This window comes from Limibacillus sp. MBR-115 (genome assembly GCF_040549425.1).
GTDB classification, from domain to species: domain Bacteria; phylum Pseudomonadota; class Alphaproteobacteria; order Kiloniellales; family CECT-8803; genus Limibacillus; species Limibacillus halophilus.
On sequence record NZ_JBEPTJ010000003.1, the window covers coordinates 1 to 456,639 of the forward strand.

General features: G+C 58.1%; 444 protein-coding genes, 8 tRNA genes and 1 pseudogene (1 of these 453 only partly in view). 183 read left to right on the top strand and 270 right to left on the bottom strand.

All coding sequences use genetic code 11. The features are described from left to right. Positions 1-80: 80 nt before the first annotated feature. From ABIE63_RS06720 to ABIE63_RS06745, 6 genes are all read right to left on the bottom strand, one after another. Positions 81-156: transfer RNA gene (locus tag ABIE63_RS06720), tRNA-Glu, on the bottom strand. Positions 157-201: 45 nt separating this feature from the next. Further along, on the bottom strand, positions 202-915 hold the full coding sequence (locus ABIE63_RS06725; protein WP_354503707.1) for a DUF1194 domain-containing protein: 714 nt from the start codon (positions 913-915) through the stop codon (positions 202-204). A 125-nt stretch (positions 916-1,040) separates the two neighbouring features. Beyond that, entirely contained in the window at positions 1,041-2,834 is a 1,794-nt protein-coding gene (gene recJ / locus ABIE63_RS06730) for a single-stranded-DNA-specific exonuclease RecJ (RefSeq protein WP_354503709.1), read from the bottom strand. Positions 2,835-2,858: 24 nt separating this feature from the next. Further along, a complete protein-coding gene (gene glpX, locus ABIE63_RS06735) occupies positions 2,859-3,839 on the bottom strand; it encodes a class II fructose-bisphosphatase (RefSeq protein ID WP_183416591.1) in 981 nt (326 codons plus the stop codon). A gap of 131 nt (positions 3,840-3,970) precedes the next feature. Beyond that, complete coding sequence (locus ABIE63_RS06740) at positions 3,971-5,269, bottom strand: homoserine dehydrogenase (protein ID WP_354503710.1); 1,299 nt, start codon at positions 5,267-5,269, stop codon at positions 3,971-3,973. Between the two features lie 66 nt (positions 5,270-5,335). Beyond that, positions 5,336-6,022 carry an OmpA family protein gene (locus ABIE63_RS06745; protein WP_354503711.1) on the bottom strand — a complete coding sequence of 229 codons (687 nt, stop codon included), beginning with the start codon at positions 6,020-6,022 and terminating at the stop codon, positions 5,336-5,338. A gap of 380 nt (positions 6,023-6,402) precedes the next feature. Between ABIE63_RS06745 and phaC the strand changes: the two genes are divergently transcribed. Together phaC and ABIE63_RS06755 are read left to right on the top strand one after the other, a co-directional pair. Next, positions 6,403-8,232, top strand: coding sequence for a class I poly(R)-hydroxyalkanoic acid synthase (gene phaC, locus ABIE63_RS06750; RefSeq protein WP_354503712.1), 1,830 nt, complete (start codon positions 6,403-6,405; stop codon positions 8,230-8,232). Between the two features lie 157 nt (positions 8,233-8,389). Further along, positions 8,390-9,637, top strand: coding sequence for a radical SAM protein (locus ABIE63_RS06755; RefSeq protein ID WP_354503713.1), 1,248 nt, complete (start codon positions 8,390-8,392; stop codon positions 9,635-9,637). On the opposite strand, the gene ABIE63_RS06760 is transcribed toward ABIE63_RS06755, so the two are convergent. After that, complete coding sequence (locus ABIE63_RS06760) at positions 9,632-10,183, bottom strand: gamma carbonic anhydrase family protein (RefSeq protein WP_221205840.1); 552 nt, start codon at positions 10,181-10,183, stop codon at positions 9,632-9,634. The genes ABIE63_RS06755 and ABIE63_RS06760 overlap by 6 nt on opposite strands. A gap of 22 nt (positions 10,184-10,205) precedes the next feature. Further along, positions 10,206-10,583, bottom strand: coding sequence for a VOC family protein (locus ABIE63_RS06765; protein WP_183416587.1), 378 nt, complete (start codon positions 10,581-10,583; stop codon positions 10,206-10,208). A 133-nt stretch (positions 10,584-10,716) separates the two neighbouring features. Between ABIE63_RS06765 and ABIE63_RS06770 the strand changes: the two genes are divergently transcribed. Continuing rightward, positions 10,717-10,959 (top strand): Lrp/AsnC ligand binding domain-containing protein, encoded by a 243-nt coding sequence (locus ABIE63_RS06770; RefSeq protein ID WP_183416586.1) that lies wholly within the window; start codon positions 10,717-10,719, stop codon positions 10,957-10,959. A 95-nt stretch (positions 10,960-11,054) separates the two neighbouring features. On the opposite strand, the gene rpsI is transcribed toward ABIE63_RS06770, so the two are convergent. From rpsI to ABIE63_RS06785, 3 genes are all read right to left on the bottom strand, one after another. After that, on the bottom strand, positions 11,055-11,546 hold the full coding sequence (rpsI, locus tag ABIE63_RS06775) for a 30S ribosomal protein S9 (RefSeq protein WP_183416585.1): 492 nt from the start codon (positions 11,544-11,546) through the stop codon (positions 11,055-11,057). Between the two features lie 4 nt (positions 11,547-11,550). Beyond that, complete coding sequence (rplM, locus tag ABIE63_RS06780; protein WP_183416584.1) at positions 11,551-12,015, bottom strand: 50S ribosomal protein L13; 465 nt, start codon at positions 12,013-12,015, stop codon at positions 11,551-11,553. 203 nt (positions 12,016-12,218) lie between these two features. Next, the gene (locus ABIE63_RS06785; protein WP_183416583.1) at positions 12,219-12,644 is read right to left on the bottom strand and encodes a PaaI family thioesterase; all 426 of its coding nucleotides are present in this window, start codon (positions 12,642-12,644) and stop codon (positions 12,219-12,221) included. Between the two features lie 129 nt (positions 12,645-12,773). Between ABIE63_RS06785 and ABIE63_RS06790 the strand changes: the two genes are divergently transcribed. From ABIE63_RS06790 to ABIE63_RS06800, 3 genes are read left to right on the top strand one after another with little or no spacing between them, the layout of a single operon-like run. Beyond that, positions 12,774-13,559: an enoyl-CoA hydratase gene (locus tag ABIE63_RS06790; protein WP_354503715.1), complete on the top strand. Its 786-nt coding sequence runs from the start codon at positions 12,774-12,776 to the stop codon at positions 13,557-13,559. Continuing rightward, positions 13,556-14,089: a CoA-binding protein gene (locus ABIE63_RS06795; RefSeq protein ID WP_354503716.1), complete on the top strand. Its 534-nt coding sequence runs from the start codon at positions 13,556-13,558 to the stop codon at positions 14,087-14,089. Before ABIE63_RS06790 ends, ABIE63_RS06795 begins: the two co-directional genes overlap by 4 nt. Positions 14,090-14,094: 5 nt before the next feature. Continuing rightward, entirely contained in the window at positions 14,095-15,399 is a 1,305-nt protein-coding gene (locus tag ABIE63_RS06800) for an O-acetylhomoserine aminocarboxypropyltransferase/cysteine synthase family protein (RefSeq protein WP_183416581.1), read from the top strand. A gap of 1 nt (position 15,400) precedes the next feature. Here the strand turns inward: ABIE63_RS06800 and ABIE63_RS06805 are convergent, their stop codons facing one another. Continuing rightward, positions 15,401-16,612, bottom strand: coding sequence for an MFS transporter (locus ABIE63_RS06805; RefSeq protein ID WP_354503717.1), 1,212 nt, complete (start codon positions 16,610-16,612; stop codon positions 15,401-15,403). 142 nt (positions 16,613-16,754) lie between these two features. On the opposite strand from ABIE63_RS06805, the gene ABIE63_RS06810 reads away from it, so the two are divergent. Beyond that, positions 16,755-17,060, top strand: coding sequence for a hypothetical protein (locus ABIE63_RS06810; protein ID WP_183416579.1), 306 nt, complete (start codon positions 16,755-16,757; stop codon positions 17,058-17,060). A 97-nt stretch (positions 17,061-17,157) separates the two neighbouring features. On the opposite strand, the gene ABIE63_RS06815 is transcribed toward ABIE63_RS06810, so the two are convergent. Then, positions 17,158-17,718 (bottom strand): TetR family transcriptional regulator, encoded by a 561-nt coding sequence (locus tag ABIE63_RS06815; RefSeq protein WP_354503718.1) that lies wholly within the window; start codon positions 17,716-17,718, stop codon positions 17,158-17,160. Positions 17,719-17,926: 208 nt separating this feature from the next. Between ABIE63_RS06815 and ABIE63_RS06820 the strand changes: the two genes are divergently transcribed. Together ABIE63_RS06820 and ABIE63_RS06825 are read left to right on the top strand one after the other, a co-directional pair. After that, a complete protein-coding gene (locus ABIE63_RS06820; RefSeq protein WP_354503719.1) occupies positions 17,927-18,391 on the top strand; it encodes a nuclear transport factor 2 family protein in 465 nt (154 codons plus the stop codon). 286 nt (positions 18,392-18,677) lie between these two features. Then, positions 18,678-19,532 carry a cysteine hydrolase gene (locus ABIE63_RS06825; protein ID WP_354503720.1) on the top strand — a complete coding sequence of 285 codons (855 nt, stop codon included), beginning with the start codon at positions 18,678-18,680 and terminating at the stop codon, positions 19,530-19,532. Positions 19,533-19,759: 227 nt separating this feature from the next. On the opposite strand, the gene ABIE63_RS06830 is transcribed toward ABIE63_RS06825, so the two are convergent. The 8 genes from ABIE63_RS06830 to ABIE63_RS06865 form a co-directional block, all read right to left on the bottom strand. Beyond that, positions 19,760-19,836: transfer RNA gene (locus ABIE63_RS06830), tRNA-Pro, on the bottom strand. Positions 19,837-19,923: 87 nt separating this feature from the next. After that, entirely contained in the window at positions 19,924-20,388 is a 465-nt protein-coding gene (locus ABIE63_RS06835; RefSeq protein WP_354503721.1) for a MerR family transcriptional regulator, read from the bottom strand. Positions 20,389-20,436: 48 nt separating this feature from the next. Further along, entirely contained in the window at positions 20,437-20,733 is a 297-nt protein-coding gene (locus tag ABIE63_RS06840; RefSeq protein ID WP_183416574.1) for an integration host factor subunit alpha, read from the bottom strand. A 158-nt stretch (positions 20,734-20,891) separates the two neighbouring features. Continuing rightward, the gene (locus ABIE63_RS06845; RefSeq protein WP_354503722.1) at positions 20,892-21,866 is read right to left on the bottom strand and encodes a beta-ketoacyl-ACP synthase III; all 975 of its coding nucleotides are present in this window, start codon (positions 21,864-21,866) and stop codon (positions 20,892-20,894) included. Between the two features lie 2 nt (positions 21,867-21,868). Continuing rightward, on the bottom strand, positions 21,869-22,915 hold the full coding sequence (gene plsX / locus ABIE63_RS06850) for a phosphate acyltransferase PlsX (RefSeq protein ID WP_183416573.1): 1,047 nt from the start codon (positions 22,913-22,915) through the stop codon (positions 21,869-21,871). Between the two features lie 79 nt (positions 22,916-22,994). Then, the gene (rpmF, locus tag ABIE63_RS06855) at positions 22,995-23,177 is read right to left on the bottom strand and encodes a 50S ribosomal protein L32 (RefSeq protein WP_183416572.1); all 183 of its coding nucleotides are present in this window, start codon (positions 23,175-23,177) and stop codon (positions 22,995-22,997) included. Between the two features lie 126 nt (positions 23,178-23,303). Next, on the bottom strand, positions 23,304-23,942 hold the full coding sequence (locus ABIE63_RS06860) for a DUF177 domain-containing protein (RefSeq protein ID WP_354503724.1): 639 nt from the start codon (positions 23,940-23,942) through the stop codon (positions 23,304-23,306). 9 nt (positions 23,943-23,951) lie between these two features. Beyond that, positions 23,952-24,503 (bottom strand): ubiquinol-cytochrome C chaperone family protein, encoded by a 552-nt coding sequence (locus ABIE63_RS06865; protein WP_354503725.1) that lies wholly within the window; start codon positions 24,501-24,503, stop codon positions 23,952-23,954. A 132-nt stretch (positions 24,504-24,635) separates the two neighbouring features. Between ABIE63_RS06865 and ABIE63_RS06870 the strand changes: the two genes are divergently transcribed. Continuing rightward, positions 24,636-25,127, top strand: coding sequence for an outer membrane protein assembly factor BamE (locus tag ABIE63_RS06870; RefSeq protein ID WP_354503727.1), 492 nt, complete (start codon positions 24,636-24,638; stop codon positions 25,125-25,127). Between the two features lie 87 nt (positions 25,128-25,214). On the opposite strand, the gene ABIE63_RS06875 is transcribed toward ABIE63_RS06870, so the two are convergent. The 10 genes from ABIE63_RS06875 to rpiB all read right to left on the bottom strand — a co-directional run bounded on the left by ABIE63_RS06875 (position 25,215) and on the right by rpiB (position 34,740). Then, positions 25,215-27,299 carry a sodium-translocating pyrophosphatase gene (locus tag ABIE63_RS06875; protein WP_183416568.1) on the bottom strand — a complete coding sequence of 695 codons (2,085 nt, stop codon included), beginning with the start codon at positions 27,297-27,299 and terminating at the stop codon, positions 25,215-25,217. A 184-nt stretch (positions 27,300-27,483) separates the two neighbouring features. Further along, positions 27,484-28,461, bottom strand: a complete 978-nt coding sequence (gene thiL / locus ABIE63_RS06880; RefSeq protein ID WP_354503728.1) for a thiamine-phosphate kinase — start codon at positions 28,459-28,461, stop codon at positions 27,484-27,486. A 13-nt stretch (positions 28,462-28,474) separates the two neighbouring features. After that, the gene (nusB, locus tag ABIE63_RS06885; RefSeq protein WP_183416567.1) at positions 28,475-28,978 is read right to left on the bottom strand and encodes a transcription antitermination factor NusB; all 504 of its coding nucleotides are present in this window, start codon (positions 28,976-28,978) and stop codon (positions 28,475-28,477) included. Next, positions 28,975-29,421, bottom strand: a complete 447-nt coding sequence (locus tag ABIE63_RS06890) for a 6,7-dimethyl-8-ribityllumazine synthase (protein ID WP_183416566.1) — start codon at positions 29,419-29,421, stop codon at positions 28,975-28,977. The genes nusB and ABIE63_RS06890 overlap by 4 nt, the downstream gene beginning before the upstream one ends. A 23-nt stretch (positions 29,422-29,444) precedes the next feature. Next, entirely contained in the window at positions 29,445-30,596 is a 1,152-nt protein-coding gene (gene ribB, locus ABIE63_RS06895) for a 3,4-dihydroxy-2-butanone-4-phosphate synthase (RefSeq protein WP_183416565.1), read from the bottom strand. A 3-nt stretch (positions 30,597-30,599) separates the two neighbouring features. Continuing rightward, the gene (locus ABIE63_RS06900) at positions 30,600-31,202 is read right to left on the bottom strand and encodes a riboflavin synthase (protein WP_354503729.1); all 603 of its coding nucleotides are present in this window, start codon (positions 31,200-31,202) and stop codon (positions 30,600-30,602) included. A gap of 9 nt (positions 31,203-31,211) precedes the next feature. Continuing rightward, positions 31,212-32,336 carry a bifunctional diaminohydroxyphosphoribosylaminopyrimidine deaminase/5-amino-6-(5-phosphoribosylamino)uracil reductase RibD gene (gene ribD, locus ABIE63_RS06905; RefSeq protein ID WP_354503730.1) on the bottom strand — a complete coding sequence of 375 codons (1,125 nt, stop codon included), beginning with the start codon at positions 32,334-32,336 and terminating at the stop codon, positions 31,212-31,214. A 4-nt stretch (positions 32,337-32,340) separates the two neighbouring features. Then, on the bottom strand, positions 32,341-32,799 hold the full coding sequence (gene nrdR, locus ABIE63_RS06910; protein ID WP_183416563.1) for a transcriptional regulator NrdR: 459 nt from the start codon (positions 32,797-32,799) through the stop codon (positions 32,341-32,343). Positions 32,800-32,903: 104 nt separating this feature from the next. Then, a complete protein-coding gene (glyA, locus tag ABIE63_RS06915) occupies positions 32,904-34,214 on the bottom strand; it encodes a serine hydroxymethyltransferase (protein WP_183416562.1) in 1,311 nt (436 codons plus the stop codon). Between the two features lie 88 nt (positions 34,215-34,302). Then, on the bottom strand, positions 34,303-34,740 hold the full coding sequence (gene rpiB / locus ABIE63_RS06920) for a ribose 5-phosphate isomerase B (RefSeq protein WP_183416561.1): 438 nt from the start codon (positions 34,738-34,740) through the stop codon (positions 34,303-34,305). A 294-nt stretch (positions 34,741-35,034) separates the two neighbouring features. Here rpiB and ABIE63_RS06925 point away from each other — a divergent pair, with 294 nt between their 5' ends. The 5 genes from ABIE63_RS06925 (at position 35,035) to ABIE63_RS06945 (ending at position 39,241) form a co-directional block, all read left to right on the top strand. Further along, positions 35,035-36,255: an acyl-CoA dehydrogenase gene (locus ABIE63_RS06925; protein ID WP_183416560.1), complete on the top strand. Its 1,221-nt coding sequence runs from the start codon at positions 35,035-35,037 to the stop codon at positions 36,253-36,255. Between the two features lie 23 nt (positions 36,256-36,278). After that, positions 36,279-37,388, top strand: coding sequence for a mandelate racemase/muconate lactonizing enzyme family protein (locus ABIE63_RS06930; RefSeq protein WP_354503732.1), 1,110 nt, complete (start codon positions 36,279-36,281; stop codon positions 37,386-37,388). Positions 37,389-37,400: 12 nt separating this feature from the next. Next, positions 37,401-38,033, top strand: coding sequence for a LysE family translocator (locus tag ABIE63_RS06935; protein WP_354503734.1), 633 nt, complete (start codon positions 37,401-37,403; stop codon positions 38,031-38,033). A gap of 112 nt (positions 38,034-38,145) precedes the next feature. Beyond that, entirely contained in the window at positions 38,146-38,517 is a 372-nt protein-coding gene (locus ABIE63_RS06940; RefSeq protein ID WP_183416557.1) for a CidA/LrgA family protein, read from the top strand. 4 nt (positions 38,518-38,521) lie between these two features. Further along, entirely contained in the window at positions 38,522-39,241 is a 720-nt protein-coding gene (locus ABIE63_RS06945; protein ID WP_183416556.1) for an LrgB family protein, read from the top strand. On the opposite strand, the gene ABIE63_RS06950 is transcribed toward ABIE63_RS06945, so the two are convergent. From ABIE63_RS06950 to ABIE63_RS06965, 4 genes are all read right to left on the bottom strand, one after another. Beyond that, entirely contained in the window at positions 39,228-39,722 is a 495-nt protein-coding gene (locus ABIE63_RS06950; protein WP_281369942.1) for a MarR family transcriptional regulator, read from the bottom strand. The genes ABIE63_RS06945 and ABIE63_RS06950 overlap by 14 nt on opposite strands. A gap of 145 nt (positions 39,723-39,867) precedes the next feature. Continuing rightward, a complete protein-coding gene (gene mmsB, locus ABIE63_RS06955; protein WP_183416554.1) occupies positions 39,868-40,755 on the bottom strand; it encodes a 3-hydroxyisobutyrate dehydrogenase in 888 nt (295 codons plus the stop codon). 59 nt (positions 40,756-40,814) lie between these two features. Next, a complete protein-coding gene (locus ABIE63_RS06960; RefSeq protein ID WP_354503735.1) occupies positions 40,815-41,888 on the bottom strand; it encodes an enoyl-CoA hydratase/isomerase family protein in 1,074 nt (357 codons plus the stop codon). Between the two features lie 80 nt (positions 41,889-41,968). Beyond that, complete coding sequence (locus ABIE63_RS06965; protein WP_354503736.1) at positions 41,969-43,111, bottom strand: isobutyryl-CoA dehydrogenase; 1,143 nt, start codon at positions 43,109-43,111, stop codon at positions 41,969-41,971. Between the two features lie 195 nt (positions 43,112-43,306). On the opposite strand from ABIE63_RS06965, the gene ABIE63_RS06970 reads away from it, so the two are divergent. From ABIE63_RS06970 to ABIE63_RS06985, 4 genes are all read left to right on the top strand, one after another. After that, positions 43,307-43,690 (top strand): helix-turn-helix transcriptional regulator, encoded by a 384-nt coding sequence (locus ABIE63_RS06970; RefSeq protein WP_354503738.1) that lies wholly within the window; start codon positions 43,307-43,309, stop codon positions 43,688-43,690. A gap of 205 nt (positions 43,691-43,895) precedes the next feature. After that, a complete protein-coding gene (locus ABIE63_RS06975; protein WP_354503740.1) occupies positions 43,896-45,212 on the top strand; it encodes a PLP-dependent transferase in 1,317 nt (438 codons plus the stop codon). A gap of 154 nt (positions 45,213-45,366) precedes the next feature. Continuing rightward, complete coding sequence (gene hemB, locus ABIE63_RS06980) at positions 45,367-46,383, top strand: porphobilinogen synthase (protein ID WP_354503742.1); 1,017 nt, start codon at positions 45,367-45,369, stop codon at positions 46,381-46,383. A gap of 91 nt (positions 46,384-46,474) precedes the next feature. Next, complete coding sequence (locus ABIE63_RS06985; protein ID WP_183416548.1) at positions 46,475-47,110, top strand: peroxiredoxin; 636 nt, start codon at positions 46,475-46,477, stop codon at positions 47,108-47,110. A 22-nt stretch (positions 47,111-47,132) separates the two neighbouring features. Here the strand turns inward: ABIE63_RS06985 and ABIE63_RS06990 are convergent, their stop codons facing one another. The 7 genes from ABIE63_RS06990 to dctP form a co-directional block, all read right to left on the bottom strand. Beyond that, the gene (locus ABIE63_RS06990; RefSeq protein ID WP_354503743.1) at positions 47,133-48,077 is read right to left on the bottom strand and encodes an alpha/beta fold hydrolase; all 945 of its coding nucleotides are present in this window, start codon (positions 48,075-48,077) and stop codon (positions 47,133-47,135) included. A gap of 107 nt (positions 48,078-48,184) precedes the next feature. After that, complete coding sequence (locus ABIE63_RS06995; RefSeq protein ID WP_354503744.1) at positions 48,185-49,033, bottom strand: formate/nitrite transporter family protein; 849 nt, start codon at positions 49,031-49,033, stop codon at positions 48,185-48,187. Positions 49,034-49,133: 100 nt separating this feature from the next. Continuing rightward, on the bottom strand, positions 49,134-50,330 hold the full coding sequence (locus tag ABIE63_RS07000) for a type III PLP-dependent enzyme (protein ID WP_354503745.1): 1,197 nt from the start codon (positions 50,328-50,330) through the stop codon (positions 49,134-49,136). A gap of 122 nt (positions 50,331-50,452) precedes the next feature. Continuing rightward, on the bottom strand, positions 50,453-51,922 hold the full coding sequence (locus tag ABIE63_RS07005; protein WP_354503746.1) for a malonyl-CoA decarboxylase: 1,470 nt from the start codon (positions 51,920-51,922) through the stop codon (positions 50,453-50,455). Between the two features lie 78 nt (positions 51,923-52,000). Further along, entirely contained in the window at positions 52,001-53,317 is a 1,317-nt protein-coding gene (locus ABIE63_RS07010) for a TRAP transporter large permease (protein WP_183416544.1), read from the bottom strand. Next, the gene (locus ABIE63_RS07015) at positions 53,310-53,834 is read right to left on the bottom strand and encodes a TRAP transporter small permease (protein WP_354503747.1); all 525 of its coding nucleotides are present in this window, start codon (positions 53,832-53,834) and stop codon (positions 53,310-53,312) included. The genes ABIE63_RS07010 and ABIE63_RS07015 overlap by 8 nt, the downstream gene beginning before the upstream one ends. Before the next feature lie 99 nt (positions 53,835-53,933). Further along, positions 53,934-54,941, bottom strand: a complete 1,008-nt coding sequence (dctP, locus tag ABIE63_RS07020; RefSeq protein ID WP_183416542.1) for a TRAP transporter substrate-binding protein DctP — start codon at positions 54,939-54,941, stop codon at positions 53,934-53,936. 217 nt (positions 54,942-55,158) lie between these two features. Here dctP and ABIE63_RS07025 point away from each other — a divergent pair, with 217 nt between their 5' ends. The 9 genes from ABIE63_RS07025 to ABIE63_RS07065 all read left to right on the top strand — a co-directional run bounded on the left by ABIE63_RS07025 (position 55,159) and on the right by ABIE63_RS07065 (position 66,776). Next, entirely contained in the window at positions 55,159-55,854 is a 696-nt protein-coding gene (locus ABIE63_RS07025) for a GntR family transcriptional regulator (RefSeq protein WP_354503749.1), read from the top strand. 50 nt (positions 55,855-55,904) lie between these two features. After that, entirely contained in the window at positions 55,905-57,422 is a 1,518-nt protein-coding gene (locus ABIE63_RS07030; protein WP_354503751.1) for a malonyl-CoA synthase, read from the top strand. Between the two features lie 52 nt (positions 57,423-57,474). Next, positions 57,475-58,971, top strand: a complete 1,497-nt coding sequence (locus ABIE63_RS07035) for an aldehyde dehydrogenase family protein (protein WP_354503752.1) — start codon at positions 57,475-57,477, stop codon at positions 58,969-58,971. 56 nt (positions 58,972-59,027) lie between these two features. Beyond that, complete coding sequence (locus tag ABIE63_RS07040) at positions 59,028-61,415, top strand: penicillin acylase family protein (protein ID WP_354503754.1); 2,388 nt, start codon at positions 59,028-59,030, stop codon at positions 61,413-61,415. Positions 61,416-61,509: 94 nt separating this feature from the next. Then, positions 61,510-62,742 (top strand): threonine ammonia-lyase, encoded by a 1,233-nt coding sequence (locus ABIE63_RS07045; RefSeq protein WP_354503755.1) that lies wholly within the window; start codon positions 61,510-61,512, stop codon positions 62,740-62,742. A 132-nt stretch (positions 62,743-62,874) separates the two neighbouring features. After that, positions 62,875-64,269 carry a pyridoxal-phosphate dependent enzyme gene (locus ABIE63_RS07050; protein WP_183416536.1) on the top strand — a complete coding sequence of 465 codons (1,395 nt, stop codon included), beginning with the start codon at positions 62,875-62,877 and terminating at the stop codon, positions 64,267-64,269. Beyond that, on the top strand, positions 64,266-65,441 hold the full coding sequence (locus ABIE63_RS07055) for a PLP-dependent aspartate aminotransferase family protein (RefSeq protein WP_354503757.1): 1,176 nt from the start codon (positions 64,266-64,268) through the stop codon (positions 65,439-65,441). Before ABIE63_RS07050 ends, ABIE63_RS07055 begins: the two co-directional genes overlap by 4 nt. Positions 65,442-65,500: 59 nt before the next feature. Next, entirely contained in the window at positions 65,501-66,043 is a 543-nt protein-coding gene (locus tag ABIE63_RS07060) for an RDD family protein (RefSeq protein WP_354503758.1), read from the top strand. Beyond that, the gene (locus ABIE63_RS07065; RefSeq protein ID WP_354503759.1) at positions 66,030-66,776 is read left to right on the top strand and encodes an arginyltransferase; all 747 of its coding nucleotides are present in this window, start codon (positions 66,030-66,032) and stop codon (positions 66,774-66,776) included. Before ABIE63_RS07060 ends, ABIE63_RS07065 begins: the two co-directional genes overlap by 14 nt. Before the next feature lie 91 nt (positions 66,777-66,867). Here ABIE63_RS07065 and ABIE63_RS07070 read toward each other — a convergent pair whose 3' ends face one another. From ABIE63_RS07070 to ABIE63_RS07365, 60 genes are all read right to left on the bottom strand, one after another. Next, entirely contained in the window at positions 66,868-69,531 is a 2,664-nt protein-coding gene (locus tag ABIE63_RS07070) for a TRAP transporter large permease subunit (protein ID WP_354503760.1), read from the bottom strand. Between the two features lie 22 nt (positions 69,532-69,553). Continuing rightward, positions 69,554-70,612, bottom strand: a complete 1,059-nt coding sequence (locus ABIE63_RS07075; RefSeq protein WP_354503761.1) for a TRAP transporter small permease subunit — start codon at positions 70,610-70,612, stop codon at positions 69,554-69,556. 77 nt (positions 70,613-70,689) lie between these two features. Next, on the bottom strand, positions 70,690-71,790 hold the full coding sequence (locus ABIE63_RS07080; RefSeq protein WP_354503762.1) for a TRAP transporter substrate-binding protein: 1,101 nt from the start codon (positions 71,788-71,790) through the stop codon (positions 70,690-70,692). 366 nt (positions 71,791-72,156) lie between these two features. Further along, the gene (locus ABIE63_RS07085) at positions 72,157-72,753 is read right to left on the bottom strand and encodes a biotin transporter BioY (RefSeq protein WP_183416529.1); all 597 of its coding nucleotides are present in this window, start codon (positions 72,751-72,753) and stop codon (positions 72,157-72,159) included. A gap of 126 nt (positions 72,754-72,879) precedes the next feature. Then, on the bottom strand, positions 72,880-75,123 hold the full coding sequence (gene parC, locus ABIE63_RS07090; RefSeq protein WP_354503763.1) for a DNA topoisomerase IV subunit A: 2,244 nt from the start codon (positions 75,121-75,123) through the stop codon (positions 72,880-72,882). A 76-nt stretch (positions 75,124-75,199) separates the two neighbouring features. Beyond that, positions 75,200-75,475: an acylphosphatase gene (locus tag ABIE63_RS07095; RefSeq protein ID WP_354503764.1), complete on the bottom strand. Its 276-nt coding sequence runs from the start codon at positions 75,473-75,475 to the stop codon at positions 75,200-75,202. Then, positions 75,472-75,894 (bottom strand): hypothetical protein, encoded by a 423-nt coding sequence (locus tag ABIE63_RS07100; protein ID WP_354503765.1) that lies wholly within the window; start codon positions 75,892-75,894, stop codon positions 75,472-75,474. Before ABIE63_RS07100 ends, ABIE63_RS07095 begins: the two co-directional genes overlap by 4 nt. Positions 75,895-75,915: 21 nt before the next feature. Beyond that, a complete protein-coding gene (locus ABIE63_RS07105) occupies positions 75,916-77,895 on the bottom strand; it encodes an acetyl/propionyl/methylcrotonyl-CoA carboxylase subunit alpha (protein WP_354503766.1) in 1,980 nt (659 codons plus the stop codon). 33 nt (positions 77,896-77,928) lie between these two features. Continuing rightward, positions 77,929-79,461, bottom strand: a complete 1,533-nt coding sequence (locus ABIE63_RS07110; RefSeq protein ID WP_183416524.1) for an acyl-CoA carboxylase subunit beta — start codon at positions 79,459-79,461, stop codon at positions 77,929-77,931. 401 nt (positions 79,462-79,862) lie between these two features. Continuing rightward, on the bottom strand, positions 79,863-80,573 hold the full coding sequence (locus tag ABIE63_RS07115) for an ATP12 family protein (protein WP_354503768.1): 711 nt from the start codon (positions 80,571-80,573) through the stop codon (positions 79,863-79,865). A 3-nt stretch (positions 80,574-80,576) separates the two neighbouring features. Next, complete coding sequence (locus ABIE63_RS07120; RefSeq protein WP_354503769.1) at positions 80,577-82,682, bottom strand: AsmA family protein; 2,106 nt, start codon at positions 82,680-82,682, stop codon at positions 80,577-80,579. Next, positions 82,673-83,383 (bottom strand): HAD-IA family hydrolase, encoded by a 711-nt coding sequence (locus tag ABIE63_RS07125; RefSeq protein ID WP_354503770.1) that lies wholly within the window; start codon positions 83,381-83,383, stop codon positions 82,673-82,675. Before ABIE63_RS07125 ends, ABIE63_RS07120 begins: the two co-directional genes overlap by 10 nt. 12 nt (positions 83,384-83,395) lie before the next feature. After that, a complete protein-coding gene (locus ABIE63_RS07130) occupies positions 83,396-84,397 on the bottom strand; it encodes an RluA family pseudouridine synthase (protein WP_354503771.1) in 1,002 nt (333 codons plus the stop codon). Further along, a complete protein-coding gene (gene crcB / locus ABIE63_RS07135; protein WP_183416520.1) occupies positions 84,394-84,774 on the bottom strand; it encodes a fluoride efflux transporter CrcB in 381 nt (126 codons plus the stop codon). Before crcB ends, ABIE63_RS07130 begins: the two co-directional genes overlap by 4 nt. 61 nt (positions 84,775-84,835) lie before the next feature. After that, positions 84,836-85,504: a cysteine hydrolase gene (locus tag ABIE63_RS07140; protein WP_354503772.1), complete on the bottom strand. Its 669-nt coding sequence runs from the start codon at positions 85,502-85,504 to the stop codon at positions 84,836-84,838. 166 nt (positions 85,505-85,670) lie between these two features. Next, positions 85,671-86,975: a replication-associated recombination protein A gene (locus tag ABIE63_RS07145; protein ID WP_354503773.1), complete on the bottom strand. Its 1,305-nt coding sequence runs from the start codon at positions 86,973-86,975 to the stop codon at positions 85,671-85,673. A gap of 11 nt (positions 86,976-86,986) precedes the next feature. Then, complete coding sequence (locus ABIE63_RS07150) at positions 86,987-88,408, bottom strand: DegQ family serine endoprotease (protein ID WP_354503774.1); 1,422 nt, start codon at positions 88,406-88,408, stop codon at positions 86,987-86,989. A 145-nt stretch (positions 88,409-88,553) separates the two neighbouring features. Next, positions 88,554-88,979 (bottom strand): 50S ribosomal protein L17, encoded by a 426-nt coding sequence (rplQ, locus tag ABIE63_RS07155; RefSeq protein ID WP_183416516.1) that lies wholly within the window; start codon positions 88,977-88,979, stop codon positions 88,554-88,556. 136 nt (positions 88,980-89,115) lie between these two features. Next, positions 89,116-90,165, bottom strand: a complete 1,050-nt coding sequence (locus ABIE63_RS07160) for a DNA-directed RNA polymerase subunit alpha (protein ID WP_183416515.1) — start codon at positions 90,163-90,165, stop codon at positions 89,116-89,118. A gap of 137 nt (positions 90,166-90,302) precedes the next feature. Further along, complete coding sequence (gene rpsK / locus ABIE63_RS07165) at positions 90,303-90,692, bottom strand: 30S ribosomal protein S11 (RefSeq protein WP_183416514.1); 390 nt, start codon at positions 90,690-90,692, stop codon at positions 90,303-90,305. Positions 90,693-90,733: 41 nt separating this feature from the next. After that, complete coding sequence (rpsM, locus tag ABIE63_RS07170) at positions 90,734-91,102, bottom strand: 30S ribosomal protein S13 (RefSeq protein WP_183416513.1); 369 nt, start codon at positions 91,100-91,102, stop codon at positions 90,734-90,736. A gap of 170 nt (positions 91,103-91,272) precedes the next feature. Continuing rightward, on the bottom strand, positions 91,273-91,917 hold the full coding sequence (locus tag ABIE63_RS07175; protein WP_354503775.1) for an adenylate kinase: 645 nt from the start codon (positions 91,915-91,917) through the stop codon (positions 91,273-91,275). Beyond that, the gene (gene secY, locus ABIE63_RS07180) at positions 91,914-93,257 is read right to left on the bottom strand and encodes a preprotein translocase subunit SecY (protein ID WP_183416511.1); all 1,344 of its coding nucleotides are present in this window, start codon (positions 93,255-93,257) and stop codon (positions 91,914-91,916) included. The genes ABIE63_RS07175 and secY overlap by 4 nt, the downstream gene beginning before the upstream one ends. Before the next feature lie 33 nt (positions 93,258-93,290). Then, positions 93,291-93,791 (bottom strand): 50S ribosomal protein L15, encoded by a 501-nt coding sequence (rplO, locus tag ABIE63_RS07185; protein ID WP_183416510.1) that lies wholly within the window; start codon positions 93,789-93,791, stop codon positions 93,291-93,293. Between the two features lie 84 nt (positions 93,792-93,875). Beyond that, positions 93,876-94,073 (bottom strand): 50S ribosomal protein L30, encoded by a 198-nt coding sequence (gene rpmD, locus ABIE63_RS07190; protein ID WP_183416509.1) that lies wholly within the window; start codon positions 94,071-94,073, stop codon positions 93,876-93,878. A 17-nt stretch (positions 94,074-94,090) separates the two neighbouring features. Then, on the bottom strand, positions 94,091-94,639 hold the full coding sequence (rpsE, locus tag ABIE63_RS07195) for a 30S ribosomal protein S5 (RefSeq protein ID WP_183416508.1): 549 nt from the start codon (positions 94,637-94,639) through the stop codon (positions 94,091-94,093). 12 nt (positions 94,640-94,651) lie between these two features. Further along, a complete protein-coding gene (gene rplR / locus ABIE63_RS07200) occupies positions 94,652-95,014 on the bottom strand; it encodes a 50S ribosomal protein L18 (RefSeq protein WP_183416507.1) in 363 nt (120 codons plus the stop codon). Further along, entirely contained in the window at positions 95,011-95,544 is a 534-nt protein-coding gene (rplF, locus tag ABIE63_RS07205) for a 50S ribosomal protein L6 (RefSeq protein ID WP_183416506.1), read from the bottom strand. The genes rplR and rplF overlap by 4 nt, the downstream gene beginning before the upstream one ends. A gap of 41 nt (positions 95,545-95,585) precedes the next feature. Then, a complete protein-coding gene (gene rpsH / locus ABIE63_RS07210; protein ID WP_183416505.1) occupies positions 95,586-95,984 on the bottom strand; it encodes a 30S ribosomal protein S8 in 399 nt (132 codons plus the stop codon). 15 nt (positions 95,985-95,999) lie between these two features. Then, on the bottom strand, positions 96,000-96,305 hold the full coding sequence (rpsN, locus tag ABIE63_RS07215; protein ID WP_183416504.1) for a 30S ribosomal protein S14: 306 nt from the start codon (positions 96,303-96,305) through the stop codon (positions 96,000-96,002). Between the two features lie 22 nt (positions 96,306-96,327). Next, the gene (rplE, locus tag ABIE63_RS07220) at positions 96,328-96,873 is read right to left on the bottom strand and encodes a 50S ribosomal protein L5 (protein WP_354503778.1); all 546 of its coding nucleotides are present in this window, start codon (positions 96,871-96,873) and stop codon (positions 96,328-96,330) included. A gap of 19 nt (positions 96,874-96,892) precedes the next feature. Next, a complete protein-coding gene (gene rplX, locus ABIE63_RS07225; RefSeq protein ID WP_354503779.1) occupies positions 96,893-97,210 on the bottom strand; it encodes a 50S ribosomal protein L24 in 318 nt (105 codons plus the stop codon). Further along, entirely contained in the window at positions 97,210-97,578 is a 369-nt protein-coding gene (rplN, locus tag ABIE63_RS07230) for a 50S ribosomal protein L14 (RefSeq protein ID WP_183416501.1), read from the bottom strand. The genes rplX and rplN overlap by 1 nt, the downstream gene beginning before the upstream one ends. 56 nt (positions 97,579-97,634) lie before the next feature. Next, positions 97,635-97,895, bottom strand: coding sequence for a 30S ribosomal protein S17 (gene rpsQ / locus ABIE63_RS07235; protein ID WP_183416500.1), 261 nt, complete (start codon positions 97,893-97,895; stop codon positions 97,635-97,637). Between the two features lie 6 nt (positions 97,896-97,901). Continuing rightward, a complete protein-coding gene (gene rpmC, locus ABIE63_RS07240; protein ID WP_183416499.1) occupies positions 97,902-98,105 on the bottom strand; it encodes a 50S ribosomal protein L29 in 204 nt (67 codons plus the stop codon). Between the two features lie 2 nt (positions 98,106-98,107). Continuing rightward, on the bottom strand, positions 98,108-98,527 hold the full coding sequence (gene rplP / locus ABIE63_RS07245) for a 50S ribosomal protein L16 (protein ID WP_183416498.1): 420 nt from the start codon (positions 98,525-98,527) through the stop codon (positions 98,108-98,110). A 44-nt stretch (positions 98,528-98,571) separates the two neighbouring features. Further along, complete coding sequence (rpsC, locus tag ABIE63_RS07250; protein ID WP_183416497.1) at positions 98,572-99,261, bottom strand: 30S ribosomal protein S3; 690 nt, start codon at positions 99,259-99,261, stop codon at positions 98,572-98,574. Beyond that, entirely contained in the window at positions 99,261-99,641 is a 381-nt protein-coding gene (gene rplV, locus ABIE63_RS07255) for a 50S ribosomal protein L22 (protein WP_183416496.1), read from the bottom strand. The genes rpsC and rplV overlap by 1 nt, the downstream gene beginning before the upstream one ends. Positions 99,642-99,646: 5 nt before the next feature. After that, positions 99,647-99,925: a 30S ribosomal protein S19 gene (gene rpsS / locus ABIE63_RS07260; protein WP_183416495.1), complete on the bottom strand. Its 279-nt coding sequence runs from the start codon at positions 99,923-99,925 to the stop codon at positions 99,647-99,649. A gap of 12 nt (positions 99,926-99,937) precedes the next feature. Continuing rightward, the gene (gene rplB, locus ABIE63_RS07265) at positions 99,938-100,768 is read right to left on the bottom strand and encodes a 50S ribosomal protein L2 (protein WP_183416494.1); all 831 of its coding nucleotides are present in this window, start codon (positions 100,766-100,768) and stop codon (positions 99,938-99,940) included. 4 nt (positions 100,769-100,772) lie between these two features. Continuing rightward, the gene (locus ABIE63_RS07270; RefSeq protein WP_183416493.1) at positions 100,773-101,105 is read right to left on the bottom strand and encodes a 50S ribosomal protein L23; all 333 of its coding nucleotides are present in this window, start codon (positions 101,103-101,105) and stop codon (positions 100,773-100,775) included. Further along, on the bottom strand, positions 101,102-101,722 hold the full coding sequence (gene rplD, locus ABIE63_RS07275; protein WP_183416492.1) for a 50S ribosomal protein L4: 621 nt from the start codon (positions 101,720-101,722) through the stop codon (positions 101,102-101,104). The genes ABIE63_RS07270 and rplD overlap by 4 nt, the downstream gene beginning before the upstream one ends. A gap of 2 nt (positions 101,723-101,724) precedes the next feature. Further along, the gene (gene rplC, locus ABIE63_RS07280; protein ID WP_183416491.1) at positions 101,725-102,483 is read right to left on the bottom strand and encodes a 50S ribosomal protein L3; all 759 of its coding nucleotides are present in this window, start codon (positions 102,481-102,483) and stop codon (positions 101,725-101,727) included. A 4-nt stretch (positions 102,484-102,487) separates the two neighbouring features. Continuing rightward, complete coding sequence (gene rpsJ / locus ABIE63_RS07285; protein WP_183416490.1) at positions 102,488-102,802, bottom strand: 30S ribosomal protein S10; 315 nt, start codon at positions 102,800-102,802, stop codon at positions 102,488-102,490. Positions 102,803-102,876: 74 nt separating this feature from the next. Continuing rightward, positions 102,877-104,067 carry an elongation factor Tu gene (gene tuf, locus ABIE63_RS07290; protein WP_354503781.1) on the bottom strand — a complete coding sequence of 397 codons (1,191 nt, stop codon included), beginning with the start codon at positions 104,065-104,067 and terminating at the stop codon, positions 102,877-102,879. A gap of 88 nt (positions 104,068-104,155) precedes the next feature. After that, entirely contained in the window at positions 104,156-106,234 is a 2,079-nt protein-coding gene (gene fusA, locus ABIE63_RS07295) for an elongation factor G (RefSeq protein ID WP_354503782.1), read from the bottom strand. A 12-nt stretch (positions 106,235-106,246) separates the two neighbouring features. Next, positions 106,247-106,717, bottom strand: coding sequence for a 30S ribosomal protein S7 (rpsG, locus tag ABIE63_RS07300; RefSeq protein WP_183417844.1), 471 nt, complete (start codon positions 106,715-106,717; stop codon positions 106,247-106,249). 15 nt (positions 106,718-106,732) lie between these two features. Then, complete coding sequence (gene rpsL, locus ABIE63_RS07305; RefSeq protein ID WP_183417843.1) at positions 106,733-107,104, bottom strand: 30S ribosomal protein S12; 372 nt, start codon at positions 107,102-107,104, stop codon at positions 106,733-106,735. 320 nt (positions 107,105-107,424) lie between these two features. Then, a complete protein-coding gene (gene rpoC, locus ABIE63_RS07310) occupies positions 107,425-111,606 on the bottom strand; it encodes a DNA-directed RNA polymerase subunit beta' (RefSeq protein ID WP_183417842.1) in 4,182 nt (1,393 codons plus the stop codon). 90 nt (positions 111,607-111,696) lie between these two features. After that, the gene (gene rpoB, locus ABIE63_RS07315; protein WP_183417841.1) at positions 111,697-115,869 is read right to left on the bottom strand and encodes a DNA-directed RNA polymerase subunit beta; all 4,173 of its coding nucleotides are present in this window, start codon (positions 115,867-115,869) and stop codon (positions 111,697-111,699) included. Positions 115,870-116,138: 269 nt separating this feature from the next. Beyond that, positions 116,139-116,513 (bottom strand): 50S ribosomal protein L7/L12, encoded by a 375-nt coding sequence (gene rplL / locus ABIE63_RS07320; RefSeq protein WP_183417840.1) that lies wholly within the window; start codon positions 116,511-116,513, stop codon positions 116,139-116,141. A gap of 56 nt (positions 116,514-116,569) precedes the next feature. Further along, entirely contained in the window at positions 116,570-117,088 is a 519-nt protein-coding gene (rplJ, locus tag ABIE63_RS07325) for a 50S ribosomal protein L10 (protein WP_183417839.1), read from the bottom strand. Between the two features lie 329 nt (positions 117,089-117,417). Further along, positions 117,418-118,113: a 50S ribosomal protein L1 gene (gene rplA, locus ABIE63_RS07330; protein ID WP_183417838.1), complete on the bottom strand. Its 696-nt coding sequence runs from the start codon at positions 118,111-118,113 to the stop codon at positions 117,418-117,420. Between the two features lie 4 nt (positions 118,114-118,117). After that, a complete protein-coding gene (gene rplK / locus ABIE63_RS07335) occupies positions 118,118-118,549 on the bottom strand; it encodes a 50S ribosomal protein L11 (RefSeq protein ID WP_354503784.1) in 432 nt (143 codons plus the stop codon). Between the two features lie 150 nt (positions 118,550-118,699). Then, on the bottom strand, positions 118,700-119,230 hold the full coding sequence (gene nusG / locus ABIE63_RS07340) for a transcription termination/antitermination protein NusG (protein WP_183417836.1): 531 nt from the start codon (positions 119,228-119,230) through the stop codon (positions 118,700-118,702). A 6-nt stretch (positions 119,231-119,236) separates the two neighbouring features. Continuing rightward, positions 119,237-119,434 carry a preprotein translocase subunit SecE gene (secE, locus tag ABIE63_RS07345; protein ID WP_183417835.1) on the bottom strand — a complete coding sequence of 66 codons (198 nt, stop codon included), beginning with the start codon at positions 119,432-119,434 and terminating at the stop codon, positions 119,237-119,239. A gap of 127 nt (positions 119,435-119,561) precedes the next feature. Next, a tRNA-Trp gene (locus ABIE63_RS07350) sits at positions 119,562-119,637 on the bottom strand. Positions 119,638-119,714: 77 nt separating this feature from the next. After that, positions 119,715-120,905, bottom strand: coding sequence for an elongation factor Tu (tuf, locus tag ABIE63_RS07355; RefSeq protein WP_354503785.1), 1,191 nt, complete (start codon positions 120,903-120,905; stop codon positions 119,715-119,717). A gap of 136 nt (positions 120,906-121,041) precedes the next feature. Continuing rightward, positions 121,042-121,115: transfer RNA gene (locus ABIE63_RS07360), tRNA-Gly, on the bottom strand. Positions 121,116-121,143: 28 nt separating this feature from the next. Next, positions 121,144-121,228, bottom strand: a tRNA-Tyr gene (locus tag ABIE63_RS07365). Between the two features lie 159 nt (positions 121,229-121,387). On the opposite strand from ABIE63_RS07365, the gene ABIE63_RS07370 reads away from it, so the two are divergent. Beyond that, positions 121,388-122,224, top strand: a complete 837-nt coding sequence (locus ABIE63_RS07370; RefSeq protein WP_354503787.1) for an RNA methyltransferase — start codon at positions 121,388-121,390, stop codon at positions 122,222-122,224. A gap of 119 nt (positions 122,225-122,343) precedes the next feature. Next, a complete protein-coding gene (locus tag ABIE63_RS07375; RefSeq protein WP_354503789.1) occupies positions 122,344-122,691 on the top strand; it encodes a hypothetical protein in 348 nt (115 codons plus the stop codon). 39 nt (positions 122,692-122,730) lie between these two features. Here the strand turns inward: ABIE63_RS07375 and ABIE63_RS07380 are convergent, their stop codons facing one another. Continuing rightward, positions 122,731-123,291 carry a cupin domain-containing protein gene (locus ABIE63_RS07380; protein WP_183415725.1) on the bottom strand — a complete coding sequence of 187 codons (561 nt, stop codon included), beginning with the start codon at positions 123,289-123,291 and terminating at the stop codon, positions 122,731-122,733. 144 nt (positions 123,292-123,435) lie between these two features. Between ABIE63_RS07380 and ABIE63_RS07385 the strand changes: the two genes are divergently transcribed. Together ABIE63_RS07385 and ald are read left to right on the top strand one after the other, a co-directional pair. After that, positions 123,436-124,788 carry an aspartate aminotransferase family protein gene (locus tag ABIE63_RS07385; RefSeq protein WP_322091217.1) on the top strand — a complete coding sequence of 451 codons (1,353 nt, stop codon included), beginning with the start codon at positions 123,436-123,438 and terminating at the stop codon, positions 124,786-124,788. Positions 124,789-124,888: 100 nt separating this feature from the next. Then, positions 124,889-126,013, top strand: a complete 1,125-nt coding sequence (gene ald, locus ABIE63_RS07390; RefSeq protein ID WP_354503790.1) for an alanine dehydrogenase — start codon at positions 124,889-124,891, stop codon at positions 126,011-126,013. A 426-nt stretch (positions 126,014-126,439) separates the two neighbouring features. Here ald and ABIE63_RS07395 read toward each other — a convergent pair whose 3' ends face one another. After that, positions 126,440-127,732 (bottom strand): FAD-binding oxidoreductase, encoded by a 1,293-nt coding sequence (locus ABIE63_RS07395; protein WP_354503791.1) that lies wholly within the window; start codon positions 127,730-127,732, stop codon positions 126,440-126,442. Between the two features lie 227 nt (positions 127,733-127,959). On the opposite strand from ABIE63_RS07395, the gene ABIE63_RS07400 reads away from it, so the two are divergent. From ABIE63_RS07400 to aguB, 4 genes are all read left to right on the top strand, one after another. Next, positions 127,960-129,324, top strand: a complete 1,365-nt coding sequence (locus tag ABIE63_RS07400; RefSeq protein ID WP_354503792.1) for a glutamine synthetase family protein — start codon at positions 127,960-127,962, stop codon at positions 129,322-129,324. Positions 129,325-129,401: 77 nt separating this feature from the next. After that, the gene (locus tag ABIE63_RS07405; protein WP_183415729.1) at positions 129,402-129,557 is read left to right on the top strand and encodes a hypothetical protein; all 156 of its coding nucleotides are present in this window, start codon (positions 129,402-129,404) and stop codon (positions 129,555-129,557) included. Between the two features lie 112 nt (positions 129,558-129,669). Beyond that, positions 129,670-131,040, top strand: a complete 1,371-nt coding sequence (locus ABIE63_RS07410) for an aspartate aminotransferase family protein (protein ID WP_221205756.1) — start codon at positions 129,670-129,672, stop codon at positions 131,038-131,040. A 73-nt stretch (positions 131,041-131,113) separates the two neighbouring features. After that, positions 131,114-131,989, top strand: a complete 876-nt coding sequence (gene aguB, locus ABIE63_RS07415; RefSeq protein WP_354503793.1) for an N-carbamoylputrescine amidase — start codon at positions 131,114-131,116, stop codon at positions 131,987-131,989. Between the two features lie 21 nt (positions 131,990-132,010). On the opposite strand, the gene ABIE63_RS07420 is transcribed toward aguB, so the two are convergent. The 4 genes from ABIE63_RS07420 to ABIE63_RS07435 all read right to left on the bottom strand — a co-directional run bounded on the left by ABIE63_RS07420 (position 132,011) and on the right by ABIE63_RS07435 (position 153,572). Next, positions 132,011-150,892, bottom strand: a complete 18,882-nt coding sequence (locus ABIE63_RS07420; RefSeq protein WP_354503794.1) for a hypothetical protein — start codon at positions 150,890-150,892, stop codon at positions 132,011-132,013. A gap of 503 nt (positions 150,893-151,395) precedes the next feature. Continuing rightward, on the bottom strand, positions 151,396-151,764 hold the full coding sequence (locus tag ABIE63_RS07425; RefSeq protein WP_354503795.1) for a TraR/DksA family transcriptional regulator: 369 nt from the start codon (positions 151,762-151,764) through the stop codon (positions 151,396-151,398). An 87-nt stretch (positions 151,765-151,851) separates the two neighbouring features. Beyond that, positions 151,852-152,661, bottom strand: coding sequence for a PhnD/SsuA/transferrin family substrate-binding protein (locus tag ABIE63_RS07430; RefSeq protein WP_354503796.1), 810 nt, complete (start codon positions 152,659-152,661; stop codon positions 151,852-151,854). After that, complete coding sequence (locus ABIE63_RS07435; RefSeq protein WP_354503797.1) at positions 152,658-153,572, bottom strand: helix-turn-helix transcriptional regulator; 915 nt, start codon at positions 153,570-153,572, stop codon at positions 152,658-152,660. The genes ABIE63_RS07430 and ABIE63_RS07435 overlap by 4 nt, the downstream gene beginning before the upstream one ends. 124 nt (positions 153,573-153,696) lie before the next feature. On the opposite strand from ABIE63_RS07435, the gene ABIE63_RS07440 reads away from it, so the two are divergent. Beyond that, the gene (locus ABIE63_RS07440; RefSeq protein ID WP_354503798.1) at positions 153,697-154,749 is read left to right on the top strand and encodes a fatty acid desaturase; all 1,053 of its coding nucleotides are present in this window, start codon (positions 153,697-153,699) and stop codon (positions 154,747-154,749) included. 9 nt (positions 154,750-154,758) lie between these two features. On the opposite strand, the gene ABIE63_RS07445 is transcribed toward ABIE63_RS07440, so the two are convergent. The 4 genes from ABIE63_RS07445 to ABIE63_RS07460 all read right to left on the bottom strand — a co-directional run bounded on the left by ABIE63_RS07445 (position 154,759) and on the right by ABIE63_RS07460 (position 159,734). Then, a complete protein-coding gene (locus ABIE63_RS07445) occupies positions 154,759-156,333 on the bottom strand; it encodes a trimethylamine methyltransferase family protein (RefSeq protein ID WP_354503800.1) in 1,575 nt (524 codons plus the stop codon). A 488-nt stretch (positions 156,334-156,821) separates the two neighbouring features. Then, complete coding sequence (locus ABIE63_RS07450) at positions 156,822-157,439, bottom strand: LysE family transporter (protein WP_354503801.1); 618 nt, start codon at positions 157,437-157,439, stop codon at positions 156,822-156,824. Positions 157,440-157,501: 62 nt separating this feature from the next. Further along, complete coding sequence (locus tag ABIE63_RS07455; protein WP_354503803.1) at positions 157,502-158,293, bottom strand: class I SAM-dependent methyltransferase; 792 nt, start codon at positions 158,291-158,293, stop codon at positions 157,502-157,504. Between the two features lie 58 nt (positions 158,294-158,351). Further along, complete coding sequence (locus tag ABIE63_RS07460) at positions 158,352-159,734, bottom strand: formimidoylglutamate deiminase (protein ID WP_354503804.1); 1,383 nt, start codon at positions 159,732-159,734, stop codon at positions 158,352-158,354. Between the two features lie 106 nt (positions 159,735-159,840). Between ABIE63_RS07460 and hutI the strand changes: the two genes are divergently transcribed. After that, the gene (gene hutI / locus ABIE63_RS07465; protein ID WP_354503805.1) at positions 159,841-161,052 is read left to right on the top strand and encodes an imidazolonepropionase; all 1,212 of its coding nucleotides are present in this window, start codon (positions 159,841-159,843) and stop codon (positions 161,050-161,052) included. Positions 161,053-161,056: 4 nt separating this feature from the next. Here hutI and hutG read toward each other — a convergent pair whose 3' ends face one another. Beyond that, positions 161,057-161,863 carry an N-formylglutamate deformylase gene (hutG, locus tag ABIE63_RS07470; RefSeq protein WP_354503806.1) on the bottom strand — a complete coding sequence of 269 codons (807 nt, stop codon included), beginning with the start codon at positions 161,861-161,863 and terminating at the stop codon, positions 161,057-161,059. A 97-nt stretch (positions 161,864-161,960) separates the two neighbouring features. Here hutG and hutC point away from each other — a divergent pair, with 97 nt between their 5' ends. The 3 genes from hutC to bmt all read left to right on the top strand — a co-directional run bounded on the left by hutC (position 161,961) and on the right by bmt (position 166,373). Beyond that, entirely contained in the window at positions 161,961-162,698 is a 738-nt protein-coding gene (hutC, locus tag ABIE63_RS07475) for a histidine utilization repressor (protein ID WP_354503807.1), read from the top strand. 62 nt (positions 162,699-162,760) lie between these two features. Further along, entirely contained in the window at positions 162,761-165,181 is a 2,421-nt protein-coding gene (locus ABIE63_RS07480; protein WP_354503808.1) for an FAD-dependent oxidoreductase, read from the top strand. 100 nt (positions 165,182-165,281) lie between these two features. After that, positions 165,282-166,373: a betaine--homocysteine S-methyltransferase gene (gene bmt / locus ABIE63_RS07485; protein ID WP_354503810.1), complete on the top strand. Its 1,092-nt coding sequence runs from the start codon at positions 165,282-165,284 to the stop codon at positions 166,371-166,373. On the opposite strand, the gene ABIE63_RS07490 is transcribed toward bmt, so the two are convergent. Beyond that, positions 166,370-167,080, bottom strand: a complete 711-nt coding sequence (locus tag ABIE63_RS07490; protein ID WP_354503811.1) for an HAD family hydrolase — start codon at positions 167,078-167,080, stop codon at positions 166,370-166,372. The two genes, bmt and ABIE63_RS07490, sit on opposite strands and share 4 nt — an antisense overlap. A gap of 231 nt (positions 167,081-167,311) precedes the next feature. Here ABIE63_RS07490 and ABIE63_RS07495 point away from each other — a divergent pair, with 231 nt between their 5' ends. After that, positions 167,312-168,478 carry a phytanoyl-CoA dioxygenase family protein gene (locus tag ABIE63_RS07495; RefSeq protein WP_354503812.1) on the top strand — a complete coding sequence of 389 codons (1,167 nt, stop codon included), beginning with the start codon at positions 167,312-167,314 and terminating at the stop codon, positions 168,476-168,478. Positions 168,479-168,490: 12 nt separating this feature from the next. Here ABIE63_RS07495 and choV read toward each other — a convergent pair whose 3' ends face one another. The 4 genes from choV to ABIE63_RS07515 all read right to left on the bottom strand — a co-directional run bounded on the left by choV (position 168,491) and on the right by ABIE63_RS07515 (position 173,132). Further along, complete coding sequence (gene choV, locus ABIE63_RS07500) at positions 168,491-169,666, bottom strand: choline ABC transporter ATP-binding protein (RefSeq protein ID WP_354503813.1); 1,176 nt, start codon at positions 169,664-169,666, stop codon at positions 168,491-168,493. A 2-nt stretch (positions 169,667-169,668) separates the two neighbouring features. After that, positions 169,669-170,520 (bottom strand): choline ABC transporter permease subunit, encoded by an 852-nt coding sequence (gene choW / locus ABIE63_RS07505; RefSeq protein ID WP_354503815.1) that lies wholly within the window; start codon positions 170,518-170,520, stop codon positions 169,669-169,671. A gap of 122 nt (positions 170,521-170,642) precedes the next feature. Then, complete coding sequence (gene choX / locus ABIE63_RS07510; protein ID WP_354503816.1) at positions 170,643-171,590, bottom strand: choline ABC transporter substrate-binding protein; 948 nt, start codon at positions 171,588-171,590, stop codon at positions 170,643-170,645. A gap of 261 nt (positions 171,591-171,851) precedes the next feature. Then, positions 171,852-173,132 carry an MFS transporter gene (locus tag ABIE63_RS07515; RefSeq protein WP_354503817.1) on the bottom strand — a complete coding sequence of 427 codons (1,281 nt, stop codon included), beginning with the start codon at positions 173,130-173,132 and terminating at the stop codon, positions 171,852-171,854. 187 nt (positions 173,133-173,319) lie between these two features. On the opposite strand from ABIE63_RS07515, the gene ABIE63_RS07520 reads away from it, so the two are divergent. The 4 genes from ABIE63_RS07520 to pdeM all read left to right on the top strand — a co-directional run bounded on the left by ABIE63_RS07520 (position 173,320) and on the right by pdeM (position 178,128). Further along, a complete protein-coding gene (locus tag ABIE63_RS07520; protein ID WP_354503818.1) occupies positions 173,320-173,733 on the top strand; it encodes an HIT family protein in 414 nt (137 codons plus the stop codon). A 17-nt stretch (positions 173,734-173,750) separates the two neighbouring features. After that, positions 173,751-176,183 carry a ligase-associated DNA damage response DEXH box helicase gene (locus ABIE63_RS07525; protein WP_354503819.1) on the top strand — a complete coding sequence of 811 codons (2,433 nt, stop codon included), beginning with the start codon at positions 173,751-173,753 and terminating at the stop codon, positions 176,181-176,183. A gap of 65 nt (positions 176,184-176,248) precedes the next feature. Beyond that, complete coding sequence (locus tag ABIE63_RS07530) at positions 176,249-177,433, top strand: phytanoyl-CoA dioxygenase family protein (protein WP_354503820.1); 1,185 nt, start codon at positions 176,249-176,251, stop codon at positions 177,431-177,433. Then, positions 177,400-178,128 (top strand): ligase-associated DNA damage response endonuclease PdeM, encoded by a 729-nt coding sequence (pdeM, locus tag ABIE63_RS07535; RefSeq protein WP_354503821.1) that lies wholly within the window; start codon positions 177,400-177,402, stop codon positions 178,126-178,128. The genes ABIE63_RS07530 and pdeM overlap by 34 nt, the downstream gene beginning before the upstream one ends. A 79-nt stretch (positions 178,129-178,207) precedes the next feature. On the opposite strand, the gene ABIE63_RS07540 is transcribed toward pdeM, so the two are convergent. After that, on the bottom strand, positions 178,208-178,744 hold the full coding sequence (locus ABIE63_RS07540) for a fasciclin domain-containing protein (RefSeq protein ID WP_354503822.1): 537 nt from the start codon (positions 178,742-178,744) through the stop codon (positions 178,208-178,210). A 192-nt stretch (positions 178,745-178,936) separates the two neighbouring features. Here ABIE63_RS07540 and ABIE63_RS07545 point away from each other — a divergent pair, with 192 nt between their 5' ends. From ABIE63_RS07545 to ABIE63_RS07560, 4 genes are all read left to right on the top strand, one after another. Then, positions 178,937-180,415: a deoxyribodipyrimidine photo-lyase gene (locus ABIE63_RS07545; protein WP_354503823.1), complete on the top strand. Its 1,479-nt coding sequence runs from the start codon at positions 178,937-178,939 to the stop codon at positions 180,413-180,415. Positions 180,416-180,575: 160 nt separating this feature from the next. Further along, a complete protein-coding gene (locus ABIE63_RS07550; RefSeq protein WP_354504230.1) occupies positions 180,576-181,019 on the top strand; it encodes a Fur family transcriptional regulator in 444 nt (147 codons plus the stop codon). Continuing rightward, positions 181,016-181,828, top strand: coding sequence for a zinc ABC transporter ATP-binding protein ZnuC (znuC, locus tag ABIE63_RS07555; protein ID WP_354503824.1), 813 nt, complete (start codon positions 181,016-181,018; stop codon positions 181,826-181,828). The genes ABIE63_RS07550 and znuC overlap by 4 nt, the downstream gene beginning before the upstream one ends. Then, positions 181,828-182,625, top strand: coding sequence for an iron chelate uptake ABC transporter family permease subunit (locus ABIE63_RS07560; protein ID WP_354503825.1), 798 nt, complete (start codon positions 181,828-181,830; stop codon positions 182,623-182,625). Before znuC ends, ABIE63_RS07560 begins: the two co-directional genes overlap by 1 nt. A 21-nt stretch (positions 182,626-182,646) precedes the next feature. On the opposite strand, the gene ppa is transcribed toward ABIE63_RS07560, so the two are convergent. Further along, positions 182,647-183,186 (bottom strand): inorganic diphosphatase, encoded by a 540-nt coding sequence (gene ppa / locus ABIE63_RS07565; RefSeq protein WP_183415758.1) that lies wholly within the window; start codon positions 183,184-183,186, stop codon positions 182,647-182,649. A 150-nt stretch (positions 183,187-183,336) separates the two neighbouring features. On the opposite strand from ppa, the gene ABIE63_RS07570 reads away from it, so the two are divergent. The 3 genes from ABIE63_RS07570 to ABIE63_RS07580 all read left to right on the top strand — a co-directional run bounded on the left by ABIE63_RS07570 (position 183,337) and on the right by ABIE63_RS07580 (position 185,789). Then, complete coding sequence (locus ABIE63_RS07570; RefSeq protein ID WP_354503826.1) at positions 183,337-183,996, top strand: rhomboid family intramembrane serine protease; 660 nt, start codon at positions 183,337-183,339, stop codon at positions 183,994-183,996. Between the two features lie 15 nt (positions 183,997-184,011). Beyond that, positions 184,012-184,434, top strand: a complete 423-nt coding sequence (locus tag ABIE63_RS07575) for a hypothetical protein (RefSeq protein WP_354503827.1) — start codon at positions 184,012-184,014, stop codon at positions 184,432-184,434. Between the two features lie 152 nt (positions 184,435-184,586). After that, the gene (locus tag ABIE63_RS07580) at positions 184,587-185,789 is read left to right on the top strand and encodes an EAL domain-containing protein (protein WP_183415761.1); all 1,203 of its coding nucleotides are present in this window, start codon (positions 184,587-184,589) and stop codon (positions 185,787-185,789) included. Here the strand turns inward: ABIE63_RS07580 and ABIE63_RS07585 are convergent. Continuing rightward, positions 185,786-186,505, bottom strand: coding sequence for a GGDEF domain-containing protein (locus tag ABIE63_RS07585; protein WP_354503829.1), 720 nt, complete (start codon positions 186,503-186,505; stop codon positions 185,786-185,788). The two genes, ABIE63_RS07580 and ABIE63_RS07585, sit on opposite strands and share 4 nt — an antisense overlap. 104 nt (positions 186,506-186,609) lie before the next feature. Here ABIE63_RS07585 and ABIE63_RS07590 point away from each other — a divergent pair, with 104 nt between their 5' ends. The 4 genes from ABIE63_RS07590 to ABIE63_RS07605 all read left to right on the top strand — a co-directional run bounded on the left by ABIE63_RS07590 (position 186,610) and on the right by ABIE63_RS07605 (position 189,945). Next, positions 186,610-188,079, top strand: a complete 1,470-nt coding sequence (locus tag ABIE63_RS07590) for a hypothetical protein (protein WP_354503830.1) — start codon at positions 186,610-186,612, stop codon at positions 188,077-188,079. 201 nt (positions 188,080-188,280) lie between these two features. Continuing rightward, positions 188,281-188,439: a hypothetical protein gene (locus ABIE63_RS07595; RefSeq protein ID WP_183415764.1), complete on the top strand. Its 159-nt coding sequence runs from the start codon at positions 188,281-188,283 to the stop codon at positions 188,437-188,439. A gap of 192 nt (positions 188,440-188,631) precedes the next feature. Continuing rightward, positions 188,632-189,084 carry a CBS domain-containing protein gene (locus ABIE63_RS07600; RefSeq protein ID WP_354503832.1) on the top strand — a complete coding sequence of 151 codons (453 nt, stop codon included), beginning with the start codon at positions 188,632-188,634 and terminating at the stop codon, positions 189,082-189,084. 186 nt (positions 189,085-189,270) lie between these two features. Beyond that, entirely contained in the window at positions 189,271-189,945 is a 675-nt protein-coding gene (locus ABIE63_RS07605; protein ID WP_354503833.1) for a response regulator, read from the top strand. A 293-nt stretch (positions 189,946-190,238) separates the two neighbouring features. On the opposite strand, the gene ftsZ is transcribed toward ABIE63_RS07605, so the two are convergent. The 3 genes from ftsZ to ABIE63_RS07620 all read right to left on the bottom strand — a co-directional run bounded on the left by ftsZ (position 190,239) and on the right by ABIE63_RS07620 (position 194,700). Continuing rightward, the gene (gene ftsZ, locus ABIE63_RS07610; protein ID WP_354503834.1) at positions 190,239-192,329 is read right to left on the bottom strand and encodes a cell division protein FtsZ; all 2,091 of its coding nucleotides are present in this window, start codon (positions 192,327-192,329) and stop codon (positions 190,239-190,241) included. 102 nt (positions 192,330-192,431) lie between these two features. Beyond that, the gene (locus ABIE63_RS07615) at positions 192,432-193,550 is read right to left on the bottom strand and encodes a DSD1 family PLP-dependent enzyme (RefSeq protein ID WP_354503836.1); all 1,119 of its coding nucleotides are present in this window, start codon (positions 193,548-193,550) and stop codon (positions 192,432-192,434) included. Positions 193,551-193,587: 37 nt separating this feature from the next. Beyond that, the gene (locus ABIE63_RS07620) at positions 193,588-194,700 is read right to left on the bottom strand and encodes a 2OG-Fe(II) oxygenase (RefSeq protein ID WP_354503837.1); all 1,113 of its coding nucleotides are present in this window, start codon (positions 194,698-194,700) and stop codon (positions 193,588-193,590) included. A gap of 148 nt (positions 194,701-194,848) precedes the next feature. On the opposite strand from ABIE63_RS07620, the gene ABIE63_RS07625 reads away from it, so the two are divergent. After that, positions 194,849-195,262, top strand: a complete 414-nt coding sequence (locus ABIE63_RS07625; protein ID WP_354503838.1) for a hypothetical protein — start codon at positions 194,849-194,851, stop codon at positions 195,260-195,262. Positions 195,263-195,295: 33 nt separating this feature from the next. On the opposite strand, the gene ABIE63_RS07630 is transcribed toward ABIE63_RS07625, so the two are convergent. Next, positions 195,296-195,499: a hypothetical protein gene (locus ABIE63_RS07630; RefSeq protein WP_183415771.1), complete on the bottom strand. Its 204-nt coding sequence runs from the start codon at positions 195,497-195,499 to the stop codon at positions 195,296-195,298. A 184-nt stretch (positions 195,500-195,683) separates the two neighbouring features. Between ABIE63_RS07630 and ABIE63_RS07635 the strand changes: the two genes are divergently transcribed. The 4 genes from ABIE63_RS07635 to ABIE63_RS07650 all read left to right on the top strand — a co-directional run bounded on the left by ABIE63_RS07635 (position 195,684) and on the right by ABIE63_RS07650 (position 198,655). Further along, a complete protein-coding gene (locus ABIE63_RS07635; protein WP_354503840.1) occupies positions 195,684-196,733 on the top strand; it encodes a zinc-dependent alcohol dehydrogenase family protein in 1,050 nt (349 codons plus the stop codon). A gap of 173 nt (positions 196,734-196,906) precedes the next feature. Next, entirely contained in the window at positions 196,907-197,152 is a 246-nt protein-coding gene (locus tag ABIE63_RS07640; protein ID WP_354503841.1) for a hypothetical protein, read from the top strand. A 232-nt stretch (positions 197,153-197,384) separates the two neighbouring features. Further along, positions 197,385-197,996 carry a putative 2OG-Fe(II) oxygenase gene (locus tag ABIE63_RS07645; protein WP_354503842.1) on the top strand — a complete coding sequence of 204 codons (612 nt, stop codon included), beginning with the start codon at positions 197,385-197,387 and terminating at the stop codon, positions 197,994-197,996. 77 nt (positions 197,997-198,073) lie between these two features. Continuing rightward, positions 198,074-198,655, top strand: a complete 582-nt coding sequence (locus tag ABIE63_RS07650) for an acyloxyacyl hydrolase (RefSeq protein ID WP_183415775.1) — start codon at positions 198,074-198,076, stop codon at positions 198,653-198,655. A 5-nt stretch (positions 198,656-198,660) separates the two neighbouring features. On the opposite strand, the gene ABIE63_RS07655 is transcribed toward ABIE63_RS07650, so the two are convergent. The 4 genes from ABIE63_RS07655 to glyA (ABIE63_RS07670) form a co-directional block, all read right to left on the bottom strand. Continuing rightward, entirely contained in the window at positions 198,661-199,290 is a 630-nt protein-coding gene (locus tag ABIE63_RS07655; RefSeq protein WP_354503843.1) for a trimeric intracellular cation channel family protein, read from the bottom strand. Positions 199,291-199,353: 63 nt separating this feature from the next. Next, positions 199,354-200,067, bottom strand: a complete 714-nt coding sequence (locus ABIE63_RS07660; RefSeq protein ID WP_354503844.1) for a GNAT family protein — start codon at positions 200,065-200,067, stop codon at positions 199,354-199,356. Positions 200,068-200,162: 95 nt separating this feature from the next. After that, positions 200,163-200,417, bottom strand: coding sequence for a hypothetical protein (locus tag ABIE63_RS07665; protein WP_354503846.1), 255 nt, complete (start codon positions 200,415-200,417; stop codon positions 200,163-200,165). A gap of 42 nt (positions 200,418-200,459) precedes the next feature. Further along, positions 200,460-201,779 carry an aminotransferase class I/II-fold pyridoxal phosphate-dependent enzyme gene (gene glyA, locus ABIE63_RS07670; protein WP_354503847.1) on the bottom strand — a complete coding sequence of 440 codons (1,320 nt, stop codon included), beginning with the start codon at positions 201,777-201,779 and terminating at the stop codon, positions 200,460-200,462. Between the two features lie 197 nt (positions 201,780-201,976). On the opposite strand from glyA (ABIE63_RS07670), the gene ABIE63_RS07675 reads away from it, so the two are divergent. From ABIE63_RS07675 to ABIE63_RS07705, 7 genes are all read left to right on the top strand, one after another. Then, a complete protein-coding gene (locus tag ABIE63_RS07675; RefSeq protein WP_354503848.1) occupies positions 201,977-202,714 on the top strand; it encodes a sulfite exporter TauE/SafE family protein in 738 nt (245 codons plus the stop codon). A gap of 74 nt (positions 202,715-202,788) precedes the next feature. Continuing rightward, positions 202,789-203,505, top strand: coding sequence for a nitrile hydratase subunit alpha (gene nthA, locus ABIE63_RS07680; protein WP_354503850.1), 717 nt, complete (start codon positions 202,789-202,791; stop codon positions 203,503-203,505). Further along, the gene (gene nthB / locus ABIE63_RS07685) at positions 203,502-204,161 is read left to right on the top strand and encodes a nitrile hydratase subunit beta (RefSeq protein ID WP_354503851.1); all 660 of its coding nucleotides are present in this window, start codon (positions 203,502-203,504) and stop codon (positions 204,159-204,161) included. Before nthA ends, nthB begins: the two co-directional genes overlap by 4 nt. After that, positions 204,148-204,501 carry a nitrile hydratase accessory protein gene (locus ABIE63_RS07690; RefSeq protein WP_354503853.1) on the top strand — a complete coding sequence of 118 codons (354 nt, stop codon included), beginning with the start codon at positions 204,148-204,150 and terminating at the stop codon, positions 204,499-204,501. The genes nthB and ABIE63_RS07690 overlap by 14 nt, the downstream gene beginning before the upstream one ends. A gap of 85 nt (positions 204,502-204,586) precedes the next feature. Next, positions 204,587-205,753 carry an MFS transporter gene (locus ABIE63_RS07695; protein ID WP_354503855.1) on the top strand — a complete coding sequence of 389 codons (1,167 nt, stop codon included), beginning with the start codon at positions 204,587-204,589 and terminating at the stop codon, positions 205,751-205,753. Beyond that, positions 205,750-206,958 (top strand): NAD(P)/FAD-dependent oxidoreductase, encoded by a 1,209-nt coding sequence (locus ABIE63_RS07700; RefSeq protein WP_354503857.1) that lies wholly within the window; start codon positions 205,750-205,752, stop codon positions 206,956-206,958. The genes ABIE63_RS07695 and ABIE63_RS07700 overlap by 4 nt, the downstream gene beginning before the upstream one ends. A 6-nt stretch (positions 206,959-206,964) precedes the next feature. Further along, complete coding sequence (locus ABIE63_RS07705; protein WP_183415785.1) at positions 206,965-207,846, top strand: DMT family transporter; 882 nt, start codon at positions 206,965-206,967, stop codon at positions 207,844-207,846. On the opposite strand, the gene ABIE63_RS07710 is transcribed toward ABIE63_RS07705, so the two are convergent. Next, positions 207,821-208,210, bottom strand: a complete 390-nt coding sequence (locus ABIE63_RS07710) for an MAPEG family protein (protein WP_354503858.1) — start codon at positions 208,208-208,210, stop codon at positions 207,821-207,823. The genes ABIE63_RS07705 and ABIE63_RS07710 overlap by 26 nt on opposite strands. Before the next feature lie 89 nt (positions 208,211-208,299). Continuing rightward, positions 208,300-208,842, bottom strand: coding sequence for a hypothetical protein (locus ABIE63_RS07715; RefSeq protein WP_354503859.1), 543 nt, complete (start codon positions 208,840-208,842; stop codon positions 208,300-208,302). Between the two features lie 161 nt (positions 208,843-209,003). Between ABIE63_RS07715 and ABIE63_RS07720 the strand changes: the two genes are divergently transcribed. After that, positions 209,004-209,435: a hypothetical protein gene (locus tag ABIE63_RS07720; RefSeq protein ID WP_354503860.1), complete on the top strand. Its 432-nt coding sequence runs from the start codon at positions 209,004-209,006 to the stop codon at positions 209,433-209,435. A 277-nt stretch (positions 209,436-209,712) separates the two neighbouring features. Further along, the gene (locus ABIE63_RS07725) at positions 209,713-210,960 is read left to right on the top strand and encodes a glycosyltransferase (RefSeq protein WP_354503861.1); all 1,248 of its coding nucleotides are present in this window, start codon (positions 209,713-209,715) and stop codon (positions 210,958-210,960) included. 290 nt (positions 210,961-211,250) lie between these two features. Here the strand turns inward: ABIE63_RS07725 and ABIE63_RS07730 are convergent, their stop codons facing one another. Then, positions 211,251-211,490 carry a hypothetical protein gene (locus ABIE63_RS07730; RefSeq protein WP_183415790.1) on the bottom strand — a complete coding sequence of 80 codons (240 nt, stop codon included), beginning with the start codon at positions 211,488-211,490 and terminating at the stop codon, positions 211,251-211,253. Positions 211,491-211,675: 185 nt separating this feature from the next. On the opposite strand from ABIE63_RS07730, the gene ABIE63_RS07735 reads away from it, so the two are divergent. Further along, complete coding sequence (locus ABIE63_RS07735) at positions 211,676-211,969, top strand: hypothetical protein (RefSeq protein WP_354503862.1); 294 nt, start codon at positions 211,676-211,678, stop codon at positions 211,967-211,969. A gap of 48 nt (positions 211,970-212,017) precedes the next feature. On the opposite strand, the gene ABIE63_RS07740 is transcribed toward ABIE63_RS07735, so the two are convergent. Beyond that, positions 212,018-214,420, bottom strand: coding sequence for a PAS domain S-box protein (locus ABIE63_RS07740; RefSeq protein WP_354503863.1), 2,403 nt, complete (start codon positions 214,418-214,420; stop codon positions 212,018-212,020). Positions 214,421-214,725: 305 nt separating this feature from the next. On the opposite strand from ABIE63_RS07740, the gene ABIE63_RS07745 reads away from it, so the two are divergent. From ABIE63_RS07745 to ABIE63_RS07765, 5 genes are all read left to right on the top strand, one after another. Beyond that, complete coding sequence (locus ABIE63_RS07745; RefSeq protein ID WP_354503864.1) at positions 214,726-215,130, top strand: hypothetical protein; 405 nt, start codon at positions 214,726-214,728, stop codon at positions 215,128-215,130. Between the two features lie 142 nt (positions 215,131-215,272). Then, entirely contained in the window at positions 215,273-215,542 is a 270-nt protein-coding gene (locus ABIE63_RS07750; protein ID WP_354504231.1) for a DUF6356 family protein, read from the top strand. Between the two features lie 75 nt (positions 215,543-215,617). After that, complete coding sequence (locus ABIE63_RS07755) at positions 215,618-216,211, top strand: ABC transporter ATP-binding protein (RefSeq protein ID WP_354503865.1); 594 nt, start codon at positions 215,618-215,620, stop codon at positions 216,209-216,211. Further along, positions 216,208-217,011: an iron export ABC transporter permease subunit FetB gene (gene fetB / locus ABIE63_RS07760; protein ID WP_183415796.1), complete on the top strand. Its 804-nt coding sequence runs from the start codon at positions 216,208-216,210 to the stop codon at positions 217,009-217,011. Before ABIE63_RS07755 ends, fetB begins: the two co-directional genes overlap by 4 nt. Positions 217,012-217,082: 71 nt before the next feature. After that, positions 217,083-217,460, top strand: coding sequence for a rhodanese-like domain-containing protein (locus ABIE63_RS07765; RefSeq protein WP_354503867.1), 378 nt, complete (start codon positions 217,083-217,085; stop codon positions 217,458-217,460). 6 nt (positions 217,461-217,466) lie between these two features. On the opposite strand, the gene ABIE63_RS07770 is transcribed toward ABIE63_RS07765, so the two are convergent. The 4 genes from ABIE63_RS07770 to ABIE63_RS07785 all read right to left on the bottom strand — a co-directional run bounded on the left by ABIE63_RS07770 (position 217,467) and on the right by ABIE63_RS07785 (position 222,898). After that, positions 217,467-220,073, bottom strand: a complete 2,607-nt coding sequence (locus ABIE63_RS07770) for an ATP-binding protein (RefSeq protein ID WP_354503868.1) — start codon at positions 220,071-220,073, stop codon at positions 217,467-217,469. A 148-nt stretch (positions 220,074-220,221) separates the two neighbouring features. After that, the gene (locus tag ABIE63_RS07775; RefSeq protein ID WP_354503870.1) at positions 220,222-220,473 is read right to left on the bottom strand and encodes a hypothetical protein; all 252 of its coding nucleotides are present in this window, start codon (positions 220,471-220,473) and stop codon (positions 220,222-220,224) included. Between the two features lie 219 nt (positions 220,474-220,692). Beyond that, entirely contained in the window at positions 220,693-222,072 is a 1,380-nt protein-coding gene (gene chrA, locus ABIE63_RS07780) for a chromate efflux transporter (protein ID WP_354503872.1), read from the bottom strand. Position 222,073: 1 nt separating this feature from the next. Next, entirely contained in the window at positions 222,074-222,898 is an 825-nt protein-coding gene (locus tag ABIE63_RS07785) for a chromate resistance protein ChrB domain-containing protein (RefSeq protein WP_354503873.1), read from the bottom strand. Positions 222,899-223,174: 276 nt separating this feature from the next. Here ABIE63_RS07785 and ABIE63_RS07790 point away from each other — a divergent pair, with 276 nt between their 5' ends. Next, a complete protein-coding gene (locus ABIE63_RS07790) occupies positions 223,175-223,582 on the top strand; it encodes a helix-turn-helix domain-containing protein (protein ID WP_183415802.1) in 408 nt (135 codons plus the stop codon). A 23-nt stretch (positions 223,583-223,605) separates the two neighbouring features. Here the strand turns inward: ABIE63_RS07790 and ABIE63_RS07795 are convergent, their stop codons facing one another. Beyond that, a complete protein-coding gene (locus ABIE63_RS07795; RefSeq protein ID WP_354503874.1) occupies positions 223,606-224,160 on the bottom strand; it encodes a hypothetical protein in 555 nt (184 codons plus the stop codon). Between the two features lie 180 nt (positions 224,161-224,340). On the opposite strand from ABIE63_RS07795, the gene ABIE63_RS07800 reads away from it, so the two are divergent. Together ABIE63_RS07800 and ABIE63_RS07805 are read left to right on the top strand one after the other, a co-directional pair. Beyond that, positions 224,341-225,069, top strand: coding sequence for a methyltransferase domain-containing protein (locus ABIE63_RS07800; RefSeq protein WP_354503875.1), 729 nt, complete (start codon positions 224,341-224,343; stop codon positions 225,067-225,069). A 124-nt stretch (positions 225,070-225,193) separates the two neighbouring features. Beyond that, positions 225,194-226,447 carry a DUF2254 domain-containing protein gene (locus ABIE63_RS07805; RefSeq protein ID WP_354503876.1) on the top strand — a complete coding sequence of 418 codons (1,254 nt, stop codon included), beginning with the start codon at positions 225,194-225,196 and terminating at the stop codon, positions 226,445-226,447. Between the two features lie 20 nt (positions 226,448-226,467). Here ABIE63_RS07805 and ABIE63_RS07810 read toward each other — a convergent pair whose 3' ends face one another. Further along, positions 226,468-226,779: a cupin domain-containing protein gene (locus ABIE63_RS07810; protein WP_354503877.1), complete on the bottom strand. Its 312-nt coding sequence runs from the start codon at positions 226,777-226,779 to the stop codon at positions 226,468-226,470. Between the two features lie 135 nt (positions 226,780-226,914). On the opposite strand from ABIE63_RS07810, the gene ABIE63_RS07815 reads away from it, so the two are divergent. Continuing rightward, positions 226,915-227,238, top strand: a complete 324-nt coding sequence (locus tag ABIE63_RS07815) for a hypothetical protein (RefSeq protein ID WP_354503878.1) — start codon at positions 226,915-226,917, stop codon at positions 227,236-227,238. 25 nt (positions 227,239-227,263) lie between these two features. Here ABIE63_RS07815 and ABIE63_RS07820 read toward each other — a convergent pair whose 3' ends face one another. Then, a complete protein-coding gene (locus ABIE63_RS07820; RefSeq protein ID WP_354503879.1) occupies positions 227,264-227,647 on the bottom strand; it encodes a nuclear transport factor 2 family protein in 384 nt (127 codons plus the stop codon). Positions 227,648-227,876: 229 nt separating this feature from the next. Here ABIE63_RS07820 and ABIE63_RS07825 point away from each other — a divergent pair, with 229 nt between their 5' ends. Next, positions 227,877-228,245, top strand: a complete 369-nt coding sequence (locus tag ABIE63_RS07825; RefSeq protein ID WP_354503880.1) for a hypothetical protein — start codon at positions 227,877-227,879, stop codon at positions 228,243-228,245. An 8-nt stretch (positions 228,246-228,253) separates the two neighbouring features. Here ABIE63_RS07825 and ABIE63_RS07830 read toward each other — a convergent pair whose 3' ends face one another. The 6 genes from ABIE63_RS07830 to ABIE63_RS07855 form a co-directional block, all read right to left on the bottom strand. After that, positions 228,254-230,584 (bottom strand): PAS domain S-box protein, encoded by a 2,331-nt coding sequence (locus ABIE63_RS07830; RefSeq protein WP_354503881.1) that lies wholly within the window; start codon positions 230,582-230,584, stop codon positions 228,254-228,256. Positions 230,585-230,709: 125 nt separating this feature from the next. Continuing rightward, positions 230,710-231,246, bottom strand: a complete 537-nt coding sequence (locus ABIE63_RS07835) for an MAPEG family protein (RefSeq protein WP_354503882.1) — start codon at positions 231,244-231,246, stop codon at positions 230,710-230,712. A 55-nt stretch (positions 231,247-231,301) separates the two neighbouring features. Further along, complete coding sequence (locus ABIE63_RS07840) at positions 231,302-232,255, bottom strand: cation diffusion facilitator family transporter (protein WP_354503883.1); 954 nt, start codon at positions 232,253-232,255, stop codon at positions 231,302-231,304. Positions 232,256-232,360: 105 nt separating this feature from the next. Further along, positions 232,361-232,711 carry a DUF3147 family protein gene (locus ABIE63_RS07845; protein ID WP_183415813.1) on the bottom strand — a complete coding sequence of 117 codons (351 nt, stop codon included), beginning with the start codon at positions 232,709-232,711 and terminating at the stop codon, positions 232,361-232,363. 141 nt (positions 232,712-232,852) lie between these two features. Beyond that, the gene (locus ABIE63_RS07850; protein ID WP_354503885.1) at positions 232,853-233,443 is read right to left on the bottom strand and encodes a VOC family protein; all 591 of its coding nucleotides are present in this window, start codon (positions 233,441-233,443) and stop codon (positions 232,853-232,855) included. 114 nt (positions 233,444-233,557) lie between these two features. Continuing rightward, positions 233,558-234,439, bottom strand: a complete 882-nt coding sequence (locus tag ABIE63_RS07855) for a LysR substrate-binding domain-containing protein (RefSeq protein WP_354503886.1) — start codon at positions 234,437-234,439, stop codon at positions 233,558-233,560. 114 nt (positions 234,440-234,553) lie between these two features. Between ABIE63_RS07855 and ABIE63_RS07860 the strand changes: the two genes are divergently transcribed. From ABIE63_RS07860 to ABIE63_RS07870, 3 genes are read left to right on the top strand one after another with little or no spacing between them, the layout of a single operon-like run. Further along, positions 234,554-235,258: an SDR family oxidoreductase gene (locus ABIE63_RS07860; protein ID WP_354503887.1), complete on the top strand. Its 705-nt coding sequence runs from the start codon at positions 234,554-234,556 to the stop codon at positions 235,256-235,258. Continuing rightward, positions 235,248-235,520, top strand: coding sequence for a DUF6552 family protein (locus ABIE63_RS07865; protein ID WP_354503888.1), 273 nt, complete (start codon positions 235,248-235,250; stop codon positions 235,518-235,520). Before ABIE63_RS07860 ends, ABIE63_RS07865 begins: the two co-directional genes overlap by 11 nt. A gap of 46 nt (positions 235,521-235,566) precedes the next feature. Continuing rightward, on the top strand, positions 235,567-236,061 hold the full coding sequence (locus ABIE63_RS07870) for a GNAT family N-acetyltransferase (protein WP_354503889.1): 495 nt from the start codon (positions 235,567-235,569) through the stop codon (positions 236,059-236,061). A 30-nt stretch (positions 236,062-236,091) separates the two neighbouring features. On the opposite strand, the gene ABIE63_RS07875 is transcribed toward ABIE63_RS07870, so the two are convergent. Further along, positions 236,092-237,927, bottom strand: a complete 1,836-nt coding sequence (locus ABIE63_RS07875; protein ID WP_354503890.1) for a potassium/proton antiporter — start codon at positions 237,925-237,927, stop codon at positions 236,092-236,094. Between the two features lie 251 nt (positions 237,928-238,178). Here ABIE63_RS07875 and ABIE63_RS07880 point away from each other — a divergent pair, with 251 nt between their 5' ends. After that, positions 238,179-238,640: a GFA family protein gene (locus tag ABIE63_RS07880; RefSeq protein ID WP_354503891.1), complete on the top strand. Its 462-nt coding sequence runs from the start codon at positions 238,179-238,181 to the stop codon at positions 238,638-238,640. A gap of 128 nt (positions 238,641-238,768) precedes the next feature. Here the strand turns inward: ABIE63_RS07880 and ABIE63_RS07885 are convergent, their stop codons facing one another. After that, positions 238,769-238,897: a hypothetical protein gene (locus ABIE63_RS07885; RefSeq protein WP_281369924.1), complete on the bottom strand. Its 129-nt coding sequence runs from the start codon at positions 238,895-238,897 to the stop codon at positions 238,769-238,771. 259 nt (positions 238,898-239,156) lie between these two features. On the opposite strand from ABIE63_RS07885, the gene ABIE63_RS07890 reads away from it, so the two are divergent. Continuing rightward, a complete protein-coding gene (locus ABIE63_RS07890) occupies positions 239,157-240,971 on the top strand; it encodes a tetratricopeptide repeat protein (RefSeq protein ID WP_354503893.1) in 1,815 nt (604 codons plus the stop codon). Between the two features lie 325 nt (positions 240,972-241,296). On the opposite strand, the gene ABIE63_RS07895 is transcribed toward ABIE63_RS07890, so the two are convergent. Continuing rightward, positions 241,297-242,139 (bottom strand): universal stress protein, encoded by an 843-nt coding sequence (locus tag ABIE63_RS07895; protein ID WP_354503894.1) that lies wholly within the window; start codon positions 242,137-242,139, stop codon positions 241,297-241,299. A 309-nt stretch (positions 242,140-242,448) separates the two neighbouring features. Here ABIE63_RS07895 and ABIE63_RS07900 point away from each other — a divergent pair, with 309 nt between their 5' ends. Both ABIE63_RS07900 and ABIE63_RS07905 read left to right on the top strand, forming a co-directional pair. Further along, on the top strand, positions 242,449-243,774 hold the full coding sequence (locus ABIE63_RS07900; protein WP_354503896.1) for a ferredoxin reductase family protein: 1,326 nt from the start codon (positions 242,449-242,451) through the stop codon (positions 243,772-243,774). Positions 243,775-244,212: 438 nt separating this feature from the next. Next, on the top strand, positions 244,213-245,865 hold the full coding sequence (locus ABIE63_RS07905) for an adenylate/guanylate cyclase domain-containing protein (RefSeq protein ID WP_354503897.1): 1,653 nt from the start codon (positions 244,213-244,215) through the stop codon (positions 245,863-245,865). A gap of 441 nt (positions 245,866-246,306) precedes the next feature. Here ABIE63_RS07905 and ABIE63_RS07910 read toward each other — a convergent pair whose 3' ends face one another. Together ABIE63_RS07910 and ABIE63_RS07915 are read right to left on the bottom strand one after the other, a co-directional pair. Further along, positions 246,307-247,131 (bottom strand): class I SAM-dependent methyltransferase, encoded by an 825-nt coding sequence (locus ABIE63_RS07910; protein ID WP_354503899.1) that lies wholly within the window; start codon positions 247,129-247,131, stop codon positions 246,307-246,309. Continuing rightward, positions 247,128-247,310 carry a lipocalin-like domain-containing protein gene (locus ABIE63_RS07915; RefSeq protein ID WP_354503900.1) on the bottom strand — a complete coding sequence of 61 codons (183 nt, stop codon included), beginning with the start codon at positions 247,308-247,310 and terminating at the stop codon, positions 247,128-247,130. Before ABIE63_RS07915 ends, ABIE63_RS07910 begins: the two co-directional genes overlap by 4 nt. A gap of 228 nt (positions 247,311-247,538) precedes the next feature. Between ABIE63_RS07915 and ABIE63_RS07920 the strand changes: the two genes are divergently transcribed. After that, positions 247,539-248,435, top strand: coding sequence for an alpha/beta hydrolase (locus ABIE63_RS07920; protein ID WP_354503902.1), 897 nt, complete (start codon positions 247,539-247,541; stop codon positions 248,433-248,435). 92 nt (positions 248,436-248,527) lie between these two features. Here the strand turns inward: ABIE63_RS07920 and ABIE63_RS07925 are convergent. Continuing rightward, positions 248,528-248,604 (bottom strand) — tRNA-Met (locus tag ABIE63_RS07925). Positions 248,605-248,926: 322 nt separating this feature from the next. On the opposite strand from ABIE63_RS07925, the gene ABIE63_RS07930 reads away from it, so the two are divergent. From ABIE63_RS07930 to ABIE63_RS07955, 6 genes are all read left to right on the top strand, one after another. Continuing rightward, positions 248,927-249,838, top strand: a complete 912-nt coding sequence (locus ABIE63_RS07930) for a branched-chain amino acid ABC transporter permease LivH (RefSeq protein ID WP_183415822.1) — start codon at positions 248,927-248,929, stop codon at positions 249,836-249,838. A 5-nt stretch (positions 249,839-249,843) separates the two neighbouring features. Further along, positions 249,844-251,409, top strand: a complete 1,566-nt coding sequence (livM, locus tag ABIE63_RS07935) for a high-affinity branched-chain amino acid ABC transporter permease LivM (RefSeq protein ID WP_183415823.1) — start codon at positions 249,844-249,846, stop codon at positions 251,407-251,409. Next, entirely contained in the window at positions 251,406-252,212 is an 807-nt protein-coding gene (locus tag ABIE63_RS07940) for an ABC transporter ATP-binding protein (protein ID WP_183415824.1), read from the top strand. Before livM ends, ABIE63_RS07940 begins: the two co-directional genes overlap by 4 nt. Then, positions 252,213-252,926, top strand: coding sequence for an ABC transporter ATP-binding protein (locus ABIE63_RS07945; RefSeq protein WP_183415825.1), 714 nt, complete (start codon positions 252,213-252,215; stop codon positions 252,924-252,926). Then, a complete protein-coding gene (locus ABIE63_RS07950) occupies positions 252,923-253,264 on the top strand; it encodes a DUF6867 family protein (protein ID WP_183415826.1) in 342 nt (113 codons plus the stop codon). Before ABIE63_RS07945 ends, ABIE63_RS07950 begins: the two co-directional genes overlap by 4 nt. A gap of 88 nt (positions 253,265-253,352) precedes the next feature. Continuing rightward, on the top strand, positions 253,353-254,471 hold the full coding sequence (locus ABIE63_RS07955; protein WP_354503904.1) for a branched-chain amino acid ABC transporter substrate-binding protein: 1,119 nt from the start codon (positions 253,353-253,355) through the stop codon (positions 254,469-254,471). An 86-nt stretch (positions 254,472-254,557) separates the two neighbouring features. Here ABIE63_RS07955 and ABIE63_RS07960 read toward each other — a convergent pair whose 3' ends face one another. The 4 genes from ABIE63_RS07960 to ABIE63_RS07975 form a co-directional block, all read right to left on the bottom strand. Next, positions 254,558-254,743: a PLDc N-terminal domain-containing protein gene (locus tag ABIE63_RS07960; protein ID WP_246377543.1), complete on the bottom strand. Its 186-nt coding sequence runs from the start codon at positions 254,741-254,743 to the stop codon at positions 254,558-254,560. Between the two features lie 38 nt (positions 254,744-254,781). Further along, positions 254,782-255,087, bottom strand: a complete 306-nt coding sequence (locus tag ABIE63_RS07965) for an SCP2 sterol-binding domain-containing protein (RefSeq protein ID WP_183415828.1) — start codon at positions 255,085-255,087, stop codon at positions 254,782-254,784. Between the two features lie 40 nt (positions 255,088-255,127). After that, positions 255,128-256,279 carry a tRNA 2-thiouridine(34) synthase MnmA gene (gene mnmA, locus ABIE63_RS07970; RefSeq protein WP_354503905.1) on the bottom strand — a complete coding sequence of 384 codons (1,152 nt, stop codon included), beginning with the start codon at positions 256,277-256,279 and terminating at the stop codon, positions 255,128-255,130. Between the two features lie 66 nt (positions 256,280-256,345). Next, on the bottom strand, positions 256,346-257,704 hold the full coding sequence (locus ABIE63_RS07975) for an alpha/beta fold hydrolase (RefSeq protein ID WP_354503907.1): 1,359 nt from the start codon (positions 257,702-257,704) through the stop codon (positions 256,346-256,348). A 175-nt stretch (positions 257,705-257,879) separates the two neighbouring features. Here ABIE63_RS07975 and ABIE63_RS07980 point away from each other — a divergent pair, with 175 nt between their 5' ends. After that, positions 257,880-258,365, top strand: coding sequence for a DUF302 domain-containing protein (locus ABIE63_RS07980; protein WP_354503908.1), 486 nt, complete (start codon positions 257,880-257,882; stop codon positions 258,363-258,365). 10 nt (positions 258,366-258,375) lie between these two features. Here the strand turns inward: ABIE63_RS07980 and tenA are convergent, their stop codons facing one another. Genes tenA through cysE form a run of 6 tightly spaced genes read right to left on the bottom strand, consistent with a single transcriptional unit; the run spans position 258,376 to position 263,185 of the window. Next, positions 258,376-259,062, bottom strand: coding sequence for a thiaminase II (gene tenA / locus ABIE63_RS07985; RefSeq protein WP_354503910.1), 687 nt, complete (start codon positions 259,060-259,062; stop codon positions 258,376-258,378). Between the two features lie 11 nt (positions 259,063-259,073). Continuing rightward, positions 259,074-259,406, bottom strand: a complete 333-nt coding sequence (locus tag ABIE63_RS07990; RefSeq protein WP_183415832.1) for a ferredoxin family 2Fe-2S iron-sulfur cluster binding protein — start codon at positions 259,404-259,406, stop codon at positions 259,074-259,076. A 39-nt stretch (positions 259,407-259,445) separates the two neighbouring features. Then, positions 259,446-260,639 (bottom strand): aminotransferase class V-fold PLP-dependent enzyme, encoded by a 1,194-nt coding sequence (locus tag ABIE63_RS07995; protein ID WP_354503912.1) that lies wholly within the window; start codon positions 260,637-260,639, stop codon positions 259,446-259,448. Between the two features lie 20 nt (positions 260,640-260,659). Then, positions 260,660-261,790, bottom strand: a complete 1,131-nt coding sequence (locus ABIE63_RS08000; RefSeq protein ID WP_354503914.1) for a cysteine desulfurase family protein — start codon at positions 261,788-261,790, stop codon at positions 260,660-260,662. A gap of 59 nt (positions 261,791-261,849) precedes the next feature. Further along, positions 261,850-262,362 carry an Rrf2 family transcriptional regulator gene (locus ABIE63_RS08005; RefSeq protein ID WP_354503915.1) on the bottom strand — a complete coding sequence of 171 codons (513 nt, stop codon included), beginning with the start codon at positions 262,360-262,362 and terminating at the stop codon, positions 261,850-261,852. A 40-nt stretch (positions 262,363-262,402) separates the two neighbouring features. Further along, the gene (gene cysE, locus ABIE63_RS08010) at positions 262,403-263,185 is read right to left on the bottom strand and encodes a serine O-acetyltransferase (RefSeq protein ID WP_354503916.1); all 783 of its coding nucleotides are present in this window, start codon (positions 263,183-263,185) and stop codon (positions 262,403-262,405) included. A gap of 218 nt (positions 263,186-263,403) precedes the next feature. Here cysE and ABIE63_RS08015 point away from each other — a divergent pair, with 218 nt between their 5' ends. Next, complete coding sequence (locus tag ABIE63_RS08015) at positions 263,404-264,051, top strand: alpha/beta hydrolase (RefSeq protein ID WP_183415837.1); 648 nt, start codon at positions 263,404-263,406, stop codon at positions 264,049-264,051. Here ABIE63_RS08015 and ABIE63_RS08020 read toward each other — a convergent pair whose 3' ends face one another. Further along, positions 264,052-265,185: an anhydro-N-acetylmuramic acid kinase gene (locus ABIE63_RS08020; protein ID WP_354503917.1), complete on the bottom strand. Its 1,134-nt coding sequence runs from the start codon at positions 265,183-265,185 to the stop codon at positions 264,052-264,054. It lies immediately after the preceding gene. A 156-nt stretch (positions 265,186-265,341) separates the two neighbouring features. Between ABIE63_RS08020 and tyrS the strand changes: the two genes are divergently transcribed. Then, entirely contained in the window at positions 265,342-266,595 is a 1,254-nt protein-coding gene (gene tyrS / locus ABIE63_RS08025) for a tyrosine--tRNA ligase (protein WP_354503918.1), read from the top strand. 79 nt (positions 266,596-266,674) lie between these two features. Next, the gene (locus tag ABIE63_RS08030) at positions 266,675-268,009 is read left to right on the top strand and encodes a DNA polymerase IV (RefSeq protein WP_354503919.1); all 1,335 of its coding nucleotides are present in this window, start codon (positions 266,675-266,677) and stop codon (positions 268,007-268,009) included. 9 nt (positions 268,010-268,018) lie between these two features. On the opposite strand, the gene ABIE63_RS08035 is transcribed toward ABIE63_RS08030, so the two are convergent. Then, positions 268,019-268,828: a DUF1849 family protein gene (locus ABIE63_RS08035; RefSeq protein ID WP_354503920.1), complete on the bottom strand. Its 810-nt coding sequence runs from the start codon at positions 268,826-268,828 to the stop codon at positions 268,019-268,021. 176 nt (positions 268,829-269,004) lie between these two features. Here ABIE63_RS08035 and ABIE63_RS08040 point away from each other — a divergent pair, with 176 nt between their 5' ends. After that, complete coding sequence (locus ABIE63_RS08040; RefSeq protein WP_354503921.1) at positions 269,005-269,970, top strand: D-glycerate dehydrogenase; 966 nt, start codon at positions 269,005-269,007, stop codon at positions 269,968-269,970. A gap of 215 nt (positions 269,971-270,185) precedes the next feature. Further along, a complete protein-coding gene (locus tag ABIE63_RS08045; RefSeq protein ID WP_354503922.1) occupies positions 270,186-270,686 on the top strand; it encodes a DUF6505 family protein in 501 nt (166 codons plus the stop codon). Positions 270,687-270,709: 23 nt separating this feature from the next. Here the strand turns inward: ABIE63_RS08045 and aguA are convergent, their stop codons facing one another. Together aguA and aspS are read right to left on the bottom strand one after the other, a co-directional pair. Beyond that, positions 270,710-271,729 carry an agmatine deiminase gene (gene aguA / locus ABIE63_RS08050; RefSeq protein WP_354503923.1) on the bottom strand — a complete coding sequence of 340 codons (1,020 nt, stop codon included), beginning with the start codon at positions 271,727-271,729 and terminating at the stop codon, positions 270,710-270,712. A 142-nt stretch (positions 271,730-271,871) separates the two neighbouring features. Next, positions 271,872-273,662, bottom strand: coding sequence for an aspartate--tRNA ligase (gene aspS, locus ABIE63_RS08055; RefSeq protein ID WP_354503924.1), 1,791 nt, complete (start codon positions 273,660-273,662; stop codon positions 271,872-271,874). Positions 273,663-273,856: 194 nt separating this feature from the next. Here aspS and rnd point away from each other — a divergent pair, with 194 nt between their 5' ends. Next, positions 273,857-275,008, top strand: a complete 1,152-nt coding sequence (rnd, locus tag ABIE63_RS08060; RefSeq protein WP_354503925.1) for a ribonuclease D — start codon at positions 273,857-273,859, stop codon at positions 275,006-275,008. Here the strand turns inward: rnd and ABIE63_RS08065 are convergent. Next, on the bottom strand, positions 275,005-276,489 hold the full coding sequence (locus ABIE63_RS08065) for a Ppx/GppA family phosphatase (protein WP_354503926.1): 1,485 nt from the start codon (positions 276,487-276,489) through the stop codon (positions 275,005-275,007). The two genes, rnd and ABIE63_RS08065, sit on opposite strands and share 4 nt — an antisense overlap. Positions 276,490-276,548: 59 nt before the next feature. After that, complete coding sequence (locus ABIE63_RS08070; RefSeq protein ID WP_354504233.1) at positions 276,549-278,690, bottom strand: RNA degradosome polyphosphate kinase; 2,142 nt, start codon at positions 278,688-278,690, stop codon at positions 276,549-276,551. Positions 278,691-278,859: 169 nt separating this feature from the next. On the opposite strand from ABIE63_RS08070, the gene ABIE63_RS08075 reads away from it, so the two are divergent. Further along, positions 278,860-279,402, top strand: a complete 543-nt coding sequence (locus ABIE63_RS08075) for a histidine phosphatase family protein (protein WP_354503927.1) — start codon at positions 278,860-278,862, stop codon at positions 279,400-279,402. Positions 279,403-279,419: 17 nt separating this feature from the next. Here ABIE63_RS08075 and ABIE63_RS08080 read toward each other — a convergent pair whose 3' ends face one another. The 5 genes from ABIE63_RS08080 to ABIE63_RS08100 form a co-directional block, all read right to left on the bottom strand. Beyond that, positions 279,420-280,199, bottom strand: coding sequence for an SDR family oxidoreductase (locus tag ABIE63_RS08080; RefSeq protein ID WP_183415849.1), 780 nt, complete (start codon positions 280,197-280,199; stop codon positions 279,420-279,422). A gap of 73 nt (positions 280,200-280,272) precedes the next feature. Further along, the gene (locus ABIE63_RS08085; protein WP_183415850.1) at positions 280,273-280,953 is read right to left on the bottom strand and encodes a DnaA/Hda family protein; all 681 of its coding nucleotides are present in this window, start codon (positions 280,951-280,953) and stop codon (positions 280,273-280,275) included. Then, entirely contained in the window at positions 280,950-282,041 is a 1,092-nt protein-coding gene (locus ABIE63_RS08090; protein ID WP_354503928.1) for an AI-2E family transporter, read from the bottom strand. Before ABIE63_RS08090 ends, ABIE63_RS08085 begins: the two co-directional genes overlap by 4 nt. Continuing rightward, a complete protein-coding gene (locus ABIE63_RS08095; RefSeq protein WP_354503929.1) occupies positions 282,038-282,598 on the bottom strand; it encodes a CDP-alcohol phosphatidyltransferase family protein in 561 nt (186 codons plus the stop codon). Before ABIE63_RS08095 ends, ABIE63_RS08090 begins: the two co-directional genes overlap by 4 nt. Then, a complete protein-coding gene (locus ABIE63_RS08100; protein WP_354503930.1) occupies positions 282,595-283,791 on the bottom strand; it encodes a DUF2066 domain-containing protein in 1,197 nt (398 codons plus the stop codon). Before ABIE63_RS08100 ends, ABIE63_RS08095 begins: the two co-directional genes overlap by 4 nt. Before the next feature lie 136 nt (positions 283,792-283,927). On the opposite strand from ABIE63_RS08100, the gene purM reads away from it, so the two are divergent. The 3 genes from purM to ABIE63_RS08115 all read left to right on the top strand — a co-directional run bounded on the left by purM (position 283,928) and on the right by ABIE63_RS08115 (position 285,850). Next, positions 283,928-284,998: a phosphoribosylformylglycinamidine cyclo-ligase gene (gene purM, locus ABIE63_RS08105; RefSeq protein ID WP_354503931.1), complete on the top strand. Its 1,071-nt coding sequence runs from the start codon at positions 283,928-283,930 to the stop codon at positions 284,996-284,998. After that, positions 284,983-285,639: a phosphoribosylglycinamide formyltransferase gene (gene purN / locus ABIE63_RS08110; RefSeq protein WP_354503932.1), complete on the top strand. Its 657-nt coding sequence runs from the start codon at positions 284,983-284,985 to the stop codon at positions 285,637-285,639. The genes purM and purN overlap by 16 nt, the downstream gene beginning before the upstream one ends. Before the next feature lie 85 nt (positions 285,640-285,724). Continuing rightward, positions 285,725-285,850, top strand: a complete 126-nt coding sequence (locus ABIE63_RS08115; protein ID WP_183415854.1) for an aa3-type cytochrome c oxidase subunit IV — start codon at positions 285,725-285,727, stop codon at positions 285,848-285,850. Positions 285,851-285,954: 104 nt separating this feature from the next. Here the strand turns inward: ABIE63_RS08115 and ndk are convergent, their stop codons facing one another. Beyond that, positions 285,955-286,377, bottom strand: a complete 423-nt coding sequence (gene ndk, locus ABIE63_RS08120) for a nucleoside-diphosphate kinase (RefSeq protein WP_183415855.1) — start codon at positions 286,375-286,377, stop codon at positions 285,955-285,957. 210 nt (positions 286,378-286,587) lie between these two features. Between ndk and ABIE63_RS08125 the strand changes: the two genes are divergently transcribed. Both ABIE63_RS08125 and ABIE63_RS08130 read left to right on the top strand, forming a co-directional pair. Further along, entirely contained in the window at positions 286,588-288,489 is a 1,902-nt protein-coding gene (locus tag ABIE63_RS08125; protein WP_354503933.1) for an ABC-F family ATP-binding cassette domain-containing protein, read from the top strand. Between the two features lie 106 nt (positions 288,490-288,595). Next, a complete protein-coding gene (locus ABIE63_RS08130) occupies positions 288,596-289,549 on the top strand; it encodes a DMT family transporter (RefSeq protein WP_354503934.1) in 954 nt (317 codons plus the stop codon). 30 nt (positions 289,550-289,579) lie between these two features. On the opposite strand, the gene ABIE63_RS08135 is transcribed toward ABIE63_RS08130, so the two are convergent. Both ABIE63_RS08135 and ABIE63_RS08140 read right to left on the bottom strand, forming a co-directional pair. Further along, positions 289,580-290,041, bottom strand: coding sequence for a DNA polymerase III subunit chi (locus ABIE63_RS08135; protein ID WP_354503935.1), 462 nt, complete (start codon positions 290,039-290,041; stop codon positions 289,580-289,582). Positions 290,042-290,109: 68 nt separating this feature from the next. Next, entirely contained in the window at positions 290,110-291,645 is a 1,536-nt protein-coding gene (locus ABIE63_RS08140) for a leucyl aminopeptidase (RefSeq protein WP_354503937.1), read from the bottom strand. Between the two features lie 183 nt (positions 291,646-291,828). On the opposite strand from ABIE63_RS08140, the gene lptF reads away from it, so the two are divergent. The 6 genes from lptF (at position 291,829) to rsmA (ending at position 299,607) form a co-directional block, all read left to right on the top strand. Further along, a complete protein-coding gene (gene lptF / locus ABIE63_RS08145) occupies positions 291,829-292,953 on the top strand; it encodes an LPS export ABC transporter permease LptF (RefSeq protein WP_354503939.1) in 1,125 nt (374 codons plus the stop codon). Continuing rightward, complete coding sequence (locus ABIE63_RS08150) at positions 292,950-294,113, top strand: LptF/LptG family permease (RefSeq protein WP_354503940.1); 1,164 nt, start codon at positions 292,950-292,952, stop codon at positions 294,111-294,113. Before lptF ends, ABIE63_RS08150 begins: the two co-directional genes overlap by 4 nt. 74 nt (positions 294,114-294,187) lie before the next feature. Continuing rightward, complete coding sequence (locus ABIE63_RS08155; RefSeq protein WP_354503941.1) at positions 294,188-296,356, top strand: LPS assembly protein LptD; 2,169 nt, start codon at positions 294,188-294,190, stop codon at positions 296,354-296,356. Between the two features lie 115 nt (positions 296,357-296,471). Further along, entirely contained in the window at positions 296,472-297,722 is a 1,251-nt protein-coding gene (locus ABIE63_RS08160; protein WP_354503942.1) for a peptidylprolyl isomerase, read from the top strand. Continuing rightward, the gene (gene pdxA, locus ABIE63_RS08165) at positions 297,719-298,756 is read left to right on the top strand and encodes a 4-hydroxythreonine-4-phosphate dehydrogenase PdxA (RefSeq protein WP_354503943.1); all 1,038 of its coding nucleotides are present in this window, start codon (positions 297,719-297,721) and stop codon (positions 298,754-298,756) included. Before ABIE63_RS08160 ends, pdxA begins: the two co-directional genes overlap by 4 nt. After that, positions 298,753-299,607: a 16S rRNA (adenine(1518)-N(6)/adenine(1519)-N(6))-dimethyltransferase RsmA gene (gene rsmA / locus ABIE63_RS08170; protein WP_354503944.1), complete on the top strand. Its 855-nt coding sequence runs from the start codon at positions 298,753-298,755 to the stop codon at positions 299,605-299,607. Before pdxA ends, rsmA begins: the two co-directional genes overlap by 4 nt. Before the next feature lie 15 nt (positions 299,608-299,622). Here rsmA and gmk read toward each other — a convergent pair whose 3' ends face one another. Further along, the gene (gmk, locus tag ABIE63_RS08175; RefSeq protein ID WP_354503945.1) at positions 299,623-300,264 is read right to left on the bottom strand and encodes a guanylate kinase; all 642 of its coding nucleotides are present in this window, start codon (positions 300,262-300,264) and stop codon (positions 299,623-299,625) included. 24 nt (positions 300,265-300,288) lie between these two features. Next, positions 300,289-301,197 carry a YicC/YloC family endoribonuclease gene (locus tag ABIE63_RS08180; protein WP_221205766.1) on the bottom strand — a complete coding sequence of 303 codons (909 nt, stop codon included), beginning with the start codon at positions 301,195-301,197 and terminating at the stop codon, positions 300,289-300,291. Positions 301,198-301,384: 187 nt separating this feature from the next. On the opposite strand from ABIE63_RS08180, the gene ABIE63_RS08185 reads away from it, so the two are divergent. Both ABIE63_RS08185 and ABIE63_RS08190 read left to right on the top strand, forming a co-directional pair. Further along, positions 301,385-302,764, top strand: coding sequence for a glutamine synthetase family protein (locus tag ABIE63_RS08185; RefSeq protein WP_183415867.1), 1,380 nt, complete (start codon positions 301,385-301,387; stop codon positions 302,762-302,764). A 19-nt stretch (positions 302,765-302,783) separates the two neighbouring features. After that, positions 302,784-303,248 (top strand): GNAT family N-acetyltransferase, encoded by a 465-nt coding sequence (locus tag ABIE63_RS08190; protein ID WP_354503947.1) that lies wholly within the window; start codon positions 302,784-302,786, stop codon positions 303,246-303,248. Between the two features lie 2 nt (positions 303,249-303,250). Here the strand turns inward: ABIE63_RS08190 and ABIE63_RS08195 are convergent, their stop codons facing one another. After that, entirely contained in the window at positions 303,251-304,399 is a 1,149-nt protein-coding gene (locus ABIE63_RS08195) for an aminotransferase class I/II-fold pyridoxal phosphate-dependent enzyme (protein WP_354503948.1), read from the bottom strand. Positions 304,400-304,457: 58 nt separating this feature from the next. Next, positions 304,458-306,056: a gamma-glutamyltransferase gene (locus ABIE63_RS08200; RefSeq protein WP_354503949.1), complete on the bottom strand. Its 1,599-nt coding sequence runs from the start codon at positions 306,054-306,056 to the stop codon at positions 304,458-304,460. 70 nt (positions 306,057-306,126) lie between these two features. Here ABIE63_RS08200 and ABIE63_RS08205 point away from each other — a divergent pair, with 70 nt between their 5' ends. From ABIE63_RS08205 to aat, 6 genes are all read left to right on the top strand, one after another. Beyond that, positions 306,127-307,476 (top strand): M48 family metalloprotease, encoded by a 1,350-nt coding sequence (locus ABIE63_RS08205; RefSeq protein ID WP_354503950.1) that lies wholly within the window; start codon positions 306,127-306,129, stop codon positions 307,474-307,476. Positions 307,477-307,525: 49 nt separating this feature from the next. After that, positions 307,526-308,290 carry a DsbA family protein gene (locus ABIE63_RS08210; protein ID WP_354503951.1) on the top strand — a complete coding sequence of 255 codons (765 nt, stop codon included), beginning with the start codon at positions 307,526-307,528 and terminating at the stop codon, positions 308,288-308,290. A 117-nt stretch (positions 308,291-308,407) separates the two neighbouring features. Continuing rightward, the gene (gene aroQ, locus ABIE63_RS08215; RefSeq protein WP_354503952.1) at positions 308,408-308,857 is read left to right on the top strand and encodes a type II 3-dehydroquinate dehydratase; all 450 of its coding nucleotides are present in this window, start codon (positions 308,408-308,410) and stop codon (positions 308,855-308,857) included. 17 nt (positions 308,858-308,874) lie between these two features. After that, entirely contained in the window at positions 308,875-309,312 is a 438-nt protein-coding gene (accB, locus tag ABIE63_RS08220; protein ID WP_354503953.1) for an acetyl-CoA carboxylase biotin carboxyl carrier protein, read from the top strand. A gap of 18 nt (positions 309,313-309,330) precedes the next feature. Then, positions 309,331-310,683 carry an acetyl-CoA carboxylase biotin carboxylase subunit gene (gene accC / locus ABIE63_RS08225; protein WP_354503955.1) on the top strand — a complete coding sequence of 451 codons (1,353 nt, stop codon included), beginning with the start codon at positions 309,331-309,333 and terminating at the stop codon, positions 310,681-310,683. A gap of 73 nt (positions 310,684-310,756) precedes the next feature. Beyond that, a complete protein-coding gene (gene aat, locus ABIE63_RS08230; RefSeq protein ID WP_246377549.1) occupies positions 310,757-311,422 on the top strand; it encodes a leucyl/phenylalanyl-tRNA--protein transferase in 666 nt (221 codons plus the stop codon). On the opposite strand, the gene ABIE63_RS08235 is transcribed toward aat, so the two are convergent. From ABIE63_RS08235 to ABIE63_RS08255, 5 genes are read right to left on the bottom strand one after another with little or no spacing between them, the layout of a single operon-like run. Beyond that, the gene (locus ABIE63_RS08235) at positions 311,353-311,793 is read right to left on the bottom strand and encodes a DUF2155 domain-containing protein (RefSeq protein WP_183415876.1); all 441 of its coding nucleotides are present in this window, start codon (positions 311,791-311,793) and stop codon (positions 311,353-311,355) included. The two genes, aat and ABIE63_RS08235, sit on opposite strands and share 70 nt — an antisense overlap. Positions 311,794-311,803: 10 nt before the next feature. Then, complete coding sequence (locus ABIE63_RS08240) at positions 311,804-312,040, bottom strand: hypothetical protein (RefSeq protein ID WP_354503956.1); 237 nt, start codon at positions 312,038-312,040, stop codon at positions 311,804-311,806. A gap of 47 nt (positions 312,041-312,087) precedes the next feature. After that, on the bottom strand, positions 312,088-312,852 hold the full coding sequence (locus ABIE63_RS08245) for a methyltransferase domain-containing protein (protein WP_354503957.1): 765 nt from the start codon (positions 312,850-312,852) through the stop codon (positions 312,088-312,090). Then, entirely contained in the window at positions 312,852-313,316 is a 465-nt protein-coding gene (locus tag ABIE63_RS08250) for an outer membrane lipid asymmetry maintenance protein MlaD (RefSeq protein ID WP_354503958.1), read from the bottom strand. Before ABIE63_RS08250 ends, ABIE63_RS08245 begins: the two co-directional genes overlap by 1 nt. Positions 313,317-313,374: 58 nt before the next feature. Beyond that, a complete protein-coding gene (locus tag ABIE63_RS08255) occupies positions 313,375-313,752 on the bottom strand; it encodes an NADH:ubiquinone oxidoreductase subunit NDUFA12 (RefSeq protein ID WP_183415880.1) in 378 nt (125 codons plus the stop codon). A 192-nt stretch (positions 313,753-313,944) separates the two neighbouring features. Here ABIE63_RS08255 and ABIE63_RS08260 point away from each other — a divergent pair, with 192 nt between their 5' ends. Further along, positions 313,945-314,976, top strand: a complete 1,032-nt coding sequence (locus tag ABIE63_RS08260; protein ID WP_354503959.1) for a DUF6352 family protein — start codon at positions 313,945-313,947, stop codon at positions 314,974-314,976. Beyond that, positions 314,973-315,899, top strand: coding sequence for a DMT family transporter (locus tag ABIE63_RS08265; RefSeq protein ID WP_354503960.1), 927 nt, complete (start codon positions 314,973-314,975; stop codon positions 315,897-315,899). Before ABIE63_RS08260 ends, ABIE63_RS08265 begins: the two co-directional genes overlap by 4 nt. A 16-nt stretch (positions 315,900-315,915) precedes the next feature. On the opposite strand, the gene ABIE63_RS08270 is transcribed toward ABIE63_RS08265, so the two are convergent. Beyond that, a complete protein-coding gene (locus ABIE63_RS08270) occupies positions 315,916-317,121 on the bottom strand; it encodes a M24 family metallopeptidase (RefSeq protein WP_354503961.1) in 1,206 nt (401 codons plus the stop codon). A gap of 114 nt (positions 317,122-317,235) precedes the next feature. On the opposite strand from ABIE63_RS08270, the gene ABIE63_RS08275 reads away from it, so the two are divergent. The 3 genes from ABIE63_RS08275 to ABIE63_RS08285 all read left to right on the top strand — a co-directional run bounded on the left by ABIE63_RS08275 (position 317,236) and on the right by ABIE63_RS08285 (position 322,917). Further along, positions 317,236-318,135 carry a LysR family transcriptional regulator gene (locus ABIE63_RS08275; protein WP_354503962.1) on the top strand — a complete coding sequence of 300 codons (900 nt, stop codon included), beginning with the start codon at positions 317,236-317,238 and terminating at the stop codon, positions 318,133-318,135. A gap of 282 nt (positions 318,136-318,417) precedes the next feature. Beyond that, entirely contained in the window at positions 318,418-322,164 is a 3,747-nt protein-coding gene (locus ABIE63_RS08280) for a vitamin B12-dependent ribonucleotide reductase (protein ID WP_354503964.1), read from the top strand. Between the two features lie 285 nt (positions 322,165-322,449). Further along, entirely contained in the window at positions 322,450-322,917 is a 468-nt protein-coding gene (locus ABIE63_RS08285; RefSeq protein WP_183415886.1) for a RidA family protein, read from the top strand. Between the two features lie 16 nt (positions 322,918-322,933). On the opposite strand, the gene mltG is transcribed toward ABIE63_RS08285, so the two are convergent. The 5 genes from mltG to fabD all read right to left on the bottom strand — a co-directional run bounded on the left by mltG (position 322,934) and on the right by fabD (position 327,429). Further along, positions 322,934-323,917, bottom strand: coding sequence for an endolytic transglycosylase MltG (gene mltG, locus ABIE63_RS08290; RefSeq protein ID WP_354503965.1), 984 nt, complete (start codon positions 323,915-323,917; stop codon positions 322,934-322,936). A gap of 14 nt (positions 323,918-323,931) precedes the next feature. Next, positions 323,932-325,194: a beta-ketoacyl-ACP synthase II gene (fabF, locus tag ABIE63_RS08295; protein WP_183415888.1), complete on the bottom strand. Its 1,263-nt coding sequence runs from the start codon at positions 325,192-325,194 to the stop codon at positions 323,932-323,934. A gap of 68 nt (positions 325,195-325,262) precedes the next feature. Then, the gene (locus ABIE63_RS08300; RefSeq protein ID WP_183415889.1) at positions 325,263-325,499 is read right to left on the bottom strand and encodes an acyl carrier protein; all 237 of its coding nucleotides are present in this window, start codon (positions 325,497-325,499) and stop codon (positions 325,263-325,265) included. Positions 325,500-325,672: 173 nt separating this feature from the next. Beyond that, positions 325,673-326,410, bottom strand: coding sequence for a 3-oxoacyl-[acyl-carrier-protein] reductase (fabG, locus tag ABIE63_RS08305; RefSeq protein ID WP_354503966.1), 738 nt, complete (start codon positions 326,408-326,410; stop codon positions 325,673-325,675). Between the two features lie 77 nt (positions 326,411-326,487). After that, positions 326,488-327,429 carry an ACP S-malonyltransferase gene (gene fabD, locus ABIE63_RS08310; protein ID WP_354503967.1) on the bottom strand — a complete coding sequence of 314 codons (942 nt, stop codon included), beginning with the start codon at positions 327,427-327,429 and terminating at the stop codon, positions 326,488-326,490. Between the two features lie 346 nt (positions 327,430-327,775). On the opposite strand from fabD, the gene rpsF reads away from it, so the two are divergent. The 4 genes from rpsF (at position 327,776) to ABIE63_RS08330 (ending at position 329,763) form a co-directional block, all read left to right on the top strand. After that, positions 327,776-328,201 (top strand): 30S ribosomal protein S6, encoded by a 426-nt coding sequence (rpsF, locus tag ABIE63_RS08315; protein WP_183415892.1) that lies wholly within the window; start codon positions 327,776-327,778, stop codon positions 328,199-328,201. After that, positions 328,198-328,458, top strand: coding sequence for a 30S ribosomal protein S18 (gene rpsR / locus ABIE63_RS08320; RefSeq protein WP_183415893.1), 261 nt, complete (start codon positions 328,198-328,200; stop codon positions 328,456-328,458). The genes rpsF and rpsR overlap by 4 nt, the downstream gene beginning before the upstream one ends. A gap of 18 nt (positions 328,459-328,476) precedes the next feature. Next, complete coding sequence (gene rplI, locus ABIE63_RS08325) at positions 328,477-329,091, top strand: 50S ribosomal protein L9 (protein WP_183415894.1); 615 nt, start codon at positions 328,477-328,479, stop codon at positions 329,089-329,091. A 126-nt stretch (positions 329,092-329,217) separates the two neighbouring features. Beyond that, positions 329,218-329,763, top strand: coding sequence for a hypothetical protein (locus tag ABIE63_RS08330; RefSeq protein ID WP_354503968.1), 546 nt, complete (start codon positions 329,218-329,220; stop codon positions 329,761-329,763). 99 nt (positions 329,764-329,862) lie between these two features. On the opposite strand, the pseudogene ABIE63_RS08335 reads toward ABIE63_RS08330, so the two are convergent. The 5 genes and pseudogenes from ABIE63_RS08335 to pdxH form a co-directional block, all read right to left on the bottom strand. Then, positions 329,863-329,991: pseudogene (locus ABIE63_RS08335) on the bottom strand (oxidoreductase); the annotation flags it as partial. A 101-nt stretch (positions 329,992-330,092) separates the two neighbouring features. Beyond that, positions 330,093-330,467 carry a hypothetical protein gene (locus ABIE63_RS08340; protein ID WP_354503969.1) on the bottom strand — a complete coding sequence of 125 codons (375 nt, stop codon included), beginning with the start codon at positions 330,465-330,467 and terminating at the stop codon, positions 330,093-330,095. Between the two features lie 63 nt (positions 330,468-330,530). After that, entirely contained in the window at positions 330,531-331,400 is an 870-nt protein-coding gene (locus ABIE63_RS08345) for a universal stress protein (RefSeq protein ID WP_354503970.1), read from the bottom strand. Between the two features lie 125 nt (positions 331,401-331,525). Then, a complete protein-coding gene (locus tag ABIE63_RS08350) occupies positions 331,526-332,464 on the bottom strand; it encodes a cation diffusion facilitator family transporter (protein WP_354503972.1) in 939 nt (312 codons plus the stop codon). Between the two features lie 26 nt (positions 332,465-332,490). Further along, the gene (pdxH, locus tag ABIE63_RS08355) at positions 332,491-333,078 is read right to left on the bottom strand and encodes a pyridoxamine 5'-phosphate oxidase (protein ID WP_354503974.1); all 588 of its coding nucleotides are present in this window, start codon (positions 333,076-333,078) and stop codon (positions 332,491-332,493) included. 282 nt (positions 333,079-333,360) lie between these two features. Between pdxH and ABIE63_RS08360 the strand changes: the two genes are divergently transcribed. After that, complete coding sequence (locus ABIE63_RS08360) at positions 333,361-333,825, top strand: RT0821/Lpp0805 family surface protein (protein WP_183415900.1); 465 nt, start codon at positions 333,361-333,363, stop codon at positions 333,823-333,825. Between the two features lie 38 nt (positions 333,826-333,863). On the opposite strand, the gene ABIE63_RS08365 is transcribed toward ABIE63_RS08360, so the two are convergent. Beyond that, the gene (locus ABIE63_RS08365) at positions 333,864-335,207 is read right to left on the bottom strand and encodes a YihY family inner membrane protein (RefSeq protein ID WP_354503976.1); all 1,344 of its coding nucleotides are present in this window, start codon (positions 335,205-335,207) and stop codon (positions 333,864-333,866) included. Positions 335,208-335,363: 156 nt separating this feature from the next. On the opposite strand from ABIE63_RS08365, the gene fabI reads away from it, so the two are divergent. Genes fabI through ABIE63_RS08380 form a run of 3 tightly spaced genes read left to right on the top strand, consistent with a single transcriptional unit; the run spans position 335,364 to position 337,848 of the window. Continuing rightward, positions 335,364-336,203, top strand: a complete 840-nt coding sequence (gene fabI, locus ABIE63_RS08370; protein WP_183415902.1) for an enoyl-ACP reductase FabI — start codon at positions 335,364-335,366, stop codon at positions 336,201-336,203. Positions 336,204-336,219: 16 nt separating this feature from the next. Further along, entirely contained in the window at positions 336,220-337,308 is a 1,089-nt protein-coding gene (gene aroC, locus ABIE63_RS08375) for a chorismate synthase (protein ID WP_354503978.1), read from the top strand. Positions 337,309-337,311: 3 nt separating this feature from the next. Continuing rightward, complete coding sequence (locus ABIE63_RS08380) at positions 337,312-337,848, top strand: GNAT family N-acetyltransferase (protein WP_183415904.1); 537 nt, start codon at positions 337,312-337,314, stop codon at positions 337,846-337,848. 23 nt (positions 337,849-337,871) lie between these two features. On the opposite strand, the gene ABIE63_RS08385 is transcribed toward ABIE63_RS08380, so the two are convergent. Beyond that, complete coding sequence (locus ABIE63_RS08385) at positions 337,872-339,161, bottom strand: TRAM domain-containing protein (protein WP_354503979.1); 1,290 nt, start codon at positions 339,159-339,161, stop codon at positions 337,872-337,874. A gap of 195 nt (positions 339,162-339,356) precedes the next feature. Here ABIE63_RS08385 and sppA point away from each other — a divergent pair, with 195 nt between their 5' ends. Further along, positions 339,357-341,150 (top strand): signal peptide peptidase SppA, encoded by a 1,794-nt coding sequence (gene sppA / locus ABIE63_RS08390; protein ID WP_354503980.1) that lies wholly within the window; start codon positions 339,357-339,359, stop codon positions 341,148-341,150. A gap of 14 nt (positions 341,151-341,164) precedes the next feature. Here sppA and ABIE63_RS08395 read toward each other — a convergent pair whose 3' ends face one another. From ABIE63_RS08395 to ABIE63_RS08415, 5 genes are all read right to left on the bottom strand, one after another. Continuing rightward, positions 341,165-341,905 carry a TlyA family RNA methyltransferase gene (locus ABIE63_RS08395; RefSeq protein ID WP_354503981.1) on the bottom strand — a complete coding sequence of 247 codons (741 nt, stop codon included), beginning with the start codon at positions 341,903-341,905 and terminating at the stop codon, positions 341,165-341,167. A 19-nt stretch (positions 341,906-341,924) separates the two neighbouring features. Next, positions 341,925-343,853 carry a 1-deoxy-D-xylulose-5-phosphate synthase gene (dxs, locus tag ABIE63_RS08400; RefSeq protein ID WP_354503982.1) on the bottom strand — a complete coding sequence of 643 codons (1,929 nt, stop codon included), beginning with the start codon at positions 343,851-343,853 and terminating at the stop codon, positions 341,925-341,927. 64 nt (positions 343,854-343,917) lie between these two features. After that, the gene (locus ABIE63_RS08405) at positions 343,918-344,814 is read right to left on the bottom strand and encodes a polyprenyl synthetase family protein (protein WP_354503983.1); all 897 of its coding nucleotides are present in this window, start codon (positions 344,812-344,814) and stop codon (positions 343,918-343,920) included. A 1-nt stretch (position 344,815) separates the two neighbouring features. Beyond that, positions 344,816-345,070, bottom strand: a complete 255-nt coding sequence (locus ABIE63_RS08410; RefSeq protein ID WP_354503984.1) for an exodeoxyribonuclease VII small subunit — start codon at positions 345,068-345,070, stop codon at positions 344,816-344,818. A 51-nt stretch (positions 345,071-345,121) separates the two neighbouring features. Continuing rightward, a complete protein-coding gene (locus ABIE63_RS08415) occupies positions 345,122-346,054 on the bottom strand; it encodes a histone deacetylase family protein (protein WP_354503985.1) in 933 nt (310 codons plus the stop codon). Positions 346,055-346,191: 137 nt separating this feature from the next. Here ABIE63_RS08415 and ABIE63_RS08420 point away from each other — a divergent pair, with 137 nt between their 5' ends. Both ABIE63_RS08420 and ABIE63_RS08425 read left to right on the top strand, forming a co-directional pair. Next, positions 346,192-347,400 (top strand): efflux RND transporter periplasmic adaptor subunit, encoded by a 1,209-nt coding sequence (locus ABIE63_RS08420; RefSeq protein ID WP_183415911.1) that lies wholly within the window; start codon positions 346,192-346,194, stop codon positions 347,398-347,400. Further along, positions 347,397-350,624: an efflux RND transporter permease subunit gene (locus ABIE63_RS08425; RefSeq protein ID WP_354503987.1), complete on the top strand. Its 3,228-nt coding sequence runs from the start codon at positions 347,397-347,399 to the stop codon at positions 350,622-350,624. Before ABIE63_RS08420 ends, ABIE63_RS08425 begins: the two co-directional genes overlap by 4 nt. A gap of 1 nt (position 350,625) precedes the next feature. Here ABIE63_RS08425 and ABIE63_RS08430 read toward each other — a convergent pair whose 3' ends face one another. Both ABIE63_RS08430 and ABIE63_RS08435 read right to left on the bottom strand, forming a co-directional pair. Then, positions 350,626-350,868, bottom strand: coding sequence for a sulfurtransferase TusA family protein (locus ABIE63_RS08430; RefSeq protein WP_322091223.1), 243 nt, complete (start codon positions 350,866-350,868; stop codon positions 350,626-350,628). A gap of 93 nt (positions 350,869-350,961) precedes the next feature. Further along, the gene (locus ABIE63_RS08435) at positions 350,962-351,372 is read right to left on the bottom strand and encodes a DUF423 domain-containing protein (protein ID WP_354503988.1); all 411 of its coding nucleotides are present in this window, start codon (positions 351,370-351,372) and stop codon (positions 350,962-350,964) included. A gap of 86 nt (positions 351,373-351,458) precedes the next feature. Here ABIE63_RS08435 and ABIE63_RS08440 point away from each other — a divergent pair, with 86 nt between their 5' ends. Then, positions 351,459-352,253 carry an enoyl-CoA hydratase-related protein gene (locus tag ABIE63_RS08440; RefSeq protein WP_354503990.1) on the top strand — a complete coding sequence of 265 codons (795 nt, stop codon included), beginning with the start codon at positions 351,459-351,461 and terminating at the stop codon, positions 352,251-352,253. 42 nt (positions 352,254-352,295) lie between these two features. Here ABIE63_RS08440 and ABIE63_RS08445 read toward each other — a convergent pair whose 3' ends face one another. Together ABIE63_RS08445 and ABIE63_RS08450 are read right to left on the bottom strand one after the other, a co-directional pair. Further along, positions 352,296-352,796: a hypothetical protein gene (locus tag ABIE63_RS08445; RefSeq protein ID WP_183415915.1), complete on the bottom strand. Its 501-nt coding sequence runs from the start codon at positions 352,794-352,796 to the stop codon at positions 352,296-352,298. Positions 352,797-352,911: 115 nt separating this feature from the next. Next, entirely contained in the window at positions 352,912-353,637 is a 726-nt protein-coding gene (locus ABIE63_RS08450) for an SAM-dependent chlorinase/fluorinase (protein ID WP_354503991.1), read from the bottom strand. Between the two features lie 128 nt (positions 353,638-353,765). Between ABIE63_RS08450 and ABIE63_RS08455 the strand changes: the two genes are divergently transcribed. Further along, positions 353,766-354,239 (top strand): GcrA family cell cycle regulator, encoded by a 474-nt coding sequence (locus tag ABIE63_RS08455; protein WP_183415917.1) that lies wholly within the window; start codon positions 353,766-353,768, stop codon positions 354,237-354,239. 30 nt (positions 354,240-354,269) lie between these two features. On the opposite strand, the gene ABIE63_RS08460 is transcribed toward ABIE63_RS08455, so the two are convergent. Both ABIE63_RS08460 and ABIE63_RS08465 read right to left on the bottom strand, forming a co-directional pair. Then, positions 354,270-355,781, bottom strand: coding sequence for a gamma-glutamyltransferase (locus ABIE63_RS08460; protein WP_354503992.1), 1,512 nt, complete (start codon positions 355,779-355,781; stop codon positions 354,270-354,272). A gap of 288 nt (positions 355,782-356,069) precedes the next feature. Next, entirely contained in the window at positions 356,070-357,470 is a 1,401-nt protein-coding gene (locus tag ABIE63_RS08465) for an amidase (RefSeq protein WP_354503993.1), read from the bottom strand. Positions 357,471-357,599: 129 nt separating this feature from the next. On the opposite strand from ABIE63_RS08465, the gene ABIE63_RS08470 reads away from it, so the two are divergent. Continuing rightward, positions 357,600-357,929, top strand: coding sequence for a hypothetical protein (locus tag ABIE63_RS08470; RefSeq protein ID WP_183415920.1), 330 nt, complete (start codon positions 357,600-357,602; stop codon positions 357,927-357,929). Between the two features lie 39 nt (positions 357,930-357,968). On the opposite strand, the gene ABIE63_RS08475 is transcribed toward ABIE63_RS08470, so the two are convergent. Together ABIE63_RS08475 and ABIE63_RS08480 are read right to left on the bottom strand one after the other, a co-directional pair. After that, entirely contained in the window at positions 357,969-359,918 is a 1,950-nt protein-coding gene (locus ABIE63_RS08475) for an ABC transporter substrate-binding protein (RefSeq protein ID WP_354503995.1), read from the bottom strand. Between the two features lie 125 nt (positions 359,919-360,043). After that, complete coding sequence (locus ABIE63_RS08480) at positions 360,044-361,324, bottom strand: nucleotide sugar dehydrogenase (protein ID WP_354503997.1); 1,281 nt, start codon at positions 361,322-361,324, stop codon at positions 360,044-360,046. Positions 361,325-361,473: 149 nt separating this feature from the next. Here ABIE63_RS08480 and ABIE63_RS08485 point away from each other — a divergent pair, with 149 nt between their 5' ends. From ABIE63_RS08485 to queG, 5 genes are read left to right on the top strand one after another with little or no spacing between them, the layout of a single operon-like run. Next, positions 361,474-362,124: a hypothetical protein gene (locus tag ABIE63_RS08485; protein WP_354503999.1), complete on the top strand. Its 651-nt coding sequence runs from the start codon at positions 361,474-361,476 to the stop codon at positions 362,122-362,124. Positions 362,125-362,182: 58 nt separating this feature from the next. Continuing rightward, positions 362,183-363,253 carry a tRNA preQ1(34) S-adenosylmethionine ribosyltransferase-isomerase QueA gene (gene queA / locus ABIE63_RS08490; protein WP_354504001.1) on the top strand — a complete coding sequence of 357 codons (1,071 nt, stop codon included), beginning with the start codon at positions 362,183-362,185 and terminating at the stop codon, positions 363,251-363,253. Next, entirely contained in the window at positions 363,250-364,377 is a 1,128-nt protein-coding gene (tgt, locus tag ABIE63_RS08495; protein WP_354504003.1) for a tRNA guanosine(34) transglycosylase Tgt, read from the top strand. Before queA ends, tgt begins: the two co-directional genes overlap by 4 nt. Positions 364,378-364,391: 14 nt before the next feature. Further along, positions 364,392-364,868, top strand: a complete 477-nt coding sequence (queF, locus tag ABIE63_RS08500; RefSeq protein ID WP_354504005.1) for a preQ(1) synthase — start codon at positions 364,392-364,394, stop codon at positions 364,866-364,868. A gap of 3 nt (positions 364,869-364,871) precedes the next feature. After that, the gene (gene queG, locus ABIE63_RS08505) at positions 364,872-365,993 is read left to right on the top strand and encodes a tRNA epoxyqueuosine(34) reductase QueG (RefSeq protein WP_354504006.1); all 1,122 of its coding nucleotides are present in this window, start codon (positions 364,872-364,874) and stop codon (positions 365,991-365,993) included. Here the strand turns inward: queG and ABIE63_RS08510 are convergent. The 3 genes from ABIE63_RS08510 to ABIE63_RS08520 form a co-directional block, all read right to left on the bottom strand. Then, entirely contained in the window at positions 365,990-366,331 is a 342-nt protein-coding gene (locus ABIE63_RS08510; RefSeq protein ID WP_183415928.1) for a response regulator, read from the bottom strand. The genes queG and ABIE63_RS08510 overlap by 4 nt on opposite strands. Positions 366,332-366,575: 244 nt before the next feature. Then, a complete protein-coding gene (locus ABIE63_RS08515; RefSeq protein ID WP_183415929.1) occupies positions 366,576-366,884 on the bottom strand; it encodes a hypothetical protein in 309 nt (102 codons plus the stop codon). Then, positions 366,881-367,342: a YcgN family cysteine cluster protein gene (locus ABIE63_RS08520; protein WP_183415930.1), complete on the bottom strand. Its 462-nt coding sequence runs from the start codon at positions 367,340-367,342 to the stop codon at positions 366,881-366,883. Before ABIE63_RS08520 ends, ABIE63_RS08515 begins: the two co-directional genes overlap by 4 nt. 169 nt (positions 367,343-367,511) lie before the next feature. On the opposite strand from ABIE63_RS08520, the gene ABIE63_RS08525 reads away from it, so the two are divergent. Beyond that, positions 367,512-367,718 (top strand): DUF2842 domain-containing protein, encoded by a 207-nt coding sequence (locus tag ABIE63_RS08525; protein ID WP_354504008.1) that lies wholly within the window; start codon positions 367,512-367,514, stop codon positions 367,716-367,718. Here the strand turns inward: ABIE63_RS08525 and ABIE63_RS08530 are convergent. The 11 genes from ABIE63_RS08530 to fdhD form a co-directional block, all read right to left on the bottom strand. After that, entirely contained in the window at positions 367,715-369,394 is a 1,680-nt protein-coding gene (locus ABIE63_RS08530) for a thiamine pyrophosphate-binding protein (RefSeq protein ID WP_354504009.1), read from the bottom strand. The two genes, ABIE63_RS08525 and ABIE63_RS08530, sit on opposite strands and share 4 nt — an antisense overlap. Beyond that, a complete protein-coding gene (locus tag ABIE63_RS08535) occupies positions 369,378-370,607 on the bottom strand; it encodes a CoA transferase (RefSeq protein WP_354504010.1) in 1,230 nt (409 codons plus the stop codon). Before ABIE63_RS08535 ends, ABIE63_RS08530 begins: the two co-directional genes overlap by 17 nt. 16 nt (positions 370,608-370,623) lie before the next feature. Next, on the bottom strand, positions 370,624-371,805 hold the full coding sequence (locus ABIE63_RS08540) for an FAD-binding oxidoreductase (RefSeq protein ID WP_354504011.1): 1,182 nt from the start codon (positions 371,803-371,805) through the stop codon (positions 370,624-370,626). Between the two features lie 15 nt (positions 371,806-371,820). Continuing rightward, positions 371,821-373,077 (bottom strand): MFS transporter, encoded by a 1,257-nt coding sequence (locus ABIE63_RS08545; RefSeq protein WP_354504013.1) that lies wholly within the window; start codon positions 373,075-373,077, stop codon positions 371,821-371,823. A 12-nt stretch (positions 373,078-373,089) separates the two neighbouring features. Beyond that, positions 373,090-374,187, bottom strand: coding sequence for an ABC transporter ATP-binding protein (locus ABIE63_RS08550; protein WP_246377553.1), 1,098 nt, complete (start codon positions 374,185-374,187; stop codon positions 373,090-373,092). A 27-nt stretch (positions 374,188-374,214) separates the two neighbouring features. Continuing rightward, positions 374,215-375,054, bottom strand: a complete 840-nt coding sequence (locus ABIE63_RS08555) for an ABC transporter permease (protein WP_354504014.1) — start codon at positions 375,052-375,054, stop codon at positions 374,215-374,217. Next, positions 375,054-375,974 (bottom strand): ABC transporter permease, encoded by a 921-nt coding sequence (locus ABIE63_RS08560; protein ID WP_183415937.1) that lies wholly within the window; start codon positions 375,972-375,974, stop codon positions 375,054-375,056. Before ABIE63_RS08560 ends, ABIE63_RS08555 begins: the two co-directional genes overlap by 1 nt. Positions 375,975-376,099: 125 nt before the next feature. Then, the gene (locus tag ABIE63_RS08565; RefSeq protein WP_183415938.1) at positions 376,100-377,176 is read right to left on the bottom strand and encodes a PotD/PotF family extracellular solute-binding protein; all 1,077 of its coding nucleotides are present in this window, start codon (positions 377,174-377,176) and stop codon (positions 376,100-376,102) included. 103 nt (positions 377,177-377,279) lie between these two features. Further along, positions 377,280-377,612 carry a c-type cytochrome gene (locus ABIE63_RS08570; RefSeq protein WP_354504016.1) on the bottom strand — a complete coding sequence of 111 codons (333 nt, stop codon included), beginning with the start codon at positions 377,610-377,612 and terminating at the stop codon, positions 377,280-377,282. Positions 377,613-377,709: 97 nt separating this feature from the next. Further along, the gene (mobA, locus tag ABIE63_RS08575) at positions 377,710-378,357 is read right to left on the bottom strand and encodes a molybdenum cofactor guanylyltransferase MobA (protein WP_354504017.1); all 648 of its coding nucleotides are present in this window, start codon (positions 378,355-378,357) and stop codon (positions 377,710-377,712) included. Further along, positions 378,350-379,324 carry a formate dehydrogenase accessory sulfurtransferase FdhD gene (gene fdhD / locus ABIE63_RS08580; RefSeq protein ID WP_354504018.1) on the bottom strand — a complete coding sequence of 325 codons (975 nt, stop codon included), beginning with the start codon at positions 379,322-379,324 and terminating at the stop codon, positions 378,350-378,352. Before fdhD ends, mobA begins: the two co-directional genes overlap by 8 nt. 194 nt (positions 379,325-379,518) lie before the next feature. Between fdhD and ABIE63_RS08585 the strand changes: the two genes are divergently transcribed. The 4 genes from ABIE63_RS08585 to ABIE63_RS08600 all read left to right on the top strand — a co-directional run bounded on the left by ABIE63_RS08585 (position 379,519) and on the right by ABIE63_RS08600 (position 383,529). Next, on the top strand, positions 379,519-379,710 hold the full coding sequence (locus ABIE63_RS08585) for a CbtB domain-containing protein (RefSeq protein WP_183415942.1): 192 nt from the start codon (positions 379,519-379,521) through the stop codon (positions 379,708-379,710). A gap of 8 nt (positions 379,711-379,718) precedes the next feature. Then, entirely contained in the window at positions 379,719-380,405 is a 687-nt protein-coding gene (locus tag ABIE63_RS08590; protein WP_354504020.1) for a CbtA family protein, read from the top strand. Positions 380,406-380,593: 188 nt separating this feature from the next. Beyond that, positions 380,594-382,636, top strand: a complete 2,043-nt coding sequence (locus ABIE63_RS08595) for a 4Fe-4S binding protein (protein WP_354504021.1) — start codon at positions 380,594-380,596, stop codon at positions 382,634-382,636. Beyond that, positions 382,636-383,529, top strand: a complete 894-nt coding sequence (locus ABIE63_RS08600; RefSeq protein WP_354504022.1) for an NlpC/P60 family protein — start codon at positions 382,636-382,638, stop codon at positions 383,527-383,529. The genes ABIE63_RS08595 and ABIE63_RS08600 overlap by 1 nt, the downstream gene beginning before the upstream one ends. Here the strand turns inward: ABIE63_RS08600 and ABIE63_RS08605 are convergent. Next, on the bottom strand, positions 383,522-383,782 hold the full coding sequence (locus ABIE63_RS08605) for a hypothetical protein (RefSeq protein WP_354504023.1): 261 nt from the start codon (positions 383,780-383,782) through the stop codon (positions 383,522-383,524). The genes ABIE63_RS08600 and ABIE63_RS08605 overlap by 8 nt on opposite strands. 245 nt (positions 383,783-384,027) lie before the next feature. Between ABIE63_RS08605 and moaA the strand changes: the two genes are divergently transcribed. Next, entirely contained in the window at positions 384,028-385,020 is a 993-nt protein-coding gene (gene moaA, locus ABIE63_RS08610; RefSeq protein ID WP_354504235.1) for a GTP 3',8-cyclase MoaA, read from the top strand. A gap of 36 nt (positions 385,021-385,056) precedes the next feature. On the opposite strand, the gene ABIE63_RS08615 is transcribed toward moaA, so the two are convergent. The 3 genes from ABIE63_RS08615 to ABIE63_RS08625 are packed head-to-tail and all read right to left on the bottom strand — an operon-like array spanning position 385,057 to position 388,268. Beyond that, positions 385,057-385,569: a molybdopterin-guanine dinucleotide biosynthesis protein A gene (locus tag ABIE63_RS08615; protein ID WP_354504024.1), complete on the bottom strand. Its 513-nt coding sequence runs from the start codon at positions 385,567-385,569 to the stop codon at positions 385,057-385,059. A gap of 48 nt (positions 385,570-385,617) precedes the next feature. Continuing rightward, positions 385,618-387,078 carry a RimK family protein gene (locus ABIE63_RS08620; protein ID WP_183415948.1) on the bottom strand — a complete coding sequence of 487 codons (1,461 nt, stop codon included), beginning with the start codon at positions 387,076-387,078 and terminating at the stop codon, positions 385,618-385,620. A gap of 2 nt (positions 387,079-387,080) precedes the next feature. Further along, positions 387,081-388,268, bottom strand: coding sequence for a GNAT family N-acetyltransferase/peptidase C39 family protein (locus ABIE63_RS08625; protein WP_354504025.1), 1,188 nt, complete (start codon positions 388,266-388,268; stop codon positions 387,081-387,083). Between the two features lie 176 nt (positions 388,269-388,444). Here ABIE63_RS08625 and ABIE63_RS08630 point away from each other — a divergent pair, with 176 nt between their 5' ends. Next, positions 388,445-389,203, top strand: coding sequence for an NAD kinase (locus ABIE63_RS08630; RefSeq protein WP_246377562.1), 759 nt, complete (start codon positions 388,445-388,447; stop codon positions 389,201-389,203). A 113-nt stretch (positions 389,204-389,316) separates the two neighbouring features. Continuing rightward, a complete protein-coding gene (locus tag ABIE63_RS08635; RefSeq protein ID WP_354504027.1) occupies positions 389,317-390,174 on the top strand; it encodes a hypothetical protein in 858 nt (285 codons plus the stop codon). A 95-nt stretch (positions 390,175-390,269) separates the two neighbouring features. Here the strand turns inward: ABIE63_RS08635 and ABIE63_RS08640 are convergent, their stop codons facing one another. Next, positions 390,270-390,524 carry a DUF1127 domain-containing protein gene (locus tag ABIE63_RS08640; protein ID WP_221205770.1) on the bottom strand — a complete coding sequence of 85 codons (255 nt, stop codon included), beginning with the start codon at positions 390,522-390,524 and terminating at the stop codon, positions 390,270-390,272. 177 nt (positions 390,525-390,701) lie between these two features. Between ABIE63_RS08640 and ABIE63_RS08645 the strand changes: the two genes are divergently transcribed. The 4 genes from ABIE63_RS08645 to ABIE63_RS08660 are packed head-to-tail and all read left to right on the top strand — an operon-like array spanning position 390,702 to position 394,608. Further along, the gene (locus ABIE63_RS08645; RefSeq protein WP_354504028.1) at positions 390,702-391,643 is read left to right on the top strand and encodes a transcriptional regulator GcvA; all 942 of its coding nucleotides are present in this window, start codon (positions 390,702-390,704) and stop codon (positions 391,641-391,643) included. Positions 391,644-391,685: 42 nt separating this feature from the next. Next, positions 391,686-392,864 carry an acetylornithine deacetylase gene (argE, locus tag ABIE63_RS08650; protein WP_354504030.1) on the top strand — a complete coding sequence of 393 codons (1,179 nt, stop codon included), beginning with the start codon at positions 391,686-391,688 and terminating at the stop codon, positions 392,862-392,864. Beyond that, the gene (locus ABIE63_RS08655) at positions 392,861-393,526 is read left to right on the top strand and encodes an HAD family phosphatase (protein ID WP_354504032.1); all 666 of its coding nucleotides are present in this window, start codon (positions 392,861-392,863) and stop codon (positions 393,524-393,526) included. The genes argE and ABIE63_RS08655 overlap by 4 nt, the downstream gene beginning before the upstream one ends. Further along, on the top strand, positions 393,523-394,608 hold the full coding sequence (locus ABIE63_RS08660) for an AbrB family transcriptional regulator (RefSeq protein WP_354504034.1): 1,086 nt from the start codon (positions 393,523-393,525) through the stop codon (positions 394,606-394,608). Before ABIE63_RS08655 ends, ABIE63_RS08660 begins: the two co-directional genes overlap by 4 nt. Here ABIE63_RS08660 and ABIE63_RS08665 read toward each other — a convergent pair. Continuing rightward, positions 394,605-395,405, bottom strand: a complete 801-nt coding sequence (locus tag ABIE63_RS08665; protein ID WP_354504035.1) for an SDR family NAD(P)-dependent oxidoreductase — start codon at positions 395,403-395,405, stop codon at positions 394,605-394,607. The two genes, ABIE63_RS08660 and ABIE63_RS08665, sit on opposite strands and share 4 nt — an antisense overlap. A gap of 218 nt (positions 395,406-395,623) precedes the next feature. On the opposite strand from ABIE63_RS08665, the gene ABIE63_RS08670 reads away from it, so the two are divergent. The 6 genes from ABIE63_RS08670 to ABIE63_RS08695 all read left to right on the top strand — a co-directional run bounded on the left by ABIE63_RS08670 (position 395,624) and on the right by ABIE63_RS08695 (position 400,694). After that, positions 395,624-395,710: transfer RNA gene (locus ABIE63_RS08670), tRNA-Leu, on the top strand. A 133-nt stretch (positions 395,711-395,843) separates the two neighbouring features. Next, complete coding sequence (locus ABIE63_RS08675; RefSeq protein ID WP_354504037.1) at positions 395,844-396,224, top strand: cyclic nucleotide-binding domain-containing protein; 381 nt, start codon at positions 395,844-395,846, stop codon at positions 396,222-396,224. A 124-nt stretch (positions 396,225-396,348) separates the two neighbouring features. Continuing rightward, positions 396,349-397,566: a crosslink repair DNA glycosylase YcaQ family protein gene (locus tag ABIE63_RS08680; RefSeq protein ID WP_354504038.1), complete on the top strand. Its 1,218-nt coding sequence runs from the start codon at positions 396,349-396,351 to the stop codon at positions 397,564-397,566. Between the two features lie 42 nt (positions 397,567-397,608). Continuing rightward, positions 397,609-398,004, top strand: a complete 396-nt coding sequence (locus tag ABIE63_RS08685; RefSeq protein WP_354504039.1) for a hypothetical protein — start codon at positions 397,609-397,611, stop codon at positions 398,002-398,004. A gap of 105 nt (positions 398,005-398,109) precedes the next feature. After that, a complete protein-coding gene (locus ABIE63_RS08690; RefSeq protein WP_354504041.1) occupies positions 398,110-399,945 on the top strand; it encodes a copper resistance system multicopper oxidase in 1,836 nt (611 codons plus the stop codon). Next, positions 399,942-400,694 carry a copper resistance protein B gene (locus ABIE63_RS08695; protein WP_354504042.1) on the top strand — a complete coding sequence of 251 codons (753 nt, stop codon included), beginning with the start codon at positions 399,942-399,944 and terminating at the stop codon, positions 400,692-400,694. The genes ABIE63_RS08690 and ABIE63_RS08695 overlap by 4 nt, the downstream gene beginning before the upstream one ends. 54 nt (positions 400,695-400,748) lie before the next feature. Here ABIE63_RS08695 and ABIE63_RS08700 read toward each other — a convergent pair whose 3' ends face one another. From ABIE63_RS08700 to sfsA, 5 genes are all read right to left on the bottom strand, one after another. Then, on the bottom strand, positions 400,749-401,462 hold the full coding sequence (locus ABIE63_RS08700) for a hypothetical protein (protein ID WP_354504044.1): 714 nt from the start codon (positions 401,460-401,462) through the stop codon (positions 400,749-400,751). Between the two features lie 98 nt (positions 401,463-401,560). Further along, a complete protein-coding gene (purB, locus tag ABIE63_RS08705; RefSeq protein ID WP_354504045.1) occupies positions 401,561-402,856 on the bottom strand; it encodes an adenylosuccinate lyase in 1,296 nt (431 codons plus the stop codon). 147 nt (positions 402,857-403,003) lie between these two features. Continuing rightward, the gene (gene radC, locus ABIE63_RS08710) at positions 403,004-403,699 is read right to left on the bottom strand and encodes a DNA repair protein RadC (protein WP_354504047.1); all 696 of its coding nucleotides are present in this window, start codon (positions 403,697-403,699) and stop codon (positions 403,004-403,006) included. Between the two features lie 33 nt (positions 403,700-403,732). Continuing rightward, the gene (gene map / locus ABIE63_RS08715; RefSeq protein WP_354504048.1) at positions 403,733-404,557 is read right to left on the bottom strand and encodes a type I methionyl aminopeptidase; all 825 of its coding nucleotides are present in this window, start codon (positions 404,555-404,557) and stop codon (positions 403,733-403,735) included. A gap of 77 nt (positions 404,558-404,634) precedes the next feature. Next, positions 404,635-405,336 (bottom strand): DNA/RNA nuclease SfsA, encoded by a 702-nt coding sequence (sfsA, locus tag ABIE63_RS08720; RefSeq protein ID WP_354504050.1) that lies wholly within the window; start codon positions 405,334-405,336, stop codon positions 404,635-404,637. 141 nt (positions 405,337-405,477) lie between these two features. Between sfsA and ABIE63_RS08725 the strand changes: the two genes are divergently transcribed. After that, on the top strand, positions 405,478-405,897 hold the full coding sequence (locus ABIE63_RS08725) for a hypothetical protein (RefSeq protein WP_354504051.1): 420 nt from the start codon (positions 405,478-405,480) through the stop codon (positions 405,895-405,897). A 44-nt stretch (positions 405,898-405,941) separates the two neighbouring features. Further along, on the top strand, positions 405,942-406,697 hold the full coding sequence (locus tag ABIE63_RS08730; protein WP_354504052.1) for a competence/damage-inducible protein A: 756 nt from the start codon (positions 405,942-405,944) through the stop codon (positions 406,695-406,697). A 96-nt stretch (positions 406,698-406,793) separates the two neighbouring features. On the opposite strand, the gene ABIE63_RS08735 is transcribed toward ABIE63_RS08730, so the two are convergent. Beyond that, complete coding sequence (locus ABIE63_RS08735) at positions 406,794-407,114, bottom strand: DUF1476 domain-containing protein (RefSeq protein ID WP_183415966.1); 321 nt, start codon at positions 407,112-407,114, stop codon at positions 406,794-406,796. A gap of 129 nt (positions 407,115-407,243) precedes the next feature. Between ABIE63_RS08735 and ABIE63_RS08740 the strand changes: the two genes are divergently transcribed. The 3 genes from ABIE63_RS08740 (at position 407,244) to rpsD (ending at position 409,702) form a co-directional block, all read left to right on the top strand. Then, positions 407,244-407,999 carry an NRDE family protein gene (locus tag ABIE63_RS08740; protein WP_354504054.1) on the top strand — a complete coding sequence of 252 codons (756 nt, stop codon included), beginning with the start codon at positions 407,244-407,246 and terminating at the stop codon, positions 407,997-407,999. A 112-nt stretch (positions 408,000-408,111) separates the two neighbouring features. Beyond that, entirely contained in the window at positions 408,112-408,873 is a 762-nt protein-coding gene (gene purC, locus ABIE63_RS08745; RefSeq protein ID WP_183415968.1) for a phosphoribosylaminoimidazolesuccinocarboxamide synthase, read from the top strand. A 217-nt stretch (positions 408,874-409,090) separates the two neighbouring features. Beyond that, entirely contained in the window at positions 409,091-409,702 is a 612-nt protein-coding gene (rpsD, locus tag ABIE63_RS08750; RefSeq protein ID WP_183415969.1) for a 30S ribosomal protein S4, read from the top strand. Positions 409,703-410,020: 318 nt separating this feature from the next. Here the strand turns inward: rpsD and ABIE63_RS08755 are convergent, their stop codons facing one another. The 10 genes from ABIE63_RS08755 to betC all read right to left on the bottom strand — a co-directional run bounded on the left by ABIE63_RS08755 (position 410,021) and on the right by betC (position 419,034). Beyond that, positions 410,021-410,398, bottom strand: coding sequence for a VOC family protein (locus ABIE63_RS08755; RefSeq protein ID WP_354504056.1), 378 nt, complete (start codon positions 410,396-410,398; stop codon positions 410,021-410,023). 81 nt (positions 410,399-410,479) lie between these two features. Next, complete coding sequence (grxD, locus tag ABIE63_RS08760; protein ID WP_183415972.1) at positions 410,480-410,818, bottom strand: Grx4 family monothiol glutaredoxin; 339 nt, start codon at positions 410,816-410,818, stop codon at positions 410,480-410,482. Between the two features lie 36 nt (positions 410,819-410,854). Then, entirely contained in the window at positions 410,855-411,091 is a 237-nt protein-coding gene (locus tag ABIE63_RS08765) for a BolA family protein (RefSeq protein WP_183415973.1), read from the bottom strand. 44 nt (positions 411,092-411,135) lie between these two features. After that, positions 411,136-413,352 carry a phosphoribosylformylglycinamidine synthase subunit PurL gene (gene purL / locus ABIE63_RS08770; RefSeq protein WP_354504057.1) on the bottom strand — a complete coding sequence of 739 codons (2,217 nt, stop codon included), beginning with the start codon at positions 413,350-413,352 and terminating at the stop codon, positions 411,136-411,138. After that, entirely contained in the window at positions 413,349-414,038 is a 690-nt protein-coding gene (gene purQ / locus ABIE63_RS08775) for a phosphoribosylformylglycinamidine synthase subunit PurQ (protein WP_354504236.1), read from the bottom strand. Before purQ ends, purL begins: the two co-directional genes overlap by 4 nt. Next, positions 414,038-414,592, bottom strand: coding sequence for a putative glycolipid-binding domain-containing protein (locus ABIE63_RS08780; protein ID WP_354504058.1), 555 nt, complete (start codon positions 414,590-414,592; stop codon positions 414,038-414,040). The genes purQ and ABIE63_RS08780 overlap by 1 nt, the downstream gene beginning before the upstream one ends. Continuing rightward, positions 414,592-414,834, bottom strand: coding sequence for a phosphoribosylformylglycinamidine synthase subunit PurS (gene purS / locus ABIE63_RS08785; protein WP_183415977.1), 243 nt, complete (start codon positions 414,832-414,834; stop codon positions 414,592-414,594). The genes ABIE63_RS08780 and purS overlap by 1 nt, the downstream gene beginning before the upstream one ends. A gap of 93 nt (positions 414,835-414,927) precedes the next feature. Next, entirely contained in the window at positions 414,928-415,716 is a 789-nt protein-coding gene (locus ABIE63_RS08790; protein ID WP_354504059.1) for an RNA methyltransferase, read from the bottom strand. 14 nt (positions 415,717-415,730) lie between these two features. Continuing rightward, complete coding sequence (cimA, locus tag ABIE63_RS08795; RefSeq protein ID WP_354504061.1) at positions 415,731-417,377, bottom strand: citramalate synthase; 1,647 nt, start codon at positions 417,375-417,377, stop codon at positions 415,731-415,733. Between the two features lie 136 nt (positions 417,378-417,513). Continuing rightward, entirely contained in the window at positions 417,514-419,034 is a 1,521-nt protein-coding gene (betC, locus tag ABIE63_RS08800) for a choline-sulfatase (protein ID WP_354504062.1), read from the bottom strand. A 129-nt stretch (positions 419,035-419,163) separates the two neighbouring features. Between betC and ABIE63_RS08805 the strand changes: the two genes are divergently transcribed. Next, the gene (locus ABIE63_RS08805; protein WP_354504063.1) at positions 419,164-419,682 is read left to right on the top strand and encodes a GNAT family N-acetyltransferase; all 519 of its coding nucleotides are present in this window, start codon (positions 419,164-419,166) and stop codon (positions 419,680-419,682) included. A gap of 20 nt (positions 419,683-419,702) precedes the next feature. Here ABIE63_RS08805 and cysS read toward each other — a convergent pair whose 3' ends face one another. Genes cysS through ABIE63_RS08825 form a run of 4 tightly spaced genes read right to left on the bottom strand, consistent with a single transcriptional unit; the run spans position 419,703 to position 424,952 of the window. Continuing rightward, on the bottom strand, positions 419,703-421,070 hold the full coding sequence (gene cysS, locus ABIE63_RS08810; RefSeq protein WP_354504064.1) for a cysteine--tRNA ligase: 1,368 nt from the start codon (positions 421,068-421,070) through the stop codon (positions 419,703-419,705). After that, entirely contained in the window at positions 421,067-422,389 is a 1,323-nt protein-coding gene (gltX, locus tag ABIE63_RS08815) for a glutamate--tRNA ligase (RefSeq protein WP_354504065.1), read from the bottom strand. Before gltX ends, cysS begins: the two co-directional genes overlap by 4 nt. A gap of 38 nt (positions 422,390-422,427) precedes the next feature. Beyond that, on the bottom strand, positions 422,428-424,119 hold the full coding sequence (locus ABIE63_RS08820) for an NAD+ synthase (protein ID WP_354504067.1): 1,692 nt from the start codon (positions 424,117-424,119) through the stop codon (positions 422,428-422,430). A gap of 5 nt (positions 424,120-424,124) precedes the next feature. Beyond that, positions 424,125-424,952 (bottom strand): helix-turn-helix transcriptional regulator, encoded by an 828-nt coding sequence (locus ABIE63_RS08825; protein WP_354504068.1) that lies wholly within the window; start codon positions 424,950-424,952, stop codon positions 424,125-424,127. An 88-nt stretch (positions 424,953-425,040) separates the two neighbouring features. Between ABIE63_RS08825 and ABIE63_RS08830 the strand changes: the two genes are divergently transcribed. Beyond that, positions 425,041-426,267: an MFS transporter gene (locus tag ABIE63_RS08830; RefSeq protein ID WP_354504069.1), complete on the top strand. Its 1,227-nt coding sequence runs from the start codon at positions 425,041-425,043 to the stop codon at positions 426,265-426,267. Positions 426,268-426,285: 18 nt separating this feature from the next. On the opposite strand, the gene ABIE63_RS08835 is transcribed toward ABIE63_RS08830, so the two are convergent. From ABIE63_RS08835 to ABIE63_RS08845, 3 genes are all read right to left on the bottom strand, one after another. Beyond that, on the bottom strand, positions 426,286-426,468 hold the full coding sequence (locus ABIE63_RS08835; RefSeq protein WP_354504070.1) for a hypothetical protein: 183 nt from the start codon (positions 426,466-426,468) through the stop codon (positions 426,286-426,288). A 143-nt stretch (positions 426,469-426,611) separates the two neighbouring features. Further along, entirely contained in the window at positions 426,612-427,775 is a 1,164-nt protein-coding gene (locus tag ABIE63_RS08840) for a nicotinate phosphoribosyltransferase (protein ID WP_354504071.1), read from the bottom strand. A 39-nt stretch (positions 427,776-427,814) separates the two neighbouring features. Then, positions 427,815-429,206, bottom strand: coding sequence for a class II 3-deoxy-7-phosphoheptulonate synthase (locus ABIE63_RS08845; protein ID WP_354504072.1), 1,392 nt, complete (start codon positions 429,204-429,206; stop codon positions 427,815-427,817). A gap of 248 nt (positions 429,207-429,454) precedes the next feature. Here ABIE63_RS08845 and ABIE63_RS08850 point away from each other — a divergent pair, with 248 nt between their 5' ends. Continuing rightward, positions 429,455-430,282 carry a hypothetical protein gene (locus ABIE63_RS08850; protein ID WP_354504073.1) on the top strand — a complete coding sequence of 276 codons (828 nt, stop codon included), beginning with the start codon at positions 429,455-429,457 and terminating at the stop codon, positions 430,280-430,282. Here ABIE63_RS08850 and ABIE63_RS08855 read toward each other — a convergent pair. The 11 genes from ABIE63_RS08855 to glmU form a co-directional block, all read right to left on the bottom strand. Beyond that, the gene (locus tag ABIE63_RS08855; RefSeq protein WP_354504074.1) at positions 430,275-431,009 is read right to left on the bottom strand and encodes a hypothetical protein; all 735 of its coding nucleotides are present in this window, start codon (positions 431,007-431,009) and stop codon (positions 430,275-430,277) included. The genes ABIE63_RS08850 and ABIE63_RS08855 overlap by 8 nt on opposite strands. A gap of 96 nt (positions 431,010-431,105) precedes the next feature. Continuing rightward, on the bottom strand, positions 431,106-432,470 hold the full coding sequence (gor, locus tag ABIE63_RS08860; RefSeq protein WP_354504075.1) for a glutathione-disulfide reductase: 1,365 nt from the start codon (positions 432,468-432,470) through the stop codon (positions 431,106-431,108). Positions 432,471-432,522: 52 nt separating this feature from the next. Then, complete coding sequence (locus ABIE63_RS08865) at positions 432,523-433,971, bottom strand: hypothetical protein (RefSeq protein WP_354504076.1); 1,449 nt, start codon at positions 433,969-433,971, stop codon at positions 432,523-432,525. Continuing rightward, positions 433,968-434,939 carry an ABC transporter ATP-binding protein gene (locus ABIE63_RS08870; RefSeq protein WP_354504077.1) on the bottom strand — a complete coding sequence of 324 codons (972 nt, stop codon included), beginning with the start codon at positions 434,937-434,939 and terminating at the stop codon, positions 433,968-433,970. The genes ABIE63_RS08865 and ABIE63_RS08870 overlap by 4 nt, the downstream gene beginning before the upstream one ends. Before the next feature lie 24 nt (positions 434,940-434,963). Continuing rightward, positions 434,964-435,305 (bottom strand): helix-turn-helix domain-containing protein, encoded by a 342-nt coding sequence (locus ABIE63_RS08875; protein WP_354504078.1) that lies wholly within the window; start codon positions 435,303-435,305, stop codon positions 434,964-434,966. A gap of 105 nt (positions 435,306-435,410) precedes the next feature. Continuing rightward, positions 435,411-436,886, bottom strand: coding sequence for an NADP-dependent succinate-semialdehyde dehydrogenase (gene gabD / locus ABIE63_RS08880; RefSeq protein WP_246377565.1), 1,476 nt, complete (start codon positions 436,884-436,886; stop codon positions 435,411-435,413). A 145-nt stretch (positions 436,887-437,031) separates the two neighbouring features. Continuing rightward, the gene (locus ABIE63_RS08885) at positions 437,032-437,631 is read right to left on the bottom strand and encodes a cysteine hydrolase family protein (RefSeq protein ID WP_354504079.1); all 600 of its coding nucleotides are present in this window, start codon (positions 437,629-437,631) and stop codon (positions 437,032-437,034) included. A 12-nt stretch (positions 437,632-437,643) separates the two neighbouring features. Next, on the bottom strand, positions 437,644-438,603 hold the full coding sequence (locus ABIE63_RS08890; protein ID WP_354504080.1) for a bifunctional 5,10-methylenetetrahydrofolate dehydrogenase/5,10-methenyltetrahydrofolate cyclohydrolase: 960 nt from the start codon (positions 438,601-438,603) through the stop codon (positions 437,644-437,646). A gap of 74 nt (positions 438,604-438,677) precedes the next feature. Then, positions 438,678-439,307 (bottom strand): FMN-binding negative transcriptional regulator, encoded by a 630-nt coding sequence (locus tag ABIE63_RS08895; RefSeq protein WP_354504081.1) that lies wholly within the window; start codon positions 439,305-439,307, stop codon positions 438,678-438,680. A 36-nt stretch (positions 439,308-439,343) separates the two neighbouring features. After that, a complete protein-coding gene (gene glmS / locus ABIE63_RS08900) occupies positions 439,344-441,167 on the bottom strand; it encodes a glutamine--fructose-6-phosphate transaminase (isomerizing) (protein WP_354504082.1) in 1,824 nt (607 codons plus the stop codon). Between the two features lie 7 nt (positions 441,168-441,174). Continuing rightward, positions 441,175-442,551 carry a bifunctional UDP-N-acetylglucosamine diphosphorylase/glucosamine-1-phosphate N-acetyltransferase GlmU gene (gene glmU / locus ABIE63_RS08905; RefSeq protein WP_354504084.1) on the bottom strand — a complete coding sequence of 459 codons (1,377 nt, stop codon included), beginning with the start codon at positions 442,549-442,551 and terminating at the stop codon, positions 441,175-441,177. Between the two features lie 185 nt (positions 442,552-442,736). Here glmU and gph point away from each other — a divergent pair, with 185 nt between their 5' ends. Further along, positions 442,737-443,402, top strand: a complete 666-nt coding sequence (gene gph, locus ABIE63_RS08910) for a phosphoglycolate phosphatase (protein ID WP_354504085.1) — start codon at positions 442,737-442,739, stop codon at positions 443,400-443,402. 58 nt (positions 443,403-443,460) lie between these two features. Beyond that, positions 443,461-443,535: transfer RNA gene (locus tag ABIE63_RS08915), tRNA-Val, on the top strand. A 76-nt stretch (positions 443,536-443,611) separates the two neighbouring features. Here ABIE63_RS08915 and ABIE63_RS08920 read toward each other — a convergent pair. Further along, the gene (locus ABIE63_RS08920; RefSeq protein ID WP_354504086.1) at positions 443,612-444,154 is read right to left on the bottom strand and encodes a hypothetical protein; all 543 of its coding nucleotides are present in this window, start codon (positions 444,152-444,154) and stop codon (positions 443,612-443,614) included. A gap of 514 nt (positions 444,155-444,668) precedes the next feature. Further along, on the bottom strand, positions 444,669-445,241 hold the full coding sequence (locus ABIE63_RS08925) for a hypothetical protein (protein WP_354504088.1): 573 nt from the start codon (positions 445,239-445,241) through the stop codon (positions 444,669-444,671). A 180-nt stretch (positions 445,242-445,421) separates the two neighbouring features. Between ABIE63_RS08925 and ABIE63_RS08930 the strand changes: the two genes are divergently transcribed. The 3 genes from ABIE63_RS08930 to ABIE63_RS08940 all read left to right on the top strand — a co-directional run bounded on the left by ABIE63_RS08930 (position 445,422) and on the right by ABIE63_RS08940 (position 448,855). Beyond that, the gene (locus ABIE63_RS08930) at positions 445,422-445,763 is read left to right on the top strand and encodes a hypothetical protein (RefSeq protein ID WP_354504089.1); all 342 of its coding nucleotides are present in this window, start codon (positions 445,422-445,424) and stop codon (positions 445,761-445,763) included. A 116-nt stretch (positions 445,764-445,879) separates the two neighbouring features. Then, a complete protein-coding gene (locus ABIE63_RS08935; protein WP_354504090.1) occupies positions 445,880-448,315 on the top strand; it encodes a VCBS domain-containing protein in 2,436 nt (811 codons plus the stop codon). A 159-nt stretch (positions 448,316-448,474) separates the two neighbouring features. Beyond that, positions 448,475-448,855 (top strand): PilZ domain-containing protein, encoded by a 381-nt coding sequence (locus ABIE63_RS08940; protein WP_354504092.1) that lies wholly within the window; start codon positions 448,475-448,477, stop codon positions 448,853-448,855. A 51-nt stretch (positions 448,856-448,906) separates the two neighbouring features. Here ABIE63_RS08940 and ABIE63_RS08945 read toward each other — a convergent pair whose 3' ends face one another. Beyond that, positions 448,907-449,254 (bottom strand): GYD domain-containing protein, encoded by a 348-nt coding sequence (locus ABIE63_RS08945; RefSeq protein ID WP_354504093.1) that lies wholly within the window; start codon positions 449,252-449,254, stop codon positions 448,907-448,909. 175 nt (positions 449,255-449,429) lie between these two features. Between ABIE63_RS08945 and ABIE63_RS08950 the strand changes: the two genes are divergently transcribed. The 5 genes from ABIE63_RS08950 (at position 449,430) to ABIE63_RS08970 (ending at position 455,332) form a co-directional block, all read left to right on the top strand. Then, positions 449,430-450,527 (top strand): sensor domain-containing diguanylate cyclase, encoded by a 1,098-nt coding sequence (locus ABIE63_RS08950; RefSeq protein ID WP_354504094.1) that lies wholly within the window; start codon positions 449,430-449,432, stop codon positions 450,525-450,527. Positions 450,528-450,633: 106 nt separating this feature from the next. After that, positions 450,634-451,080: a large conductance mechanosensitive channel protein MscL gene (gene mscL, locus ABIE63_RS08955; protein WP_183416005.1), complete on the top strand. Its 447-nt coding sequence runs from the start codon at positions 450,634-450,636 to the stop codon at positions 451,078-451,080. Between the two features lie 45 nt (positions 451,081-451,125). Beyond that, entirely contained in the window at positions 451,126-452,619 is a 1,494-nt protein-coding gene (locus ABIE63_RS08960; protein WP_354504096.1) for a helicase HerA-like domain-containing protein, read from the top strand. 7 nt (positions 452,620-452,626) lie between these two features. Beyond that, positions 452,627-453,667, top strand: a complete 1,041-nt coding sequence (locus ABIE63_RS08965; protein ID WP_354504098.1) for a D-cysteine desulfhydrase family protein — start codon at positions 452,627-452,629, stop codon at positions 453,665-453,667. A gap of 36 nt (positions 453,668-453,703) precedes the next feature. After that, positions 453,704-455,332 carry a cation:proton antiporter gene (locus tag ABIE63_RS08970; protein WP_354504099.1) on the top strand — a complete coding sequence of 543 codons (1,629 nt, stop codon included), beginning with the start codon at positions 453,704-453,706 and terminating at the stop codon, positions 455,330-455,332. Positions 455,333-455,337: 5 nt separating this feature from the next. Here ABIE63_RS08970 and ABIE63_RS08975 read toward each other — a convergent pair whose 3' ends face one another. Then, a complete protein-coding gene (locus tag ABIE63_RS08975; protein WP_354504100.1) occupies positions 455,338-456,495 on the bottom strand; it encodes a YbfB/YjiJ family MFS transporter in 1,158 nt (385 codons plus the stop codon). 105 nt (positions 456,496-456,600) lie between these two features. Next, positions 456,601-456,639, bottom strand: the end of a protein-coding gene (locus ABIE63_RS08980) for an MFS transporter (protein ID WP_354504102.1). It continues 1,236 nt past the right edge of the window; the window shows 39 of its 1,275 coding nt (coding positions 1,237-1,275); its start codon lies off the right edge, out of view — the gene reads right to left on this strand; the stop codon is at positions 456,601-456,603.

A 456,639-nucleotide genomic window follows, 5' to 3' on the forward strand; every position in this document is an offset into this window, starting at 1 on the left:
CGCATGGTCTACCCTCCAGCCAGTCACGAAGACAAACTGTCGGAATATCAATGGGTTGGGCTAGAAGATCGGGAAAGAAATGGCGTCCCCAACGGGAATCGAACCCGTGTCTTCAGCGTGAAAGGCTGATGTCCTAGGCCTCTAGACGATGGGGACGCAATGACCGAACCGATGGCCAAACCGGCTCGACGGCGCAAAGACCTAATCGGTCTGAGCTTCAAATGCAAGCCCTTCGCTGCCCTTTCTGATTCCAGCAATCGGGACACCGGAAATCTCTTGGATCAGCTTGCGTACTATAGCCACCTGAAAGTCCTGAAAATCCTGCGCCGTGATGATGAAGGCACCGGTCCCGCCAATCACGTTGTAGAGGTAGTAGCTATCAACCGCCTGGTCCTCATTTAGAATAGCCAAGCCATTGATCGTAAACCCTTTCGCGACGGCATCATCGCGCGCGCGCGGCGGCAGGCGCCCCTGATTCGCACGGCCGTCGCCGGACACATCGATGACCTGACGGCGACCTTGAAAGGGGCTTTTCAAAACAAAATCAACGCCGACATCGATAGCGCTACCGATGGCCGTTCCGCCGCCGACAACGAATCGGGCCGTGTTCTCCACGGCCTGCGCAAAGGCCTCGGCGGTCTCCTCGTCCTTGACCACGCGCCAATCCAGCGACAATGACTGGTTGCGGCTGTCCGACCATTGCATCAAGGCGACGGCGATCCCAAGGTCACCAGAAGCCTGGATCGCGCCTTTGACCCCTGGGTGGCGGAAAGCGGCTGCTATACCCTGCATCTGGAGGTCGAACTCCCGGGCATCAATGCTGGAAGAACCGTCGATCGCCAGCAGTAGTTCCAGATCGACCTGCTGCGCGACCGCCATGCGCGGCACCAGCAACGCCAGCAGCAGCAGGGGCATCGTCACAGCAGCCGACAGGGTTTGAGAAATCCCGCACGCCGATCTCATAGGCACAAGCATAGCAGGCCCGCACTCGATGGTCGCGCCCTAAGCACGGTACCAATTCTTCAATTACAGGATTTGCGCTAGCTAGAGCTAGCCAGGGCGCCATCGTCAATCAGGAACTGCACCGCATCGCCGCCAGCCCATTCATCCAAACGCAGTTTGCCGGCGAGATGAAAACGGCCACCACCTCCAGACAAGAGTGCCTGCCCTAAATCCGTATCAAGCGCGCGGAAGGCTATGGCTTTGATTGATTTGCCATCGCTACCGACGATACGGCAACGCACATGGTCATCGCCCACGACCTGCGCTTGGATCACGCCCACACCGGAAAACGCAAAGCGAGGCTCCGGGTTATCAGTTCCGAAAGGGCCGACTTTCTCTAGCAAATCAACGAGACTACCAGTAGCCGCCCCGGGCTGTAGCACCGCATCGATTCCTATTGCTGCCTGATAGCTACTGCGCTCAATTTCCTTCTGCAAACGATCTTCCAGAAAGGCCCGGAGATCGCGCAATGCTCCCCTGGCAACTGTCAGGCCGGCCGCCATGCGATGTCCGCCACCATTAATGAGAAGACCGGCCTGACGCGCGGCGATCACGGCGCTGCCCAGATCAACGCCACGGACCGAACGGGCTGAACCCTTCCCCACTTCATCCTCAAGGGCAATGACCAAGCATGGCAGGTCATAGCGCTCCTTGAGGCGGCTAGCGACAATGCCGATGACTCCCGCGTGCCATCCCTCCCCTGCGGCAAAAACCATGCCGCGCGGCTTTTCGCCTGCCTCTACCTGCAAGAGCGCATCGTCCAGAACTTGCCTTTCGATCTCGCGGCGTTCGGCGTTCAACGCATCAAGTTCCTGAGCAAGCGCCCGGGTTTCCGAGGGGTCTTCGCTGCTGAGTAGACGAACGCCCAGATCGGCCTTGCCGACACGCCCACCGGCATTGACCCTGGGACCCAAAAGGAATCCGAGATGATAGCTTCCCGGTCGACTATCGACGCGGGCTACTTCGGACAAAGCGGCGACACCCTGGTTTCGGCGCGCAGCCATTATCTTCAGGCCCTGGGCCACGAACGCGCGGTTAGCGCCTGTCAAAGGCACGACGTCACAGACCGTTCCCAACGCAACCAAATCCAGTAGATTCTTCAAATCTGGCTCCGGGCGGTCTCCGGAAAACCAACCAGCCTCACGCAGGCGCCGGTTAAGCGCTACCAGCAACAGGAATGTAACCCCGACGGCAGCCAAGTGCCCCTGACCGGACTCGTCATCCAGGCGGTTCGGATTGATTACCGCTGCTGCTATTGGCAGCTTCGGCTCTGCTTTGTGATGGTCGATCACAATGACATCGAGGCCAACCTCCGCCGCCGTTTCCAGCGCCTCAAAGGAGGTGATGCCGCAATCGACCGTCATCAGAACCTTTACACCACGCTCAGCAAGTGTGCGCATGGCCTGGGGATTGGGGCCATACCCTTCGGTAATGCGATCGGGAATGTAAGCTTCTACCGCCACGCCGAGTGCGCGAAAATACCGGAGGATCAGCGCTGAGGACGTTGCCCCATCCACGTCATAGTCACCAAAGACGCCAAGGCTTTCCCCCTGTTCCAAAGCACTTTGAATGCGTGTGGTCGCTTGTTCCATCCCGGCAAGGCCGGAGGGATTTGGAAGATCTCTGCGGAGAGTCGGTTCGAGAAAGGCTTCCAAGGTCTCAAGCGTCACGCCACGGGCTGCTAGGATACGACCCAATATCTCCGGAAGATCTCCACGCTGGCTAAGCGCCAGCGCCAGGCGCTCATCGTTGCAACGCGCTTCCCAACGCCGTCCTTTCAGCGAGGTTTCGACCCCCAGGAATCCTGCTCGTCGCTCCTCCGCCACCGCCATCCCAAATCCTTTCAGAGAGATTTCCTAGATAAAGGGGCTGTACCAAACCTTACGCTCGAAATTGTGGTGTGTGTCGATGGTGCGGACCGTCCCTGTCTTGGAGCGCATGACAATGGAATTGGTGTACGCGCCACCGCCGTAACGGCGCACGCCCTTTAACATGGCCCCATCGGTGACGCCGGTCGCCGCGAACATAACATCACCCTTGGCCAGATCCATGAGGTTGTACTTGCGATCCGGGTCCTCAATGCCCATCGTCCGCGCCCGGGCAATCTGCTCTTCATTCTTGAAGATGAGACGACCCTGCATTTGCCCGCCGATACTACGCAGCGCCGCGGCAGCCAGCACGCCCTCGGGCGAGCCGCCTTGACCCAGATAGATGTCCACCGCCGCCTTGGGGTTGCTGGTGGCCATCACACCGGAGACATCACCGTCCCGGATCAGCATGATACGCGCGCCAGCGTCGCGCGCCTGTTGGATTAGGTCCTGGTGACGGGGACGGTCCAGGATACAAACCACGAGATCGGCGACATCGACTTTCTTGGCCTTTGCCAGTTCGGTCAGGTTTTCCTTCGGCGTAGCATCGAGATCGACGATGCCTTCCGGCAGGCCGCCGCCGACTGCGATCTTGTCCATATAAATATCCGGGGCGAAGAGGAAACCACCCTCCTCGGCCAGAGCGATCACTGCCAGCGCATTGTGATCGCCCCTAGCGGTCAAAGTGGTGCCTTCAAGCGGATCAAGGGCAATATCGAATTTCCCGCCGCCGCTGCCAACCTTTTCACCGATATAGAGCATCGGCGCTTCATCACGCTCGCCTTCGCCGATCACGATCGTGCCATCGATCGGCAGACTGTTCAGTGTTTCCCGCATAGCATTCACAGCAGCCTGGTCAGCGGCCTTCTCGTCCCCGCGCCCCATCAACCGCGAGGCGGCTATTGCCGCAGCCTCGCTGACACGCACCAATTCCAATGCAAGATTGCGATCGGTCCAACTGTCGGTCATGTATGGTTACTCCCCTCGGATTGATGTGGGCCGCCACGATGCCATGCGCGACAACAGGCGCCCTTGATTTCTTATTGACCGTTCTTGCCCCATTCACTGCCGCGCGGCAAGGGGTCATGGACGAAGCCGATCTAGAGTGCTTCGATCCGGATCAAGTGCGGAGGCTCCAGCACGCTCTTTTGTTGTTCAATGCGCGCAAGCGCACGCAACATCGCCGCCTCGTTCGTCTCGTGCGTGGTGATAACCACAGGCACGGATTGGCCTTCCTTGGATGAGCGCCCCCGCTGCACCATGGTTTCGACCGAAATGTTTTCATCCCGCAAAGTCGCCGTGATATCAGCAATCACGCCGGCTTCGTCCAGGCACGCCAGACGGAGATAATAAGCACCCACGTGCTCCGCCATTGGCCGGGTCGACAACTTGTTCAGGCGCTCAACCGGGAGGGAGAAGGTCGGTAGTTGCTGCCCTCGCGCCACATCGATGATGTCCGCAACAACAGCCGAAGCGGTCGGATAAGCCCCCGCCCCTCTGCCCTCGAACAGGGTCGTACCAACGTAATCACCCTCGGCGACGACTGCATTAAAAACACCGTCGACGCTGGCAATCGGCGCCTTGCGGTCAACCAAACAAGGATGCACCCGCTGAAACACGCTGCCATTGTTACACTCAGCAATGGCCAGCAGCTTGATGCGGTAACCGAGTTCTTCCGCGAAGGCTATATCCTCAGCCCCAATGTTACGGATGCCTTCCACATAAACGCCCGGAAAATCAACTTCACAACCAAAGGCGAGCGCTGTCAAAAGCGCAAGTTTATGAGCCGCATCAACACCATCAATATCGAAGCTTGGATCGGCTTCAGCGTATCCCAAGGCTTGAGCATCAGCCAAGACAGAACCGAAATCACGCCCGGTCTCGCGCATGGTTGTCAGGATGTAGTTGGACGTGCCATTCAAGATGCCGGTGATCGAATGAATTCTGTTTCCGGCCAAGCCTTCCCTAAGAGCCTTGATTACCGGAATCCCGCCAGCCACCGCAGCTTCGAAATGCAGGCTGGCGCCGCTACTTTCGGCGAGATGCGCGAGCGCCGCGCCATGGTGCGCCATCAAGGCCTTGTTCGCCGTGACGACCGGCTTCCCTGCCGCCAGTGCCGTTTCAACCAGGGTCTTGGCGGCCCCGTCTGTGCCGCCCATCAACTCGACGACAATATCAACCTCGTCGGATGTCGCTAACGCCACAGGATCGTCATGCCACTGCAGCTTGGAGATATCAAAGCCGCGATCCTTTCCGCGATCACGCGCTGATACCGCCGTTACCTCGAGAAACTTACCGCAGCGAATCTCAATGAGGTTCCTTTGCGTTTCCAGTAACTCGAGAGTGCCAATTCCGACCGTCCCAAGACCGGCAAGACCTAGACGCAAAGGGTCGCTCATGAAATTCGCTCCATTATAATCCTACAGTGATCGCGCTACGCTCGGGAACAAAGGCGCGACAGTGGTCTAGCGCTTGCTGGACTGTAATTCCAGAAAGATTTCGGCGCGCCGATTCCAGGCTTCGCCGTTTGCCGTACTTTCCTCATAGACCGGCTTGCTGTCGGAGAGCGCTTCGACCAGGATCGCGGCAGGTGCTACACCAAAGTTGCGCAAAGCTTGCGCCACGGAATCGGCCCGCCTAGCCGACATCTCAAGGTTAATTCTCTCACGATCTTGGGCGGAAACCGCGCCTGTTTTGCCGCTAGCGTGTCCCTGCACCTTCAAGACGCCGCCTTCAGCTTGGTGAATCAAGAACACCTGGCGGAGGACCTCTAGATCCTCGCTGTCCAAATCCGCGGACGCGCTATCGAAGTAAATTACCGCGATCTGCTCAGTGGCCCCTGCGACCGCTGGCTCGGCGCTGGCGGTTCGGCGGATGCTTGAGCGCAAAGGCTCAGTGCTGTAATTCGCGGAATCGCGATCGGCAGTCAGTTCCTTAGCAAGACGCTCGCGTTCTTCCTTGCTGCTCGCTTCGGGTGCTTCGTCGGGGACCGATGCCAAATTCGGGAAGCTCTCCTCCTGGCCTTCGGGCACCACGACCGTTTGGTTCTCCGGCACCGGCTCGGAATCATCGAGCCAACCGGTTGGATCTGCCCATTCAGGAGCTGACGCACAAGCCCCCAGGAAAAGGAGGGGCGCTATTGCTAGAGCCATCCGCCAGCCCCCTCGTATCGGCGACAAACGATGCCACTTGTTCTTATACACTTCACACCGGATATCCGAGGATTCCCTCAAGACCTGCGTCACGCCTATTCCCTTCTCTCCTGCCCCCGAAACATGGTGTCGGAGCATCTCTGGCGGAAAGCAGCATAGAAAAGCCGGGTAGCACTCGCAACAATGCTGAAGCGGTGGCACCCGCATATCCCAAGGCTTGCAGAATACTGCATGGGAAAATCCTGGCGATATTGCCCGCAATCGGCTATCAACCTAGAAATATTGCACCGCACAATTTTCAGTACCTTTGAAGCGCGACCCGAATGCGCTTACATGTTCGGGTGACAGTTGCGCTCATTAGAAGGTTAGAAGGGTAAAAGATGTCGGATCAGAAGGAACAGCCGTCACCGGATATCAACCTGCCAGACCCGGTGGAGTTTACCAAGACCATGGCGAACATCGCCGAGCGCAGCCAGCGCTTGGTGACCGATTTTCTGCAAAACCAGGATCTTGAGGGCAAGGGATCGATCGACCCGCTGAACATTGGTGGCGCTTTCTACGAGATGACGACACGCATGATGCGCGACCCGGCCAAGTTGATCCAGGCGCAGATGTCGTTGTGGCAGGACTACATGAAACTATGGCAGAACACCACGCAGCGCATGCTGGGCGGCGAGAGCGATCCGGTAGCGGCCCCAGATCGCGGTGACCGGCGTTTCAAGGACCCTGCCTGGGAAGAGAATCAGATTTTCGACTATATAAAGCAATCCTATCTGCTGACGGCGCGCTGGATGCAGAACACGGTGAACGACGTTGAAGGGCTGGACGACAAGACCGCTCAGAAGGTGGACTTTTATACAAGGCAGTTCGTCGACGCCATGGCGCCGTCGAATTTCGCGGTGACCAATCCAGAGGTCTTGCGCACGACCGTCGAAAGCGGTGGCGAAAACCTGATCAAAGGCTTGGAAAACCTGCTGGAGGATATGGAAAAAGGTAAGGGCAAGCTTCGCATCAAGATGGTCGATGACCAGGCCTTCAAGCTGGGCGAGAACATTGCCGTGAGCCCAGGCAAGGTGATCTTCCAAAACGATCTGATGCAACTCATCCAATACAGCCCGACAACCGAGGAAGTTTACAAACGCCCGCTGCTTATCGTCCCGCCCTGGATCAACAAGTTCTACATCCTGGATCTACGCGAGAAAAATTCCTTCGTTAAATGGGCGGTGGACCAAGGCTTTACGGTTTTCATGGTGTCCTGGGTCAACCCTGACGAGAAGCTGGCGAAGAAATCCTTCGAGGATTACTTGGTTGAAGGGCCCTTGGCGGCTCTCGAAGCCATTGAAGCCGCCACCGGCGAAAAAGACGCCAATGTCATCGGCTATTGTCTTGGCGGCACCTTAATGTCGGCAATGCTTTCGATCATGGCGCAAAAGGGCGATGATCGCATCAAGTCCGCGACGCTTTTCACCACCATGACGGACTTCACCGCGCCTGGCGAACTCGGTGTCTTTATCGATGAAGAGCAACTCAGCGCACTCGAAGAGTCGATGAACCAGCGCGGATACCTCGAAGGCGCGGAAATGGCGAAGACCTTCAACATGCTCCGGGCAAACGATCTCATCTGGTCGTTCGTGGTCAACAACTACCTTTTGGGCAAAGACCCCTTCCCCTTTGATCTTCTCTACTGGAACTCGGATTCCACGCGCATGCCTGCGGCCATGCATTCCTTCTATCTGCGCAAGATGTACCACGAGAACAAACTGGCGGAACCAGGTGGTATAACCTTGTTGGGTACACCGATCGATTTGACGAAGATCAAGACCCCTGTGTTCATGCTTTCGACGCGCGAGGATCACATCGCGCCCTGGGATTCAACCTACGCACTGACGCAACAGCTTTCGGGTCCGAAAAAGTTCTGTCTCGCGGCCTCTGGACACATCGCCGGGGTCGTCAACCCACCGGCTTCGGGCAAATACTGCTACTGGACCAACAACCGCACGCCGAAGGATCCCGAAGCTTGGTTGCAAAGTGCCGAGCAGCATGAAGGCTCCTGGTGGCCGGAATGGGCAAAATGGGTCGGTCGCAAAAGCGGCTCCAAGGTCCCTGCCCGCCAGCCGGGAGATGGCAAACTAAAGGCGATTGAAGACGCGCCCGGCAGTTACGTCCAGGTCAAGGCCACACCCGAAGATGCTCACGCCATTGAAAAATAGCTACACCGAGAGAACACGTTAAAGTAGCATGGCAATGGCTAGGCTTATGATATGATACGGGGAGGAATAGGTTGTTGAGCTAGGCACTAGTGCTTGGCTGGCTAAAGCAAAAAAAGCAAGTGAAAACGGCGAAAAGTCCGTGTGTCTTGGGGGGCAAATGCCAAAAATCAACGAGCGCATTGTCGGCGCCGTGCAGGAGCGCAGCCGGCGGCACGTAGCTGGATGGGTGTTAAACAAGCACGATCAGAATTCTGCGGTGTCTGTCGACGCGGGCATTCGGCATGCCGGTGGTTTCCGAAAACTGCAAGAAGTCGACGCGCAGCAATTCCGCATTAGTCCTGCCTCCAGGCAAGATGACCCAGGTTCATATTATCATGGCTTCACTTTCGCACTTCCCGCTGGTTCGATGCTGGACGAGGACGAAATCCTCAGTGTGCGTCTGACAGGTAGCCATGAAAATATCCCAGATGCGGAAAAGGTAAAAACGATCTGGGAACCCGTCGCGCTCGTTGCGATGGACATCACAAACAACTGCAACCTCCGCTGCCCCTTTTGCGTCTCCGACTACAGCGATATCAATCGTACACGGTTGATGACCCCAGAGACCTTTGCGCGTATGACCGAGCTGCTGCCCTTCACCCAAGAAGGCGGCTTTTTCTGGCTTTCCTGCGGTCATGAAGCGACGCTTCACCCTCGGCTGCTTGATTACATTGAGAGTATCAAACCTGCATTGCGTAAGCGGGTCGCCTTTACCACTAATCTCGCAAAACCGATGAAAGAAGAATACTTGGATCGCCTCCTTACCTCCGGGATACTGAGGCTCAACCTCTCGATAGATTCAATCCAGGACCCAGCTTTCAGCAAGCTGCGAAAGGGCGGTCGGCTGCGTATTTTTCGAGCTAACTTGGAGCGGTTGGCCGCCGCCTTGATCCGAGCGCCACAGGCTCCCGACATTGCTGTTTTTTCTATGGCATTCAAGTCAAACTACACAGAGCTCCCTGAACTCGTGAAGTGGGCCCGAGAAAAGCTTCAAGTAAGGCATCATTTCATTCGGCACCCCTACATTCTCCCCCATATATCCGCTGATTTTCTAGCAGAAGAAGAACTGGGCTACGAAGACTGGACGTGGTTGCAAGAAAAGCTTGGCAATCAACAGTCTGCCGTAATGCTCCGCCCAAAGCCTCTTGCGTTGCCTCAAGAGACCGTCGGTGATCGACGAAATCCACAGATGGTCAAAGCGGAGCAAAAAGCCCCCGTCAGACCTTTCAACCTAACAGTCGCCTGGAATGGCATGATCGACGTAAACGGAGTGCCGCTACCTGGTAGTGAGGAGCCCGTATCGATGCATAGATTCAACCTGCATGATGTCAGAGGGCCGTTGATTGACTACCTAATGGCTTTATGACGCTTGCTTGTGAGCAGCGGCGAGCTTGGCGTAGTTGGCAGCAGAGTATGGAAGAAAGCCGCGCTCCGCTTCGGTCAGCGCCCGTGCATGACGGGCCGGGCTCCCCGCCCACAAGGTACCGCTTTCGACGACCTTACGGGGAGTCAGCAATGCCCCGGCGGCCAACATTGCGCCCTCTTGTACAACCGCTTGATCCATAACGACCGCACGCATACCCACGAACGAGCCGTCCTCCAACGTACAGGCATGCAACAAGGCCATGTGCCCAATCGTGATTCCGTCACCTATCAGCGTCGGCATTCCGCCACCTGTCTCGCGGTAATCCCCCTTGGGGTCATGATTGCAGTGGATAATCGAGCCGTCTTGGATATTGGTGCGCGCGCCGATCCGAATCCGATTGACGTCGCCGCGAATGACGCAGCCATACCAGACCGAACTTTCCGGTCCTATCTCCACATCGCCAATTACAACGGCGCCGTCGGCGATGAAGGCCGTCTCGTGAATACGCGGACTAACGCCCTTAAAAGCTTTTATGATTGCCGCCAAGGTCCCCTCTCCTGCATTGCCGTCAGAGCACCTCGCGAGCACCGGGCCAGGCTGGGTCGGTGAAGCGCTGAAACTCCACCGCATGTCCTTCCGGATCATAGGCGAAGAAATGATAGATACCATAGGCCTCGGTTTCTCGCGGTGGCCCATCAGTCGGAATTCCCGCGTCATTCAAGCGCTGATACCAGCCATCGACCTCATGCGCCACGAAGGAAAGGCAGACACCCTTTGGATGAACCTCTCTGTCGGCTCTATGACAGACCCCAATATAGCTGTTGGGCGTTACACGGTAGATCCGACAACCGCCTTTCTCAAAAGTCAGACCCAGACCAAGCGTGTCACCATAAAACCGCCACATGGCTTCCGGCTGCGTGGTGTAAACGAAGGTGATCTGCTCCATGGCGCACTTCCCTTTCTGCTGACCGTCGGTCACCCATCATGCCCGTCACGACAGCCCCCTGCCACCCTTGCCGTCGCTCCCGTCGCGGGTCAGTATTAGCAAGACATTATAAGCTGTCGGAAGGAGCCTAGCGATGCACGCCATCTTCGTCATGGTCAAATGCGATCTGGGTCGCGCCTACGATGTCGCCGCACAAGCGGTCGATACCTTGGAGGAGGTCTCGGAGGTTTATTCGACTTCGGGAAGCTATGACTTGCTGGTGAAATGCTATTTACCGGAAGACTCCGACATCGGACGCTTCGTCACGGAGCGGCTGCAAACCCTGGAAGGCGTGCGCGACACCTTCACACTTATCACCTTCAAGGCTTTCGCCTGACGGCTGTTCCTCGAAAACCCTATAACTCGCCCTACATGAAAAAAGGGCCGCCCAAGCGAGCGACCCTTCTTTCGTTCGGCAATTCCCGTTGCGAATTAACGCTTGGAGAACTGGAAGCTCCGGCGCGCCTTGGCGCGGCCATACTTCTTGCGCTCGACGACACGCGAATCGCGGGTCAGGAAGCCTTCCTTCTTGAGCACCGCTCGCAGGTCCGGCTCGTAAAGCGTCAAGGCCTTCGAGATACCGTGGCGTACGGCACCCGCCTGTCCGGAGAGACCACCACCGGTAACCGAGCAGACAACGTCATACTGGTTGACACGCCCGGCGACCGAAAAGGGCTGCGAGATGATCATCCGCAACACCGGACGGGCAAAGAAGGTCTCCACGTCGCGGCCATTGACTGTCACTTTGCCGCTGCCCGGCTTGATCCAGACGCGAGCAATGGCGTTCTTACGCTTACCGGTCGCATAGGAGCGGCCCTGGGCATCGATCTGCGGCTCGCGCGTCTCCTCCTCGGCTACAGCAGTCACAGCCGCTGCACCGCCCAGTTCGGAGAGGTCGTTTAGGGTTTGCTGTTCGTCGGCCATGCCCTTACGCGCTCCTCTTGTTCTTCGGGTTCATGGAAGCAATGTCCAGCACGGTCGGCTGTTGAGCCTCATGTGGATGATCGCTGCCCGCATAGACGCGGAGGTTCTTCATCTGCTGGCGCCCAAGGGGTCCACTCGGCACCATACGCTCAACGGCCTTGAGGACGACTCTCTCCGGATGCGCACCAGACAAAATCTGTCCCATGCTACGCTCCTTGATGCCGCCGGGATGACCGGTGTGCCAGAAGAACTTCTTATCGTCCCATTTCTTGCCGGTCATCTGCACCTTCTCGGCGTTGATGACGACAACGTGGTCGCCGCAATCGACATGCGGGGTGAAGGTCGGCTTATGCTTGCCGCGCAGAATCAAAGCGATCTGGCTGGCAAGGCGGCCGAGGACAACACCCTCTGCGTCGACGACGAACCACTTCTTTTCCACCTCAGCCGGTTTGGCGGAGTAGGTTTTCATGGCTCTGCTCCTTCGCATGGTCGCCCCGATATCCGGGGCGGTTCTCGAACTCGTTGGTGACGACCGCCAGCATGGCAAATGACTAAACCCGCGGCCCTCTCCTATCGGCGGCGAGTTCTAAGGAACTAAAACGGTCTTGTCAAAGGAAAACGTCTTAAAATTATAGACTTAGAAGTGAGGTATTTAGATACCCCATTTTTAATTTATCGGTTTGGCGGGATCGAATAGGTCGAAGTTGCGTGTGCAACGGGTTCGCCCGACTCTTCGCCATCCGAATGGATCAAGACATCACCTACAGCGAGACGTTTACCGAGCTTCAGCAACCGCGCTTTGGCTATAATGTCTCCCGGTTTGGGGCGACGAAGGAAATTGATGTTGAGATTAATTGTCACAGCCAGTTCAACACGGCCAACCGCCGAAAGGACGGCGCCATACATCGCGAAATCGGCGACAGTCATCATGGCTGGTCCGGAGATCGTACCGCCGGGCCGCAGATGAACCTCGCGGTAAGGCAAGCGAACGGTGCAAGCGCCCTCCTCGAGGGATTCCACGGTCATCCCAAGCTCGACTACCCACGGCAGCTCTTTGGCGCAAATATCCTGAATTTCTTCCCTTGTGATCCTGGCCATGGCAATCCCTCTTCCCTATGGTCTCCTGATAACCCTTGAAGCGGGCTCTGCCTAGGGGCCAAATTGCCAATAACGGGCCCTCTCCTGCAAGAGGGTGTGTTTGATGCCTTATTGTTGGAGCGAGACCTAATGAACGACGAAGCGCCAATCCTGTTACGCGAAGACCGGGAAAGCGTAGCCTGGCTGACCTTGAACCGGCCCCGTGCATACAATGCACTGTCCATCGGTTTGATGACCGCCTTGCAGGCGGAGCTTGAGAGTATCGGCGAAAACGCCGACATACGCGCTGTCGTCATCGGTGCGGCGGGCCGCGGGTTTTGTGCGGGTCATGATTTGAAGGAACTGCGTGCCAACCCGTCTCGTCAATTCTATGAATCCGTTTTCGCCCACTGCAGCAAGCTGATGCTCACCATCACCCGGTTGCCACAGCCGGTTATCGCGCGTGCCCACGGAATCGCCACCGCCGCCGGCTGCCAACTGGTGGCAACCTGCGATCTGGCCGTGGCGGCCGATGATACGCGCTTCGGCACGCCGGGCGTTAACATTGGCCTGTTCTGCTCCACACCCATGGTGGCGCTATCGCGAAACGTTGGACGCAAGCAGGCGATGCAGATGTTGCTGACCGGAGAAACCGTGGATTGTGCGACTGCACTCTCGTTTGGACTCATCAATGAAGCCGTTCCTGCCGACGACCTCGACCGAAGCGTGGAGGCCCTGGCGGCCGCTATAAAAAGCAAGTCCTCCCATGTTCTCAAAATCGGCAAGAAGGCATTTTACCGTCAGGCTGAAATGGGCCTGGAGGAAGCCTACCGCTTTACCGGGCAAGTCATGGTCGAGAACATGATGGCGCGCGACGCCGAAGAGGGCATCGATGCCTTCATCGAGAAACGTCCGCCGGTCTGGCAAGACGCATGACGATGGTTGTCGACACTATGAACAGCCCCAACGCCGCACATAACCATGATCGTTATCCCGATCATTACATCCGTCGTATCCTGGCGAGCACGAAAACCATCGCCATGGTGGGTGCCAGCCCGGACTGGAGCCGCCCCAGTTACTTCGCCATGAAGTACCTGCAGGAAAAGGGGTATCGTGTGATCCCGGTGAATCCGCGCGCCGCCGGACAGACGATACTCGGAGAGAAGGTCTATGAGCGGCTTGATGCCGTCCCCGCTCCCTTTCAGATGGTCGATGTATTCCGCAACTCCGATGCTGCCGGCTCGATCACGGACGAGGCTATTGCCCTGGCCCAGGACAAAGGTATTCAGGTGATCTGGATGCAGTTGGGAGTGCGCAACGATGCCGCTGCGGCGCGTGCTGAAGCAGCAGGGCTAAGGGTCGTCATGAACCGCTGCCCAAAAATCGAGTGGGGCCGTCTCAACAACGAACTTTCCTGGGGTGGCTTCAACTCCAGGATCATCACAGCCAAACGCCGTAGGATCTGATCGCAATGACCAGCAAAAAGAACGACGAGGACTACGGGTTTGAAACCCGCATGATCCATGCAGGCAGCCAACCGGAACCCATCACCGGCGCGCGCCAGACGCCGATCTTTCAAAGCACGGCTTATGCTTTTCACGATTCCGATCACGCAGCCTCTCTTTTCAACCTGCAGACCTTCGGGTTCATCTATACCCGGCTCAACAACCCAACCGTTGCCGTCCTGGAGGAGCGTATCGCAAATCTCGAGGACGGCCGCGGCACGACCTGTACCGCCTCCGGCCATGCCGCTCAGCAACTTGCGCTTTTCACGCTCATGGAACCTGGAGACTCCTTCATCTCCTCGTCACGCCTCTACGGTGGCTCAATCACGCAGTTCGGCAAGACCTTCAAGAAATTCAACTGGAACTGCGACTTCGTCGACATCGACGATCCCACCGCGATCCGCAAGGCGATCAAACCGACGACGAAAGCAATCTTCGTCGAGAGCTTGGCCAACCCAGGCGGTTCGGTCTGCGATCTGGAAACCGTCGCGGCGATCGCCGAGGAAGCCGAGGTGCCGCTGATTGTCGACAACACCATGGCGACCCCTTACCTCTGTCGGCCCTTCGAGTGGGGCGCTTCACTCATCACTCACTCAACGACCAAGTTCCTTTCCGGTAACGGCACCTCCATGGGTGGCGCGGTGGTCGACAGCGGCAAGTTCGATTGGGCCCGCAACGACAAGTTTGGCGCATTGACTGCGCCCGAGGCCGCCTATCACGGTCTGATTTTCTATGAAACCTTTGGCGACATGGCTTTTACCATGCATGCCCATGCCGTGGGTCTGCGCGACCTGGGTGCAACGTTGGCTCCGATGAATGCCTTTCAGACCCTTCTGGGCATCGAAACGCTAAGCCTGCGCATGGAGCGTCACTGCGCCAATGCACTAGCGGTCGCGGAGTATCTGGAGACTCACGAGGGTGTGGAATGGGTTTCCTATGCGGGTCTACCGTCGAGCCAGTACCGCGCTCTGGCAGACAAGTATATGCCCAAAGGAGCTGGTTCGGTTTTCTCCTTCGGCCTGAAAGGCGGGTATGAGGCTGGCCTGAAATTGGTCGAGAGCGTCAACCTCTTCTCCCATCTGGCAAATCTCGGAGACACGCGTTCCCTTATCCTGCACCCGGCCTCCACCACACACCGGCAGTTGACCGAAGAACAGCGCGAAAACGCTGGCGCGGGTAACAACGTTATCCGGCTGTCCATTGGTCTGGAAACCGTTGCCGACCTGATCGCAGATCTGGAAGCAGGTCTTCAAGCGGCTTCGAAGGCCTGACCTACTCGGCGGGCTGAGGTTGTGTGGTGCTCCCACCGGTTTGTCGGCGATTGGGGATGAAGTTGGCCGCAAGGAAGGCCAGCAGCATCACGCAGCCCGAGAAAATGAACAGCTGGGTAAATTCGCCCGTGCGCCCTTGGATGAATGACACGATCTGCACGGCCAGGGGGCCAGCCGAGAAAGCAAGCACGAACTTCATGCCATAGGCCAGCCCATGACGGTGCTGCGGCGTGAAACGTGCCAGCAGCATGTTCTCCGCCGGTAGCGCCGAGGAATTGAGGAGTACGGCCCCCATCGCCGCGAAGACCAAGGGAACACCTAGGCCATAAGCAATGAAAAACAGGCAGGGGACCTGGAAGAACAGCCCGAAAAGATAGATGTATTTGACGTTGTAGCGGTCCGCCAGATGCCCACCAACCACCTGCATGATGGCGCCGAATCCATAAACCGCAGCGACCAGGGCCCCGACACCGAACAACCCCTCCCCGACAAAACTCTTGAGCCGCAGATCGAACAGCTTGGGCAGCGCCGTCTGAGTTGCCTGGAACACAAGGCCGATACAGAACATGCAGAACATCAAAAGGAAGAAGGCACGAAAGCGATCCGCCCGGCTGTGGTGTTCGTTGTCAGACGCCTGAACCCGCTTTTCTTCGACCATCCACCCCTTTAGCAGGCAGAACACCAACGCCAGGCCAATGACAAGCGATACAACCCCGGGAACGATAAAGGCCGCCCGCCAGCTATAAAGGTCAATCAAGGATCCCGCCACCAAACCAGAGGACGCGACACCCATGCCGCCAAAGATGCCGTTGATGCCCAAGGCCTTGCCGCGCGACTTGGCGTTACGCACAACCCAGGCGATGCCGACCGGATGATAAATGGCAGCGAACAATCCGAGTGCCGTCAGGCCAACCAGAAGCGCCGTCGGGCCATCGATCAACCCGCAGGTTATGGATGCCAAGCCCATCCCGATGAACATCAAAGCCATCATGCCGGCCGGGCTCCAGCGGTCGCCGAGCCAACCGGCGGGCAAAGCCGCTAGACCGATCATCAAGGCGCCCAGAGTCCATAGCTCGACCAGATCGGCATACGGCAGGTTCCAGGCGTCCTCCAAGCTCACCACAATAATGAAGTAAAAACCCGCAAAGAGGTGCACGAAACTATGGCCGATACTTGAAAAAGCGAGCGCGAGTTGCGCCGAACTGGGCTTCATTGACTGTCCTGCTCTACCGAAGATGGAGCGTCATTATGTCCCGACTTCACGAAATCGAACAGCCGGAAGGCTGCATGGCTGCCATTCTTTGGCAATCTGGGTTAGGATCGTTGCCGAGGACTTGGGAAGGAACGGGGAAAAGATGGCTGAGACCAAGGCAAGCAGGGGCCCGAGGCCCACGCCGCATCAGCTTGATTGGCTGCAACGTGGGCTCGATCAACCAGGCGGCAAGCTGCCACTCTTCGATAGGGATGGGCAGGAAATGAATGCTCATACCGTGCGGAGCTGCCTGGAGAATGGCTGGGCCGAGCCTTGGTTCCATAATTTCCTGAAACCCGATTGGCTGGTCTGCAAGCTAAGCGACAGCGGCCGACTGCTTGCCGAAGATGCCGCTGAGAAGCTCGGGTCCGGCAACAGCGACGACAAGCATCAGCGCCGCGCTGGGTAATCCTCAAGCGTCATTTTTTGATATCCCTAAAAGAGAAAACCAGCGAAGAGGTCGGTTCTGTCTGGCCGGGATTTCGCGGCCGACGCCGTCGACAATATCAGGTCAAAGAATCCGATATCAGTTTTGCGGCGACGACTTTGGCATCACCGGCAGGGTCGGTCTCGTGCCCCATGTGAGCGGTGACAATCGCCCCCTCCTTCAACAACAGCAACGCACGGGCCAATTGCACCGAATCGCGGGCCCCCGCTTCCGCGGTAAGTTTTGAAAGCTGCAGGCACAAAAGCCGCTTATGTTCGGCAGCCTGAGCGTGAATGGGGTGCCCAGGGTCCGGATATTCGGAAGCGGCTTTGATGAACATGCATGACCTAAATCGGGGAGACGAAAACCACTCCGCCAAGGCATCGAACATTGCCAACAACTGAGCTTGGGGAGCTCCCGCCTGCTCCATCCGGCGAAACAGCCAGTTTCTGAAATCCTGATCACGCAACCGAAGCACCGCAAGGATCAGCTCTTCCTTGCTGCGAAAATGTTTGAACATAGTGGTCTTGGAAATTCCCGTCTCTTCCGACAATCGGTCCATTCCCGTCGCGTGGAATCCTTCGCGATAGAAAACTTCGAGCGCCTTCCGGACCAGTTCATCCCGCTTACTCGGACGCATGATATCTCCATTTATGAACAGAACGGTATATATATAACACTGGCGTTATCGTTTTAAACCAAAAAAATATTATTATAAAATAATATGTTATAGCGTTTTCTCTTAGAAAGGATGTTAATTCGATAACTTTTTGCTTGAAAAAATGTACCGATCGGTCCAGTTTCAATTTATCAAACTGTACTGTTCTGTTCATTTTTGGAGAGCCACAATGGTCCGACCACCCTTCCCCCCCTTTAATATAGACTCCGCGAAAGCCAAGGTACGTGCCGCAGAGGACGCTTGGAATGGCCGTGATCCGGCCAGCGTTGCGCGTGCTTACACGCCGGACACGCGTTGGCGAAACCGCAATGAATTCCTGACTGGACGGGCCGAAGTCGAAGGTTTCTTGACCAGAAAATGGCAAGCCGAGCGAGAGTACAGGTTAATCAAGGAACTCTGGTGCTTCGACGGCCCACGGATCGCTGTCCGCTTCGCCTATGAGGCAATAGGTAAAGACGGAAAATGGTTCCGGGCCTACGGAAACGAAAACTGGGAGTTCGCGCGCAATGGGTTAATGGCCGTTCGTCACGCCTCGATCAACGACTTACAGATTTCCGAAGACGAGCGCCTCTTCCACTGGCCCCTCGGTCCCCGGCCCATCGACCATCCGGGCCTCTCCGACCTAGGCCTTTAAGCTAACGAAGGAACGCAAACAATGACTCGGATCATTCCCGTCACATTTTTGGCTGTCGTCTTGCGAGGAGTACAGGACCCGCGCCCGTCCTCAACTCGGATCAACGGCAAAGTCCGTTGGCGGGAATGGTTGCTCCTGATTCTCGGCGGGACGACTTACCGAGAAACCAGGATGACAGGGCGCTAACCCCCAAGCCCGCCACACTTCACCCGAATGGTGCCGGTCCAAATAGGGGCCACCACCCCAGCAACCGGGCTAATTCGCTTCATTAGAGGAGAGAGACACAATGAGAAAGACATGCGATCACCATCATCATCACGACAATCATGACGGCGACATCAACCGCCGGAGCTTTCTGACGACCGGTGTTGCTGGCGTCGCCGGTGCGGCAGCAGCGACATCCATCCTGGGCGCGTCAAAATCCGAGGCTGCCGGCATGAGCGCCTATGCTGACCCGGCCGAGCCCGCCCTTCCTCCCTCCAGCATGGTTTTGGAAAAGGGCCGCACCGCGCTTCTGGTCGTCGATCCGCAAATCGACTTTCTCAGCCCACAGGGCGTGACATGGGGCGTGGTCGGAGAAAGTGTCACCGAACACAACGTGGTCGAGAATATCGGTCGCCTGTTCCGCGCCGCCAAGGCCGCCAACATGCCCGTCGTGATCTCCCCCCACTACTACTATCCGCATGACCATGGCTGGGAATTTGAAGGCGCCCTCGAGAAGGTAATGCACTCGATCGGCATGTTCGATCGGCCCGGTCCGCTCGATGTCGATGGTCTCGAAGGCTCCGGCGCTGATTTCATGGCCGAGTACAAGGACTACATCTTCGACGGAAAGACCATCATCGCCTCGCCGCACAAGGTTTACGGCCCCGAGCAGAACGATGCCGGGCTGCAGCTCCGCAAGCTGAAAGTAGACCAGATCATCCTCGCCGGCATGTCCGCAAACCTCTGTGTGGAAAGCCACATGCGGGAGTTTCTTGAGCAAGGCTTCGAAGTCGCCGTCGTGCGCGATGCCACGGCTGGCGCCAAGGTGCCGGAAGGTGACGGCTATCTCGCTGCACTCATCAACTTCCGCATGATAGCAAATGCGCTCTGGAGCACAGATGAAGCCGTGGAGCACATGCGCGCGCTCGACGCCTGACCCCGCGACAGGCAGCACCGCAAACAAGTGCCGATGACACACCCTCCGGTCACTCGGCACCTGTTTGCTGACAATCGCGCGCACGAGCAAGGCGGTTGGTTCGTTCCCCTGTCGTACCAACCGCCTTCTCACCTAGTTCATTTAATTGGTGCGGCGAAAAGGCAAAAAATAAGCTCCCGAGGTGGGAGCTATTCTTGCTTACTGCACGTTTTCCAAGGCTTTAGAATTGGTCGGAGCGGCAGGATTCGAACCTGCGACCCCCACACCCCCAGCGTGGTGCGCTACCAGACTGCGCTACGCTCCGACCGTGTCCGGCGCCGCCGGACGGACCCTATATAACGGCGCAGTCAGAGCAATGCAATCGCCCGTGACGCAAAAGCTGAATTCGTTATCAATTGCGCGGGAGGCGCTTCAATTCAGCGCGCAGGTTGAGAAGATCGCGCATGATTCCCTCGAGTTCCTTCCGCTTTTCGCGCGGCAGTGCGCTTGCTGCGGCCTCGCGGCCCGCCTTGGCCGCTTCCTTGGCTTTAGGATGCCCTGAACGGGCCAAGGGTTCGGAGGTCTGCTCGGCGGCGCTGGCAGCGCCCGCCCGCGTCAACTGACCTTCACGGAGCAACTTCTGAACGCCCTTGATGGTATAACCGTCGTCGTAAAGAAGCTCGCGAATCTGACGCAACAACTCGACATCTTCCGGGCGATAGTAGCGTCGCCCACCGCCACGCTTGAGCGGTTTAACCTGTGTGAACTTCGATTCCCAAAATCGGAGCACGTGCTGTGGGACGTCCAATTCGTCGGCTACTTCACTGATCGTGCGAAAAGCCGCGGCGGATTTCCCATTTCCCCTGGCGGTCGCCATTCTGGTCTCCTCGTATTCTGGAACGCGCAATCAATATCGCACGGTCGGTCAGGATCCGTCGTTGATACGTTCCTTGAGCACATGTGACGGGCGGAAAACCAAAACACGGCGCGGCAGGATAGGAACCTCCTCGCCCGTCTTGGGATTACGCCCTATCCGCTCCCCCTTCGAGCGAACCGAGAAACTGCCAAAGGAGGAGATCTTGACCGTCTCCCCACGAATCAAAGCATCGGAGATTTCTTCCAGCACGCTTTCCACCAGATCGGCGGACTCATTCCGAGAGAGCCCGACCTCGTGATAAACAGCCTCACCCAGCTGCGCTCTAGTAACGGTTTGTTCTGCCATTTATTCCCCCTGCCCTAAAAGCTTTTGAGCGAATGCTATACCAATCTCGTAAGATTGGTCAATTATTTAATAAAGTCAGATGGATAGCGGGGAGAATTAACGGTTAAGGCAAAAATAACGTCAGGAGCATTCTTAATTTATTACTTTAAGAATAGGCGTTAAAGCCTTACTAACGCGGAACCCCATGTGAATCCGCCACCCATCGCTTCCATCAGTACAAGGTCGCCCTTTCCGATGCGTCCGTCCTGCATTCCCTCGTTCAGCGCAAGGGGTATGGAAGCGGAAGAAGTGTTGGCGTGACGGTCCACCGTCATTATGACCCGCTCCATCGGCATGGAGAGTTTACGGGCCATTGCTTCGATGATCCGGGAGTTTGCCTGGTGCGGCACCAACCAATCGATTTCACTCTCCGCAACCTTGTTGTGAGCAAGTGCGGCGTCAATCGCCTCGGCCATATTGGTAACCGCGTGACGGAAGACCTCGCGGCCTTGCATGCGCAGATGTCCGGTCGTCTGGGTGCTGGAGGGACCACCATCGACGTAAAGCGCGTCATGATGCCGGCCATCCGAATAAATATGGGTGGAAAGGATGCCGGTATCGGCCTTATCGCCCTCTCCCTCGCCCCGTTCAAGGACGACAGCGCCACCGCCGTCGCCAAACAACACGCAAGTCGTGCGGTCCTGCCAGTCGAGGATGCGGCTATAGGTCTCGGCGCCAATCACCAGCGCTCGGTTCGCCTGTCCGCAACGAATGAAGTTGTCAGCGACCGCCAGCCCATACACGAAGCCCGAACAAACGGCCTGAACATCGAATGCGGCACCACGGGTTATGCCCAAGGCATGTTGCACGCGGGTTGCCGTTGCAGGAAACGTCTCGTCCGGTGTCGAGGTAGCGAGTACGATCAGATCGATATCCGTCGCCTGCCGCCCAGCATTCTCCAGAGCTGCCTGAGCAGCGTGAAGCGCAATATCGGAGGTCTTTTCACCCTCCGCAGCGACCCGGCGCTCGCAGATACCGGTGCGCTGTCTGATCCAATCATCGGAGGTATCGATGACGTGCGCCAGATCGGCATTGGTTACGATGCGTTCGGGCAGGTAGGCCCCACAACCTGTAAGCTGTGTACGGATCGGCATCGTCAGACCGCCGCCCTTGCGTTAGCTTGGACGCGCCCTAATTTCGCAAAATCTTCCTGTAAGCGCTTGACGAAGTCGCCCTTGGCGAGATCGACCGCCAAACCAATTGCATTGGCAAAACCCAAAGCGTCCGTCCCACCATGGCTCTTTACAGTCACACCGTTGAGGCCAAGAAAGATCGCGCCATTGTAGCGGCGCGGATCGAGACGTTTACGCAGCTTGTTCATCGCACTCTTGGCAAGCAGGTAGCCGATAGAGGCCAAAGGCGATGACCGGAACGACTGACGCAGGTACTCGCTGACCAGCTTTGCCGTGCCCTCCGCTGTCTTCAGCGCCACATTGCCGGTAAACCCATCGGTCACGATCACATCCACGGTCCCCTTGGCGATATCGTCGCCTTCAACAAACCCGTGAAAACGGCCCGGCAAAGAGTCTGCCCCGCGCAGAACTGCAGCCGCGTCCCAAAGCGCGTCATGCCCCTTCTTGTCCTCAGAGCCCACGTTCAACAAGCCGATGCTTGGCTCGATGCGGCCCAGAACGAGATGCGAGAAGACGCTGCCCATAATGGCAAAATCCACCAGATTGTTGGTATCGCAATGCACGTTCGCGCCCAAATCCAGCATGACCGACTCGCCTTTCAGCGTCGGGAAAAAGGACGCAATGGCCGGGCGGTCGATCCCAGGCAGGGTCTTTAACACGAACTTGGCCATGGCCATAAGGGCGCCTGTGTTTCCCGCAGAAACCACACCTTGCGCCCGCCCATCGTGCACGGCGTTGATCGCCAGACGCATGGAAGAGTTCCGGCCGCTGCGTAAGGCGACCGAGGGGCGCTCTTCAGAGCTCACCACGTCGTCCGTATGGATCACCTCGGCAACTGCCTGGAGCTTCTTGTACTTCGCCAAAAGCGGGGCTACCTCGCCCTCGCGCCCGAACAACAGGAACCGCACGTCGGGAAACCGCTGCTGTGCGATATTCGCGCCGCGCAGAACCATTTCAGGCGCGGCATCGCCGCCCATGGCGTCTAATGCGATTGTCAGTGACGCACTCAAGGTCTGGCTTTCATGGCAAATGCGAAGCCTTCAGTCGTGCTTCCGGCCAAAGAGACTGCCAGAAGCACGATGCAGGGCCTCAGACCGCTTCCGTCTCGACCACGTCACGGCCATCATAGTGGCCGCAAGAGGTGCAAACATGGTGCGGCAGCTTCAATTCGCCACAGTTCGGGCATTCATTCGGATTCGACTTTCCAAGAGCGTGGTGCGACCGACGCATGTCACGCTTTGACTTGGATACTTTCTTCTTAGGAACGGCCATCGCTCGTGATCCTCATAGTATTCTAATAGAGAGCGCCTTGAAACGCCCGCTTGTAGCCAAAAAGCCAGCAAGCAGCAAGTCCAAGCTATGGACAGCCGCTGCCACCATACTCTGCCAGCATCCCAATCAGGGTTCGCTTTTGGAGCCTTTTACCAAACGCGCAAGGTCCGCAAAGGGATTTGCTCGCTCGCCTTCCTCTTCGACCGCAATGCGCGGTCCAAATTCCGACTGATCCAGGTTGGCACCGGGCCTCCTGGGATGTGGATCCAGCTTAATCGCTAGTTCCTGTGTCATAGCCTCGCCCAAGTCCAGAGTCGATTCTTCCAGTACCTCCGGCGGCTCATCGCCCTCCGGGTCCAGGAGATCGCTGTCCTCGGCGCCTGCCCCACCAACAACATAACGCTGCTCGAAGTCACCTTCCAGCGTGCTATCGAATGCCTCCAGGCTTACGACGCAATTCTGCGAAATGCGCGCCGTAAAACGCCCGGTCACCTCATAAATACCGCCGCCCAGTCGCCGCAACTCAAGGTCTCCGCCCAGCGCTTCGAGCGACACCAAGCCCAATCGGCGCGCCAGGGCTTCACATTCTTTGGCCCGCGCATCGATCCGAACGATGCGGCCGGCCTGCCCCAAACCCTCCAGGTCAAAAGGGCGATGAAACTCTGAAGTTGCCTCAACCATGAAGAACGTTCCCATTACTTCCGCAGGCGGCGGAAGGGCGCGAACATAGAAGAGCGGCCCGTCAGGGTCAATGCCGATAACCACCAATCGGCATTACTTCTGTCCCGGCTGCGAAAAGGCAATAATGCCTTCCAGTATATCAGCGCTTTTCTGTTGGCCCAAGAAAGCGGCCTGATGGCGCAAATAATCTGAAATCTGTCCAAGATCGTGCGCTTCAACCTGATCTCTGGTACCAAAGAGGTTTCTGCGCAGCGCATCATGGAGCTGGGTTTCCTCATGCGCTACAAGCGCCGAAGAATAAGCTGCAACACGCCCTTGAAAGGCTTCCGCCATCTTTTTCACGCGCTTTCCCACACCCATGTCGCCAACGCCCATTTCGCGCAGCGACTGATCCATGTCGGCAAACATCAGATCGACGAGACCTTGACCTATGGCGATACCGGCCTCACCAGTCTCGGACTTCAAGCGATGAAGCACCAAAAAAGTGTGCAGCGAGATCAATTCGAACCGGCCGTCCAAGCTGTCCGGCACCCCAAGATCGCTATAGAAAACCGGATTGCGCGCTTGTTCGACGACGGCGACGTAGAGCTTATGAGCGCTTTTGCTGTAGCGATCTTTACCGAAGATAATGTCCTTGAGGGGCATTGGTAACCTTCCTAACGGGATATCCAGTGCTGCTGTGCTTGCAATAAGGCCTCGGAAGGCGGTAATCAATGGGTAGCACGAAATGGCGCCATGAAGCCCCTTGGGTGAACGGCACAGACAATGGCGGACCCGATGATGCACCTATCCACTGCGACCCACCGAACCGGTAGAAACAAGAGACTACGTGTCCTCTTGCTTTCGAGTGTTCTCCTATTGGGGGCTTGCAGCAGCGAGATCAAGGTTCATGGCAATATGCCGGACCCGGAAGTGCTGGCCGACATTCACCCTGGAGTCGACAACCGCAATGACGTTCTCAACAAGCTGGGCAGCCCTTCGACGCTTTCCACATTCCAGGATAACATTTGGTACTACATCGGATCGCGAGCCGAACAAGGACCATCGGTATTTCCGGCCGAAGAAATTGAACGCTCCGTTTTTGCAATAAGCTTTACATCGGCTGGGATCGTCCAGGAGACCAAGCTCTATACGCTTGAAGATGCCCAAGAGGTTGAGTTAATCGACCGCGAAACCCCAACCGAGGGCCGCGAGTTGACGATCCTTGAGCAGATGCTGGGCAATCTCTGGCGCCAGCCGATCTCCAGCCGCAGCAAGAACAGCAAGTAGCAACCGCCGAACAAATCGGTACAGAACATAAAATAAGCCCCGGAGATAACTCTCCGGGGCTTATGTTTAGGACCGTGCCTGTGAAGATCAGTGGGCCAGAATAGCCAACAGCAACAAGGCAACGATGTTCGTGATCTTGATCATCGGGTTGACGGCCGGACCGGAGGTATCTTTGTAGGGATCACCCACGGTATCACCCGTTACAGCGGCCATATGGGCATCTGACCCCTTGCCGCCATGATGGCCGTCCTCGATGTACTTCTTCGCGTTGTCCCAAGCACCGCCGCCCGAACACATGGACAGGGCTACGAAAAGACCGGTCACGATCACACCCAAGAGCATGGCGCCCAGAGCCGAGAAGGCAGCGGCCCGGCCACCGACCAGATCGATCACGAAGAAGAAGACGATCGGCGAAAGGAGTGGCAGCAGCGATGGTACAACCATTTCCTTGATTGCCGATTTGGTCAGCATGTCCACGCAGCGTGCATAGTCGGGTTTTGAAGTCCCGGCCATGATACCCTTATCTTCACGGAATTGACGGCGCACTTCCTCAACAACCGCACCGCCGGCGCGGCCCACGGCCATCATGCCCATGGCACCGAACAGGAACGGCAGCAACCCACCAACCAACAACCCGGAAACCACGTAGGGGCTGGAAAGCGAGAAATTCACCGGCACGTCCTTGAAGTAAAACGCCAAGTCTTCCGTATAGGTCGCAAAGAGCACCAGAGCACCCAGACCAGCCGAACCGATCGCGTAACCCTTAGTCACCGCCTTGGTTGTGTTCCCTACGGCATCCAACGCGTCCGTGGTTTCGCGCACGCTGGCGTCGAGATCGGCCATTTCGGCAATACCACCGGCATTATCCGTAACGGGGCCGAAAGCATCCAGCGCCACGATCATGCCGGCCAATGCAAGCATGGTGGTCACGGCGATGCCGACACCATAGAGACCGCCCAGGCCAAAAGTCGAAAGCAGTCCCGCCACGATCACAAGCACAGGAAGCGCAGTCGATTCCATTGAGACTGCCAAGCCCTGAATGATGTTGGTCGCGTGGCCAGTCTCGGAAGCCTTTGCGACCGACCGGACCGGGCGGTAGTCGGTCCCGGTGTAGTACTCGGTGATCACGACGATACCCGCGGTCACGGCAAGCCCAATCAACGCACAGGCAAACAGCGACCAACCGGTGAAGCCAGCACCAGCGAAAGGCTCACCAAAGCCGATGGACAGGAGATTGGCGATCAGAACGCCGGGAATGGTCAGTACCGCCGTGACGATCAGGCCACGGTAAAGCGCCCCCATGATCGACTTGTTAGCGCCCAGCTTGACGAAATAGGTGCCTGCGATCGAAGACAGAATGCAAACGCCGCCAATCAAGAGCGGATAAAGCATCAGTTCGTTCACCACACCACTGGCATTGAATAGGATAGAAGCCAGAACCATCGTCGCGCCGACGGTCACCACGTAGGTCTCGAAGAGATCAGCGGCCATACCGGCGCAATCGCCGACATTGTCACCGACGTTATCGGCGATAACACCCGGGTTACGCGGATCGTCCTCGGGAATGCCCGCTTCGATCTTACCGACCAAGTCAGACCCGACGTCCGCGCCCTTGGTGAAGATACCGCCGCCGAGACGGGCAAAGATAGAGATCAGTGACGCGCCAAAGGCCAAGCCGATCAGTGCATTCGCAACCGTCCGAGAACCGGCTTCATTGCCGATACCGGTCAGCAGGGAAAAGTAGATCGCAATCGCCAGCAACGCCAAGCCGGCAACCAACATTCCAGTCACCGCGCCAGACCGAAAAGCCATCGAAAGCCCGGCCTCAAGCCCGCCGGTGGCGGCCGCCTGCGTGGTGCGCACATTGGCACGCACGGAAACATTCATACCGATGAAGCCTGCGGCGCCCGAAAGGATCGCACCGATGGCAAAACCGACGGCAACTTCCCAACCAAGCAGAAAGAAACCAATTACGAAGATCACCACACCAACTACGGCAACCGTTGTGTACTGACGCTTCAGATAGGCGTTTGCGCCTTCTTGAATGGCGCCTGCGATTTCCTGCATCCTGGCGGACCCGGCATCAGCCGAGACAACAGCCTTTCCGGTTACGAACCCGTAAGCAATCGCCGCCAGCCCGCAAGCAATGACGAATAGCAATACCAATGTCATGGAACTTCCCTTCCTAGAACAGTCGTCGGCGCGCTAAATCGCCGACCCCACTGTCAGTCCGAAGTGCGGGGGACTCCCTAATTCGGACTACGTTTCCCCTGATAAATCGCGCGGAAAATGCCAGAAGCCGCGCCTTAAAGCAACAGTCTGGACCCCATGTCGCGGTTAAAGCGATCAAAGTGGCCTAAAAATGAGTCCAACCGCGCCTTTCGAACTGCAGGACTTGCCTCTCGCTGTCCAACACTTCCACCCGCGCGGGGCCCGGTAGCACGTCTCCAATGACCGTCAGCGGGATACCGGATTCGCTTTCTATCCTCGCCAGTTCAGGCCGCGCTGATGCGGGGACTGTGAAAACCAGCTCGTAGTCGTCACCGCCGCCCACAACGTTACTCAAAAGTTGCGCATCTGCGTTCAACACCGACCTTGCAGCGGCTGACAACGGCAGCGCAGAGGCATCCAGTTGAATCGCCACCTCTGAGGCCTGTGCAATATGTTCCAGATCACCAAGCAAGCCGTCGGACACATCCAGACAGGCATGCGCCACTCCAATGAGCCTGTGTCCCAGTTGCAATCGGGGTTGGGGTAGATGGTACCTGTCGACAAGATGGGCTCGGTTCGCAGGATCAAGGCCAAAATTCTTCCCCTGGAGAATGCATAAGCCGAGCGCCGCATCGCCGAGCGTTCCCGATACCACGACGCTGTCACCCGGTTGAGCCCCGCTCCTGGGCAAGGCTTTGCCCATGGGTACTTCGCCCAGTGCTGTAAGAGAGAGCACAAGGCCCTTCTCCGTCCGCGTGGTGTCTCCACCCAGCAATGTGACGCCGAATAGCTTCTGGTCCTCCTTGAGACCAGCGGCAAAAGCCTCCAACCAGGGGTCGTCTTGGGACTTTCCCCGGGCCAGACTCAGCAGATAACCGAAAGGACGCGCGCCCATTGCGGCCAGGTCGGACAGATTGACTCGCAAGAGCTTACGGGCAACACCCGCTGGATCGTCATCACCAAAGAAATGAATACCCTCACAAAGCGTATCCAGGGTGATGACAGTTTCATGTCCGGGTGAGGCAACGAAGGTTGCGGCATCGTTCCGGAGGTCAAATGTTCCAGGCCGACCGTCGGTGAGCGGCGCAAATAGACGAGCGATCATATCGAATTCGCCCGTCATTTCGTTCACCGTCTCACTTGCCCTCGCCCGCAGCCGTGCCAAACTCGTCTTCCCGCAGGCTATGGGCGAGGCGATTGAGTACGCCGTTGACGAACGATGGCTCCTTGCCATCAAAAAAGGCGTGCGTGACCTCCAGATACTCGCTGATAACTGCCCGCGCCGGCACATCGGAGCGCTGCCAAAGCTCGAACGCACCGCAACACAGGATCAGACGCAAAAGCACCTCCAAGCGCTCCAGCGGCCAACCTTCGACCAACGCAGGCGCCACCATTTGGGTAAGCGCCTCACGGTCTTGCGCGACACCGGCCACGAGATCGTTGAAAAGCTGCCGATCCAATTGCGTCAGGTCCAGGCCTTCGACAACATCGTTCAAGCGATGCTGCAGGAACTCGAGAATGACCCGCGACGGCTCTCCACCATTGACGTCCAGTTGGTACAAAGCTTGCACCGCGGCCAATCGCGCAAGACGGCGCGGACTGGCATTTCGGGTCGTTTGAGGTGCTTGCGGTCCGGTCATTCGCCTGCTTCCACGTCGTCCGACAGAAAGCGCTCTCGCAGTGCGATCATCGCGAGGCAAGCTTCGACGGCATCCTTGCCTTTGTTCTTTCGATCAACTGCGGCCCGCTCCCAAGCTTGGGCGTCGTTCTCGCAGGTGAGGATTCCATAGCCGATGGGCAAGCCCGCGTCCGCAGCCAAGTCTTGAAGCTTGCGCGCACTTTCCTGGCAAACATAGTCGTAATGCGTTGTTTCGCCGCGGATCACGCAACCCAAGGCGACAAAACCGTCGAAAAGCCCGCTTTCAGCCGCCAGAGACACAGCGGCAGGTATCTCGAAGGCGCCCGGCACAGCGATCCGCTCCCAGGTCACGCCCGCTTGCTTTAGCGCTGCCTCGGCGCCCTTTACCATTTCGTTGGCGATGTCCTCATAGAACCGCGCCTCAACGATCAATACATGCGCCATCACGGCCCTTCTTTCCAGATCAGTTACTCAATAGGGCGCTGGTCTACGATAGACAGGCCGTAGCCCTCAAGCCCAATCACCGTTTTACGGCTGTTCGACAGCAGCACCATGTCCTTTACACCCAGGTCCAACAGAATCTGAGCGCCAACGCCATAATCGCGAAGTTCCACGGATTTGCTCACCTCATGACCCATGCGTTTACGCAGTCGATCGGATAGGCTCGTGGCCGAAGGCTCACGCAGCAACACGACGACCCCTCTTCCCGCTTCACCGATGATCTCCATTGCTCTTTGTAGTTCACCGCCGCGACCGCTTTCGCCATCGCCCAGCACATCGTCCAGCACGTTTAATGCGTGCATCCGAACCAGCACCGGCGCGCTGGCGTCTATCTCACCCTTCCATAAGGCTACATGCTCGGCGTAGGCCAGTTTGTTTGTGTAGACCGCCATGTTGAAAGTGCCGCCGTGGCGACTTTCGAAGGATGTTTCAAGCGTGCGTTCCACAATACGCTCGTTGCGACGGCGATAGGCAATCAAGTCGGCAATGGTCGCGATTTTCAGACCATGGGTTTGTGCAAAGGCGATCAAGTCGTCGCGCCGTGCCATAGTGCCGTCATCGTTCATGATCTCACAGATCACACCCGAAGGGTTCAAGCCCGCAAGACGCGCCAAATCGACAGCCGCCTCCGTGTGGCCGGTCCGCACCAGCACCCCGCCCTCCCGCGCCATCAGGGGAAAGACATGCCCTGGCGTCACGATATCGCGTGGGCTCGATGCAGGATCGATCGCAACCGAAATCGTCCGTGCCCGGTCAGGCGCCGAAATTCCGGTGGTCACCCCCTCACGCGCTTCGATTGACAAGGTGAACGCCGTTGCATGGCGGCTCTCGTTGCGCTGCTCCATCAGCTTCAAGCCAAGTTGGTCGATCCGCTCGTGTGTCAAAGCCAGGCAAATCAGACCCCGCCCAAACTTTGCCATGAAATTGATCGCTTCAGGGGTCGCCATCTGTGCCGGTACGACCAAATCACCTTCGTTCTCTCGATCCTCGTCATCGACCAAAATGAAGATGCGGCCATTGCGCGCTTCTTCGATGATCTCTTCGATCGGCGAGATTATCTCCCGGAAGGTAACGCGCCATGCTTCGTCGCGTTCGATCTCGGCCTTGGTGCGGTCCATCATTTACTCCCGGCTGGAAAGTCGTTGAAGGTAGCGTGCAACGAGGTCTATTTCCAGGTTCAGCCTGTCGCCTACTTGAGTCGTTGCGAAAGTCGTGACCTCATCTGTGTGAGGGATGATGTTAACGCCGAAGCGGCAGCGACCGTCGTCCAGATCAGCCACCTCATTGACGGTCAGCGATACACCGTTAAGGCAAATCGACCCTTTCGGCGCAATAAAACGGGCCAGCGCGGCTTCCACGATAAAGGAAAACCGCCAGGAATCGCCTTCACGGCGGCGCTCGGTTACTTCGGCCAGTCCGTCGACGTGCCCGGATACCAAATGTCCGCCCAGCTCCTCGCCCAACGCCAAGGCGCGCTCCAAATTCACTGCCGTGCCAGGCTGCCAGCTATCCAGGTTGGTTCTGGCCAAACTTTCGGCAGAGACATCGACAGCAAAGTAATCGCTCCCGGTCTCCACGACCGTGAGGCAACAACCGTTGCAAGCGATTGAAGCACCCAAGGAAATTTCCGATGTCGGATAGCGGGTTTCTACGACAAATCGCGAAACACCGCCGTCCTTTCGCTCTCGAATGCGGCCGAGATCCGTAATGATGCCTGTAAACATGAGCTTGATCTAGGTGGCCTTGCTATAGCTTTCCAGCAGGTCTTCGCCCAGACAGCGCAGGAAATCAAGCCGGAACCGAGGTGAATCTTTCAGGCTGTCTATCCCCAATGCCGACAATCCCGCCCGTCCGTCGTCCCCCAGCAGCCGCGCCGCACGGAACCAGATCAAGCGATCGACCAACCCCGCCCGCACCAAACTTGCGGCCAAACCGCCGCCGCCTTCGCACAGCACACGTGTCACGCCGCGCGCCGCCAGCGCTTCTAGAACACCATCCGGTGGCAAAAGCCCGCCCGGTTGATCCGGCCGCAGTTCGATGACCTCGACACCGGCACTCCGATAGGCAGCCACACGCTCCTTGGGATGTCCTTCCCTCGTGAACAACAACGTCGAACAATTTCCCGCCCTGGCCCCCGCATTTGCGACAAGATGATGGGTTAACGGCAAAACCAAACTGCCATCCATGATGACGCGCAGCGGCGACCGCGTTTCCAGGCCAGGTAGGCGACAGTCCAAACGCGGATTATCGTAGAGAGCCGTTCGCCCGCCGATCAGTATGGCATCGTGGGTCGCCCGCAAACGATGCCCGAAGGCCCGCGCACTATTGCCGGTGATCCACTGACTTTCTCCGGTGTGTGTTGCGATGCGACCATCCAAAGTCGTCGCAAGTTTGAGCGTCACTAACGGCCGACCATGCAACCGGTGCAGCAGATAGCCTGCGTTCACCCGTTCGGCCTCATGCCGCAGCAATCCGGTTTCAACAGCGATTCCCGCTTCACGCAACATATTAACGCCGCGCCCACGCACTCTTTCATCCGGGTCGTTCATAGCCACCACGCAACGGGCGACGCCGGCCTTCACCAAAGCCTCAGCACAAGGACCGGTCTGACCATGATGGGAACAGGGTTCCAGGGTAACGTAAACGGTGCTACCGCGCGCAGCGATGCTTGCTTGGGCCAGCGCTTCGGTTTCGGCATGCGGGCGCCCGCCCGGTTGTGTCCATCCACGCCCGACAATCTGATTCTGGCTAACGATGATACAGCCGACCGCGGGGTTCGGCGCGACACGGCCCAGGCCTCTACGAGCAAGCGACAAGGCCGCTCGCATATAGCCAAGATCAGCGGCGCTATCGGTCAAGGGACTAGTCTTGGTCGGCGCCAAGTTCGCCGACGAACTTCTCGAAGTCCCGAGCCTCGTGGAAATTCCGATACACAGACGCAAAGCGCACATACCCAACCGGATCAAGCTGCGCCAAACGATCCATCACCAACTCGCCGATGGCTTTGCTGGGAACTTCGGTTTCACCATGAGACTCAAGCTGTCGCTGAATTGAACTGGCAATCTGCTCTACCCGCTCCACCTCAACCGGGCGTTTCTGAAGGGCAATTCGCATCGACCGCACGAGTTTCTCACGGTCGAAGGGTTCGCGTTTCCCACTCCCCTTGACCACCGTGAGTTCCCGGATCTGCACGCGCTCGAAGGTCGTGAAACGCGCCGCGCAGTTAGAACACTGACGACGGCGTCGGATGGAGGAATGATCCTCCGTCGGACGCGAATCCTTCACCTGCGTATCTTCGTTCCCGCAGAAAGGGCACCTCATGTCCGACCTCCCCTCAGTTCACCGGCCCCAAGTCACCGACCCCAAGTCACCGGCATTCCTTCGCCGACAGACGACTCCACTGCCGATCCGAGTCTATCCTTACCTCAGATCGCTACATCTTGGTAGATGGGGAAACGATCACACAAGTCCTTGACCTCTTTCCGAACTGCCTGCTCGGTGGTGCTGTTGTCCTCTGGATTGACAGCCAGACCATCCAGAACCCGCGTGATCAGCTGCGCCACCTGTTTGAATTCCGCGGCCTCGAAACCACGGGTGGTTGCGGCTGGTGTCCCAAGGCGAATGCCCGAAGTGACGGTCGGTTTCTCCGGATCGAAGGGAATGCCATTCTTGTTACAGGTGATGCCCGCCCGGTCGAGGCTCTTCTCGGCTATATTGCCTGTCAGCTTCTTCGGGCGCAGATCGACAAGCATGAGGTGTGTATCCGTACCGCCGGAAACGATATCGAAACCACCCTCGAGCATGCCGTTCGCCAGCACTTTGGCGTTTTCGACCACCTGCTTGGCATAGGCCTTGAAGCTTGGCTTGAGACACTCACCCAACCCGGCTGCCTTGCCGGCTATAGCATGCATCAAGGGTCCACCCTGCAAGCCAGGAAAAGCCGCAGAGTTGATCTTCTTCCCCAAATCCTCGTCGTTGGAAAGGATCATGCCGCCACGCGAACAACGCAGTGTTTTATGTGTGGTCGTCGTTACAACATGGGCATGCGGTAAGGGGCTGGGATGCACGCCGCCCGCAACAAGCCCCGCGAAATGAGCCATATCGACCTGAAAGTAAGCGCCGACTGTATCCGCAATCTTGCGAAAACGTTCGAAATCAAGGAACCGTGGATAGGCCGACCCGCCTGCAATGATCAGCTTGGGGCGCTGTTCCTTGGCTACGCGCTCAAGATCATCGTAGTCGATCAGACCATCTTCCTGGCGAACGCCATACTGAACAGCCTCGAACCACTTGCCTGACAAGTTGGGCGGCGCTCCGTGCGTCAGGTGGCCGCCAGCAGAAAGCGACAGCCCCATGATCTTGTCGCCTGGGCTGCAGAGCGCCAGTAGAACGCATTGGTTCGCCTGCGCGCCGGAATGCGGCTGTACGTTGGCAAAGGTGCAATCAAACAGCGCCTTGGCGCGGTCGATCGCCAATTGTTCAGCTACGTCGACATACTCGCAACCGCCATAGTAACGGCGACCGGGATAGCCTTCGGCATATTTGTTGGTCAGGACCGAGCCCTGAGCCTCCAGCACTGCTCGGGACACGATGTTCTCCGACGCAATTAGCTCGATTTGGTCCTGCTGGCGACGGAGTTCTCCGCGAATAGCATCTGCCAGAGCGGGGTCGCTCTCATTCAAATGGGCGCTGAAGAAACCTTCTTCCTTGATCTTCGCGGCGGTCGATTGACTCATAATGTGTTTCCTCTCCTCTTCCCCGGCGGCCGATCGGAAACCGGGAACCCTCAAAAATGTTACCTTAGGAGTGCTATCGAAGCAGGCCTCAAAGGCCCAGTTTTTCCACTCGGCGGGCGTGACGCCCACCTTCGAATTCCGTGCAAAGGAACGCTCGCAGCGTCTCAGAGGCGACCGACGCGCCGATAATTCTGGAACCGAGAACGAGCACATTCGCGTCATTGTGCTGGCGCGCAAGGCGTGCGGTCGTTACATCGTGGCACACAGCGGCCCGTACCGCGGGGTTACGGTTGGCCGCGATCGAAATGCCGATCCCCGTTCCGCAGACCAATAATCCTTGTCCCGCTTTCCCTTCCGCAATCGCGTTTGCAAGTGCTATGCCAAAGTCTGGATAGTCCACCGAATCACCGTTGTGGGTTCCAAGATCGAGAACCGCATAGCCATCGGCTTCAAGTTCGCTTTTCAATGCTTCCTTGAGATCGAACCCCGCATGGTCCGAAGCAACGGCGATAACTTTAGCGTTCATCCGGTGGTAACCCCTTCACTGACAGCAACCGAGAAATTTTGGCGGAACCTATCACGCTGACTCGCGGCATGAAAGAAGCCATAAGAACGCAGAGTCAACCGCCCCGCCAGCGTCAATAAAAACCGTATTTGCGCCCTCCAACCGTCGGACCAATAGCCGATCATTTTGGCCGCTATTGAGATTCAGCCCCTCGACTAGATGAATGCACCGACTATTATGAGCGACGAACGACGGCCCAGGCAACAAATGCCAAAACCCTGATGTGCGTACCAACACAACGCCCGGAGATATTTCATGAGTTCGGTCCAATCCGCACCTAAAACCGTTCCAAACGTTGATAAACCTAGTTTTGTTTGGGATGACCCCTTTCGTTTGGATGATCAACTCAGCGAAGAGGAACGGATGATCCAGGAGGCGGCCCGAGCTTACTGCCAGGATAAACTGATGCCGCGCGTCTTGAAAGCAAACCGCGACGAGAGTTTCGACCGTTCCATTATGAACGAGATGGGGGAGCTTGGTTTTCTAGGCCCCACAATTCCTGATCAGTATGGCGGCGCCGGCGTCAACCATGTGGCCTACGGCCTCATCGCGCGGGAAGTCGAGCGGGTCGATAGCGGCTATCGCTCGGCGATGTCCGTCCAGTCCAGCCTCGTCATGCACCCAATTCATGCCTACGGCAATGAAGAGCAGCGCCAGAAGTATTTACCCCGTCTGGCGAGCGGTGAGATTGTCGGCTGCTTCGGCTTGACGGAACCGGATTCGGGATCGGACCCGGCCAGCATGAAAACCCGCGCCAGGAAAGTGGATGGCGGCTGGCAGCTCAAGGGCGCCAAGATGTGGATCACGAATTCACCCATCGCCGATGTTTGCGTGGTATGGGCCAAGGCTGAACCGGAAGGCGATATCCGGGGCTTTATCCTGGAACGTGGGATGAAGGGACTCACGACCCCCAAGATCGAGGGCAAGTTTTCGCTGCGTGCGTCCGTTACCGGCGAAATCGCCATGGATGACGTCTTCGTTCCCGATGAGAACCTTCTACCCAATGTGAAGGGTTTGAAGGGACCGTTTGGGTGTCTTAACAAAGCACGCTATGGAATTGCCTGGGGTGCGCTGGGCGCCGCCGAGTTCTGTTGGCACGCCGCACGCAGTTACACGCTGGATCGCAAACAGTTCGGACGCCCGCTCGCGCAGAACCAACTCATCCAGAAAAAGCTGGCCGACATGATGACCGAGATTGCTCTGGGTTTGCAGGGCTCGCTGCGCGTAGGCCGCCTGCTGGATGACGGCCAGGCTACACCGGAGATGATCTCGCTGATCAAGCGCAATTCCTGCGGCAAATCGCTGGAGATTGCACGAAATGCGCGTGACATGCACGGCGGCAACGGTGTCTCCGACGAGTACCATGTCATCCGTCACGTCATGAATTTGGAAGCGGTCAACACCTATGAAGGGACCCATGACGTCCACGCGTTAATCCTGGGGCGCGCGCAAACCGGCCTGAACGCGTTCTTCTAGGCATCTGGCCGAGGTAGCGGCGGATGAAGATCACGGGGATCAAGCAATCGCGGCATCGTTTGCCGCTTGACCCGCCCTTTGTTCCTTCGTGGGATACGCGGCCGCGGCACCATTTCGATTTGGACCTCGTCCGAGTTGAAACCGATGAGGGGCTTTGCGGATTCGGAGCGGGTGATTCCATGGCAGGCTTTGCCGGTCATGAAGATCTTTTCATCGGCCAGGATCCAATGAATCTGGATCGTCATGCACGCGTGATCGAGAATATCTCGTTTCACCATGGGCGTTGCTGGCCCCTTGATATTGCGCTTTGGGACCTTGCCGGGAAGATACTTGGTCAACCCGTATGGCGGTTATTGGGTGGCCACAGCAACAAAGTTCGGGTTTATGCGTCCTCCGGGTCCCTCAGAAGCCCCGATGAACTGGTTGAGCTCGCTCTCTCGGTACGGGACGCGGGCATGGAGGCAATGAAAGTGCGGTTTCATCGGCCGCACTGGCGCGAGGATATAGCAATCCTGGAGAAGTTGCGGACCGCTATCGGCGATAGATTGGAGTTGATGGTCGATTGCAATCAGGGTTGGAGGATGCCCTGGGACACCGCGCAGCCCTGGACTCTTAAGGAAGCAACCACCGTTGCTCGGGAATTGGAAAAACTTGCGGTCTACTGGATGGAAGAGCCTTTGCACCGAGGTGATTACCGAGGCATGCAGCAACTACGCGCGCAGACTGATATTCGTATCGCAGGCGCCGAAATGACCCGCGAACTGCATGAAATCCGACACCTTATCGAAGCGCGTTGTCTCGATGTGTTACAGCCCGACGCGGCTGTCACCGGCGGCCTATCGGGACTGTCGAGGATTGCCCGTATGGCAGTCGATTCAGGGTTAGATTTCACGCCGCACACCTGGGGGCACGGGATTGGGCTGATGGCCAATGCCCATCTAGCGGCCGGTGTTGCGGGGTCGGCTTTCCTTGAGCTTCCGCACGACCCCCCGGTCTGGACTGCCGAGCGGCGAGACTTCGGCCTGACGGTTCCGATCAAGCCCAATAAGGAGGGTTGGATCGAGTTGACAGATAATCCCGGACTTGGCCTCGAACTCGACGAAAACCTGTTGGCCAATACGCGCGTCAATTGAAGCGGAGGAACTATGCCGTCAACTGAAATTCTACTGGCCTTCCTTCTGGCAACCGCCGTTTTTGCGTACATGCCGGGCCCAGCGATGCTTTATGCAACGGCTCAAACGCTGGCACGCGGGAAACAGGCTGGCTGGATGGCGGCATTGGGAATTCACGTTGGCGGTTATGTTCATGTTCTTTCCGCTACCCTCGGACTAGCCGCCCTTTTCGAGACCGTTCCACTGCTCTACGCCCTCATGAAGATCATAGGGTCGGGTTATCTAATCTGGCTTGGCGCCCGGCTCATACTCAATCGAAGCGGCACAGCCACCGAATCTCTACATGTTTCCAAGCACTCCGGCGTCCAGGCCTTTCGGCAAAGTGTGGCAGTTGAGGTGCTCAACCCCAAGACTGCCCTCTTTTACCTAGCGTTTCTGCCGCAGTTTACCGCTACCGATGCACTGTTGCCGCTTTGGGCGCAGTTGTTCGTGTTAGGCACAATCGTCAATTTTGTATTCTCTAGCGCGGATGTGCTCTGCGTGCTTCTTGCTGCGCGCCTATCCGATCTAATCCGTAACAGACCGGCGCGCGGGAGGGTCATCCGCCGCGCAGGCGGCGGCATACTGATAGCACTGGGACTGAATCTGGCGCTTGATCGACAGTGAACAACGCGGTGAACAAACACCCTTACGGTCAGATACTCGGTTAGCGTCGGGCCAATTGGCCCTGGTAGTGAGGCGGCCGCTTTTACGGTCGTCGAGAAGAGGAGAATTGGCCATGCTGAATTTCATCGCCGTCCTTCTGATTTGCCAACTTGTCGGTGAGGTCCTGCACAAAGCCAGCGGCCTTCCTCTGCCCGGCCCTGTGATTGGCATGGTTCTGTTATTCTTTGGCTTGCTGGTTCGGGGCAGCGTGCCTGATGACCTTAGCCGCTTAACAAAAGGGTTGCTTGATCATCTGTCCTTGCTGTTTGTCCCCGCCGGTGTCGGTGTCGTTGTTCATCTGAGCCTGGTACGCGAGGAATGGCTCAGCCTCTCTGCGGCTCTGATCTTCAGCACGGTCTTTACCATCGGTGCCACAGGGTTGCTGCTTTCCTGGCTCTTCAGAATTTCGAAGAAAGACCCCACTGGCCCCGAGCTAAAGGATTAGCCCGATGCAGCAGGAAGTATTTTTCGAACTCTGGGTATATCTGTCACAGGAACCGTTGCTCGGTTTAACGGTGACCCTAGTTGCCTATCTTCTCGGAGATTGGCTGCATAGAAAATCCGGGCGGAGTCCTCTGGTCAATCCGGTCTTGATCGCCGTGATCGTGCTGGTCGGCATGCTTTGGGTCACGCAAACCGAGTACGAGGCCTATTTCAAGGGCGCTCAATTCGTACACTTCCTCCTCGGGCCGGCGACCGTGGCCCTTGCCGTGCCACTCTACCGCAATCTTCAGCGCATGAAGGAAGTGGCACTTCCGCTAGGACTCTGCCTGATCTTCGGCTCTCTGACCGCTAGCATTAGCGCGGTGGCCGTAGCGTGGTTACTCGGCGTCAGCGAGCAAACTCTGTTGTCCCTGGCGCCGAAGTCGGTGACCACACCCGTCGCAATGGGCGTCACCGAACAACTGGGCGGTTTGCCTTCACTGACGGCAGTTCTGGTGATTATAACTGGAATCCTTGGCGCGACTTTTGGCACCTGGACGTTGAATGCTTTGAAGGTTCGGGATTGGCGCGCAAGAGGCTTCGCTGTGGGTGTCGCCTCTCACGGAATTGGAACGGCACGAGCTTTTCAGCTGAATGAGGTCGCTGGCGCCTATTCGAGCTTGGCTCTCGGCCTCAACGCTTTGGCGACAGCGATCCTCGTGCCCCTGTTGTTCAGGCTGCTGTAAAGATTCGGCGCTGTTCCTGCGGCACTCCGACCAGACCGTCCGCCGCCCAAAAACGTTGGAGCAACGCCAATCCTTTGGAGCTTTGATCGAGCGCTTCTTCCGCTCTTGGATCGCGGGCAAGAAGTTTCGCTTGCTCCGCGAAGAGGTGCGCCAAGCGGTTTGATATCTCAACACCCTTCTCCGACGCCCGCACAAAAATGGAACGGCGGTCGTGGGGACAGCGGCGCTGCAAAAGATATTCGTTCTCGACCAACTTCTTCACGTTGTACGACACATTCGAGCCCTGGTAGTAACCGCGCTGCATCAACTCGCCAACGCTCAGTTCCATAGAGCCCAGATTGAACAGGATGAGCGCCTGAACGCTATTCAGATCGCGCACGTCGATCCGCTCCAGTTCGGCCTTTACCACTTCCTGCACCTGACGATGGAGTCTCTCCACCAAGGCGATCGTTTCTACATAAGATTCCGTCACGGCCCGCATCTCCTCGTTGCGCCTAAGAGGGCATTGCCTCTGCTTGTCGTAAAATTTTAGGCAAACAGGCGTTAACGACGGCTTAACGCGCGGAAAAAAGACCGACAGCCGCAAAACAGGCCGCCGCCAGCTATCTTAGAAGGAGTGCGTTGGGTTACTTCTCGCCGCTTATCATCTTGATAATAGCTGAGTAATCCAACTCGCCGTTCCCTGCATTAACGAACATCGAGAATAGCGCGGCGGCTTCTGCACCCAAAGGTGTTGCCACTCCGGCCTCGCTCGCGGCCTGTTGCGAAAGCCTAAGATCCTTCAGCATCATCGCCGCCGCAAAGCCAGGCTTGAAATCTCGGTTTGCCGCCGAGGTTTCGACAATTCCAGGAACGGGCAGGTGGTTCAGCATGGCCCAACAGGAACCGGAGGATTTCGAGGAAATGGCGAAAAGTTTGTCCGGATCCAACCCTAGGGTTTGGCCGAGAGTAAAGGCCTCGGATACCGCCAGCATCGAGATACCCAGGATCATGTTGTTGCAGACCTTGGCAACCTGCCCATTTCCAGCGCCGCCCGCATGAACCACATTGCGTCCCATGATCTCGAACAGAGGTTTACCTAGTTCGAAGGCCTCGTCGCTACCCCCCACCATAAATGTCAAAGTGCCGGCCTCGGCCCCTGCGACGCCGCCCGAAACCGGCGCATCAAGCATTTTCATGCCTGCGGCCTGCGCAGCTTCGTGGACCGTCCGTGCGGAGCCAACGTCAATGGTGGAGGAGTCGATAAGGAGCGTTCCCTTGCCGGCGGCGGCGATGACCCCATCATCTCCGCAGTATACCTCACGCACGTGCCGTCCGGCGGGCAGCATGGTAACCACCGCGTCGGCGCCCGACACGGCCGCCGAAATCGAGCTTTCCACGCCCACGCCTCTCTTTGCTGCGGCCTCCAGATTTGAAGCCATCAAATCGAAGCCTCTTACTTCGTGACCGGCCGCAACGAGATTGGCGGCCATAGGCCCCCCCATGTTGCCTAGACCGATAAATGCTATGCGCATGGCGTCGTCTCCCTAACGGCTCTTATTGATTCGTCATTTAATTCTTGCGGCGACAAGCCTCAAGCGAAGGCCAAGTCGCGCGCGCCCAATGAGGTAAAGCTCGCCTCTATTTCTGCCGCCTCGACATCTTCCAATCGATCTGGCTTCCAGCGCGGCGCATGGTCCTTCTCCACCAAAACAGCTCGGATTCCCTCGTAAAAATCACCGTCCCTCATCATGGCTTGGCTCAACCGGTACTCCATGATCATACAGTCATCGAACGATAACGCCGCGCCGCGACGGAGCTGTTCAAAGGCCAACATTACCGAGAAAGGCGAGCGTTTGCGCAAGGTATCCAGCGTCTCGCGAGCCCAGTCGCCCGGCATCTCCGAGAGCCGCTGCAATATGGCGAAGACATCGTCCCCACCGAACGCACTGTTGATCGAGGCCATCGCAGAGGCGATAGGGGCTTCGCCAGGGTCGGTACGAAACCCTCCAATAATGTTGCTTGCGACCCGCTTGGCATCGCCCCCTTCATAGTCACCAGAGGCCAAGGATTCGAGCAGGCCGGAGAGCGTCTCGCTGTCGCAATGATCCGTCGCAATACCCAGAAAGCAGCAATCCGCGGCTTTCAGGCGTGCCCCGGTCAAGGCTAGGTAGAGGCCCGATTTGCCTGGCAATCGCGGCAGGAAATATGAGCCACCCACGTCAGGGAACAACCCGATCGCGGTTTCCGGCATGGCAAACAGAGTGCGCGCGCCAACGACCCTGTGACTGCAGTGAATCGATACGCCAACGCCGCCCCCCATGGTGATGCCGTCGATCAGGGCAACGATCGGTTTAGGGTAGTGGTGGATCAGATGATTGAGCTGGTACTCTTCCCGGAAGAAATCGGCGGTCAGGCCCTGGCCGACCTCACCTCGCTTGCCCGCTTCCCAGACTGCACGGACATCGCCACCGGCGCAAAAGGCTTTCTCGCCCGCACCTTCAATCGCGACAACCGCAAGCGACGAATCCTGCCGCCACTCCCTAAGCTGACGATCAAACTCTCGGATCATTCCCAGGGTCAGAGAATTGAGCGCTTTGGGTCGATTCAGAGTGATCACACCCAGCGCACCGCTGCGCCGGAACAAAATCTCAGCTTCGTCAGTCATTCGGTTCGGATCCTTCCATTTTCTATTGCAGTCTGTGTCGTTGAATAATTCCACAACCTGTCATGACACGCGACGATCCGTCACTCCTCCGTCAAGAGCCGACGCGCGATGATGAGGCGCATGATTTCGTTCGTTCCCTCGAGAATCTGATGTACCCGAAGGTCCCTGAGGTATCTTTCGATCGGGTACTCCTTGATGTAGCCGTAGCCGCCATGAAGCTGCAAGGCTTCGTTGCACACTCGAAAGCCCACATCGGTGGCCATGCGCTTGGCCATTGCGCAAAGCTTCGTGGCCTCAGTACTCCCGGCATCCAAGGCGGCAGCCGACCGGTGCAATAGAAGCCGCGCAGCCTCAAGCTCCGTTGCCATATCCGCCAGCTTAAACTGCAAGGCCTGGAAATCAGCCAGCGGGCGGCCAAACTGTTTGCGGTCCTTCACATGTGCAAGAGCGGCTTCCAGGCAGGCTCTAGCGCCCCCCAACGAGCAAGCCCCGATGTTCAATCGCCCACCATCGAGGCCCTTCATGGCAATCTTAAAGCCCTCGCCTTCTTCACCAAGGCGATGAGACTGCGGTACTAATGCATTCTCGAATATCACCTGACGCGTCGGCTGACTATTCCAACCCAGCTTGCGTTCCTTCTTGCCGAACGACAGTCCCGCCGTATCTTTCTCCACGACGAGAGTCGAAATACCCTTGGAACCCGCTTCGCCGGTGCGACACATTACCACGTAGATGTCGCTGCTTCCCGCTCCGGAAATGAATGCCTTGCTACCATCCAGTTGATAGTCGCTGCCTTTCGCTCCGGCCGTGGTGCGCAAGGAACCCGCATCCGAACCCGCATCCGGCTCCGTCAGGCAGTAACTGGCGAAATGTTCCATGCTCGTCAGTTTGGGTAGAAAACGATGGCGTTGTTCGTCATTGCCAAAGCGGTCAATCATCCAGGACGCCATGTTATGGATTGAGAGATAAGCGGCCGTTGACGGACAGGCCGCCGCCAACTCTTCAAAGATTATGGCAGCATCCAACCGCGTAAGGCCCGAGCCGCCAACATCCTCGCCAACGTATATTCCACCGAACCCGAGCGCAGCAGCCTGGCGCAAAACCTCAATCGGAAAGGTTTCGTTCTCATCCCAAGACGCGGCGTGCGGCAACATCTCGTTTTGAGCAAAATCACGCGCCACGGCCTGAAAGGCGTGCTGTTCTTCGGTCCATTCGAAATCCATAAACGTCTCACCCCTCTATTGCCGTTCTTAGATTGATAATGCCCTGGTTTGATCTGTCAAATAAGCGTGACCTGCCAGCCCTGCGCCTTTGCGCCCTCTTGTTCACTTATTTACTAAATGATACGTTTATTTCATCTATACGATCAGTTGCAAGATCGTGACTCTTTACCGTTCATACGAGACTATGAGGATACAATGGCTGACAAGTATGACGTAGCTATCGGCAAGCGTTTGCGACAACTGCGTACAGACCGAGGATTGACGCAAACACAACTAGGCGAGCTTCTTGATGTCAGTTTTCAACAAATTCAGAAGTACGAGAAAGGTACCAATCGGATCGGCAGCGGACGCCTTTGGGTTATCAGCCGGCTCATCAAGTCGCCCATTGGATACTTCTTCGAGGATTTGGACGAGCCCGGTTCCGAGAGCGAGGCCGAGCCGGTCGGTGACGGCAGGTTGTCTCGTGATTCCGTGCTGTTGGCCCGCTCTTTGAACGAACTGCCGGATGGTGAAATCAAGGTACAGTTGACCAAATTGGTAAAGGCGATCTCTCGCTGCCAAACACAGCTTGAAGATTGAGTTAGGCATACTTTTCGGAAAAGCCTGTTGACAAAAAGGCTAAAAATCTTTTCCCTCTGACCATTGCGGCGCCGATTTGAAGCACAGCTTGCGGGCGCCTAATAAATGCGGCTAAAGCGTGGGCAAGCTTCCTACGAGGAATAAAGGAACCGCCCAGCAGCTTTGGCCGTGGCGGTTCATTTGTTTTCGGAAGGAAGCCACGGCGATGACAAACAAATACATTAATCCTGAAACCCTTGCACTTCATGCGGGATACCGCGCTGATCCCGAAACCGGATCGGTCGCCGTGCCCATTTATCAAACGACATCCTACCAGTTCGAACACACCGAACGGGCGGCCAATCTGTTTGCTTTGAAAGAGCTCGGCAATATCTACACGCGGATCATGAATCCGACCGTGGACGTATTGGAAAAGCGGGTAGCAGCGTTGGACGGCGGTGTAGCGGCCCTGGCTGTTTCCTCCGGTCAAGCGGCCTCGGCAATCTCGATCCAGAACATCGCCAAGGCGGGCGACAACATTGTCTCCTCCACTGACCTCTATGGCGGCACCTGGAACTTGTTTGCCAATACCTTGCCGAACTACGGCATAGAAGTCCGCTTCGTCGACCCGAAAGACCCAGAAAGCTTCCGCCGGGCCGCGGACAAGCGCACCCGCGCTTTCTATGCGGAAACGCTACCCAACCCCAAACTGACGGTTTTCCCGATTGCGGAGGTGGCGCAGATTGGCGAGGAGTTGGGTATTCCCCTGATTGTTGACAACACGGCAGCTCCGCTCTTGTGCAAACCCATCGAACATGGCGCGCACATCGTCGTTTATTCCGCGACCAAATACATCGGCGGCCACGGAACCTCAATCGGCGGCCTCATCGTCGACAGCGGTAAGTTCGACTGGATCAAGCATGCCGATCGGTTCCCCGCCCTCAATCAACCGGACCCCAGCTACCATGGCGCCGTATGGACGGAGGCCGTGAAGCCGCTTGGGCCCATCGCCTATATCATCAAGGCACGCGTGACCCTGCAGCGGGATCTCGGCGCAGCGCTAAGCCCGTTCAATGCCTTCCAGTTCATCCAGGGATTGGAAACCCTACCGTTGCGCATTCGCGAGCACAGCCGCAACGCCAAAGCCGTGGCGGATTATCTCGAGAAGCATCCGTTGGTAACGAAGGTGATTTATCCCACCACGCACAGCGATGCCGAGCAGATACGCCGGGCGCAAACCTATCTGAAAGGCGGCTTTGGCGGCCTCGTCGGATTTGAGGTCAAGGGTGGTGCCGAAGCCGGGCGGCGCTTCATTGACTCGCTACAGCTCTTCTATCACGTCGCCAACCTCGGCGATGCCAGGAGCCTAGCGATCCATCCGGCGACTACGACCCACTCGCAGCTTTCAGCAGATGAGCAGAAGGCCAGCGGTGTAACGCCGGGTTATGTCCGTTTGTCGGTCGGCATCGAGCATATCGACGATATCCTTGCCGATCTTGATCAGGCGCTGGAAGCCGCCAAGTTGGACAGCAAGGCCGCCTGACACAGACTGATGCCTTTAAAGGGGCGAGGCGATGCGACACAAACGCGTGTGGTGTCGCCTCATCCTTTTGTCGAAGCTTGTTGAGTTGAGTTGCCTTTCCTAGACTGCGGCGACAGAGCTTGACCAAAAGACGGCAACAGGAAGTCCAAATGAAATGAGTAACGGCATTCCCCCTAGCCTGGGCACCTACCCTGCTACACGCCTACGCCGCAATCGCAAAGCCGCATGGCTCCGGCGGCTTGTCGCTGAGAATCGCCTGTCCGCGGACGATCTCATTTGGACCGTCTTCGTGGAGGAAGGGAACGACCGCGAAACCGAGATTCCCTCGATGCCGGGTATTCGGCGTTACACACCCGACCGCTTGGTAAAAGCAGCAACCGAGGCGGTAGAGTTGGGCATCCCAGCCGTCGCCCTTTTTCCCTACGTCGAAGGCGCCCGGAAAGACCCGACCGGGCGCGAGGCCATTAATCCAGAGAACCTGATGTGCAGAACCGTACGGGCATTGAAAGCGGCCCTGCCAAACCTGGGTATCATCTGCGACGTGGCTTTGGATCCTTACAACAGCGACGGTCACGACGGCCTGCTCCGCGATGGCCAAGTGCTGAATGACGAAACAATCGAAATTCTCTGCCAGCAGGCGATCGTCCAGGCGGCTGCCGGTTGCGATATCATTGCCCCCTCGGACATGATGGATGGACGCGTCGCCGCGATCCGCAGATCACTGGACGAAGCCGGACATGGAAACGTTGGCATCATGAGTTATGCGGCGAAGTACGCCAGTGCCTTCTATGGCCCCTTCCGAGATGCAATCGGTTCGGGCGGTTACCTCAAGGGCGACAAGAAAACCTACCAGATGGACAGCGCTAACAGCGACGAGGCATTGCGCGAGGTGGCCCTGGATATCGCCGAGGGAGCAGACATGGTCATGGTAAAGCCGGGCCTCCCCTACCTTGATATCGTCCAACGCATCAAAGCCAACTTCGGCATACCAACCTTCGCCTACCAGGTAAGCGGCGAGTACGCCATGATGAAAGCCGCCGCTCAGATGGGCTGGCTAGACAATGACAGGGTTATCTTGGAAACATTGCTGGCCTTCAAACGAGCCGGCTGCGATGGAATACTCACCTATAGCGCCGTTGAGGCTGCCAGACTTCTCAGAACGGCGCCTTAGCAGATCGGAAAAACCCTACAGTTATTGGTTTTTCTGGAACCCGCTTGACGCTAGTCTAGGGGTCCACGGTTAAATGCAGCAGGAGGTTATCATGTCGCTACGGCTCGGCGATACCGCTCCCGATTTCACTCAGGATTCAACCGAAGGCCCAATCTCCTTTCACGAGTACCTGGGTAATAGCTGGGGTGTTCTCTTCTCGCACCCAAAGGACTTCACACCCGTATGCACGACGGAACTCGGATACACGGCTAAACTGATGCCGGAGTTCGCCAAGAGAGGTGTAAAGGTGATCGGCCTAAGCGTCGATCCAGTTTCCGACCACCGGACCTGGGCCAACGATATCGAGGAAACCCAAGGTACGAAGCTGAACTTTCCCCTGCTGGCGGATCACGACCGCAAGGTTGCCGACCTTTATGACATGATCCATCCGAATGCCAACGACACGCTTACGGTTCGTTCGGTCTTCGTCATCGATCCGAACAAGAAAATTCGGCTGACTATCACCTATCCAGCTGCCACCGGACGCAATTTCGATGAGATTTTACGGGTTATCGATGCCTTGCAACTAACCGATAAGCACAAGGTTGCGACGCCGGTAAATTGGAAGCATGGCGAGGACGTCATCATTGTGCCGTCGGTCAGCAACGACGACGCAGCAAAGATGTTCCCCAACGGGTGGGACGAGAAAAAGCCGTATCTCCGCATCGTGCCCCAACCGAAAGGGTGATGGCGACGGTTGACGGCAGGCCTTAACCGCGTAACTGCTTGAAGAAGGCTGAAATTTTCTGATCGTGCCAAGGCACCATCGCCTTTGCGGCGTGGAATCCTACGTGCCCTCCGCCGTCTGCTAGCAAGAGGCGTAAATTGGGGTAGGCCTGCCAATCAACGTACCTATAAGGTTCAACGGGAATCCAAGGGTCGTCGACGGCCTGCACAAGCAACGTCGGTGTCTTGATCGACGGTAAAAACACGACCGCCGAACAGCGGATGTAGTAATCCAACGCCCCGTCGAAGCCGTTCGCCGGCGCCACGATGCGATCATCGAAATCATAGATATCCCGCACTGCTTCAAGAACCTGCAGCCTATGACCATCCAAGCCGCCCGGTGAAGCGAGTAGCTCCCGCTTCATGTTACGCAGTAGCCAGTAGTGATAAACTCTGTTGCGCGGCATCATAAGGCACTGCTGACCGGCCCTTAGATCAATGGGCGCCGATACCGTCGCGGCTGCCGTTACCGACCACTCGCTCCCCTCTTCCGCCAGAAATTTCAGCAGTACGTTTGCACCTAGCGAGAAGCCGACGAGAAACAACCCGGCTTGAAAAGCCTTGGGCTCAAGCGCCTGGAATGCGCGCAGCGCGCCATCGATATCCGCGCTGCGACCAGCATGGTACTGCTGGCGTGCCAGTGCCCGGCCAGGTCCGGCACCCCGAAGATTTAGCCGCAGTACAGCGAATCCCTGGGTGAGCAAAAATCGCGCCGTGGCCCGCAGGTAATAAGATTCTTGGGAACCGGTCAAACCGTGAATCAGCACCGCCAGCGGGCCGCTTGCCGGGGCGGCAGGGTGAAAACTTCCGAGCAAATGATCGCCGGTGCCGTCATCGAGGTCGAGCTCGACCTGGCGGCACGGCCAGGCGGACAGGTCAGCGGGTCGACCAACAAGCAGGTTCCGAACCGTCTGCAGGTCGCCGGTCAACCAGGGCAGCCTCGGTTTAAACGGTTCAGCAAGGTTTTCGGGCGTGGTGATCTGCTTCATCGCGAGGGTATAGACCGAAGTACGCTTTCAATCCAAGAGGTACACCGTCATTCGGCTCGCTGGAGATAACAAATCCAATAGACCAGCGCGACCGAACCGCCGCCTAGAACGTTACCAAGTGTGACCGCGGTCAGGTTCGCTGTGCTAGCGCCAAATCCGAATTCGCCGCCCGCCAGCGTTCCCATGGAGAAAAAGTAGAAATTTGCAACCGAGTGCTCAAACCCAAGGGCCACGAAAGCGGAAATTGGGAAGACGATAGCAAATACCTTGCTGACGACTTCGCGCGCGGCCATGCAAAGCCACACGGCCATACACACCAGCGTATTGCAAAGAATGCCCAGGAAGAACGCCTCTGAAAGAGACAGAGCCGCTTTGGCTTCAGCAATTCGAACGGTTGTTTCGCCCAAGGCACCGCCCCCTAATCCCGATCCCCCGGCGAGAAAAAACAAAACTGCGCAACCAGCGGCGCCGAAGGCATTGGCGAGATAGACAATCCCCCAATTTCGAAAGACCTGCTTGAGCGTGATTTTTCCGCTGACCCAGGCCATGACGATGAGATTGTTTCCTGTGAACAGCTCCGCACCTGCGACGACAACCAGCACCAACCCAAGCGAAAAAGCCACACCTCCCAACAAGCGCGTCGGACCAAAACCCAGTGTGCTTCCGGTAATCGTCAGGCTGTAGAACATAGCCCCGAAGGCGATAAATGCCCCTGCAAGGAGTCCAAGCATCGCGGTTTGGACAATGGGCAGTTCTGCTTTCTTTACCCCCACACTCTCGACAATCGCGGCTACCTGCGCTGGAGGATAGGCGTCCAAAGGTAGAGGCGCTGTTGCCTCGGGCGGAGTCAAAGGCGCTGTCCCCGATCGATTTTCCGGCTGCGTTTCCGGCACCATGGAACACCCCTCCCTTAGCTTCATCACATCGCTTGAGGAGTATTATTCACCGCTCTTGTCACAAATGGCCTTGATGTGAATCAAAGAATCAGGAGGCGCATCAAGCGGCAACAACCGATGGCGCTCCGGGTCCATCGCTCAACTGTGCGGCCACGGGGTCATCCATGACCGTCACGAATGTCTCGGGATAGAACCCATTGAAACGGGTGGCGATCGCGTTCGAATATGCGCCGATTTGATCAATCTCGATCCAATCGCCCTCCTTCACGTCGACCGGCAGATGGAAGGCCCCGGGTACGACATCGACTGAATCACAGGTCGGGCCCATCATTCCATAGGTTTGGAATTCATTGGCCGTGCCGCCTTCCAAACGAACCAGCCGTGCCGGAGGCCGCATGTCGCTGGTGGTCAGTTCCTGGAGGCTACCGTAAATTCCGTCGTTGATATAAAGCTGATCGCCCTTGCGAAGCTGGACCTGAACCAGAAGGGATACACCAGTTGCCACCAAGGCCCGGCCCGGTTCGCAGAAAACTTCCACCGTGGGCGGCAACTTGATACGGCGCAGCCCTTCGCGCACCGCGTCGATGTATTGCTCAAGTGGCGGCGGCTCCATGTTTGCGTAGCGGGCAGGGAATCCCCCTCCGACGTCCACGCACTGCGGCACTATACCCGCCTCTGCAATGACACGCCCGACCATCTCCAGCGACGACGTGTAGGCGCCTGGATCCATACATTGGGAGCCGACATGGAAAGCGATTCCCACTTCCATTCCCAGTTTCTTGGCCTTCTTGAGCAAGGCAACGCTCTCGGCCTCACTTGCACCGAACTTGCCGGCAAGATGGAACAATGTGCCTTCGGCTTTCGGAGTGGTCATACGAACCACCGCTATGACATTGCGCCCCTTCTCTGTTTCCTCGTAAAGCTTCTGCAGCTCGTCAATATGATCGACGACATAGTGACGAATTCCATAAACGCGGTAGGCCATCTCGATGGCTGCCCGGGTTTTCACCGGATGCATGAAATAGGAATGCGCATCCTCATAGGCCTCACAAATCTGAGCAATTTCGGGCAGAGATGCTGTATCGAAATGCCGGATTCCGCCTTCATAGAGCGCCTCCAGCACGCGGGTGTGCGGGTTGCATTTTACCGCATAAAGAACATCTCCGGGGAACAGCTTGATGAAACGCCGCGCATTGCGAACCAGAACTTCTGGACGCACGCAGTAAACTGGATAGCTGGGTTTAAGCTCCCGCACAACCGAAGCTATGTCAGAGAAGACCCTATCGCCCTTTGCCAAATTTAACCCCTATTCGCCTGCGGTGTACGAAGATCTTCAAGCGACAATACGCCCTGGCCAGAGCCAAGGAAACCCCACCTGCAAGGCCATTTGAAATGGTTCGCTTACACAACACCTGTAGCTCAAGCCGAGCGGCGTTGCTCACTTTCACTTGATTTTCGGCTTGCCAAGCCACGCGCGGCCTTCAGCAGTGCCTTGACGTCACTGCTGGCTGCAATCCGTCTGTCGGACGCATAAGATTCATGATTGGCCTCCATGCTTTCCGGCAGATAGCGATAGTTCACCATGATCCCATGAGATTGCCGCAATCCCTTGGTGGAAACATCGCCGCGCCAATTGACCCGCTCAAGCCTGGCGCCGTTGCGTAGGTGGAATCGAGCAACTGGGTCGATCGGCTCCCGGTTGTCCCGGCGCTCTTGGAAATAGGCCGCAACCAGACGCATCATGGGCTCTTTGAGGGACTTGCAAAGCTTCCTGTCATCCGACCAGCCATTGCGCGACAGCAACGCGCGCAATGCTACCGCTGGGTCTGATTCCGACGCAGCCTCTGTCAGCTTGCCTGAGTCGTCACCAACCGCGGCCCGTAGCAAGTCGTCATCAACTTTCGCCAGCCAACGCGCAAAGCCCGGGACCGGCGAAAGCGTGGCGAAAGTCTTGATATTCGGCTGCTCGGCGCTCAAACGGCGCACCGCGCATTTAATCAGGAACTCGCCGAAGGAAATTCCTTTCAGACCGGCCTGAGTGTTGGAGATGGAATAGAAAATTGCCGTGTCCGCCTGGGAGGGATTGGCAAGTGGCGCTTCCTCATCCAAAAGGTCCTGAACCGACTCCGCGAGACCGTCGTGCAGCGCAACCTCCACAAACGCTAGTGGTTCTTCAGGCATGCGGGGGTGGAACAACGCATAGCAACGGCGATCAGAATCCAAACGGTTGCGGAGGTCGTCCCAAGAGCGAATTTCATGGACGGCTTCATAGGCAATCAACTTTTCCAACAGAGCCGCGGGAGAACTCCAGGATATCTGCTCCATATCGAGGAAACCGAAATCGAACCAACTAAGGAGTAAATCTCGAAAGTCAGCATCCAACGCAACCAACGCCGGGGTCGGGTTTGTTTCCGCAAGCAGATCGGCTCTGAGGTCAACTAAAAATTTAACACCATTATCTAATGCACTGAATTTACGCAATAATGCAGAACGAGAAGGAATCAATGATTGGCGCAGTTCATGGGCGGCCCGATGCCGCTCCGCCTCGTCAACCGCAGCCTCAAAAGCCGCGGTAGCTTCCTTTACTTTCGCATAATCGACGCCGAAATCCTCCGCCAGGACCTGCCGGAAACACGCCCGGCCCGCAGGGTCGGCCTCCAGATAGACCCGGCCAAGCTCCGCTGCCTGCATACGCGCCGACACCTCGCCTCCCTTGGCGTCCAGGCATTCACGCATAAATCGCCGCAACGCCCGGCGATCAGTTGGCGGGAGCAGTGGTTCAGGCAGGCCGATTGTCCGGGCTGCGGAATTAGCGACATCGCGCCAGGCGCCCGTCAGGTTCGATAGCGCCCTTTCTATCACCGTCTGCCTCTGTTCCGCCGCAGCCATTCATTCGTCTCCTACATCATCGTTTCATACTATAACCAGCATGTAGGGTCGCATCGGTGCCATCGCCATGGGCAAAGCTCAGATTCCCGGCCCCATGAGATAGGTCGGCAGCCACAGCGCAATTTCAGGGAAGATGCATAGCAGAACAATGCCCAACACCATGCAGAGCATGAAGGGCAAGGCGCCGAGCAGGATTGTCTGCAGCTTCACTTCTGGCACTATGCCATTGATAACATAGAGATTTAATCCCACTGGCGGCGTGATAAGTCCAATCTCCATGTTGATTGTCAAGACGACCGCAAACCAGATCGCATCAAAACCGAGGCTCTCCACGATGGGCAGTAAGGTAGGCGCGGCCATTAGAATCACCGCAACCGGTGGCAGGAAGAACCCGGCCACGAGCAGGAAGAGATTGATGCAGCCCATCAACAGCCAGCGATTGATTTCCAGGTCGCCCACCCAAATCGCCAGAGATTGGGTGATGAAGAGAACGGACATCATGTAGCTAAAGAGATCGGCAGCAGCGATGATCATCAAAATCATCACTGACTCGCGCATCGAATCCTGGAAAATCCGCCAGATCGCCTTGCGGTCCCGCATTTTATAAATAATGACGACCAGCAGCAGGCAGAACATCGCACCGACACCCGCCGCTTCGGAAGGAGTCGCCACGCCACCGTAAAGAACCCAGAGAATGCCAACGATGATCGCCAGGAAAGGACCGACTTTGGGCAGCATCTCCACTTTTTGCTTCAAGCTGTAGCGAAGACCGGGCTCGATGAATTGATATCCATGGCGCCGCGCCGAGTAGAGCCCCCAGAGAATGAAGAGCCCCGTTAACATCAAGCCGGGCATCAGGCCCGCAAGGAACAGCCGCCCAATCGAGGTTTCGGTGGCGATGCCGTAAACGATCATAGTAATCGATGGCGGGATCAGGATGCCGAGTGTCCCGCCTGCGGCAATAGATCCGGTTGCAACGGAATCCGGGTAGCCGCGCTTGCGCATCTCCGGGATGCCCATCTTGCCGATGGCAGCACAGGTGGCCGGCGACGAACCGGAAAGCGCCGCGAAGATTGCACATGCGCCAAGATTGGAGGCCATTAAACCGCCTGGCACCCTGTAGAGCCAACGGTCCAGCGCCTCGTAAAGGTCGGCCCCTGCCCGCGAAGAAGCAATGGCCGCCCCCATCAGGATGAACATAGGAATCGATAGCAGCGAGAAACTGTCCAGCCCGCCATAAAAGATATCAGCGACAAACGAGAGGGATCCCAATCCATCGAAGATGGCGAGAAACGCGAGGGCGACTATGCCCAAGGAAAATGCCACCGGAGCGCCAGTCAAAAGGATGACGACGGTGACAACCGCGATGAGCGCGCCAATCTGCAGTTCACTCATGACCTTTGGCCTCCGCTGTCATGCCGAAAGGCGCTTCACGACCAGTGATCAGCGCCAGAATATCCGCAACGTATTGCAAAGCTACCAGTCCCAACCCCACGGGAATGGACAGGTAAGGTATCCACAGGGGCGGTGACCAAACGGTCTCGGCTCGCCAACCATTGGTCAAAGCTTCCAGCCAAAGCTCGAAACCGACATATCCGACGATCGCGCAGAAAGTCAGGGATAGGAGGGCAGCAATCAACGCCAGGGCCATGCGCGCACGATGGCCAAGATAATGTGGCAACAAGTCGACATTCACATGCCCCTTGGTCAACAGCACATAAGGGCTGCCGATGAACGTGGAGCCAATCACCGCAAATGTAACGAACTCATGCTGCCAAATTGCCGACGCCTCAAGGATGTAGCGAACGATCACGAGATGGCAGACTGCCAGCACCGCTGCAAGTAACAGGAGTACCGAGACAACGCCACATATTCGAGAAATCGTTCGTACTCCGGCGATGAAGCTATCCATGCCTTCCCCCAGATTCCTGAATCAGAAGATCAAAAGGACAAAGGCACAAAGAGGCGCGGCCAGTCCTGGCGCGCGCCTCCCTTGCCTTTTAAGCGCCCTTTACTGAACAGCCAGCGCCTTTTCGATCAGCTCGGCGCCACCGGGAACTTCCTCGGCAAAAATCTTGTAGGAAGATTTTTTGGCGACTGCCAACCAAGCATCGAAGTCGGCCTGCGTCATGTCACGAACTTCAACGCCTGCCTTCTTATAGGTTTCAACCAGCTCGTTATCCAAGCCCTTGGCCGCATCGAAGAAAAAGTCTTCTGCAACCTGACCGGCATCCATCAGCGCCTTTTGCTGCTCCGCCGTTAGTCCGTCATAAGACTTCTTGGACATCAGGATTGGCTCGTACATGAACCAGAGGGCATAGTCTCCTGGAGGCGTCAGGCACTTCACCTGCTCGTAGATTCGGTAGGAAACGAAGCTGCCCGAACTAGTGTTCGCTCCATCCAAAACACCAGTCTGCAAGCCGGTGTAAAGTTCAGAGCTTGGCATGGCGTTGATCGACGCACCGGCTTCGGCCAGCATTTGCTCGAAGGCCGGACCAGCGGCCCGCATTACCTTGCCCTGAGCGTCCGCAGGATTGGCGATGCAGCTGTCCTTGCCGACGAAACCGCCCGCAAGCCACGCATCTGAAAGAACGACCACGCCCGCGTCGTTAATGATCTTTTTGATGTCGGCCATGAAAGGCGAATCGTTCAAACGTTTCGCATGATCATGGTTTTTCACCAAGCCAGGCATCAGGGTTGAGCTAAACTGCGGATGCCTGCCGCTGGCGTAATCCAAAGGGAACGCCGAAATATCGAGCTGATCCTTGACCATCGCATCCCACTGCTGCTTTGCCTTGAACAGCGAGCCACCGGGATAGATCTGAATCTCTAGACCAACGTTGGCTTTTTCCACTTCGCGCGCGATGATCTGAACCATCTCGTCACGAACGTCACCCTTCCCACCAGGCCACTGATGCGAAGCCTTCAATTTGGTTTGAGCTTGGGCAGAACCGATTGCCATCGTACCGGCAACAGCCAGGCCCATTAGCCCTAACAATAGCTTTGAAGATTTATTCATTGAGGTTTCCTCCCGCCTCGGTTTGATCGTGCTCCGGGCTATCCCGGATTTTTGCTTGGATCGTACGTCCTTATTATTGGCAGCTTCTTGCACAACACTGCCTTTCGAACATGAACGGTATACTGCTCCAGGCATACTGTCCAGTCTTGTATACAAGAAACACTTTCTTGCATTACAGGTTCCTGATAAGCTCCTTCACGAAAGGTGGTGACGCAGCATGAGCAGTGTGAGTACGACTCCGAAACGAACGGCCGACATTGTGCGTCGAACGTTGGAATCTGAGATCGTATCCGGCGCCCTTGGCCCTGGAGAGCGCCTCGACGAAACCGTGCTGGCTCGGCGTTTTGAGGTTTCACGCACTCCTGTCAGGGAGGCCCTCATGCAACTGACGTCGGGTGGATTGATTGAAATGCGTCCCCGCCAGGGAGCGATCGTCGCAACCGTCACCGCCAAGCAGCTTTTCGAAATGTTCGAGGTCATGTCCGAGTTGGAGGCACAATGCGCCAAGTTCGCTGCGCGCAGAATGACCACGACCGAACACGAAGCGCTCCGCAATGCCATCAAGGCTTGTCAGGCGGCCGCGGATAAAGGATCGGCGGACGCGTACTACGACGCCAATCGGTCCTTCCACGAGGCCATCTATGCGGGAAGCCATAATAGTTTTCTCGAGCAGCAGACTACAGCGCTGCGAAACAGGTTGTCAGGCTATCGCCGTATTCAACTGCACCGCGGCGCGCGCATTCTTTCTTCGCTGAATGAACACAAACAAGTCCTGGCCCATATTCTGGCCGGTGACGGCGACAGCGCCTCATCCGCCATGCGCGGCCACGTAATGATACAAGGTGACGGCTTCATCGACCTCCTGTCGAGCCTGAACCTGGGCGACAGCGCCCAAAGCCGCGTCGGCACCTGATCCTGCCCGACGGCCAAGACCCCCGCCCTATCGAAAAGGCTGAAGAACCCATGAGCGATAATCTTTACGAGCTATTTCAATCTCGCTTTCCGGCTGACCGCAAAAACTGTTTCATCGAGACCGCCGACGGCGCGAAGTACAGCTACGCCGACCTCGAGGATATCTCCGGGCGTTTTGCACGTTTGTTGCAGGACCGTGGCGTAAGGAAGGGCGACCGGGTCGCCGTGCAAACGGAGAAGTCGCCTGAGGCTGTATTCTTCTACCTCGCTTGTTTGCGGGCCGGCGCAGCTTATCTGCCCTTGAACACTGCCTACACCAAGTCGGAAATCGCATACTTTCTCGGTGATGCGGAACCGGCATTAGCTTTGTGCCGCCCCGAAAGTGAGGCTGAGTTCACCGAAGCCGCCGAGAACGCTGGCGTTGGGACCGTTCTAACTCTTGGCGCTGACGGAAAAGGCAGCCTGACCGAGGCAGCCAGCGGCTTGACACCTCTGAAAGGATGCGTCTCTGCCGACGCGGGAGACTTAGCCGCAATTCTTTACACCAGCGGAACAACAGGCCGGTCCAAAGGCGCCATGCTGAGTCATCGCAACTTGGGTTCGAACGCACTGGCACTGCACCAAACCTGGGGATTCAGACCGGGCGACGTCTTGCTTCACGCCTTGCCGATCTTCCACACTCATGGACTATTTGTCGCGACAAATTGTCTGCTTTTGAATGGCAGCAGCATGCTATTTCTAAACAAGTTCGATGCAGACAAGGTCGTAGAGTTGCTGCCACGGGCGACCGTTATGATGGGCGTACCGACATTCTATGTCCGGCTTTTGGCTCACCCAGATTTCGGACCCGATGCCTGCAGGAACATGCGTCTGTTCATCTCCGGTTCAGCGCCCTTGCTTGAGGAAACATTCCAGCAGTTCAAGGAACGTACCGGGCACAGCATTCTGGAACGCTATGGCATGACGGAAACCGGCATGAATACATCCAACCCGCTGGAGGGGGAACGACGCGCAGGCACCGTGGGATTTCCCCTGCCGGGCGTAGAGGTACAGGTCCGCGGCGAGGATGGCGGTCTTCTTCCTTCGGAAAGCGTGGGTGTGTTGGAAGTCCGAGGCCCGAACGTCTTTTCAGGATACTGGAGAATGCCCGAGAAAACCGCCGAGGAGTTTCAGCCAGACGGCTTCTTCATAACCGGCGACGTGGGGAAAATCGATGCCCGCGGATACGTTCATATCGTCGGGCGCGCCAAGGACCTGATCATCTCCGGCGGATATAACGTCTATCCCAAGGAAGTGGAACTGGTGATCGATGCGCTGCCCGGTGTCGGCGAATCGGCCGTTATCGGGCTGGCACACCCTGATTTCGGGGAAGCTGTTGCGGCTGCCGTGACCCTGGACGGCTCCGCCGAGGTTGATGAAAAGGCCGTCATCGACGCCTGCCGCCAGCAACTGGCCAATTACAAAACGCCTAAACGGGTGTTCGTCGTCGATTCCCTCCCCCGCAATTCGATGGGAAAGGTGCAGAAGAATCTATTGCGCGACGCTTACAAGGACAGCTTCACAGCCTGATAGCCAAGCAGGCCACCCGCCCGGCAAAAGAACTTTGAGGAACAACGACACGATGAGTGAAACATTGAACATCAATCTGGACCCGCGCCTGCTGGCGAACGAGCTTTCGAGCTTGCATCTGATCAACGGTGCACTCGTACCCGCGACATCCGGGGAAACCTTCGATGTCATCTATCCAGCGACACTGGAGGTCATTGGCAAGGCAGCAGCCGGTGACCGGGACGATGTCGTGTCCGCAGTTGCCGCCGCTAAAGCCGCTCAGCCCGGCTGGGCCGGCCTTTCGGCTCGCGAACGTGGCAAGCTCATAGTTGAATGCGGGCGTAGACTAACGGAGCACGCAGAGGAACTGGGCCGCCTGGTTGCACTGGAGACCGGGAAGGCGCTACGGACGGAAAGCCGCGTCGAGGCGTCGGTTCTGGCGGACGCGTTTGTGTTCTACGGTGGTCTCGGATCGGAGTTGAAGGGCGAGACCGTACCGTTTAGCCCAACGATGATGACCCTGACCCAACGGGAGCCAATTGGCGTTGTTGCGGCCATCATCCCCTGGAACGTTCCGATGATGTTAATGGCCTACAAGATCGCGCCAGCCCTGGTCGCGGGAAACACGGTGGTGGTCAAATCGGCGGAGGAAGCTCCCTTTGCCGTCTTGCGTATCTGCCAGATTATGAACCAGGTCTTACCCGCGGGTGTGTTCAATATTCTGTCCGGCATGGGCCCCGAATGCGGCGGCCCGCTGGTTGCCCACCCAGACGTCGGCAAGGTCACTTTCACCGGCTCGGTGGAAACCGGCAAGATCATCTATCGTGCGGCGGCCGAGAAGCTGATCCCTGTTACCTTGGAGCTTGGCGGGAAGAGCCCGATGATCGTCATGGCCGACGCTGATCTCGACAAGGCCGTGGACGGTGCTGTCGGCGGAATGCGCTTTACCCGACAAGGTCAGAGCTGTACGGCGGCGACCAGAATCTACGTCGAGGAGCCGCTTCGTGAGGCTTTTGTCGAGAAGCTGACGGCCAAGGTAAATAAACTCAAGATGGGCGACCCGCTGGACGAGGCCACAGACATCGGCACGATCGTCTCGCAGCAACAATATGAGCGTGTCACCTCCTTTATCGAGATTGGCAAGAAGGAAGGCGCTACCGCCCATGAGCTATCGGCACTGCCGCAAGCCGGCAGCGGGTTGGACAAGGGCTTTTTTGTGCGCCCCGTCGTTTTCACCAATGTCTCCGACGAATCCCGACTGACTCGCGAGGAAATCTTCGGCCCGGTCACTTGCGTCTACGGATTCAATGGTCTGGAGGAGGCCTTGAGACTTGCCAATGACAGCGTGTACGGCCTTGCCGCCACAATCTGGACGCGTGATCTGAAGACTGCCATGACCGCGACACAGCGCCTGCAAGCAGGATTTGTTCAGGTGAACCAGAACTTAGTGGTCATGCCGGGCTTGTCCTATGGCGGCATAAAGCAATCGGGCCTCGGGCGGGAAGCCAGCCTCGAGGCAATGCTAGAGCACTTCACGCACAAGAAGACTATTATCATTAACATGACCTGATCTTGGTGCGGCCATAGGGAGTAGTTTTGGCGACCCACCACAATAAAGGCTCTGGATTGAGACGTGGTGGCCTTTGGGTTGCGCGGGGCGTCGCTCTTGTTATGTTGCTGGCGATCATCGCGGCGTTGGCAATCCTCTTCTATCTACGAAGCGCACTTCCCCAAACCGAAGGGCGATTAGAGACGCCGGGCCTGCTGCAGCCCGTTGAGATATGGCGTGACGGGGATGGAATTCCGACGCTGCGGGCTCAGAACGAAACCGATGCTTATTTTGCTCTGGGTTTCCTGCACGCGCAGGACCGGCTCTGGCAGATGGATTCCATGCGCCGGATCGGTGCTGGCCGCCTATCCGAAGTGGTCGGCTCGGCAACTCTCAACCTCGACCGCATGATGCGTACTCTGGAACTTTACCGGGTCGCGCAGGCCATGTACCCGCGGCTCTCGTACAGTGCACAAGCCGCCCTAGCAGCCTATGCCAAAGGCGTTAACGCACAGCTTTCGACGAGACTTGCCCCCTTGCCGGCTGCCTTTCAAATCCTGAACTACGAGCCCGAGCCTTGGACGCCAGCCGATTCCATAGTCTGGGGGAACTTGATGGCGCTGCAGCTTTCGGGGGATTGGCGTGAAGAGATATTGAGGATGCAACTCTCCGGTCGGCTTGATGAAGCGGCCATCGATTTTCTCTGGCCTTCTGATTCTCCCGACTCGCCAACGACGCTCGAGAGCGCAGCGACCAAGGTGCGGACTTCTACAGCGGTTCTTGAGTCGCTTTCGAAGGCCCTGCCCTGGTCCCTGGGTCCAAAATCCGCTTCGAATTGGTGGGTTCTTTCCGGTGATCGTTCAACAACGGGCGCTCCGCTACTGGCCAACGACCCGCACCTGGCATTGTCAGCCCCCGGCACCTGGTATCTGGCGCGGTTGGAATGGCCGGGCCAGGTTCTGGCAGGCGTCACGGCCCCGGGCGTCCCCTTCCCGATTATCGCGCATAACGGCCGCATCGCCTGGGGGTTCACCACGACACACAGCGATACACAGGACCTTTTCATCGAACAGCTTAGTGCCGATGGCTTATCTTCCAGGACCGAGCAGAACTGGGAACCGCTGCAAATCCGCGAGGAGGTGATCGAAAGCGCAGATGGACCTCCTGTTACCATTCAGGTGCGGCGAAGCCGGCATGGAATTTTGATTTCAGATGCCGTATCTGAAGTTAAGGACATTCTGGACAGCCAAGTAGCGCTGGCTTTGTCCTGGCCTCTCTATGATCCGGAGAGCCGCAGTCCAGAGGCTTTCTACCGTCTGACCAAAGCTGCCGACCGGACCGAATTCTTGGACGCCATGCGCCTGATGTCCGTCCCCCAACAGAATGTGGCTTACGCGGACGGCGGCGGCGGTATCGGCTTCATAAGCGCTGGTTGGACTCCCATTCGACGATCGGGTGATGGAAGCCGTGCGCTAGCGGGCTGGAGCGCTGACAGCGGTTGGAATGGTTACATACCTTTCGAGGACCTTCCGCAAGTATTCAATCCAGAAGGCGGCACATTGATCAACGCCAACAATCGCGTTGCCGGAGACGGTTATCCTTATCTTTTGTCTCGATACTTCCCCGATCCGGCGCGCTTTGAACGGATAGCGGAACGTTTGGCGAAGCAGCAAAGCTTCAATCCAATGGAGGCCGCCGCCATCCAACTTGATATCCTCTCCATCACCGCGCGCGATCTACTGCCCCTTTTGCTTTCACAGCTATCGGCAAAAGATCGCCAGCGCCCAGAAATCACGGCGCTTGCGGCGTGGGATCATAAAATGAGCCGCGACCGTCCGGAGCCCCTGATCTTCGCAGCCTGGATGCGGCACTTAATGAGAGCCTTGATTGCAGACGAAGTCGGCACCGCTTTCGACGACCTTGCGCGTCCCGATCGACGGCTCATCTTACGTATTCTCGAGGGAGCCCCTGAATGGTGTGACGACGTTTCCACGCTCCACATCTATGAAGCCTGCACAGAGCAAGTTGCAACAGCGCTTGTGCAGTCACTAGACGAACTGCGATCACGGTTGGGCGGTGATTGGCGGCAATGGCGGTGGGGTCAGTTTCATCTGGCCCCATTCCAGCACCCGGTTTTTGGGCGCGTTCCATTAGTCGCCGATGCTTTATCCCTGGCAATCGAAACCGATGGCTGGGACGACACCGTAAGCCGGGGCGGTACTGCACTCGGTTGGTCCGATCCAAATCGCATGTTTCAACATCGGCACGGCGCCGCCTTGCGTGCGCTTTTCGATCTTTCAAACCTCGATCAATCGCTGTTCATGATTGCGCCGGGCCAGTCCGACAACCCGCTGTCGCCCTACTATGGCAATTTCGTCACTAGGTGGCGCGACGGCCATTATGTAAAACTGGTCGGCAAGACGACAGCGCAAGGTCCAGCTTTATTGCTCACTCCAGTTCAGTAAACATATAACTGCTACTGTCGAGAGACCATTCTGGAATTCGGAGCCCTGTTGAACCTTCGGCACGGTCAAACACTGCAACCAAGGGGTAGCCCCAATGCCTGTATCAATTGATGACATCAAAGCGGCTGCCCAGGTGATCAATGGACATATCCTACGCACGCCCGCAGTACGATCTCCGCGTTTGAGTGAGGAATTAAACTGCGACCTCGTCCTCAAGCTGGAGAACCTACAGGCCACGGGTTCTTTCAAGGAACGTGGCGCTATCAACAAGCTTTCCAGTTTGACGGCAGCCGAACGCAAGAAAGGCGTCATCGCCATGTCGGCGGGAAATCACGCCCAAGGGGTGGCCTATCATGCCCAACGGATGGGCATTCCCGCAACGATCGTCATGCCTGATTTCGCACCGATCACGAAGGTTGAACGAACGCGTTCCTTCGGAGCCCGCGTTGTGCTGAACGGCGATACGCTTGATGCCTCGGCCGTTGCGGCCCGGCAGATTGCAAAGGATGAAGGCCTCACCTTCGTCCACCCCTACGACGACGAACTGGTCGTTGCCGGCCAAGGCACAATCGGGCTGGAACTTATGGAGGATCACCCGGACCTGGAGATAATCGTGGTTCCCATCGGCGGCGGCGGTATCGTGTCGGGCATCGCCACGGCAGCGAAAGCCATCAAGCCAAGCATCCGGATTATCGGCGTCGAGGCAGAATTTTATCCGTCTATGTACCAGGCAATTCATAACCTGAATCCCATCAGCGGCGGACAAACCCTGGCGGACGGCATCGCCGTGAAAAATCCTGGCACGGTAACCCGCAGGATTATCGAGAATTTGGTCGAGGACATCATCCTCGTGGATGAAAGCGCCATCGAAAGCGCTATTCTTGCGCTGGCCGAGAAGCAAAAAGTCGTCGCCGAGGGCGCGGGCGCCGCGGGCATCGCCGCAATCCAAGCACACCCTCAACGCTTTGCAGGCAAGAAGGTCGCAACCATCATCTGTGGCGGCAACATTGATGTACGAATCCTTTCAGCCGTCTTGACCCGCGGCTTGGTGCGCGACGGTCGGATGGCCCGGCTTCGCATCGATATTTCCGACCGGCCCGGCGTGCTTGCCAAGCTTGCTGGCATCATCGGCGATGCCGGCGGCAACATCATCGAGGTTAATCACCAACGGCTGTTCCAGGACGTCCCGGTTCGAAATGCGGAGATCGACATCATCATCGAGACGCGTAACGCCGATCACGTGAAGGAGATCGTCGCCAGCATGCAGAGCGCCGGGTTCCGCACAAGGGTCCTTTCCACACGCTCCATTGACGAACCGGTGCGCTAGGGATCTCAAACGAGCCTCCTTCTCATTATCTTCACGGTTGTGGCAAACCCGGACTGGCAATAGACCGGTCGCGTCCCTAGATTTGGGCTGCAAGCGAATCCCCCCGCGAGGCCACCGAAGGATATACGATTAATGACCGCCCAGAGTACCGCCGCCGCTCCGGTTTTTCAGAATGTGATGGAGGCCATTGGCAATACGCCGCTCGTCCGCATCAATCATATCGATACCGGACCGTGCGAGCTCTACCTGAAGCTTGAGAACCAGAACCCCGGCGGCTCCATCAAAGACCGTATTGGCCGGTCAATGATCGAGGCGGCTGAAGCCGAAGGGCATATCAAACCCGGCGACACCCTGATCGAGGCGACCGCAGGGAATACCGGGCTGGGACTTGCACTGGTCGCCGCGCAAAAAGGTTACCGCCTTATCATCGTCGTGCCGGACAAGATGGCTCAGGAGAAGATATTCCACCTCAAGGCATTGGGCGCACAGGTCGTTCTGACCCGCTCGGACGTTGGTAAGGGCCACCCTGAATATTATCAGGACATGGCCGAGCGTATCGCCGCGGAGGAAGGCGCGTTTTTCGTCAACCAATTCGGCAACGCCGCAAACCCCCTTGCTCACGAGACAACGACCGGCCCAGAGATTCTTGCCCAAATGGATGGCAGGCTTGATGCCGTCGTCTGCGGCGTTGGATCGGCCGGCACTATTACCGGCCTATCCAACTTCTTTGCAAAGAATGCGCCGGCGGTGGAAATGATCCTGGCCGACCCGGAAGGATCCATCCTGACGAACTATGTCGAGACGGGTGAGATATCGAGCGATGTCGGTTCTTGGATGGTGGAGGGAATCGGTGAGGATTTTCTGCCGCCCATCGCTGACTTCACACGGGTGAAGAAGGCTTACACCATTGGCGATAAAGAGGCGTTTTTGACAGCCCGGGATGTCTTGGCCAGAGAAGGCATCCTTGCCGGGTCTTCGTCGGGCACCTTGATCGCCGCCGCGCTTCGGTACTGCCGTGAACAAACGGAACCGAAGCGGGTCGTCACCTTTGTATGCGACAGCGGCAACAAGTACCTCTCGAAGATGTTCAACGATTACTGGATGTTGGACCAGGGATTCCTGGAACGCGAACCGACCGGCGACTTGCGCGATCTTATCTCACGGCGGCATACGGATCGGGCCACAGTGGTAGCTGCGCCCGATCATACCCTGTTGATGGCCTATGGCCGTATGAAACTTTACGATATTTCCCAGCTTCCGGTGCTCGACGACGATGGCAAGGTTGTCGGCATTCTGGACGAGGAAGACATCCTGCTGAAGGTTTTTGGCGACGAGGCTCAGTTCAAGACGCCGGTCCGCGAGGCAATGACCAGCCAGCTAGAGGTCGTATCCGAAGACAGCCCCATTGGCGAATTGCTGCCTATCTTCCATCGGGGACATGTCGCCATTGTGATGAGCGGTCGGCAGTTTCTTGGCTTAATTACCCGTATGGACTTGCTTAATCACCTTCGTTTGAGGATGAGATGACAGAACAAAAAAAGCGACCAAACCGTCCTTCCTTTGCCACGCGGACCATCCATGCGGGTCAGAGCCCGGACCCCACGACCGGAGCCATTATGCCACCGATCTCGCTCTCCTCGACTTATGTTCAGGAAAGCCCCGGCGTTCACAAAGGCTTCGAGTACAGCCGAAGCCACAATCCTACCCGCTTTGCCTATGAGCGATGCATCGCAGATCTGGAGAATGGCGTTGCCGGTTTTGCCTTCGCTTCTGGCCTGGCATCGATAGCAACGGCTCTGGATATGTTGGATAGCGGAAGTCACGTGATCGCCATGGATGACCTCTATGGCGGCAGCTATCGCCTGTTTGAACGGGTTCGGCACAGGTCCGCAGGGTTGAACTTTAGCTACGTGGATCTCAGCGATATCTCCAAGCTTGAGGCAGCGATCCGCCCTGAAACAAAATTGATCTGGATAGAGACCCCCACCAATCCGCTCCTGAAGCTCGTGGACCTGGAAGCCGTCGCTGCCCTGGCCAAAAAGCACGACATCATCACGGCCTGCGATAACACCTTCTGCTCGCCCTACATCCAACGTCCCCTCGACCATGGCATTGACATGGTGATGCACTCGGCAACCAAGTACCTGGGCGGGCATTCCGATGTCGTTGGCGGGGTTCTGGTGGTCGGCGACCGCCCCGAGCTGGTCGAGAAGATGACATTCCTGCAAAATTCCGTCGGCGCGGTGCAAGGACCTTTTGACTCCTTCATGGTGCTCCGCGGTTTGAAGACACTTGCCTTGCGCATGGAACGTCATTCGAGCAATGGCTTGAAGATGGCAAAATTTCTGGAGAGCCGCGAGGAGATCGACAGGGTGTATTATCCGGGGCTCGACAGTCATCCGCAGAAAGCCCTGGCCAACCGCCAGATGACCGGCGGCGCCGGAGGCATGGTGACAGCGGTCCTGAAAGGCGGATTGCCGGCAGCCAGACGCTTCCTGGAAAGGGTCGAGCTATTCGCACTTGCCGAATCCCTGGGGGGCGTCGAGAGTCTGATCGAGCACCCAGCTATCATGACGCATGCGTCGATCCCCCCGGATCGTCGGGCCGCGCTAGGCATAGACGACGGTCTCGTCCGTTTCTCGGTCGGGGTGGAGGACGTTGACGATCTGATAGCAGACGTCGAACAGGCCTTGGCCTGACCGGATTTTCCCACTACCTATGAAAGATGATGCGTGGGATGAGAGATGGGCATTTACCGATGAAACTGCATTTCCCGGCCCGAACGGGCGATGCAGCCTGGGAAGGTGAAGCGCCCGACGCTCTTGAGCATCCGGAACTCTATGACGGGCTGGCTCTGCGCCGATCTCTGGCTTGGTTTTTGGACATGATAGTGCTGTTCTTTCTCGGCGTTACGCTATGGGGAGTGGTCGGGCTATTGACGGTGGCCTCATTCTTCGCCCTTACGCCTCTTACAGTACCCCTAGGTATTCTGATGGCTGCCTTCTTACCATTGCTCTATCACAGCTATTTCATTGGGAAGACAGGCGCATCTCCGGCGATGGCGCTGTTTGATCTCGAAGTACGCTCTTGGGACGGCAGTCCGGCGTCAATGGCTCAAGGCTTTCTCCACAGCGCTATCTTCTTCGCCACAGTCATGCCCAGCACCTGGTTGATCCTACTGGTCGCTTTCCTCAACACGAGGCGACGCTGCCTGCACGATTTTCTTGCCGGTACGGTGGTTGTACGGGCAGCAGGCTGCGCAGCTATCAAGCGTGAGGTGAGAGATAATGGCTGGCCCTGATCGCTTATCCGGCACCCAGCGCATCCAACCGCTACACATCTTGACCGAGACTCCTTGCCCCTACCTGCCCGGTCGAATGGAGCGCAAGGTTCTCACCGTGCTGGAGCCAACGGCCGCAACAACAGAGCTGTACAGCGAATTGTCACGGGCAGGGTTCCGACGGTCCCAGCGGTATGTCTATCGCCCGGCTTGCCGCAATTGCGACGCGTGCCGCCCGGTGCGCATCGACGCTTTGGGATTTGCGCCGACTCGCAGTCAAAAACGCATCATGGGCCGAAACCGCGACTTGAGAACGACGTTGGTGCTACCTGCTTCTACCGCCGAACATTTCGCGCTGTTCCGGCGTTATCTCGATTCTCGACATGATGACGGCGAGATGTCCGGGATGACGGCTAGCGATTACCGCAACATGGTTGAGGACACCCCTGTTAATACACAGATAGCGGAGTTTCGGACAAGCGGCGGAAAGTTGCTTGCCTGTCTGTTGTTTGACTGGCTCCAGGATGGTCCAAGCCTGGTCTATAGCTTCTTTGAGCCGGATGAAGAGAGGCGGAGCTTGGGAACCCAAGCGGTGCTCTGGGCGCTTTCTGAAGCACGGACGAGACACCTGCCCTTCGTCTATTTGGGCTACTGGATTCCAGAATGCCGTAAAATGGCCTACAAGGACCGCTTTCAACCACTCCAGGAACTTCGGGGCGGCCAATGGCGCCAAACCAAGCCCCCTCGTGATTGATCAAAGCACTACGGGCCCAACGTCCCCTCCGGGATATTGGACCCGCGGCTGATCAATACGACCCAAGGCCCCGTGTCAAAACCTCAGGAAATCAGAAGCTCAGGGACACATCGTTGTGGTGTGATCGGCAGGCGGCCACATCCAGCGCAATGTCATCCGGCAAGCGGCGTTGCTGACGCAAACCGAGGTTGTGCTTGATCGCGCCTTCATAGGCACTCAACCCCGACAACAGCGCTCCTTGTGCCTTCTGACGCCAAGCAACTTCGCCATCATAAGCTTGCAGCGCAGCTGCCAGCTGCTCCGCGACCTCCTGTTGATCGGTACCCTCCTTGCGAAGCTCCCGTCGCGCCTTAGATAGCTGCGATTTGATGTCGCTTGTGCCATCGATTTCATTGAGACGGCTTTCCAGTTCCTTCAAACGATCCTGGGCTTCTTCCGATGAACTGGAAGCCAACAGGTTTTCAAGCGCTGTCATATCATCGGCAAGAGCCACCAAGGCGTCGGTCTGGTCTATCTTAATCTTGATAGCTGCCACGGCCTCGTAAGAGCCGTCAGACGTCCGGCGATAAAGGTTGAGTTGCTTCTTGTGCTCATTGGCCAGCTTCACATAGGCCGCGTGCTTCTCTTCCCAGGTATCCGGAATGCTTGCCAAGGCCGTGTCGGACATAGCTTCCAACTCGGCGATCCTGCTCTTGATCCGCTCGATCCGTTTGGTGTTGGGTTCCTCGGCGCGCGAGATTCGCGTCAAGGTTTGGTTCAAATCGCTCAGTTCGTCTTTGATCTTGATAATGTCCGCCTGCGCGGCGCGCACACTGAGATGCAGGTCTTTGTAGTCGGGCAGGTAAGCGTCGATGGCGGATTGGGCCGCACGGACCGCCGCTACCCTCTCAAAAATCTCCGACGCCTTCTCCAGAGCTGCATTCAGATCACTCTGATCATCCTTGGTCAGCGCCCCGATATCAAGATTGCGCGCAGCTGCGATACTGGCGCGCAAGCTATCACCCTCCTCGTCATAATAGGTGAAGAGGTTCTGTTCTATGCAGGCCTGCAAACGCGGATTCAAAGGCGGCGGTGCGGTTTCGGACGTTAGGTAGACCCGGTTTGGAAGGTAATTCACCAAGCTTGGCAGGAACGCCACAATGACCAGCGCCACAAGCTGCAATCCGATGAAGGCCACTACACCCTTGTACATGTGCAACGTCTTAACGATGGGCGGAGCCACGCCACGAAGGTAAAAGAGAGCAAAACCGAAGGGCGGCGTCAAAAACGACGTCTGGATGTTGAGGCCAATCATTACACCCAGCCAGACCGCCGTGACATTGGCACCCGGATCGGCCAGGAGAATGGGCGCCACGATCGGCACCACAACAACCGCGATTTCGATGAAGTCCAAGAAGAACCCCAGGACAAAAATCACCGCCATCACAACAAAGAACTGTGCCCAGAAACCACCTGGTAAGCCGGTCAAGAACTCACGCACGAGCTCTTCACCACCAAAGGCGCGGAATGCGGCCGTCAACATCGCGGCGCCCAACAGGATGATAAAAACCATCGAGGTGGTCTTCGCGGTGTCGATCATCACTCCCTTAAGCGTGTCACCGATCTTGATTGTTCGCCAGCCGCTCCACAAAACCGCAAACAGGAAGACCGCGACGGCCACCAGAGCAAGAGAGACGCCTATGTAATCATCGCGCGTATCCATGCTCTTGATGTTCAGATCAAAATACGCCAACAGCACGAATATGACTATGAGCGACAAGATGGCGAGAATCGCCGGGATGTAGGCGCCTTTCTCCCCTTCCTTTAGTCGATAACCTGCCATGATCGTCGCACCAACGGCGCCGATGGCACCTGCCTGGTTGACAGTTGCGATACCAAGCAAGATTGACCCCAACACGGCGACAATAAGCGCCAGCGGCGGCACCAGCGACAACACCACATTGATGGCGAAGCGGGCGTCGTATTTTCCTTCATAATGGACTGCAGGCGCCAGCTTTGGCCTGATGATGGCGACGACCAGAATGAAGACCATATAGAGGCCGACCAACAAGATGCCCGGAATGAATGCCCCTAGGAACATATCGCCAGCACTGGTGGAAACCACATCCAGTTCGGACGGCATCGAGAATTCGCCAGTCGCTAGCTTGTAGGCTGCTTTGCGAGCCGTGCTTGCCTGATCCGAGGCGCTCGCCAACTGGTCGGCCAGGATGATAAGGACGATCGAAGGCGGGATGATCTGCCCGAGCGTACCGGAGGCTGCGATGGTGCCCGTCGCCAAGGCTTTGGAATAATTGTTGCGCAACATGGCAGGCAGAGAAATCAAACCCATGGCGACGACCGTGGCGCCGACGATCCCGGTTGTCGCGGCAAGAAGCGCACCCACAAACACAACGGAGATACCCAGGCCACCGGGTATTGGGCCGAACAACTGGGCCATGGTGACGAGCAGGTCCTCGGCGATCTTCGACCGCTGGAGCATGATCCCCATGAAAACGAATAGAGGAATGGCGATCAGAGTATCTCGTTCAACTTCCCAGTAGACGCCCCGGAAGTTGGTAACACCGGCACTCAGCCATTGGATAGGCCCGTCCTGCGTAAAGTACTCGGATGCATTTCCAGCAAAAAGGTATCCCGCCGCCGCCGCAGCGCCGATGGTCAGGATCGCCGACCCTGGCAAAGCAAAAGCCACGGGAAAACCCGATGCCAAAGCAGAGGCCATGATTAGGATGAGCAGAGCCAGGAAGAAAAGTTCCATGATTGTATCCTAAACGCGCGCCTTAGTGGCCCGCCTCGCTGTCAAGGTCACGACGGCCGGGCTCATCCCTGGCGTCTGCTACGCCTTCCAATAAATAGCTGGCGAACTGAATCATCATGGTCACAGCAAAAATCGCCAGGAACCCCGCCATTAGGTACTTGCTGTACATACCGAAGCCAGACTGTGTGACCTCATAACTCAGCAGCGGGCTATTGATAATGAACGATTTTTCCCACATGCCGCGGATCAGGATGACCCAACAAAGAGGAATCCCGAGCAACAAGGCCCCCAACGCATTCACCAAGCCTTTGCGTTGCGGCGTGAAGCGCGTATAGAGCACGTCGACCCTGACGTGCCCACCTTCGATCAAAGTGTAAGCGCTGGCGAACAGGAATAGCGCCGCGTACCAAAATCGCACGAGGTCACCCATAAATGCCTGCTCATAGGAAAAAATGAACCTCGCCACCACGATCTGCAGTTCAGCAAAGACGACCAGCGTCGCAAGCCAGATAAAGCTGATACCCCGGGTTAAGGCCGCAATTACCAGCGAGGCCCCAATCAGTGGGTAATGCACATAATCTCCGCGAAACTGAGGGCGGCCCAAGCTGTCAGAGAGGCCTTTCCCGACAACGCTCTCAAGAAAGCCTTCAACCCGGAGGAATGATATGGCGGCGTCCGCCAATCCGATCAGTAGAACGGACCAGAAGGCGGCACGCGCGATAAAGGCGGCAACGCCGGAAAGGCGCTCCACATCAGTGCGCAACCGCGTCTTGCTCGACCGAAAGGCATAAAAGCTACAACCCAACACTGCGAGAACATAACCGAGCGTCTGCGCGCTTGCTTGAAACAAGGGCGCACCGGTCAGATCGCTCCCCTTCGAATCCGCGCCGAGCCACCCCAGGTCTCCCATAAGCCCGGTGACCCCCGGCCAGCCACGCCAGAAAATAAGGTAGTTGTTGATCAGAAACAAAAGCACGACAGCCGTCAGCGACCACGTCAGGGCGCGCAACAGCAAAACCCATGACGGATAGCTTTCATCCGCATAAGCGGCAGGCCGCGTAGCGTCGAGATCTACAGACATGATTTCAGAATTCTCATACCATGAGCGGGACGGAGCCGTTCACGGCTCCATCCCTACTTCATGAAATAGCCTTAAGCTCAGACGCCCAGGACGCGGTTACGTTGAGTGATATAGGCGACCTCGGCGAGGTTACCCCATCCACCAACGTCGGCACGAGCCGCTACAAAGCTATCATGGACGGTGCTCGCCAAGTCACTATGTGCGCGGACCTCGTCAAACACTTCATCAGATGCCTCGCCGAAGCTATCGTAAATCTCATCACTGAACTTACGAAGCTGGACACCCTGCTCCTTGATGAGCTGTGTCAGAGATGTACCGTTCTTGGCGTTGAACTCCGACATCATGACATCGTTTTCCATCGAGGAAGCCGCCTCAATGGCAAGCTGATCCGACTTGGAAAGCGTGCCCCACCAAGATGCATTCATACCCAGCGACAACATCGCGCCCGGCTCATGCATACCCGGATAGTAGTAGTACTTGGCAGCCTCGTAGAACTTCATGACCTGGTCATTCCAGGGGCCAACCCACTCGGTTGCGTCGATGGCGCCGGAAATCAGGTTCTCATAAATCTGGCCACCGGGGAGTGAAACCGGAGACGCGCCCAACTTGGCCAGGACGTCACCGCCCAACCCAGGAATACGCATCTTCAGACCTTTGAGGTCATCGGCCGTGTTGATTTCCTTGTTGAACCAACCGCCCATCTGCACGCCCGTATTGCCGCACATCAGGCACTTGAGGCCGAAGTCTCCAGCCAATTGGTCCCAAAGTTGCTGGCCGCCCATGAAGCGAATCCAGGCATTAATTTCGGTATAGGTGAGCCCGAAAGGAACGGCTGTGAAGTAGGCCCAAGCCGGGTGTTTGCCCTTCCAGTAATAGTCGGCAGCGTGATAGGCCTGCGCGTTGCCGGAAGCAACTTCGTCAAAAGAGTCGAACGCGCCGACGCGCTCGCCTGCCGCAAAGTACTGGACGTTGATGCGCCCCTCGGTCAGGTCCGAAACACGCTGCGCAAAACGCTGCGCGCCGGTTCCCAAACCCGGGAAATCGCGTGGCCAGGTGCTCACAATCGCCATATCGATGCGCTGCTGCGCAATTGCCGGAGCGGGAAAAGCGGTGGAAGCCGCCGCTGCCGCACCAACACTCGCAACACTTGCATTTTTAAGAAAATCGCGCCGTTTCATTCGTTAAACCTCCCGTGGTTTTTTTTATTACGTGCCTTTTAGACTACGCCTAAGTCCGCTCTATCAGCCTCGGAGCGATTTTGTTGTTGTGCTCCGACCCCTGCCAATCACCGAACTTGCGATCGGGTGTGATGCTATAAGACCGTCTTGGAAAAGCAAAGCTGTTTCATGGCAATTTGAGCATAAAAATGCCGCATTGCAGCAAAAATGCGGGAACAAGTACGGAACCTGACATAAATGCAAGGAAAAAAGGGCGGGTATAAGCCCGCCCTTTCTAACAGAATCCGGTGAAAATTACCGTAAAATCGAATCTACAATGCTGCAACGCGGATAGAAAATTCCTATTCGACGAACCCACTTTTCCGATCAGCGCAACGCCATGAGTTTCCATGCCAACGGCATCAGCACTGCTGCCAAAGCGATCTTCAAAGCTTCACTATACAAGAAGGGCATCAACCCGAAGGTGATGGCCTTGTCGAAGCCGATGAGGCTGGCAAGCCAAGCTAGGCCCAAGGCGAAGATCACAAACGTGCCGATCATCATTGCAACCAAAGTGGAGCCGACGTTGCGGTCAAACCCGCGTTCGGCAAGCCACCCCACGATACCGGCCGCAACCAGCATTCCGACAAGGTACCCGCCTGTCGTACCCAGCATGTAGGCAAGGCCCAGACCGCGCTCCGGCGTTCCGGTGAATACCGGCAACCCCATCAATCCTTCGGCCAGGTAGAGCGCGACCGTCGCCATCCCCAACCGCCAGCCATAGGCCATAGCCAGGACCATCACGACAAAGGTCTGCATGGTCATGTCTACAGGATAGAATGGCACCTTTACTTTGGCCGAAACGGCCAGTGCCAGGCTGCCGACAACGACCAGGAGAAGCGCACGCGCTGCCTTTGAAGCTCCGTCGGAAGCGGGCCAAATCACAGCAGAAAGTGCTGGCTGTCCGGCTGCATATGTTGTCATTGAATACCTCCTCTATTGGCAGGAAAGAGCGTCGTGTACGCTCGTTCCACGGTCTTTATTCATGCCTTATAGCATGGCCCAGGCATCTGCATAGCCCCAGTATACATCCTCTGCAAATGAGGACGATCAGTCGAACCGGTTGCTGCGCGGAAAGCCACGCGGCGGCAATCGACCCGCAGAAGCGCGTTTACCCAACCACGGCGTTAGGTCGGTTTCGGTACGTGTCCGCTCGCCGCTTCCACCCATCGTCCAGCTCAAGCCTTCCGATCGCTGAAACACCTGTGCATCGGCAAGCCCACCATCGCGGTATCGCTGCAACATAACGCCGCGCCCGCGTGACATTTCCGGCAGTTCATCAAGCCCGAACACCAGGAGTTTATGATTGTCACCGACCACCGCGACGCTATCAGCCGTTTCCGGAATCCGGCGGCAAACCTGCGTCTCAACCTCACCGCTGACATTGAGGGCCTGCTTGCCATTCTTGGTCTGGGCGATCAGATCATCTTCCTTTGCGATAAATCCACGTCCGTCCGACGAAGCCAACAGCAACCGTCCCCCCGGTTTGTGAACCAGCAACGATACGACATCATGGTCATTAGGTAGATCGATCATCAAACGGACCGGCTCTCCGAAACCGCGACCGCCCGGCAACTTGTCGACCCCGAGGGTATAAATTCGTCCGTTCGTGGCGACGACCAACAATCTATCCGTCGTATGGGCGCGAAGCGCGAAACGCTCGCGATCACCGTCCTTGTACTTGGCGCTCGACAGGTCATCCATGTGCCCCTTCATGGCACGTATCCAACCACGGTCGGAACACAGGATAGTCACCGGCTCGCGTTCAATGACCGCTTCCAAGGGAACGACGATGTCGGCCGGTGCTTCAGCAAGCTGAGTGCGCCTGCGCCCGAGATCGGTTTTTTTGCTGAAGGTTTTGCGAATATCGGCAATCTGTTCCGAGATTACACGCCACCGCCTCGGTTCGTCCTCCAGTAGCGCCGCCAGATCGGCACGCTCCTCGGACAAAGCAGAGTGCTCCTTGCGGATTTCCATCTCCTCCAGCTTACGCAAATTGCGCAGGCGCATGTTGAGGATTGCGTCAGCCTGCCCTTCAGTCAGATCAAATGCGGCGATCAATGAGGCCTTGGCATCGTCCTCTTCGCGAATGATCCGGATAACTTCGTCAAGGTTCAGGTAGGCAATCAGATACCCATCAAGCATTTCCAAACGCTTGATGATCTGCCCCAGGCGGTGTCGGGTCCGGCGCTCAAGCACCTCATGCCGATGGTCGAGGAAAGCCTGCAGAACCTGACGCAAATCCATGACACTGGGTGTGTGGCTTGCGTCCAGAACGTTCATGTTCAAGCCGAACCGTGATTCCAAATCTGTCTGCTTGAACAGGTGCTCCATCAGCATCTCTGGTTCGACGTTGCGACTACGCGGCTCCAAGACGATACGAACATCGGCGGCCGATTCATCCATGACGTCGGCCAGCAACGGAAGTTTCTTCTGATGCAGAAGGTCGGCAATGCGCTCAATCAGCTTCGATTTTTGCACCTGGAAAGGAATTTCTGTGATGATGATCCGATAACCGCCACCACGGATATTCTCCTGCTCCCAGCGCGCCCGGACGCGGAATGAACCTCGGCCCGTGCGGTATGCTTCAACCAATGCGGAGCGGTCTTCAACCAACAGGCCACCGGTTGGAAAATCGGGACCTGGCATCAGATCTACGAGTTTCTCGATCGTTGCGTTTGGGCTCTTGATCAGATGCAGAAGTGCATCGCAAATTTCCTCGACATTGTGCGGCGGAATCGATGTTGCCATCCCCACCGCGATACCTTGAGAGCCGTTCGCCAACAGGTTCGGAAAGGCCGCCGGAAGAACGACCGGTTCCAGGCCCTCGCCGTCGTATGTCGCCCTAAAGTCGACGGTGTCCTCATCGATACCCGCAAGCAACGCCTCGGCGACAGCTGTCAGCCGCGCTTCCGTATAGCGCATGGCTGCCGCGTTATCCCCATCGATGTTGCCGAAGTTCCCCTGCCCATCGATCAACGGGAACCTCAAGGCAAAATCTTGCGCTAAGCGCACAAGGGCGTCGTAGATGGATTGATCCCCGTGCGGGTGAAACTTACCGATGACGTCACCGACCACGCGGGCCGACTTCTTATACGGTGAATCCGGATTCAGGCGTAGTTGCCGCATAGCGTATAGCAAGCGGCGATGGACCGGCTTCAATCCGTCGCGCACGTCTGGCAGGGAACGCGCCATGATGGTCGAGAGCGCATAGTTGAGATACCGCTCGGACAGCGCATCCGCCAAGCGCACAGGCTGTATCTTTCCGCCGTTCTCGATCTTAGCTGCGGACATGGAGTCTCCTTGATTTAAACGCGATATATGGTAGTCGCCACGAGATAGAGCTACAAGATCAAGATGACATCAGACCTTAAAGCGTGGCTATTTGAGCAAAATCGTCCGGGATATCCCCTGCCCACACTTGACAGTCAACCGCAACAACCTTCGCCAACGGCGGCCCCTCCTTCAGCAACACAAGCATGCGATCAACCGACGCGGTATCACCGCACAACAGCGCTTCCACGGTACCATCGCGGCGGTTTCTCACCCAACCGCTAAGCCCCAACTCGCCTGCCTGTTCTTTCGTCCACGCGCGGAACCAGACTCCCTGAACGCGCCCGGAAACAATTGCGGTGACGGCTTTCATTTCCTCCGCCCTCCCTGGTTCAGCGCATAAAGCACATCGAATGCCATCCGCACGGCACGCCGGGCATGGCGCCCCCACTCTTCACGTCGTGTCCAATGATCCTCGATCGTGAAGGCTGGCTGACTGCGATTCTCATGTAGAAGGCTGTTGCGCAGTCCCCGCAGCCAGGAGCGATCCTCCGACGATCGACTCTCCGGATACCCGCGATGAAATTCCTGCGCGTCCACCACAGCGGCGGCGAGTAAAACAGTTGCGGCCCAGGCACCGGCGCAGAACGTCGTCTGCATCTCGATTACCAGTGCCTCAGCTTGCTCGGAAAGTCGACCGACTCCCTGGCTTGCTGCTGCTTGTCGGTGTTCCTCGAACCAGAGGCGCCGTTCGTCCCAGGTTTCCTCGCTCGGATGTTCGAGCTGCTGCATGGAGTCTCACTCGGATATCGGCTACTCAAACTCCAGGATGGCCTGATCCACAGCCAAGCTGTCACCCGGCTTTGCGCAAACCCTGGAAACCACACCATCATTTACCGAACGAAGGATATTTTCCATCTTCATTGCCTCGACCACCGCAAGTTCCTCTCCCGCCTTGACCTCCTGACCCTCGGTAACCGCGACGGAAACCAGAAGCCCAGGCATCGGTGACAGGAGGAACCGGGAGAGATCGGGCGGCGCTTTGACCGGCATCAGTCGTGCCAACTCTGCGATACGAGGACGCAGCACCTGTATTTCCAGGGCCTCACCTTCCAGCGATAGACGGTCTGCAGGGCCTCTGCGATCCAATTGAACCGCTACCGGCTGCCCCTCGATCCGGCCTTTGAACAGCAGATCTCCAGGGCGCCACGACGTGCTGACGGTCAAGCTATGCCCCTCCAACTCGACCCAAAAGTCCTCGCTTTTCCGCATCACGGAGATCGGCCTTTCCGTCAAGCCGTAACGCGCCACCCAATCGTTGGGCACCGCCTGACCGGAGATCACGGAATCCCTTTCTTCGCGAATTAAGCGCAACACTGCCGCGGCGGCCACCAGCAGATTCTCTGTTTCCGCTGTTGGGGAGATACCTTCAAAACCGTCCGGGAACTCTTCAGCTATGTAATTCGTGGTCAGACGCCCCTCACGAAACCGCTCTTGGCCCAGAACCACGGACAGGAAGTCCATATTATGGTTGATGCCGCGGATGTAATACGAACCAAGTGCGGCCCGCTGACGGTCTATCGCTTTGTTTCTGGTTTCACCCCAAGTGACCAGCTTGGCGATCATGGGATCGTAGAACATGGAAATCTCGGAGCCTTCCACAACGCCGCTATCGACGCGCACGCCATCTCCCTCCGGCTCGCGGTAGCGTGACAAACGACCGATGGACGGAAGGAAATTGCGTCTCGGGTCCTCGGCATAGACCCGGGTCTCGATGGCCCATCCCTTCCAGCCGATGTCCTCCTGCTCCAAAGCCAGCGGCTCGCCCGCAGCCACGCGGATCATCCACTCCACCAAGTCGATCCCGGTCACCATTTCAGTAACCGGATGTTCGACCTGCAATCGCGTGTTCATCTCCAGAAAATAAAAGTTGCGGTCCTTATCGACGATAAATTCAACGGTACCCGCAGAGCTATAATCCACAGCTTTGGCCAGCGCTATCGCCTGTGCGCCCATTGCCGATCGCGTTTTCTTGTCAAGAAACGGCGACGGCGCTTCCTCGATAACCTTTTGGTGGCGGCGCTGAATGGAGCATTCGCGCTCGCCGAGATGCAAAACCTTCCCATGGTTGTCGGCCAACACCTGAATTTCGATATGACGCGGTTCTTCGATGAACTTTTCGATAAAAATTCGGTCATCACCAAAGGAGGATCGCGCCTCGTTCTGGGCCGAGCGAAATCCTTCCTTTGCCTGCGCATCATCATAGGCGACACGCATGCCTTTGCCGCCGCCGCCGGCCGATGCCTTGATCATCACCGGATAACCGATTTCACCTGAGATCTTTACGGCCTCATCAGCATCCGCAATAAGCCCCATCGTACCGGGCACCGTGCTGACCCCCGCCTTTGCCGCGAGCTTTTTTGATTCGATCTTATCGCCCATCGCGGCAACGGCAGGCGCCGGCGGGCCGATGAAGACGATACCAGCTTTAGCCAAGGCCTCGGCAAAGGCCGTGTTCTCGGATAGGAAGCCATATCCCGGGTGAACGGCCTGGGCTTGGGTTTTCTTGCAGGCTTCAATTATCCGCTCGATAACCAGATATGATTCCGCCGCCGCTGCCGGTCCGATGAGAACAGCTTCATCAGCCATTTCCACGTGCAGGGCTCCGGCGTCCGCTTCGGAATATACGGCAACCGTCTTGATACCCAGGCGCTGCGCCGACCGTATGACCCGGCAGGCAATCTCACCACGGTTGGCAACCAGTATTTTGTCGAAGGGTTTCTTCTGGCTCATCGGTTGGATGCTTCCTTGCAAGCTGACAGCGGACTACAACGGGAGATTGTCGTGCTTCTTCGGTGGGTTCTCGAGTTGCTTGTCCCGCAACATCGAAAGCGCCCTGCAGATGCGCCGCCGCGTATTGCGCGGCATGATCACATCGTCAATGAAGCCTCGCGATGCAGCGACGAAAGGATTGGCAAACTTCTTGCGGTACTCTTCCGTCCGGGCCTCGATCTTTTCGGGATCTCCCGCATCCTGCCGGAAAATTATCTCCACGGCGCCCTTCGGACCCATGACAGCGATTTCGGCGGTGGGCCAGGCATAATTGACGTCGCCACGCAAATGCTTCGACGCCATAACATCGTAAGCGCCGCCATAGGCTTTACGCGTAATAACCGTGACCTTCGGAACCGTTGCTTCCGCATAGGCAAAAAGCAACTTGGCGCCGTGCTTGATGATGCCTCCATACTCTTGCGCCGTGCCCGGCAAGAACCCGGGAACATCGACAAAAGTCACGATCGGAATGTTGAAACAATCGCAAAACCTGACGAAGCGAGCCGCCTTGATCGAGGAGGAGATATCCAGACAACCCGCCAGCACCATCGGCTGGTTCGCGACAATGCCCACGGATTGACCGTTGAAACGTGCGAACCCGATGACGATGTTGCCGGCATAACTTGGCTGAAGTTCAAAGAACTCGCCCTCGTCCACGACCTTCTCGATTAGTTCCTTGATATCATAAGGTTTGTTCGGATTGGTTGGCACAAGGCTATCCAACGAATGTTCGGCGCGATCCACCGGATCCTCGGTCGGCCGCAGCGGCGCTTCTTCCCGGTTAGAACCCGGCAAAAACCCCATGAAACGGCGCAGTTCCATCAGCGCCTCGACGTCGTTCTCGAAAGCCAGGTCCGCCACACCAGACTTCGTGGTATGCGTGATTGCCCCACCCAACTCTTCGTGCGTTACGGTCTCGTGAGTCACGGTTTTCACCACGTCCGGACCGGTGACGAACATGTAGGAGCTATCTTTGACCATGAAGATAAAATCGGTCATGGAAGGTGAGTAAACCGCACCACCGGCACAAGGCCCCATGATCATCGAGACCTGCGGCACGACACCCGACGCCAACACATTTCGCTGGAACACTTCGGCATAGCCTGCAAGTGAATCGACGCCTTCTTGAATGCGCGCACCGCCGGAATCGTTCAAACCTATTACTGGCACGCCAACCCGCATTGCCTGGTCCATAACCTTGCAGATCTTTTCTGCGTGAGCGCCCGAAAGAGAGCCGCCGAAAACAGTGAAATCCTGGCTGAATACAAAAACGGGCCGGCCATTGATCGTACCAAAGCCCGTCACCACGCCGTCACCCGGCACACGCTGCGTCTCCATCCCGAAGTCATGACTGCGGTGTTCGACGAACATATCCCACTCTTCGAAGGACCCGTGGTCCATCAGAACTTCAATCCGCTCGCGGGCTGTCAATTTCCCCTTGGAATGCTGCGCCTCGACACGACGCTCACCCCCACCGCTACGGGCTGCGGCACGCTTTTCCTCAAGCTGACGGATTATGTCCTGCATGCATGCGGTCCCCCATGAAGGAATTGTGTCATCAAGGTCGTGCTTGCTGATAGCACGGTCCCGCCGTCACGCCAAGCATCAGCGCTGCGCCGCAAAATGAACGGAAGGGGAAGAAAAAACGACCGATAGCGCCACTTACTTGCGCTATCGGTCGGATATTAGAGAACACCCTCTCAATGGGTTCTCGAAGGACGGACCCAGCTACCGAAGGGGACGACCAGTCGGGTCCGAATGGAATTCCTGTTCATCTCCTCTCCCAAAGCGACAAACAGGAAATCCCGGCCAGGCGTGAAACCACGACCTCGCTACGGTCAAAAGTTTACGCATCACATACGAATCCTTGCAAGCTTTTCGTTCACGTTTTCGTGAAGTCCGACAATTTTAATTTAATTTTTAATTAATCAAATACATTCAATAAAATTCTTAATATCTTGTAATTCCTTTAATAATGCCTTTCTGTTCCTCTCCGCCTCAGCATCAATACCCCAAAACTCTTGTTGATACAAACTGTCAAGTTCCGCCGTGGAGAATGCCTCGTCCGGCCCCAGACGCCCTTTGAGCATAGCCAATCCAACAAGCAGCGAATTTGTCGCAGCGGCGATGCTGGACAAGGCCGCCAACCGAAAATCATCCAAAGCCGAAAGTATTTCCGAAATCTTTTGCAGGGCTTCTTCTGGTTGTGGTTGATGGATGACGCCGACAGAGACCGTCAGTTCAACACCCAGTTCGCCGGCTGCCCAATCAAGAATGGGCTGCCATTCCTTTCGTTGCCGCTCAAGAAGAGATGCCGGCCCTTCCGCCCAGTAACACAGAAGGTCATTCCCTCCGTACGACAGCAGCGTTGCCTCCATCTCCTCGCGATTTGGTGCTATTCGGTCCAGTGCCGTGCAAGCCAATGCCATCGATGGCATGTCCGAGACATTGATCTTGTCGGTCTGCCTGTTCCACTCCTCCGCAATAGCCTGCGCCATGGCGAAAGTCGGCAGTCGCAGTTCCGCACGCAATGGCGTCTTCAAAGGTCGGCCATCGAGCAGAACGCGGCTGCCATCCGGCGACGGCTCGGCTATCGCGCTCTCATAGAAACGGTCGGCAGACTTGTAACCAGGCAGCATGCATCAATTCCCAAAGAGCTTTTTCAGCCCCTCTGTTGCACCCTGAACCGGATTACTGCCACCGCTACTCCCGTCAGTCGTGCCGCCCGACGCGCCGCCCGTTAGCGTATCTTGCAGCAACTTAGGCGCATTGGTGATGGTTTCCTGTATACCGCCCGTTGGCGATGGTTGGACGGTACCGGCTTCTTCGACCGCCACTTTGCAAACATCGGCGCCGGTCGCACCACCACTGGTGCTGGTTTGCTGGCCGACGATAGCCCCGATACCGGCAACCGGATTGATGGCTACACCCGCGGCTTTGGCGAGCGCCGCCGCTGCTCCGGCTACGTCCGGCGACGCTTTGGGATTCTTTAGCGTGCCGCCGACCCGGAAAGGTATCGCAAGGCTGGCAAGGCTGGCCTGACTGGTCTGGGTATCGAAAAGCAGGTCGAGCTTCTCGGTTCTGAGATCAATGGTCCCCGCCCCTGAAACCGTCAGCACCTCACTGGCAATGACAATGGCATTGCTGGTGGCCAGACCATTTTCAACGTCGAAGTCGACCAGAATGCAATAGAGCTTGTTGCTTTCGTCTTTGTTGAAGAGGTTCTGGAGATCACCCAAACCGGCAGTCAGGACCTTGAGCAGCTTGTCGTCAAGGACACCTTCACCACCCTCAATCAGGATTTTGCCATTCAAGGAAGATGCAATCGCTCGAGGAGAGGTTCCCGCACCTGTCAGATCCAGATTGGAACTAATGGTACCCTGCATCTTTTTATAGACACCCTGCTCGCGCAGAATTCGACCGTAGTCGATGTTGGCCGCACCGAAGCCTAGATTGAAGCTTGGGTTTTTCTGAGCTGCATTCAGGAGGGTCTCAACAGTGATTTGCCCCCCACCAAATAGGGTTTTGAGCGGTGTCACGGTCAGTTTGCCGTCTTGCAAACCGAGAGCGAGTTGCGTTTGCTCCAGCGCCACCTTCTCATCCAGAACAAAAGAGCCGACAGCTAACTTTACATCCATAGTCGCCGTGCGAAGTGCTTGCAGGTCAAACGGCTCTTCCTTGAAAACATAGGGGGAGTTATCCACGGCCTCAGCGGCACCTTCACTCTTGCTCGCAGGCCCTGTGAAGTCTCGCAAATCTATGCTTTCGGATTGGAGAACCCCCGTGATCTTGGGCGTCTTTCCACTTGTAAGAGCCAGATTCCCGGTCAAGTCGCTGTTGCCAATCTTCGCCTGCAAATCATTCAGACGCAGGCTCTGTCCTTCGGCCACGACCTTGGAGGAAATATTGATATCGAGGATCGGCGGCAGTTCGGCGCCGGACAACTTCGCGAAATCATCCAATGAATTGGCTACGAAGGTCATCGAGATGTCCGCCTGAGGTCCCGACGCGGACTGTCCGACCTTGCCCTCGACCGAGTACTCTGCGCTCCCGACACTCCCCTTCAACGCCAAGCTCTTAAGAGCATCCGGGTTGGTGAGTTGCGCCAAGGAACCCAAGGTGCCGTTAACGGCAAAGGGCACTTCTTGATAACTGCCCGCCGCCTCTATTCCAACCGGCGTATCAACGCCCGCCGCCGTCGCGCGCACTAGGTCGAGCGTCAAGGAGAGCGTTTCACCGCTCTGGCCATCCTTGAAAATGAGCCGACCCTGCTCGATCAGGAGTTCATCAACACTGGCTTGAATATCACCGTCACCGCCGGAACCGCTATCAGAACCAACACTCTTCTCTTCGCCCAGATCAAAAGCCCAGTTCCCGTCCCCTTGTTCGTTTGTCTGAAGCAGAATGGTCGGCTCGACGATAACCAGACGCTTGACTTGTATCTGGCTGGAAAGCAGCGGCAGCAACGCGACCTCAAGCTCGAACCTGCGAACTGACATCATTTCCTGCGCGTCGCCCCAGGCCGCATTGGCAAGTCCGACGTCATTCAAAACAATTGCCGGCGTCAAGGAAACCTTGAGGTCCATTTGGCCGTCGATCCGCACCTTGCGACCCGTGGCCTTTTCCGCTTGCGCGATTATCTCGTCGCGATACTGATTGATATCGAGGCTGCTGATCACGGCGTACCCGGCAACCAGCACAGCAACAATCAGTACCAGAAACCCAATCAAAAAATGCTTCAAGCGCATGAACCAATCCTCCTAAACCCAGCAAGTATCGCCGGCAAAGCCGCCATTTCCCGTGCCAACACTTGTGCGCCGGCCGAAAGCAATGCTTCCTCGGCGTGGTAGCCCCAGGTGACGCCAATTGCGGCCGCACCGGCCGCTCTTGCCATCATCATATCGTATGAGGTATCGCCGATCACAACCGTTTCCTCGGGATCTGCTCCGGTTTCGGCCATGGCCTGCTGAACCATACCGGGATGCGGCTTTCCCGGATTGCTGTCCACCGTCTGGATCGTTACGAAGCGGTTTTCAAGTTTATGGAGCGCCAGGCTGAAGTCGACACCACGACGCGGTCGGCCGGTGGCGATCCCCAGACAAACATCCGGTAGGTCCAACTGATGAATGATCTCCCGAGCGCCCTCGTAAAGCGGTTCTTGATATCCAGGCACGTCACGCTGCGCGATGGCGGCCCGCTTAAAGAGAACCTGCAGTTCCTGGTGAACCGACAAGGGCGTATCCGCGGGGGCCAGACGCAAGAATGCGTCTTCGAGCGTCAATCCGACGATCTGACGAACAGCCTCGCCATCCGGCGGCGGCAAGCCGACACCGCCAAAGGCTTCACCCATGGCGGACACGATGTGATGCTGGCTATCGACCAGCGTACCGTCCATGTCAAAAATAATCAGGCGGAAGCCATGTAACCGTTCAACCAGTTTCAATTTCACACATTCCGTCTTCTATGAAGTTCCATCAAGCCCAAGTAGCCCCAAACTTTCAACCATATGAGCGGATAGCGGAGCGTGTATCCGCAACAGAGAACCGTTACCAGAAGGATGTGGCAAACTGATGTCGCGCGCGTGAAGATGCATGCGACGCGGCAACATCATCCCCTCGATATAGGCATCCGCACCGCCATACTTGCCATCGCCCAGAATAGGCGTCCCAAGCCCGGCACAATGGGCCCTGAGTTGGTGGGTACGCCCAGTAATAGGCTGCAGTTCCAACAAAGCCGCTTTCTTCCCCGCATGATCGAGAGTTCGATAGAGCGTCACCGCGCGCTGTCCCTCTTCGGGATCAATCCACACCCTTTCATTACCTTGTCCGGCAGCGTTTGGCCCCGCCCCTTTCGTAAGTGCCGCCTCGATGCGCCCTTCATTGGGGCGCGGCAAACCAACCACGATCGCCCAGTAGGTTTTCTCCGCATCCTTGCCCCGGAAAACCGCTGCTAGGCTACGCGCCGCCGCTGCACTACGCGCCAGCAGTAGAACACCGCTGGTATCCTTATCCAGTCGATGAACGAGACGCGGCCGTTCGCTCGCATCAAAACGCAAATGATCCAGCAAAGCATCCACGTGCCGGTCTTGCTTGGTGCCTCCTTGAACGGCCAGCCCGGCAGGTTTGTTGATGGCGAGGACCCAATCGTCCTTGAACAGCACCGCAGCTTGCAGGTCCGATATGACACGTTGATCGGCCTTGCTGATGACACGCGGCGTATCGCGGACCGTCGGTGCGTCTCCCCTGCCGAGATCACCTGCTTCGAGTGGCGGTACACGGACGATCTGACCGACTTCCAGGCGCGTTGAGTTTTTCGCGCGTTTTCCATCGACGCGAATCTGCCCGGTACGCAGCAACTTAGCCAGTTTCCCAAAAGGAAGGTTCGGATAGTGTTGCTTGAACCAGCGATCGAGACGCTGATCACCTTCTCCGTCTGCGATTTTTCTGTTCTCGACGCCTGTCATGCGAGGAGGCTCCGAACCAGATAGAGGCCCAGCACAAACCCGCCTATGGACAAGAAGACCGATAACAGCACGTAAGCACCGGCAGACAGAACTTGGCCTCGCTGCAACAGCAATACGGCGTCGAGGGAGAAGGTCGAAAAAGTTGTGAAGGCGCCGAGGAAGCCCACGGCGATCATGGCCCGAAGCTCTGGCGACGGAGACCAGGCAAGCGCTGACAACTCAACAAGGAGTCCCATGAGGAAGGAACCCAGGATATTGACCACCAGGGTTCCGGACGGGAAGTCCAGGCCGATCAATCGGCCTACGAAACCAGCGGAGTAATAACGGGCCACCGCCCCCAGGGCCCCGCCTGCGGCCACAGCCAGCACAATTTTCATGAGTTCACTCCAAGAGTGCCGAGAATCCAGGTCGTCAGGGTGGCTTGCTTTTTCGCCGGGATCAAGCCACTCCCTGCTCTGAGCGCGGGTTCGCCAACCACAGGGACAGGGCGTCCGCGCCGATCAGATAGACACCTAAGCGGCCTAGTTGATTCAACGCGATATCATCGACCTGACAACCGGCCGCATCCGGCACCACGATGACCCTGTAGTCCCGGGCGCAGGCTTCATAAACCGTGGGCCGAACGCCACATTCAAAATCGCTGCCGATCACAACCACTGTGGTGGCGTTTCCCCTACGAACGTATTCGTCCAACCGGGTGCTATAGAACGCGCCCCAACGCGGTTTACAAAAGGCCCATTCATTTGGTCCAAGCTCCTGAGCGTCTCCCTCCAGAAGCTTCAGCGCGTTCAAACGCTTATGACCATCGGGTGCAATTCCGTCCACTAGCTCAGCACCGGAAGTTCCCGGCATGAGGACGCGCATGCCCTCTTCGACCGCTTGGCGGCGAGAACGCTCAACATTGGATCCGTCCGGCAGAAAAAAGCGGACGCTGTGATAGATGGGCAATCCAGCCCTTCTAAAAGCCGATACCACCGTTGCGCATTGACCTATGCATCGTCCAGCCGAACAGCGCGTCAGGGGCGAATTGGGCTCTAGAAAGTCACGCTGCAAATCACTGGTAACCAGAACCACATGTTGGCGCTCTGGGACCGTATAGTCTGCCATCTGTACTTATTGCCTCCAAGAAGTCCTGGCCAATCAAGGCCAGCAGATTTCTACAATCTGTCCTAATGCGGACCATACTCCGGGATGAACGGGGAACAAGGGCGAAAGAGTCATAACTGCATTCGCCTCAGCGCATAAGCACCCAAGGAATGACGACAAAGCCTCACTAATCCTTGCTATCCCGCTTTGATTTTTCCGCGCGCAGACGCTGAAAATAGGCTAGGCGCTTGTGGATTTCCCGCTCAAATCCCCGTTCGACAGGCTGATAAAATTCCTGCCGCTCCATTCCATCGGGAAAATAGTTCTGCCCGGAAAAGCCATCCTTCTGATTATGGTCGTAGGCATACCCCTCCCCATAACCCAGATCCTTCATCAACCCCGTAGGTGCATTGAGAATATGCAGTGGCGGCGCTAGCGAACCTGTGTCCCTGGCAGCCCGGCTTGCTGCCTTGAAAGCGCTGTAGCTCGCATTGGATTTTGGTGCTGTTGCCAGGTAAAGCACGACCTGAGCCAGTGCCAACTCGCCCTCAGGCGACCCAAGCCGTTCGTAGGTTTGCCACCCGGCAAGAGCTTGCTGGACGGCCTGCGGATCGGCGAGAGCTACATCCTCGACAGCAAAACGTGTGAGCCGTCTGGCAATGAACCTTGGATCCTCGCCTCCTGCCAGCATGCGTGCAAACCAGTAAAGAGCGGCATCCGCATCCGAACCGCGCAGCGACTTATGCAGGGCGGAAATAAGGTTATAGTGTTCTTCCCGGTTCTTGTCGTAAACCGGCGCGCGCTTTTGAACCAGATTGGTCAGTGCTTGGGTGTTCATCGCCTCAGTGCTGCCCGCAGCTTCGATCGCCTCGACAAGATTGAGCAGATACCGACCATCGCCGTCGGCCATGGCCCTAAGACTGCTGCGCGCCTCACCATCAAGCGGCAGGGCGTGTCCCAACTCTCTCTCAGCGCGCGTGAGCAGAGCCTCCAGAGCCTCATCGTCCAATCGGCGGAGCACGAAAACCTGGCAGCGCGACAACAAAGCGGCGTTAAGCTCAAATGACGGGTTTTCGGTCGTGGCGCCGACAAGAATGACTGTCCCGTCTTCCACATAAGGGAGAAAGCCATCCTGCTGTGCACGATTGAACCGGTGTATTTCGTCGACGAAAAGGAGTGTGCCCTGCCCGCCGATACGACGTTGCCGGGCTCGTTCGAAGACCTTCTTCAGGTCTGCAACACCGGAAAAAACCGCGGACAGCGGTTCAAACTCCAAACCGCATCCTTCCGCCAGCAAACGCGCAATCGTCGTTTTACCGCAACCCGGCGGCCCCCAGAGCAGCAAGGAGGTCAAGCGGCCACGTGCCACCATTCGACCAATCGGTGCTTCGTCTCCCAACAAATGCGACTGCCCAACCACATCAACCAATCGTGCCGGGCGCAAGCGGTCGGCGAGCGGCCTTGGCGCGTTGGAATCGAAGAGCCCGGCCATCAATCTAAGTCCTAGAAAGTAACATCGAGGGAAAGCAACCTGCCGCCTCGTTCAATCTGCACTTGCCAACGAGGTCCTCCCTCCGCGAGCAAACTCTGTAACTGTTCGGTGGATTCTACTCGGCGTTTGTTCACCTGAACGACAATATCCCTGGGCTTCAGACCACTGCGTGCGGCCGGACTGCCGCGATAGGTTCCCAACACAACCACGCCGCTCCAGGCCCCCTGTAGCTCGATCTCCTCGGCAAGGCGGGGCGATAGATTGGCGACCTTGGCACCTGCCAACGGGTTGCTGCCATCCATGACACGTTGATCCGGCTCCGGCTTATCCGGTGCCGGGTCCAGTTTCATTTCAAGCAGCAATTCCTTTTGCCGCCGCCACACGCGCAAAGGCATCATCGAGCCCATCTTCCCCGTGGCAATCCGGAACCGCAGACTCTCAAGATCAAGAACCGGTTGACCACCGGCATCCAGAATGACATCGCCGCTCTTCAAGCCTGCTATCTCGGCATTCCCGCCCTTGAACACCTCGTTGACCACAACGCCGCCGGGCCGTCGTAGACCGAATCCTTCCGCCAAATCGAGCGACAGGTCTTGCCCGACAAAGCCTAGCCAGGGGCGCACCACCCGTCCCCCCATCCCGGCGCTGGCAATGATGGTGCGGACCATGTTTGACGGCACCGCAAAACCAATACCTATGGAACCTCCGCTGCGCGAATAGATCGCGCTATTGATGCCGATCAGGCGACCATCCATGGTCACCAGAGCGCCGCCGGAGTTTCCGGGATTGATGGCTGCATCGGTCTGAATGAAGAAATTGAAATCGCTAATCCCAACCCGCGTCCGCGCAAGGGCCGACACAATTCCGCTGGTTACCGTTTGCCCTACTCCAAAGGGATTGCCGATCGCCAACACCAAGTCACCGACCTCGATATCATCCGAATCCCGTAACTCCAGGAACGGCAACAGTTCGTCACCGGATTGCACCTTCAAGAGCGCCAAATCGGTTTGCTCATCATCGACTATCAGTTCTGCGGCGAACTCGCGGCGGTCCGCCAAGACGACCTTGATCTCGTCCGCACCGGCAATCACGTGATGATTCGTAATGATGAGACCAGATGGATCAACGATCACACCGGAACCAAGAGCATTCTGCTTTCGCTCTTTCTCGGGAACTTTGAAGGTGTCGCCAAAGAAACGCTTAAAGAAGGGATCGTCGAACAACGGCGACGACGGCCGACTGCGCGTAACCCGGGACGTGAAGATGTTCACGACAGCAGGCGCGGCCTTTTTAACCACCGGCGCAAAGGAAAGCTGGATCTCTTCCTGACTGGACGGCACCTGTTGCGCCAGCGCACTAGCCGGGCCCCAACTCACAACCTGCAGCATCATGAACAACGAGCCAAGAAGGGCTATCGGTGAAAGTTTGATCATTGACGTCGGGTCCCTTGGTCAGTGCTTCTACACTTTCAAAGTACAGCTCAACAGTTAGGCAATCCAAAGGCGCCAGAAAAGGAAAAAGGCGGTCCAGGTAGGACCGCCTTTCTCAGATCAATTCTGACCGACCTCGATACCGAACTCAGGCCTCTGCCTCATCGCCGTCGTCCGCAAGCTGTACCGGGCCGGAGTCCAGGCCCTTGGCTTCCGGATCGCGATCCACGAGCTCGATGACGGCCATCGGCGCCGCATCACCATAGCGGAACCCAGCCTTCAGAACGCGAGAGTATCCACCCTTACGGTCCTTGTAGCGCTCGCCGAGGATATCGAAAAGCTTGGTGACCATGGCGTCATCGCGCAACTGCGCAAAAGCCTGACGGCGCGCATGCAGGTCGCCGCGCTTTGCCAGCGTGATCAGGGGATCGATTACCCGTCGCAGATCCTTTGCCTTGGGCAGGGTCGTCTTGATCTGCTCGTGCTTGATCAGGGCGTTGGCGAGATTGGCAAACATCGCCTTGCGGTGCGACGTCGTACGATTGAAACGACGACCGGAAAATCCGTGACGCATGATCCTCTAACTCCTCTTAATCCTGGCATCGCAGCGCGAAGCCGATTTCGCGACCACCTCGCCCGCCACGCCCGAAACTCCAGGCTTCCTTTGCGGTACGAAGGGCTTGGGTCACCGTGACCCGATATCAATTTACTTAGTAGGGCTCTTCCAATTTCTTGGCGAGTTCCTCGATGTTCTCGGGCGGCCAATTCGGGATTTCCATTCCCAAATGCAGGCTCATCTGCCCCAGAACTTCCTTGATTTCATTCAGCGACTTGCGGCCGAAGTTCGGCGTGCGAAGCATCTCGGCTTCCGTCTTCTGAACCAGATCGCCGATGTAGACGATGTTGTCGTTCTTCAAGCAGTTTGCCGAACGGACGGACAGCTCCAGTTCATCAACCTTGCGAAGCAGGTTCTTGTTGAACGGGGGTTCGCTTTCCTTGTCCTCGGCAACCCGTGCCTGGGGCTCCTCAAAGTTGATGAAAAGCTGCAATTGGTCCTGCAGAATACGCGCGGCCAATGCCACGGCATCCTCCGGCGAAACCGCGCCATTGGTCTCAACTTCCATGGTCAACATGTCGTAGTCGGTTACCTGACCAACGCGCGTATTCTCAACCTTGTAGGCAATCCGGCGTACCGGCGAGAAAACCGCATCGACCGGGATCAGTCCGATCGGCGCATCCTCGGGGCGGTTCATCGAGCTTGCGACATATCCCTTGCCGGTATCGACCGTCAATTCCATGTCGAGCCGCGCGCCATCATCGAGCGTGCAGATCACCAGGTCAGGATTCATGACCTCAATGTCATGGCCCGCCTCTATCTGACTTGCAGAAACCTCACCCGGGCCATCGGCGCGCAACCGCATACGCTTGGGACCTTCACCGTGCATACGCAAAGCAATCTGCTTTACGTTCAAGACGATGTCTGTCACGTCCTCGCGGACACCCTGGATCGAAGAAAATTCATGCAGGACACCGTCGATTTGAATAGACGTGACCGCTGCACCTTGCAGGGACGACAGCAGAACGCGCCGCAACGCATTGCCGAGCGTCTGGCCAAAACCGCGTTCCAGCGGCTCGGCAACAACTTTGGCAAAGCGCGTCGCATCATGACCCGACTGAACATCAAGCTTCTGCGGCTTGATCAAATCGGTCCAATTTTTCTGCAAGGCCTGTGTCTGTTCTTTGATAGCCGACTGGGACATGGGAACCTACTGCCTCTCTAATACGGGAGGCGACAGCCCAAAATGGCGTCGCCTACCTTCATAACACTCTGTGACTATCAGGGCCGCTCTAAGCCGCCCCAGCGCCAACGGCAGTTAGGCCGATGGCGATAAACGAATTAAACCCGACGCTTCTTCGGCGGACGACATCCGTTGTGCGGAATTGGCGTTACGTCCTTGATCGCCGTAATCTGGAAGCCAACGGCCTGCAACGCACGCAGTGCGGATTCGCGGCCGGATCCCGGGCCCTTCACATTGACTTCAAGGATCTTCATCCCATGCTCTTGGGCTTTCCGGCCAGCGTCTTCCGCCGCCACCTGAGCCGCATAGGGCGTGGATTTCCGAGAGCCTTTAAAGCCCTGCCCGCCCGCCGACGACCAGGCAATCGCGTTGCCCTGAACATCGGTGATGGTGATGATCGTGTTGTTAAAGCTCGCATTCACGTGCGCAATACCAGAACTGATGTTCTTGCGCTCGCGACGGCGCATCTTCTGCGGGGCCTTGGCCATGGTTTATTCCTTAACCTTTCGTCCGACGCAATCCGTCAGGGTTACTTCTTCTTACCGGCAATTGCCTTAGCCGGGCCCTTACGAGTCCTGGCATTGGTGTGGGTGCGCTGACCCCGCACGGGCAAGCCCTTGCGGTGACGCAGTCCGCGATAAGAGCCGAGGTCCATCAGACGCTTGATGTTCATCGCTACTTCGCGGCGCAGATCGCCTTCCACCAGGTAGTCCCGGTCGATGGTCTCGCGGATACGAACGATCTCGTCGTCCGTCAATTCGTTTACCCGACGTTCCTCGGGAATGCCCACCTGACCACAAATATCCACGGCCTTCGTGCGACCGATGCCATGGATCGACGTCAGAGCGATATGCACCCGCTTGTTCGTCGGAATGTTGACGCCAGCAATACGTGCCACGTCGAACTCCTCTTACCTTGCGTTAATCCACCTGGGGATACGAAAGCCCCTTGCTCCCGTATCGCCACCCAAAAACGGCAATAGCCGCTCGTTCCGAACACGGGCGGCTCCGGGTGCGCGGATTATAGGATTCCGCCGCGCCCTGTCAACCACCGCGAAACGTCTTCGTCTCAGTGCAGGACAGCTTTGATCTGTCGTGTCACCTCGTCGATGTCCGCCATTCCATCCACGGCATCCAAAACGCCCCGCTCCCGGTAGTACGGGAGGATCGGCGCTGTCTGCGCATGATAAATCTCCAACCGTGCCCGCACGGTTTCCTCATTGTCGTCGGCGCGCCGCTTAAACTCGGTGCCGCCACAGAAATCACAAACTCCGTCAACCCGGGGGAGCTGAAACCGATCATGGTACCCAGCGCCGCATCTCGAGCAGGAGAACCGACCGGTGATTCGCTCAATCAAAGCGGCTTCGTCGACCGTTAGCTCCACTACGTGGTTAAGCGTCAAACCCCTGCGCTCCAGCATCACATCAAGTGCGCGCGCCTGAGCTTCAGTCCGAGGAAAACCATCCAGAATGAAACCCTTGTCGCAATCCGGCTGGCCGATCCTCGATTCGATCATACCCACCATCAAATCGTCCGGCATGAACTGGCCGGCGTCCATAATCTCCTTGGCCTGCCGCCCGAGCACGCTTCCGGACGCAACCTCGGCGCGCAGCATGTCGCCCGTAGAGAGCTGAACCAGCCCGTAAGCGTCTTCCAATCGTTTCGCCTGTGTACCTTTTCCCGCCCCTGGTGGGCCCAGGAGAATGATATTCATCGACGCCTTCCCCGCAGCTTGCTCTTTTTGATCAGCCCTTCGTATTGATGCGCCAGCAGATGCGAATGAATCTGGCCCACTGTATCCAGCGTGACGGACACCACGATCAGAAGGCTCGTACCACCGAAGTAGAACGGCACCGCATAGCTCGAGATCAACATTTCGGGCAGCAAACAGACCACTGTCAGGTAGAGAGCGCCCACACAGGTCAAGCGAGTCAGAATGTAATTCAAATACTCGGCTGTATTCTTGCCCGGACGAATTCCGGGAACGAAGCCACCATGCTTCTTCAGATTCTCGGCCGTGTCCTCCGGATTGAACACGATAGAGGTATAGAAGAAGGTGAAGAACAGGATCAATCCGCCGTAAAGCAGCATGTAAAGCGAACCGCCCCGCCCGAGGTGGGCCGTGATCGTCGATAGCCACTCAGGCCCTGCGCCACCTGAGAAACCAGCGACCGTCAAAGGCATCAACAACAAGGACGAAGCAAAAATCGGCGGAATGACGCCCGAGGGGTTCAGCTTCAGCGGCAGGTGGGAGGATTCGCCGCCAAACATGCGGTTACCGACCTGACGCTTGGGATACTGCACGACCACCCGACGCTGCGCGCGTTCCATGAACACGATGAAAGCAACGACGCCGACGGACATGATCAGCAAGAAAATGATGAACAGCGTCGACAAGGCGCCGGTGCGACCCAATTCGAGCGTTCCCGCCAAAGCAGACGGCAGGTTCGCCACAATTCCGGCCATGATGATCAACGAAATACCGTTGCCGATACCGCGCTGTGTGATCTGTTCGCCCAACCACATCAAGAACATGGTGCCACCGGTCAGCGAAACTACCGTTGTCAGACGGAAAAGCATGCCTGGGTCGATGACCGCAGAACCCGAGGGGCCCTGCATGTTCTCAAGACCAATGGAAATACCATATGCCTGAACGGCGGCCAGAAGCACGGTGCCATAACGGGTATATTGATTGATCTTCTTACGGCCGGCCTCGCCTTCCTTCTTCAGCGCTTCCAGCTTCGGCGATACGGCCGTCATCAACTGCATGATGATAGAGGCTGAAATGTAAGGCATGATGTTCAGAGCGAAGATCGTCATGCGCTCAAGCGCACCGCCCGAGAACATGTTGAACATGCCAAGAATACCACCGCCCTGCTGCTGGAAAATAGCACCCAGCGCAGCGGGATCGATGAAAGGCATGGGAATGTATGTCCCCAAACGATAAACGACCAAAGCCGCAAGCGTGAACCAGATACGCTTCTTCAGCTCAGTCGCCTTCGAAAAGGCGCCCCAGTTCACATTCGCGGCTAATTGTTCGGCAGCAGAGGCCATTTACCCATCACCTTCCGCGCTGACGCGCTTTGCTCAGGCGTCTTTTTTCTTCTTCTTCTCTTCGGCAACAACCGGCGCCGCCAAAAGCGTCACCTTACCACCGACCTTTTCGACCGCAGCTAGGGCGCCCTTTGTCGCACCCGAAACCGTGATGTCGATCTTCGCCTTCAGTTCCCCCTTACCCAGCAAGCGAACACCGTCACGGACCTGCTTGAAGAAACCAGCAGCTTGCAGGACTTCCGCATTGATTGGCTTTTTCGCGTCGATCTTACCCGCATCGACCGCCTCTTGCAGACGACCGATGTTGACCTCGACGAAATCCTTGCCGAACAGGTTCTTGAAACCGCGCTTGGGCATCCGGCGGTAGATTGGCATCTGGCCACCTTCAAAACCCTTGTTCACGGCGCCGGAGCGCGCCTTGGCGCCCTTGTGACCACGCCCGGAGGTCTTACCAAGACCCGAGCCGATGCCACGACCGACGCGCTTGGGCTCCTTGCGGGCACCTGCGTTATCGGAAAGCTGGTTCAGTTTCATCTTATTCTTCCCATTCCCTCCGTCGGATCATTGGCAGCGCCCCAAAGCGCCCCGGCCCAAACGGCGAGTTAAAAGCGTTTAAACTCAGGCTTCACCCTCAACGCGCACGAGATGGGCGACCTTATTGATCATCCCGCGCACAGCAGCGGTATCTTCCAATTCGCGCGTGCGATGCATCTTGCCAAGGCCCAACCCGACCAAGGTCTGATGCTGGTCCTTTGGACGGCCGATCGAACTGCCGGTCTGCGTGACGATCACAGTCGCTTTACTTTGCTTAGCCATCTTCAACGTCCTTCTGTTCAGGCCGCGCTCTCGTCGGCGTCACGTCGGCCTTCGAGAATGTCGCTTACCTTCTTACCGCGGCGCTGGGCCACCATACGCGGGCTTGCACAGTTGTTCAGACCATCAAAGGTTGCCCGAATCATGTTGTGCGGATTGGCGCTGCCAACCGACTTGGCAACGACGTCTTGCACACCCAAAGCCTCGAAAATGGCGCGCATCGGACCGCCGGCGATGATACCCGTACCTGGCTCAGCCGCCCGCATCACGACCAGCCCGGCACCGTAGTGACCGTGTACATCGTGATGCAGAGTGCGCCCCTCGCGCAGAGGAACGCGCACCATGCTGCGTTTGGCGGCCTCGGTCGCCTTGCGGATCGCCTCGGGGACCTCACGGGCCTTACCATGCCCGAAACCTACCCGTCCCCTGCCGTCGCCGACAACCATCAGTGCGGCGAAGCCGAACCGACGGCCACCCTTGACCACCTTGGCGACGCGATTGATTCCGACCAGCTTCTCAATGAGATCGCTGTCTTCGCGGCCGCGTTCTTCGCGTGGAGCTCGTGCCATTACCTGATTCCCTTAAAAGTCCAGTCCGCCTTCACGCGCGGCATCCGCCAGCGCCTTGATGCGGCCGTGAAAAATGAAGCCACCACGGTCGAATACGACCTGCTTTACACCGGCGGCGGTGGCGCGCTTGGCAACCAGCTTACCGACGGCAGCGGCAGCGGCAGAATCGGCGCCGCCCTTACCGCTGGAACGCAGTTCCTTATCGACGGTCGAAGCCGAGGCGACTGTTACGCCCTTAGCATCGTCAATGACCTGGGCATAAATATGACGGCCAGAACGATGGACCGACAAGCGCGGACGACCGTTGCTGTGCTTGAGAAGCGCGGAACGCACACGCAACTTGCGGCGTTTGCGCAGTTCGTTTGGCGACTTCATTTCTTTTTGCCTTCCTTGCGCAAGATGTACTCATCCGAATAGCGCACACCTTTACCCTTGTAGGGCTCAGGCGGACGGTATGCGCGAATTTCCGCGGCAACCTGGCCAACAACCTGCTTATCCGCACCGGTAATGCTGATCGATGTCGGCTTTTCGCAGGTCACCGTAATCCCGTCAGGGATCGGGTGGAGTACGTCATGGCTGAAACCGAGCTGCAGATTGAGCGCCTTGCCCTGAACCTGCGCACGATAGCCAACGCCGGTAATCTCCAGGTTTTTCGTGAAACCCTCGGAGACACCCTGCACGAGGTTCTGGATTCGCGCGCGCGTCGTACCCCAAAGAGCCCGCGCCTGCTTCGACTCATTGCAAGGCTTTATCCAAACCTTGCCGTCGTTGACAGACATCTCGACCTCGTCGGTTGCCTTGAAGCTGAGTTGCCCGAGCTTCCCTTTGGCCGTTACCAAAGCGCCATTGAGGGTAACCTCAACGCCGCTCGGGATCTCGACCGGATTTTTGCCTATGCGGGACATAGTCTATTCCCTTTGCCTTTCTTCGGATCCACGCCCGCGTCTTAGTAGACGCGGCAGAGGATCTCTCCGCCAACATTCTGTGCCCGTGCTTCATGATCCGAAAGAACGCCACGCGGCGTTGACAGGATCGTAACACCGAGACCGTTGAAGTAGCGCGGCAGCTCCTTGATCTTGGAGTAAACCCGCCGACCCGGACGGGAAACGCGGGCGATCTCTTGAATCACCGGACGTCCGTCATGGTACTTCAGCTCGATGTTGATGGTGCTATGGCCGGGTTCACCATCCTTGACCTGATAGTCACGGATGTAACCTTCGCGCTTCAGCACCGCCAGCACGTTCAGGCGTAGATTCGATTTCGGCGCCACTACAGTGGTATGACCCGCGCTCTGCGCGTTGCGGATACGGGTCAACAAATCCCCGAGAGGATCGCTCATCGACATTGCGCGATTCCTTTCCTACCAGCTCGCTTTGGTCATGCCCGGGATCTGACCGATCGAGGCCAGGTCACGCAGGGCAATCCGCGACATCTTCAACTTGCGATAATAGCCACGTGGCCGACCTGTAAGCTGGCAGCGATTGCGCACACGCATACGGGATCCGTCGCGTGGCAATTGAGCAAGCTTCAGGTAGGCCTCGAACCGTTCCTCAGGTGCGAGTTCACGGTTACGGGCAATGGAACGCAGGGCCTGGCGTTTGTTCGACTGCTGCTTGGCCATGCGTATACGCCGTTTGTTTTTCTCAATAGCGCTCTTTTTTGCCATTTTTTTCTACCCTCTCCCGTTCTCAGCTTTTTGAGAACGGCAATTCGAAACCGCGCAGGAGTGCACGGGCTTCATCATCCGTCTTCGCCGAGGTGCAAATAATGATGTCCATCCCTCGAATTTCGTCCACGCGGTCGTAGTCGATTTCCGGGAAGATGAGCTGTTCTTTGACACCCATGGCGTAGTTGCCGCTCCCGTCGAAGCTCTTCGGGTTCAACCCGCGGAAGTCACGGGTACGCGGCAGCGCTATCGTCACCAGACGGTCGAGAAACTCGTACATTCTCTCGCCACGCAAGGTTACCTTCGCACCAATTGGCATTCCCTCGCGCAGCTTGAAGCCGGCGATGGATTTCCGGGCGTGGGTCACGACGGCCTTCTGGCCCGCGATGGTCGTCAGTTCCTCGGCGGCCGCTTTGACCTTCTTGGAATCCTGAGTGGCCTTACCCACACCCATGTTCAGAACAATCTTCTCCAGCTTCGGCACGGCATGAACGTTCTTGTATCCAAGTTCATCCATCAGCTTCTGCCGAAGGGAGGTTTCGTAATGCTCACGCAAGCGCGCTTTCATGGTCTCTCTCCGCCCTTGCTCAATCAATGGCCTCGCCCGACAGGCGGGCGACACGGATTTTGCGGCCTTCGACCACTTTGAAGCCCACACGGGTCGGCTTCTTCTCGCGCGGGTCGATATGGGCCACGTTCGAGACGTGGATCGGAGCTTCTTTCTCCTCGATCCCGCCCTGGCTCGTGGGTGTCGCACGCTGGTGACGCCTCACCATGTTCACGCCGGCGACAAGAACGCGGGACTCAGCAGGCATCACCCGCAAAATCTCGCCTTCCTTACCCTTATCGCGACCGGTCAGTACAATGACCCGGTCGCCCTTCTTAACTTTCATCTTTACGGCCATCACAGCACCTCTGGGGCCAGCGAGACGATCTTCATGAAATTCTTGGCGCGCAACTCGCGAGTCACCGGCCCGAAGATACGCGTGCCAATCGGCTCGCCCTGCTTATTAATAAGAACCGCGGCATTGCGATCGAAACGAATGACAGAGCCATCCGGACGCCGAATGTCATAAGCTGTGCGCACGATCACAGCGCGGTGCACCGTTCCCTTTTGCACACGGCCACGGGGAATCGCTTCCTTAACGGAAACAACAATGATGTCACCAATACCCGCGGTCTTGCGCTTAGAACCGCCCAACACCTTGATGCACTGGACACGGCGCGCGCCGGAGTTATCGGCAACATCCAGGTTTGACTGCATCTGGATCATCGGTCCGGACCCTTTCTACTAACTTACTATCTCAGCCAATTTCCGAGTGCCGCCGATCACGCGCCGGCTACATCCTGAGTGGCGCCGGTAGCGTTGATAACCTTCCAGGACTTCGTCTTGGAAATCGGACGGCATTCCTCGATCTGCACAACGTCGCCAACCTTGTACTGGTTGACCTCGTCATGGGCATGATAGCGCTTGGAACGCTTGATAAACTTCTTGTACAGCGGATGCATGATGCGACGCTCGACAAGAACGGTCACCGTCTTGTCGGTCTTATCACTCACCACGACACCTTGCAAAACACGACGCGGCATCGACCCTTACTCCCCGGCTTCCGCCGTTTGCTTCCCACCCAAGGTCGTCTTGATACGCGCAATATCGCGACGCACCTGACGCACACGGGCGGTGTTCTCGAGCTGTCCGCTCGCCTGCTGGAACCGCAGGTTGAACTGTTCTTTCTTCAACTGGACGAGCTGTTCCTTAAGCTCGTCCTGGCTCTTGGCCCTGATTTCTTCGGCCTTCATCTTCAGCCTCCTTCACCCAAGCGGGTGACGAATTTTGTCTGCACCGGCAGCTTGGCGGCGGCCAGGCGGAAGGCCTCTTCAGCCATCGGGCGCGTCACGCCATCCAGCTCAAAAAGCACCCGGCCGGGCTTCACGCGGACTGCCCACCACTCGACCGAACCCTTACCCTTACCCTGACGGACTTCGGCAGGCTTCGAGGTGATCGGCACATCCGGGAATACCCGGATCCAGAGTTTACCAATACGCCGCATGTGGCGAGTGATCGCACGGCGCGCCGCTTCGATCTGACGAGCCGATACACGGCCCGGCTCCATCGCCTTCATGCCATAAGCGCCAAATTGCACGGTGGTACCGCCCTTGGCGGTGCCGTGAATACGGCCCTTATGTTGCTTCCTAAACTTCGTACGCTTTGGCTGCAGCATCTTTCTATTCCTCTAGCCTCGCGGCCCTTCCAAACGGTGCGTAATCAACCACGCGGTTGAACGCCCTGCTGACCTTCCGTCTGGCGCTTTTCGTGAGCCATCGGATCGTGGGCCAAAATCTCGCCCTTGAAGATCCAAACCTTGACGCCGCAGGTGCCATAGGTCGTCTTCGCAGTGGCTTCACCATAATCAATATCGGCACGCAGTGTGTGCAACGGCACCCGGCCCTCGCGGTACCACTCGGTCCGTGCGATTTCCGCACCGCCCAAGCGACCGGCGCAGTTGATACGGATACCCTCGGCGCCCAGGCGCATCGCCGACTGAACGGCACGCTTCATCGCGCGGCGGAAAGCCACACGGCGTTCCAACTGCGAGGAAATATTCTCCGCGACCAACTTCGCATCGAGCTCCGGCTTGCGGATCTCCATGATGTTCAGCGCCACGTCGCTGCCAGTGATCTTCTGCAGATCTTGGCGCAGCTTCTCAATGTCGGCGCCCTTCTTCCCGATGATCACACCGGGACGCGCACTATGAATCGTGATCCGCGCGCGCTTGGCGGGTCGTTCGATGACAACCTTTGACAAACCGGCCTGCGGCAAACGCTCTTCTAAATATTTGCGCAGCTGCAAATCCTCGTGCAACAGGTCGCCATAGCGGCCGTCTGCGAACCAACGAGAATCCCACGTGCGGTTGATACCGACACGAAGACCGATCGGATTGACCTTATGACCCATTACGCCGTCTCCTCGCGCTCACGAACGATGATCGTCAGGCGGCTCCAGGGCTTCAAAATCTTGCCCATGCGCCCCCGCGCCCGCGCCCGGAAGCGCTTCATTACAAAAGACTTGCCGACCGAGGCCTCAGCTATCACGAGCCTATCCACGTCCAGCTGGTGATTGTTCTCTGCGTTGGCAATCGCCGACTGCAACACCTTTCTCACATCCACCGCGATCCGGCGCTTGGAGAAAGTAAGCTGGTTCAAGGCTGCCTCGGCGCTCATTCCACGAATGGAAGCGGCGACCAGGTTTAACTTGCGCGGGCTGGTGCGCAGATTCGTGGCGACGGACATCGCCTCGTTCTCTGCTACCCGGCGCGGTGCGCTACTCTTGCCCATCGTCCTTAACCCCTCTTCGCCTTCTTGTCCGCGGTGTGACCGTAGTAGGTACGCGTCGGCGCGAACTCGCCAAACTTGTGCCCAACCATCTGTTCGGTCACCAAAACCGGCAGGAACTTCTGGCCGTTGTAGACGCCGAAGGTCAAACCGACGAAATGCGGCATGATCGTCGAACGACGTGACCAGGTCTTAATGATCTCATTGCGCCCAGACTGACGAGAGGCATCCGCTTTCTTGAGCAGATAGCCATCGACGAAAGGGCCTTTCCAAACCGAGCGAGCCACGGTCAAGCTCCCTTATTTCTTCGCATGACGGCGGCGCACAATCAGGCCATCCGTCTTCTTGTTGTGACGCGTTTTTGCGCCCTTGGTCGGCCGACCCCACGGGGTTACCGGATGACGACCGCCCGAAGTGCGACCCTCACCACCACCATGTGGATGATCAACCGGGTTCATGGCCACGCCGCGCACGGATGGACGCTTGCCCAACCAGCGCTTGCGACCGGCTTTTCCGAGTTTCACGTTGCCCTGATCCGGGTTAGACACGGCACCAATCGTGGCCATGCACTCACCGCGAACCATACGGACCTCGCCGGAGCTCAAACGCAACAACGCATAACCACCGTCGCGACCGACGAGCTGCACATATGTTCCTGCCGAACGAGCGATCTGCCCGCCCTTGCCGGACTTCAGCTCAACGTTGTGCACGATGGTGCCGACCGGGATCGACTTAAGCGGCATGGCGTTGCCCGGCTTTACGTCGACACGCTCGCCGGCGACGACCTTGTCGCCCGCCTTCAAACGTTGCGGCGCCAGAATGTAGGTTTGCTCGCCATCCTCATAGGTCACCAATGCAATGAACGCGGTACGATTCGGATCGTATTCCAACCGCTCAATCGTCCCGACCACATCGAACTTGCGACGCTTGAAGTCGACCAAACGATACCGGCGCTTTGAACCGCCACCGATACGGCGAGCCGTAATGCGACCGGTGTTGTTTCGTCCACCGGACTTCGTCAAACCTTCGGTCAGCGCCTTAACAGGCTTGCCCTTGTACAGATCCGAACGATCGACCTGCACCAGATTCCGAAGACTGGGCGTTACCGGATTGAATGTCTTCAATGCCATGACTTTAGACCCCCGTGGTCACGTCGATGGAGTGACCCTCTGCCAGGGTCACATAGGCTTTCTTAGTGTCCGGACGCCGACCAATGATGCCACGGAAGCGCTTGATCTTACCCTTGGCCCGCAGCGTATTGACCGCCTCGACCTTGACCTTGAACAACGCTTCGACAGCCGCCTTGATCTCCGGCTTGGAGGCATCCAGGGGAACCTGGAACACCACCTGATTATGCTCGGAAGCGAAGGTCGTCTTTTCAGTCACGACCGGGCTAACCACCAAGTCGTACTTGCGCGCCTCGCTCACCTTGATCTCGTCCTTACGGACAGCACGTCCCTTGCTCATTTCAGTCGAGCCTCCAGCGCTTCAACCGCATCTTTGGTCAGGACCAAGGTATCGCGGCGTAGAATGTCATACACGTTGGCGCCCTGCTGCGGCAGCACGTCGACGCCCGGCAAGTTGCGTGCGGCGCGCGCGAAGTTTTCATCCAACTGCGTTCCGCCGATCACCAGCACAGAGGCCCAACCAAGCGTCTCAAAACGCCCACGGAGGTCCTTCGTCTTGTGTTCCTTGGCGACAGCAGCGTCGAGAATGATCAGCTTGCCTTCGGCAGCCTTCGCCGACAGCGCCGTCTTCAACGCCAGCTTGCGAACCTTCTTCGGCAGGTCGAAGGCGTGATCGCGTACACGCGGACCATGCGCCTGGCCACCGCCACGGAAGATGTTCGCCCGGATGCTGCCGTGACGAGCCCGACCGGTTCCCTTCTGCCGGAAAATCTTCCGGGTCGAACCAGAAACCTCGCCCCGCTCCTTCACCTTGTGGGTGCCGGCACGGCGCTTGGCGAGCTGCCAATTAACCATGCGCGCCAAGAGATCCTTGCGCGTCGGCAGTGCGAAGATCTCGTCAGCGAGATCAATGTCACCGGCCTTCTTATTGTCCAGAGTTGTAACCGGGGCCTTCATCGTTATGCGTCCTTCTCTTCCTCAGCCGGAGCTTCGGCGGCAGGTGCCTCAGCCGGCTCCGCCTCGGTCGCTGCCGCGGCGCTCGCCGAACTCTTCAGACCCGCGGGGAACGGCAGACCTTCCGGCGCCGCACGCTTCACCGCATCGCGAATGAGAACCCAACCACCCTCGGAGCCCGGAACGGCACCACGAACCAGAATCAAGCCACGGTCCTCATCGACCTCAACCACTTCAAGATTGAGCGTCGTAACACGGTGAGCGCCCATGTGCCCGGCCATCTTCTTACCCTTAAAGACGCGGCCGGGGTCCTGGTTGTTACCCGTTGAACCATGACTACGGTGGGAAACCGACACGCCGTGACTGGCGCGCAAGCCACCGAAGTTATGACGCTTCATGACACCGGCGAAGCCTTTACCAATCGACGTCCCGGTCACATCCACATATTGACCCGGCACGAAGTGCGCAGCGGAAAGCTCCGCGCCAACCTCAAGCACCGCATCAGGCGCCACGCGGAACTCCGCGACATTGCGCTTGGGCTCGACCTTTGCCTTGGCGAAGTGACCGCGCAGACCCTTGGTCGTATTCTTGACCTTCGCCTTACCCGCACCGAGCTGCACGGCGACGTAGCCGTCCTTTTCCTCGTTGCGGACGGCGACTACCTGGCAGTCGTCCACCTTGAGCACCGTCACGGGAACCTGATTCCCCTCACCGGTGAAAACTTGGGTCATGCCCAGTTTCTGTACAATCAGGCCGGTTCGCATGGCCTTATCCCTTCAACTTGATCTCAACATCCACACCGGCAGCCAGGTCGAGCTTCATCAGCGCGTCCACTGTCTGCGGCGTCGGATCGACAATGTCGAGAAGACGCTTATGCGTGCGCATCTCGAACTGCTCACGGCTCTTCTTATCGATGTGCGGCCCGCGCAGCACGGTGAAACGCTCGATCCTCGTGGGTAGAGGGATCGGGCCACGCACCTGCGCGCCGGTCCGCTTTGCGGTATTGACGATCTCATGGGTCGACTGATCGAGGACCCGGTGATCGAACGCCTTCAGGCGTATGCGGATATTTTGGCTTTCCATGGCGGTATCGCCCGTCCTTCGTTCCCGACGCCCTACCGCCGAAGCGGTAGGGGTCAGAGGGTTATTCCAAATCTTTACTTAACGACCGCGGAGACGACGCCGGCACCGACGGTGCGGCCGCCCTCACGGATAGCGAAACGCAGGCCTTCGTCCATGGCGATCGGCGCGATCAACTCGACTTCCATCGCCACGTTGTCGCCCGGCATCACCATCTCCGTGCCAGACGGCAGGGAGACAACACCCGTCACGTCCGTCGTCCGGAAGTAAAACTGCGGACGATAGTTCGTGAAGAACGGCGTATGACGGCCGCCCTCTTCCTTCGTCAGAATGTAAGCCTCGGCCTTGAAGTTCGTGTGCGGCGTGATCGAGCCCGGCTTCGCCAGAACCTGACCGCGCTCAACGTCCTCGCGTCCAACACCGCGCAGCAGCGCACCGATGTTGTCGCCCGCCTCGCCCTGATCCAGAAGCTTGCGGAACATCTCAACGCCCGTCACAACCGTCTTCTGCGTGTCGCGCAGGCCGACGATCTCAACTTCCTCGCCAACCTTCACCACACCACGCTCAATTCGGCCCGTCACAACCGTGCCACGGCCCGAAATCGAGAACACATCCTCAATCGGCATCAGGAACGGCGTGTCCTTCGGACGCTCCGGCGCCGGAATGTAAGCGTCAACCTGACGCATCAGCTCAAGAATCGCATCGTGACCCAAGGCCTTGTCGCTGTCCTCAAGCGCCGCAAGCGCCGAGCCCTTCACAACAGGAATATCGTCGCCCGGGAAATCATACGACGACAGAAGCTCGCGAACCTCTAGCTCAACAAGCTCCAACAACTCCTCGTCGTCAACCATGTCGCACTTGTTCAAAAATACGCAGATCGCAGGAACACCAACCTGGCGAGCCAACAAAATGTGCTCGCGCGTCTGTGGCATCGGACCGTCCGCCGCAGACACAACCAAAATCGCCCCGTCCATCTGCGCCGCGCCCGTGATCATGTTCTTCACGTAGTCAGCGTGACCAGGACAATCAACGTGCGCGTAGTGACGGTTCTCCGTCTCATACTCAACGTGCGCCGTCGAAATCGTGATACCACGAGCCTTCTCCTCCGGCGCCTTGTCAATCGCGTCGTACGCCGTGAAGGTCGCTCCACCCGTCTCCGCCAATACCTTCGTGATCGCAGCCGTCAATGACGTCTTGCCATGGTCAACGTGACCGATCGTTCCCACGTTCACGTGCGGCTTGTTACGCTGAAACTTCTCTTTCGCCATCTTACCGATCTCCGTTCAAGCTTGCGCTTTAAAATCTGTCTTAATCGAACAACCCACTGGGTGATCCACTGGAACTCCCCTTGGGCCGTCAGGCCATCTTTGCGACCACCTCGTCAGCAACGGCCTGCGGCACGCGCTCGTAATGGTCAAAGTGCATGGTGTACTGGGCACGCCCCTGGCTCATCGACCGGAGGGTGTTGACGTAACCAAACATGTTCGCCAGCGGAACCATCGCGTTCAGCACTCGGGCATTACCCCGCTGATCCATCGAATTGACGTTACCGCGGCGAGAATTCAAATCGCCGATGATGTCGCCCATGTACTCTTCAGGCGTCACCACCTCTACCTTCATCATGGGCTCGAGCAACGTCGGCTTGGCTTTCTGCACACCTTCGCGGAAAGCCGCGCGGGCTGCGATTTCAAAGGCCATCACGCTCGAATCGACGTCGTGCGACGCACCGTCGATCAGACTCGCCTTAAAGTCAATCACCGGGAAACCGGCAATCACACCATTGACCATCGCGGTCTCGATACCGTGTTGAACACCCGGGATATATTCCCGTGGCACGGAGCCACCGGAAATCGCGTTCTCGAACACGAAACCTGAACCGGGCTCCAAGGGCTCGAACACGATCTTAACGCGGGCATACTGACCAGAACCGCCAGTCTGTTTCTTGTGCGTGTAATCAACTTCTGCGCGCTGTCCCAGGGTCTCGCGATAAGCAACCTGAGGTGCGCCGACGTTCGCTTCCACCTTAAACTCACGCCGCATACGATCGACAATGATGTCCAGGTGCAACTCGCCCATGCCCTTGATGACCGTCTGGCCGCTCTCGGGATCGCTTGCCACCTGGAAAGAAGGATCCTCCTGCGCCAAACGCTGCAGGGCCTGCCCCATCTTCTCTTGGTCGGCTTTCGTTTTCGGCTCCACAGCAACTTCGATCACGGGCGCCGGGAACTCCATACGCTCCAGAATGATCGGGTGGGCGCTGTCACAAAGCGTCTCACCAGTCGTGGAATCCTTCAGGCCAACCAGCGCGACGATGTCGCCTGCCATGGCCTCATCAATTTCCTCGCGGTGGTTCGAATGCATAAGCAACATACGTCCGACACGCTCTTTACGATCTTTGACCGAGTTCAGGACCTGTGTGCCCTTCGTCAGCTTGCCCGAATAGACACGTACGAAGGTCAGCGAACCGACAAAAGGATCGGTCATGATCTTGAATGCCAACGCCGACAAGGGGGCATCGTCCTCAGGAGGACGGGTAATCGTCTCGTCGCTGTCCGGCTTCACGCCGCGCATCGGCGGTACGTCGACAGGACTTGGAAGGAAGTCCACGACACCGTCCAACAGCGGCTGAACGCCCTTGTTCTTGAAAGCAGAGCCACAGAACACCGGAACAAACTTAAGCGTCGTGCAACCCTTGCGGATACATGCCTTTAGCGTCGCCTCGTCAGGCTCGGTGCCATCAAGATAAGCCTCCATCGCGGCATCGTCCTGCTCGACAGCCAACTCGATAAGCTTCTCACGGTACTCGGCCACCTGCTCTGCGTACTCGGCAGGAACATCGACCTCATCGAACTTCGCGCCAAGAGACTCGTCATGCCAGATCAGCGCCTTGTTCTTCACGAGGTCGATGATGCCCTCAAACTCGGACTCGGAGCCGATAGGCAACTGACACACCGCCGGAACGGCGCCCAGGCGATCAACGATCATGTCGACGCAACGGAAGAAGTTCGCGCCGATGCGGTCCATCTTATTGACGAAGCAAATGCGCGGAACTTTGTACTTATCGGCCTGCCGCCACACGGTTTCGGACTGCGGTTCAACACCGGCCACCGAGTCAAACACCGCAACGGCGCCATCGAGCACACGCAAGGAACGCTCGACCTCAATGGTGAAGTCGACGTGTCCGGGCGTATCGATGATGTTCACACGGTGGTCACGCCAGAAGGTAGTCGTCGCAGCAGACGTAATCGTGATGCCACGCTCCTGCTCCTGCTCCATCCAGTCCATGACCGCGGTGCCCTCGTGGACCTCGCCGATCTTGTAGGATTTGCCCGTGTAAAACAGAATGCGCTCAGTCGTCGTCGTCTTACCGGCATCGATGTGGGCCATGATGCCGATATTGCGGTAGCGATTGAGCGGGGTTTGACGGCCAGCCATAACGAACCTCTTTTACCAGCGGTAATGGGAGAAGGCCTTATTGGCCTCCGCCATACGGTGGGTATCTTCACGCTTCTTCACGGCAGCGCCGCGGCTGTTAGCCGCATCGATCAACTCGTTAGCCAAGCGATCGACCATCGTCAGCTCGCTGCGCGCCCGGGCCGCACCAATCAGCCAGCGGATCGCCAAGGCTTGCGCACGGTCGTGGCGCACCTCGACGGGAACCTGATAGGTCGCACCACCAACGCGGCGAGAACGCACTTCCAGCTCCGGCTTGATGTTGTCCAGGGCTTCGTGGAACACCTTTACGGGGTCGCCCTTGGTCTTCCCTTCGATCTGATCGAAGGCACCATAGACGATACCCTCAGCGACGGACTTCTTGCCGTCCAGCATCAGGTTGTTCATGAACTTCGAAAGCACCACGTCACCGAACTTCGGGTCCGGCAGGATCTGGCGCTTCTCGGCACTATGACGACGCGACATAGCTTTATACCTTCCTTACTTCGGCCGCTTGGCGCCGTATTTCGAACGGCGCTGGCGACGATCTTTGACGCCCTGCGTATCGAGCGTGCCGCGAATGATGTGATAACGAACACCAGGAAGGTCCTTCACGCGACCACCGCGGATCATGACCACGGAGTGCTCCTGAAGGTTATGCCCCTCGCCGGGAATATAGCTCGTCACCTCAAACCCATTGGTGAGGCGAACGCGCGCCACTTTACGAAGTGCCGAGTTCGGCTTCTTCGGCGTGGTCGTGTAAACACGGGTGCAAACGCCGCGCTTCTGCGGGCAGGCTTCAAGAGCCGGCACCTTGTTCCGCGCCACCTGTGGCTTGCGCGGCTTACGGATCAACTGATTGATCGTAGGCATCCGATCGCTTCCTTATAAGACCCTAGTTGCATAACAAAGCACCGCGCGGGAACGAACAAATCGCCCCCTCTGCGGAGTTTCCGTACCACCTTAAAAAGGCGGCTATTTTTCGTCTCGTAAAACCCGGAACTGCGTCTAGACCGTAGAACAGGTCTACCACCAGCCCCCGAAAGGTTGGCGCATACTATGTATGTGCCCTATCCGCGTCAAGCCAAACACGCTGACTTTTTGCTGAGAACCCAGGCTTTCCCGGACCTTGGCACAATTTGAAATAATATTGCGCAAAGATCCGGGATAATGACCTGAATAAATCACCAAGCTCAAGATTGAGCTGGTGCCTCCTCGGCGACTTCACCCGAATCCGCCTGTAAAGCGAGCTGCTCGGCTTCCCGCGCGTCGAGAATCGCCCGGTCGCGCTCGGCCGCGAGTCGCTGCATGCGGTTTACGATGGAGCCTGTACCCGCCGGGATCAGACGACCGACGATCACGTTCTCCTTGAGACCGATCAATTCGTCGACCTTACCCTGCACTGCGGCCTCGGTGAGGACACGGGTAGTCTCCTGGAACGACGCGGCCGAGATGAACGAACGAGTCTGCAAGCTTGCCTTGGTGATGCCGTGCAAGACCGACTTGGCCTCGGCAGCCCGTCCACCGCTAGCAATCACTTTGTCGTTCACCATCTCGAACTCTTCACGGTCGGTCTGCTCGCCAACCAGGAAGGTCGTGTCTCCGCCGTAGGTGATCTCCACCTTTTGCAGCATCTGACGAACAATGACCTCGATATGCTTGTCATTGATCTTCACGCCCTGCAGACGATAGACGCTTTGCACCTCGTTGATCAGATACTCGGCCAAGGCCTCGACACCCAACACCTCGAGGATGTCATGAGGCACCGGGTTGCCGTCCATCAAGAGGTCGCCGCGCTCAACGTTGTCGCCTTCCTGAACCGCAAGGTGCTTGCCCTTCGGGATCAGATACTCCTTCGGCTCCACACCATCCTCGGCCGGCTGGATGATTACGCGACGCTTGGTCTTGTAATCACGTCCGAACTCAACGCGCCCCGGAATTTCCGCAATGATGGCGAAGTCCTTGGGCTTGCGGGCTTCGAACAGTTCAGCCACGCGCGGCAGACCACCCGTGATATCGCGCGTCTTGGAGCTCTCCCTCGGAATACGCGCCAAGACGTCACCGGCTTGGACCTGAGAGCCATGCTCAACCGACAGGATTGCGTCCACCGACATGAAGTAGCGCGCTTCCAGACCGTTGGCCAACGTGACGACTTCACCCTTCTCGTCACGCAAAGTGACCCGTGGCTTGAGGTCCGCACCCTTGGGCTGCTGCTTCCAATCGATAACGACGCGGTTGGAAATGCCGGTCGTCTCGTCCATGTGCTCCTTGATCGAAATTCCTTCGACCAAATCGACATAGCTGGCAATGCCTTCCCGCTCGCTGATGATAGGCGTCGTATAAGGATCCCATTCGGCCAGACGCTGACCCTTGGTAACCTTCTTACCTTCTTCCGCGAGCAAGCGCGCACCATAAGGAACCTTATGCCTGGCCCGCTCACGCTTCTGCTCATCCAGCAGCACGACTTCCATGTTGCGGCTCATGGCAATGGCCACGCCCTCGGAGTTATGGACAACGTTCTTGTTGTGCCATTTCACCAGGGCATCACTCACTGCCTCGATGCTCGACTGCTCGGCACCACCCTGCGCCGCGCCGCCGATATGGAAGGTACGCATGGTCAACTGGGTGCCCGGCTCACCGATCGACTGCGCCGCGATTACGCCGACAGCCTCACCCTGGTTGACGCGCGTGCCACGCGCCAGATCGCGACCGTAGCAATGGCCGCAGACGCCGCCCCGGCTCTCGCAAGTCAGGGTCGAACGGATGCGAACCACGTCGATTCCGGCCCGGTCGATGGCTTCGACCTCCGGCTCGGTCACCAGATCATTGCGTTTGACGATGACTTCGCCCGACAACGGATCGACCACATCCTCGGCCGCCGTGCGACCCAGGATACGCTCGCCCAAGGGAGCGATGACCTCGCCGCCCTCGATAACGGGATGCAGCGTCAGGTACTTCTCGGAGCCGCAATCCTCTTCGACGATGATGCAATCCTGCGCCACGTCGACGAGACGGCGGGTAAGGTATCCCGAGTTCGCCGTCTTCAAGGCAGTATCGGCCAGTCCCTTACGGGCGCCGTGCGTGGAGTTGAAGTACTCCAGGACCGACAGGCCTTCCTTGAAGTTGGAAATGATCGGCGTCTCGATGATCTCGCCCGACGGCTTAGCCATCAGCCCGCGCATACCGGCAAGCTGTTTGATCTGCGCGGCGGAACCACGCGCACCGGAGTGTGCCATCATGTAAACCGAATTGATGGACAGTCCCCGGTTTTGGGACATGACCTTCATCATCTCCTCGGCCACCTTATCGGTGCAAGACGACCAAACGTCGACGACCTTATTGTACTTCTCGCCGCGCGTGATGAGGCCTTCCTGGTACTGCTGTTCAAACTCCTTCACCTGATCCTGGGCTTCCTCGACCAGTTTGATCTTGGCTTCCGGAATGATCAGGTCGTCCTTGCCGAAGGAGATGCCCGCACGGCAGGCATAAGCAAAGCCCAGGCCCATCATGCGGTCACAGAAAATAACCGTCTCCTTCTGGCCGCAATGGCGGTAAACCGTATCGATAACCTCGGTTACCTCCTTTTTGGTCAAAAGGCGGTTGATGGTCGAGAAAGGCAGCTTCTTGTGGCGCGGCAACACCTGCGCCAACAACATGCGGCCAGGCGTAGAATCGACCAGCTGCACGACCGGCTCACCCTCGGAATTGACGGTCGAATAGCGCGCCTTGATTTTGGCATGCAGCGACACCGCGTGTGCCTCCAACGCATGCTCGATCTCGCCCATGGTGCCGAACACCATGCCCTCGCCCTGCTCGCCGTCGTTCTCCATCGTCAGGTAGTAGATACCCAGAACAATATCCTGAGACGGGACGATGATCGGCTTACCATTGGCCGGCGACAGGATATTGTTGGTCGACATCATCAAGACGCGCGCTTCCAACTGGGCTTCCAGCGACAACGGCACGTGGACCGCCATCTGGTCACCGTCGAAGTCCGCGTTGAATGCAGTACAAACCAGCGGGTGAAGCTGGATTGCCTTACCTTCGATCAACACCGGTTCGAACGCCTGAATACCCAAGCGGTGCAACGTGGGCGCCCGGTTCAACATGACCGGATGCTCGCGAATGACCTCTTCCAGAATATCCCAAACTTCGGGGCGTTCCTTTTCCACCATCTTCTTGGCGGCCTTGATCGTCGACGCCATGCCGTAGAGTTCAAGCTTCGAATAGATGAAGGGCTTGAATAACTCCAACGCCATCTTCTTTGGCAAGCCGCACTGATGCAGTTTCAGTTCCGGTCCCACCACGATGACCGAACGACCGGAGTAGTCGACGCGCTTACCCAGAAGGTTTTGACGGAAGCGACCCTGCTTGCCTTTCAGCATGTCCGACAGCGACTTCAAGGGCCGCTTGTTGGCGCCCGTGATGACACGGCCGCGGCGACCGTTGTCAAACAACGCGTCAACGGACTCCTGCAGCATGCGTTTTTCATTGCGCACGATGATATCGGGCGCACGCAGTTCAATCAGTCGCTTCAAACGGTTGTTGCGGTTGATGACGCGGCGATAGAGATCGTTCAAGTCAGAGGTCGCGAAACGGCCACCGTCCAAGGGCACAAGCGGACGCAACTCGGGCGGAATGACGGGAACGACATCCAAAATCATCCACTCGGGCCGCGCACCGGATACGACAAAAGACTCAACCAGCTTCAGACGCTTGACCAACTTCTTGCGTTTTGCTTCCGAATTGGTGTCTTTCAACTCGGCACGCAGTTCGATCTCAAGCTCCTCAAGGTCGAGGCGCGAGAGCATCTCCTTCATGGCTTCGGCGCCAATAAGAGCTGTAAAGGCGTCTTCCCCAAACTCTTCCTGCGCGTCGAGGTATTCGTCCTCGCTCAACAATTGGCGCTGCTTGAGCGGCGTCAAGCCAGGTTCGGTTACGACAAAGTTTTCGAAGTAGAGCACCCGCTCCAACTCCTTCAACGTCATGTCGACGAGAAGACCGATACGGCTCGGCAGTGATTTCAGGAACCAGATATGCGCAACCGGGCTGGCCAGTTCGATATGGCCCATGCGCTCGCGGCGGACCTTGGACAGGGTCACTTCGACGCCGCACTTCTCGCAGATGATGCCGCGGTACTTCATGCGCTTGTACTTGCCGCAAAGGCACTCGTAGTCCTTTACCGGGCCGAAAATTCGGGCGCAGAACAGGCCGTCGCGCTCCGGCTTGAAAGTCCGGTAATTGATGGTTTCCGGCTTCTTGATCTCACCGAACGACCAGGAACGGATGCGCTCCGGGCTGGCAATGGAAATGCGGATCTGATCGAAGCTCTGCGGGCCAGAGGGCTGACCGAAGAGGTTCATGATGTCGTTCATCGGTATCTCCCGATAATCATGGTGCCCCGAGGGTGGGGCTTCGAGACGACCGGCTTTTTCACAACTGGCCGCCCCTTTTTCTAGGACCTATTAGAAGCCGCTCTGCTTCAACTCGACGTCGAGGCCCAGCGAACGCAGTTCCTTCACGAGAACGTTGAAGGATTCCGGTATACCGGCCTCGAAGTTATCATCGCCCTTGACGATCGACTCGTAGACCTTGGTACGACCCGATACGTCGTCCGACTTGACCGTGAGCATTTCCTGCAAGGTGTAGGCTGCGCCGTAAGCTTCCAGCGCCCAGACCTCCATCTCACCGAAGCGCTGTCCACCGAACTGCGCCTTACCGCCCAGCGGTTGCTGAGTCACAAGGCTGTACGGACCGATGGAACGGGCGTGGATCTTGTCATCGACGAGGTGATGCAGTTTTAGCATGTAGATGTAGCCGACTGTCACCGGGCGGTGGAATTTCTCGCCCGAGCGACCATCCCACAACCAGACCTGACCCGACGTGTCGTGACCGGCCTCTACCAACATCTCCATGATGTCTTCGCTTCGTGCACCGTCAAACACCGGCGTGGCAATGGGAACACCACCACGCAGGTTGTTCGCAAGCTCGCCGATATGGCGATCTTCAAGGTCGGTGATCATCTTCTTGTAGACTTCCGGACCGTAGACGTCCTTGAGCTTGTCGCGCAGCACCTTGAACTTGCCGGTTCGGTTCGCGTCATCGAGCATGCGCCCGATATCACGTCCCAGCCCTGCACAAGCCCATCCAAGGTGCGTTTCAAGAATCTGCCCGACGTTCATGCGGCTGGGCACACCCAACGGATTGAGCACGATATCCACCGGAGTACCATCCTCCAGGTGAGGCATGTCCTCCATCGGCATGATCTTGGAAATGACACCCTTGTTGCCGTGGCGTCCGGCCATTTTGTCGCCCGGCTGAAGCTTGCGCTTCACGGCCACGAAAACCTTGACCATCTTCATCACGCCCGGCGGCAACTCGTCGCCGCGCTGCAACTTGTCCACTTTGTTCTCGAAACGCTTCTGCAGCGCCCCGACGGCTTCCTCGAACTGCTTGTTGAGCGCCTCGACGTCACCCTGGCGCTTGTCGCCCTTGACGGCGATCTGGCGCCACTGACCCGGCGTGAAATCAGAGAGGACTTCCTCGGTGATCTTAACGCCCTTCTTGAAGCCCTTGGGACCGGAAACGCCCGTCTCGCCGATCAGAAGATCCTTGAGGCGGCCATAGAAGCTGCGCTCCAGAATGGTCTTCTCGTCATCACGGTCCTTGGCAAGCCGCTCGATTTCAGACCGCTCGATAGCCAGGGCACGCTCGTCCTTCTCGACGCCGCGGCGCGAGAAGACGCGAACCTCAACCACCGTTCCGGTCACGCCGGGCGGCACTTTCAAGGAGCTATCGCGAACATCGGAGGCCTTTTCGCCGAAGATCGCCCGAAGCAGTTTTTCCTCGGGTGTCATCGGCGATTCGCCCTTCGGCGTGACCTTGCCGACCAGGATGTCACCTGCATTCACCTCGGCACCGATATAAACGATACCGGCTTCGTCGAGGTTGCGCAGAGCATCCTCACCGACGTTGGGAATGTCGCGGGTGATCTCTTCCTGACCCAACTTGGTATCACGGGCCATGACCTCGAACTCTTCGATGTGAATCGAGGTGAAGACGTCGTCTCGGACGATGCGCTCGGAGATGAGGATCGAATCCTCAAAGTTGTAGCCCATCCACGGCATGAAGGCGACGAGCACGTTGCGGCCCAACGCCAGCTCACCCAGCTGGGTCGAGGGGCCGTCGGCGATGATATCGCCCTTCTCCACCATTTCTCCGACCTTGACCAGCGGACGCTGGGTGATCGAAGTGTTCTGGTTCGACCGCTGAAACTTCAACAGGTTGTAGATGTCGACGGCCTGCTCTCCGCTCGAGGTTTCCTCGGTGACACGGATAACGATACGGGTCGCATCGACCTGATCGATTACACCGGCGCGGCGCGCTACGATCGACGCACCTGAGTCGCGTGCAACCGTTTCTTCCATGCCTGTTCCAACCAACGGCGCTTCCGCCTGCAACAGCGGCACCGCCTGGCGTTGCATGTTGGAGCCCATCAGCGCGCGGTTAGCGTCGTCATTCTCCAGGAAGGGAATGAGCGCCGCGGCAACCGAGACGATCTGCTTGGGCGACACGTCGATGAGGTCGATGTCCTCGGGACGGGCAACGATGTAGTCGCCCGCTTGACGACTAGACACCAGATCGTCAACGAAGCGGCCCTTGTCATCCAACGTCGCATTGGCCTGAGCGATCGTATAGCGCCCTTCGTCCATCGCCGAAAGATAGATGACCTCGTCCGTCACTTTGTTATCGACGATTTTCCGGTAGGGGCTCTCGATGAAGCCGTACTTGTTGACCCGTGCATAGGTCGCCAGCGAGTTGATCAGGCCAATGTTTGGGCCTTCAGGCGTCTCGATGGGACAAATGCGTCCATAGTGGGTCGGATGCACGTCGCGAACTTCGAAGCCGGCGCGTTCACGCGTCAGACCGCCCGGGCCCAAGGCCGAAAGACGACGCTTGTGCGTGATCTCGGACAACGGGTTGGTCTGATCCATGAACTGGGAAAGCTGCGAAGAACCGAAGAACTCGCGCACGGCGGCGGCGGCTGGCTTGGCATTGATCAGGTCATGCGGCATCACTGTGTCGATCTCGACCGAGCTCATACGCTCCTTGATCGCGCGCTCCATGCGCAACAAGCCGACTCGGTACTGATTCTCCATCAGCTCACCGACCGAACGCACGCGCCGATTGCCCAGATGATCGATATCGTCGATCTCGCCGCGGCCGTCCTTCAATTCACAGAGAATCTTGAGGATGGACAGCACATCAGCCTTCCGGAGCACACGCACTTCGTCGGAAACGTCCGTGAATCCCAAACGGGCATTCATCTTCACGCGACCGACGGCGGAAAGATCGTAGCGTTCCGAGTCGAAGAACAGGCTCTGGAACATTGCCTCGGCCGTCTCCAGCGTCGGCGGCTCGCCCGGACGCATCACCCGGTAGATATCGATCAGCGCATCCTCGCGGCTGCGGTTCTTGTCCGCTGCCAACGTGTTGCGGATGTAAGGGCCGATATTGAGGTGATCGATCGCCAGTACCGTGATTTCCTTCACGGAAGCATTGGACAAGGTCTCCAGAGACTCTTCCGTAATCTCATCGCCCGCCTCAGCCAAGACCTCGCCGGTCTTTGCGTTGATATGGTCACCGGCGAGATAGAGACCGTGCAGTTCCTCCTCGGTTACCAGGATCTCCTTGAGACCCGCTTCCTCGATCTTGCGCAGCAGGCGCGGGGTCATCTTGGCACCGGCCTCGGCAACGATCTCGCCGTCCTTGGCGTTGACCAGCGGCGCGACAAGCTTGGAGCCCTTCAAACGCTCTGGCGAAAAGGCGGTTTTCCAACCGCCCTTGACCTTCTTATAGGTCACGCCGTCATAGAAAGCCTCCAGGATCTCTTCCGCCGACATCCCTTCAAGGGACGCCAAATCAACCGCTTCGCCCTTCTTGGCAGCATCGGCGCGCCGTTTCTCCGTCTCAATGCTGTCGAGCGCCATCAGGAAGGTCGTTGCCGGCAGTTTCCTGCGGCGGTCCACACGCACATAAACGATGTCCTTGGCGTCGAACTCAAAGTCCAGCCAGGAACCACGGTAAGGAATCACGCGCGCAGCGAAGAGATATTTGCCCGACGAATGGGTCTTGCCGCGATCATGGTCAAAAAACACGCCCGGGCTACGATGCATTTGCGAGACGATCACACGCTCGGTGCCGTTCACCACGAAAGTGCCGTTGCCGGTCATGAGCGGCATATCGCCCATGTAAACGTCCTGCTCCTTGATATCGCGAATCGACTTGGCGCCACTGTCCTCGTCGATATCCCAGACGACGAGGCGCAGCGTGACCTTCAAGGGCGCTGCGTAAGTCATGCCGCGCTGCTGGCATTCCTCAACGTCGTACTTCGGCTCTTCCAGTTCATAGCGAACGAAATTGAGCTCCGAACGTCCGGCGAAATCGCGGATCGGAAATACCGAACTGAAAACCGCCTGTAGCCCACTCTGCGGGCGCTTCTCCGGTTTTACATCGGCGAGCAGAAACTGGTCATAGGAAGTTTTCTGCACCTCGATGAGGTTCGGCATTTCGGTGACTTCGGGAATCCGTCCGAAGCTCTTGCGAATGCGCTTACGACCGGTAAAGGACCTCTCCATCTTAAGCTTCCTCATCACATCTGTTTGCGGGGCGCCGCCCAGTGCCTGTACCTGGGCACATCCTGGAAAGCCTTCCGCCTACGCCAATAAATCTCTTCTGCAACCCCTGCTCGGATCCCGGTTTTGAGGAACCGCGCAGTGGACCATCACACATCAACTCGGAGGAGTTTTCTCCGGGCTCATGCGTGAAGGCACGAAAAGCCTGCGCCGGCGCGCCCCTTCCGAGACGCGCCGACCAGGCCTGCAAAGTGCAGCGTTACACGCAGCACTTACTTCAACTCAACGGTGGCACCAGCCTCCTCGAGTTGCTTCTTTACCTTCTCGGCCTCGTCCTTGGAAACAGCTTCCTTGACGGCCTTCGGTGCGGCTTCGACCAGATCCTTGGCTTCCTTCAGGCCAAGACCGGTGATCGCACGGACTTCCTTAATGACGTTGATCTTTTTGTCGCCAACGGCGGCCAGAACAACATCGAATTCGTCCTTCTCAGCGGCAGCCGGAGCATCACCACCACCAGCGGCGGCAGCAACGGCAACCGGAGCAGCGGCGGAAACGCCCCACTCCTCTTCGAGGCGCTTCGCCAAATCGGCAGCCTCCAGGACGGTCAGCTTGGACAGCTCTGCAACGAGCTTATCGAGATCAGCCATTTTAGTTCCTACTCCTAGTTAAACTTGAGCTTACTGTTTGCTCGGATCACGCGGGATCACGCGGCTTCGCCTTTTTGGGCATAGGCATTCAAGAGACGTGCCATCTGGCCAGCCGGGGCCTGCAGAACGCCAGCGACCTTTGTCGCCGGGGCCTGCATCAGACCGATCAGCTTGCCTCGCAGTTCATCCAGGGACGGCAGCTTGGCCAGGGCCATGACGCCTTCGACGTCAAGTACCTGCGAATCCATAGCACCACCAACGATCTGTAGCTTATCGTTGTCCTTGGCGAACTCGACGGCGACCTTCGCCGCTGCAATGGGGTCTTCCGACATCGCAATGCCGGTCGGCCCGCTGAACAGCGAATCCAGTCCCTCGAACTTCGTGCCTTTAAGAGCCAGACGCGTGAGCCGATTCTTACTCACCTTAAAGTTGGCGCCGGCTGCACGCATCTTGCGACGCAGGTCCTGTGACTGTGCCACCGTGAGCCCCGTTTGTTGGGTCACGATAACCAGCGAGACCTCGCCGAAGGACGCGTTCAGCGTGGACACCAGCTCTTCTTTTTCCGTACGGTCCACGAATCGTCTCTCCCGTCATTGGACTGCAACGCCTTCCTGAGAAAGTGTTGCGGCCCGTTGCACGAAGGCCTTTCCGGCAAAGCGTCCGGAAAGACCCGGTTCGCCTGTCCCGGAAGCTCAAGCTTTTCGAAGGAGCCCTCCGAAATTCTTTTGCTTCCTGTCTATGCAGGCCCGCAAATGGGCTTAAGTATCGCCTGCGAACAGACAACACACCTGCAGTCTTGGACAGGTTACCGGCCGATTACCACCAAGGCATCTCGGCCGGTCTTCCCGGTGGCCGATTCCGAAGAATCCACCACCGAAACCCTTTGGTTGCTCACGCCACCCGATCAGTTGACCAGGCTGGCAACCTCAACTTTCACTCCGGCACCCATCGTCGAGGAAAGGGCTACCCGCTTGATGTAGCTCCCCTTCGCGCCGCTGGGCTTGGCGCGGTTGATCGCCGCGACGAAAGCCTTAACGTTCTCTACCAGAGCTTCCTCGCTGAAGCTGGCCTTGCCGACACCGGCATGGACGATGCCCGCCTTCTCGACACGGAACTGGACCTGGCCGCCCTTGGCGTCGGCGACCGCTTGGGTCACATCGGCCGTTACCGTGCCCAGTTTGGGGTTCGGCATCAAACCGCGCGGACCCAGCACCTTACCGAGACGGCCCACCAACGGCATCATGTCCGGTGTGGCAATGACGCGATCGAAGTCCATCTGGCCGGCTTGCACCTGCTCTGCGAGATCCTCCGCACCGACGATATCGGCGCCGGCTTTCTTCGCCTCTTCCGCCTTGTCGCCCTTCGCAAAGACGGCAACGCGAAGCGCCTTACCCGTGCCATGCGGCAAGGAAACCGCACCGCGTACGTTCTGATCCGCGTGGCGAGGGTCAACACCCAGATTCATGGCGATCTCGACCGTCTCATCGAACTTGGCGCTCGCCCGGCCCTTGATCATCTTGATCGCTTCGACCACTTCATAGGTTGCCCGACGGTCAATGCCGTCAATAACCTTTTGATAACGCTTACCTTTATGCGCCATGATTTCAGTCCTCCACCACTTCGAGGCCCATGGAACGGGCCGAACCGGCAATAATGCTGATCGCCGCATCGATGTCGTTGGCGTTGAGATCGGCCATCTTGGCCTCGGCGATCTCTGCCAACTGAGCGCGGGTCACCTTACCGATGTAACCCTTGCCCGTGGTGGGGGAACCCTTCGCAACCTTGGCCGCCTTGCGCAGATAGTAAGACGCAGGAGCAGTCTTCAGTTCGAAAGAGAACGACCGGTCGCTGTATGCCGTGATGACCACAGGCGTCGGCGTACCCGGCTCCATTCCCTGCGTGGCCGCATTGAAGGCCTTGCAGAATTCCATGATGTTCAGACCGCGCTGACCTAGCGCCGGTCCGACCGGCGGGGAGGGATTGGCCTGCCCCGACGGAATCTCGAGCTTAATATAGCCCGCAATCTTTTTTGCCATTTCAATTCACCCTTCTAACATTCTGGGCTGCGCGGTCCGGTCGTCGCTTGGACTTTGATGCGACCGTCACCTCCCGCGCCACTACTGCGACTCTTCCAACCTGAAAGCGCCGCCACCTCTCCCGGCCAGTCCAACATCCCGTTAGGGAAATCAGACCTTTTCGACCTGGGAGTATTCCAATTCCACCGGCGTCGAACGTCCAAAAATGGAAACCGCCACCTTGAGCCGCGAACGCTCTTCATCGACATCGTCAACCGTTCCGTTGAACGATGTGAAGGGACCGTCCGCAACGCGAACCTGCTCACCAATCTCGAAGGTGATCGAGGGCTTGGGCCGCTCAACGCCTTCTTGAACCTGATGCAGGATCTGTTGCGCTTCCTTCTCCGAGATCGGGGAAGGTTTGCCTTTGCTGCCCAGGAAACCGGTAACCTTCGGCGTATCCTTGACCAAATGCCAGCTCTGATCGGTCAGTTCCATCTTGGCCAGAACATAACCTGGAAAGAACTTGCGCTCCGACGTCACCTTCTGACCCCGGCGAATTTCGATCACTTCCTCGGTTGGCACCAGGACCTCTTCGAAAAGTTCCTCCATGCCCTTCTGCCTCGCCTGATCCTTAATGGACTCGGCGACCTTTTTTTCAAAGCCCGAATAGACGTGAACCACATACCAACGGATGGCCATAACCAGTTAGCCTCCAATCCCAAGAAGCAGCTTCACGGCAAAGGCCAGAACCTGATCAACCAAGAAGAAGAAAATCGCCGCCAGAAACACCATCACAAACACCATGATTGTGCTGACAGTGGTCTCGCGCCGCGTCGGCCAGGTAACCTTGCTGGCTTCCTGGCGTACTTCGCGAAAAAACTGCGCGACGTTGGTCTTGGCCATCGTGGGCCTTCCTTTTCCGTCTCAAACGGCAATTCCGACAGGAGCGCCACCATTTAAGGCATTGCCGCTGCCGGAGCCAAAATTTCTCGGGCGCTCAATCGCGCGCCTCATCACAAAGCGCCTCAACTGGCAGGAGTGGAGGGACTCGAACCCACAGCCCCCGGTTTTGGAGACCGGTGCTCTACCAATTGAGCTACACTCCTAACGCCACTTCTAAAGGGGAAATGGGGTCGTGCTTACCAGCCACAACCCCAAACCCCGCTAAAACCTCCTAAGAGGATTACTTAACGACCGCGGAGACGACGCCGGCACCGACGGTGCGGCCGCCCTCACGGATAGCGAAACGCAGGCCTTCGTCCATGGCGATCGGCGCGATCAACTCGACTTCCATCGCCACGTTGTCGCCCGGCATCACCATCTCCGTGCCAGACGGCAGGGAGACAACACCCGTCACGTCCGTCGTCCGGAAGTAAAACTGCGGACGATAGTTCGTGAAGAACGGCGTATGACGGCCGCCCTCTTCCTTCGTCAGAATGTAAGCCTCGGCCTTGAAGTTCGTGTGCGGCGTGATCGAGCCCGGCTTCGCCAGAACCTGACCGCGCTCAACGTCCTCGCGTCCAACACCGCGCAGCAGCGCACCGATGTTGTCGCCCGCCTCGCCCTGATCCAGAAGCTTGCGGAACATCTCAACGCCCGTCACAACCGTCTTCTGCGTGTCGCGCAGGCCGACGATCTCAACTTCCTCGCCAACCTTCACCACACCACGCTCAATTCGGCCCGTCACAACCGTGCCACGGCCCGAAATCGAGAACACATCCTCAATCGGCATCAGGAACGGCTTGTCCTTCGGACGCTCCGGCGCCGGAATGTAAGCGTCAACCTGACGCATCAGCTCAAGAATCGCATCGTGACCCAAGGCCTTGTCGCTGTCCTCAAGCGCCGCAAGCGCCGAGCCCTTCACAACAGGAATATCGTCGCCCGGGAAATCATACGACGACAGAAGCTCGCGAACCTCTAGCTCAACAAGCTCCAACAACTCCTCGTCGTCAACCATGTCGCACTTGTTCAAAAATACGCAGATCGCAGGAACACCAACCTGGCGAGCCAACAAAATGTGCTCGCGCGTCTGTGGCATCGGACCGTCCGCCGCAGACACAACCAAAATCGCCCCGTCCATCTGCGCCGCGCCCGTGATCATGTTCTTCACGTAGTCAGCGTGACCAGGACAATCAACGTGCGCGTAGTGACGGTTCTCCGTCTCATACTCAACGTGCGCCGTCGAAATCGTGATACCACGAGCCTTCTCCTCCGGCGCCTTGTCAATCGCGTCGTACGCCGTGAAGGTCGCTCCACCCGTCTCCGCCAATACCTTCGTGATCGCAGCCGTCAATGACGTCTTGCCATGGTCAACGTGACCGATCGTTCCCACGTTCACGTGCGGCTTGTTACGCTGAAACTTCTCTTTCGCCATAGCTAACGTTCCCTTTTACGGCCACATGTTCCGGACGCCCTTGGGTCTGTCCTGGGCCTGCTCGCCAAACCAAATAGAGCCGCCGACCACTGTTGTCACCCACCTGACAAACCTTGGCCGCTGCCTCCCATGTCTCTGGAGCGGGTGAAGGGAATCGAACCCTCATAGCCAGCTTGGAAGGCTGGAGCTCTACCATTGAGCTACACCCGCTCTTTCGTCGTCGCGCGTCCCAGGCGTCTGGTGGAGGGGGTTGGATTCGAACCAACGTAGGCGAAGCCAACGGATTTACAGTCCGTCCCCTTTAGCCACTCGGGCACCCCTCCACGTCAACCTTACGGACGACGCGCAACGGCGTTGCGCACTATGGTGATTTCGTCTCGCGTGTCAATGATGAACATGCGAAAAAACGACCTCGACATTCCCGCTCTTGCCCATACAAGGCCGGTCGTGTGAAATCGTCTTGCAACAGATTAGGATTTTCGATGACCACGCGCAAGCCCAGGGGCGAATACAGAGGTGAATCAAGGAGCGGCTCGAAAGACCGGGGCTCCTTTCAAAGGAACTCCAGAGCTTTCGATAGTGCTGAGGAGGATCTCTGGATCTATGGCCAGCACGCGACCTTGCTGGCGCTGGCAAACGCCAGACGTCAGAAAAGACGGCTGCTGGCAACGCCGGAGGCCCGGCGGCGACTCGCCGAAGAACTGGAGCCCTTGACCCAAAGTGCATCCCTCCAGATTGAAGAGCTGCATCGGCGTGATATCGAGCGCCTGTTGCCTGAGGGCGCCGTACACCAAGGTATTGCGATGCTCAGTCAGCCGCTGGCCGATCTGCGCCTCTCCGACTGGCGGCCGCCTGAAACGGGGCGCTGCGTCGTCGTCGCTCTCGACCAGGTTACCGATCCGCATAACGTCGGCGCGGTCATTCGTTCGGCCGCGGCCTTCGGCGCCTCCGCTCTGCTTTTCACCCGCCGCCACTCCCCCGGGGAAACCGGTGTCTTGGCCAAGACAGCCTCCGGCGCCCTGGAATGTGTGCCGATCATCCGTGAGACCAATCTCTCGCAGGCGCTGGAGTCGCTTCACAAAATGGGATTTCTAACGGTCGGCTTGGCCGGCGAAGGCGAGGAATCGCTGGAGGCCATTCCAAACGACGTCGAGAAGATTTGCGTGGTTTTGGGCGCCGAGGGAAAAGGGCTGCGGCAAAAGACGCGGGAAACCTGCAAGCAGCTCGTCCGTTTACCGACCCGTCCCCCGATCGATCAACTCAACGTTTCCAACGCGGCGGCAATTGCACTCTATGAGCTGCTGGGGCGATCAAGCTGAGGCCTGCAAAAATTTAAAGAAACTTCTCCGGGGATGAACCAGACACCATCCGCGTAAGTCTTTAGGACAGGCGATGAACGATCTTGCCTGCCCCCTGAGAAATCGAACGGAGAAGATAAATGAAAAAGTATGCAGCCCTCCCCCTGGCGGCGATCCTGGTAGCAACTCTGGCTGTCCTTTCGGGTGTAACCGACGTGAACGCCGGACAACGCCATGGGAAGATGTTCGAGAGAATGGACAGTAACGGTGACGGTGTTCTTTCTGCCGTCGAAGCGGAAGCTGCAGCACTAAGCCGGTTTGAGAAAATGGACGAGAACGGCGATGGCGTGATCACCAAGGCCGACATCTCGGCCATGGCACTCGCCCGTTTTCAAAAGGCCGACTTAAACAGCGACGGTGAGATCACCCACGAGGAAGCCAAAGCCGCACGTGAGGCCTGGCGCAAGGAGCATCACGATCACGATTGATCGTGGCGCTTTGAGGCCCTCCAGACTTTCCCGATAACATTAGAAACTGGGCGGGGTGCAGGCAGATACAACCACTGTCTCCGCCCCGTCGAGGTTCTTGAAGCGATGCGGTAGACGACTGTCGAAATAATAACCGTCACCCGCCTTCAAAATCCGCCTCTGATCACCAACAGTAACTTCCAAGCTTCCCGATACGACAACGCCTGCTTCCTCCGCCTCGTGTCGCAACAGGCTTTCGCCGGTATCGGCGCCCGGCGCATAGCGTTCCAACAGAACCTGCAGTGCCCGGCCGGTCAGGTCGCGACCAACTTGGCGATAGGAAATCTTGCCCCGACCAAGTTCAACCATTTCCTCACTGGCAAAGAATACCTTCTCACGCGGCGTGTCCTGCCAGGCAAAGAAATCCGACAACGAAATGGGAATGCTATCCAGGACCCTTTTGAGCATTCCGACCGACGGGCTGGTTCGGTTTTGTTCAATGAGGGAAATTTGCGCATTCGAAACGCCGGCGCGTTTTGCAAGCTCACGCTGTGACAGTTTATTCATCTGCCGCAAGGAGCGCAAACGCTGCCCGAGATCAAAACCATCCTGGCTCGACATTCTTTACCTTCTGCTTAGTCGTTAATATGTTAAATATATATAACATTTATGCTGATAATCAGCCATATTAGGTCGCTATTGTCAATTTTCTTTATCGATAGTATTTTCGGCCCGTTCAACATACCAGTCTTTAGGAGCAGCCCCATGGAGATGCCAAGCGGCCTTGGCGATTTCGACCCGACGCCAAACAATCTCGAAGCTTTCTGGATGCCATTCACTTGGAACCGCGGGTTTAAGAAAGACCCAATGCTCCTCGCCGAAGCACAGGACATGCATTACACCACCACCGAGGGCAAGAAAGTTCTTGATGGCACGGCTGGTCTTTGGTGCTGCAATGCCGGGCACGGTCGCCGCAAAATTGTGGAAGCCGTTCAAGCCACGGTTGCCAAACTCGACTACGCACCGAGCTTTCAGGTCAGCCACCCTTTACCGTTTGAGCTGGCGAGCCGCATGACCAACATGCTCTCGGGCGATTACGACCATGTGTTCTTCTGCAATTCGGGTTCCGAGGCAGTCGACAGCGCCTTGAAAATTGCGCTCGCCTATCACCGTGTCCGCGGCGATGCAGCCCGTACCCGATTGATCGGGCGTGAACGCGGTTATCACGGCACCGGCTTTGGTGGAATCTCCGTTGGCGGTATCGTCAAGAATCGCATGTTCTGGGGTCCGCTTATCAACGGCGTCGACCATTTGCCACACACCTTCAATCTTGAGAAGCAGGCTTATTCCAAGGGGCAACCCGAATGGGGCGCCCATCTGGCCGACGAACTGGAGCGAATCGTCACTTTGCACGACGCTTCGACCATCGCCGCCGTGATCGTCGAGCCGGTCGCCGGGTCGACCGGCGTGCTGCTCCCGCCAAAAGGCTATCTCAAGCGCCTTCGGGAGATTTGCGACAAACACGGCATCCTCTTGATCTTCGATGAGGTGATTACCGGCTTCGGGCGTCTGGGTTCTTCTTTTGCTACAGAGCACTTCGATGTGCAGCCCGACCTCATCACCTGTGCTAAGGGCTTGACCAACGGCACCATCCCCATGGGTGGCGTAATCTGCCGCAAGGGCATCTACGACGCCTTCATGGACTGGGCCGACAACACCGGCAACACGATTGAGTTGTTCCATGGCTACACGTACACGGCGCATCCAGTCGCGGCGGCGGCAGCCCTGGCAACGCTGGATGTCTACAAGGAGGAAGGTCTCTTTGAACGGGCGGCGGAATTGGCTCCCTACTGGGAAGACGCCGTTCACGGCTTGAAGGGGACAAGGCATGTCATTGACCTGCGCAACATTGGCCTAATCGCGGGAATCGAGCTGGAGTCCCGCCCCGGCAAACCGGGTGCTCGTGCCTACGAGGCCTTCCGAAAAGCCTTTGATGCAGGCGTGATGATCCGAACGACCGGTGACATCATCGCGCTGTCTCCGCCACTGATCATCGAAAAGAGCCATATCGATCAGATTTTCGAAACGATCCGCACAATTCTAACCGATCTGGATTGACGCTAAGATAATGCCTCGTGAAAAGGCAGCAGCGGGCTATCGCGTCGCGGTAGCCCGCCATTCGAACGGGACTAGGCCATAGCAAAAGGGACAATAAATCATGCTCGTGGGCGTGCCAAAGGAAGTGAAAAATCACGAATACCGCGTTGGAATGACTCCAACTTCCGTGCGTGAACTGGTTCATAACGGCCATCAGGTCATGGTTGAAAGCCGTGCGGGCGCAGGTATCGGCTTTGACGATCATCACTATCAGGAGGTTGGTGCGTCAATCATTGGGACAGCTCAAGAGATCTTCGCGAAAGCGGATATGATCGTGAAGGTGAAGGAGCCTCTTCCTGCTGAATATGCGATGTTAAAAGAAGGCCAAATATTATTTACCTATCTACACTTAGCGCCCGATCTTGAACAAACAGAAGGACTCGTAAAGTCCGGCGCCATCTGCATCGCTTATGAAACAGTGACGGACCGCCGGGGACGTCTGCCTCTCCTTGGCCCGATGAGCGAAGTCGCGGGCCGCATGTCGATCCAGGCAGGCGCCCACTGTCTCGAGAAAGAACAAGGTGGTTCGGGAATGCTGCTGGGTGGTGTTCCGGGTGTGCCCGCCGCCAAGGTCGTGGTCATCGGCGGCGGGGTTGCCGGCACAAATGCGGCTCGTATGGCCATGGGATTGGAAGCCCATGTGACGGTCATCGACCGAAACATTGAGCGTCTTTACGAACTGGACATGCAGTTTGGCCCCATGCTGAACACGATCTATTCCACCGTGGACGCGATCGAGCAACGAGTCGTGGATGCGGATTTGGTCATTGGTTCGGTTCTGATACCGGGCGCCGCCGCTCCGAAGTTGGTTACGCGCGATATGGTCAAGGCCATGCGCCCCGGTTCAGTGCTGGTGGACATTGCTATTGATCAAGGCGGGTGCTTCGAGACCAGTCGTCCAACCACGCATGATCACCCGACCTATGTCGAGGAAGGCTGCGTACATTACTGCGTCACCAACATGCCGGGTGCGGTCGCGCGCACGTCAACCTTCGCGCTGAACAACGCCACCCTGCCCTTCACGCTGGCGCTGGCTAACAAGGGAAGCCGTCAAGCATTGGCGGAAGACCCGCACCTGCGTCAGGGACTGAACGTCGCGGAAGGTAGGATAACCTACAAGGCTGTCGCCGATGCACATGGCATGGCCTTCACGCCGCCGGAAGAATACCTCGGCATATCCTATTAGGGTTTAGATAGTGCCCGGGCTGGCGACGCTTACCACCTGCGCGGATTTGAATGAAGCGAGAAGCCTGCGTGCTTTGCTGGAGGACGCGGGCTTTTTCGTTTTTCTGCCGGAGGAACACCATCTATCAACCGTCTGGTTCCACGAGGTCGCCACAGGCGTGCGCCTGCAAGTCGAAGCTGACTCGCTGCAGGCCGCCCAAGAATTTCTCCAAGCCGTTCAGGAAGAGATTTCACAGCCCGATCGAGGCACCCATCAATCCAATACAGATTCGATTTGTCCGGCATGCGGTGGAGCCGATATCCATCGCGGTCGCTCACTGCTGGCCGGTATAGCCGGGCTCGTCTTGGCGGGTCTACCCCTGGTCTTGGGGACAAGAAAGCGGCTGTGTCGCAGGTGCGGCCATACTTGGAAAAGCCAGGCCCGAGCCTAGGGAAGCAGGTCGCGCAGACGGTACCAGGTCATTGCCAGAGCCAACACCGGGGCCCGCAACCATTTGCCACCGGGGAACAGGGAATGCGGCAGCTTTCCAAAAGCATCGAAGCGTTCAGCCTGCCCGGCGATTGCCTCGGCGATAACCTTTCCTGCTATTCCAGTCAAGGCGACACCCTGACCCGAGTATCCCTGTGCAAAGTAGATATTCTTTTGCTGACCCGTCCGGCCTAGGTGTGGCGTTCGCTCCACTGTGATGCCGACATATCCGCCCCAAACGTACTCGAATGTCTCGTCGCGGAGCTGCGGAAAGACCTTCACCATCTTGCGCCGCATGACGCCAGGCAAGTTCGGCGGCATCAATGTCGTGTAGCTGACGCCACCGCCGAAAAGCATGCGGTCGTCACCGGAGCGCTGAAAATAATTGAGGACAAAATTATGATCCGCCACGGTCGCATTGGTTGGCAAACAATCCTCGGCCAAGGCCTTGGGCAGGGGGCGAGTTGCGCCGATGTAGGTCCCGACCGGCATAATCCGCCGGCGCAGTTTTGGAATGAGGTCGCCGAGGTATGCGTTGCAGGCCATGACGACAAACGGTGCCGTGACGGCAGCGCCATTGTCGGCGTGGAGCGTTACCTTGCTGCCTTCCTCAATCCTGGTTACGCGGGTCTCCTCGAACAGTTTGACGCCTGCGGCCCGGGCCGCGGCTGCGAGACCCAGGCAATAGTTCAAAGGATGCAACCAACCTGCCCCACCATCGACAAGCCCGCCGACATAAGCTGGTGAATTGCAGTAAGCCCGCACCTCAGCCCCGCGAACGACCTTCAATTCGGCTCGGTAGCCATAACGGCGCCAGGTTTCCAGGGTTTCATCCATATCTGCAAGATGGCGCCTTTTCTCGGCAGCATGGAGGTAACCCCAGCGTAGATCGCAGTCTATTGCATGCTTGGTCACCCGTTGCCGGATGATGTCCTTGGCTTCCTCCGAAAGGTCCCAAAGCAATTGGGCGTTGGCCCTGCCAACCCACTGCTCGATCCTGTCGATCCCCGGGTTATATTCAGTCCCGATATGTCCACCGTTGCGCCCGGATGCCCCCCAGCCGATGCGCTCGGCCTCTAGCAACACAACGGAGAATCCCCGCTCGGCCAAATTCAACGCTGCGGAAAGGCCGGTGAATCCGCCCCCCACCACGCAGACATCGGCATTCACCGATTCCTGGAGCGCCGGCTGAACGGAAAAGGCGTTGGCACTCGCCGCGTAGTAAGACTCCACATGGTTGGCCGATAGCATTACGGCTCCCTCGATTGCAATAGTGTGAAGGCCTCAAGTGCCCATATTCCGCTGATTCGCGGGCATCCGATCATCAGTCTAGCTTGCCCAAATAAGCGTCTCGTGATAGCCATAGCGTAGTTTCATATGGGAGCCAACAGGCCTGAGATTCCTTACCGCTAGGTCCAACCCAGAATCGGCCCGGCGAATAATTCGAAACGAGATTTTATAGAGAAGCGAGACTCTGCATGTCTTCCGAAAGCGGCGTTGCGGCCGTTAAGCGCTTTATCGAAGAACATCATATCGAAGAGGTCGAATGTCTTGTCCCTGACATGGCCGGCATCGCCCGTGGAAAAATTCTTCCCGCCCAGAAGTTCCTGCGTGGAATGACTGAGAATGGCCTGCGAATTCCGGAATCGGTTTTCATCCAGACAGTGACCGGCGATTATCCTGATAGCGATGGTGTGACCGACCCCGGTTCCAGCGATGTATATCTACGGCCGGACCCTGGCACCATCAGAGTGGTCCCTTGGTATGACGAACCCACCGCGCAGATCATTGCCGACGCTTATTACCTGGATGACGAAACGCCGGTCGAGATAGCCTCGCGCCAAGTGCTCAGCCGTGTTTTGAGGCTCTATGATGCGCGCGGCTGGCGCCCCGTCGTGGCTCCTGAGCTCGAATTCTATTTGGTCGAGGTCAATACCGACCCGGATTATCCTCTTCTACCGCCTATCGGGCGCTCGGGGAGACGGGAAACCTCACGCCAAGCTTATGGGGTGGACGCAGTCAACGAATTCGATCCCCTGTTCGAGGAAGTTTACGATTTCTGCGAAGCGCAAGGCATCGATATCGATACATTGACGCATGAAGCAGGCGCCGCTCAGATGGAGATGAACTTCAATCACGGCGACCCGCTGGAGTTGGCTGATCAAACCTTCCTGTTCAAGCGCACCGTCCGCGAGGCAGCACACCGTCACAAGGTCTATGCGACCTTCATGGCCAAGCCCATGGCAGACGAGCCGGGTAGCTCCATGCATATCCACCAGTCCGTGGTGGACGCCAAGACGGGCAAGAACCTGTTCGGGAAGAAAGATAATTCCAATAGCGATCTGTTCTTGTCCTACATCGCCGGATTGCAAAGGTATCTGCCGGCGGTGATGGCATTGCTGGCGCCCAACGTGAACTCCTACCGCCGTTTGCGCCCTGGCGCGGACGCGCCGATCAATACGCACTGGAGCCACGACAACCGTACCGTGGGCCTGCGGGTTCCCGTCTCCACGCCTGCCGCCCGCCGGATCGAAAACCGAGTGGCCGGTGCCGACGCCAACCCCTACTTGGCTATTGCGGCCTCACTAGCCTGCGGCTACCTGGGCATGACGGAGGAGTTGGAGCCGACCCGTCCTATCGAAGGGAGCGCCTACCGTTTGGCTCATACCCTTCCTCGCACACTCTATGATGCTGTCTCCAAGATGACCGGCAGCCGACCGATCAAGGATGTGCTGGGTGAGGATTTCGTGACCGTCGTCAGCGCAGTGCGCGCCGAGGAATTGGACGCCTACCAGCGGGTTATTTCGTCCTGGGAACGGGAACATCTGCTTTTGAATGTCTGATGTGATCGGATGAAGAGCGCACTCCGGCTTCACCCGTAGGCATTGGGCTAAGGTTGGTTTTCTGCTATAGGAGAACCATGCGAAATCGCTTCATCACTTTCTATGGCGACCTTCTTGGCAAAGCGCAGCCCTGCTCGTTGGAGTTGGAAGCGGCGCGGTTGACCGAGGGATCGCTGAGATCCAGGCGCCAGGACCTGATGATCCTCTGCGCCCGGATCGGCTATAACCCCTAGAGGCCTGCGGAACGATCCCGCCTGCCTGCGCGAACAGCCGCAGGCGGACGGCAGAGTCGGTGCCGCCATTTAGACGCCCGTCTTATCCGTTAGCCTCCAGGAGTATGAAATCATGACGACCCAAGCTCTGCGCAATACCACGACGGTTTGGAAAGAACAGGACCGCCGTCACCATATACACCCCTTCACCGACAGTAAGGCGCTGCACGCTGAAGGCGGCACACGCATCATTACTAAAGCCCAAGGCTGTTACCTCACTGATTCCGAGGATCATCAGATTCTAGACGGCATGGCCGGATTGTGGTGCGTCAACGTCGGTTACGGCCGTCAAGAACTGGCGGAAGCCGCCTATAAGCAGATGCAGGAGCTGCCGTACTACAATACCTTTTTCAAGACGGCGACGCCGCCGCCGATCGAACTCGCCGAGAAACTCGCAGAACTGGCGCCTGAGGGCCTGAACCGGGTTTTCTACGGCTCCTCCGGATCGGAATCGAATGACACGGTCGTCCGTCTCGTACGGCATTTCTGGAACCTGATGGGCAAGCCCGACAAGAAGGTATTCATCAGCCGCGAGCACGCCTATCACGGTTCAACCTGTGCTTCCGCCAGTCTGGGCGGGATGACTGCCATGCATAAGCAGGCCGATCTGCCTTTGCCGGGTTTCGAGCACGTCATGCCGCCCTACTGGTACGATTTCGGCGCTGGCATGGACCCTGCGAGTTTTGGAAAGAAGGCCGCCAAGGCCGTCGAGGACAAGATTCTGGAACTGGGCGCGGACAAGGTGGCGGCTTTCATCGGCGAACCCATCATGGGTGCCGGTGGCGTCATCGTGCCGCCTGAGACCTACTGGCCGGAAATTCAACGTATTTGCAAGCAGTACGACGTTCTGTTGATCGCAGACGAGGTTATCAGCGGCTTCGGACGGGTCGGTACCTGGTTTGCCAGTCAGAAACTTGGAATCAAGCCGGATATGATGACCATGGCCAAGGGCATCACATCCGGATATCTGCCGCTCTCTGGACTGATGGTAGGTGACCGGATCGCCGACGCGCTCAGCGAGGGTGGCGACTTCAATCACGGCTACACCTATTCAGGCCACCCGGTCGCCTGTGCCGTTGCCTTGAAAAACATCGAGATCATCGAGCGCGAAGGCCTGATAGAGAGGGTACGCGACGAAACCGGCCCCTACCTGCAGGAAGGCCTCGCCAGCCTGGTCGACCACCCCTTGGTCGGGGAGGTGCGGGGCATGGGACTGCTTGGCGCGGTGGAGTTGGTAAAGGACAAGGACACCCACGAGCGTTACCCAAACAATCAGGCTTCGATCGCTTGCCGTGACCACTGCATCAAAAACGGCCTGATGTTGCGGCAGGTGCGCGACGGGATGATTATGTCGCCACCGTTGATTCTGACGAAAAGCGAGATCGACAAGTTGATCAGTATCCTGCGAAGCGGACTGGACGCGGCCAAAGCTAAGCTCGGCTGATATCATGCCTGAGGAACCCTCGGCGTCTAATGACGTCGGGGGCGCCTCGATAGGCAATGAAAGGAGCTATGAAATGCGCGAAGTGACGGTCGCAGCCACACAGATGGCCTGTTCCTGGGATAAGGACGCCAATGTCAGTAAAGCCGAGTCCCTCGTGCGCGAAGCAGCAGGGCAAGGGGCGCAGATCGTCCTTATCCAAGAGCTCTTCGAGACACCCTATTTTTGCCAGGATCAGAAGCAGGAGTACTTCGCACTGGCTCATCCGCTGGAGGATCACCCAACCATCGCGCGGATGGCTGATCTTGCCGCCGAGCTAGAAGTCGTCCTGCCCGTCTCCTTTTTTGAAAAAGCCAACAATGCCTACTTCAATTCTCTGGTGGTGATCGATGCCGACGGGAGCCTCTTAAACCTCTATCGCAAAAGCCACATTCCTGACGGCCCCGGTTACCAGGAGAAGTTCTACTTCAATCCAGGGGATACCGGTTTTGTCGCCAGCAAGACTCGTTATGCGACCATCGGCGCGGCAATTTGTTGGGATCAATGGTTCCCCGAGGCCGCCCGTTCAATGGCCCTGCAGGGTGCGGAGATCTTGTTTTACCCCACTGCGATCGGCAGCGAACCCCAAGACGCCTCGCTCGACAGCAAGGACCACTGGCAACGTACGATGCAAGGGCATGCCGCAGCAAACCTCGTGCCCCTGGTGGCCTCCAATCGCATCGGCAAGGAAGAAGGCGCCGGCGGCGAGATTACCTTCTATGGCTCTTCCTTCATTGCCGACCAGACCGGTGCCAAAGTCGCCGAAGCCGACCGCGACAGCCAAAGTATCCAGATTGCCACCTTTGATCTTGATGCCGCAGCCGCCAAGCGAGCCTCCTGGGGTCTGTTCCGCGACAGGAGACCCGACCTTTATGGGAATCTCCTGACGCTGGACGGCGAAGATGACTGGTAGCACCCCGCCTTCGTTTACCTCTTAACAGTCCGCATTATCGGTGGTGCAGACCGCAAAGGAGCTTGCACCAACGATGGCTCCGTCAGGGCGTTCCAGCCGCATGTAGAGGCGGTTTTGCAGAATGTTGAGCGGGATCGACTGACCCTGCCCCCGCAGACGGACGCGGAAGCTGCGGAGCGACTCATCCTCCGGCGTGGCCGGGTCGTCGGTCAGATCGACGGTTTGACGATTGACATCCCGGTCCACCGCACAGCTCGTTGCGCCGATGGGAATGATGCAGGTATCGATCGCCACCGGCAGCGTCGGGCGCGGGTCGTCCAGGACCGATTCGATCACCAGGTCCACCACACCGCCGACATTGACGTTGCGGATCGCCCCGAAGCCGTTGGTGTTACCGGTGTTTAACGGTACCTGGGCCCGGTTGCCGATGGGGCTGAAGAGGATCGTCGCCACCGCACGCGGTCCCGGCGCCGCCTCGGAGGTCAGCAGCAATGTGTTGAACTCCGACAGCACCTGAGATTCCCCGTTGTCGCAAACCACCTGCAGGTCCATCCGCGTCGGCGGGAAGGTCTCGTTGGGCTGCATCGAGAAGAACCACGTTTGACCGGACACACCCGAGGGCAGGTCCATCGGTTCGTTGGGCTGCAACAGATTGCGTCCCGCATCCCACCAAGAGAAAGGCTGCGCAAAGAACGTGCCGTTGAAGGGCGTCGCCAGTTCTACCCGGCAACCGGTCATCGCCGTATTCGGGCGGTGGCCGATGTTGAAGAAGCCGGTCATGGGCGGGCTGCCCGGTGCGATATCGACCGCGAAAGCCGCCGGGAAGATGGCCGTGCCCGGCTTCTGGTCGGGCAAGAGGTTATCGCGATCGATATCCTCGCCGTAGACCATGATGCCCATGGCCGCCGTCCCGGTCGCACCGTCGCTGGAAGTCACCGCGACCTCGATGCGGCAGTCGCTGTTGGCGTCGGCCGGTGTACCGCCCGGCAGGTCATAGCTGTTGATCGGCGCGGTCCAGGTGAAGGTCGCCCCCGTCCCCGTGGCCGGCGTACCGTCGCTGTCCCTCAAATCCTGCGGGCGTGCACCAGGGAAACCATCTTCAGCCTGCGCGCAAGTCGCCGTCCAGGCGTAGCCGGTGATGCCATTCCCCACCAGATCGGTGACGTCGACATTGAAGCCCGTGGTGCCGCCGGAATCCACCGCCAGGGCATCTGGCAGAACCACGGCCGTCAAACGGTTCTCCTCATAGATCGTCACGCTCTCGCTGGGCGACTCATCGCCCGCGCCCGTCTCGGCACCACCACGCGCCGTTACCGAGGCGGACACATCCCCCGTCACCGCTGCCGGGTCGCCCGTGAAGACCAACCCACCCGCCGCCGTCACCGGCAGAACAAGGTTGGCGCTTTCGCCCGGCGCCAATCCGGGTGTAAGTTGCCAAACGGCGCCGGTCCAGCTGCCGTCACCCGTCGCTGCGCCGTCCAACTGGAACAGCCCGCCAAAATCAGGCGTAATCTCGATACCGCCGACGAAGTTGCCGCCAACCGAGTTGCTCACGGTCAAGGTCACCGTCGTATCGCTCTCTTGATCCAGCAGCGGATTCTTCCCAATAACCTGCGTCACCGTTAGATCGCTGTTCTGATTTTCCGGCAGCACATCAATCTCAATGTCCCGAACAGTGCCACCAGTCGCAGAGGATACGGCCGCGTTTAAGGTGCAGGACACCAGCCCGGAGGTCGCGTTCACCGGAGCGGTCCATTGAGGATTAGACGCGCTGACGTCGCTGAAGCTCCCGCCGCAATCGCTGGTCCAATAGTAGGTCAGCCCAGTTGGATCAGAAGTCACGTCCAAACTAAGGTTTGAGATCTCCGCAGAAAGAACCGGATTTGGTGTCGCGGTAATAGCGGGGTCGCCGAAGGTGATTCCCGGATCGAAGCGCGGTGTGACCGTTACAAAAGATATATTGTTGGCGCTGACGAGGTCGAAAAGCAGTATCGGCGGCATTCCAGCGCTCAAAAATACCAGATCTGCAATAAAAACCTGCTCCGTCGAGGTCATTACCCGCGCAGCTACCTGCAAGGTCGCCACACTGGTCAATTCACTTATGGTCCATAGGCCTAGATCAAACACACCATCACCTGTGGCGCTCTCTATCTCGAAGCCATTAGGCAAGGCGACAACGACCAACGCCTCATCAGGCGCGATTGCTCCAAGTAGTTCAGCGGTAATGGTAAATGTAACAAGACTACCGGGTAGCGGGTTCGCTACATCGACACTTGCCTGAATGGCCACATCAGTTTCGTCACCTGCCGCAGGATCAGGCAGCAAATGCGCCTGAAGGCCTTCCGCCTCACCTGTTGCAAAAGGTGCGGACATATCGACGGACAGATTACAGGTTTGAAGCTGCGCAGTGTTGTTGATGCCGCTCGCCCAGATCGTGCTCCGGCTTTGCAGGTCCGCAAAGCTGTGTCCGCCAAGATCAGGCTGTGCCGGACAATCGGCAGACCAAAGATAGTCGATGCCTAGCTCCAAGGCGTCTTCAGCATGGGAAATTACACGGAAGTCGCCTTGCAAGACGCGGCTCTGCGGCACGATAGTCGCCGGAATCGTGCTGGTGATCGTGTTCGCCGCCAGCGAAGTCACCTGCGTCCGGCTGACGTCATTACCACTGTTTGCGTCGCCTTCGACCGTACCGTTCAGCGACGCTTCATTTTCAAGGAGCCCCAATTCATCCAGCGATACCAGGAATCGGGCAACCGCGGTCTCCCCTGCCGCAATCGCGGGAACCAGCAATTCGCTGCTGTCTGCGTCAAAGCTGCCGGCACCTATCAATTGAAGGAAGGTAAAGCCGGTCGCACGCGGATCGGCGGAGAGATCGCCAAGCGGTTCGAGTTGGACACTGACTCCGGTCGCATCGATGATTGAATTGTTGGTCAGGGTCAGTGTGAAGAGTGCGGTGTCCCCCAAAAGAGCCATGTGGCGATCCACCTCCAACCGCAGGCTGATATCCGGCGTGGTGATATCTGTCGGCAAAAGAGTGACTTGCTTGGTGAGTTGCAATGGCTCGGCGCCGTCGGCGGTCAAATCCACGGTCAGGGTGCAACCGGCGTTAGCGCCCGCCAGATTATTTGTCGGAGATGTCCAGTTGGTCTGTTGCCCAACGGCAGGATCGAACGCACCGACCCCCAAGCCGCCGCAGTCGCTACTCGACCACGTGGCTGTGACGCCGCGCCCAAGCAGGTCCTCAGCTTCAACCGAAAGAGCGAACAACCCCTGCCCAACCAGAGAATCTGGGTTCGCGACAATATCCTGCAACACCTCAATGGCATTGCCCGGAATGACAGTCACGGTCCTGAAGGCGCTATCATTGAGCGGGTTGACGTCAACGCCCGGCGCATCAAGACCAGCCAGCTCCGCAAGGTTTACGAAGAACCCCTCACGCACGGCCTGAGCTTGAAGCTGAATGCTGACCGTCTGCCCTACGGAAAGCAGCGGAATCGTCCAGGTATCCGTTGTGGTATCGAATTCTGGCGGAAGGGTGCCCGTTTGCAGCAGCAGACCTGCGGGCAGGACATCGCGGATAGCTACATTACTGGCATCCGCACCGCCATTGTTGCTCGCCGAGAGCGTGAATGTGGCGATTTCCCCCTTGGCCAGAAGGTCGCGGTCAACAGTCATGGCCAGAGAGATATCCGGGTCGGCAAGTCCCTCAGGCAGAACGACGATCTGGATGCTTTCCTGTAGGGCGCTTGCACCGTCAGCCGACAGGTTGACCGTTAAGGTGCAAAGAGCATTAGCGCCCGCGCCAGAGATATTCTCGGGCGCCGTCCAGATCGGGTCTTGGATGCTGGTGGAACTGAATGAACCGTCATCCGCTGCGTTGCCGTCGGCACAACTCGCCGTCCAAGCGTAGCTCAATCCGGCCCCAAGGGCATCGAAAGCGGTTAGGTCAAGTTGCACCAGACGTTGCTCGCCGGCGGTCGCCATGCCGACAATCAATGACGTGGGCGTTGCTGTTAGATCGGAGACGTGAATCCGATTCTGCGCGCCGACCTCGATGATGGAAGTACGGCTGTCGTTGTTCGGATTCTGATCGCCATTGCCGTCGGCTGCCACGACCGAGGTCACGCTCGCGGTGTTGACGACACTTCCCGGGAAGAGAACGTCAGCGGTGATCAGCAGAGATTTCTCTTCTCCAAGCGCCAAGGCGCCCACAGCCCATGTACCGATCCCATCGTCATAGGCTCCACCGGCGTCATCGGACACAAAGCCGAGTTTGCCTGGCAGCAAATCTGTAACCGTAACGTCGGTCGCCGCAACAGGGCCGTTATTCCGGATCGTGACCGTATAGGTGATCTGATCGCCAATGAAGGTAGAAGCCTTCGACGGCGAGTTAGCTTTGAGTGAGATATCCGCCCCCGCCGCTCCATCATGCAGAACGGTTGCCGTGACCAAACCCGTAACCGGTTGGCTGCCGTCCGCCGAGACAGTTATCTGGAAGTCACAACTTTGCGGCGTGCCGGTGGTGTTCACCGGCCCTTCCCAATCCGTCGCAGCTTCGCCCGGCGAGGCAAGAATGCCGCTGTCGATGCCACCAGTACAACCAAGCAGTGTCCACGCATGGGTAAGGGGTCGCCCGATCTCGTCGATCGCAGTCACACTCAGATTGAGCGTACGATCCTGCGGGGTTGAGCCAACGGCACCCAATATCGTGTCCGGATCTGCATTCGGGCCCGCTGTGATCTGGATAACGTTCTCGTCAACGATCGACAGACTTGTCGTCACGCTGTTGTCGTCCAGCAACGGATCGTTCTCGATCGCCGCAGCCGCTGCCTCGATTTTCACCAAGCGCGGCGTTTGAACCGTCCCGCCAAGTGCATCGACCACCGCATTTATCGTGAAGTTCACTGTTGAGCCATCGCCGGGAATTGGTGCGGGAACGCTCCAGGTCGTGCCGTCGAAGTTCGGATCGTCGCTGGTGCCGGTGACCGTGAACCCGGTCCCCGGCAACTGCAGTGTAATCTCGGCGCCGTTTGCATCACTCGGACCGAAATTGGTCAGGCTGAAATCTATGGTCAGCGTCTCCCCATCAACCAGCGTCGTGAAATTCGGGATACCCTGAAGAACCAGGAAGACATCGTCCGGGTCGGTGCCATTGGGCAGAACCGGGATATCAACGGTTGCCAGCGACGGCAACGTGGAACCGTCGCTGGAAGTCGCATCTGCTGTCAGACTGCAAACCACAACCTGACCGGTCTGATTGTCCGGCGGCGTCCAGTCGACGACAGCTTGATCGGCTACGTCAAACGCCCCGTGATTACCGCCAAACTCCGCTGGACAGGCCGCACTCCAAGTATAGGTTGCCGGGTCCCCCAGAGTGGTCATGACATCCACGCTGACCGTCGTGCTATTGATCCCATCACCTGCCAAGCTCGCAGGATTGGCTAGGATGCCGTCCAAAGTGACTTCGTTGCGGTTGGCAACCGTCAGGGCGACTGCTGCCATGTCATCCAGGGCATTAGTGTCGTTTTCACCCAAAAGATCAGTGCGGAAAGTGGCTTCGATGTTGATGGTCGTGCTGTTTCCCGGCGCTACAGCCGAGCCTTCGACAGTCAACTGCAGAACTTGGCTCTCACCAGGCAGCAAGGTGCCAACGGCCCACTCACCAGTCCCGGCGGTGTAACTACCCGGTACCGGCGCGATCAAGGTCAGGCCCGCAGGGATCGGAATATCGACCTGAACGCCGGTCGCATTGATCACCCCTTGGTTCATCACCTCAAAGGTCAGCAGCCCCCTGTCCTCGGCTGTTCCCGGGCCTGGAGCCACGACTATGGCCGACGGAGCCACCTCGGCCGTCAAGGCCACATTCGTATCGACCGTCGGGTTGACGGTGATATCCACCATGGTTTCCGCTGTGCCCGAAATACCGTCGGATCCCGGCGCATCAAGGTCAACCATCAAGGCGCAGATATCCTGGGCTCCGGTCGTGTTGGCGGGCGACGTCCAAACTACCTCTGCCGCCGTGCTTGAGGGCGCAAAGCTGCCATTGCTCGCAAACCCCGGACAAGCCGCCGTCCAACGGTACGACACGCCCAACCCGTCAACATCGTGGGCAACGATCGACAGTTGGCTCGTTTCGCCTCCGATCAAGACCGCCGGGTTCGCTGCGATTGGATCATCGATGACGATCTGGTTGTCTCCCAGAATGTCGAAAAGCAGCGATGTCGGGTCATTGGACCCCGGGCCGGTATTCGGGTCAGTCGGCGTCACCTGGGTCACGCTCGCCGTGATTGAACCTGTCCCCGGAACGGCACCGGCACCGCTGGCCGCGATCGGCAGTTCGAGCGTGAGCACTTCACCCACGCCAAGGCCTGGAACGCTCCAGTCGCCACTGTCATATGTTCCGCCCGACAAAGTGGGTGCGCCGGTCGCCGCTAGCTCATCGCTAAGCGCAAGAGAGACCGTGACGTCCGTCGCGGCTTCGGGGCCGTTATTCTCCAGCCGGACGGTGGCCGATGACACCTCACCAACGAATAGTGCCGTATCCAGCGAGGTTACGCGCAGATCGATATCGGCGCCGACCGCGCCGGCGGGGAGCAAGGTGACCGGCACTGTACGGGTTGAGACAATCTGGCCGAACAGCGCATCCGTCACAGTGACATCAACCCGCAATGAGCAGACTACCGTTTCGGCAGTGCCATTGAAGGGCGATTCCCAGGACGGTTCGCCTGCGGTCACATCACTGAAGTTGCCGCTGCCGGGCAAAGACGGACAGATAGCCTGCCAAGCATAGCTCGTATTGCTGCTGGAAACTGCGTCATCTACCGTCAACATCAAACGGCTCACACCCTCGCCTACATGGCTGTTAGGTGATGCAAAGGGACCGGATATATCCAGCAGGTTCTCCGGAATGACCGACACCACCACTTGCGCGGTCTCTTTCCCTGGGTTCGGATCGGCTTGATCAACGGCGCTGACAAAGGCCGTGTTCGGCAATTGACCATTTGCGCCGTCACCCGCACCGGGGACGGATTCAGCGCGCGCAATTACATCGACAAACAGTTCCGCGCTAGCGCCCACTTCAAGATCGCCAACGGTCCAGATTCCTCCGTTATAGCTACCCTGCTCGGCCAATGCCGTGGTCTGGACAAACCCGGGATTGAGCACATCCGTGACTGCCAGGTTAGTCGCCTTTGCAGGTCCTTCATTGGTCACGCGAACCGAGAACCTCAGGCTTTCGCCGGGCAGCACCACCTGCTTGTCACTTTGCTTGAGTACAACCAGTTCCGAGCCCAAAGCATCGCTTGGCAATATATCAATGATCAGCCGTCCCTGCGCTTCTGCACGCTCGACCGGGTCATCGCCGTCGTCGATATCGACGGTCAGGGTGCAAGTTTGCTTTAGCGCACCATCCGCCGCAGGGCCGATGTTCGGCGATGTCCAATTCGCTGTCGCCAGGGTTGGTGCAAGGAAAGCACCGCTGCCGCCGGATGGTAGACAGCTCTCCACCGCCCATTGGTAATTTAGTGGATTCCCTCCCAAAAGATCATGCGCCACGACGGAAACCGAAATCGTGCCACCGCCAATAAGGCTGTTCGAGCTGGCAAAGATGCTGTCGATCGTGATGATGTTTTCCGGCACAACCGACACTGTCGCCAAGGAAACATCATTGTCCGGCACCGGATCAGCTTGATCCGCGGCCGCCACGATGAGACTGATGTCCTGCGTTCCCTCGCCAATGGCCAACGCCGTCACAGTCAAGGTTTTCGTCGACGATGCAAAGACATTGCCGACGGACCAGTTGTACACCCCATTACCCTGGGCGCTGAGGTTCGCCGGATCGTCGGAATCCAGGAATTGCAAGCCAGGCGGCAAGTCAAACGAGACCTCCACGCCTGATGCATTGTCGAGCAGGCTATTGTTGGAGACCGGCACCGTCACCAGGACCGTATCGCCGAACTCGTAGGCTTGGCGATCTGTGGCCACTGCTGTCGAGAGATCGACACCACTGGTATTCGGGTTCAATACCGGCACAACCAAATCGACAGAGATAGGCAGCTGTGCACCTTGAACGGATGCCTCGACGGATAGCAAACAGTCGTAGTCTATAGTCGGATCCGTGTTCTCCGCTGAACTCCAAACCGGCTCTCTAAGCGATATATCGTCGAAAGAACCATGGCCTCCCAACTCAACCGCGCAAGCGGCATCCCAGAGATAGGTGATGGGACGCTCCAGGCGATCGCGCACCTCGAAGTTCAACAGTGCGACATCGGTCATACCGATCACGCTCGCCGGCGATGCTACAGGTCGCCGCACAAGTTCGAGCGTGTTGTCATCGATCACTTCAAGGATTGACGCGAAGATATCGTTCGCGCTGTTGGGGTCTGGCACATCCGACGCAACACGCCGGACTTGCAGGGCCTTTGCGCCCAGCCGCTCAGGATTGACGATAGGATCAACTGCCTCTACGTCGATCGTGAGGTCCAGCGTGGCGACGTCCCCATTGCCCAGTGCACTGATCTGCCAGAGTCCGGTCGCGGGATCAAAGCTGCGGCTTGCATGATCGACAGCCCAGTTCCCCGGCGCAACGGCAAAACCCGTCGGCAGCAGAACGCGTGCGACAACGCCGTCAGACCCTATAATACCAAGGTTCTCCGCCACCGCTTGCAGCTGGAAGCTTTCTCCCAGGACCACGCCGTTGGGGGCGCCGACCAAGCTGACTTCGATGTCCGCAACTGGAAGAGTTTCCACGGTGACATTGGCGGTAGCGCTGGATTCCGCACTACCAGCCACACTACCGGTGATCGTCAGGCTGCACCCTTGATTTACCCCAGTATGGTTTTCGGGCGCAGTCCAATCGACGGTGATCACGCGCGGATTTCCACCAGGCGCGATTTCACCGATGACGGGGTCGAAACTCCCGGCAACCGGCAAACCGGCACAGACCTCGGTCATTGTGAAGGGGATCGGGTCCGTGAAGTTCGTTGTTGTCGCTTCAACGGTGAGCGTCGTCATCCCACCAGACACAATGCTTATCGGGTCCGCAGTCAGAGTGAACGCCAGCGTTTGCGTTTCCTCAATGGTGATATCCGCGCCGTCGGAATCGTCTGCCGCATTGTTGTCAATGACTTCCGCCGCCGCGATGCTCGCAAGGTTCCCGGACCCGCTATAAACCCCAGCAGCAGTGGCACGCAAAGACACGACCAGCGTTGCATTTCCGCCCGCCGGAATGTCACCAACCTGCCATGCGCCACCGGCCGTATCGAACACCCCTTGGCTGATCGCTTCAATCTGCCGGTCGTCGAAACCCGCGGCATGGAAGCTATCCTGCACCACAACATCCTTGGCGATTTCGGTCGGGGAATTGTTTGTCACCACGATCGTGAACTCGGGACGCGAGAGCACAACGACCGGGCTCGCGTTGACTGTCTTGGAAAGCGACAGGTTCAATGTCGGGATGCTGTCGACCTCAACCCGCACCGTAGAACTTTCAGCCTGTCCTGCGGTCGGCGTAGCCAAAACCGTCAGGTCACAGAACTGCTGCGCGCCCGTATCGTTGTGCGGCGCGGTCCAAAGCGGCATTTGCGCGGTGTTGTTACCGTCAACAAAGAAACCGTTGCCCGCAAGGTTCACGTTGCAAGAAGCGCTCCAACTGTAGCTGGCGACAGGGAAACCAAACGCATCAATCGCCGTGGCGCTTAGTTGCGTGGTCCCCTCGCTCTCCACCGGGTCCGGTAGAGCCGATGCCGTTTGAGTGAAAGAGGCCTTGTTCTCTGCCAGCACATCGACGCTGACAACGCCGTTGTTGTTGCCCCCAAGCGGGTCGCTGGCCATGCCGTCGCTCACCGTCGAATCGATGATAACCGTCCGAGCCTGTCCGGCGGAGCCGCCGACATCGCCACGGAACGTCATGGTAATCGTTCGCCGCCCAACCAAGGGATCAAGCGGATCGAAATCCAAGGCGCCCGGTAGCCAGCGGCCAAGGCCGATGTTTGAGTTGTAGGAGAAGTCCTGATTGAGCGTAGCGCCCTCAACCGACACGAAGGTCAAGCCATCGACGGGCAACACATCAATATCTACTTGCGTTTGATTGACGTTGGCAGGTCCGCCGTTCCGCACCTCTAGAGTAACGGTCACATCCTCGCCACTGAAAACCGCTGCAGGCGTCCGCGTCACCAGTAACGACAGATCGGCCTCCGGTTCGGCGATAACACCCACATCAGTCCTGCGAGAGGCACTGCCCAAATTGGTGGCCGTCGCCAAGGAATAGAAAGCGCAGTCCTGTTGGATCGCCGTCGTATTGGCAGGCGCGGTCCAGGTTACATCGCGCGAATTGTTGCCGAGTCCATCCTCGGGCGTTCCATCGGCGAAGGCGCCGTTACCACCCAAAGGTGTCGGGCAAAATGCGAACCACTCATATGAAATGAAACTCCCTTCAAGCGAGGCCATCACCGTTGCATTGGCATTCTGGCGCGGCCGCACCGGGTTCGGCAGCACGGACGGCAAGCTGTTGAAGAAGATACTGTCCAGCCCGAAGCCCTCTACGGACTTAACGTCGCTATCATTATTGGGGTTCGGGTCGGCCTGGCTCGATGTGCCAAGGGATGCCGTTGTGAACGAAAGAATGTCTTCCGCAATCATCCTGACCTTGACGGACAAGACGCGGCTTTGATCCCGATCCAGATTGTCGATGGTCCAGACCGCAGCCACAGGATCGAAGCTGTCCCCGCCCAGCCCGTCGAAAGTTATGCTGTCAGCCAAGGCCCCGGCGGGCAAAGATACCGATACTTGCACATTGTCCGCGCTGATGGCGTCGGGCCCGTTGTTCCTGGCCGTTACTATCAGATCGAAGAAGGAACCAACCTGCACCGCGGTATCGGACACACGCAAATCGATGCTGATGTCCGATCCAGCCGTCGAGGGGTGCAGCACCGTGACCGGCAAACTGCCAATGACCGGATCCGCACCGCCGGCACCGTCGTCAATCGTTACCTGGAGCGTGCAAAGCGCAGGGCCAAAGTCCGCAACGTTGTATTGAGGCGAGATCCAAATGGGGTCTTCGAGCGTGTTGTCCTCCACGCCACCGGCGGTGGTGAAACGACCACTATCGCCGAGCGCACAGGCGCTATCGTCCCAAACATAGGTTAACGGCGCGCCCAGCAAGCTGCTGGCGGTCAAGGTTACGGCATAGTTCCCCTGGAAAAGTGCGCTGTCGGGTACCGCCAGCAGGTCCTCGATATTGATACGGTCCTGATCGATGATCGAAATGCGGATAGGACCGGAGAAGTTGTTGCCGTAGTCCGGCTCGACTAGCGCGGTTTCCAACTGTCCGGCCAGCAGATAGTTGCCCAATCCCACTGGATCGCTTGTCGCGACTGCATCGATTTCCAGTGTCGTGGAGGCTCCTTCATTCAACGTACCGGTGGGGAACCACTCACCCGCCTGGGTGACAAATGCATCAACAGGCACGGCCGATTCCAAGTCCAGCTGCAATTCGTCAGGCAAGGACAGCCGGGCTGTGAGGGAACCAATGGATTCCAGGTTTACCAAACCGGGACCGTTGTTGCTAACGGTCAAGCGCAGCCGTGCGCGGCCGCCCAGAAGAACCGCTTTATCCAAGACCTCCAGCGATAAGGCCAGATCGACGTCCGGTTGCTCGGCAACACGGATTGAGTAAGACAAACTAACATCGTTGGCTGTGACACCTGCGCCCACTGTCACGTCAAGTACGCAACTCAAAACCGCCGGAAACTCATCCGGGACAAAAAGCGGCGCTGTCCAGATCGGCTCAACGGCGCTGGCGTCGTCAAAGCTGCCAAGACTAACACCGTCCGTACAGGATTGCGTCCACTGGAAGGTCATGGGACGCCCCAGGGAATTGCTCGCCTCCAGGCCCAGGAAACGTCCCTGGCCTTGTGACACAAGCGCCTGCACCGCAATGGGGATTGTATCCCAATCAATGAAAAGGGAGGGTTCCTGCAAAATCGAAACCCGGTTTACCAGATAACGCTCCAGCGTAGCGGACGCTGGCATTGCGCCATCCGGGTCGGCCGGCGTCGCGCTCACCAGAGTGGCCGTCGCGGTCTGCAAATCGCTGCCTTCCGGATCAGGATTGCCGAAGTTGTTCGTATTGATGTCAACGGTGATGGTTAGAGTCGCGACAGCCGAAGGATTGAGCGAGGTTAACTGCCAAACCCCTGCTTCGCCGGGCGTCCCACCGGGCGTAAAAGCGCCATTCCCAACCAAGGTATGAGACGCGTAGTCCACGCCACCCGGGAGCACCACGTCGATCTGCAGATTGCTGCCGGGCGTATGGCTCAAGTTGACGATGTTGAACTCATACTGAGCCTGCTCGCCGACGCCGCCCAGGACACGGTCGCTTCCGGCTTCGACAAGGGATTCGGCCGAAGCCGTCAAACCGTAGTTCGTAAAGGGCCCTGGATGTTCCAAAACCGTGAACGCCGAGCCGTTCTGCTCGTCCGGCCACCAAAGCGACCGCGCATTGCCTTCAACGTTCATTTCAACCCGAACGGAGCAGATTTGATCTGTGCCCGAAAGGTTATAAGGCGCGCGCCAGTCCCATTGCGCACTGGTTGGGTCCGAAAATTCAAAACTGCCGTCGAACGGTACAAGCTCGTCAGAAAGATTCGGGCAATCCACAACCCAATTGTAGTTGATCGGACGGCTTAGCGCGTCCTGCGCGGTAACCTGTGTTCGCGCAAGGCCGTTCGACGGCACCGGCTGCGGGAACAGACCGAACAGCTCACCGGAATCGACCGTGATCGGATGCGTGGAGAGAACCGCCATATTGGCCGTGACACTACTATTCGCCGGGAACGGATCCGGCAACTCACCCACGACGCTGGCGGTCAAATCATGATCGCCCGCTTGCAAGCCTTCGACCATGAAGGCCAACGTCGCCTCCTCGCTGCTGACGGCTGGCGGCAACGTCCAGGTTAAGGACGGTTCGTCGAAAGCACCAACCGACGGAACGAACTCACCCGGCACGAAACTGTATCCTGGCCCTGGCGGCACGATTGAGACCACGGCATTCGCAATCGAACCGCTGTTGGCGCGCAGGGTCATCGTAACGGTTTCCGTTTCGGTCAGGAAAATCTGCTGATCTCCCAACTCCAGCGCAAGGTCGGCGCCGGCGGGAACAAGCAGAGTGATCGCTGCGGTGTTATTGGCCGCGTTACTGTCGAACTCAGCCAAACGAAGCAGCGCTGCGTTTACCGCGATCTCCTGATCGGAAAAGGAGTTCCTAACCGTGATGATGTAGCTTTCGCTCGCTCCGGCAGGCAGTTGGTCAAGCCGAAGCTGACCACTGCCCACGTCATAACTCCAACCTGCCGAACCAGAGCCGGACTCGAATACAAGACCTACACCCTGTTGCTCGCCGGGCAAAGGTACATTTACGACGATGTTGTTTGCCGCCGAGTCGTCCGTGGTGTTTGTGAGGGAAACAGTGAGATCAAAAACCTCACCCGGCTCCGGTTGGAATGTGCTCGCATCCAACTGAACCGCCACATCTGTCGTGACGTTCAAGCGACGGAAACCTGCCTGGTGCCACTCACCATAGCTCTCGCCCCTAGCCAGCGGACGCCGCATGGCCAGGCCAATCAGGCCATCGTTCACGACCGCAAGATCATTGCCGCGATCGAACCCATCGATCACGCCTTGCCCATCCTCAATCGGGAAGTTGCCGAGAACACGAAGTGCATAACCGCGGTCGAATAGGCCATCCTTGTTTATGTCCGTATGCAGGCCGCTGGCAGCGTCGATTTGATCGATATTGACGCCCGGCGTGCAGTGCCGGCCGCCAGGTATGCTTTGAATCTCGAAATGCCCACAAACGTCATAGCTGACTAGGAAGGTACCGGCGCCCGGATAAAAAACCACATGCGGGTTGTCGGCATTGTGCAACGGCGAGGCCGCACCGGGTCCAGGCGTATAGACGATATCCCCTTCGTAAGGTCTTGATATCCTTCGGATTGGCGTTGTAAAAACGCCGCTGGTGGAGAGAATACGACCATAGATTTCCGTTTGACCGTTATCCGGCGCAAAGTTCTTACCAGCCCGGCGGCCTGCCCAAACCAGTAGATAGCGGTCTCCTGCACTGTCGTATGCGAGATCCGGCTCAAAAGCAGTACGCGTGCTTACCTCGCCAACCGGGGCAATGAAGGCATTTGGGAAAGATCCTTCCTTTGGGCGCTTCGTCAAAATGATCGACGTTTCGTCTGGCTCTTCGTCAATAATAGCGAGATGGCCGCGGCCATCAGCGCCGCCGGCAAGAGGCAACAAACTCGCGGCGTCTACTTTGCTGAAGTGAACGCGGCTGTGCAGCGTTTCGGAACCGTCGTAGTCAAGCTGCCCCGGCACCGGCTCGCCAATGTCCCAAGCCAGTCCCAGTTCTGCATCACCGGCCCCGGGAACAATCGTGACGCGGCCGACGCGTTGGTCCACGGCACCAGCACCGCCGGCCAATACGACCCCATATTGATGGTCGGAAATCAGCGAAGCTACACCGCCATTAACCCCAAGGCGCCCGGCAAAGACCTCATCTACCGGTAGCGCAATGGGATCACCTGCCGTAGGCCGTCCAGCCAAGGCGAAGGCAAAATCGTTAAATGCACTCAAGTAAGTAACCGACGGGCGGAAGGTACTGCTGTAGGCCGTGGTGTCCAATCCTTGCGGGTTCGCGCCCGCCGCAACCTGAAAGGCTGCGCCGCTTCTGTTTGCCGGGTCATAAGTCGCATCGCCCGCGAGCACCCGATAGCGCGCGGTCTTGGGAACCATGGGGTCCAACGTGTCCCCTTCCACCGCCGCAATCTCGGTCCAGGCCAAAAGATATGTATCATCCTGCGGATTGTAGGCTATGGCCGGATGCCGGGCGCTGAGGTTGAGACTGTCGTCCAGCGTCCAGGTCAAACGAGTCAGATCGGCGAAGCCATCCGCATCTCGGTCCAAGGGTTGGCCGGTAAAGGCGTCAATCCGCGCCGCGTAGAGTTCATAAACATCAGGCGCATCAGCCGTACTGGTCGCTGGGTCCTTGGCCTTGAATCGGATTTCCAGTACCTCCAGAAATTCGTGGCGGACCGAATTGTAGGCGATGGCGATATCGCTGATCTCATCGCTGACCAATTGCAGCTGCGGATTGAGCGGCGAGAGGAAAACGATCGATTCCGGCGCAAAAAACGGGCTGGGATTCCCACTGCCGTCGACATTGTCCGGGATGGCTTTCACAAACCCGTAGCCGACCGGCGGTATTTCATCAATCTTGCGATCGAACAGAGCCTTTGCCGAGCCGCCGGCTGGACCGAAGGTCAAGTCCAGCGAAGCACTGTCGTTGGCCGGTTCGCTGTCGTCACTGTCGGCACTGCTTGCCACGGCGCTAAAACTCGCCGCCCCGCTATTGCTGCGGCCAAAAATCGAGAGCCTCATGGTCGCCGATTGCCCGGCTTCTAGGGCATTAATCTGCCATCTCGTGGAACTGGGTAATGCGCCGAGTGAAAACCCTCCTAGTTCCGTCCCTTGAACACTTCCGCTCGAAATCTCCAGATCGTTCAGGAGCACACTCTGGTCCAATGACAGATCGAGGTTGATGCCGAACATCGGCTCTGCGCCCAGGTTCGTGACGGTCAGAACCGGCTCAACCCATTCGCCCTGCGCCAGGCTTACTGACGGGTTATCCCAGGAAACGGCAAGATCCCCGAGCGACCGCTGAGCATTCAAGGTTACCGAGAAGCGGTTGCTGCCTGCCGAAACGTCTGGATCAACAGCTTGTCCGTAGAGGCCGCGACTGTTCCCGAGAGCCCATACGGAAATGCTATGTGACGTCACCGCAGTGGTGGGCTTGATAGTGATTGCGGCGCTGGATACTCCGCCGTTGAAGTTGTCGGTTCTGAAAAATTCCGGGTCCGATTGGACAGTCGAGAAAGCGTCGGGCGGTGGAAACGCTCCGGTCGGGTAGTGCGGGAACAAGACATCATCGCCAAATAGAGCGACGACCGTCAGCGAATCATCATTCAACCCGTCCTGCCCCACTCCGGGATCATCTGGCCCGCTGCTTGTGATGGTCCTGCGCAAAATCAGGTGTTCACCGACGAACACCTGCTGCCCGTCTAGCACCGGTGTTCCATTCAAAGCACGAACCAAAGAAGAGGCCTCAACACCTGGCGGTAGGCTGACTGCTGGCGTGTTGACGTTTATGTCTGCGATCAAGGTCGGCGGCGCGGTAAGCGTAATGGACACAGCCGCCTGATCGTTGCTTGGGTCGGGATCGGAAAGGGGCTTACCCTCAACGTCAGTAGCATCGGCGAGACTGGCGACGAGATCCAGTAGGCCCGATTGGTCGGATTTCAGGCGAATTCGTTGCGAGGCGACAAATGTATAAACGGTACCGCCGCCGCCATCGTCGATCGCCCCCAGCTGGAAGTTCTCCAGGCTCCAGATGTTGGTCGCAGGATCATAATTTGGCGAGGCATCCTGCCCAAAAGGTAGGGAGACACCTGGCGGCAAGGGTAAATTTACGCGTGCGCTCGCCGGCATGGACGTTTGTGAAACGAGAACTGCCGTCAGCAGCACTGTAAATTCTTGATTTTGGTCCAGCGACCCAGCAAAGGTTAACGGCTCGACAATTTCCAGCCCAATGGCAAGGTCTGCCTGCCTCTCGACAATGCTTATCGATCGGCTGGCGAAGTCATTTGCCGCATCGGGGTCAGCAGGCGTGCTGGCGTTGCGCGTAATATCGAAAATCTGATCTGCCGCTGGAGTTGAACCAGCCGTAAGCGTGATCTGTAGAGTCGCTCTACCACCAGCAGCTATAGAGGGAACACTCCATTGTCCGTTGCTAAAGGTTCCCACGCCCAGTCCTATGACAGGATTCGTGAAGGTTGGCGGAATCGTTACGTCAAAAACTGCATTGCTTGCCGCTTCAGTCGACGAGAGGTTGTCGGCGATCAAGGTCACGCTCACCTGCCCCTCAGTCGGGATCTGCGTGGTGTTACTTGAAAGGCTCACGCTTAAATCAGCGCTGGCCGTGGTCGTGACGGTGCCGTTGGCGCTATTATTCGTGCTGTTGGGATCCGCCTGCCCCTCATCGTTCACACCATTGTATGTTGCGGTCAGCGTTAGCGGACCCGGGGCGGCCGGGTCGGTAGCGAAGCGAGCCGTGATCGCACGCAGAGCGCCCGTTGGCCAGGAATTGATATTCCAGCGTTTCTGGCCCGTACCTGGATCGGTGACGATCGAACCGCTGCCGCCGGGCTCCGCTTGCACAAAGGTCAAACCGGCAGGAATTGTCAGGTCAATGAAAGTGTTGTTCAGCGTTGGCCCGCCGTGGTTGGTTGCATTCAGGGTGAAGAGCACCTCTTGCCCAGCAAGCAGCGTCGTGGCGTCCGGCGTGACCGAATCCACAGAGATATCGCCGGGCTGAGCCACCGTGTTGACGGTTCGCTCGAATTTGTTGCTGGCATCGCTCAAATCAGGATCGGAGACGGGCAGCGACGCAAACTCGGCGGAAACGGTGGTGTTCGACACAGCAGAAGTTGCCCGCATGCGCAATTCGAACTGAACCACCTCGTCGACGGCGATATCGCGCTCGATGCGAAACTGGTTCGTCGCGGCGTCGTAGAAGAAATTGGGCTGACCGAAGACGAGGCCTTGCTCAATGGTGAACCCCGCCGGAACGGTGGGGGCGACGACCAGAGGAAACTCCGCCGACGCCGTTGCCACTTCGGGCCCGAGGTTATGAACCTTCATGAAGAGGGAAACTTCATCTCCCAGGTTCACGGAATTGCCATCAAACAAGAAGGGCTGACCGGCTGCCGTCAGGTTACGCAAAAAGGTCTTCGAGCCATTATTCGGAGACGTGAAGGTTAGGTCGGCACTAGGCCCCACCGTGTTGACGGTTCGCTGGAACGTGTTGCTGGCATCGCTCAAATCGGGATCGGAAACGGGCAGGGCCGCAAAGACAGTTGAGACAGTGGTGTTTGCCACGACCGAAGTTGCCCGGATTCGAACTTCCACCTGCACCTTCTCGTCGATAGCAATATCGCGCTCGATGCGGAACTGGTTCGTGCCGCCGTCGTAAAAGAAGTTGGGTTGGCCGAAGACAAGCCCCTGCTCAATCGTGAATCCGGCCGGAATGGTCGGCGCGATAACCAGCGGAAACGCCGCCGAGGCCGCTGCAATCTCAGGTCCGAGGTTGTGAATCTTGATGAAGAGGCTGAGCTCATCCCCAAGGTTTACCAAAGCGCCATCGGTCAGGAAGGGTTGGCCCGGCGCTGTCAGATTGCGCAGGAAGGTCTTTGAGCCGGAGATTGGAGAATTGAAGGTCAGATCGGCAGAGGGCCCAACGATGTTGACCGACCGGCTGAAGCTGTTGTTGTTGCCCCTGCTATCAGGAACAGGCGCGCTGCTGATTTGCGCCGTGAAGTTCGTCCCCGTCGAGACCGCCGAAGCGTAGAAGCGATACTGAAACTGCACCACTTCATTGAAGGCCACCGTCCGTTCAATCCGGAACTGCTTGTTCGCCGCGTCATAGACAACGCCGGGATCGCCGTTATTGCTGGCGGTTTTGAGCGTAAAGTTCGCGGGATGAGGTGCCTGGATGATGATGGGGCTGGAAGGCGTTGCCGCGACGGCATCGGGTCCTTGGTTATGCACCTTGATCAGGAATTGGACCTCGTCGCCGGCATTGACCGTATCGTTGGCATCGTTGATGAAAGCGCCGGTCGTAAAATTTCGAACGAAGGTAACTTTCGTATTGTCATCCGAAACAAGCGCGAGATCCGCCGACTGCGCCCGCGCATCAGTAACCCCTGTTGCGGCATAGAGTACGGCCGCCAGCCCCAACAACAACAATAGTGTTCGTGACATTGCAGACGAAAGAAGTGCTTGCATCAAACTGGCCCCCAGTTATCGTCAGTCGCCCATCAGTTCTGTCCATGCCGATGTAGGCGGATTTGCCGACCGATTCTTCTTCCGGAATGCGTAGTCGCGCACTAACCTTGCTAGAGCTATTTTCTCCCTATTAACGGCAAAACGATATGAGGTGTTTGTCGTATTTTGTACAACAACTGGATTGCGATAATGGTCGCAAAGGCCCGTGAATGACCTAATTCCAAAGCACTAAGCTATTGAGCTAAGAAGCTCCGGCAAATAGCCTTGTTTACGCCTGCAATCGATGAAGTTGGGACCATCGACGCACGAGGCAACGGCTAGGAAATCAGGGTCCAGACCCCCAGCACTTTGATTGAAAACTGCGAAAATGCTGCTGAATCAAAAGGCAAGCCAAAATTCGTCATTGGCGCGTAATTTGACAACGAATAAAATATCAGTGGTTGTTTGTTCGATCTGGTTAATTTGCCGTAAATTGTTGTTTGAGACATAAATCGACGCTGAATTTAGTGCTGATTGTCGTCCCGGCGGATACTGGCGCAGTTGATGCAGAGCGGCGTCGCGGGATCAAGATCCAAGCGTTCCGGTGCAATCCCCTCACCACAGCGCAGGCAATAGCCATAATCGCCATCGGCTATACGATCGAGAGCCGCGTCGATCTTGCGAAGCTCTATTGAGCGGCGATTCGCGGTCGCTTGCGCCATCGCTTGCTGCTGCAAAGCGTCCATCCGGGACAAGCGGCCAACGCGACTTTGATCCAGTTCCACCGGCTCGCGTGATTCTTGACTGGAAACGTCAAGATTTCGCAGTTCCTCCTGCTGAGCGCGCAAGCGTGCAACCAATTGTTCAAGCTGCCGTCCAAGGCTTTCGGTCATGAAGCCACTCTTCCTCTCTCCCACAAAGCGGAGATCAGAAAGTATGACGTAAGATTACACGATCGGCTAGAGAACTGGGCGCGACCCTCAGGAAAGCCTGGAATAGCCCAAGGATTCTGCGCTCTTCACCATGGCGTCTATCGCTAGGTATTCTGTCTGGCATTCCGCATCAAACCCACGGAGGCCAAGGGCTGCCCGCGGCTCCGCAAGGCTAGGGTCATCGACGGCACCCAGCAAAGCCTCCCGCAAGGCTGTGATCCTGCCCTGGTCAGCCGCCGGGCAGGTGATATAGGGCAAACCTGGAACCAAGGGACTGGTTGTCAGCACTCTGATCCCCGCAACCGACTGGGGAGCATGGCGGGCCAATAGGCCAAAAGTGATACAATCGATGGCGGCAACATCCGCCTCACCCCTCTGCAGACTAGCCAAGCTGTTCCTGTGGCTCCCCGTCTCTATGGCCTTGGTGAAAAACCTTCCTTCGGCGGCAAGCGGCGCCACCACAGCGCGTAGCGCGTTGTAACCGGAATGGGAGCCTTCCATATTGTAGGCCGCTCGGGTTCCTCTGAGGTCTGCTAACGTTCCACAAGGGGCACCCTCCGGCACGACAATCACGCTGCAGTATCGCGGCCCATCGCAGTAAGGAAAATCGTAACAAGGCGTGGCAACGAAGGTTGGCCGCGGCAATGCACCCAACTGCAGGTCGTACCCGCAGCACTGCGCCAGCAGCAAGTCCGGAAGACGCCACAGCACATGGGGTTCCAGGTCACGCGAAAGCCGTTCGGGCGGATTGCTGAAGCCAGCGCTTCTCAGATGCCGCGAGAGCCCCTGCCACCAATGGTCCGTCGCGGCGGCGATCTCGGGAAGGTCATACATAGTTAGACCGGCGACCACGTTCATTTCTTTGCCATTCCCTTAGCCCGCTTGGCAGCCGTCTTGCCAGAAGTTGCATTTGCCGGCTTTGGTGGCAGATCGCGCAGCAACCCGAGGATGAAGTTAGGCACGTCGGGCGGCTGCATTCGCGCGCCGCGGATCAGATCGTCGAAGTGCCGTGTCAAAGCGCGAATTTGTTCGCCGCCATTGAAGACGAAATACATGTTGCCGAGATAGACAGCCGCGCGCTTGGCTCCAAAAATCGTGTAAGGCGCTGAATAACGCCACAAACCATCGAAGAGGAACCAACGGAACGTTGGGTAAAGCTCCTCCGTCAGCTCTGCCATGGACTCAAGCTGTTTTACACGGGCCTCTCGGTCGAGACGGTCCCAGATGCCACGCCCTTGGGCAAAGTCGCGCAACGACTGGCTGGACGTACAGACCTCGATATCTGTTTCCGGGCGCCGTGTGTAGGCCAACCGCGCTTCGGCCTGCTCGATCCGCGCTTGTGGCACCAAGGCGCCGTACGCTTCATACTCATAGCGAATGATCGCGGGCGATTTCAGCAGGTCGGGTAGCGTTGAGGGAACGTAGCGAACCTTGGCGCCCACGGCTTCCTTGTGCCACCGCTCCAGCCTCTCGTCCATTGGCAGGCCGGCGCCCGGCTCGATCTCCAGGGCATTCGCCACCAGTTGGGTACCCGCCCGCCCCTGCTCGATGACACCAAGCAACCAATCGACTGAAACCTGTGCTACACGGGCGATCGCGACAATGGTCTCGGCGCGCGGCAAGCGCTCGTTTCCTGGAGACAGAAGCTGGGACAGCGTCGAACGATCGAGCCCGATTTCCGTCGCAAATGCCGAACGTGTTACGCCGCGCTCCTCGATCACCTGGCTCAATCTTTCACGGAACTTCTCAACCGTCTCGCTTCGTTCCATCACAGGATTGGCCCCACTTATCAATTGACCCGAATAGGATTTTGATGCATTTATGTCATCAATGTTGTGTTTCTGCAACAATCGTTGTGCAAAATCACTTCTACTTTCATTGACGCGAGGGGTAATGGGGACGGCTCCGGTTTCACAAGCGGCTACACCATCGAACCGGTCGAACCCGGCAAGCCAGGCACACGAAGCTCTTGCAACGCAAGTGCGCCGCATCAGGCCCATAGAAATTCCTACCTTGGTCGTGGCTGTTGCGATTTACTGCGGGTTTGCGCTGGTCACCTACCATCACGCCGCATTGCCCAACTGGCTTTTGTTGATCCTGGGAGGATACCTCGTCGCTTGGCATGGGTCGTTGCAGCACGAGGTCATTCACGGACACCCGACGCCATGGAACTGGCTGAACGAGATCATCGTTTTTCCAAGCTTATGGCTGGTCATTCCATTCGACAGCTACCGCGAAAGCCATTTAGCCCACCACCGGGATGAGAACCTGACCGATCCGGCGCTGGACCCAGAGTCATTCTATGTAACCGCTCGGGAATGGCATCGCGCCGGGCCTTTAGGCCGCGCGTTCCTTACACTGCACAACTGTCTCCTCGGACGATTGATCCTCGGACCGCTTTGGATACTGCTGCTGCAAAGCAGGGCGATATTCAAAGCCATCATTTCCGGAGATTTGAAAGCTCTTTTCGGGTGGGCAAAGCATGGACTAGCGATATGCCTCGTGCTTGTGTGGGTGCTGGAAGTCAGTGGTCTTCCCTTGTGGAAGTATCTGCTGTTTTTCGTCTATCCCGGATTGGCTTTGACTTTGCTTCGCTCCTTCGCCGAGCACAGAGCCGTTCCGTCGGTAAGTGCGAGAACGGCTATACAGCAAGCCGAATGGCCTTTTGCGCTGCTGTTCCTTAACAACAATCTGCACGCACTACATCATTTGCAACCGGGCCTTGCTTGGTATCGGCTCCCCGCCGTGTGGCGTGCGCTCCGTCCCGATCTTAACGCGGCAAGTGGTCGTGAATCCGGTGAGTTGTTTCGGGGTTACTGGGAGATTGTGCTGCGTTACCTCCTCTGGCCCAAGGAGCCGCCACTTCATCCCGCGGAGCGTTGGCGGTTGGCTGGTGAACCCGATGACATCAGTGGCAGTATGCTGCAAAATCCAGGCGAGGCCTGATCCCGCTCTTTAGTCGGCCTTAGCCCCGCCTTCTTCCTTACGCTTGGCGATGAAGGCTTCGAGCTCGTCGGCGATGGCCGCATCCAATGCCGGCGGCTCGTACTCTGTGAGCAATTGCTTGTAAATCTGGTGTGCACGTTCTGTAGCGGTAAGAGCCCCTGCCTCCTCCCAGCTTTGGAAGTTCCGCCAGTCGGAGAGGATCGGACTGTAGAAGGCATTCTCGTAGCGGGCCAAAGTGTGCTGCGCGCCGAAATAATGCCCGCCGGGACCCACCTCCCGCACCGCTTCCATGGCCAGGCTGTCGGCGTTCACTTCGATGGGCTGCAGGAACTCAGCCATGCCTTGTAGCATTTCAGCGTCCAAGATCACCTTCTCGAATGAGGCTGTCAGGCCGCCCTCCATCCAGCCGGCACCGTGCATCATCATATTGCCGTGGCCCATAACCGCAGCCCAGATGGACATCTGCGATTCGTAAGCCGCTTGAGCATCGACGACGTTGGCCGCGTTCACGTTCGACGACCGGTACGGCAATCCGTAACGACGCGCCAATTGCCCACCCGCCAAAGCAGCGCGCGAATATTCAGGCGTCCCGAAAGCGGGCGCGCCTGACTTCATATCCACGTTCGACGTAAACCCGCCATAAAGTACCGGTGCGCCTGGATTGACCAGTTGAACGAAGGCGATAGCCGCCAAGGCTTCCGCATTCTGCTGAGCCAAGGCGCCGGCGATCGTGGCTGGCGCCATGGCACCGGACAAGGTGAATGGCGTGATTGCGGCCGGCTGATTCAGCTTTGCCATCTCTATCAGGCCTTCGATCATCGGCCCGTCCAGACGCAAGGGAGACGACGTGTTGACCACGGTGAATATGGAGGGCTCGCGCAACAGCCGGTCATGGCTGATTCCCCGACCGATCCGGGCGATCTCGATGGCATCGACGATTCTTTGGCGGCCCAGCGAATAGCCGTGAAAGGCCTTGTCCGTTAGCGTCACGAAGGCCGCCACCGCATCAAGGTGGCGCGTCGCAGGCGGCAGGTCCACCGGCTCCACCGGATACCCGCCAAAGAGATGAATTATGTTCAACTGCTGGCCCAAGCGCAGCAGATCGCAGTAATCCTTGAAGTTACCGACCCGGCGACCGCCCGAAATATCCGAGACATTGGGAGCGCTGGCAACTTCGCAAAAGGCGATACTGTTGCCGCCGAAGGTCAGGTCATGCTTGGGATTGCGTGCATGTAGCTTAAAATCCGAAGGTGCCTTTCCAACCGCCGTCTCGATCAGGCCACGGTCAAAGCGCACGCGCTCACTCCCCGGCGTCACTTCGGCACCGGCCGCCTTGAGAATTGCCAGAGCCTCCGGGTGCAGGAAATCCATGCCGATTTCCTCAAGTATCTCAAGAGACGTCTGATGTATTGCTTCCAGACCGTCCGCACTGACGACCTCGATAGGACTGTAGGGGTTGGCAAGATTGCGCCAGGGGAGTTGCTGAAAGCCGCCACGCGCACGACTGCGCTCCAGAGTCCCTGCGTCTCCGTCGGCACTACCGCGGCGGCGGCGGTTTCGGCGGCTATCCCTGTCTTGCTCCATAGATACTCTCCAGCCCGGTGAATTGCCCTATGCCCCAAACTCACTCGACTGTAATGCTTGCCGGAAAATCTGTATAGACAACTTTGTGTCGCAATGAGTTTTTCCTGTTTTCGTGCCAAGACAACAAAAAACGACGAACGATGGGAGAACGTCTCGCCTCAGGATTGTTCTATCCGAATCATTTCGCCTGCAGGTCTGTTGATCGGCCGCACGACCCGATCAAACCTAACTGTACCGGCAAGAGCGGCAGGAACGTCGTTTCTTGTGTCGGCAGTAAAGGGGAAGCAAAAAATGAGAAAGATAATTGGCTCTTTACTGATCGTTGCCGCCCTGGCGGCGGTCGCAGCGACTGCCTGGGCAGGGAACCCATGGCTCGATCACTTCGGCCGTTAGTTTGGTAGAAAGATCGAAGTGAACAACAAAAGCGTGAGGCCGCCCGTAAACGCGTCGTTTCCGCGCGGCCTCACCCCAATACAGTCAAGCTGAACCTATCTCCGCTGCAACGCCAGCCAAGCGCCGCCGGCAATTAACATCGAGCCGGAAATTCGGTTGACCCAGTTCATCCGCGTGGGACGAACCAACCAGCGCCGAATGCGGCCGGCAGCCATGACGTACCCGCTATCGCCAAGCAACGCCACGAACCAATAGGTAACGCAGAGCAACAAAACCTGGGGCCCTGCCGCTGCTGTGGGATCGACAAACTGCGGCAGAAAAACCGCCAGGAAGGCGAGCGATTTCGGATTGGTGAGGGAGATGATACAGCCCTCTGCAAATACGTGACTGAAAGGCTTACGCCGCTCCGCCGACGCCGCCGACAGATTAGACGCTTCCCGCCAACGTTGGACCCCCATCCAAATGAGATAGGCCGCGCCGATCCAGCGGACCCAGTCGAACCACTCGGCCATGAAGGCAATCAAGGTCGCCAATCCGAAGCCCACCAGCAGCAACTGCATTGCATTGCCTGCCTGTGTCCCGGCAATGCTACATAACCCGTAAGCTGGCCCATGCCGCAACGAATTAGCGACAACCAGCGAAACAACAGGACCCGGAAGTAGAACGAGTAAAGTCGTCGCTACCACAAAAGATAAATAAAGTTCCCAAGACATGACATGGGCTCCTCAACCTGCCGACAGCATTTTTTACGCTTTTACCTTTCGAAGCGGAAGCCTCAAGCTTTGCGCCGCGCAATGATCGCAGGTTGATAGAATTGACTCTCGGATTTTTCAAGCCAAGAAACAGCCTGAAAACCAGCCACAGTCAGCGCGCGCTCCAACTCTTCGCGGCGCAAAGCATGATAATGAGACGTGAACGACAGTGTTTCCTGCAACAAGCCACGCTCGATGATCAGATACTGAGTCAGCGCATAGCCATCGCCTTTCTTGTCCCAGTCCCAGACCTGAAAAAGGATACGCCGACCGCCCTCGTCCTCTTCATAAACGCGCGGTTTGGTGGCGCGCGGCCTCTCGACGACAAGTCGATCATAATCACGCAGGGTCGCAATAAAGATACCGCCCGGCGCAAGCACTGACGCAACCTCGTGCAAGGCCGTTTCCAGGTCTTCGCGTGTTTCTAGGTGCGGTAACGCATTATCGGCCGCCAGCACCACATCGAACGGTCCGGGCAGATACCCAGAAAGACTGCGTAAATCGGCGACGCCGAACTTTGCGTCTATTCCCCACGCATCGGCTTCGCGACGGGCCCGCATGATGGAACCCGGCGAAAGGTCGGTCCCGCGCACTTGATGCCCCTCAAGCGCCAAGCCCAGCGCCTGCGTGCCAATGCCACAGGCCGCATCAAGAACCCGCTTCGGCCCCTCGCCCAGTTCTTTTTCTATCAGTTTCGAGAACAGTCGGCCCTGGTTGCGCACGGCAGCCGACCAATCCGCGAACAGCAGATGGTAGTACGCTGCAAGGTCGTCATAGAACCGCTCAACATTGGGCAGAGGTTGTAGCTGTGTCATACAGCCATGGCTAACGCGTCTGCCGGCAGGTTGTCCAGTCCGCTGGAGACACCGGCGGTCACATCTGCGCCATGAGGGCGCCCATGGCCGCCTTGTAGTCAGCGAAGATCGCTTCTTCCTTTTCGTGCCGCCGCTCGCGCACGACCCAGCGGCCGCCGACCATTACGTCACGGACGGGATTCTCATTGCCCGCGAAGACCATAGCGTCGAGCAGTGCCATTCCGGCCTTTCCCCATAACGTTGGCGTTTCTGGGTCTATCACCAGGAAATCGGCACGTGCGCCTACTGCAAGTCGGCCGATCGGCCGCCCCAATGCTTGCGCACCACCGTCTAGGGCGCCCAGGAACAGTCCTGCCCCAACATTCGGGCGATTGGCCGCGACCAGCAAGTTCCGGCGCATGTGACCGAGCCGCTGGCCATACTCCAACCAGCGCAGCTCTTCCCAAGGACTTACGGAGATGTGGCTATCCGAGCCGAGCCCAAACCGCCCCCCCTCCTCCAGGTAAGTGATTGCCGGGAACAGACCGTCCCCCAGGTTTGCCTCGGTTGTGGGGCAGAGCCCGGCAACAGCACCACTATCCGCCAATCCGGTTGTTTCCTCGGCGGTCATATGGGTTGCATGGACCAAACACCAGCGCGGATCGAGAGGTTGATTTTCCAACAGCCAAGCCACGGGACGCTTGCCGGACCAAGCCAGGCAAGCCTCGACCTCGGCGGTCTGTTCGGCCACGTGGATATGGATCGGCGCAGTGGCGTCGAGGCTGTCCAGAGCGGTGCGTACGGCGTTCAACCCCTCCGGCGTCACGGCCCGCAGTGAATGCGGCGCGACGCCTAAACGCCGGTCATTGCGCCCGGAAAAGGCCGGTGCCAAGGCTTGCAGCAACGCACCAAAACTCTCGGCATCATGGAGAAAGCGACGCTGTCCAGCGGTCGCCAGCTTACCACCGAAATCGCTGTGCGCGTAAAACACTGGCAAAAGCGTCATACCAATTCCGGCACGGTCTGCAGCCGCCATGACCCGGTGAGCATTCTCCGCCGGGGTTGCGTATTTCTTGCCCTTCGGATCGTGGTGCAAATAGTGAAACTCGCCAACCGCCGTATAACCCGCCTTGAGCATCTCGACGTATAGCTGTCCGGCGATGGCCTCCACCTGGCGCGGCGTCATGTGAGTCACGAATCCGTACATGACCTGACGCCAACTCCAAAAGGAGTCCTTCGGATCCCCGCGGCTTTCCGCCAACCCGGCCATGGCGCGCTGAAAGGCATGCGAGTGAAGGTTGGGCATACCCGGCACGACGGGGCCGCCCATGACCTCGCAGTCCTTAGTGCTCCCGCCCGGCGTGACCGCTGTCAGTGTGCCCGTATCATCCACTTCAAGAACCACATCCTCGACCCAACCTTTGGGCAAGAGCGCGCTCGGGGCGAATAACTTAGCAGGCATGCCTTCCTGTCCCTCTGCTTGCACGTTCCGATTGTTGCGGCCACTCTAGGGAGCAGGACGGGCGCTGACAAGAATAGCTGCCAGAACAACAACAAGCGGATCGACTATGTGGGATCAACTGCTCATCAACGCCCGACTCGCGACAATGGTCGGCGCCGCTCCCTACGGGGCAATCGACCAGGGGTGCCTGGCGATAGCGGAAGGTAAAATCGCCTGGTGCGGCGAGCGCGGCGATCTGCCCGGTGCGCCAGACAGTCTGGCGCGGGAGGTCACGGACCTTGATGGCCGTTGGATCACCCCCGGTCTAGTCGATTGCCATACTCATCTGGTCTATGGCGGCGATCGGGCCGGTGAGTTCGAACAGCGTCTGGAAGGCGTAAGCTACGCAGAGATATCTCGCGCAGGTGGCGGCATCCGAGCAACCGTCACAGCAACTCGTGACGCCAGCGAAGAAGAACTTTTCAAGCAGTCACGACCCAGGATGGCCGCCTTGGTGGCCGAGGGCGCCACGACGATTGAAATCAAAAGCGGTTATGGATTGACGTTGGATCAAGAACTCAAACAGCTGCGGGTCGCCCGTTGGCTGGGTGAGTTTGGTGAAATCGGAGTCCGCACGACATTCTTGGGTGCCCATTCCCTGCCCCCCGATTGGGAGGGATCGAGCGACGATTACATCGCCGCCATCGTCGCCATGCTGCCGCATGTCAAGGAAAGTGGCCTTGCCGATGCGGTCGATGCCTTCTGCGAAACAATCGCTTTCTCGCCCGAACAGACCGAGAAGGTTTTCGCCGCCGCACGCGCGCTCGGTTTGCCGGTCAAACTGCATGCCGATCAGTTATCCGATTTGGGCGGCGCAGCGCTTGCCGCTCGCTACCAAGCGCTTTCCGCAGACCACTTGGAGTTTACCAGCCGCGAAGGTGTTGAGGCTATGGCCGCCGCAGGAACCGTAGCCGTCCTGCTGCCTGGCGCGTTCTATACACTGCGGGAAACACAGCAGCCCCCGTTGGCCGACCTGCGCGACACAGGCACGGCGATCGCCTTGGCCAGTGACTGCAATCCAGGCTCGTCGCCTCTCACGTCCCTGCTGCTGACGATGAACATGGCCTGCACGCTGTTTCGCATGACACCGGAAGAAGCCCTAGGAGGCGTCACGATCAACGGCGCCAAGGCGCTGGGTCTGCAAGACCAAATCGGCAGCCTAGAGGTCGGTAAACGCGCCGATCTGGCGATCTGGGAAATCGAACGCCCGGCCGCACTCTGCTATCGCATCGGCTTCAATCCGCTTGCCTTCAGCATGAAGGATGGCCGCACGCTGTAACCGGTTACTTTTCTATCCACTCAAGCGCACGGTCCAGCAGGCTGGCGATGACCGGTTTGATTCTTGCCGCCTTTTCGTCCAGGAAACTGAAGGGGGCGGCCTCTTCCATGTAGGTTGCCTGGGAAAGCTCCAGTTGGATCGCATGAATCTCACCGGCAGGGTTGCCATAGCCCCGTGTGATCGCGCCTCCCTTGAAGCGACCGTTGGCAACCCAACTGTGACCGCTTTCCCGGCATTGGTCTTCCGCCTCTGCCGTCACCGCCTCCAGCAATTCGCTATCTGCCGAGGCCCCGCCCGCGGTCCCAAAATTGAGATCAGGCAGGCGCCCCTCAAAGAAGCGTGGCACTTCGCTTCGGATCGAATGAGCATCCCATAGCAGTACCTTGTGATGTCGTTTCCGTAGCCGCTCTAGCTCCTCGGCAAGCTTGTCATGGTAAGGTTTCCAATACAGCGCGATACGCGCCGCCACTTCACGCGCATCGGGCTCTTCTCCAGGCCGGTAGATCGCTTCACGGTCAAACGTGGTAAGGGGGCAGATCTCAGTGTTGTCCGCCCCGCCGTAAAGCGCCCTACCATCCGAACGCCGGTTCAAATCGACGACATAGCGGGATTTACGGGCGACCAAAAGCGACGCACCCTTGTCCCGGGCGGCTTCATAGAGACGCGGCACATGCCAGTCGGTATCGGCAATCAGCTTTCCAGCTTCCGTGAAGCGTTCGCTGATCTCGTTGGGTACCTCCGTTCCGGCGTGGGGCACTGATATCAGAAGCGGCCGATCGCCCGCATGAAAATCAAAAAGCGCCTGCGTCATAAACAATACCTTCCTGCTGGTCAGTCACGATAAACTTGTCTATACAGATTTTAATGACTCATTGAAAAGATAGCCGTAATGGGAAAAGGTCGCCGCAGTGGCTAGGAAAGGCAAGCGTCAAAGCAATGATACGGACCCGCCGCTTTACCGGCGCGTAAAGGAGTACATTGCCGAACGGATCCTCGACGCCAGCTGGGCTGTCGGCACGCGTATCCCCTCCGAGAATGACCTGACCGAGCAGTTTTCCGTCAGCCGCATGACGGTCAACCGGGCACTCCGCGAATTGACCGACGAAGGTCTGCTACATCGTATTAAGGGCGCGGGGACCTACGTGGCGGAACCGAAGCCGCAATCCGCGCTATTGGAAATCCGAAATCTGCGCGAGGAGATCATCGAGCGCGGTCATAAATACTCCTGCGAAGTCCTTATTATGGAGACAGTAATGGCTGACCGCCAAACTGCGCGAGCGCTCGACTTGGCGGAAGGCAGCACCGTCTTCCATTCCCTCGTTCTGCAGATGGAGGACGATGTCCCCGTCGAACTGGAGGACCGCCATGTGAATCCGGCCTTCGCCCCGGACTACTTCATGCAGGACTTCACCCGGATCACGACTTTCGAGTACCTCGACGCCCTCGGCCCCATGACCAAGGCAGAACGTTCCGTCGATGCCGTGCTGCCCGACCGGCGCCAACAGAAGCATCTCCGGATAGGCCCAAGAGAACCTTGCTTGTTGGTCAAGAGAAGAACCTGGTGCGGTGATTTGGTGGTAGGGCGTACCAGCAGCTTGCTGCCCGGAAGCCGTTACCGGCTTTTCGGTGTCCAGACCTATAGTTAGAACCAGATCGATAGGCCCGTGAATTAAAGTTATGTGTCAGTTTAAAGAAGGTATGTAACTAAATGAAAACGCATGTTGAAGTTGCGGTCATTGGCGGTGGTGTTGTTGGGTGCTCTGTGCTCTATCACCTGACAAAGCTTGGGTGCAGAGATGTGGTGCTGATTGAGCGGTCCGAACTGACTTCGGGTTCAACGTGGCACGCGGCTGGTGGCTTTCACACCCTCAATGCGGACACCAACATGGCAGCCCTTCAGGGCTACACGATCCGCCTCTACAAAGAATTGGAGGAAATATCCGGCCAGTCTTGCGGCCTGCACCATGTGGGCGGCCTGACGCTCGCCACCACTCCGGAACGCCTGGACTATCTCGTTTCCGAGCGGGCGAAGCACCGCTATATGGGCCTGGATACAGAAATTGTCGGGCCGGACGAAATTAGGAAGCTTTCACCGATCATCAATACCGACGGAGTAATCGGCGCGCTCTACGATCCCTTGGATGGCCACTTGGACCCCTCCGGCACAACCCACGCTTATGCTCGAGCCGCACGCCTTCAGGGTGCGGAAATATATCTGCGGAACAAAGTGTTGGAGCTAATTCCTCAGACGGACGGTTCTTGGGAGGTCGTGACCGAGCAAGGGACGATCCGCGCCGAGCATGTGGTAAACGCGGCTGGCTTGTGGGCCCGTGAGGTCGGCGCCATGGCTGGCGTCTTCCTGCCACTGCACCCCATGGAGCATCAGTATCTCGTTACCGAAGATATTCCTGAGGTTTATGAGCGCGCGCACGAACTGCCCCACGCCATGGATCCGACCGGCGAGAGCTATCTGCGCCAGGAGGGCCGCGGCCTTGTCATCGGTATCTACGAACAGGCCTGTGACCCCTGGGCAGTGGATGGTACGCCATGGGATTTCGGTCATGAGCTACTGCCCGACAAGCTGGACCGGATCGCCGAGCCACTGGAGTATGCATTCATGCGTTATCCCTGTCTGGCGACGGCCGGCATCAAGCGGGTCATCAACGGCCCCTTTACCTTTGCACCCGACGGGAACCCGCTTGTTGGCCCGGTACCGGGCTTGCGAAACTTCTGGTCCGCCTGCGGCGTAATGGCAGGCTTCAGCCAGGGCGGTGGCGTCGGCCTGACGCTGGCTGAGTGGCTGGTCGAAGGTGAGCCGTCGCGCGATGTCTTTGCCATGGATGTCGCACGCTTCGGATCTTACTGCACCCGCGTCTATACCCGGGAGAAGGTGCGCGAGAACTACCAGCGGCGCTTCGCGGTCTCCTACCCAAATGAGGAGCTGCCGGTTGGGCGACCGCTCAACACCACACCCGCCTATCCGATCTGGCGCGACCAGAACGCCGTGTTCGGCCAGGGTTTTGGACTGGAGCACGTCAACTACTTCGCACCCGAAGGGCAAGAGCCTTTCGAAGTGCCCAGCTTTAGACGGTCCAATGCCTTCGACACTGTCGGCGAGGAATGCCGTGCGGTTCGCACGGCGGTTGGGATCAACGAGATTCATAACTTCGGCAAGTACCTCGTCTCCGGCCCTGGCGCGCAGGCTTGGCTGGACCGGGTCATGGCCGGACGCCTTCCCAAAACCGGGCGCATCTCTCTCTCGCCAATGCTCAGTCCAAAGGGAAAGCTGATTGGCGACTTCACCATTTCCAAGCTTGGCGAAGGCCGGTTCCAAGTTACCGCATCCTATGCCGCCCAGGCCTACCACATGCGTTGGTTCGAGCAGCACCTGCCCGCTGACGGATCGGTGCGCATTGAGAATGTTTCGTTGAACCGCATTGGCTTTCAGATAGCCGGGCCCAACTCCCGAGAGTTGCTGTCACGCGCAACAAGAGCCGACGTGTCAAACAGCGCCCTACCCTTCATGTCCCTGGCGGAGATCGAGGTCGGTATCTGCGATGCATTGGTGCAACGTGTTACCTACACCGGGGATTTGGGGTACGAGATCTATGTTCCCGCCGCCCAGCAACAGGCGCTCTACGAGGCATTGATTGCCGCGGGTGAAGGACTTGGTCTACGGCCTTTCGGAATGCGGGCGATGATGAGCCTGCGCCTGGAAAAGTCCTTCGGGTCCTGGATGAACGAGTTCAAGCCGGACTACACGCCGTTGGAAACCGGCCTTGACCGCTTCATTTCTTACAACAAGGACGCCGATTTCATAGGCAAGGCAGCTGCCTTGGCGGAGAAAGCGAGCGGCACGGCCCGTAGGCTTTGCAGCTTCGTTGTAGAGGCATCTGATGCCGACGTTTGGGGATACGAGCCCATCTGGAAGGACGATACGGTGGTGGGATTCGTCACCTCCGGAGGCTTTGCGCATTTCGTTGGAAAATCCGTCGCCTTTGGATTTTTGCCTAATGAACTGATCAGCGAAGGCCAAACGGTCGAGATTGAGATCCTGGGCGCGCGTTGCCCCGCTCGCCTTTACAGTCAGCCGCTTTTCGACCCGAAAGCCGAACGCATGCGGGGTTAGCCTTTCCAAAGGCGATACCAGGAGGTCACTTTACACAAATGCGCTCAGGGCGATAGCTTGAGCAAACTGACCCCGAGTATTTCCTAACACCCAGGCGCTGATGACAAACCTTTTAAAGCAACTCCTTGACACTCGCCCTTGGCTACTGGCCGACGGCGCGACCGGCACAAATCTATTCGCTGCGGGACTGCAAAGCGGCGATGCGCCGGAAATGTGGAACATCGATCCAGCGCAAAGCGAGAAGGTCCATGATCTAAACCGCAGTTTCGTCGATGCCGGGTCGGATATCATCCTGACCAATACCTTCGGCGGAAACCGCTATCGCTTGAAGCTGCACAATGCCCAAGATCGCGTTGAAGAATTGAATGTTGCCGCTGCAAGGCTTGCCCGCAAGGCAGCGGATTCGGTCGACCGACCCGTGATTGTTGCCGGCTCAATGGGCCCGACCGGTGAAATATTCGAACCGATAGGCCCCTTGTCTATCGACGCCGGCACAAAGGCCTTCGCCGAACAGGCGCAGGCATTGGCGGCAGGTGGAGCAGACGTCCTTTGGATCGAAACCATCTCCTCCATCGAGGAATTGACAGCGGCCATAACTGGCGCCGGCACGACCGGTCTACCCATCGTTTGTACGCTGTCCTTCGATACCAATGGCCGCACCATGATGGGGATCACGCCTGGGCAAATCGCGGCCCTGATGCAAAGCATGGAACCTCATCCGGTGGGCTACGGCGCCAACTGTGGCACCGGCGCTGCCGAGCTGGTCATGGCGATCCTGCACATGCGCACCGCCAAGGGTGAGAACGATGTCCTTGTCGCCAAGAGCAACTGCGGGATTCCACAGTTCAAGGACGGCGAGATCGTTTACAGCGGAACGCCTGAGTTGATGGCTGACTACGCCGGTTTGGTTTTCGACGCTGGTGCGCGAATTATCGGCGGTTGTTGCGGCACCACTCCCGAACATGTCAGGGCGATGCGTCAGGCACTGGAAGTGCACCTGCCGGGACCGGTTCCAAGTGTGGATTTGGTGACTGAACGGCTCGGCAAAATCTCCGCAGGCGCAGGCCAACTCGATTCCGGCGCGCCTCTGGGCGAGCGTCAACGGGAAAGACGGCGCGGACGTGATCGACGCCGTGGATCCGGCCCGGATGCCGACGGTGGTGCGAACGGCGACGACACACCTCGCTTTTAACTGAATGAATCCAACAGTTCCGGAAGATGGGAAACATCCGGCAGGACGTGGTCGGCGGATTGCCTCAACGCCTCGATTTCTCCTGTACCACTGAGCACTGCGATACGAAGTCCGGCGCCGGCTGCCTGCGCCATTTCCATGTCATGCAGATTATCGCCGACCACGGCGATCTCCGACGGCGCGAGCCCGCAAGCTCGGCTGAAGCCCAGCGCCATCCCGGGTCCAGGCTTAATTCCATGACCACTGTCATAACCAGCAACAAAATCGACAAGATCTGAACAGCCGAAATAGGCGAGCGTGGCCTTCGCACCTGCTTCCGAGTCGCTTGTCGCAACACCGATTACCAAGCCGCTTCGACGCAAAAACGCCAAAAGCGCAGGTAAGTCGGTGAGTGCTACCGCTCCATTGCTAGCGTGTCGCACGAAGCGATCATCCATCCAATCCACCAGTTCGTCCAAGGTCATGCCCTTGGGAACTCGCGGCAACCAAGCCTCCGCAATCTCTCGGGTCGTGGAGGCAGCGCCCAAGCTTCCCGCTCGAAAGCGCCCCGACACCTCATCGTAGCCGGTTATCGCCATCAATTCGGCTACCAGTGTCAGATCGGCACCGACCAGGTCCTCCAACGCACATTGATAGGCATGGTTCCAAGTCGCGTGGAAATCGATAAGCGTCCCATCCTTATCGAAGAGAATGCCTTTGATCTTCATTTGAGCGCCTTCATCTTGAGCCGGGCGGTGTCCGGCGGTTCCGATGGCCGTGAAGATAGCGCCGCTTTAACCCTCGGGAAACCGCTATGATCGCCTCTTGCGCTCGTCGGTTTCAAAACCTGTGATTGCCAAACCCCGGACCACCTCCTAGATTCCCATGCAACAAGGCCGCGCCGTCATGTGCAAGCGCGCCGCGTGGACGAAAATCGTCCGCAATCGGGGGGCAGTCCAATGAATAGCAGCAGAAGCAGGCCACACAACATTGCGCTCAAACCGAAGGGCAAGGTGTTGCATCTGGCGTACGACGCGATTACCGGTTGGGCTCTTGATGGAAGTGGATCGCAAGGCCCCCTGGAAATAGGGCTTTTCCACGAGGGTCGCTTCCTACACAGCGTCCAGGCTTCCGGGCCAACCGGCGCTCGTCTGGACCAAGACGCACCTCCCGGCGCCAAGATTTTTCGCCTGCCAATACCGATGGAGAAGCAGACGGAGAAACGGCGCGCGCTATCCGTACGCTTCATGATCAATGGCCAACCCTTGGAGAACAGCCCGGCGGAGACCACGCCGGACAACTGGGTGCCACCGCAGGTCGACTTCGAGCAGATCACTATCCAACGCAACGACACGGAGGTCCCCGTCCTCGATCGGGCCACAATCGACGAAGAGGGATTAAGCCCCACCCAAATACATTGGCGAGAGGCTGGCTATGTCATTCTACCGAAGTTCATGCCTTCGAATATGATTAGCGCCTATTGCCACGCTTGGCAGCAGCGGTGCGGCCAATTGGCCGGCTGGACCTGCCCGGTACCCTACATGCATGTGCCCGAGGCAATGGCGCTCTCCACCTATGGTCCACTCGCCCAGGTGCTGGAGAGTCTGATCGGGAAGACCATGGCGGTGCAGTTGAACCTGACCGGGTGGCTATCGACACGGCGCGACTGGCACCAGGATTCTTACCTCAGCCGGAAAGGCGCAAGCTGGCGCTTGGCTATCTGGATCGCGCTGGAAGATATCCACCCCGATTCCGGGCCGTTTGAATTCGTGCCCGGCTCGCACCGCTGGCCGACCCTGGATAATGAAAAGGTGCGCGATTTGCTGCCGCAGCACTTGCGAAATGCAGACTGGCCGCGTTGGGCGGACCGCTTTGTGGTTCCGGCCTGCAAGGCGGAAATCTGCAAACGAAGAGCCCGGGTCGAGAAGTTCATTGCAAGAAAGGGGGATGTTTTGATCTGGCATGGCTCCCTGCTACACCGCGGGGCCGTTCCGGTGGATCCGCAGCGACCGCGTAAATCCTTCATTGCCCATTATAGCGCTCTGGATTGTCGGCCCGATTTCCCCTTCGCGCAGCAAAGCAGCCACGGCGGTTACTACTTTCCGATCCATCGACCTTTGGATTGAGGGCAGCCGGTATCAGGCGACCTCGGCGCTTCCCTGCTTGAGAATGCCGCCGTAAATCGCTTCGTCGTCGCACACGCCGACACAACGCCCCTGCTCGACCATCACGACCGGAAAACCGCTACAATGGCGCAAGTTGATGATGCTGGTCATGTCCTCGTCTGGGGACGCGCTGCATAGATTGCCCGGCTGTGCCCCGGCACCGTCCTTCGACAAGACGATCTCGCGCCCGTCGATCCGCGCTGAAAGCGGCGCGCCGTCCGGCCCCAATGATAGGCGCAAGCGCCCATCCGCCCCCAACAGCACATCGTCCGCATCGCGCGGCAGGCTATCGAGCGCCTTCATCAACGTACCGCCCCGCATCACTTTCAAGGGGTTCATATGGGCGACAAACTCGGCGACGTAGGCATTTGCGGGATTCAGCACAATCTCCTCGGGTTCGCCGTGCTGAATAATCCTCCCACCTTCCATGATCGCAATGGAGTTGCCGAGCTTGAGCGCTTCATCCAGATCATGACTAACGAAAATGATGGTTTTCTTGAGGCTGCGCTGAAGCTCCAGCAGTTCCTCTTGGAGATGGTCCCGGATCAGCGGATCGAGTGCTGAAAAGGGCTCGTCCATCAACAATATATCAGCATCGGTAGCAAAGGCTCTCGCAAGGCCCACGCGCTGCTGCATGCCACCAGATAGCTCGTGCGCGAACTTGGCGCCCCATTGATCCAGTCCAACGAGTTCGAGCTTTTCCTCCACCAGCGCTTCACGCTCGGCCCGCGGCAATCCACGCAACTCCAGCCCCAAGCCCACGTTTTCCGCGACGGTCCGCCAGGGTAGCAATGCGAACTGCTGAAAGACCATCGCAATCCGGCTCATGCGTAAACGCCGTAAGGTTGCGGCATCGCAACTCGCGACATCGATCTGCTGATCGCCATCCCGAACCAACACACGGCCGCGCGTCACCTTGTTAAGCCCATTGACCGCCCGCAGCAGGGTGGATTTTCCGGAACCCGACAACCCCATCAGGACACAAATTTGACCTTCCTCGACAGCAAGGCTAGCTTCTGCAACACCCAGAACCTGGTTTGTCTCATGTAAAATTTCATCCCGGGTTTTTCCCGCATCGAGCAGCTTCAGCGCACTCTCAGGTTTTTCGCCGAAGATGATGTCGACCTTGTCGAATTCCACTGCTGACATGGTTACTTCTTCCCCCTGCCTGGCTCACGCTGCTTGCAGATACGATCCAGAAGAATAGCCAGAATGACGATAGCCAGACCGGCTTCGAATCCCTGAGCGATGTTGACCGTATTGAGCGCGCGAACCACCGGTTTACCCAGACCATCCGCGCCAACCAACGCGGCGATGACCACCATCGAAAGGGATAACATGATGCACTGGGTCAGCCCGGCCATGATGGTCGGCAGGGCATGCGGCAGTTCCACTTTCCACAAAAGCTGCCGTTTGGTCGCGCCAAAGGCCTCACCGGCCTCTATCAGTTGCTTAGGTACCGAGGAAACCCCTAGGTGGGTGAGGCGGATCGGCGCCGGTAGCGCAAAGATGATGGTTGAGATCAAACCCGGAACCACGCCCAACCCAAAGAGTATCAGGGTCGGTATCAGATAAACGAAAGTCGGGATGGTCTGCATGAGGTCGAGAACCGGGCGCATGGCTGTAAAGAGCCAGGGCCGGTGTGCGGCCGCAATTCCCAACGGTACGCCAACCGCCATACACAGACTTGCTGCGACGAGCACCAGCGCCAAAGTCTCGAGTGTGGCCTGCCAATAACCCAGGTTGATGATCAATAACAACGACAGACCAATCATTATCGATAGCTTCCATGATCGATGCAGCCAGAAGGCTCCAACGACAATGAGGGCCAACAGCACCAATGGCGGACACCATTCGAGTATCTCGATGAAACCTTCGATAACGAATTTAAGACCTTCTGTGACCAGATCGAAGAACCAGGCCGCATTGTCCTGGATCAGTCCGATGAAGCTATCGATCCATCGCCCGAGCGGGATCTTATTGCTGGTGATCCACTCTTCCATGAAAAGCCTCCGACTGCGGCGGCGAGGGCGGCATCACGGCGCCACCCTCGCCTGCCCGGTTCTTGCGCTGGCCCGCCAATCACTTCCATGCTCACGGCGCACGGAAGCAGCCGGCATTGGCATCAGAGCCCGAGAGACGCCTTGACGGCCGCCAAGCCATCCTTGCCGTCAAAAGTGGTGACGCCCTGAAGCCAAGCATCGAGTCCGCCGGGGTTGGCCTTCAGCCATGCTGCGGCTGCCTCGTTCGGATCTTTCCCGTCGTCCAGGATCGCACCCATGATCTCGTTTTCCATCGCCAGCGTGAACTGGAGGTTCTTGAGCAGTTGGCCGACGTTGCCGCACTCATCGACATAGCCTGCCCGGGTGTTGGTATGAACGGTCGCACCACCGAAATCCGGGCCGAACCAATCATCACCACCCGCCAAGTAGGTCATATCGATGTTCGCATTCATCGGGTGCGGTTCCCAACCAAGGAAGACGATCCATTCGTTCCGGCGAGACGCGCGATTGACCTGCGCCAGCATTCCCTGCTCGGAGGACTCAACGACTTCAAAACCTTTCAGCCCGAAAGCGTCCTTGTCGATCATTTCCTGGATCAGGCGATTGCCGTCGTTCCCAGGTTCGATCCCATAGATCTTGCCCTCGAACTTGTCCTTATGCGTAGCGATATCGGCAAAGCTCTTCACCCCGCCTTCCGCGACGTAAGTCGGCACAGCCAGGGTGTACTTCGCGCCTTCCAGGTTGACCCGGACGGTGTCCACGGAGCCATCGTCGCGATAGGGCGCGATGTCGGCCTCCATGGTCGGCATCCAGTTGCCCAAGAAGACGTCGATGTCACCGTTTTTCATCGACGCGTAAGTGACCGGCACCGAAAGAACCTGAGCCGTAGGTTCATAACCGAGACCCTCCAGAATCACGGAAGTGGCGGCCGTCGTCGCAGTGATGTCCGTCCAACCGACATCGGAAAACCGCACCGTCTTGCAGGCGTCGGCTTCAGCCGCATGACTGTTGGGAACGGCGAGCAACGTGCCTGCCGCCAGCAGTGATGCAAAAATGATCTGTCGCTGCATGGTCATTAATCTCCCTGTTCTATCGCTTTTTATCACCTGAGCACGAACCCGAATTCATCGGTTCGTCACACGCGGTTGTTCCGCTCGGCATTTCAAACGCGGTTGCCGCGAAGCGACCCCCATCGCAATCCTTGCCAAATTTGACCCCAAAAACACACTGTTCGGCAAGCTTCAGACAGCCGCGTCACAGCCGAGGCGATGATATCTTCTTTGATTGAACGTGCAATTAAAAACCAGCTCTCACCGGCAACCTGATTAAAATCAGGGTGTTACATCCCGTTCCTCGGCTCCGCTGCCTGAACGATCACTGGGCATGGGAACAAGCTCGCTAACGACCGGTGAGAGCCTTAGCGGCATGGCGACCATAGAACCCTGCTCCGCCACCGGTTTGGCCTCGCGCACTTTGATTCGGTACATAACAAAGGCTGCGAGTAACAAGGCGACCGCGGCGACGAACCCGAAGAATGCGGCAACCCCCAGGGAATCCATCAATAGCGCGGCCATCAACGGCCCGCCCGTGGCGCCTACAGAGTAGGACAGCAAGAGTCCGCTGGAAGCCGCCACAAATTTCTCCTTAGGAAGATAGTCGAAGGCCTGAGCCATTGCGGTCGGATAGATCGCTGCCACCGCGCCGCCCATGATGCCTGCGACAATGAACAAAGAGAACTGAGGCAGTGTCGCGCTGTGCAATGAAATCGGCATTCCAAGAGCGCAAGCTGCGGCTGTTATCAACAAGATGACCAGCAGGATGCTGCGACGGTCGTACCGATCGGAAAAGCGGCCGATAGGGTATTGCAGCACCAAGCCACCGATCAACATCGACCCCATGAAGAGCGAAACCTCGAAGGTGTCGAAGCCAATCCGCTTGGCGAAAACCGCTCCCATACCCCAGTAGGCACCCTGCATGACTCCAGAAGTCGCCGAGGCTATGACCGACAGGGGCGACGCACGGTAAAGCTCAAGCGGAGACATCGGATGGATGGCTTCCAAGCTGGGTGGCGATACCTTGCTTAGGGCGGTTGGAACCAAACAAACGGCCATCAGAATACCGCCGACCAGGAACACTTCCAGCCCATTGATATCCCAAAAATTGATCAGGAACTGGCCGCAAATCATGGCGATGTAGCTCACCATCACGTAGAAGGCCAGAACCTGACCGCGCGTGCGGTTGTCGGCACGTTCGTTGAGCCAGCTTTCCATGGTCGAGAACAGTCCGGCGATGCAAACACCAGCCAAGAAACGCAGCAGAAACCATGTTACAGGGTGGAAGAAGAGCGGCAGTGCCAACACGCTGGCGGTCATGATCGCTGCCAATCCGGCGAATGCGCGGATATGGCCGACCGCGATGATCACCTTCTGCCCGAGAATAGCGCCGACCAGCAAGCCGCCGAAGTAAGCGGACATCACAACACCTGTTACAAGCGTAGAGGACGCCGCTTCCTCCAGGCGCAACGGCACGACAATGCCCAGAAGACTGTGCCCCACCAGCATCAGATAGGCTCCCAGCATCAAGCTGGCGACGCTCTTAATGACAGCAAACATCAGGGCCTTCCAATTCTTCTGCGGCAGCATTCTATAATGAATAGACTTTAGGTGTCCGACCCTAACGAAGTCGGCTCAGCAACGCCATGTCCCTATTCTTTCTGCGACAGGGTTGTTTCTGGGCCGAATCTCTTCGCGCATACAGCCAGATATGGCATGCGCGGTAACGCTACAGTAAGCTTTCTCGATGACCGACGATTTTGCACTGCACGAGCGCCTTGAGGCCGACACGGCCTTCATCTCCGACCTACCTCTGACGCGGGTTCTCCTGATGCGAGATGTCCGCTATCCCTGGTTGATCCTGGTGCCAAGGCGCCCCGGCGCGGTGGACCTTGATAGCTTGGCCCAGGACGACCTCCGGGACCTGTTCCTTGAAGCGCGATTAGCGTCCTTAGCGCTGAAGCGGTTGTTTACGCCTGACCGGATCAACGTCGGCGCGCTGGGTAACATGGTCACGCAACTCCATCTTCATGTTATTGCTCGTTTCGAGGACGATGACGCCTGGCCCGGCCCTGTTTGGGGCGCTCACCCCGCTCTCCCCTATGACGCGGCGACGCTTGGGGAGCGGTTGCACCAACTGCGCGCCGCGCTGACACACTGAGCCGTCGGGTCGAGTCGGTGGCACAGCCGGACCCACTGCTGCCGCGCCGGTTCCATGACTGGTTCCGGGAAAAGGGCTGGAAAGCCCGCGATCATCAGATTGATATGTTACAGGCTGCGCGCGACGCTCGTTCGGCTCTGCTCATCGCGCCGACCGGCGGCGGCAAAACGCTGGCTGGCTTCCTGCCAACGCTTATTGATCTAGCCGACAACCCGCGTCCGGGCCTTCACAGTCTCTACATATCGCCCCTTAAGGCGCTCGCTGTCGACATTCACAGGAACTTGCTGTCGCCCATCGCCGAAATGGGCTTGCCGATCACCTGCGAAACCAGAACCGGCGATACACCGCAAGCAAAACGCCAGCGGCAGCGCCGCCACCCCCCCCAGATACTTTTGACAACCCCGGAATCGCTCGCCTTGATGCTGTCTTATCATGACGCAGAAGCGGTCTTTGCAACATTGTCCTGCGTCATTCTGGATGAGCTACATGCGCTGGCCGGAAGTAAAAGAGGCGACCAACTCGCGCTTGCTTTGTCACGGCTGCAAAGCATCAATCCCACACTGCGCCGTGTCGGCCTATCCGCCACTGTGCATGATCCGCGCGCCCTGCAAGCATGGGTATCGCCGAGCGGAAGCCTCGATGATGATCGGGTTAGACGAATAGAAGGCAAAGCGGGCGCCGCGCCTGATATTCAAATTCTCTCAACAGGGCCTCAACTGCCTTGGTCCGGTCATATGGCGATGCATGCCTTGCCGGAAATCTATGAGCGTATTCGCAAGCATGGCACGACGCTGGTATTCGTGAACACACGCGCTCAAGCAGAGCTTATATTCCAGGGGCTGTGGCATCTAAACGAGGAAGGTCTTCCCATTGCTCTCCATCATGGCAGCCTAGCGGTCGAGCAACGACGCAAGGTGGAAGCCGCCATGGGGCGAAACGCGCTGCGGGCCATCGTCGCCACCTCATCTCTCGATCTGGGTATCGACTGGGGTGCGGTCGACCTGGTTATACAGGTCGGGGCACCCAAGGGTGTATCGCGGCTTCTGCAAAGGGTTGGTCGCGCAAATCATCGCTTGGAATCGCCTTCCAAAGCGCTGCTGGTGCCCGGCAACCGCTTCGAGGTTCTGGAATGCCGGGCAGCCATCGAGGGTGTGATGGCGCACGAACTGGACGGCGACCCGCCGAAGCCGGGCGGCCTGGATGTTCTAGCGCAGCATATCTGGTGCATGGCTTGCAGCGGCCCACTTGATGCGGATTTGTTGTTTGACGAAATTACGACTGCGGCGCCTTACCGCCGGCTCTCCAGGGACGACTTCGACGCCGTGTTGGACTTCGTGGCTACCGGCGGTTACGCACTCAAAACCTACGACCGCTATCAAAGACTCCGTTTAGGACCGGATAATCTCTGGCGCTTGACCCATCCCCGCCACGCGCAACGCTTGCGGATGAACATCGGCACAATTGTCGAATCCCCTTTGGTCAAGGTCCGCCTGCACCGCGGGCGCATATTGGGTGAGGTCGAGGAGTACTTCATTCAGGGATTGCGCGCGGGCGATACCTTTCTTTTTGCAGGACAGCTCCTCCGCTTTTTGGGCATGAAGGAGAATACGGCACTTTGTTCAGCCAACGGACAGGGAGACCCGAAGATCCCGGCTTATGCGGGTGGGCGCCTGCCGCTATCCACCTATCTGGCTGATCGGGTTCGGTCGCTGTTGCAAGATGCGCACCGTTGGCACGACCTGCCGGACGCTGTGCAAGAGTGGCTACGGCTTCAGCAACATCGTTCTCTCTTGCCGGACCGGAACGGCTTGCTGGTCGAAACATTCCCCCGCGCAGAGCGAGAGTATCTGGTTGCCTACTCCTTCGAAGGCCGAAATGCGCATCAGACTTTGGGAATGCTGCTAACCCGACGCATGGAGCGCATGGGCCTCTCCCCCCTCGGCTTCGTGGCCACAGACTACGTAATCGCCGTGTGGAGCCTGAAGCCGGCGACCGATCTCGATGCGCTGTTTGACGAGGATATGCTGGGTGATGATTTGGAGGCCTGGATGGCTGAGTCTTCTTTGTTGCGCCGGAGTTTTCGTAACGTCGCCGTCATCGCCGGGCTGATCGAGCGCAAACTGCCGGGCGCAGAGAAGAGCGGCAGACAGGTCACTATCAGTTCAGACCTAATTTATGACGTTCTCCGAAAATACCAGCCCGACCACGTGTTGCTGCGAGCCACCTGGGCCGATAGCACGGGCGGTCTGACCGATATCGGGCGATTAGGTGGTATGCTGGCGCGCATCAAGGGGCGTATTCGGCACCGACGCTTGGACCGAATTTCCCCGCTGGCCCTGCCTGTTCTATTGGAGATAGGCCGGGAACAGGTCTATGGAGCGGCCTTGGACGAGCTTTTCGATGAAGCTGCTCGAGCATTGATTGCCGAGGCTATAAGCGATACTAATTAATCCGTGCAACAGCGCGAACAAACAGCGCAGGCACGTAAAAAGAACAAGGAAACCGGGGGGCGGTGATGTTCAACTTCCTGAAGCTGAAGGCTCATACCACGGCGTCGGCCACGGCACCGGTGGCGCCTCATGGCATGGTCACCGAGGTCGCACCGAAACGGATCAGAGGTTGGGCCGTCGGTCGATCATCCGATGGCACGCCACTAGAGGTCGTGGTTAAAGCGGGCGAAATCGAGCTTGGACGTGCGCGAGCCACTTCCGAGCTCAGCCAAGAGCAGTTTGAGGAATCGGAAGCCTTGGAGTCGGCAAAGGCTTTCGAAATCATCTGGCCCGAACCGAGGTCACATCTAACTTTAGAGGTCGTGTTTGCCGAATCCGGCATTCCGCTTTTGGGCAGTCCACGCCACCTGGGCGCGGCGCCCTGGAATCCACCCGATAGCGACTTCGCCGATTTAAGCGAAATTCCCGACGATGATGTGGTTCCGCCCTTGGATAGAACGGAATGTGATGAAAGCGCGCTGACCGAAGATCAACTGCTGTGGCGAAGACAGGGTTACCTCATTCTAGACAACTTCATGCCGAGTGATCTGGTGGAGAGTTACGCCGAGGCCCGCTGGCGACTGCTGCCGAAGGTGCATGGATGGAACTCAGCAGTCCCTTACATGCACGTTCCGGAGGCCTTGGCGCTTTGCACCTACGCGCCCCTTGCAGCGAAGCTCGAGGAACTCATAAGCGAGCCAATGGGCCTCCACTTGAACCTGACAAGCTGGGTATCCACTCAACGCAATTGGCATCAAGACGACTATCTGAACCCGGAAACCCTCAATAGCTACTACGCTGCGGTTTGGATTGCCTTGGACGATATTCACCCGGATTCAGGGCCGTTCGAGTACGTTCCCGGCTCCCACCGCTGGCCGGTCATGCGTCGCGAGAAAATTCGCAGCTTGATGCCACCCTATCTGAGGCATGGAGGGTGGCCGAAGTACTCGGAGCCCTTGGTGGTCGCCGCCTGTGAAAAAGAGATCGCCAGGCGGCGAGCTGAAACCAGACAGTTCATTGCCAAGAAGGGTGACGTTCTGATTTGGCATGGCAGACTGTTACACCGCGGCACGGCCCCGAGAAATCCCACGTTGCAGCGACGCGCCATGATCGCTCATTATAGTGCTATCGATCGCCGCCCTCGTTTTCCGGCAGCCAAGCAGGCAGATGGCGGAGGGTGGTACTTTCCAGTCAACCAGCAGCTTTTCTAACGCCTTTGACCGCACAGGAACATTCCATCCAGCTAAACGGCGCCAACTTGGTGTTGAGGGTTAGCGGCGCACTTTTTTGGCCTGCGCGCGCCACCTTGGTAGTAGCCGACCTGCACCTGGAAAAGGCGAGCAGTTTCTGGCGGCAGGGGCAACTGCTTCCACCTTACGATAGCCAGGAAACTTTGGCGCGCTTGACCGACGAGTTGCAAAACATCAAGCCGGTCAAGCGGGTCATCTGTCTGGGCGATTCCTTCCACGATTCAGAAGCCGGAAACCGTCTGCAACCCGATTCCCGTCGCTGGCTGGAGGCCTGGACATCCCATCTAGAATGGATTTGGATCGCAGGAAACCACGATCCCGACCCGCGCGGTAGCTGGGGTGGGTACGTTATGGAAGAGCTGCGCGATGGGCCGCTTGTTTTTCGCCACCAGGCGCAAGCCGGCGGTGTCCTGAATGGAGGAGAGGTTTCGGGGCATTTTCATCCTAAAGCCGCGATTAGGGTCCGCGGCAAGCGCCTGACCGGCCCAGCTTTCATTGAGGATGGGAAACGCCTTATCTTACCTGCCTTTGGGGCTTTGACAGGCGGCCTGGATGTATCCGATCCGGCGATTGCCGGTTTGTTTGAATCAGGGGTCAGGACCCATCTGCTCGGGCGACGCAGCATCGCAACCCTGTCCTCCGGTATCGTTGGGTGAATCCAACCGTCAGGTGCAAAGAAAATGGAGTCCGCTGAACGATAGCGGACTCCATTTAAGGCAACCTTGCGAAGCAGCGTTACATGACCGGTGGCATGATCACTTCATCAACCACATGGATAACGCCATTGTCTGCCCAAACGTTTGCCTGAACCACCATTGGCAGGTTGCCAGCACCGGGGCCGGAACCGACAAAGACTTGATTACCTAAGCCATTAATATAGAGCTTCTCGCCGTTTGCGGTATCGGCCCAGGTTGTCTTGTTCATGACGGCCTTGGCAGGAACGCGGCCGGGGACGACGTGATAGGTTAGGATTGCTACCAACTTATCCTTGTTCTCAGGCTTAAGCAGCATCTCCACAGTGCCTGCCGGAAGTTTAGCGAAGGCATCGTCGCTCGGCGCAAAGACCGTGAAAGGCCCGTCGCCCTGAAGCGTTTCAACTAGGCCCGCGGCCTGGACTGCGGCAACCAACGTCTTGAAGGACCCGGCTGCAACCGCTGTCTCGACAATATCTTTTCCGGTCATCCGCGGGTCCGACGCTTGCGCCGCGAAACCGCTGAGTAAGAACAGGGCGGCGGCAAGGGCCGCCTTCGAACGAGTCATCGTCTTGATCAATTTTCTCTCCCTTCGTATGGCTACTGTTCAGTGATCGACATGCTCCCACTGCCGGAAGCGCGTCTGTTCAGGGAATTAACTCGGGAGAGTCGAAGAACAAGCACGGCACTCATAAAACAAACGTGATGAAATAAAGATGATCCAAGGCTCACTTTATTTCGTAGACAGCTGTTTGGCGCGATAGGAGCGGCCATGGTTACGTCCATCATTTGGTTTCGCCGGGACCTTCGCCTTTCCGACAACCCGGCCCTGACTGCCGCAGTGGCTGCGGGCAGGCCTGTCGTCCCACTCTTCATTCTCGAAGACGCGACCAAAGGGGACAACACCTGCAGGGATTATGATTCAGGAACGGGAACCGCCTGTGATTGGTGGCTGCACCATAGCCTCAAAGCTCTCGAAGGAGCTCTGAGTGCTCAAGGTATGTCCTTGGTTCTGCGGCGTGGTGACCCGGAACAAATTCTCCGGCAGGTCGTCGAGGAAACACAGGCAGCGGCGATTTTCTGGAACCGCCGTTATGAGCCTGGAGGGATGGAGCGTGATCGCAAGATCAAACAGGACTTGCGTCTTCATGGTCTGACCGTTGAAAGCTTCAACGGCTCGCTTTTGGCCGAACCCTGGTCGGTGAAAACCAAAGCCGATGGCCCATTCAAGGTCTTCACGCCCTTTTGGAACGCACTCCAGCGGAACCGCGGGCAGGTTCCTGTCCGGGCAGCGCCGCAGATCCCACAGCACCCTGCCGTTCGCTGCTTCAGCGAGCGTCTAGATGATTGGCGTTTACTGCCACGCAATCCGGATTGGGCCAACGGCTTTTCCGACGTCTGGCAGCCGGGAGAAGCTGGCGCTCTTGATCAGCTTGTGACCTTTCTGGAGAAAAGCCTTTGTCATTATAGGGAGGGTCGCGACAGGCCCGACCGAGAACAGGTTTCGCGCCTGTCGCCACACCTGCGTTGGGGCGAGATATCACCAAACCAAATCTGGCAGGCAACTTTAATGGCCAGCGAGAAAACCGGGAAAAGCGATGGCTTGCGAGCCGCTGCTTGGGCGTTCCTTCGTGAACTGGGATGGCGGGATTTTTCCTATCATCTGCTCTATCACTGGCCCAGCCTTCCCGCGCGCAACTGGCGACCCGAGTTCGATAAATTTTCCTGGAATCAAGACAGTCGGGCCTTGCAGGCTTGGAGCAAAGGCAACACGGGCTATCCCATCGTTGACGCAGGCATGCGCCAACTATGGGCCAGTGGTTGGATGCACAATCGCGTGCGGATGATCACGGCGTCCTTCCTGATAAAAGACCTGCTGATTGACTGGCGCCAGGGTGCCGCTTGGTTCGCGCAGACGCTCGTAGATGCTGATATTGCAAATAACAGCGCCTCTTGGCAGTGGGTGGCCGGAAGTGGCGCCGACGCCTCGCCGTTCTTCCGGGTGTTCAATCCAATCACGCAAGGGGCGAAGTTCGATCCTGACGGCAGCTATGTCCGAACCTGGGTTCCGGAGCTGTCAGCATTGCCAAAACAATGGATTCACAAGCCCTGGGAAGCGCCCGCCACTGTGCGCGAGGAAGCGAATGTCCAGCTAGGAAAAAACTATCCTCACCCCATCGTCGATCATGCGACGGCCCGGCAAAGAGCACTTGCGACCTTCAAAGCAATACGCGGGGATCAGCCAGGTTAATCGTGGCCTCACTTGTGTCGGCTTGCTCGGCATACCATTGATGTTATAACATATCAATCAATGCCAACAGGTGAGGATAAAGCCCGTGACTCGGTTCAACACCACTGCTGCAGCCTTCGGCACAACGGAGCACGACCATCAGCGTTGCCAGGAACGGGCTCTGGGTGAAGCCGAAGCGCTCTGTGAAAAACGAGGACTCCGGCTGACCGAGATTAGGCGCGCTGTCTTGGAGATCGTCTGGAATCGCCATGCACCGGTCGGCGCTTATGATATCCTCGACACCTTATCGAATGATCGCGGCAGAATCGCCCCGCCTACTGTTTATCGCGCGCTCGACTTCCTCTTGGGACAGGGTTTGATCCATCGTATCGAGAGCCTGAACGCTTACGTCGGCTGCCCGGTCCCCGGCGAGAAGCATATTAGCCAGTTCCTGATTTGCCGCGACTGCGGTTCTGCCGCGGAGGTAAGCGATCCTGCTATAGATCAGGCAATCGACAGTGTCCTCGCCCACCTCAAGTTCGAGGCAGGACGCCGGACACTCGAGATAGAAGGCCTATGTGGACGATGTCAGAGGCCGCATTCGGAAAAGGCCGGCGGTCAATGACAAGCCCAACGGAAGAGGGCCCGGTTCTTGTCACGCTAGAAGGTGTCGGCCTCAGCCTCTCAGGCAACGAAATCCTGAAAGGTTTGGACCTAACCATCCAACGTCGCGAAATACTGACGGTCGTCGGGCCCAATGGCGCTGGCAAGACATCGCTTGCCCGTCTTGTATTGGGATTGGTGAAACCGACGAGCGGTCGAATAACCAAGCGTAAGAATCTGAAAATCGGCTACGTACCGCAGCGGTTTTCCATCGATCCGGTGATTCCCATCACTGTTGCCAGGTTCTTGGCGCTGCCTCGCCCTGCACCGGCCGAAACATTGCGCGCTTGCTTGAGTGAAGTTGGCATAGAACGCCTTGTCGATCGCCCGATACAGTCCTTGTCAGGCGGCGAGTTTCAACGCGTCTTGCTTGCCCGCGCGCTACTGCGCGAACCCGACTTGCTGGTCCTCGACGAGCCGGTTCAACAGGTTGATTTCTCCGGTCAAGTCGAGCTTTACGAACGCATTGCGAACCTGCGCGACTGCCACGGCTGCGGCATCCTGCTCATATCGCACGATCTGCATCTGGTCATGGCGCGGACAGACCGCGTGATCTGCCTCAATCATCACATTTGCTGCTCTGGAGCGCCGGAGGCTGTTAGTCAGCACCCGGAGTACCTCAGCCTTTTCGGAAAACGCGCAGCCAGCGTCATGGCCTTCTACAGTCACGAACACGATCATCGGCACGGCTTGGCGGGAGAGGTTCTGCCAAAAGATACGCAATCCCATCAGAAAGCCGATCACGGCAACTCGGAACGGGAGCAGGCCTGATGCTGGACGATTTCATGGTCCGTGCGCTTCTGGCCGGTTCGGGCGTTGCTTTGATGGCCGGCCCCCTGGGGTGCTTCGTCGTCTGGCGGCGCATGGCTTACTTTGGCGACAGCCTCGCGCATAATGCGTTACTCGGCGTGGCGCTTGGCCTGCTGCTGGGTATCGATCCGTTGATCGGCGTGACGGTCGGCAGCTTGATGCTGGCCGGGTTGCTTTGGCTCATGCAGCGCCAGTCACAGCTAGCCGGCGATACAATTCTGGGAATCCTGGCGCACGCCGGTTTGGCATTCGGCGTCATCACACTCGGATTTCTCCCAAACGCGCGCATAGACCTGTTCGGATACCTTTTCGGCGATATTCTTGCCGTGCGGACAGGTGACCTCTATTGGATATACGGGATCGCAGCAGTCGTGTTGTTGCTCGTTCTGCGCTTCTGGCGCTCCTTGCTGCTGGTCACCCTGCATGAAGAGATGGCAGCTGCAGAGGGGCTGCACGTCGGTCGGTTGAAGCTGGGGTTTGTTTTGCTGATCGCCATGACCATCGCCGTCGCCATGAAAGTCGTCGGGGTCCTGCTGATTACGTCCCTGTTAATCATTCCGGCAGCCACTGCACGACGCCTGGCGTCGAGTCCGGAGCAGATGGCGGTCCTGGCCACGGCGTGCGCCGCGGCGGCGGTACTGCTGGGGCTCACGGCGTCCTTGTACTTTGACACACCAAGCGGACCCTCCGTTGTGGCCGCTGCCGCCAGTCTTTTTGCCCTTAGTCTACCTCTTGGCCGTTTTCGCGGCATGACCTAATCAGAGGCGCGGACCGGCCGTTTACTTCTTGAGAGAAGCCTTCTCGGCGGCGATAGCCTTTTCGATGAAGCGTGACGCTTCTTCGGCCTCACCCCAGTGCTGGACCTTAACCCACTTGCCGGATTCCAGATCCTTGTAGTGCTCGAAAAAGTGCGTGATCTGGTCCAAAACAATCTTCGGTAAGCTGCGGTAAGAGCTGACGTTCGTATACCAGGGATGCAAGGCATCCACCGGAACAGCCAAGATTTTCTCATCAAGCCCCTTCTCGTCTTCCATCACGAGAACGCCAACCGGACGGGCCCGTAACACAGCACCAGGCACAACGGGTACGGGCCCAGCGACTAGAACGTCCACCGGATCCCCATCGTCGGCCAAAGTGTGGGGAATGAAGCCGTAGTTACAGGGATAGAACATTGCCGTGTGCAAGAAGCGATCAACGATCATGGCGCCGGAGTCTTTATCCAGTTCGTATTTGACCGGCGCGGCGCCAATCGGCACCTCGATGATGACGTTCACATCCCAGGGAGGGTTTATACCAACAGGGATCTTGCTGACATCCATTGTACTCAGGCTCCTTAAAACACGGCTGCGGTGGCGAACGCGGCGGACAATGCCGCACTGCAACATAGGCCGCAAGAAAAAATCTCTTGAACAGCGGCGGCGGTGACGAAAGGCTGGACCCCCTGCTCCCACGCCCTTGGAAAGTACCCGATGACAGAACAAAGCAATGAATTCCAACGCCAACCGATACTACTGGCGCCACCGGCGGTGACTTTTCTGGCGGCGGGAATGATCGCGTTACACGCCTTGTTACAAGTCCTCGGCCCGGCGGCCCAATCGTGGACCTTTCGTAATTTTGCCTTCGTACCTTACGAGTTTTTTGCCCTCTTTGGCGACCGCCAACTCGATTCCCCGATGCAAACCACCCTGACTTTGGTGACGCATGCTTTCCTCCACGGCGATTGGGCGCATTTATTGATCAACATGGGCATGTTCCTGGCGTTCGGCAGTTTGGTGGAGCGCGCCTACCGGATTCCGGCATTTCTTGCTTTTTTTGTGATTGGCGCCGCTTCCGGCGCACTGACCCAAACTGTATTCGAAGGCGGACAGGCCTTTGTGATGATCGGTGCTTCCGGTGCAGTCTACTGCATGATGGGTGTGGTGGTCCGGTTGCTCTTCCAATCCAAGAACCCGGCCGGACGCAGGCGCGCGGTCGTCCTTGCTGCCGTTCTCATGGCGCTCAATCTGTTCGGCGGGCTGATGGGTGTCGGCGACTTGCTGGCAGGCGCGCAGATTGCCTGGCAGGCTCATTTAGGCGGTTTCGTCACCGGGTTCCTGGTAACCTTCCTGATTCGGCCGAAGGCGCGTTGAGGATCGGGTGAAGCCATGTCAGGAAGATCAGCCCTGTATCGCTTGGCCGTGGCTTTTGCGTTCACTTTCGTCGTGGCAATGGCAGCGCAGCCAAGCTCGGCCAAAGCGGAACGCTATCTGCTAGAGCTATCCGGCGGCACCCTAGCCAACTTCAGCATGACATGTTTTGCGGAGAACGCTGGCCGGCAGACCAGGATACGGCGTCGCGGGTACCTGCCGCAAAGCTACATCATTCATGCGCAATCCCTTCATTGCACCATCGCCTTGCTTGAAAGCCATGATCGTCTGCGTGTCCGCTTGCTCGACGAGAAACAGCGGGTTATCGCGGAGATGGAACAGCATGCGATCTTTCCCAGAATTACGATCCGCAGTGCCGGGTCGTGGGGGCCCTCCGGCGCCAGCAGGGGTGCCGCGCCGTTTGGCCAGAATGACCCCTGACCGCAGGCATTTTACGACACAGATTAATTTTCGATTGGGTTTTAGCTAATTGTTAAGCAAAGCCCTGTAATGATCTTCGCTGACTTAGAAAACGAAATGGCTTTGAGTTCACCATGATGTCCACCGCACGCCAGGATTTGGCAAGAGATCTTATGACGCCACAAGAAGCTAACGTTCTGATTGTAGACGATAATCCACTCCTGCGGCGGGCAATCTCCACCTGCTTGCGCAAGGCTGGGTTCTCGGCAATCGAACAAGCGGAGAATGGTGCGACAGCAGCCGACAAACTTGGTCATTGTCCCGTCGATGTCATCATCTGTGACATCAACATGCCGGAGATGGACGGCATCGAATTTATCAGGCACCTGGCGGAGATCGACTTTCCAGGCGGCCTCTTGATGGTTACCGGTGAAGAAGAAAGCCTTGCTTCCACCGTTTCAAGCATGATCCATGCTTGTCGGATCGACTTTCTAGGGTTGCTACTGAAACCATTCGATACCGCGGACCTGCTCAGACTCCTGGCGGCCTACGAACCCAAGCGCGTGAAGGGCCGCCGCGGTGGACCAAGACAATTGAGCAAAGAACAGGTAGTCGCGGAAATGGACAGTTCGCTTGATCTGTTCATGCAGCCAAAGGTTTCACTGCGTACCGGCGCGGTGACGGGGATTGAGTTCTTGGCCCGCTGGCGAACGGATGAAGGCAAGTGGCTGACACCTGCAAGTTTCATACCGACCTGTGAAGAAAATGGCTTGATGGATCAGTTGACAGAACGGGTCATCGACCGGGCGTTTGAGATCGCTAAAAGCTTGGGCGATGGTCAAGACACGCCATTCTTTGCGATCAACATCAGTGCGGCCACCTTGGTCGACCTGACCTTCCCCGATCGTCTGCAGGCAAAAGCCCGCAAGTTCGATCTTTCACTGGACAACTTCATTTTGGAAATAACCGAAGCCAGCATATTGGGAGATCTGCGTCGCAACTTCGAGGTGCTGTCTCGTCTTAGATTGAAACGTATCACCTTGGCTATCGATGACTTTGGTACGGGCCATTCTACCTTGACCCAGTTGCAGCACGTACCCGCCAGCGAATTGAAACTGGATCGATCATACGTATCGTTGGCGCTTGCCGATCATCGCTCCAGAGCCATTCTTGAGAGCGCCGTCAGCCTTGCGCGCAAGCTAGGGATGCGAACAGTTGCCGAAGGCGTGGAAACCAAGGACATCATGAATTTAACGCGAGATCTTGGCGTGGACGACTTGCAGGGATTCCTGATTTGTCCGCCCATCAGCGAGAAGGATTATATCGATTGGCGCCAGGATTGGACGACCGACAAAAAGCGCTTCTTTGCGGCTTAGCGGCGGAACAGGCGATTATACAGTTTCTTGTTCCGATAAAAGGTGGCGTCCGCACGCGCAAGGATGCTTTCCGGCATCGCAGTAGGGTCAAGCCATTCGACGCCAAAGGTAATGCTAAGAGGGACCTTGGCGCCGCTATCGGGGTCCGTAATGGGGTTGGATTGAATCAGTTGCTTAAGCTCGGACATTTTACGGTCGGCAGCCATGACGTCGGCCTCCACCAGCAGAAGGCCGAATTCATCGCCGCCAAGCCGCCCAAAAACATCGGACCCACGAATTTCCGCCAGCACCGATTCCACAATCGTCTTGAGTGCAAGATCGCCAACGGGATGGCCGTAGGTATTGTTGATGGCCGACAAGCCGTCCAGGTCGAAATAACAGAAGGCCGCTTTGATCCCGTGGCGTTTCGTGTATTGCTGGGCGCGCTGACACTCCCGCAGAAAAGCTCTGCGGTTGAGGATCAACAACAATGGATCAAGATCAGAAAGCCGTTGAAGCTCCGCAACTGCTTCACGAAGCTCCCGATTCTCAGCGCGAAGCTCGGCATTCTCCCGCTCCAACGCTTCTTGATCCCGTGGTTCGGGCGGACACGCAACGTCTTCAGCTTCTGGCAAATCCGAGGGGATATCGCCTTTTCTGCGCTGCCGGCTAAACAAATTGTGCAACCGCGCGCGCGCGGGCTTGCGCCCCGCTACAGGCAAGCTTTTCAAAACCATCCCCTGTCATCCTTTCGCCCGCATTATGTCTACAGATACAATACAGTACAATATGGTGAATTGCCGAACCGCCTTTAGCGGAATTAATCGAGGGGAAAAACGATATGCGCATCGGTGAGCTTCTAGTTGCACAGGGTTTGATCAGCGACGAACAGGTCGAAGCTGCACGTCAACGCCAGCTCGCCGAAGGCGGTCGCCTTGGCGACAACCTCGTGGCGGTAGGCGCTATATCGGCAGAAGCGTTGGATCGCTTCTTTCAAGAAGCGCCCGCCGAACCGATGAGCGTGGCCGAGACCGGCCTCCGCGACACAAAGATTACCGAGCTTTTGCTCAAGACCATGCTGTTGCAGAAACTGGAAACCGCCAACCAATGCGTTGAAGCTTTGAAGCTTCCCTTCACGGTAATCAATATAATTCTTGAACGAGCGGTTGAGCAAAGATTGCTTGAAATTCTGGGGTCAACCGGCTCTTCGGCCTCCAGCCAGTTTCGCTATGCGCTAACAGGCGCCGGCAACCAGTATGCGTCCGATGCACTGGAGAGAAATCAGTACATCGGGCCGGCGCCGGTGTCGATATCCGCATTCTGCTACCGCGTCCTACGGCAGAAAATCAGCAACGCACATATCCCGCAGGAAAAGATTACCAATGCCTACAATGATCTGATCGTACCCGATGCTTTGTTATCGGAGCTCGGTCCGGCCATCAATTCCGGCAAGTCGATGCTGCTCTACGGCGCACCGGGCAACGGTAAGAGCTCGCTGGCCGAACGCATGAACAAGATGTTTGAGGACATTATCTATATTCCCCACGCGGTTGATATCGACGGCGAGATTATCAAGATCTTCGACCCCTCGCTGCACTTCCCCATCAAGGTAGAGGAAAAGCCGAACAACTCGATCCTGAAAGATACCTCGATTGAGAAAGAGACGTTGGATAAGCGCTGGATCGCCGTGCGCCGCCCCTTGATCATCGTTGGCGGCGAGCTGACCTTGGAGATGCTGGACCTGCAGTACAACAATACCAGCGGGTTCTATGAGGCTCCGCTTCATATGAAAGCGCTGAACGGTATCATGATGATCGACGATTTCGGGCGCCAATTGGTGGCGCCGGATCACCTCCTCAATCGTTGGATCATTCCACTGGAACGCCGCGTCGACTACCTGAAGCTACATACCGGCCGGACGTTTGAAATTCCGTTCGATGCTCTCGTCATCTTCTCTACGAACCTGACGCCGGAAGACCTCATGGACCCGGCCTTCCTTCGGCGCATTCCCTACAAGATCGAAATCGAAAGCCCGGCGGCAAGTGATTTCCAACGCATCTTCAAGGCCGTTGCCAATGCCAACGGTCTGGAGTTCCCCGATGGCGCCATAGAGTACGTTGGGCAGATGATCCAATCCAACGGCATGCCCCTGGCCGCCTATCAGCCGAAGTTCGTCATCGAACAAGTGCTGTCAGCCTGCAAGTATGAAAGCCGGCCACCGACCGTTGAACGATCACTGATTGATAGAGCCTTAAAGAATCTATCAACAAAAAAGATGCATGCTACGGCGGATGCGCCACAGGGAATGTAGTGTTTTTATGTTTTGTTTCAGTACGTTATTTGCACAATCCGGAAAACAATTAATAAGAGAAATAATGATTTTCCGGAAAATTTTAGGCGCTTGTTTAAGCCTTTGTTAAGCAAGCCTCACGAATAATGACAAACATGGTGGTGACAACGCCACCGTTGCCAAAAAGCGCCCTTGAGGCGTAGGCGCGTGAGGAGAAGCAAAATGGGTTTGGAAATTGTCATAGCAGCCGTTGGCGCAGGGCTTCTGTTGCCACCGCTATTTGATACCCGCGGGCCGATGGCCGTCCGCATGGTGTTCTTATTGGTGGGAGGCGGTGCGATAGCTTTCGGATTGACCCAAGACGTTGGGGCCCTCTGGTAGTCTCTTTCCTCCCTAGCAACGTAAAAGAGCCGAAGCCGGTGGACCGAAAGGGCCATCGGCTTTCGCCTTTGTAGGCCTTCGCTTGACCTTTCCCCCCAGGACGCCCGAAACTAGTGCCGGGCTAAACATGAAACCATTTCCAATGAGTTTCATGTAACAATGAGGCTAGGCATAAGGCGAGGGAGGAACAAGATGGAACGTCACATCGTCCCGGGAATCGTGTCCGACCAGGCACTCAGTCTTCTATCCGCGAACGACACCGTACAACAAGCCGTCGAGATCATGACGACACGCAAGATCGGCGCCGTGCTAATTGTCAATGACGATGGAAGCCTGGCCGGTATATTCACCGAACGCGACGTCGTCGCACGTGTAGTACATCAAGGTAAGGATAGCGCCGCAACAACGCTGGGCGAGGTTATGACGCCGGACCCAGAAAGCGTCCGTCCTGAAGATAAGGCCCTCACCGCCCTTGAAAAGATGAGCCGACGCGGATTTCGCCACCTGCCCGTCATCGCAGAAGATGGGAGCATTGCAGGCATAGTCTCTATACGTGACCTCTACTCGGCCGTGCTCCAGGAGTTGGAGGAAGATGTCCGCCAGCGAGATCAACTCATCTTCGATACCGGTTATGGTAGTGGGTAAAACTAGTTAAAATACAAACTGACAATTTGGAAAGTTTTTAAGGGGGCGGCAACACACTGATTTTTCACAATAACTCCAATCATAAATATTGAAATTAATACTGACTCCTAAATCCAGCGTTGCAGTCATTAATAGTTTGTTAACTATTCTGGCGCATCTTAGGTCTATAAGAAATTGGAGGCTGTGTTGAAGGAATCCTCTGCCCCCGTAACGGCACCAGAACACCAAGACGAAGGCTCGCGGGAAGAACTGCGCAAAGCTCATGGAAAACTGCGTCTTGCGGCAAAAATCGCCCAGCGCATGGAAAGCCTTCAGAGTTCGATCATTGGTGTGCCGGCCGGCAGAGCGAAGGAAAACACGCCCAAAAACGTAGACGGTATTCGGGAAGACGCTCACCAATCAGCCCAGATACTGCGCCGCATGATGCCCATCGCCGCAGATACCACAAGCAAAGCATCGAGTGACGATCCGGATCTTTCGGAACTTTGCCGAGGCCGGCGCATTCTCTTGGCCGACGATGATCCGATGGTTCTTAGTTCGGCCCGCATGGCCTTGATGGATGCAGGATTTAGCGTGGTTAGCTGTTCATCCGGCGAGGAGGCCTGGAAGGTTTTCTCCAAAAGCCCCAAATCGTTTGACCTGCTGCTTAGCGATATCTCCATGCCGTCGCTCGATGGCGCCAGTCTCGTACAGCAGGCACGCCTGCTGCATCCGCACCTTCGCGTGATATTGATGTCAGGATACTTCGACGAGCGTTCAGCGGCCGATCTGGTCCGCGGCGGCAAAGGTTCCTTCCTCGCGAAGCCATTTGGGTTGTCGCAACTCGTGGATGAAGTGCGCGCGAGGTTGCTGGCGTCCTGATCAACGCCCCACCTCTATCTTAGATTCCTGCCAACTCGCATCGCCGTCCAAGCTTCTAGTCAAGCCTGTTCACAGACCATGGCGGCCGCAACTTTGCGGCCCTTATCAAGTGAGCCTGCGGATCGATTGATTCGCCGTTAGCCTTAACCTGAAAACCGTCGTGAACCTGCCAGGTGGTGACTTCCTTCGCCTAGCCGATGTTCAAAAGAAAACAACCACCCAGAAAGGGCAATTTCCTGGATGGTTGCTTCTCCCGTGCAGTCATCGGGGGCGGAAAAGGGTAAAGCTCTACTTTAGGCGTGCGAAGCGCCTTCTTCGCTATCGGGATAACCGTGTAGTCGGTTCAAGCGATCGAGGACCTTGCGTCCGGTATCGATGCTGCGCCGATTGGTCGTCCCGCCACTAATCGGGTTCAGCGACCGCAACAAGTTTCGGATCGCGCCACCTTTGGCTGGTTTAGCAGTTTCCGGAGCGCCACTGGAACCGCCACTGTTCTGATCCTCGTCGTCGTCGTCCGTCTCTGATCTGGAGGGTTCGTCGGGGGCAGGGATCGAAGCGGAGGCTTCAACCGGAATCGTCGCCCCCTCTTGCAAAAACGAAGGCACTGGGTCGCTATCGGGCGCTCCATTCGCGACCGCGTTATCTTCGTGACCTAAGTCATCATCCCGCGCCAAGTCAGACTGCGCCGCGATTTCGGGATCCTTTTCGGATTCCGGTTGTGCGATGCCAGCCGTCATTTCCGCGCCGCTATCCATTGCCGCTTGGCTATCTTCCGAAGTAGACGCCAGATCACCGGCAACGGCTGCATGACCGTTCAGTTGTGAAAGGAAAGCAGCTGAACCATTCGCAGAACCGTTTACCGGCTTGTCCGAAACCGCTTTTTTGGGCCCCAGATACTTGCGTGTGATCCAAGCGGTTACGTCTTCGACTAAAGCCTCATCGACGACTTTCTGGCGCGATTCACCGCCGGAGACCGGCGGCATCGGTGTAACCGTGTGGCGTGGCTTCTCCGGCTTATTTTCAAAGAAAGCCGCGCCATTGGCATGGTTTTTGCCCCAGTCATCGTCGCCGAATGGGTCCAATTTGCGCAGCGTGTTCCCGTCAACGAAGCTACCAAACTCCGACGCTGATTCCCTACGCGCGTCGCCATTCTTATATGGCTTGTCATCGCTGGCCCCACGCAGCGGCAGCGGTTGCGGATTGATGGACGGCTTTTCCGGCGCCCAGGCGTCCCAGCTATCGTCACTATCCTGGTCGCCATCGATTCCATGACCGTTCAGGGCCTGATCATCGGCTGGCTCGCCATTCAGGGAACCTCCTGAGAACTCTCCAAAGTCGCCGGCCGAAGATACGGATTCCGCCGTGCTCGGCTCCACAATCATTGCCTGATCAAACTCTGCGGCGGGTGCCACTTGGAGTTCCGGTTTTATTGTTGCGGAATCAAACCCGGTAGCCACGACCGAAACCCGCAGTTTACCTTCCATGGCGTCGTCAAAGGTCGAGCCGAAGATGATGTTGGCTTCCGCATCGACTTCTTCGCGGATGCGGTTGGCCGCCTCATCAACTTCAAACAGTGTCATGTCCGGACCACCGGTGATGTTGATGAGAACGCCCCTGGCCCCTCGCATGGTTATATCGTCGAGCAACGGGTTAGAAATGGCGGCTTCTGCTGCTTGTACGGCACGCCCCTCGCCTTCGCCTTCACCCATACCCATCATGGCTTTGCCCATCCCGGCCATCACCGAACGGATATCGGCAAAGTCGAGATTGATTAGGCCGTTCATCACGACAAGGTCCGTCACATTGCGGACGCCAGAGTTCAGCACCGCGTCCGCCAGCTTGAAGGCGTCCTTGAATGTCGTCTTCTCATCACAAATTCGGAACAGGTTCTGATTTGGAATGATGATCAATGTATCGACGTGGCGCGCCATTTCTTCCAGGCCCTTTTCCGCCGAGCGCATACGATGCACGCCTTCGAACTGGAAAGGTTTGGTGACAACGCCAATCGTGAGAATACCGAGTTCGCGGGAAATCCGTGCAATGACGGGCGCCGCTCCAGTGCCTGTGCCGCCGCCCATGCCGGCGGTGATGAACACCATGTTGGCGTCCTGGATGGCTGCCTTGATTTCCGCTTCTGATTCCTCTGCCGCCTCAGCGCCGATCTCAGCTTTCGAACCTGCGCCCAGCCCAGCGGTCAATTTATGGCCAAGCTGAATTCGGCTTTTGCACGACGAATGCTCAAGAGCCTGTGCATCGGTGTTCGCCACCACGAAATCAACGCCTTCAAGTTGGCTGGCGATCATATTGTTGACGGCATTACCGCCAGCGCCACCGACGCCGATGACAGTTATGTTGGGTTTCATCTCTTGCTCATGTTGCGTCATATCCGACGCTCCCTTTTGCCCTGGCCGCTCTCGCCGCAGCCTTTACCCCTTCTTCCCTATAATGACTCACTTGGGTTAATAAGGTTTTAACGTCGGTGGGCGTTATGACAGCGCGCCGCGGGCCGACACGGGCCAAATTCGCTCTACACGGTCGTTTCGCACCCCTACGAACCAATCATAAAGATTAACCGTGGGGTCACAATGTCCGGGAATCAGCCTCACCCGGTCGCCCAAAGCCAACTTTTCATGTGCAGGTATTGTTAGGGTTCCATGCTCATCGGACGGCCCGGAATAGATAAAATCAGACCTATCGACCACCGTAGGAGGACCGGAATCGAAAGCCAATGCCTTCAGACCGGCATCGAGAACGGCCTTTCCAGAATGCGCGACGCTCATGACGCTGGACAAAACGAAGAGGCTGTTTTCAAACAGCGCGTAGGGTGTGCCACGCGTATCGCGATTGCGACCATAATCCGCATCCATGAAAATGTAAGAGCCGCATTGCAGTTCGGTCCAGATCGGGTACTCAATGTCTTGCAAGAGCGTTCCCGTTCCGCCACCGGTGACGGTCTGGCAAACCAGACCCCGCGCTTCAATATCCGCTTTCGCAGCCTCGGCAAGATTCGCAGCTTTGGCCACGGCGGATTGACGTTCCTGCACTGATCGCAAGTGCTGCGCGCTTCCGTGATAGGCTTGTATCCCGGCAAACCGGAGAGCCGGGCTATCGGCCGCGGCGGCGGCAAGACTGCCGGCCAGGTTCGGCGTCACGCCGCAACGCCCGCCACCAACATCTATTTCAACCAAAACCGATACAATACTGTCTGCCTCCTCGGCGGCCTGGTTCAAGCTTCTGAGGTTTTCGATATCGTCCACGCAAACAGTCAGGCGCATCGAACGTGCCAGCTTGGCAAGGCGCCTTTGCTTCTGCTCACCGACAACTTCGTTCGCAATCAGGATGTCGCGTACGCCGCCCTGCCATAGGATTTCTGCCTCCGACAGTTTCTGGCAACAAATGCCAACAGCGCCCAAGGCCATTTGATCCAATGCAATGACGGGTGACTTGTGCGTCTTGGCGTGAGGGCGCAAAGCCTTACCTGAGTCGCCGATAATACTGGCCATCAGGCCGAGATTCCGCTCATAGGCGTCCAGATCGACGATCAAGGCAGGGGTGTCGACCTCGCTGAGTTCATCGCCAACTCTCGCTGGAAGTTGTTGAACCACCTCCACGTCCTCCTATCTGCATGAAAACTTCGACAGCCTATCCTGGGGTCGATTTAGTGCGTCCGGCACCCCAGATACCGATTGGGCTCAGGTTCGCAGATTTTTGAGGGCGACGCAGAAAACTCAACAACGTGAACCGATGCCCTTTGGTGACAGGCGTCGCCTCGTGTATCAGCGAACAGGGGAACAAAATCGCCCCACCACGCGGCGGCGCATAGTGGGTAGGTCCGTACTCCGGAAAATGCAGACCGCCCCCTTCATAGTCATCCGTGTTGAGATTCAAAGTCATCGCAAACAACCGGTCCTGCGTTTCCTTTGTCGTATTGTCGCGGTGCGGTCGAAAGTAGTCGCCGCGCTCGGCAGCGTAGCAAGTCACGACGAAGTGATCGAAAGCAAAGCCTTCAAGCCCGAAGCTCTTGCTCAATTCCGGCGCAATTCTGCGCCCGATCAACTGCGAAAGATCCCGCGCTACCGCTGCGTCTGTGATCCTGTGATCCCGCCGCTTTTTCGTTTCATGCGCCACCAGCACTTTTGCACGCCCCTGCGCATCACGGCTTTGCGCAAGCCCTTCGACATGCCCCAGCTTGTGCCAACGCTCAATTAAGGCGTTGCAGGTAGCGTCATCAAGCACGTTGGGGACGATCAAGACAGGGGCAACACTGTTAAGCGTTCCCGTTGGTCCAAGCCTGGGATGCTTCTCGCTGCTGGCCAACGCCCTTGCCGGAACCTGCGCATCCGGTGCCCCAAGGTCTTCCAAGACCCGTTGATTTTCATCCAGGAGCAGAGCCAGGGCCTGGTCTGGGTCGCGCCCGAAGGCTCCGGCCAACGCGGGATAGACCTTCCCCTCTAGATCTTGGAACACCATGAATGACGGCTGTCTGGAGAGCTTTGAGATATCCGCCCGGATGGTGGCCTCCGCTCCCACGAGTAGCAGAAATGGATCGATGTCCGCCTTTCTCAGCGCCAGCAGGGCTGCCTCTATTCCTTCGATCACCTCGACAGCCGTCCCCTCGCCTGCCGGGTGCAGCACCAGAAGGTTTCGCTTGCCGCGGACCTTGTCGTAGAAGACCCAGAGCTTGTCATCCAGCCCCGGTAAAAGGAAATTTGGAACGCGATCGCCACGTGTCAGGGCTGCATTTCCAGCTTGCATGCGGATATTCCTTTCGATCACAAATGCCGCATGATGCTGGTAGCATGTCCCTAAGATAAGGCCAAGCCACCGGTGGCACGGCCGACCACCGGCCGGTAGGTTTGGGTTTGCGGAAGCTTGCCGGAATTAACCTAAGCGAGGAAAAGCCATGCCCGTTGGATCCAGAAAGAACAAAGCAGTCTTCGGTAATCGGGGCGCCCTGTCGGTTTTGTTTAAGCGCAGTCTGATTGCAGGCTCACTGCTTCTGCCTGCCGTCGTGCAACCAGCGCTGGCGGAACTAGCGCACTACGATTGCACCTGGACCGGTCGCGTAGGGCAGCCTTTCAGCATGACCTATGCTGACGGCACGACCTATATCGAAGGCAGCTTGGGTGTCTTCGGACAGATCGCACCGACCGAGAAAACCGAAACCACCTACCGGGCGGCGCTTGAGCTGCCCGGCGGCGTCTTCGCGATCGAATGGCCAAAAAATGGAGGGGCAGCAAGAGTTGCCGTGATCAACCTGAAAGATGAGATTCAGGGAGGCCACCCGCAGGCCGCTCAATGCACGCTATCTGAGTAGCACATTGCCGCGCTAGAACGGCGACTACATTAATCAGGCCTCGTCTGCTTCGCCCCCACCGGAGGCTCCGAACGACGAACCGGTTGGGTCTTGTTCGACCACGTCGGCAACGGCTGCGAAGATTCGCGCCTCTTCTCCAAGCTGCTCCTGCAGCCCTGGGTTTTGTTCACCTACCGAGTTGAAAAACTCAGCGGCGTGGCGTAGCAAGCGCGCAGCAATTTCGGCGTTGGTCGCCATAGCGATCCTCCGTCATTTTGAAGTTAGAGTTGCTAGGAAGAGGCAAACCCTAACAGCCCAAACAATCGGGGTCGATGCTTAATTCCCCCTATCCTGCACCCGAGGTCACTCTCGCTCGACAAGCAAGAGTGAATGATCGAAGCTTGCGCAGTGATGGCAAAAAAATCCTCCAGGAGGCTGAGACGTGAAGGCTGCATTGTTCGAGGCGTTTCGTGGGCCACTTCACGTTCAGACCGTCCCTGACCCGGACTGCCCGCTAGACGGAGTCGTTGTTTCGGTGGAAGCCTGCGGCGTCTGTCGGTCTGATTGGCATGGCTGGACCGGCGCCGATCCGGACGTCCAAGCACCGCATGTGCCAGGGCATGAGTTTGCCGGACGCATTGTCGAAGTCGGCCCTGAGTGCCGGAACTTCAGTCTCGGCGATCGGGTGACGGCCCCCTTTATCCTGGCATGCGGCCAGTGTCCGGTTTGCCGGGCTGGCGACCCGACGATCTGTGCTGACCAATTCGTTCTTGGTTTTTCTGGATGGGGCGCTTTCGCTCAGTTGGCCGCCGTTCCCCATGCCGATTTCAATCTCGTGACGCTGCCGGAAACCATGAGCTTCGACGAAGCCGCTGCCATGGGCTGCCGCTTCACAACCGCCTATCGCGGTCTGGTCGAACGCGCAGCCTTGAAACCGGGCGAATGGCTGGTCGTCCACGGGTGCGGCGGTATCGGTCTATCGGCGGTGATGATCGGGGCGGCGATGGGAGCCTCCGTCTTGGCGGTCGATATCGACGATGCCAAACTCGCTCTGGCGCGGGACCTTGGCGCTACTCTTCTCTTGAATGCGCGAACGGCTCATTCTGTCGGCGAAAGCGTGAGGGATATGACCGGTGGCGGCGGTCACGTCTCCGTTGATGCCTTGGGTGTCACCGAGACGTTCAACAACTCGCTGTACGGTTTGCGTCGGCTGGGCCGCCATGTGCAGATTGGCATGCCAACTGATCAACACGCCCGCCCGACCCTGGCATTGCTAGATCTCGTTTACTCACGCCAGCTAACGCTCCTGGGGACCCGCGGCATGGCCGCACACCAATTCCCAAGCCTCCTTGATATGGTTACCGCCGGACGAGTCTCTCCGGGACGCCTTGTCACAAACCGCATCTCACTCGCTCAAGCCGGCAAGGCACTCGCAGAAATGAACGACTTTAAAGGTTCCGGCATTACTGTAATCACCGACTTTAACAACTAGTCACAATATCTTGATGCTCTTGATATTTTTAACACTATTTATGGTGCGTTTTTGATCAAATTCGCCTATGATTCTATGAATGTCTGTCTATGAAGGTTACTAGGTCGATGTACGATAAGCGTCTTAATAGACCGCGAACGACCCTTAGGAGAGCCTTTTCGAAGCAGCGACAGATGCTTCGCACCGTGTATTTTTCGATTGCCGGATTGGCGCTGGCCATTTCAGTCGGCACGTACGAAACCATTGACCGATTCCAGACGGCGAGCGATCAGTCGCTGAGGGACGTGCTGGCGATTGAACCGGCAGCCGGGCCGGCCAGCAACGACAGCAAAGTCAATCTCGCGTGCCAGGAAACGTCCCCCGATCCGAATGCCAAGCCGAAGCAAGATCGTGACTGTCCCGCGGTGGCCAAGCCCTGAGCAACTGACGCCTTGCTTTCCTCGGTAACGTTAAATTCACGTAATATTACACAAACGTGATCAGCGCGGGCATTTCTTTTGTAACAAATGTTCTACATTCTGAAGAACACCACTTAACGCGGGAGTTCGTTCAGGAATGCCACTGCGCACATGGAGATCCCCCCCTCCGCGCACGCCTTTCGCCCCTAATTGGACAGTGCCTCTTTTTATCGAGGAACTTGCCGATTCAGTGGTGAACCGCGAGATTCGAAGCGTTGTCTTGTCGAAAGAACAGCAATTGCGCAACGATATAGAACCCATTCCCATTTCGGGAATTGATGATGGGCTGACGTCGCGCTGGCATGGTTTCAATATCTTTACTTGGCAAGAACCCTGCATGCGGCGGTTCCAAAAGTTCGTCAAGAACGCTTACATTAAGCTTCTGAAGGAAACCCGCGCACCGCGCACCCGCTGCTACATTCAGGGTTGGGCGAACGTCGTGCGCTCTGGTGAGCGGCTTTCTCCTCACTCCCATGATCAGTCGCCCTTCAGCTATTTGTCGGGCAACTACTGTGTCACCTCCCAGGACTCTGCGACAATCTATTACCCGCCCTATGTCTACGCAGGATCGTTGGACCCGAAGACCAGCATAGCGATCAAGAATCGCCCCGGCATGCTCACGATCTTTCCCAGCGGCATCTTTCATGAAACCTCGATCCACAAGGGTGATCAGGAAAGGATCACGCTGGCTTTCGATATCTTCCTGGAAGACGTGGACCCGCGCGGCCGCTCGGGCCATGAAGGTACGCACATCCTCTTTGATGACCCGCAAGAGCCGGTCGGTAGGAGCCTTCTACGAAACTGAAGCTGTATCTAGAGGTTGGATTCCACCACTTCGCTGCGTTACGTTGTTTTGATCTCAAAACACGGGGGGCACGAAACATGAGAAAAACATTCTGGACTGCATTAGCCATATCCGCTGTCTTGGCGTCGGGAGTGGCATCCCAGGCGCAAGCCCGAGCCCAGCAAGTATGGGGCATGGGTATCGCCGCGTCGGCGATCGCGCTTTATGGACTCATCGCCGACCAGGAACGGGACGATGGGAATTATGCAACGTTGGGCGGTGGCTGGTACGACGCGATTGACACTGTGGACGAAGCTGGCGAGGCCCATCTCGAATTCCGGCCCGGAGTTTCGATTTGGAAGCTGCAACCATTGCTGGGTGTCGGTGTCACGACCGACGGCTCCGTGATGGCGTATGCGGGCGGGCGCTTCGATGTTTTCCTGGGCGATGATCTCGTGTTGTCTCCCAGCTTGGCACCGGCGGTCTATGCAGAGGGAGACGGCAAGGATCTGGGATCGAACGTGGTCCTGCGCTTCGCCATCGACGCCCAATATAAGCTGGAAAACGATTCGCGCGTGGGATTGGGTATGTATCACATGTCCCATGGCAATGTTTTCGGCGACGATAATCCTGGCGTCGATACGCTGTTTCTCAGCTACACGATCCCCTTCGGGCGTTAATAAATTCAGCCGCTGCCTGGACGTGGCGGACGCGGTTTGAAACCCGGCAACGACAGTCCGTAAACAATGCCCCCTGCCCGAATGGCGAAAGCCATCAAGAATCCGAGCATCGCGGCAATAGTGACGCTCGTACCCAGCTCCACCAAAAGGATGTGAACCAGGGCGCCTATCGCGGCCGCGCTCGCGTAGACTTCGGACTTCAAGATCAAGGGCTTTTCGTTACAGATGACGTCGCGCAACAGACCGCCGAAAGTTGCCGTCATCACCCCCATAACCAGCGCGACAGGTGCCGCCGCCCCTGCCTTCAAGGCCAAGTGCGCGCCCATGACGGCATAGGTCGAAATGCCAACGGCATCGGCCCAGAGCACGACCACATACCGGCGCTGAATTGCGGGTGCAACAAAGTAAACGAGGAGTGCGACGGTCAGACAAACAAGGATATAGCGGGGATCGTCGACCCAAAACACCGGACGCTCGAGAAGAAGGTCACGTAGCGTACCGCCGCCAACGCCGGTAACACTCGCCATCAAGCCAAAGCCGATCAGGTCCATTTGCTGCCGAGAGGCAACCAGCGCTCCGGTCAAAGCGAAGACTGCTACCCCTAAAAGGTCGAGCCAGACCGCGTAACCACCCATCTTACCCCCCCCCGCCTAAATCCAAAGGATCAACCGCAAGGGAAGCACCGCTACCTGGTGGGATCAAGCCTCTGCCGGGAAACAGTCCGACAAGGAACGCTTCTGCTGCCCATCGGCGTCAAAATTTTCGGGCGACAGCCAGCTCTCGAAACCCCGTTTCAGGCGGGGCCATTCGCTGTCGAGGATAGCGTACCAAGCCGTGTCTCGGTTTCGCTGTTTGTAGATCGTTGCCTGCCTGAAAATACCCTCGAACCGGAAGCCCAAACGCTCGGCCGCACGCCTTGAGCCCTTATTCAGTGAATCACATTTCCACTCGTATCGGCGGTACCCCAGCTCATCGAAAACGCGGGCCATCATAAGGTACATGGCCTCAGTCGCCGCGGCGCGGCGCTGCAAACGGGGTGAGAAGTTGATGTGCCCAACCTCTATGACACCGACCGCCGGGGTGATTCTCAGGTAACTGGCAACCCCGATTGGCTTGCCGTCGGCCGCGTCTATAATCGTATGGAATAATGGGTCCTCGCCCGAAGCGTGACTTTCAATCCAGGCGCGAAACTCGGATAAGCTCGCGAACGGTCCGTAAGGAAGGTAGGTCCAAATACGGTTTTCCTTGTCCTCACAGAACGCATCATAGAGCCCGGCGGCGTGACGGCCCGCGGACAGGCGTTCCAGTTTGCAGAATCGGCCGTCCATAATGGCCTCGCCGGGCGGCGCGGCTCTGGGCTTCCAGCCCGGCAGGGCCTCTCCGATCTCCTGACCCAGTTCATTTTGTGGCATTACCGTCTCCATGCTGCACCGCTGTGCAACTTGCCCCTCCGCGGGGTCCTGGGAAAAGAGCCAATCCGATAGAATTTATCGGGCCACTAACGCACTCAATCTCGCGTTCGGAACCGCCAGATGAAGTAACCGGCAACACCGATTGCCAGGAGTTCGACCGCGACCAAGCCAAAATCCACACGGTGATTAGCCGGAATCTCGAACAGGAATGCGTAGGTAACAGGTGCTTCCGGAACCATCCCCGAGTCCTGGACCAAGCGAACAGGTGGAAAGAGAATCGCCAGCACGCCAAAGACCGCCGACAAGCGTTCCACAGATTTTTTCCTAAGAATTGGGTCCTTCTTACGCAATCCGGTTCTCCTGACTTGGCGGCATATTGGAACGCTCTCTCCTCAACGAATGTAGTGCAGGCTGGAAAAACGCCTACGGAACGCCATAGTTTGCTCGGCCAGCACTTCGGGGTGATCACTGCGCAACGCCGCCGCCAGAAGTTTCGCCAGTTCCGGGGCGTCCTTTGGCGTCATGCCCCAACGAACCACTTCCGGCGTTCCGAATCGCAGGCCATTCATGTCGCCAGGAACCGGCGCCAGGGGCAATCCTATACCGCAGGTCAGGAAGTTGGCCCGCCGCAAGTGTTTTGCCGCCGCCTGACCGCCACCGAAGGACGCTGCCTCCAACGCAAACTGATGCGATTCCGTCGCCCCTTTCTTGGCTGCAAATACCGGCAAACCCTCTGCAAGACAGGATCGCGCAAGGGCTTGAGCCATGTCGCGCATGGCGGACGAGTAAGCTTTTCCATGGTCACGCCAGTCCAAGAGCGTGAATGCCAGCGCGGCAGACTTGGCCGCATCGAAATTCGCGGTAAGACCGGGGAAAGCAATCGCATCCAGGCGTTGAGCCAGTTCAGCGTCGTTGGACACAATTAGGCCGCCGGCTGGACCACCAAGGCTCTTGTATGTGCTCATGGTCATCAAGTGGGCGCCTTGATGCAGAGGGTTCGGCCAAGCGCCTCCGGCGATCATCCCACAGAGATGTGCCGCATCGAAAAGCACGTAAGCCCCGACTTCATCGGCAATAGCCCGCACCTTGGCGACCGGATGCGGGAAAAGGTTGAGGCTAGCGCCTATGGTAATCAGCTTGGGCCGCAGCGCCAGCGTTTGGGCCCTCAGCGCCTCGATATCCAAACTGTAGCCATCCGCATCGACGGGGGCATTGTGAATGTCCAGCCCGTACAAACCAGCCGCACCGGCCTTTTGGTGAGTCACGTGCCCACCAATAGCGGGCGGCGGGACGATGATGCTATCACCGGGTTTTGTGGTCGCCATGAAAGCATAGAGATTGCCAAGTGCGCCGGAAGGCACACGAATTTCCGCGTAAGGTGCCTGAAAAATCTCGGCCGCAAGTGCTGCGGCTATCACCTCAATCTTTTCGATAGCCTCCAAGCCCATTTCATACTTGTCGCCCGGATAGCCTAAAGATGGGCGTGAGCCGAGTCCCTCCGCCAGCACGGCTTCGGCTCTTGGATTCATCACGTTCGTTGCCGGATTTAGATTGATGCACTCGGCTTCATGGATACGCCTGTTCTCCGCGATCAAGCTATCCAGTCGCGCTGCCAATGCGTCGCTTTGCTCCGCCGCCGTTTGGCTAGCGATATCGGCAATGTAGTCCTCACAGGCTTGCGGCACCCAAGCCCGCCGCGCCAGTTCCGTCATGTCTTCGCTCCTGTTCGAAAGCAACGTTTGATTCACCGTCCGGCAAAGGGTCGATGAATAAGGAATCAAAATCTCAACTTCCGGCAGCGCCCCTTGCAAAGGAGCATTGCAACAAAGGCACCTGTTTTGCAAATGCTCCATCGCCCATAGTGGTCGGGATCAAGGATTCGAAAACCCGATGTTCGGTAGGGCCAACAATGGAATTTGAGAATTTTCTCATCATTACCGTGATCTTCCTGCTCGCTGGGCTTGTCAAAGGGGTCGTTGGCCTTGGTTTGCCTACCGTTTCCATCGCTGCCTTGACAGCGACGCTGGGCTTGCCGACCGCAATGGCTGTCGTACTTCTCCCCTCTTTCATAACCAACCTCTGGCAAGCTGTGGCAGGAGGCGCGCTACGGGAAGTGCTTAAGCGACTTTGGCCTTTGTTTCTGGCCGTCGTGTTAACGACCTGGCTGGGCGTCAGTGTGCTTGCGGTCAGCGATGAGGCGATCCTCTCGGCGCTGCTGGCCTTGATCGTCATCCTCTATTCCGCCACGAGCCTCATGGGCTTACAGGCACCAAGGCCCGGCGGGGCGGAGGGTTGGTTGTCACCGCTGGTCGGTTGTATCAACGGCATTCTTACCGGCTTGACCGGGTCCTTCATATTTCCAGGTGTTCTATACTTGCAGGCGCTCGGCTTGCCGCGCGACATTTTGGTCCAGGCCATGGGCATGCTGTTTCTGGTATCGACTCTTGCCTTGGCCGGCTCACTCGGCGGTCATGGATTGATGACGCAGGAGCTGGGCTTGCAATCCTTGTGGAGTGTCGTTCCCGCACTCGTTGGCATGTTTGGCGGACAAAAGCTCCGTAAGCGCTTGTCCGAAGCCCACTTCCGCAAAATCCTGTTCTGGGCCCTGCTGCTACTGGGCGGGTACATTCTTTACCGCTCCTTATAGAGGATCGCCGCCGCTGACAGCGCGGCAATTTGGGATTAGGCTTTTCGGCAAATCTTGAGACAAAGAGGTCTTTTATGGACGACCACAAAGAGCGGGAGCATAGCCACAACGGGCACGGGCACGGGCATGGGCACGGGCACGGGCATGGGCATGGGCATGGGCATGGGCACGACGAGCATGATGCGCCTCATTCCCATTTGCCCTCGGACCCGGCGCTAAGAGTGAAGGCGCTGGAAACGCTGCTCGTCGACAAGGGGCTTGTGGACCCGGCGGCGCTTGACGCCTTGATTGAGACTTACGAACACAAGATCGGGCCAAGAAACGGCGCCAAGGTAGTGGCAAAAGCCTGGTGCGATCCAGACTTCAAGGCTTGGTTGCTGAGGGATGCAACCGCCGCCATCGCCAGCCTAGGCTTCACCGGCCGCCAGGGCGAGCATATGGTGGCCGTGGAGAACAGCGCAGCGCTACACAACATGGTCGTCTGCACGCTCTGTTCCTGTTACCCCTGGTCGGTCTTGGGAATTCCGCCCGTCTGGTACAAGTCCGAAGCTTACCGTTCACGCGCCGTGATCGATCCGCGCGGTGTGCTTAGCGAGTTTGGTGTTACCTTGCCGGAAACAGCCGCAGTGAAGGTCTGGGATTCAACGGCCGAGGTCCGCTATCTCGTGATCCCCCAACGCCCGGCGGGTACCGACGGTCTGAACGAGGATCAGTTGGCCGAACTCGTCACCCGTAACTCCATGATCGGTACGGAGCTATTGTCCGCTGTTTCAGGAAGCGAGCAACCATGAACAACATCCATGACATGGGCGGAATGCAGGGCTTTGGTGCCATCCCCATTGAGGAGAATGAACCGGTTTTCCACAGTGAATGGGAGGCAAAGGCCATGGCGATTACCGTCGCGATGGGTGCTTGGGGGCGCTGGAACATCGACGCTTCGCGGCATGCCCGAGAGCGCCTGGCGCCGCAGGAATACCTGAACCTAACCTACTACGAGCGCTGGATTGCAGCGCTTGCGGACCTGATGGTGGATCGAGGCTTGGTAACAGTCAGCGAGCTGCAAAGCGGCAAACCCGATGGCGGTGCGACGACTGCTCAACCGCCGTTGACCGCCGACAAGGTCGCGGCGGTGCTAACCCGCGGTGGTCCGGTGCTTAGGGAAATCGACACAGCCCCCCGTTTCAAAATTGGCGATTCAGTCAGGACCGCAAGAGACAACCCGGACGGCCATACGCGGCTGCCGCGCTATGCAAGAGGAAGACAGGGCGTCATTACGCTTCATCATGGCGCCCATGTGTTCCCGGACAGCAACGCCAAAGGGCTTGGCGAAGCGCCGCAGCATCTTTACGCCGTTACTTTCAATGCCACGGAGCTGTGGGGTCGGCATGCGAGCGCCAAGGATTCGGTGACCCTGGACGCATGGGAGAGCTATCTTGAGCCAGCCTGAGAGCCTAACCTCGTCTGACGTGCCTTCCTCGTCAGATATGCCAGTCTTTGTCGAACCCTGGCATGCGCAGGTTTTCGCACTCGCCGTCAGGCTTTCGGAGCAAGGGCATTTCACCTGGCCCGAATGGGCCGCAACTTTTAGTGAAGAACTTGCCCGGGCTTCTGCTGCCGGGGCTCCGAAAGACGGATCGGCCTATTACGACGTCTGGCTGACCGCGTTGGAAACGATGCTGCTGGATCGGAACCTGGCCACGCCCAAGCAACTGAGCGATCTCAAGCAAGCCTGGACCGATGCTTATCTCAGCACGCCTCACGGAGCGCCCGTGCATCTGAAGCGTTGATTGCGCCGCCGCCGCTATGCCTGTCACCCCTGCCCCGCATTTTCGCTTCCGGCCCCGGAAATTCGGGCAAAAAGCCATTTGGCAGTTGGCCTTTGCCGAGACGATTGTCTGGGCGGGGTTCTATTATCTTTTTCCAGCCCTGCTCCCCCGCTGGGAACAGGACTTTGGCTGGGCCAAGACCGATATCACCATCGCAATGACCCTGGCCTTGGTGGTCTCTGCCTTGGCAACACCTTACGCCGGAAGTCTGATAGATAGGGGATACGGACGCACCCTGTTGGTCGGTTGCGCCGCCTTCGGCAGCCTACTCGTCGCCAGCCTGACTTTGGTTTCGACGCCGTTGCAGTTTTACGGCCTTTGGCTCTTGATCGGGCTCATGATGGGCGGGTCGCTTTACGACCCTTGCTTTAGTTTCTTGACCAGGACCTATGGCGGCGGCGCGCGCCAGGCCATCACCTTGGTTGCTCTAGTCGCGGGCTTCGCCGGGACTTTGTCGTTCTCGCTCTCAAATATTCTCGCCGAGCCATTTGGCTGGCGCGTCAGCGCACTGACCTTCGCTGTGTTGCTCCTCTTGGTTGCGGCCCCGCTGTTCTGGCTAGGCACTAGGCCCGGAAACACAAATTCCGAGGCAACCGAAACAGAGACACCCGATAGCCAAAAGGCCGGACGACGGATGGCCCGCAGCAAAGCCTTCCGCAACCCGGTTTTCTGGTTTCTTGCAACTGCGTTCTCTCTCATCTACCTGAACCACGGAATGATGATCACCCACTTCTTGCCAATGCTGGATGAACGCGGTGTGTCGCTGGAGATCGCGGTTGTCGCTATATCATTCATCGGTCCACTGCAGGTCGCCGGGCGCGTGGTCATGGTCATGGTGGAAAAGAGAGTTTCGACGCGGGCGATTTGCACCACAGCGTTTGCGTCGATGGTATTGGCATCCGCCGCCCTGTTTGCAGCGCATTGGAGCCTGCTGCTGTTACCTCTATTTGTTCTTTTCCAAGGCGCCAGTATCGGCGTTATGAGTATACTCCGACCCGTTGTTACGGCGGAATATCTCGGTCGCGCGCACTTCGGTACCGTGTACGGTGTCCTTGCAATGCCGGTGACCGCAAGCTTCGCATTTGCACCTTGGCTAGGTGCCATCATCTGGACTTTCGGAGGATACGATAGCCTATTGTTCGCTACGGCGATCATGGCCTTGGCAGCACTTTTGTTCTTCGTCCTTGCAGCGACCCACCGGCAGAGTGCATGAAAGCCACTATGGAGCGTTTCGATGCCATCGTACTTGGAGCGGGCGCGGCTGGGTTGATGTGTGCCATGACCGCGGCTCAGCGCGGCCGGCGCGTGTTGCTACTGGAACGCGCGAACCAGGTTGGCAAGAAGATCCTGATTTCCGGTGGCGGTCGCTGCAACTTCACGAATTTGGATGTTCGCCCGGAACGGTTTCTTTCAGGTAATCCGCATTTCTGCAAATCCGCACTTAGCCGCTACCGACAACAAGACTTCATAGCCTTGGTCGAACAGCATGGCATTGCCTACCACGAGAAAACTCTTGGTCAGTTGTTTTGTGACGGCTCGGCACGTCAAATCGTCGATCTATTGCTGACGGGTTGCGCCAAAGGTGGCGTGACCCTGCGCTTGAACCAAGACGTGCAGGAAATATCCAAGCCCGATGATTTTCATGTCGTCGCGAATGGAAGTCTCGCCGCAGCGCCAGCGCTGGTTGTTGCGACCGGTGGCCCCTCGATCCCCAAAATGGGAGCAACCGGTTTTGCTTATCGTTTGGCGGAACAATTTGGTGTTTCCCTCGTGCCGCCGCGCCCGGCATTAGTGCCTTTGACAGTTGAGAGCGCAGGCATTGGGTTAGAAGATCCCGGGTCACTGGCGGGACTGTCGCTGGACTGCGTGGCTCGGTTCGGGAAGGCCAAATTTCGTGAGGCCATGCTGTTCACGCATCGCGGCCTATCTGGACCTGCGATTCTCCAGATCTCATCTTATTGGCAGCCCGGCAATGAAATTCACCTTGATCTGCTGCCGGATATCGATGCGGCGGCCTACTTGAAAGCACGCAAGCAGGAACGGCCAAAAAGCGAAGCCCGTAGTGTATTATCCGAGATTTTCCCAAATCGCCTCGCTCAAACGATCGCGCTGCGTCATCTGCCCGAAGGCAGCCTTGCAAACCTGCCGGACCGTAGTTTGGAAAGCCTTGGCGCGCGCCTCAAGAACTGGCCCGTCCAACCCACCGGAAGCGAAGGTTACGCAAAAGCCGAAGTTACAGCTGGCGGCATCGACTGCAGGGAGCTCTCTTCAAAAACCTTCGAGACACGCAAGGTGCCAGGGCTCTATTTCATTGGCGAGGCATTGGACGTAACCGGATGGCTAGGCGGCTACAATTTCCAGTGGGCTTGGTCCAGCGCTTGGTGTTGCGGCCAAGCGCTAACGACCCATGAAGGGTGACAAACGTTGGATCAGAAAAATTTACAGACAACACATGCGAAGGGGTTTGCGCTGACCCTTTTCGGCGTTCTCATCCTAACCCCCGATGCGTTGCTGATCCGCCTCATCGACATAGATCCCTTCTCCATGGTGGTCTGGCGTGGTTTCCTGATGTCCGGCACCCTGATGACTGTCTTCATCATCCACCGAAAGGGCCGTGTTCTAGCCGAATTCAGGGCTCTGGGCCGCTACGGCCTGGCTGTTGCGCTCTTTTATGCAGCGAATGCCTTCTGCTTCATCTTAGCATTGCACCTGACGTCCGTGGCCAACACCTTGGTGATAATATCGGCAGACACGCTCCTGGCTGCGCTGCTGTCCATTATTTTTCTCCACGAACGTGTCGCCACCCCAACTTGGTGCGCCATTCTCGCCGGCATTGCAGGTGTCGTCATCGTGGTTGGCGGCGGACTGGGCGACGGCACATTGCTAGGCGATTTCTTTGCGCTGATGACCGCCCTGCTGTTGGCTGGGACTTTCGTCCTAATCCGCATGCGCCCGGACCTCAACATGATTCCGGCAACGGCGCTGGGCGGATTCCTCGCCGCCATGGTGGCGTTACCCTTTGCTTCACCCTTTGCCGTAAACGGCACTCAGTTAGGAATGATCCTGGTATTGGGAATGTTTGTCCTGCCGGTTGCGTTTGGCCTTATCACGCTGGGGCCGCGCAGCATACCCGCACCGGAGGTTGCTCTGCTGCTATTGCTCGAAACCGTGCTCGGCCCCTTTTGGGTTTGGTGGGGCATTGGCGAAACGCCCCCGACCGCGACCTTCATTGGAGGCGCCGTGATTCTATCAGCCGTCGGTCTGCACGCGCTTTGGCGGCTCAGAAAACGACCTGCAGGAATATGACCAACAATGCCACGCAACCAACCGCAAAGCTTATTGTGCGGGTAAAGGGGATGTTCGACACATAGGCCGGGTAATGGGCCAGCCGAGCCAGGAAATACACCACCGATGCCGCCGCCGTGGTTTCATCCGCCGTTCCACTGACATGCGCGATTAGAACCAAGGTGGCAAAGGGCGCCAAGTTCTCAATGGCATTGTAGTGGGCTTTTTTGGCCCGTGCCGCCCAATCAGGCAGCGGCGTTCCATCTGCTGTATAGGTCAAGGCTGGCAGCAGTCCGACGTTAACAATGTGGGCTAGAATGTAGGGAAGCCATAAAAGCGCCGTTAGCCCAGCCACCAGAGCCAACATAAACAGATCGGTTGTCATCTCCCTTCTCCCCAGAAAGAATACTTTAGCGCTATCAGCATTTCACAGGACGAAGACCCTGTAAATCCAGGCTCTGATACGCCGCCCAATCAATGTAGGGTCAAATTCAAGGGCGCACCCTTGCTAGGATTTGGAACGCCCAAGTCACCTCCAAAACCTTCTCCAACCTCACTTGAAACGGCTGACGCAATTTCGGCCCCCAAGCGCAGCGTTTCATCGATCGCACCGGCCTCCACGATTCCGGAAACCGCAGACAGCAGCGCTGCGTTACGGGGCCGCAGCATAATATCGATCAGCAGACGTTCGTCGCTCGTAACCCGCCCGCAGCACGGTCTATTGAACGCCAAGGTACGGCGGGCATCGACCGCTATCGCCCTGACGAACGATTCCACACCGGAAAGAACTCGGCGCGCGGCCGATGCCGAAACCTGCCGGCAGAGCAACGTCCATGCCGCTTGCCAGTAATGCGGATTCCTCGTCTCCCAACCGGTCAACCAGCGACGGAGGACATCCAGCAGCAATTGCTCTCTTTCGGTTAGCAAGGCGTAACTATCGCTTTCATCGTGAACTCGACGCAGTCCCTTGGGCACCACACACGCTCCCTTCTTGTGTTCGTTGTTCCTAGCGGTCACGGGATCAATAGCTATCCTAATTGCGAATGATTCGCAATCGTAATTTAAGCCCTATCCGATGGATAAAGCGAGGATTTCACGTCGATCGTTCATCAAGATGGTTGCGGCCTTGTCAGGCGTATGGAAGGCTGACGGTCCACGAGGTGCGGAGGATTGAAGGTATGAAAATCAGAGCGGTGCATGTCAAACAGGCATTGGACGAGCTACCGGTTCTAAAAGGGCGTACCCCACAGACGACGGCGTCGGAAGCCGACCCCTCCTTCGCAACCCTAGCAACGTTCGGCAAGAACGGCGGCGTTTTCGTAGGCAGCTTCGAAGGCCGCAGTGCCTGGGAGCGGCATAGCCTTGGCGATGAACTTGTACAAGTCGTCGCGGGCAGCACGCGTTTGACCATCCTGGCAGACGGCCAACAACAAATCTTCGAAATGAAGGCAGGTATGGTTACGGTCGTGCCACAAGGATGCTGGCACCGCTTCGACGCCCCAGAGGGAGTATCGGTGTTAACTGTTACGCCTCAACCGACGGATCATTCGGCCGACGACCCGGTTCTATCCGGAAACGTTGCTACTGATTTTCCTCAAACAACCAAATAGCCTACGAGTACAGCCAAAACGATTGCCGCAACCGCCGCAAGACCATACTTATTCTTCATATCGAGATCGGACCAGAACCGCAGAAAGTTCATCATTATTCCCCTGAATAGAACACAACCATCGAAATTTCCCCACACGATGCCCGGGAATTATAGCAGGTATAGCGGCCCAACGCGAACGGGCCCAAAGGCTAAACCAAATTCGGCTGGACGGGCACAAGAACGCTTCAGCGGCACCGCAGAATTCATCGATAAACGCGACGAGGAGACATGGGGCAGTGCCGCGAATATTCCTAAGCTGTTGGGGTACATTAGGCGAGGTACTGCCTTTTGCCGGTTTTGCACGTGATCTCACCACCGCGGGGCACGAGGTATTTGTGGCCGGGCCGGAAAACCTAAGGGTGATTTTTGACGGAACCGCCACAGGGTATTGCGCACTGCCACCCGGTCCCCGTGAAATGCAGGTCACGGTCGATACCGTCCGTCATCTCTTTAATCCCACGCTGAGTTGGGAAAGGTTGCTGTCCCAGGTAATCGACCCTTACTGCGAGGCGCAGTTCCATGAAGCAGGCCGGTTTATTCAGAAAAGCGGTGTCGATGTCGCATTTTGCAGTTGGATCACGCCGGGGGCGTCTCTAGCGGCCGAAGCCTCCGGAACACCGACGATTCGTTGCCATCTCTACCCGCAGTCGCTTTTCCAGAAAAGCGACCTTCCATTGTTCAGCCGCTGGTGTCGCGCGATGACCGGTAGCCGACCAAAAATTACCGATAGAATCGAAACAAGGCGTGCGATCGTGCAGCACTTCTCCAGACTGACGCCAAGGCTGAATAATCTGGCTGCGTCCTGCGGTCTGGCGCCGGAGACCAGCGGCATGTTTGCCGTGGACCGAGAGGAAAGCCATCAGCTAGCACTTTTCCCAGCCGCGCTTTTGCGAAAGGCGGAACCTGGCTGTCTCCATCTCCAACACGCAGCACGACAAAAGCTTGGCGAGTTGCCGGCGCAACTGACGCGCTTCCTGGCGTCGGGCCCTGCTCCAATTTTGGTGGCGCTGGGATCCGTGATCCCAATTGCACGACCAGACTTGCTAGACCTTGTTGCCCGCGCTTGTCAGAAGATCGGTGAGCGGGCAATTCTTCACCACGGACCATTCAATCAGCCTATCGTACAACGTGGGCCAAACCTGATTTCAGTTTCAACCCTACCGCCCCCTTGGCTCCTGCCACGGGTAAAGGCAGTCGTGCATCACGGCGGTATGGGTAGCTTGCGGGAAACCCTGGGCGAAGGTCTAGCCTCCGTAAGCCTGCCGCAAGGTTTCGACCAATTGGATAACGCCAAACGATTGGAGGAACTGGCTTTGGGAACATGGGTGGCGCCTTCACGACAAAACAGCGAGACCATTGGCCGCGCCCTTGTCCGGGCATTGCATCAAGAGGCGGAAACCCATGCGGCCAAGCAGTGGAACAAAAACGCCCTTACCAAGCGAGATCTTACTGCAAGCTCCGTCATCTCCACTTTGGGGCTTTGATCTTCTGTTGGCCCCTTCGTTGGTCCATCGCTCCGAAAGGTTCGGCAAAAAAACTAAGCCCCGCCAAGGGGTCCTGGCGGGGCTACGAATGGTCAGGCGGAAACATGGTTAACCTCCTTTCCGCGGGATCTCTTGCTCTTTCGCTTCGGTGACCTGCACCGATGAGCAGTGCTCCCCTCGTAAGCGGGAGCTATAGCGATACTACGCGAGTGATGGCCGGGCAGCAAAGACAACAAGGGCAGCAGCGTTTACGCTTTCACCGCACCAGACGTTCGGCAACTCCTGCCCGGTCAGTCGAGGCAGGCAAATGTAACCGTACCGTCGGGTACGCCGTCTTCAACCATCTGGGCGCTTTTGTCATAGGCAGAGCAATAAGCGTGAGCTTGTCTATAGATTTCACTGACGTTCCCCAACATCACGCCATGATAAGTTGCAGTCTGCGTGCCTGCATCAAGGGAACTCACCCTTATACCGCCAGCGTTGCAACCCGCCACCAAGCCGGCAACGACAACGCTTGCGGCAAATCTCATCCTGAGCCGCCTGTCACTTCGTTCCACCGGATACCTCCCCAACGCATCGACCCGATCTTGTAAGCATATACCGAATAGATCGTAAATAAAGCCGCCTAAACGCATAAGGGGTTTATCTTTGCCAAGTGACTATCAAGCGATAAACTGTCCTGTAACACTCCATCCGATGATGGTGGGAGGGAAACATGATCAGATTGATCGCCAGTGCGGCAATCACGATTAACAACATCCTGTTCATTATATTTTTAGCGCTTTTGGGTTTTCGCGCTTACAACGTCTTGGCGGCCGTCATGGGGACGCCCGAGCAACAAGGTGAACTTCCCAATGTACTTGCCAAGCTCTGGCAAGCTTTCAGTGATCAAGACATACCGCTCGTCCTCGGTGGGCTGATCGCAACCGGTGGCGTCTCCTTGCTAGGGGCGATGTGGCTTGAATTCCGCGAGGCGCGTGGACTTTCTACAAAACCTCGGAGTTCATAGCCGGCAATCGAAGTGATGTGGAAGTTTGGGTCGTTCCGGTAACAGCGATCACTCGGCCATCACGCGGTCCAAGGCTTCCAGCAATTGGTTTGTCCGATAGGGCTTTGATAAAAGCCTGTATCCATGACTGTCGATCTGCGAGTGGGGAAACCCCGAGGTCAGGAGGATTCGCATTTTCGGATTGATCTTCAGCGCTTCATCGGCCAACCCCACGCCGTCCAATCCCCCAGGCATTACAACATCACTGAACAAAAGATCGAACGCGCTGTCCCGCTTCAGTATTTCAAGTCCCCCTAGGCCGTCGGCCGCTTCGACGACTACGTAGCCCAATCGCTTCAGCTGCAATACCGCGGCCTGCCGAACAACATCATTGTCCTCGACGACGAGGACTCTCGCGCCACGCAATGAAGGCTCTAAGCTTTGGCGCACCCGCTTGGGTGTGGCCTCCATGGCCCCACTATGCTTTCTGAAATACAGGCGGAAAGTCGTTCCCCGACCAATCTCACTGTAGACGCTTACCTTACCCTTTGACTGCGCCATAAACCCGAAAACCATCGACAACCCCAGGCCAGATCCTTTGCCGACCTCTTTCGTGGTAAAAAACGGCTCGAATATGCGCGTGCGCACCGCTTCAGCCATTCCTTCTCCATCATCCGAAACTTCCAGGACAAAATAGGATCCCGGTGCCAGGTCATGCATATCGAAGGGCGTCAGGTCATTGTTTGTTTCTTCGACAGAATCACCGTCGTCATCTATTTCGGCTTCATCGACGGCAAAACGAAGATGCCCTCCACTAGGCATTGCATCACGCGCATTGAGCGCAAGGTTGATGATGGCGCTGTCAAGTTGTGCGGGGTCTACGAAGATCTGCGCCTCGGGAACATGACTTTCAAACGAGATGGCTACCTGTTCGCCTAAAGTCCTGCGCATGAGCGGCAGCAATGATTCGACAAAAGTGATCAATTGCACCGGCATTGGCGACAGGGGTTGCTGCCTTGAAAACGCAAGCAGCTGGCGGGTCAGCTCGGAACCTCGCCAAACCGCGTTGAAAGCCTGGCCCAGCATCGCTTCACGTTCGGCGCTGTCACAGCTTGGGTCTGCAATGGCATCAAGCGAGGCATTTATGGCTTGCAACAGATTGTTAAAGTCGTGCGCCACGCCGCCAGTAAGTTGCCCGACGGCCTCCAGTCGCTGTGACCTGCTGACCTGCGCTTCCGCACGCACCCACTCTGTGACATCCCGGCCGGTGCAAAACAATGTCTGATCTTCATCGGACCAGAGCGCCGACCACAGCATGTTCTTGATCTCACCGTCCTTGGTGACATTCCGATTGCTCAACGAGACCAAACCACCTTCTTCGATGGCGCTCGCTATTGCCTCAAAGGTTCGGTCCTTATCCTCTGGATGCACCAGCAATACCGAACTGGTGCCAATAAGATCGGTCGGGGAGTAACCCCACATGCTGGTCGCGCGTTCGCTCACTTCCAGGAAAGTACCTGACCTGTCGATCCTGCAAACGACATCTGGTGATGTCTCGACGATTCTGCGATATCGCCCCTCGCTTTCCCGAAGCTTCTCGCGTGTCATGCGCTCATCGGTAACGTCGATCACCAAGGTCAAGAGACGTGACCAGTCCTTGCGTGCGGAGGGCGGCAGGAACGCTCTTGAATCAACCAACGCCCGGGATCCATCGAATGCTTCGACCCGTCCTTCGTGATGAAAGGATGTAGCGCCCCCGGCAAGCGCCAGAAGAACCTTCAGAAAATACTGGCGTTCAAACTCGGAAATCTTGTGGCTACGCATGTTATCGATGACGGCTTCTTTGCTGTCCGCCTTGAAAAGGCCAAGTGTCGCTCGGCTGATATCCACCACTTCTGTCGCGTCAATCAGTTGCGAGACAACTTCCGGATGTTCGATGAGGTAAGCCCGAAGGTCGGTTACACCCTCTTCCACCAAGCGGTCGACAATGGCTTTAGCGTCCGACCAGTCTTCAACCCAGACTGAAATCGGAACCTCCTCGAAAACGTCACGGTAGCGTTCTTCTGTTTTTCGGAGCCGCTCGTATATTCGCGCACGTTCTGCCTCGAGATCCTTCTGCTCCGTTACGTCCCGGGCAATGACTACTCGGGCCGGACGACCAAATCCTTCTATGGCATGTGAATTGATCTCGACAAATATAATGCCGCCATCTGCAACTACGTGCCGCCAGACACCAGACTGTTGCAGGCCTGGGTCTACGCCACGTACGACACGCTCCAGATTTGGGATATCGTCCTTAGGACGAATATCCTTGATCGTCATCGCTAAAAATTCTTCCTGGGAATATCCATAATGCGCGATCGCGGCGGAATTGACCGCCAGAAACGCCATCGTTTCTTGATCATACACCCACATGGGATCGGGGTGAGCCTCGAACATCCTGCGATAAAGAGGGTCGCGATGATCAGCCATGGAATAGCATGACACCTTCTTCATTCATTCGGAGATTGTCTGTTCTTGCGAGTGAAACGCAGATACCGTCCGCAGGCAATATTGTGTCGCCCTTTGTCGCCATAAATTGAACTGACTTCAAATTCACTAAATTTAATCTCATCTCCCTATCGATTAGCACAACCAACACTAGCAACAAACCCCTTCATCGATCCAAACACATAACCGCAATGTGTATTGCCTTATGTGCGCCCCGCTGTGGTCACAATTTTACAAGAAGCTACAGTCAATTAATTTTCTACTGAAATCTAACCGGAGGAACGAAGATGCACGACCGTCACCACGCTTCAGTCCGCCAAGCCGCCGCTGCGCTTTTTGCACCGCTCTTCGTCAGCCTGCTCCTGTCCTCACCGGTCGAAGCGCGCAAAATGGCATTGCCGCAAGAAGAAATCGTCAACGTCAATGTGAACTTCAATTCTCAATCGCCGATATCCGACCTGTCGGAGGAAGCAATTACCAAGGTCCGCAACGAGGCCAGCCGCGTTCTTTACGAGATGGCAAAAAAGGAATGCGCCTTAATGCTGGAGGTTATCGCCGACACCTGCAAACTCACTAACTTGAACGTTTCCACCCAGGTTCAGAACTACAACAACCAAGCGCCGATGCAGATTTACATCAACTCCAGCGCTAACTTCGCCATCACCTTGAAAAGGGAACCGGCAAACGAATGAATGATCCAACCTAGAAGTAAGCAAAAGGCGAAACACCCAATGAACAATAGGGTTGCACCGCCATCCCGTTCAGCCTACCCAGAGGTCACTTTAAAACCAAAGTGATTTCCCGGAAAATATTAGATTGAAACTACCCTCGTTCATGATTGACCACCTAAGACATGAACGTCCGGATCGACCACAAACCTATTATAGGCACGGTGTCTTCGCCTTCACGAACTCATGGAAATTACTCCTGGCCGGTGTTGCAGGCGTGGTGCACGCAATCTTCCCCTGGTGGTTCAAGTTCTACTCCGCAGAACAGGTTGTGCGGACGTTCGCAAAGGTTGCTAACTCGGGTCGTCATGACGACCTGCTAGAGCGCTACGGCCTGCAACAGCACAAAACAACTGCGGACGCTGATATCCCTTGATGGCCCGTCACTCAGGCTTTGATTACCATACGAACTCCTGCCAAGATTTCCGCATCCGGCAGGAAAGCAAAGCGCATGCTTCATCTCAGGTCCCTAAAGACGCGCAACCTTGGCCCGCTTGATCTGGAGCTGGCTTCCGGCGAGTGTGTGTCGCTGCAAGGACCATCGGGAAGCGGAAAGAGTCTGCTGCTACGGGCAATAGCCGACCTGGATCCCAGTGAGGGCGACATCCTTCTGGACGGACGATCTCGCAGTCAGGTTCCTGCACCGCAGTGGCGGCGGAAAATCGGTTATGTTCCAGCGGAACCGGGATGGTGGGCCTCTCGGGTGGATCAGCACTTCGAAGCTTGGCACAGGGCATCGGAGAATTTACGGACACTCAGCATTCCAAGCGATTGTGGTTCATGGCCGATCAGCCGCCTTTCGACCGGCGAACGGCAGCGTCTGGGCTTGATTCGCGCACTCTCCACAGGCCCCCAGGTTATACTCCTCGACGAGCCCACAGCGGCGCTTGATCCGGAAACAACGGAAGCTGTTGAAGCAATCATCACAGAGCGCTGCCGAACGGATGGCCTCGCCGCCATTTGGGTTACTCACCGTGAGGATCAGGCCCGGCGCGTCGCCAAAAGGCATTTCAGGATCATTGGGAACGGGATAGTGCAGGCATGACCGGCTATGTGCATCTCGATTTCGTCGATCTCGCCCTGGCTGCGATTCTTTTGTTCTTCAACGGTGCCTTGTCGTTGGTGCTACAGCTACGGTTGGAGCGCCAGCTTGCGATCTCCGCTGTTCGGATGATTGTTCAGCTGATGGCGATCGGGTTCGTATTGCGCGCGCTTTTCTCAACCGTTTCGCCTTGGCTCACCGCCTTGGCAGCTTTGGTGATGGTTCTTTTTGCCGGGCGGGAGATCATGGCACGGCAGGAGCGCCGACTGACCGGTTGGTGGTCCTATGGTCTGGGTGTGTCCTGCATGGCCACCGCCGCCTTTGCGGTGACCGTTTTCGCCCTCCTCACACAGATTGAAACCGATCCTTGGTATCATCCGCGCTTTGCCATTCCGATCCTGGGAATGGTCATGGGCAACACCATGACAGGGATTGCCTTGGGCCTAGACCGCCTGACCAGCTCAGCAGCCCGCGAACGAACGGCGATAGAAGCTCAGCTCTGCCTTGGGGCCACCCGGTTTCAAGCCATGCTTCCCTTTACGAGACAAGCTGTACGAAGCGCGCTCATGCCGACAATAAATGCAATGGCGGCTACCGGCCTGGTCTCCTTGCCGGGAATGATGACGGGGCAAATTCTTTCGGGTGTCGATCCTGTTGAAGCCACAAAGTATCAGCTCCTTGTTATGTTTCTTATATCTGGGGGTACCTCGCTGGGTGCCGTGGCGGCCGTCATAGCGGGAACGCTGCGCATAACCGACAGCAGGCATCGATTGAGGTTGGATCGGATGACTACAGGACCCTAGGTGCATTCTTTCGAATCCGTGGAAGAGTGCGAACGCAAGACTTCATAGCCATATCGTTTAGGAGTATGACAATGCCAGGTTCAGTTAAGGAATTGCTCGCAGCGGCTAATGCGGCAGTAACACGCATAACGCCTGAAGAAGCCACCACGCTTGTCGCAGAACAAAATGCACTGGTGGTCGACGTTCGCGATGCCCCGGAAGTTCAATCCACCGGCAAGGTTCAAGGGGCGCTCAATGTCTCGCGCGGGATGCTTGAGTTCAGAGCCGACCCTGCCTCTCCCTACCATAACGAGGCCTTCGATCCGAACCGCCCGGTCATTCTTTATTGCGCTTCTGGAGGCCGCTCCGCCCTGGCTGGAAAGACTCTGATCGATATGGGGTATAAATCAGTCTACAACCTTGGCGCTTTCAAGGATTGGGCCGAAAGCGGTGGCGGCGTCGAACCGTGATCGGATTCATCCCTTTATGGTGTCGTGGACTGCCTTTGCCAGTTCACGGCGCCTATAGGGCTTGGATAATAGAGAATAGCTGTGGTTCGGACGTTCTGAATTCGGGAACCCCGAGGTAAGTAGAATTTTTATATGCGGATAATTCTGCTGGACGGAATCGGCCAAGGCCACGCCATCCACTTTTCCAGGCATCACAACGTCACTGAATATCAGCGAAAAATCCTGATCGTTCTTCAATACATCTAGAGCTTCCGCGCCGTTGCCCACCTCAACAACAGCATACCCCAAGGATTCAAACTGACGCTTTACAGTGCTGCGCACCATATCATTGTCTTCGACCACAAGAAGCCGCACACCATTTGCGGTTGGCACGGGAATCTCCAGATTATCATCCGCCGTCGCAACAGCCGGGGCCTCATGCGCCTTGAAGTAAAGCCGGAACGTCGAACCCCGACCGGGTTCGCTATAGACCGTAATTTTCCCATTCGACTGGGCCATGAAACCAAAAACCATTGGCAGCCCCAGGCCTGAACCCTTTCCCAATCCTTTGGTGGTGAAGAAGGGTTCGAAGATACGAGCCTGCGTTTCCTCCGACATGCCCTCACCATCGTCGGAGACCTCCAACACACAGTAAGCGCCGTGCTCGAGGCCCTCCATGGCGTACAGCGAGCCATCGATGCTGCTCTCTTCATCTTCTTCGATTTGTTTAAACTTTACGCTGAACGCGAGATGCCCGCCGTTGGGCATGGCGTCCCGTGCATTGAGCGCCAAATTCATGACTGCGCTATCAAGCTGTGCCCGGTCGACGTTGATAAAGGTATGCTCATTCGGCATGGCCGAGAACGTGATCTCGATTCTTTCGCCCAGCGTCCTTTTTAACAAAGGCAGGAGCTTTGCAACGAAGGTATCAAGTTCCACGACGGAAGGCTGCAGTGGTTGCTGCCTGGAGAAAGCCAAGAGCTGCCGGGTCAGGTCAGAACCGTGCGAGACGGCTTCCAGAGCCTGTTGGATCATTTCAGTGCGTTCTTCCTCGGGCAAATCTGGTGAATCCAGGATATCCAAAGAGGAACTGACTACTTGCAAAAGGTTGTTGAAATCATGGGCGACGCCGCCGGTAAGTTGGCCAACAGCCTCTAGTTTCTGCGCTTGACGGAGCTGCGCTTCCGCCGTGACCCGATCACTGATGTCCCGAACCGTCGCGACTAGTCGGGACGGGTTGCCGCGGTCATCGCGCGCCACCACGACTGTATCCTCGACATGAGCATAAGTCTGATCCGCACGGCGCAAACGGTAAAAGAACTCCCTGCGCCGCAACGGGCCGCTCAAAAACGCTTCCAGGCTCTGTTCGTACGCTGGAAGGTCAGCCGGGTGGATCAGCTCCCGGTACCAAGTTGCCGCCTTCCCCACCTCTTCCATCTGGTAACCGAAAATCAAGGTGATGCCGGCGCTCCACACTTCCTCGCCTGTCTGAACGTTGCGGTCCCAAATTACGACCGGCGAGGCCTGCTCAACCATGGCGTTACGCTGTTCGCGGTCGGATAAGCGCTCAGCCATCTGGTTGAACGCCGTTGCCAATTCCCCAATTTCTCCGCCTTGCCTAACCCTAGACCGCTGCTTGAGGTCATTCAGGCCAAAATTTCGTGCATCTTGCGCCAGGTCTCGCAACGGGCGCGAGATCATGCGGCTGAAGAACAGCGCCGCCACCGTGCCGATTAGTATTGAGGCCAAGAAAGCAATTGCCCCGCGCCACACTTCGCTGTTGGCATCGGCGAAAGCAACGTTGTTGGGAATTCCAACGTAAACCACCCAAGGTGCAGCACGCATCGGGCTGTAGGCGCCAAGCCGTTGAATACCATCGGCCGAAGGGCCGTCGGTAATCCCGGAAACTCTTTGTATGGCACGGATTACGCCCGGCAAATGCGACAGATCTCTGCTGATCCAGTCCTCCGGATCGTGATTTCGGGTCACGACGTGACCATGCTGATCCAACACCGTGACCAGCGCAGAGCGAGGAACCCCACTCAAAGCCACCAGACTGTTGAGTTCCTTCAACCGGGTCGAGATGGACAACACCCCTCGAACGTCGCCCATAGAATCCAACAGCGCCATTCCGACAGTCAGCGTCCATTCGCCCGTCGAGCGGGAGATCTTCGGCTCGCCGAATCCTATGGACTTGGCATCCACTGCATTGACGAGGTAGTCCCGATCACCGACATCGATCTCGAAGCCGGAAGAAGACCCCAAAGGCGCTCCATCCGGCGCATTCAGCTTTATATTGTTTACATAGGCGGGAAGATCACGCTTTACCCGGAAGAATAGTCGCTCGTTCTTGTTGATATCCGTGGCATCGAATGAAACGGAATGGCCCACGACATTCATGACCGTGATCAGATTCTCCAGATAATCATCGATCAACGCACCGACGTTCCCGGCATGATTCAAGGCCATCCGCTGTGCTACGTCGTAATCTTCGCTGACTCGTTGGGCGGCCCCAAAAACTAACAAGACCATCAAGGGAAAGCTGGCGGCGACCGCAACCAGGAAGAGCCGCATCTTGATGCCCAGCCCTTCAATCACGTGGCAACGTCCCTCGCCATCTGCGGATTGACCCAAAAAGATCGCACTGCCTCAATTCTCCCTTGTCCCCATTATCGATGTAGCACTCGACGCTATGCAAGCAATCTTACACTCGATAGACGAGCTTGCCGATTGTTGTTCGCCTTGTTCGTGAAATTCTCTCGGCAAAGAATGGGGAGCGATTTCATCGAGAGGACGTAAACTCATTTACATCCAGGGAGAAGTATTTGCCGTCCGTGCAAACCACGTTGCCCTTCTCATTAGCGTGGTAGGAGACGGCTTCCAAGTCTGCCGCGTTGGAGATGATATTAACGATCAAACCGGAATCGGTGGTGCCGAAGACGCGTACCCGTAGTTCCGGCTTGCGAACGAATGTGTTGCGGCTCTCGTCGAAAATGAAAGTGTATCCGCTGGCGCGAATAGCAGTGTCCTGCACGGATTGCACCTCGCCAATGAAATGGCGGCGCACTTCTTGCGGAAAGTGCCTGCGGGTAATGATATAAACTTTATCTCCTACATTTAGAATTTTTGACAAACCTTTGTTCTTTCAAAAATTTTTAACTTCGTCACAACGAAGAATAGTAGGCATTATTTAAAAATTCATAAACAAGTATACGACAACTCCCGATCTGAAGCCTGCTGATAGAACTGTCCTTCACAGGCCGATGACTACAGCCTTCCAGATCACGCCGGCGAGCGAACAGAAGGCCAAGGTAGTGAACATGCCTGCTTTCAAGCGAAATACCAGCCCTACCGCACAGAGCACCAGCACCAAAGCTGCTGAATCGAGCGAACTCCAGACTGGTAAATCCAGTGAAATACCCATGCCCGACCAAGGACGAACCGATGTGAAGACCAAGTGAAGCGCAAACCAAATCGATAGGTTGAGTATCACGCCGGTCACGGCAGCGGTAATCGCCGAAAGACCGCCGGACAGGGCACGATTTTCGCGGAGCGACTCGATGAAGGGAGCCCCCAGGAATATCCAAAGAAAGCAGGGCACGAATGTGACCCAGGTCGTCAAAATCGCCCCCAGTAAGCCGGCCAGCAGCGGATCCAGCGTGCCTGCGTTCCGGTTGGCTGCAAGAAAGCCGACGAACTGAACGACCTGTATCAAGGGGCCGGGCGTGGTCTCCGCCATACCCAGACCATCCAGCATTTCACCAGGAGCCAGCCAGCCATGATGCTGAACCGCTTCCTGGGCCACGTATGCCAGCACAGCATAGGCACCGCCGAAAGTCAGAACGGCGAGTTGGCTGAAAAAGACCGATATTTGACTGAAAACATTGGACTCTCCCCATTGAATGTTCAGCCACAAGACTGGAGCAAGCCACAACAACAGAAAGATCGACGCTACTTTCATTGACCAGGAAAGGCTGGGTCTCGCGTGAGCTGGTGTCCCCTCCCCCAACGCTGAATCGGCTTCCGCCAGGGCTCCCTTGCCGTTCTCACCATGCCCCTTGCCCGGGCGGAACCAAGCGAGTCCCGCCCGTGTGCCAAGGAAACCAATCGCGGCCGCCACCAGAATGATGATCGGAAAAGGAACATCGTAGAAGAAGATTGCGACAAACGCGGCAGCAGCAAGCCAAACCGAGGCGGCGCTGCTGAGGGATCGCCTGCCGATTCGTATTACCGCTTGGATGACAATGGCCAGCACTGCCGCCTTCAACCCAAAGAACAAGCCGGCAATCACAGCGAGATCGCCGACCAGGACATAGAGGTAACTCAAGGCCAGAATCGACAGGAACCCCGGCAGCACAAAAAGCGTGCCTGCGACAAGCCCCCCACGGGTCTTGTGCAGCAGCCAGCCCAGGTAAACAGCAAGCTGCTGGGCCTCGGGGCCCGGTAGCAACATGCAATAGTTGAGCGCATGCAAAAACCGGGCCTCGCCCACCCAACGCTTTTCTTCGACCAGAATACGGTGCATCGCGCCGATTTGCCCCGCCGGGCCGCCAAAACTCAGCAATGCAACACGCACCCATACCCGCAGCGCCTGGGAAAATGTGATCCCGTGAACCTCCAATGAATTCTGCATATCAGCGACTCCGACTGGCACTGGGCCACCCATGAGATTCTTCCATCGCCTCCTGGCACCAGCGGAATAGGGCGTCGTACAGCTTCAATCCAGCTTCCAGTTGCTCAAGATCATCCTGATAGAGCCGAGACAAACCGAGTGAGAGGGCTAATAGGCCGGCAGCTTCGGGTGCCAGATCGGGTCTACCCGTGTCCGCGCCCCGGACGATCACGGCGAGACTATCCAATGCCGGGATTTGCAGTGCGAAACCGGCCAACATCGCATCGAAGGTGCAGGAAGCGCCTTTGTGGGTCCAAAGAAGGTCATCGCCTTCGATATCAAAGGGCGTGGCATGGAACCTGTCTGCAACCGCCAACACATCCTCGGACGGCACGAACAGGAAAACTGCATCCGGGTCTACAAACCGACGAAGCAGCCACGGACAGGCAATCCGATCAACCTTTGGACGGGCCCGGGTGACCCAAACGGTCGGACTGCCATTGTTATGGGGCGGTAGCATCGCGTGTGGAACCATCGGCAATCCAAGTGAAGCCCAAGCGAGCGCTCCACCTTCTAGAGCAACCGCATCAACGCCGCGCACGCGTAGCCAGGCTGCGGTTCCCTGGCTCAGCTTTTGCCCCTTCTGGCAAACGATCACGACCGACTGGCCCTGGAACTCGACGCCCCAATCTGAAACGGATTGAAATGGCCGCCTTCTCGAGCCCGGGATCAAACGAGGGTCGCCTTCGAAGTCTTCATCGATCCGAACGTCGATCACACGTGGGCAATCGGGACGGCCGATCATTGCGAACAGAGTTTCACATGGAATAGAAAGTTGAGACGGCATGCTGCGTTCTCCCCAAATACAAAAGGAACGAACGCGATACTTGGGCACCTCGCCTCTTGAAGGCCTTCGTCTATCCGGGACAATACAGACGATAGAGACGGCTTCCACGGGGGAGATCGCGATCCCCCGTCAATTCAAAATCTACGCCACTTCCAGCGCTTGTCAATTAAATGTACCGAGCCGCTATGTCCAAACACTACACGCGAAAGGATAGAGTGGTCGGACAAGCCTGTATTTAATACAATGATAACCGGAAAGTTGCGGCTGGAGAAATGGATGGAACGCATACTCACTAGGGGAAAACTCGCCGCCGAGACTGGCTGTAACATTGAAACGATCCGCTTCTACGAAAAGATCGGCCTCATGCCCGATCCGAAGCGAACCGTTGCGGGCTATCGGCAGTACGCCCCTGCTGACCGGGCACGCTTGCAGTTCATCCTTCGCGCCAGAGAACTGGGGTTTAGCATCGCCGATCTTCGTGACCTATTGGGGTTGGTCGACGGGGGGGATTACACCTGTGCAGAAGTGAAGCAACTGACCCTCGCGCACCTCCGATCGGTGCGCGCAAGAATTGCCGACTTAAAGCGGCTTGAAAAGACGCTGGCCAGTGTCTCGGCCCAATGCGATGGCGATTCAGTGCCTCAATGCCCGATCATCGATGCATTGTTCCAGCCTGTGCTCTAGAAAGGGGATCGTTATCGACCCACCTAGATTCCTTCAGCCAAGGCATGGCGTGCATCGGCCTCCCGAAACAGCGCCTTGGCGTGATCTAAACTCCAAGGCTTCTCTTCCAGGGTCTCGTGATCCCATTCCTTGCGCGGCTGCGGCGGGTCGAAAAAATCTCCGCCATAAACATGCAACGCGCAGGAACGCTTGCCGATAGGGTTCGTTACCGAGTGGATAATGTCGGGCCCCAAGGTTGCAACCTCGCCGGGGCCCAGCGACTTTGCACCCGCTGCTTCGATCCCCGCGCCGTGACGCCGCCAGAACAGATTGTCCTCTCTTCCCACGTAGAGCCCCACTATCGAGTACATCTCGTGGTTATGCGGGAAAATACTCATCCGCGGCGACCATACGAATTGGAGGATGGTCAAATCGCTGCTTCGGTAGAGCGGTGTCAGTCCAGCCGATTGAGGCTCACCCAAAGACTTGATAATGCTGGCCGGGTCACATACCGCTGCGGCCACGACCTCTCGCATGGCTTTTTGCCCTTCCGGTACGGCGGCTTTACAGGATTCGATAAAACGGTCCTTGTCGAACATCGCTCTTCTCCTCTGACCATCGGTAATGATCGAGTTCTGCCGGATCGACGGAATAGTCGCGATCATATCATCAAAACTGAAGATGTCCTCTCCAAAGGCCCCATCGATTACGATGGTAGAGACGATTGCCGCTGGCGATGTCTGCTATAAGGTTGGCGCATGTCGACGGCTGTAAACCATATGATCAGAACTCTACAGTACCTGCGTCCCGCGCCAGCGCGGATCCTTGAGGCCGGCTGTGGTGATGGGCAACTCCTCTCGCTGCTCCATCGGGCGGGGTACGACGTGTACGGTTTCGACGTGAAGAATTTTGGATTGCAAGATGCCGCGTTCTTCGAACGCTGCCACGCGCGATTGCCCGACCTGGCTGCAGACCCGGCCCGATTGAAATTGCTTGAGCAAACATCCGACTGGCCCTTCGAGCAGTTTGAAGTCGTGGTGTCGAACCAGGTGCTGGAGCACGTCAGCGATCACGACCACTTTTTCGCCAATCACTTTCGGGTACTCAAGCCCGGCGGCTTTGGATTGCATGTGTTTCCCGCTCGCGAGGTCCTGTTCGAGTTTCATCTGAACCTGCCGCTGGCACACCGGATTGCCAACAAGGTCTGGCTGGAGCGCTATGTTCGCTGGGCGGGGCACCTTCGACTGGGCAAGGCCCATAAAGGACCGGGCTCACTGCAGGACGAAAGCCGCAATCTCACCCACTACCTCAACACCCTAACAAACTACAAGACCACTGCCGAGCTGGCGGCATTGGCAAGGCGTCATGGTCTCCAGCCTAGCTATGCGCTGACACCCGCCTTCTACGCCGAGCGGATGAAAATAAACTGGAAGCCGCGCATCGGCGGCGCCTGGCCCTGGAAGTACATAGCCAACGTTACCTTGGTCCTCACCAAGCCATCGACATGAAGATGTCTGGACGTCCCTTGGATGCACCCCCTATGAGTGCGCTGGCAGCTGGCCGTGACTTCATGCAGACTGAAGGAGATGGAGTTCGTCAGGTAAATCGAGAAAACAGAAGGCCCGTCGCCCCTTGTCTATAGAGAAACTCTACATCCATCTGATGCGCGCTTATCGCTCGATGTGGTTCCCCCCTGCCGCCTATGCAGCAGGAACCATTTTGATCCTTTCCTTGGCGCCCATAGTCGAACCAATCGTGCCTTTCGCCCTGGAGACGCTCATCGAGCCGAATGCCGTGGAGAAGATACTCGGAATCTTGGCTTCCAGCATGCTCGCCGTTGCGATTTTCTCTCTCGGCACCATGGTTTCCGCGTTACAAGCCTCGGCCAGTTCGGCGACGCCTCGGGTTCGTGTGCTCCTGACGGAAGACCGAACGGCCCAAACGGCTATATCAACCTTCATAGGGGCATTTATTTTTAGTGTCCTGGGAATTGTCGGTTTGTCGACCGGCTATTACAGCGATGCGGGCCGTTTCATCATCTTCACGATCAGCCTGGCGGTTATTGCAATTGTTATTGCCACCCTGATCTCCTGGATCAACCGCCTATCAAAAATGGGCGGCGTCGGAGAGGCCGTCGATCTGGTGGAGCGCGCAGCAACGAAGGCTTTCACCTTGGCCGCCCGAGACCCTTATTATGGCGGTAAAGCTTTGACGCACGTGCCTGAAAGTGCCACTGGAATCTGTCTCGAGACCTTCGGCTACATCCAGCATATCAACGGATCGCAGCTCGGCGAGATGGCGGAAAAGCTTGGCTTCAATCTGCTATTGGTGGCGCGTCCTGGCAGTTACGCCGCCCCGAACCGCCCGGTCGTTCTCGTCGAGAGCCCGGTCGAGGATTCCGATGCCGCCAGGATTAGAAACGCCTTTGTCGTCGGTGATGCCAGAACCTTTGAAGAAGACCCGAGGTTCGGCTTGCTGGTTCTGTCAGAGATAGCATCGCGGGCGCTCTCTCCTTCGGTGAACGACCCCGGAACGGCCATCGATGTGGTCAGCACATTGGTGCGGGTCCTGGCAAATTGGCAACAGCGCGTCAAAGAGGTGGAACCACAAATCAGATTCGATAAGCTTTATGTTGCCGACTTACAGGTCGAAGACTTGCTGGGCGACGCTTTCCGATGGATCTCCAGGGACGGTGCTGGTCTCCTGGAGGTTTCAGTCAAGGTTCAAAAAGCTTTGGCCACACTCTGTGCGGTCGATCCGGAAAAATTCGGGCCGGCTGCCAAGAACATGAGCCGCGAAGCGCTCGGTCGTTCGAAATTGGCAATGTCAGCAGAATCGGACCTGCTATGCCTCACGGAAGAGCAGCAAAAGGTCGGCCTTGACTGACAACACCACAGGCGCCTCGTTTAGCGATCAAGATTGACCTCAACAAGTACCGTCTCGGTCTCGAACACCGCACTGTGCCATGACCCCGGCGGCAAGTGGATCACGGTCCCGGACTTTAACGGCGTCGACCCAGCCGCACATTCCAGCACTCCCGACCCTGATAGCACTTGAATGAATTGCTCGAAGGCGTGTTCATGGCGTTCCGCGCGTGTCCCGGCGGGCACGACCACGTGCTTCAGCGACGCGCCGATACCGACAATCTCCTTGCGCACAATAGCATCGCTCTCCGAGCCCGTTATTTCCGACCAGCGATAGAATTTTGATGCTGCCAATTGTCCCTCTCCCTCGCAAACTGCCGCAACGAATGTTGCCACCTGACGCGCGTCAAAAGCGATGACACTTCATTTGTGAGACACCATATTGCTTGATATAATTCGCCCCGGCACTGATTTCAGGAGCGCTTCACCATGAAAAGCCGAACCGCGGTGTCCCTGATCATCCTAAGTGTTCTGGCGCTTACCACTCCGGCGATGGCGGGTGGCAAATACCATCGTGGTTACCACCACGGGCATGGACACGGGCATTACAAGTACAACGACGATGCTATCATTATCGGTGCCGCCATCATCGGCGGCTCGATTCTGGCCAGCGCCCTGCTTTCACAACCACGATATCCGTCCGCGCCTCGCTATGCCGTGGCACCAAGAGCACGCGTCTGCGAGCAGGACGAAGTCTATCGTTTCCTGCCTGACGGCCGTATCCAATGGGGTACCCGCACCCGCTGCTACTAACGGATATTGAGGGATGGTTTGGCGTTCAACGCCCCCCGCCCTTTCCCGGATGGCAGAAGAAGGTTTTGCTGACGATGCGCCACTGCCCTTCGATCTCCACAAGTGAAAGATGGTCACTGAACCAGTGGCCGTAGCTGTAACCTCCCAGCGTTATCACAGCGATATCACCCACCAGAGCCATGTTGTCGACCCTGCATTCAAAGGGGCCTTCACCCGTTCTGGCGTCGGGTGTCGAGGCGATAAATGCCTCCAATGTTGACTGTTCCAACTCTCCACCAAAATGCCCGACGATAATGGCCATGTGGTGAAAAATGTTTCTCAACCGATCTCCATCGGCATCCAACATGGCCGCATAATACTCCTTGGCGACCCCGGCAACCGCCGCGTCCCTGTCAGGTGACCCTATCATAAGCTTGTCTTTCCAAAGTGATCTCGGAAGCTGATACGCAGCGTACGCCGGTCGGAACCGAGAGGCGTTTCTAGAAACTGGTCTTACTTGTATACCATCTTGCAGGCTGTTAAGATTTTCTTCAAATGCAATTTATTGCTGGACGCTCGACAAGTGCGAACCGAGAGAAGCCATCGAAAATCCTGGCGGGCAACGGGTGCAACGACAGCATCTATGGGGAGGGAGTTCGATGTTTTCATCGATCAAGCATAGCTGGATCAGCGACCATCATGACTGGGAAGATGTGTGCTCCGTCAGTGCCGGTGTCCTGATCGTCCTCTCGCCACTTGCCGCCGGATCCGCCGCTACACCATCAGTAGCAATCAGCGCCGGACTAGCGGGAATTACCATAACCGTAATGGTGATGTTGCAATTGATGATGCTTCGTCGTTGGGAAGAACTGTTAAAGCTCGCCTGCGGCGTATGGGTGGTCCTGTCGCCCTTGCTTATGCAGTACGATGGCACTTTGCGGCTGCTTCACTTCGTTCTGGGCGGTACGGTTGTATTCCTCTCGGTACTGGAGTTCTGGCAGGACCGAAGCTGTCAACTCGACAGCTAAGCTAACTTTCAGGAATCACCGGGCACCAAGGCCTGAATTGCCTCTATCAAATCTTTCTTGCGATAGGGTTTGGGAAGCATGCTGTAGTGATGCTTATCTGCATAAGTATTCGAAAATCCTGAGGTCAGGAGGATTTTCATATCAGCGTTCAATTGCTCTGCCTTCTCTGCCAAAGCAATTCCATCAAGGCCGCCCGGCATCACCACGTCGGTAAATAAAAGATCAAAACCGGAATCTTTTTCCAGGATCGCCAAGGCGTCGATGCCGGAGGATGCAGTCTGAACGGAATAGCCGGCGCTGGATATCTGCTTAACGATCGCAGCGCTAACCATCTCATTGTCCTCGACGATCAAAACCCGGCCGACATTGGTGCCATCCATCTTGACGTCGGGCCGTGATTTCTTTGCTTCCCGCGGCTCCTTCTGTTCGGCTTTGAAATAGAGATAGAACGTGGTGCCTTGTCCGGGCGTACTGTCGACCAGCACCCGCCCTTCCGATTGGCTCATGAAGCCAAACACCATGGACAGTCCCAGGCCTGACCCCTTGCCTACATCCTTTGTAGTAAAGAAAGGTTCGAAGATTCTCTCTTGCGTCTGCAAATCCATCCCCTCGCCCTTGTCCGACACCTCCAAGACGCAATATCGGCCACTCGGTAAGTCGCTTTGAGTGGCTATGGTCGGACTTTCGCTGTTCTTAGCGCCGGGCTGCGCATCAACGATCTTTTCGTAAACCTTGAAAGCCAATGGGCCGCCATCAGGCATCGCGTCACGCGCATTGATCGCCAAGTTCATGATCGCGCTGTCAAGTTGCGACGCGTCCACCAAAGTCCAGGCATTGCTGACCTGACTTTCAAAGGTAACCTGCACTTGCTCGCCCAAGGTTCTTTGTAACAGCGGTAGCGAGTTTTCAACGATCGACACAAGATCCACGACAGAACGCGCCTGCGGTTGTTGCCGCGAGTATGTCAGCAACTGACCGATCAGCTCCGACCCCCGATGAACGGCGCCAAACGCTTGCTCGAGAATTTTGTTGTGCTGCTGCTGGTCGAGCTTGGATTCCTGCAGGGCATCGAGGGACGCATTGATGACCTGAAGAAGGTTGTTAAAATCGTGCGCGACACCGCCGGTCAGTTGCCCAATGGCCTCCAAGCGCAAGCTTCTCTGCAGTGACCGCTCAGCCAGCATGCCATCGGTAACATCCCGGCCCATGCACACGAGTTCCTGGTCGCTCTCCGACCAGATCGCAGACCAAATCATGTCTCTGATCTGGCCGTCGCTGCGAATGTTCCGGTTGTTGAACTGGGTCAGCGGCTCGCCCTCAGCCACCTTCCGGATCGCTTCCATTGTGGATTGATGATCATCCGGATGTATCAAAAAGAAGCAGCTTCGCCCAAGCAGGTCCTCTTCCTTATACCCCCAGATGCTCTCGGAGCGCGCACTTACGGACAAAATATTGCCATCCGTATCCAATGACAGGAATACGTCGGGCGAAACCGTTTGCACCTTACGGAATTTTTCCGCACTAGCCGCCAGGCGCGATAGCAGAAAATCATCCGTGAAAACGCTGTCGAATGCCTCCGCACGCAACCGGCTTCGAATAATACAAACACTCAGAAAAACCAACCCGACGCCAAAAATAAAATGAGAGAGCCAGAAAATATGATCCCAATGCTTTACCGAGAATAAAAATGACACTGATGAACTTGCAAACAATACTATAGATAGAGATAATATAAGTATTAGCTGGCTATATGCTTTCTGGAATAGAATTATTACTACAGAACCCCAGAAAAATACGAAAGCAAAAATCTCTAGAGAAAACATGGTCTTTCTCAGATTCATGCTTTCGAATGGCAAGACCGACATCAATATTGGCAACAATAGCAAAAGGCCTATTGCTATAGTCCAATAGCGCCATGTCGCCAGATGATGATCGCGGCGGCCAAAATTGAGAAGGCCGACAAAGAATAGACCGGCCAAAACCAATCTGGCAGCGGGGCCATAGGCCAGGAATAGTATTTCGTTCGTATCTGCCCAGCGTGTAAAAATACCGTGGAAGGCATAGGTAATCGTGCCTCCTAGAAGCGACAGTGTAAGATAGCGCAGAAAAGTTTCCTGGCTGCGCAGATAGCAACGGTATGACAGCACTGAAAGAATACTGACCCAAAACACGACAAACGCCACTGCGGCTTCGTGTGCCAAAGGTTCCTCGGCCGTACTGTAGTTTCCGCCCGTAACCTTGAAATAAAGCGTCAGACCCACCGGTACACACAGCAATAGAACCGCGCCTAGAATCTTGCCCAGCACGTCAAAAAGAAGTCCGTTACTACGTGCGGGCACTATCAGAAATCCTTTGCTGGCGACTCGAGCGTGTTTAGATCGTATGCATTCAACCTTCTATCAAAATAGGTGCCTTCAGTAGAGAAATTATCTTCCGGACGGCACGAAACCTTCGACGGTTACCTTTAGCCGACGATCCGCAAGGCGATGAGCGCAAGGATGATCAGCAGCAGGACGTTGGGGTAGAAGGTGAGGCCAAACCCTACCGCACGCGCCGGAGCACCCGATTCATAACCGCTGAAAAACAACAGGCGTCCGACAACAAACAACCCCACGGCCACCGGGATCGCCGCCAGCCAGGAAACGGGTGCGATCACTGCCCAAAGAATGTGAAGCGTAATCGCCAGGACCGTTTGTTCCAAGGTGTTCTGCAGTATGGCCTGAAGCGATTTGGCGCGCGCCGTCCCTACACTCATACCCCCGCCATCGATATCCGCGGGCTCATGAAACCGATGCCTTGCCAGCCGACCAATGGATATGACCAAAAGCAGCACTACAAAAAGGTCAGCCTTCAAGGCAAAGGAAAGGCGCCCAGCCATCGTGTTGCTAGGCGTCAGAAAATCCGGCTGCCAGAAAAGGACGCCGATCAAAGTAATCAACGTGATTACCATCGCCATTCCGGCCCCACGCACGACGCCTTTCTGTTTTTCGGTCAGTTGCATCAATGCCGCTCCTTCCGATCAGGAATATAAAACAGCGGGGTCGTGTACGCAGTGACTAATGATCGTGGGCAATGCGTCGTTGCGGCACGTTGTCCTCGTGATGGCCTATGCTCCTCGGGTCGGGGCATGCATGGAGTGAGCATTCGGTCTCAAGCGTTGCGTGCGTAATGGCAAACTTGTCCCGCAGCTTTGCTCTCACTGCCTCCTTCACCGCATCCGCATTCCTCCACTGCCCCGAAGCAATCACGAGATGAGCGTCGACGGCATTCTCATGTTCTTGCATCTGCCAAAAGTGCAAATGATGGACACCGGCAACGCCTTCAACATCCGCGATTTCCGCTAGAACTTGCTGTGTATCCATCTCAGGGGGACTGCCCAGCATCAAGATGCGGATGACAGCGCCAATTTCCGTAAAGGACTGCCAGAGGATGTATCCGGCGATCAACAGCGTGACTATCGGGTCCACCAGACGCCAATCATAAAGCAAGATGAGAGTTCCGGCGGCGATCACAGCGATCGAACCTAAGGCATCGGCCACATTGTGAAGGAAAGCAGCCCGCATATTGACGCTATGCTTTGAAAGCGAAAAGGTCAGCAGCGCGGTAACAGCATCGATCACCAACGCTACGCCTGCAATGACTACCACCAGCCAGCCTTCCACCGCCGTTGGCTCAAGGAAGCGCAACACGGCTTCATAAACCAGATAAAGACCAATCAGGATGAGCGTCGTGTAGTTGACGAGGGCCGCCACGATCTCCGCCCGACCGTAGCCATAGGTCATCTTCTCGTTAGCAGGACGGCGCGCGACCTTTCGCGCAAAGAATGCGATGACGAGCGACAGTGCATCCGACAGGTTATGAATGGCATCCGCGATCAGCGCGAGGCTGCCGGACAACAGGCCGCCGATAACTTGGGCCACTGTCAGTCCCAAATTTACAACGACCGCCCAGAACACCTTCGCATCACCCGCGCTCGGATCTATGTGATGGTGGTGGTGGTGGCCTGCCATACCTATCTTCCTACATGGTTTCCCTTTATCTCTCGATTCAACGACAAACCCCATCCTTTGTCGATTGACGATTTGTCACGAGATGCTTCACACGCCGCCTGCGTTTCAAAAGCGGATACCAAACCGGGGTAGCACCCAAACCATTATGAGATAAAGCAGCGTGGTCAGAAGACAGGACAACGCGAGCGCCAACCAGAAGTTGACCCCACTACGAAGCAGCGCCGGCAACAAAAGAAACATCGGCAAAGACGGCAGGACGTACCAGAACGTCGCTTCCGCGTGGTCAGCGAGGCGAGAGCGGTCCCCGGTCTCACCCCAGAGCCACACCATTCCCATGACCGAAATCAACGGCAAGGAGGCGACCAAGGCCGCAAAGGCGGAGCTTCGCTTGCCAATCTCAGAGATCGCCATGATGATTACACCGGAAAGTAGAGCCTTGAAGATCGCAAACCACATGACGCGTAGATCCTTTTCGCCAATCAAGGGCGAAACTTAGGATGCAAGTGAGGTTGCGCGCAATCGGTGATCGGCTTGGCTGACCTCGCGGCCAGCGACAGGTTCGGCTTCATCGCCCACGAAGCGCTTTAAGACGACACCCTACTCCGCGACAGGGCCGCCAAAACGCGGGGCGCTTTCCAGGTCGTCCTGCAGCGCCGCCTCTCCTTCAGTCGGAAGGATCTCAAGGTAGTTCAGGCCCGCTTCAATATCGTTCTCCCAAAGCACGCGCGGCAGCTCGTAAAGGATCTCCACGCCATAGCCGTTGGGATCGCTGATATAGACGCTGTGCGACACTCCATGATTGACCCGCATGTCGAACTTGACGCCCTGCGCCTGCAAGTCCGCCAGCTTTTCCAGCCAGGCTTCCCGGTCCGCCATGGCGATTGCGATGTGGTTGAGCGCGAGCGGCCTTTCAGGCGCCTCGTTTGCCCCGGCCGGCGGCGGAATGTCGGATAGTTCCATCAAGGCAACATCATGGTGGGTCACCTTGCCGTCACGTTCGCCGCTATAGAACCGCATTTTCGGAAAGGGCTCCATCTCGGGCGGCGGACGAAAAGTTCCCACATGTTTCAAGCCGACGACCTCGGTCCAGAAACGATGGGACTCCTCAATATCACGCACATTGAGCACAACATGATTGACGCCACGAGGTGTTGGAGCCTTGCGCCCGCCGGAAGCTCGCTTGCCCATTGGTTTCTCCCAATACTGGTGCAGCCGCCCGCGATAAACCGGCGACCGCAGAAATCAATGTTCATTATTTTTACGATTTTTTGCAACAAAGTTGCTGATCGACGGTTATTCGGATCACGAGCCTGGCGCTTCCACCGCTTCGGCCAACAACCAGGCAACTGCCTGGTCTCTCGCCTTTACGTTCGGTGGTTGGGTTTTCGGATAGACGACATAGAATCCGGTCGCTTCTTCTCGAATTTCCCGCCAAACGGGAACCAGGCGCCCCAGCGAAACCTCCTCCGCAACCAGTAATTCCGGTGCTATGGCGATTCCGTGAGAGCGCACCGCCGCATCCATCGCCAATGCTGTTTGATTGAAGATCATGGTTCGACGTTGCGGCTTGCGATCCGGTGCGGCAAGTAAACGGTCCCAGTGGCGATGGCTATCCTGGATCAAGTGGTGCGCGGCCAATTCTTCCAGATGCTTAATCGTACCCATCGTGGCCGCGTATTCGGGGCTGCAAACCGCGATCAGACGTTGCGGCGCCAGCAACTCGGCGTTCAAGTCGCCGTTGAACGGCGGCTTGCCGAGCCGTATCGCGATATCGACGTCGTCGGAAGTGAAGTTGGAAAGCCCCTCGCTGGCGACCGTACGTATCTCAATATCCGGGTGTGCCTCAGTGAAGCGGACGAGGCGCGCGATCAGCCATTTGGAGGCAAAGGACGGCGTCGTGCTGATGGTTACACGCAACGCCAAAGGCTGCAGCCGTGCCGTTGCCTCCGCAATGATCGCCAAGGCCTGGCGAACTGCACGGTGATAGCTGCGCCCAACTTCAGTCAGAGCTAAACCCCGCGCCTTGCGTTCGAAAAGCTTGACGCCCAATCGTGCCTCAATCTGACGTACTTGCTGGGCTACCGCGCCTTGGGTCAGATGCAATTCTTCCGATGCCAATCGGAAGTTTTCATGCCTGGCCGCCGCATCAAACATGTAAAGCGCATTGAGATTGGGAAGGGCCACGATGCTCTCCAAGACAGTAGTATTACTACAGTCTGACACTATCAAACATGATTGGTCAAAAGCTTTGCGCGGGGCTATTTTCAGCTCTTCATTCAACACAAGGAGAAAGCGGCCATGAGCGGCAAGAGAGTAGCACTGATTACGGCGGGTGGTAGCGGCATGGGTGCAGACGCGGCACGACGCTTGGCTTCGGAAGGATATCACGTCGCCATACTTTCCTCTTCCGGCAAGGGCGAGGCCCTGGCCGCGGAACTGGGAGGATTCGGCGTCACCGGATCGAACCGCAATCCCGACGATCTCAAGAAGCTCGTGGACGGCGCCATGGAGCGCTGGGGACGCATCGACGTGTTGATCAACTCCGCCGGACATGGCCCCAAGGGTCCGGTCCTGGAGATCAGCGACGAGGACTGGCACGAGGGTATGGAATTCTATCTGATGAACGTTATCCGTCCGACGCGCCTCGTGACCCCCGTGATGGCGGCACAAGGCGGCGGAACGATCATCAACATCTCGACCTTCGCCGTCTTCGAGCCCGATCCGTTGTTCCCCACCTCAGGCGTCTTCAGGGCTGGGCTGGCAAGCTTCACGAAGCTCTTTTCGGATCGCTACGCCGCAGACAACGTCCGCATGAACAACGTTCTTCCCGGCTTCATTGACAGCCTGCCGGAAACCGAAGAACGCCGCGCACGCATTCCCATGGGCCGTTATGGCAAGGCTGAGGAGGTCTCCTCGCTGATCGCCTATCTCGCTTCCGAGAATGCCGCCTACATTACCGGGCAGAATATCCGCGTCGACGGAGGCTTGACCCGTGCCGTCTGATTCAATGGTTGGTGCAAACATCGGCATACCAACGCCGGCGCTTGATCGGAGCCGGGCTGCTTTTGTCATCAAGTGGTTGGCTTCGATCATCCAAATTCTCGGCTACACCACGACGGCATTCGGCATGACGCCCTGGAATATCTACCTCTTCGTGGTTGGTCTTTTGGGATGGCTCCTTGTCGGTGTGCTGTGGAATGATCGTGCGATCATGCTGATCCATGCGGTGGCCTTGTCAGCCATGATCATTGGTTTATCCAGTTAAGGGCATCGGTTGGAATCCGATCACCTGCTAAATCGAAGGCGGAAGATTGAGTACTCTTCAGATAGAAAACATCGCGGAACAGGATGAGTCCGGCCGGCGGGCTCTCCTGGACCTGAACAACGCGCATGCCCGCGAGACATCGTTCATGACCGAGCCGCATTTCGAGAGCTTGCTCGCCGGAGCGTTTTCGGCGGTCTGCGTTCCGAAAGCCGCTGCGCTGCTTATCGCCTTCGATCACTCGGGTCCCTACGATAACCCTAATTTTAGGTGGTTTTCAGAGCGCTACCAGGAATTTGCCTATGTAGACCGAATTGTCGTCGGGCGGGCATTTCAGGGTATGGGGCTCGCCAGGCGCCTTTACGAGCATCTTTTCGATCTTGCGCGCCAGGCGCGGTTGAGGCGCGTCGTCTGCGAGGTGAACCTTGATCCGCCAAATCCGGAATCCGACGCCTTTCATGAACGGATGGGGTTCGCGGAGGTTGGGAAAGCCGTCCTGAAAGACCGCGAGAAGACCGTCCGCTACCTCTGCAAGCCGCTTTGAAAGACCTAACACGCCATTACTAACCGGCAGTCAGCTTTTCTTCCGGAACATTCTTGCAGCGAGGCTCGCCAAGGGTTCGCCGATCATCGCCCGACACCAGATCAAGGGAATATGTGCAAGGCGCAAGCTCCAGGGTTTCGGCTCCAAGTCGATGCTGAGCGATTTGACACGGCCCTCGGAAAGCTCGCCAATCACAAACTCAACACCGCCGACCCGCAGACGTCGGCCGACCCGCAGGCGACCGGGCAGGTTCCTTGAAACGAATGCGCCGATCGTATCTGCCTCTTTGCGTGTCGGAAGCCTCAAACCGTAGGCATCGGCAACGGACTCCAAAGGCGCGGATCCGTTGAAGACGAAGGCGCCCATGATCGCCGCATCCACCGAATCAAACCCGCCTACTCTCTCGCCGAACAAGCGATCCAAAACCGGAAGCGCCGCAGGCGGCGCCAACAGCAGGATGTCATCGCCCGGATTGAGGTACTTGACCGACACAGGCGTCAGCAGTTTCCCCTCGCGCATGATCGAGACCAGATCAACTTTCTCCGGCAAGGGCAAGCGGGCAAGGTTGCGTTTGAGCGCCAGGGATTTCGGCCGCACGGAGTATGCCAGCATGTCACGGCTGGAGCCCGAGGGCAGATTGAGGGCGACACGTGGCGGCGCCTCCGGGCGCGGCGGCAGGACCACGCCGAACTTCCGGCCGGCCAGCCCGATCGACCAGCCCTGAAAGATCAAGGAAATCAGAACCACAACATAGACGACGCCAAAATAAGCCGCCGCGTGATCAAGCCCCGCCAGCACCGGTATCGTTCCCAGGAAGATCGGCACTGCGCCGCGTAACCCAACCCAGGATACGAAGCCGATCTCTCGCGCTTTGAAGCCAAACCACGGCAAGCACAGCGCGACCGCCACGGGGCGCGCGACCAACATCAGCGCCAGTGCGATCACGACCGCCGGTAACAACACGGGCAATAGCTCACTGGGCGTGACCAGAAGACCCAGCATCAGGAACATCGCAATCTGGCTGAGCCACGCCAACCCATCATGGAACCGGTCGATTTGCAGAGAAGATTTATGGTTTCGGTTACCGACCGTCAGGCCCATCAGATAAGCGGCCAAGAATCCGCTGGCGCCCAACGTTTGCGAGGCGGCGAAGATTGAAAGGACGGACGCGGTTACCACAATCGGGTAAAGCCCTGCGGCCACTTGGATCCGGTTGATCATGAACAACAACAGGTAGCCGCCCGCCAAGCCAGCCGTCGCACCACCCACCATCTGCAAAACGAAGGTGCCCACCAGCGCAACGGCCGTATCTCCGTTGAAGGGGACTTCAGGCATCCCCAACAAGGAAACACAGGTAATGGTCAAGAGGACGGCCATGGGGTCGTTGAGCCCGGCCTCGGCCTCAAGGGTCGAACTGAGACGCTCACGCAGACGTAGTCCACGCAGGTGAAGTAGCAAGAACACCGCCGCCGCGTCGGTGGATGCGACGATGGAGCCCAGAAGCAGCCCTTCCAACCAACCGATACCTAACAGGAATGAGGCCGCCGCGCCCGTAACCGCGGCCGTTACTACAACCCCTGCGCTGGCCAACACCAGCGCTGGCGCCGCGACTTTACGCAAGCTCTCGACCCGCGTACGCAAGCCACCGTCGAAGAGGATGATTGCCAGGGCGATGCTGCCGACCAGATAGGTCGTGCCGAAATCGTCGAAATCGATCCCGCCGGGACCGTCCTCCCCGGCCAGCATCCCAAGCACCAGGAAGACAAGGAGCAAGGGCGCGCCAAAGCGAGAGGAAATCATTCCGGCAAAGATGCTGATCAGAATCAAACCGGAGCCGATAAGGATCAGATGATTGGCGAATTCCAAGACGGCCCCACTTCCACAATGCTTACCTTCCGCGGACCGATGATGGGGCCAGACCGGCAACCACCCTCTCGCGACTAGACCCTTGAGAATTAAGGTCTCGGACGATCGCGATCAAGCAGCGGTGGCCGTCCAGTGTGGACAAATAGGCTGTCGCGGAAAATCCTCGCCGCAATTTCGAGGTCAACTCTAGATACTTGCCAAAGAGACTAAGGCCTTTTTATATCACCGAAACGATCTGAGGAGCAGTGGCGATGGTAAATTCAACTGAGCATGTGACCGGCGGCTGTCTTTGCGGCGCCGTGCGATACAAGGCGGAAGCCTTCCTAAAGAGCGCTTACTACTGTCATTGCAAAAACTGCCAGAAGAGCAGCGGACAACCAGCGGAGATCGGGGTGCCAATCAAGGCAGGTACGCTGGAGTTTACCGGCGAACCGCCAAAGTTTCATTCGTCTTCGGAGTACGGCGAAAGAGGATTCTGCCCGCACTGCGGCTCTCGCCTTCTATGGCGGCCGCAGAACGGCGAAAACGAATGGGCTATCAGCGTCAACGTCGGCTCGCTCGACAATCCCGAGGCTGTGACGCCCAGCGCGCACATTTTCGTCGACCGTCAGTTGTCCTGGTACAGGCCGGACGATTCCCTGCCCGGCCGACGTTCAGACGAGATGGAAGAAGTCGCCGCGGCCTGGAAGAAAGAACGCCTTGCCGAATCCTAACTGGACCGCGCCAACGGGCATGCATCCTGGCGCCCATCCGACTGGACGCAATGAATGGATGAGGGAATCAAAACGTCCTTCACCCGCAAGAATGTTGTTGGGATGCCGTGCCCTACGGCAAGCTGGACCTAAAATATCTTGCCGGACGCCACGAGCTGCATGACCAGGATGTAAAACATCATGATGACCCAGGTCGGCGCGAGGCCAAGGCCGATGGCAGGACGGTTTTCGGGGGAGCAATCGAAATTACGGAACATTTCCAGGACTCCTTTTACAAAGTCTCATCCGCGCCAAGTGGTCGGCATCGAACAGAGCAGCGCAAAAACTCCAAGGATCGCCATCCACGATGTCACCCTCAGAGACATCATAGATACTGCGAAATCGACTGAGCTTTGTCCCGGGATAAAAGGTCGCAGCACCGGCCTGCATGAACCGCGCCCCGTCACCGGCATCATCTAGACTTCCCCGAATGAAGGTGTAATCATTTAGTCTTTCAACCAAAAGAAGGTTGTCGGAATGCTGCCGCTCCGCGCCCTCTCTCCGAGGGTTTCACTTGCTCTCTTGCTGACCCTAACCTTCGCGGTCGCGGCCTGTACGACGCAACGCCCGACCCAACCGGCCCAAACCGAAACCCAAAGTATTGAACAGAATGACGCACAGGACAGCCGCACCCGGGTAGATGAACTCACCGCCGAGATTGAAAGCGGAACCTTAGGCGGTAGTGATCTTGTGGAGGCATACAGAAACCGAGGTCTCGCCTGGAGTGACCTCGGCGAGCACCGCCGCGCAATCGCTGATTACGATCAGGCCATCCGCGTCGACCCGCAGTATGCAGCGGCGTACAACAGCCGAGGCGTAGCTTGGGCAGAACTCGGTGAACCGCACCGCGCAATCGCCGATTACGATCAGGCTATCCGGCTCGATCCCGGCTATGCATTCGCCTACAGAAACAGGGGTCTTCGTTGGGCTGACCTCGGCGAGCATCGCCGCGCAATCGAGGATTACGACGAAGCCATTCGTTCGGATCCGCAGTACGCAGCCGCCTATAATAGCCGGGGCAATGCTTGGGCTGACCTCGGTGAACCTCACCGCGCTATCGCCGATTACGATCAGGCCATCCGCGTCGATCCCGGCTATGTATTCGCCTACAGAAACAGAGGTCGTCGTTGGGCTGAGCTCGGCGAACTCCGCCGCGCCATCGAGGATTATAACCAAGCCATCCGCGTCGACCCGGAATATGCAGCGGCCTATAACAGCCGGGGCATCGCTTGGAACGACCTAGATGAGCACTACCGCGCTATGGAGGACTACGATCAGGCCATCCGCCTCGATCCGAAACACGCGCTGGCCTATAATAATCGGGGAGTGTCTTGGGCTGACCTCGGCGAACACCGCCGCGCCATCGAAGACTACGATCAGGCCATCCGTCTCGACCCGGAATACGCGCTGGCCTACAGAAACAGGGGTCTTCGTTGGGCCGCCCTCGACGAGTATCACCGTGCCATTGAGGATTACGACGAAGCCATCCGTCTAGATCCGCAGTATGCAGCGGCCTATTATAGCCGAGGCAATGCTTGGGATGGCCTCGGCGAATACCGCCGCGCCATTGAGGACTACGATCACGCCATCCGCCTCGATCCGGAGTATGCGGCCGCCTATAACAATCGGGCAGTGTCGTGGGCTGACCTCGGCGAATACCGCCGCGCCATCGAAGACTACGATCACGCCATCCGTCTCAACCCGGAATACGCACTCGCCTACAGAAATCGGGGCCTTCGTTGGGCTGACCTCGGCGAGCACCACCGCGCCATTGAGGACTACGATCAAGCGCTCCGCATCAATCCGGACTACGCGTCGGCTTACTTCAACCGCGGAAATGCCTGGGGCAACCTCGGTGACTATTCTCAAGCGATCGAGAATTTCAACGAGGCTATCCGATTGAATCCGGAATATGCGCAGGCCTACAACAACCGTGGTCTCGCTTGGTACTACCTTGAGGAATACAACCTCGCGATTGAGAACTACGATAAGGCTTTGCAGCTCGATCCAGAATACGCGGAAACCTATAATAACCGGGGTGTCGCCTGGGCTGACCTCGGCGAGGATCGCCGCGCCATCGGAGATTACGACCAAGCCCTCCGCATCGATCCGGACGACGCCCTCGCCTATAACAACCGTGGTCTTGCCTGGGCCAACTTGGGCGAGTATCGCCGGGCTATCAAGGACTATGACCGGGCTCTCCAATTCGATCCGGAATTCACGCTCGCCTACAACAACCGTGGCCTTGCGTTGAAAGCACTTGGCAGTGGTCAGGGTGAGATCGAACAATGAGAAGCGTCGATCGCGACGCGATGTCCGCAGGTGCCTCCGACGCCCTGCCGACACCCATGTTTCAACAAAAAAATTCCAGGAACTTCCTTGGTAGCAGAAGAGGAATTCATCGCCCGTGGCGGACGCCCAAAGGGCGGCAAGCCCCGACACGCGGATAAAGATTTTAATGCTATGCCTCGCCAACGCCTCGACGACGCGCATCATCGTCTGACTCAAGCGCGCGATTCAGGGTGTGCAAGGCCGTGTCGCCAACAGACTTGAGAAACTGTGCCGTCGTCGCCGGAAAGAGTTTAGCTCTCATGAGGGGTTTTGAATGCTCGCCAAGTCAGTGAGAGACAAAGACCGGCACCTTGGAACGCTCCAGAATCCCGGTTGCGTGGCTCCCAAATTGCTCAAATGCTAGGAAGCGTCGGTACGAAGACCCGATGACGATCACACCAGCGTCAACTCTCTCCGCTTCTTCCAGGAGAGTAGTCGTACGGTCAATCCCGCTCGGCAGTGATGATTTGGACACCTTGAAGCCGTGATCGATAGCATAGGCTTCGGCTTTGTCGAGCAAGCGATCCGGGGATTCTCCACTCTTTGGCTTGCCCGCCGTGACCAGATGCAGGTTGGCGTCCGGGCATAGATCCGATTGAACGAACTGCTTAAAGGCTTTCGCACTATCCAGCGAACCAGATAATGCAACCAGTGTGCTGGCTGGTTTCCATTCCGATTGCTCAGGCACGGCCAACATTGGTCTCAAACCCATCGCGATCAGATGCAGCACCGCCGCTACATCGTCCGCATTGCGCTCTCCTGGTGACCAGGGTCTGGTCGGAATTAGCGCCAGGTCCTGGAATCGCCAAACCGATGAAAGGGTCTCGTCTGTGTCTCCCCTGAGCGATACCGCCTGATAAGCAACGTTGGCTCTTTTGCACTCATCTCCAAGGGCAATGAGTGAATCATTCGCGTCTTTCGTCGCGTCACGCAGGCGAGCCTCGATTAGCCTTACCCTGTAAGAGAACGCTCCCACCGGCGCTGGTCCAACCATCCCGATCCGGTCAACGTCCACAATGGCGCAGCCCGTGATCTTCGCGTTGTGTTGCCTTGCAAGCTCTACCGCTATCCTGCTTTGAGCCACAGCAGCGGGAGAATGAGAAACGGAAACCAGAATACGGCGTAGCATTGATCGACTGCCTCCGGACGGTAACGGGCATTTCGAGAATCCGGAGGCATTATCCTCCTGATCCTTTCCGGCTTAGGATATTCACATTCAGGAGGATCTTGGATTGATCTAGCGCAAAGCATGTATGAATGCGGTTGTTTACTTGAAGACGGTGATACCCTCTAGCCTGTAAACTCCGCAGTTTCGTTTTGATCATCCACTGCCGAATACTGGAAACCCTGGATTATGGCTCGACAAGGCAACTCCCTCTCCAGCGTAACCACCTTCGAGGTGGCCAGTCGTGCCCGTCACAATCCGAGAGCGACCTAGATGCCAAGCAGTCTTCTCCTGGCTCTCTATCTCGGAATTGCGGCTGCGCCAGTTGCTCTTGCCTGGATTTCGGACCTTCCCCCAAGACCCTTTCTCGATGACCTGTCGTCCGGGCTGGCCATGACCGCGTACGCGGTCCTGCTGATGGAATTCCTCTTGTCAGGACGGTTTCGCTTCGTTTCGAGCAAAATCGGGATCGACCAGACGATGCGGTTCCATCAGCTCTTTGCCCGCACCCTCTTGGTCTTTGTTCTCATCCATCCATTCATTTACACACTTCCGATCATTGCCAATCCCCCTCCCTGGGATCTTGCCGCCACCGGTTTCCTTAAACTGACAAACATTGGCATCCTCACCGGTATCGCCGGATGGCTGCTCCTGGGAGCACTGGTTCTCACGGCGATGGCGCGTGACGCACTTTCCTACAGCTATGAAACCTGGAGGCTCAGCCATGGCCTGGGCGCCATTCTGGTCGCCGCTCTTGTCGCCATCCATACATTCGATTCAGGCCGCTACAGTGGAACCGGGCCTTTGACGATATATTGGACCGGTCTTCTCGGCATCGCTGCGGCCTCGATGCTGTACGTCTATCTGGTCTCTCCGCTTCTAAAGCTGCTCTCGCCTTTCGAGGTTATCTCGGTCCGGCAAATCGCCGAGAGAACCTGGGAGCTCACGATTGCACGAAGGGACAGGAGGCCGATCCGGTTCAAGGCCGGTCAGTTCTTCTGGTTGGGCGTTAGCCCGCATCCGTTCACCCTGAGAGAGAACCCTTTCTCCATTGCATCCGCCCCTGCGAACAACACGCAGGTTCAGTTTGTCATCAAGGAGCTGGGTGACTTCACCCGTTCGATCTCCAGCATAAGCCCCGGCCAGCGTGCCTGGGTCGATGGTCCTCATGGCGGTCTCAGCCTGCCGGAACCCGATGCTCCGGGTGTAGGTCTCATCGCGGGTGGTGTAGGGATTGCGCCGCTTCTCAGCGTGTTACGCGAGATGAGAGCGCGTGGAGACGAACGGCCTGTCATCTTGCTCTACGGAAACCGGCGCGAGGACCAGATTGTCTATCGAGAAGAACTTGAGAACCTTGCCGCTACGTCGGACCTCAATGTGACACACCTGTTAGGTGAGCCCCCGGATGGTTGGTCCGGGGCAACCGGCCTGGTGGATGCCCAGGTAATCGGAGATGTTTTTGGCCAGCGAAAAGGGTCGCAAGGCTGGACGTATCTGCTCTGCGGGCCACCAGCAATGTTGAATGCAGCCGAGGCAGGACTGATGGCTCATGGTGTTCCTGCCAGCCAGATCGTGAGTGAAAGGTTTGTTTACGATTAAGGAGTGTGCTCCATGAATCTGCCCAACCACCGAAAGAACCTGTTGAAGTGGACCATTGTCTCCCTGGCGCTCTTCAGCGTGGCATTGGCTTTTGCCCTTCGGTGATTCTCCAGAACTCTGACAGGACACGAGCGGCAGATCCGTTGTTGCTGATCAATAGGGCGTGGCCGGAGGATTGCATTGCACCCGCCATCATTCGGATTTTTGAAGTTCCGCACCGGCGGAGCCGCAAGCGGGCTCTGCAACATGGGTCACGGTTCTGGGAGTCGCGACACCCCTGGCGCCAGCGCTTCGACGGCGCGCATCATCGTCTGACTCATGTGTGCGGTTCTAGGGCCTTCCAGGCACGCAATCCAGGAAACTTGGGTTGTCCGTTCGATTGAGCAGGTGGCGATGGCAATTCATAGTGATTATCGTCTTCCGCTGAGGGAGAGGATCATGGAACGACGCCTTGCCGCGATTCTCGCAGCTGACATTGTCAACTACAGCCGGCTTATGGATGAGGATGAAGCGGCCGCACTCAGAGCCATTCAACGGCTTCGGGAGGAACTGCTCGAACCGGAGGTTTACCGCTGGCGTGGGGTCGTTGCAAAGCGGTTGGGCGACGGCTGGCTGACGGAGTTCTCGTCCGTGTCCGATGCCATCAACTGTGCGGTGCAAATCCAGAAATCGATGGCAGAAGAGCCGGTTGATCTGCGTATCGGTGTCCACGTTGGCGACATCGTACACTCCAACGACGATATCTATGGCACCGGAGTGAACCTGGCATCGAGGCTGGAGGCAATCTGTCAGGCGGGGTTCGTTGTGGCTTCTGGAGAAGCGATGCGCCTCGCGAAAGGAACCCTAAACGAGCCTTTCCACGAGAGCGGCTCGGCAATGCTGAAGAACATAGAAGACCCCGTGCAAATCTGGAGCTGGCCAAAGCCCCTTTCTGAGTTCGCATTTTTGGGTGAGCGGGGCGGCGCCAAACCACGGATCTTTGTTGTTCCATTCCAATCTCGCAGCGATGAAGCCAGGGACCTGGCCGATGCGATCAGTGACGACCTGAGAACATCCTTCTCGCGGCAAAGCGGCGTTGTCTTGGTAACAAGCCGGGAGCTGGCCGATTTTCTGCTTGAAGGCACTGTGCGTGGCCGTGGTGATCATTGGCGGATCAGCGTGCAACTAACCGATCTGGATAGTCGAAGTTCCGTTTGGTCGGAGTGGTTCGACGAGCTTGGCGACGATCTTTTCTCGCTACAGGACCGTTGTGTCAGCCGAGTGGCCGGCGCCGTGCGAGTTCGATTGCCGCAGCTTCTGAGCCAGAAGACCGAGAGCCAGCCGATGGAGAGTATGGACGTCGAACAACTCTTGAATCGCGCGATGAATCATAACTTCACGCCAAGCTTGGTGAGTTGGGAAGAGTCCAGAAAGGCACTTGAGCTGGTACTGGAGCGCGACGCGGAGAATTGGATGGCGATGACCATGCTCTGCTTTAACCGGATCGCGACGGGACGGATCTTTGGCTGGAGGGGAATCACGCAGGGCGATGCTGGACTGGCAAAACGCATGATCGAACAGGCATGCAGGATAAAGCCCGCTGACCATGTGGTCAGAATGGTACGGGGCGCCTACTTTCTGTATGTCGAGCGGGACACCCACGCTGCGCGGCTGGAACTGGAAGAATCCTTGAGGCTCAATCCCATCTTCTATCACTCCATCGACTCCCTGTCGCAGGTCGAGCTTTACGATGGCAATTTCGAGGAGGCCAAACAGCTGGCGGATCGCGCGTTAGACTGTGATTCGGCCTATCCTTACAGGCACCTCTACCATCGCGACGCAGGGTACGCCGATCTCATGTTGGAGGACTTCTCCAGTGCGTTGGACCATTTCCAGAGGGCGGACCGAGCGGCGCCAGACCTGCCCTGGAACCTCATCGGCATGGCGGTTAGCCGTCTTCATTGTGGAGATCGGGAGGAGGCAAGACGCACCGTGGCATCCCTGATGGAGGCCGTGCCTGATTTCTCCCTCGATCAGATGGAGTCCCTGCCCTTCCAGGACAGGGTTCACTGGAACAAGATCTCTTCAGCGCTGGAAACGCTATCTACCTAAGTTTGGCAGACGGGGCTTCATCATGCTGCGCGATCAGTGCCGCCCCTGAGAGCGTTTTTTTCTGTCAGCCGTGATACAGCCGTGACACGGACCTTTCGCCGCCTCGGTCGAGAAAATTCTAAGTCATTGAAAAGATTGGTAGCAGGAGAGGAATTCGTCGCCCGTGGCGGACGCCCAAAGGGCGGCAAGCCCCGACACGTGGATTATGCTTCCAACGGAACGCCGCCATAAACAGCACGTTTCAGAAGTTAGAACTCTCTACCCTGCACTGCTTTTCAATGCCATAAATCCACGGTCATGAGCGAAGTCCTGTATTGGCTAAAAGCGGTCATAGCTCCATCAAGATGCTGACGGTCTACACCCATCAGCTTGGTGGTAGTAAGTAATCTCGCTCTGTTTTTTTTAGTGTTGCCCTCGGGCGGCCTATGGGCCGCCCTCTCCTTATAGCTTTACGGCTTTTACGGAGTAGCTAAGTGGCAGGGGATTGACTCCCTCCGGCCATCGGAACTTGCCCTCGCTATCCTCAACTAGGCCCGATGCTGCCCGCCAAACCAGGTAGTCGTGATCATGCAGAAACGCGATCCTGAGCCCGGCCTTGGACAACGCCGTCACGACCTGCGCGTTGGAGTGCGGCCACTCGTAGCTATTTTTGCCGCCGGCGTCGAAGCTCTCATCAGCGTAGTCGTGCCAGGCCCAGGCCACAGGTTCGGTCTGACTTGCATAGGGCTCGGGAAAAACTGGCAGGCCCTGGCCCACAGTCCAGGAATCATCAATGGCGTTGGTCAGCGGATGGGCGTCGAGCAGATAGTAGAATCCGCCTGGCGCCAGAAGATTAGCAACATCGCTGAACAGCTTATCGATGTCCGGCACCCAGCAGATCGCGCCCCAGGACATGAAAACAATGTCGAAGGGGCCTCTGACCGCCTCTTTCACCTCGGCAATATCACATTCGACAAAAGTCGCCTGTAGGCCCGCTTGACTTGCGACCGCCCTCGCCTTGGCGACCGCCTGGGGCGATATGTCGAGGCCCGTGACCTGCGCGCCCAGACGTGCCCAGGAGAGCGTGTCGAGACCGAAGTGGCAGAGCAGGTGGAGCAGGCGCTTGCCGGCGACATTGCCAACTTCTTCGCGTTCTACAGCTCCCAGATGATTGCCGCCGGCCAGAAAACCCTTTAGGTCGTACATCTCTGACGCTGCGTGGGCCTCCACAACGGAATCCCAGACCTTCAGATTTGATTTGACGGCCTTCTTGCGGTCTTGCGTCATTGAGTCTCTCTGGTTCGCCCCGCCGCGCTCAGATGAACGAAGACGAAATCATCCGGCGAATAGCTGATGTATCCACTGGCTCCCTCGGCCAGCGGATAGCCCTTACTCCCGCCCTCCCGAAGGTTGTACCAGCCGATCAACTGCCAGATACCCAGAAGCTTTTCCTTGATCGCGTTCATGGTGGGGCCCAAGTCGTCCAATCGAAAAGGCGAAGAAAGCGATGCCGCCTGCCAGCGAAGACTTCCGAAAGGAATCTTCAAAGGTCAAAGGATACAGGGAAATTGCTGGTAGCGGGGGAGGAATTCGCCGCCTGTGGCAGACGCCCGAAGGGCGGCAAGCCCCGACACGCGGATTAAGATTCCTGCGGGAATGTGCGATTGTAACCGCCAGATTTCCGGGAGGGATCAATGCGACGGGACGTTAGCTTCGTTTCCAAGGGCCAACATTGTCGGGGCTGGCTCTATCTGCCAGACGGGATCGGCGAAAGCGACAAAGTGCCCGCCATCATCATGGCTCACGGCTTTAGTGGGGTAAAAGAACAGGCCCTGCCCGAAGTCGCAGAACGCTTCGCCCAAGCTGGGTTCGGCGTTCTCTTGTTCGACTATCGGTATTTTGGAAGTAGTGATGGCGAACCACGCTGCCAGTTGTTCCCCCTGGAGATGGTAGAGGACTACAGGAATGCGCTCACTTACGCGAGCCTCGATCCCAATGTTGATCGTGCTCGGCTCGCGGTCTGGGGAACGTCCTTCAGTGGCGGGCTAGCCACCTATACAGCCCTAGTAGATAGAAGAGTGAAGGCAGTGGTCGCCCAGGTTCCAGGGATACAAAACGCTGATACCCGCAGCTCATTGAATCCAGAAACGTGGGCACGTGTCGGTAAAATGCTTATCGATGATCGGGACGCCAGATACCGAACCGGTGTGGTCAACTATCTAAAGGTCGTTGCGCCGGAGGGCGAGCCTTGCGCGCTTCCCGGTGCGGAGAGCTACGACGCTTTCATGGCGCTAAAGGAAATGGCTCCCACATGGCGCAATGAAATCACACTCGAATCACTGGAGAAAATAAGAGAGTTCGACCCTCTAAGCCTCATTCATAGGCTTCACCCGACACCGCTGCTGATCATCGCAGCCGAGCACGACACCATCATCCCGCTGGAACTCAACAAACTCGCCTACGAAAAAGCTTCTGAACCCAAAAAACTCATCGTGCATCCGATCAAGCATTTCGATGTCTATCAAGAACCCTGGCTATCGACAGCGACTGATGAAGCCATCGACTGGTTCAACGAGCATCTTAAGGGATGAAACGACACACTATCGGCACACGCAGTGAAGTTGCTATAGACGGACAAGCATCGTCAGAGGGTCTAAGTCGTTTAAATCTAAGGGAACTTCCCTGGTAGCGGGGGAGGGATTCGAACCCCCGACACGCGGATTATGATTCCGCTGCTCTAACCAACTGAGCTACCCCGCCACACGTCAGGAAGTGGCGCTTGATTTATTGGTGCGGGCGGTCTCTGTCAAGCGCTTTACGGACGGGCTAACCGGCCGCCCTCGCCGATCGCCGCCCCTCCCCGCCGGCAATAACCACGGTATCGAGGGCCATCTTGCACGCTTACCAGAGGTCGGGCTCATCTTTTTCACGCTTTTCTGGCAAGAAGCTCCGAATTGGCATTTGCGACCACGCGTTTTTCAGCTAAGAGAATCCATCCACCTGAAACACCCTGCCGCATGAAGCGGGGTTCAGCGACGGATCGCAACGCCGGTTTTAAGCAGGGAGCGGTGCAAGGCGGACCATGGCCTATTTTATGCAGCAGTTGATCAACGGGCTGACGCTCGGTTCGATCTACGGCCTTATCGCCATCGGCTATACGATGGTTTACGGCATCATCGGCATGATCAATTTCGCCCACGGCGAAATCTACATGATCGCGGCCTTCGTGGCGGTTATCGGCTTTACGGTGCTGGCAAGCTTCCAGGCACCCTTGTTGCTGGCGATCCTGATCGTGCTGATCCTCTCCATGCTGATCACAGCGGTCTATGGCTGGACGGTCGAGCGGGTCGCCTACCGGCCGCTGCGCGGGTCGTTCAGGCTGGCGCCGTTGATCTCGGCCATCGGCATGTCGATCTTCCTGCAAAACTACGTCCAGTTGATGCAGGGCGCGCGCAACAAGCCGGTCCCGCCGATGATTCAGGGTGGCTTCACGATCATGCAGGACGGCGACTTCACGGTGCAGCTTTCCTATCTGCAGATCATCATCGTGGTGACCACGGTCGGGCTGATGTATGGCTTTACCAGTTTCATCAACACCACCTCGATCGGACGACAGCAACGCGCCTGCGAACAGGACAAGACCATGTCTGCGTTGCTGGGCGTCAATGTGGACCGCACGGTGTCCCTCACCTTCGTCATGGGCGCGGCCTTGGCCGCCGTCGCCGGTGTCATGGTCACGCTTTACTACGGCGTGGTGGACTTCTACCTAGGCTTCCTGGCGGGCTTGAAGGCCTTCACGGCTGCGGTGCTCGGTGGCATCGGTTCCCTGCCCGGCGCGATGCTCGGTGGGCTCCTGATCGGTCTGATCGAGGCCATGTGGGCCGGATATTTCTCCAGCGAATGGAAGGATGTCGCGGCTTTCTCCATCCTGGTGCTCGTGCTGATCTTCCGGCCGCAAGGGCTGTTGGGCCGGCCCGAGATCGAGAAGGTCTGAGTCCCATGGCGCGCCAACCCGTAGAACGTACGCCGCTCGATTTCTCCGAGATCGGTCGGGAACTGGGCCTGACCGCCGTCGTCGGCCTCGGCCTCACCATCCCCCTTCTCAGTTTGAAGACCGTCGATGATGTCGGCGGGTTGCAGATTGTCGGCCGCTGGACGGAAACGGCATTGGTGATCCTGTTGCTGGTTCTGGGTCGCTTCGGGTTGATTTTGCTGCGCGAGACCGGACGCGAAATTCCGGTCGTCCTAGGCGGCGGACTGATGGGCCTTGTCGGCTTGTTGGACCTGCTGCGCAATCAGCTTTCAGCGATGACCGGGGGCGAGCCCTGGGACGGCATTTTCCCCAGCTACACGCTCGCCTTCCTGGCGGGTGCGGGAGGCGCGATTCTGGCCCTGCGCGCCGGGATGCAGCTTTCACGCCGGTACTCCAACCTGACCCGTGGCGAGCGCGATGCGCGGGCCGAAGCACGCGCCGAGACCTTCCGCGGTTTTATCACGCTGCTCGCGGCGTTGGCGGTCGTGATGGCGGTCATCCTGCCCTTCATGCCCTTTTCCAACCGCTATGTGATCGACGTGGCAACCTTGATCGTTACCTACGTGATGCTGGGTTGGGGCCTGAACATCATCGTCGGTTACGCCGGCCTTCTGGACCTTGGGTATGTCGCTTTCTATGCCGTGGGCGCCTACTCCTACGCGCTGGGCGCCCAGTATCTGGGGGTCAGCTTCTGGCTGGCCCTGCCCTTCGCGGGAATTCTAGCGGCCTCCTTTGGCCTGATCCTGGGGTTCCCGGTCCTGCGCCTGCGCGGCGACTACTTCGCGATCGTGACCTTGGGATTCGGTGAGATCGTTCGCATCATTCTGATCAACTGGTACCCGGTGACCAAAGGGCCGGACGGACTTTCCGGCATTCCCAGACCAGACTTTTTCGGACTGGCCGTCTTCAGCCGCAACGCCATCGACGGCCTGCCTCCATTCCACGAATTTTTCGGGTTGGAGTACGCATCAGAGCATCGCATCTACTTCCTCTATTATCTGATCCTCATCATGGCCTCGCTGGTCGCCATCTTCACGCTGCGAATCAGACGGCTGCCCATCGGGCGCGCGTGGGAAGCCCTGCGCGAGGACGACATCGCCTGTGCTTCACTGGGCATCAACCGCACGACGATCAAGCTTGCCGCCTTTGCTATTTCGGCAGCCTGGGGCGGCCTCGCCGGTGCTTTCTTCGCAACGCGGCAGGGTTTCATCAGTCCAGAGAGCTTCACCTTTATCGAGAGTGCGATCATCCTGGCCATCGTCGTGATGGGCGGCATGGGCTCGCTGGTGGGTATCGCCTGCGCCGCGATCCTCTTGATTGGCCTGCCGGAAGTGTTTCGAGAACTGGCCGAGTACCGGATGGTGGCCTTTGGCGCGGGCTTGGTCTTCATCATGATCTGGCGGCCGCAAGGCTTGCTGTCGCATCGAGAGCCATCTGTTCTGTTACACGGCAAGGACGGTAGAGGCGGCATGAAACCTGCCGCTGATCCGGCCGCGGCCCTGGCCGAGGCGACGAAGGAGTCCGCCTCATGAACCGGGATCTGCTGACAGTCGAGCATCTGACCATGCGGTTCGGCGGTCTGGTCGCCGTCGATGACGTGGAGTTTGTTGCCCGCGATCGCGAAATCACCGCGGTCATAGGACCCAACGGGGCCGGCAAAACCACGGTCTTCAACTGCCTGACCGGTTTTTACCAGCCGACGGTCGGGCGGTTGACCCTGACCCACGAGGACGGCCAGCAGTTCCTTCTGGAACGGTTGGAGGCCTATCGCATCGGCCGCGATGCCCGCGTTGCCCGTACCTTCCAGAATATCCGACTCTTCCCGCGCATGACGGTCCTGGAGAACCTTCTGGTCGCTCAGCACACCAACTTGATGCGGGCCAGCGCCTTTTCAGTGGCCGGGCTGTTTGGACTGCCCGGGTACAAGAAAGCTGAAAAGAAGGCGATCGAGAAAGCGCGCTACTATCTCGACCGGACGGGCCTGACGCCGGTTGCCGACTGGCAGGCAGGCAACCTTCCCTACGGCGCTCAGCGACGCCTGGAGATCGCACGTTCCATGTGCACCGACCCGGTCTTGCTTTGCCTCGACGAGCCTGCTGCGGGCTTGAATCCCCGTGAGTCCGCCGAGCTGAATCAGTTGCTTTTGCAGCTGCGCAACGAACAGGATATCGGTGTGCTTTTGATCGAACATGACATGAGCGTCGTCATGCAGATTTCCGACCATGTGATCGTGCTGGACTACGGCAAGAAGATCGCCGACGGTACGGCTCAGGAAGTGCAATCGGACCCCAAGGTCATTGCCGCCTATTTGGGCGAGGAAGAGGAGGCGCTTTAGATGCTGAGCGTCAAGGGCGTCCACACATTCTATGGCGCGATCGAAGCTCTAAAGGGCGTCGATGTCGAGGTTGCCGAGGGCGAGATCGTGACCCTGATCGGTGCCAACGGCGCTGGCAAGTCGACGCTACTAATGACGATCTGCGGTGTCACCAAAGCGCGGCGCGGAACGGTTTCTTTCACAGGCAAGGACATTACTGGCAAGCGCACCGACGAAATCGTCCGCCATGGCATCGCCTGCGCGCCGGAAGGCAGGCGGATTTTCCCGCGCATGACCGTGCGCGAGAACCTGCAAATGGGCGCGCTGACGTCCGATCCGGCGCGTTACGATCATAACCTGGAAGTCGCTTACACGCTTTTCCCGCGCTTGAAAGAGCGCGAGAACCAACGCGGCGGCACGCTGTCCGGTGGTGAACAGCAGATGCTGGCCATCGGGCGGGCGCTGATGAGCGAACCGCGCCTTTTGCTGCTGGACGAGCCGTCCCTCGGCTTGGCGCCGCTGGTGGTCAAACAGATTTTCGAGGCCATCCGTCAGATCAATGCGGAGCGCCGCATGACGGTCTTGCTCGTGGAGCAAAACGCCCACCATGCCTTGCGGCTCGCCAACCGGGGTTATGTTCTTGTAACCGGCCAGATCACCTTGACCGGAACCGGCAAGGAGTTGCTGGAGAATCCCGAAGTGAAGGCGGCCTACCTAGAAGGAGGCCACGCATGAGCGCGATCTTCTCACAGTCTCTGCCGGTCTTCATCGTATTGACCGCCGCTTTCGGGATTTGCGCTTGGCTTTCCGGCCAGGCAATGGCTAACGGATGGCGGCCTCTTTGGGTGGCGCTTTTCTATGCGGGTTTGATAGCGTTGGCGCATCGGTTTTTGCTGTTTGCGCTTCGCGACGCAAGCCTGCTGGATTTCCTGGGTTTCGTACTTTCTTTGATATTTTTCTGTGCGATCGCTTGGTTTGCCTATCGCAAACGCCGGGCCGATCGCATGGTTTCGCAATATCCGTGGCTCTATCAGCGCGCTGGGTTGATCGGGTGGCGCGCGCTACGGGACTAGCTTTGGTGGAGGCATGCCGCCAAAGGGGCGACCCCCTGGGTTTGTGGGGCGCCGTTACTTGCAGGGAGATCAAGAGGAGACTCCACCCATGAAGAAGATTCTACTCTCTACAGCCGCTGCTGCCATCTTCGCCCTTGTGGCCCAGAGCGCGAACGCGGAGATCAAAATCGCCACCGCCGGTCCGATGACCGGTCAGTATGCCTCCTTCGGCGAGCAGATGCAGAAAGGCGCCGAGGCAGCCGTTCGTGACATCAACGCGGCCGGCGGGATTTTGGGCGAACAGCTTTCGCTGTCCGTAGGTGATGACCGCTGCGATCCTAAGGAAGCAGTGGCCGTGGCCAACAAGTTCGTGAACGACGGCGTCGTTTTCGTTGCCGGTCACTTCTGTTCCGGTTCCTCGATCCCGGCTTCCGCCGTTTACAACGAGGAAGGCATCATTCAGATCTCGCCAGCCTCGACCAACCCAAAGCTGACGGAACAGGGTTTCTCGAACGTGTTCCGCACTTGCGGTCGTGACGACCAGCAGGGTGATTACGCCGGCGCTTGGCTCGGCAAGCACTATATCGGCAAGAAGGTTGCCTTCGCGCACGACAAACAGGCCTACTCCAAGGGACTTGCCGATCTGACGCTGGCCGCCTTCGAGAAGGCCGGCGGCAAAGCCGTTCTCCTCGAGACCGTCAACCCCGGCGAACGCGACTATTCTGCGTTCGTGACAAAGCTGAAAGCCGCTGGCATCGATGCCCTCTACTATGGTGGTTACCACACCGAGTTGGGCCTAATTTCCCGGCAGATGCGTGAACAGGGCCTCAACGCCCAGATCCTGTCGGGCGATGCGCTCAACACGTTGGAGTTCTGGTCCATCACCGGCGATGCCGGCGAAGGTCTGCTTTTCACTTTCGCACCGGACCCGCGCGCAAAACCGGAAGCCAAGGAGATCGTCGATCGCTTCAAGGCCGAGGGTTATGATCCCGAGGGTTACACGCTGTACACCTACGCCGCCATTCAGGCTTGGGCAGCAGCAGCCACCGCAGCCGGTTCACTGGACAACGCGGCCATTGAAGCCAAGCTCCGGGAATTGGACTTCTCTACGGTCATCGGGCCGCTCAATTTCAACGAATTGGGCGATCGTACGACGGCTGACTATACCTGGTACGAATGGACCAAGGGCAACTACGTAGAGGTGGGTGACGTCGCCCCCAAAATGTAAGTTTGTCATAGGCCATGTGCCTGAAAAGGAAAGGCCCGGCGGAAAGCCGGGCCTTTCTCTTTTGATAAAGCCTTGAACCGTTTGTCTCACACCTTCCGCGGGCCGAACAGGAGCCAGGCAAGGAACCCGAGGAACGGAAAGACCAACAAAACGACGATCCAGATAACCTTACCCCCCATGGAGGCGTTGGACTGGACGATATGCAATCCCGCCCAAACGATCAGAACCAGAAGGATCAGACCAAATACACCTACGAATTCCATCCCCATCATCGCTTTCATTCCCTTCCCGGCGCGGTGTAAGAATAGGCTTAGTCTTCAAGCAGCGCTGCGACCTTCAATGCAACGCCCATCGACCCCTCTACCTTAAGCTTTCCCATCATGAAAGCCACATTGGGATCGAGATCGCCGCCAATGAGCTTCCGGGCATTTTCGAGAGAAAGGCGCAGCGTCGTGTCGGCATCCCCGCTGAGTCCGTTCTCTATGATAGCGGTTGTGCCTGTTCCATCCCAGGACACCGCGCCGTCATCACCAAGATCGAAGTTTACTTTGTAGCCAAGAGGCGGGTTCTGGTTAGCCACGGCACGCAGCTTGTCGATGATCGGCTCTAGACCCATTGCATTCATTCCCCCTGATGGCCGGGCCGCCACCGCAGGCTTAAGCGACTTCCTGGCTGTGCAGTTCGCTACCAACGATCCAGCCGCCGCCAAGCACCTGACTCCCGTCATAGAGAACTGCCGCCTGGCCGGGCGCGATACCATGCTGGGGTTCAACCAAGTCAATGACGGCGCCGCGGCCCGGACTCGCCATTACCCGTGCAGCCGCGGCCGGTTGCGCCGAACGCAGTTTTACCTGGCAACTCCGGCCTTCCTGCCCCAAGGGGCGTCCATCCAGCCAATTCAATTCCTTCACGAAGACCCGATCGCGCGCCAGGGCCGATTTCGGTCCGACGACCACCCGCGCGGCTTGCGCGTCTATAGCCACGACATAGAGCGGATCGGCGGTACCGCCGATCCCAATGCCGCGGCGCTGCCCGATTGTGAAATTAATGATGCCCTCATGGCGCCCCAGCACCTGCCCTTTCAGGTCGACAATCTCGCCCGGGTCCAAGGCGCCGGGACGCAAGCGTGAGACCACCTGCGCATAAGACCCATTGGGTACAAAGCAAATATCCTGACTGTCCGGCTTCGCCGCGACCGGCAGGTTCAATTCCTCGGCTAGTTTACGCGTTTCGCTTTTGGGAAGACCGCCAAGCGGAAAGCGCAGAAAATCCAACTGCTCAGGCGTAGTCGCAAACAGGAAGTAGCTTTGATCCCGGCTATCGTCCTCGGCTTGATGAAGCTCAGTTCCGCTGACGCCCGCCTCGCGCCGTACATAGTGACCGGTGGCCAAAGCCGCCGCACCCAACTCTTTCGCCGTGGAAAGCAGATCCCGAAACTTAACCGTCTGATTGCAACGCACACAGGGAATCGGCGTTTCACCGCGCATGTAGCTGTCGGCAAAATCCTCGATCACCGATTCCGAAAAACGGCTCTCGTAATCCAGTACGTAGTGCGGGATACCGATTGTCTCGGCAACACGGCGCGCATCATAGATGTCCTGACCCGCGCAGCAGGCGCCCTTGCGTTGAACGGCGGCACCGTGATCGTAAAGCTGCAAGGTGATGCCCACCACGTCATAGCCTTCGCGCTTCAACAACGCGGCAGCAACCGAAGAGTCGACGCCACCCGACATGGCGACCACAACACGCGTGTCGGCGGGGGCGCCCGGCAATCCCAGGCTGTTGGTTGATTCAAGGCTACGCATCATGAGGCGGAATATAGGCACGGCAGCGCAAAACGCAAATCCCGTTGCGTAGCAGCCCGAGTCATATCCCTATAAATGCTTGATTCGTTGCAAGAACTGGAAGAACGGCTGCGGCGCGGCAGGCAACCCAAGATAAGCGGTGAAGTGGCCCTGTGGTCGGATTGTGACGTTCTCGTCCGGCAAGCGCCAGTCGCGCGCCAGCGCACGGCCTTCGGCAATCGGCATGATCTCGTCTTCAACACCCAACAGCATGAAGATTCGCTCCGGCGGCAGCGGCGCATCACGTTCTGGCTCGACCAGCGGCGCATAGCGGCGCAGCAGGTCGTCCGTCCAACCGGCCTTGGCCAGACGTTCGGGCAGGCGCATTTCCCCGGCAAGGCGGCCCCCCATCTTCAAAGTTGAAACCCGCCCACTGACCACCATCAACATCAAGGCATCCGGCTTGTAGGCATCGGGCCAGTGGCGTGATGCGCAAGCTAGCTTCTGGGCTGTCAGTCCACCCAAGCTTACACCGGCCAGCCCTACCGGGCCGCCGCCCTGCCCCCGCGCCCAGGCAATCAAGAGCGCAGCCTCGAGCAGGTGGCGGCTGATATAATTGATAAAGCCGAAGGGGCCTGTCGAAAGCACCTCCTCGCCGCCGAATGTGCCGGGAGCCCGGCGACGGCCATGTCCGGGGCCTTCGGCTCGAATCAGCCGAAAGCCCTGTTTGACCGCCAACATCGCCGCATCGTTGAATCCCGCCCAAAAATCCGTCTCCATGGAAATACCGTGGAGAAAAACCAAGGTTGGTGGATCAACAGCATCAACAGGCTCTATGACCCGGGCCCAGAGCGGTGCGCCGTCGTTTTCGGACTGGCCTTCCGCAGTTATCCAGCGATGTCGGACACCGCCCTCGATCATGCTGTGGGTCTGCCGCAATTTGGCAGTTGCTTGCGTGGGGTCCAGGAAGCGTACCGGGTCGGCCGCCGCTCCGTCGAAGGACGTTCCTAACTTTTCCGGGGTTGCTATATCCCAAGACAAGGGCGGCAACCGCCCCAACAGCTTGAGCGGCAGAAAAAGGCTACGGGCGTTCATGAAGCGGTCGGCAGCGCCCATGCGTGCCGCTTCCAGCGCTACTAAGTCGATGCTTGCGGCGTCAGAGCCAAAAAACCCTTCCTGCCAACGCTGGTCCGCGCCGACCCATTCGTGGCGCTGCTCCTCGGCCCTTCCCAGCAACAACGCCAACCCACGCTCCCAACCGGGACCTGGCGGCAGGGGCTTGCCGATTCCTGCGACGTAGTCGGCAGGGTCATAATCCACGGCCTCCGCGAGGCTCCAGGCACGCGACAAGGGCTGAAACCAGTCGAGAATTCCGCGCAGTGTCAGACGATCGAACCAGGGCCGGAAGACGAAAGGCTCAACACGCTCCGCCTGCCTTAACAATTTCATCGCCCGCTCGGCAGCACTCCGCATCGAATACGCGCCCCCTAAAATTCGCGACTTACCGACTTCACCCACTTGTGACTCGCCGTGTTCGGCTTGACCTTTGCCCGCGCTGGATACGACCCCTAAGGTTGCCGTCTGGCCTATTTTGCACAGATGGCCTGCCCGATGGGAGGCAAAGATGAGATTTCCGAAACTTACGATACTGACTTTGGCATGGCTGTTGGTCGCGATAACAGCGCCTAGAGCCGATGAACCGGCATGGCCCCGGAACTGGGTCGTGATTCCCACACCCCATAGCTATGGCGCTCTCGTCGAGCGTTTCAACGATGCGGTGGCCGAGCAGCAAATGGGGATCGTGTCTCGGGCCAGCGCCACCGTCGGCGTCAAGAAGCTCCTTGACGAGGATATACCCGGCAACATGGTCATAGGCGTCTACCGTCCCGATTTCGCCAAGCGCATGCTGGCGGCCTCGATCCCGGCGGGTATCGAAGCGCCGATCCGTTTCTACATTACCGAGAACAGTGATGGTACGGCGACGCTCAGCTACGCTCCACCAAGTGAGGTTTTTGCGCCCTACGACGACGGCGGTGTAGCACTCGATGATCTGGCGCGCGAACTTGATGTCATCTTCAAAGCAATCGCGGAAAAGGCGACGGCCGGATAGCTTCGCCACTTCATCGGGCGGCGGCGTCCAGACCCATCTGCCAGAAACCCGCCTCTAACCGGGTGGCGGCCGCGAATGTTTCCTGAATCGTCGCCCAGCGAGGGTTTGCCGTCGGGCGATCACCCAAGCGATCGCCGGAAACACGTTCGATCTGCGCAACGGCCGCGGCCGCTATCTCCTGGTACTCCACACCACCATAGGTCTCAATCCAGGAGCGATAGGGGTTGGTTGCCAGTGTGGCGCTACTATCGGCGAGCAAACGCGAACCGATTTCGCCATAACCGACTACACAGGGCGCCAATGCCACCAACAGATCCAGTAAGTCTCCGGCCAGACCACGCTCCAGGACAAAACGCGTATAGGCCATGTTGGCAGGGTGCTCGACGGTGGCTTCCAACGCCTTTGCATCGATTCCCCACCCTGCCGCCAAATCGACATGCAGCAGCATCTCATGATTAAGGAGACCATCCAGGGTCGCAGCGGCTGCCCGCATATCAGAAAGAGTTTCGCTTTTATAGACCGCCAGAGCATAAGCGCGCGCGAAATGCTTCAGGAACAGATAGTCCTGCGCCAGATAAAATCGAAATGCCTCGATCTCGAGCGTCCCTGCCGCGAGCGCACGAACAAAAGAATGGTTGGTATAGGCTGCCCAGTCATCGCCGCAGTTGGCCTTCAATTCCTCAAACAGTGCCGCCACTGACAACGGTCCTATTCGAAAAGCATATTGCGGGTTTCGGCGGGCAGCTTGACCGTCAGGCCATCAAGATCATCATTCATGATGATCTGACAGCCCAGGCGAGAGGTTTCAGTAAGACCGAAAGCGAGATCGAGCATATCCTCTTCATCTTCGGAAGCATCTTCCAACTTGGTATACCAATCGGCCTCCAGGATGACGTGGCAGGTGGAACAGGCGAGCGAGCCTTCACAAGCACCTTCGATATCGACGTCATTGCGGTGCGCTATCTCCAGCACCGACAGGCCAACCGGCGCATCGACTTCCTTGCGATTTCCATCCCGCTCGATGAAGACCATCTTCGGCATACTCTCGAAACTCCTCTTCACGATAACCTTTGTTTGCTTCTATTCCGCCGCACCCTGGCGTTTCTGCGCCCGCAGCGCCCGCACCGCGTCCGAAAGCGTCGCCACGGCAAAATCTACGTCGACTTCACTCGTGAAACGGCCCAGGGCCAAACGCATCGACTGGCGTGACTGCGCTTCGTCCAAACCCAGCGCACCCAATACATAAGACGGCTCGACTTCCGCCGAACTGCAAGCGGACCCCGTTGAAAACGCCAGGTCGGGGACAGCGGCAATCAGCGATTGAGCATCAACACCTGCGAACCGGAGATTGAGATTGCCCGCGATCCGCTGGTCCCACTCGCCATTGACCGTTACACCTTCAACGCGCGCCCTTAAACCATCGAGCAGGCGCGCGCGCAAGGCCGAAACACGGGCATTGTCGCTCTCCCGCTCCTCACCGGCGATGCGGCAAGCCTCACCGAAACCTATGCAGAGCGGCGCCGGTAGTGTTCCGGATCGCAACCCACGCTCTTGCCCACCGCCGTCGAACAAGGGCTCCAGGCGAACACGTGGGCGGCGGCGCACGTAAAGCGCCCCCATACCTTTGGGACCATAGATTTTATGGCTGGACAGGCTCAATAGGTCGATCTGCATGGCTTCCATGTCCAATGCGATGCGTCCTGCAGCCTGTGCGGCGTCGCTGTGAAACAGGACACCGCGCGCACGGCAAAGCGCGCCAATCCGGGCCAAAGGCTGTATCACGCCCGTTTCGTTGTTTACCGCCATCACGCAAACCAGAGCGGTTTTGGATTCCAGGGCCAGGGCGAGCTTGTCCATATCAACCAAGCCGCTGGGAAGAACCGGCAGATAGGTGGCGCGAAAACCTTCACGCTCGAGCGCGCGAACGGACTCCAACACACACTTATGCTCGGTTGCCAGGGTGACTATGTGATCGAGCCCCTTGTGCCGCCTCAAGAAGCGTGCGGCTCCCTTGATCGCAAGATTGTTCGCCTCAGTTGCGCCCGACGTAAAAATCACCTCGCGAGGGTCAGCGCCGATCAAGGCGGCGACCTGCTCACGCGCCTCCTCGACGGCGGCGGCGACTGCCCTGCCAGGGCTGTGCTCGACACTGTGAGGATTGGCAAAGAACTCCGTGAAATAGGGCTCCATCGCCTTGAAAACTCTCGGATCAAGAGGCGTTGTGGCCTGATAGTCCAGATACACCGGCGTTTTAGGCGTATTGTCCTTTGTCACTTTGGATTTTGTTTCCATGTTCAAGCCGCAGCCCGACTGCGGTCATAAAGCGCAAGCCATGCTTTAAGGAATTGCGGTAAGTCCTCCGCCTGACTGTTCCAACCCAAGCTGATCCGAATTGCCGAGGCGGCAGCATCGGGTTCGACGCCCATTGCGCGCAGAACGTGAGAGGGTGTTACCTTGCCGGAAGAACAAGCCGAGCCGGCGCTGACGGCAAAACCTGCCAAATCCATCGCCATCACTTGTGTTTCAGCAGGCAATCGCGGCACGCCTAGACAAATCGTGTTTGCAACTCTGGGCGCGCCGTCGCCATAAATCACGGCCTCCGGCGCTTCTGCCAGAACAGCATCCTCAAAAGCCTGCCGCCAGGCTCCCAAGCGGTCCATCGCGTCCTGACGCCCTTGCTCGGCTTCCCTGGCCGCGGCAGCAAAGCCTACGATACCAATTAGGTTCTCGGTTCCGGCACGACGGCGGCGCTCCTGGCCGCCTCCGCGCACCAATGGGGTCACACTGAGTCCGTCGCGCTGTATCAACAAGCCACAACCCGCCGGACCACCGATCTTATGTGCGGAGAGCGATAGGAGGTCGACACCAAGCTCGCTGAAGGAAAGTCGAAGCTTTCCGGCAGCCTGCACGGCATCGCAATGCACGAGAGCGCCAACGCTCTTTGCCAAGGTCACGACGTCTTCCAGGGGTTGAACAACGCCGGTCTCATTGTTGACCAGCATTACGGAAACCATCGCTGGCGTCGGCTTGCGGCTCAGACGCGCAGCCAACCACTCGAGATCGACCAAGCCGTTCTCACACAAGGGAATGATTTCGGCGTCGGCGCAAGACTGCAGCAGCGAATCATGCTCGCCGGCGGAAAGCAGGATCGGGCCCTGCTTCGCAGTCAGTAATGCCTGGTTGTTCGCTTCGGTCGCGCCGGAGGTAAAAACAAGCTGCCCGCTGCCCGCTCCAAACAAGTGCGCCAGATCCTGGCGCGCGTCATCCAGAAGGCCTCGCGCCTTGCGGCCAAACCCATGCACGGACGATGCGTTGCCGCAAACTTCCAACGCCGCCAGCACCGCTGATCGGGCTGCAGGCCGCAATGGCGAGGTTGCATTGTGGTCCAAATAGGTCGCTGCTGCTTTCATCGTCGTCCAGGTCAAAGATCCGCGTGGAAGGCTCCAGTTAAATAAAATCGCTGATTGCGATGCCGGATAGGATTTTATCGGGAGGCCACCAGTTTATCCGACTCCAAATCGGCGTCTCTGTCGTGGCTTACTTTGTCGACAGCAGTTGGAAATCTGTCCAGACCACTTGTACCTAGAACGCGGCGATTGACAATGTCGGCAACCGAGACGGAGGAAAGATACAGGTAGATCTGATTTCCGAGTTCTTCCCATAGATCGTGTGTCAGACATCGACTTTGATTGCCGCGGCAACCGTAAGGTTGGCCCGGCATGCAGCGCGTCGCGCGAATTGGCTCATCAACGGCCATTATTATGTCGGAGATACGGGTCTCGGCGGCAGGCCGGGCGAGTAGATAGCCGCCGCCAGGACCACGTACGGAAGTGACGAGATTGGCCCGACGCAGTTTGGCGAATAGCTGCTCCAGGTAGGACAAGGATATCTCCTGCCGTTCGGCGATATCCGCCAGGGTGATGGGCTTGCCAATAGATTCGCAAGCCAAGTCGACCAACGCCATGACGGCATAACGACCTTTCGTACTCAATCTCATTTTCCCTACCTCCTAGCGATCCGAAGAAACATGGAGGGCGTCAGCACTTACCGCCGCTTGCGGTCGCCTCGTGTTCCTCTCCGGGGCTGCCGACCGCAGGTGTCCCGGTCGTATTTTCCCCCTTCTCCTCGACGATGTTCTCAAGCTCGTCCAATCGGCCACGCAACCGCGTGACTTCGTCCATCAGTCCCTCCAATGCACGTGCTACCGGGTCGGGCAAGTCACCAACGGGCGTACCATAGGCAACAAAGGGAGCAGGATCGGCCGAACGGCCAGCCTGGGCCACGACTTTAGCCGGAATACCAACCACTGTGACGTTGTTCCCCACATCCTTGGTAACCACGGCGTTGGCGCCCACACGCGCGCAGTTACCCACGGTCACGGGCCCGAGCACCTGTGCGCCGGACCCGACAATCACGTTGTTGAGCAGCGTTGGGTGTCGCTTTTGGTTGCGCTGTGCATCACTGTCCACCGACGGTGCGACGCCACCCAGAGTAACACCTTGATAAAGCGTCACGTCGTCGCCGATTTCAGCCGTCTCACCAATAACCACGCCCATTCCGTGGTCGATGAAAAACCGACGGCCGATGCGCGCACCTGGATGAATCTCGATCCCGGTAAGAAAGCGGGCCACGGCCGTGATCCAACGCCCCAACAGGTGTAACCTCCGCTCCCAGAACCAGTGAGCGAGGCGATACATCATCGTGGCCTGGAAACCCGGATAACAAAGCACTACCTCAAGGGCAGACTTCGCCGCGGGGTCGCGGGCGAGACTTGAATCGATTTCTTCTTTAAGAGACTTGAGAAAGCCCTTGCTTGCCATGCTACACTCCGCCGCCTATTAAACCACTGCCTATCGGCCCCACACATCACCATGTGGTGGCCAATGAGCTGATCGAACAGGTACCAAACTGCAGAAAACCTACCTGTCCAGTCAAGTATTGCACAGCGACCCGCCTGAAAAAGGCTCGCAATACCATACTGTAAGAGTCAGATATTTGTTCGATGATGGTCAATGTAAAGCTGAGGTAATGCGACAATATGCCTGATGTGATCATAAATGGGCCGGAAGGCCGCCTCGAAGGCCGCTACTTGCACAATCGGGAAGCCAATGCGCCGGTCGCAATTATTTTGCACCCGCACCCGCAGCACGGCGGAACGATGAACAACAAGGTGGCCTATCACCTGTTCCACACATTCGCCAAGCAAGGCTTCTCTGTCCTGCGGTTCAATTTCCGCGGTGTCGGCCGTAGCCAGGGCGTCTATGACCGTGGCGAGGGTGAATTGTCGGATGCGGCTTCTGCGTTGGATTGGTTGCAGACAATCAATCCGAACGCACGCGCTTGCTGGGTCGCAGGCTTTTCATTCGGAGCATGGATTGGCATGCAGCTATTGATGCGGCGGCCAGAGATCGAAGGTTTCGTCTCGGTCGCGCCGCCGGCGAACATGTACGATTTCACCTTCCTGGCACCCTGTCCGTCTTCCGGGCTGATCGTCCAGGGCCAGAAGGACGAGTTGGTGCCGGAACCCTCGGTCGCGAAGCTGGTGCAGAAATTGCAGGCACAGCGAGGCATTGCCATCGACTACCGGGTGATTCCCGACGCCGACCACTTCTTCAAGGATCAAATGGAGCTGCTCTGCGAGCACGTGGCCGATCATGTCGACAAACGCAGGGCTGCGGCCGCCTGATTACCCGGACGTTGGCTTTTGATACCCGGGCGGCAGGTGCAGTTGGCCGCCCGTGGTAGGTGAAGCAACCCCCGTCGTTCCCGGGAAGGTCAAAGGCTGTTTCGCCAGGGATCGGAGTGCGAGATACCCAAAGGCCTGGGCCTCGATGGCATCGCCATCCCAGCCGACCGCCTCGACAGGATCGACGGCGGTGCCCAAACATTCTTTTAGCGCGTCCATCATGAAACCGTTATGACGCCCGCCGCCGCAGATCAGCCACCGCAGTGGTGTCTGCGGAAGCCAGGCAGCAGCCTTGGCGACGGCGGCGACTGTGAAGGCCGTCAATGTCGCTGCCCCTTCGTCTAGCGAATGACCGTTCACGCCATCAACCTGGAAACTGTTCCTGTCTAACGACTTGGGTGGCCTCTGTTTGAAGAATTCATGCTGTAACCAGGTTGCCAGCAAGCTTTCGTCGACCTTGCCACGCCGGGCCAGCAACCCATCCTTATCGTAGTTACCCGCATTAAAACCAAAGACCCAGTCATCGATCAGCGCGTTCCCCGGTCCGGTATCGAACGCCAGCAGATTGTCCCCTGCCCGGCTATTTTCCTCGGGCTCTCCGATCCAGGTGACATTAGCGACACCACCGATATTCAGCACCGCCAACGGCTTTGGAAGCCCGGCTGCCAAGGCCGCATGAAATACCGGAACGAGCGGCGCGCCCTGGCCACCGGCATCAACATCTGCCGTGCGCAGTTCGTTGACGACGGGTATGCCCGTCAGGGTCGCCAACAGATGACCATCGCCGATCTGCCGTGTCACACCGTCTTCTGGCGCGTGAAACAGCGTCTGGCCGTGAAACCCGATAACCGAAACCTCTGACGCCTGCAACTCGGCTCTGTCCAACAGGCTGGAAACGGCTTCGGCATGACGCATGGTAAGAAGCATCTCAACTGCATCAACCTCATCGCTGGAATCTCGGCGTCCCAGGAGGCGGCGCAGGCGCTGTCTAAAGGCCTTGTCGTAGGGAATGCTTAACCTTGGCCCGGCTTCTACAACCGTCAAACCGTCGCTGCGGATGAGCGCTGCGTCGATACCGTCGAGCGAGGTCCCGCTCATCATGCCGATGGCCCATTGGGTCTGTGTTTGATTCACTTTCGAAGTTCCTTTGCCCCAAGGCCATCAATGATGATACCGGCATCAATTGTGAAACGGCCTGCTTTGTGATACCAGAGCCGCCCGTCCATACGGAAGTGCAATACAATCGGTGCCCGGATCGGAACCACCTTCTTACGACGAGCGAACCAAACCATGACCGACGTAAAATCCGACTTTCTGCGCGAAGCCCAGCGAAGAGGCTTTATTCATCAGTGCACGGACCTGGAGGGTCTGGATAGCCTACTGAGCAAAGGCGTTGTAACGGCTTATATCGGTTTCGATTGCACCGCGGATTCCCTCCACGCCGGCTCTTTGCTTCCGATCATGCTCTTGCGTCTGCTGCAGCAGACCGGACATCGACCAATTGTCCTCATGGGTGGTGGCACGTCACGTATCGGCGATCCGTCGGGGCGCGACGAAGCGCGAATGCTGCTGACGGACGAGCAAATCGCCAGCAACATGATCGGTATAAAACGGGTATTCGAGAACTTCCTCACCTTCGGCGACGGTCCGACCGATGCCGTCATGGTCAACAACAACGACTGGCTGAGTGAGATAAACTACATCGATTTTCTGCGGGACTTCGGGCGGCATTTCTCCGTGAACCGGATGTTGAGCTTCGACTCGGTTAAGCTGCGCCTGGATCGGGAGCAGTCCCTGACCTTCCTGGAATTCAACTACATGATCCTGCAGGCCTACGACTTTCTTCAGCTTTCACGCAGTCACAGCTGCCGTCTGCAGATGGGCGGCTCCGACCAATGGGGAAACATCGTCAATGGCGTCGAGCTCAGTCGCCGGGTGGATGGTGCGGAGGTCTTCGGATTGACCAATCCTTTGCTGACCACTTCTTCCGGCGCCAAAATGGGCAAGACCGCCCAGGGCGCCGTTTGGCTGAATGAAGAACGGCTCTCCAACTACGACTACTGGCAGTACTGGCGTAATACCGAAGATGGCGACGTGGGTCGTTTCCTGCGCCTTTTCACCGAAATTCCGGAAAAAGAGATTGCCAGGCTAGAGGCGCTTCAAGGCGCCGAACTGAACGAGGCCAAAAAGATACTGGCCACGGCGGCCACGGCGTTGTGCCGCGGTGAGGAGAATGCGACGCGCGCCGCAGAAACCGCTCGCCAGACCTTCGAGCAGGGTGCGCTTGCTCAGGACCTGCCGACCATCGATATTGCCCGTAGCGAACTAGAACAGGGTATTGCTGCATTCGAACTCTTTCGGCGTGCCGGACTTGCGGCATCGAACGGCGAAGCGCGGCGCCTCATCAAACAGGGCGGCGCACGTTTAAACGACGAAAAGATTGAAGACGAGACGCTTCAAATCACCTCCGAGGCTCTGACACCCGATGGCGTTATCAAACTATCGGCAGGCCGCAAACGGCACGCGCTGATCAAAACGCAGTAAGGGCCGTCACCCGCTTTCAAAGGTGCTGCCGACTCCTGCCACGATCCGCTAAACTGTCACAAGCGGTAAGAGGCAAATCATGGCGGTAGTGGTGGAACAGGCGGCTCCCACAACCCTCTGTCGGGATTGCGGCTGGCTGTCTGGCACTTCCCAAACTGCCGACGCGCCGGCGGACCGGTGTCCGAAATGCCGCGGCCATCGACTTCTTTCGCATTCCGAGATTGCTTCGCTGTCCATCGCGCATATCGACTGCGACGCTTTCTACGCTTCTGTCGAGAAGCGCGATAACCCGGATTTAAGAGACAAACCGGTTATCGTCGGTGGCGGGCATCGCGGTGTTGTTTCGGCGGCTTGCTACGTGGCAAGACTCTATGGTGTGCGCTCGGCCATGCCGATGTTCAAGGCACTGAGGGCCTGTCCGGACGCTGTGGTAATACGTCCGGATATGAACAAGTACCGAAGCGTTGGCCGGCAAATCCGTGAACTCATGGAGGAGCTAACGCCGTTGGTCGAACCCCTTTCGATAGACGAGGCATTTCTTGACCTGACCGGTACCGAACGGCTGCACGGCGGGCCGCCGGCACGCAGCTTGGCGCTTCTAGTCAAGCGAATCGAGGAGCGCTTCTCCCTCACTGCTTCGGTGGGTCTCAGCTACAACAAGTTTCTCGCAAAGGTGGCTTCAGATCTCGACAAACCCAGGGGGTTTGCGATTATCGGAAAGGCTGAAGCAAAGCGGTTTCTAGCCGACAAGCCGGTGGGAATGATCTGGGGAGTGGGCAAGGCGCTCCAGGCAACGCTCGCACGCGACGGCATCGCCAACATTAAAGACCTCCTAGCCTACGAGGAGGCGGTTCTTGTGGGGCGCTACGGAGCGATCGGCAGGCGTCTCTATAGTTTTTCCCGCGGCGAGGACCAGCGCAAGGTCACGCCTGACTCCCCGACCAAATCAATCTCCGCCGAAACAACTTTTGATGAGGACATTGGCGACCTTGCGCTGCTCAGGGGGCACCTCTGGCCACTCTGCGAGAAGGTGGCACGCCGGCTAAAAGCGCAAGGTCTTGCAGGCGGAACGGTTGTCCTGAAGCTGAAGACGGGCAGCTTCAAGCTGATAACCCGCAGCCATCGACTGGACGGCTCCACGCGGCTAGCCGAAGTACTCTACCGCGAAGCCTTGTACGTCCTGACGAAAGAGTGTGACGGACGGGTGTTTCGACTAATCGGCGTCGGCGTTTCTGAGTTGGAACCGCTTTCCCACGCGGATCAAGGCTCCCTGATCGATCCGGACCGTCCGCGCCTTATTCGGCTTGAGGACGCGCTCGACCGATTGCGCGACAAGCTAGGGCCAGATGCCATTGCAAAGGGCCGTGGTTTCAAGCCCATGCTGCCCCGAAAACCTTTGAAAAAAAGCGAATGAGGCGAACCGTCAGCAGTCGCTGGAGTTTTGCGTTTCGTAGTCGCTCAACAGGCCTTCGACAACGAAATCGCCCATATCGAGTTGCAGACGATCGATCACGCCATTCTCATAGAGCCGGAAGGATTGTTCTTGATCCGGCACGCTGCTGCGATCACCAACACTGTAGAAAGCGGCGCGAACCTGCCAACTTTCCAGGTTCTCCAGCCCCTCGACAGAAGCGGCCGTACCTGGCGGCAAATGCTTGCCGATCACCAGACTGACGTCGTAGACGCCCTTTTCGCCCGAACCGTCGAACAGCGGGCCCGATAGAATCACCTCACCCGACCGGGCGGCATCAATCAATTTCACAGTGAAGGCGGAGGGAAACAGCGTACCACGCGGCAACTCCTGAGCGCGGATTTCGCCATTCTCCTCGATCTCGGCGACGCCGCCACTTCCGTCCGCTTTTATCTTCGCCTTACCGCTTTGCTTCTCATCATCACCGGCCTCGGAGAACTGCTCGACAAAGAAACGAAAACTGCTGCCATCCTTGGCTTCGTATGTTGAATTGCTCCAACCGAAGGTAACGCTTCCACCGCTGGAGAACCCCAGATCCAAGGAGGTTTTCTGAGCACTTGTCCAACCCCTGCAAGCATCGGTCAATTCAAAGGTCATCCGGCCGCTTGCATCGGTCACGCTGCCACCACTTCGGGCGGTGACGAGCCTGAAGGTGTAAGCGGCTACGTGAGGTTGCAGAACAGGACTGGCTCCGACCTCGGTTGCGCCTGAGAAAATCAATAGAGAAGTAACAAGAAAGGCAGTGGGCTTCAGATCGATCAAGAGTGGCTCCCATTAGGTAGCAGGGCCGTCAGTAGACCATGTGGCGGAACTTGCAGAACATTCTTGAGAAAGGTAAGCCTGCAATGCCGCCTTGCCAAGGTGGCAGGCACACAAGAGCGATTTACTAGCCGTCTAGGCGTAGAGGGCGTCTAAGCGATGAGCAGGGAGCATACCTTATGGCAAAAAAGCCGCAGATTTTTGTAACGCAGCAGTTTCCAGACGCCGTCATGGCACGCGTTGAGCGCGATTACGATGCGCGGCTAAACGACACAGGCCGGGTGCCTGACGCGGAAGAAATCGTCTCCCGCACATCCGGCTGCGACGCTATTTTCTGCGCGCCAACAGAGAAATTCACCGCAGATGTAATTGGACGACTGCCGGAGGGTGTCAGGCTGATCGCGACCTTTTCTGTCGGTGTGGATCACATCGATCTGGCCGCCGCAAAGGCGCGAGGCATCGCTGTAACCAACACACCGGATGTACTGACGGACGCAACGGCAGATATCACGCTGTTGCTGATCCTAGCCGCAGCCCGCCGCGCCTATGAAGGTGAGAGGATGGTGCGAGAGGATCGCTGGGTCGGATGGGACCCAAAAATGCTGATGGGTATCGAGGTGACCGGCAAACGCTTAGGCATTCTCGGCATGGGGCGCATAGGACAAGCCGTAGCGCGTCGCGCAAGCGGGTTTTCGATGGAGGTTCACTACCACAACCGCAAACGGCTACCGAAGGACCAGGAACAAGGCGCAATCTACCACGAGACGGCGGACGGTCTGCTGCCACATTGCGATTTCCTTTCCATCAATGCCCCAGCCACGGCTGAAAACTACCACTTCTTGAATCAACAGCGGATTGCACTGCTTCCAGATGGGGCCGTGGTGGTCAACACCGCGCGCGGTACTCTTGTGGATGACGATGCATTAATCGCAGCACTGAAGTCGGGTAAGATCGCAGCCGCAGGGCTCGATGTTTTCGAGGGCGAACCCAGGATCAACCCCGGTTACCGAAATCTGGAGAATGTGTTCCTGCTCCCGCACCTGGGCAGCGCGACAATCGAAACCCGCAATGCAATGGGCTTCAAGTGCCTGGACAACCTGGATGCCTTTTTCGCAGGCCGGCCACTCCCCGACCGCTTGGTCTAGGATGACATGGTGCTGGCAGGAACAGTCCATCGACGTGCCGGGCTGATATGCCGATATCAATGGGTGAATCGTGATCTGGGAAGGACCCTGACGCGACCGCTTTTAACACACCCTTTGGCGGTATTTTCGGGTAGCCTGTGCAGAGAAGCCGACGTGTGCGATAGGCCCAAAGTGCTACGAATTGGTTTGTTTCCCCCTGGATCTTGGTCAATGCAATGAAGTTTCCCCGCGTTATTCGGCTCGATGCCTCCGATCTGCACGTGTTCGAACAACCGGCCGAGGTCGGTGAGTGGGCGGTTCCCGGGTCCTTTGCGTTCATCGGCGTGGATGCCACTGCGCTAACAGGCAAGACGAAAATTGCTTTCGCCAGCGGTTGGTTGGGGACGCAAACCTGGGGCCGGGCCAGCTTGGTTGAGGTTGCGGAAATTGATGAAGCCGCATTCCACGCAGTCATCGAGCGCCTCGCGCAGCTTTTCGCCAGCGCTTATGGGGCGCCCAGTCTGGTCGAAGCCCTGCCCGCCGCACGTGCAGAGGCCGAGGATGCGGCGGCGCTGGCCGACCATAAGACCGGTACCTTGCTGGCCATCGAACGCGAACCGGGCGACCCTGAGCCAGACGGCGCAGCGTCTTTCCGTGAGAGGGTACGCCTGATCACGCCTCAGCGCGCGACGGACCATGCGCGTATCTGGGAAATAACATCGGACAGCGAAGAGTAAAGCGGCCGGTTACGACCGAAAAATCAATCGACCTTCGGCTGTTGTTGCGTAATGCAGTGAATGCCACCGCCGCCGACAACAATGTCGCCCGCTAGAACCTGCACGACATCATGGTCGGGGAAACATTTGCTAATGGTGTCGAACGCAGCCTCGTCCCTTGGATCGTCGAAGGCCGGAACGATGACACCCTCGTTCGCAATATAGAAATTGACGTAAGAGGCTGCGAGCTTATCGCCCTTGCGCCCTTTGCGCGGCCGCGGCTGTTCGATCTCTACGATCTCGAAGGACCTGCCTTGTGCGTCCGTAGCATTCTCCAACCTGGCACGTGCGTCTTTGTAGACCTCGTGATTGGGGTCGCTACTGTCGCGGCAGGCGTGCAACAGGACGACGCCGGGCTTCACAAAGCAGCACAAGTTATCGACGTGACCGTCCGTTTCGTCGTTGTGCAGACCTTGGCCGAGCCAAACGACCTTACGCACCCCCAGATATCCCTGAAGAACCTCTTCAATCTGCTTACGGTCCATGCCTGAGTTGCGATTGGGATTGAGCAGACACTGCTCGGTGGTTAAGAGGGTGCCCTCACCGTCGGTATGAATCGAGCCACCCTCCAGCACGATAGGCGCTTTGTATAGCTCTGCCTGCACGTGGCGGATTACAGCTTCGGCAACCTTGTCATCCAGATCGTGAGGTTCGTACTTGCCGCCCCAGCCGTTGAACTTCCAATCCACACCCGCCAGTTCGCTCCGGCTATCGACGAGAAAGGTCGGACCGTTGTCCCGCATCCAGGAATCGTCATGCTCCTGCGAAAAAGTCGCGATGCCCGGCCCAAGTTGCAGCGAAACCTCTGCAACATCCCGGGGATTGGCGATCATGGTAACCGGCTCAAACGCCGCGATCGCTCGCGCAACTTCCGCATAGGCGTCACGCGCCGCTTCCAAACCGTCGCCCCAAAGCTCCTCACGGCATGGCCAAGCCATCCAGCATCGCTGATGGGGCTCCCACTCCGCCGGCATTCGGTAGCCATTGTCACTGGGTCGCGTCATGCGACGTCTCCCTTCGCTTCGATTCGGCCCTAGACTTTATGAGAGGCCCGGTGGACTGTCCATTCGAGAGCTGTAATGCTTTGTTTTAAAAACATTTTACAGATCGATTTAGACAAAATTATCGGGAAAATCGCTATCCGAATCAGGGCTTCTTCGCCGGGGGCAGCGACAGGCGCAGATGCAAATCTCTCAGACGATCATCCGGCACTTCAGCCGGCGCGTTCATCATCAAGTCCTCCGCACGCTGGTTCATGGGGAAAGCCACTATCTCGCGCAGGTTTGGCTCATCGGCGAGTAGCATGACAATCCTGTCGATACCGGGCGCAGAGCCGCCATGGGGCGGAGCGCCATACCGCAACGCACTGAAAAGCCCGGAAAAACGGCTTTCCACCTCAGCCGCACTGTAGCCAACAATCTCAAAGGCCTTGATCATGACATCAGGCAAGTGATTTCGGATTGCGCCGGAGGAGAGCTCAACGCCATTGCAGACAATATCGTACTGAAAGGCCTTGATGGTCAGGGGGTCCTGGTTCAGCAGAGCGTCCATGCCGCCCTGGGGCATCGAGAAGGGGTTGTGCGAAAAGTCGATCTTGCCGGTTTCCTCGTCCTGCTCATACATCGGAAAATCGACGATCCAACAAAACCGGAAACAATTCTTTTCCAGCAGGTCGAGTTCGGCACCAAGTTTGTTCCGAACGTTACCGGCAAACTTCGCGGCGGGAAGCGGTTTGTCGCACGCGAAGAATACCGCATCGCCGTCTTTCAGACCGGCCAAGGCTTTGATTTCCGCGACACGCTCGGGCTCCAGGTTTCGAGCAATCGGGCCCTTGGGACCCTCGGCATCGTAAACGATGTATCCCAGGCCTGGTTTACCCTCCTCCTTGCGCGCCCAGTCGTTCAGCTTGTCGAAGAAGCTGCGTGGTTGACTGGCAGCGCCCGGTGCTGGGATAGCGCGAACGACTGCACCGTTCTCGGCAATCAGCTTTGAGAAAATCCCGAAGCCTCCGCCAGCGAAGGCGGTCGTTACGTCGGCGATTTCAATCGGATTGCGTAGGTCCGGCTTGTCGCTGCCGTACCGCAGCATCGCATCGTCAAAGGCAATTCTCGGGAAGGGGGCCGGCGTTACCGCACGACCGTTCGAGAATTCTTCAAAAACGCCATGAAGAACAGGTTCTATTGCTTTAAAAACATCATCTTGTGTGACGAAGCTCATCTCAAAATCGAGCTGATAAAACTCGCCTGGAGAGCGGTCGGCCCGGCTATCCTCGTCGCGGAAGCACGGGGCAATCTGGAAGTAGCGGTCGAAGCCGGCGACCATCAGAAGCTGCTTGAACATCTGGGGTGCCTGCGGCAAGGCGTAGAACTTGCCGGGGTGCAAACGGCTCGGCACCAGATAATCGCGCGCGCCCTCCGGGCTAGACGCGGTCAAGATCGGCGTTTGGAACTCCGTGAAACCCTGTTCGACCATGCGGCGGCGAATGGAAGCGATAACCTGCGCGCGTTGAACGATCCGTTTGTGGATGGCTTCACGCCGCAGATCAAGGTAGCGGTAGCGCAACCGAGTTTCCTCGCCAGCGTCTTCCTCCGCATTCACCTGGAGCGGCAGCAACTCGGCGTTCGACTGGATTTCGAAGGCCTCCACTCCGACCTCGATCTCGCCGGTTGGAAGCTTGGGATTGACCGTGTCGGCAGTCCGCTTGATCACCTTGCCAGTGATGGTCACCACGCTTTCGACGCGGGTTGCCTCGACTGACTGGAACAGGGCGCTGGATACATCAAGAACGCACTGGGTAATACCATAGTGGTCGCGTAAATCGATGAACAGCAACTGGCCGTGGTCGCGCTTCCTGTGAATCCAGCCCGACAGGCGAACCTCCTGGCCTTCGTCTGAAAGGCGCAGTGCGCCGCAAGTGTGAGAGCGATAAGGATGCATGAATTTCGTCTTTCGAGGCTTCTTGGAAGTTTGATCCGCTGTCCGCCCGCCGGAAATGCAACGGAACGGTCCTAAAGTCAACCGTCAGCGCTCTCAAACCACCATTCATCAGCAAGAGGAAAGTTAGAACACCCCCTAGTCCGCTTCAACTCGGGCCTTCCCTTTATCGATCGCAAAGGGTATCTGAAAAGCCCATGACCCTCTTGACCGATTCCCAATCGCTTGCCGATTTCTGCGCACGCCAGAAAAACGCCGATTTCATTACCGTAGATACAGAGTTTCTGCGGGAAAGCACCTACTGGCCAAGACTTTGCCTTGTTCAAATCGGCGGCCCAAAAGAAGCCGCCGCAATCGATGTCCTGGCTGACGGTCTGGAGATCGGTCCGATGCTGGATTTGATGGCGACTGAGTCGTTAATCAAGGTTTTCCACGCCGGCCGACAGGACATGGAGATTTTCTATCGGCTCATGGATGGCGCGTTACCGCGCCCCATTTTCGATACCCAGGTGGCGGCCATGGTCTGTGGTTTTGGAGATCAGGTTTCCTACGAGCGACTGGTCAAAGACCTGGAAGGCGAACAGTTGGACAAAGGCAGCCGCTTTACCGACTGGTCCCACAGACCGCTGACTGACCGGCAGCTTGAGTATGCCCTGGCCGACGTTACTTTCTTGCGAAGCCTCTACCGCAAGCTCAAGAAGAAGCTCGACGCCAACGATCGCGCATCGTGGCTGGACGCGGAGATGGATATATTGACCGCGCCCGCCACCTATGCCAGCAACCCGGAGGAAGCCTGGCGCCGGATCAAGTCACGCTCAGGCAACCGTCGTTACCTTGCAATTCTTCGCGAGCTCGGCGCTTGGCGCGAGCGAGAAGCGCAGCGTCGTGACATCCCACGCAATCGCTTGGTTCGCGACGAGCAACTCGTCGATATCGCAGTGCATAAGCCGCGCAGCGTCGATGCTCTGGCGCGCACGCGCGGCATCAGCCATGACATGGCACGCGGCAAGCTTGGTGAAGGCATTCTAAAAGCCGTGGAGGCAGGCTTGGCTCTGCCGGACGGCGAATGCCCGGCGGCCGAGAACAAGGCTCCCCTTCCCTCCGGTATCGGACCGGTGGTCGAACTACTGAAAGTTCTATTGAAGGCGCGCTGCGAGGCGCACGACGTTGCGCAAAAACTTGTGGCTAACAGCGCCGATTTGGAGCTCATTGCCGCCAGTGACGATGCCGATGTGCCAGCGCTCAAAGGATGGCGGCGCGATATTTTCGGTCAAGACGCCCTGCGGCTTAAACATGGCGAATTGGCTCTAACCCTGAAGAAGCAGCAGGTGGAAGTCGTAGAGCGCTAGCTGTAACGCGCTGCAACGGCTTTGCGAACGGCAGCCAGGCGGCGTTCCACAACGTCGCCACCCGGCACCCAGGCATCCTTTTCGAAAATCAGATTGACCTGCCTCCCATCTAATTCCAAACGCGACTGGGAAAGTACCTCCCGCGTGCCACCCGACAAGGTGTACCCCAGGCGCAAGGCGGCTCCCAGGATCGTTGCCTCCCGGGTCGCTTCCTGGTCGATCAATTCAAAGAGCGGCACGATCGCGGCGCTACCCAACGGCCCGCCATAGCGGATATAGGAGGCCATCCCAAGAAAGCCGCGATCATAGTGATCCGCTCCCTCAAAGGGTTGCCGCAGGAGACGCAACAGCGATTGCTCCGCTCGGTAGTCGGGGTGTTCGCGCCAAGCGACATCCGACAGGTAGCAAGCCGCGCGGCGCAAACGCTCCCAGCGTTTATGCGCAGCGTCGAATAGGGGCGCCGTCCAGGCAATTAACGGTTCCCCCAAATCGCCAAAGCGTCCTTCGCGCCGAGCGAGTTCCGCCGCCATCTCCTCGAGTGGGTCAAGCGCACGAGCCTCGTCGCTCAGCTTCGCGTAACGGCTGCCCTCCCGCAGCCCATAGCCGCAAAAGACAACGTTTTCCGGCTGCACCACAGCAAGCACGCGCGACATGATCAGAGCAGCCATCGGCATGGTTTCAAGCCGACGCTTGGAGACGGACCCGAAGGCTGCCAATGAACGGCTCCCCAAACGGGCGATTACTTTCAGCATGTCTTCGATATCCCGGTAGGCGCGCGTATAACCGTGAATCACATGCAGCGGGTACTCGTTCTGCTCGATATCTACCCGGGCAAGCGAACGCCAGGCACCGCCAACAGCGTAGAAATTTGACCCCAACTGATCTCCCAGCCAGCCAACCTGTGCAATCGCCGCATCGATCTTATCCACGACCGCCTGACGCTCGGTTGAGGAGTCACACGGCATGCGGAGCAACCCCAACGGCAGCGTCACGGATTCGCCCAGTTGCCCATGGCTCAGCTTGATCAATTCCAATGATCCGCCACCCAGGTCGCCGACGATGCCGTCCGCATCGGGAATACCGGCCGCCACGCCATAGGCGGCGTAACGGGCCTCCTCCTCACCACTGAGAATGCGCACGGGGTAACCGGTCAGAGCCTCTACGTCGCTGGCGAATTGCTTACCATTGCTGGCGTCACGGACCGCCGCAGTCGCAAGCAGTTCAAGATCATCGACACCCATGACCTGACACAAGCGGGTGAAGCGCTGCAGGTTGGCCAACGCCATTTCCACCCCTTCCGCGTTGAGCTTGTTCTCACGATCCATCCCGCGCGCCAGGCCGCACAAGACCTTTTCGTTGAACAGCGGCGTCAACGACCGCTGAAACCGCTCAAAAACCGCCAGTCGGACAGAGTTCGAGCCAATGTCTATGACGGCCTCGCGCTTGCCGTTCGGCAGCGCATCGCGTCCGGCAGTCTCCATTAAGTTCTGGCCTTCCCTCTCGCGAATCCCGTCGACGGATTATGGAGCTTCGTATCGGATCAATCGAGCAACAATCGAGGTGCCGTTTTGTCCTTTTTCAAGGCGCTGCCGCGCCCGGACAAGCTTGGGTTCGTCATGAAATAACGGTGCGCACTGAAGGACTTGCTGTCGTGAGGCACGCGTTCGTAGGCTCCATCCCCGCGCAATGTCCAGGACTGAGCCTCATCTTTGAGGTTGGCGATCATGATCTGGTCGAGGATCTGCTGGTGCACGGTAGGATTTTCGATGGGAATGAACGTTTCGACCCGACGGTCCAGATTGCGCGGCATCCAGTCGGCGGAAGCGATGAAGACCTTTGCCTGTGGGGAAGGCAGCCCATATCCCGCGCCGAAGCAGACGATACGGCTGTGCTCCAGAAAGCGTCCGACGATGGATTTCACCCGAATGCGTTCCGAAAGGCCTTTGATACCGGGACGCAAGCAACAGATGCCGCGCACGATAAGGTCGATTTCAACGCCCGCTTGGGAAGCATCGTAAAGCGCATCGATAACCTCGCCATCAACCAACGAGTTCACCCGGGCCCAAATTGCCGCTGGCTGGCCGGCCCTTGCGTGTTCCGCTTCCTCGGCGATCAAACGCAGCAACGTTTGGCGCAATGCTATGGGCGCCAGGCCCACCTTTTCCAACTGGTGCGGTCTGGCATACCCGGTCATGTAATTGAAAATTTTCCCGGCATCGCGACACAATGCCGGATCGCAGGTGAAAAACGAGAGATCTGTGTAAACTTTCGCCGTTATCGGGTGGTAGTTGCCCGTGCCGAAGTGGACATAGGAGCGCAGGCCACCGCCTTCCCGGCGCACGATAAGAGTCACCTTTGCATGGGTCTTCAGGTCGATGAAGCCATAGACCACCTGCACGCCGGCACGCTCCAGATTGCGCGCCCAACGGATATTCCGTTCTTCATCGAAGCGGGCCTTTAGTTCCACGAGCGCAGTCACGGATTTTCCGGCTTCAGCGGCTTCCGCCAGAGCCGCCACGATCGGCGAATCCTCCGACGTACGATAAAGCGTCTGCTTTATGGAAACGACTTGCGGGTCGCGGGCGGCTTGGCGGAGAAACTGCACCACGACATCGAAGCTCTCGTAGGGATGGTGGACCAGGATGTCCTTGTCCCGGATCGCCGCGAGGCAATCGCCGCCGAAATCACGAATACGCTCCGGGAAGCGTGCGTTGTAAGGCTCGAACAGCAGGTCTTGCCGCTCTTGCAGGATCAACTGCTTTGTGTCCACCAGCCCGATCAGACCATCGAGTGAAAAGATGTCGCTGGCGTCCACACCCAAATCGCGTGCCACGAAGCGTTGCAGACTAGGCGGCATATCGCTGTCGACACTCATACGAATGACGCTGCCACGGCGCCTTCGCTTGAGCGCGGTTTCGAACAGGCGCACCAAGTCCTCGGCCTCCTCCTCGACTTCCATGTCACTGTCTCTGAGAATGCGGAAGTAGCCGTAATCCTGAACCTCAAAGCCAGGAAAAAGGCGGTTCAGGTGAAGGCGCACCACCTGCTCGAGCCGAATGAAGCGAGCCTTCGCCCCGGGCAAGCGAATGAAGCGGTCAACCTGGTTGGGAAGGATCATCAACCCGGTCAGACTCTTGTTATCCTCCCGACGCAATAAGTCCAACACCATCGCGAAACCCAGGTTGGGTATGAAAGGAAAGGGGTGCGCCGGATCGACAGCAATCGGCGTCAGAACAGGAAAAACTTCCTCGATGAAGTAACGCTCCAGCCACTGCCGCTCGGCATCGGTCAGATGCTTGGTCTCCAGCACATCCACACCGGCCTCGCGCAACTCCTCGCGCAACTCCACCCAGACCCTCTGCTGATGGGCCATCAGACCCGCTGCCTTGGCGTTGATCGCGGCCAATTGCTGCGCAGGTGTCATCCCTTCCTGACTTGGCATCGCCACATCCGCGCTGACTTGCCCCTTCAGACCGGCAACGCGCACCATGTAGAATTCATCCAGATTGCTGGCCGAGATTGAAAGAAACCGCAGCCTTTCGAGCAATGGATGCGATGGGTTGGTTGCCTCCTCAAGCACACGCTCGTTGAAGGCCAGCCAGGAAAGTTCACGATTGATGAAGCGTTCGGCGCTGTTCCGATCAGGCACAGGCAAATCACTTGCGACGGCGTCATCGGCAATTGCCGCTTGATGCTTTTCACGAACCTGCGATTCCTGAACGTTTCTCACCTTAGTTACCTCTTTTTCGCCGTAATGCTTTGATCATAGACCAGTTTTGGAACAGAATCATGACGATCCAGCCACTTTTAGACAGAAATGGCAAATTTCACATAGGAAGGTGCATCCGCAATTGAAACGGCTTTATCTGTTACGTCATGCGGAAGCTCGTCCCGCTAGTCGCGGCTCGTCCGATTTTGCCAGGACGCTCACCGACCGGGGACGTAAAACGGCCGCTCTCGTTGCTTACTACCTGCGTGATCAAGACTACCGGCCGGATATGGTGCTGTGCTCCAACGCCAAGCGTGCAGAGGAAACCTGGGCCGTGATAGCCCCTGCCCTGCAACCCTACGAGGACAGCGTTGAACGTCTTATTGAATCTCTCGAGGTTCAGTATCTCAAGAGCCTCTATCTGGCCACGCCCGAGACAATGATAATGCTGATGCGCACTTTACCTGAGACGATCAACAGCTTGCTAATCGTCGGCCATAACCCCGGAATTCAATCCCTGGCAATCACATTGGCGGGCAGCGGCGAGGCGGTGGCCGACGCGCCTCTCTACCGCGATTTCCCGCCAACCGCTCTAGCAGTGCTGAATCTGGAGATCACAACTTGGGCGGCGCTGGAAGAAGGTTGCGGAAGGCTGCTTGAAGTCGCCATCCCCGACCGGGGCTAGACCAACCGGACCGTCCTCTAGAATGTTGAGTTGAAGGCGCCGCCATCAAGCAACAAGTTCTGCCCGGTGATAAAGCCGGACCGCGCTGAGCAAAGGAACGCGCAAGCCTCGCCGAATTCCGCCGGATCGCCAAATCTACCCGCCGGATTGCCCGCCTTGCGTTCGTTCCAAACCTCCTGAGGATCGCGGCCGGAAGCTTTTGCCGCCGCTTCTATGTTCGCACGCAACCGATCAGTCTCGAACGGACCGGGCAATAGATTGTTGATGGTCACGTTGTGACGGACGGTCTTGCGGGAGAGCCCGGCCACGAACCCGGTCAGTCCGGCACGCGCGCCGTTCGATAATCCCAGCGTCTCGATGGGCGATTTAACCGCGCCTGATGTTATATTCACGATCCGGCCAAATCCGCGTTCAATCATCGGATCAACGGTTGCCTTGATCAGTTCAATGGGCGTCAGCATGTTTGCCTCCAGCGCCTTGATCCAATCGGCCCGCTCCCAGTTCCTGAAATCGCCCGGCGGAGGACCGCCCGCGTTGTTGACGAGGATATCGACCTGGGGACAGGCAGCCAGTGCCTTGGCCCGCCCTTCGGGCGTCGTGATGTCTGCCGCGACCGCCGTGACCTTGACGCCGCTAGCCTCGACGATCTGATGCGCTGCCAGCTCCAGGGTTTCCTGCGTCCGCGCAACGATGGTCAAGGAGACGCCATTGGCCGCCAGCGACTCTGCGCAAGCGCGCCCTAGACCCTTGCTAGCCGCGCAAACCAGGGCATGTTTACCCGCAATTCCCAAATCCATAACCACACCTCTCCTACCAAAAATTTTCCCGACAATTGCCACGCCAGAAAACGCCGTTTGAACTGGCTGTAACCTACAGCATTCCCTGCTCCTGCAGCACGCGGCGGGCGACCGGAACTGTTACCCGCCGCCGTTCCGCCAATGCCACCCGGTCCAATGCCACCACGACCCGGTGTGCCGCCGAAAAGGAGCGTTCCATGCGCGCCACCAGATAGGTCACCGCCTCGGGGTCCAACGGCGTTTGGCGATCAAGGAAAAGCTTTACTAGCAGGCCCGCCATCAAGTCGTCATCAGGTCGCTCGATCGCGACACAACCGGTTGCCGCAAGGCGCGAACGCAGATCCGGCAGCGCCAGCGGCCAACGGTTCGGCGCTTCGCGCGCCGCAAACAAAAGAGATAATCCACTTTCGGCAGCTAGATTGATCAGATGAAACAAAGCCGCTTCTCGCTCGGGCAGACCGGCCACGGCGTCGGCGTCGTCCAATGCCAGTCCGGTCGCATCCGCAACCAGCGCCGGCACCGCCTCTACCGAAAGATCCTGTGGCTGAAGCAGACGCGCGGCGGACACTTCGCGCCATACCGCGATCAAGTGACTCTTGCCGCAATCCGGGGGGCCTTGTATCGCCATCCTCCCGCTCGGCCAATCCGGCCAACGGTCGATCCAGGCGAGGGCGTCCGCATTGCTGGGCGCGATCAGAAAGTCCTCGCGGCCACTAGCGGCCCTGTAGGCCAGATCGAAGGCTAGCTGACTCACATACCCCCCTCTGCTTTTTTGGATTCGGTTTCGTCCTCGATTCCAAATAGCGCGCTCTGCCGGTACCGCTGCAAGCCGAAACGGACCAGCACACCGATGACCGCTGTTACTGGCAAGGCAAGAAGAACGCCTAAGAACCCAAACAACGCCCCACCGGCCAACAAGGCGAAAATCACCCATACAGCGTGCAGGCCGGTTCGTTCCCCGACAAGCTTTGGCGTTAAGTAGTTGCCTTCGACCGCCTGGCCGACGAAGAAAAGAATGGCCACGGCTGCGATACGCCAGGGCTCATCGAACTGGGCTATAGCCAAACCGACCGACAGCACCAAGCCGGTCAGCGAGCCAACGTAGGGAATGAAGGTAAGGAGACCGGCAAGCAAGCCGACGACAAAGCCAAATTCCAACCCCAGGACAACAAGCCCAATCATGTAAAATAAACCCAGGACGAAACAAACGGCCGCTTGTCCACGCACAAAGCCAGCCAGCGTCTCATCGGCCTGCCGCACCAAATCGCGAATCGTGTCGCGGTGGCGGCGCGGCAGGTAATCATCGATCCGCGAAACCATCACGTCCCAATCGCGCAATAGATAGAAAGCGACGATCGGAGTGATGAACAGCAGGGACAGAAGATTGATCAGGGCCACGCCACCCGACAGCACACCGCCAAGCAGGTCGGTCATCCAGGCAACGCCGGAGCTAACGGAACCACGGAGACTTTCGCGAAGCTGCGACAGGGTCTCTGGATCGAGGCGATCGCGCAACAGCGCCATCAGGTTCTCGACCTGCGCCCGCAAGCTGTCGACGATCTTGGGAAGCTGTGCCAAAAAATCGAGAAATTGACTGACGATCAATGGGGCCAGAAGCAGCAGAAACAGGATGAAAACAACCAATGAGACTGCCATCACAAGGACGGTCGCCAAGGTCCGCGACAAGCCCATCCGCTCCAACCGGTCGCACACCGGATCAAGCAGATAGGCTACGCCCATTCCGGCGACAAAGGGCAATAGCACGCCGCGCAAGAGGAACAACAAGGCGATAAACACCGCCGCGCCGATCAGCCAAACACGCATCTGCTTTTCCGCGGTCACGTCCGATCCTCCAGTGCCATAGCCTTTCGGAGCCACACTATTACGTAAGCGCCCCCTGAAAGGAAGGTGGTTCCGGCCACAAGATAAATCAGCGTCGGCTCCAACCCGCCGAGAAGAATGAAACCTGCCGCCTGCGCCATTACCGCGGCCACCAAGGTGATCTGAGCTGCCGTGTTCAGCTTGCTTATCAGCAAGGGTTGCATGGTCAGCGTCTGGCTGAGCGCCTGAAACACTATCGCCCCACCAATGATCAAGAGGTCGCGAAACACCAACAGGAATACCAGCCAGAGCGGTAGTAACTCCAACCAAGCCAGCGTTATCGAGGAAACGATCAGTAAGGCTTTGTCGGCAAGGGGGTCCGCATAGGCCCCAAAACTCGACCTTGCATTGAGTATGCGCGCCAGCAAACCATCGACCGCATCTGAAACGCCTGCGGCGAGAAAGACCCAGAATGCCGCCTCATAATACCCTAGCAGCAGAAGGTAGAGCACGAAGGGTACGCTGCAAAACCGCAGCATCGTTATCGTGTTCGGCAGGGTCGTCAGCAGCGCTTTCACTGTACGGCAGGCGCCTGATCCCCCGTCGTCACGCCACCATTCGGGGTTGCGACGCGCAAACGCGGGGGCGACAAGCGGGATGCGTCCTCGGATCGCCCGATAACCCACCCAATGGAGGGCTCACCGACCAACACCAAATCGGCCTGATTGAATGCGACACGCAAACGCTGAGGATCGCCAAAATACTCAAGGCGCAAATCCGCCATCGTGCGGGTCATGCGCAAAACGCGGCGCGAAGCCAGCAAGTTTACCTTCTCGAGGCGTTGAACGACCTGCCCCCACTGCTGCAAATCAAAAATGTCGACCCCGGCTTCCAAGCTGTTCCGGCGATCGAACGCGATCGTGTTTCCAAGCTTCCAGTCCTCTTGCAGAGAACTGGCAACCCGTGCAGCTGCGCGGGAAAAGAAGCTTTCGACGGCCTCCCCGCTCTCACGCCTTACGGTAAAGGATACGCCCGAAAGGCCCTGACGCGGCGCCGGTGCCGAAACCGATAGTACGCTCGGGTCTGTCGCGCTGTCCGCCGTCGCACGCACAAGAAGAGCGCCCACGGCACCGTGCTGAGCCGCTATGGCCTCCTGAGCCGCCGCGTCGCCCGCTGCCGCACGTGGCGCGTCGATGGCGACAATGTCGCCCAGATCGCCTAAAGGCATAATCAAGGGAACCAGCCCACCGGGTCCGGGTTGCGCCGCCCAGGCACGCATCCAGGGATTGGCCTCCGACCAAAGCAACTGCGTACCTCCCGCCTCGTAAAGCGGGACGACAACCAGGGGTTTACTCTGGGTTTCGGCGAAAGGAACCGGAATGGACTGTAGCAGTTCGCGAACCCGTTGAGGCACGAAGCGGACATTGACCGTCGCCAGATAACGCACATCCGAACGGCTTTCCTGCACGACCTGGAAATCGCTCAATAATTGCTCTGCAAGACCTGCCGTCAGCTGCGGCAGGCGCACTCTTTCTTCCTGCGGAACCAAACGTTCCATCAAAGCCACAAGGGCGTCTTGCTGGGCGCGCTGTAGCGCCTCGCGCTGCGCGGCAGTGGCCGAATCGGCCGTTACATCCACCTGTACGCCAAGCACGTCGTACACACCACCGATCTGCGCGCGCGCGGTGGAAAAAGTGAAGACGGCAAACGCTGTCGTCACCAGGAAATAGAGCCCCAATACCCGGATACGGGAAAGAAAGCGGAGAGTCATTGCAAAGCAGTCCTGTTTCGCTATTGTCCGCGAGACATTCAGGCTAGCAAGCCTGTAGCGGAGAGTCATGGGGGTAATGCCCCGGTTGGGGTAAATTACCCTTTAATGATTTAAGGCCTGTTTTGGGAGTGGGTTGATGAGCCGCGAGAGCTACAAAGCCGCTGGCGTGGATATCGATGCTGGCAACGCCCTGGTCGATGCGATCAAGCCGTTGGCCAAGTCCACGGCGCGCTTGGGCGCTGGTGCCGGGTTGGGCGGGTTCGGCGCATTGTTCGATCTGAAAGCAGCCGGTTACAGTGACCCAATCCTGGTCTCCAGCACCGATGGTGTCGGCACCAAACTGAAGGTGGCCATCGACTGCGGCAAGCACGACAGCGTCGGGATCGATCTGGTCGCCATGTGTGTCAACGACCTTGTGGTGCAAGGAGCCGAACCCCTGTTCTTTCTTGACTACTTCGCCACCGGCAAGCTGCAGGTCGACGAAGCACGCGACGTTATCAGCGGCATAGCCGAAGGTTGCCGGCAGGCCGGCTGCGCACTCATCGGCGGCGAAACCGCCGAGATGCCCGGCCTCTATAAGAGCGGCGATTACGATTTGGCCGGCTTCACAGTCGGCGCCGTCGAGCGCGACAGGCTCTTGACCGGCGAGACGGTCGCGCCCGGCGACGTTCTACTTGCACTGCGTTCGAGTGGACTTCATTCCAACGGCTACTCACTGGTTCGTCGTTTGGTTGAGAACAGTGGCGTTGACTATGGCGACCCTGCGCCCTTTGAGACACAAACTCAAATGGGTGATGTCCTATTGCGGCCAACGCGGATCTACGTAAAAAGCTGCCTTGCGGCCATCGAGCGTGGCGGCGTCAAGGCGCTGGCGCATATCACCGGCGGCGGCCTGACCGAGAACCTCCCGCGCGTTCTGCCGCAAGGCGTTGCTGCGAGGATCGACCTTGATAGCTGGACGTTGCCCCCTCTCTTCGCCTGGCTGGCGGACGTGGGAAATCTTGAGCGTCAGGAACTGCTTCGAACCTTCAACTGCGGCATTGGAATGATCCTGGTGGTCGCCGCAGACGCCGTCGGTTCAGTGACCGACGTGTTGGCGGCCAACGGAGAGGAGATTGTCGAGATCGGTTGCATCGAGGCGGCTCAGACCGATGCCGCGCCTGAAGTCCACTATACCGGGGGCGATACCGCGTGGCCGGCAAGCTGAAAGTATCGGTCCTGATTTCTGGACGCGGGAGTAACCTCCAGGCTTTGATCGACGCCTGTAGATCTCCCGATTTTCCGGCCGAGATCGTTATGGTCGTCAGTAACCGCCCCGACGCGCAGGGGTTGTTTCGTGCCCAGGCCGCAGGCATCTCAACAGCGGTTATCGAGCCGCGCGATTTCCCAGACAAAGTATCCTTCGATCGCGCGATGACCGAAGTATTGGAATCAAGCGGCACGGGCTTTATCTGTCTCGCGGGTTTCATGCGTCTTTTATCCCCGGAGTTCGTGGATCACTGGCGTGACCGGATGATCAATATTCACCCATCGCTGCTGCCATTGTTTCCGGGATTGGATACGCATCGACGCGCGCTGGACGCTGGCATGCGCTTACATGGTTGCAGCGTGCACTTCGTGCGTCACGAAATGGACAGCGGCCCAATTATCGGTCAAGCGGCCGTAGCAGTGCTTGACGGTGACGACCCGGATAGTCTTTCAAGCCGAGTCCTGGAGGCAGAACATTTACTCTATCCCTGGTGTCTGGAATTGGTCGCTCGTGGGATGGTGACGGTTACCGGGGATACCTGCCGTATCGCTGGTCACACCACGGCTCCGTCTCCGCTTGTCAGCCCGGCACGCAGTTAGTTCATCTACATGCTTTCACTTGCCCTGGCATCCTGCACAAGCTAGAAAATCCGCAGGATTCACTGTTTCTGCTTTGGGGGATAAAATGCCATATGAGGATCTGACGCGCGAACGCCAGAAGTCTTATGAAGGCTTCATCCGCAGCGGCACCATCGGGACCGCTGTAGTGGCTGTACTGCTGTTCATTCTGGTTGTGGCAATCATCGCCTGATCATCGCCGGCAAGTCGTTGACGAAAAAAGGCGGGTGGAATCTCCACCCGCCTTTTTCCTTCGTCGCCAGGGGTAGCTCGTAAAAGAGTTCTTATACGGCTCTATTAGCCGACGATTTCGATTCCCGAAAAGAAGAAAGCGATCTCAATCGCTGCATTTTCCAAAGAATCCGATCCGTGCGCCGAATTTGCCTCGATGCTCTCGGCAAAATCCTTACGAATGGTGCCCGGCGCGGCGTCGGCGGGGTTGGTTGCCCCCATGACTTCGCGATTCTTCGCAACAGCACTTTCGCCTTCCAGCACCTGAACAACAACCGGCCCAGAGGTCATGAATTCGCAGAGGCTGCCAAAAAACGGCCGCTCACTATGCACGGCATAGAAGGCTTCGGCCTGTGCACGGCTCAACTGAAGACGCTTCTGCGCTACGATACGCAGGCCAGCCTCCTCGAAACGTGCATTGATCTTGCCTGTCAGATTGCGCCGGGTCGCGTCCGGCTTGATGATCGAAAGGGTGCGTTCGATGGCCATGGCCTTCGCCTCTCCTCGTCTATAGCGTGAAGGGATAATCGGGCGCGTCAAACCGCACTCCGACTCGTAAATGCGGGCGTGGTATAGCCGCTTCGCTGCGTTGCGGCAACCGCAAATGCTTTTCCTTTGGCGCTGGAAGTCACCCAGCAAGTCCGACTCCGCGCCGAGGGGGCTTTGCGGCCAAGCTGCCTCCGTGTTAGACAGCGCGCCATGTTACACCTGAACGAAGTTACCTTGCGCGTATCCGGTCACGTCCTGCTTGAGGGCGCGACGGCGGCTGTCAACGACGGCGAGCGCATCGGCATCGTCGGTCGTAACGGTGCGGGCAAATCAACGCTTCTCAAAGCCATTATGGGCGAACTGGCTTTCGATGGCGGGTCGATGTCTTTCCCGCGCGGCCTTTCGATGGGACTTTTGCGCCAGCACGCGCCAGAAGGCGAAGACAGCCTGATCGATATCGTCCTCGCCGCCGATCGCGAGCGCGCGTCCCTGCTGGAAGAGGCAAACCACTGCAAGGATCCACACAGAATAGCGGAGATTCATACGCGCCTCGCCGATATCGATTCGCACGGGGCTCCGGCGCGAGCGGCGCGCATTCTGGCAGGGCTCGGGTTTGACGAAGCTGCGCAACAACGAGCGATCTCAGAGTTCTCCGGTGGCTGGAGAATGCGTGTCGCCTTGGCCTCACTTCTGTTTTCCAGGCCAGACCTGCTTTTGTTGGACGAGCCCAGCAATCATCTGGACCTGGAAGCCACGCTTTGGCTTGAGGGATACTTGAAATCCTACCCAGGTACATTGCTGATGGTATCGCACGACCGCCGCCTGCTGAACGCCGTGGCACAGCGGATTCTGCATTTCGAGGGAAAGCGGCTGGTACTCTATAGCGGCAACTACGATACCTTCGAGCGCACCCGGCGCGAGCGACAGTCACGCCAAGCCGCGATGCAGGCAAAGCAGATTGCTCAACGTCGGCATATCGAGAGTTTCATCGAGCGCTTCCGTTACAAGGCGTCCAAGGCGCGTCAAGCGCAGTCTCGCGTTAAGATGCTCGAGCGCATGGAACCCATCGCCAGCGTCGTCGACGAGCGCACGGTATCGTTCGATTTTCCGACACCTGAGCCGCTGTCCTCCCCCATCATCTCACTACAGGGCGCCAGTGTCGGTTACGGCAAGAAGCCGGTGATATCCGGTCTCGATCTGCGTATCGACATGGATGATCGCATCGCCTTGCTGGGTGCCAACGGCAACGGTAAGTCAACCTTCATGCGGCTACTCTCGAGCCGCCTTAAGCCCATGGAGGGACGGCTCGTCAAGCCGCCCAAACTCAAAGTGGGTTATTTCGCTCAGGAACAGGCGGAAGAACTGGACCTCAAAGCAACGCCCCTGCAACTCATCGAGCGGCTTTCGCCGATGTCCACCGAGACGAAGCTGCGGGCCCAACTTGGGCGGTTTGGCTTCGGCCAAGCGAGAGCCGATATCTCCGTGAGCAAGTTATCCGGCGGGGAGCGGGCGCGATTGCTGTTCGCCTTGATGACGCGCGACGCGCCGCAACTGATTCTACTGGACGAACCAACAAACCATTTGGATGTCGATAGCCGCGAAGCGCTGATCCAGGCACTCAACGCCTATGACGGTGCTTTGGTCCTTGTCACCCATGACCCCCATCTCATCGAGTTGGTCGCGGACCGTTTGTGGATCGTCAACGAGGGCAAAGTGCAACCCTTCGACGGAGACCTGGACGATTACCGTCAACTCCTTCTGGAACAACGACGGCTGGAGCGAAGCAAGCGCGGCGGTGCGAATGGCAACGATATGGCGGCGGAGGAACCGGCAAGGCAGCGAAAGACCGACCGGCAGGATGCTGCCTTGGGGCGTGCCGCAGTAGCGGATATCAAGAAGCGCGTCCGGACCTCGGAACAGCGCATGGAGAAACTTGGCAAAGCGTTGGAAATTCTGGAAGCGCGGCTTTCAGATCCAGAGGTCTACAAAGGTTCGCCCGCAAAACTCTCGGACCTGCAACGCCAGCACGCCGATATCAAACAGGCGCTGGAACGTTCCGAAATACAGTGGCTGGAAGCACAGGCGCTCCTCGAACAGGAGACCGCGTCCTGATAGCGCCGCACCTGTTGGGCGCGGGATCAAGACCTGCGTAATTAGCGCAGCTTGCACCCGCACAATCCGTTAATTTGTCGTCCTACCTTTGTTGGAGCGCAACAGGATGACCGCGGAGAACCGAGACACGACCGTAAATAAGATTCTCGCCCCGCGTACGGGGACAGAAGACAATGCTGCCAAGGGCATCGTCCTGATGCTGCTGGCCATAGCGCTTCTGTCGGCGATGGATGCCAGCGTAAAGTATGTAAGCGACGACTATCCTGTCATCGAGGTGGTGTTTTTCCGATCGCTGTTCGCTTTTTTTCCAATCGCGTTCGTTGTTTTGCGGGACGGTAACATCGGTGATCTGAAAACCCGGAATCTGCGCGGCCATCTGGGGCGTTCCCTCGTCGGTCTGATGGCCTTGATGAGCTTTTTCTATTGCCTGAAATATATGCCACTGGCCGATCTCGTCGCCATATCCTTCGCAGCGCCACTTTTCGTCACTGCTCTTTCCATTCCGCTACTCGGAGAAAAGGTGGGTTTGCGGCGTTGGACGGCACTGTTGGTCGGTTTTGTCGGCGTTCTGATCATGGTGAAACCGGGATCGGGGGTCTTTGGTTTGCTGGCCCTGATCGCCATTGGTGCGACATTCTGCTACGCCCTGGTGTTGATCTTCGTACGCAAACTCAGCCGCACGGAAACCAATGCCGCAATCGTTTTTTATTATTCTTTGACATCGGTGGTCGCCACTGGATTGCTCCTGCCCTTCTTCTGGGTCACACCGACGTTTCCCGATCTCCTGCTGCTAATCGCCATCGGCCTGATTGGCGGTTGCGCGCAGCTTACGATGACGGCTGCCTTCCGCGCAGCCAGCGTTTCCATCGTTGCCCCCTTTGAATATACGGCAATGTTCTGGGCGGTTATCTATGGATATCTGCTGTGGGGCGATTTGCCGGGTTGGAACATTTGGGTTGGTGCCGCCGTATTGGTAGCCAGCGGTATTTACATCGTTCACCGCGAAACGAACCTTGGCGTCCGGCGGGCCAAGGCGGCGCGCCTCCAAGCGAAACGTTGACAGACTGGCGCGCTTTTTTTCATCCCAAGCTCAGGCGCCTGATCGCCCCTTTTCCTGCCACCGGCCATCTTCGTCCTGCTGCCAGTAGGTGAGCGCATGCCCGGCGTCGAGATAGACTTTCCAACGCGACCGGGCAGCGGCGACGACAGCGTCGTCACGGCCATCGAACAACTCCGCCACCAAAGCAAAACGATCCAGTGCCGCGCTTTCGGCGCCATCGGTCAAAAACAACACCTCGGCATTGTTGGGACACTCATCCGCACAGGTTAGCCAGACCGGCTGTTCCTCAGCATGCCCGTCCGCTTTGGTGCCATGCGGAAGAAACGACCGGGTATCGTAGGTCCAAAGCCAGCTATTGAGCGCATCGAGCCGCTCTTCGGAACGCACCATGACCACAGCGCGCTGGCCGCGTTGCAGGCTGCGCGACAGCATGGTCGGCAGTACCTCCTCCAGGGTCGAGCGTTGCAGGTGATAAAAGCGTATTTCGGTCATGTTAGGCGTATTCCGGCTGGGAGTGAGACCCGGCTGCCCCCCATGATCCGGAGGACAGCCGGATTTACTCAGCTTTCGTAGTTCTTGGCGACAAGTCGATCCAGCAAACGCACACCAAAGGCCGTCGCGCCCTTGGGCACCGTCGGCCTCGCCTCATTGGTCCAGGCCACGCCAGCAATATCCAGGTGCGCCCAGGGTGTGCCCTGCTTGATGAAGCGCTGCAGGAACTGGGCCGCGGTTATGGAGCCGCCGGCGCGATTCCCGGTATTCTTCATATCGGCGATATCGCTATTGATCGCCTTGTCATAAGCCTCACCCAGCGGAAGCCGCCAGAGCTTCTCGCCAACCCCCAGTCCTGCCTCCAACAGCTGATCGGAAAGACCGTCATCGTTGGAGAAGAGCCCTGCGTGCTCATGCCCCAGCGAGATGATGATCGCGCCCGTTAAGGTTGCCAAGTCGATGACCGCCTTGGGCTGGAACCTTTCTTGGCCGAACCACAAGGCATCGGCCAAAACCAGACGCCCTTCGGCATCGGTGTTGATCACCTCGATGGTTTGGCCCGACATGGATGTCACCACATCGCCCGGGCGCTGAGCCGCGCCGTCGGGCATGTTTTCCACGAGGCCGCATATCCCGACGACATCGGCTCTAGCCTTACGCCCCGCAAGCGCCCTCATCAGTCCTAAGACGGTTCCGGCGCCACCCATATCCCACTTCATATCCTCCATTCCGCCGGCTGGCTTGATGGAGATACCGCCGGTATCGAAGGTGACTCCCTTTCCGACCACCAACAGAGGCGCGTCACTCGCCGCCTTGGCAGCCTTCGCAGTCTTGGCTTTCGCCTTGCCGGTGGCGGCAAGTCCGTTCCAGCGCATGATCAGCAACTGGGACTCCCGCGCCGAACCTTGACCGACGCCCAACAGCGATCCCATTCCCAGCTTCGCCATTTCCTTTTCGCCCAGCACTTCGATCTCAACGCCCAATTTCTCAAGCTTGCGGGCCTCTGCGACGAAGCTTTGCGGATAGATGATGTTGGCGGGCTCCGATACGATGTCGCGAGTCGTGAACACGCCTGCTGCGATCTCTTCCAACGCGGCGTAGGCTTTCTTCGCTTCCTTATGCGGTTCGGTCGCTACAACAAGCTTTTTGAGTGTCGGTTTCGCGTCGGGCTTCTCTTTCGTGCGGTATTTGTCGAACCGGTAGGATTCCAAGAGCGCACCAAAGGCCGAGCGCGCGGCGTCGGCGCCGGTGTCACGTCCGGCAGCAAGACTGTCGACGATCAGCGTCGCTTCATTTTCGCCGCTGCTATTGAGACGTTTGACGGCGCTGGCGGCCGCATTCTCGATCATCAGGTCGGTGATATCCTTTGCCGCTCCCATACCCAACAACAAGACGCGGGTCAGGTCGCTTTTCCCCGGCGCCAGAACCTCAAGTGTTTGCCCCTTGTCGCCCTTGAAGCGGCTGTTGGCCATTGCGCGGGTAAGGGCCCCGGCAAGCTGTTTGTCGAGCTGGGCGGCGCTGGCCGATAGCTTGCGTCCGGCGAGGGCATAAACGATTGCCGCACCGCTTTTGGGAAGGTCCTGGTTAGCGAAAGTGATTTTCATAACTGTCCTCTGTTCTCGATGCCTTGGCTGTTTGGTCCGGCGCCGGGCACCGGGCAGGTAGCATGATTACCTGCCCGAAAGCTGGCCTTAACCTCGGATGCAATCAAGGCATGCACCAAGGCGTGGATCAAGGATACTCTTTGTTGCTATTTTCATGCCCGTCGATTCCCTATAGTGCGGCTAATGACCAACCTGGAACGTCATATTCTACGCCAGCTCGTCTTCCTGACTCTGGTCATCCTTTTGGCGCTGACCTTTGCGGTATGGCTTAGCCAGTCGCTGCGCTTGATCAAGCTAATCGTCAATCAGGGCATCGACATCGCCTCGTTCCTCTACCTGATCGCCCTGCTCGCACCAGCATTCATTAGCATTGTCATGCCATTGGCAGGCTTTGCCGCCGTTCTGGTGATCTACAATAAAATGGCAAACGACAGCGAGCTTGTCGTGATGCGCGCCGCTGGGTTCAGCCCACTACAGATCGCTCGCCCTGCCCTCTACCTCGGCATCGTCCTGACGCTCGCCAACTATCTCGTTGCGTTCTACTTGCAACCGGCGTCCTACCGCGCGTTCAAGGACACACGCACTTTGCTCCAGACCGAACTGAGCGCGGTGCTGATCGAAGAAGGCGTTTTTACCGACGTGACGGACGGTTTGACGGTCTATATCCGCGACCGGTTGGATGACGGCTCTCTTCAAGGAATCCTGGTGCATGACACCAGAGCGCAAGGCAAACCTGTTACCATGATGGCCGATCGCGGCTTTATCGCGGATGCCGACGCCGGACCAAAGGTTGTCATGTTGAAGGGCAATCGCCAGGAGATGAACCAGGAAACCGGACAGCTCGCGCTGCTCTACTTCGATCGCTACACATTGGAACTGACGCAGCTTGGCAAACAACTGGAAATGCGCTGGCCCGACCCCGCTGAGCGCTACCTTTCCGAACTGGTTGGGCCGGGTATACACCCATCCGACAACGATCCCCAGGTCAGGCCTCGACTGACCGCCGAAGCGCACAAGCGATTTGCCAGTCCCTTCCTCAGCATGACGTTCATCCTGCTCGCCTTATCGGCGCTCTTATCGGGCGACTATAATCGACGCGGGCAAACAAATCGTTTGGCCGTAGCCGTCATAATCGTCGGCGCGCTCGATGCCGCGAGCTTTGGATCGCATTCGCTCATCGAGGAGGACACATTCCTTGCACCCCTGATCTATGCGATTAGCCTTTTGCCGGCGCTTGCCGCGGGGTTCGTTCTGATCGCCGGCATCAGAGGCACGACCGGCAAGCCTCTTGTGTCGGTGCCGTCATGAGTATCCTCGGGCTGACGCACTTGGATGAACGCGTCGACGTCACCGGCGGTCGTCGGTTATCGCCAACCGTGTGTTTCTACATTGCCCGCATTTTTCTGACCTGGGTTGCGCTGCTGTTTCTCGCGATCGGAACCATTGTGGTTTTTGCCGGTGTCGTTGACCTGATGAATCGCTTGGGGCGTCGCGAGGGTGTCGATTTTCTCGTGGTGCTCAATTTTTCAATGTTGAAGCTCCCCTTTATCCTGCAAGAGGTTTCGCCTTTTATTTTGCTTTTTGCCAGCCTCGGAACATTCTGGCGTCTGGTGCGCAAGAATGAGCTGGTGGTTTTGCGCGCCGCCGGCGTATCCGTTTGGCAGTTTTTGCTGCCAATCGTTGTCAGCGCTCTAGCAATCGGCCTGCTGATCATCACGATCCTCAATCCCATTGCCGCCGCTACCTACGGACGGTTCCAGGTTGCGGAAGAAAAAATTCTGAAAAACCGGACTGAGGCTCTTAATCTGTCCAATTCGGGACTTTGGATTCGCCAACCCGACCTTACCGAGCCGGCAGGCGGGGGCTACTACATCTTACATGCTTCCGCGCTTGATCGAGACACGTCGATTTTTGACGAATTGATTGTCTTTCGCTTTGACCGCACGGGTCGGTTCGAAGGGCGCTACGATGCCGGAAAGGCGACCTTGACTCCGGATGGCTGGCGCCTTGAGAAGGCCTGGAAGAACTGGCCGGGAGAAAAACCGCTACTCATGGATCGTCTGCTGATTCCGAGCAAACTGGAGTTCGAGAGGCTGGAGAACAGTTTTGCCAAGGCGGAAACTATTTCCTTTTGGAGTCTTCCGAGCTTTATCGATCAGCTACAAGACGCCGGTTTTCCTGCGCGCGCCCATAAACTTCAATGGCATCGCCTTCTGGCCATGCCAGCGCTTTTTGCTGCAATGGTGCTGCTTGCCGCAACGACATCCCTGCGGCCCCATCGCCGCGGGCGCGTAATTCTTTTGATGCTGATAGGGCTAGGTGCCGGTTTCCTTCTCTACATAGCAAGCAGTATCGTCTTTGTGCTTGGCCTCACCTCTAAAATACCTATCGTGCTAGCAGCCTGGACGCCGGCTGGTGTTTCCTTGATGCTGGGGATTGCGTTACTGCTCCATCTGGAAGACGGTTAAGATGGAAGTCAGTTAGGGGAAAATGCGCGGGGATGAATAACAGAATGTGGGGAAGACGGCTCCAAGAGTACTTAATGGCTTCAGCCGTAGCCTTTGGGCTGGTGTTCCTTCCTGGCCTTGCTCTGGGCCAATCGACCATGCCGCTTCCCGAATTGGATTCAGATACCCCAGCTTTGCTGAGCGCCGACGAAGTCACTTATGACGAGTCGCTGGGGGTCGCCACGGCGCGCGGAAATGTCGAGATATCCCAGGGTGACAGAGTGCTGAAGGCGGACGCCATCAGCTACAACATGCGTAACGATGTCGTCACCGCAAGCGGGAACATCACGTTGATCGAACCCTCAGGCGAGTTGATATTCGCCGAGTACATCGAGTTGACCAGCGATCTAAAGGAAGGGTTCATTCGCGACGTTCGTGCATTGCTGACTGATCGATCACGACTGGCCGCCGCCAGCGGCGTTCGCCAAGGCGACCGTGAAACGACCTTCCGCAAGGCTGTCTTCAGTCCTTGCGAGCTATGTCGCGACGATCCCACCCGCGCACCGCTTTGGCAGGTGAAAGCCGCTGAAGTCACCCATGATCAGGAAGAACGGGTGATTCAGTATCGCGACGCTTGGCTGGAGATGTTCGGCGTACCGATTCTCTATACCCCCTATCTGGAACACCCCGACCCGACCGTTGATCGCAAGTCCGGATTTCTAGCACCTCGCTATCATCACTCCGACGCCATGGGTCATGGGATAGAAGTCCCCTACTTCTTCACCATCGGCCCAGACAAGGATCTGACCCTTGCCCCTATCTTCACGACCGAGCAGGGCTTGTTGATGACCGCCGAGTATCGGCAGATCATGACGTCGGGTGAGTTTTCGGTCAGCGGCAGTGCAACCCTCGACGACATGACAAGAAACGGAAAAGTGGATAAAAACCAGTTCCGTGGGCACTTTTTTGCCGAAGGCGAGTTCAGCATAACCCCGAACTACCGGGCAAGCTTCGACATCAAGCAATCCGCCGACGATACTTATCTGCGCGAATTCGATTTTACCAACGACCGAACACTGACCAGCCGAGGCACGGTCGAGTATTTCGAAGGCAGGGATTACGGATCGCTCAACACCTTTCTTTTCGACGGTCAACGCGCGCAGGACGACGACGAGGAAGCGCCGATCGTCCTTCCGGAACTTCAGTACAGCTTTATCGGCGAACCGGATGAGCGTGGCGCGTTCTTCAGCATCGATGCCGGTGTGCTGAACATATTGCGAGAAGAAGGCCAGGATTCACGCCGTCTGTCACTGCATGGACAGTGGGAGATGCCCTATGCCGGAGATATGGGCGACCTCTACCGCATCAAAGCGGCACTCTCCGGCGATCTCTACTGGGGTAATGACGTCGATAAGGTTGGCGAGGACGTGACGCCGGGACCGGGCGTCAACACGCAAGATGGTTTTGCCGGACGGCTTTTCCCGCAAGTGGCCGTGGAATGGCGCTATCCGTGGGTGAGCTATCAGGAGGACTTCGCCCAAACGCTGGAGCCAATCATACAGGTGGTTGCCTCACCGGAGGGCTTCAACGACGGTGACATTCCAAACGAAGACAGTCGCGATGTCGAGTTTGACGACAGCAACCTGTTTTCGCTCAATCGCTTTCCAGGTGACGACCGTGTTTCCAGCGGCAGCCGCGTCGACTATGCGCTACGCTGGACAGCGGAATCACCGGATTTCGGTTGGGGCGAGGTCTTCTTCGGCCAATCCTTCCGTTTCCTGGGAGGCAGTGACTTTGAGGCGGGATCGGGCCTGGAGGATGATCTCTCGGATTTCGTCGGTCGCGTAGCCTTCGAACCCGATCCGACCTTCAGGACACGCTACCGCTTCCGCCTGGATAAAGATTCGTTGAAAGGTCGGCGTCACGACTTCTCTGCAAGCATAGGGCCGCCCGCCTACACCTTCACGACTCAGTACACATTGGCAACGCTAGACGACACTGGCTCTGGCCCCGAAGACTCGGAGGAAATTCGCCTCGGATTCTCCACCCAGATCAACGAGTTCTGGTCAGCGGGGGTGACCTATTTGCGAGACCTCGACGAAGATGAGACAAGGTCCTACGGCGGACAGATTCGATATCATGACGAATGTTTTGATCTGCGGTTGCGCGCGGAGCGGGAATTCTTCAACGATCGCGATCTGAAACCTTCGGACACAATTCTCTTCGAGGTTGTCTTCAAACACCTTGGCGGCGTCTCCAGTTAATAGGCGTGCCTTGTTTGCGCCAAACTTTGTGGGATACTGCGCCTTGAGAACGCCTCTGCAGGGAACCGCCCTGTCGAGACCGACACATTCGGAACGGACGAGAGAAACCGCGATAATGAAGAAAGCCTATGGTCTGATAGTGGCGCTCCTTCTGCTTGCGCCAATCGCGTTGAACAGTGCTCGCGCGCAAGACACGCTGCGTGCTGCGGCAGTGGTCAACGATGATGTCATTAGCGTGCTTGACCTGAGCCTGCGAACGCGTTTGGCAATCGCTTCCATCGGGGCAAAGGATTCTCCGGAAATTCGGCAACGCTTGACCCCGCAAGTTCTGCGCGCGTTGATCGACGAGCGCCTTCAACTTCAAGAAGCCAAACGTCTGTCGCTCGAGCCCACTGAACAGGAGGTAGAGGAAGCCTTTGCGGCCATCGCCCAGGGAAACAACATGTCTCCTGAACAGTTCACCGAGGTGTTGCGCCAGAACAACGTACTGCCCACGGCGGTCAAGGACCAGGCACGGGCAGAGTTGGCGTGGCGTGGCGTGGTGGAGCGCCGCATCAGGCGACAAATCACCATCAGCAACGAACAAATCGGCGCCGAAATCGAGCGGTTGAAAGGCCAGGACGGTCAGCTGCAATACAGAATTGCCGAGCTTTTCCTTTCCGTCGACAATCCCGGTGATGAAGCAAGGGTTAGCGAGAACATCGCACGATTGGCCGATGAAATTCGCAAGGGCACGCCGTTCCAAGCCGTGGCCAAGCAATTCTCGCAATCGTCAACGGCGTCCGTGGGCGGCGATTTGGGTTGGGTTACGCTAGATCAGATCGATCCTGCTGTTGCGCGCGCGGTTCAGGGGCTGCAAAAGAACGGACTTGCAGGACCCATTCGCGGCACCGCCGGTTACTACATCGTGGGTCTGATAGATCAGCGAACCTTCCGCTTGGGTGAGCAGTTGATCGATACACGCGCCATTGCGCTCCCTGTGCGTCCAGGCACCAGTGCCGAGGTCATCGAACAACGCATGGCGCAATTGGCTGCAATTCAGCCACGAATTGAAAGCTGTACCAATCTTCAAACACTCGCCAAGGAAGCCGGTGAGGATGCCGTCGTGCGCGACACGGGGCGGCAGCGGCCACAAGACTTGCCGCCCGACGTGGCTCGGGCCATCGAAGGCGTTGCCGTAGGCCAGGCATCCGCACCCTTCCGGCGCGCCGATGCCCTGATTATTGCCGTGGTCTGTGGCCGCGATTCGAGCGGCATTGATCGCAATCGCGTCGAAGAACGCCTGGTTCAGGAGCAGATTGAATTACGGGCGCGCCGTTATCTTCGCGATCTGCGACGCTCCGCCGATCTGGACATTCGCATATGAACTCTGCGGGATCCAAAAGCCGCTTGGCGCCACTGGCGTTGACGGTCGGGGAACCGTCAGGGATTGCAAGCGAGATCACACTAAGGGCTTGGCTGCTCCGGGAAAGTCACGCGTTGCCCTGCTTCTTCCTTTTGGACGAAGCGCGTTGGGTCGCGGAATCCGCCAAGGCTCTTGGGCTGGATGTACCGATCAAGGAAATTGAGCGCCCGGAGCAGGCTCATAACTGTTTCAATGATGCTTTGCCGATACTTTCCCACGGTGTCGAGCGCGACGAGGCGTCGCCGGGTCACCCCAGTCCTGCCAATGCGCCCGCCATCATTCGCTCGATAGAACGCGCGGTGACCTTGGCGCAGGACGGGCATGCCGCCGCCGTGGTAACCAACCCCATCAACAAGAAGTCTCTGATGGACTATGGCTTCGCACACCCAGGCCACACGGAGTACTTGGGCGAGCTCGCGGGTCCGGGCCACCGTCCCGTGATGATGCTGGTATCACCGGCTTTAAGAGTGATCCCTGTTACCGTGCACGTACCGTTGAGCCAGGTACCAAATCTTTTAACCCGCGAGGCTATTGAAACGGCTTGCCGGACCGCGGCTCAAGCCTTGAAAAGGGATTTCGGCATCGCCGAGCCGCGCATCGCTGTGTCGGGGTTGAACCCGCATGCAGGTGAACAGGGCAACATCGGCCGAGAAGAGATTGAGATCATCAATCCTGCAATCGCCGCCATGAAGGCGGAAGGCTTGTTGGTCTTTGGGCCAGTCCCTGGCGATACCCTTTTCCACGCAGCCGCGCGAGAAACCTACGACGTCGCGCTTTGCATGTATCACGATCAGGCCTTGATCCCTCTCAAGACTCTCGACTTTGACCGTGGTGTCAACGTGACGCTTGGGCTGCCCTTTATCCGAACCTCGCCGGATCATGGAACGGCCCTGGGTATCGCCGGCAAGGGCATGGCCTCGCCAATCAGCTTGATCGAGTCCCTGAAACTGGCGGGACAAATGGCTTATCGGCGTAGTTGGGTCGACGCGGCGTGAGCGGGAACGTGCCGAACCTGCCGCCTTTGCGGGAAATTTTGTCTCGCTATGGCCTTGAGCCAAAAAAATCCCTCGGTCAGAACTTTCTTCTCGATCTCAACCTAACCGGCCGAATCGCCCGCGCCGCCGGCGACTGTGGCAAAGGCACAACCATCGAGATCGGCCCAGGTCCGGGCGGCCTGACGCGCGCATTGTTGCTGGAGGGCGCGGCCAATGTTGTAGCCGTTGAAAGGGACCGCCGTTGCGTGGCCGCCCTGGCCGAGCTGTCCGACGCCTTTCCCGGGCGTTTAACGGTAATCGAAGCCGATGCCATGACCTGCGACCTGGCCGATCTGGGGCCGGCGCCCCGGCGGATCGTCGCCAACCTGCCGTACAATATCTCAACAGCTCTCCTGATTCGCTGGCTAACGGCCCTGTATGAGACTCCGGGCCTGTTGGATGGCATGACCCTGATGTTCCAAAAGGAGGTTGCCGAGCGTCTCGCCGCAAAACCCAGGAGCAAGGACTACGGCCGCCTGTCGATCCTGACACAGTGGCTTTGCGAAACCGAAAATCTCTTCGATATTTCCCCCAAGGCCTTCATCCCACCGCCGAAGATCACATCGACGGTCGTGAGGCTACGGCCACGTACCGAGCCGCTCCACCCCGCCACTATGACCGTGCTGGAAAAGGTCACGGCAGCCGCTTTCGGTCAGCGCCGCAAAATGCTGCGCCAGAGCCTGAAACCGCTCGGGATCAACCCTAAACAGCTGTTGGAAAAGGTAGGGATTCTAGAAACCGCGAGGGCGGAAGAACTGTCCGTTGCAGACTTCTGTCGTCTGGCTCGGAGTGTAGAAGATATTGACGCCTAGCCCGATTCTCGAGGATTAGTCGCCGGAGCCGCGCAATTCCTCAACGAAACGCCGTAGGCCTATCTGTCGTTCTCGTTTCAAACGCTCGGCCGCCAAGATTGCCTTTACCTGAGCCGCACTCTTTTCGACGTCATTGTTTACGATGACATAATCATACTCAGCCCAGTGACTCATCTCCGCGGCAGCTTCAGCCATGCGTTGACGTACAACCTCTTCGGAATCCTGCGCTCGTTGGTAAAGGCGCCGCTCCAACTCTTCCACCGACGGCGGCAGCACGAAAACGGAAACCAGATCTTCACGGGCCGCCTCAGCGATTTGCTGAGTTCCCTGCCAATCTATATCGAACATCACGTCACGCCCCTGGGAAAGCGCCTGCTCTACAGCCGCGCGCGGCGTGCCGTAACGGTTCTTGAACACCGTGGCGTGCTCAAGGAGTGCGCCCTTGGAAACCATCTGCTCAAATGCGCTTGCAGAGACAAAGAAGTAATCCCGGCCCTCGATCTCGCCGGGACGCGGCGGGCGGGTCGTTGCCGAAACCGACATCGACAAAGCTGGCTCGCTATCGAGCAGCCTACGCGAGATCGTCGTCTTCCCCGCCCCGGAGGGTGACGAAAGAACCAGCATCAACCCGCGTCGTTTGATGGCATTCTCGTTCATCGCAACTCCCTCGCGGATCCCGCGTTATTCGATGTTCTGCACCTGCTCGCGCAACCGATCAACCACGGCCTTCAGCGCCAAGCCGACCCGGGTCAACTCGATATCCGAAGACTTCGAACAGAGTGTGTTGGTTTCCCGATTAAGTTCCTGACACAGGAAGTCGAAGCGCCGTCCTATCGCGGCACTGTCCTTCAACAACTCCCTTGCTGCAATGATGTGCCCCGCCAAACGATCCAGCTCTTCACGAACATCGCCTTTGGTGGCCAGCAGAGCAACCTCCTGTGCGAGACGCTCGGGGGCAACCGGCTTCTCCCCACCGAGTAACTCAGCAAGCTGGCGTTGCAGGCGCTCCTGGATGGCTGCTGGCTGCGCCGCGGCAAGACTGGTCGCCTGTTCGGTCAAGGCCGCCATTTCGCTCAGCAACTCCTCAACCACGCCCTGAAGGTGGCGCCCCTCGTCTTGACGGGCCGCTATCAGACTGGTCACCGCCAGTTCCAAATCCGCAAGCAACTGTGCCTCGCGGGCCTCCATCTCGGCAGGGTCGCTAATCGGCTCAACGACTTCAACCACGCCGCGAATCGCCAGCAAGCCATCGGCACTTGCCGGCTTTAGCTCCTGCTCAGCCTCAAGGCGCTTTGCCTCCGCCAGCACCTGAGCCAAAACCTCCTGATTCAACTGCACATTCTGGGGTGCACGCGAACGATCCAACGTCAGATTGATCTGCAAGCTACCACGGGTCAGGCGCTTGGCGATCCGCCCGCGCAACGGCGCGTCCAGCATCTCAAAGCCAGCAGGCAAGCGTGCCCGCATCTCAAGCCCGCGCGCATTCACGCTCTTTATTTCCCAAGTCCAGCCGAGCGCGCCGTCCCCACCGCTTTGGCGTGCGAAAGCCGTCATGCTGGCAAGACAGTGCTTTTGCTGGGGCTTGGCCATGGTGTGGCAGTCCTTCTCGTGCTGGCGCTCTCTCCGGGAATCGTCGAGGAGGCGCTTGTGAAGGGTCCCTTATAAGGGACCGGCAAGGTAGGCAACAAGGGGCGTTACGCCACCGACAAACCTTGTTTTACGATCGTTCGATAACTGCCTACTTGACCAGCGGCTCAACCCAAGGCGATATGATGCTATGCCAGACAGCAGCACAAATAGAGAAAAAGAGGCAGCCGAGGCTCTTGGTCTTCTACCGAATGCCAGAGCCGTTGATTGCTTTTTTTCCGATCTGTCGGGCGTGGTGCGAGGTAAGCGCTACCCGATAGACCAATTGGACAATGTTCTAGGTGGCGGCGTCGCCTTTCCCGGATCGGTCTTCCTTCTGGACACGCGCGGCGAAAGCCACGATCCGAACGGGCGCGGATTTTCCGACGGCGACCCGGATTGCGCGGCAATACCGATCCCTGGAACTCTGAAACCCGTTCCCTGGGCCGCACAGCCCCTGTTGCAGGTCATGCTGACTCTCCAGAACGAGGATGAGTCGCCCTACTACTTTGAACCCCGGAACGTGCTGAGGCGAACAATCGCCCATTTTACCGAAATGGGCCTGACACCGGTTGTGGCGATGGAGCTGGAGTTCTACTTGATCGACCGCGAGTTAGATCAGCATGAAGCACCGCAGCCACCAATCTCCCCACTGACCGGGCAACGCGATCACGGCACGCAGGTGTATGGGATGTCCGAGGTTGATGCCTACGGCGACATACTGGAGGACATTTCGACCGCCTGCGACCTGCAAGGCATTCCAACGGGCGCCATATCAGCGGAGTATGCGCCCGGCCAGTTCGAGATCAATCTGCATCACGTGCCCGATCCTCTGGCAGCCGCCGATCACTGCGTGCTGTTCAAACGTGTCGTCAAAGGCGTCGCCAGCAAGCACGGCATGCGGGCGACTTTCATGGCCAAACCCTACGGCGAGCACGCAGGCAGCGGGCTGCACATGCACATCAGTCTGGTCAACAGCGACGGCCGCAACGTTTTCGATGGCGGCGCGGAAAATCCAGCGAGCCCAATGCTTCTGAACGCCATCGGCGGTGTCTTGGATTCGCTGCCGGAAGCCATGGCTTTTTTGGCGCCAAATCCCAACTCTTACCGGCGGTTCAAGCCTGATATATTCGTGCCGATCGCACGTTCATGGGGTTACGAGAACCGATCTGTTGCCCTCCGCATTCCTCTTGGTGAAGGCCACGCCCGTCGAATCGAACACCGCATGGCAGGCGCTGATGCCAACCCTTACCTGACCTTGGCCAGCGCTCTGGCAGGCATACATCACGGCATCACCAACAAGATCGATCCTGGTCCGAAGTGGGAGGGCAATGCCGGTGTCGCCTACGACCAGGGCTTAACCTTCCGGCCCCGCCGGTCATTGGATAGACTGGAAAGCGCCACCGTGCTCAATAAGTATTTTGGCGAGGAGTACGTGAAAACCTACGCCGCCTGTAAACAGCGCGAGATGGACCGCTACGAAGGTGATATCACGCCTACGGAGTACGCCTGGTACCTTCAAGCCGATTGAGCCGCAAACGGGAAATATCGTGACCGAACCGGGGTTACAGATTCGGGAAGAACCGCCACGCCAGAAGGACATCATTAAACTGCTGTCCGAACTGGATACCTACCTGAACGACCTTTACCCGCCGGACCAGAACCACCTTTTGGACCTAACGGACTTGGAAGGGCCGGATGTCATCTTTCTGGTAGCCCGCATCGATGGCCAGGCGGTCGGTATCGCGGCCCTCCGCCGTCATCCCTACTTCGGGGAAGTGAAACGCATGTATGTTAGCCCGGTCGCCCGTGGTCGTAAGGTCGGAGCAACTCTGCTGACCGCCGTGGAAACACAGGCGCGTGCGTGCGGGTATCGCCTACTCAAACTGGAAACCGGCCCCCTGCAGAAAGAAGCCCTCGGCCTGTATCGACGGCGTGGTTTCACCCCTTGCTCGGCTTTTGCCGATTATCCTGAAGAACCAGGCAATCTCTTCATGGAAAAGCGGCTGGTTTAGAATCACGCCAACCAGTTACCAATGCGCTCGGCAGCCGTTTCAATCTCGTCGTAGGCCCCCGCAAAGGAAAACCGAACGAAGCGATGGCCGCGTTCGGGGTCGAAATCGATTCCCGGCGTGGCGGCAACCCCAATCTCGGCCAGCATTCTGGCGCAGAACTCCTGACTGTCATTGGTATAGCGCCCGACATCAGCGTAGATGTAAAAAGCGCCGTCGGCGGGCGCCAGCTTGTCCAGCCCGGCCTTGGGCAGGCGGTCCAGCAACAAAGCGCGGCTGCGGGCATAACCATCGACCAGCGCATCAAGATCTTCCTTGCAGTCGAAGGCCGCACATCCGGCAATCTGAGATAAGGTCGGGGCCGAGATAAACAGGTTTTGCGCGAGGCATTCCACCGGCCGCAAAAGATCCTCCGGCAAAATCATCCAACCCAAACGCCATCCCGTCATGGAGAAATACTTGGAGAAGGAATTGATCACCACCGCGTCGTCACTGAATTCAAGCGCCGAGACCGCCCGCTTTCCAAAGCTTATCCCGTGATAAATCTCGTCCGAGATCACCCGGATACCCTGCGCCGCGCAACACTTCATCAAAGCCCGTAGGTGCGGGGCATCGAGCATCGTGCCTGTGGGGTTGGAGGGGCTGGCGACGATCAGCCCTTGCAGGTTGCCTCCCGATTGTTCCAACAAGGCTGGAGTCGGTTGGAAGCGGTCGCCGGCCTCACTCGGCAAAAGAACCGGCTCGACCCCAAGCGCTGAGAGAATGTTGCGATATGCCGGATACCCAGGAGCCGCCAGCGCAACCCGATCGCCTGCATCGAAGGCCGCCAGAAAACTTAGCAGGAATCCCGCCGACGATCCGGTCGTCACCACGACACGGCGGGGATCCAGGTCCAAACCGTAGGCATCTCGATAGTGACCGGCAATGCGTCGTCGCAACTCGGGAATACCAAAGGCATCCGTATAGCCGATCTTGTCCGCATCAAGCGCCCGCGCGGCAGCGTCTCGTACCGCGGCCGGTGCAGGCGTACCCGGCTGTCCTACCTCAAGGTGCAGCACTTCCTTGCCCGCAGCAGCCCGTTCGTTAGCTGCCCGCATCACATCCATGACGATGAAAGGCGGTATCAGTCCGCGGCGGGATTGCTTCAAAGGCATTCAGCGATCCTCGGCAAATGCCTGGGTGATGCGGCGAGCGGTCATCATACCGTCGGCGCTACTCTGCACGGATGGCCAACCCGAAGCCGCGCGGATCTGTCTCGACCGCACAGGATATGGGCTCTTCGTGGCTATCTGCACAGAAAAAGGCGTTTATCTGTCCAATTGTCGGAACCGTCTCGACCTTATGGCCACGCCGAACCAACGCGGAACGAGCCTTATCGTCGGCAATGCGCTCCGCCCAAACGGTATCGGGACTGCCCACATGAGCAAAGCGCCCGGCGCTCATGAGGTCGCGCAGCGATTCATCCTCCTCAAGCGCTTCCAGCATGATCCGCACCATATTGGCCATAGCACCGTCGCCACCAGAAGCGCCACCGCCAAAGTAGATGGTTCCGATATTCTGGTTGGCGACAATCAGGGGAGACAAAGCTTTGCCGTTTGGCGATGGCGGCGCACCGAGCACCAGACCTGTTCCCGGCGCGATGCGGCCCGAACCGAAGACCTCGCCCAAAGAGAAGTTGCACGCCACGGCCTGCCCTAGAGTATCCATCACAACGAGGCTGGAGCCCCCGACCGAACCGGGAGTCGCCGTTTCACCGACAACCGCCGGATCAAACGCGGGCGGTTGGTGCCGGTCGTCGCTATAGCCTCGCATCAAACCCTCTGCATAGTCTTCGGAAAGAACCTGATCCAAGGGTAGTCGGCTGGTGCCGTTGGGGTTGCGCCACTGGGACTGTCCCGCGATCACACGCGCCGAGGCTTCGGCGAAAAGGTGCGCGCGCTCGGACGTGCCGGACCCATCATAGTTCTCAACTTCGTCCAGAATGGTCCAGAGTTGCGCACCGGTGACACCACCATCGATCGGCGGCGGTGCGAAGAATGCTGTCTGATCGCCCACCGGTACGGCCACGGGCGCAAGGAAGGCGACTCGGTAACCGCGCATCTCGGCCGCATCGATGGGTTGGCCCGCCTGCCTCATCGCCAGAGCGAGGGACTCCGTGAAGGGTGAATTGTAAAGCGCCGCCAATCCGGAACTCCGAACACCTGCCAGGACAGCCGCCAAGGCGGGTTGTTCGATCAGTTCCCCCTCCTTATGCGGAGAACCATCGGGTCGGAAGTACATCCGGGCGGCGTCCGGGTCGCCCTTGATCCGATTGCCGTGCAGTGCCAAATCGCGCGCGAACGCGCGGCTGGCTTTACTGCCGAACCGGGCGGCCGATTCCGCTGGCGCCAACAATTGCTCCCAGCGCTGGGTTCCGTATCGGGCATGGAGTGCCGCCATGCCGCGAACCATGCCTGGCACCATGCCACCCTCGGCGCTTTGGATAGCAGGAAATACAACGCTATCGCCATTGACCGACTGGCTTTCAAAAATCAAGCAGGAGCCACCTGACATGATTCCCGCCCGTGACGGCAATGTCGAAGCCATCATGAAAGACATCGCCACGGCGGCATCTGCCGCCCGACCGCCGCGCAACAGCACTTCCTGCCCAAGAATACTGGCTTGGGGACTGTCCGATACGGCAAGGCCGGTTAACTGATATTCGACGTTCAAGACGCCTTCGGGCCTGCCTTGGCAGGCTGAGATCAGCAACAGGGTGGTAAAAAGTGGTGCAACGCGCGCCTTGAAAGTCACATTAAAGATGCTTGCCATAAGTTGATCCAATTCTTCCCCCACCCTACCTTTGCAAAAGAACATCAAGGATGCAGATGTGCGTACCCGAATGAAACACATGATTGTAGCAGCAATGATTCTATTCTTCGCTGCGCCCCTTCCCCTCGCTGCCCAGCAGCGCGGAGCCTCTTTTATCAGAGATGCGGAGATTGAAGATACCATTCGTGTCATCTCCACGCCTTTGTTTCAACAGGCTGGGTTATCGCCAGCCGCGATTGATGTGTACCTAATCAACGACGACTCACTCAACGCCTTCGTCGCCGGTGGGCTGAATATGTTCCTCCATACCGGCTTTTTGGTAAGCACGACGGACATTGGTGAAGTTATGGGGGTCATCGCCCACGAAACCGGACACATCGAAGGAGGGCACCTCGCAGCGCGCAAAGCGGAAATAGAAGACCTCAAGGATCAACTGCTGGCGACCTATGTCTTGGGATTGGGCGCAGCGATCCTGAGCGGCAATCCGGGCGTTGGGACCGCCGCAACCCTGGCCACTCAGGACGCCATGCTACGCGGTCTGCTGCGCTACAACCGCGGACAGGAAGCTTCCGCCGATCAAGCCGCCGTCCGCCTGTTGCAGGGTGCCGGCTATTCACCCAGCGGGCTGCTGAACTTCATGAAGGTGCTCCATGGTCAGGAGGCCTTGCTTTCCAGCAGTCAGGATCCCTATCTGCGCAGCCACCCCTTGACGCAAGACCGCATGACCTACCTGGCGGAGTCGGTTCAAGAATCGCCCTATCGTTCCAAGCCCTTCCCGCCCGACCTCGTCGAACGCTACCAGCGCATGAAAGCCAAACTTGTGGGTTTCCTGAAGCCCATGCATATCGTGGAAAGGCAGTACCCACAAAGCGACGCGAGCATAGCGGCCCGCTATGCCCGAGCAATTGCCCAGTACCGCAACGGCAGTATCGATACTGCGTTGGAGCAAATCGAAGCGCTAATCCAATCCGAGCCCGGGAACCCTTACTTCTGGGAACTGAAGGGTCAGGTGCTCTATGAAAACGGGCGCATCAATGAATCGATACCGCCCTATGAGGAAGCAACCCGTCTGGCGCCGGATTCCGCTTTGCTCAGAATCGGCCTGGCCGCCGCTTTGTTGCAACTGCCGGGAAACGACCTTGTTCCGAGTGCACGTGACCACCTCTACGAAGCTTTGAAGCAGGAGGACGACAATCCGACGGTCTGGCGGTATCTTGCCATTGCCGAGGGTCGGCTCGGGAACACTGGCTTGGCGGCTCTTTCCTTGGCAGAAGCCGCCTGGGCGCGCGGCAATGCCAAGGAAACGCGCGATCAGGCCGAGCGGGCACAAAAACTGCTGGATAACGGTACCAGGGGCAAACTGCGCGCCGAAGATTTGCAAAGATTTGCCGAGAATGAATTGAAGAAGAAAAAGAACTAGGATATTCCCCCGGGACGGGGAACAACGGCGACCGATAAGGATTAGAAACATGAAAACGGGAATGTCGTGGCTCTACGCGTTTCTTGTTGCAGGGATCATCGCAAGCGTGCCGCTCTCCAGCCGGGCACAGGAACAAAGCTCGCCTTTCGACGCCGTTCAGAAGGAAGCGCTTGAGAAGATCATTCGCGACTATCTGATGGAGAATCCGCGAATCATCATCGAAGCGGTGCAAGGACTGGAACAGCAGCAACGAGCAGCGGAAGCCGAACGGGCCCGTATTGCCTTGGCCGAGAATCGTGAGGCTCTGGAAGCAGACGCGGCCGATCCGATCATGGGCAACCCAATGGGTGATGTCACCGTGGTCGAGTTCTTCGACTATCGATGTCCTTATTGTCGACGCATGATTCCTGCAATGGAAGAATTGCTGGAAAGCGATCCGGGCGTGCGTTGGGTCTTCAAGGAATTTCCGATCCTGGGGCCGGATTCGCTCTATGCCGCCCGCGCCGCTCTGGCTGTCGAGAAGCAAGGCGCCTACGAAGCCTTTCATCTGGCTTTGATGGCCGATGGATTTGACGTAACGAAGGAGAACGTAGATCGGGTCGTAGAGAGCCTGTCTCTGAATAAGGCGCAGTTTGAAGCCGACCTCGTTTCTGCTGAGATCGAAGGAATGTTGGCAAAGAATCATGCGCTGGCCGGGCAACTGGGAATCAACGGCACGCCGGCTTTCGTCGTAGGCAATACGCTCCTGCCCGGCGCCGTCAGTCTTGCGCAGCTTCGTCAGGCAATCCAACTGGCGCGCGACACCAAAAGCTGACCCGCGACGAGGCCATTTGTTGCCGAGTCAAGGCGTTGCTGCCGATTGCGCGGCTCGTACGCCCTGTGCTAACCAAGCAAGTTAAGATTTGTACATCAGGCATGAATCGGGGGAAACTTGACCCAGTCACGAAGCGTGCTGCTCCTCAATGGGCCGAACCTCAATTTGCTGGGGACCCGCCAACCTGAGGTTTATGGCAGCACGACGCTTGCTGAGATAGAGGCGCGCTGCATCGAGCAGGCCAAGGGTCTTGGCTTGAGCCTGGAAGCACGGCAATCGAATCACGAAGGCGAGTTGGTTGATTGGATTCAAGCGGCCCGTCACCAATTCGCTGCCATCATCATTAATCCTGGAGCGTTCACACACACATCGGTAGCGCTCCTGGACGCACTTCAGGCTTTCGAGGGGCTGGTGATAGAAGTCCACCTGTCCAATATTCATCGCCGGGAGAGCTTTCGCCACCACTCCTATGTATCGCTCGCGGCCACCGGCGCCATCGTCGGCCTGGGTGCGCAGGGGTATGACCTGGCGCTGCAGGCGATCGCCGCGCGCCTGACTGAAGTTTAATTTAAGAGAGACCGTAAATGGCAGAATTCGACCTCAACGATGACTTGATCCGCCGTCTGGCGGGGCTCCTGGAGGAGACTGGCCTAACGGAGTTGGAATACGAGGCCGATGGGCAGCGCATCCGTGTCAGTCGCGGCTCGTCGGTATCTCAGGTATCCGTCGCACCCGCCGCGGCGGCACCCTCTGTTGCGCCAGCGCCCTCGGCCGGCGATGCCATCCCGGCAGGTGCGATCACCGCACCCATGGTGGGCACTGTCTATACGGCGCCCTCGCCCGGCACTCCGGATTTCGTGTCCGTCGGCGACAAGGTTCGCGAAGGTCAGACGGTACTCATCATTGAGGCCATGAAGGTGATGAACCAGATTGCGGCGCCGCGCGGCGGCACCGTCACCCAGATCCTGATCGACGACGGCCAGCCGGTGGAGTTCGGCGAACCGCTCATCGTGATCGAGTAGCGCGGGGTTGCTTCAGCTTTGACCGCAGTTTTTGAAAAGGTCCTGATCGCCAATCGCGGCGAGATCGCGCTCCGCATCCATCGCGCCTGTCGCGAGATGGGGATCCATACCGTAGCCGTCCATTCAACTGCCGACGCAAACGCCATGCATGTCCGTTTGGCTGACGAAAGCGTTTGCATTGGGCCGCCTGCTGGACGCGACAGCTACCTAAACGTTCCCGCATTGATAACGGCGGCGACCATCACGGGCGCCGATGCCATTCACCCCGGCGTAGGCTTCCTTTCGGAAAACTCGGACTTTGCCGCCATGGTTGAAGATCATGGCATGACCTTCATTGGCCCGTCGCCTGAGCATATTGCACTGATGGGCGACAAGATCGCCGCAAAGGATGCTGCCGAGCGCTTCGGCATCCCAATCGTTCCCGGTTCATCCGGCGCCATCACATCGCCCGAGCAAGCCCTGAAGGTCGCCGAGGAGATCGGATATCCGGTGCTGGTAAAGGCCAAGGCAGGCGGCGGTGGCCGCGGCATGAAGGTGGCACGCGATCCCGAAGGCCTGGTCGAGGGCCTGGTCATGGCCAAGAACGAAGCACAGGCTGCATTCGGCAACGACGATGTCTACCTGGAGAAGTACCTCGACAACCCACGCCACATCGAAGTGCAGATTTTGGCGGATGGGCAGGGCGGCGCAGTGCACCTGGGTGAGCGGGACTGCTCATTGCAGAGGCGCCACCAGAAGGTGCTGGAAGAAGCGCCCTCGCCGGCATTGAACCAGACCGAACGCGAGCGCATCGGCGATATCGCCATCAAGGCGGTACGGGAAATGGGGTATCGCAGCGCCGGGACATTCGAGTTTCTCTACCAGGACGGTGAATTCTACTTCATCGAAATGAACACACGGCTCCAGGTCGAGCACCCGATTTCGGAGATGATCACCGGCATCGACCTCGTGCGCGAGCAGATTCGCGTGGCTGCCGGTATTCCACTGGAGATTTCCCAGGAGGATATCCGGTTCCAGGGCCATGCTATCGAATGCCGCATCAATGCCGAGAACCCCGAGACCTTCGTGCCGTCACCGGGCCGCCTCAGCGATTACCACGCGCCCGGCGGCTTGGGTGTGCGGGTCGACTCCGGCCTCTATTCCGGTTATTCGATCCCGCCCTACTATGACAGTCTTATCGCCAAACTTGTCGTGCACGGCCAAACCCGGAATGAATGCCTGATGCGGTTGCGCCGGGCACTGGAAGAATTCGTCATCGACGGAATTCAGACAACCATTCCGCTGCACCAACGTTTGATTGGCGAGGGTGATTTCATAAACGGTGACTACAATATTCATTGGCTTGAGAAACTGCTAAGCGGCAAACTCTAAAACAGCCTTTGCCACAACAGTCTGCTATTATTGTTTGGTAGAGTTGGTTGACCCGCGAGGAGTGCACGGCTGATTGAGTGATCGCAAGCCGATTCCCCTCACCCCGGAGCTTCTTCTCCGGGCCTATGCCATCGGTATCTTCCCGATGGCCGAGAGCCGTTTTGCCACGGACCTTCATTGGGTCGAGCCTACGCGTCGCGGCATATTGCCGTTGGACAGCTTTCATATCCCACACAAACTGAAAAAACTGGTTCGCAAGGATCATTTCGAAGTGACCTGCGACCTGAGCTTCGTCGACGTGATCGACGGTTGCGCCGAAGGCAGCGACGATCGGCGCGATACCTGGATCAATGAAACCATCCGCGCGCTCTACATCGAGCTTCACGCCATGGGCCACGCCCACTCTATCGAATGCTGGCACGAAGGTTGTTTGGCGGGCGGTTTGTATGGCGTGGCGTTAGGTGGCGCATTCTTCGGCGAGAGCATGTTCAGTCGGGAAAGCGGGGCCAGTAAGGTTGCGCTGGTGCATCTCGTCGCACGGCTGCGTCTGGGCGGCTACAAGCTGTTGGATACGCAGTTCGTGACATCCCATCTTCGCCAATTCGGGGCCAAGGAGATCTCGCGGGAAGCTTATCGCAGCCAGTTGTCAAAGGTTGTTGGACTGCCGGTTCAGTTCCCGGTGGAACTGCCTTCAACGGCACTGGAGGATTTCTTGCAATCCAGCAACCAGACGTCATAGACCGGGTGCTCCAACGCATTGAGCGCCGGTGAAGAGGCAAACATCCATCCGGTAAATATGCGTTCGCCGGCAGCGTCGGCCCGATCATCGTCGATTTCCAGAAAGGCTGTGCTTTCGGGGGTTTCCGTGGGCGGCGTCTTGCGACAGGTCCTAACGACAACCTTGAGGCTGCCAAAAGTGACTTCCTCGCCCAACGCCACTTCCATGGTCGATATACGGGCCGTCACTTTGTCCAGGCCTTGCAGAACCGCGTAATTGCCGGTGATCGTAAAGTCTTTGGCCGTAAGGGCCAGAGCCGGACTGTACGGCGCGGCGGCGGCCACTAAGCCTGCAAGCGATAGCAAAGCTGTTGTTGTGCGGCCAAGGCGCATGAAGCGGCTCCTACTCACTTTTGTAAGGATTCTGCAGCGACTGCACCAAACGCAACAGGACGTCTCTGACCTGATGCTCGTCGCAGCCCATCAGAATTGCATCTTCCAGCGCGTCCTGCGCCATCTCACTGATTTCGGTGAGGTTTTCGTTCAAGACCTTGATCTTTTCGCGGCAAGACAAAGGTTGGCCGTCCGGCTGCAGCCACACCGGGATCGAAAAGCTATCCTGTTGCTTATCACCACTCATGACGCATCACTTATGCTGGGGCCCCTTGGGTCGCAAGCAATAATCGCTCACCTCAACTCCGCTTTGAAGCGCAGTCGGACATAATCGGCGGTCCAGTTCCCGTCCGCATCGCAAAGTTGCGGTCGCAAGGCTTCGACCACCTCGGCGATGTATGCTGGCTGCTCCGCATCCGGCAGCAATCGAATAAAGTTCTCGCCGAAGGTTTCCAACCAAGCGCTCAGATCGCCTGGGAGCGGTGTGGGCCGTGGAATCAGCTCGATATAGCTAACCTTGAACCCATGACTCTGCAGCTTGTCCAAATACTCCTGTGGTTGCGGAAAGTACCAGGGATTGGCTGATTCCCCATCAAAGTTGCGCCGATCAAGTGCCGCCACCAGCGCGTCTTTGATGGTCTTGACGTTATCACCGCCGCCCATTTCTCCTACAAATCGCCCGCCGGGCTTCAGTGCGCGGGCGACCCCATCAAGAACTGCATCTGGATCAAGCATCCAGTGAAGGGCGGCGTTCGTGAAGACTGCATCGAACTCGGACTGAAAGGCAAGCTCCTGGCCGTTCACAACCCGTGCGTCCAGCCCCCTGGCCTTTGCCGCGGCAATTTGGTCCGTGCTGGCATCGACAGCCACAACATCCAAGCCGCATTCAACCAGTTTCTCCGTCAGCGCTCCGTCGCCGCAGCCCAGGTCTAGAACGCGCTCCCCGGCCTTGGGTACCAGCAGTTCGATCAACGGCTCGCCGAGTTTGGCGACAAAGCCGGCATTCCGGATGTAGCGTGCGGGATCCCAGTGTTGCGTCTGCCCATTCTTAGCCGGCATTACTGGGTTCCTTCGGCCGCCGCGTCGCTGAGGCTGAAAATAAAGCGCCCTAACATATCGACCACGTTGACAGAGCCTTGCGTGAACTCAATACGTTCACCGGGCTTGAGAGTTTCCTCGGCGCCGCCCGGCTCGATCTCGATATAGATGTTCCCCAACAAGCCATCGGGTACGATCCGCGCCGAGCTGTCCTGGGGCAAATTGATCCCCGGGATAATCGACAGATCGACACGCGCCATGAAGGTCTCGGTATCAACGCGTTGTCCTGTGACGCTTCCTACCTTCAATCCCGCAACCCGTACATCCGTACCGACGCTAACCCCCGAGGCGTTGTCGAAAGTTGCCCAAAGGGACGATCCCCCTGTCGTAGTGACCTGGGTTGCGTTGAAGGCAAAAATGAGAAACCCGCCGGCAACCAACAGAACCAGGCCGCCGATAATAGTTTCCAGTACGCTCCGGCTCATGCGCTCACTTCCTCATTCTTGGCGTTCGTTCCTGCAATCATCTTCAAGGTCGAGGCCCTTACTCCGGTTTCCAGGCCTCATAATCGCCGCCGGTCGCGGCCCGCTGACCGCCTTTAAGCGTATGTCCTGGCGGGCGATAGGCTAAATCTGTTCCGGTTAGATTCGGCAAATGCTCTTTCTCCCACGGCTTGCGAGACGGGGCGGTATGCGTGGGCGCCTGATCGATCGTGTGATGAAGCCATGCATGCCAATCGGGCGGTACTTTGCTCGCTTCGGCCTTGCCGTTGTAGATCACCCAGCGGCGCTCCCGGCGCAAAGAACCGACGTCCAGCTTCTTCGCACCGCGCTCGCGGTAATAGATATTGCCAAATTCGTCACGGCCAACCTCTTCACCCTTGCGGCGCGTGAAAAACCAGGTGCCAAAGTCAAAGAACATGGAGCTCGTCTCTTTTCCTGCCTCGGATCAAAGCATATGCGCGGGCGGACTATTGCACCTGATCGTCGCTCCGTCCAGCCCGACCGACCGTTTGGTGCGCCTGCGGCATTGCAATCGCTGGACAGCACCACAGACCAACCCCTATAGCTTTGTCGGTGAACAGCTATTTGGCAAGCCGGGGTTGAGAAGCACATGACGGATTTCTGGCGGGATTGCGGCTTTGTACTGCTTGAACGGGAAGAAAACGGATTCTTGCGTGTAACGGACGACTTCCTGCGCGCTTATTTCAAGCGTCCGGAGATCCGCCCGGTCGAAGAGTCCTGCGCCGCCGAGCGGAAGCTGCACGACGCCTTGCTGCGCAACCCACGCCAAGCTGTATCCGACAAGCAGCTGACGGAACTGGCCGACCCGGACGCGCGGGAGAATTACCAGATTGTACTGGCCTTCCGCGACCGGCTGGTTGCGGCAGGCACCGTCGAGGGTTGCTATCTAAATCTTTTCCGCGACGCCAGCGGGTCGGCTGAGGGAATCCCTGTTCCGCCACTCTTTGTTGATCAAATGACCCATGTGATCCTACGCAACATCCTAGACGGCGTCGCTGATCCCCTGCGGGCACGCGCCGGCGAGTTCTTTTTCCGCCCCCAGAAAGTCACCATCAACGACGGGCACATCATGGCCGCCGACGAGGAGATCGTCGAAATGTACGCCAGCAGCGGCGGGTTTGGGTCACTTGGGCAGTTGCTGGTTGAAGCCCAAACCCCTTTGCGGACCATTGACCTAGATGTTCTGACGGTCGAGAACGCCGAGATGTACTGGCTGCGCGATCAGAAGTACGACACCGTGCTCAACCTTAACTTTTCAGGCGACGGCCTAGATGCCCTTTGCCGGGTCCTGGAATCTTGGGTGCAGCATTTCCTTGATGTTGCCGTTTCCATCCAACCTGTTCAGCAAATTACGGACGAACGCTGGGTCTGGCATATCGGTTTGGAGCAAGAAGGCACGCGATTGCTCAATGATCTCTACCAAGGCGTGGACGTTGGCGAAGCCCGCTTGGCCCGCTTGCTGTCCCTGTTTCGGTTGGACTTCGCCGACCCTCAAGAGATGCGGCCCGATATCGCCGGGCGTCCGGTCTACCTTGCCTTATCCATCAACGAACAGGGCATTGTCCGTTTGAAGCCGCAAAATCTGCTGGTCAATCTCCCCCTTGCCGCCAAGGCGTCATGACGATCACCAATCCCAACTCGGGACACCCGCCAAATCTGGCGACCCGGCTGGATGGCAGAGTCTGGGCCTTAATCGCTGCTTCCTCGTTGGGTCTGAATACCACGTTGGCGAGTCTTGCCTATGGGCTGGGCGCAACACCACTGCTGATCGCAGCGGTCCGCGCGCTGGTCGCGGCCTGCATCCTGGGCCTCTGGCTGCGTTCTCGGGGCATGCCCGCCTTTCACCCTAGGGACTGGAAGGCTTTGTTTGTCGCAACATTGGCCACGACCGGCGTTTCAGTCGGCTACCTGGGTTCGGTTTTCTTCATACCGGTTTCCCTAGCAGCGATCATTTTCTACACCTTCCCGCTCGTGGTGGCGGGCGCAAATGCGCTCATCGAACGGCGGGTGCCGACAGCAGGCGAGAGTGGTCTTTTCTTGCTGGCTTTCGCGGGTTTGGTCCTGGCGATCGGCCCCTCGTTCCAGTCCCTGGATTGGCGCGGCATAGCTCTGGCTGGCCTTGCCAGCACCTCCTCAGCCACGCTCTTCATTGTCGCGGCGCGCAGATTGGGACACCTCAACGATCTGGCCGTGTCGTTTCAGATCAACCTTTTCGGGGGCGGCGTAGTCGCGCTTGGCGCTTTGGCCTTGTTTCCAAGCATGCTGGTCCTACCCGGCAATGTCGCCGGTGTCGCTTTGATCGGCGCGATTTGCCTTGCCTATCTAGTGGGCGTCACAACACTCTTTACCGCCGTGAAGCAAGCTGGCCCCGCCAAAACTGCTCTTTTTTTCAACATCGAGCCGCTGGTCTCCATTGCGTTGGCGTTCCTGTTACTGGGCGAGCGTTTTTCCGGTCCGCAGCTGCTTGGAGGTGCTTGCGTCATCACGGCTTTAATGCTGGGCAGCTTGCAACGGGCCCATCGGCCCTTGCCGCCCACAGCCTGACGCCCACAGCAAGCATCTATGCCTTGATGATGTTGTGTTCAGGACCGTAGGGAAATCCGGTAATGTTTTCGGCGCCGTCGTGGCCCAGCACCAATATGTCGTGCTCCCGATATCCGCCGGCGCCGGGTTGTCCTTCCGGAATCATGATCATCGGTTCCATGGAAACCACCATCCCCGGTTCCAAGATCGTTTCCACATCCTCGCGTAGTTCCAGACCGGCTTCCCGTCCGTAATAATGCGATAGGACACCGAAGGAGTGGCCGTAACCAAAGGTTCGGTTCGCAAGCAAGCCGTAGCGCGCATAGATTTCGTTGAGCTCGGCCGCGATATCGCAGCAACGCGCGCCGGGTTTGATGAGTGTCAAGCCGCGCTCGTGCACCTCAACATTGATGGCCCAGGTTCTTAGGTGCGCATCGCTTGCGTGCTCCAGGAACAAAGTGCGTTCCAACGCGGTATAGTAGCCCGCGATCATAGGGAAGCAGTTGAGCGACAGAATGTCCCCCTTCTGTACCCGGCGACTCGTCACTGGATTGTGGGCGCCATCGGTATTGATGCCGGATTGGAACCAGGTCCAGGTATCCATAAGCTCGGCGTCGGGATAGGTTTCGGCGATCGCCCGCACCATGGTTTGGGTCGAATGCAGGGCAATCTCGTATTCCGGCACGCCTTCCGACAGAGCCTCCACGCAGGCCGCGCCACCCAGGTCGGCGATCCGTGCGCCGTTACGTATTACCGTGATTTCCTCGGGCGACTTGATCATCCGCTGCCGCATGACGGCCGACGATAGGTCTTTTATCGGCGAGCTTGGAAAGGCTTCCTGCAATCTGCCATAGGTTTCTAGACTGAGGTGGTCGAATTCGACACCAATTCTCGCGTCGGCGGGAACGAGCCTCTGGAGCGCTTTGAAGTAGTTGTCGCGATCCCAATCGGTATAGACGACGTTCTCGCCTACCGTTCGGCGCCCGGGCTGTCCGCCGTCAATGTTCGCCGAAACGCTCGTAATCTGCTCCTGGGTCACAACCAATGCGTAGCGCCGCCCGAAGCTGCAATAGAGGAAATCGCTGTAATAATCGATGCAGTGGATCGATGTGAGTACCGCAGCGTCAACCCCAAGGTCAGCCATGATCAGGCGCAACCCCTTCACGCGCCGTTTCATTTCCTTGGAAGAAAAGGTCGGCGTCACTCTCCGACCATTCTTTATCTGCTTCATGGATTCGAGCATTGCGGCATTTCCCTTAACTGAAACGAATGTGGACCGTTCCTTTGATGAGGGTGTGTAGAGCATTTCTTAAATCAAATAAATTTTGTTATACTTTCCATTCTATAAATTTTATTAATGTATAGCATGTTACTACCGCTTGATCTCCTACACAGCTTTCTGACGGTCATAACAGTTGGCTCTATGAGCCGGGCCTGTCGATCGCTGGGACGAACACAGGCCGCTGTATCCTTGCAGATACAACGCCTTGAGGACTTGTCGGGCGGAAAGCTGATAGAGCGTCGGACACGTCCTTTGCAGACCACGCCCCGCGGTGAACTGGTCTTGCAACATGCGCGCGACATGCTGGAAATGAACGCTGCTTTTGTGGCCCGTCTTAAGGATGACGAGGTGTCCGGTAGTTTGCGGGTCGGAATTCCCAACGACTTCGCCACACGTTTCCTGCCTCGCGTTCTGGCGGCCTTTGTCAGATCGCATCCGGGAATCTCTCTCGAGGTCGAGTCGGACATCAGCGATCGCTTGAGCGCGCGCTTCTCGGACGGCGAACTCGACCTTGTTCTAGCAATCCGCGGCCAGCACGGTTGGGACAGGCCATCCCGCGTATGGCACGACCCGCTAGTTTGGATCGGCCAAAGGGCGGCGATAGCGAAAAAGGCAAGGAGCCACCGGCCGCAGTCCCCCCTCTCCCTTGTTACCTATCCTGAAGGCTGCGGCTATCGCCGGCGCATGCTGACGGCCCTGGAGCGAAATGAAATCGCACATCGAATCGCATATACCAGTCTTGATCTTAGCGGCCTGTCGGTTGCGGTCGAAAATGGCTTAGGCATCACTGCCCTCGCGAAGCATACCCTACCGACACCCCTGAAATCCCTGATCCTGACTGACTCACCTTTACCGCCGCTCGAGCAGGTGGAAATCGGGCTTCTCTGCAAAGAGGAAAGCCTTTCACCGCGCGCCCTCAACACGCTACGAGACAGTTTTATCGAAGCCATGGATTCACGCCTTTTCCAGACATAGTGCCACCCGTCTGGACTGCCGATGAGATCTCGTTTCTACCGCTAATCACCAGTAAACAGGGGTGTCAATCAGCCCTGTGGGGTTGAGCAATTTTTCCGAATAACTTAGTGACACCAACTGTATATTGTGGTTTCATTTAGTTTCGACACTAGGGAATGTGATTAAACTCTTCTCGTTCCCTAGCAAGGCGACCGGGGGGCGCCGTCCTGGCCTCATTTTCATGTCGGTGCCGCCCTCCTGTTGCGCAGGGCAAAAACACGTAAAACCAAAGGAGCGTCAGGTATGCGTATCGCGCGTCGATTCACCGAAGCGGGCAAGGACGTTTACGAGGACATCGAGTTCCGCTCGACGACCAGCGAGATACGCAATCCCGATGGGTCCGTCGTCTTCGTACAGAATGATTTAGAGGTGCCCGCAAGCTGGAGTCAGGTCGCAGCCGACATCCTGGCACAGAAGTATTTTCGCAAGCGTGGTATTCCGGCGAAATTGCGGCGCATCGAGGAGAACGATGTCCCAAGCTGGCTGTGGCGCTCGGTTCCGGATGACAAGGCGCTTAAGGCGCTGCCTGAGGACCAAGCCAGCATTGGCGAGACCTCTGCGCGCCAGGTATTCGATCGCCTCGCCGGCACCTGGACCTACTGGGGTTGGAAGGGCGGTTACTTCGATCAGGAAGAAGACGCTCAGACCTATTTCGATGAAATGCGATACATGCTGGCGACGCAAATGGCGGCGCCGAACAGCCCGCAATGGTTCAACACGGGTCTCCATTGGGCCTATGGCATTGATGGCCCAGGTCAGGGGCATTTCTACGTCGATTACCAAAGCGGCAAACTGGTGCGCTCACAGTCCGCCTACGAACACCCGCAACCGCACGCCTGCTTCATTCAGTCCGTTGACGACAGTCTGGTCAATGAGAACGGCATCATGGACCTGTGGGTACGGGAAGCACGGCTCTTCAAATACGGATCGGGCACGGGCACGAACTTTTCGCGCATCCGCGCCGATGGAGAGAGCCTGTCGGGTGGCGGCCGTTCTTCCGGCTTGATGTCCTTCCTTAAGATTGGCGACCGGGCCGCCGGCGCCATCAAATCCGGTGGAACCACGCGCCGTGCCGCGAAGATGGTGACTGTCGATCTCGATCACCCAGACATCGAAGCCTACGTTAATTGGAAGGTGATCGAAGAGCAGAAAGTCGCAGCTCTGGTAGCCGGCTCGAAGCTTTGCGACAAGCACCTGAATGCCATCATTCAGGCCTGCCATCAGAGCAAGGACGCCCTGGGGGACAAGGCTTTTGAGCCGATGAAGAATCCAGCGCTCAAAGCCGCTATCAAAGCCGCACGCGCGGTAATGATCTCCGAGAACTACATCGGTCGCGTCATCCAGTTCGCCCGCCAGGGTTACACCGCTATCGATTTCAGGACCTACGATACCGACTGGGACAGCGAAGCCTATCTGACGGTATCCGGCCAGAACTCGAACAACTCGGTCCGCGTGCCGAACGCATTTTTGGAATGCGTCAGGGAAGATGGTGAATGGGAGCTCACCTCCCGCACCGACGGCAGTGTCGTCAAGACGGTAAAAGCAAGGGAACTTTGGGATCAGATCGCGGGGGCCGCCTGGGCCTGCGCCGATCCCGGCGTGCAGTTTGATACCACCATCAACGAGTGGCATACCTGCCCGGCCGGTGGACGTATCAACGCTTCCAACCCTTGCTCTGAGTATATGTTCCTCGACGATACGGCCTGCAATCTGGCCTCGATGAATCTGATGACCTTCCGGCGCGCGGACGGGTCCTTCGACATCGGCTCCTATGAGCATGCCACACGGCTTTGGACCATCGCGCTCGAAATTTCCGTGTTGATGGCACAGTTTCCATCCAGCGAGATAGCCCAGCGCTCCTACGATTACAGGACCCTTGGCCTGGGCTACGCGAATCTCGGCGGACTTTTGATGGCCATGGGCCTGTCCTACGACAGCGACGAGGGCCGGGCAGTCTGCGCGACCCTGACGGCGATCATGACCGGAACCAGCTATGCCACCTCCGCAGAAATGGCTGGTGAACTGGGGACCTTCCCGCGCTTCGAGGAAAACCGAGATGCCATGCTGCGGGTCATCCGCAACCATCGCAACGCGGCCTACGGGAAAGCCGATGGTTATGAAGACTTGTCGGTGCCGCCCGTGCCGATTCGCGCCGTGGACTGCCCCGACCCGCGCATGATTGAAGCAGCCGAGGCGGCTTGGGATCTGGCGCTGGAATTGGGTGAGCGCTACGGCTATCGAAATGCGCAAACAACGGTGATCGCACCGACCGGAACCATCGGGCTGGTCATGGATTGCGACACGACTGGGATCGAACCGGACTTCGCGCTGGTTAAGTTCAAGAAGCTGGCCGGCGGTGGTTACTTCAAGATCATCAACCGCACCGTTCCGCAGGCGCTGCGCACGCTCGGTTACGATGAGGATCAGATTGAAACCATGATCCGCTACGCGGTCGGTTTCGGAACGCTCGACGGCGCTCCCGGAATTGACCACAAAGCCCTGAAAGAAAAGGGCTTCTCCCAAGCCGCTGTGGAAGCGGTGGAGGACGCTCTCGCGAGCGCCTTCGATATCAAGTTCACCTTCAACAAATGGACCCTGGGGGCCGATTTTTGCACCAAAGAACTGGGCTTCACGGAAGCACAGCTAAACGATCCCACGTTCGATATGTTGCAAGAACTCGGATTCACGCGGAAGGAAATCGACGCCGCGAACCTGCATGTCTGTGGCGCAATGACCCTGGAAGGCGCGCCGCATCTGAAGGACGAGCATCTGACCGTGTTCGATTGTGCCAACCCCTGCGGGCGAATCGGCAAGCGCTCCTTGTCGGTCGAAAGCCACATTCGCATGATGGCGGCCGCTCAACCTTTCATTTCCGGCGCGATTTCCAAGACCATCAACATGCCCAACAGCGCGACGGTCGAGGATTGCCGAGAGGCTTACGAGCTTTCCTGGAAACTGGCGATCAAAGCGAACGCCCTCTACCGGGATGGCTCAAAACTCAGTCAGCCGCTGGCGGCGAGCCTCTTGAGCGACGAGGAAGAGGACAACAGCGATGAAGTCGTTGAAAGGCTGATTGCCGCTTCCCGCACGGAACAAACCGAAGTGATCGCGGAACGCATCATAGAGCGCATCGTTCATCGGTCTGCCGAACGCCGACGTTTGCCGCAACGACGCAAGGGTTATACCCAAAAAGCGATCGTCGGCGGTCACAAGGTCTATCTGCGAACTGGTGAGTACGAGGATGGACAGGCCGGTGAAATCTTCATCGACATGCACAAGGAAGGTGCCGCTTTCCGCAGTTTGATGAACAATTTTGCAATTGCGATTTCCATAGGACTTCAGTACGGCGTACCGCTCGAGGAGTTCGTGGAAGCCTATACGTTCACACGCTTCGAACCATCGGGCATGGTGGAGGGGAACGACGCCATCAAGATGGCCAGTTCGGTACTCGACTACATTTTCAGGGAACTGGCGATTTCCTACCTGGGCCGCAAGGATTTGGCTCACGTGGAACCCGCCGATATCACACCCGATTCGATCGGGACGGGCGAAGGTCAGGCAGCGCTTCCCGCCGTCGAGCAGGAAGCCTTGACGGAAACCATGCGTCGCGTCGCCTCGACTGGCTACGTGCGCAACAATCTCGTCGTCTTTTCGGGAGGCGGTGGCAACGCGAATGGGTCCGGAGGCGGTCAGACAACGACCGCGTCGGGGACGGTTGCCAGCGCTAGCCCGACTGTGACGCCGAAAGCCTCTGCAAGCGCCGCAGGCGCTCTGCAGGGCCTCAACGGTGGCAATGGCTCCGCCAACCACGCCATCGCCGTTGAGGACACCGTGGTCGAGAGTGTCGACCTCCATCTCGAACGTGTGCGCGAGGCGCGCATGAAGGGATACGAGGGTGACGCTTGCGGTGACTGCGGTAACTTTACGCTGGTACGCAACGGGACCTGCATGAAGTGCGTGACCTGTGGCTCTACCAGCGGCTGCTCGTGACGGGGGATACCCCTTCTTAGGAGCCACTCGCCTTTGACGGCGGTTGCCCAGACCGCCACCGGCTCCGTCCCTCGACCCTGAGTTCTCCCTGTGACTGGGGGGCGGCATACGGCGGAGTCCGCCCCTCTCTTTTCCAAGGAGGGGGACCGGCACTGCAAGGCCTGGGACCTTGCCGCTCGGCATGGCTGACTTGTCGCGACAGGGCTAGTCTGACGGCAAGCCAAGCGCTAAGGTCCGGCCTTTAGACATCAAAGCGCACACCGCCGATAAGGGAGAACCACCATCATGGCCGGGAAGATCGAAGCACGCCTCAAGGAACTTGGACTGGAACTGCCCAAAGCAGCCGCCCCTGCTGCCAACTACGTGCCATACGTGGTCAGTGGCAATCTGGTTTTCATTGCCGGGCAAATTACCCTGTGGAATGGCGAACTGAAGTTCCTCGGTAAGGTCGGTCAGGATTTCACTGTCGATGAAGGCAAGGAAGCCGCAAAGCTCTGCGCCCTTAACATCATCGCTCAGCTCCGCGAAGCCGCGGGCGGCGATCTGGACCGCGTAAAGCGCATTGTGCGCCTTGGCGCTTTCGTCAACTCGACACCCGACTTCACCCAACAGCCGGAAGTTATCAATGGCGCGTCCGATCTGATCGTCGCTGTGTTCGGCGAATCAGGCAAGCATGCCCGCGCGGCCGTTTCTGCCGGCGCTTTGCCGCGCAACGTGGCCGTCGAGATTGAGGCGGTCGCCGAGTTGAGCTAAGGCCAGAACCGGCCGATCAGTTTGACTGTTGCTGTCGGAGCCGCCGCAATTTCTGGACATTGCGGTTGTGCTCCGCCAGCGTCTTCGTGAAGGCATGGCCGCCTTGGCCGTCCGCAACGAAATAGAGATACCCACTTTCAGCGGGCCTCAAGACGGCTTCCAACGACGCGCGTCCCGGATTTGCAATCGGACCCGGTGGCAACCCGGTATTTTGGTATGTGTTGTAGGGGTCATCGACCTTCCAATCCTGGCGGGTCAACGCACGCCCCAGCGGCGCTTTGCCTTTGGTCAGCGCAAAAATGACCGTAGGGTCCGATTGCAGCGGCATGCCCTTGGCTAAGCGATTGTAAAAAACCGAAGCAACCAGCGGACGCTCACCGCCAACGCCGGTTTCCTTCTCCACGATCGATGCCAGAATTACGGCTTCCTCGGGGTTTTTGAGCGGCAAGCCCTCGGCACGTTGAGGCCAAAGTTCCGCCAACGCCGCTTGCAAACTCTCCTGCATGCGGCCAACCAGTTCGCCCCGGGAATCACCCCGCTGGTAATGATAGGTTTCCGGTAGCAGGCTTCCTTCGGGAAGCGCCTCCGGCGCGTTTCCGGTCAAGGCATCGGCAGCAGCAACAAGGTCCATGATCTCCCGTGACGTCAATCCCTCCGGCACGGTTAAACGACGCACCAGGGTTCGCCCCGAAGAAAGAATTTCCATGATCTGACGCGCTGATGCCCTGGCCGGGATCAGGAACTCGCCGGCTTGCAGGGACCGCGCCTGGTTTTCCAGGCGGACGCCTAGGCGAAAAATGATCGGATCCTTGAGCAGCCCGGCGTCTTTGAGGCGGGCGGCTATCGCGGAAACACCACTGCCGGGATCCACGACGAGGATCTGTTCCTGGTCAAGCGGCCCCGGCGCATCAAACTGTATTTCCAGCCATTTGTAGCCGATACCCAGGCCCAAGATCGCCAGAACCGCCAGGGTTACGACGGTTCGGATCAGCCAGCCCATGGCGGTCCTTCCGTTCAGTCGACCTTGGATAAGACGAGCGATGCGTTCGTGCCGCCAAATCCAAAGGAATTTGAAAGGGCATAGCGCACTTTCCGTTCCTTGGCCTTGTGCGCCACGAGATCGATATCGCAGCCGTCGCTCGGATCGTCGAGATTAAGCGTCGGCGGCACGATGCCCTCATTGATCGCCAAAATGGAGAAGATCGCTTCCACGGCACCCGCCGCTCCCAACAGATGCCCGATGGCGGACTTCGTCGAGGACATGGAAAGTTTATAGGCGTGATCCCCGAACAGCCGCTTGACCGCGCCCAGCTCGATTTCGTCGCCCAATGGCGTGGAGGTGCCATGCGCGTTGATGTAGTCAATGTCGCTCGCGTTGATCCCCGCACGTTTCAACGCCGCTTGCATCGCGCGGAAACCGCCGCTCCCGTCTTCCGCCGGCGCGGTAATGTGATGGGCATCGCCCGACATTCCGTAACCAATCACTTCAGCATAGATGGTCGCGCCACGTTTCTTGGCGTGCTCCAGCTCTTCAAGCACCACAACGCCGGAGCCCTCGCCCATGACAAACCCATCGCGCTGCTTATCCCAGGGCCTTGATGCCCGTTCGGGGGTGTCGTTGAAATGGGACGACAACGCTCGCGCCGCCGAGAACCCTGCGTAACCAAGACGGCAAACAGCCGCCTCGGCGCCGCCGGCTACCATAACATCCGCATCATCCAGCATGATCATGCGCGACGCGTCGCCAATAGCGTGGGCACCCGTAGAACAGGCCGTCACCACTGCGTGGTTAGGCCCCTTGAAACCGTATCTAATGGAGACCTGACCAGACGCTAGATTGATCAGAGCCGCCGGGATGAAAAACGGGCTCACGCGACGCGGGCCTCTTTCAGCCAGCATGGTTGCCCCATTGGCAATCCACTCCAGGCCACCGATGCCCGATCCGATCAAGACGCCAGTGCGCTCCTGACCCTCATCGTCCGTCGGCTTCCAACCGGAATCCTCAACAGCTTGCTGAGCCGCGGCCATCGCATAGATGATGAACTGGTCGACCTTGCGCTGATCTTTGGGCTCCATGAAATCATCGGGATTGAATAGGCCGTCGGCCGTTTCACCCCGAGGAATCTGACCGCCGATGCGCGACGGCAAATCCGAAACATCAAAACCCTCGATCGCGTTGATGCCGGATTTACCGGCGATCAACCGCTCCCATACGGCCCGGGTCCCCACGCCAAGCGGCGTGACGAGACCCAGCCCTGTGATGACGACACGTCTCATGTCTGTCAGATGCTCTGCCTGATCGCCTCTATCGGCGGCGACCTCCAGAAGCCCTTGCGGGCTTCAGGTCAGGCGTTTTCCTTGATGAAGTCGATCGCGTCCTTGACGGTCACGATCTTCTCGGCGGCATCATCGGGAATCTCACAACCGAACTCTTCCTCAAACGCCATGACGAGTTCGACGGTATCGAGGCTGTCGGCGCCCAGATCGTCGATGAAGCTGGCATTCTCGGTCACCTTCTCTTCTTCCGCACCCAGGTGCTCGATAACGATCTTTTTGACGCGATCGGCGATATCATTGCTCATAAGCTTATCCATCCTCGTTGAAAGACACGTAATTCCGTACGTTCCTTGGGCTCCGGTACGGTGGCCCCTTACTCATCAAAGACCCCGAAGCATCGATTGCGCTGGCCTCTTAACACAAGTGAAAATCATATTCTAGCGTTCCTGGGCGCGAATCGTGTTCGGAGTCTCGCTATTCAAATCATGGCCATTCCGCCGTTCACGTGCAACGTTTGGCCGGTAACATAGGCGGCTTCATCGCTTGCCAGGTACAATACAGCCGCTGCTATATCCTCAGAATCACCCAGGCGACCCATTGGAATCACCTGCAAAATGCGTTCTTTTTGCTGGTCGTTCAACACATCGGTCATCGCCGTAGTGATCATTCCCGGTGCGACGCAGTTCAGCGTGATACCACGGCTTGCAACTTCCTGAGCCAAGGATTTGGTCATGCCGATCATCCCTGCCTTGGATGCCGCGTAGTTCGCTTGGCCAGGATTACCAGTGACGCCGACCACCGATGTTATGCCGATGATCCGACCGCTGCGGCGGCGCATCATTCCTTTCAATGCCGCCCGGGTAAGACGAAAGGCAGCCGTTAGATTGACATCCAGTACGGTCTGCCAATCCTCGTCTTTCATTCGCATGGCCAGTCCGTCACGTGTCAGGCCGGCATTGTTGACCAGAATATCGAGCGGCCCCAAGGCCTCCTCGCAACGCCCAATCAGGCCTTCGGTGGCAGCCGGGTCGGAAAGATCGCAGGGAAGAACCGCGGCGCGATCGCCAAGCGTCGATTTCAACGCTTCAAGCGGCTCCACGCGTGTGCCGGTCAATGCCACGCTCGCACCCTGAGCATACAATGCTTTGGCAATCGCGCCGCCAAGTCCGCCCGACGCGCCCGTCACCAGGGCCACCTTGCCGCTCAAATCGAACATATCCCGATCCTTTCAATGTCTTTTGCTAGCTACCCGGAGGTAATATCCCGGGTGCCCCGTTCAATTCGGAGCCTTCATCACAAGCTCTTGAGGAGCCCGTCAATCTCGTCTGGCGTTCCGGCCGCATCGGCCTGTATCTCGCGGTCGATACGTTTGATCAAACCACTCAGGACCTTGCCGTTGCCCAATTCGACACAACGCTCGATTTCCAATACCTTCATGGCCTCCACGCTCTCGCGCCAACGCACCATGCCCGTCACCTGCTCCACCAGCAAACGCCGGATGGTTTGCGGCTCGAACACCGGCGCTGCGGTGACGTTTGCAATCACTGGAAGGCTGGGCGGTTGAATTGCCACCGCCTCCAAAGCCTCGGCCATAGCTTCTGCCGCCGGCTCCATCAGGCGACAGTGAAACGGCGCGGATACCGGCAAGGCCAGAGCCCGCTTTGCCCCTCTTTCCTTGGCCAGAACAATGGCCCGCTCGACGGCTGCGGTATGCCCGGAAATAACGACCTGACCCGGCGCGTTATCGTTCGCGGCCTGACAGACCTCGCCTTCCGCAGCTTCCGCAGCCACTGCCACGACCTCCTCGAACGAAAGGCCGAGAATAGCGGCCATAGCGCCCTCACCAAGAGCGACGGCCTGCTGCATCGCCTGGCCGCGTTTTTTAAGGAGCCGTGCCGTGTCCGCAAGAGTAAAGGCGCCTGCTGCCGCCAGCGCGGAATACTCACCCAACGAATGTCCGGCTACGAACTGGGCGCGTTCGGACAACGCAAAATTGCCTTCGGATTCAAGAACACGGACGACCGCCAGACTACAGACCATGATCGCCGGTTGGGCATTCTCGGTTAGCGTCAGGTCATTTTCCGGGCCCTCGAACATCAACTTAGTGAGATTTTGGGATAGTGCGTCGTCGACTTCTTCAAACACCAGGCGAGCCGCCGGAAAAGTCTCGTACATCGCCTGACCCATGCCAATCGCTTGGGACCCCTGTCCCGGAAATACAAATGCCCGCGCCATGTTTCCTCCCTCAATTCGCAGCGTTATACCAGCCTATCAAGGCAAGCCGGTCACTGCTTTTTTGCAACGCCCCACAACAACCCGACTTCAACAGATTCCCCCGCGACAAGGCCGCTAGTGATAGCGTCGCCTAACAGGCTGTCAAGCAGGGCCACTCTCTGCAAGGCTTTTCCCTTGCAAGCACGCGGCTTTTCGCTATAGTCCGCGGCCTCGCAAGCTCCTCGCCGGGTCGTTGCGAACCTCGAACAGCGGCTCTGCCGTCGACGAGGGAAAGATTCGGCTAGGGGCGGGTCAGCCACAAGGTTGGTGGCGCCGCTCCACAAAACAGCCATGGGGAGTAACATCGATGGCACTGTACGAATGCGTATTCATCGCGCGCCAGGATGTGTCGACCGGACAGGTCGATTCACTGGGCGATGAATTTACCAAAATTATCGAAGACAACGGCGGCAAGATTTCCAAGCGTGAGTACTGGGGTCTGCGCAGCCTGTCCTTCAAGATCAAAAAGAACCGCAAGGGCCACTATGTGCTCTTTAATCTCGACGCTCCTTCTGAAGCGGTGCTCGAGATGGAGCGCAACATGCGCCTGAACGAGGACGTCCTGCGTCACATGACCGTGCGCGTGGAAGAACTCGAAGAGGGCCCGTCGGCCATGATGCAGCAGAAGGATCGCCGGGATGATCGCCGGGGCGGCGGACGCCGTTTCGACCGTGACGACCGAGGCGGTCGTGACCGTGACGGCGACCAGCGCCGTGAAGGAGGCCAGGAATGAGCACCATCCGTGTTGTCAGCAGTGGCGGCGCCGTGCGTCGTCCGTTCTTCCGCCGCCGCAAGTCCTGTCCTTTCTCCGGCCCGAGCGCGCCGAAGATCGACTACAAGGACATCAAGCTGCTGGGTCGTTTCGTGTCCGAACGCGGCAAGATCGTTCCCAGCCGCATCACTGCGGTCTCCGCAAAGAAGCAGCGTGAACTGGCACGCGCGATCAAGCGCGCCCGGTTCCTGTCGCTTCTGCCCTACGTGACCAAGTAACGGAAGGGAGCAAGCATCATGGAAGTCATTCTGCTTGAGCGGATCGAGAAGTTGGGTCAGATGGGCGACGTCGTCGCCGTCAAGCCCGGCTTTGCCCGCAACTACCTGCTGCCACAGAACAAGGCCCTGCGCGCCAACAAGGCGAACTTGGCCTACTTCGAAACGCAGCGCGCCCAGCTTGAGGCCCAGAACCTCGAACGCAAGAAAGATGCGGACCAGGTTGCCGAAAAGCTCGAAGGTCTGTCGGTGGTGATTATTCGCCAAGCCGGCGACACCGGACAGCTTTACGGTTCGGTTTCAGCCCGCGACATCATGGAAGCCGTTACCGAAGCGGGCTTCACGATTGAGCGTCGCCATGTCGTGCTCGACAAGGCTATCAAGGTTCTTGGACTGCACCCGATCCGTATTCGGTTGCACCCGGAAGTGGTGGTCGAGATCACGGTCAATGTGGCCCGTTCCACCACCGAAGCCGAACAGCAGGTCGCTTCCGGCCAGATGGTGACGGCCCAGGCGCAGTTCGAAGCCGAGGAAGCCGCTATCGAGGAAGCCTTGGAACTGGCTGAAGAAGCCGATGCCGAGGAAGAAGCTGCCGAGGACGTTGGCAGTGACGAAGATGATGAAGCCAAGGCCTGATCTTTATCTTCCGGGCTAAGGAATTAAGGCGCTCCACATAGGTGGGGCGCCTTTTTCTTTGCCTGGACAGTCGGCAGGGGCAGCCCTATCTTTCAGGTTGGTAATCCTGATTGAAAGTGCCGTGCCATGTACCGCGACCATACCCTCATTCCATCGGAAGCGATCCGCCTGCTAGCCTTGGGTTTGCTTGCGGAAGCCCCTCTCCAGTATGCCGATCTGGCCCGGGAAGTACGGCACGTCACCGCACGTCTGGTGGGGCCGTCACTCGATCTGATCGGTGCGCCGCTGGAACTCTTGAAGGTTGAAGGTTTGGTGCAGACCCTAGAGGGCCAAGGCACTGCGGATAATCCCCAGCTCATGATTACCGATAGCGGGCGGCAGGAAATCGAGCGCCTGTTGGGTGCTGGCGTTCGTGCTGCTTCCTCGGACATCAACAAGCTGATCCTGGCGATCAAACTGCGTTTCATGCATCTGCTGCCAAGGACGGCACAAGCCCTGCAGGCGGACATGCTGGTCGAGGTTGCGGAGAAGGAGTTGACGAGATTGCGCGACCTCTTGCAAAGCGGTAGCGGCGCACACAGCAGGCTACCGGCCTGGTTGACACTCGAGATCGCACAGGCCGAGGCGCGATTGGCTTGGTTCCGCGACCTACACGACGAACTGCAAGATTGACGGCCCGGTTCAGTTAATAGAGATGCTGGCCGCCCGTCACGAAAACCTTGGTTCCCGTCACATAGCCAAAATCACTGCTGCATAGCTGAAAGACCGAGTCGGAACCTCTTCGCATGAGCAGGTGATGATTCGCCATTGTTCGTCGGAGAAACGCTTGACGGTAACGTGGCCGATCCCCCGGCTGGCGCCGGTCAGGACCAAAGTTTCTCGGGCTTTGCGAGAACTCATAATGGCCTGGAGGCTAACAGCTTCATCAAAGGCGTAGGCGTCCTGCCAAGGCGACCCGGGCTACACAGACTCGATAAGGCACCGATAGGGTCTTCAAGAACTCAATCCAACGGGCGAACCGAAACGACCCGGAAGGTTTGCAAATCACCGTCATGCTCGCGAATCGAGACGTACTCACCGGGCTTGAAGGCATGGTCGGCGAAGCGATACCCCGCCTCGTCCTCATCCGAATCGCCGTTCACATCGTAGTGAAAGGCCCAATGTCCGCCGCGCGTGCGTACCAGATGCCCAACTTCATCAGGTTCGCCCTGCCAAAAGCGGTGGACCCGGCAACGCGCGCGCTCTTTCCGCCATTCCTCAATGTCAATCCGGCTATCATCGGCCAAAGGGGCGATAAACTCGTAACCGTGACGATTGCTCCCTTCCGGGTGCTGTGGATCGCGTGCCAACTCCAATCTGATACGTTCCAGCGTCATGACTATCCTCGTCCTTCGTAGGCTTTACAAATCTGATTCAACCCCTGAATACGTCGACCGGTCTCAGTGGGCCATGAGGACCGGCATGCCGGCAGACCGCAGAACGCTCTCGGTCACACCACCGAAAATGAACTCCCGCAATCGGCTGTGACCGTAACCGCCCATCACCAAGGTATCGGCACCGGCAGCGGCGGCCGTTTCGAGAAGAACAGCCCCGGTATCGCCGCTGTCCGACGGCACTATCTTAGACTTCGCACTCAATCCATGGCATGCCAAGTACCGGGATAGCGCTCCTAGGTCGCTGGTTTTGCCGCTTTCTTCTACTGCCACCATGGTGATCTGCTCGGCATCGGATAGAAACGGCAATGCCGCAGCAACCGCACGGGTCGCAAAGGCCGAGCCGTCCCAAGCTATGGCAATGTGCCGCATAGCCGCGCCAACGCCACCTGGCGGAATGAGCAAAACCGCACGGCCGGTTTCCATGAGCGCAGCTTCCACGCAAACCGTCGCATAGGCATCCTCGTCCAGATCCGGACGATCCAGGACGATCAAATCGCGATAGGGGGCAGCAGCCTTTACGATCTCGGTCTCCGATCCCTGCAGGGCTTGCCAGGTAATTGAGAACCCCGGGCGCCCCGTGCCCACACTGGCTTCCAATAATTGCTGCCCTTTAGAAGCGGCTAACGCCTCGGCGGCTTCTCTAGCTTTACTGCGTCGCGCATGGCCTTCCTGCTCATTACGCTCGATTACATCTTGGATCATCCCCGCTGCCATGCCCTCTCCAACCATCGGCAAGGCCATACGCGGATCCAAAGACACATGCAGGATATCCAGCACGGCATCAGCGCGCTCGGCAACCTCAGCGGCAGCCTTGAGGCAACCCTCCGTGCGCGCGCCACCACTCGCAATAACCAGAACCGCAGCGATCGGCATGACCTGTCTCCTTCCCTTACTGGCTCGCTCTGAACTCAATAGCAGTATCAGGCCGGGTCAGCGTAGACGACAATGACCTACATCAAACAAGTACATTCAACTGAGGGAATTCAAGACCAAGCGGGCTAGCGAACCGCGGAAGATTCCTCTTCGATGCCGAAAGGATCTTGGTGAATCAGTATTTCCGCGTCGGGAAAGGCAGCCTGCAGCTCCGCTTCTACGGTGTCGGATACGACGTGGGCGCGCCACAGGCTCATGGCGCCACTCATTTCAATATGAAGTTGGATAAACTTTTGCGGGCCAGCGGCTCGGGTCTTTAATTCGTGGAGGCTGAGCACATCCGGATGCGCCATGACGATATCCTTGATTATTTGACGCTCCTCGGGCTCCAACTCTCTATCCATCAGCATATCCATCGCGCCGCGCGCGATCTGCCAGGCGTTCCAGACAATGTAGGCGGCAATGCCCAGGGCAAAGACCGGATCCACCCACAAGAGGTCGAACTGACTGACAATAACCAGCGCGACAATCACTGCGATATTGACCAGCACATCGCCCGCGTAATGCAGCGAATCGGCACTGATAGCCAGCGAGTCGGTCCGGCGGACGACGAAACGTTGATAGCGCACCAGGATCAAGGTCAGGACAATGGAAAATACCATCACACCAATGCCGATGTCGGACGACGCCACCGGTTGCGGCGCATAGAGCCGCTTGCCGGCCTCAACCAAAAGAAAGATGGCTGACCCCGTAATGAAGGCCGCTTGGGCCAGTGCCGCCAACGGCTCGGCTTTGCCATGACCAAAGCGATGCTCACGGTCTGGCGGCGTCAGAGCCTGCCGGACCGCAAATAAATTGACCAATGACGCAAAAGCATCGAGCAGCGAATCGATCAGTGTCGAAAGCATCGCGACCGACCCGGTCAGCAACCAAGCGGCCAGCTTCACGACGATCAGGATACCGGCAACCGAGACCGAAGCGTAGGTAGCCCGCCGCATGAGGGTTGCCTTACGCGCCTGTCCCTGGGCCTCTGCCTGCCTTGCTGCGGTTTCAAATTCGGTCATGGACTGATTATCGCGCGCCCCTCCCGTCAGGGAAAGAGCCGCTCCGTCGTCCAAGTTCCGTCGGGCTGGCGATGGAAGACCAGGCGATCATGCAAACGAAAGGCGCCATCCTTCCAGAACTCGATCAAGCGGGGCATGACCCTAAAACCCGACCAGTATGGCGGCCTGGGTACGGCGCCGATGGCATACTTTGCTGCGTACTGGGCAACACGTTTCTCCAACTCGAAACGACTTTCCACCGGCCGCGACTGCTGGCTTGCCCAGGCGCCGATCTGACTGCTGCGATGCCTCGTGGAAAAATAGGCGTCTGCTTCTGATTCCGTGACCTGCTCGACCGGTCCTTCGATTCGCACCTGTCGACGCAGGCTCTTCCAATGAAACAACAGGGCCGCCATGCCATGGTTCAGCAATTGCCTACCCTTCCGACTTTCGTAATTGGTGTAGAACACAAACCCCCGCTCATCGAAGCCCTTTAGCAAAACCATACGCGACGACGGCATTCCATCCTCGCCAACGGTTGAAAGCGCCATCCCTTCAGGGTCATTGGGTTCGCTGCCCCTAGCCTCTTCAAGCCAAGCAGAGAATAAATCAAAGGGGTTATCTTTTTCATTCATCGCCTAAGTTCCTACAACCATCGCCGTTTCCGCGCCGCGAATCTCACAACGCCGTCGCCCGTCACTTTCATATATCCCGGCGCAAGGATAACCGCCAGGGTCCGCACCAAATACCTGCAATCGCCCCGGGGATGCCCTGGGATGCCCGGGAATGCCCTGGGGGTGCCCTGGGGATGCCCTGGGGATGCCGGCCACAATTCTGTCGTAAAATAATGCAGAATATGATCTGAAGCGGGCGATCAACTGATTCCCCCGTACGTGGGGAGAGGGAAGGAATAGGAAATGGCACTGAAAACCTTTGCTGTCGTCGGTCTTGCCGGCCTTATCCTGGCCGGGTGTGAACAAGGCCCGAAGCAGACCATCGGCACGCTTGCCGGTGCTGCCGGCGGTGCGGCCATAGGCTCTCAAATCGGCTCCGGTTCCGGACGACACGTCGCTATTGCGCTGGGCACACTCGCAGGCGCCATGTTGGGCGGCGAAATTGGTCGCCAACTCGATGAGCGTGATCAGTTGCTTTACAGCCAGGCTTACGAAGATGCCAAGACTGCACCGATAGGCGAGACCATCATCTGGTCGAACCCGGAAAGCGGCAACAAAGGTGCGATTACCCCCGTGCGCGACGGCACGACGGGCTCCGGTAAATACTGCCGCGAGTTCCAGCAGACCGTGATTATCGCCGGCGAACCGCAGCAGGCTTACGGGGTCGCTTGCCGCCAACCCGACGGTACCTGGCAGATCGTTCAGTAAAGCCAGGGCATTTGTCCGGGCACAGGACCTCCCGAGCGTCACTCCGCCGCGCCGGCGATCTTTGCGTCAGACCGCTCGTCTGCCTCACCACGCCCAACGTCGGCCTGTGGGCAAGCCTCCAGCACTTCGATCAGGGGCGTATCCTCGACAGCCCTGACGGCGGAGCTTTGTCGCGCGACCAGTGATACTGCCGCCGGTTCCCACTGCGGATAGGTGTCGTGCGTCAAGCCGAGCGTCTTGGTCAAATCGCCCAAGGTTGCACTGCGCAAATCCCTCGAAAGCAGCCATCGCCCGCGCGAGGTTCGTTCTACGTATCCACTTTTCCGCAGTCGCCCGATCACATCATCCAGCTCGCCCGGCAATACCGGCAGTCCACGGCTCCAAACCTGAACCTTCAAGGCGCGCCCTTTCTTGCTGGCCTCTTGCAGCCTTACCAGCAGCGATAGCGCCAGCGGCAAACGGTCGGCTGCCGCTATCAACCGCCCGGCCCGGCTGGAAACAGCCCCCCATTCCCCAAGCGCCGCGGCCACCTCCGCGCCCAACAGGACCACGACCCAAACAAAGTACATCCAAAGAAGAAAAATCGGTATTGCGGCCAAAGCGCCGTATATCACCTGATATGATGGGAACGCTTCGATATAAGCTGCAAAGGCCAGCTTCATAGCCTCGAATAGGCAGGCCGCGACCGATGCGCCCGCTAAACCGTGCAGCCAGCGAATCGATCGATTGGGAAGTACGACGAACAGAAGCGTAAAGGCCATGGCGTTCAAAATGATCGCGACCATGCGACTAAGGCCCAGCGTTCCGATCCCAAAAGCCTCGGCGCCCGACATGTGCATCATCGTGAAGAGGTAACCGGATATAGTGATCGACAGGCCGATCAGGATGGGACCGATGGTCAACATGGCCCAGTAAATCAAAAGGCGAATAATGATCGGTCTGGGCTCTGTGACCCGCCAAATCATGTTCAGCGCGGTATGAATCCGCATCAACAGCAACACCGCGGTAACCGCCAGCGCCGCGATCCCGGTCCCCGTCATGGTGCGGGCGTTATCGACAAACTCCACCAGCCTTGCCGAAACATCGCCCTGTTGATCAGCGGGAAATGTATCGATAATGGCCAACTCGATTGCTGCACGCGTCTCTTCAAACGCCGGGAAGGCCGCCAGCATCGCCAAGCCAATGGCTACCAGCGGTACTATGGCCAGAAGGCTGGTGTAACTGAGGCTTGCGGCCAGTCCGGGTCCATCGTCTCCGAGAAAACGTTTGAAGACAAAGCTGAGAAAACTCCAGAACCCCTGCAGGCTGGTCCCAGGCTTGCTTCTTACAATCTTTGTCAGCCGACCAACGCTTTGCGGATCGTTACCTGTTTCCAATGTCATGGCATTAGTCTAAACCAGCAACGGCTGAGGCGGAAACACTGGCTGCACATCAGTTTCCCGGAATTTGACCACCGATGCCTTTGGTGTAGGATGCCTAACAGTGCTGGGTTAGCCTTGGCAGGCTCGATTCTTCCTGGTTTTCAATGAGGATTTTTGATGACGGATTCCCAACCTCTGATGACCGGCAAACGTGGTCTGGTCATGGGTGTGGCCAATGACCGCTCGATCGCTTGGGGTATCGCCAAAGCAGTGCATGCACAAGGCGCCGAACTCGCGTTCACCTATCAAGGCGATGCCTTGAAGAAACGTGTTGTCCCCTTAGCGGAGGCCACCGGCAGTCGCATAGTCCTGCCATGCGATGTGACCGACGACGCCAGTGTCGATGCGGTTTTTGACGAATTGCAGGATAAGTGGGGCGGCCTGGATTTCGTCGTGCACGCTATCGCCTATGCCGACAAAGAGGAACTTAAGGGCAAGTATCTTAACACCAGCCGAGACAACTTCCTGCGCAGCCTGGATATCTCCTGTTTCTCCTTTACTACCATTTGCCGTCGCGCAGCAGCGCTGATGAACGAGGGAGGCAGCCTCCTAACGCTTTCCTATTACGGCGCCGAGCGGGTTATGCCGCACTACAACGTGATGGGCGTCGCAAAAGCGGCGTTGGAGGCCAGCGTGCGCTATCTGGCCGCCGATTTAGGCGAGCAGAATATCCGTGTGAACGCGATTTCCGCCGGCCCCATAAAGACGCTCGCGGCGTCGGGTATCGGCGATTTTCGCTACATCCTGCGTTGGAATGAGTTGAACTCCCCTTTACGTCGCAACGTCTCCATAGAGGATGTCGGCGGCGCAGGCCTGTATTTGCTCAGTGATCTCTCGAGCGGTGTCACCGGCGAGGTTCATCACGTCGATTCGGGTTACAATGTGATTGGCATGATGGCGGTTGACGCGGCCAGCGATGTTCGCGAACTGCTGTCCGGTCTCGACACCAAGGCCTGACAAGGCGGGAAGAACGATGTCCGGAAACTCCTTCGGCGAGTCCTTTCGCTTCACGACCTGGGGTGAGAGCCACGGGCCCGAGATCGGCTGCGTAATCGACGGCACACCGCCGTTGATCCCACTTGCCGAGGAAGACCTGCAGGTGTGGCTGGAGAAACGCAAGCCCGGACAGTCTCGTTACACCACGCAACGGCGCGAATCCGACCGGGTCAAGATCGTCTCAGGCGTCTTTGAGGGCAAGACCACAGGCACACCCATTGGTCTGATTATCGAAAACGAGGACCAGCGCTCCAAGGATTACGGGGAAATCGCCGACAAGTTCCGCCCCGGACACGCCGATTACACTTACTGGCAAAAATACGGGATACGCGATTACCGCGGCGGCGGTCGCTCCTCCGCACGCGAGACCGCGATGCGCGTCGCAGCGGGTGGGGTCGCCCGTAAGGTCCTGCAGCATGTTCTGGGATCGTCCCTAACCATTCGCGGGTCGCTGGTTCAGATGGGGGCCCATCGCATAAACCGTGATCGCTTTGATTGGGGCGAGGTTGATCGCAATCCCTTTTTCTGCGCCGATGCCGAAGCTGCTGCCGAGTGGGGCGATTACCTGGATGGGATACGCAAAAAAGGGTCATCCGTCGGTGCCGTAATCGAAGTCGTGGCCAGCGGTGTTCCCGCCGGCTTGGGCGAGCCCGTTTACGATAAGGTTGATGCCGATCTGGCCAAAGCCATGATGTCGATCAACGCCGTCAAAGCCGTGGAGATCGGTGCTGGGTTCGGCTCCGCCAGCCTGTCCGGCGAGGAGAATGCCGACGAGATTCGTATGGTGGACGGTGCACCTCGTTTTCTCTCCAACAATGCCGGCGGCGTTCTGGGCGGCCTGACCACGGGCCAGGACATCGTGGTGCGTTTCGCCGTCAAACCGACCAGTTCGATCCTCAGCCCGCGCAAGACCATCGACCGCCATGGCGCCGAAACCGAGATTGTCACAAAGGGTCGCCACGACCCGTGTGTCGGCATCCGTGCGGTTCCCGTCGGCGAAGCCATGATGGCCTTGGTCCTGGCAGACCACGTACTGCGCCATCGCGGTCAGATCGGAAAGCTCTGAACCATGACTGAAGGGGCGAAGCGTACGAGCGCAGTCGTCCGAGTCGCGGGAACCGAGGACTTCGAGCAGCTTGCGGCGCTCTTGATGGAATGCTTCGACCACTATGGCGATCATCCGCAGCGGTTTCTTCCGGAAGTTCTGGGCGCCCTGCGCGATCACGGTACCGGCGCGGGGCCGGCATTCGAAGCTTTGCTGGCCGAGGTTGGCGGCCCGCATGGTCGGCGGCGGGCCGAGCGTCAGGCGGTTGGGTTTGCGATCTTCGGGAACATTTTCTGGACCGGCGACCTGGCACCCGCGCTCTTCCTTAAGGAAATCTACGTCCAGCCGGCCTTTCGCGGACAGGGGTTGGGGCGCAGCCTTATGGCTTCGCTCGCCAGAGTCACGCTGCAACGCCAGTGGCGCCGCATTGTCTGGACCGTCGATCACGACAATCCGACAGCCGCCCGATTTTACGAGACGCTCCCCGGCGCCGCACTTCTCGGCAAGCGGTTCTATGGCATCACCGAAGATAACTTGGAGGACGTCGCCGGACGAATATAGCGCCCGGGCCATACTCTTGAGTCCTACCGCTGCAGCGACGCTGCTATCTCCAGATGACCCGTCCAAAGGAACTGATCGATGGGGCGCAGAGTTGTGAGCGCAAATCCATTATCAACTAAAATCTTAACATCCCGTGCGAACGTACTGGGATTACACGATAACATTGTAACATTCTGTACATTACTCTGAGCAATCTCGGCGCATTGCTCGGGCGCGCCGTTGCGTGGAGGATCGAGGACGATCGCGTCAAATTGCTCCAACTCCTCCGCCCTCAAGGGATCGCGCGCCAAGTCCCGGCAGGCGGTACTGACACCACCCGACAATCCGCTGCGCCGTGCGGCTGCGTCCAGGGTTGCCACAGCGGCCTCCTCACCTTCCACTGCCAGCACCGACACCTTTTCGGCCAGGGAGAAGGTAAACGCACCGCACCCAGAAAATAGATCGGCGACCTTTCTGGCACCATCTGGCAGGAAATCGAAAACCGCCTGACGCAACAGCGACTCCCCTTCCGCTGTGGCCTGCAGAAAGGCGCCCGGCCAGGGCTGCACCGCCACCTTGCCGAAGGTGACGATGGGCTGACGGCGCAATGCAACAGGCTCTGGTCCATCGTCTTCTTCCCAGGATAGCTGGGCAAGATCCTGCTCTCTGGCAAAACTCGCAAGGGCCTCGCGCTCCCGCAGACCTGGCGCGAAGGGCGCCCGTATCAGGAGGTCGCAGCCCGTTTCGCTCTCCAGAAGATGCAAATCCATCTGCTCATCATTGGGCAGGATGTCAGCCAGCAGGATGCGCAGCGGCGCAAGGAGGTCGAAGAGCGCCGGGCGCAGAATCATGCAGCTCTGCACATCTACGATTCGATGGCTCAATTGCTCACGAAACCCGAGCAGAACCTTCTGCCCCTGGCGTCGCGCGGCCAGAGTGGCGCGGCGACGGCTACGCGCCGGCACCGATTGGAGTGGCGACACGGATTTGGCTTCAACGCCGCGCCTTGCCAGCGCCTCCGCCGCGAGACCGCCCTTCCACTGCCGATAGGCCTCATCCGAGAAGTGTTGAAGGCTGCAGCCCCCGCAAGAGCCAAAGTGCGGGCATTCAGCCTCGACTCGGTCCGGCGACGGTTGGATTAACTCAAGAATCTCGCCCCGGAAGCCGCCGGCCTTGGGGCTCGTCAAGCGCGCCAGCACCCGCTCGCCCGGCAGCGCGCCGGGAAGAAAAACCGGGCGCCCTTCGAAATTGGCAAGGCCATCGCCGCGGCCACCAAGGCCTGTGACCGTCAACTCCGCCTGCTTACCGCCGCCTGGGCGCACTTGCCGTCGCATTGGTTTAACTCCATTTCAATCAGTTCAATAGAAGGTTTAACTGAAGTTACCTTTGCTTGAGCGCTGCCAAGCGTTCATCCTAGAGGCGATAATCACCAAAGGGTGCGCGCAACGAGCACCAAAAATCGACAAGCCGCCGGTGAGAAGCACATTAACGGTGGCAAGCAATCGGTCAGACGGCCAAGCGGAGAGAACATGCGCATCATTGTCTTCTTGCTCAAGTCCATAGTTGGATTGCTGGCAAGTATTGGGTTCATCCTGGTTGCCGGTACCGCGGCGCTCATTTACTACGGTTCGCAGGTTCCCGAGGTAAAGAAGCTGGTCGGTGAGGAGAAGATCCCCGCCGAAACCGTGCTCGAACTCGATTTGGCCCAGGGTTTGGCGGAGAACGGCCCGCAGGACGGCTTGCTCGACTTGGCCCGACTGGGCAAGCGACCGCTACTCCTTTCCGATGCGGTAGAAGCTCTGGAACGCGCCGCTGACGACCCGAAAGTCCTGGCCGTCGTTGCGCACCTAGGCCGGGGCGATTTGGGATTGGCCCAAACCTCTGAGTTGCGCGACGCCGTGTTGAAGTTCCGCGAGTCCGGCAAACCCACCATCGCCTTTGCCGAAACCTTCGGGGAAGCCGGCGAAGCCATGCCCCACTTCTACCTTGCCACCGCTTTCGAGAAGGTCTGGATTCAGCCGTCCGCCAGCCTGCCAATCACCGGATTCCGATTTGAGCAGCCCTTTATTGGCGGCGCCCTGGAGATGGTGGGAGTCGTGCCACGCTTCGACCAAAGAGAAGAGTACAAGGGCGTTGGCAGTTCCTTGACTGAGCGCGAGCAGCCAGAAGCCATCCGGGAGAACCTCACCGACCTCGTGGACTCCTTCCTGGAAGAGACCGCCAAGGGCATTGCCGAGGCGCGCGGTTTGAGCGAGACGAAAGTGCGGGAGATTATCGACAGCGCCCCACTGAACGGTCAGCAGGCGCTGGACCTGGGGCTGGTGGATCACCTGGGTTACTGGGACGAGGTTGAGGCTGAGATCGAGAGTGCGACCGAGAGCACGGAGCCAGCTAGGATGGGATTGGCCCGTTATGCCTCCCTCTCGCGCGTTCCCGCACCCGAATCGGCGACGAAGATAGCGCTGGTACGCGGCCAGGGCGGAATTACGCTCACCGATTCCGGGCCGTCACCGCTGGGCGGCGGTAGTGGCATCACCTCAGACCGCATGGCCAAAGCCCTCTCCGATGCGATCGAAGACGATGCGATCAAAGCCATCGTCCTCCGCGTTGACAGCCCAGGCGGATCCTACGTGGCCTCCGACACCATCTGGCACCAAGTGACCCGCGCGCGCGCCGTGGGTAAGCCGGTGATCGTATCCATGGGCAACCTAGCGGCTTCCGGCGGATACTTCATCGCCATGGCCGCGGACAAGATCGTGGCGCAACCGATGACGATCACCGGCTCAATCGGCGTGGTCTCGGGCAAGTTCGTGGTCGAGGAAGTTTTGGAAAAGCTGCAGCTTTCGATGGGTGGCGCGGAAGCCGGCAAGAATGCCGGATTCTATTCAGCCACACAGGACTTCACTCCGGAACAGTGGAAACTCTTTCAGACCATGTTGGATGAGGTCTACGCGGACTTCACGGGCAAAGCCGCCGCCGGACGCGGTTTCGATGCCGAACAAATAGACGCGGTTGCAGGTGGCCGAATTTGGAGCGGCGCGGATGCTCTGGAAGTCGGTTTGGTGGACGCACTCGGCGGACTTAGCACCGCAATCGATTTAGCCAAAGAAGCTGCGGGAGTTCCCCCAGGTGAAGCCATCGCCCTGGTGCCCTTCCCCGAGGAACAGGACCCCTTCGCCGCATTCATCGAGGAAGCAATTGGCAAGCCGCTTTCGACCTTGACCCGCCTGGAGCAATTCGCTGCACGCTGGTTGATGATCAGCGACGCGCTAACTGGAAATCCGCAGAGCAGACTTTTGCAAGATTCGCGCTTCAGGCAATAGCGGCCGTTGGATCCTCACAGACTCCGCTGCGCCGCTATCAGGAACTCCCGGTTGCCCTCGGGCCCGGTAATGGGGCTTTCGGTAATACCCAGGACGGCCCAACCCGGCAGCGCCGCAACCCAGGCGCCGATCCGCTCGCAAACTTCCTGATGCAAGGCTTCGTCGCGCACGACACCGCCTTTGCCGACTCGCTCCTTGCCGACTTCGAACTGTGGTTTGATCAGCGCCGCCAGCCAAGCGCCGGGAGCGGTCAGCAACAACGCCGCGGGCAAAACCGTCTCTAGACCGATAAAGGAGGCATCGCAGACAACCGCGTCCAAGGGATCTGGGATGAGGTCCGCGGTCAAGTGACGGGCATTGGTACGCTCCAGCACCACCACGCGCGGATCCTGGCGTAGCTTCCAGGCGAGCTGTCCATGGCCGACATCCACCGCATAAACGCGCTTTGCCTCTCGCGTTAAGAGCACATCAGTAAAGCCGCCGGTAGAGGCCCCGACATCCGCACAGATTCGTCCTGCGACCGGAAGGTTGAATTGGGTGATCGCCTTATCAAGCTTCAAGCCGCCCCGGCTGACCCAGGGATGGTCCTGGCCTTTCAACGATAATGGCTTGTCATCGGCGAGCTGATGGCCCGGTTTGTCGATACGCTGCGTACCCGTGAAGACTAGCCCTGCCATGATCAAGGCCTGGGCCTTGGTCCTGGTTTCCACCAAGCCACGCTCCACCAGCAATTGATCAACGCGTTTCTTAGCCATTTGCCTGCCGTCGCGCCGATCAGGCCCGCACAGGCGCTGCCTCGGCCTCGTTGTACCCCAACGCGAGGAGGGCTGTATTGACGATGTGCTGAGCGGTTAGGCCCGCCTGCTCGTACTGCTTTTCGGGCTTGTCGTGATCTATGAAGACATCCGGCAGATAAAGGGGCCGGAACTTCAGGCCGCCATCGAGCAACCCTTCCCATGCCAAGGTATGAACCACCTGCGCGGCAAAGCCGCCGATGGCCCCCTCCTCGACGGTGATCAGGACCTCGTGTTCGCTTGCCAGACGGCGCAGCAGTTCCTGATCCAAAGGCTTGGCAAAGCGCGCATCGGCTACCGTGGTGCTCAAACCTCGTGCGCCCAGAGCTTCTGCTGCCTTAAGCGCTTCTAGCATCCGCGTGCCGTAGGACAACACGGCAACGCGCGTACCTTCGCGCAGGATACGGCCTTTGCCGATCTCCAGGGGCGTGCCACGGTCCGGCAAGGTAACCAGTCCCGAGGCCTCGCCGCGCGGATAACGCAACGCGGACGGGCGATCATCTATGGTGGCTGCCGTCGCCACCATGTGCATCAACTCGGCTTCATCCGCGGCGGCCATTAAAACCATCCCCGGCAAACACCCCAGGTAGGTCACGTCGTAAGAACCCTGGTGCGTTACACCGTCGGCGCCGACCATACCGGCTCGGTCGATGGCAAAGCGAACCGGCAGGCCCTGGATCGCAACGTCGTGGACCACTTGGTCATAAGCCCGCTGCAAGAAGGTCGAATAGATGGTCGCGAAAGGCTTGAAGCCCTCCGCCGCCAGTCCGGCAGCAAAGGTCACGGCATGCTGCTCGGCGATACCGACATCAAAACACCGCTTCGGAAACCGCTCGGCGAACTTGTTCAAACCGGTACCCGAAGGCATGGCCGCAGTAAGGGCGACGATTCGGTCGTCCACCTCCGCTTCGGCGATCAGGCCTTTGGCAAAGATGTTGGTATAACTGGGCGCTGCCGCAGCGGCTTTGGCTTGCTTGCCCGTTACAACATCGAACTTGGCGACGCCATGGTACTTGTCAGCGGATTCCTCGGCGGGTTTGTAGCCTTTGCCCTTCTGGGTCACGACATGGATCAGGATCGGGCCGTCATAATCACTGTCTCGCGCATTCCTGAGCACCGGCAACAGGTGATCGAGGTTGTGGCCATCGATCGGCCCTAGATAGAAGAACCCGAGCTCCTCGAACAAGGTGCCGCCGGTCAGCATACCCCTGGCGAATTCCTCGGCTCGTTGAGCCGCCTTCTCAAGCGCGCGTGGAAATTTACTGGCAATCTCCTTACCCAGATGCCGAACCGACTGATAGGGCTTGGAGGAAATGAGCTGCGACAAATAGGCGCTCATGGCACCGACGGGCGGTGCGATCGACATATCATTGTCGTTCAGAATGACAATCAAGCGGCTGCGCTGCGCGCCCGCGTTGTTCATTGCCTCATAGGCCATCCCAGCGGAAAGCGCTCCATCACCGATCACCGCGATGACATTGCCGTCCTCACCCGCCAGATCGCGGGCAACAGCAAATCCCAACCCAGCTGAAATCGACGTCGAAGAGTGAGCCGCACCGAAGGGATCGTAAACACTCTCCTTACGGCTGGTGAAACCGGAAAGCCCGCCGCCTTGGCGCAGCGTTTTCATTTCGTCGCGACGCCCGGTTAGAATCTTATGGGGATAGCACTGGTGGCCTACGTCCCAGATCAGCTTGTCTTTCGGTGTGTTGAAGACGTAGTGGATTGCCGTCGTCAACTCCACAACACCCAGCCCAGCTCCGAGGTGCCCCCCGGTGGTCGAAACGGCCTCGATCGTTGCCTGACGCAGTTCATCGGCGAGCTGGCGCAACGCGCTTGCTTCCAATCGCCGCAGATCTTCAGGCAGCTTTACCTGGTCGAGCAGGGGCGTGGTGTTGTTATCGGACAAACTCTTCCTCTCCCATCGCTTATCACTACTGTCTCGCGGACAAGCCTTGAACCGCGCGCAGAGGTTATAGACGCCGCTCCAAGACGAACAGCGCCGCCTGCCGGAGAAGGTCGGCCTTTTCAGCGAAAATATCAAGGCGCGCAACAGCCGAATCGACTAGCAAGGCAGCCTTTTTTCTCGCTTCCTCCGCACCAAGAAGGCTGACGAATGTGGCTTTTTGCAGGGTCTTGTCCTGACCGACCGGCTTGCCGAGTTCGGATGGCGTCCCCTCGCAGTCCAGAAGATCGTCCCGAATCTGGAACGCCAACCCCAGGTCCGCGGCATAATCCTCCAAAGCTGTGCGTTCGGGCTTGCCGGCACAACCGAGGATCGCCCCCGCCATGACCGAGAATCCCATCAGTGCGCCGGTCTTAAGCGCCTGCAGTCTTGTTATTCCCGGCAAATCAAGGCGGAGCGCGCCACGGTCGGCGGCAACGTCGATCATCTGGCCGCCGACCATCCCAGCCGCGCCCGCGGCACGTGCCAATGCCGCGGTAAGTTCGATCCTGATAGCCGGATCCGGGTGGCTTTCCGGCGACGCTAGGACTTGAAAGGCCTCGGTCAGTAGGCCGTCGCCCGCCAGGATCGCGGTCGCCTCATCGTAGGTTTTGTGCAATGTGGGCTGCCCGCGTCTGAGATCGCTGTCGTCCATGGCTGGAAGATCATCGTGGACCAAAGAGTAGCTATGCAGCATCTCCACCGCGGCACCGACGGTCAGCGCCCGCTCCCGAGGCACCTGGAACAAAGCAGAAGACTCTGCAACCAGAAAAGGTCGCAGACGTTTACCGCCTGCGAGGCAAGCTAGGCGCATTGCCGCGACGACTTGCGCTTCGGGCCCATCCACCATTGGCAGCAATTGATCCAGGCGCACCTGGACCGCCGCAGCGGTTTCGGCCAGTTTTGTTTCAAACAAAGATGCCACGCTATTCCAGATCCAGGGGTTCGCTGCCGGCCGGCTGCCCGTCCTTGGTCAATGTGATTTTCTCAATTCGCTCCTGCGCTGCGCGTAATTTGGAATCGCAGTGCTGTTTCAAGAGCGCGCCGCGCTGATAAATGTCGATCGACTCTTCAAGTTTTCCATCGCCCTGCTCCAGACGCTCGACGATGCCTTTCAGCTCAGCCAGAGCCTCTTCAAAGCTCATCTTCCCAATCTCGTCAGCGGCCTCAGCCTTACTCATCTCTCGTCGTCCCTTTCCGCCACCCTCGTGGGCAGCAATGATGTCATGACCTCACGCGTTCATCAGCGCCTTCACATGAGCCGCCGCAGACCGTGCGAGCGATTCCAGATCGTAACCGCCTTCCAGCGTCGAGACTACCCGTCCGCCACAAACCTGATCCGCTATCGCAGCGATTTCACACGTCACCCAGGAGAAGTCATCCTCATGCAGGCACAAGGATGCCAAGGGGTCGTCGGTGTGCGCATCGAATCCCGCCGATATCAGGATAAAATCCGGATTGAAACGCGTCAGACGAGGAAAAACGGAATCGTCCATCGCCTGACGAAATTGTTGCGATCCGGCCATGGGTGGCAAGGGCAGATTCACAATGTTGTGGTTGCACCCGCTTTCGGTAGCGGCACCTGTTCCCGGATAAAGCGGCATTTGATGCGTCGAGAACAGCATCAAATCGGGATCGTCCCAGAAAATGTCCTGTGTGCCGTTGCCGTGATGCACATCGAAATCGACCACTGCAACCCGCCGGCAGCCGTGTACGACACGGGCATGGAGCGCACCGATCGCGACGTTGTTAAAAAGGCAGAAACCCATCGCCGTCTGGCGTTCGGCATGGTGCCCCGGCGGCCGCACGGCGCAAAAGGCATTGCGCGCCTCCCCTGCCACGACCGCATCAACCGCCGCCGCCAAAGCCCCGGCCGCACGCAATGCGGCCTCGCCAGACCCAGGTGATACCAGCGTATCGCCGCCATCCAAAGCGCGCAGACCCCGCTTGGGCAAATCGGCAAATATTCTCGCGACATACTCCGCAGAATGCGCAAGCTCCAACGTTTTCCGTTCCGCAAGTGGCGCGTCGCGCCGAACCAGCACCTCGAAGCCAGGCTCTTCCAATGCAGCAATAACAGCGTCCAAGCGAGCGGGACTCTCCGGGTGCATCGTCCCGGTATCATGTGCCAAACAGGCCTGGTGGCTGTATAGCAACGTTGTCATTTGACTTACCTTTCGCCCTTCTGCTCACCTATAACCGCGGTTCCGGCGGTGCAATTGAAAACTGGCGTTAATGATAGACTTCTGTAACGATCTCCCGTTCCTCAAACCATGATTGAGAGCAAAAGGACATTGGTCCAGTGAAAGCTGATCGAAAGGCTGCGTGTGTTAGCTGGCTGCAGCGCGCGCCGATGGTTGTGACAGGGCTGTTTCTTGCCGCCTCAATGGCCATCCTACCCGCAGCAACTCAGGCTCAGGGGCAGCAAGCCATGGCCGTGCGCGTGGATGCCGTCCGCAGCACGCTCCTGTCGCAGAAAGTTCCGGTTCTGGGGCGCCTTGTCCCCAGACAGGCCGGCGTGGTTGCCGCTCGCACCTCCGGTGCAATCGAGCGATTTGTGGTGGAGGTTGGCGATCGACTGAATGCAGGCGATCCAATCGCCCATTTAGACGAGGAGCGTTTGAAGGCCATCCGCGATGACGCCGCGGCGGCGTTGGACAACGCCAAGGCAAACCTCCAAGTGCGTGATGCGGAGCTCAACCTGGAACGGCAGAACCTGAAGCGGATCGAAGGGCTCAAAGGGTCCTCGGCTTTCAGCGGCGCACGCTTTGAAGACCAATTGCAAACCGTCAATGCCGCTACCGCACGCATTACCGTGGCCAAGGCCCTGGTTAACCGCGCGCAGTCTGCTTTGACGCTCGCCGAGATCGATCTTCGCTATACAACGGTCGCAGCCCCTTACGACGGTGTTGTGACACAGCGGCTGACGGAAACCGGCGCTTTCGTGAGCTTGGGAGACCCAGTGGTGCGCATGATCGCCGACAGCGATCTGGAAGTCGAAGCCGATGTTCCGGCGAATCGGCTGGCTGGCCTGACCCCCGGCAGCACCGTCGAAATCACCTTGGACAGTGGCACGCACCGTTACACGGCGCGCGTCCGCGCGATCGTGCCTTCGGAAAATCCGTTAACGCGGACACGACCGGTACGCTTCGTGCCAGATCTGTCGGGTAATGGCGCCAACCTGGCCGCCGAGCAATCCGTCACGGTCCTGGTCCCGGTTAGCGCCCCCAGGGAAGTGATGACGGTACATAAGGACGCGATTCTCCGTCGGGGTGATGGAACGACCGTTTTCGTGATTGTCGATGGAAAGGCCGAGGTCCGCGAAGTAACGCTTGGAGAAGCAAGCGGCGCCCGTTTCGAAGTGATCAGCGGCTTGGAAGACGGCGAGCAGGCCGTGATACGCGGCAACGAGCGATTGCGTCCAGGCCAGGAAGTTCAGGTTCTAAACGGCCAGGCGGCCCCGGCTGATTCTACGCCTTCGAGTCAGCCAAAGCAGGAGCCGCAGGGATGAACCTGATTCGCGGCGCTATCGAGAGGCCCATCGCCGTCATTGCCGTGGTTTTGATGGTGGTGCTCTTCGGGATGGTGGCGCTTCAGGCCATTCCCATCCAACTGGCGCCGGATGTGCGGCAGCCGACGATTACTATCGAGACAACTTGGGCCGGAGCCGCGCCGGCGGAAATCGAACGTGAGATAGTCGTCGAACAGGAGGATGTCCTCAAGGGGCTGGAGGGGCTGGAGGAGATTACCTCTCGGGCCGAGACCGGCCGCGCTCGTGTCACTCTCGAATTTGCAGTCGGCACGAATATGGATCGTGCCTTGCTGTTGACCGCCAACAGGCTGGACCGGGTGCCTGGCTATCCCAATGAGGCCGACGAGCCGACGCTGGACACCTCCGGCTCGGAAGACAATCCCATTGCATGGTTTGTCGTCACGCGCCTACCCGGCGTTGAGCAGCCGATACACACCTTCGGCGACTTCGTCGAAGATGTCATAGCCGAGCGCATCGAACGGGTCCCCGGTGTTGCGAAAGTCAACTACTTCGGCGGATCGGAAAGGGAAATCCAGGTTGTTGTGGAGCCTGAGCGGATGGCCCGCTATGGCCTGACAGTTACCCGGATAATAGAAGCACTGCGGCGCGCCAACACCAATACCTCGGCCGGAGACGTGGAAGAAGGCAAGCGCCGCTACGTGGTGCGGACCGAAGGCGAGCTCGACAGCCTGGAAGCGGTTCGTTCCGTGGTTGTACGCTCCTTCGAGGACACCGCGACCGGCCGGCTGGCGCGCGTGACAATTGGTGATATCGCCAAGGTTGCCTTCTCATACAAAGAACCCACGGCGACGATCCGCCAACTCGGTCAATCCACCATCGCATTCAACGCCGTTCGCGATACCGGCGCCAACGTCATCGAGACGATGCGCGGCATTCGTGAAGCGTTGGACGACCTCAATGCCTTCGTCGTGCCGAATGCCGGACTGCAGGTCAACCAGGTTTACGACGAAACCGTCTACATCAACTCAGCCATCGATCTGGTCGAACAGAACATCTATATCGGCGGTTCATTGGCGGCAATTCTGTTGCTGCTGTTCCTTCGCTCATTCCGCGCAACACTGGTCATCTCGCTGGCCATTCCTGTATCGGTCATCGGCGCGTTCGTCGCCATGGCCGCGCTCGGTCGTTCCATCAACGTTATCTCACTGGCCGGGCTCGCATTTTCCGTAGGCATGGTGGTCGACGCCGCCATTGTCGTGCTGGAGAACATCTACCGCCTGCGCGAACGCGGATACAGCGCCAGAGAGGCCGCATTTATCGGCGCGAATCAGGTTTGGGGAGCCGTGCTCGTATCTGCTCTCACGACGGTAATGGTTTTCATCCCGATTCTGATCATGGAATTGGAAGTCGGGCAGCTTTTCCGGGACATCGCGGTTGCAATTTCGGTTTCGGTCCTATTATCGCTGCTGGTCTCGGTCACGGTGATACCGGCTCTCTCCAGCAAGCTCTTCGGATTGACCAGTGATCGTGACAAGGAACGCTCGCTAACCAAAATTCGACTGCCAATCATCGATGATCTGGCTCAAGTGTTCGTGCGCTTCGTCCTTGGCTTCCTGTCCGTCGTCGTGCGGCGCAAAATCGTTGCATTCCTGGTGGTAGGGACGGTTACCTGTGTTGCCGCCTTCAGCGCTTGGGTTTTCCTTCCCAAACTGGAATACCTGCCGGAGGGCAACCGTAACCTGGTGTTTGGCGTCATTGTACCGCCACCCGGATACAATCTGCCAACCATGGCCGAGATCGCCGGCAAGATTGAACAGGAAATCAAACCCCTTTGGGTCACCGAATCAGGACCGGAGCGGGAGCTCGGCGGGCCTCCGAAGATCGAGCGCTTCTTCTTCGTAGCAACGCGCGGAAACACTTTCTTAGGCGCCATTTCCGCCGAATCACAAAAGGCTGCGGAGTTGATACCGGTCCTCCAGCAACATGCGTTCGTGGAGCCCGGCACGTTCGGGTTCATCAGCCAGCCCTCTATTTTCGGGCGGGGCATTGGTTCCGGGCGCAAGATCGATCTCGATATCCGTGGGCCCGATTTGGAGGAGATCGTTGGTGTAGCACAGGAGGCCTTTGGCAGGGCGCAAGCCGTGCTGCCGCGCGAGGTCGGAAATCAGTACCGCCCAAATCCGGGTCTTGAATTGGGCGCTCCGGAACTGCGCGTTCTGCCAGATCGCATTCGGCTTGCCGACAACGGTGTCACTGCACAGGAACTGGCCGACACGATCGACGCCTTCAACGACGGCTTGCGCGTCGTTGAAGTCACGGTCGGGACCCAGCAGTTGGACCTGACATTGCGTGGCCCGGAATCGGAGATCACGGAAACACAAGGAATTGCCAATCTTCCTGTCGTGACGCAAATCGGTCAGATAATTCCCGCCGGATCCCTGGCAAAGGTTGAGTTGACGTCTGGCCCGACGGAAATTCGACATCGTGACCGACTCCGCACCATCACACTGGAGATTCGCCCCATCGCTCAACTTCCCTTGGAGCAGGCGGTCGAGATACTGCAGGAAAAAGTGATTGGTCCCATGATCGCGGAGGGTCTGCCGCCTGGAATGTCCATGACCATTTCCGGCACGGCCGATAAACTCAGCGAAACCTGGGATGCCATGGTGCTGGATCTGCTCCTTGCCATCGTCATCGTCTATCTGGTGATGGCGGTTCTGTTCGAGAGCTTTATTTATCCATTGATCATTCTACTCGCCGTGCCGCTCGCTGCGGCCGGTGGCATTGGTGGGTTGGCAGCGCTGAACACCTATGTTTACCAGCCGATGGACATGTTGACGCTGTTAGGCTTCGTGATCTTGATCGGTATCGTCGTCAACAATGCCATTCTGATCGTCCATCAGACGCTGTTCCATGTTCGCGAGGAGGGCATGGAGGCGACAGCCGCCATTCTTGAGGCAACCCGCAACCGTATCCGACCGATCTTCATGTCGACCCTGACATCGGTTTTTGGAATGTTGCCTCTGGTGCTGTTTCCAGGCGCGGGGTCCGAACTTTATCGGGGGCTCGGGTCGGTGGTGCTGGGTGGGCTGTCGCTATCGGCCCTGCTGACGCTGCTAATTATACCGCCGATGCTGACCTTCCTGGTCGGGCCACTGGAGAACAGGAAACTCAAGAAATCCGACGCTCAGAAGGTTCAAGGTCAAACAGGTGAGGCCGTTCTGCAGCCCGCGGGGGAATAGATCAGGCTTTCTTGCGCAAAAGAAAGCGATACAGCCCCTGTTCTTCTGCGCTTTCCAACAGGTGATCTCCCGTCGTCCGGCAGAACGCCTGAAAGTCCTCCACCGCGCTCGGGTCAGTCGCCAGGACACGCAACAATCCGCCGGGCGGAATCGCTTTCATCGCCTTCCTTGCTTTGAGAACCGGCAGGGGACACTTCAACCCACGCGCATCCAGTTCCTGGTCGATCTTTTGCGTGTCACTCACTTTCGGCAATCCCTTTCGATACTTGGTCAGCCTTTGACATAGTCATTGACCAAAAGCTGATATAGCAGTCTTGCCGCGCGCGCTCAAAGATACCTAATTGCGCAGGCGCATCAGCCCCGCTCCCGCCAGCGACAGCCAGGAGAGCAGAAGTAAGCTACCGCCCAGTGGCGTCACCCAAACCAGGAAATGCGGTCCCCCTATCGCCAGAACCGCCAGAGACCCGGAAAACGCGAGCCCACCGGCGACCATGCCCCATCCGGAAAACAACAGTAATCGGCCAACCTGCCGCTGTGGGCCCGACGAGAGCGCGGCTAGCGCAACCAGGACCGCCGCATGAACCAGCCAGTACTGTGACGCGGTTGCAAGCCAATCCATGGCCTCCGACGTCAAGGATCCCCTCAGGGCATGCGCAGCAAAAGCTCCGGACGCCACGCCCAGAAAACCAAAGACGGCCCCGGCAATCAGAAAACCGCTACCTTTCCCCGTTTCGCTTTGTCGCTGCATCCGCCTTCTGTACCCTTTTTGAAAGAACCAAATCAACGCACAAGAATTCAAGCGACTAACCGTTTACGCAGTGGAAGGTAATCGAGATGGCATTTGATACAATCCTTTTCCAGCAAGCGTCCGGCATCGCGCGCATTCGCCTCAACAGGCCCGACAAGTTGAACGCTATCACACGCGAGATGCTGAGCGAGCTGGATGCGGCCTTTCGCACCGTCGAAGGCGACAGCAACATCCGCGTGGCGATTCTGGGTGGTGAAGGCCGCGCGTTTTGTGCCGGACAAGACCTGGGTGAAGCCGCTCTGCTTCAAGAGGGCGACATTGCCGAAGCCGTCGCACTTTCCCTCGACCGCTTCTACCACCCTCTCCTTCAACGCATCCGTAATCTGCGCAAGCCGGTGATTGCCGAGGTCGGCGGTATTGCCGCTGGAGCCGGATGCAGCCTTGCATTGACCTGCGACCTCGTGCTGGCTGGAGAGAGTGCGAGTTTTCTGCAGGCTTTTGCGCGAATTGGCCTAATTCCGGACTGCGGAAGCAGTTGGATTCTACCGCGTTTAATCGGCGAGGCCCGCGCCAGGGCGATGATGCTAACCGCCGAGCCGGTTGACGCCGCAACCGCGCAATCCTGGGGCATGATCCACGGTTGCGTGCCGGACGAGACTTTGAGGTCCGCCACCGATGACTTGGCAGAACGGTTGGCAAAAGGACCAACGGCCAGCTTCGGTCGCATAAAACAGGCGCTCGCACGCAGCTATGATCAAGGCTACGGCGAGCAGTTGGACCTGGAGTGCGCTCTTCAGGCAGAGGCAGCGCGCGGCGAGGATTTCGCCGAAGGCGTGACAGCCTTCAAGGAAAAACGCCCGCCGCTATTCAAGGGCCGCTAGAAAGGAGCCAATGAAGAAGAGCCGTTCTTGACGGTACGGCGCCTAGACCTTCAAGACTTCCCGCAACACCTTGGCGGTTGGAAGCGCCACGAAATACTCCCCATCGATGATGGTCGTATCACCCTCATCCCATTTCGTTTTGTCGAAGTCCCAGGCAAAAAGCTGTGCCTTCTTGTCCGGGTCGTCGATAATCCGGCGCAGCTTGCGCGTAACGAGATTCTGAAACTGGGAGATGGTGCTGAGATGCTTGTCACCAGTGATCTTTGTCAGGGCTTTCATGCCAGCCCGACCTTTGGCGTTTGCAAAGGCGCGCAGAATATCCTTCTGCTTCTCGCTCAAGCCATGAACCAGCTTCGCGGCCTGGTCGTGGTCCAGGACCACAGGCTCACGCCACCGCAATCCCGGTGTTTCCCGGCGAGCCGGCACGGGTACCGGTGAGACATTCTTGCTGGCTGGACGAGTCCCGGAGAACACAGCCAGGATTTCATCCCGTGTCCCTTCGGACAGACGGCGAAAGTCAGTACTATCGATAACAATCTGCATGGTTTGCCCCTTTCCCAAAAGGCCACTAGGCCCTTCCAGAATGCGCACCCTAAGCTGGTGCCTGGGCATTAACTTGTCTTGCGGCGACGAGTCTGCCTCAGCAAACGGCTTGCTCTCAGGAAAGCGTTACGCCGCTACCAACCTGCATCCCTAAGAGCTCAGCGGCCGACCCTTGGTTGACGGCAATCTCAACGAGGCCCAGAGAATTAAAGTACCAGAAGATGGCCCCTTCTTGCACCTCGTCAAAAGTCCGGGCACGTGAAATTTTCCGTCGACCCACCTTGAGCACCCGTACGCCCTCCATCATGGCGTCATCAAGCCCGGTCATCAGGTTGCCAAATCCGTCGATATAAATGATGCGAGCGGGGTCGGCGGGGTCATCCCAACCAACCAAACTGTCGCTCGCTATCTGTCGCTGCTTGATCGGCTTCCCGGCGATCTGCGAGGCCAGCGCCGGCGCAAAGATGTCGCGTCCATGAAATGAACTCGACAACCGCTTTGGCCGCCAAAGTATCTCTTGGCAGCGCAGTGACCGAGCCGCGCGCGCAACTTCCACCAACAAACCATTGTCAGGCCCGCTGAAAAACCGTCCGTCGGCCTCCATCAGCAACGGCCGCCGGGCACCTCCCACGCCAGGATCGACGACGCAGACAAGACTCGATCCGACCGGTACGTCCTCCAGGAGATGTGCCAGCAATTGTCCGGCTTCGATCGGACGGAAGCGCGGTGCATCGTGCATCAGATCGACAACCGGTTGCCCAGGCAAACGCTTTGCCAACACCGCTTTGATCTGGCCGACGTAAGGGCCTTCCACCCCAAAGTCCGTAAACAGCAAAATCATGGTGCCCATTCTATCCACAGGAAATCCCTTCGCGCGACTCGACTCCCTGATAGACACTCAATATCGTGGATGTAGAAGCAGGATACTACTAGATATAGTCAAAAACTACCCGATTGGAGGAGCGAACCATGTCCTGGACAGACGAGCGAATTAGCGAGCTGACACGCCTTTGGGAACAGGGATTGAGCGCTTCTGAGATTGGTAAAACGCTTGGTGTTTCAAAAAACGCCGTCGTTGGCAAAGCGCATCGGTTAAATCTACCCGCGCGTCCATCGCCTATCAAGCGCGGCGGCAGCACAAAACCCCGCACGACCAAGCCGATGATCAAAACACCTGATCGTATCGGTAAGATGGAATGTCGTCCTGCGACACCGGTTGCTGCCCAAACGCACAGCCACGAACCTCGCGTGGCCCGTCCCGCGCTCAAGAAGCGCTCCGTAGTGAAGAGCGCCAACTCCGCCTGCCTATGGCCGATCGGTGACCCTGGCGAGAATGATTTCCATTTCTGCGGCGAACCGGCGGTCTCGGGCAAGCCCTACTGCCAGGAACATTGCGCACGCGCCTACATCACCAAGACCCGCGACGAGTCAAAAGCTGCCTGATCTTTGTCAGGTGTAAAGGCATCGGCCTAGCTAAAGAATTAGGGAAACGCCTGCGCGACGGGCGTCGGCGGCGGCCTGAAAAGGGCCGCCGCTTTTGTATTCGACGGCATGCACGCCGCCAAAGAACATGTTGGCCTCGGGCCAGGGTTCAAGCTCAAATTGCGCGGCAAGGTCGGTGATTTGCCGCTCGGAAACGGCTTCCGGTTCGTGCGACAATCGCGTGCCCTCCACATGCAAGCGTGGTGCAGCGACGGCCTCCGCCAGCGTACAGCCGCGGGTCAGGCGGTTTCTCAACACCTGCAAGATCGCCGTTCTCAGCCGATTTGACCCCCCCGAACCCAACGCTATTCGACGATCGCCATCAAGCAAGGCTACGGTCGGCGACATCATGGAGATCATTCTGCTGTCCGGAGTCCAACGATGAAAACCCCTAGGATTGAGGTCTTCTTCGCCGAGCATGTTGTTGATGTGAATCCCGGTGCCCGGGATCATGTATCCACATCCCTCGCCATTGGATAGCGTGACGGCTGCCAGGTTGCCTTTCGAGTCAACAATGCTCAGATGCGTCGTTCCACGCGCCGTTGCGCTGCGATTTAGGATCGCCTTCCGATAACGCATCACAGTTTCGGGCGATAGAAGTTGACCCATGGCACGCGTCTCTTCCACCTCGTTTTCGGCCAGGGCCAGACCGGAGTCAATGCGAGCCTTGTTCGTCGCGGCCATGACCTGCGCCAGTAACACTGCGGTATCGGCGGTATCGCCAAGCGCTTCGAGCAAGCCGAGGGCAAAGGCAATCAAAAGCCCACCCGATGACGGCGGTGGCGCGGTCCAGATGCGGGCCCGGGCGAACGAGGCCGCCAGCGCGGGTTGCCGCTGTACGGCGTAGCCCCGCAGGTCGTCCATCGTCAGATGGCCGCCGCACTCACGCGCCAACAACGCAAGACGGGCGCCTATTTCGCCGCGGTAAAACAAGGCCTCCCCTTCGCGGGCAAGGCCGTCCAACGTATCCGCGAGCGCGGGCTGCCGCAGTGGTTCTGTTTCTGAAAACCCGTCGATCAATGCCGCGGTCCCGGGCGTATATCGCCAGATACCTTCGACAATGCCAAAAGCATAACCTTCAAACGGACGCCATGCGACGCCATCCCTTGCGGCTCTAATGGCCGGGGCCAGAAGATCGCGCATCGGCAGGCTTCCAAGGTCCCGCTGCACCGCAAACAGGCCGGCCGGAATTCCCGGTGTCGCCGCGGCTCCCATTCCGGCATGAAACGTCTGCACGGCGGGTCCAAAATCACAAGCAATAGGGGCAAAGTCGAGCACAGCCGCCGGGCGCTTTCGCTTAGGCGTCTGAACAAAGAAATCGTATACTTGCGGCGCGCCATCTACCGCCATCGCGGTCAGAAAGCCGCCGCCGCCCAGGGACGCCAGCACCGGTTCGGCAACACAGGCGGCAGCGACACCGGCGACAGCGGCATCGAATGCGTTACCACCCGCTGCCAGCATTTCGGCGGCGGCGGCCGCCGTAACCGGGTGCCCGGCGGCCACGGCGCCGCGCCCTCCTTGATCAAGACCTGATGTTCCCCGCCCCATTGCCATGTCTGCTTGATGCCACGGCACCCGCAGTGAGGCAAAGAAAATGACAAAAAAAAGAGGCGAAAAGCTTGATAGCTTCTCGCCTCGAGTTGAACCCTGGGGGGCCAGGGTGAAGGATAACAGGTCCGAAAACCCGGAGCGCCAAGTTCAAATCAGCGCTCTGAACTCACCGAAATAGACTGCCGGAGCAGTCTCTTTCTTGCACGGTAATCTTGCATAATACATTAAACGACACAAGACCTAATTCATCGGCGGAAGTTCCGGGAAACCGTAATTTCTTTCGTAATTCCAGGCAGATCGCAAAATTCTGCCCTCCTGGTAAAGTGGACCTACTATCTGCAATCCCACCGGTAATCCGTTACTTGCAACCCCACAAGGCAAGCTAGCGGCAGGTTGTCGCGTCAGGTTGAAAGGATAGGAGAAAGGAGTCCAGTCGATCCAGTATCGCATCCCGGATTCCGGCGGAACGTCATGCCCGGCATCAAAGGCCGTAATCGGCAAGCTCGGAGTCAGCAGCAGGTCATATCGCTCGTGAAACTGTCGCATGGCGCTGCCCATCTCGTTGCGTGCTTTTTCAGCCGCTTGGAAGTCAGCTAAACTAAGCTTCATCCCCTCTTCCGCGATCGCCCGCAGCCCCGGATCGAATAGATCACGGTCGACATCGCCCAGTGCCCGGAAAAGCCCAGCGGCGCCTGCCCGCCAGTAGGTCATTATGATGTCGTAAACGCCCTTCATCGGAGGTTCCACCTGCTCTACCCGACAACCCATCTCCTCGAAGCGAGCAGCGGCCTGGGCGACAAGCGCCGCCACTTCCGGGTCTACGGCGGCGCCATTCAAGGTCGGCGAGAAAGCGATCCGCAACGGCTCTAAGGGCTGCCGGGTGCTTTGCAGGTAATCTTCGCCATCATAAGGCAAGCCGTTGAAGTCGATTGGATCAGGCTTGGCCATGACCGTCAGCGCCCTGGCGGCGTCGGCAACCGTTCGCGTCATGGGACCATGCTGGGTTAAGCCGGAAAACGGGCTGGGCGGAAAGGCAGGCACACGGCCGAAAGTCGGTTTGATCCCGAAAACCCCTGTGAATCCAGCCGGTATGCGGATGGATCCACCCGCGTCCCCGCCCTGGGCTATGGGACCACAACCGCAAGCCGCGGCAACCGCAGCGCCGCCGGATGAACCGCCAGGCGTCTTTTGCGGGTTCCAGGGATTCCGAGTGATGCCAAACCGCGGGCTGTCGGTCAGCCCCTTCCAGCCGAACTCCGGTGTGGTGGTTTTGGCGAAGAAAACCGCGCCCGCTTCGCGCAGTCGCGCGACGACCGGAGAGTCTTGGTCCCAAGACCCATCGGCCGAGGTATGGTGGGACCCCTTCAGTGACGGCCACCCCTTGGTGAGCAATAGATCCTTCAACGGTAGCGGTATGCCGTCCAGCAACCCGAGCGGTTCCCCCTTTGCCCAGCGCGCTTCCGATTCACGGGCCATCCGGCGTCCGCAGTCGGCATCGATGAGGACGAAAGCGTTGAGCGCCGGGTTAATTGACTCCGCCCGCTCAATCACTGCGTCCACGACCTCCACCGGCGAAAACCGGTGGCGGCGATATCCTTCGATCAACTCCTCCGTATTGAGATCAACCAGATCCTTCGACATGAAACCTCCAGTCAGGGTTGGGCCGCGCGACGGCAGCCTGAAGACTTGACCAAGAAGATACTGGCAAGGTCAAGCCCGCCGACCCATGTGATAGACTAGTTTGCACAGCAGGCAGGATGACCAACGCAGATGATACGATTTACACACAGCCTTCTCGTGGCCGTCGGTCTCGCGCTTTTGATGACCCATCCTGGTCAAACGTCGCAGGCCACCCCTTTCCTTAGCCAACCCGTTGCCGCCGGGTCGGAGGATGGGAAGAGCGCCGAAGAACTAGCCCGCGATGCTGTTGAAAAGCTGATGCAGGCCCTGGAACTGATGTTCCGGGAAATTCCGCAGTACAGCTTGCCGGAGATTAACGAGAACGGCGACATCATCATCCGCCGGATACATCCTGAACCGCCGGCGGAAGAAGCACCCGAAGAAGAGAAACAACCGGAACCGGAGTCTACCGATACCTGACCGGACGGTGTCCGGCGCAAATTGACATTGAACCGACCGTCAGCGGTCCATCCAGAAGGTGTCCGTTCGGTAGATGCCAAAATGAGCCCCTGGGTCCCAGTTGTAGATCGCATCGCCCGGTACATTGTGCATCTTGTGCCCCACCACGACCGGTTGCGGAACGCGGGCGACGAGTCCGATGGTAAAGACATGATCCGCATGGATCTGAAGAATTTCCTCCCAGGCTGCACGCTTAGCCGTCAGGGTATCGGCCTCTAACCAGGCGCGATACAGCGCCATCAAACGTTCGCCGACTTCCGTGTCAACTGGCACACCCGAGTTACCCTGCGTTTCGAAATACTGACCCCACATAGGCCAATGATAACTGTACTGGTGAACCGGTACGAACTCCTCCGGGCTCATCTCCGGGCCCAGCATCGCGTTTTCATAGCCGTACCAGAGCGTCATCAAGGTCTCGCCCGCAAAGATGCGGTTGCGCAGCACTTCGCGCTGCATCGGGCGTGTAAAAACCTTGATTCCAATTTGGCCCCAGCTATCGCCGATCAACTCCAGCAAATCGCTTTCAAGGGTACTCTCGCCGGCGGTTTCCACTACCAGTTCCATCGGCCGTCCGTCAGGCAACAGCCGAGTGCCATGCCCGTTTCGCTCCGTCAGCCCCATCTCGTCGAGCAACGCATTCGCTTTGTCCAGATCAAACGCGGCCCAGGCTTGCCGGTTCTCTGGGCTATGAAGCGGGCTTCCAGGCAACGCCGATTGGTTTCCAGGATCGCCCAATCCGAAGTAAATCACCTGGTTCAACTCATGGCGATTGACCGCCAATGACAGGGCGCGTCGGTAGCGCGCATCGCGGAAAACCTTCTGCCAAGCCTCATCCTTGGTATTCAGGTTGGGATAGAGCGCATAGTCGGAACCGCGAACAGTCTTCCAAAGTCGAACTTCGTAATTTCCGCGCTCCTCCGACTGCTTCAGGAAGGTGTAATCGTCAAAGCGGAGCCCGCGTGCCTGCAAATCGATATCTCCCGCGCCGGTCTTGACGGGCACGAGGTCACCGCTGGTCACCACCATCGAAATGCCATCCAGATAGGGCAGTTGATACCCCCTGGCGTCGACCCGATGGAAATAGGGGTTGCGGCGCAAGAGGAAGCGTGTTGAGGGTGGCTCGGTACTGTTGTACCAGGGCTGCAAGGTCGGTAACGCGGGATTGTCGAAGCGATATAGATTGTCCGCTCGGTTATGAAGTTGGGCCCAATTCCTGGCGCCCGATTCCTCGATATGCTTTTGCAGCTCGTCGGGGTCCGCGTACTTGATGTGGTACTTCTTCAGGTAATGATAGGGGCGATAGATGAACAGCGGGCTGGCCTGAGCCAACGCCGGGAGGAAAAACGGGTTCGGCTTATCCCAGCTATAGCGGATCGTTACCTCGTCCAGCACCTCTACTTTGGGCGGTTTGCCATCGACCAGCATCTGTGGCGGCGGCCCGACTGGCGACAACTCTGGGTCGTTGGCCACATCTTCCCAGTAATACCTAAAGTCCTCGGTGGTGAAGGGCGCACCGTCAGACCAGCGATGGCCGCGGCGCAAACGGAAGGTGAAGATGCGCTCTTTCTCCACCTCGACGCCTTTTAGGATATCCGGACGGAGTTGCAAGTCCGCGTCATAGCCGACCAGACGGGCGTAGCCATAAACGACCGCCAGACGCACGTCCTTCTCGCGCCCTACAAGCATACGCCAAGTACCGCCCTGACGGCCGAGCTTGGCCGGATCCGTGGGATCAAACACTGCGGGCTCCATGGGGACCCGCTGCTCTATGGGCGGCAGGGTCTTGTCTATCACTGCATGCTGCAGCAGTAGCGTCTCCCGGTAGGCAGACGGCGGTGTGCTTTCGTCCAACAACACCAAGTCGGCCGCCGCGCGCAAAGCGACAGGTTGCAAGAAAAGGAAAATTCCCAGAATCGCGGCAAGCCCCCCGGCTTGGCCAACATACCGCATGCCAATCCCTCCTTCCGGCGCAAGCCCCCTGGCGCTCTTGCCTGAAGGATCACCGTCTCGGGTTGGGATTGTGGCGCAGTGCCGCCCGCAATACCAGCCTTTACCAAGTGAAAACCCGGCGTTGCTCACAGGCTCCAGTAGCAGCGGTCCCGGGGAATTGCCGCGCGATCAAGAACCGCACGGATATCGACGACTACACCGCCTGGGCGAGTCCGGGCCGAAAGTCCAGCGCTGCCTTCTGTTATGTACGCCTCATGCGGCACGGCCAGGACCAAGGCGTCCAAATTCATCAAGGTTGAGAGGCTGTCCGGGGCCTGGCCCATTGCCACCGCCGCTTCTGCCGGGTCGGCAAGGGCATCATGCAAATGCAACGACAAACCCTGCGCCCGCAGGGCGCCAACGATGTCCGCAACCCTGCTGTTCCTGAGATCGGGAACATTCTCCTTGAAGGTCAATCCAAGGATTCCGACGCGCGCGCCCACCCGCTCTATTCCTGCCGCTTCCAACAACGCGAGCAGCTTATCTGCCACCACCTGCCCCATTCGACTATTGATCCGACGGCCAGCCAGGATGACCTCCGGATGGTATCCGAGCGCCTCTGCCTTGGCCGTCAAATAGTAAGGATCAACGCCGATGCAGTGGCCACCGACCAAACCCGGCGTGAAAGGTAGAAAATTCCATTTCGTGCGCGCAGCCGCCAAGACGTCACGGGTCGCCAACCCCATACGCTCGCAGATCAAGGCGACTTCGTTCATCAGTGCGATATTGAGGTCGCGTTGGGTGTTTTCGATAACCTTCGCAAGTTCCGCCGCCTTGATCGAGGGTGCGCGATGCACGCCGGCTGTCACGATACTGCCGTAGAGCCCGGCAATGCGCTCCAGACTCGCCGGGTTGTCGGCCGCAACCACTTTGGTGACCGTTTCCAGACGGTGCTCGCGATCACCTGGATTGATCCTTTCGGGCGAGTAACCCAGGTTGAAATCGCGGCCGACCACCAGACCGCTTTCCTTTTCGATCAAGGGGCCGCAGACCTCCTCAGTCACACCGGGATACACCGTCGATTCGAGGATAACCATGCTCCCCAGCTGCACGATTCCGGCAATAAGGCGGCAAGCGCCCTCGACGGCTGAAAGGTCAGGATTGCGCGCATCATCAATTGGCGTCGGAACGGTGATGATGAAAACGCTGCAACCGCGAAGATCGGCAATCTCGCTGGTGAACGTCGCACGGCTGGCTCGTAGAGCCTCCGGCTCCGCTTCTCCCGTACTGTCATGACCGGCACGCAGCGCGGCCACACGCGAAGGGTTGATGTCGTAGGCGACGACGTCGTATTGCCTGGCAAAGGCCAACGCGACCGGTAGGCCGACATAGCCAAGACCCAGAATGGCGATTTTTTCTTGCGGCATGATTTCCCCAACGTCGCTGCGCGAGACGCCGGACAGGTATCAAGAAGAGCTTTTCCAGCGACCGGGCGCATCTTCGGTCTTTCACTCTCGCCTTTCAAGGTCGCGAAGAGGGCTTGCCCCCAGCAACGTGCCGGATAATTCTGTCGCCCATGCAGTCTATCGACCCACAGACCGATCTACCCAAACACCTGCTGTGCGATCATCACGCCTTAGTTGGAGCACTGGCGCGCGTGCAACAGGAAGATGGTGCGTCTCTGCCGCTTCTGGAACAGGCGGCCTGTGGACGGTATCTGAAGGCCTGTGACGCCCTGTCCTATCGTCCTGCGCGGCCGGTTGTGGGTTCCGGCGACAAGGAAGTGCACCAGGATTTCGCTGTCTGCATGGATATAGCGGCAACAAGTCCCCTGCGAACCTTGGCGACGCAACTGCAAGCCGCCCTGCTCGCGGCTGCCTTTGAATCGCACCCCCCGTTATTGGATTCGCGGTTCCACTTCAACGATTTCATCGTCCAGGCCTACCCCCGTAATTCACGCGGCATCACGCCGCATGTGGACCATATTCGCTATCAAGGATTGGTCGCGATTATCGTTTTCTCGGGCCAAGGCGATTTTGCGCTTTGCGATGATCGCTCGGGCCGGAACACCCGGCACCTTCCGGCCGGACCGGGCGATCTGTTGCTGATGCGCGCGCCTGGATTTGCCGCCAGTACGAAACGACCTTTCCACCAGTTGACCAACGTGCGCTCGGATCGCGTCATTCTCGGCTTGCGCTGGGATACGCGAGAGGGCGAGCCCTGGTGAATCCAATCCTTTCGGTTGGTCTAGGCAAGCCCGGCGGAAGCTGGTAGGAACCCGCCCCATGCACATAGAAGACTTCGATTTTGAATTACCGCGGGAGCTCATTGCTCAGCGGCCCGCCCAACCTCGAGAATCCGCGAGGCTGCTGGAAGTTTGCCCAAACGCCGGGTTGGCCGATCAGCGAATCGCCGATCTACCCGAATGCCTGCGCCCCGGCGATCTTTTGGTTTTCAACGACACCAAGGTTATTCCGGCACGCCTTTACGGACGACGCAATGAGGCGAAAGTCGAGGTGCTGCTCCACAAGCCCCTTTCGCCATCGGAGAATGATGTCGATGACCAGCGGCTTTGCTGGGCGGCTTTTGCGCGCCCTGCGAAGCGTCTGCGCCCAGGCGAACGTATTACCTTCGCGGAAGGTTTCACTGCCGATATCCTTCAAAAGCGTGAGGGCGGAGAACTCATCCTCGCATTCTCGATGACCTCGGAAGATCTTTCGCAGGCTTTGAACCAACACGGCGAGGCACCGCTCCCGCCCTATATCGACAGACCGCAGGGCGCGGACGAACAAGATAGGCATGACTATCAGACGATTTTTGCCGAACGGGAAGGTGCTGTTGCCGCACCGACAGCAGGTTTGCATTTCACGCAAGACCTTCTGACCAAACTTGATGAGCGCGGGATTGAACGTTGCGGCGTCACGTTACATGTCGGCGCTGGCACCTTCCTTCCGGTAAAGGCGTCGGTTGTCGATGACCACCGCATGCACAGCGAATGGGGCGAAATAAGCCCCGCCGCGGCAAGGCGGATTAGCGACGCAAAAAAAGCCGGGCGGCGCATCGTGGCGGTCGGCACGACGTCCTTGCGAATTCTGGAGACAGCAGCGGCGACCAGCGGCACGGTTGAAGCTTTCTCCGGTGATACCGATCTGTTCATCCTGCCCGGCTTTCGGTTTCAAGCGGTCGATGTTCTGATCACCAACTTTCATCTGCCTCGCTCCACGCTGTTCATGCTGGTTTCGGCCTTTGCCGGTTTGGACAGAATGCAGCAAGCTTACCGTCATGCCATTGCGCAGAACTATCGCTTCTATTCCTATGGCGACGCCTGCCTCTTGCATCGGGGAGGTGACGCATGAGCGGTCTTGGGTTCCAGTTGAGCGTGGTCGATGGAAATGCCCGTCGCGGACAGCTAACCACAGCCCATGGAGCCGCGGAGACTCCCGCGTTCATGGCCGTTGGAACCGCGGCTACCGTCAAGGGGCTGACCGTCGAGCAGGTGGCCGCCAGCGGCACCGAGATCGTCCTGGGCAACACCTACCATTTGATGCTCCGGCCAAGCGCGGAAAGGATTGCCAGACTGGGCGGGCTCCATCGCTTCATGAACTGGCATGGGCCGATCCTGACCGATTCCGGCGGCTATCAGGTCATGTCCCTATCGGCCCTGCGTAAGATCGATGAGAAGGGTGTGACCTTCAGTTCCCACATCGACGGCACCAAACACGCGCTGACACCCGAACGAGCCGTTGAGATTCAACACCTGCTCGATTCCAACATCACCATGGTGCTGGACGAATGTACCCCGTTCCCTGTCGAGGAGGACGAAGCGGAGCGCTCGATGGAGCGTTCTATGCGTTGGGCCGCCCGTTGCAAGGAAGCCTTCACCGCGCGCGACGGCTATGGCCTTTTTGGGATCGTCCAGGGAAGCGTTTATCCCGCACAGCGCGAGGCTTCTGCAAAAGCCCTGACCGCGATAGGATTTGACGGCTACGCCATCGGCGGGCTGGCCGTTGGAGAAGGTCAGGAGCTAATGCTCTCCACATTGGAAGCAACGGTTCCCTTCCTTCCCCTTGACCGCCCCCGCTATCTGATGGGCGTCGGTAAGCCGTCCGATCTGGTTGCTGCCGTCCTGCGCGGCGTCGATATGTTTGACTGCGTATTGCCAACGCGCTCGGGACGCACGGGCCAAGCCTTCACCCATCGCGGCACGCTCAACATCCGTAACAGCCGACACCAGGACGATCCGCGGCCCTTGGACCAAGACTGCGCATGTCCGACCTGCGGTAATTACGCTCGAGCCTACCTCCACCATCTATTCCGTAATGGCGAGATGCTTGGCCCAATCCTGCTAACCGGGCACAATCTGCATTACTATCAGAGCCTGATGGCCGGATTGCGAAAGGCAATAGAAAGCCGAGAAATCCTAGCCTTCGCCGATACCTTCACCCGGACACAGGCTGAAGGCGATATCGCACCGCTTTGAAGGAGCTGGCGACCATGACCTCCCCTAAGACCGCCGCTAAGAACACCCGGTTGACGCAGCTTGGGCATTCCGTGGAAAGCCCGGCACAGCCCGAGGATGCCCTGCTTGAATGTGTCCCCAACCCGCACCCCGACAGCGACTATGTGGCACGTTATGTCTGTCCGGAATTCACGTGTCTTTGCCCAGTGACCGGACAGCCGGATTTCGCGCATCTGGTCATCGACTATCTGCCCGGCCCGTTTCTGGTCGAAAGCAAGTCGTTGAAACTCTACCTCGGATCCTTTCGCAATCACGGCGGATTCCATGAGGGCACAACGCTCGACATCGCCAAACGGATCGTGAGAGAGGCGCAGCCCCGTTGGCTCCGTATTGGCGGCTATTGGTATCCACGCGGCGGCATTCCAATCGACGTTTTTTATCAAACCGGCCCCATGCCGGAAGGTCTTTGGATCCCCGACCAAGGCGTGCCCCCTTATCGCGGACGCGGCTAGCATATGGCGAAAACACCTCCCCCCGATCCGAAAAGCGCCATCCGCGACCAGGCGTTGGAAATCGGTTTCGACGCAGTTGGCTTTGCGCCTGCGGAACTGGGATCTGAAGCGGCGGAGCGCTTGCAGCATTTCCTCGCGCACGGCCGTCATGGCTCTATGGGCTGGCTCTGCGAACGGGCGCCCCAACGGAGCAACCCAAAGGAACTCTGGCCAGAAGCACGTAGTGTAATTGTTCTGGGCATGAATTACGGGCCGGACCACGACCCGATGCGTAATCTGGCACTGCGCGACCGAGGCAATATCTCAGTCTACGCTCGCAACAAAGATTACCATGACACTTTAAAAAAACGTCTTAAACAATTGGCAAAATATATTATTTCTAACTTTGATTCTGAACTGAAGGTCTTTGTAGACACAGCACCGGTGATGGAAAAACCCTTAGCTGCCAAGGCCGGGCTAGGCTGGCAGGGCAAGCACAGTAACCTAGTATCTCGGCAATTCGGCTCTTGGCTTTTTCTTGGTGAAATCTACACCACCCTCGACCTCGCCGAAGACAAGGCGGAAAGCGATCATTGCGGACGCTGCAGTCGCTGTCTGGATATTTGTCCGACCAATGCCTTCGTTGCACCCTATCAACTCGATGCGAGGCGCTGCATCTCCTACCTGACCATAGAAAACAAAGGGCCCATTCCTGAAAGCTTCCGCAAGGCCATAGGGAATCGGATCTATGGGTGCGACGACTGTCTTGCCGTCTGCCCTTGGAACAAATTCGCTTCTGAGGCACGAGAACCCCATTACAAGGCACGCGAGGAACTCAATGCGCCAAGATTGGCGGAACTGGCCAACCTCGACGACAAAGCCTTCCGCGCCCTCTTCTCAGGAAGCCCGATTAAGCGGATCGGACGTGATCGCTTCGTGCGAAACGTCATGATAGCAGTGGGAAACAGCGGCGAACCTGCTTTGTTGGAATGCGTTCGCAACCGGCTGGAGGATGAATCTCCACTGGTGCGCGGCGCGGCAATTTGGGCTTTCCGACAGCTTGCAGACCCGCACCAAACACTTGAAATGAAGGCGCGCCTTATCGCAGGGGAAGGCGATGCGGATGTCCGGCGGGAGTGGAACTAACGCCCGATCAATTCCCTCAAGCCATCGAGTTGCAGGGGCTTTTCAAGAACGACCACGTTTGCGAATCCACGCGCACGGTCGAGACCATGTCTGTCGCCCGACATCAAGACGATCATTGGAACCGTCAAACCAGAGCGTTTCAGTTCGGCAACGGCTTCCAAACCATCCATGCGCGGCATCTGAACGTCCATGATCAATAGATCCGGCTGCTCGCTGCGCACCAATTCAACGGCTTCAACACCATTCTGGCCTGTCGAGACCGAGCAGCCCTGTCGCTTGAAGAATTCCGCCAGTTCAACCATTAGGAATTCATCGTCATCAATAACGAGAACTTTCATCGCGTTCACCACGCCCCTGCCAACCATCCTAATTCAGCGCACAACCGACCGGCCTTTTTTTATCGGACTGAATCCGACTAGGCCGCCAGTAGTGCCGCCTCCCCCAAGGCAGCGGATGCCGGTCTCTTGCTTGATCAAGAGCCAGCAGGGATAGCCTAGCCAGTATCCCGGCGAGAAATCCATTCACGTTTACGCAATCAGTCGACGAGTGGAAGTTGAAGACTCCAGTTCGCCCGCTGGATGCTTACTCCTGCACTGGACCGCAGCGATAGGTGATTCGCACGGGTTGCAATAATGGGCAACGGTTCCAGAAAGAATCCTGATGCAGGATTTCGAAACTCTGCGAGCCTTTTGGACAGGATCTGCCTACATCCTCTGCAATCTCTGACGGGTCACTCACCGAACGACCGTAGCAAAGGGCCTGAATGTCTGCGGCAAAGCGCTTGGTATCGGGATCCCGGACTGCCTTCGCAGGATTGGTCGGCGACGTGCTGGACGTGCAACCCGCGAGAACCAGCGAGAACAGCAACCCCATCAAGCCAATTTTGCTCATACCTCTTCAACCTCTACCTTGTAGATGATGTGGTCTTCCAACTCGTCGGCGGCCACCTCTGTTTCGGATATCACAGCATCGCGGACGGAGGCGCCGGCAGCGTGCACACTCTCTGGATCCCCGGAGATAAGCGGATGCCAGTCGAACAGCTCCTTTCCTTCGGAGAGCAGTCTGTAAGCACAGGTTTTCGGCATCCAGGGAAGTTGACTCACGTTGCCCGGGTGCAGCGTAACGCAATTGGGAACCAATCGGCTGCGCTCCTGATAACGTGTGCAGCGGCAGCTTTCGAGATCAAGTAGCCTGCAGGCCACATCTGTTTGAAAAATTCCCTCGCCATCATCGCCCTCAAGCTTGATCAGGCAGCATTGCGCACAACCGTCGCAAAGGGATTCCCACTCGCTACGGCTCATTTCCGTTAGGCTCTTTGTCTTCCAGAAGGGTTCCGTTGTTCCGGCCACCGACCGCTATCCTCATTTCAATAAAGTCTATGCCTAGTTGGGCCCTATCCTAGAACAATGCCCGGCGATTGTAGAGCGCCGGGGCCGCCTTCCGATCACCGCCCTTCAATCCAGGGCTTGGCCTGGAAGCATAGCCACGTTAGACAGGCTGTAACCGAGGGAGTGCAACATGTCCGCCCGTAAGGCGCTTGGCTATTTCTTACTTCTTGTCTTCCTGACCGGCTATAGCGTGGCTGTTGTCAGTCTAGCCGACCTCCTTGGCCTGGCCGGCTGGGGCTTGCAGCTACTTTACTACGGCACCAGCGGCTTGGTTTGGATTTATCCTGCGGTCAAGATTCTTGACTGGAGCCACAAGGCCGACCGCCGCCGGCTCTAGCGTCCTTCTTCTTGACTCTTCTTTCTGATGGCTGAAAGGGTCGTCGTCGGCGTTATCGCCTCCGGATCAAGGCGCAGCTCGATCAGCGCCGGACCTGGCGCCGCCATGGCACGCTCGAAAGCAGCCGGGAAGGCCTCCGTCGTTTCAACGATCTCGCCAGACGCGCCATAGGCTCGCGCCAACGCCGCGAAATCAGGGTTGGCCAACTGCGTACCGACAACGCGGCCTGGATACTCCCGCTCCTGATGCATACGGATCGTTCCGTACTGGCCGTTGTTGACGACTATCACCAATATTTTGAGGCCGTACTGAACCGCCGTCGCCAGTTCCTGGCCGTTCATCAGGAAACATCCGTCCCCTGCCCAGGCAACAACAGCCGCGTCGGGTCGCGCTATTTTCGCCGCGACCGCCGCCGGCGTGCCAAAACCCATGGAACCGCTGGTGGGAGCGAGCTGCCCGCCAAAGGTCCGATAGCTGTGAAAGCGGTGAACCCAGGTCGAATAATTGCCCGCGCCGTTACAGTGAATCGCGTCGGGGGGCAGCTTTTCATCCAAAAACCGCACCACCTCCGCCAGCTGCAAGGGCCCGGGAATGACGGTTGGCTTGCTGAAGGCCTCGTAGCTTGTGCGAAGCGAGGCACGCCAGGGCTCCCAATCTGAGCCCGCCAAATCAATGGTTTCCAACGCTGCTGCCATCGTTGTCATAGCGCTGTTGATGGCCAGTGTCGGTTGGTAAACCCTTCCCAATTCCTCGGCACCCGGATGCACATGGACCAAAGGTTGTTTGGGGCGTGGCGGCTGCAAAAGGGTGTATCCGCCGGTCGTCATTTCACCCAAGCGCGCACCCAGGACGACCAGCAGATCCGTGTGTCGGACCGCTTCCGCCAATCCCGGATCGATTCCGATCCCGACATGACCGACATAACAGTCCTGCGCGTTGTCAAAAAGATGCTGGCAACGGAAGGAGACTGCCACCGGTAGACGCCAACGATCGGCAAAGGCTTCCACCTGCGCTTTGGCCGCTGCGTTCCAGCCGCCGCCGCCCAGCACGATCAATGGGCGCTCGGCCTTTTGGAGCGCGCCTTCAAGCGCACTCAAGGCGCCGGCACCGGGAGTTGCAAGGCTAGGCGTGACGGGTGCGATCGAAAGAGCCTCGACCGCGTCGGTCAGCATATCCTCAGGAAGCGCCAGCACCACCGGCCCCGGCCGCCCTTGCAGCGCCGTATGAAAAGCCCGTGAGACGAACTCGGGAATACGTTCGGCCTGATCAATCTGCGCCACCCATTTGCAAAGGGCCCCGAACATGCGGCGATAGTCGATTTCCTGGAAGGCCTCGCGCTCCATCATATCGCGGCCGACCTGACCAATGAAAAGGATCATGGGGGTCGAATCCTGCTGGGCAATGTGAACGCCGGCACTCGCGTTCGTCGCGCCTGGCCCGCGCGTCACAAAACAAATCCCAGGCTTTCCGGTCAACCGTGCGTGGGCGTCCGCCATCATCGCCGCGCCACCTTCCTGTCGGCAGATGACGAAACTAAAATCCGGATGATCAGCCATGGCGTCGAGGGCGGCGAGATAACTTTCGCCGGGCACGCCAAAAGCCGTGTCGATTCCCTGAGACACCAAACAATCAACCAGTATTTGTCCGCCGGTCCTGAGGTTACTTTGCTTCGTCATCTTCCCGCCCATGAGTGGTCCTTGCCGAGCTAAAATCGCCCGAAGATTTCGCGGGCATCCTGTCAGCAACACCGGGCTTGGGCAAGCGCGGCTCAAACCCAACGTCGTCATTCGCATCCAGGTCCGGGGGAGCGCCCGAAGAAAGGTCGGTCCGAACCGCCGCATCCAGAGGAACCGGGAGTGCCGGAACCTCAACTCCCTGCCATCTCAAGCGCTGCGTGAACAAGCCACGGGCATGGAATCCCGGATCGTCCATTGCCTCCTGGATACTGAGGACCGGTGCGACGCAAACATCCTCACCTGCCAGCACGTCACGCCAATCGGCAAGGCACCTCGACGCGATGATCGATGCGACTGCCCTGCCGACTTTAGACGCCTCACCGGCTTCCAACTCGCGTATCTCCTTGGGTAGACCGATGAGGTCGCAAAACCGGACCCAAAAGCGCTCTTCGAGCGCTGCAACCGCGAGATAACGGCCGTCCGACGTCGCGTAAAGCTGATATCGTGGGGATCCGCCCGTCAGTACACCGCGCCCGGCGACCTCCGGCTCCAGCCCTCCCGCGCGTGCCGCTTGTGCCCACCAAGACCAAGCCAAGAGGTTATCGGTCATCGAAACATCGAGATGGCAGCCCTCACCTGTCTGTTCGGCTTGTCGCAACGCCAACAGAATGTTGACGACGGCTGGCAGGGTTCCGCCCCCGATATCGGCGATCAGCCCCGGCGCGATCGTGGGCTTTCCCTCGCTGTCTCCACCCAAGGAAAGAAGGCCGCTAGCAGCCTGATAATTGAGGTCGTGTCCCACTTCGGCGGCCCTGGGGCCGCTTTGCCCATAGCCGGTGACAGAGCAATAGACCAAGGCCGGATTGATTTCGCGGGCGGATTCGTAACCGAGTCCCAAGCGGGCCATCACGCCTGGACGAAATTGCTCCAACAGCACGTCGGCTTCTTCGATCAAAGGCGCTAGAACAGACTTCGCATTACCGTCCTTCAAGTTGATCGACAGGCTTTTCTTGCCCCGATTGAGCAGGGCGAATCCCCACCCGCCGAAGGGCGGCGGATAAACACGCAGTTCATCGCCGAAATCGGGGCGCTCAACTTTGATAACTTCAGCTCCCGCTTCAGCCAGCAACAGACTTGCGAGCGGCCCAGGCAGGAGGGTGGAAAAATCCAGTACCCTAACCCCCGAAAGTGCGCCTTTTTTCTTGTTATTCATTAGTTCGGCTACCCCACTAAATTACATTTTCCTCCCGGATCAAGCGGCCTTGGGCGAAACGCTCGAACCCAAATGGCGAGAGATCAAGACTGCGGTAGGACCCACCGACGATCAATTCCGCCAAGCCGCGTCCAACCGCCGGGGACTGCTGTACGCCGTGTCCTGAGAAGCCGTTCGCCATGTAAAAGTTGGAAACCTCCGGATGGCTACCGAGAATGGCATTGTGATCTATTACGTTCATTGCGTAATGCCCGGCCCAAGCGCGTGTCACCTTGATAGCCTCAAAGGCCGGTACACGCTGCGCCAGAATAGGCCATAGTTTTTCTTCAAACAGGTTCCATTCAACCTCGAAGTCTTCACAGTCCCGGTCGTCCTCCTCGGGCGGCGACCACCCACAGACGTAGTGCTCGCCTTCCGGCCGTACATAGACGCCTGATGGATCGATAATCAGCGGGCTATCGGGGAACCTCTCCTTGCAGTCAAATACGAAGACGCTGCGCTTGCGCGGATGGACAGGAAGCTCGATTCCAGCCCAAGCGGCTGTTTTTGCAGCACGCGGACCCGTCGCGTTAACGACGATGCCCGCAGCCAGGCGTTCACCTGAGGCAAGATTCACCGCTGTCACCCGCGGACCCGACATCTCCAGGCCGCATGCCTCGTCCTTCATGTAGGTGACGCCCAAAGAGCTCGCCTTGCGGCGCAGCGCCTGCATGACGCTGTAGGCGTCGAACCACCCCTCTTCAGCCAGTCCAAGCGCCGCCAGTGCGACCTCGTCGGTGTTGATGTAGGGATAACGCGCCTGGATATCCGCCGGTTCCAACAGAGCCACCTGGGCTCCGGCCTGCTGCTGGATGATCTGATTCTTTTGCAGCAATGCGCGTCCTGATTCACCTGCCATCAGGAGGTATCCATTCGCCTTGATTCCGGCATCGGGCCGGTCGCCGTCGACCTCCAGCACCTCACCGATACTTTCCAGGAAGCTGTAGCCAAACCGCGATATTGCGATATTCAGCGGGGTGGAGAACTGCACGCGGATCGAAGCGAGGGATAAGCTGGTCGAGGCTTGTGCGTAGGTTGGGTCACGTTCAATAACACAGATCGAACGGCCGCTGCCCAACTCGCGGGCAAGAAAATAAGCGATGGCACTACCGATTATTGCGCCGCCTAAAACAACAATGTCGTAGTTCTTATCCGTCATACATAAATGCTCCCGTCAGGACCGAGAGGCTGGCGCCCAGCGGGCGGACAGCACAAACCAGGCGAAGGTTATGATTTGCAATATCAAGAACACACCAAAGGCGACCTTATAGCCCTCGGCTGCGTAGCCGCCATCGGCGCTCGTCGGCCAAAGGGAAATGATGCCGCCTATGGCATATTGGATGGAAAAGGCGCCGAGGAAGATCATCAGGTTGATCGCCGTATTGGCGCGTCCGGCGTAGGCCAAAGGGAAATGCCGCGATAACAAAGCGTAGTTGATCGCGGTCGCGTTGCCTGTGAGCGCAAATAGAACCCAGGGAAGCAATGACTGCGGCACTATCTGAAAGACGATTAGTCCTTGGGCAATCATAAAGGCAACCGCGATAAACCCAAAGGAAACCGCCAGCGAAATACCGCGTCTTTCCAAGCGGCTGGCGACCAGTCCACTGAAGATAAAACCGACGGTCAAGCTGGCGGCCGTCCAGAATAGATGGTTGGCAACCATCTCGCGACCGAACGCGCCGACGTCACGCAAATATGGCCCTATCCATAAGCCCTGGACCGCCATGCTGTAGGCAATGACGGCGACGGAAACCGGCCAGACCCGCCAAAACAGGCGGTCCGTGAAGATGTGGGCGATGCCTGTCAGACTTTCCTTCAACGTTGTGTTGCGACCTGCAACCTCACGTTCCGGACAGACGAAAAAGATCAAGGCCGCGATCACGACACAACCACCGGCCAGTCCCATGAAGACCCCACGCCAATCCGTCACCTCCAACAGCCACTCGGTCGGCGCGGTCGCCGAAATGGCACCCAGACCGCCAACCGCCATGAAGCAGCCATTTGTCAGCGGCCAGGTGCGCCTGGGAAACCACATGGTAATCGCCTTGAAGGACGCCATGAGAGCCCCGGAGACACCAAGACCAATCAGGGCGCGACCGACAAGCAGTTCCGTGAGGCTTGTCCCGAAGGCAAAGAGCGCGCCGCCCAAGGCAGCGAAACACAGCAGCAAAGGGTGAACCTTGCGCGGTCCGAAGCGATCCAGCAAAACACCCAAGGGAATCTGGAAGGCCGCGAAGGCAAGAAAGTAAGCTGAGGTGAGCAGACCAAGATCGGCCGCACCCAACCCCAATTCCCCGGTTAACTGCGGGGCGATGATCGCATTCACCGACCTGAAAAGGTAGGACAGGAAGTACCCGCCCGAGAAAGGCAGGAATACGGTCAAGACGGCTTTGGTCAACGGCGCAGGCGCCGCCTCTTCGGAATTGGACATGAGTGTAATGGCCTAATCGTTCAGCAGGAGCGTATCGCGTGGCGCCCAGCTACACCAGACCTGCTCGCCAACCCTGAAATGCGGCTCGGTCGACCGCGCTTCGTTTTGCACATTCACCATGATCCGCCGATTCTCATCGTCTTCGACGAAAACCGCCGAGGCTTCGCCGTAGTAAGCGATTTCACGGATTTTGCCTTGCATCTTGATTCGCTCGCCTTCCGGCGCATCACGGGTCAAACGTATCTTTTCCGGCCTGACGGCAATCCAGGCCTGTCCTTCCACAGAAGCAGCGGAGTCGGCTGGAACGGTAATGCGGCCAAGGCCGCCAACGTCAAGCTCCAACCCGCCGGTGGTCGCGCCGACGGAAGCGCCTTCGAAAAGATTGGTCTTACCGATAAAGTCTGCAACGAAGCGGCAGTTGGGAAACTCATAGAGCTCGGCGGGCGCTGCAAGCTGCCGTACGACCCCGTCCTTCATCACGGCGATGCGGTTAGCCATCGATAGGGCTTCGCTCTGATCGTGCGTCACGATCACAAAGGTAATACCCACGGTTTCCTGCAGCCGAACCAGCTCCAACTGCATGGCTTCGCGAAGTTTTGCATCCAGCGCGGACAAAGGCTCATCAAGCAAAAGCACCCGCGGGCGCTTGACCAAGGCGCGGGCCAGCGCGACACGTTGGCGCTGACCACCCGAGAGTTGATCGGGCATCCGTGTTCCATAACCGCCAAGCTTGACCAGTTCTAAAGCTTCCTCCACCCGCTCCTTGTACTCGGATGCCGGAACGCCGGTTACTTTCAGACCATAGGCAACGTTGTCGGCCACGCTCATATGCGGAAACACGGCATAGGACTGAAAGACCATGTTCACCGGACGGCGGTTGGGTGGTACGGCGGATATATCCGCGTCATCAATCTTGATCACACCGCTGGTCGGAACTTCAAATCCTGCCAGCATCCGCAGCAACGTCGTCTTTCCGCAGCCCGATGGACCCAAAAGCGCAAAGAAATCGCCTTCGTAGATGTCCAAGGAAATTTCATCGACCGCGCGCACGGCGCCGAACCGTTTACTAACCTTCTCGATCGAAATGATTGGCTTTCTATCGTTCATCATGAATCCAGCCTGTTGCGCCCAAGCGCGTTAACCCGCACCGACATCACCCTTGAAGCGCGATTGGATGCGCATGGCGATCGCGGTGACCAAAACCGTAATGACGATCAACACCGTCGAAGCCGCATTGACCTCCGGCGTGACCGAGAAACGAACCATAGAGTAGACCTTCACCGGGAAGGTGACTGTATCGGGTCCCGAGGTAAAAAACGTAATGACGAAATCGTCGAGGGATAACGTGAACGCCATCAAGGCGCCGGCAATGAGGCCCGGTTTCATGAAAGGCACGATGACATCACGCATAGCCTGCCATTCGCTGGCTCCCAGGTCCTTGGCCGATTCCTCCAGTTCCCGGTTGAAGTTGGACAACCGGGCCCGGACGATCATGGCGACGAAGGGGAAAGAGAACGCGACGTGGGCGATGATAATGGGCGACAAGGTCATGGGCCAGCCCCACGCCGTCGGCCATCCGATCCACCCGAAGAAGGCCATCATCGAAACGCCCATGCAAATCTCAGGAATTACGATGGGCAAGGCCATCGCTCCTTCATATCCAGCTTTCAATGGAAACCGGAACCGCCAGAGCAAAACGGCAACCATGGCGCCGAGTATGGTCGCCAGGATGGTGTTGATCAGCGCAATCGTCAAAGAGTTGCCGAACGCGATCATCAGGCTCTCGTTTTCCAAGGCCTTCTCGTAATACTTCAGGGTGAAGCCGCGCCAAACGATGTTGCGCTTGCTGTCGTTGAAGCTAAAGGCAATCAGCGTCGCAATTGGGGCGTAGAGAAAAACCAGAACGGCTAGAACTGAAAGGCGCAGCCATAAGCGGCGCGTGTAGTCCAAAGGTCCGATGGGGCGTCTGTTGAACATCAAGCCGCCTCCATCGCAGAGCTGTTCTTGGCCAGCACCGCCCGCAGCGCCAGCGCGCCGAAGGTCATGTACATCAAAATAAAGGAAAGCGCCGATCCAAAGGGCCAGTCGTTGGCGCTCTTGAATTGCCGCTCGATCACGTTGGCGATCAACTGGCTATCGGGACCCCCCAACAGGTCCGGCTGCAAGAAAGCGCCCAATGCCGGAATGAAGGTGATGATGATGCCGGAGATGATCCCCGCCTTACTCAGGGGAATAATGACCGAGAAAAAGGTGCGCCACTGCCCGGCGCCAAGATCGAGGCTCGCCTCAATGTAGGATTTGTCCATGCGTTCCAGCGCCGCGTAAAGCGGTAGAATCATGAAGGGCAGGAAAACATAGGTCATGCCAAAGAGGACCGCTTGGTTGTTGTAGAGCAACTCCAACGGTTCGAACCTTTGGCCCAGCAATTGATACTCCCCCAGTCCCACAAACATCAGGAAGCCGTTGGCCTTTTCCCATAGCCATTCCAGGGAGAAGTTGACATACCCCCGCGTCCGCAACACGGCGATCAAAGCGTAGGTACGGATCAACAGATTGGTCCAGAAGGGCAGGATAATGAGCAACAGCAACAAGCCCTTCCAGCGTTGCGGCGCAAAGGAGATGGCGAAAGCAACGGGAAACCCGATAGCAAAGCAGAGTAGCGTCGTGGCACCCGCCATCCAGAAGGACTTCAGCAGAATTTCAAGGTAGAGCCACCCCAGCGCGCGGGAATAGTTGTCCAGGGTCCAATTAAGATCGAGATCGTTGATCCCCACCTTCGTCGAGACGCTCATTATCCACATAAGCGTCAGCGGAACGAGAAAGAACACCACCAGCCAAAAGGTGGGGGGCAGGCCGATAATCCAGAAGACCAGTGGATGACGCCGCCAGCTTTCCATATGTGGTTCTACTTTCTATCCGATGCCTTTGTTTGACCCCTCGTGGAACAGTCGGCGACCGGCGGTTCCAGGAGAGGCCGGGAACACGCTCACGCGCGCTCCCGACCCATTTCGTGGAACCTGGTTCAGGCCGCGCTGATGCGCGTCCAAGCCTCGTCGATGATACGCTTGCGGTCCTCGCCCAGATAGATGGCCGATTCGCATTTCGCGAGCGTCTCGTCACTTGGGAAGATCGCTGGATTTTCGGTGTACTCCGGTCCCATCAAAGCCTTTGCAGCTTTGTTGGGCGTCGCATAGTAGATGTAATCCGCGATTGCCGCACCCGCTTCCGCATCGAGCAGGAAGTTGATCAGTTTATGGGCATTCTCGGGGTGCGGGGCGCCCACCGGAATGGCAAGGGTGTCCTGCCACAGCAACGAGCCTTCCTTCGGCACGACGTAGGAGAGATCGTCGTCTTCCTCCATCACCTGCAACAGATCGCCATTCCACTCGACCGCAATATCGACCTCGCCGGAAAGCAACAGGTCTTGCCCGTTATCTTCGGCGATCACTTTGACCCGCGGCTTCTGCTTGATCATCAAAGCCTCGGCCTCTTTCAATTCCTTCTCACTGGTCGAGTTGAAGGAATAGCCCAGATACTTCAGTGCCATGCCGGTCATCGAACCAGGCTCGGACAGCCATGCAATGGTTCCTGCGTACTTGTCACTGTCAAAAATGTACTGCCAGCTGTCGGGGACGCCATCCACGCGGGACTTGCGATAGCCGATACCCATCGTACCCCACATGTAGGGCATGGAGTATTTGCGGCCCGGATCAAAGTCAGAATCCTGGAAGGCCGGGTCCAAGTTGGCGAAGTTCGGAATCAAGGAATGATCCAGCGGCTGGATCATCTCGGCCAGGATCATGCGTTCGGTAAAGTCGTTCGTTGGAACGATCAGGTCATAACCCGGATTGCCACCCTTGAGCTTTGCAAAAAGCTCGTCATTGTCAGCGAAAAGGTCATAGTTAACCTCGATTCCAGTAGCATCCTGGAAATCCGAAATTGTGGTCTCTCCGATGTAGGTGTCCCAGTTGTAGAAATTGACCTTTGCCTCTTCAGCGCTCCAGCCTTTCTTCGGAAGGAACGACAGACCGGCGGCCACAGCACCCGTTCCCGCCAGGAAGGAACGGCGCGACCAGGGGCGTTTGCTGAAATTTTTCATTGTTCACTGTTTCCCTGTCTAGGTTTGAAAGTGCAGCTTTTCTTGCGAGCCGCAAAGCGCGGCTTTATCTATTCAGATCATCTTGCCGAGGGCATTCTTGCTGTCAATCATCTGTTTTATTTTTCGCCGCTTCGGCTTGGCTCTCAACATAGGTCAGCAGATCAGTTAGATCGTCCAGATCAAAATCGAACGGTGTGACATGGGACGGTGAAAGGCTCGTCGATTCCAGGCCGGGCATACGGACAAAAACAGGATGCGGACGACGAGCGAAAAAGGTTTCGAAGCGGTCGCGCCAGTCAGGTAGCTTGACGAGGCGTGGAAAAGACGGTGTCGAGCCTAGCCCGCCGTATTTGTTGAAGTCTCCGATGACATGACAGCGGGCGCAATGCTGCTCGGCAAGCGCACGTCCACGCGCGCCGTCGCCACTATAGGCCACTGCCTCGTTCTGTAGCGCAGCCAAGCACACTATTACGAGAAAAAGCGGTCGCATCACTCAGACAGCCTAACGCCACCGCCCCGCCGGCGACAAGGTTTCAGAGGAATCGTTCAGCCTCGGCTAAGTCTTCGGGCCGGTTGGTATTGAAAAAGGGGTCAAGCTTGCCGGCCGGTGTCGCTTGGGCCTCGAAGGTTACGCGCGCCAATCGGTACCGCGACGTCCAGATATCGACCTTACGCAGTTCTTCTTCCTGCATGGCGCGCCGCAAATCGTCGCGCAGGTGCAAGGGCCAGAGCGCTACGACCGGGTGATCCCGGCCATCACTGACGGCGCAGGCCATTTCGGCGCCCTCTTCACGCAGGCCCTCCATTAAACGCGCCACCAAGTCCTGGGGCAAAAAGGGCGCATCACAGGGAACACTCAGCAGCCACTCACAGTCCGGCGCAGCCCGGGCCGCCCACTCCATGCCGGTCAAAACGCCGGCAAGCGGTCCAGCGAAACCCTCCACAACATCGGCCACCACCGGCAAACCGTAATTCTGGAACCGGTCCGCTTCACCGTTGGCATTCAAAACCAGACGATCAACCTGTGGTCCAACCCGCTCGATGATATGGCTCAGGATTGTTTTTTCCCCCAACAACCGCAGACATTTGTCGCCGCCACCCATGCGCCGCGACAGACCCCCTGCCATAAGAACACCGCAAACGCCCGTTGACTCACCGCTTCCTGGCGAGATTTCAGTCATTATCGGCCTCACGGCTGCCTTTCCTCGCGTGGCGCGGGTCTTCCTCGCCATCCTGCTTGGGGTCGTCGTCAAAGATGATCCGCTCCTGCCCTGCCAGAGCGACGAAGCGCTTGCCTTTTGCACGACCGATCAATGTCAGGCCTGCCTGGCGGGCTAGATCGACTCCCCAGGCGGTAAAACCGGAGCGCGAAACCAGGATTGGAATACCCATCTGGACCGTCTTTATGACCATCTCCGACGTCAGGCGGCCGGTCGTGTAAAAAATCTTATCGTCGGGAGACAATCCTTCCATGAACATATAGCCCGCTATCTTGTCCACTGCGTTGTGTCTGCCGACATCCTCCATGTAGACCAGCGGCCGATCCTCCTCGCAGAGCACGCAACCATGGATCGCGCCCGCTTCGAGATAGAGGCTCGGCGCACCATTGATCTTGCGCGATAGCGCCGCGAGCCACGAGGTCCGCAAACGCGCGTCCTTAGCCAACCGCACGTCTTCAAACTTTTCCATGAGATCGCCAAAAACCGTCCCTTGCGCACAGCCGGAGGTACGCACCTTTTTCTGCAGCTTCTCCTCGTAGTCGGTTTCCCGCTCGGTGCGGACGATTACGACCTCCAGATCTTCGTCATGATCGATCTCGGTAATCCGGTCGTCCGCGCGCAGCATGTTCTGGTTCAGCAAATATCCGACGGCAAGATAATCGACGTGATCGCCGATCGTCATCATGGTGACGATCTCCTGGCGGTTCAGATAAAGCGTCAAGGGCCGTTCCATAACCACCCGTGTCTCAATCGCTTGGCCATCCTGGTCCAAGCCCCTGACGGATTCCGTCAGGCGCGGATCGTCGGGGTTCGGCCGCACCAGAAATTCCCCCAACTCGGCCGCACTGGTGGCCTTCGCCTGACCACGCCGCAAGCTGCGGACTCCTTTTTCAAGCGGGTTTTCACCTGATGTATGCTGGCGCGTCATCGTGCCGGCGCCTCCTGGTTACCTGATCATGGGCGGATTCGCTGGCCTGAATATGAGCGTCCCGGCGACGCCCTGCAAGTCACTGCGGCATCAGGGACTGGTCCAGGCCTGCGTCAAAAGAAACGCTCGCGCGTCGATTTTCTTTGTGGCAGCCTGACATTCAACTAGGCGAAAATTGCAAGAGCACGTCCACCATGAAGAGCGCGACCGCTGTCCAACGTCAATCCGCCGCGCGAGCCCCCCTTGCTGCCAAAAGGATCGCCGGCGCTTCGCTGGCGTTGATCCTGGGCCTCGGTCTCCTGACAGTCGGCGGCTTTGCTTCCGGCGACTTGCTGCATGACGCTGCGCATGACGGGCGTCACAGTTTCGCGTTCCCCTGCCACTGACGTCTGACGTGGACTCACTGAAGCTGCTTCGTCCGATACTGTTGACCGCGCTTCCTGCGGGTCTGCTGGCCAGCATTCTTGCCACGCTGTTCCAGAATGCCTTCGTGGAGCCGCTCATTCTCCAGGCGGAGACCTACGAGGTTGCAAACCTCCAGAATCCTAACCCTACTGTCGATTTGGCGCGACTGGCGCTTACCTTCCTGACCACCCTGATCGTCGCTTGCGCCTATGGGCTGCTTTTGACCGGAGCGCTTATGTTTGCCGGCGAAAGAGGCGTGCTCCAAGGCCGGCCGATGGCGAGTGGATTGCTATGGGGCGGCGCAGGGTTCTTTGTCTTCCATCTTGCGCCCGCAATTGGCTTGCCGCCTGAGTTGCCCGGCATGCCTGCCGCCGACCTCGTCAACCGTCAGGTCTGGTGGCTCGGGACCGTCGTTTGCAGCGCCGCAGCACTGTGGCTCTTGTTCTTGACGCACCGCCCTATCCTGGCACCCGTCGCCGCCATTCTTCTTGTGCTACCACACGTGTTGGGTGCGCCGCACCCCAACAACCTTGAAACGGCGGTTCCAGCCGGGTTGGCAGCTGCTTTCACGGCACGTGCTATCGCGGCTTCCCTGCTGCTATGGTTGCCTCTTGGCGCGGCGGTGCTGTGGCTAGCTAAACGTAATGCGTTGCTCACGACGACGGATGCCGGTTAGCTGTGACAAGCGTCTTGGCACGGTGATTTTGACCGATTGCGGCGTCACAGAAAATCACAAGGTCTTAACCCGCAGCAAAATTGGGGTCGTATCGAACACATACGGCTGGTTATGATGCTCGCAATTGGTATGACCAAATAACGCTGGAACATAATCCGGCGGGCAGGGAACGAAAGGCCTTAGAGTTCATGGAAATAGACGGCAAGCAACTGCTGATCTGCAATTGCGAGGGCACAATGCCTTTGGATGGGCGCAAGCTTGGCAAGGCTTTCAAAGCCGTCGGCATTGCAGGCGACGTTGAAATAAACAGCCAGCTTTGCCGCGCCCAAGTAGCCAATTTCGAGACGGCACTGGGCAAGGGAAAGCCTGTCATGGTGGCCTGCACGCAGGAGGCGCCGCTGTTCAACGAAATCGCGAGTGAACGCGCGTTCGAGGGTGAAATCAGTTACTTCAATATACGCGAGCTGGCCGGTTGGTCCGCTCAGGCAGAGCGGGCTGCGCCCAAGATCGCAGCACTGGCGGCAGCGGCGGCGGTAGACCCCAAGCCGACCCCCGGCGTCGCTTTCGCATCGGAAGGAATCTGTCTCGTTTATGGCCATGACGAGAGGGCGCTGGAAGCGGCGGACAAGCTGGCCTCCAGGCTGGACGTCACTGTGTTGTTAACCGGCGATGTTGAAGTTATTCCGCCGCGTACAATGCACTTCCCCATCTTCCGCGGACGTATCACCCAAGCGCGCGGGCACCTGGGTAAGTTTTCCATCAACTTGGACGGTTACGCCGCTGCCGATCCCTCCAGCCGCATGCAGTTACAGTACGGGCCGCCCAAATCGAACGTCTTTACGGAATGCGATTTGATCCTGGATCTGACCGGTGGCACACCGCTCTTTACCGGGCATGAACGCCGGGACGGCTATCACAGGCCGGACCCCGACAACCCCAGCGCGGTCCTTGAGGCCATTCTGGAACTCTCAGAATCTGTCGGTGAGTTCGAGAAGCCACGCTACGTGCGCTACGACGCAGGAATCTGTGCCCATGGGCGCAGCCGCAAGACCGGCTGCACCCGCTGCCTGGATGTTTGCCCTGCCGGTGCGATCAAGTCGCTGGGCGACATCGTCGAGATCGATGGCCATGTTTGCGCCGGTTGCGGCATGTGCGCGTCGGTTTGTCCCACCGGCGCCGCGACCTACCAGCTTCCGGCGGGCGATAGTCTCTTCATGCGCCTACGCGCCTTGCTGACCGCGTACGATAAAGCCGAGGGACGAGACGCCGTGCTGCTGCTGCACGATGAGCGGCATGGCGGCGAACTGCTGTCGCTCATGAGCCGCGCCGGCCCCGGCCTACCCGCCAATGTTCTGCCATTGGCGATAAACGAGATTACCCAGGTCGGAATTGATTTCCTGACCAGTGCGCTGGCCTTCGGCGCTGAGCAGATCGCGATCCTGGTCGGCCCGGAAAAGTCAGGCGAGCTGGAGGGACTGGCGAGCCAGATCGGCTTGGTGGAAACCGTCATGGAAGGTCTTGGCTATGGCGCCGGACGTGTGACCCTGCTGGACCAGGTCGATCCCGATGCGGTCGCGGAAGCACTCAACAACCTACCTCGCATGAAGAAAGCCCCGGCGGGATCCTTCTTGCCGATCGGCGGCAAGAGAAGCCGTACGGGCCTCGCCCTGGCACACCTCCATGCGAAGGCCCCCGCACCTGTCGATATCCTGCCGCTACCCAAAGGCGCCCCCTTTGGTACCGTGCAGGTCGACACGAGCGGATGTACGCTCTGCCTTGCCTGCGTCGGCGCCTGTCCGACCGGTGCGCTCTCAGACGATCCGGACCGTCCCCTGTTGGCCTTCAACGAAGAAGCCTGTGTGCAGTGCGGCCTATGTAAGAACACCTGTCCAGAGCAGGTTATCGCCCTGGAGCCCAGGTTCAACTTCACGACCGAGGCAAAAAACACCCGCGTTTTGAATGAAGCCGAACCCTTCCATTGCCTGCGCTGCGGCAAGCCGTTTGGTGTCGCACAGTCCGTCGAGCGCATTGCCGACCAACTCGCAGACAAACATCCCATGTTCATGGGCGGTCCGGCGGTCGAACGGATCATGATGTGCGAGGACTGTCGGGTCGTGGTACAATTTGATGCGGCGCAACCGCTCGCCAGCGGTGTCAGACCGCACATACGGACGACTGACGAGGACCTACGCAACCGCGCTCTTGGCATTGTGGACGAAGAGGATACCTGATGCCGGATTCGACCATCGCCGAGCCTCTCGACAGGCGCTTGCACGCGTTCCGGCCGGATTTGGCCGATGCACGCCTGGAGGGCAAGGTCGAGGCTCCGAAGTTCGTGACCGGAAAACCTGCCCAGCTCAACGCCCCACAAGCCGCGGTCCGCAAAGCGGCCGACGGCGATTCCGAACAGGAAGCCGAACTGCTTTACGGCGATCGCGTTTTGGTCTTTGAGGAAAAAGCCGGGTGGGCTTGGATTCAAGGGCAGCGCGACGGCTATGTGGGATACGTTGAAAGCAAGCTGTTGAGCGATCGGCTTTGGGATCCCACTCACCGGGTCGCGGCCCTTCGCACCCCCCTGTTTGCCGGCCCTGGCCTCAAGACGGCCATTCGCGCCCATCTGCATATGGAATCGGCAGTCCGTGTGGAAGGACAGCAAGATAAGTACGTGGAAACACGCGATGGCTGGATCTATGCGCCGCATCTGACCGCCTTCGACCAGACCGAACCGGACTATGTGGCCACGGCGCTCAAGTTTTTAGGAGCCCCCTATGTGTGGGGCGGACGTTCGAGCCTTGGTCTGGATTGCTCCGGACTTGTCCAGATTGCATTGCAGCGCGCCGGGCTCCCCTGCCCGCGCGATAGCGATATGCAAACCAAAAGCGATCTGCTGGGTGAACAACTTGTCGTTACGTCGGCACCTGAGCGCGGCGACTTGATCTACTGGAAAGGCCATGTCGCGATTGCCCTGAATGCAACAGAGGTCGTAAACGCAACGGCTTCGGGCATGGCGGTGATCGTGGAGCCGTTGGCGGCTATCAACGCGCGGGCTGTGGCAGAAAGTGGTCAGGGTATCATTGCGATCCGGCGACCGGCGGTCTCGGCAAGGTTGTCGCGCGCTAGTTAGTAAGAGGCGGCGGGCCATTGCCACCGCCGACTTGCGCCTGACACAGAGCTTCGGCCCGTTGCTTGAAAGTCGCCGCCTGGGTTTCAGTAACGACGCCTTCTTCCACCATCTTGTCTATATCGCTGGCGCGCGCCGCCAGACAAATGGCGACAGGATCGTCTGCTGCGCGTTGAACCTCATCCGGCGGAAACAGGTCTTCCCAATGAATGACCGCGAGGCTGGCCAAGGCCCCGGCAAGAACGGCCAACGCCATAAGACGCCCTCCCATCCCGTCCAGAAAGCTGTTTGGCCGATGCGTATCCATGATGCTACGTTAGGTTAGATTTTTTCCGCCGCCAAGTACGGTAAGACCGCAAGAACTTTGGGGATGAACCCGGGCTTGCCAAGAGGTAAGGTGAGCACCAGATGCCATTAGCATGCCGTGACGGAGTGGCTTTGCTTCGCGAGCCCCCGGGCGGTTTGATGTAAGACTGGATGGGAGTTGCACGTATGACCGAGATGATCGATCCCTTCGGGAGGAATGTAAGTTACCTCCGGGTTTCGGTTACGGATCGCTGCGACTTCCGTTGCGTCTACTGCATGTCCGAAGACATGACTTTCCTGCCCAAGAAAGAAATCCTCAGCCTGGAGGAGCTAGACCGTTTGTGCAGCGCCTTTGTTGAAATGGGCGTCAAGAAGCTGCGCATGACGGGTGGCGAGCCCTTGGTTCGCAGGAACATCATGTGGCTGTTTCAACGGTTGGGCCGCCATTTGGAAAGCGGCGCGTTGGAAGAGTTGACCCTCACCACGAACGGTAGCCAGCTCTCACGTTTTGCCGAGGAACTGCATGCCTGCGGCGTACGACGCATCAACGTGTCGCTGGACACCTTGAACCCGGACAAATTCAAGGCAATCACCCGTTGGGGCAAGTACGACAAGGTGATGGAAGGACTTCAAGCGGCCAAGAACGCGGGCCTCCAGGTCAAGATCAATGCCGTGGCACTCAAGGGCGTCAATGACGACGAACTCGACCAAATGGTGGACTGGTGCGGCGGCGAAGGATTCGATCTGACTTTTATCGAAGTCATGCCCATGGGAGATATCGGCGGCGAGACGCGCCTTGATCAGTATCTACCCCTTTCCATGGTCCGTGCGCGTTTGCAGGAGAAGTGGACGTTAGACGAGATCGACTACAAGACCGGCGGACCGGCGCGCTATGTAAAGGTGCGCGAAACGGGCGGGCGCATCGGTTTCATCACACCCATGACTCATAATTTCTGTGAAAGCTGTAACCGGGTTCGCTTGACCTGCACCGGCACGCTTTACATGTGCCTGGGCCAGGAAGATGCCGCCGATCTGCGCGCACCGCTGCGCGAAAGCGACGACGACGGCCCATTGCATGCGGCAATCGCCGAAGCGATTTCCCGCAAACCGAAGGGGCATGACTTCATCATTGATCGTCGCCACAAAGGTCCCGCCGTCTCTCGACACATGAGTGTGACCGGAGGTTAAGAAACCTCGGCAACCCTTTAAAATACAATAAATTACTTAGTTTGCCGTTTGGGTGGCGGAGGGGTTGAACTCGACCTTATAGGCAAAATCACGGCCGTCGCTCGCGACGATCGAGGTAAAACCCATCATGTAGGCAAGGTCGAAGAAGGTGAAGTCCTCCTGGATCGCCTGTTCATTCTGAAAAATCGGCAAGAGACGGGATTGCGAAGTCAATTGAGCGAAATAGGCGCGGGTACGAAAGATCGTATCGAGCAGCCCGTCATGCAAAGCCACGATAATCAAGTGATTGTCCAAGCGACCTTTGGTGAAGACGGCGACCTGTGCCGGATAGGGTGACTCCTGCTGTTGGGCGGAAACACCCGTCACGAAGGCCAGGCGAAGTTTGCGTGATGCTTCGTTCAGGCGCTGCGCACGAGGCGGATAGACTTCGGACACGGAGGGTTCGGGATAGTAGTAACCAACATAGCGATCCTGGGCCAAGGCGAATCCAGGGTTCAACCATAACGATATCGCCAAGACCAGATAGAACCGAATGGTAACGGCACTCATCACCTGCCTCATCGCTCCCCCCATTGTCCAGTTCTCCCGTCCTGGTTTTCAGCGCGCCTCGACCCGGCGCAAAAACTCCCCCAGGACACGCTGATATAGTTGATCCTTGAGTATGGCGTCCTCGACCCCTTTGTCGAGGTTAGGATTGTCATTGATCTCTATGACATGCACGCCGGTGCCCGTCTGCTTGATATCCACCCCATAGAGACCGTCACCGATGAGATTGGCGGCCTTGACCCCCAGCTCCACGACTTCGCGCGGCGCGTCCTCGACGGCCATGGTCTTGAACCCCCCTTCTTCGACACGCCCGTCCTTGTAATGATGGACGATCTGCCAGTGTTTGCGGGTCATGAAGTACTGCGAAACAAACAGCGGTTGCTTGCCCAGCACGCCGACCCGCCAGTCGTATTTCGTGTACATGAACTCCTGGGCAAGAATAACGGCGGAACGCTGGAAAAGCTTGCGCGAGACTTCGGTCAACTGCGCGCGATCCTCGGCTTTGAACACCCCTCGCGAAAATGAGCCGTCGGGGATCTTCAAGACGACTGGATAACCGATCTCTTCCTCGACCCGCAAAAGCTGCGGACGATCCACGATGATCGTACGCGGCGCTGACAGTTTATTGCTCTGAAGCAACTCGGCAAGGTAGACCTTGTTCGTACAGCGCAACATGGATTGCGGATCATCGATCACCGGCATGCCTTCGTGGCGGGCTTTCTTCGCAAAGCGGTAAGTGTGATTGTCGATGCTGGTGGTCTCACGAATGAAGAGAGCATCGTACTCCGCCAGGCGCAGATAATCCTTGCGCTGGATCAGGTCCACCGCAAAGCCGATGGAAGGGCCGATCGTTTGGAACCGCTTCAGGGTCGCCGCCGAAGAGGGTGGCAAGGCTTCGTTGGGATTCTGCAGGATCGCCAGGCTATAGCGCGGTTGCTGCCGCGCCTTTGGCCTTCGCCACTCAGCCTTGGTATAACCTTCAAGCGCCGCGAGAAAGAAATCGAACTCCTCGGGACTAAGCTTGGCCGGTGAAAGAGCCTCCAGGCTATCGACGCGCCAGCGCTCCTCCTTGGCGATGGTGACGCGCACCAACGGGCAACGGAAGCGGTCAAAAAGCTCGTGTGCGAGGGTTTTGAAGCGAGAATCCTGGACCTGCCCGAAACAAATGACCAGAGAGAATCCGGTCTTGGGCGGCTGCGCCAACTTTTCCAACGTCGTGCGCAGGATCACATTCACTTCCGGCAGTTCAACGCTGTAGAGCATCTTTCGTGTGAGGTCGATGATAGTGCCGACGCTGGGCACGACCTTCTGGCCCCGCGCTTCGGCCAGCAACGAGACATAGTACCCCAAATCCATATAACCCAAGTCACTCGATAAGTTCACAACGCGCATCTGCCGCCCGTTGTAAAGGCCTGGTTGGGTCACGTATTCACGCATCGTGACCGCTTGCCCAGCACCTGCGGCCCAGTCCTTGTCCTCATTCCTTTCAACCACGATCAAATGGTTCGGCATGGCTAACCTGCGCCTCTAGATGTTGTGTCCGGGGTCGACAGCACGATGGCGGCGCTGAGCCTATTCTGGCCGTAGCGAGCCATGCGTTCGAGCTCCTCGCCGCGCACGGCAATGTTAATGGAATCCAAGGGTGTCTTGCCCTCGTCGCGATCAACAAAGGGGTCGTGTAGATAAAACAAACGATCATCGCAGCCCGTTACCACCACCCAATGCGGCATCTTCTCGCCCCACATTCGATAACTGCTGACGAGAACCACGGGTAGGGCGCCACTGTTCAGAAAGCGCCTCAGGTCCTTTGCCGTCAGGCGACGCCGATGCGTCGCGATCTTCGCCGCCTTGGCTTGGTTTCTGAAATCCTCCTGAACCAACCTCATGGCCTGGCGTTTTTTTGTACTGCGGACTGATTGCAGGAAAAGTGACCCGGAATCGGTTACGAATATTTCTGGTTTCAATCCGCGCCGCTGCGCTGCCAAGGCAAGACCATAGGGACCACATCCTCCGTGTCCGGAAGTCATGAAGATCAAAGTGGCCTCTCGCCAGAGCCGCAGTTCTTCGGTCGTGCTTGGTTCATAGTCGGGCAAAAATGCCGATAAGGCCATCAACAGACAGGCTGGCCCACAAGTGAATTCCTGCGTCTGCTCGTAGAAGGGAACATGCGGCATGTCCGGCATGGGGCCACCGACCAACCGCTTTTCCATTCGCAGCGCATCAACGTCATCTTCGTAATAGGCGTTCCAAATACCGATGTCGCGATAACCGGCGCGGTGATAAAGCGCGATTGCTGCGGCATTGTCGCGTCGCACCTCTAATCGGACATAAGCGCAACCCTCGTCACGCGCGGCTTCCTCCACCTCCAACAACAAGCGCGCGCCGAGATTGGCGCCGCGCTGTTTGGGGAGAACCGCCAGGGAATAAAGCCGGGACAGCGACGAAGTTCCATGCAGCAGGACCAACGCATATCCCTGCAACTGTCCATCCGGCGACTCGGCTACGCGGAACAAGGCATGCCCCTTGCGCAGCAGATGATGGAAGCTCCGCCGCGATAGCTTGTCGGCACTAAAGCAAGCGTCTTCCAACGCGACGAGTTGCGCCAGATCTTCTGCCTTCGCCGGCCTGATAATTATGCCGCCGGTCGAATCCGAATCAGCAGCCGGTGCTGTCTTAGCTTTGCTGGTCGTACGGCTTCGCATTCTCGGTTCCTGAACCAACGTAACTGAGCGCACTTTGCGCAGCAGATGACGATTTCGTCTTCACGCTTACTATGCATGACAGCCACGACGAATGCACGCGGCTGGCTTGCCGCGGTCGCTTGGTTATACTCTTTGCCAGACAGCCGCCGACGGGGGGCAGTAAGGGAGGGTTTCTTTTGAAGATTGCAATCGTTTCGGCTGACTCCGGGGAAGCAAAGACAGCCGAAAAGCGTTTGAAGCAGCGCTATGGCTGCGCGGCGCCCCAGGATGCTTCTGTGATCGTTGCTCTGGGTGGCGACGGGTTCATGCTGGAAACCGCCCACGCCCACCTGGGCAGCGGCAAGGCCATCTACGGTATGAATCGTGGCACCGTCGGCTTCCTTATGAATGCCTACGATGAAGACAACCTCGAAGAGCGCCTGAGCGCTGCCGAACAGGTAAAACTCAATCCTTTGCGAATGTTGTCCCGCACAGTCGATGGACAGGAGCAGAATGCCCTGGCGATCAACGAGGTTTCGCTCCTGCGACAAAGCAGACAGGCCGCAAAAATACGTATTTCCGTCGACGGAGTGCTGCGCCTGGATGAATTGATATGCGACGGCATACTGCTATCTACGCCCGCCGGGAGCACCGCCTACAACCTCTCCGCCCATGGGCCAATCATTCCCATTGGAACCCCCTTGCTTGCGATGACGCCGATCAGCGCCTTTAGACCGCGCCGGTGGCGCGGCGCTTTGCTCCCGCACCGCGCCCGGGTGCGGTTCGATGTTCTTGATGCCCAAAAGCGTCCTGTATCGGCAACGGCGGACTATACCGAGGTCCGCGATGTTGCCTCGGTCGAAGTATACGAAGACCGCGACGTCTCCGTGCCGCTGCTCTTCGACTCCGAGCACAACCTCGAAGAGCGCATTCTGCGGGAACAGTTTCTGCCCTAGCGCGTTGGTGCCCTGAGAATCCTTATCGCCCGTCTGTTTTGTGAATTGACCTTGAGCGCAAAGCCGCGCAAGCATTTCCCGTATAAGGTAGTTCGATCATCGGGGAGGATAAGATGGTTGAAAGAGCGGCCGCAGCCATCGACTTAGAGCGCTTTCCGATTCATGAAAGTCAATCTCAATCCTATCTGGCCCTCCTCGCCGAGGTACGCCTGCAACTTAAAGAAACCGGTTGCGCCCGGCTTAAGTCCTTCGTGAACCCGGCGGCAGCGCGCGCGTTGCAGGATGAAGTCAGCGGCGTCGCAGGACAGGCGTATCGTTCTTACAACGACGTCAATCCCTACTTCACTGCCGATGACCCCACATTGCCGGCGAGCCACCCCCGCCGCCACTTCGAACGCAGGTCTAACGCCTTCATTCCGGCGGATTCTTTTGGCGCTAACAGCCTTCTCCGTGCCATTTACGAATGGCAGCCGTTTACGGACTTTATCCGAATGGCGCTGGGTGAGAGCGAGGATAGCTTCTTTCGGTATGACGACCCGCTGGCGGACGTAATCGTAAATGCCGTGGACCCCGGAGACGGTTTCCCTTGGCATTTCGATACAAACACCTACACAGTCACACTCGGCATTCAGCCCGGCGAAGGCGGCGGCACCTTCCAATACCATCCCAAGCTGCGCAGCAAGTCAGGTGAAAACTATGATCGCGTAGCCGCCGTGCTGGGTGGCGATCTGTCGGGTGTCCGCTCCCTCACCCTTGGTCCCGGTGATTTGCAGATATTCCTCGGTCGCTACTCCCTGCACCGGGTGACCGCGGTGACCGGCACAACCTCCCGCTATGTCGGAATTTTCTCTTATGCCAACGAGCCGCAGATGTGCGGGCGCGTGGAACGGACCCGCCAGCTCTACGGACGGGTCCTGGATATTCACCTGCAACGGGAAGCGCTCCTGCGGGGCGATACCCTGCACGACTAAAAAAGACGCCCGGCCCTTGTTGGACCGGGCGCCGCCAAAACGCTACCGGGGTCGTAGCGCTTGCTTAAGCCCGACTGGAACAACAGCAGGGAAGGTCAGTTCTTCCAGAAAGGCTTAGAAAGTTCGCGCTCGATGTCAGCGGCGCTGATTCCCATGTCCTTCATCATGCGCTCGTCGAGTTGTGCGAGATTGTGGCGCTCCTGCGCGCGGTACTGCCACAGCAGGAGTTTGTCCCAGGTCGCCGTGAGAAGGGATGCGATGCGCTTGCCGGCGCTCTCACGCCCGACAGAGGTCAGGCGTTCGACATCACTGCAAGTCATGCAAACCGCTCTTTGATCCATGCTCGTCATCTTTTCTCTCCTATTCGGCTTGCCTCAACGTCACCAAGAGATCGATTGAAGCGGATACCAATGGGATAACCTTCTATCCCTGTTATCATCTATCCGAATATTGCTTCTGGTAGCCTTTGTTCACAAACGATGTTATTTCATCCTCCGGATTAGTTTTTCTCATGTTGCGAGTTGGCTATGGCCCGTCGACTTCCGCCGCTTAATGCCCTTCGCGCCTTTGAGGCAGCAGCCCGTCATCTGTCTTTCACCAAGGCCGCGTCCGAGTTGAACGTCACGCAAGCCGCGGTCAGCCATCAGGTGAAGGCGTTGGAGGAGCGTCTCGGCATTCAATTATTCGTAAGAATGAACCGGCAGCTTTTGTTGACGGAGGCCGGGCAAGCTTATTTGCCCGCGATCCGCGATGCCTTCGATTTGATTGCTACGGCATCGGAACGATTGGTGTCGCGAGGCGATTCCGGCCCCCTGAAGGTGACCTCTCTGAACTCCTTCGCAGCGAAATGGCTGCTGCCGCGTCTACCGGAATTCCGGAAACAGCATCCTGACATCGACGTTCTCGTTCATGCCTCTGACACCGTTATGGACTATGTGCGTGAGGGCTTTCATTGCGGACTGCGATATGGGCTGGGCCGTTATCCGGGAATGACCGTGGATTTTTTGATGGCGGACCGATGTTTTCCATTTTGTAGCCCACGGTTAATGGAAGGTCCTCATCCTTTAACTAAACTTGAAAATCTGCGCTACCATACCTTATTGAGCGACGATGCCTCGCGGGTACCGGGAATTCCCGACTGGAGTGAGTGGCTGGCGGCGGCCAATGTGGAGGGCGTCGATCCTAGCCACGGCTTGACCTACAACGACTCAGCGATGCTCGTGCAGGCCGCCGTCGAGGGCCAGGGCGTCGCGATGGGGCGGTTATCGCTGGCCGAAGGCGATCTGGCGGCCGGACGGTTGATCAAACCTTTCGACCTGGAACTGCGTTCACAGTATTCCTACTACCTAACGATACCGCCAGGCGCCCTGGACCGGCCAAAGGTGCGCGCCTTTCGCGAATGGGTTATCGAGGAGGCCCGAAAGAGCCCCCTCGGTGCAGAGGCTCAGCCGCGATCGACAAGCGCCTAGATCGCTATCGCTCAAACAAGAAAAAAGCAAACGAGGACCTCCGTGACCAACGATCAACCAAGCAGTATTAAACCTGCCGTCCGCGAGATGATCGAACGGCTGATTGCTTTCGATACGACAAGCCGCAACTCCAACCTGGAGCTTATTCATTTCGTCCGTGATTACCTGCATACACTGGGCGTGGAATCCGAGATTGTTCACGATTCGGAGGGTAGCAAGGCCAACCTTTACGCGACCATTGGTCCCCGCGACCGCGGGGGCGTCGCCCTATCGGGACACACGGACGTGGTGCCGATAGACGGCCAAGTCTGGAGCGTCGACCCCTGGCGTGTCAGCGAAACCGACGGCAAGCTCTTTGGTCGCGGCACCAGCGACATGAAGAGTTTCATCGCCGTGGCCCTGGCCATGGTCCCCCGCTTCCTGGAGAAGCCGCTCACCATGCCGCTTCACCTCTGCCTTTCCTACGACGAGGAGGTTGGTTGCCTGGGTGTGCGCGGCTTGTTGGAGTTCCTGGAAACCCAGCCGATCAAACCGCGCTTGGCGATTATCGGCGAGCCAACCTCCATGCAGGTCGTCACCGCCCATAAGGGCAAGCTCTCCATGGCCTGCCATGTCCATGGAAGCGAGGCTCACTCCTCTTTGGCGCCTTTGGCGGTCAATGCAGTGCAGGAAGCAGCCAAGGTGGTGGTGAAGCTGAGTGAGATGGCCGAACGCAAGGCCAACGAAGGGCCGTTCGATACGGCCTACGACATTCCCCATACCACGGTCCATACCGGCGTGATCAGCGGCGGCACCGCACTCAACATCGTTCCCAAGGACTGCCGTTTCGAGTTCGAGTTCCGCAGCTTGCCGCAGGAGGACACTCAAGCCTTGCTGCGCGAAGTAAAAGAATATGCCCACAACGAACTGGAACCTGCCATGCAGGCCCGCGTCTCGGGCACCGGTATCCAGTTTGAGGAGCTCTCCTCCTTTCCCGGTCTGGACACGCCGCCAAACGCCGAGGTCGTTGAACTGGCCAAGGCACTGACCGGCGCCAACAGTACGACCAAGGTCGCTTTCGGCACCGAGGCGGGTCTATTCGATCAGATCGGCATATCAGCTGTCGTTTGTGGCCCCGGCTCCATCGAGCAGGCACATAAACCCGACGAGTTCATCAGCCTGGAACAGGTTGCCGCATGCCAGCGCTTCATGGAGCGCTTGCTAGAAAGGCTGCAGGCTTGACTGGCGCGCCACTCTTGCCGACGGCACAGAAAATCAACGCCGTCGTTTTCGATCTTGGCAACGTGCTCATCCCCTGGAATCCGAGCCGGCTTTACCGGAAGATTTTTCCCAGCCCGGAAAAAGTCGACTGGTTCCTGCGGGAAGTCTGCAACGATGCCTGGAACTTGGAGATCGACCGGGGATGGCCCTTTAGCGAGGCCATCGCCGAGGCGATTTCCCGGCACCCGGATGAGCGAGAAGCCATCATCGCCTGGCAAAGGCGCTGGGCAGAGATGCTGGGTGAAGCGGACCCCGATGCGGTCAACCTGCTTCGGGAGCTAAAACTGGCAGGCATGCCGCTCTTTGTGCTTAGCAACTGGTCATCGGAGACTTTTCCACTGGCCGAGGCGCGATACCCTTTCCTCGCCTGGTTCGACGGTTTGGTGATTTCAGGCCGCGAGAAGGTCGTCAAGCCGGAGCCGGAGATCTACCGGCGTCTTATACAGCGCTGCGCCTGCCCCGCGTCGGAGATCCTGTTCATCGATGACCGTGACCGAAACGTCGCCGCGGCACGGGGCATGGGTATCACCGCCTTGCTCTACCTTGGGCCGGACCGCTTACGGAGTGACTTGCTTGAGCTTGGTCTGCCCGTTGGCCCACATCCTGCGGAGGAGCGCTTGTGAGCGACCCGGCCATCCAGAAAAAGCCAACCCTTAAACGCGTGATCATCGCTTTGCTGTTGGGTACCGGCGGCGGTTGGGCGGCGCAGATGTTGCACTTGCCGCTGGCCTGGATGATCGGGGCTATGCTGACCGTCACCGTGGCCGCTACCGCCGGGCTTCCAGTCGCCATCCATCCGCTGTTGCGCCAGATCATGGTAGCGGTACTGGGTGTCTTGCTGGGGTCGTCCTTTTCCCCGGAACTGCTCGACCACTTGGCCGACTGGAGTATGACGCTCACCGCCCTGGCCGCTTATTGCGGGATTGGTGGCGGCTTGAGCTATCTCTATTTCCGCTTCGTCGCCAAGTACGACCCGGTGACCGCCTATTTCGCCGGTATGCCCGGCGGCTTGACCGAGATGATCCTGGTCGGCAGTTCGCTGGGTGGCGACGCGCGGCAAATATCCCTGACGCACGCTTCGCGCATTCTGATCGTTATCATGACCCTGCCCTTTGCCTTCCAGATTCTGGAGGGTTACGAGCCTGCCGCCAGACCGCCGCCGGGGCCGCCGCTGCTTGAATTGCTCGGCAGCGACGTCGCCATTTTGGTTGCCTGCGGTATTGTCGGCTTCCTGTGCGCCAGGGCGCTCCGTATTCCGGCCGCCGGGTTGGTTGGCCCCATGGCGCTTTCGGCAATCGCCCACTTGAGCGGTTGGACAGCAGCAAAGCCGCCCTTTGAACTGATTGCCGCCGCGCAGGTGGTCGTCGGCAGCGCCATCGGTGCACGCTTTGCCGGCGTCAGCCTAGCGCTGATACGACGCGCGCTCTTCTACTCGCTAGGCGGCACGGCGATCTTGGTTGCGGTCACACTGGTCTTCGCCTTCACGCTGACGCTTGTCACCGGCATCCGCCCGGACGCGCTCGTCCTGGCCTTCTCCCCCGGCGGCCTGGCCGAAATGAGCCTCATCGCCCTGGCGCTGTCGATGGATGCAGCCTTCGTCGCAACGCACCACATCATCCGCATTTTCTTGATCGTGGTGATGGCGCCCATGGCCTTCAGGCTGCTCAACCCCAACCTGAAGGTGACCGAAAAGAGCGGCCTCTAGCTGAACTTGGCCGATAAGCCGCCATCGACGATCAATTCCGTCCCCGTGATGTATTTCGCATCATCGGAAGCCAGGAACAGCGCCGCGTTAGCTACGTCCCAGGCGTCGCCCATGTGGCCCATCGGGCACTGCGCGTCACGCGCTTCGATCATCTTATCGACGCTGCCTTCGCCATAGTGGCCCTTTAGCGGCTCGACAATCATCGGCGTATTCATCAAGCCCGGCAGGATGGCGTTCGCGCGGATGCCCTTGGGGGCATATTGCAGGGCGATGCCCCGGGTAAAGGGGATGATGGCTCCCTTGCTGGTGTAATAGGTGATGTAGGGCACGCCGGTGTAGCGGATTCCGGCCACCGAAGAGATGTTGACGATCGCCCCCTTGCCCTGTGCTTCCATGATCGGCAACACGTGCTTGCACGTCAGGAAGAAGGATTTGAGGTTGATATCCATCACCCGGTCCCAATCTTCGACGGGCAATTCAACCGGCCCACGCGTGTCCAGGATACCAACGTTGTTGTGCAGCACATCGACGCGGCCGTAGACCTCCTTGGCGCGCTTCACAAGCGCTTCGACCTGATCGGGCTTGGAGACATCGGCGGCATGGGCCGTCGCCTCTCCACCCTCGCCGCGAATGATCTGGACGGTTTCCTCCGCCGCCTCCGCCCGCAGGTCGACGCAGAAGACCTTGCCGCCCTCGCGGGCATAGAGCGCGGCGGCGGCCTTGCCGTTGCCCCAACCCGGTCCGCTGGACCCCGCCCCGATCACCAGACAGACCCTGTCCCGCATCCTCTCGCCCATGCCAGAATTCCTCCCTGTTTGTACGGTTGAATGATGTTGACCCAAGTCTAACCCGGAGCCATTGGCCAAGCCCATAGGCTAAGACGGCACAGGGGTGACATGGGGGTGACATGGGGGCGACATGGGGGCGGCATGCGTTCTATGACCGGGAAGCGCACCTCAGGGCTTGCAGGAATCGCAATGAACAACGAAAGTACGGCCCGCGGCGGTAATAGCACGGCCCCTTGGCGGAACCGGTAGACGCAGCAGACTTAAAATCTGCGACCCGTAAGGGTGTGGGAGTTCGAGTCTCCCAGGGGCCACCACGCACCCTTTCAAGCTCCGCACAACAGCCCGCAAACTACCGGATTCTGGAATCTTCTTGGCGTAAAACCGCCGTTCAGCCATGATGTGTAAAATTTAACGATAAAAACCGTAGGACAATCGGGAGTTGTTCGCATGCTCAAGCGCGTGACCTTTGAGCCCGGCGCGGTACTTTGCAGGGAAGGTGAGCCAGCCGATGTCGCCTATTTTTTGGAGCGCGGAGAGGTCGACCTGACCGCGTTTGGCGACACGCATAAGATCTTCTCGGGTGATGTCTGCGGCGAAGCGGCGTTGCTCGGCTCCTCCTATCACGCCACCGCCGTTGCGGTGTCCGAGGTGGAAGCCCTGAGCGCCAGTCGCGAAGACCTGTTGCAGATCATCTATACCGACCCGCAGAAGGCCGAGCTTTTCTTCGACTGCGTGATTCGCAAGGTGGCGGCGCTTTACCGCACCCTGGACCGTTTGAAGAACGAACAGGCCCAGCCCGCTGCACAAGAGGATCGCCTCGTCGGCTAGCGGCGCCAACCGGACTTGCAAAAGGGAAAGTATCTGACCGAAACTGCGATCGAGCGTTTCGGGTCGGCTGAGGCCGTCCTTCCCAGTTTCAATCTCCTAGCGCGACAGGGATGGCCGTCCGGCAATGGCTGCAGGCGATAAGACACTTCCCCGTATCACGAACCGCCAGGCCCGGCGTTTGCTGCTGGCCGCCCAGGGACTGATGGAACACCCTGGCCGAAAACTCGACCAACCCGGCCTGCTGGCTCTGATCGAGCAGATGGGCTTCGTCCAGGTCGATTCCATCAACACGGTCGAACGGGCACATCACCAAATTCTCTTTGCCCGCAATCAAACCTATCGCCAGAAGCAATTGACCCGCCTGCTGGAACGCGACCGGGCCCTGTTCGAGAACTGGACCCACGACGCTTCCATTATTCCCAGCGCGTTTTATCCCTTCTGGCAACGTCGCTTCGCGCGCGAGAGCGAGGCTCTGGCCGCACGCTGGCGCAAGTGGCGGCGCGAGGGTTTCGAGGATTACCTGGAACACGTCTTGCAACGGGTCACCGATGAGGGTCCGTTGATGGCCCGCGATTTCGGCGAGGAAGGTAGCAAACCAAAGGGCGGATGGTGGGACTGGCATCCGGAGAAAACCGCCCTGGAGTACCTCTGGCGCACGGGACAACTGGCGGTGGCGCGGCGCGAGGGTTTTCAGAAGGTCTACGACCTGCCGGAGCGCGTCGTCCCGCCCGAGCACCTCCAACCCCCGCCCGATCCGGCGGCTTTTACCGACTGGAAATGCCGCAGCGCCCTGCAACGCCTGCACTTTGGCACTTCCGGCGAGATCGCTGCCTTCTGGGGGGCCCTCGCGGCCGACGAGGCGGCGCGCTGGTGCAAGAAAGCTCTGGCCAAAGGTGAGTTGGTGCAAGTTGAGGTCGAAGGAACGGACGGGGGAAAACCCAGGGTCTGCCTGGCCTTCCCGGATCTGTTGGACCGCCTGGACGGTTTGGCGGATCCGCCGGCACGCCTCCGGGTGCTCAGCCCCTTCGATCCGCTGATCCGTGACCGTCAGCGCCTGGAGCGAGTCTTCGGCTTCACCTACCGGATCGAGGTATTCGTGCCGGAGGCAAAACGGCAATACGGCTACTACGTTTTCCCCTTGCTGGAAGGCGAACGGATGGTAGGGCGCATCGACATGAAGCATGATCGGGCGACCGGCACCTTGGGTGTAAAGGCCGTCTGGTGGGAAGCCGGGATCAAGCCAAGCAAGGGCCGTGTTGGAGCGCTTGAAGCGGAACTGGAGCGCCAGCGCCGTTTCACCAAGGCCGAGCGGGTGAATTTTGACGACGGCTGGCAGCGCTGAAATCGAGTGCTTGACCTTCCACCTACTGGAACCCTTATCTAGATGGTTATGAAACGGTTCCTCAGTCTCTTCACAGCTTTTCTGATTGTTGCACCCCTGCTGGTGCAAACGGCGGGAACTGGTTTGCTCAACCTGAGCCCGACGGCATCGGGCAAGGGACTGGCGGTCACAGCAACGATGGACCACACCGCGCATTTGGCAGCCGCAAAGCCCACGACCACGGAAACGACCAGCCCAAGCGAGGGACAGCCGCAGCGCCATCATCCGTCTCACGGCGGGCTCTGCGCTCTGTTTTGTGCAAATCCGATGGCGCAGTCCTTGCCTGAATTAAGCGTCGCGGCATTTTTTGCAACCCTGCAGAAATGGCGGACTCCGCCACTGTTGTCCGCGTGGCGCGGCTTCGCCGAGATTACACCACCACCTCCCCGACGGGCTTAGGCCGACAGAAAGTCGGTCTGAATGACAAGGCATTTGCCGCGTACTCTCGGAAGTTCTTGAGAATTCACGGCGCGTTCTTAGCCCAATCAGTTCGGGAACAAGACCATGACAACCAAACTCAACCTACGACCGGCGAGGGCTTTTGCCCTGGCGCTTGGTCTGACGGCATTGCTGAACGACGCTACCGCGGCCAAAGCCGCGCCCTACGAGTTGACGATTAACCCCGTAACGGTAACCAGCGGAGGCGAGTCACGTGCGGCCATTGGCTACAACGGCCAAATTCCAGGACCAACGCTTTACCTGAAGGAAGGTGAGGAAGCCGTAATCGCCGTTACCAACAACCTCGATGAAAGCTCATCCATCCACTGGCATGGCATCATCTTACCGTCCGATCAGGACGGCGTTCCAGGGATCAGCTTCCCGGGAATCGCGCCGGGTGAGACCTTCACTTATCGCTTCCCGGTAAAACAAAGCGGCACCTACTGGTTTCATAGCCATTCGGGGCTTCAAGAGCAGGAGGGAGCCTACGGTTCAATCGTCATCGAACCGAAGACCCCAGATCCCTTCCATTACGATCGGGACTATGTGGTCGTCCTTTCCGATCGTCATCCGGACAAGGCGACAACAATTCTCTCAAACCTGAAGAAGTCGGCCGATTACTACAACCGTCAGCAAAGAACCCTTCTGGACTTCTTGAAGGACAGCAGAGAGAAAGGCACCGCAGCCACGCTTGCGGATCGGCTTGCCTGGGGTGAGATGCGGATGACACCCACCGACATTGCCGACGTCCAGGGGTACGATCTCCTAATCAATGGCCAGACAGCGGAGCAGAATTGGACGGCTGATTTCAACCCCGGGGAGCGTCTTCGTCTACGCCTCATCAATGCTTCGGCTATGACTTACTTCGATGTGCGTATACCCGGCCTCCAGATGACTGTCGTCCAGGCGGATGGCAACAATGTGGAGCCGGTAACGGTGGATGAACTCCGTATCGCAGTCGCTGAAACCTACGATGTGTTGGTCGAACCGAAGGAGGAAACAGCCTACAGCCTTCTTGCTGAATCCATGTCACGCAGCGGCATGACACGCGCGACACTCGCAGCTGGTGGCAGCAGCAGCAGCACTGTTCCGGAAGGTCGCGAACCGCCGCTCCTAACTATGGCGGACATGGGCATGAGTATGGACCACGGCAGCATGATGCAGCATGGGATGGCGCCCAAAAGCGACGACGGCGCCATGAAAATGGACCACGGCGGCATGATGCAGCATGGGATGGCGCCCAAAAGCGACGGCAGCGCCATGAAAATGGACCACGGCAGCATGATGCAGCATGGGATGGCGCCCAAAAGCGACGACGGCGCCATGAAAATGGACCACGGCAGCATGATGAAGCATGGAGCGTTGCCGGAAGCCTCCGCCTCAGCTGAGGTCGATCCGTTCTATGCGCCCGGCAGTGGCCTGGTACCGACAACGTTTATCGAAGGCGGAAGGTTCCTGTCCTATGCGGATTTAAAGGCTGTGACGCCGCTCTATGAAAAACGCGAGCCTGTCAGGGAGATCGAAATTCGATTGACCGGCAACATGGAGCGCTACTTCTGGTCCATGAACGGCGTCAAGTACTCCGACGCGGAACCCATCAGACTGCAGTTCGGCGAGCGGGTCAGGTTCAAGTTCGTAAACGAAACGATGATGACGCATCCAATGCATCTGCACGGCATGTGGATGATACTTGATAGTGGTAAAGGCGCCCAGAACCCGGCAAAGCATACGATCAGCATTGCGCCGGGCACCACGGTCTATGCAGAGACCGAGGTAGACGCCCCCGGACAATGGGCGTTTCACTGCCACCTGCTCTACCACATGGCCACCGGCATGTTTAACAAGGTCATCGTCGAAGGCGGGCCGCAAGCAGCGCTGCCTGGCGGGGAGGTAAAAGGATGACCCGCATTGACAATAACAAGAGGATGAGCAGCCTCATGAACCTACTAAGGATACTGGCAATCACAGCCTTTATCCTGGGCATCCCATCGATCGTTTGGGCCGCAGAAATGGATGCGGGAATTTTCACAGCCATCGATATCGAAGTCCTTGAGTATCGGGTTCAAGAGGGCAAGGACCTAGCCGTCTGGGAGGGAGAGTTCCGTGCAGGCGACGACGACAACAAGGCCGTCCTACGCAGCGAAGGCGAGTACATCGTTAATGGTGACCACGTTGATTCCGCGGAATTTCAACTGCTCTACCGGCGCCTCATCAGCGATTTTTACGATCTGCAAGCCGGTGCTCGTTTCGACTTGGAACCAAACCCGACCCGGGCCTACGCGGTGCTTGGGATTACCGGTTTGGCGCCGCAATGGATAGAACTGGAGGCAAACCTGTTCCTCAATGATAAAGGGGATTTGTCAGCCCGCGTCGAAGCCGACACCGACTTCCTGTTGACCCAGAGGCTGATCCTGCAACCCAAGGCCGAGATCAATTTTGCCTTTTCCGACGACGAGCCTACCGGAATCGGGACCGGCTTCACGACTCTGGAAACCGGTCTTCGGCTGCGTTACGAGGTTTCCCGGGAGGTGGCGCCCTATATCGGCGTAAACTGGGAACGCAAGCTCGGAAATACCGAAGATTTAGCCCGGGACGACGGCGAAGAGTACGACTCCTTGGCCATCGTCGCCGGCGTCAAACTGCTGTTCTGAGAAACCACGACCGGGGCGGCTTAGCGCCGCCCCGGCAACGCTTGTCCGGCTCTTTCACCATTTCGCGCAACGGCGCTGAACTTCGCGGTATTCGCGGGGCAAATCGACCTTCTGCTGGGTCGTCGTCATGGATTCTTCCAAGCGCTTGAAAATCGGCATGACCAGGGCGCGCAGCTGGTCGAGGCTGTCCGCCTTGGCCGCTTCTGCGTCTTTGGCATATCTAGGTTCGGTGGGGCGCGGCAGGTTCAGGGAACTAAGCGACTTGTGGAAACGATCCCTATATTGGCGAATGTGCGTTTGGGCCACCTGCACGTGCTTTGCCTCGTGCTGCAGGATGGCCCGGTAGTTGCAACTTCTTTCAGAGTACTCCTTGGCCACATAGATGACGGGGGTCTCGTAGGCAACCGTCAGTACAACCCGGTTCAGCCAAAAACAGATGCCCTCCCCTTGCGGGTAGTATTTGATCTGCTGTTCCAGCGTCAGCGTGACACCGTGCTGGTGCAGTCCCTGAATAGAACCGGAGAGATCGCCCGATATAATGCCCAGAGCCGCACGGTTCTTGGAATGATCGATCCTGGCTTTGGGAATTTCGGATTCGACCCTGATATCATATTGCTCACCCGGTATCGCTTTACAGGATGCCGCCTGCGCAGCGTCGGCGCTGAACAGCGCGGACACGCCCGCTGCGGCCACCAGGGTCAGCGACTTGATAAATACGTTCCTCATGTCCTGAATTGTGGCACTGGGGCTCTTCTGCTGCACCCGCAAAGTCTCCGACGGGTCGCAAAAAGCCACAGCTTCAGATCTCAGCCCATTGGCGGACCAAGTTGCCGCAGACCTTCTCCAATCGAACCGCTTCCATGTGGTCACGCACCAAAAATTCGCCGGAAAATCACGTCCACATTCTTGGTGTGATACCCCATGTCGAAACAGGCCTCCAAATCGGATTCAGCGATATGCGCGATCACTTCCGCGTCAGTCTTCAGCTCTTCCAAGAAGTCCTTACCCTCGGTCCAGACTTTCATCGCATTGCGTTGGACGGCGCTGTAGGCCGCCTCTCGGCTCATTCCGGCTTGCGTCAGGCCTAATAGAACGCGCTGCGAATGGACTAAACCGCCCAGCATATCCAAGTTGCGCTTCATGTTGTCAGGATAGACAAGCAGCTTCTCAACGACGCCGGCCAAGCGGTTCAAAGCAAAATCCAGCGTGACCGTCGCATCAGGTCCGAACATGCGCTCAACCGACGAATGGGAAATATCGCGCTCGTGCCACAAGGTCACGTTCTCCAGCGCCGGAACCACGGCGGCTCGTACCACGCGGGCAAGACCCGTCAGGTTCTCCGTCAGGACCGGATTGCGCTTGTGGGGCATCGCCGAGGAGCCTTTCTGACCAGGCGAAAAATATTCCTCGGCCTCGTAGACTTCACTGCGCTGCAGGTGTCTGATTTCGGTCGCGAGATTCTCCAGGGAAGCGGCTACGACCCCCAAGGTCGCGAAAAAGTAGGCATGGCGGTCCCGTGGGATGACCTGCGTCGAGTGCGGTTCGATGGTCAACCCCATTTTCTCGGCAACATGCTGTTCGACCGAAGGGTCAATGTTGGCGAAGGTTCCAACCGCGCCCGAAATCGCACAGGTGGCGATCTCATCACGGGCTCGGGCAAGGCGTTCGCGGTTACGGGCAAAGGCCGCATAATGCCCGGCAAGCTTCAAACCGAACGTCGTGGGCTCGGCGTGGATACCGTGTGAACGCCCCAGACAGATCGTGTCCTTGAATTCGAAGGCCCGCGTCTTCAAGGCTGCCAGGACCCGATCCAGGTCGGCCAGCAACAGGTCCGCCGCCTGTTTCAACTGAACGGCAAGACAGGTATCCAACACATCCGATGACGTCATGCCCTGATGCACGAAGCGGGCCTCGGGTCCCACGTACTCGGCCAGGTTGGTGAGAAAGGCGATGACATCGTGTTTTGTCTCGCGCTCGATCTCGTCAATTCGCTCGATATCCCAAGCACCTCGCTCCCAAACCGCCTTTGCCGCCGCTTCCGGAATGACGCCCAACTTGGCCTGCGCATCGCAAGCATGGGCCTCAATTTCAAACCAAATGCGGAATTTGTTTTCCGGCTCCCAGATGCGTGTCATCTCGGGTCGGGAATAACGGGGGATCATGGGCGTCTCACTCCGGAAGCAGGGTTGGCGGGAATCACTGTGCCAAGAACAGTGCCGCCTAAAAAGCAAGGCAAGGCCCCCATGTGTCAAGCCCCGATCCGTGGCTGCGCGGCGCGACTTTGACCGCGCGCATAAACTTCGCACCAGTCAGAACAGGCCCAGGCTTTTGAGGCTGGTGTGGCCGCCCTTACCGATAATGAGGTGGTCGTGCACTTCGATCCCTAGCTTTCCCGCAGCCTCAACGATCTCACGGGTGATCGCGATATCCTGTTTGGAGGGGGTCGGGTCGCCGGAAGGGTGGTTATGAATCAAAATGATTGAGGACGCTCCCAGGTCAAGCGCCCGCTTGATGACTTCGCGAGGATAAACAGGCGTATGATCGACGGTGCCGCGCTGCTGCTCTTCGTCGCTGATCAGACGGTTCTTGCGGTCCAGGAACAGCAGGTGAAAGCGTTCAACCTTCTCCTCGGCCAACATGATGCGCGCGTAGTTCAGCACCTTGTTCCAGGACGACAGCACCGGGCGCTGGCGAATCTCCTCCCGCGCCAGACGCAAGGCTGCTTCCTGTACGATCTTGAGGGCAACCACCGATGCCTCGCCGAGACCCGGAAGGCGCGCCAAGTCCTCGGCCGGTGCCGACAGCAGCGCCGACAGCGAGCCGAAGCGGCGCAGCAAGTCCTTGGCCAACGGCTTGACGTCACCGCGCGGCCGTGCCCCGAACAGCAACAATTCAATGACTTCATAGTCCGACAGCGCGCTGCCGCCACGTAGCAAAAAGCGCTCCCGCAGTCGCTGGCGATGTCCGAAATAGTGAGGCGGCTCTCTTAGTTCTTTTTCTGCCACCGCCGCAGGCCCCCCCTGGTGCAAAAGCTTCCCCTATCCGTATGGCGGCTTATGCCACCCTTTCGGCGAAAGCGTGAAAATCTCGAATCCGTCTGCCGTTACGCCGATGGAATGCTCAAATTGAGCGGACAGCTTGCGGTCGCGCGTCACCGCCGTCCAGCCGTCATCCAGCACTTTTACGTCATAGCGTCCGGCGTTGATCATCGGCTCGATGGTGAAAAACATGCCTTCGGTCAAAGCCATCCCCTGGCCCCGGCGTCCGTAGTGAAGAACCGAGGGCGCAGTGTGGAACACTCTTCCCAGGCCATGGCCGCAGAAATCGCGCACGACCGAGAAGCGGTTTGCCTCGGCATAGCTTTGAATCGCATGGCCAATGTCGCCGAGAGTTGCGCCCGGCCGCACAACTTCTATGCCTTTCATCATGCAGTCGTAGGTGACATCGATCAGCTTGCGAGCTTTGACGCTGGGTTTGCCAACAAAGAACATGCGGCTGGTATCGCCGTACCAGCCGCCCAGGATCACGGTGACGTCGATGTTGAGGACATCTCCGTCCAGCAGCACTTTCCGGTCGCTAGGGATGCCGTGGCAAACGACATGATTGACCGAGGTGCAGATCGATTTGGGAAACCCCTTGTAGTGTAGGGGGGCGGGGACGGCGTTATGCGCAACGATGAAATCATGGCACAGCCGATCCAGATCTTCGGTCGTCACACCGGGACCAACATGCGGTGTAATAAAATCCAGCGTTTCCGCCGCCAAAAGGCCCGCCGCCCGCATGCCCGCATACCCAGCCTCGCCGTAGAGGGACACCCGCCCCTCCGGCGTGGTTAATTCCTTGATCATCGCGCGTTCGTTCATCCGCAAGCCGTTCCGTTCCTTGAAATCCTAAAACCCACCTAGCCGGCCCGCGTTCAACAAGGACGCGGATGCGCTTCTTAGATATGTACCCGCAAGCCGTGATCCAGGACGATTTTTTCCTTATCCAGTTTACAGCAATAGGCGAAGGCTTCCACACCGCTCCGTCGGGCCATCCGAAAAGCCTCCGCATAGGCTGGATCTATGTCCTCTGCCAATCCCACAAGACTGCAATCGCTTCGCTGTACCAAAAACAACATCACCGCGCGATACCCGTTGTGCGCCATTGACGCCAAAGCCTCTAAATGCTTGCGTCCGCGCACCGTCACGGCATCGGGAAACTCCGCTCGTTCCTTGGCGCGACACAGTGTGACGGATTTGACCTCCAAATAGCAGTCGGCAAAGCCTTCCCCCTGCAGAAGAAAGTCAATGCGGCTATTGTCGGCATAACGCACCTCAGCCTGATGCGACCGGTAGCCCTTTAGTTCCGTAATCGCATCTTGGACAAGCGCTTCTCCGACGATTCGGTTGGCGTGGCCAGTGTTGATTCCTACCAAACCGCTGGGCAACTCTGTCATCTCCCAACTCAGGGGAAGTTTGCGTTTCGGGTTGCTTGACCGTGAAAGCCAGACCCGCGCGCCCGGGTCGGCCAACCCGGTCATTGCGCCGGGATTTGCGCAGTGCACGGTCGTTTCGCTACCATCGGGCAAGATAACATCCGCGAGAAATCGCTTGTAGCGCTTTACCAGGGTAGCGGGTATCAGGGGCTGCGACAGGTTCATGACGCGGGCAGCTTGCGCGAACGAGGTTGCCTTCCGCAAGAACCTTCGGTTTCACGCGCTCTTGTTTCGCTGCGGTCTTGAAAGATTCGTTAAAGAGGAACAGGTTAGTCTAATAAGCTTATTGGTTGTCTGGAGCGTTATATGCAGTCGGTTTCAACGTCTATTTGTTTCAGCGTCATGGCCTTGCTGCTGCTGGCCGCCTGCGCGGACAGCCCCCGCCAGGAAGAAGCGACTCCGGCCGGGACCACCGCGCCCGGCACCACCGAAAGCACTGACACGACCAAGAACGCCGCCACCGAGTCTGAACCCTTGGTCATTACTCCTGAACCGCAGGACGCAAAGCGTCAGCAGGCTATTGAGTCCTGCTACCTCTACGCCGACGCGCAGGTACGCTCGTCCCAACGGATCGATCAGGATATCAATCAGCGCAACAGCACCATGGGTTTTGGCGGCGGCTATCAGTCCTTCAAAGATCAAGTCGACCCATACGCCTACAAGCAACAGCGCCAGTCTCTGTTCCAAAGCTGCATGAATTCTCAAGGCTACGGCAAATCCGAGTAGTCTGAACGAGTATGGGTTCGCTCATCCGGGATTGGTAAAACAACATGGCGAGAGACGAGGACGTAAAGGCCGCGTTGCTGATCATCGGCAATGAAATCCTGTCGGGGCGGACCAAGGATGCCAACCTCTCTTACATCGGCGAGCGCTTGAACACACTGGGTATTCGTTTGGCCGAAGTCCGTGTTGTGGCGGACGACGAGGTGGATATTGTCGCGGCATTGAATGCGCTGCGCGCGCGGTACAGCTATGTCTTTACGACCGGCGGTATCGGGCCGACGCATGACGACATAACGGCCGGATGCATCGCAAAGGCCTTTGGATTGCCGCTGATCGAGAACCCGCAGGCCCGCGCGCTTTTAGAAGCACACTACGAACCGGGGCAGCTCAATGCCGCGCGCCTGCGTATGGCGCGAACCCCGGAAGGGGCTGAACTCATAGAGAACCCCGTCAGCACCGCGCCGGGCTTCAGAGTTGAAAACGTCTATGTGATGGCCGGCGTTCCCCGCATCATGCAAGCCATGTTCGAGAGCGTCGCACCCACACTGGTAGGCGGCAAACCATTGCTGTCCCGCACCGTTGTCTGCGACCTCCCCGAAGGTCGCGTCGCCGAGGAGCTCGCAAGAATCCAAAGCCATTTCCCGGACGTGCAGATTGGCAGCTATCCGTCATTCCGTGCGGGCAACTATGGCACCAATTTGGTCTTGCGGGACACCGACGACGAGCGGCTCTCCGCCGCCGCAGCCGAGGTTTTCAAACTCGTCGCCGATCTCGGTGGCAATCCAATGAACGATCCGCACTGACGAAATCGCTGGATTTGTTGATTCAGAAAAGAAAAGCGCCGCCTGAAGGACGACAGACGGCGCTTTTTTCTAATGGTGCTGACGGTTGTTTCGACTCTATTCGGTCATGACCTGCTGTTTGGCGACACCCAGTATCTCTTCCAGCTTCACCCGCAGGCGATGCTCAGACATTTCGATACCCTTGGCAGCGAAATCGCCCATTACCTTGCGGACCAGATCCGCATCGCCCGGCTCTTCCATGTCCGAGGCCACAACCTCACGCGCATAGGCGTTTGCCTCATCGCCGGTCAGACCAAGCAGTTCCGCCGCCCAAAGTCCAAGCAACTTGTTGCGGCGCATCTCAACCTTGAACTGTAGTTCCTGATCGTGCTTGTACTTGTCTTCGAAAACCTTCTCGCGTTGATCAAAGGTGGTCATGGCGTCATGCACTCCGAATTGGGTTTATGGCTTTGGATGTAGCTTATAGCGCCTTCGGTGCCCATTTGTGAACCTTGGCTTGCAGGGTCTTTAGCGAATAATACCGTTGACGAGGGCGAAAGGGCCTTTATGTGTACGCTCGTAACTCTAAGACGACCGGGAGCCGATTGGCCCCTGATGCTGGCAGCCAACCGGGACGAAATGGTCGACCGACCCTGGCAGGCGCCGGGCCCTCACTGGTCCGACCGCAAGGACGTGATCGCGGGCCGGGACGCACTATCCGGCGGTAGTTGGCTCGGTATCAATCGTGACGGCGTGGTTGCGGCTGTGTTGAACCGCTATGGCACGCTTGGCCCCGCACCGGGCAAGCGCTCACGCGGTGAACTGGTGCTGGAGGCTCTTGACCACGCCGATGCGGCAACGGCCGCCGCGGCGCTCAGCGAACTCAATCCCGATGCCTACCGGGGTTTCAACCTGGTTATCGCAGACACGCGCCATGCCTTCTGGTTGACCCTGCGGCCGGAAGAATCGGAGATCGAATGCCAGCCCCTGCCGACCGGCCTATCGATGTTGACATCGCGGGAGCTGAACGACCCCGACAGCCCACGCATCCAACTCTATAAGCCGCAATTCGAAGCCGCACCGGCTCCTGATCCCGACACCGGCGATTGGCGCGCGTGGGAGACGTTGCTGGCCTCGCGCAGCTATGGCGAGGCGGCCGGCCCGGGGGGCGCCATGTGCGTGGAGATGGAAGGCGGCTTCGCCACGGTATCTTCTTCCCTTATCGCCTTAACTGAAAACCCCTCGAAAGTCCCCCAATGGCGCTTTTGTCCAGGCCGTCCGGACCGGGAGGCTTTCGAGCCGCTACCGCTGTTCGAGCGATAGGCGTCAGCCCCATAAGAACGCGCGTTGTGCGGGGCCACGCGGGTTGCTATACCTCAGCATTGATCTGGCTGGATGAAGCCGACCGAGCCTAAGCGAGGGAAGGATGGAATCGATGCGACGCAGACGCCTTTACGAAGGTAAGGCCAAGATTCTTTATGAAGGCCCCGAGCCCGGCACCATCGTTCAGTATTTCAAGGATGACGCCACAGCCTTCAATGCCCAGAAGAAGGGCACGATCACCGGCAAGGGCGTGCTCAACAACCGCATCTCCGAGTATCTGATGACGCGCCTGGCAGAGATCGGTGTGCCGACGCACTTCATCCGCCGTTTGAATATGCGCGAACAATTGGTTCGCGAGGTCGAGATCGTGCCGCTGGAAATCATCGTCCGCAATCTCGCCGCAGGGTCTTTCGCGCAGCGTTTCAAGGTCGAGGAAGGCACGGCCCTGCCCCGCCCGATCATCGAGTACTGCTACAAGAACGACGAGTTGGGCGACCCATTGGTGGCAGAAGAACATATCGCCGCCTTCGGTTGGGCGACCGCCCAGGATCTGGATGACATCATCCAACTGACAATGCGGATCAACGACTTCCTATCCGGCCTTTTCATCGGCATCGGCCTCAAGCTTGTGGATTTCAAGATCGAGTTCGGCAGACTTTGGGATAATGACGAGATGCGTATCGTCCTAGCAGACGAAATCAGCCCCGATTCCTGCCGTTTGTGGGACCTCAAAACCAATGAGAAAATGGATAAAGATCGCTTCCGACGGGACCTGGGCGGCGTAGAGGAGGCTTACCAGGAAGTCGCCCGCCGTCTGGGCGTCCTACCGGAAGCGGGCCCCTCCGACGCGCCGGCGCCGCAGACCATTCAGTAATCCAATCGACGGGATTGAGGTTTACTGCCGTAAAAAAGCCCTTCCGACCACCTCGGCGGGTTTGACTTTGTCGCAGAATTCCTTTATTTCCGCGCCTTCACTCCCGGGAATGTGGGACAGCCTCATGAAGCTGCACCCCGCTCAAGGTCCGAAGGAAACGACGAACCGAGAGACTACCGGGACAACAACGCTCTGATTTAACAGGAGGATTGCAGGCATGGGTAAGCGCCTAGCATCAAAGTACAAGATCGACCGACGCCTTGGCGTCAACCTCTGGGGTCGCCCCAAGAGCCCCTTCAACAAGCGCGAATACCGTCCCGGCGAGCACGGCCAACGCCGCCGCAAGCCGACCGACTACGGCACGCAGCTGATGGCCAAGCAGAAGCTCAAGGGCTACTACGGCAACATCGGTGAGAAACAGTTCCGCCGGTACTTCGACGAGGCATCGCGCCGCAAGGGCAATACCGCCGAGAACCTGATCGAGCTTTTGGAGCGCCGTCTCGACGCGGTCGTCTACCGCGCCAAGTTCGTGCCGACCGTGTTCGCCGCTCGTCAGTTCGTCAACCATGGACACGTCCTGGTGAACGGCAAGCGCGTCAACATCTCTTCCTACATGGTAAAGGACGAGGACATCATCGAAGTGCGCCAGAAGAGCCGCCAGATGATTATGGTCCTGGAAGCGTCCGGTTCGCCCGAACGCGAAGTTCCCGACTACATCGAGGTCGACCACAACCAGATGAAGGCACGCTTTATCCGCGGTCCGCAGTTGGCCGACGTGCCCTACCCGGTTCACATGGAACCGAACCTCGTCATCGAGTATTACAGCTAACAATCTTTCCGATTTTGGCTTTCGAAAAGCCGGTCCTACGGGGCCGGCTTTTTTCGTTCTCGATTCTTTTCTCTTGCTATCTTAGCGCGATATATTATCCTCAACCACGTCCTATGATGGCTTCCCTATAGGAACGATCTTTCCCTGGGAAGGCTGATTGGAAAGCACCGATGGGGGTGACTGCGTTTCACCATCTGCCCCCACAGTGATCCCATCGGCATCACTTAACCGGCTCATTCGTGAGCCGGTTTTCTTTTTCTGGGAATGGCTGTTTTGCAGGACTTGAGGCTAATCCGGCGACCCCTAGGCGATCTTCCGTTACGCCCGGGCGGTTTCCTGAAAGGTCACCTCGACCTTGTTGCCGTCGGGATCACGCAGGAAAAGCTGCGTCCAGCCGAACCCCGGTACTATGTTCGCGTTGTAGTTGATCTCGGCCTTCTCAAGCACCTCGCGAAAGACCGGCAAATCTTCCGCCATAAAGGCAAAGTGCTCGATTCGCGGCGTCGGCGCATCCGGCGTATCTGAGACCTCAACGAGGTGCACCACCGGCCGGTCGCCGAGATAGAACCAAGCGCCGCCGAAAGTGAAATCCGGGCGCGGTCCCTCCCGCAAACCCAATACCTCACCATAGAAGCGCCGCAACTCGTCCAGTCTGCCGGTGCGCAGATTCACATGGTCAAGATATTTGAGGGTCATGCTCGAACGCCTCCGGTTAGAGAAAGGCCGGCAAACCCGTAAAGGTCACCGGCCTTCTCAAAACAAAGAGCGAGAATTCGATCAGGCCGCGTTTTGCGTATCGATGCCTTTATCCTGCAGGAACTGCTGCAGTTCGCCGGACTGGAACATCTCGCGGACGATATCGCAGCCACCGACGAATTCGCCCTTCACATAGAGCTGCGGCACGGTCGGCCAACTTGAAAAATCCTTGATGCCCTGGCGCAAACCGGGATCTTCCAACACGTTGATGCCCTTGAAGCGGACACCAAGATGGCTCAACACCTGAACCACGGCGGCGGAAAAGCCGCACTGTGGAAAAACGGGCGTACCCTTCATGAACAACACAACGTCGTTCTCTTTGATGTCTTGTTGAATTCTCTCAGCTACCGGCGTGTTCATCGGTCGCTCACTCCTTTTATTTTCGTCTGGTGCCGCTCAAGCCTCGGGTGTCGAGGTCTGCAGCGCCAGCGCATGCAATTCATTGCCCATGCGTCCCTGCAGGGCCTGATAGATCATCTGATGTTGCTGGACGCGTGTCTTGCCTCTGAACGCCTCCGACACGACGTAGGCCGCATAGTGATCGCCGTCGCCGCGCAGATCTTCGATCGTCACGGTTGCGTCCGGCAAGGCATCCTTGATCAGCTTTTTGATCTCTCCAGCGTCCATCGCCATGAAGTCGCTTCCCTTTTCCGTTCTCGATTGCCCCTGGTTCGGGTCTAAAGGCCCGCGGCCATATAGCCAGGGAACCAATCTTCGTGAGCGCGCCTCAGTTCCGCAAGCGATATGGTGAAGCTGTCGCCTGCTTTCAACGTATCGCCGCCACTACGGCCAACGAGAGTCGCCGAAACGCCCGCCTCGCGCGCCGCAGTCAAAACGTCATCGGCATCACGGGTCGCCACAAGATAGCGTCCCTGGTCCTCGCCGAACAGCCATGCCGCCAGCGATGCGCTGTTTGTCGCAGACAAGTCAAGCTCTGCGCCGGTGTTACCGGCTAGCGCCATCTCCGCCAATGCGATCAGGAACCCGCCATCCGAAAGGTCATGACAGGCCGCCAACCTGCCCGAGCCGACGAGAGACAGAACCAACTCGCCGGTCCTGCGCTCCAATGCCAGATCGACCGGCGGCGGCGCGCCGTCGGCGCGGCCATGCAGTTCGCGCTGATAAAGCGACTGGCCAAGCTCACCGCGTGTCTCGCCCAACAGCACCAGCGCCAAACCCGGTTCAGACAAGGCGATGCCGCAGGTCCGTTCGATATCATCGACCAGACCGACCATGCCGATGACCGGCGTCGGCAGAATAGCCTGGCCATTGGTTTCGTTGTAGAGCGAGACATTGCCGGACACGATCGGCGTATCCAGCGCACGGCAAGCCGCGCCCATGCCCTGAACGCAACCGACAAGCTGACCCATGATCCTTGGTCGCTGGGGATTGCCGAAGTTGAGATTGTTGGTCGCCGCCAAGGGACGCGCGCCCGTCGCCACCAGATTGCGGTAGGCCTCGGCCACGGCCTGCGCACCGCCGGTTTCCGGATGCGCCTTGCAATAGCGCGGCGTGCAGTCGGTGGTGATCGCGAGCGCACGGTTGCTGTTGTGAATGCGCACCAATGCCGCATCGCCGCCGGGCCGTCCATGCCCCAGCGTATCGCCCATGACCATGTGGTCGTACTGCTCCCACACCCAGCGTCGCGACGCCAGATCCGGGCTTCCCAGCAACTGCTTGAACGCCTGACCGTAGTCGGCCGGTTCCGGCAAGGAGTTTGCTGCGATCTTTGGCGGCAGCGGCGTTGTCTCATGCGGACGATCGTACTCCGGACTGGCTTCCGCCAGAGGGTCGATCGGCAGATCGCCGACGACCTTGCCTCCGAACGTCAGAACCATGCGGCCCGTATCGGTCAAGCGACCGATGACGGCGAAATCCAGGTCCCACTTCTCGAAGATCGCCTGTGCCTCAGCTTCGCGGCCAGGCTTTAGGACCATCAACATCCGTTCCTGGCTTTCAGACAACATCATCTCATAGGGAATCATGCCCTCTTCCCGGCAGGGAACCTTATCCAGGTCCAATTCGACGCCCGTGCCGCCTTTCGAGGCCATCTCGAAAGATGAGGACGTCAGGCCAGCAGCCCCCATATCCTGAATGGCGACGATCATGTCGGTGGCCATCAACTCCAGGCAGGCCTCGATCAGCAACTTCTCGGTGAAGGGGTCGCCGACTTGAACCGTCGGCCGCTTCTCGTCGGAATCCTCGTCGAACTCGGCAGAGGCCATCGTCGCGCCGTGAATACCGTCGCGCCCAGTCTTGGAGCCGACATAGACGACCGGATTTCCGATACCCGTCGCCTTGGAATAGAAGATACGGTCGGCGGGTGCGATACCGACGGTCATGGCGTTGACCAGGATGTTGCCGTTGTAAGCAGGGTCGAAATTGACCTCCCCGCCCACGGTCGGCACACCGACGCAGTTGCCGTATCCGCCGATGCCCGCGACAACGCCTGCCACCAAGTGCCGGGTCTTGGGGTGATCGGGCTCTCCAAACCGCAAAGCGTTCAAGTTTGCAACCGGACGCGCACCCATGGTGAAAACATCGCGCAGGATGCCACCGACGCCGGTCGCGGCACCTTGATAGGGTTCGATGAAGCTTGGGTGGTTATGGCTCTCGATCTTGAAGACCACGGCCAAGCCTTCGCCGATATCCACGACGCCTGCGTTCTCACCGGGGCCCTGAATCACTTGCGGGCCGTCGATCGGCAAGGTTTTCAGCCATTTCTTGGAGGATTTGTAGGAGCAGTGCTCGGACCACATGACCGAGAAGATACCCAACTCCAACAGATTGGGTTCGCGGCCCATGATCTGCAGGACGCGATCATACTCTTCCGGCGACAGACCATGCTCGGCAACGATCTCCGGAGTCATGGCGGGTTCGTTCGGCAAGCTCATGAAAGCGCCTCCACAAGGCCATCGAAAAGGGGACGCCCATCGATGCCGCCCAACAGCGGATCGGCCAGACGCTCGGGGTGCGGCATCAGGCCCAGCACCGTCTTGGTTTCGTTGTAGACACCGGCGATATCTTCCAGAGACCCGTTCGGGTTGGCATCAGCCGCCGCGCCGCCGTCCGGCGCGCAATAGGAGAACGCGATTTGGTCACGCTCGCGCATCGCAGCGAGCGTTTCGGCCTCCACGAAGTAGTTGCCGTCATGGTGCGCCACCGGCACGCGGATCACCTGTCCGGCTTCATATCTGTTGGTGAAAACCGTTTGGCTGGTTTCGACCTTGAGATGAACATCCCGGCAGACAAAGTTGAGCGAAGCGTTGCGCATCAGTGCGCCCGGCAGCAGCCCGCTTTCGCAGAGCACCTGAAAGCCGTTGCAGATGCCCATGGTCGGAACGCCGGCCTTGGCGCGCCTGACCACTTCCTTCATCACCGGCGAACGTGCCGCCATGGCGCCGCAACGCAAGTAGTCTCCAAAGGAAAAGCCGCCGGGCAGAACCATCAGATCCACCTCGTCGAAATCGGCGTCTTTATGCCAGACCATGAGCGGTTCGCGCCCCATGGACTGTCTGAGTGCAACCTGAACATCCCGGTCGCAATTCGAACCCGGGAAGACAATGACGGCGGCCTTCATCACGGAAAAACCCTCCGAAAGGTCTCTGGATAGTCTCGTACCAGCCCATCGTCATCGACGGGCAACTCGGCCTTGAAATCGCGAAACAGGCCCTCGTAGAGATAGCGGCCCTCGCCCAATCGGCGATAGCGCTGCTCGGCAACGCGTGGCTCTAGCGAGGGTAAGGGCAGATAGACCACCCGAATGTCTATAGGGCTGTCGCCCACAAAGGGCAGACGGCGAACTGGCAGCGTGTTGGTGAAGGGGGTCACCTGAATGTCAATCTCGTAACAGCCCTGGAACTGCGGCGCGGCTTTACCGTTCATTGTCCAATTGCCTGCGCCGTCGGCCTCCAACAACAATCGCGCCCCACCTTCAACCGCAATCTCGGCGCGACGCAGGCACCAAGCGGCATCCACCTGGATCGAATAGCCAATCCGCAGCGCCTCACCATCGAGCACACGCACTATCGCGCCATTGGCTTCGGACTCCACCTCCGACTGACGCAGCCGAAGGTGCTCGAAGCCAGGGTCCGACAGTGGGACCCAGCAGACCTCGCTGGTCCGCAGGCTCATCATCCCTCCAGTTCGATGCGGTAATTCTCGATCACCGTGTTGGCGAGCAGCTTCTCGCACATGTCCCGAACACTGGCCTCGGCCTTGCCCGGATCGCTTTCCTCCAGATTCAACTCAATGAGCTTGCCTTGACGCACCTCATCGACGCCGGAGAAACCGAGACTGCCCAGGGCGTGTTGAATTGCCTTGCCCTGTGGGTCGAGAACACCGGACTTCAGGGTCACGAATACTTTGACTTTCATGGGGGTGGCCACCTGCAAAACATCATAGGGGTTGGCTTGGCGCGGAACTTACCCTCGCACCCCGAGTCTGGCAAGGGTCGAAGCGCGCTTGTCTCAGCCCTTTTTCATACCTTTTCGCCGCTGCCGCGCCTCGATCAGGGCCGAAACGATCCCATGCAGCGTCCGCACATCCTGTTGCGTCGGCTCCAGGCGATTCACGAGTGAGCGCAGGTTACGCAGCATGGCTTGGCGCTTATGCTCCGGCCAGAAGAAATTGACCGTGTCCAGCTCGTCGACAAGGCGCTCGAAAAAAGCATCTATCTCACCGTGGTCGGCTGGTGGCGTGTGGCCTACTTCGCGCCTGTCCTCCGGCGTATCGTCGCCGGACTGGTACCACTCGTAGCCAATCACCAGCACTGCCTGAGCCAGGTTCAGGGAACTGAAGGAAGGATTGAGCGGCACCTCGATTATCGTGTCGGCCAGCGCTACTTCATCGCTTTCCAGACCCGTGCGCTCCGGCCCGAAGACAAGGGCCGTTTGCATGCCGTCAGCAATCTGCTGGCGGAGCTGCCTTACCGCGGCCTTGGGTGTCATGATCTGCTTGATCATCTCGCGCTGGCGGGCCGTGGTCACATAGACCTTGTGGCAATCCTCAAGGGCCGCCGTCACACTGTCGTAGAGCTTGGCAGCCTGCAGGATTGGCAGGGCGCCGGAAGCTGGCGCCGCCGAAGCCTCGTTGGGCCAACCGTCGCGTGGCTCCACCAACCGCAATTCGCCCAGGCCGCAGTTCATCATGGCACGGGCAACCATGCCGATGTTCTCGCCAAGCTGCGGGCGCACCAGCACGACAACCGGGTTGCGGTCCAAAACGATTTCGGGGCGGGATCGGTCGGTACCGGCCATCGTCCTATCGCGCCCTAATTGCGCGCCGCGGCCGACTTGGGACCCAAAGGCGCGACACCGGCCTTGAACAATCGCCAGCTATAGCTGTCCTCCAGCGCCGTAAAGGAGGCCTCGACAATGTTGGGAGATACGCCCAGGGTCGTCCAGCGCTGACCATCAGGCGCAGCGCTCTCGATCATGACGCGAGTCACAGCCCGAGTTCCTTCCTGAGGTGTCAGAATACGCACCTTGTAGTCGGACAACGCCATGCCTTCGAGCACCGGGTAGGCCCAGACCAGCGCCTTGCGGAGGGCCACATCGAGAGCATTGACCGGGCCGTTGCCGCTGGCCACCTCGTGGCGCAACTGACCGCCGACCTCGACGGTCACGGTCGCCTCGCTTTCGGTAATCAGATCACCGCGCGCATTCCAACGGCGGTCATCCATGAGGCGAAACCGCTCCATGCGAAAATAATCCGGCACCTCGCCCAGACGGCGACGGGCGAGAAGTTCGAAGGACGCTTCCGCGCCATCGAATGAGTAGCCCTGGCTTTCCAGGTCCTTCACCTCTTCCAGCAAGCGATTGACGCGCTTGTCTCCGGCTTCCAACTCCAGGCCGATCTCGCGAAAACGCGCCAGAAAATTGGAGCGCCCGGCCTGATCGGAAACCACGATGTGCCGCTGATTGCCGACGACCTCCGGGTCGATGTGCTCGTAGGTGCGCGGATCCTTCTCCACCGCCGAGACATGCAGGCCGCCCTTATGGGCGAACGCCGAGTCCCCGACATAGGGCTGATGGCGGTTCGGCGCCCTGTTCAAACGATCATCGAGCAAACGCGATACGTGTGTCAGATGGCCCAACTGTGTGTCGCTAACGCCGATGTTGAAATCGCTTTTCAAGGCCAACGAGGCGATGAGCGAGATGGTATTGGCGTTGCCGCAGCGCTCACCCAGTCCGTTGAGCGTTCCTTGCACTTGTCGCGCGCCCGCCCAAAGGGCGGCCAGCGAATTCGCCACGGCGTTTTCGGTGTCGTTGTGGCAGTGGATGCCCAAACGCACACCCGGCACCTGCTTGGCAACCTCGGCGACAATCTCCGACACCTCGTGGGGCAAGGTGCCGCCGTTGGTGTCGCAAAGCACGATCCAGCGCGCACCCCCGGCATCAGCAGCCTTCACGCAAGCCAGGGCATATTCCGGATTGGCCCTGAAGCCGTCGAAGAAATGCTCCGCATCGAACATCGCCTCGGACTTGCGACTCTTGGCGAAGGCGATGGAGTCCTCGATCATCTTCAGGTTTTCTTGCCGGTCGATTTCCAGCGCCACGTCGACGTGGAAGTCCCAGGCTTTACCCACCATGCAAAGCGCATCGGCCTTCGAATTGACGAGCGCAGCCAAACCCGGGTCATTCTCCGCGCTCCGACCCGGACGGCGTGTCATACCAAAGGCGACGAGTTTTGCATTCTTGAAACTTGGCGGGTCCGCAAAAAAGCGATCATCCGTCGGGTTCGCGCCGGGCCAACCACCCTCGACATAATCGACGCCCAGGTCATCGAGCGCGCGCGCAATGGCGATTTTGTCGGCAACACCGAAATCGACCCCTTGCGTCTGCGCGCCGTCGCGTAGCGTTGTATCAAAGATATGAACGCGCCTCTCGTCGTTCCTACCGTCGTCATTCCCGGCCATCGTCTGTCTCTCTATCCCGCCTATATGGCTCCCTTGATCGCAAGGGCGCTCTCCCCCGTGCCTCTTTAGAGCGCAGAGCCGGGGGCAAGGTCAATGGCCCAGCGCCATATCGGCGAGACGGCAATGGTTCCGGTAATCATTCGGTCCTCGGCCAACGCGCATCGCCTTCTACGTCGTCTAGGTCGCGATGGTTCCGCATATAGCGCTCACTCGCATCGACGAGCGGCTGGAAATCCCAAGGCAGGCGCTCGCCTTGGGAAAGCGCCTGATAGACCAGACGACGGCGGCGCTGGCTGTCCAGAACCTGATCGCGCAAGCCTTCCGCATCCCAACGGGTCGCCGCCTCTTCTCGAAAAGCAGCGAGCGTTGCGGCCGCGTTCGGGTCTTCCGCCAGGTTGTTGAGTTCATGAGGATCAGCTTCCAGATCGAAAAGCTGATCGGGGTCCGGCGCCGTGGCAATGTACTTGAAGCGCCCCCTGCGAATCATGAAGAGCGGCGCAATCGCCCCCTCCCCGCAATACTCGCCCAGGACTTCGTCATGGCCGCCGGAGCCCGATAGGTGTCCCTGTAGGCTGCGCCCGTCGATCTCGGTGGCGTAGTCCGGCGCCTTACCGTCGCCCGCCAGCTCCGCCAGTGTCGGCAACAGATCAACCAAAGAAACGGAGGAGGACACCTGCCCCGGCCGGATGCCGGGCCCGGCGATCATCAAGGGAATTCGCGATGAAGGCTCGAACCAGCTCATCTTGTACCAAAGGCCGCGCTCTCCCAGCATGTCGCCGTGATCACCGCAAAAGACGATATAGGTATCGCGGGCCACACCGATCTGGTCGAGTACCGACAGCAAGCGGCCAATCTTGTCGTCCAGGTAGGAAATCGCACCATAGTAAGCGCGGCGCGCGGCGCGCACTTTGTCCTCGGGGATGTCCAACCCCTCCAGCGCATAAACATGGCGCAAGCGCTTGGAGTGCGGATCAAGGTCCTTCGGATCGATTTTAACCTGCGGCATATCGATTTCATCGTCGCTGTAACGCCGCCAGTAGTCCCAACCGATAGCATAGGGATCGTGCGGGTGGGTGAAAGACACCGTCAAGGCAAAGGGCCGCTCATCGTTTCCGCGCACCCAATCATAAAGCCAGCGCTCGGCGTTGAATCCCACCTCGTCATCGAAGTCCAACTGGTTGCTCCGCACGCAGGGTCCGGCATTCAGGACAGAGGCCATGTTATGGTACCAGCTTGGCCGGGTTTCGAAATCTTCCCAGTCGCAGAACCAACCATAATCCGCCGGATAGATATCGGTGGTCAGGCGCTCCTCGAAGCCATGCAACTGATCGGGTCCGCAAAAATGCATCTTCCCCGAAAGGGCGGTGCGATACCCGGCATGTCGCAGATAATGCGCGAACGTCGGACGATCTGCGGCGAGATCACAGGCATTGTCGAAGGCGCCAATAGCCTTGGGCAAACGTCCGGTCATCATCGAAAAGCGTGACGGCGCGCAAAGTGGCGCATTGCAATAGGCGCTATCGAAAAGCACCGAACGCTCTGCAAGCGCATCCAGATGCGGTGAGCGCACAACCTTGCCTCCATAACTCGGCAAGACCCCAGGCGTCATCTGATCGACCATGATGAAAAGAATGTTGGCTGCCTTGCCACTCGGCATCGCTGCGTCCTCCAAGTTCGTAAGAACCGGCAAAAGGGTGCTTGTGGAACGAATTACCCTTTTTTCATTCTGCCACAGGCTATAATCGCGACTCGAACAAAAGCGACCAGCAACCGCGAAAAGAAACCAATGGAACTACTAACTAAAAGACTTCGCTTGAGGGGCCCGAGGGACAGCGATCTGAAACCGCTGCTACACGCCATGAACGATTGGCGCGTCATTCAATGGTTCGACAGTCTGCCCTACCCGCATCACGAAGCGGACGGCGAAGTCTGGTTGCGCGCCGTCATCGACAACCTGAACGGACCAGAACCCGGCATGTTCCTGGTTGCCGACATCAACAGCGATGACCTGATCGGCGCCGCAACCCTGGAGCGCAAGGAAGGCAGCACGCGCTTTTATCTCGGATACTGGATCGCGCCGCGTTACTGGGGCCAGGGTTACGCCAGCGAAGCCTGCCGCCCCCTGACCGAGTACGCTCATGATCATCTGAAGCTGAATGAACTCTTCGCCGCGGTAGCGCCGCACAACGCAGCCTCCAAACGGGTTCTCAGCAAGCTCCTGTTCGAAGAGTTTTCAAGCGAGGACCGCGAGGGAACGCGCGCTGGTCACCACCGCATGTTGCTTTACCGTCGCGAATTGGAGTGACCGCTGTTAGAGAGAGGAAATCAGGCCCGCCGCCAGGTGGTGCCCTGCGGTCCGTCCTCCAACAAAACGCCGCGCGCTGCCAACGCGTCCCTGATGCGATCCGCCGCCGCGAAGTCCCGCGCCTTTCTGGCCGCTAGACGCTCGGCAATCAAGGCATCTATTTCAGCGGCCTCATCATCGTCAGCCATCCCCTTGAACCAAGCTTCAGGTTCTTCAGCCAGCAGCCCCAAGAGTTCAGCCGAGTCGAGCAGGCCCGCTTTTGCGAGTTCTGGCAGTTCACCCCGGTTCAACTGATCTGCAAAACCATGGAGATATGTCAGTGCTTCTGGTGTATTGAGATCGTCCGCCAGTGCACTGACCACGCCGTCGGTAACCAGTGTCTCGCTACGCACAACGCCGGACGCGTTGCGTAAAGCGCCATAGAATCGGTCAAGCTGCGCCTTACAAGCCTCCAGCTTCTCGCGCGTGATATCGAGCGGTTGGCGATAGTGACCGGACAGCAACGCAAGACGGATCACCTCGCCATGCCAGCCTTCGTCCAGCAAGGCGCGCGCAGTGAAGAAATTGCCCAGTGACTTCGACATCTTCTCGCCGTTAACGACGACGTAGCCATTGTGCATCCAAATATTGGCGAAAGGCGCATGGTTGGCGCAGGTCGATTGTGCGATCTCGTTCTCGTGGTGCGGAAAGATCAGGTCCGCGCCGCCGCCGTGGATATCGAAGGTCACCCCCAGGTGTTCCTTGGCCATGGCGGAGCACTCGATGTGCCAGCCCGGTCGTCCCTTGCCCCAGGGGCTATCCCAGCCGGGTTGATCTTCCGACGAGGGTTTCCAGAGAATGAAGTCGGCAGGGTCGCGCTTATAGGGCGCCACCTCGACCCGAGCGCCCGCGATCATCTCGTCGCGGTCCCGGCGCGATAGCTGCCCGTAGTTGGCGTCGGACCCGACCGCAAAGAGTACGTGTCCCTCGGCTGCATAGGCATGGCCCTCGGCGATAAGGGTCTCGATCATGGCGACCATCTGTGGAATGTGCGCCGTGCAGCGCGGTTCAACCGTGGGCGGCAACGCCCCGAGCGCTGCCATGTCGGTCTGATAGGCCAGGGTGGTGCGTTTGGTTATGCTCTCGATCGGCTCGCCCGTTTCCTGGGACGCCTTGATAATCTTGTCGTCCACGTCGGTGATATTGCGCGCGTAAGTGACGTGCTCGTCCCCATAGACCTGACGGAGCAGCCGAAACAGCACGTCAAAAACCACTGCCGGGCGCGCGTTGCCGATATGCGCGGTGTCATAGACCGTCGGCCCGCAGACGTACATCCGCACGTTCTTGGGATCGATCGGCACGAGCTCCTCCTCGCGCCGCTGCAAGGTGTTGTAAAGCCGGATGGTCACGCCTTCTCCCCTCTCAACCGCCGCGCCGCCTTGTCATGCCCGATCAGAGGTAGCAAGGACTTCAGCTCGGGTCCATGCTCACGCCCCGTCAGCGCCAGCCTGAGCGGCAAGAACAGGCCCTTTCCTTTCCGTCCTGTCGCGGCCTTGACGGCAGCCGTCCAGTGCCCCCAGGTTTCCGCATTCCAAGGTTCGGGCGGCAAGCGCTCGGCGGCATCGGCCAGGAAGCCTTCGTCATCGCCTAGGACCGGCTCCACCTGACCGTGGCAAATAGCCAGCCAATCCTCGGCATCGGCCAGTTTGGTGAGGTTGGGACGGATCGCCAGCCAGTCTGCCTCGGTCAGGCCGGAAAGACGCCCCGCGACATCGGCAAAGGGCATGACGTGCAATAGGCGGGCGTTCAAATGCTCCAACTCCGCCGGATCGAATTTGGGCGCTGCGCGTCCAAAACGCGTGAGGTCGAAACCGGCGGCCAAGGCCTCCAGGGTAGCGGTGGGCTCGGCTGCATCGGGCGTGCCCAAAGCCGCCAGATAGCAGTTGATGGTCATGGCCTCCAGCCCAGCTGCCTTCAAGGATTCCAAGCTGAGGCTGCCTAGGCGTTTGGAAAGACCCTTGCCCTCGGCATCGGTCAGCAAAGAGAGGTGCGCGAATGTAGGGACAGGCGCACCCAAGGCTTGGAACAGCTGAATTTGAACTGCCGTGTTGGCGACATGATCCTCGCCACGCAGCACGTGGGTCACATGCAGTTCGGCGTCATCCACAACCGAGGAAAGGGTGTAGAGCGGCCGCCCGTCCTCGCGGATCAAAACCGGGTCCGACAGGTTGTGGCCTTCGAAATGTTGGGGGCCACGCACCAGGTCGTTCCACTCGATGGCATCGGGTTCCAGCTTGAAGCGCCAGTGCGGACGCCGACCCTCTGCCTTCAGCGCCGCGCGCGCAGCGTCATCAAGCTTCAAGGCGGCACGATCATAGAGCGGTGGTCTGCCCGCAGCGAGCTGCGCCTTGCGCTTGAGCGACAATTCCTCCGCAGTCTCGTAACAGGGATAGAGACGGCCCGCTGCCTTGAGCGCCTCTACCGCCGCATCATAGCGGTCCATGCGGTCGGATTGGCGCGCAAAGGCGTCCCATTCCAAACCAAGCCACGTCAGATCCCGCTCAATGGCCTGGGCGAACCGTTCCTCGGAACGCTCCGTATCGGTATCATCGAGACGAAGCAGGAACTGCCCTCCCGCCGCCTTCGCCAGCAACCAGTTCAGGAGGGCGATACGCGCATTTCCGACATGCAAAAGCCCTGTCGGGCTTGGGGCGAAACGAACTTTCACGAGATTCTCTGCTCCCCTCGGGCCTGTTCGTGCAGACTCTAGTACGGCCCTTTATAGGCATTGGTGATGGGATACCTGCGATCGCGACCGAATGACTTCGGTGTGATCTTTACCCCTGGCGGCGCCTGACGGCGCTTGTATTCAGCGTTTTCTAACATGCGCCAGACCCGGTTGACGACCGCCCGGTCGTGCCCCTTGGCCACCAGATCGCCGACACCTGCCTCGCTCTCGATCAATCCCGCCAGGATCGCATCGAGTTCGTCGTAGCTCGGCAGGGTATCCTGATCGGTCTGATTGGGCTTCAATTCGGCAGTCGGCGGCTTGGTGATGATCCTATCGGGGATCACCTGGCCTTCCGGCCCCAATGCGCCGGGCGGGCGATGATTGTTGCGCCAGCGCGCCAACCTGAAAACCTGAGTCTTGTAAACGTCCTTTAGAACGTTGTAGCCGCCGCACATATCGCCGTAGAGCGTTGCATAGCCCACCGACATCTCGGACTTGTTGCCGGTCGACAATACCATGTGCCCCAGTTTGTTCGACAGGGCCATCAGGGTCAGGCCGCGTGATCGCGCTTGGATGTTCTCCTCGGTCGTATCGGCCTGTCGCTCGGCGAACAGGGGCGCCAGCATTTCGCCGAACGCCGTCATCGCCGGTTCGATGGAAATCTCATCCAGCCGAACACCCAGACGCTTTGAACAGTCCGCAGCATCCTCCAGGCTTTCCCGGCTGGTATAGGGTGAGGGCATCATCACGCAATGCACTCGCTCCGCGCCCAATGCATCGACCGCGACCGCAGCCGAAAGCGCGGAATCAATGCCACCGGACATGCCGATGAGCACGCCCGGGAAGCCGTTCTTGGTGACATAGTCGCGCAAGCCCAAGGTCAAGGCGCGGTAAACCGCGTCATCACCCTCAGGGCCGGGTTCGCAGTGCCCTTGGGTGCAATGCCAGCGCTCCTCCTCGTCCCGTTCCCAGGTCGTAAAGGCCAGATGTTCTTCAAAAGAAGGAAGTTGCGCGACTAAGCCGCAATCAGGATTGAGGGCAAAGGAGCCGCCGTCGAATACCAACTCATCCTGGCCTCCGACCATGTTTACGTATATGGCGGCCAGACCGCTCTCGGTTACCCGCTGGACGCCGAGATTTAATCTTACATCCGTCTTGCTGGTCTCGTAGGGGCTGGCATTGATCGACACCAGCAACTCCGCACCGGACTCCTCCAGACATTCGGAAACCTCGGCCGTCCAGAAGTCCTCGCAAACCATCAAGCCCAGGCGCAGGCCGCGAAAGCTGACAGGGCCCGGCAGCGGTCCAGGGGTAAAGACCCGCGCATCGTCGAAAACGCCATAGTTCGGCAGGTCATATTTATACCGCACGGCCTTTATCTCACCGTTGTCGAGTAGCAGGGCGGCGTTAAATATTTTGCCGCGCAGGGGCGCTTTATTCTGGCCCCAGTCGTCCATCCAGGGGGCGCCGACGATGAGTCCCGGTCCACCATCGCCTGTCGCCAGCGCCAAGCGGCGAACCGCTTGCTTGACGGCGGCCATAAACTGCGCTTTCAACACCAGGTCTTCAGGCGGGTAACCCGTCACTGATAGTTCGGGCGTTACCAGCAGATGAGCGCCTTTGACCGTCGCCTGCATGCGGTGGTCGAGAATCTTGGCGACGTTGCCTTCCAGGTCCCCGACATGCGCATTCAGTTGGGCCAGCGCGATGATGAAATGGTCTGTCATGCCCCCTAATTACGCGCTGTCTTTGTCTGCGGCAAGCCGCCATGACGCGCCGCGAACTGTCCGGGCGATTCTCCCATGGCTTCGCCAAACATCGCAATGAAGGCGGAGGGGCTTTCATAGCCTACGGCAAAGGCCACCGAGGTCACCGCCTCACCCTCGCTCAGCAGGGTTATCGCGGTCTGCAGCCTAAGCTGGCGCCGCCACTCGCCGAAGCTCTGACCGGTTTCGCTTTTAAAGAGCCGCTCAAGCGTCCGTTGGCTGGCTCCGGTCATCCTCACCCAGTCAGCCAGCCCCCTGCGATCTCCCGGATCGTCGAGCAAGCCGTCCACGATGGGCTTCAAACGAGGTTCGCCCGGCAGGGAAAGATGCAGGTCAACCGTCGGCGCCAACCGGAGTTCATTGAGCAGGACAACCGCAAGGCTCGACTGACCGGAACCAGAGTCATAGTTCTGCTCGCGTTCCAGAAAGGCCAGAATCAATTCGCGCAGCAATCCGGAAACCGCCAGCACGCAGCACTCGTCTTGCAAGCCCGGTGAACCGCGCTCCACATGCAAGGATCGAAAGGCCAAGCCGGGCGAATGGGTAACGCGGTGCGCAGTGCCGGAAGGCAGCCACACAGCCCGCTGCGGCGGCGCCAACCAAAGACCGCGTTTGGTTTCCACCTGAAGAACGCCCCGGGCCGCATAGAGTAGTTGCCCGAAGCGATGTTCATGCCAATCAACAATCTCCGGACGATCGTAATCGATCCGCATGCCGATCACCGGGCGCTCCAAAGTAGGCGCCGGGAGGGATTCGCTGGCTGGCCGCGTGATAGAAGCTGCTTGACGTTTCATCGATATAGATTGACCGAATGCCGATAGACCGACAAGTCCTGACTGAGTAGATTGCCTTCAAACCTGAACCTGGAAAGCTGAACTCGCCATGCTCGACCGCCTCGCCGGTATCGTTCGCACCTTTCGATCGCAGGGACTTCGTTCCCCGGAATCGCTGCTGTTGCTTATGGGCGCCGCCGTCCCCCTTTCCTTCGCCGTATGGCAAGCGTTGTTGAACAACTTCGCAATCGAGAAAGCGGCCTTTACCGGTGCCGAGATTGGCATCTTGCAGAGCCTTCGGGAGGTCCCCGGCTTTCTCGCCTTTACGGCGGTGTTTGTGCTTTTGCTATTGCGCGAGCAGCCCTTTGCGTTGCTATCCATCGCCCTGCTCGGCATTGGCACGGCAGCGACCGGGTTCTTTCCGACGGTAATCGGGCTCTACCTGACCACGATCGTCATGTCGGTCGGGTATCACTACAACGAAACCATCCAGCAAAGTTTGGCATTGCAATGGGTCGGCAAGGAACGCGCACCGCTCGTGCTGGGCCGTGTGATCGCGGCCGCGAGCTTCACCTCGCTGATCGCTTACGGTTTGATGTGGGTAGCCTTCGACTTTTTCGACGCCAATTATACCGCCGTCTACCTGATTGGCGGCGGCGGCTCCGTCGCCATTGCCGTCTTTGCCTGGTTCTTCTATCCGCAGTTCCCGGCCAAGGTGGAGCAGCACAAAAAGCTGATCTTCCGGCAGCGCTACTGGCTCTATTACGGCCTCACCTTCCTTTCGGGTGCCCGGCGGCAGATTTTCATCGTCTTCGCGGGCTTCATGATGGTCGAGAAGTTCGGCTATTCAGTGGCCAATATCACCCTGTTATTCCTCATCAACTACGCTGCCAACATTTGGCTGGCACCCGCCATTGGGCGGCTGATCCAGCGCTGGGGCGAGCGTAAGGCCCTGACCTTGGAATATATCGGTCTGATCGTGGTCTTCACCTCTTACGCTTTCGTCACTGACCCGACGATCGCTGCTGGGCTCTATGTGATAGACCATCTGTTCTTCGCTATGGCGATCGCAATCAAGACCTATTTCCAGAAGATTGCCGATCCGCGCGATATCGCCCCCACTGCGGCGGTTTCCTTCACCATTAACCATATCGCAGCGGTTGTTCTACCCGTGTTGTTGGGATACGTCTGGCTCGTCAGCCCCAGCGCGGTTTTCCTGGTGGGTACCGGTTTCGCCGTCGGTTCCCTGCTCCTCACTCAACTGATTCCTATGGACCCGCAGGCCGGCCAGGAAACCGTCCTGACACGCCGAGGCGGCGTTCAACCGGCTGAGTAGCAAACGCCGTCCAGACCCTCAAGGATCAGTCATGTTTCTGTTGAGGCGTGTTTGGACGAAGGACCATTCGTCCATGCCGGGAGTGATGGCCGGGTGGTCAAGCAGTTTGAGGGCGACTAGGGCCTTGTCCAGCGCAACCTGATGGGCCTGCCAGGCCTGAGGATCGTCCGCCCGCGCCCCGCTCCCCCACCCCGACGACATTGCCCTGGCTGTCCCTCAAGCGGGTGCGGAAAGTCGGCATCGGCTGGTTTGACGGCGCTGCATTCGGCGGAATCGCTTGCGCTACCCGTGGAGACGCAAAGGTGCGCCAATCCGAGTGCAGACCCCAAATGACGGCTGCGTCGTTACTTACGGAAGAGGAACTCGCGGCCCAGTTTCACGCGAGGTTCGCCATCGTACTCGATGATATCAGCGGTGGCGTAGGTCTCTGACCAGCGGTCGGGCAGGTAAGACCCGGTCCCGACCACATCCAGAGGAACGCCGGCTTCAGCCATGACCTTGCACTTGGCGGGACTAAAGCCCGAGGAGGCGACTATCTTGACCGCCGGGAACCCGGCTTCATCAAGCGCCTCACGTAGCCGCCATACGGCCGCCGCGGAAACTCCCGCCCCGACCAAGTATCGCAGTTCTTCCTCATTTCGGTAGCCGCGTATTGCCGTCGGACAATTACGCTCCAGCACCGCATAGGACCCAGCAGGATCCAGCCCTTCCATGAAACGGCTGCCCGGCACGTCCAGCCGCACCGACAGAGTGCCGGCGGCGGCACGCTCCGGAAAGCGCTTGCAGACCGCAAGGCTGTCCGTGATTTCCTGGCCGAAGTAATCGACCAAGACCGTCATGGGTTCATCCGGATAGGTCTCGTCATACATCTCGGCGGCCCGCAGAGTCGACCCGGCATAGCCGATCAAGCCGTGGGGCATCGTTCCTTTGCCGTTGCTCTGGCCAAAGAAGTGCGCGGTTGCATCGGTCGCGTTGGCACTAAATCCGATGGCGCCGACCTTGCGGCGGGCGCGTGCGGACCCCACCGAGGCGGCGTAAGCCATCAACTCAGCCATCTCCGTGCCCGCGCAGTGCCGGGCGTCCATAGCCAGGAAGGTGACCTTCGGCAGGTCGGCGCACATGGTGTAGGCGTTGTAGGCGGCAACACAAGCCGGCCCCAGCTTCATCAACAAGAGGGTTTCCAGATCCGACAGCTTCGACAAGGGTCCTGTGATGTAGAGGAGCGGCTCACCGGCACCGACCCATTTACCCTCCTCGTAGCGCAGGTCGATCTCAACAGAGAACCCGCGCGCCGCAGCGATGCTGTTCAACCAATCAATCGCTATACGCGGCGCCGAGACAACCGGCCGCCGCATGAAGAGGGCATAGGTCGCCGTTACGTCGCCGAATTTTTCGACGATCTTGCGGGTTCGTCGGAAATACTGATCCGTCCAATCGCCAACCTCTGCATCCCCCGGCCAAGACTGTCCGAGCGTTCTACCAACCTTACCGCTGCCATCTGCGGGCATAGCGTCGTCTCCCTATCGGGCGGAGAGAAAATCCAGAACTTACTGAGCGGCGGCGAAACGATCTGTACCTTCGGCCATCGCGCTACGCTCTTCCTTCAGCTGTTCGGCAATCAGGAACGCCAGTTCAAGTGCCTGGCTGGCGTTGAGGCGCGGGTCGCAGTAGGTGTGATACCTTGCACTAAGGCCATCCTCGCTGATCGCTTGGGCGCCACCCAGGCATTCGGTGACATCCTGCCCAGTCATCTCGAAATGGACGCCACCTGCGTAGGTACCCTCAGCCTTATGCACTGCAAAGAAGCCGCGTACCTCACTCAAAATTCGATCGAAAGGCCGGGTCTTGAAACCGGTTGAGGACTTGATGGTATTGCCATGCATCGGATCGCAGGACCAGACCACCTGGAAGCCCTCGCGTTTGACGGCGCGCACCAGCGCAGGAAGCTTTTCCTCGACTTGTTCATGGCCCATGCGAGCGATTAGCGTCAGTCGCCCGGCATCGTTCTTGGGATTCAAAACCTCGATCAAGCGCAAGAGATCATCGGGATCCATGCTCGGTCCGCATTTCAAGCCCAACGGGTTCTCGACACCACGCAGGAACTCCACATGCGCCTCATCCGCCTTGCGGGTTCTGTCGCCGATCCACAGGAAATGCGCAGAACAGTCGTAAGACCGGCCGGTCAGGCTGTCGACGCGGGTCAAGGCTTGCTCATAGGGCAGCAACAGCGCTTCGTGGCTCGTGAAGAAATCAGTCTCGCGAAGCTGCGTGGCCGTTTCCGGCGTCAGCCCACATGCCGCCATGAAGGCCATTGTCTCGTCAATTCGCTGCGCAAGCGCCTCATAGCGCTCGCCTTGCGGACTGCCCGACACGAACTCCAGGTTCCAACCATGCACCTTGTGCAAATCGGCAAAGCCGCCTTGCGCGAACGCCCGTAAAAGGTTCAAGGTCGCCGCAGCCTGGTTGTAGGCCTGGATCATGCGCTGCGGATCGGGGATCCGGGATTCCGGGGTAAAGGCAATATCGTTGATGATGTCACCACGATAGCTCGGCAACTCAACGCCATCGATTACCTCGGTGTCAGCAGAGCGTGGCTTGGCGAACTGCCCAGCCATGCGGCCCACCTTGACGACGGGACAGGCAGCGCCAAAGGTCAAGACGACCGCCATCTGCAGCAGAACCCGAAAGGTATCGCGAATGTTGTTGGCGCGAAAATCGGCGAAGGCCTCCGCGCAGTCACCACCCTGGAGCAGAAAAGCATCGCCCTGGGCCACTTTGGCGAGCTGGGCGCGCAGCAGACGCGCCTCGCCAGCGAATACCAACGGCGGATAGCTCGCTAATTTCGCTTCAACATCGGCAAGCGCCGCGGCGTCAGGATAGGTCGGAACCTGACGAATTGGCTTATCCCGCCAGGACTGCGGACTCCATGTCGCTACCATCGAACGTCTTTCACCTTTCTCGGTTTGCACCCCGAAACGGGTGCCAGAGCCGCTGTTTTACCGCCGCAAGCCCTGCTAATCCAATAAAAAGCTCAATAAATGCCAAGTTCCCTTGACCAGCGGGTGCCCAAGGGTTCTATCCTTGTTACCAAGCCGTAACTGGCAATTGAGAATTTTGGCGTGAGAATCAAGTAAAAGCGATGTTCGGGAAGAGACGGTTTTTAATAAACGCACAAGGGAAAAGCTGTTTGCTTTTCCAGGATCGACGCAGAAAGGTCGTCGAGAGCCTGACGTCTGCCAAAAAGCCACCGGCCGACCAACCCATGATCGAAACGGCAATTCATGAAGAAGGCTGGGTCGCAGTAGAGGTCGATGGCGACAGCGGAGAAACCGAAATCAGCCTGGACGTCTCGAAAATTGCCCCCAACGCGCTTATCGGCGCAGGCAATATGTTGATCTCCCAGCCGACGGGCCCGGTGCGCTTGCGCTGTTTCGGCGCCGCTTGGACCGAGACGGTCTTCAAAGCTGGGTCGGAAGCTGCAGCAGGTCTTTTACAAGCCGTTTCCGCCGGTATGGATGACGTCGGTCGTCAGCGGTTCACAACCAACCATGTCGATTTCTCCTCGCTCAAGGAAGATCAAAAAGACGCCTGCGAGAGTCTGTTCAAGCTTTTCGAGTTCTGGCGCGACCGGGCGTTTGCTTTCGACACCTCCGTGCTGGATTTCCTCCGTGCCCAAGGTCTTTTCGAGCGCTCCACTTTGGTGGAGCCCGATAGCGGAACATTGGGCGGTGTGTTTCTCTTCACCGGCCCTGGCTTCAAGCTCTACGGCAGCGATTGGCCACAGCACAGCATGGGGCTGCCGGTGACAGAGCAGCCGGACCCGGTCTATGGCCGTTGGGTCGGCCAGACCTATGAGCGCCTGTTCCGCAGCAATGCCCCGGAAATGGTGCAGGTGGATGCAACCATCATGTCCTATCCCCTGCATGCTCCCCGGCGGTCATACATCTGTGCCAGGCTACCCTGGACCGCCGGAGAGCAACGACTCATTCTATCAGCCTCGGTTCTGCTTAACTGAGAACCTCAAGGCTCTTTGCCATATCCCTTTCGAGTTCCTGGCGCGGTTTAGCCAAAAGATAGAGTTGCACATCACCAAAGAAACAATTCCGCCAGTCGATGATCGGCTCAACCCGGCTGTACCCGTAGTTGGCAACAACGCCCTTTTCAACGAGCGCCGGCACCGCTAGTGCGCAGGTTATGTCAGTATCCCAGAAATGGAATCCGAAGGTACGGGACAACAGCGGCACAAGCTTGGCCAAGCCGGTTCCTCTGACCTGCGGATGGAACCAAGCATTGCCGCTGTAGCAAACCAAACCGCTCACCCGTTCCGCGGAAGGCGCGGTGCAGGTAATCATCTCCTCCGGGAAAGCTGACGCCTGGGGGTCGGCATAAACAAAACGAAGACTTTCGGCTTCGATCTTAAAATTGGTGTCCTGCCAGTCATAAAGTTTGGCACATTGAGCACCCACAAATGTTCCTTCACGATCCCTCAGGCAAAGCCAAAATGCCCGGTCGGGGCTTACGTCACTGACACGGGGGTCGAACATGGGTGTCAGCGGATACCAGCCCCGATCTTCGTGCTTCTGGTTGTAATCCAGTAACGCAGCGAAGTCCGTTTCCAACGTCACGGAAATACCCAAGTTGGCAAGTTTCTTATGCAACGCCTCGATCAACGCCAAGGCATCAGGTTCCCGCGTTACGATAGGATCGAGACGGACATCATCGGATAAAAATAGATCAGGCATAGCATCCTCCTGGATAAGGTTATGGAGGATGCGATTTTAACGCTTTTACGTGCGTTGTCTTAGGTTAAGTTACAGCCTAAAGTTTTATCTATTTTCTCAATCCCGGCTGATCGGCTCTCGTAACGTCACGAACTCCTCTGCCGCACTTGGGTGGATGCCAACGGTTTCATCAAAAACTTGTTTTGTAGCACCCGCCTTAATGGCAATCGCGATTCCCTGAATGATCTCAGGCGCATCAACCCCCATCATATGCGCACCCACTACCCGCTGACTGGCTTGGTCGACGACCAGCTTCATCATGGTCTGCTCCTGTCGGCCGGAAAGCGTGTGCTTCATCGGGCGGAAGCGGGACTGATAGATATCCAGTTTACCAAACTTTTTACGCGCGTCATTTTCACTCAGCCCTACGGTGCCTATGGGTGGCTGACTGAAAACCGCCGACGGCACGTTCTCGTGCGACAGGCCACGCGGTTTGCCGCGATAGACCGTATCGACGAAAGCCATTGCCTCACCAATCGCCACTGGCGTCAGGTTGATCCGATTGGTGACATCCCCCACGGCATAGATATTGGCCTGGCTGCTGCGAGAAAACTCATCCACTTTGATGGCGCCGCCTTCAGCTAGCGCGACACCGGCTTCCTCAAGTCCAATACCCATCGTGTTTGGGTGCCGACCAGTTGCATACATCATCTGGTCGGCGGTGATCACGTCGCCATCGGTCAAATGGATGGACAGGCGGCCGTCATCGGCCCGCATCATGCTGGTCAGTTCGGTCTCTACCCTCAAATCAATACCTTTGACGACCAATTCCTCGCTCAAAGCATCGCGGAGACTTTCATCAAACCCGCGCAGAATCTTCTCGCCTCGGTAGATCAAGGTCACATCGCTGCCCAGACCGTTGAAAATTCCAGCAAACTCGACGGCGATGAAGCCGCCGCCAGCGATCACGATACGCTCGGGCAGCGCATCAAGGTGGAAAGCCTGATTGGAGGAGATAGCCATCTCCGTGCCCGGCTTGTTCGGAATAAAGGGATGGCCGCCGGTCGCAACCAAGATGGTTTCCGCTGTGAAGGATTTGCCTTCGACCGATACCGTGTTCTTGTCCAGCAAGATGGCGCGACCGTCATGCATCTCGACATCCGCACCTGTCAGAAGTTTGCGATAGACGCCTTCCAGGCGCGCGATCTCGCGATCTTTGTTCTCAATTAAGGTCTTCCAATCAAAGGTGGGTTCACCCGGCAGGCTCCAGCCATACCCGGCCCCATCCTCGAAATCTTCGGCAAAGTGGCTGGCATAAACGAGAAGCTTTTTCGGAACACAGCCGCGAATGACGCAGGTACCGCCGTAACGATACTCTTCGGCAATGGCGACCTTTGCGCCCGTTCCCGCAGCCATGCGGGCGGCGCGCACGCCGCCGGATCCGGCACCAATTACGAAAAGATCATAGTCAAATCGGCTCATTCAACTTTTCCCATAGTCAGTGCTCCGCGATGGGAGCAAACAACAGATACCCCTATGCGGTCAGCGATTCCTTCGGTAAGGAGGCCATGAAAGCACGCTGCGATCCGCGCCAGCGGTAGACCGCCCAACCCAGCGCGACAATCGCTTGAACCGCAGCGCCTGCAAAGGCGGTCCAAGGCTCCAATGCAGTAGCTGGCGTGAAGGTCGACGCCAGACGATGCAGCCCCATGCCCTGCAGCACCAGCGGCACCAGCATGTAAAGGAGCCCCAACCAAAAGATTGTCATCAAGTCCGCACGTCCACGCAGCTTGCCAAAGGACATTCCCAGGATGATGCCGACATCACGGAGCAACAGCGCCAAGCTTGCCAGCACTAAGGCCTGGAGATGTTGATCCGCCCGGCGTCCGAAATAATCGATGAACTCACGGTCGATCCACTCGCCTTCGATACCAAGAAATGCTGCGGCGAGACTAAAAATCAAGGTCAAAGCCAAAGCCGGGAGCCAACGTGGAATCCGCTCCTGCAATCTGCTCTCGCGACCGCGAAGGGCATCCAGGAACCGCCCGATATCCTGGGGATCCTTGCGATCCGCAAACAGCGCCAGATAGGTACCAATACCCAACACCGCGCCGAACAATGCTGCCTGAATACCAGGAGAGTCGGCGCAAGTGGCGCAAGCCGTCACCAGGAAACCATTCAGATAGGCAGCAAACAGCAGCAAAAACAAAGCCCAGCCCCAGGGGCGGGTTCGCAGCTGCAATTCCTCACGCATCAACCGCAGGCACGACGCCACTGCCGCGATCAAAAAGAAGAGCTTGCTGCCGATAATGAAATATCCCGCCGAAAAGCTAAGTCCATACCAATCAACAGCAGGATGCGCGCCGTAGATCGAGGCGACTGCGTCCTGCCCAAAGAAAAAGGTGCCGTCGGCACCCGCCAACAGCAGATACGCCAGCAAACCCGCGCCTTGGCAAAACCCGATAGCGAGTGTTTGCCGGTCATGGCGCTTTCGCAGAAGCACCAAGGCCGCCGCCAACGCCACGGCCTGAGCGAGCAAGGCATCAATAATAAAAGACAGCAACTCCAGGCCCAGAGCGCCCGGCCCGTAACCCCACAGCGCGTGCCCTTCGACACCCTTCAGGCGTCCGATGACCAGAAATCCCAGAAAGACGATCGCCGCCAGCCATGTAAAGGCGGTCGCGCCGAGCATCTTCCCCCAAGTCATCTGCCATGCGCCCATGGAGGAGAGCCGCTGCCAATCCCATGTGGCGCCGCGCTGCTCGCTGGCCAAACCCGATGCCGCGCGTCTGGTTCCCCACAGGATAGCGGTCAAAAAGAAGCCGATCTTGCCGGTCAGTGTATAACCCTCGGAGAGGTCGGTGATGCTACCGCCTGCTTCCAGGAGAGCCACAAGAAGGCCAGCCAGAACCGCGAGACCGATCAGGCGCGAGGTACTGATCTCCAACCAAAGATTGCGGCGAAACTCGGGATTCAACATCATGACCGCACCTCCTTGGATGACCCGCCGGCCCTTTCCCGAACAAGGCGCTCACGGTAGAGGCTTTGCAAGTCAGCCTCTCGAACCGCAAACTCGCTGACCTTGCAATCGGCGGCCAGGAGCCCGGCCAAAAGCGCGTGGCGAGCCTGCTGATCCGCCGGGATACGGACCAATGCCGACAGCGTGTCGGCTCCACGAACAACCGCACCGGCCTGCTCGGCAAGGAGCCCCTGGAGGAGGTCGCCAAAATTTTCCTTCGGCTCGGACAGCGTGATCTGCAGCGTCACGGTTCCAGCAGCCTCGCCCTCGTCGTCCTCGACCCGCCTATGCTCGATCAAGCGGCCGTCGGATAGCAGCAGCATTTCGGTCGCATAGTCCGAAAGTTCGGCCAGAATGTGAGAGGAAACCAAAAAGGTCATGCCGTCATCGCGCAAACCGCGCAGCAACGATGACAAGTCGTCGCGCGCTTCGGGGTCCAGGCCGGAGGCAGGCTCGTCGAGGATCACGAACCGGGGATCGTGCAGGATCGCCTGGGCAATGCCCAGGCGCTGGCGAAGTCCGCGTGATAGCGTACCGGCCGCCTGATCCAGCCGATCGGATAGGCCGACACGCTCGGCGGCTTTCAGGGTCGCCTTTTCGGCTTCAGCCATAGTCATGCCCTGGGATAGGCCCCGATAAAGCAAGCAGCGGCGCACCGTGAGTTGCTCATAAACCCCGAAAAAATCGGAAAGGTAACCGAGGAAGCGGTGACAGTGCCGGGGGTCTTCGCTCAAATCGACGCCTTCGATCACCACACGTCCGGCCGAAGGGCGTTCCAGTGCGGCAAGGCAGCGCATCAAGGTTGTTTTACCCGCGCCATTCGGACCGACGAGGGCCGTAATAGCGCCCGGCTCCAGTGTAAAGCTTACGCCGTGCAAAGCCCGATTGCCCGGATAGTCGAAAACCAGTCCCTCCACGGTCAGCAAGGCCATACCGGAACTCCCTACATCAACGCGTTAGCCGACGCGCTGGGTTAACTGGTCCAGGGTCCGTTCCGCCTCGCTCAATTGCTGGCGCAAGGTCTCGACCATGCCACGAATTTCACGGCTTTCATTGGAACCGCTGTCGGACGGTGCGCCGTCGCTGCCGCCACTCAACAGCCAGTTCACACTGACATTCAGGATGCCCGCAAGCACCATGAGCTTGTTGGCGCGCACATCTCCCTTATCCGCTTCCCAAGCCCTAACCGTATCGGGTTTGACGCCTAGCTTGCGTGCGAGCAACGTCACGGAAATTTCCATCCTTTCCCGCGATTGCTTGATTCGGCTGCCAAGCGTTTCGGCCGATTCCTTAGTCATATCAACTCCTGTTCGTTTGATGATTTGTGGTTCCTCGCTAAAAAAACAATGACGGCGCAGATCACTACGCCGTCATTGCGCAAACCGAACCGCAAAAGGAAGCGATTACACGCCGCCCATGCAAAGGTACTTAATCTCCACGAAGTCATCGATGCCGTACTTCGACCCTTCACGGCCCACGCCGGATTCCTTGACCCCGCCAAACGGCGCTACTTCGGTTGAAATAATACCGGTATTGATACCGACAATGCCGTACTCAACGGCCTCGGCAACACGCCAGACGCGCCCGATATCGCGTGAATAGAAGTAAGCAGCGAGACCGAACTCGGTATCGTTTGCCATGGCGATCACATCGGCTTCCGTCTCGAACTTGAAGAGCGGTGCAACGGGCCCGAAGGTCTCTTCGCGCGCGACCGCCATGTCCTGGGTCACGCCCGTCAGAATGGTCGGCTCGAAGAAACTCAGACCAAGCGCATGACGCTTGCCGCCAAAAACAACCTTGGCGCCTTTGGAAACCGCATCGGCGATGTGCTCTTCGACCTTCTGAACCGCAGGTTCATCGATCAACGGGCCCTGCGCGACGCCTGCTTCCATGCCGTTGCCGACCTTAATCTTGGCCGCAGCGGCGGCAAGCTTCTCGGCGAAAACGTCATAGACACCCGCCTGCACGTATATGCGATTCGCGCAAACGCAGGTCTGACCAGCGTTACGATACTTGGACGCGATGGCGCCCTCTACCGCCGCATCGATATCGGCGTCGTCGAATACGATGAAGGGTGCGTTGCCGCCCAGCTCCATACCGACTTTCTTCACAGTGTCGGCGCATTGCTTCATCAACAGTTTGCCGATCTCGGTGGAGCCGGTGAAAGTCAGCTTCCTGACGATTGGATTGGCGGTCAGTTCGCCACCGATCGCGCGGGCAGAGCCGGTCACGACACTGATTACACCTTTGGGGATACCGGCCCGTTCGGCAAGTTCGGCCATGGCCAGCGCCGAATAGGGTGTCTGCGAGGCTGGTTTGATCACGATGGTGCAGCCCGCGGCCAGCGCAGGACCGGCCTTACGCGTGATCATTGCGTTCGGGAAGTTCCAGGGCGTGATAGCCGCCACAACGCCGATAGGCTGCTTGATCACGACGATTCGCTTGTCGGCTTGGTGTCCCGGCACAACATCGCCATAAAGACGCTTGGCTTCTTCAGCAAACCATTCGATGAAACTGGCGCCATAGGCGATCTCACCCTTGGCTTCGGCAAAGGGCTTCCCTTGTTCAAGCGTCAGAATTTGCGCCAGATCGTCCTGGTGCTGCATCATCAGATCAAACCACTTGCGCAGGATTTGAGCGCGCTCCTTTGCGGTCTTCGAACGCCAAGCGGGTAGTGCTGCGTTGGCTGCCTCGACAGCGCGGCGGGTTTCTGCTTCACCCATCTTGGGAACGGTGCCTAGCGTTTTGCCGGTCGCGGGATTGTTAACCTCAATGGTGCTCCCATCGTCGGCATCCACCCAGGCGCCGTCGATGAAACACTGCTGACGGAACAGCTTGGGGTCGCCCAGCTTCAGGGCGCCTGCCGAATCCAATGGCATGAGAAAGTCCTCCTTACAGAAATGTCGTGGCGAGGCCGTTCGCCTCGCATCAGTGAACAATGTGGTATCTGGTGGCGCAGATACTACCCCCGTAATCCCACGACTGCCAGTGTGGCTTTAAATATTTTACCAGGCAAAACCTGCGTCAATCCACGACGTCTGTGGCGCTCCGAGCAATGATGGCAAAGCGATCACTCAAGGCGGCGAGTTCGGCTTGGTGCAAAGTCTCGGCCGCGACGACGCCGCCCTGACCGTCCGGCAGATCCCGTGTCGCGCAAGCCGGCGCGACAACGGTCGTGGAATAGCCCAGATCCAGTGCGGCACGGGCCGTTGAGCTGACACACATATGCGTCATGAACCCAGCGATTATCAGGTTTTTCTGTTCCCGCTTTTTCAACTCTGCATCCAGGCTGGTCCCGGCAAAAGCGTTGGGCAAACCTTTGGTGATGCGAATCTCACCCTTTAGCGCTGCTGCTTCATCGCAAAGGTCATAGTTCGTGGTTTCCGGATCGAAAAGCCCTCCGGGACGCCCCTTGTGCTGCACATGGATGATCGTGCTGCCAGCCGATCTGGCCGCGTCCAGCAAGGCGGCACAGGCTTCCAAGGCCGGACCTATGCCGGTCAGTGGCAGATGCCCGTCCAGATACTCTCTTTGCGCGTCGATCAGCAGCAGCACCGATTGGCTTACCTTCAAAGGCTCCTGAGACGCCCCGGCGAGCTGCAATAGCGTTTTCGCAATGACCATGCTTTCAATCCTCTATTCGGCGACAGGTGCGATGGCGGGCGCGCAAGGTGAGAAACCGCCTCGAAAAGCACGCTCGTAATGCCCGCGCTGCAGCTTCGCTGCGGTGACAAGATTTCGAAGAAGAATGGACACGGTTACAGGTCCAACACCCCCTGGAACCGGCGTAATCCAGCCGGCGACGTCGTAGCAACTATCGTAATCTGCGTCGCCGACCACGCGCGTCCCTCCGTCGGGCAAATCGATCTGATTAATGCCGATATCGATCACGGCAGCGCCCGGCTTGATCATGTTCCCTGTAACCAACCCCGGCTTGCCGACAGCGACGAAGACCGCGTCGGCTTGACGGGAGTGAACCTGCAGGTTTCGGGTCATGTGGTGGCAGACCGTGACTGTCGCGCCCTCGCTCATGAGCAAAAAGGCGATGGGCTTGCCGACAATCTCAGAGTGCCCGATCACGACGACCTCCAACCCTTGAAGACGCAAGCCGGTGTGCTTGAGCATCTCGACCGCCGCCACGGAAGTGCAGGGACCCATTACGAGGTCGTTGTAGACAATGTTGCCGATGGACGCAGGGTGCATGCCCTCCACATCCTTGAAGGGGTGTACCGCACCCTGCAGTTCCTTAATGAGAAGGTGGTCGGGAACCGGCCGCTGGATGATGATGCCGGTGACGCGCGGATCTGCGTTCAACGCGGCAATTGCCGCCAGGACCTCCGCCCGCGTGGCCTCTGCGGGAAATAGTTTCTGCTCGAAGGCTATGCCCAGCTTCTCGGCGACGCGTTGCTGGTTACGGATATAGATCATGGCCGCATCGGTATCGCCCACGGCAATGGAAATAAGGCGCGGCGGCCAGCCGGCATCGGCCAAAGCGCGCGCTTCTCTCGCTACCTCCGCGCGGATGCCTTCGCCGATCACCCTGCCGTCCAGAATCTTGTGATCGACAGGTGTCTTCCTCGCCTCGCTCAAGGCCATCTCATCCTCCGGAGCTATTCACTGGGTCGCAGAGGCTGTACCGCAATTCCCTTCGAGAGAAAAGGGACCACCTGTCACCCAACCCTTTCAAACCAGTCGGCGAGGCGGCGCCGGTCTGTCGATTGCCGCTCGAACCAAGCCTCTACGTTGCCAAGTTCGGCCGTTCGGTTCTGGCTGAGTTTCTTGTGGGCGTGCGCCTCGATGATACGGCAGCGCAACCCCGCGATCATTTTCTTGAGGCCTGCAACGTAGTCGTCAGGAGCATCGCTCAACTCCCAGTCCGATCCCACGTCGCCCTCAAAAGCGGCCACTTGTCGGGCCAGCAAGGGCTCCAGCGCGTCATCCGGGATGATCTCGATCTGGACCAGAAACTGACTTGCGACATAATTCCAGGTCGGCACGACCTTGCCGCTCGCCTTTTTCTCGTCGTAGACCGACGGCGAAAGATATCCATCAGCGGCGTTGAACACCACGCGCGCCGTCACCGGGCCTTGCCGCGCCTCGGCAAACAGCGGGTTTGAGCGCAACAGGTGCGCATAGAGATAAGGGCCGGAGTCTTCCTGTGCGGTTATAAAGGGCAAAAAGACAACCGTCGGCACTTCGGCCTGCTGAAAAAAAACATTGGCGAAGCGAACCGCCTCCGCGATCGCCAAGGCATCGCCGAGATCATCGCTGTGGAACAGTTTCGGTGGATAAATCGGCACCGGGCCCTCCCTCATCCTGAAAGACGAAACGGGAGCCTACTCCACGGTTACGGACTTCGCTAGATTGCGCGGCTGGTCCACATCGGTCCCCTTTGCAACTGCGGTATGATAGGCCAGCAATTGGACCGGCAACGCATAGAGGATCGGCGCCACGAAGGGATCGACCTTTGGCAGTTCGATGCGATGGGCCACACCGTCGCTAGCCTGCGCCAGCCCCTCCGCATCAGACAGCAGAATCACACGGCCACCACGCGCAACGACTTCCTCGACATTGGAAAGCGTCTTGGTCAGAAGCGGCCCCGATGGCGCGCAGACCACGACCGGCACAAGATCGTCGATCAGCGCAATAGGGCCGTGCTTCAGCTCACCGGCGGCGTAACCCTCGGCATGGATGTAGCTGATCTCCTTCAGCTTCAACGCACCCTCCAGCGCCAGCGGATAGAGACTGCCGCGCGCCATGTAGAGCACGTCCCGTGCCTCCGCCAACTCCTGGGCGATGCCAATGAATTGTGCGTCCATCGCCAAAACCTCGGCGGCGCGCTGCGGCACTTCCAACAAGGCTTCCGACAGGGCGGCCTCCCGATTGGCGGTCAAACTGCCTTTCGCGCGGCCAATGGCCAGTGTCAGGCAGGCCAGCACTACCAGTTGCGTCGTGAAGGCCTTGGTTGAGGCGACACCGATCTCCGGACCAGCGAGCGTTGGCAAAACCGCGTCGGATTCCCTGGCGATAATACTTTCGGGAACGTTTACAACGGACAGGATATGTTGCCCTTCGGCCTTGGCGTAGCGCAATGCCGCCAGGGTATCGATGGTTTCCCCCGACTGGGATATGAAGAGCGCTGCTCCGCCTTCGGGCAACGGCGCCTCCCGGTAGCGCAACTCAGAGGCAACATCGATTTCAACCGGCTGCCGGGCAATTTGCTCCAGCCAGTACTTAGCGACAAGTCCGGCAATATAGGCGGTACCGCAGGCCGAGATCGTCAGGCGTGGCAGGTTCCCGAGATCGCAGGAGACTTCCGGCAAAGCGACCCGCCGTTTGAGCGGATCAACATAGCTGGTCAGGGTATCTCCGATAACCGCAGGCTGCTCGAAAATCTCCTTTTGCATGAAATGGCGATAGCCGCCCTTGCCAATCAATGCGCCGGAGACCGCCGTCTGCTTGACCGGACGCTCCACCACGCTTCCTTGCGCATCCCGCACCTCGGCCCCATTGCCGGACAGGATTGCCCAGTCACCCTCCTCCAGATAGCAAATACGGTCGGTCAATGGCGCCAGCGCCAAAGCGTCGGAGCCAAGAAACATCTCGCCGTCACCATAGCCAACCGCCAAGGGGCTGCCGCGACGCGCGCCGATCATCAAGTCATGCTGCCCGGAGAAAATAATCGCCAATGAAAAAGCGCCCTCCAGGCGATGCAGCGTTTCGGCCGTCGCCGCCACCGGGTCCAGCCCCGCCTTCAAACCCTGGCTCAGCAGGTGAGCGATGACCTCTGTATCGGTCTCGGTCTCGAAACTTTGCCCGTCCCCTTCCAGCGCACGGCGGAGGTCACGGAAGTTCTCGATGATGCCGTTGTGAACGACGGCAACCTGCGGCGTCATATGCGGATGGGCGTTTGTCTCGTTGGGGCGGCCATGGGTCGCCCAGCGGGTGTGGCCAATCCCTGTCGTACCCTCAATGGGCTTCTTCTCCATAACGGCCGCCAGGTTCTTTAGCTTACCCTCGGCGCGGCGGCGGTCAATTCCCGTACCGACCAAGGTAGCGACGCCGGCTGAATCATAGCCCCGATACTCCAAGCGTTTCAGTCCGTCCAGCAGCAACGGGCCGACCGGGCTCTTGCCGATAATTCCGATGATGCCGCACATGGGCCGTCTATTCCTTCCCGCTCTTGTTATCGGGTTTACGGTGGGTTTCGCGGTACCGCCGGGCGCCCTCCTTGATCCGCTTGGCCGGTGCGCGCGTCACGATAAGTTCGTCATCGGCAATCTCGCCGCCCACGGTGCTGCCGGCACCGACGATGGCGCCCTTGCCGATCGTCGCCGGGGCGACCAAGGCCGCGTTTGAACCGATGAAGGCACCCGCGCCGATCTCGGTTCGGTGCTTGGCGAAACCATCGTAGTTGCAGGTGATGGCGCCCGCACCGATGTTCGCGCCACTGCCAATCGTCGCATCTCCCAAATAGGCGAGATGATTGGCCTTTGCCCCCGCCTCCAATGTCGTATTCTTGGTTTCGACGAAGTTGCCGATGCGCGCACCCTCACCGATCAGCGAGCCCTCGCGGATACGGGCAAAGGGTCCCACGACGGCATTGCGGGCAATCTCGGCCTTTTCGATATGACTGAAGGCGCGTATCCGCGCACCGCCGCGCACGATAACACCAGGGCCGAAAACCACGTTGGCCTCCACCACCGCATCAGGCTCCAAAATCGTATCCGCCTGCAGGTATACGCTATCGGGATGTTCGAGCGTCGCGCCAGCCGCCAATGCTGCCTGCCGCAACCGCTGTTGCATAACGCTTTCGGCCGCCACCAGTTCGGCGCGGGAATTGACCCCTTGAACCTCTTCTTCCGGAGCCAGAGCCACCGCCACGCGCTGTCCCGCACCCACGGCCATTTCGAAAACCTCCGGCAGGAAATACTCCTTTTTGCTGTTGTCGTTCCGAAGGTCGCCCAGCAGGTCGAACAAAAGATCGGCGTCGCCCATCAACAACCCGGCATTGCAAAGATCGATAGCGCGCGTGGCTGCGTCGGCCTCTACCGCCTCGACCACCCGCATCAGGTTGCCGGCGGTGTCCAATACAATGCGGCCATAGGCACCCGGGTCGCGCGCCTTGAACGCAAGCGCCGCCAAAGCCGCACCCTGCCGCGCTTTCGCCGCGCACAACGCCGCAAGCGTATCGGCGGTAATCAGCGGCGTATCGCCATAGACCACCAGCACCTGGCCTTTCCAGTTCCGCAACTGGGCATGGGCACAACGCAACGCATGTCCGGTCCCCAGGCGATCTTCCTGCACCACGCAGGTGTGCGGCTGGACGGCGGCCTGCAAAGCCTCCATCTCCGGACCGATCACGACGACGATCCGGTCCGGCGCCAAAGGCTCCAACGCCTGCAGCACATGCCCGATCATTGGCCGCCCCGCCAAAGGATGCAGCACCTTCGGCAGGTCCGAGTTCATGCGTGTGCCTTTGCCCGCCGCCAACACAACCACGGCAAGCTCAGCCCCTTTGCAAATTTCCGCTTCAACAGTCATGACGCTTGGATCGCACCCAAATCTGTCCGAAAAAGGGCCGTGGTTCGACCATTCGCAAGAAGGTCGCATAGTGGTGCTGGCGTCGGCAACCGAACAATGGCACATGGGTCGCTGTATGAAAGGGCGCGCGCGGCATTGTCTCGGGCGCGCCGAGCCGTCACAGTTCCCCCTGGAAAGGACCCAACTTGAAACGTAACTGCCTGCTTTTCGACCTGGACGGAACACTCGTGCACAGCGCCCCCGATCTCGCCGCCAGCCTGAACCGGCGCCTGGAAGCCCTGGGCCGAACGACGCTGGACTTGGAGGCCGTCACTGCCATGGTCGGCAATGGTTTCCAGAAGCTGCTGGAGCGCGCCTTGCTGGCGACCGGCGGGCCTTTGCCCCAGGCGGAATTCGAGGCCGTGAACGCCGCCGGTCTGGCCGATTATTTCGAGAACGCCACGACCCTGACCCGCCCCTACCCCGGCGTGGCGGAGACCTTGAAGGCGCTCAAAGATCAGGGTTGCCGGATGGCTGTCTGCACCAACAAGCCGGTGGCACCCTCATGGCGGATTCTGGAAGACTTGGGACTGGCCGGTTTCTTCGAGGCGCTGGCCGGCGGAGACTCCTACACGGTACGAAAGCCCGACCCCGGCCATATCAAGGCCTTGCTCGAAGAGATGGGCGTGGCTCCAAGAGAAGCCGTCATGATTGGCGACAGCAGCAACGACCTCCTTGCCGCCCGTGGCGCGGGCCTCCCGACCGTGCTTTTGACCTACGGTTATTGTCCCGAGGGCGCCGCCAACCTGCGGCCGGACGCGCTGGCCGAGAGCTTCACGGAACTGCCTGAAATCCTGCGGCGGCTTCCTTGACAGCCGCGCGCGCCTGGAATACATCAGGCCACCCACCGGCCTGAACGGCCAGGATAAAGGGCGCGTAGCTCAGCGGGAGAGCACTGCCTTCACACGGCAGGGGTCGCTGGTTCAATCCCAGCCGCGCCCACCATTTTTTTCAAGGACTTAGCAGGTGATTTAGATAGGCTCGCGGGGTTTTGTCTCGCGGTTGTCTCGCCAAATCTGGGCTAAAATCGCCATTCCCATAGCGTGCAGCGATGCTTTGATACGTAATGTGGCCGGTTGATGAAATGCATGATGAGAGAGACAGCGGCCGTTTGAAATTGCCCTGACGCGCCAACTCGAACCTCCCCCAATTTTTCGCTGTCGTAATCTTGGGCTTTGTGGCGAAGTTCGCGGCATCGGTCTGCAATGTCAGGCTTCTCGAAAGATGTATGAATATCGTGTGCAAAATCGTTTCGGATTTTGCGAATCAAATTGAGATCGTGATGCTCGTCCTCGGTTATCAGGCCAAGCACATAGCAAGCCGTTATCCGTGAGCTGAATGTTCCCAAAGGAGCATTATGCCCGTCCACCAAGTCAGTCGCTTGGGAGGCTTCAAGCATGTATGCAAGAAGAACGTCTTTGAGCTGCTGTTCCAAGAATCCAGTGGAAATAAGAACCCGCCCTCTATCGCTCTCTTTGTTTAAAAGTTCCAAGTATGGCCAGAACGGCTCAAGGTGAGGGTTCTTTTTACGAAACTCCTTAAAGTCTCTTGGTTTGTCAGTCAAAACCACCCCCTTGGTGATGCTCTCTGTGCAGGAGACAGGGATTTGCCGAGACACCTTCCGCCCGAAGCGTATTGATGGGCTTTCGCTCTAACTCGTATAGTCACCCTGCAACTGGTCACACAGTCCCTTGCTGGTTGTAAGCGCCCACTCGGGAGACTGTTTGCGTCTACCTATTCCGCCACTCCTGCACAGAACTAACCACTACTTTTAGTGTACCAAAATTCGTTCTCTAGTCCATTTATGGATGTGGATAATTGTCTCACCTTTTGTCTCAAGAATCCGAGACATAGACACGCTCTGATTATCCCAATGGGATCAACTGCGACCTCTGACCATTACGGGCAGTGCTCCCCTCTTTAATTCATAAGTTATTGATTTTTTTGACCCGTGATTGAGCTTCACACGGCAGGGGTCGCTGGTTCAATCCCAGCCGCGCCCACCAATAAAATCAATGGCTTAGATGTTTGTAAGGCAGTGCGCCCTTGGTACGACTGTACCAGTTGAGCGGATTTTTTCATGTGAACGCCGAAAATTGGCGCGACGAAAAAACAAGCCCAATCAAAAACAATGCGTAAGACCCAACGCCCATCAGTACACAAACAACATTCAGAGCAAAGCCTACTTTCTGCTTCCATGCTTCTGGGGCTGCATAGAACCACTGTGATAAGTATGTGAAACCAGAAGTCGCAGCAATTGCCAATGCGCCAAAACCAAAAATCAACATGGCCGCAGAAAAACCAGGAATTTCTGACGGCGCGAATTGAGCTAAATGTCCTATGAAAGCTAACGTTGCGACAGCCGCCCCTCCATTCAACAAAAATCCGGTCTTAATCGCTCCTTGGCCCGCTGCAATTACGGACTTAAACATTTCCAAATTTCTTTCGTGCGTTTGCCTTCCAGCCTCCACCCAATTCTGTAGCTTAGCCTTGTATTCCTCGAAACTAGCACCTGTGGGTTCCACTTCCGGTGACTGCTCTACCTCTTCTAGGTAAGAAATCAAATTTTCACATCTTATAGATTCAACTCCACTATCTCTAATTTCTTTAATCGTGCGAATAAATTCTTTAGCAAAGCTTTTTACACTCATAGTGTACTCCAATTCGTTCGTAGGGAGACCATCATGCTCTTGAGGTAATTTGTAATTGTCGCCCTTCGACGTGTTATTCCATCAACTGCCGCATTAATTCTATTACGACAAATTATGAACTATTTTGGAAAAATGAAGAATCTATTTTTCGACCAGACCGTGTAGTACTGGAGTGTTGCCATGAACCTAAAAATGACGCTCAGCGCACTAATGATACTGCTTATGACCAACCTCGGTGATTGGTCAGTAAACGCGCAAAACACAGAATGCGAAGCCCTCGTAGAACGCGCTATGGCAGCAGGGATTATTGAGTTCGACGGCATAAAAGGTCGCACGATGGCCATTTTAGTTGACCATCAGTTCTGGACTGGAGCTGATTTCAGAACTCGGCGAGGAATGGCAAAAGCCATTGACTGTGCAATTGCTGGGGAAGGAAATCACCTTGAACGCTTGGACCTAATCTCCACGCTTACTGGCGATTTATTGGGGCGTATGGAGCGCGGCACATTTAGTTTGCAATAGTCCAACATTGATAATGGCCGATACGTAAGAATTTATTAAACAATAAAGTAAATACTCCACAAACAGGCGCCGCACCATAACGGCGCTAACGCCCCAGGCGATGTGGAGAGAAAAAAATGGCGACGGAAGCGACCTCGGCAACGCAGGCCGGGAATTCAACTGCGCAAACTAAGAATGAAAACCAGGCGAGCGCCGACGAGCGCGCCGTCGACACACTGCAAGCTGAGAACCCGGATTCCAGTAAGGAGTCAGGCGGTGAGGCCGCCGTTGAAACGTCGGTACAGGATATCGGCGAAGCACCCCAGGTCATTGCCCAGGCAATAACCCCGGAGACCGCAGCACAGGACGACGGCGACCCCGCCGATACGGTGGAGCAAAGCAGCCCGGCCGTGGTCCAGTTGGTAGAGACACCGTCGTCGGATTCTAGCGCAGATGAAGCGCTGCTGAGTGATGCCATCGCTGCCAGCCTCGGTTTGGAGCCGGCAGCAGGCCCCTCCGAGGCACAGCAAACCCCCGAAGCCACGGTCGAGGGAGGCGGCGGCGAATTTGAAACAGCGAGCGTCCAGGGACTGACTGCCCTTAGCGCGCTGAACCTACTTGGTAATGAGGATTATCCGCTCGGTGAGTTGCCCGAACTCACGGACAGCAATCTTCCCTTTGCACGTCAAGCTGGCCAAGAGGCGCCTCTGCAGGGCAGCGAAGGCAACCCCGACCCCGGCGGCAATCCCGATCCCGGCGGCAACCCCGATCCGGGCGGCAATCCTGACCCCGGTGGTAACCCCGACCCCGGCGGCAATCCCGATCCCATCGCGCCAACACTAGGCGGCAGCGACAAGGGCCAGGTAAGTGAGCTCGGGCTCAAAGGGCCCGGTGCTGAAGCCACGAGCGGTTCCTTTTCGATCACAGATGCCGATAGCAGCGGACATAGCATCACTGCGGTATCCTGGGTGAACAGCGAGGGCATAACCCAAACAACGATCCCGGTTCCATCCGGCAACGGTAGTGATTTCACTTTCGCGACGGAGTACGGGCAGTTCCATGTGTTCCAAGACGCCGGCGGCGTCTGGACCTGGGAATATCAGTTGAACAGCGCAGCCAACCACATGATCGGGGATGGCGACGTCGTGACCGAAAGTCTGTTGGTGCAGATGACCGACGACAGCGGACAGGTCTCCGGCCTCAACGTGGTGGGCAGCGTGGATATCCTCGATTCCGTTGTAATGCCGGGTTCAGCCTATCAGGTGGCCAGCAACGCAGCCGGATCGAGCCTGACCGGCGACTTAGGAATCGACCTGGGCCTCGATAGCGGACCCCTGCCCACCGGTGTAACCGGCATAACGGCAGACCTTCCCGCGGGATTCACGGCTGGCTCGGCGGTTCTGCAAGGCGACGGTTCTTACGAGATGGTTATCGACGGACCGCAAGGGTCGTCATTCCTGCTGACGGTTCAGCCCGACGGCGCTTACAGTTTCGATGTGATCAATACATTAATGCCGGACGTTCACAGCCTCTCACTGATCGATCTCAATGTGAGCAATAAACCGGTTCCAATAATTGCCAACGTGCCGATCGGCGAGAGCGTGGCGGTCGCCACATTCACAGGATGGAGTCCGAACAAGGCTGGTGTCCTGGTGGCTGACGACGTCAATTCTTCCGGCCAAGGCATGGGGGTTGGCAACAACATCATCAGCGGCGGCGAAGTTATTCACGTGGCCTTTAGCCAACCTGTGGGTAACCTCTCGTTTGATATCAACAAGTTGAGCACAGGCGAGCAGGTCGGTTTTGCAGTCACGTTGGCAGACGCCGGCGGCACCCAGCTAACCGGCAGCTATGAACTGGTGACCCCCGGACTGACGGAAAGCAACACCCAAACGATTTCCCTGTCCGACGTTTTCTCCGCCTCTGATATCGCGGCAATGGAAGCGGCAGGAATTCTGGGCGTCGACATCAACACCAACGGTACCGGTAGTGATTTCCGGTTGGTGAACATGTCTATCGGCGATTGGAATGCGCCGTTGGACGACGTCACCTTCAACTTCTCCGTCCAAGCACAGGACGGCGATGGAGATGCGGCCAGTTCCCTACTGTCCATAACTGTGGACGCAAGTGCCGATGGCCTTGGCACGATCATGGCTCAAAGCGGCGAAACTTACGCCTTGGGCGGTGCCGCGGACGCTGCAAATGGTCTGGATGACGGTGGACTGGTGGTCCTCAGCACACTTCCCGCGGAGCCGGTCGTGCTACACGGCTTTGATCTGTCCGATCCGGCCAGTGGCGGTGATACATTGATGCTGGGCGACCTTCTGACCGGTTTCGGCGGATCGGTGAATGATGCTTTTGGACTGGGTTACCTTTCAGTCAGTCTCGAAGATCGCACCGGCGACGGAATTGATGATGCCATCCTTTCGATAGACGCGGACGCCGGTGGCGTGCTGCCGACCTACGAGGTGGTGATCTTCGACGGTGCCTCATCCCTGCCGAACCTGGGGAGCTTCGGCGACGCAGCGGATGTCCAGGCAGCCCTAGCCGATAACATCAGCCTGACCGTCTGATGAACGCTATTCCACCCTTCGGTGTATTTGACACGCCGAAGGGTGGAAGCCGGTCCTTTCCGTTGCTACATTCTGGCCGCGAGGTTCGGCGCACTTTTATTTAGTGACAATCGCTCTGCTATTGCTTCATTCTGATGAAAGAAAGCGAGTGTTCAAATCATGAGTTTCGAAGACAAAGTCGGCGCAGGACGACGCAAGCACGTACGTGGCACGGGTGAATGTGAACTCTACCATAACGGTCAGTGCTACAGTTTGATCGACTGGTCCGTCGGCGGTTGCGCCGTTTCGGAAACCCTGCCCGGCGTCACCCCAGAAGCCCTGATAGAAGTCGAACTGGTCGTCTTCGGTCCGGCAACGCGGCTTTCCCAAAAAATGACTGCGCGCGTCGTGCGCGTCGAATCAGGTGTGACCGCCCTGGAGTTTCAGGGGCTGGATACCGACGAACGGGACTTGCTGCTGATCGCCCAGGGCGCTTTCTCGAAGAACCTATTTATCCTCAGCGGCGACGACGAAGATGACCCTCTCGGCTCCTTAACCTGATAGGCCTCATTCGACTTATCAAAAGCCTGGTCAACACCGTCCCCACCGCCGTCAGGAGGCGCCTCCAGCTACCTGGAAGCCCTTGATCATATTCTTGGCCGACTTCATGGCCTCCATACCTTCTTTCGAAGATACCGCCACAGTCGTTCGCAGATTTGTGACGCCGCCGGTCGCCCCAGCGACCATGAGCGCCGCCATCGTATCAACCTCGCTTCGGCCCTTGCCACCTTCCATGATTACCAGGAAATCGTACTCCCCAAATGTGATGTAATAGCCGATGAGCTTCGCGCCCGCAGCGGCCGCCAGCTTCGCCACGGCTTTGGAGCGATCTTCCGGCTTATTCAGCATCCCCGCCATGGACTTTTGCGAGTAGCAACCTTGCGTAATGTAGTAGGTCATGGTGGTTCTCCCTCCCAGGCCCGCCACACAATGCACGCAGGCCGCTGGTATGGATCATAGTCCAGAATCAATAACATTCGAAAAATTTGGGCCCAACATAGGCGGCCCTTAGCCGTCAACCCGATGTTCCGGAGGTGACGTCACGCTCGCTGTTTAGTTTTTATTTAGATTTTTAATGATATTGTCTGCAGGCCTTGGCGTCGACCGGCCGCATCTTACGCTGGTGGGAGGCGACGAAAGGAAGGATTGGGAGTTGGTTGGGTATCAGGCGGCAAAAATGACCGAGGAACTGGAAAGCGCTTATGAATGCCAGCTTGAAGCTGACCGGCTGCGCGCTTTACGACGCTATGAAGTGCTCGACACGCCGCCAGAGGAGTCCTTTGATCGCATCACAAGGCTGGTGCAGGCTGTGCTTCAGACACCTATCGCCCTGGTGTCCCTGCTGGATGAATCCCGTCAGTGGTTCAAATCATGCCAGGGATTGGATGTTCGCGAAACGCCGCGAGACATTTCGTTCTGCACCCACGCAATCAGGAATGATGAACCATTGATCGTCGAAGACGCACTGAACGATGCGCGCTTTGCAAAGAATCCGCTGGTGGTAAACGATCCCAACATCCGCTTTTACGCGGGTGTCCCACTACACACGCCGGATGGTTACCGCTTAGGCACGCTTTGCGCTATCGACCGCCAACCACGCGAGATAAGCCCGGCACAGCTCGCGGTCCTTCAGGATCTGGCGCGTATCGTGGTTGATAAGTTGGAGTTGCGCTCGATTGCCCGGATCGACCCCTTGACCGGTTTAATGACGCGACGCAGTTTTGACCTCGATACCGCCAAGGAAGTCGCTCGCTACAAACGCTATGGTTCCGCCCTGACTTGCATCAAGCTGGACCTCGATCATTTCAAGGCCATCAATGACACTTTCGGACACGCTGGTGGCGATGCCGTTCTAAGAGAGATCGGCTTGATTCTGAAGTCGGCGTTCCGTGAAGCCGACGTCGTTGGACGTCTGGGCGGCGAAGAGTTCTGCATAGCCCTGGCGGAGACCAAACCGGAACGCGCGCGCATTATCGCTGAACGAATCCGTGCAAAAATCGAGGGACGGGAAATTCCATACCAGGGAGAGATCATCAAGGTCACAGCCAGCCTGGGTGTAGCGGGCATCACACAGCAAGACCAAGCTTTCGCGGATATCATAGGCCGAGCGGACAGTGCCCTTTACAAGGCCAAGACCGATGGCCGCAATCGTGTCGTCGCCTTCCCCTTCTAACGCTTGGCCCAAGGCGTCGCCTCCTTCCGAAACGTCAAAGCCCTAGCCTTTCCTCAACTTGGCTCTCTAGTATGAAGGGCGGCGTTGGAAAAGGGAGAGGAAGAACATGCTCAAAGAGTTCAAAGAATTTGCCATGCGCGGCAATGTCGTCGACATGGCCGTTGGTATCATTATCGGTGCGGCATTCGGGGGTATCGTCAAATCACTCGTGGCTGACGTGATCATGCCCCCGATCGGTGTTTTGTTGGGCGGCGTGGATTTCTCCAACATTTTTATCAACCTGTCGGGCGGCGACTTTGACTCATTGGCCGCCGCGCAGGAAGCCGGTGCGGCGACGTTGAACATCGGCGTCTTCATCAACACGGTCATCAATTTCGTTATCGTAGCCTTCGCTATCTTCTTGCTGATTCGCGCGATCAACCAACTCAAGCGCAAAGAAGAAGAGGCTCCCGCCGCCGAGCCAACGACAAAGGATTGCCCGCACTGCCTTTCGACCATTCCCGTCAAGGCGACACGTTGCGGTCATTGCACATCGCAACTGAATGCCGCCTGAGCCTTTGGTGGATCGCTCAAGTTCACATTAGGACGGGATGACCGAATGACCGACGACCTTGGAATCTTCATCGGCAAGGGCGAGACAGCACAGTTTCTCGACCTTGCCCGGGCTAATCGGCACGGCTTGATCGCCGGCGCGACAGGGACGGGCAAAACCGTGTCCCTGCAGATTCTAGCGGAAGGTTTTTCGGATCGGGGCGTCCCGGTCTTCCTGTCCGATGTGAAGGGCGACCTCTCGGGAATTAGTCAACCAGGCGCGCCGAAGGATTTTCTTTTCAAACGGGCCGAGACCATTGGCTTGGAAGGCTACGGCTTCAAGCCCTACCCAACGGTATTTTGGGACATCTTCGGCGAACAGGGGCACCCTATTCGCGCGACGATTTCCGAAATGGGGCCCTTGCTTCTCTCGCGATTGTTGGAGTTGAACGACACCCAGGAAGGCGTCCTGAACGTCGCATTCGCGGTTGCCGACCGCCAGGGACTCCTGCTGTTGGACCTCAACGATCTGCGCTCGATGCTGACTTTCGTGGCGGAGAACGCCTCCCAGATTTCTGTTGAGTACGGCCATGTGACCGCCGCCTCGGTAGGCGCTATCCAGCGCCGCCTTTTGACGTTGAAGACCCAGGGCGGCGATCGGTTCTTCGGCGAGCCCGCGCTCAAGCTGGCCGACTTCATGCGCACCACCTACGAAGGGCGGGGCTTCATAAACATTCTGGCTGCCGATAAGCTGGTGACCTCGCCAAAGGTGTACGCAACCATGCTGTTATGGCTGATCTCCGAGCTTTTCGAGGAGTTGCCGGAGGTAGGGGACCCGGAAAAGCCCCGATTGGTCTTCTTCTTCGATGAAGCACACCTGCTGTTTAGCGACGCTCCCAAGGCTTTGTTGGACCGTGTCGCACAGGTTGTGCGGCTCATTCGATCGAAGGGAGTCGGCGTCTATTTCGTTACCCAGAACCCGCTTGATGTTCCCGAGGAGGTCCTTGGCCAGCTAGGCAACCGGGTGCAGCACGCACTGCGCGCCTTCACGCCCCGTGACGCGAAGGCTGTTCGGTCGGCCGCCCAGACGTTCCGGCAAAACCCTGCCTTCGATGCCGAAACGGCCATCACCGAACTTGGGGTTGGCGAAGCTTTGACCTCGACGCTAGATCGCAAGGGCGTTCCCAGTATCGTCCAACGAACCTTGATTCGCCCGCCGTCATCCAGGCTTGGTCCTGCCAGCCCGGCGGAGCGCCAGGAAGTGATCGCGCGCAGTCCGGTGGCCGGGGTTTACGACACCGCCATAGACCGTGAGTCCGCACACGAAATTTTGACTCGCCGAGCGGCCGAGAAAGCAGCTACCGAGGCATCGGAGCGCGAGGCAGAACAACGGGCTAAGGAACAGCAAAAACTCGAACGCGAGAGCAAGCGCGCGCCCTCTCGAAGATCAAACCGCCAAGGGATCGGCGAGGCTTTTGCAAAATCTGTGGTGCGTACGATCGGTTCGCAAATCGGCCGGCAACTTCTTAGAGGAATCCTGGGGTCACTTACAAAAGGTTAGCCACAATATGGGCACTAAGAAACGCGCGACCCTGATAGATCGACTGGAACGACTGCCTCGCGTCCGCCTTGGGCAATTGCCTACTCCCTTGGAGCGGCTGGATCGTCTCAGCAATGAAACCGGTGGCGCAGAAATCTGGGTAAAGCGTGATGACTGCACCGGCTTGGCATTCGGCGGCAATAAAGTCCGTCAGCTGGAGTATTATCTCGGTCAGGCCAGAAAAGCTGAGGCCGACAGCGTACTGATTACCGGGGCCGTGCAATCCAATTTCGTACGCTCCTGCGCTGCCGCGGCGGCGAAGATGGGCCTGGAGTGTCACATACAACTTGAAGAGCGTGTGCCCAGGGACGATGAATTCTATCGTCAGTCCGGCAACGTCTTGTTGGACCGCCTGCTGGGCGCCCAAATTTACAGCTATGCGAGCGGCGAAGATGAAGGCGGCGCCGACCGCCGCCTCGGCGAGATCGCATCCGACCTTCGGGCAGCCGGGAAGCGACCCTACATCGTGCCGCTGTCTCCGGGGCACCCGCCCTTTGGCGCACTGGGTTATGTAGCGGCGGCGGCTGAACTAGCGGCACAGCTTGCAGATCAAGACCTTACGCCACAGGAGATCATCGTCGCATCGGGCAGCGGCGCTACCCACGCCGGGCTTCTGTTCGGCATCAGAGCCCTGGAGTTGGATATCGTCGTGACCGGAATCTGCGTCCGGCGGGACGCGACCGCCCAAAGACAGCGGATCGTAGCGCGTTGTCAGGAAATCGCTGATCTGCTGCAGATGGACAACCCCGTCCGGAACCATGACCTGCTGCTCGACGACAGTTATCTTGCACCGGGCTACGGCAGGCTGAACGCCGCTTCAAAGGCCGCATTGCTCGCCACGGCGCGCAGCGAAGGTTTGCTGCTCGATCCGGTCTATACAGCCAAACCGATGGCCGCCTGCCTGGATCGCGCGGCAGCAGCGCAGGCCGGGTGTAAAATAATTTTCATTCATACTGGAGGCACGCCCGCACTCTTCGGGTATCATGCTGATCTGCAGACGCTTTTCTAAGCCTCTGCCCATCCTGGCCTTCGTGGAAGGAGCAGCATGCACGAACCAGACTTACTAGTTGACGTAACGGTCATTCTGCTGGCAGCCATAACCGCTGCAGCGCTCTTCCAACGTCTCAAGGTAAGTGTGGTTCTGGGCTATCTCCTGGCAGGCGTCGTTGTGGGCCCGGGCGCGCTGGGTCTTGTCGCCCGCAACGAGACCATCGATTTACTGGCCGAGCTGGGCGTAGTGTTCCTGCTGTTCTCCGTTGGCCTGGAATTACCCCTGCAGCGTCTGCGAACCCTGCGCAATCAGATGTTGGGGCTCGGCCTGGCTCAGGTCGTGGCAACCATAGTGGTGATCCTGGCCCTACTCTGGCTGGCAGGTTTCAATCCGGCGGAAGCTTTCGTCCTCGCCGCCGCGCTCGCCCTGTCTTCCACCGCACTCGTTTTGCGGATGCTGTCGGATAGCCGCGAGATCGCAACCCGCGTCGGCCGCAATGCCCTGGCGGTTCTATTGACCCAGGACGTCGTCGTCGCCGTTCTCCTTGTGGCGGTCGGAATCCTTGGGCAAACGAGCGACGTCGGCTGGGAGGGGCTGGCATTGATCGCCGGGCGCGTGGCGCTGGCACTGGTGCTGTTCCTATTCCTTGCGCCACGGCTGACACAGTTCCTGTTTTCCCGCGTTGCCGCCTTGGCCTTGCCGGAAATCTTTACCGCCCTGACCCTCTTGATCGTCATTCTCTTCGCCTGGGTCAGCGAAGCCGTCGGCCTGTCCATGGGCCTGGGAGCCTTCATCGCGGGTATGCTGCTTGCCGAGACCAGTTATCGCCACCAGGTGGCTGCCGATATCTTGCCTTTCCGTGTCCTGTTGTTGGGGCTTTTCTTCTTGTCCGTGGGTATGTCCTTGGACCTCTCCTATGCCTTCGCCGAGGCGGACAAGGTTTTGGGCTTGGCTATCGGATTACTCGCGATCAAAGGTGTAATCCTCTTTGTCATCGCAAGCAGCGCCCGTCAGATGCCTGGAGAGGCACTGCGGCTGTCGCTTCTGCTTGCCCAGGGCGGTGAATTCTCCTTTGTCCTGATCGGGGTCGGCGCCGGGCATGGATTGGTCGGCGCGGAGAACGCCCAGCTTTTCATCGTCGCGGTGGCTATCAGTATGATCGCAACGCCCCTACTGGCTAAAGCCGGACGGACCCTGCAACGCCGCATAGATCATCCCAGAGCCGCGCTGCCGGAGTCCGAGGGAGAAAATAAGGAAACACCGGAGGACCACGTAGTGATCGCGGGGTTTGGACGCCTGGGTCGGACTCTGGCCGGCAATCTTACCCAAGATAACCTGCCCTACATCGCCGTCGATATCAGCGGTCAGGAGGTCGACCTGGCCCGGCGAGAGGGTTTCCGCGTTTACTTCGGTGACGCAACCCGCCCGGAAGTCCTGGAGGCCCTGCACCTCGGCGCGGCCCGCGCGGTGGCGATCTGCATCAGCGACCCCGAGCACACCAGCCAGTTGGTTGCCTTGATTCACTACATTTTTCCGGAAATGCCGATTCTGGCCCGTGCTTACGACGAACGACACGCCGCTGAATTGAGGGCGCTGGGGGCCACCGACGTTATCACCGAGCTTTCCGCCACCGGCCGACAGTTCGCGCGCAAACTAGGCGCGGGCACGACCAGGGACGACTGAAGCGCTCAGGCCCGCGCTTTCAACCCGAGGCCGGCCGCGACGACCAGCAGACCTGCCGCGACCAGGGAGGGTGCGGTGAAGGAGCCGGTCAGGTCGTGGGTGTAGCCCGCGAACCCCGGCCCGATCACTTGGCCCAGTCCGAAGGCCGCCGTCATCAAGCCCAGGCTACGGCGCGGGTCTCCTTGCGACAGCGAGCGCGCGTGCATCAGGCCCAAAGCAGTCAGGCCCATGAAGGTTCCACCCAGCAGGGCCGCCGCCAGCAACACCGCCACGAGGTCGGTCGAGAGGACGCTGAGAGCCACACCAAAGGCCTGGACGAGACAAGCCACGACAAAGCTGCGATCATTCCCAATCCGGCGTCCCATCCATCCCCAGAAAGCCACCGAAGGGGCCGCGGCCACGCCGACCGTCAGCCAGACGTAGGGCTCGATGGGCTGCAACAGTGGATCGCTGCGCACCATGGTCGAGATGAAAGTGGCGGTGATGACGTAACCGAACCCGAAAAGCCCGTAAGCGATGATAAGGGCGATCAAGCGCGTGTCCCGCTTGCCTTCACGCCGGACTGGGGGAGCGGCCGCTTGAACGGTCTTTCGAGCGGGCACAAGGCGAATCACCGCTATCAGCGCAACGAATGACAAAAGCCCGCTGGCCAACCAAAGGCTGCTCCAACTGCCGCCAAACGCCGCCAAAGCACTAACCAGCAGCGACGAGACAACGATGCCGACGCCGACACCCGCGAAGAACAAGGCTGAGAGCTTACCGCGACCAGCCTGGGTCAGCGCCTCGAGGATATAGGCCGCCGAGAAGATCAAGGCAAAAGCACTCGCCACGCCGCTCACGAACCGCAACAACAGGAACGGGGCCATCTCATCGACCAACCCCATAGCTGCAGTCGTTGCCGCGCTAACGCCCAATGCGGATAGGAACCAGAGGCGACGATCGCCTGGAAGGTGTGACTTCGATGCGGCCAGTGCGCCCAACAAGTATCCAAGAAAATTAGCGGAAGCGATGAGGCCGGCTTGGGGCGGCGTCAGATCCAACGCCTCCTGCATGAAGGGCAGGATGGGTGTGTAGACGAAACGCCCGATGCCCATCGCCGTTGCCAGGGTAATGAGGCCGCCGGTCGCCAACAGTATGGATGATGCCGATGATCTTTCCGTCATTGTTCGATGATATCAGTTGCCTCTCACACCTACAGAATGCAGATCGGGAAGGCCTGCCATGCCTATTGAAATCTGTCGTCCTGAATCTTGCTATTCTTCCGCAAGTTAGTTGTCTTGCACCGGCGCGGCGCGGTCTTGGTCGCC

Excerpts from the sequence above, each read along its gene's own strand:
- ABIE63_RS06725 (WP_354503707.1), bottom strand. The coding sequence starts at position 915 with ATGCCCCTGCTGCTGCTGGCGTTGCTGGTGCCGCGCATGGCGGTCGCG.
- recJ (WP_354503709.1), bottom strand. The coding sequence starts at position 2,834 with ATGGCGGTGGCGGAGGAGCGACGAGCAGGATTCCTGGGGGTCGAAACC.
- glpX (WP_183416591.1), bottom strand. The coding sequence starts at position 3,839 with ATGACCGACAGTTGGACCGATCGCAATCTTGCATTGGAATTGGTGCGT.
- ABIE63_RS06740 (WP_354503710.1), bottom strand. The coding sequence starts at position 5,269 with ATGAGCGACCCTTTGCGTCTAGGTCTTGCCGGTCTTGGGACGGTCGGA.
- ABIE63_RS06745 (WP_354503711.1), bottom strand. The coding sequence starts at position 6,022 with ATGGCTCTAGCAATAGCGCCCCTCCTTTTCCTGGGGGCTTGTGCGTCA.
- phaC (WP_354503712.1), top strand. The coding sequence starts at position 6,403 with ATGTCGGATCAGAAGGAACAGCCGTCACCGGATATCAACCTGCCAGAC.
- ABIE63_RS06755 (WP_354503713.1), top strand. The coding sequence starts at position 8,390 with ATGCCAAAAATCAACGAGCGCATTGTCGGCGCCGTGCAGGAGCGCAGC.
- ABIE63_RS06765 (WP_183416587.1), bottom strand. The coding sequence starts at position 10,583 with ATGGAGCAGATCACCTTCGTTTACACCACGCAGCCGGAAGCCATGTGG.
- ABIE63_RS06770 (WP_183416586.1), top strand. The coding sequence starts at position 10,717 with ATGCACGCCATCTTCGTCATGGTCAAATGCGATCTGGGTCGCGCCTAC.
- rpsI (WP_183416585.1), bottom strand. The coding sequence starts at position 11,546 with ATGGCCGACGAACAGCAAACCCTAAACGACCTCTCCGAACTGGGCGGT.
- rplM (WP_183416584.1), bottom strand. The coding sequence starts at position 12,015 with ATGAAAACCTACTCCGCCAAACCGGCTGAGGTGGAAAAGAAGTGGTTC.
- ABIE63_RS06785 (WP_183416583.1), bottom strand. The coding sequence starts at position 12,644 with ATGGCCAGGATCACAAGGGAAGAAATTCAGGATATTTGCGCCAAAGAG.
- ABIE63_RS06790 (WP_354503715.1), top strand. The coding sequence starts at position 12,774 with ATGAACGACGAAGCGCCAATCCTGTTACGCGAAGACCGGGAAAGCGTA.
- ABIE63_RS06795 (WP_354503716.1), top strand. The coding sequence starts at position 13,556 with ATGACGATGGTTGTCGACACTATGAACAGCCCCAACGCCGCACATAAC.
- ABIE63_RS06800 (WP_183416581.1), top strand. The coding sequence starts at position 14,095 with ATGACCAGCAAAAAGAACGACGAGGACTACGGGTTTGAAACCCGCATG.
- ABIE63_RS06805 (WP_354503717.1), bottom strand. The coding sequence starts at position 16,612 with ATGAAGCCCAGTTCGGCGCAACTCGCGCTCGCTTTTTCAAGTATCGGC.
- ABIE63_RS06810 (WP_183416579.1), top strand. The coding sequence starts at position 16,755 with ATGGCTGAGACCAAGGCAAGCAGGGGCCCGAGGCCCACGCCGCATCAG.
- ABIE63_RS06815 (WP_354503718.1), bottom strand. The coding sequence starts at position 17,718 with ATGCGTCCGAGTAAGCGGGATGAACTGGTCCGGAAGGCGCTCGAAGTT.
- ABIE63_RS06820 (WP_354503719.1), top strand. The coding sequence starts at position 17,927 with ATGGTCCGACCACCCTTCCCCCCCTTTAATATAGACTCCGCGAAAGCC.
- ABIE63_RS06825 (WP_354503720.1), top strand. The coding sequence starts at position 18,678 with ATGAGAAAGACATGCGATCACCATCATCATCACGACAATCATGACGGC.
- ABIE63_RS06835 (WP_354503721.1), bottom strand. The coding sequence starts at position 20,388 with ATGGCGACCGCCAGGGGAAATGGGAAATCCGCCGCGGCTTTTCGCACG.
- ABIE63_RS06840 (WP_183416574.1), bottom strand. The coding sequence starts at position 20,733 with ATGGCAGAACAAACCGTTACTAGAGCGCAGCTGGGTGAGGCTGTTTAT.
- ABIE63_RS06845 (WP_354503722.1), bottom strand. The coding sequence starts at position 21,866 with ATGCCGATCCGTACACAGCTTACAGGTTGTGGGGCCTACCTGCCCGAA.
- rpmF (WP_183416572.1), bottom strand. The coding sequence starts at position 23,177 with ATGGCCGTTCCTAAGAAGAAAGTATCCAAGTCAAAGCGTGACATGCGT.
- ABIE63_RS06865 (WP_354503725.1), bottom strand. The coding sequence starts at position 24,503 with ATGCCCCTCAAGGACATTATCTTCGGTAAAGATCGCTACAGCAAAAGC.
- ABIE63_RS06870 (WP_354503727.1), top strand. The coding sequence starts at position 24,636 with ATGATGCACCTATCCACTGCGACCCACCGAACCGGTAGAAACAAGAGA.
- ABIE63_RS06875 (WP_183416568.1), bottom strand. The coding sequence starts at position 27,299 with ATGACATTGGTATTGCTATTCGTCATTGCTTGCGGGCTGGCGGCGATT.
- thiL (WP_354503728.1), bottom strand. The coding sequence starts at position 28,461 with ATGACGGGCGAATTCGATATGATCGCTCGTCTATTTGCGCCGCTCACC.
- nusB (WP_183416567.1), bottom strand. The coding sequence starts at position 28,978 with ATGACCGGACCGCAAGCACCTCAAACGACCCGAAATGCCAGTCCGCGC.
- ABIE63_RS06890 (WP_183416566.1), bottom strand. The coding sequence starts at position 29,421 with ATGGCGCATGTATTGATCGTTGAGGCGCGGTTCTATGAGGACATCGCC.
- ribB (WP_183416565.1), bottom strand. The coding sequence starts at position 30,596 with ATGGACCGCACCAAGGCCGAGATCGAACGCGACGAAGCATGGCGCGTT.
- ABIE63_RS06900 (WP_354503729.1), bottom strand. The coding sequence starts at position 31,202 with ATGTTTACAGGCATCATTACGGATCTCGGCCGCATTCGAGAGCGAAAG.
- nrdR (WP_183416563.1), bottom strand. The coding sequence starts at position 32,799 with ATGAGGTGCCCTTTCTGCGGGAACGAAGATACGCAGGTGAAGGATTCG.
- glyA (WP_183416562.1), bottom strand. The coding sequence starts at position 34,214 with ATGAGTCAATCGACCGCCGCGAAGATCAAGGAAGAAGGTTTCTTCAGC.
- rpiB (WP_183416561.1), bottom strand. The coding sequence starts at position 34,740 with ATGAACGCTAAAGTTATCGCCGTTGCTTCGGACCATGCGGGGTTCGAT.
- ABIE63_RS06925 (WP_183416560.1), top strand. The coding sequence starts at position 35,035 with ATGAGTTCGGTCCAATCCGCACCTAAAACCGTTCCAAACGTTGATAAA.
- ABIE63_RS06930 (WP_354503732.1), top strand. The coding sequence starts at position 36,279 with ATGAAGATCACGGGGATCAAGCAATCGCGGCATCGTTTGCCGCTTGAC.
- ABIE63_RS06935 (WP_354503734.1), top strand. The coding sequence starts at position 37,401 with ATGCCGTCAACTGAAATTCTACTGGCCTTCCTTCTGGCAACCGCCGTT.
- ABIE63_RS06940 (WP_183416557.1), top strand. The coding sequence starts at position 38,146 with ATGCTGAATTTCATCGCCGTCCTTCTGATTTGCCAACTTGTCGGTGAG.
- ABIE63_RS06945 (WP_183416556.1), top strand. The coding sequence starts at position 38,522 with ATGCAGCAGGAAGTATTTTTCGAACTCTGGGTATATCTGTCACAGGAA.
- ABIE63_RS06950 (WP_281369942.1), bottom strand. The coding sequence starts at position 39,722 with ATGCGGGCCGTGACGGAATCTTATGTAGAAACGATCGCCTTGGTGGAG.
- mmsB (WP_183416554.1), bottom strand. The coding sequence starts at position 40,755 with ATGCGCATAGCATTTATCGGTCTAGGCAACATGGGGGGGCCTATGGCC.
- ABIE63_RS06960 (WP_354503735.1), bottom strand. The coding sequence starts at position 41,888 with ATGACTGACGAAGCTGAGATTTTGTTCCGGCGCAGCGGTGCGCTGGGT.
- ABIE63_RS06965 (WP_354503736.1), bottom strand. The coding sequence starts at position 43,111 with ATGGATTTCGAATGGACCGAAGAACAGCACGCCTTTCAGGCCGTGGCG.
- ABIE63_RS06970 (WP_354503738.1), top strand. The coding sequence starts at position 43,307 with ATGGCTGACAAGTATGACGTAGCTATCGGCAAGCGTTTGCGACAACTG.
- ABIE63_RS06975 (WP_354503740.1), top strand. The coding sequence starts at position 43,896 with ATGACAAACAAATACATTAATCCTGAAACCCTTGCACTTCATGCGGGA.
- hemB (WP_354503742.1), top strand. The coding sequence starts at position 45,367 with ATGAGTAACGGCATTCCCCCTAGCCTGGGCACCTACCCTGCTACACGC.
- ABIE63_RS06985 (WP_183416548.1), top strand. The coding sequence starts at position 46,475 with ATGTCGCTACGGCTCGGCGATACCGCTCCCGATTTCACTCAGGATTCA.
- ABIE63_RS06995 (WP_354503744.1), bottom strand. The coding sequence starts at position 49,033 with ATGGTGCCGGAAACGCAGCCGGAAAATCGATCGGGGACAGCGCCTTTG.
- ABIE63_RS07005 (WP_354503746.1), bottom strand. The coding sequence starts at position 51,922 with ATGGCTGCGGCGGAACAGAGGCAGACGGTGATAGAAAGGGCGCTATCG.
- ABIE63_RS07010 (WP_183416544.1), bottom strand. The coding sequence starts at position 53,317 with ATGAGTGAACTGCAGATTGGCGCGCTCATCGCGGTTGTCACCGTCGTC.
- ABIE63_RS07015 (WP_354503747.1), bottom strand. The coding sequence starts at position 53,834 with ATGGATAGCTTCATCGCCGGAGTACGAACGATTTCTCGAATATGTGGC.
- dctP (WP_183416542.1), bottom strand. The coding sequence starts at position 54,941 with ATGAATAAATCTTCAAAGCTATTGTTAGGGCTAATGGGCCTGGCTGTT.
- ABIE63_RS07025 (WP_354503749.1), top strand. The coding sequence starts at position 55,159 with ATGAGCAGTGTGAGTACGACTCCGAAACGAACGGCCGACATTGTGCGT.
- ABIE63_RS07030 (WP_354503751.1), top strand. The coding sequence starts at position 55,905 with ATGAGCGATAATCTTTACGAGCTATTTCAATCTCGCTTTCCGGCTGAC.
- ABIE63_RS07035 (WP_354503752.1), top strand. The coding sequence starts at position 57,475 with ATGAGTGAAACATTGAACATCAATCTGGACCCGCGCCTGCTGGCGAAC.
- ABIE63_RS07045 (WP_354503755.1), top strand. The coding sequence starts at position 61,510 with ATGCCTGTATCAATTGATGACATCAAAGCGGCTGCCCAGGTGATCAAT.
- ABIE63_RS07050 (WP_183416536.1), top strand. The coding sequence starts at position 62,875 with ATGACCGCCCAGAGTACCGCCGCCGCTCCGGTTTTTCAGAATGTGATG.
- ABIE63_RS07055 (WP_354503757.1), top strand. The coding sequence starts at position 64,266 with ATGACAGAACAAAAAAAGCGACCAAACCGTCCTTCCTTTGCCACGCGG.
- ABIE63_RS07060 (WP_354503758.1), top strand. The coding sequence starts at position 65,501 with ATGAAACTGCATTTCCCGGCCCGAACGGGCGATGCAGCCTGGGAAGGT.
- ABIE63_RS07065 (WP_354503759.1), top strand. The coding sequence starts at position 66,030 with ATGGCTGGCCCTGATCGCTTATCCGGCACCCAGCGCATCCAACCGCTA.
- ABIE63_RS07070 (WP_354503760.1), bottom strand. The coding sequence starts at position 69,531 with ATGGAACTTTTCTTCCTGGCTCTGCTCATCCTAATCATGGCCTCTGCT.
- ABIE63_RS07075 (WP_354503761.1), bottom strand. The coding sequence starts at position 70,612 with ATGTCTGTAGATCTCGACGCTACGCGGCCTGCCGCTTATGCGGATGAA.
- ABIE63_RS07080 (WP_354503762.1), bottom strand. The coding sequence starts at position 71,790 with ATGAAACGGCGCGATTTTCTTAAAAATGCAAGTGTTGCGAGTGTTGGT.
- ABIE63_RS07085 (WP_183416529.1), bottom strand. The coding sequence starts at position 72,753 with ATGACAACATATGCAGCCGGACAGCCAGCACTTTCTGCTGTGATTTGG.
- parC (WP_354503763.1), bottom strand. The coding sequence starts at position 75,123 with ATGTCCGCAGCTAAGATCGAGAACGGCGGAAAGATACAGCCTGTGCGC.
- ABIE63_RS07095 (WP_354503764.1), bottom strand. The coding sequence starts at position 75,475 with ATGAAAGCCGTCACCGCAATTGTTTCCGGGCGCGTTCAGGGAGTCTGG.
- ABIE63_RS07100 (WP_354503765.1), bottom strand. The coding sequence starts at position 75,894 with ATGCAGCAGCTCGAACATCCGAGCGAGGAAACCTGGGACGAACGGCGC.
- ABIE63_RS07105 (WP_354503766.1), bottom strand. The coding sequence starts at position 77,895 with ATGAGCCAGAAGAAACCCTTCGACAAAATACTGGTTGCCAACCGTGGT.
- ABIE63_RS07110 (WP_183416524.1), bottom strand. The coding sequence starts at position 79,461 with ATGCAGGACATAATCCGTCAGCTTGAGGAAAAGCGTGCCGCAGCCCGT.
- ABIE63_RS07115 (WP_354503768.1), bottom strand. The coding sequence starts at position 80,573 with ATGCTGCCTGGTTACAAGTCTGCCGACCGTTTCTATGAGAGCGCGATA.
- ABIE63_RS07120 (WP_354503769.1), bottom strand. The coding sequence starts at position 82,682 with ATGCGCTTGAAGCATTTTTTGATTGGGTTTCTGGTACTGATTGTTGCT.
- ABIE63_RS07130 (WP_354503771.1), bottom strand. The coding sequence starts at position 84,397 with ATGACAGGCGTCGAGAACAGAAAAATCGCAGACGGAGAAGGTGATCAG.
- crcB (WP_183416520.1), bottom strand. The coding sequence starts at position 84,774 with ATGAAAATTGTGCTGGCTGTGGCCGCAGGCGGGGCCCTGGGGGCGGTG.
- ABIE63_RS07140 (WP_354503772.1), bottom strand. The coding sequence starts at position 85,504 with ATGGCAGACTATACGGTCCCAGAGCGCCAACATGTGGTTCTGGTTACC.
- ABIE63_RS07145 (WP_354503773.1), bottom strand. The coding sequence starts at position 86,975 with ATGGCCGGGCTCTTCGATTCCAACGCGCCAAGGCCGCTCGCCGACCGC.
- ABIE63_RS07150 (WP_354503774.1), bottom strand. The coding sequence starts at position 88,408 with ATGATCAAACTTTCACCGATAGCCCTTCTTGGCTCGTTGTTCATGATG.
- rplQ (WP_183416516.1), bottom strand. The coding sequence starts at position 88,979 with ATGCGTCACGGATTTTCCGGTCGTCGTTTCAATCGTACGACGTCGCAC.
- ABIE63_RS07160 (WP_183416515.1), bottom strand. The coding sequence starts at position 90,165 with ATGTCCCAGTCGGCTATCAAAGAACAGACACAGGCCTTGCAGAAAAAT.
- rpsK (WP_183416514.1), bottom strand. The coding sequence starts at position 90,692 with ATGGCCAAGGCCCCGCAGAAGATGCGCCGTCGCGAGCGCAAGAACATC.
- ABIE63_RS07175 (WP_354503775.1), bottom strand. The coding sequence starts at position 91,917 with ATGAATATCATTCTCCTGGGCCCACCAGGGGCGGGAAAAGGTACACAG.
- secY (WP_183416511.1), bottom strand. The coding sequence starts at position 93,257 with ATGGCCTCTGCTGCCGAACAATTAGCCGCGAATGTGAACTGGGGCGCC.
- rplO (WP_183416510.1), bottom strand. The coding sequence starts at position 93,791 with ATGAAACTGAACCAGCTTTCCGATAACGCAGGTGCCCGCAAGGAGCCC.
- rpmD (WP_183416509.1), bottom strand. The coding sequence starts at position 94,073 with ATGGCTAAGCAAAGTAAAGCGACTGTGATCGTCACGCAGACCGGCAGT.
- rpsE (WP_183416508.1), bottom strand. The coding sequence starts at position 94,639 with ATGGCACGAGCTCCACGCGAAGAACGCGGCCGCGAAGACAGCGATCTC.
- rplR (WP_183416507.1), bottom strand. The coding sequence starts at position 95,014 with ATGAAGTCGCCAAACGAACTGCGCAAACGCCGCAAGTTGCGTGTGCGT.
- rplF (WP_183416506.1), bottom strand. The coding sequence starts at position 95,544 with ATGTCCCGCATAGGCAAAAATCCGGTCGAGATCCCGAGCGGCGTTGAG.
- rpsH (WP_183416505.1), bottom strand. The coding sequence starts at position 95,984 with ATGTCGATGAGCGATCCTCTCGGGGATTTGTTGACCCGTATCCGCAAC.
- rpsN (WP_183416504.1), bottom strand. The coding sequence starts at position 96,305 with ATGGCAAAAAAGAGCGCTATTGAGAAAAACAAACGGCGTATACGCATG.
- rplE (WP_354503778.1), bottom strand. The coding sequence starts at position 96,873 with ATGAAAGCGCGCTTGCGTGAGCATTACGAAACCTCCCTTCGGCAGAAG.
- rplX (WP_354503779.1), bottom strand. The coding sequence starts at position 97,210 with ATGGCCGTAAAGATGAAAGTTAAGAAGGGCGACCGGGTCATTGTACTG.
- rplN (WP_183416501.1), bottom strand. The coding sequence starts at position 97,578 with ATGATCCAGATGCAGTCAAACCTGGATGTTGCCGATAACTCCGGCGCG.
- rpsQ (WP_183416500.1), bottom strand. The coding sequence starts at position 97,895 with ATGCCGCGTCGTGTTTTGCAAGGTGTCGTGGTGAGTGATAAGACCGAC.
- rpmC (WP_183416499.1), bottom strand. The coding sequence starts at position 98,105 with ATGAAGGCCGAAGAAATCAGGGCCAAGAGCCAGGACGAGCTTAAGGAA.
- rplP (WP_183416498.1), bottom strand. The coding sequence starts at position 98,527 with ATGCTGCAGCCAAAGCGTACGAAGTTTAGGAAGCAACATAAGGGCCGT.
- rpsC (WP_183416497.1), bottom strand. The coding sequence starts at position 99,261 with ATGGGTCATAAGGTCAATCCGATCGGTCTTCGTGTCGGTATCAACCGC.
- rplV (WP_183416496.1), bottom strand. The coding sequence starts at position 99,641 with ATGGGCAAGAGTAGCGCACCGCGCCGGGTAGCAGAGAACGAGGCGATG.
- rplB (WP_183416494.1), bottom strand. The coding sequence starts at position 100,768 with ATGGCATTGAAGACATTCAATCCGGTAACGCCCAGTCTTCGGAATCTG.
- ABIE63_RS07270 (WP_183416493.1), bottom strand. The coding sequence starts at position 101,105 with ATGAGCAAGGGACGTGCTGTCCGTAAGGACGAGATCAAGGTGAGCGAG.
- rplD (WP_183416492.1), bottom strand. The coding sequence starts at position 101,722 with ATGAAGGCCCCGGTTACAACTCTGGACAATAAGAAGGCCGGTGACATT.
- rplC (WP_183416491.1), bottom strand. The coding sequence starts at position 102,483 with ATGCGAACCGGCCTGATTGTACAGAAACTGGGCATGACCCAAGTTTTC.
- rpsJ (WP_183416490.1), bottom strand. The coding sequence starts at position 102,802 with ATGGAAAGCCAAAATATCCGCATACGCCTGAAGGCGTTCGATCACCGG.
- tuf (WP_354503781.1), bottom strand. The coding sequence starts at position 104,067 with ATGGCGAAAGAGAAGTTTCAGCGTAACAAGCCGCACGTGAACGTGGGA.
- fusA (WP_354503782.1), bottom strand. The coding sequence starts at position 106,234 with ATGGCTGGCCGTCAAACCCCGCTCAATCGCTACCGCAATATCGGCATC.
- rpsG (WP_183417844.1), bottom strand. The coding sequence starts at position 106,717 with ATGTCGCGTCGTCATAGTGCCGAGAAGCGCCAGATCCTGCCGGACCCG.
- rpsL (WP_183417843.1), bottom strand. The coding sequence starts at position 107,104 with ATGCCTACGATCAATCAGTTGATCCGTAAGCCGCGCAAGCCACAGGTG.
- rpoC (WP_183417842.1), bottom strand. The coding sequence starts at position 111,606 with ATGAACGACATCATGAACCTCTTCGGTCAGCCCTCTGGCCCGCAGAGC.
- rpoB (WP_183417841.1), bottom strand. The coding sequence starts at position 115,869 with ATGGAGAGGTCCTTTACCGGTCGTAAGCGCATTCGCAAGAGCTTCGGA.
- rplL (WP_183417840.1), bottom strand. The coding sequence starts at position 116,513 with ATGGCTGATCTCGATAAGCTCGTTGCAGAGCTGTCCAAGCTGACCGTC.
- rplA (WP_183417838.1), bottom strand. The coding sequence starts at position 118,113 with ATGGCGCATAAAGGTAAGCGTTATCAAAAGGTTATTGACGGCATTGAC.
- rplK (WP_354503784.1), bottom strand. The coding sequence starts at position 118,549 with ATGGCAAAAAAGATTGCGGGCTATATTAAGCTCGAGATTCCGTCGGGG.
- nusG (WP_183417836.1), bottom strand. The coding sequence starts at position 119,230 with ATGGCCATCCGTTGGTATGTGGTTCACGTCTATTCGGGCTTTGAAAAA.
- secE (WP_183417835.1), bottom strand. The coding sequence starts at position 119,434 with ATGGCCAAGACCAACGTCGCGCAGTTTTTTCGCGAAGTACGCCAGGAA.
- tuf (WP_354503785.1), bottom strand. The coding sequence starts at position 120,905 with ATGGCGAAAGAGAAGTTTCAGCGTAACAAGCCGCACGTGAACGTGGGA.
- ABIE63_RS07370 (WP_354503787.1), top strand. The coding sequence starts at position 121,388 with ATGACCACGCGCAAGCCCAGGGGCGAATACAGAGGTGAATCAAGGAGC.
- ABIE63_RS07375 (WP_354503789.1), top strand. The coding sequence starts at position 122,344 with ATGAAAAAGTATGCAGCCCTCCCCCTGGCGGCGATCCTGGTAGCAACT.
- ABIE63_RS07380 (WP_183415725.1), bottom strand. The coding sequence starts at position 123,291 with ATGTCGAGCCAGGATGGTTTTGATCTCGGGCAGCGTTTGCGCTCCTTG.
- ABIE63_RS07385 (WP_322091217.1), top strand. The coding sequence starts at position 123,436 with ATGGAGATGCCAAGCGGCCTTGGCGATTTCGACCCGACGCCAAACAAT.
- ald (WP_354503790.1), top strand. The coding sequence starts at position 124,889 with ATGCTCGTGGGCGTGCCAAAGGAAGTGAAAAATCACGAATACCGCGTT.
- ABIE63_RS07395 (WP_354503791.1), bottom strand. The coding sequence starts at position 127,732 with ATGCTATCGGCCAACCATGTGGAGTCTTACTACGCGGCGAGTGCCAAC.
- ABIE63_RS07400 (WP_354503792.1), top strand. The coding sequence starts at position 127,960 with ATGTCTTCCGAAAGCGGCGTTGCGGCCGTTAAGCGCTTTATCGAAGAA.
- ABIE63_RS07405 (WP_183415729.1), top strand. The coding sequence starts at position 129,402 with ATGCGAAATCGCTTCATCACTTTCTATGGCGACCTTCTTGGCAAAGCG.
- ABIE63_RS07410 (WP_221205756.1), top strand. The coding sequence starts at position 129,670 with ATGACGACCCAAGCTCTGCGCAATACCACGACGGTTTGGAAAGAACAG.
- aguB (WP_354503793.1), top strand. The coding sequence starts at position 131,114 with ATGCGCGAAGTGACGGTCGCAGCCACACAGATGGCCTGTTCCTGGGAT.
- ABIE63_RS07420 (WP_354503794.1), bottom strand. The coding sequence starts at position 150,892 with ATGCAAGCACTTCTTTCGTCTGCAATGTCACGAACACTATTGTTGTTG.
- ABIE63_RS07425 (WP_354503795.1), bottom strand. The coding sequence starts at position 151,764 with ATGACCGAAAGCCTTGGACGGCAGCTTGAACAATTGGTTGCACGCTTG.
- ABIE63_RS07430 (WP_354503796.1), bottom strand. The coding sequence starts at position 152,661 with ATGAACGTGGTCGCCGGTCTAACTATGTATGACCTTCCCGAGATCGCC.
- ABIE63_RS07435 (WP_354503797.1), bottom strand. The coding sequence starts at position 153,572 with ATGGAACGAAGCGAGACGGTTGAGAAGTTCCGTGAAAGATTGAGCCAG.
- ABIE63_RS07440 (WP_354503798.1), top strand. The coding sequence starts at position 153,697 with ATGGGGACGGCTCCGGTTTCACAAGCGGCTACACCATCGAACCGGTCG.
- ABIE63_RS07445 (WP_354503800.1), bottom strand. The coding sequence starts at position 156,333 with ATGGAGCAAGACAGGGATAGCCGCCGAAACCGCCGCCGCCGCGGTAGT.
- ABIE63_RS07450 (WP_354503801.1), bottom strand. The coding sequence starts at position 157,439 with ATGTCTTGGGAACTTTATTTATCTTTTGTGGTAGCGACGACTTTACTC.
- ABIE63_RS07455 (WP_354503803.1), bottom strand. The coding sequence starts at position 158,293 with ATGACACAGCTACAACCTCTGCCCAATGTTGAGCGGTTCTATGACGAC.
- ABIE63_RS07460 (WP_354503804.1), bottom strand. The coding sequence starts at position 159,734 with ATGCCTGCTAAGTTATTCGCCCCGAGCGCGCTCTTGCCCAAAGGTTGG.
- hutI (WP_354503805.1), top strand. The coding sequence starts at position 159,841 with ATGTGGGATCAACTGCTCATCAACGCCCGACTCGCGACAATGGTCGGC.
- hutG (WP_354503806.1), bottom strand. The coding sequence starts at position 161,863 with ATGACGCAGGCGCTTTTTGATTTTCATGCGGGCGATCGGCCGCTTCTG.
- ABIE63_RS07480 (WP_354503808.1), top strand. The coding sequence starts at position 162,761 with ATGAAAACGCATGTTGAAGTTGCGGTCATTGGCGGTGGTGTTGTTGGG.
- bmt (WP_354503810.1), top strand. The coding sequence starts at position 165,282 with ATGACAAACCTTTTAAAGCAACTCCTTGACACTCGCCCTTGGCTACTG.
- ABIE63_RS07490 (WP_354503811.1), bottom strand. The coding sequence starts at position 167,080 with ATGAAGATCAAAGGCATTCTCTTCGATAAGGATGGGACGCTTATCGAT.
- ABIE63_RS07495 (WP_354503812.1), top strand. The coding sequence starts at position 167,312 with ATGAATAGCAGCAGAAGCAGGCCACACAACATTGCGCTCAAACCGAAG.
- choV (WP_354503813.1), bottom strand. The coding sequence starts at position 169,666 with ATGTCAGCAGTGGAATTCGACAAGGTCGACATCATCTTCGGCGAAAAA.
- choW (WP_354503815.1), bottom strand. The coding sequence starts at position 170,520 with ATGGAAGAGTGGATCACCAGCAATAAGATCCCGCTCGGGCGATGGATC.
- choX (WP_354503816.1), bottom strand. The coding sequence starts at position 171,590 with ATGCAGCGACAGATCATTTTTGCATCACTGCTGGCGGCAGGCACGTTG.
- ABIE63_RS07515 (WP_354503817.1), bottom strand. The coding sequence starts at position 173,132 with ATGTTTGCTGTCATTAAGAGCGTCGCCAGCTTGATGCTGGGAGCCTAT.
- ABIE63_RS07520 (WP_354503818.1), top strand. The coding sequence starts at position 173,320 with ATGACCGACGATTTTGCACTGCACGAGCGCCTTGAGGCCGACACGGCC.
- ABIE63_RS07530 (WP_354503820.1), top strand. The coding sequence starts at position 176,249 with ATGTTCAACTTCCTGAAGCTGAAGGCTCATACCACGGCGTCGGCCACG.
- ABIE63_RS07545 (WP_354503823.1), top strand. The coding sequence starts at position 178,937 with ATGGTTACGTCCATCATTTGGTTTCGCCGGGACCTTCGCCTTTCCGAC.
- znuC (WP_354503824.1), top strand. The coding sequence starts at position 181,016 with ATGACAAGCCCAACGGAAGAGGGCCCGGTTCTTGTCACGCTAGAAGGT.
- ABIE63_RS07560 (WP_354503825.1), top strand. The coding sequence starts at position 181,828 with ATGCTGGACGATTTCATGGTCCGTGCGCTTCTGGCCGGTTCGGGCGTT.
- ppa (WP_183415758.1), bottom strand. The coding sequence starts at position 183,186 with ATGGATGTCAGCAAGATCCCTGTTGGTATAAACCCTCCCTGGGATGTG.
- ABIE63_RS07570 (WP_354503826.1), top strand. The coding sequence starts at position 183,337 with ATGACAGAACAAAGCAATGAATTCCAACGCCAACCGATACTACTGGCG.
- ABIE63_RS07575 (WP_354503827.1), top strand. The coding sequence starts at position 184,012 with ATGTCAGGAAGATCAGCCCTGTATCGCTTGGCCGTGGCTTTTGCGTTC.
- ABIE63_RS07580 (WP_183415761.1), top strand. The coding sequence starts at position 184,587 with ATGACGCCACAAGAAGCTAACGTTCTGATTGTAGACGATAATCCACTC.
- ABIE63_RS07585 (WP_354503829.1), bottom strand. The coding sequence starts at position 186,505 with ATGGTTTTGAAAAGCTTGCCTGTAGCGGGGCGCAAGCCCGCGCGCGCG.
- ABIE63_RS07590 (WP_354503830.1), top strand. The coding sequence starts at position 186,610 with ATGCGCATCGGTGAGCTTCTAGTTGCACAGGGTTTGATCAGCGACGAA.
- ABIE63_RS07595 (WP_183415764.1), top strand. The coding sequence starts at position 188,281 with ATGGGTTTGGAAATTGTCATAGCAGCCGTTGGCGCAGGGCTTCTGTTG.
- ABIE63_RS07600 (WP_354503832.1), top strand. The coding sequence starts at position 188,632 with ATGGAACGTCACATCGTCCCGGGAATCGTGTCCGACCAGGCACTCAGT.
- ftsZ (WP_354503834.1), bottom strand. The coding sequence starts at position 192,329 with ATGACGCAACATGAGCAAGAGATGAAACCCAACATAACTGTCATCGGC.
- ABIE63_RS07620 (WP_354503837.1), bottom strand. The coding sequence starts at position 194,700 with ATGCAAGCTGGAAATGCAGCCCTGACACGTGGCGATCGCGTTCCAAAT.
- ABIE63_RS07625 (WP_354503838.1), top strand. The coding sequence starts at position 194,849 with ATGCCCGTTGGATCCAGAAAGAACAAAGCAGTCTTCGGTAATCGGGGC.
- ABIE63_RS07630 (WP_183415771.1), bottom strand. The coding sequence starts at position 195,499 with ATGGCGACCAACGCCGAAATTGCTGCGCGCTTGCTACGCCACGCCGCT.
- ABIE63_RS07640 (WP_354503841.1), top strand. The coding sequence starts at position 196,907 with ATGCTTCGCACCGTGTATTTTTCGATTGCCGGATTGGCGCTGGCCATT.
- ABIE63_RS07650 (WP_183415775.1), top strand. The coding sequence starts at position 198,074 with ATGAGAAAAACATTCTGGACTGCATTAGCCATATCCGCTGTCTTGGCG.
- ABIE63_RS07655 (WP_354503843.1), bottom strand. The coding sequence starts at position 199,290 with ATGGGTGGTTACGCGGTCTGGCTCGACCTTTTAGGGGTAGCAGTCTTC.
- ABIE63_RS07660 (WP_354503844.1), bottom strand. The coding sequence starts at position 200,067 with ATGCCACAAAATGAACTGGGTCAGGAGATCGGAGAGGCCCTGCCGGGC.
- glyA (WP_354503847.1), bottom strand. The coding sequence starts at position 201,779 with ATGACGGAACTGGCGCGGCGGGCTTGGGTGCCGCAAGCCTGTGAGGAC.
- ABIE63_RS07675 (WP_354503848.1), top strand. The coding sequence starts at position 201,977 with ATGGAATTTGAGAATTTTCTCATCATTACCGTGATCTTCCTGCTCGCT.
- nthA (WP_354503850.1), top strand. The coding sequence starts at position 202,789 with ATGGACGACCACAAAGAGCGGGAGCATAGCCACAACGGGCACGGGCAC.
- nthB (WP_354503851.1), top strand. The coding sequence starts at position 203,502 with ATGAACAACATCCATGACATGGGCGGAATGCAGGGCTTTGGTGCCATC.
- ABIE63_RS07700 (WP_354503857.1), top strand. The coding sequence starts at position 205,750 with ATGAAAGCCACTATGGAGCGTTTCGATGCCATCGTACTTGGAGCGGGC.
- ABIE63_RS07710 (WP_354503858.1), bottom strand. The coding sequence starts at position 208,210 with ATGACAACCGATCTGTTTATGTTGGCTCTGGTGGCTGGGCTAACGGCG.
- ABIE63_RS07720 (WP_354503860.1), top strand. The coding sequence starts at position 209,004 with ATGAAAATCAGAGCGGTGCATGTCAAACAGGCATTGGACGAGCTACCG.
- ABIE63_RS07730 (WP_183415790.1), bottom strand. The coding sequence starts at position 211,490 with ATGAGATTTGCCGCAAGCGTTGTCGTTGCCGGCTTGGTGGCGGGTTGC.
- ABIE63_RS07735 (WP_354503862.1), top strand. The coding sequence starts at position 211,676 with ATGATCAGATTGATCGCCAGTGCGGCAATCACGATTAACAACATCCTG.
- ABIE63_RS07740 (WP_354503863.1), bottom strand. The coding sequence starts at position 214,420 with ATGGCTGATCATCGCGACCCTCTTTATCGCAGGATGTTCGAGGCTCAC.
- ABIE63_RS07745 (WP_354503864.1), top strand. The coding sequence starts at position 214,726 with ATGCACGACCGTCACCACGCTTCAGTCCGCCAAGCCGCCGCTGCGCTT.
- ABIE63_RS07750 (WP_354504231.1), top strand. The coding sequence starts at position 215,273 with ATGATTGACCACCTAAGACATGAACGTCCGGATCGACCACAAACCTAT.
- ABIE63_RS07755 (WP_354503865.1), top strand. The coding sequence starts at position 215,618 with ATGCTTCATCTCAGGTCCCTAAAGACGCGCAACCTTGGCCCGCTTGAT.
- fetB (WP_183415796.1), top strand. The coding sequence starts at position 216,208 with ATGACCGGCTATGTGCATCTCGATTTCGTCGATCTCGCCCTGGCTGCG.
- ABIE63_RS07765 (WP_354503867.1), top strand. The coding sequence starts at position 217,083 with ATGCCAGGTTCAGTTAAGGAATTGCTCGCAGCGGCTAATGCGGCAGTA.
- chrA (WP_354503872.1), bottom strand. The coding sequence starts at position 222,072 with ATGCAGAATTCATTGGAGGTTCACGGGATCACATTTTCCCAGGCGCTG.
- ABIE63_RS07785 (WP_354503873.1), bottom strand. The coding sequence starts at position 222,898 with ATGCCGTCTCAACTTTCTATTCCATGTGAAACTCTGTTCGCAATGATC.
- ABIE63_RS07790 (WP_183415802.1), top strand. The coding sequence starts at position 223,175 with ATGGAACGCATACTCACTAGGGGAAAACTCGCCGCCGAGACTGGCTGT.
- ABIE63_RS07795 (WP_354503874.1), bottom strand. The coding sequence starts at position 224,160 with ATGTTCGACAAGGACCGTTTTATCGAATCCTGTAAAGCCGCCGTACCG.
- ABIE63_RS07800 (WP_354503875.1), top strand. The coding sequence starts at position 224,341 with ATGATCAGAACTCTACAGTACCTGCGTCCCGCGCCAGCGCGGATCCTT.
- ABIE63_RS07815 (WP_354503878.1), top strand. The coding sequence starts at position 226,915 with ATGAAAAGCCGAACCGCGGTGTCCCTGATCATCCTAAGTGTTCTGGCG.
- ABIE63_RS07820 (WP_354503879.1), bottom strand. The coding sequence starts at position 227,647 with ATGATAGGGTCACCTGACAGGGACGCGGCGGTTGCCGGGGTCGCCAAG.
- ABIE63_RS07825 (WP_354503880.1), top strand. The coding sequence starts at position 227,877 with ATGTTTTCATCGATCAAGCATAGCTGGATCAGCGACCATCATGACTGG.
- ABIE63_RS07835 (WP_354503882.1), bottom strand. The coding sequence starts at position 231,246 with ATGCAACTGACCGAAAAACAGAAAGGCGTCGTGCGTGGGGCCGGAATG.
- ABIE63_RS07840 (WP_354503883.1), bottom strand. The coding sequence starts at position 232,255 with ATGGCAGGCCACCACCACCACCATCACATAGATCCGAGCGCGGGTGAT.
- ABIE63_RS07845 (WP_183415813.1), bottom strand. The coding sequence starts at position 232,711 with ATGTGGTTTGCGATCTTCAAGGCTCTACTTTCCGGTGTAATCATCATG.
- ABIE63_RS07850 (WP_354503885.1), bottom strand. The coding sequence starts at position 233,443 with ATGGGCAAGCGAGCTTCCGGCGGGCGCAAGGCTCCAACACCTCGTGGC.
- ABIE63_RS07860 (WP_354503887.1), top strand. The coding sequence starts at position 234,554 with ATGAGCGGCAAGAGAGTAGCACTGATTACGGCGGGTGGTAGCGGCATG.
- ABIE63_RS07880 (WP_354503891.1), top strand. The coding sequence starts at position 238,179 with ATGGTAAATTCAACTGAGCATGTGACCGGCGGCTGTCTTTGCGGCGCC.
- ABIE63_RS07885 (WP_281369924.1), bottom strand. The coding sequence starts at position 238,897 with ATGTTCCGTAATTTCGATTGCTCCCCCGAAAACCGTCCTGCCATCGGC.
- ABIE63_RS07890 (WP_354503893.1), top strand. The coding sequence starts at position 239,157 with ATGCTGCCGCTCCGCGCCCTCTCTCCGAGGGTTTCACTTGCTCTCTTG.
- ABIE63_RS07895 (WP_354503894.1), bottom strand. The coding sequence starts at position 242,139 with ATGCTACGCCGTATTCTGGTTTCCGTTTCTCATTCTCCCGCTGCTGTG.
- ABIE63_RS07900 (WP_354503896.1), top strand. The coding sequence starts at position 242,449 with ATGCCAAGCAGTCTTCTCCTGGCTCTCTATCTCGGAATTGCGGCTGCG.
- ABIE63_RS07905 (WP_354503897.1), top strand. The coding sequence starts at position 244,213 with ATGGAACGACGCCTTGCCGCGATTCTCGCAGCTGACATTGTCAACTAC.
- ABIE63_RS07910 (WP_354503899.1), bottom strand. The coding sequence starts at position 247,131 with ATGACGCAAGACCGCAAGAAGGCCGTCAAATCAAATCTGAAGGTCTGG.
- ABIE63_RS07915 (WP_354503900.1), bottom strand. The coding sequence starts at position 247,310 with ATGAACGCGATCAAGGAAAAGCTTCTGGGTATCTGGCAGTTGATCGGC.
- ABIE63_RS07920 (WP_354503902.1), top strand. The coding sequence starts at position 247,539 with ATGCGACGGGACGTTAGCTTCGTTTCCAAGGGCCAACATTGTCGGGGC.
- ABIE63_RS07930 (WP_183415822.1), top strand. The coding sequence starts at position 248,927 with ATGGCCTATTTTATGCAGCAGTTGATCAACGGGCTGACGCTCGGTTCG.
- livM (WP_183415823.1), top strand. The coding sequence starts at position 249,844 with ATGGCGCGCCAACCCGTAGAACGTACGCCGCTCGATTTCTCCGAGATC.
- ABIE63_RS07940 (WP_183415824.1), top strand. The coding sequence starts at position 251,406 with ATGAACCGGGATCTGCTGACAGTCGAGCATCTGACCATGCGGTTCGGC.
- ABIE63_RS07945 (WP_183415825.1), top strand. The coding sequence starts at position 252,213 with ATGCTGAGCGTCAAGGGCGTCCACACATTCTATGGCGCGATCGAAGCT.
- ABIE63_RS07950 (WP_183415826.1), top strand. The coding sequence starts at position 252,923 with ATGAGCGCGATCTTCTCACAGTCTCTGCCGGTCTTCATCGTATTGACC.
- ABIE63_RS07955 (WP_354503904.1), top strand. The coding sequence starts at position 253,353 with ATGAAGAAGATTCTACTCTCTACAGCCGCTGCTGCCATCTTCGCCCTT.
- ABIE63_RS07960 (WP_246377543.1), bottom strand. The coding sequence starts at position 254,743 with ATGATGGGGATGGAATTCGTAGGTGTATTTGGTCTGATCCTTCTGGTT.
- ABIE63_RS07965 (WP_183415828.1), bottom strand. The coding sequence starts at position 255,087 with ATGGGTCTAGAGCCGATCATCGACAAGCTGCGTGCCGTGGCTAACCAG.
- mnmA (WP_354503905.1), bottom strand. The coding sequence starts at position 256,279 with ATGATGCGTAGCCTTGAATCAACCAACAGCCTGGGATTGCCGGGCGCC.
- ABIE63_RS07975 (WP_354503907.1), bottom strand. The coding sequence starts at position 257,704 with ATGAAATTGTTAAGGCAGGCGGAGCGTGTTGAGCCTTTCGTCTTCCGG.
- ABIE63_RS07980 (WP_354503908.1), top strand. The coding sequence starts at position 257,880 with ATGAGATTTCCGAAACTTACGATACTGACTTTGGCATGGCTGTTGGTC.
- ABIE63_RS07990 (WP_183415832.1), bottom strand. The coding sequence starts at position 259,406 with ATGCCGAAGATGGTCTTCATCGAGCGGGATGGAAATCGCAAGGAAGTC.
- ABIE63_RS08005 (WP_354503915.1), bottom strand. The coding sequence starts at position 262,362 with ATGAGATTGAGTACGAAAGGTCGTTATGCCGTCATGGCGTTGGTCGAC.
- cysE (WP_354503916.1), bottom strand. The coding sequence starts at position 263,185 with ATGGCAAGCAAGGGCTTTCTCAAGTCTCTTAAAGAAGAAATCGATTCA.
- ABIE63_RS08015 (WP_183415837.1), top strand. The coding sequence starts at position 263,404 with ATGCCTGATGTGATCATAAATGGGCCGGAAGGCCGCCTCGAAGGCCGC.
- tyrS (WP_354503918.1), top strand. The coding sequence starts at position 265,342 with ATGACCGACGTAAAATCCGACTTTCTGCGCGAAGCCCAGCGAAGAGGC.
- ABIE63_RS08030 (WP_354503919.1), top strand. The coding sequence starts at position 266,675 with ATGGCGGTAGTGGTGGAACAGGCGGCTCCCACAACCCTCTGTCGGGAT.
- ABIE63_RS08040 (WP_354503921.1), top strand. The coding sequence starts at position 269,005 with ATGGCAAAAAAGCCGCAGATTTTTGTAACGCAGCAGTTTCCAGACGCC.
- ABIE63_RS08045 (WP_354503922.1), top strand. The coding sequence starts at position 270,186 with ATGAAGTTTCCCCGCGTTATTCGGCTCGATGCCTCCGATCTGCACGTG.
- aguA (WP_354503923.1), bottom strand. The coding sequence starts at position 271,729 with ATGACGCGACCCAGTGACAATGGCTACCGAATGCCGGCGGAGTGGGAG.
- aspS (WP_354503924.1), bottom strand. The coding sequence starts at position 273,662 with ATGCATCCTTATCGCTCTCACACTTGCGGCGCACTGCGCCTTTCAGAC.
- rnd (WP_354503925.1), top strand. The coding sequence starts at position 273,857 with ATGACCCTCTTGACCGATTCCCAATCGCTTGCCGATTTCTGCGCACGC.
- ABIE63_RS08065 (WP_354503926.1), bottom strand. The coding sequence starts at position 276,489 with ATGGAGACTGCCGGACGCGATGCGCTGCCGAACGGCAAGCGCGAGGCC.
- ABIE63_RS08080 (WP_183415849.1), bottom strand. The coding sequence starts at position 280,199 with ATGGATTTGGGAATTGCGGGTAAACATGCCCTGGTTTGCGCGGCTAGC.
- ABIE63_RS08100 (WP_354503930.1), bottom strand. The coding sequence starts at position 283,791 with ATGACTCTCCGCTTTCTTTCCCGTATCCGGGTATTGGGGCTCTATTTC.
- purM (WP_354503931.1), top strand. The coding sequence starts at position 283,928 with ATGAGCCGCGAGAGCTACAAAGCCGCTGGCGTGGATATCGATGCTGGC.
- ABIE63_RS08115 (WP_183415854.1), top strand. The coding sequence starts at position 285,725 with ATGCCATATGAGGATCTGACGCGCGAACGCCAGAAGTCTTATGAAGGC.
- ndk (WP_183415855.1), bottom strand. The coding sequence starts at position 286,377 with ATGGCCATCGAACGCACCCTTTCGATCATCAAGCCGGACGCGACCCGG.
- ABIE63_RS08125 (WP_354503933.1), top strand. The coding sequence starts at position 286,588 with ATGTTACACCTGAACGAAGTTACCTTGCGCGTATCCGGTCACGTCCTG.
- ABIE63_RS08130 (WP_354503934.1), top strand. The coding sequence starts at position 288,596 with ATGACCGCGGAGAACCGAGACACGACCGTAAATAAGATTCTCGCCCCG.
- ABIE63_RS08135 (WP_354503935.1), bottom strand. The coding sequence starts at position 290,041 with ATGACCGAAATACGCTTTTATCACCTGCAACGCTCGACCCTGGAGGAG.
- ABIE63_RS08140 (WP_354503937.1), bottom strand. The coding sequence starts at position 291,645 with ATGAAAATCACTTTCGCTAACCAGGACCTTCCCAAAAGCGGTGCGGCA.
- lptF (WP_354503939.1), top strand. The coding sequence starts at position 291,829 with ATGACCAACCTGGAACGTCATATTCTACGCCAGCTCGTCTTCCTGACT.
- ABIE63_RS08150 (WP_354503940.1), top strand. The coding sequence starts at position 292,950 with ATGAGTATCCTCGGGCTGACGCACTTGGATGAACGCGTCGACGTCACC.
- ABIE63_RS08155 (WP_354503941.1), top strand. The coding sequence starts at position 294,188 with ATGGCTTCAGCCGTAGCCTTTGGGCTGGTGTTCCTTCCTGGCCTTGCT.
- ABIE63_RS08160 (WP_354503942.1), top strand. The coding sequence starts at position 296,472 with ATGAAGAAAGCCTATGGTCTGATAGTGGCGCTCCTTCTGCTTGCGCCA.
- pdxA (WP_354503943.1), top strand. The coding sequence starts at position 297,719 with ATGAACTCTGCGGGATCCAAAAGCCGCTTGGCGCCACTGGCGTTGACG.
- gmk (WP_354503945.1), bottom strand. The coding sequence starts at position 300,264 with ATGAACGAGAATGCCATCAAACGACGCGGGTTGATGCTGGTTCTTTCG.
- ABIE63_RS08180 (WP_221205766.1), bottom strand. The coding sequence starts at position 301,197 with ATGGCCAAGCCCCAGCAAAAGCACTGTCTTGCCAGCATGACGGCTTTC.
- ABIE63_RS08185 (WP_183415867.1), top strand. The coding sequence starts at position 301,385 with ATGCCAGACAGCAGCACAAATAGAGAAAAAGAGGCAGCCGAGGCTCTT.
- ABIE63_RS08195 (WP_354503948.1), bottom strand. The coding sequence starts at position 304,399 with ATGCCTTTGAAGCAATCCCGCCGCGGACTGATACCGCCTTTCATCGTC.
- ABIE63_RS08200 (WP_354503949.1), bottom strand. The coding sequence starts at position 306,056 with ATGGCAAGCATCTTTAATGTGACTTTCAAGGCGCGCGTTGCACCACTT.
- ABIE63_RS08205 (WP_354503950.1), top strand. The coding sequence starts at position 306,127 with ATGAAACACATGATTGTAGCAGCAATGATTCTATTCTTCGCTGCGCCC.
- ABIE63_RS08210 (WP_354503951.1), top strand. The coding sequence starts at position 307,526 with ATGAAAACGGGAATGTCGTGGCTCTACGCGTTTCTTGTTGCAGGGATC.
- accB (WP_354503953.1), top strand. The coding sequence starts at position 308,875 with ATGGCAGAATTCGACCTCAACGATGACTTGATCCGCCGTCTGGCGGGG.
- ABIE63_RS08235 (WP_183415876.1), bottom strand. The coding sequence starts at position 311,793 with ATGCGCCTTGGCCGCACAACAACAGCTTTGCTATCGCTTGCAGGCTTA.
- ABIE63_RS08240 (WP_354503956.1), bottom strand. The coding sequence starts at position 312,040 with ATGAGTGGTGATAAGCAACAGGATAGCTTTTCGATCCCGGTGTGGCTG.
- ABIE63_RS08245 (WP_354503957.1), bottom strand. The coding sequence starts at position 312,852 with ATGCCGGCTAAGAATGGGCAGACGCAACACTGGGATCCCGCACGCTAC.
- ABIE63_RS08250 (WP_354503958.1), bottom strand. The coding sequence starts at position 313,316 with ATGAGCCGGAGCGTACTGGAAACTATTATCGGCGGCCTGGTTCTGTTG.
- ABIE63_RS08255 (WP_183415880.1), bottom strand. The coding sequence starts at position 313,752 with ATGTTCTTTGACTTTGGCACCTGGTTTTTCACGCGCCGCAAGGGTGAA.
- ABIE63_RS08260 (WP_354503959.1), top strand. The coding sequence starts at position 313,945 with ATGACGGATTTCTGGCGGGATTGCGGCTTTGTACTGCTTGAACGGGAA.
- ABIE63_RS08265 (WP_354503960.1), top strand. The coding sequence starts at position 314,973 with ATGACGATCACCAATCCCAACTCGGGACACCCGCCAAATCTGGCGACC.
- ABIE63_RS08270 (WP_354503961.1), bottom strand. The coding sequence starts at position 317,121 with ATGCTCGAATCCATGAAGCAGATAAAGAATGGTCGGAGAGTGACGCCG.
- ABIE63_RS08275 (WP_354503962.1), top strand. The coding sequence starts at position 317,236 with ATGTATAGCATGTTACTACCGCTTGATCTCCTACACAGCTTTCTGACG.
- ABIE63_RS08280 (WP_354503964.1), top strand. The coding sequence starts at position 318,418 with ATGCGTATCGCGCGTCGATTCACCGAAGCGGGCAAGGACGTTTACGAG.
- ABIE63_RS08285 (WP_183415886.1), top strand. The coding sequence starts at position 322,450 with ATGGCCGGGAAGATCGAAGCACGCCTCAAGGAACTTGGACTGGAACTG.
- mltG (WP_354503965.1), bottom strand. The coding sequence starts at position 323,917 with ATGGGCTGGCTGATCCGAACCGTCGTAACCCTGGCGGTTCTGGCGATC.
- fabF (WP_183415888.1), bottom strand. The coding sequence starts at position 325,194 with ATGAGACGTGTCGTCATCACAGGGCTGGGTCTCGTCACGCCGCTTGGC.
- ABIE63_RS08300 (WP_183415889.1), bottom strand. The coding sequence starts at position 325,499 with ATGAGCAATGATATCGCCGATCGCGTCAAAAAGATCGTTATCGAGCAC.
- fabG (WP_354503966.1), bottom strand. The coding sequence starts at position 326,410 with ATGTTCGATTTGAGCGGCAAGGTGGCCCTGGTGACGGGCGCGTCGGGC.
- fabD (WP_354503967.1), bottom strand. The coding sequence starts at position 327,429 with ATGGCGCGGGCATTTGTATTTCCGGGACAGGGGTCCCAAGCGATTGGC.
- rpsF (WP_183415892.1), top strand. The coding sequence starts at position 327,776 with ATGGCACTGTACGAATGCGTATTCATCGCGCGCCAGGATGTGTCGACC.
- rpsR (WP_183415893.1), top strand. The coding sequence starts at position 328,198 with ATGAGCACCATCCGTGTTGTCAGCAGTGGCGGCGCCGTGCGTCGTCCG.
- rplI (WP_183415894.1), top strand. The coding sequence starts at position 328,477 with ATGGAAGTCATTCTGCTTGAGCGGATCGAGAAGTTGGGTCAGATGGGC.
- ABIE63_RS08330 (WP_354503968.1), top strand. The coding sequence starts at position 329,218 with ATGTACCGCGACCATACCCTCATTCCATCGGAAGCGATCCGCCTGCTA.
- ABIE63_RS08340 (WP_354503969.1), bottom strand. The coding sequence starts at position 330,467 with ATGACGCTGGAACGTATCAGATTGGAGTTGGCACGCGATCCACAGCAC.
- ABIE63_RS08345 (WP_354503970.1), bottom strand. The coding sequence starts at position 331,400 with ATGCCGATCGCTGCGGTTCTGGTTATTGCGAGTGGTGGCGCGCGCACG.
- ABIE63_RS08350 (WP_354503972.1), bottom strand. The coding sequence starts at position 332,464 with ATGACCGAATTTGAAACCGCAGCAAGGCAGGCAGAGGCCCAGGGACAG.
- pdxH (WP_354503974.1), bottom strand. The coding sequence starts at position 333,078 with ATGAATGAAAAAGATAACCCCTTTGATTTATTCTCTGCTTGGCTTGAA.
- ABIE63_RS08360 (WP_183415900.1), top strand. The coding sequence starts at position 333,361 with ATGGCACTGAAAACCTTTGCTGTCGTCGGTCTTGCCGGCCTTATCCTG.
- ABIE63_RS08365 (WP_354503976.1), bottom strand. The coding sequence starts at position 335,207 with ATGACATTGGAAACAGGTAACGATCCGCAAAGCGTTGGTCGGCTGACA.
- fabI (WP_183415902.1), top strand. The coding sequence starts at position 335,364 with ATGACGGATTCCCAACCTCTGATGACCGGCAAACGTGGTCTGGTCATG.
- aroC (WP_354503978.1), top strand. The coding sequence starts at position 336,220 with ATGTCCGGAAACTCCTTCGGCGAGTCCTTTCGCTTCACGACCTGGGGT.
- ABIE63_RS08380 (WP_183415904.1), top strand. The coding sequence starts at position 337,312 with ATGACTGAAGGGGCGAAGCGTACGAGCGCAGTCGTCCGAGTCGCGGGA.
- ABIE63_RS08385 (WP_354503979.1), bottom strand. The coding sequence starts at position 339,161 with ATGCGACGGCAAGTGCGCCCAGGCGGCGGTAAGCAGGCGGAGTTGACG.
- sppA (WP_354503980.1), top strand. The coding sequence starts at position 339,357 with ATGCGCATCATTGTCTTCTTGCTCAAGTCCATAGTTGGATTGCTGGCA.
- ABIE63_RS08395 (WP_354503981.1), bottom strand. The coding sequence starts at position 341,905 with ATGGCTAAGAAACGCGTTGATCAATTGCTGGTGGAGCGTGGCTTGGTG.
- ABIE63_RS08410 (WP_354503984.1), bottom strand. The coding sequence starts at position 345,070 with ATGAGTAAGGCTGAGGCCGCTGACGAGATTGGGAAGATGAGCTTTGAA.
- ABIE63_RS08415 (WP_354503985.1), bottom strand. The coding sequence starts at position 346,054 with ATGACAACGTTGCTATACAGCCACCAGGCCTGTTTGGCACATGATACC.
- ABIE63_RS08425 (WP_354503987.1), top strand. The coding sequence starts at position 347,397 with ATGAACCTGATTCGCGGCGCTATCGAGAGGCCCATCGCCGTCATTGCC.
- ABIE63_RS08435 (WP_354503988.1), bottom strand. The coding sequence starts at position 351,372 with ATGCAGCGACAAAGCGAAACGGGGAAAGGTAGCGGTTTTCTGATTGCC.
- ABIE63_RS08440 (WP_354503990.1), top strand. The coding sequence starts at position 351,459 with ATGGCATTTGATACAATCCTTTTCCAGCAAGCGTCCGGCATCGCGCGC.
- ABIE63_RS08445 (WP_183415915.1), bottom strand. The coding sequence starts at position 352,796 with ATGCAGATTGTTATCGATAGTACTGACTTTCGCCGTCTGTCCGAAGGG.
- ABIE63_RS08450 (WP_354503991.1), bottom strand. The coding sequence starts at position 353,637 with ATGATTTTGCTGTTTACGGACTTTGGGGTGGAAGGCCCTTACGTCGGC.
- ABIE63_RS08455 (WP_183415917.1), top strand. The coding sequence starts at position 353,766 with ATGTCCTGGACAGACGAGCGAATTAGCGAGCTGACACGCCTTTGGGAA.
- ABIE63_RS08465 (WP_354503993.1), bottom strand. The coding sequence starts at position 357,470 with ATGTCGAAGGATCTGGTTGATCTCAATACGGAGGAGTTGATCGAAGGA.
- ABIE63_RS08470 (WP_183415920.1), top strand. The coding sequence starts at position 357,600 with ATGATACGATTTACACACAGCCTTCTCGTGGCCGTCGGTCTCGCGCTT.
- ABIE63_RS08475 (WP_354503995.1), bottom strand. The coding sequence starts at position 359,918 with ATGCGGTATGTTGGCCAAGCCGGGGGGCTTGCCGCGATTCTGGGAATT.
- ABIE63_RS08480 (WP_354503997.1), bottom strand. The coding sequence starts at position 361,324 with ATGCCGCAAGAAAAAATCGCCATTCTGGGTCTTGGCTATGTCGGCCTA.
- ABIE63_RS08485 (WP_354503999.1), top strand. The coding sequence starts at position 361,474 with ATGCAGTCTATCGACCCACAGACCGATCTACCCAAACACCTGCTGTGC.
- queA (WP_354504001.1), top strand. The coding sequence starts at position 362,183 with ATGCACATAGAAGACTTCGATTTTGAATTACCGCGGGAGCTCATTGCT.
- tgt (WP_354504003.1), top strand. The coding sequence starts at position 363,250 with ATGAGCGGTCTTGGGTTCCAGTTGAGCGTGGTCGATGGAAATGCCCGT.
- queF (WP_354504005.1), top strand. The coding sequence starts at position 364,392 with ATGACCTCCCCTAAGACCGCCGCTAAGAACACCCGGTTGACGCAGCTT.
- queG (WP_354504006.1), top strand. The coding sequence starts at position 364,872 with ATGGCGAAAACACCTCCCCCCGATCCGAAAAGCGCCATCCGCGACCAG.
- ABIE63_RS08510 (WP_183415928.1), bottom strand. The coding sequence starts at position 366,331 with ATGAAAGTTCTCGTTATTGATGACGATGAATTCCTAATGGTTGAACTG.
- ABIE63_RS08515 (WP_183415929.1), bottom strand. The coding sequence starts at position 366,884 with ATGAGCAAAATTGGCTTGATGGGGTTGCTGTTCTCGCTGGTTCTCGCG.
- ABIE63_RS08525 (WP_354504008.1), top strand. The coding sequence starts at position 367,512 with ATGTCCGCCCGTAAGGCGCTTGGCTATTTCTTACTTCTTGTCTTCCTG.
- ABIE63_RS08530 (WP_354504009.1), bottom strand. The coding sequence starts at position 369,394 with ATGACGAAGCAAAGTAACCTCAGGACCGGCGGACAAATACTGGTTGAT.
- ABIE63_RS08535 (WP_354504010.1), bottom strand. The coding sequence starts at position 370,607 with ATGAATAACAAGAAAAAAGGCGCACTTTCGGGGGTTAGGGTACTGGAT.
- ABIE63_RS08540 (WP_354504011.1), bottom strand. The coding sequence starts at position 371,805 with ATGACGGATAAGAACTACGACATTGTTGTTTTAGGCGGCGCAATAATC.
- ABIE63_RS08545 (WP_354504013.1), bottom strand. The coding sequence starts at position 373,077 with ATGTCCAATTCCGAAGAGGCGGCGCCTGCGCCGTTGACCAAAGCCGTC.
- ABIE63_RS08550 (WP_246377553.1), bottom strand. The coding sequence starts at position 374,187 with ATGATGAACGATAGAAAGCCAATCATTTCGATCGAGAAGGTTAGTAAA.
- ABIE63_RS08555 (WP_354504014.1), bottom strand. The coding sequence starts at position 375,054 with ATGTTCAACAGACGCCCCATCGGACCTTTGGACTACACGCGCCGCTTA.
- ABIE63_RS08560 (WP_183415937.1), bottom strand. The coding sequence starts at position 375,974 with ATGGAAAGCTGGCGGCGTCATCCACTGGTCTTCTGGATTATCGGCCTG.
- ABIE63_RS08565 (WP_183415938.1), bottom strand. The coding sequence starts at position 377,176 with ATGAAAAATTTCAGCAAACGCCCCTGGTCGCGCCGTTCCTTCCTGGCG.
- mobA (WP_354504017.1), bottom strand. The coding sequence starts at position 378,357 with ATGACTGAAATCTCGCCAGGAAGCGGTGAGTCAACGGGCGTTTGCGGT.
- fdhD (WP_354504018.1), bottom strand. The coding sequence starts at position 379,324 with ATGACGCGCCAGCATACATCAGGTGAAAACCCGCTTGAAAAAGGAGTC.
- ABIE63_RS08585 (WP_183415942.1), top strand. The coding sequence starts at position 379,519 with ATGAAGAGCGCGACCGCTGTCCAACGTCAATCCGCCGCGCGAGCCCCC.
- ABIE63_RS08595 (WP_354504021.1), top strand. The coding sequence starts at position 380,594 with ATGGAAATAGACGGCAAGCAACTGCTGATCTGCAATTGCGAGGGCACA.
- ABIE63_RS08600 (WP_354504022.1), top strand. The coding sequence starts at position 382,636 with ATGCCGGATTCGACCATCGCCGAGCCTCTCGACAGGCGCTTGCACGCG.
- ABIE63_RS08605 (WP_354504023.1), bottom strand. The coding sequence starts at position 383,782 with ATGGCGTTGGCCGTTCTTGCCGGGGCCTTGGCCAGCCTCGCGGTCATT.
- moaA (WP_354504235.1), top strand. The coding sequence starts at position 384,028 with ATGATCGATCCCTTCGGGAGGAATGTAAGTTACCTCCGGGTTTCGGTT.
- ABIE63_RS08615 (WP_354504024.1), bottom strand. The coding sequence starts at position 385,569 with ATGAGTGCCGTTACCATTCGGTTCTATCTGGTCTTGGCGATATCGTTA.
- ABIE63_RS08620 (WP_183415948.1), bottom strand. The coding sequence starts at position 387,078 with ATGCCGAACCATTTGATCGTGGTTGAAAGGAATGAGGACAAGGACTGG.
- ABIE63_RS08625 (WP_354504025.1), bottom strand. The coding sequence starts at position 388,268 with ATGCGAAGCCGTACGACCAGCAAAGCTAAGACAGCACCGGCTGCTGAT.
- ABIE63_RS08635 (WP_354504027.1), top strand. The coding sequence starts at position 389,317 with ATGGTTGAAAGAGCGGCCGCAGCCATCGACTTAGAGCGCTTTCCGATT.
- ABIE63_RS08640 (WP_221205770.1), bottom strand. The coding sequence starts at position 390,524 with ATGACGAGCATGGATCAAAGAGCGGTTTGCATGACTTGCAGTGATGTC.
- ABIE63_RS08645 (WP_354504028.1), top strand. The coding sequence starts at position 390,702 with ATGGCCCGTCGACTTCCGCCGCTTAATGCCCTTCGCGCCTTTGAGGCA.
- ABIE63_RS08665 (WP_354504035.1), bottom strand. The coding sequence starts at position 395,405 with ATGGGCGAGAGGATGCGGGACAGGGTCTGTCTGGTGATCGGGGCGGGG.
- ABIE63_RS08675 (WP_354504037.1), top strand. The coding sequence starts at position 395,844 with ATGCTCAAGCGCGTGACCTTTGAGCCCGGCGCGGTACTTTGCAGGGAA.
- ABIE63_RS08680 (WP_354504038.1), top strand. The coding sequence starts at position 396,349 with ATGGCTGCAGGCGATAAGACACTTCCCCGTATCACGAACCGCCAGGCC.
- ABIE63_RS08685 (WP_354504039.1), top strand. The coding sequence starts at position 397,609 with ATGGTTATGAAACGGTTCCTCAGTCTCTTCACAGCTTTTCTGATTGTT.
- ABIE63_RS08690 (WP_354504041.1), top strand. The coding sequence starts at position 398,110 with ATGACAACCAAACTCAACCTACGACCGGCGAGGGCTTTTGCCCTGGCG.
- ABIE63_RS08695 (WP_354504042.1), top strand. The coding sequence starts at position 399,942 with ATGACCCGCATTGACAATAACAAGAGGATGAGCAGCCTCATGAACCTA.
- purB (WP_354504045.1), bottom strand. The coding sequence starts at position 402,856 with ATGATCCCCCGTTATTCCCGACCCGAGATGACACGCATCTGGGAGCCG.
- map (WP_354504048.1), bottom strand. The coding sequence starts at position 404,557 with ATGAACGAACGCGCGATGATCAAGGAATTAACCACGCCGGAGGGGCGG.
- sfsA (WP_354504050.1), bottom strand. The coding sequence starts at position 405,336 with ATGAACCTGTCGCAGCCCCTGATACCCGCTACCCTGGTAAAGCGCTAC.
- ABIE63_RS08725 (WP_354504051.1), top strand. The coding sequence starts at position 405,478 with ATGCAGTCGGTTTCAACGTCTATTTGTTTCAGCGTCATGGCCTTGCTG.
- ABIE63_RS08730 (WP_354504052.1), top strand. The coding sequence starts at position 405,942 with ATGGCGAGAGACGAGGACGTAAAGGCCGCGTTGCTGATCATCGGCAAT.
- ABIE63_RS08735 (WP_183415966.1), bottom strand. The coding sequence starts at position 407,114 with ATGACCACCTTTGATCAACGCGAGAAGGTTTTCGAAGACAAGTACAAG.
- ABIE63_RS08740 (WP_354504054.1), top strand. The coding sequence starts at position 407,244 with ATGTGTACGCTCGTAACTCTAAGACGACCGGGAGCCGATTGGCCCCTG.
- purC (WP_183415968.1), top strand. The coding sequence starts at position 408,112 with ATGCGACGCAGACGCCTTTACGAAGGTAAGGCCAAGATTCTTTATGAA.
- rpsD (WP_183415969.1), top strand. The coding sequence starts at position 409,091 with ATGGGTAAGCGCCTAGCATCAAAGTACAAGATCGACCGACGCCTTGGC.
- ABIE63_RS08755 (WP_354504056.1), bottom strand. The coding sequence starts at position 410,398 with ATGACCCTCAAATATCTTGACCATGTGAATCTGCGCACCGGCAGACTG.
- grxD (WP_183415972.1), bottom strand. The coding sequence starts at position 410,818 with ATGAACACGCCGGTAGCTGAGAGAATTCAACAAGACATCAAAGAGAAC.
- ABIE63_RS08765 (WP_183415973.1), bottom strand. The coding sequence starts at position 411,091 with ATGGCGATGGACGCTGGAGAGATCAAAAAGCTGATCAAGGATGCCTTG.
- purL (WP_354504057.1), bottom strand. The coding sequence starts at position 413,352 with ATGAGCTTGCCGAACGAACCCGCCATGACTCCGGAGATCGTTGCCGAG.
- purQ (WP_354504236.1), bottom strand. The coding sequence starts at position 414,038 with ATGAAGGCCGCCGTCATTGTCTTCCCGGGTTCGAATTGCGACCGGGAT.
- ABIE63_RS08780 (WP_354504058.1), bottom strand. The coding sequence starts at position 414,592 with ATGAGCCTGCGGACCAGCGAGGTCTGCTGGGTCCCACTGTCGGACCCT.
- purS (WP_183415977.1), bottom strand. The coding sequence starts at position 414,834 with ATGAAAGTCAAAGTATTCGTGACCCTGAAGTCCGGTGTTCTCGACCCA.
- ABIE63_RS08790 (WP_354504059.1), bottom strand. The coding sequence starts at position 415,716 with ATGGCCGGTACCGACCGATCCCGCCCCGAAATCGTTTTGGACCGCAAC.
- cimA (WP_354504061.1), bottom strand. The coding sequence starts at position 417,377 with ATGGCCGGGAATGACGACGGTAGGAACGACGAGAGGCGCGTTCATATC.
- betC (WP_354504062.1), bottom strand. The coding sequence starts at position 419,034 with ATGCCGAGTGGCAAGGCAGCCAACATTCTTTTCATCATGGTCGATCAG.
- ABIE63_RS08805 (WP_354504063.1), top strand. The coding sequence starts at position 419,164 with ATGGAACTACTAACTAAAAGACTTCGCTTGAGGGGCCCGAGGGACAGC.
- ABIE63_RS08820 (WP_354504067.1), bottom strand. The coding sequence starts at position 424,119 with ATGACAGACCATTTCATCATCGCGCTGGCCCAACTGAATGCGCATGTC.
- ABIE63_RS08825 (WP_354504068.1), bottom strand. The coding sequence starts at position 424,952 with ATGAAACGTCAAGCAGCTTCTATCACGCGGCCAGCCAGCGAATCCCTC.
- ABIE63_RS08830 (WP_354504069.1), top strand. The coding sequence starts at position 425,041 with ATGCTCGACCGCCTCGCCGGTATCGTTCGCACCTTTCGATCGCAGGGA.
- ABIE63_RS08835 (WP_354504070.1), bottom strand. The coding sequence starts at position 426,468 with ATGTCGTCGGGGTGGGGGAGCGGGGCGCGGGCGGACGATCCTCAGGCC.
- ABIE63_RS08840 (WP_354504071.1), bottom strand. The coding sequence starts at position 427,775 with ATGCCCGCAGATGGCAGCGGTAAGGTTGGTAGAACGCTCGGACAGTCT.
- ABIE63_RS08845 (WP_354504072.1), bottom strand. The coding sequence starts at position 429,206 with ATGGTAGCGACATGGAGTCCGCAGTCCTGGCGGGATAAGCCAATTCGT.
- ABIE63_RS08855 (WP_354504074.1), bottom strand. The coding sequence starts at position 431,009 with ATGCCTGATCTATTTTTATCCGATGATGTCCGTCTCGATCCTATCGTA.
- gor (WP_354504075.1), bottom strand. The coding sequence starts at position 432,470 with ATGAGCCGATTTGACTATGATCTTTTCGTAATTGGTGCCGGATCCGGC.
- ABIE63_RS08865 (WP_354504076.1), bottom strand. The coding sequence starts at position 433,971 with ATGATGTTGAATCCCGAGTTTCGCCGCAATCTTTGGTTGGAGATCAGT.
- ABIE63_RS08870 (WP_354504077.1), bottom strand. The coding sequence starts at position 434,939 with ATGGCCTTGCTGACCGTGGAGGGACTGGTTTTCGACTATCCGGGCAAT.
- ABIE63_RS08875 (WP_354504078.1), bottom strand. The coding sequence starts at position 435,305 with ATGACTAAGGAATCGGCCGAAACGCTTGGCAGCCGAATCAAGCAATCG.
- gabD (WP_246377565.1), bottom strand. The coding sequence starts at position 436,886 with ATGCCATTGGATTCGGCAGGCGCCCTGAAGCTGGGCGACCCCAAGCTG.
- ABIE63_RS08885 (WP_354504079.1), bottom strand. The coding sequence starts at position 437,631 with ATGGTCATTGCGAAAACGCTATTGCAGCTCGCCGGGGCGTCTCAGGAG.
- ABIE63_RS08890 (WP_354504080.1), bottom strand. The coding sequence starts at position 438,603 with ATGGCCTTGAGCGAGGCGAGGAAGACACCTGTCGATCACAAGATTCTG.
- glmS (WP_354504082.1), bottom strand. The coding sequence starts at position 441,167 with ATGTGCGGCATCATCGGAATTATCGGCAAGAGCCCGGTCGGCCCGTTG.
- glmU (WP_354504084.1), bottom strand. The coding sequence starts at position 442,551 with ATGACTGTTGAAGCGGAAATTTGCAAAGGGGCTGAGCTTGCCGTGGTT.
- ABIE63_RS08925 (WP_354504088.1), bottom strand. The coding sequence starts at position 445,241 with ATGAGTGTAAAAAGCTTTGCTAAAGAATTTATTCGCACGATTAAAGAA.
- ABIE63_RS08930 (WP_354504089.1), top strand. The coding sequence starts at position 445,422 with ATGAACCTAAAAATGACGCTCAGCGCACTAATGATACTGCTTATGACC.
- ABIE63_RS08935 (WP_354504090.1), top strand. The coding sequence starts at position 445,880 with ATGGCGACGGAAGCGACCTCGGCAACGCAGGCCGGGAATTCAACTGCG.
- ABIE63_RS08940 (WP_354504092.1), top strand. The coding sequence starts at position 448,475 with ATGAGTTTCGAAGACAAAGTCGGCGCAGGACGACGCAAGCACGTACGT.
- ABIE63_RS08945 (WP_354504093.1), bottom strand. The coding sequence starts at position 449,254 with ATGACCTACTACATTACGCAAGGTTGCTACTCGCAAAAGTCCATGGCG.
- ABIE63_RS08950 (WP_354504094.1), top strand. The coding sequence starts at position 449,430 with ATGATATTGTCTGCAGGCCTTGGCGTCGACCGGCCGCATCTTACGCTG.
- mscL (WP_183416005.1), top strand. The coding sequence starts at position 450,634 with ATGCTCAAAGAGTTCAAAGAATTTGCCATGCGCGGCAATGTCGTCGAC.
- ABIE63_RS08960 (WP_354504096.1), top strand. The coding sequence starts at position 451,126 with ATGACCGACGACCTTGGAATCTTCATCGGCAAGGGCGAGACAGCACAG.
- ABIE63_RS08965 (WP_354504098.1), top strand. The coding sequence starts at position 452,627 with ATGGGCACTAAGAAACGCGCGACCCTGATAGATCGACTGGAACGACTG.
- ABIE63_RS08970 (WP_354504099.1), top strand. The coding sequence starts at position 453,704 with ATGCACGAACCAGACTTACTAGTTGACGTAACGGTCATTCTGCTGGCA.
- ABIE63_RS08975 (WP_354504100.1), bottom strand. The coding sequence starts at position 456,495 with ATGACGGAAAGATCATCGGCATCATCCATACTGTTGGCGACCGGCGGC.